The organism is Brevibacillus parabrevis, from assembly GCF_022701015.1.
Taxonomy (GTDB): domain Bacteria; phylum Bacillota; class Bacilli; order Brevibacillales; family Brevibacillaceae; genus Brevibacillus; species Brevibacillus parabrevis.
Genome location: NZ_CP064090.1, coordinates 2,901,787 through 3,358,656, shown reverse-complemented (window position 1 = coordinate 3,358,656; position 456,870 = coordinate 2,901,787). Strand labels below are relative to the sequence as shown.

Sequence of the window (456,870 nt, the reverse complement as noted above, 5' to 3'; positions counted from 1 at the left end):
GGCAATGAAATCATGACGGGCGGCAGCATCATCATCCCCATCCCCATCAAAATACTGGATATGATCATGTCGATCACGAGGAATGGAATGAAGATCATAAACCCGATCTGAAAAGCTGTCTTCAATTCACTGATCGCATAAGCAGGTACGAGAGCAGTCAGCGGAATATCTTGAATCGTCTTCGGTCTCTCCGCTTTGGTAAATTCCAAAAACAGCGCCAAATCTTTCTCGCGTGTTTGCTTGGCCATAAATTCTTTAAAAGGAATGACAGCCGCGTTGAATGCCTGTTCCTGTGTCAGCTTGCCCTGCATAAACGGTTGTACAGCCGTTTCGTTCACCTTCCCGAAGGTCGGTGCCATGATGAAAAACGTCAGGAACAGCGCGAGTGCCACCAGTACCTGGTTGGGCGGCATTTGCTGTGTCGCCAAGGCATTTCGCACAAAAGACAAGACAATGACGATTCGGGTAAAGCTTGTCATCAGGAGCAATATAGCTGGCGCAACAGAGAGCACCGTCAAAATTAGCAAAATCTGGATCGCTGAAGATGTCTCCTGTGGTGTCCCATTGCCGCCGCCAATTTGCAAATCAATGCTCGGAATAAGCGGTGATCCCGCTGGCGCAGCAAGCGCTATCTCTGGTACCAGGAGCATCACAGCGACAAGCACGAGCACCTGCAAAAAATGTTTCATTTTCGGTCCCCTCTGTCGGAAGCTTCCTCTTTGTCCCACGATTCGGAGTGGAGTGGCCGTTTTTTCACGTTGTCCCATTGGCCTTTCAGCAGGTCTTGAAACGTTTTTCCATCCACATCGGATGAAAACAGCAACTCTTCGTCAGCCTGCTTTTTTTTGCCAAAGGGCAGCCAGCTTAGCGAAAGCGGATTTTTTATGGGCCCGATCTCGGCATCAGACAAGATCAGATCCACTTCTTCACCCGGTTCGATTCGTCTAAGCAACTGGACGTTATCACCCACACCTACAATGTACAAGGACTCTCCGATCATGACGACTTGCAGCGTCTTCCCGTTGCCGAGAGCGGCTGCGCTGATGATCTTGATCGGCCCTTGACTTTGTCCGACTTGACGCCGTCCGAGGAAACGGAGCAGGAAAAAGATCAGAACAGCGATAAAGCCTAGTGAAAAAACGACTTGAACCAGATAGCCGATCATACTTCCTGTTCCGCTGCCCGGAATGGCCGCCGGCTGTTCGCCGCCGGCGGGCGCATTGCTCTGTTCTGTGTTCTTCTGGTTGTACGCATCGGCAACAGTACCTTCCGCATGGACGGCAATGGGCAGGGCTAAGACAGACAGCAACAGGATCAGACAGAAGACCCAGGATAGTCTCATCCCTGCATTCCGGATCTTCATCATTAGCTCAAAGTCTTTTTGATCGCTTCCAATACGCGATCCGCTTGGAATGGCTTCACGATGAAGTCTTTTGCCCCCGCCTGAATGGCGTCAATAACCATTGCCTGTTGTCCCATCGCAGAGCACATGATCACACGTGCGTTTGGATCGAGTTTTTTGATTTCCTTCAGAGCGGAAATTCCGTCCATTTCCGGCATGGTAATATCCATCGTAACCAAATCCGGACCCAATTCTTTGTATTTTTCTACTGCTTGTGCGCCATCACTAGCTTCCCCTACGACGCTGTATCCGTTTTTGGACAAAATCTCCTTGATCATCATACGCATGAATGCTGCATCATCAACGATTAATACTTTGTTCGACATGGATAGATCCTCCCCAATACTTGACTCTTGATTTGTTTTTATTGCAATTTTTGAACACGATCAAACTGGCTGATGATATCTGTTACGCGAACCCCGAAATTCTCGTCGATAACGACAACCTCGCCCCTGGCAATCAGCTTGTTGTTTACCAAGATATCCACGTGTTCACCTGCCAGCTTGTCCAACTGTATGATGGAACCAGCAGACAAGTCAAGAATTTCTCTGATCAGCTTCTTGGTCCGTCCCAATTCCACGGTTACTTGCAGCGGAATGTCATGCAAAAGGTTCAAGTTTTGATTGTCTCCTGCATACATAGGCGTTGTTCCAAGCGGCGCAAACTGTGCAGGAACGACGTTTGCCTGGTTAACCGCAGGACTGCCAAAATGCTGAGGCGGTGGCGGTGCCATCGGCGGTTGCTGATAAGCACCTGGATACGGCGCATAGCCCGGTGGCATCGCATACTGCGCATAAGGATCTGGGTACATCGGTTGGCCTGGGTATGCAGGCGGTGGAGCATAGCCTCCAGGCGGTTGTTGCTGCACCTGTGGCTGCTGCACAGGAGGCGGCGCTACAGGCGGTACGTGGCTCTGTACAGGCTCCTGATGCACGGGTTGGGCTGGTGGAGCCGACTGGGTAATTGCCGGTATAGAAGGCATTTCTGTCTCCGCTACAAGCGCTGCTGCTGCTTCCCCTTCTGATCCGCCAACCAGTCGATCGATCATCTTCTTCGCGAACGAAAGCGGCAAAAGCTGCATGATATTGGAGTCAATCAATTCTCCCTGTTCCCCGACCTTCAGACGGAAGGAGACTTTGACCAACGGACTGTCATCGTCCGAGAAGCTGTCTCCGCCCTTGCCTTGGGCCAAATCCATGACATCGATGCCTGGAGGCGTAATATTGATGAACTGGTTAAAAATCGTCGACATGGACGTCGCCGCAGAACCCATCATCTGATTCATCGCTTCCTGTACCGCACTGATGTGCAGCTCGGACATTTCTGTATTGGCAGGTCTGCCGTCGCCGCCCATCATCAAGTCTGCGATGACAGCCGCATCTTCCATCCGAATAACCAGCAGGTTAATCCCTTTGAAACCGTCGGTGTACTCAACGTGGACCGCTACATGGGGAATCGGAAACTCACTTTCCAATTCATCCACATTGACAACGGAAACCGTCGGCGTGGTGATATCTACTTTTTGGCTTAACAAAGTCGATAACGCAGTCGCTGCACTACCGAAGGAGATATTTCCGATTTCGCCAAGCGCATCCTGTTCAAATGGGGAAAGAAAATCGGCCACATCCTGACTCTCCATGGGTCCTGCTTCCTCTTCGTCCTCAACCAAGTTGTTCGCGCGAAGCAGCGCGTCAATCTCGTCTTGAGAAAGCATATCTCTACTCATTTTGTTCCTCCCCCTCCTCTATGACTTCATCAATCTGCACAGCCATTCTGCCTTTGAGTGTCCCTGGTTGTCCCAGGAATTTCAGCTGATCGCCAATCTTGATTTTCAGCTTGGTATCAAGCGACTGATCCAATTGAATGACGTCTCCTTTTTGCAGTTGCAAGAAATCGCCGACTGTAATTGTAGCGGTTCCCATTTCTGCAATAATCGGCAGTTTGGCAACCTTGACTCGCTCTTCGACCCGCAGGCGCTCATCCTCATCCCGCGTCTTTTTCTGCTTGGAGAACCAGTATTGCCCGGAGAGCTTGGTCATGATTGGCTCCAGTACAACGTGAGGCAGACAGAGGTTGATCATTCCTGTCGTATCTCCAATTTTGGTACTGAACGAGATTACGACGACAATCTCGTTTGGCGAGACAATCTGCATGAACTGGGGATTCATCTCCAGTCCTTCCTGGTACGGATCAAGCTCAATAATTTGCTTCCATGCCTCGTGGAAAGTATCCAGCGCTTTGCCGAATACTCGCTCCATCACCGTTGTTTCAATTTCCGTAAGTGCACCCATTTTTTCCGGGATTGCACCCTGGCCACCAAGAAGCCGATCCAGCATGGTATAGGCGATGTTTGGATTGACTTCCAAGACCATTCGTCCTTCCAAAGGTGGAGCTTCGAAGATGTTCAAGATGGTCATCTTGGGAATGGAGCGGATAAATTCGTCATACGGCAATTGATCGACGGAGGCAACCGTAATTTGCACGAAGGTACGGAGCTGAGCTGAAAAATAAGTAGTCAACAGCCTCGCATAGTTCTCGTGGATTCGCGTCAAGCCACGGATCTGATCTTTGGAGAACCGCAACGCGCGTTTGAAATCATACACTTTGACTTTGCGCTCAGTCTCTTCTTTTTTCAGCTCGTTGGCATCCATCTCGCCAGATGATAGAGCGGCCAACAACGCATCAATCTCACTTTGTGAGAGAACCTCGGCCATATGTCGTCACCTCCTTGCTATGTATCCGTGTGATCGCTTCCTTTATGACAAGACGCGCTTGGTCGTCACAACTTGCACGATCTTGCCCTCTTGCATCAGGGAGCTGATTTCATTCATAATTTTTGCTTCCAGCTTGTTTACGCCTTCTGTTCCTTTTATGTCTTCTGGCGTCAGGCCAGCCAACGTTTTGATAATGACCTGATTGACCTGGGGCAAACGTTGCTCCAGCTCCGCTTTCGCATCCGAGCTGTCCGCTGTGATGCTGAAGCGCACGATCATGTAGTTGTTCGTCAGCAGATTGGTCGTAATTTCGCCTGTGTCAACGGAGTACTCTTTCATTTCCTTCGCGGACAAAGGCTTCATTTCTGTTTGTTCCGTGCTGGCCGTCTGAGCGGCCGGAGAGAGGTATGTTTGCCAAAGGACAAACGAGATTACTCCCAGTAGCGAAATCGCGATGATGATAATTAGAGCCATGTTAAACAAACGATTTTGAAACATCGCAATGCCTCCCGCTATTCATTTAAGTCGTCCGGCAGCTTGGGTGCAGTCGCTATCGGATGAGCATTTTGATAAAAAGCCTGAACACGTTCAGCGATCGATTCGATAGAATCCTTCACGATGTACTTCCTGTCGTTGAACAACGTAATCACAGTGTCTGGTGTCGCTTCAACAGTTTCAATGTGAGTAATGTTCAGATAAAAAGCAGTGCCGTTAAAACGGGTCAGTTTGATCATCGTGTGCTCCTCCTGGGATCAAGCAGGGGAAGGAGTCAATCGCTTCCCCTCCCTAACCCACTGCAAGAAGTTATCGTTTCAGGTTCACCAATTCTTCGAGAACGGAATCGGAAGTGGTAATGATCCGCGAGTTGGCCTGGAAGCCGCGCTGCGCGACGATCATTTCCGTAAACTCTTCGGAAAGGTCAACGTTGGACATTTCCAGTTGTCCGGCAATGACGCTCACTTTTGCTGTACCTGGGGTAACAGGTGTCATTGGATCTTCATCACGCGCTCCCGCGTTCACTGTGTTCTCATACAGGGAGTTGCCGACCTTTTTCAAACCGCCTGGGTTGTTGAAGGTCATGACACCGACCGTATTGTCGGAAGCGAGCGTTCCGGCTTCATCTACAGTTGTGATTACGCCGTCCTTGCCGATCGAGTAAGAAACAATCCCGTCAGCCTGGTTGATTTGAATCGGAGCAGCGTCCGAGTTCAACAGCTTGAGTCCTTGCGGGTTTACCAGGAACCCTTGGGAATCGCGGGTGAAGTTACCAGCGCGTGTATAGTAGATCGTTGCGCCATCATCCGGAGTCACCATGAAGAAGGCGTCACCCTCAATGGAAAGGTCCGTTGGCAAGTTGGTCGTCATCGGGCTTCCCGCAGAAAACACGGTATCAATCGATGCAATCGATGAACCAAGACCGATTTGAGTCGGGTTGGTACCACCTTTTCCTCCGTCAGTAGGAGCACCGGCGCCTTGCACGTTTTGGCTCAAAATGTCTTGGAACATCACGCGGCCCTTTTTGAAGCCCACTGTGTTTACGTTCGCAATGTTGTTACCAATGACATCGAGCTTTGTTTGAAAGCCACGCATACCTGAGATACCTGAATACATGGAACGAAGCATGATCTGTTTCCTCCTCTGCTTTCTCGCTTGTCTAGATTACCTCTGTCGTTCGGTAACCATCAGGCTTCCTCCTGGGAGGTCCAGCCCGTACAGGCCATTTATACGAAGATGGCGCTGTCTATGTTTGTAAATACGTTGTCTTTCATGCTGCCATCGTCCACAGCGGTAATGATCTTCCGATTTACGATACTCACGACATAAGCCACGTTATCCATGATGATAAGAGATTCTCTGGCGCCTTTGGAGGCTGCCTTTTGAACCGCTGACTCCAAACGCTCCATCTGCTGTCCGCCAAGGGCAATTCCACGCTGCTGCAAGCGGCTAATAGCGTGCTGACTGAACGATAGTGGCTGTGTCTTGGCAGTTGGCGATGTCGCTTCCGTCAAATACTGTTGAAACGATTTGCCAGTCCCCTGAGCTGTTTGGGCAGCCGTTTTGGTGACGTGATTCGTTTTCGGAGGGAAATAGGGCTGCGCGACACGAAATTGGTTCATGCTGCTTCCTCCTTCATTCCAATCCTAGACGAGATCGTTCACTCCGCGGGCCGATTCCCGCAGGCGATTCCAGAGCGACTCGCTCGTTTCACTGCTGTCTACGAGTGCGTCCAGAGCAAACTCTTGCTCTTCCTCTTTCTGTTGCTGCTGGTTTTCTCGTTGTTGTCCAGCTTGCTCACGCTGCTGCTGGAAGTTGAATGCGGTGTCCTGCTGCTGGTTGACTTCCAGTCGATCCACCTGCAAGCCTTGCTGCGTCAATGCCATCCGCAATTGCGGAAGCTGATTGTCGAGCAAATCTTTGCCTGCCTGCGTTTCAGCGTGGAACTGAGCAGTGATCACGCCATTGTGCGACGTAATTGTCACGTCTACCTGTCCAAGTGATTGCGGGTTCAAGATCAGCTTAGCTTCATGCACACCGTTTTGCCCGCCGAGTTGCAATTTCGAGACAAACAGCTGTGTGAGCTGCTGCGGCAATTGGTTCGCATTCACATGATGCGGCTGTGCTTGTGACTGTTGGAAGGAAGCGTTTTGCGTTTGCGTCGTTTGCTGGGCGACAACCGGGTTTTGGTTGGCCATCGTCAAGCCGCCGTCTTCCTGATTTCCTTCTTGGTTCAACAGGCTGCCGGAAAGTGCAGGTTGAACCGTTTGCGTGGCTACTCCCGCCTCCAGCTTGTAGGCAGCCAAGCCCTGATTCATTCGCAAAGGCGAAATCGTCTTGAACCCTTCTTGCTGCGAAGCATTCAGAACGGGAACCGCTTCGGAACGCAGTTGCAAAACCCCGTTCTTTTGCTTGCTTTCATTGCCTTTCTGGTTCTTCAGGGACTCGAGAAGTGCGGCCAACTTGTTCAGTTCCTCGGAAGAAGTCTCGCTTTGCGAAAGCTTGGACAAAAGCTGTTTCAGATCCATTCCGGACTGTGCCTGAAGTTCCTGGCTAAGCCCGGACGCTTTTCCCAAAAGCTGTTCAACGGCTGCTGCTTTCTCTTCTACTTGTCCATTCAATTCTTGATTGCCTTGTTGACTGGCGGCAAGCAGTTGAGCGATCAGCGCCATCAGTTCATCCAGCAATTTCTGGTCGTCTTCTGACAAGCCTTCTGGAGCCGCAACGGCGCCTTTGGAATCGAGCATCGCTTCAAAAGATTGCAGCATTTGCAACGAAAACAGTTGTCCCAAGCCAGCTTCTCCATTGCCCGCAGTACCGGTGGCAGATGTTACACTACCAGCCGAGCCTACCGGCGGAGTCAGATTGGCTACATTCATCTCGTCACCTCCTTATGGTTGATTTGTTGCTTATTTTAACGATAACGAGAAGCGAAGCTTTTGTTATCGAAGCAACTCTTCCGTAATGCGAGCCGCCAAATTGTCTTTTTCTTTCTTGTCCTCTTTGGCGATCGCTGAGAGAGTTTGCGCCCGTTTGTCCGCAGGCATTTCTTTGATCAGTGACAAGGCTCTGCTCTTGTTCGTCGCCATCAGCGAGCGAATGACCGCCGCGGAATCTTCCGCAGGCATCTGAGCAAACGTGTCACTCAACACTTGATCGTTAGCGCTCGCGGAAGTACCGCTGCGCGTTTCGCTGAGTGCTTTCGTCAACACTTGAACGCGCTCCTGGAGAGCAGCGATGTCATCATCTTTGTTGACCACAGAGTCTTTTAGCAGAATGGAAATGTCAGCCGCTTTTTTCGGGTCCATTTTGGCCAAAATGTCAGCGCGCTGGTTTGGCTTCATTTTGGTCATGACCGTGACAGACTCATCCAGGCTAAGATTTTCGATGATGGCTGCTGCATTTTTCGCTGACATGGTCGTGTACACCTTGGCGAGATCAGCAAATTGCTTTTGACGCTCCTCCTCGGTGGACCTGCGATCTTCCATAAGCTTGTTCAAGTCTTGCACTTGCTTTTCCAACGCTTGGATCGTTGCATCCTTTTTGGCTGCTTCTTCTTTCAGCACGGAAATTTGCTGCTGGTTTTTCGCCTGATCCTGCTGCAAAGTCGCAACCTGTTTCTCGGTGTCGGGTTTCTTTTCTTCACCGGGTGTAGCCGCGTATTCGTCCGGGACGAGCTTTTCCACGTACGGTATGGAGTTAGCCCAGTGGAGAACATTCCCTAGCACGTTTACTCCCAGCAAGCTCAGGAGTACGCCGCCAAGGAGGCTGGCAAACAGTGCAGGAATGACAATCATGTAGAAAAACCATTCCCACCTGCCGTATTCCCGTTCTTCTTGGATTTCTTCCATCTGGTACCTCCCTTAGTTGCTGCGGCGAAGATAGAGCTGAGTGCCGATTTCATCCAATTCTTTTTGTTCGCGCTGACGCTGTTCGTCGAGAAATTGGTAGAGAGATTTTTCACGCAATCGATGCCATAGCTTTGATTCCTTCATTCTCTCCGTCAAATGGGACTGACATCGTTCCACATCCTGCTCACATCCGCGCAACGTTCGCTGCTGTCTCGTTATCGATCTGGCAACCGACTGTTGATACTGCGTGATTGAAATCAGTTGGGCGGCACTGCATGTCTGCATTTGCGTTTCCTCAAGCATATGGGTCATCTCATCATGCTGCACTGTCAATTGCGCGAGCTTCCACTCTTCTTCGTTCTTGCGTTGAACCGATTTCCCAAATGCCCACTCTGCCTGCTCTTTCTCTTTTTCCTTCAGATCGAGAACTTTTTGGAGATGAAACTGAAACACTTTCACATTAGTTCACTCCTCCGAAATGGGCTAACAGCGCCTTGACCGCGCTTTGTAATGTCGAGGGCTCATGTGTCCCTTGAGCCGTAAACTCGGTAATGATGTCTTTGTAGCGGACGGCAGCATCAATATCGCGGTTCGAGCCAGGCTTGTACGCTCCGATATTGATCAAATCTTCCGCCTCGCGAAAAGTGGCCAAATGTTTTTTCAACTGTCTTGCCGCTTCCTTGTGATCGTCTGTAACGATCTCTGACATGACACGGCTGACGCTCGCCATCACATCAATGGCAGGAAAGTGGCCTTTTTGCGCGATTTTCCGGTCGAGCACAATATGTCCGTCCAAAATTCCTCGCGCCGCATCCGCAATCGGGTCATTCATGTCGTCGGAGTCGACGAGCACCGTGTAAAACGCCGTAATGCTGCCTTTGTCGGCTGTCCCTGCCCGCTCCATCAGCTTGGGCATCAGCGCGAACACAGACGGTGTATAGCCGCGTGTTGCCGGCGGTTCTCCGATAGCAAGTCCTACTTCCCGCTGCGCCATGGCAAAACGGGTTACCGAGTCCATCATGAGCATCACATTCAACCCGCGGTCACGGAAGTATTCGGCGATCGATGTGGCAATCAAGGCTCCCTTGATGCGGATCATCGCAGGCTGGTCGGAGGTCGCAACGACTACGACAGACCTCTTTAGACCTTCTTCCCCCAGATCGCGCTCGATAAACTCCATGACCTCGCGGCCGCGCTCCCCGATCAGTCCGATGACGTTGATGTCCGCCGTAGTATTGCGGGCAATCATTCCCATCAAGGTACTTTTCCCTACCCCTGATCCGGCAAAAATTCCGACCCGCTGTCCTTTTCCGACAGTCAACAATCCATCGATGGCGCGTACGCCCACGCTTAGCGGCTCTTTAATGCGCGGCCGCAAAATCGGATTGGGCGGCAGATTGTTCGTCGGATAGGAACTCAAGCCAAACGGCAACGCTCCTTGATACGGTCTACCGAGGCCGTCGAGGACAGATCCCAAAATTTCCGGCCCTACCTTCACTTCCAGCGACCGCCCCGTAGCCACTACATCACAGCCCGGTCCGATTGCTGTCAGCTCGCCCAGCGGCATGAGCAGCACTTTATTTTCGCGAAAGCCAACTACTTCAGCGATAATCGGCTCTTTGCTGTTTGCCGGATACAGATGGCAAATTTCGCCGAGCTTTACTTCTGGTCCCTGGGACTCGATGGTGAGCCCCACAACTTGCGTCACTTTTCCATTCACGCGCATCGGATCAATCTCACCCAGCGCCTGCTTGTACTTCGTTATGTCTAGGAAACTCATCGGGACTCACTTCCTCCGGCAATCGCAAGCAATGCTTGTTTGATCTCTTCCAGCTGTGTATCCACTCTTGCATCCACACTTCCGAGCGGCGTCCGAATCACACACCCGCCATCGGAAATCGTGTAGTCAGGATAGACGGAAAGCTCCGCCTGACCGTCCAGCAGGGCAAGCAATTGGGCTCGGTGGTCAGAAACGTAATCAAAGTAGTTGTGATTGACGCATATCGTTATCTCCCCGTGAACCCGGGAGCGTCGCAGCGCTTTTTTGGCAATCTCCATGACTTGTTCCGGATTTTGCTGCAATTCTTGCCCAATAATTTTTTTGGCAACATCAAGGGCAAGTTCCACTAAAAAAGGTTCCCCTTCGGCTATAATCTGCTGCTTGCTGCTGTACGCCTGCTCCAGAATTGCGCGCGCGTCAGAGAGTGCTTTTATCTCCTCTTCATACGCTTGGCGCTTCCCTTCCTCGAAACCTTTTTCCTGTCCTTCAACAACCGCTTGCTCCTGCACAGAGCTGAACAATTCGGAAGCTTCCTGCTGCTTTTGTTCCCACCATTGCTGGATCTCCAGGAGTGCTTCCTGCTTCAGTTGCTCAGCCTGCTCGGATGCTTGTTGAAGGATGTTTTGCGCGGTTTCTTCGGCATCTGCGAGGATCGTTTTGGCCTCAATTTCAGCTTGTTGTAAAATTTGTAGATTTTCTTGCAACCTTTCGGGATCATTTTCCGTCTTTAGTGGTACAGGCGTCACCGAGAGGAGAACAGCGTCCTCCGAAGGCCGATAATTAGCCACTTTGATAATCCTAGACAATGATATCATCTCCTCCACCGCGGGCGATGATGATCTCACCAGCCTCCTCTAAGCGACGGATAATGGCAACGATACGAGATTGTGCTTCTTCTACGTCGCGCAGACGAACTGGTCCCATAAATTCCATTTCTTCTTTGAAAGTGTCCGCCATCCGTTTGGACATATTGCGGAAAATAACTTCCCGAACTTCTTCGCTGGACACTTTGAGAGAAAGTTGCAGATCCGCATTTTCTACATCGCGGATTACGCGCTGAATCGAACGGTTGTCCAGTGTAGCGATATCTTCGAATACAAACATGCGTTTCTTGATTTCTTCGGCCAATTCGGGGTCCTGAATTTCGAGAGAATCGAGAATCGTGCGCTCCGTCCCACGATCGACACCATTGAGTACAGCCACGATTGCTTCGATCCCGCCTGCTTGCGTATAATCCTGCGTGACAGTGGCCGAGAGCTTCTGTTCGAGGACTTGTTCTACCTGTGCAATTACTTCCGGAGAAGTGCTGTCCATCATGGCAATCCGCTTCGCTACCTCAGCTTGCCGCTCTTGCGGAAGCGCGGACAAAATCATCGCTGCTTGCTGCGGTTCGAGATAAGAAAGAACCAGGGCAATCGTTTGCGGGTGCTCGTTTTGGATAAAGTTCAAAATCTGGCCTGGATCAGCCTTCCGGGCAAAATCGAATGGCCGTACTTGCAGGTTGGCAGTCAAGCGATTGATAATATCCATCGCTTTCGTCTCGCCCAAAGCTTTTTGCAAGATTTCTTTCGCGTAGGTGATCCCGCCTTGCGAGATTACTTCTTTTGCTACGGCGATTTGATGAAATTCGGCCAAGATTTTATCTTTTTCTTCTGTATCGACTTTTCGAACGTTGGCAATTTCCAACGTCAGTTGCTCGATCTCATCCTCACGCAAGTGCTTGAACACCTGGGCAGAGATTTCCGGCCCTAGTGAGATGAGGAGGATAGCCGCCTTCTGTCGTCCAGACAACTCTTTAGCGCCGCGAGCCATATCTTTCACTCCTTAATCTTCTGCTAACCAAGTACGAAGCAGAACAACAAATTCATCCGGCTTGCTTCGCGCCAATTTTTCAAGCTGTTTTCTGACCACAACCTGATCTCCGTCTTCCTGATAAATCAGATCCGGAATTTCGGTAGGTTGACCAGGTGCCAGCAAATCGGACATTTCTTCTTCCTGCTCCAGCTTCGCTTGATTGCGGCGGCGGATGATGAGGAAGGCAACAGCGGCGAGTGCCAAAACGGCAATACCACCAACGGTCCACAATACAGCTGGACTGAGTGCGCTGGATTCTTCGACAGCCACTTTTCCAGAGAACTGACGCGGAAGAACGGAAATATGCTTGTCCAGTTCTTCTTCGCTCAAATCGACAGCCTTGTCGCTTAACGTTACACGCACAACATTGCGCAGCACTTGCTTGATGCTTTCAAGTGTAGCCGCATCCAATTCTGTGCCATTCGGAGGCTCAACCCCGACGTTGATCGTCAAGTCTTCGATTTTGTACGGGCTCAACGTAATATTCCGAGTAAACCGATTGACTTCGCGATTGATTGTATCATTCAACTCTTCATACTGGCTGTTGCTTCCTTGAGGATTGTTCCCCGGGTAGTTTGGAACGGCATTCGCGCCTGTACCTGCGATGCCCCCTGGCGGTTGGCCTTGACCCGAGAAAGCTTTTGATAATTTTTGAGAAGAGATGATAAGTCCTTCGTTGTTCTCTTTGTCAGGCGCTTCCACGAGATTTTCCACGCGAGTTTCTTTATCAAAGTTCATTTTGATAAAAGCGTGAACAATCACTTTATCGCGACCCATGATTGTACCAAGCAGGTTGTACAGATTTTGTTGAATCTTCTTCTCAACCTCGGACTTGATCGCTTCTTGTTGTTTAAAGCTGCTCAAGCTTCCTTCTGCTTCTTCGCCTTCTGCGCGCTCCAGCGGATTCGAATATTGGTCCGTAATGGCAATCGCATCGATCGGCAACTTCGGAACGCTTCGGGAAACGAGCAGGTAGAGCGAGTTAATTTGCTTTTGCTCCAGGGTCGTGCCTGGTTCTACATCGACGATGACGGAAGCAGTTGCCGTATCCGGTGTCTCTGTTACCCAAACGCTTTCCTGTGGCAGTGTAATCATTACCTGTGCCGAGCGAACGCCTTTTACTCTTTCAAGCATCTTGCGCAGCTCTTGTTGCAAGGCTTCTTTTTTCATCACATCGAACTGTCTGTCCGTAACACCCAACGTATTGGAAAAAACTTCGGAGTTGATGCCTGCTTGGCTGGGGATTCCTTGTGCGGCAAGATCGACAATGACGTCTTGGGCCATTTTTTCCGGTACTTCAATGCTTGTCCCATTTCCAGTAATCCTGTATGGAATTTGCTGACCTTCCAACTCTTTCTTGATCGCGCCGATTTCCTGTTCACTAAGTCTCTGATCGTAGAGTGGCTTGTAGACCGGCTGAGAAGCGATGTATATGTATAAGCCCAGCGAAATTAACAGAAAAAGCGAGATTCCGACAATCATCCATTTTTGCTTTTTGGAAAACTGGTTCCATTTAGACGTAAGCTGATTTCTGTATAAAGCTAAACGTTCGTTCATGTTTCACCTCTCACTGGATAAAACGACAATCAAATCGGCATGCGCATGATTTCTTGGTAAGACTCAATCACTTTATTCCGGACTTGCATCGTCATTTGCAGCATCACGGAAGCTTTTTGGCCTGCAACAGTCAGTTGGTGCAGATCCGTAATTTCGCCAGCCGCGAATTTGTCTGCCAGATTGGCCGACTCTACCTGCGCCTGATTCACCTGGTTCATGGCGTCTGTCAAAAAAGCGCCAAATTCTTTTGTGACTTCCGCGGTGGTTGGCATTTTGTTTGCGACAGGCATCTTGACCGGAACCGCTTGTGAAAGTGCGTTTATGTCCATCTTTTACTGTTCACCCGCTTTATTTGATTTCCAATGCCTTCAACATCATCGCTTTCGTTGCGTTTAAAGCAGTGACGTTCGCCTCGTAGGATCGCGAAGCGGAAATCAGGTCCACCATTTCCTTCATCGGATCAACGTTTGGCATGAGCACGTAGCCGTCTTGATCTGCATCCGGATGGGAAGGATCGTATACGCGCTTGAACGGAGTGTTGTCTTCTTGAATCGCTGTGACCCGCACCCCTTGTTCTCCTCCTCTGCCAGACACCGTCCCAACCGCCGCTTGCAGAAAGCTGTCGAATGACTCGCTTGAGCGCGGTGACATTTCGATCATTTTTCGACGGTACGGTTGCCACTTGCCATCGACAAAAGTTGCGCGCGTCGTTTCTGCATTCGCAATATTCGACGCAATCGTATCCAGGCGCAACCGATTTGCAGTCAAGGCTGAAGCACTTGTATTAATTCCTTGAAACAAGCTCATCGTTATTTCCCTCCACCCTCAATGACACTGCGCAGTTTCTGGAAATGGCCCGCAGTCAGCTGCGTCAGGCCGCTATACCAGATTTGGTTTTTCGCCAGCTCCGTTGTCTCCGACTCCAAGTCCACATCATTCCCACTGTTTTGAACGTAGCTATTCGGATTGGAAACGACCTGTGGCATCGCGAACCCGCCAGCGTTGCTAAATGGAATGTGGCGTTCATTGGTTCGATAGGCCGCAAGCTTTCCAGTTCCTATTTTCCCATTTAGTTCCTCTTGCAGATAGCCCTCAAAAATTACCTGTTGACTTTTGAATTGAGGGGTATCGATATTGGCAAGATTGTTTGTGATCGTCCGATGGCGCAGTGTAGCGGCGTTCATCGATCTCTCAAGGACCTGCAGATGATAACTATCCAGCATGTAGCCTTCTCCCCCAATATGTGTCAATTCGTTTTCGCAAATCTGCCTATAATTCCTGTATTTTCGACAGCCAAGATACGATTCAATCATAGCAAAATCGTAATAGTGAAAAAAGCCCCTATTGATGGCGATTTTCAAAATGATTCAATGGCACTAAATCCCTGAACTTTCCTGTTTTTTTACTTGTTTTTACATGCAAACCATATTCAATGCGCTGTGATTGCACTTATCCCGAAAAATCAATGCATAATTTCTGGTAAAAGATTGTCGGACAGTGTTGCAACTAGGTATAATTACCCATGAAAAAAGGTACAGCAACGGCTGTTGCTATACCTTGAAGTTCACTTTGGCTAAACTTTTATTCTAGAAAATCTTACGAGGTTTTCAGCTTTTCCAGTTCAGGAAGCAGCTTTTCATTCAATACTTTAATGAATGTTCCTTTCATCCCCAGGGAGCGGGATTCGATTACGCCCGCACTCTCCAGCTTGCGCAGCGCGTTCACGATAACGGAGCGGGTAATGCCGACACGATCCGCAATTTTTGACGCTACGAGCAAGCCTTCCTTGCCTTCCAGCTCTTCAAAGATGTGCTCGACAGCTTCCAATTCACTGTAGGACAGGGAACCGATCGCCATTTGAACGACAGCCTTGCTGCGCGCTTCTTCTTCAATCGCTTCAGAACGCTCGCGCAAAATCTCCATTCCTACTACGGTTGCGCCCACTTCTGCCAGGATCAGGTCATCGTCCACGAATTGATCGTTGATGCGGCCGAGAATCAGCGTACCGAGGCGATCGCCACCACCCATGATCGGAACGAGAGTCGTCCAACCGGAGCGGAATACATCTTTCATTTCCACAGGGAAAATGGTGTATGGGCTTTCTACGTCCAGGTTTGCAGACGTTTCTTCCACTTTCAAAAGACCTTGGCTATACTCTTCCGGAAAACGGCGCTCTTCCAGCATTTTGCGCATACGTCCGTTATCCATCTCTTGGTGGATCGCAAAGCCAAGCAGCTTCCCTTTGCGGCTTACGACAAACGTATTTGCTTCAATCACATCGCTCAATACTTGCGCCATTTCATTAAAATTAACGGCATGACCCGCAGATTTTTGCAACATGCGGTTAATTCTTCTAGTTTTCGACAGTAGATCCATCTGTATTTCCTCCCAATGTATGTTACTACCTATCCAATGCTTACAAAATGTATTGACTCAAGTCTTTGTTCCCCGCGATTGTTCCCAGCTTTTGACGGACGTAATCCGGGGTGATCTGTACAACTTCCAGATGAATTTCCGGGGCTTCAAACGAGAGATCCTCCAGCAGCTTTTCCAGTATGGTGTGCAAGCGTCTCGCGCCGATATTGTCTGTACTCTGGTTCACTTCAGCAGCCATTTTGGCGATCTCCTGGATGGCTTCCGGCGTAAATTCCACTTGAACTCCCTCTGTTTCCAACAGGGCGACGTACTGTTTGAGCAGCGCATTTTTCGGTTCTGTCAAAATTCGCACAAAATCTTCGATGCGCAAGCTCGTCAGCTCGACCCGAATCGGAAAACGTCCCTGAAGCTCAGGAATCAGGTCGGACGGTTTGGCCATATGGAATGCTCCGGCTGCGATGAACAGGACGTAATCTGTTTTCACAGGTCCGTACTTCGTCATGACCGTAGAGCCTTCCACAATCGGCAAAATATCCCGTTGCACACCTTCGCGGGATACGTCCGGACCACGTCCGTCCTTGCCCGCAATCTTGTCGATTTCGTCGATAAAGATAATGCCATGCTGTTCAGCCCGACGAATCGACTCCTGCGTAACTTCGTCCATATCCACCAGTTTTTGCGCTTCCTGCTGAATTAATACCTTTCGGGCATCTTTAATTCGCAATTTTCGCTTCTTCGTCCGTTTAGGCATCAGGCTGCCGAGCATATCCTGCATTTGCATCCCCATTTGTTCTGTACCCGGAACTTGGAACATGTCAAACATGTTTGGCGACTGATCTTCTACATCTATCTCGATCATTTGTTCTTCCAGCTGTCCATTCGCCAGTTGCCAAGCCACCTGCCTGCGCTGTTGCAGGACGGAAGCCTCTTCCTGGTCATGCGACTCTTGTTGTTGCTGCTGTTGTCCGCCGAACAGCATCTCCAGCGGATTTTTGAACGAGCTTTGCGGTTTGCGGGATGGAACCAGCACATTGACGATCGCTTCATTCGCGAGCTTTTCTGCTTTTTCTTTCACTGACTCCATTTTTTCCTGCTTCACAGTTCGGATGGAGGCTTCCACCAGATCTCGCACCATCGACTCTACATCGCGTCCTACGTAGCCAACTTCAGTAAACTTGGTCGCCTCTACCTTGATGAACGGCGCGCCGGTTAATTTGGCAATGCGGCGGGCAATCTCGGTTTTACCCACCCCGGTTGGCCCGATCATCAAAATATTTTTAGGAACGACCTCGTCAATCATCTGTTCCGGCAAAAGGCTGCGCCGGTAACGGTTGCGAAGGGCTACAGCTATCGCTTTTTTCGCTTGTGCCTGCCCGACGATGTATTTGTCCAGATGCTCTACGATCTTACGCGGAGTTAATTGCTCAAGATTCAGCACAGAAGTTCCTCCCTTTCGCTCAATTCAACTCATCCACCACAAGATTGTTGTTCGTGAACACGCAAATCTCGGCAGCAGTTCGAAGTGATGCTTCTGCAATTTCTCGGGCACCAAGATGCGGCGCATATGTTTTCAGCGCGCGCCCGGCAGCAAGGGCAAAGCTGCCGCCAGAGCCAATCGCGAGAATGCCGTCATCCGGTTCGATGATTTCCCCGTTCCCGGAGATGAGCAAAAGATGCTCTCTGTTGCCCACAATCATCATGGCTTCCAGGCGGTGCAGCACTTTATCCAGCCGCCACTCCTTCGCCAGCTCGACAGCCGCTCGCTGAAGGTTGCCGTGGTATTCCTCAAGCTTGCCTTCAAACTTTTCAAACAGCGTGATTGCGTCAGCAACTGAGCCAGCAAAACCTGCTAAAACTTCTCCACGATAGAGCCTTCTTACTTTTTTAGCACCATTTTTCATGACCATGCTGTTTCCAAAGGTAACCTGACCGTCTCCGGCCATTGCGATTGCCCCATTGTGCGAAATAGCGAATATGGTTGTTGCGTGAAACTGTTCCATTACTGATTCCTCCCGTTATGTCCGTTTGGCGGAACCTGTACTATTCGGGTTAGCCCGCGGGTGAGCGGTGTCATATACATGGCGAAGTCGCTCCTTGGTCACATGCGTGTATACCTGTGTCGTGGAGACATTGACATGTCCCAGCAGTTCTTGGACCGTACGGAGGTCAGCCCCTCCATTTAACATATGGGTCGCAAACGTATGACGAAAGGTGTGCGGTGAGACACGCAAATGAGAAGCGCACATATCTACGTATTTGTCTACAATCCGGCGAACACTGCGGTCAGATAGCGGTTCTCCGCGATAATTGACCAGCAGGTTGCCGTGATCTACTCTTCCGGCCAACAGTTTTTCTCTTCCATACTCTAGGTATTGCCTAAGAACATCGCAGGCATAACTTCCCACAGGCACATACCGCTCTTTTGCCCCTTTTCCATATACAAGCGCGACGCCCATGCTCGGATTGATGTCGTCAACTGACAAGGTCACCAGTTCCGAAACGCGCATGCCGCTCGCGTACAACAGTTCAAATATCAGCCGATCACGTATTCCTAAAGGCGTTGATGTATCTGGCAGATCAAAAAACTCTTGAACCTCTTGCGGATACAAAAAGGAGGGGAGTTTCTTCTCCATTTTCGGAGTGGAGACGAGTTGAAATGGATTTTGTTCCAGCTGACCCTCACGCAACAAAAATCGATACAAGCTTCGCAAGCTGGAGAGCTTACGCGCAACACTTCGCCGGGATAACCCCCTGCCCGCCAAGTGTGCGAGAAAGGATCGACCATGCAAATAAGAAACAGCAGCAAATACGGAGATTTGGTGCTGTTCCATAAAGGAGACAAATTCGCTGATATCTGCCATATACTGCTTTACCGTATGAGGAGAGGCGTTTTTTTCTACTCGCAAATAACGGGTAAACATCGCAAGATCCGCAGAAATTTGTTGCGAAATGTCCATATGGGATGCACCCTCCTCGAAGCACCTATATAGTAACACAGACGAAATTCGGATATCAACGTTAATTGTGTCGTTATTGTGTAAAATTCTGAATTGTATCTAGCGCCCGCTCAGCGAGCTTTTCGTTTTTCTCACGCTTGTTTCGGATGCGTTCTGGCCACTCTGGAACCAGTCCGAAATTCGCATTCATCGGCTGGAAATGTTTCGGATCAGCCGTCGTAATATACCGCGCCATGCTGCCCATTACCGTTTCAGGCGGGAGGACGATCAACTCTTCCCCTTTTGCCAGTCGCGCAGCGTTGATGCCTGCGAGCAGTCCGGATGCAGCCGATTCCACATAGCCTTCCACTCCGGTCATTTGCCCTGCAAAGAACAATGTATCGCGTTCCTTGTACTGATAGGTCGGACGAAGCAGCTTGGGAGAATTGATAAAGGTGTTGCGGTGCATGACGCCGTAGCGCACGATTTCGCAGTTTTCCAGTCCCGGGATGAGCGAGAAGACGCGCTTTTGCTCAGGCCACTTCAAATGGGTTTGGAAGCCGACGATGTTGTACAAAGTAGCCGCTCCGTTGTCCTGGCGAAGCTGAACGACTGCATACGGCTTTCTGCCTGTGCGGGGATCGGTCAAACCGACTGGCTTCATCGGTCCGAAAACCATCGTTTGGCGTCCGCGCTTTGCCATTACTTCGATCGGCATGCAGCCCTCGAAGAAAATTTCTTTTTCAAATTCCTTCAGCGGAACAGCTTCGGCTGCGATCAGCTCATCGTAGAAGCGATTAAATTCTTCCTCTGTCATCGGGCAGTTCAGGTAGGCAGCCTCCCCTTTATCGTAACGGGAAGCGACAAACACTTTGTTCATGTCGATCGAGTCTTTTTCGATAATTGGGGCTGCAGCATCATAGAAATATAGGTATTCTTCCCCAGTCAGCTCTTTCAGCTTTTGGGACAAGGCTGGCGATGTCAGCGGGCCAGTCGCAATGACGACAATCCCGTCAGCCGGGATGTCCGTGATCTCGTCGGTGATCACTTCAATCAGTGGATGATTTTTCACCGCATCGGTAACGTAGCCGGCAAACTCATGTCGGTCTACCGCGAGTGCTCCACCCGCCGGAACGGCGCAACGGTCAGCAGCCCGGATAATGACCGAGTCCAGCCGACGCATTTCTTCTTTTAATACGCCGACTGCATTGGTCAAAGTGTTCGCTCGCAAGGAGTTGCTGCAAACCAGTTCCGCGAATTTGTCTGTATGATGGGCAGGCGTTTGGGTTTTCGGCCGCATTTCGTACAGCTTGACAGGAATCCCTGCCTTGGCGATTTGCCAGGCAGCTTCACTTCCTGCCAACCCTGCGCCTACGACTGTGATAGTTGGTGTTGTCATGCTGTTTTTCCTCCAAGCTACAAATTGTACCTCGTCCAATCAGGAGTCTGCTTCTTCCTGGTAATCGCATTTGGTGCAGACGACGCTGACCCCTTGCTTCTTGCGCTTTTTCTCTACCATCAGGCTTGAGCATTTCGGGCAAGGACGGGCAATCGGTTTGTCCCACGATACAAAATCGCATTCCGGGTATTGGTTGCAACCGTAAAAAATACGGCTCTTTTTAGATTTACGTTCAATAATGTGTCCGGTTTCACATTGTGGGCATTTTACTCCCGTTTCTTTGACGATCGGTTTCGTATTCCGGCAATCCGGGAAGCCGGAACAAGCGAGGAACTTGCCAAAACGTCCGAGCTTGTAGACCATCACGCGACCACAAAGCTCGCAGGTTTCATCAGACTCTTCGTCTTTCAGCTCGACTTCCTTCATCTCTTCCTCGGCTACGGCTACCCGCTTGGCAAAGCCTCCGTAAAACGCATCGAGAATGTTGACCCAGTTGGCAGTACCTTCCTCGATCTCATCCAGATCAGACTCCATGTGAGCCGTAAATTCCGCATTGAGAATCTCCGGGAAAAACTCCTCAATCAAAGTAATGACGATCTCACCCAACTCCGTCGGAATAAAGCGTTTTTCCTCCAAAGCGACGTAGCCGCGCTTTTGGATTGTTTCCAAGGTAGGCGCATAGGTAGAAGGCCGTCCGATGCCGCCTTCTTCCAGCGTCTTGATAAGACGTGCCTCGGAGTATCGCGGCGGCGGTTGCGTAAAGTGCTGAGCCGGGGTGATTTCTTGATGTTCAAGGGTCTGCCCTTCATCAATCGGCGGCAGGAAGCTTTCTTCTTCTGTCCCGTCATCGTTTCCTTCTATATAAACCTTCATAAATCCAGGGAATTTCACTTTCGAGCCAGTCGCCCGGAACATGATGCCCCCTGCATCTATATCCACACTCATCGTATCGAGTACAGCCGAAGACATTTGGCTGGCGAGAAACCGTTCCCATATCAGGCGATACAAACGCAACTGATCCCGCGACAAAAATTCTTTGATTTCATCCGGTGTGCGAGACACAGACGTAGGACGAATCGCTTCGTGCGCATCCTGAGCGTTTTCTTTTTTGGCCTGGACGCGAGGTTCAGCCGGTATGTAATCAGCGCCGAATTTTTCCTGTATGTACTCTTTCGCTTCATTTTGTGCGGTTTCGGATAAGCGTGTCGAGTCTGTACGCATATACGTAATCAAACCGACTGCGCCTTCCTTGTTGCCAACATCGATCCCCTCGTACAGCTCCTGGGCGATGCGCATGGTCTTGGCCGTACGGAAATTCAGTTTGCGGGCTGCTTCCTGTTGCAAGGAGCTGGTGATGAACGGCGGAGCCGGATTGCGTTTGCGTTCGCGCTTGATCACCTTTTGCACGACAAACGGCTGGTCCTTCATTCTGTCCAACACTTGTTTGACATCTTCTTCGGATTTCAGCTCTACCTTTTCGTCCCCATAGCCGTAAAACTTCGCTTCAAACTCTTTGCCATTGCTTGCGAGCTTGGTGGCAATCGTCCAATACTCTTCAGGAATGAACGACTGAATTTCACGTTCCCGATCCATGATCAGCTTGACCGTAACTGATTGAACGCGCCCTGCACTCAAGCCTTTGCGCACTTTTTTCCACAAAATCGGACTGATGTTGTAGCCGACAAGCCGATCCAGAATGCGGCGGGCTTGCTGGGCGTTGACCAAATCCATATTGATGTGTCGCGGATGCTTGAACGCTTCTTTGATCGCGTCTTTCGTGATTTCGTTGAACACAACCCGAAGCGGCTGGTTCAAATCCAGATTCAGATACTGCGCCAGATGCCAGGCAATTGCTTCCCCTTCGCGATCCGGGTCGGCAGCCAGATAAACTTTTTTCACTTTTTTGGCGGCATCCTTCAAGCTCTTGAGTACATCGCCCTTGCCGCGAATCGTTATGTATTTGGGTTCAAAGTCATGATTGACATCTACCCCCATCTGGCTTTTCGGGAGGTCGCGCACATGACCCATGGACGCTTTCACGATATATTTGCTTCCCAGATATTTTCCAATGGTTTTCGCTTTCGCAGGGGATTCTACGATTACGAGCGTATCAGCCATTTTTTTCCTCCCCTTTTAGTAAGGAATCTTCCCTATTATTAAATATGCTTATCCGATTTGTCAAACACTTGCAAGGGGTAGGGAGTTCGCAGCACATGTGACACAAGCCTCAACGCCGTGCAAAATACCCCCCTGGCAGGGCAGTCAGCGCCCCTTTTGCCTCCAGTCTGAGCATCAACTGATGGATGCTTTTGCGTCGATCCGGTTCCAATTGCTGAACAATCTCGTCTACATGAACGCCATCGTACGTTATCGATTCTACGATTGCCTTTTCTTCTGGAGACAGCTCGCTGTCATGGCTCTTTTTGGCAGTTGCTGTTCCAGACGGCACATCTGGTGGCAATACAATCGGCAATTCCTCCAAAATGTCGCTTGCACTTGTTACTAGCTTTGCACCTTGTTTGATCAAGTTATGCGGGCCAGCGCTCAACGATGAAAAAATAGGTCCGGGAACGGCAAAAACGTCGCGTCCTTGCTCCAAAGCACAGTCAGCTGTAATCAGCGATCCGCTTTTCTCTGCCGCTTCTACAACCAAAACACCCAAACTAAGTCCGCTAATCATTCGGTTTCTTTCCGGAAACAACCCGGGAAAAGGAGGCGTATGCGGCGGATACTCAGACAAAAGTAGTCCGAAAGATTCAATTTTTTGATAGAGCGCTTGATGTCTCGGCGGATAAACATGATCGAGTCCACATCCGAGCACGGCAATCGTTTTTCCTCCTGCCGCAAGAGCAGCCTGATGCGCTTCCCCATCGATCCCGTGCGCCAAGCCGGAGACAACGGCAAGACCTGCACGCACCAGCTCCTTCACCAAAAACGCACTGCTGGCCCGCCCGTATGGCGTAGGCTTCCGCGAGCCCACAACGCCGATAGACGGCACTTCAAGCAGCTTGCTATCCCCACGGTAAAACAAGGTCAATGGCTGATCAGGAATATGGCGGAGCGAAGCAGGATACGCTTCGTCCCACACGCACAAGAAACCGACTTTTTTCGCTTCCCGTTCGCCAAGCATCCGCTCGACTACAGCTGGATTGGTTTGCGCATCAACTTGTTGAATTAGCTCGATCGACAGCCGCAATTCTTCTCCGACCAAACGCCATTCATCGACAGCATTCTGCAAAGAGCCTGCCAGCTCATGAATTTGTCTAATTTTTTTGCGACCCAGGCCAGAGATCATCGTCAGGATGAACAACCAGTCTCGCTCGCTGATTTTCGGTTTACGCATGCAAAACTCCCTCCCGCGGAACGCCGTTTGGTGTAACGGTTTCGAGAGTCATTGTACCGAAAGACAGCGGCCTCCTTCAAAAAAAGAAAAAGTGGACAAGCCTGTGCCTGTCCACTTCTGCTATCTTCGTTCTTATTTGTTGAGAACTTTGTCGAGCATACCGCGCTCTGTCAACAGTTCTACCAGTGTTTCACCGATAACTGCTGGCGTTTTCGCTACGCGAACACCGCACTCTTCGAGCTTGGCGATTTTCTCAGCCGCAGTACCTTTACCGCCGGAAATGATCGCACCAGCGTGGCCCATGCGTTTTCCTGGAGGCGCAGTTTGTCCGCCAATGAAACCTACAACTGGTTTTTTCATGTTCGCAGCGATCCATTCAGCTGCTTCTTCTTCCGCAGTACCACCGATTTCACCAATCATGATCACTGCTTCTGTGTCTGGATCTTCGTTGAACATTTTCAGTACATCGATAAATTCCATACCTTTTACAGGGTCTCCACCGATACCAACAGCAGTGGATTGACCAATGCCGCGAGTAGATGTTTGGTGAACCGCTTCATACGTCAAGGTACCGGAGCGGGATACGATACCCACTTTACCAGGAGTATGGATGTAGCCAGGCATGATACCGATTTTGCACTCGCCTGGAGTGATAACGCCAGGGCAGTTAGGTCCGATCAGCTTGGTTTTCTTGCCTTCCATGTAACGTTTTACTTTTACCATGTCGAGGACAGGAATACCTTCGGTGATGCAGATTACGAGATCCAGCTCAGCGTCAACCGCTTCCATGATCGCGTCAGCAGCGAATGGAGGAGCAACGTAAATAACGGATGCGTTTGCACCAGTTTTTTCTACTGCTTCTGCTACTGTGTTGAAAATTGGAATACCGTCAACTTCAGTGCCGCCTTTACCAGGTGTTACACCGCCAACCATTTGTGTACCGTACTCAACGGCTCCGCGAGTGTGGAACAAACCTGTTGCACCGGTAATCCCTTGTGTAATTACTTTTGTATTTTTGTTAACGAGAATACTCATCGCGTATTTTTCCCACCTTTTTTAACGTATCTACTCGCAATTGCTTACTTTACCAAGGATACGATTTTCTCAGCGCCATCAGCCATGGATTCAGCTGCAACGATGTTCAGACCGGACTCATTGAGGATTTTCTTACCGAGATCCACGTTGGTACCTTCGAGGCGCACAACGAGCGGTTTGTCCAGTTGAATTTGTTTTGCTGCATTTACTACGCCGTTTGCAATGACGTCACATTTCATGATGCCACCGAAAATGTTAACGAAAATACCTTTAACTTTTTCATCGCGCAGAATGATTTTGAACGCTTCGGTTACTTTCTCTTCTGTAGCACCGCCGCCTACATCGAGGAAGTTGGCAGGGTCTCCACCGTAAAATTTCACGATGTCCATCGTTGCCATTGCCAGACCTGCACCGTTTACCATGCAACCGATGTTACCATCGAGTGCGATGTAGGACAGATCGAATTTGGACGCTTCGATTTCTTTCTCGTCTTCTTCATCCAGATCGCGCAGAGCTACGATGTCAGCATGACGATAGAGAGCGTTGCTGTCGAAGTTCAGTTTGGCATCGAGTGCCATTACTTCACCGTCGCCAGTAACAACGAGCGGGTTGATTTCAGCGATAGAGCAATCTTTGTCAACAAATGCTTGGTACAAGCTCAGCATGAACTTCGCTGCTTTGTTGATCAGTTCTTTTGGAATGTTGATTGCGTAAGCCAGGCGACGTGCTTGGAACGCATTCAGACCTGTTACCGGATCGATTACTTCTTTGAAGATTTTTTCTGGAGAGTGAGCAGCTACTTCCTCGATCTCCGTACCGCCCTCTTCGGAAGCCATCATAACAACGCTGCCAGTCGCACGGTCAACAACGACACCAACGTAGTATTCTTTTTTGATATCGCAGCCTTGCTCGATCAAAAGGCGTTTTACTTCTTTGCCTTCTGGTCCTGTTTGATGAGTTACCAACACTTTGCCAAGAATTTCGTTGGCATATGTACGAACTTCATCCAGGTTTTTCGCCACTTTTACACCGCCAGCTTTACCGCGGCCACCAGCGTGGATTTGTGCTTTTACCACAACTACTTGGGTGCCCAGTTCTTTCGCTGCTTCAACAGCTTCATCCACTGTGAACGCTACGCGACCTTCAGGAACTTTTACACCGTACTGCTTAAGTATCTCTTTACCTTGATACTCATGAATGTTCATTCTCCATCCTCCTATGGCAGATAAAGATCGGCAGGCTTTTAGACCGGCTAAAGACATCTGCGTCTTCCTCCGGTCGAAGCCTCCACTATCAGTGCAACGTAACTATTCTACGACAAAAAATGCAAAAGTGGTAGTAATATGTTGTCCTTATCGTGACCATAACTTCGAAACTTCATGAGGAACAACCATCATTTTCTAAGACTTTGAAACAATTTCCACTGATTTTCCGCGATTTCACTGTGAATATACCATTTTGCGTCCAGTTGAAAATAATTGGCGTACAAGACGACTTCGCGCTCTTTTCCATTCACAAAAAAGGAGAGGCGATACTGTTCGTGCCCCGGATCTTTCGGTGCTTCTTTTAACAAATCGGCTGCTTGTAAAAGCCGCACGGCCTGGTGTGCGATCCCTTGCTCCACTGTCGTTTTCTTACTTCCACTTCGATGTTTTCCGAAGCGGCAGCACCCGTAGCCGAAATTCGGATTTGGCTGGCCTTGAACAGCTGCTCAAACGTTTTGTCGCCTGTATCCGCGGGAGGAATCCACTCCGTCAGCTTGGAGAAAAGTCCTCCATCCACGCGAAACGTATGGGTTTCTTTTCCAAAAGGCACACTGATCAATGTCGGCGTGAGCACCGTCACTTCGAGCGGCCTGTCTGTTGCGTTGATTCGCATCTGGTAATTCGGATAGAGCGCGTATTGCTTGTTCGCTGCCCCCGGCTCAGGCGTGGCCGTTGCCAGCACCTTGCGGATCAGGTCCGCTTCTGCTTCGCCAAGCGCCCTCGTCTTGCCCAAATCGTCAGCCGAGAGCAACACGGTATCAATTTTTTGCGACAGCAAGCCTTTTCCTGTCAGCTTCTGAATCCATTGATAAAAAGCGACAGCGCCTGCTCCCCGATATGTATTTTCGCCAAACTGGCTGGCTCCTTCTCCTACCGCCACCACTAGCGGAGCTAACTGCTTCCGGTACAATACAAGCGTAAAACGCACGTCTTCCTGCTTCAAAGCTTCTTCTGAGAGCTGCAAATCCTTGCCTTGATTAGACAGTTCTTTCATGAAGGTAGGCAAATCCAGCATGACTTCCTGGCCGTCTGTGGACATGACTGTCGCCTTTTCTACGGCGCCTAGCTCCGTCTCGATGCGATCGTTCATGTCAGCTGGAACTTTGTCAGACTGCGCACAACCGGAAACAAACATGCTTGCAACCATCACGACTAACAAATAAGCACGCAAAGACGATACCATCAGCAACCTCCTTCGAGTATCAGCCCTGCCCGATGAATCTAGAGAAGTCCCAGTCGTCGGCTGATCTCACTGCCAAGTTTTCGTTTGACGTAAATTTCGCCAATCTGATGCGGGTCTTTTACCACAACCGAGCGATTGTTCGTGCGGATCACAACGTATTTCTCGCTGTTTTTGTCCAGCCCGCAAATCAGCTCGGAGGAAACCTCCACAAAAATAGCGACAACATGCTTTCCGTCGACTTTTTTCAGGGAGATTTTAGGGAAAGGTGTTAAAAATGGCGACGTCTTGTCCTGAATGTACTGAGTAATGGCCAAAAGGTATTTATCCGGGTCTCCGTATTGCTCAATCTCGTGATCAATGCCGCAAATGCTGCCTTCATCGGTAATTCCCAAAAAAAGATTGCCGTTGTTCGAATTGGCAAAGGCCACAACTGTTTTAATAATTCCGCCTTTGGACAGCAAAAAGTCGCGCTTGAACTCGATCATGTCGTTTTCGCCAAGAGAAGTTGCTACAACCGGATCATCGATGCGTCCAAGATAACGAAATCGGCTGATCGCTCCCAAACGGTATACGTATTCTTCGAAGATATCAGCAGGCAAAGACAGGTCTTCCAGACTCGCATCTGTATTCTGCCATAATTTATACGTCTGGGGAGCGAAGCACATGTCAAACAATACATTTCCACCCAAAGATCGTATGTTCATTCCGATGGAAGCAGGCTTTGTCACGCTGGGCTGGTAAGGAGGATCGTTCTCGACCTCCAGCACACCGGAGTGAAACAAATAGTCGAAATAGTGCCGAGGGAGCTTGGCATGCTGTCTGAGCAGCTCTCGTTCGGTTGTCCCTCTTCTCATCTCCTGATACAAGTCAAAACGCACAGATTGTCCATCCAGTCCGTGTACGATTGCAATTAAGGAACAAATATGGCGCATGGTTTCCCTCGTTCTTTTCTTTGGAATACTTGTCATTGTTTGGTCATATTTTAACGCAACTATTCGGAATTTGACCAGTTTTTTTCCGTGACTGACTTGTGACGGGCGGCTAACAGCACCGCCGGATTGGTTTGTCTGTTCACTCGTTTCCTGCTCTTAGAGAGGATGTCTGGTAGCTGTACAGCAAAGTCTGCAGCTTTAAAGACAGCCCCATGTCCCCTTTGATTTTCAATTTGCCCGTGACGAGGGCCGCAGCCGGATTAAGCGTTCCCTGTACCAGCTTGATGAAATTTTCGCCGGACAACTCCAGCGTGCAGCCTGCCTGCTCAGTAATCCCTAGCCGATAGGTCGCTTCATCGTTGCCGAATTTGATTTCATACGTCCCGTTCTCTTCCCCGCCAAGCACAAAATGATACACGGCGAAAAAGCCGCGAATCGGTTTGGGATTCGCCTTGATTTTTTGCGCAAGCTCGACCAGTGTTGCTTCTACAGACACATTTATCACCTCAGTCTCTTAGTCCAGCTTACCTCATCTCTGCCATTTTAAACAGTCCGTAGCATGGCTCAGGCCAGCAGCTTCTGCCTTTTTACCACATACAGCGCAAAAAAAGAAAGCCGGGCATCTGCCGGCTTATTTTACACGTACTGCTGTTCCGGTCGCTATGACCATCATCATGCCTTCACGGAGTGTTTCAAAATCGAGATCGACGCCTACTACTGCGTTTGCGCCCAGTGCGCGAGCTTTGTCCTTCATTTCTTTCAAAGCCATTTCCCGGCCTTCCGCCAGCTTGCTCTCGTACGATCCGCTTCTGCCACCGATGATGTCCGTAATCCCTGCCAAAAAGTCGCGGACTACGTTCGCTCCCATAATGACCTCTCCGCTGACAATGTCCAGATACGCTTCGATTTCTCTTCCTTGCACAGTGTTGGTTGTAGTAACAATCATGTAAATAGCCTCCCCTGACCGAACTCGTCTCGTTATGTCATTAAGAAATACGAATAAAAACAGAGTTGGTTTCACCAAGTGTATGCACAATCCTGTTCTCTTATCCGGCGCTTCTGTTACGAAGGAAGCGCCGAAGCAGTCTTCTGTGCTTTGATAGCAGAAGACTCAAGGCTTGCCTGGGCGATCAGTTCTCTCCAGGATCGTTTGAAAAAATCAGGATCTTCACATCCATTCACATGCCCAACGGCTGCGGAAACCGTGATGTCCAGCACGTTTGTCGGCCGGGAGATCAAATCGATATACTGCTCGATCAACGCGATTGGTGCAGTGGAGATCAGGACAAATTCATCCCCTGCGTAACGGCACAAATGGTCTCCCTGATCCTCGGCAATCGAGGAAAGCACAGCGGAATAGGTCCGGATGACATCATCACCGAACGGATGACCGTATTGCTTATTGACTCTGCCAAAGTCGTTCAAATCGATAAACAGCAAATGAAACGGAATCTGCTTACGCAAATAACTTTCCCCGATAAACTGGATATAAGGTGCCCGATACAAGCCAGAGAGCGGGTCCTTGTATTCCGCTATTTTCATTTCTACTGTTTCCTTGGTAATCATCCCGCTTACCTGCTCTTCGTCGAGGACAATCGCCAATTTGACATTTTCATTGAGAAAATAATGATGGGCTTCCCAAATATTTTGGTCCGCCAACAAATAATGCATTTGATTACACATAGCATCAGCGACAATTCGATTCGGATGAGCAGTGAGGACATCTCTGGAAGTCACTAATCCTACGAGCTCTCCATGGTCAATGACGACGAGCGAATCCATCTGGTACTGGCTCATAAGCCTTGCTGCGTGGGAGACGGATTTGTCAGAGGAAATGGAATGAATCGTTGGAATCATGATCTCTGAGATGTTCATAGCAAATCCACCTCGCGTTGTACCGACAATGCAATTTTCAGCTCAGATCGCAAAACCATGGATTCACTGATCATCCGCTCTGATTCTTCCAAAATAATTTTCATTAGCAATTTTTCGTCCATCATTTGCAAGAGCGAGTTTCTCAACAACACAGCTTCGATCTTGGGATGATCGATCTTCAGCAAAGTAAACTGCTCCGGCGACAAGGCTTCTGCCATTCTCCGCACTGCTTCCGGCCCGATTGGCGCTTTCCTCCCTATAATCAGCAAATCCTGCATGGGAGGGACTTCAAATTCAGATATTTTTAAGGAAAGGGTCGCTTTCCTCGAATATACACTACTATCACCAAACATTAGTAATTCCTCCAATTCTGCTCCCCCCTCTTAATCCTCCTGCAAACGGCCGGGCTTGCCAAAAAGGTATCCCTGACCCATTGCAATTCCCAATGAAGAGGCGCAAGCAAAATCTTCTTCTTCTTCAACTCCTTCGAGAATGAGTTGAGGTTCATGCTTGCAAAATTCGACAAACAGCTTTACGACTTTTTGTTTTTCTTGCGAAGTCGAAAGCTCCTTGGAATAAAAGCGATCGATTTTGATGAAATCCGGCGAAAGATCGGTAATCTTGTGAAAAATATTTGCTGCATCGCCTACATCATCCAAAGCGATCAAAAAACCCATTGCTTTCAATTCACTGATGCGTCGCGTAAAAACAGGTTCGTGCCAGCATTCTCCCTCCATGATGGACTCGTTGATCTCCAGCACGATTCGCGTCAAATACGGAAAAAAAGCTTGTCTGATCTCCTCGATGAACGCTGGAAACGAGTCCTCCACAATTGTGGTGGGAAAAATGTTCACAAACAGGAGTTCATGATTGTGCTCCATGGAAGCACGAAAAAAAGTCGAGAGCGCATGCCGAAATGATTGGGTGTCCAATTCCGGCAACTTTCGTTTTTCCTTGGCCGTAGAAAACAACAACTCCGGGTTCTGCCCCGCTTTGCTGCGCAAGAGCACTTCATACCCTATCCGGTTTTTTTCCGGAAATTGGCATATCGGTTGAAAGGCGTGGTAATACTCTCTTTTCTCAAATAGTTCCGCAATGCTCTCCATCAATTTTCCTTTCCCTTTCCTAGCAAATATGTACACAGAGAAAAGCTTTCCAAGTGTGAGGTGCATAGGATGTACGCCCAAACCATTTGGAAGTGCTGGGAAGTTCAACAAACAGTCTGGACCGTAAAAATGCCTCTCGACACTCTGGAAATCCTTTGACGAAAAAACTAGGCAAAAGAGATTACAAAATCCCTAAAACATTCGACATTATGTGTCTTTATTCCTATACATTCGCCATTATTTTGCAAATCCCTTTCCAAATCATACTAATTCGGCCGAAAAAAATGTGCTCCGGTATGACGTGTTCCTTTTTTCACAATGCTTTCCTTCGTTTTTTTCTATATGTATCAATTATTTTTCACTCATACTATGCTTTGCACATGTGGGCATTTGCTTCCTTTTTACATACAGTATCAGGAGACTTTTTCTTCCGGAAAGGACGATGGATCATGGCATTAAGCTCTACCTTCACTTTGCAAGTCCAAAGTGGGCATGTGTTTCCCATAGCACTTGAGGCGAATCCTACGACTGGTTACCAGTGGGCGCTATCCAATCCTGTAGACGAGCGCTTTCTCGTTTTCCAATCCACTGAATTTGTCCCTCCTGCCCAAGCGGCACGAATCGGGCAAGGCGGTCATCAACGCTTTGCGTTTCGGGCAATCAACCGCGGCGTGACTACTCTTTCTTTTAAATACTGTCGGCCTTGGGATCAGTCAGATTGCGCGAGCTTTGTCTTTTATATCGTGACGATTGTTTAGAGTGTCTGGGTCTGGGGCTAGGGCTGGGCACTGGGGCCGAAACTGACACTTGATAAACACGCACGCGCGTTCTATAGGACTGGTGTTATTAGCATGTTGAATAGTCTCGCTTCCTGCTTCCTGCGTTACAGTTAGAGTTAGGGTTACAGTTTCAGCTTCGGTTTCTGCTCTTGCCTCTTTTTTTAAAAACAGCCATGCCAGCCAAACAGCCCGCTCTAGCAGGTTAAAGCGGCACTCCCCTGTCCAGCGCCCTGTACCGGATCGCCTCCGCGACATGCGCTGCGTCAATGTGTGAAGAACCATCCAAGTCGGCGATCGTTCGCGCTACTTTGACGATTCTGTCGTAGGCTCTCGCACTTAATCCCAATGTCTCAAAAGCGAGCTGCAACATCTCTTGGCCTTCTTTGTCCAGCCTGGCAAAATTCCGCAGTTCTTCTGCATTCATCATGCTGTTAAAAGGATTTCCCGGTCGGTGCCGATACCTTTCGCACTGAATGGCGCGCGCCTGTTCAACTCTGGCTCGAATATCTTTCGACGTTTCTTCGGCTTTTCGATTGTGCAGCAGTTGAACAGGTACACGCGGCACCTCTATGTGCAAATCAATCCGGTCGAGCAACGGCCCTGACAGCTTGGAACGGTACTTGTGTATTTGCTGGGGCGAACAAGAGCATACTTGTTTTTCCCTGACAGCAAAAAATCCGCATGGACAAGGATTGCATGAGCCGATCAACAAAAATTGGGCCGGAAACGTAAACACCTGCTTGGCTCGTCCAATCGTAACCTTGCCCGCTTCCAATGGCTGGCGCAGCACTTCGAGGACATGCCGGGAGAACTCCGGCATTTCATCCAGAAACAAGATTCCGCCGTGAGACAGGCTGCATTCACCGGGTCGGGGGATTTGCGCCCCGCCGCCAATCAAAGCTGTTGCTGTAATCGTATGGTGGGGAGCGCGAAACGGCCGTTCTTCGATCAGTCCGCCCTCGCGCGTAAGATGGCCTGCGATACTGTATATTTTCGTCACCTCGTACGATTCATCCATCGTCATCTTGGGCATGATGCCCGGCAAGCAGTTAGCGAGAAGTGTCTTGCCACAGCCAGGTGGACCGACCAAAATCACGTTATGAAAGCCTGCTGCCGCAATTTCCAAGCCGCGTTTGACGAAATGCTGACCATAAACATGGGATAAATCGGGAGCGTGATTGGAATGGGAAATGTTGCGGAAGGTTGCTGGTTGTTCTGCTGTTTCTTGCCGATTTTGCGGCTGGAGTCCTTCTTTCCAGTAATGGACGGCTTCCGTTAAATTGCCAGCTGGCAAGACGATCATATCGACAAGCCGTGCTTCTGCTGCGTTGGTCTGCGGCAGGATGACGTGGGTAAAGCCTGTCTTTTTCGCTTCCAGCAGGATAGGAAGAACGCCGGAGACAGGGCGCAAAGAGCCGTCGAGTGCCAGCTCTCCGAGGACGAGAATACGTTCTGGTCTGGTTGCCAATTGTTTCGATGCAAGCAAAATTCCCAGCGCGATGGCAAGATCGAAGCCTGAGCCTTCCTTGCGCTGATCCGCTGGTGCCAGATTGACGGTAATTCGCTGCATCGGATATTCATAGCCTGCATTTCGCAAAGCAGCGCGCACACGATCGCGCGCTTCCTTAACCGCTGATCCGCCAAGCCCGACCAGATCGAACTGCGGCAATCCGTTGGCGATATCCGTTTCTACCGTTACCACCATTCCATCAATTCCGAAAACCGTTCCAGAATAACTGCATGCGTACATGTTTCTCTCCCCCTTCCCTTTTAAGAGTAGGAAAAGAAAGTGGGGGTGGGCAAGTTTATTGGTGAGGCATGGAGATTAGTGCAAAACGGCTGTTTCACTGCTTGGAATAAAAAGCGAAGGCGAGCAAGCTTATTGGTGGGCACGCAGATTAGTGCATAATGGCTGTTTCACTGCTTGGAATAGAAAGCGAAGATGAGCAAGCTTATTGGTGGGCACGGAGATTAGTGCAAAATGGTTGTTTCACTACTTAGAAGAGACAGTGAAGGTGGACATGTCTATTGATAGACACGGAGATCAGTGTATGAACGGCTACCTCACTACCTTGGTAAAGACACCCAAGGGGAGCAAGTTTATCGGTTGGCATGGAGATCAAAGCAAAAATGGCTGCCTCACTGCTTAGAAGAGCCTCTGAAGGTATGCAAGTCTATTGGATGGCTGACACGGAGATCAGTGTAAAAATAGCTGCTCCACTACCTTCGTAAAGACACCGAAGGCGAACCAATTTATAGGAAGACACGAGGAGCCGCGCTCACGCGAGGAAACTTGAAACAAACCAAAAAAAGACCTGCCCCTGATCGGCAAGTCTTTTTGGCTAACCCATAATTGCAAATTCGATTCATTACCGTTGGAACGCATCGGCGCTGCGAGGGCTGACCGCGCCTCTCAGGAAAGCTCTTGTTTCATGTTGGCAATCAGCTTGTCCGCGTTGTTCTCGTCGTTGTCAAACATCACGAGATCGTGCAGCACAATGCCGTCCACGTTTTGAATCGCTTGCGACATCGAGTCGGCAAGCTGTTGCATATCGATTTTTTCCGCTTTCTCCACGTCCAATACAAGTACAAGCTTTTTCTTCATGTGAAAATCCTCACTTTACGATAAAAATGATAGTAGCGCCAAGAACGTATATACAACGGCATTATACCAAATAAATGGCGGAGTATCGACAGCGACAATGGATGGAACGTGCTGTTCCCCTGACGTCATTGGACGTTCTCACTACGTTTGCCAAGCTGTTTGCAAATAGCGCCGAAACACACTATCGAGCACAGGCGTACAGTCTTGCTGACGGTCTGTAAACTCCTTGGCATCTTTCGTCAGTCTCTCCAGGCTGTCCTCAATATACTCGTGAATGACGTCGATTCGCGGTTCCATCCGAAGCTCATCTCCCGCCATTTTTCTGCGCAATAACTCATCGATTTCCCGCTTCAAGGCCGAATCGCTCACCATCTCGGATACCAACTGCTGAAACAGGAGCGGCGGATTCGTTTTGTTTTGTTTGATCCATTCGCAAGCGAGGAGCGGACGCAGCACATAAAAATATTTTTTGCTTTTTACATGATCGCCTTGCAAATCTTTTCGGTAATTCCCGCTCGCCATGCTCAAGTAATGGTGCATGGCTGTCTTCGGTGAGAACAAATCGCTGCTCAGACGAATAAGCTCATCACGGAAACCGAGGTCATCCTGATAAACGATTTCGGAAGCGAGCCATTCTTGCAACGCCGGATTCGATTTGCGAAACAGCTTGAGCGCTTTTCGAATGTCCCAGCCGTTTATATCCAAGACTTCATCAATCGGCAGCTCCAGAACATCTCGCTTGTCGTCGATCGATAAATACCACTCCGGCCTGTGAATATAGACAAAGCGCACGTCATAGTCGCTATCCTGCGACGGGAAACCCCAGGCCCGGCTCCCGGACTCGACAGCAAACAATATTTTCAGCGCATGTTCTCTTTCCATCTCCGCCAGCTTTTGCTGGATGACTTCCTTCATCGTCCTTCCCCCCTATTTGCTCTTCATTTAGATATGATGATGCAAAAAGCCCGCTGAATCGTCAAGCTTTGATCCAGCGAGCTTTTTTTGGCTGTTATTTTACAGTTACTTTAATTTCAACTTCTTCGCCTTTGTACGAAGCAGTAATGGTTGCTGTTCCTTTTGCTTTCGCTGTTACTTTTCCGCTATTGGATACAGTAGCTACCGAAGACTTGGAAGTGCTCCAGCTAGCTTTCGAACCAACGAGCTTTTTGCCGTCATATTTCAGCGTAATCGTTTCTTTGTCGCCTTTTTTCAGGCTCAAGCTGGTGTCGTCTGCCTCCAGCAAATCGCTGCCGCTTTTTGTGCCAACGGTAACCTCGATTTTCACTTCTTCGCCTTTGTAGCTCGCAGTGATAGTCGCTGTTCCTTTGTTTTTAGCAGTGATCGTGCCATCATCATCAACAGAAGCTACAGAGGATTTGGAAGATTTCCACTCAGCTTTGTTTCCTTTGATTTTTTCGCCGTCATAGCGGAGAGTAATGGTTTCCTCTTCGCCTTTTTTCATTTTGAGCTTGGTTTCGCTAGCTTCCAGGTCGCCAGACTCGTCGCCACTGTCAACTTTTACTTCAATCTCGATTTTATAGCCCTTGTATTCTGCTGTAACGGTTGCTGTTCCTTTGCCTTTGGCTGTGATTACGCCATCGTCGTCAACCGTAGCTACAGAGGTCTTGGAAGACTTCCATTCCGCTTTGGAGCCAGCCAGCTTTTCATCCTCATAAGTAAGCTTGATCGATTGACGCTCGCCTTTTTTCAATGAAATTTTGGACTCGCTGGCTTCCAGCTTGCCAGATTGATTCGCCGTTACTTTTACGCTAATGTCGACGCTTTTTCCTTTATAGGTGGCAGTGATGACTGTCGTTCCGCTTGCTTTTGCGGTAACAACGCCTCTTTTTACGGTTGCCACAGATTCGTTGGAAGAAGACCAGCTTGCATCGATTCCGTCAATGGTTTTGTTGTTGTATTTTAAAGTGATGGTTTGTTGTTGTCCTTTACGAATGCTGACAGATGAGCTGGAAGCATCCAATGTTGGCTCTTTGGATACCGACGCACGGATACGAATGGATTCGCCATTGTATCGTCCTGTAATGATAACCGTTCCTTCTTTGTAGCCGGACACGATGCCATTATGGACTGTCGCAAGCTTGCTGTTCGAAGTTGTCCAAGCAACAAGCGCTCCGTCCAGTGGTTGTCCATTGTAAGTCAGCTTCAGCTTGTATGGTTGACCGATAGTCACTTCTGCATAATACGAGCTTGCCTCAAAGCCTTTTTCCGATGCTTTTGCCACATAGCTACTGTTGTTCACAGCTTGCGGAGCCGATACTTGTGCGGAAGCGATGCCTGTCACAGACAGCTGAACCGTAAAAATGGTCGCTACAGCGAGAGAAATGTTTTTCATTGTTTTCATTTTCATCTTTTTACCCTCCACTTTGTTTCCTTCATCAAATAAGACGCACGAGTTGGAAAAATGTCACATCAAAATCATACGTTTTTTAGAAAAACATTTGTTTTTCAAAAAAACTTTTATTTGACGAGGGGTCTGTGGAGAAGTCGTTGCTCCCTATATGTATCGGCACATTTTCGATGAGCCATTTGCCCGCGAAAAGAAAAAATGCCTTCCAGCCTATGCCTGGAAGGCGAATGATGATGCTTGGAGGAGTTTCATCGCGTCGAGTACAGTACATAGTACGCTGGCAATGCAACGGTTGCTGTAGACATATCCCCATAAAACAGGGTGGCCCGGAGCCCGTTTTTTAAAAGGCATTCATAAAATGCTCAATTACCGGCTCTGACGGCTCGCTTCGGTCGTTGCCGCCAGGGTGAAAAATGGCGACGACATCAAAGCGGAAAGAAGCGATCGGCTGCTGCTGGGCCTGTATGTACGCCATCGCCAGCTGTCGCAGCTTTTGCTTCTTTTTCCACGTCACGGACTCAGCCGCAGTTCCAAAGGCCCAGCTGCTCCGCGTGCGCACCTCTACAAAGACGAGCGTCTTGTCGTCTTGGACAATCAGGTCGATCTCGCCTTGTTTCGTCCGGGTATTTTGCTCGACGATCCGATACCCTTTTTGCGCCAGATAACGCATCGCCAGCTGCTCGCCTTTTTGTCCGAGAAGCCTGCGGCGATCGCTCATCCTTTTGCGCCTCCCTTGTCAAGCCGATACACAAAGGCTAGAATCTCCGCTACAACCTGATACAGCTCGGGAGGGATTTGCTGATCGAGATCAAGCTTTCCCAGCACTTCTACCAGGGAAGGGTCCTCCTGGATCGGGATATCGTTCTCTTTGGCTGTTTTCAGGATGTTTTCGGCAACGAAGCCCTTTCCTTTTGCCACTACTTTAGGCGCTTCCATTACACCTGCCTGGTATTTGAGAGCGACGGCCTGTTTCCGTTTGTTTTCATGGTTGGGGGATTGGTTCATATGCGCACATCCATCCCTCTGTAGTCGGCAAATAGGGCCCCTTGCGCCTGACTGCTTCCTGCTGGCTTGCTTTGCCTGTCAGGAACAGGCTGGATTCGCATGGCGGACAGATGATAGCCTACATCGTTCAACTGTTGGGCAAACCGATCCTTTGTGCCTTGAGCCAGTGCCTCCAGCCAAGGGGAGTCATTGAAGATTTGCAGGTTCACAATCCGATTGACGATCCCGACGTCAATCATCGTCGTTCCCATGCCTTTCAGCTCCAGGTGGAAAAACAGTCGGCAATTTTCCGGGTCCAGCTTTCCACTTCCCTGCTTCTTCGATTCGATTTGGACAAAAGCGGTCTCTTCCCCTTCTGCCTGGCGAATCGGAATTTGCAGCACGATCTGGGACAGTGCCTGGTTGCTTGGCTGAACCATCATCAGTTGTTGTCCGGTTACTTGTTGCAACAATTGATCAGCTGCCTCGCGAAGCGCAGCGGGCACTGACTGTGCGGGAGCCTGGTTGATCTGCAAAAGCAACGATTTCACTGTCTCGATCTGCTTGTGCGTCCCTGCATCTGTCTGCTGTTGGCCCAGTGCCTGACCCATCAGCCCGCGTTCGTGGTTAATCCCGAGGTGTCGGAACAGTTCCACGAGCGGATTGGAGGATGCTGCACCGGATGCATTTGCCGCCACGGCTGGCTGGACAAGCGCAGAGGTCGACTGACCGCTTGCCGTCGCAGCGGCTTGCTTGTCAACAGGAGAAAGTCCGGCCGTTTGTCCCGGATTCGCCGCTTGTACATGTGGCGCACCAGACATCTGACTGTTGCCAGTCGCTCCAGCCAGTGCCGTGCCTCCAGTGTTCGGAGTTTCCGGTTGTACGGATGGGGCTACAGCAGCAGTCGTTTGTCGAACAGCAGGAGAAATGTCGGGAGCAACCGTCTTCTCCCCTGCCACGAGAGCTTGCGTAGCGCCGGGCAAATTGGTTTGGGCAACGGCACGATCAGCCCCTTGCCCTGTCAAAGCTTGTCCTGGCGCTGTATTCAGTGCGCTTGCAACTGGAGCAGAGCCGCCAGTGGGCGCTTTTGTCTGCGGATTCGCGATAATGGTCTGTGGCGCATTTTGACTGGCATTGCTTCCGGCAGCCTGCTGTCCGCCCGTGCTCGCTACTCCACCCTGCGTCACTGGTTTGGAGCCAGCCCCAGCCTCTCCGTTCTCTCCAGCCGCTACCAGCAAAGGCAGCGCCGTCAGCTTTTCCTTCAACTGGCTGACCACTTGACGAATATCCGCACTCGTCACTCCTGCTGAGTGAGCCTGCCCCATAGGAGCCGTCTGGCCCGGCAGTTTGTGCTCGCCACTTGCCTCCTCGCCCAAAAACATCGCGGCTTGCTGCAAAAAATTTTGGATCGTCTGCCCCAGCGGTTTGCCGGACATAAAAGCCTTCAAACCCGCAACCGAATCTGGTGTGAGCGGCAAATTTCGTTTCATTGCCAAAAGAAACGCATCTACTGTACTGTCATCCATCCCGATGCGCTGCGTCACTTGCGAAAATGCCTGAACGACTTCCTTGGTGACAGGCAAATTGGCATTTACCAGCGCTTGGACAATCGCTTTGCTCTCTTTTGTCTCCGTAATCCCGAGCGACCGCATCAAGTTCTCCAGAGAAGCTTCCTTGCCAGGTGCCTCAACAGGCGTATCCAGTACCTTCAAGGTTACGACCCCTGTTGAAGGCTGTACTTGCAGCCATGCCTTTTGACCCGCTTCGAGATTCGCTTCCAGCTTTGCCTGGACCTGCATTCCACCGATCTGAACCAGCGCCATTTGATCGGGATAATGCTTGACGACGGTTCCTTTGAATACTTGTCCTGGCGTCAGCTCCACCGGCTTGACTGTGGCGGAAGGAGTCTTTTGCACAAGGGATGATATAAGTTGCGACGGGGAAAACATACACTTCTCCTCCTCTGGAAAGCGCTCGGTAGTCGTTAGGCGTGCTCTTTCACCCCGGTAAATGTCACGCGGTGAAGAGGGGTTGGCCCGTATGTAGCAATCGCAGCCAAATGCTCCGCTGTGCCGTAGCCGGCATTTTTGTCGAAGCCATACTGCGGATACTGTTTGGCGTATTCCGCCATCATTCTGTCTCTGGTCACTTTCGCCACGATGGAGGCTGCTGCAATCGAGACGCTTTTCGCATCTCCGCCAATGATCGGAATTTGCTTGCACGCGACATCATTCAGTTGTACAGCATCGATCAACAGCACGTCAGCAGGTACTCCGGCATCCTCGATTGCGGCCTTCATCGCTTCCTTCGTAGCGGCCAAAATATTGATGGCATCAATGCGGGCGGCATCGACAATACCGATTCCGACCGCCACGGCATCCCGCATGATCACTTCGTAAAAAGCTTCGCGCGTAGCTACCGGAACTTTTTTGGAATCGTTCAAGCCTGGCAAATAAAAATCGGGCGGCAAGCAAACGCAGCTTGCGACGACAGGTCCTGCCAGCGGCCCTCTGCCCACCTCATCCACTCCAAACACGTGTGAATATCCTTTTTCGTGCAGCGCACGCTCGTATGCCGTCATCTCTGTCCACATTTGCGCGAGCTTGGCCCGACGCGCCATCGCCGCTTCTGCCTGCTTGGCCAGCGCCTGAACACCTGCCCGTTTATCTGCTTGTAAACATTGTAAAAAATCATTGGATATCTCGTCCAACTTTTCGATCGCCATTCGTATTTCTTTTATCGACATATCTGCCAGGTTCATTGACTCATTTCTCCTTCTTACGAAAAAAACCGTCTATCATCTATGGATAGACAGGTTTTCGTGTACGTCAATCGTGATCCGTCAGTGACAGCGGCTTTCCGATCGGCTCGTCCATCTCCCAATCGATCGGACGTTCCACGGAAATCGGGCCGAGCTTCCCTGAGCGCAGCTCTCGCAAAAAGATTTCGGCTGCTTTATCGTAGTCGATGTTGCCGCCAGAGATAAGGCAACCGCGTTTTTTTCCGACTTCCTCCAGCATGGAGACGCGGTCTTCCGGCAGTTCCTTCAGCTTGAAGCGCTCAAGCAAACGCTCTGGATAATAATGCATCATATAGGCGATGACGAACAGAGCTACTTCTGTGAAGTCGATCAGCTCGTCCTTGATCGCGCCACTTGCTGCCAACCGCAGTCCGACCATCTGATCTTCGAACTTGGGCCACAAAATTCCCGGTGTATCGAGAAGTTCCAGCGTGTCGCCCATCTTCACCCACTGCTGCGCCTTCGTGACAGCCGGACGATCGCCGGTCGCCGCTACAGAACGCTTGGACAGTCGGTTGATCAACGAAGATTTTCCTACGTTGGGGATTCCTAAAATCATGATGCGAATCGCGCGTCCCTGCATGCCGCGTTCACTGCGCTTCGCCAGCATCTCGGCCGCCAGCTCCTTGCACAGCTCTGGCAGCTTGTTCACGCCTTTTCCGCTCAAAGCGTCGATCGGCAACGTGCGGATGCCTTGCTTGCGGAAGTAAGAAATCCATTCGTCTGTAGCTTTTTCATCCGCCAAATCGGCCTTGTTCAGCAAAATCAATCGCGGCTTGTCACTGACAATCTCATCAATCATCGGATTCCGACTGGAAAGAGGCAGCCGCGCATCCAGAAGCTCGATAACCACATCAATCAATTTCAGCTTTTCCGTAACTTGCCGGCGAGCCTTCGCCATATGCCCGGGAAACCATTGGATCGTCATGTTGTCTCACCTACCTTGAAGCTATGCTTTTATCTCGTCATGCGAATACTTGCGAACGGCCAAAACGTAAACTCCGCTCTGCCCACTACCGTGCTGACAGCGACAGGACCAATCGCCCTGCTGTCATGGCTGTTGAGCCGATTGTCGCCCATCACAAAAATGTGACCCGCAGGTATCGCTACAGGGGAAAAATCGTTTGTGAAAAACGGCTCGCCCTGTTGTTTCGCTTGTTCTTTATGTTGTGCAAGATATGGTTCTTCAACCAATTTGCCGTTTATGTACAGCTGATCGCCTTTCACTTCGACGGTATCGCCCGCTACAGCGATGACGCGTTTGATGTAATCGCGCGTCTTCTCTGCATGAAACACGATAATATCTCCCGGCTTCGGCTCTTGCAAATAGTAGATGGCCTTGTTTACGACCAGTTTCTCGCTGTTATGTAACGTCGTTTCCATGGACTCGCCCTCGACAATAAACGGAGCGAACAAAAAGGTACGAATGAGAAAGGCGAGAATCAAGGCAATCCCGAGCGCCTTCGTCCATTCCCATAGCTCATTTTTCTTCGTGCGACTGGAGGCTACTTCTTCGCTCATCACTTACGCCCTCCCAAGATAGCTCGTCCAACCCTGTAAATGGAAAAAAGAGGCCTGGCAAGCAGACCAGTCCCCTTTTTAAGCGTTTCGCTTATCGACGAATTTCTTTAATACGAGCTGCTTTACCTACGCGATCGCGCAGATAGTACAGTTTCGCACGACGTACTTTACCATGACGCACGATTTCGATCTTGTCGATCTTAGGCGTGTGTACTGGGAACGTACGCTCAACACCTACGCCGTAAGAAATCTTACGAGCAGTAAATGTTTCGCTGACACCTGTACCGCGACGGCGAATAACTACGCCTTCGAACAGCTGAATACGCTCACGCTGACCCTCGATAACCTTAACGTGTACACGAACAGTGTCACCAGGTCGGAACGCAGGAATATCCTGTTTCAATTGCTCTTTTTCCAATTCACGGATAACTTGGTTCATTTAAATTCCCTCCTTCCGATAGACGTTCTTACTCGTCTTGCCAAATGGTCTCGGTCATCCAGTGGAGCCGAGTCACGAGTAGCGGACCGCCTTAGTCAGCGGGCAAAATTGCCACAAGAAGTATATTAACACAGTAGGCGCTAAACTACAAGGCCCGTTCTAACTTTTTTCCTCTGCGCTTTTCTCCTGCCCCTGTTCCCGCTCCAGCTCGGCCAAAAGCTTTTTCATTTCACCAGTCAGCTCAAGCTTCGAAAGCAAGTCGGGTCGGCGCGCTTTCGTTCTGCGCAGTGATTCCTTCAAGCGCCAGCGCTCGATGTTGGCATGATGACCGGACAGCAATATATCTGGCACCTTCCAGCCGCGAAACTCGGCTGGCCGCGTGTAGTGCGGATATTCGAGCAGCCCGGTGGAAAACGAATCCTCGACAGCAGACGTCTGGTTGCCGAGAGCGCCCGGCTGCAAGCGAACGACACTGTCGATCACCACCATTGCTGCCAGCTCGCCGCCTGTCAGCACATAATCGCCAATCGAAATCTCATCCGTGACCAGATGCTCGCGAATGCGTTCGTCATATCCTTCGTAATGACCGCAAATGAACACAAGATGCTCCTCCTGCGCCAGCTCCTCAGCGAGGCTCTGGTTGTACGGCACACCTTGCGGGCACATGAGGATGACGCGCGGCTTCTTGCCCCCTGGCAGAGCCTCTACTGCCCGAAACAACGGCTCAGGCTTGAGCACCATTCCCCCGCCGCCGCCGTACGGCGTATCGTCGACTGTACCGTGCTTGCTCTCGGAAAAATCGCGAAAGTTGGTGACCTGAAAGTCAACCAGTTCCTTCTCGCGAGCTTTTCCCAAAATGCTGCTGGACAAGACGCCCGCAAACATTTCGGGAAACAGCGTAAAAATGTCGATCCGCATCCGAAGTACCTCCTACAACAAGCCTTCCATCAGATGGCAGACCACGCGTTTGTTTGCAATGTCCACTTCTTTGATGCACTCATCGATAAACGGCAGCAAAATCTCGCCACGCTGCCCTTTTACGACCCACACATCGTTGGCTCCCGGCTGCATCACATCGACGATTTTGCCGAGCGCTTCCCCTTCGTCCGTGACAACCTCACAACCGATCAGCTGATGGATGTAAAACTCGTCATCGTCCAGCTCCATCAAGGCTTCTTCCGGGATTTTCAGCTCTCCGCCCTTGTATTTTTCGATATCGTTAATGTGGGAGTAGCCTTGGAAACTCAAAATCTCAAAGTCTTTATGGGCGCGACGGGTCTCGATTTTCAGTTTCAACGGCGCAGAGAGAGAGGCATGGAACAAAAACAGCTCGTTTCCTTTGCGAAACCGTTGATCAGGGAAATCAGTTGTTGAGGTGACACGTACTTCTCCCTTGAGCCCGTGCGTATTGACCAGCTTGCCCACCGTATAAAACTTTTGGTTGCTCACCGTATCCACTCCTTCTATTCTTCAGCCCGATGGCCTGGCGTCCGCCGAATTTCATGCACACGTCCGTCTTTTATCATGATTTCCGTTCCTGCCATGATTTCATCCCAAATATCGCCTTCCTGAATGGTAACAGGACTTTCCACGGTCTGATAGTCCATCTCGCTTCCCTCGGGAAGGCTCTCGGCCTGTTGCAGGGAAAAAGAGATTTGGGCGATTTTTTCCTTGCGTCGCCGCTCTTCCTGGGCGATCTTTTGTTGCGCGAGCGCATATGTATCCGCAGACTTTTTCTTCGCCTCGGCCAATATTTTTTTCGATTGAAATTGCCATTGCTCCCATTCGTCTCGCTGCTTGCGCAGTTGTCTGCTGTACTTGTCGATCAACACAGCACGGGAAGCTTCTGTCATAATGAGTTTGACTTGTACCGACCGAAAAATCGTGAGCATGCCCTGCCACTCCTTTCGACGTATCAGTCCACCATCTCGATTCAAACATCTCGCTATTCTTATTCAACCAAAAAAGACTGGGAAAGCTCCCAGCCTTTTTCTCAGACAATCTCAACCGTGACACGCTTGTCCGTTTCCACGGATGCCGCCATCACGACAGTGCGCAGGGCTTTAGCGATCCGTCCTTGCTTGCCGATAATCTTCCCCATATCATCCGGGTGCACCGACAATTCAAAGACGAGAGTGCGCTCTTTGTCCACTGCATTCACACGAACCTCATTCGGATGATCGACGAGAGCTTTAGCGATCGTTTCGACCAGCGCTTTCATCATCAGACCTCCAGATGACCGACTTATTTGCCGTATTTGGTTTCGTGTACTTTTGCGAGCACGCCTTCTTTGGAGAGAAGGTTACGAACGGTATCAGTTGGAGCTGCACCATTCAGGATCCATTGTACCGCTTTTTCGGTATCAATTTTCACCACTGCCGGTTGAGCAACCGGGTTGTAGTAACCGATTTCTTCAATGAAACGGCCATCGCGAGGGGAACGGGAGTCAGCTACTACTACACGGTAGAAAGGAGCTTTCTTGGAACCCATGCGTTTCAGACGAATTTTAACTGCCATGTTGTGTCACCTCCTGTATGGATCAACGCAAGATGAACATCTGCGTTGGTGCTACTATATCTGAACCATCGCGCTGTCTGACAAGTCAGCGGCGCGAAGAGATCATGCAATGCTTACTTGAACGGTGGTTTGAAATTGAAGGGGAAGTTCATGCCGCCTTGGTTGTTTCCTCCGCCCTTGCCCATGAACGGTAGTCCGAAGCCGCCTTTTTTCTTCGACTTCTTGACCATTTTGTCTGCGGCACCAGAGAATTGCTTCATCATCTTCTTCATTTCCTCGAATTGTTTGATGAACCGATTCACTTCCTGAATGCTTGTGCCGCTGCCGTTTGCAATGCGCTTGCGGCGGTTGGCGTTCAACAGATCAGGATTGGCGCGCTCCGCTTTGGTCATGGATTTGGCGATTGCTTCCACGCGGGCAATCTGCTTCTCGTCCACGTTCATTTTGCCTTTCATCTTGTTCATTCCTGGCAACATGCCGAGAATGTCTTCGAAAGGCCCCAAGTTGCGTAACTGCTGCATGGAATCCAAGAACATGTCGAAGGTAAATTCCCCTTGACGCATCTGGCGCTCCATGTCGCGCGCTTTCTCTTCATCCACAGATGCTTGCGCCTTTTCGATCAGGCTGAGCACATCGCCCATTCCCAAAATGCGGGAAGCCATGCGATCCGGATGGAACGGTTCGAGCGCATCCAGCTTTTCACCCATCGCCGCAAACTTGATCGGCTTTCCAGTGACAGCTTTGACGGACAGTGCCGCACCGCCTCGGGTATCACCGTCGAGCTTGGTGAGAACCACGCCAGTCAGTTCGAGCTGGCTGTTGAAGCTCTCCGCTACATTGACGGCATCTTGACCTGTCATCGAGTCCACGACGAGCAAAATCTCATCGGGCTTGGCAACTTCGCGAATTTGCTTCAACTCATCCATCAGCGCTTCATCGATGTGCAGGCGACCTGCCGTATCGAGAATCACGACATCCAGATGGTTTGTTTTCGCATGTTCGATCGCTTGCCGGGCGATATCAACAGGACTGACTTGATCTCCGAGAGAGAAGACGGGAACATTCAACTGCTCCCCCAAAACTTGCAGCTGCTTGATCGCAGCCGGACGGTAAATGTCCGCTGCCACCAGAAGCGGCTTCTTGTTTTGCTTTTGCAAATACTTGGCCAGCTTACCAGTTGTGGTCGTTTTCCCTGCCCCTTGCAAACCTGCCATCATGATGACAGTCGGCGGGCGGTGCGCCATCGTCAATTGAGCGACATTGCCACCCATCAGGGCGACCAGCTCTTCATTCACGATTTTGATAACCATTTGACCTGGTGTCAGGCTTTTCATGACTTCCTGGCCGACTGCGCGCTCTTTGACGCGAGCGACGAAGTCTTTTACTACTTTGAAGTTAACATCTGCTTCCAGCAGGGCAAGGCGAACTTCCCGCATTGCTTCGTTGACGACTGTTTCGTCAATTTTTCCTCTGCCGCGCAGTTTGTCAAATGCGTTTTGCAGCCGATTGGCCAAGCTTTCAAACGCCATGCGAGCCCTCCTAATCCATCTCTGACAGTTGGTGGAGCAAAGTATTCAGCTCGTCTCTTGTCTCGCTCTCTGCAAGCCCATTTACAAGCTCATTCATTCGTGCCAGCACTTCCATCCGCTTCTCGTGGCGATGTGCCAGATTAAGCTTCTGGTCGTATTCGAACAACTGCTTTTCCGCCCGCTTGATGTGGTCGTAAACAGCTTGTCGACTGACCTCGTGCATTTCCGCGATTTCTCCGAGCGACAAGTCATCCAGATAATACAGCTCCAGATATTCTCGCTGCTTGCCTTTGAGTAACGGTGCATAAAAGTCAAACAAGAGATTGACTTGATTGGTCTTTTCTAACATGAAACCAATCCTTTGCTGTGAGGTACTCGTTTCGAAACTGTAAAGGCTTTTTCTTTACAGCACGTAGATTATAGTACCTAATTCCACACCTAGTGTCAAGCATTTTTGTTGACATCTTTTTTTGACGTTCCAGACATTATGATATTACGCGTTTTCTTGCTCTTCGGCTTCATCTTTTTGAATCAATCCGGCAAACAAGGCGTGTACAAACTGTTCCGGATCGAATGCTTGCAAGTCATCCATCTTCTCGCCCAGACCGACGTATTTGACCGGGATGTTCAGCTCATTGCGGATCGCGATGACGATACCGCCCTTCGCCGTTCCGTCAAGCTTGGTCAGAACGAGTCCGGTCACTCCGGCAGACTGCCCGAATGTTTTCGCCTGGGACAGCGCGTTTTGGCCTGTCGTCGCGTCGAGGACGAGCAAGACTTCGTGCGGAGCGCCTGGCAGTTCGCGCTGCAAAACGCGGTGCACCTTCGCCAGTTCTTCCATAAGATTGACTTTGTTTTGCAGACGTCCAGCCGTATCGCACAAAAGCACATCGACTTTGCGCGATTTGGCAGCCTGGATCGCATCGTAGATGACGGCAGCCGGATCGGAGCCTTGCTGTTGCTTGATGACGTCGACACCGACGCGCTCTCCCCATACTTCCAGTTGCTCGATCGCTGCCGCCCGGAACGTATCGCCTGCTGCGAGCAGCACGTTTTTCCCTTGCTGCTTGAACATGTGCGCCATTTTTCCGATGGTCGTGGTTTTGCCCACGCCGTTAACGCCGACAAACAGCACAACGTTCAGACGTCCGTCCTCGATGTTGAGAGAGCTGTCTGCTGCTTCGTCGTTTTTCAACAAGTTGACGAGCTTCTCGGAAAGGATCGGTTGCAGGTCCAGGGCGTTTTCGATTTTTTGTTTACGCACTTCCGACCGCAAATCGTCGATCAGCTCCATTACGGTGTTGACCCCGACATCGGACGTGATCAAGATTTCTTCCAGTTCATCAAAGAAGTCGTCGTCGATTTTTTTGTAGCGGCGGACGAGGTCCTCCACTTTTTCCACCAGCAAATCTCTCGTTTTCGCCAATCCGTCGGTAAACTTTTGCGTTACCTCTTCGGATTTTTGCACGATCGCGTCACGAAGGCGCTTGAAAAAACTCATGATCATCTTCCTTTGCGGCTATTGTTTTCTCATCCATATTGCGCTTGGGCGCAAGAAATGTCACGCCCCGTTACGAGGCCGACTCCACGAATTTGTCGCTGTCCTCCAGCTTGACGGAAACCAGCTTGGACACGCCGCCTTCCTGCATCGTGATTCCGTACAGGACGTCAGCGCTCTCCATCGTGCCTTTGCGGTGTGTCACGCAAATAAACTGCGTCTGGCGGCTGAAATGCTGCATGTACTCGGCAAATCGGTTGACATTGGCTTCATCCAGCGCGGCTTCCACCTCGTCCAGTACGCAAAATGGCACAGGTTTGACACGCAGGATGGCAAACAACAGAGCCATCGCCGTCAGCGCGCGCTCGCCCCCGGAGAGCAGAGCCAGATTTTGCAGCTTTTTGCCCGGCGGCTGCGCTACGATGTCGATCCCCGTTTCGAGCAGGTTGTCCGGGTTGGACAGAAGCAAGTCGGCGCGACCTCCGCCGAACAATTGCACGAACACATCGCGGAACTGCTCGGAAATCGCTTCAAACGTCTCCTTGAAGCGGCGCGACATCTCCGCGTCCATCTCCTGAATCACCTGGTAGAGCATATCTTTTGCTTCATTCAAATCGGCTTCCTGGGCGCTCAAAAACTGCTGGCGCTCCGAGAGACGCTCGTACTCCTCGATGGCTCCGAGGTTTACGGTGCCGAGCGCAGCGATTTGCTTTTTGATTTTGGCGACGATTTGCGTTTCCTCTTGCAAGTCTCCGCGTGGCGGGTATTTCTGCTTCGCCAGATCGTAGCTCATTTCGTATTCTTCGGAGAGTTTATTCAACAGATGGTCGAGTTCCACCTCACCCCGGTTGACTTTCACTTCTTCCTGGTGAAGCTTCTCTTCCAGACTTTTGACTTCTCTGCGAATTTCTTTTACATGTACTTCAACCTGCTCTTGTTTGTGGAAAAGGGTCGCCCGCTCGTTGCGCCGCTCGGAAATCAGCCCGGCTACCCGCTCTTTGTCCTGGCGCAACTCCGCGATGCGCTGGTCCAGTTCCAGTCCTGACGATTCATTCGTCTGTTCCAGCTCGTCGAGAGCAGCCAGATTCGCATTTTGCTCCTCCCACTCGCGCTGAAGCAAGCTTTTTTGTTCCAACAAGCGCTCCGTTTGCTCCAGTCGGGATTGATGCTCCTGCTTCACCTGGGCGTTCAATACTTTGAGGCTGGTAATTTTCTGATTCATCTCTTCTTTTGATTCCAGCTGCTCCTGACGCTTGGCTTCCGCCTCGGCAATCAGCGCATTCAGCTGCTGTTCCTCTTGTTCCAGCACAACGAGGGAGGCTTGCAATTGTTCCTGCTTCTCGGAAGCTTCTTCTCTTTCCCGCTGGTAAGCGGCGATGTCCTGCTCAACCAGCTTGGCCCGCTCGCCCAGCGAACGCCCTTCTGCTTCCGCCTGCTGCAACAGGCCCTTGACTTCCTGCTCCTTCAACCGCAAGGCTTCCCCTTCCGAGCGAAGCGTTTCTTGCTCTTCTTCCATACGGCCAAGCTCACTGGTCAGTTGCTCCATTAGCGTAGTATGTCCAGAAATTGCCTCTTCGATTTCACGCATCTGCGCTTCCAGCTCATCTGCCTGCCGATTGCGGCCGAGAAGGTTGGTGCTGTTTTTCTTCAGCGCTCCCCCTGTCATCGAACCGCCTGCGTTGACAATATCCCCTTCGAGCGTAACGACGCGATACCGATAGCCGAGTGTACGCGCGACACGGTTGGCCTGCTCCAATTTTTCCGTAATGATGACATTGCCGAGCATGCTCTCCAAAATCGGGCGGTACGTTTCCTCAAACGAAACAAGCTCGCTGGCGATCCCGACAACGCCGCCTTCTTTTGCCAGCTGCTGCTTGTCTTGTGCCTGCAAGGTGCGCGGCCGAATGACATCCAGCGGCAAAAAGGTAGCGCGGCCTGCATTGTGCTGCTTCAAATAAGCAATCGCTGCGCGCCCGGCTGCCTCGTCGTCCACGACGACATTTTGCAATGCCCCGCCGAGCGCAACTTCAATGGCTGTCTCGTATTGCTGCGGCACGACGACCAGCTCGGCTACCGCACCGTGGATTCCTTTGAAGCCTCGCTCACGGGCTTTGAGAATTTCTTTTACCCCTTGCTGGAATCCGGCAAATTCGGACTGCATTTCCTTGATCAGATCGAGTCGCGACTTGGCCGCTTCCCTGCGCTGTTCGGACTGGCGAAGCTCCCGGCGAACCTGCTCCATCCGGGCTTGTCCGTCGCGCAGACCGTCCAGCAATTGCTTGTACCTCGCCACCGTATCTTGTATCGTTTGCTCGATTTTGGCCAACCGCTCTTGCAGTTCGGCGATTTTGACCTGACGCTGCACTTCTTCGAGATCGAGCTGCTCTTTTCCAGACAGCTGACGGTCGACACGCGCCTGAGAAGTTTGCACCAATTGCTGCTGGTGACGAATTTCGTTGCGCAGGTTCGCCATTTCGTTGAGCTTTTCAAAATAGTCGCCTTTCAAGCGCTCCACGTCATCCGTCAACGATTGCACCATGGCGAAAAACTGGCCTTCGGCTTCCTGCAAGGAGGCATGGGCCTCTGTCATTCGCTGCTCCGCTTCCTGCACGCGCTGCTTTTCTTCTGCAAGCTCTGCTTCGAGCGCATGCTGCTTTTCCGTCAGCTTGTGCATTTGCTCCATCGTCTGCTGGCGATTGGCACTCAAGTTGCGCATCCGCTCGCGCAATACTTCGCGCTGGCCTTCTACTTTTTCGGTTTCCTCGCTCACGGTCAAAAGAACTTGCTGCAACTCCTCAATCGACTGGTCGATTTGCGTGACAGAAAAGCGGGCTTGCTCCAAATCCGCTTCGTGCTTGCTCGCTTCCGTCGTTTGCGTAATCAGTTGCTCGCGCAGTTCCTGCACACGCTGCGAGGCAGCCTCCCACTTCGTATGGGCCGCCTCGATTTGTTGCACGTACAGAGCCACTTCATGCTCGACCAGCTTGCGGTGCAGCTCCTTGTAGGTTTTCGCCGTCTCGGCCTGCTCCTGCAACGGTCCAATCTGCTCCGTGATCTCGCTGACGATATCGTGGATGCGAATCAGGTTTTGCTCCGTGTCGTCCAGCTTCTTCTCGGCCTCTCGCTTGCGGGTCTTGTACTTGACGATTCCCGCTGCCTCTTCAAAAATTCCCCGGCGATCTTCCGATTTGGTACTGAGGATTTCTTCGATTTTTCCCTGACCGATAATGGAATACGCTTCTTTTCCCAGACCCGTATCCATAAACAGCTCCATAATATCTTTCAAGCGGCACGATCGGTTGTTTATGTAATACTCACTGTCGCCAGAGCGGTACACTCTGCGCGTAACGGAAACCTCCGAATATTCCACATCAAGCGAGCGATCGGTATTATCCAAGGTTAATGTCACTTCAGCAAAATTCACTGGCTTGCGCTTGTCGCTGCCCGCGAAAATGATATCTTCCATCTTCGCCCCGCGCAGCGATTTGGCGCTTTGTTCCCCGAGCACCCAGCGAATCGAGTCGGAAACGTTGCTTTTGCCGCTTCCGTTCGGGCCGACTACTGCTGTCACTCCCGGTACGAACTCCAATTCCGTCCTGTCGGCAAAAGATTTGAATCCTGCCAGCTCCAGACGTTTCAAATACATACGTACGATCCTCCTTACCAAACCCCACCCTGTTTGCTCGCCACCTGCTGTTATCCGCCGAATCCGGCAAAACACGCGGCCCAGATTGGATGGGTACCCGAAAAGAGCTCCTGCATGAGACAGGAGCTACTCCACTGCGAGGTTTCTTGGGTCTTTCCCCGTTAAGTGTATCATAGAAAGCCGTCATCACGCAGTATTTTCCCAGCTTTTCCAAGTCGGAACAAAGAAAGCTACACCACCTGCCTTTCGCAGATGATGCAGCTCCCTTTTCCGAGCTTTTATTTATCCCCCAGCTTTACCAATGCCCGCGCGGCGGCCTGCTGTTCCGCTTCCTTTTTGGAGCGGCCCGAGCCGATGCCAAGCGAACGATTGTTCAAAAGCACCTCAGATACGAACTCTCGATTGTGAGCTGGTCCTTTTTCTTCTACAATGCGATACTGGATGTCTCCCAGATTGTCCTGTTGAACAAATTCCTGCAACTGGCTCTTGAAGTCTGTAACCTGGGCAAACTCTCCCTTGTCGATTCTCGGATAAACGTATTTTTCCATAAAAGAAAACACGGCATCCAGGCCCTGATCCAAATAGAGGGCGCCAACAAAAGCTTCAAATACGTCCGCTAGCAAGGCAGGTCGCTGACGGCCGCCCGTCAGCTCTTCCCCTTTTCCCAGCAAAACGAGATCGCCAAAATTCAGTAGCTCAGCAAATTTAACCAGAGAAGGCTCACAGACAATCGCTGCCCGCAGTTTTGTCATCTCTCCCTCGCTCATCTTGGGAAAAGTTTTGTACAAAAACTGGGAAACCGTCAATTCGAGCACCGCATCTCCCAAAAATTCCAGCCGTTCATTGTCTGATATCCGTTTGCCGCGTTGCTCGTTCACGTAGGAAGAATGGGTGAATGCCTGCCGCAGAACGCTTTCATCATGAAAGCGAAAGCCGATCTTCTCTTGCAGCTGCGCAAAATTCATCACCCTCACCACCATTCCAGGAGACTGCCTACTTTTTCTCTCAGTAGGGCTCATTTATGCTTCGTATCGCTTCAGGATCACCGTAGCATTATGACCGCCGAATCCAAATGTATTGGACACAGCCACATGGACGGTCGCCTTGCGCGCATGGTTAGGAACATAGTCGAGATCACATTCCGGATCAGGATTTTCCAGGTTGATGGTAGGAGGAAGCACCTGATCGCGCAGAGCGAAAGCAGTCGCGATCGCTTCAATACCGCCTGTGGCGCCGAGCAAATGGCCTGTCATCGACTTGGTGGAGCTGACAGCCAGCTTGTAAGCGTGTTCGCCAAAGACGTCTTTAATCGCCTGCGTTTCTGCGATATCCCCTTGGTCAGTGGAAGTTCCGTGTGCGTTGATATAGCCTACTTCTGTCGGGTCGATTCCCGCGTCACGCAGGGCGTTTTTCATGCAGCGCGCAGCCCCTTCTCCCCCTGGAGATGGAGAAGTGATGTGATGGGCGTCAGCACTCATGCCATAGCCGATCACTTCGGCGATGATGTTCGCGCCGCGCTTTTTCGCATGCTCGAGTTCTTCCAGGATCAGGACGCCTGCCCCTTCTCCCATGACAAAACCATCGCGATCCTTGTCAAAAGGACGGGATGCTTTTTGCGGCTCGTCGTTGCGCGTGGACATCGCTTTGGCGGAACAAAAGCCGGCAAACGCCATCGGGCGAACGGTCGCTTCCGCTCCACCTGCGATCATCACGTCGGCATGATCAAACTGGATCAAACGCAGAGCGTCGCCGATTGCGTTCGTCCCCGTTGCACATGCGGTAATCGCACTGGATGTTGGCCCTTTTGCACCGTATTGGATCGATACTGCTCCAGACGCCATGTTCGCAATCAGCATCGGAATAAAGAACGGACTCACGCGGCGCGGTCCTTTTTCCAACAGCACGGAATGCTGCTCTTCCCATGTAGACAGCCCGCCAATACCGGACCCGATGTATACACCCACTCGTTCCGCATTTTCTGGCGTGATTTCCAGTTTCGCATCCTCTACCGCCATTTTGGCAGCAGCCAATCCAAACTGAACGAATCGGTCTGTACGTCGTATTTCTTTTTTGTCCATATACAGCTCGGGATTGAAGTCTTTTACTTCTCCCGCAATCTGTGTCGGATAATCAGTAGCGTCAAAAGCAGTCAGGCGGTCAATGCCTGATTTTCCTTCCAGCAAACTGTTCCAGAAGGTCTGCGCGTCATTTCCCACCGGAGAAATAACACCGACGCCCGTAATCACCACTCTTCGTTTCATTACGATCACCTCTATATGAAAGTCAGCAGTCAGCCTGTTACTTACACTTCATGCCCAACATAGCTTCCCCGTATGTATTCTCTGCAATTGAAGGAGAAGTCCCGTATGGTACGGGACTTCCAACTGATGGATCTACTTGTGAGATTCTATGTATTTAACAACCTCACCAACAGAAGTGATCTTTTCAGCATCTTCGTCAGAAATCTCTAAATCAAACTCGTCTTCGAGTTCCATTACGAGTTCCACTACATCCAGGGAGTCAGCGCCCAGGTCTTCTTTGAAAGAAGCTTCCAAAGTAATCTTGGACTCATCTACACCCAGACGATCGACGATGATTTTCTTCACGCGTTCCAATGTATCTGCCATCTTGCTTCACCCCCTCTCCCGTATTATAGTGGATGAGCTTTCAAAAAACCAGTTTACATATACATGCCGCCGTCTACATGCAAGGTTTGGCCTGTCATGTAGTTGGCTGCATCAGAAGCAAGGAACAAAACAACAGACGCGATGTCTTCGGTTTGACCGAGACGGGCGAGTGGAATCTGGCTGATCAGGCCCGCTTTGATGTCTTCCGGCAGGACGTCTGTCATTTCTGTAGCGATGAAACCTGGCGCTACCGCGTTCACGGTGATGCCACGGCTCGCCAGCTCGCGTGCAGCAGTCTTGGTCAGACCGATGACGCCTGCTTTGGCCGCTACGTAGTTTGCTTGTCCTGCATTGCCGAGTACACCTACAACGGATGTGATGTTGATGATTTTTCCCGAACGCTGCTTCATCATCGGACGAGTAGCTGCTTTCAGGCAGTTGAACACGCCTTTGAGATTCGTGGCGATGACGTCATCCCACTCTTCTTCTTTCATGCGCATCAACAAGTTATCGCGGGTAATCCCTGCGTTGTTGACGAGAATGTCGATGGTCCCGAAGTGATCGAGCGCCGCTTTGAACATGTCGCCCACTTCTTCTGTCGAGGACACATTGGCGCGAACCATGATGGCGTCGCGGCCGAGCTCCTTGATCATCGCGACTGTTTCACTGGCTGCCGCTTCGCTTCCTGCGTAGTTAACGACCACATTCGCTCCTGCTGCGGCCAGCTTGAGTGCGATCGCGCGGCCGATTCCGCGGGAAGCGCCTGTGACGAGTGCTGTTTTTCCTGTTAGCATAATACCCCTCCGTTCAAAAGCTCAGTCAAGGACTCCATATCCTGTACAGAAATAATCGTCGTGTCTGCCGGAGCGATTTTTTTGATCAGTCCAGCAAGCACTTTTCCTGGCCCGATCTCCACAAAAGTGGTCACGCCCGCTTCCACCATCCACTGTACGGAATCCTCCCACAGAACTGGAGCCGATACTTGCGAAACCAGTTGTTCCACAATCGCCGCCGCTTCGGTAACAGGTCGCGCCGTTACGTTTGCCACGACCGGAACGGTTGCTTCCCGGACAGATACGCCTGCAAGCACGGCCTGCAATTTATCCGCAGCAGGCTGCATGAGGCTGGAGTGGAACGGTCCGCTTACGTTCAGCGGCAGAACACGCTTCGCCCCCGCTGCCTTCGCCTGCTCGCCAGCCAGTTTGACACCTTCGGCGGAACCGGAGATGACAATTTGGCCCGGACAGTTCATGTTCGCCGGTTGTACCGGGTGTCCGGAAGCAGTCACGTCTTCGCAAATCGCTTGCAAAGCGGAGCGCTCCATGTTCAGGACAGCTGCCATCGCGCCCTGCCCTGCCGGAACCGCTTCTTCCATGAATTGACCGCGTGCACGGACCGTTTTTACCGCGTCAGCAAAAGACAACGCTCCTGCTGCAACCAGTGCCGAATATTCGCCCAGACTGTGTCCAGCCACGAATGCCGGAGTGAAGTCAGGACGCTGTTCTTGCAAAGCTGCCAATACCGCGACGCTCGCCGTCAAAATCGCCGGCTGCGTGTTAGCCGTCAGCTTCAGTTCTTCTTCCGGGCCGTTGAAGCACAAGCCGGACAGCGAAAAGCCGAGCGCTTCATCTGCCTGCTGAAAAATGTGGCGGGCTGCCTCCGACTGTTCACTGAGCGCCTGGCCCATTCCTACGAATTGCGAGCCCTGCCCCGGAAAAACAAATGCTACTTTCCCCACTACTGTCCGCTCCCTTCTGCTGGCGTGGTCGACCATTTCAAGAGTGTCGCTCCCCAAGTCAATCCGCCGCCAAAGCCTACGAGAATCACATTGTCGCCTTCTTTGATGCGTCCAGCTTCGACCGCTTCATCGAGTGCAACCGGAATCGATGCAGAAGACATGTTGCCGTAACGGTCGAGGTTGATCGCCACTTTTTCTTCGGACAAGCCGAAGCGTTGCACAGCCGAATCGATAATTCGCTTGTTCGCCTGGTGCGGCACGAGCAGGTCGATGTTTTCGCGGTCTACGCCCGCTTTGGCAAGAACCGCTTCTGTGGCAGAGTTCATCACGCGCACAGCGAATTTGAACACCTCTCCGCCCGCCATGGCCAAGTAGTGCAGATCGTTTTCCACCGATTCGCTGGAAGCAGGGATGCGCGAGCCGCCCGCTGGCAGACACAGCAAAGGTCCGCCCGATCCGTCTGCACCCAATTCAAACGACTGGAAGCCGAAGCCTTCTTTCACTTCGCCGATGACAGCAGCACCCGCGCCGTCGCCAAACAGCACGCAAGTATTGCGGTCTTTATAGTTCGTAATTTTGGACAGCGTTTCAACCCCTACCACCAAAATGTGCTTGTAAAACCCATTGGCGATGAACTGGGTCGCTGTCGTAATGCCGTACAAAAAGCCGGTGCAGGCAGCAGACAAATCTACCGCAGCCGCACGCTTTGCTCCCAGCTTTTCCTGCAAAATGCAGGCAGTGGATGGGAACATCGTGTCCGGCGTCACCGTAGCGACGATAATCATGTCCAGTTGCTCTGCGCTGATGTTGGCTTTTGCCAACGCTTTTTTCGCAGCTTCGTAAGCGAGATCAGAAGATGCTTGCTCAGTCGAGCAGATCCGGCGTTCCCGGATTCCAGTACGGGAAACAATCCACTCATCAGATGTTTCCACCATTTTTTCCAGATCGAAGTTGCTAAGCACCCTGTCAGGGGTGTAAGAACCTGTAGCCAAAATGCCTACTGAACGCTTTTTATCCATCTGCCTCACTCGCTTTCTCCCGTTATATTTTTCTGTAGTGCCTGCGCAATGACTTCATTGACATCTTGCCGCACAAAGCGAGCTGCGCTGGCAATCGCGTTTTTCATCGCTCTCTCGTCAGAGGAGCCATGAGCCTTGATCACAGGGCTTTTCAAGCCCAATAACGGCGCTCCCCCGTATTCCGCGTAGTCCATTTTCTTCTTGAAGCGCATGAGTCCCGGCTTTAAGATGGCCGCTCCTACTTTATTAATCAGACTCGAAGTAAACTCCTGCTTCAACTGCGAAAAGATTGTGGAAGCAGCGCCCTCTACCGCTTTCAGCAGCACGTTGCCGACGAAGCCGTCACAAACCAGCACGTCACATGCCCCTTCCATGACGTCGCGCGCTTCCACATTGCCGACGAAATTCAGGTCTGCCTGGGACAGCAGCGGGAACACCGCTTTGGTCAGCTCATTCCCTTTGCCTTCTTCTGTCCCTACGTTGAGCAGTCCTACTTTTGGATTTTCGAATCCAAGCACTTTTTCTGCGTACAGGCTGCCCATCACCGCGTATTGCAGCAGGTGATGCGGCTTCGCATCCATGTTGGCCCCCACATCAAGTGTGAGTGTTACGCGGCCTTTTTTATTCGGGATATAAGCGGCCAGCGCCGGGCGCTCGATGCCTTCCATGCGGCCTGCGTACAGCAGACCTGCCGTCATGAGCGCGCCCGTGTTTCCCGCCGAAATCGCTGCATCCACGATCTTTTCACGTGCCATCTCAACTGCAACAACCAGCGAGGAATTTTTCTTGCGACGTACAGCTCGAACCGGCTCATCATCTGGCAAAATCACTTCTGTCGTAGGAACAATCTCGATGTTTGCCGGCGCGTCTTGCGGCAAGTGGTTCCGAATGGCTTGTTCATCTCCCACCAGTACAACCGTAATGGCCGGGTTTTCCTTGATGGCAGCAAGTGCTCCTAATACTGTACTTTGTGGTGCGTTGTCGCCGCCCATCGCATCAACTGCAATTCGCAACCGTGTCTCCTCCTTACCTCTCATTCATGCCGATTTTGTGCGACAGTCATTTCCACAACCCGGAATGTCGCTGTAAAGACCAATTCACCTTGAACTTTCGTCTCCACGCGCACTTTGCACTCGTCGCCGTCTCGGCTGCGTACTACTGCCTTCGCGACCAGCTTTTCGCCAATGCGCACGGGGCGCACAAAGCGAATCCGGGCTGTAGCTGTCAGCGCCACATCGGCATTAATGACTGCTACTGCCAAAGAGTTAGCCTGGGCAAAAATATAATGGCCCCGGGCAATTTGTGTTTTGGAAAAAACGTGCTCTTCTTTTATTTCCAATACGGAAATAGCTTGGGAATCGAGCTGCAAGTCGATGATCTCCCCGATTACTTCCTCAATCCCTAACGACTTCACGGGATCAAGGCTTTTCTCCGCAACCGATTTGATCCGCTCCCGAAGCTCCGGAATCCCAAGCTCCAATCGATCTAGTCGTATTGTTTGAATGCTGACATGAAATAACTCAGCCAGATCTTCGTCCGTCGCAAATGGATTATCCGCCAGCGACTGCACCAAGCGGGTCTGGCGGTCTTTTTTTGGCAAGCGGGCGATGCGAAACACCCCCTAGCAAGATTCTTGTTTCGGATATGTATGATTGCGAGCTGTTTTTAATACCAGGTACCAAAACAGTATAAGGGAGAACGTTGGCAATTACAAGTAAAGTTCTTGAAAATGGGTAGCTCTCCCTAGCGGTACATTAGCCGAATGATCTCCTCAATCCCGGGTTCTTTCATCTGGATGTCCAAAGGCTCACCCCAGCCAGCCACTTCTGCCAGGATGCGCGGCGAAGAAATTTTTCCTTTGTCAAAATGAACGGACAAAACATTGCCGGACAACTCCAGCCGTTCAATCCCTGCCAACTCGGCACCCAGGCTTGGCGGCTGGCGATATTCAACCTGAATCAGACTGGGCAAACCGATTTGGCGGCGCATGTCATCCAATGTCGTGTCCATCATCTTTTTGCCGTGATTGATGACGATAATCCGCTTGCACAATTGCTCGATATCGTCCATGTCATGCGTCGTCAGCAAGATCGTCTTTTTCTGCGTCTCGTTCACTTCTTTTAAAAAGGCGCGGATGCGCGTCTTGGCGACCACATCCAGCCCGATTGTCGGCTCATCCAAAAACAGCACAGGCGGATCGTGCAAAAGCGCTGCTGCCAAATCCGCTCTCATCCGCTGTCCGAGCGACAGTTTGCGCACAGGTGTATCCAGAAATTCGCGCATATCCAGAAGCTCCTGGTAAAGCTCCATCGAGTGCCGATACGTGCGCGAATCGATTTTGTACATCGCCTGCAAAATCTCGAACGAATCTTTGACGGGCAAGTCCCACCACAACTGCGTTCGCTGCCCGAAGACGACGCCGATGCGCGAAGCGACCTGTATCCGGTCTTTTTGCGGACTGTAGCCGCCGATGCGGATTTCTCCCCGACTGGGGTGCAAAATGCCGGACAGCATCTTGATCGTGGTCGATTTCCCCGCTCCGTTCGGGCCGATGTAGCCGACGAACTCCCCTTCCCCGACGGAAAAGGAGATGTCGTCTACAGCCTTGACCTCACGCTGCTCCCGGGAAAACAAGGTGCGCACCGAGGCGAAGCGGCCTTTTTTCTCCGGAGACAAATAGAACGACTTGCCGATATGTACAGCTTCTATCATGATGAAAAACCTCCTCAGCTTCCCGTAGAGTGATAATGTCGTATACCTACCTTCCAAAAGGTGAGTGCCAAAAACAATGCGGTCGCCGCCGCAACAGGCGCCAGCAGCGGGTAGTACCAGCCTCCCCCTTTTCCGAGCAAGGCCAGCATCGGCAAGTAATTCATGTACGCGATCGGCAAGGCGGTAAAAAACAGCCATTTCAGCCAGCCTGGATAGAGCGAAATCGGATAGTTGGAGGCATTCGCCGGCGCGTAGATCGTAAAAGTCAGGATGTCTCTCATTTGATGCGTCCAAAAAGAGAGAGCCGCCGAAGACAACGCCATGGAAAAATAAATGACCCCGCCCGAAAGAATCGCGATCGGGGAAAAGACGATCAACCAGAGCAAATCTGCCCCTTCCCGGGCAAGTCCCGCAAGCGAGAGCACCAGCACTGCCACGCCTTGCACGATGCCGCCAATCCGCGAAAGGTCGAGATTGCGCGTAAGCAAAAGCAAGAGCGGCGATACCGGGCGAATCAGCATCTGGTCAAATTCTCCGTGCACGACATACTTCTCAAAATCGTTCACTTCCGGAGCAAACAGCCGATACAAGGAGACAGATGCCGAAGAAATGCCGTAAAGCATGCCGACCTCGTAAATATTCCAGCCAGCCACATCGTTGAAGCGGTGCAAAATGGCGGAAAGAATCACAAAATCGAGAACCATAATCATGCCGGTCGTAGCCGCGCTCGTAATGAAATTCATTTTGTACTGCATTTGCGAGCGGAGACTGGCTGCGATCAGCTTTCGATAAAGCATGAGCACGTCGCTACCCCCCTTGTATTTCCAGCTTTCTTCTTGCTTGCTTCGTCACAGCGAGAGCGACTGCTGTCAAAATGACAGCCCACAGCAGCTGAACCCCGATGCTGTAGGCCGGAGCAAGCTCCAGCCAGTTCATGACCGGATAGTAAATCATGGCGGCAAAAGGCAAAAACGGAGCCAGCTGCCCGAGTACCCCCGGCATCAGATCGACAGGGATCATCTGCCCGCCAAAGCCGAAAACTAGCGAGAGCAAAATGAGGTGCAGCCAGCGCACCTCGGTCGTCCAGAAAGAAGAAATGCCGACCAAATAAAAAAGGAGCATGCCTACGTAGGCAGCCAGCAGAAGCGAGAGCAAAAACAAGAGGTACGCAAGCGGATCGGAGGGGAAAGAAAAGCCTACCGCAAGCCCAAGCAAAAGGCCGATCGGCAGACTGCGGTAACAGGCGTTGTAGAGCAGGCGGCCAAACTCCTGGCTCAAGGTGTACCACAAGTAATGGACAGGCTTGATCATGTCGAGGCTGACCGCTCCGCTGCGCACCCCGACCTGCACATTCAGCCCGGGCGACATGAACGTCGTCACCCAAAGCACGCTTTGGCAAATCGCGATGTAGCAGGCCATCGTTTCCGCGTCGTACGGGCCGTGAACGGCTTTGCCTCGCAGGACTCCCATCCAAATGGCAATAAAAACAAGCCCAAAAATCGAGCTCGCCACATTGTTGATCAGATGAGAGAGACGATACTGAAGATTGCGTCGATAGCTTTTGCGGATAATCCGCCAGTAAACCATAAGAACCTCCTCGTGGAAAAGTCAGGAATAACAGGATAGCAGGGCTCCTATATGATTGCAAGCAAAAAAAGAGAAGGCTCTTCAAAAAGAAGAACCTTCTCTGATAAATCCATCTGCTGTCACGCGGGGTCTCCCTTCACGCCAGCCAGATGAAATCTACCCGCTATTTCATGCGTCTTTGCCGTTTTCAGCGGCTACCAATACGTCTACCTCGCTCTTGTCGAAGGCTTCGGCCATTTCCCGCCCTGGTGCGCGGTCCGTCACGATCAAGTCGATCTGATCCAGACTGGCTACCCGGTACAACATGCTTTTTCCGAATTTGGAGTGGTCAGCGAGAATAATCACCTGATCCGCTCGCTTCATCATCTCCCTGATCACATAGCCGTGATCTTCATCCGGGGAAACAAGCCCGCCCGTCGTCAGCCCGCAAGCTCCGACCAGCAACTTGTCGACGTGGTAATTCGCCAGATTTTCTACGGTTCGGGTGCCGTGCACACACTGATCTTGCGGGTTCACATCCCCGCCGAGCATTTTCACAAGCACGCCTTCCTTGCGCGAAACACTGGCTGCTGTAGCCAAGGAGTTTGTAATGATGACATGGTCTTTTGTCTGCAACGATTCTACCGTCAGTTGAACCGTCGTGGATGCGTCAAGCAGCAAATAGTCGCCGTGTTTGATCAAACGCGCGGCAGCCTGCGCAATCCGCCGCTTCCCTGTCAAATCGAGCTGCATGCGCTCCTGATGAGAAAAGCTTTTTTTGCTCAAGCTAGGCAAAATCGCTCCACCGCGAGTCCGCAAGATTTCTCCCTGCTCCTCCAGCTTGACGATATCTCGCCGGGCCGTATCACGGGAGACGCCGAATTGCTCCACGACTTCCTGTACACTGATTCGGTGGTGCTGCTGCAAATATTGCAGGATCGCGGTCAATCGCTCTTCCTGGTACATCACGGTTTCACTCCATCCTTGCCTTTCTTCCTCATTGTAAGTCATTTACGCATTTTAAGCAATATTATTTAAGTATTCATAAGCATTAATAAGCAAAATGAAGGCACAAAAAAAGCAAGGTGATTGCTCACCTCACTTTTTACGCAGCAAAGCTTACTTTGCTACTTTCACACCTTTGTAGTGACCGCAGCTTGGGCAAACACGATGCGCAAGCTTGTATTCGCTGCAATTATCGCATTTGATCATGCCTGGAATCTCTAATTTGAAGTGCGTACGACGCATTCTTTTACGGGTTTTGGAAGTTCTCCGTTGAGGTACTGCCATCTTCCTTACACCTCCTTCAACTGACAAATGCTAAGATGCTCTATTGGGTGGACAGTATAGGCCAAAAGCTTATGCCGTCCTTCAAAAATGAGACGCTGCATCCGAAGATCGGCGCCTCACCTTGAAAACAAGAGAATACTACTTGCTGTCCTTGAAAAAGTCAGCCAACCCGGCCAAGCGCGGGTCAATCCGCTCATTCTTGCAGCTGCATGCCACTTCGTTGCGGTTTACGCCACAACTCGGGCACAATCCTTTGCAATCTTCCTCGCACAGCGGGAAGGTTGGCATCGCGAGCAAAAAGTCCTCTTGCAACAGCGCAGTAAGCTCGATCTCGTCTCCTTCCAGTGGAAGGATGTCGCTGTCTTCGTCCTCGCTTATGATAGGATCATCTGCCAAAGCAAAGGTTTCGGAGAAGTCTATTGCCGCGTGATGGGTAAAAGGATTCAAGCATCGGGCGCAGACGAAATCGACATCGGCCTTCATGCTGCCTTTTACATAGTAGAGGTTACCGAGCTGTACAGCTTCACCCTCGGCATTCACAGGAGTGATCCCGCGAATCTCGTTATGGCGACCTTTCAGTTCTGCTGCATCGAGCGTCAACTGAAACGGCAGTGCCTCTCCTTTTCGGTGTTCCAACTCTGCTAACTTAATGTTCATAGCACTTCACCTCATGCACAACAAGGATGATTATAGCCCGTGCAAAAAGCTTTGTCAACCATTTTTCCTTGACAGCTTGTTTGCTCAGGAAGATTTCGGTTTTTGTCCATCCAGATACGCAATCGCATCCTTTACTGTCTTGATGGGAACGATCTGCATGGAAGTTCCAATCCGTTTTGCGGTAGCCAGCGCTTCCTGATAATTGGAGGTTGCATCAGGCGTATCCTCGGGTGCAAAGAAAATTTCCGCCCCTGCTTTGTCAGCCGCGATGACCTTGTGGTTGATCCCGCCGATCCGGCCGACTGTCCCATCCAGTGAAATCGTGCCTGTACCGGCGATTTTATAGCCTTTTGTCAAATCCTTCGCCACATCGAGCTGATCCAAAATCTCCAGCGTCATCATCAGCCCGGCAGATGGTCCACCGATCCCTTGCGACGCGATCGTTACTTTTTTCGGAATCACGATCTCTTGCTTGTTGTCCGGACGCACCCCGATGCCGACGGACTTCGACTCTGGCAGTGGTTCCAAGGTTACCATCGTTTTCCCTTCTTGTCCATCTCTTGTATATGTAATCTCGACCTGATCGCCTGCCTTTTTGCTGGCGAGAGCTTGCAGCAAATCTTTGGCTTCGGCGGTGCGCACTCCATCGACGGCGGTGATGACGTCGCCGATTTTCAGCACTTTTTTGGCGGGAAGTCCTTCGATTGTGCCCATGACCCAGACGCCTTCTTTTTCGATCTTGACATCGTAGCCAGCCAGGCGAAAAGCGACCGCTTCGGCGATCTTTTGCGAATTGTCCATCACGGCTTGCTCGCGGCGGACGAAGTCTTCGTTGTCCTCCCCTTTGCTGACCACCAGCTCTTTCGGCATCAGTTCGGCATCAGGCGACATGTTCGCGTAGACGTACCAAGCGAGATTCGCCTCACCCATGCGCACAGTCGTAAGCATGAACGCGCCTGTTTCGTCCTTTTTGCCGCCTTCTACGTCGATCATCGGGCCTAGCGCGATAGCCGAGCCTGGCCTTGTCACATAGTAATTGGTCGGGATAAAAAAAGACAGTCCAGCCACAATCACAATCAAGGCCAAAACCCAGCTAAAGCCTCTGGCTCCTCGCGATCTGCGCGTTTGTCTATAAAGTTGGTCCTCGTTCATCCGTTTTCCTCCCAGTTCGCAATCAGTTGCTGGATGCGCTCTGCTTGCGCTGCACCCTCGCGTTCCCCGAGTTCGATGATTTCCTCCACGCCAGAGTAGGCAATACTGCTATAATGTCCAACATCCGGGCGGATTACGATATCCGCAGCAATGATCCTGTGGCGGAGAATTTCCCGTTCCATCACATCAATCGTCTGGGCAATGACGTCGAAGATGCTGTTCACCTTCATTGGCGTATCGACCTGGGCCACATCGACTGCAATGACGATATCCGCTCCCATGTCTTTCAGCACCGTCACAGGCACGCGGTCAATGACACCGCCATCGACCAGCAGACGCCCGCCAACCTTTTCCGGGACAAATATGCCTGGAATGGAAATGCTCGCCCTGACTGCCTGATCAATCGGCCCATCGCGGAATACAACCCGTTCGCCGGATTCGATGTCAGTCGCCACAATCGCCAAAGGCTTGCCCAGCTCCTCCATCCGCTTCCCGTGAGTGAGCAGCTTGATCAACTGCTTGATTTTCTCTCCCGCGACAAACCCCATGCTCGGTACGGTCAGATCAAGCCAGTGCTTGCGCTTCAGATTGAGCGCGAGCTTCGCCATCATGTGCGGCTCGATTCCGTTTGCATACACCGCCGCAATCAAACTCCCCATACTGCTGCCCGCAAGCATGTCGATCTCGATTCCTTGCGCCTCGAATGCTTTCAAGACACCAATATGCGCAAAACCGCGGGCCCCGCCTGAGCCTAGCGCTACCCCCACGGTTGGCTTTCGCTTCGCCGTCATGCAAACACCTCCTGTAAACAGCCTATGTGACCATTCCCTGTTCCTTTCACACTTGAAAGATACAAGCCTCACGCATAGATCATCAGCCTGTCACGTAGACATGTACTATGATCTTTTCGTCGACACAGGAGGATTCCATGTCACGCCACTCACCGTTTTTCACCTTGTTGCTTGCCCTCTCGACAGTCGCGCTCGTCTTGACCCTTGTCATTTACTCGCAAATTTCTTTTGAAGCCGCCGTCCGTGGACTCAAAATCTGGTGGGAGGTCGTATTCCCGTCCACGCTCCCGTTTATCGTCCTCTCGGAAATATTGATGGGACTCGGAGTCGTTCACTTTGTTGGCGTGCTGTTGGAACCGTTGATGCGCCCTTTGTTCAATGTTCCGGGAACAGGCGGATTTGTGCTCGCCATGGGCTTTTCATCGGGATATCCGGTGGCAGCCAAGCTGACTACCCGCTTGCGCCAGCAGAGCAATATCTCCAAAGCGGAAGGGGAACGGCTCGTATCTTTTACGACGACGGGAGATCCGCTGTTTGTCATGGGCGCGGTGGCAATCGGCTTTTTCCACAGCGAGCAAATGGGAGTCGTCCTCGCCTTGACCCACTATTTGTCGGCAGTCATCATGGGGCTGATTTACCGTTTCCACGCGCCGTTTGCTGCCATAACCAAGCCTTTGGAAAAAACGAATTTGCCCCTCCCGCTCCGCGCGCTGCAAGCCATGCACCGGGCGCGAATCCGCGACGGTCGGCCGTTTGGCAAACTCATGGGGGATGCCGTGCAGTCAGCGCTCAACACCTTGCTCATGATCGGTGGCTTTATCATCGTGTTCTCTGTGTTGATTCAGTTGTTTCAAGCGATTCACCTGACCCAATTGATCAGTACGTTTCTCGCTATTTTCCTCGGTCCCTTTGGCTTTCCTCCCGCCTTTTCCAAAGCCATCGTCGCCGGGCTGTTTGAAGTCACGTTGGGCGCGCAGGCAGCCAGTGTCGTTCCCGATGCCGTATCCATGGTCTGGAAAGCTGCGATCGCCAGCGCCATACTGTCCTGGGGCGGACTGAGCGTCCATGCGCAAGTCGCCAGCATTCTCAGCGAAACAGACATCCGGGTAGCGCCTTATTTGATTGCGCGTGCTCTCCACGCTTTATTGGCTGCCATTTTGACCTTTGTTTTCTGGCAGCCGCTGGTCAAAGCGAGCAACTGGTTTTTGGAAAAAAGCGTTCCCGTCTTCGTGCCGACCACTTCCGGAATCCCCGTTACAAGCTGGTGGGAGACGATCGCTTTTTCTGGCACGCTCGCGGCAGGGGTGGCTGTTCTGCTTTTCGGCATCAGCTTGCTCACCCGTTACTTTCGCAGCAGCAAGCCGAGGTAAACTCGGTTACTCGCTGGCCAATTTGCGCTTGAGCGCTTCTTCAATCGCTGGCGGCACCAGATCGGCGACACTTGCCTTGTACCTTGCCACTTCTTTTACGATGCTGGAGCTGAGATACGAATACTGATTGTTGGTCATCATGAAAAAGGTCTCGATCTGATCGTCGAGCTTTTTGTTGATGGAAGCAACCTGCATTTCGTACTCGAAGTCGGACACAGCGCGAAGACCGCGAATGATCACTTTGGCTCCGCGCTTGTTCATGTAATCGATCAGCAAGCCGTCAAAAGAGTCGATCTCCACATTGCTCATGTCCGCTGTCGCCTGACGAAGCATCTCGACGCGCTCCTCTACGCTGAACAGGGAATTTTTTTTGGAGTTGATCAGAACTGCCACGATGACTTTGTCAAACACTTTTGCCCCCCGACTGATAATGTCGAGGTGTCCATATGTAACCGGATCAAAGCTTCCCGAGCAAACGGCAATCGCCATGTTGCCTCCCCCTTTTTTCTGTGAAAAACGTCTCGACGTTTTTCATGAAATGGAATGCGACCGCAAAAAGCGAGGCGTTCCTATGCTTCTTGCTGCGGCTCGTAATAGTACAAAGTGACCGCTGTCTCGCCGTACGTAGCCTCGCGATCTTTGACGCAATCGCCGATGGCAGCGGGAAACGAGTCCTTGCTGTCGTGTTCGGCGACGATCCAGGCACCTGCTGCGAGCAGACCAAGCTGTTGTAGCTGAGTGATTTCTTCCACGATGTTTTGCTTCGCATACGGCGGGTCCAAAAAAACGAGATCAAACGGCTGCTCCCGCTTTGCCAATTGCCGGATGGCTCGATCCGCATCCATGCGGTACATTTCTGCGTATGCATCAAGGCGGCAGGCGCTGACATTTTGCTTGACGACAGAAAACGCTTTGGCATCGCGCTCGACGAAGACAGCTTTGTCCGCTCCCCTGCTTAACGCCTCAATGCCCAAGCTGCCTGTGCCGGCATACAAATCCAATGCCCAGCCCCCATCAAAGTACGGGCCGATCATGTTGAAAATCGATTCTTTCACTTTGTCGGTCGTCGGACGCGTTCCGCTTCCAGGGACGGCCGCAAGTTTTCTACCTCTGTGTTCTCCTGCGATGACGCGCATAATTGTTCACCTGTTCAAAGAAGTTTGTAGAAGATAAATGCCGCCTGTACCAAGGCCGTTCTGCCTTCAGGCTGATATCATACTATCACAACTGCCTACCCCCGTAAAATTGGCAACTGGAAAATTTATGCCGGCTTCAGGTATACGAGACGCAAAGTTTGGAAAACATGATGGATAGCGACGCAACGGTGTCGCTGACAACCGCGGAGAAGACTTACGTTTCCCCATAAGCTCTTCCTCCGGTTTCTCCTCTCCCATAATTGAAAGGCAGTTCACTTAGGCGCGCGGCGTGTCTGATAGGAGCATTCCGTGCCATCGCTCCCTTCGCGGGAGGAGTTGAACAGCTGCCCCATCGTCATTTGACGAGGGGGTATTTTTTTGTTCCCGGCATGCGCATACTACTTGCACATGTTCCAAAAGGGGGAATTGACATGGCAGCAAAACAACCGTCCGAGCAAAAGCTGAAAGCAGCCAAAGCCCAGTCCATCGCGGATCGTACAGGCATTGGCAGCGAAGCGGCACGCGAAATGCAATCGCGGGCGGACCAGTCCGACATCGTCAAACACGGGCAGTAAAATCGGGCAAAAAGAACGCAACCAGCCGTCCCATGCGATCGGCTGGTTTTTTCATGGAATGGAAAGCAAGCTCGTCTGTGTCAATGTTTCCCGCCTGCATTTCCCTCGCGGCTTCGTCTGGCTGCCTACAAACAATAAGCAAAACGGCCGCACCCATCTCATCACTTACCTCGTGGCAGCATCCAGCCCCAGCCTTATGCCACTACCGAATCGGGAGGAATCGTATGCACACCGTCTGGAAAGGATCAATCAGCTTCGGCCTGGTCAACATCCCGGTTCGCATGTTTACGGCGACAGAAGAACGGGATATTCGCTTCCGCCAGCTGCACAAGGAATGCAACACCCCCATCAAATACACGAAAATGTGCCCGCACTGCCAGCGGGAAGTGGACGCCAGCGAGATCGTTCGCGGCTACGAGTATGAAAAAGGCCACTTCGTCATGATCAACGACGAGGACCTGGAGGCGATCACCCCCGAAACCCGCCGAGCTATTGAGATTCTCGATTTTGTGGACTTGTCGGAGATCGATCCGGTTTACTTTGACAAAAGCTACTTTCTGTCTCCTCAGGACACAGGGGAAAAAGCGTACGCCCTGCTTCGCGCCGCGATGGGCCAAACCGGAAAAATCGCGATTGCCCAGGTGACGATGCGCAATCGGCAAAGTCTCGCCGTCATTCGGCTGTATGAGCATTGCATGATGCTGGAAACGATTTTTTATCCTGACGAAGTACGGCCAGTCAATCAAGTGCCTGCCTTGCCAGAGGCGACCATCCCCTTGGCGGAAAACGAGCTGAAAATGGCAACCGAGCTGATCGGCAATATGACCGTTCCGTTTGACCCAGCCAAATACACCGATGAATACCGCAGCGAGCTGCAAAAAATGATCGAGAAAAAGCTGGAAGGCCAGGAGATTGCCACGGCACCGACCGTCGCTCGGACGAATGTCATCGACCTGATGCAAGCGTTGAAGGAAAGTCTCGCTTCTACCGCAGGCACTTCGCCTGGTCCGGTAAAAATCGAGCCTGAGCCTACGCCAGCAGCAGCGAAACCGAAGCCAAGCCGCAAACGCGCAACTCCCGCAGAGCCGACCGCAGCAGCTCCCAAGCAAATGCCAGCGCAAAGCGAGGCGATGACCACAACCAAAAAGCTGCGTCGCAAAAAAGCGACTCCCGTGTAACGCCATGCAAAAAACCTGCCCGATACGGACAGGTTTTTTGCTTATTTTTCGACCAGTTGCTGCTCTGGCTCGATATGAATATGAACGGTATTGATTTTGTGCACACGTCTCATGCGTTCTTCGATGTGTTCGGTGATGGTGTGGCTTTCTACCACATTAAGGTGCGGCTCCACATGGATCACGACGTCAACCAGCACGCTGCTGCCGTGGTAACGCGCTTTAATATCGCTAATATCTTTTACTCCGGCGATGGACGAGATCGTCTCTTTCAGTTCCCCCAACTCTTCTACGTCAAAGCCGTCGGTCAAGCGATGGGTCGCTTCCCGGAAAATATCCCACGCTGTTTTCAGGATGATGACTCCGACTACCAACGCAGCCAGCGGGTCAAGCCAGTAAAGCTGGAACTGCGCCCCCGCAACGCCCACAAACGTCCCGATGCTGACGAAGGCGTCCGAGCGATTGTCAGCGGCCGCAGCCAGCAACGCCTGGCTGTTTGTTCGCAAAGCGAGCTGACGGTTGTAGCGGTACACGCCCAGCATGATCGCCGCTGTCGCCAATGCCGTCCAGCCTGCGAGCAAATCCGGTGCCGTCGTTTTTTGATCAAACAGCGAAGGAACCGCTTCCGTCACGACTTGCAAGCCGACAAACAGCATGATGAATGACGCGACCAAGGCCGAAATCGTCTCCGCGCGGAAATGACCGTACGGGTGATCGTGGTCAGGCGGCTTGCGGGCAATGCGCAGGCCGATCAGGACCGCAATCGATGCCACCACGTCTGTCGAGTTGTTCAAGCCATCTGCCATCAACGCTTCCGATCCCGTCAGCACAGCAACTCCTATTTTTAACGCCGAGCAAAAGATATAGGCAATAATACTGACCCACGCGCCCCGTTCCCCTTGCTTCAGATCCGAATATACATCCACACTCCATCACCTCAAAAATCTCAATCACTCCGTTCGCTCAAAAGACAAGAACGAAGCGTCATAAAGCAGTTTCTTTTTGATCGAATTACATCGTAACAGACGCGATTCGTGTGGGTCTACAGAAACAGTTTTAGTCCGATTCATGAGTATAGAGGGGGGGAAAATGTGTTGCCCTGTGGCAATTTTTGTTGGAAACTTTTTCTTGCCAACGATGGGCGTTCTCCGGTATCCTAATCTTGCAATCACAACCACAAACAAGCACGGGAGCTTGGAAATCACCAGGCTGAGAGGATGGTACTGTGCCATCGACCGTTGAACCTGAACTGGGTAATGCCAGCGGAGGAATGTCCATATGACACGACAAGTGACGTGTATCTTTTTGCAAAATACCCGTTGCTTCTCTACTCTCGCGTCTGGCGTCGCATGCTCCCATGCGGCGTTTTTTTCGCGACGGGCCTCTTTCGCCTCCCTACAAGGTTCGCGCTTCGTGCAACCACGCCAAGGAGGTTTTTTCATGTCATCCATTTCATCTTTTCCCGGTAGCCGCAAAGTATACGAGGTCGGCAGCCGCCCTGACATCCGCGTGCCGATGCGCGAAATCACCCTTCAAGCAAGCGAAGGGTTGTTCGGCTCTACCCCCAATCCGCCTTTGCGCGTCTACGACACGAGCGGCGAATACACCGCTGACGGATATGTCGCGGACATCGAAAAAGGCTTGCCGCTAGTGCGCAAAGCGTGGATCGAGGAACGCGGCGATACGGAAAGCTATGTCGGCCGGGAGCCACAACTTGTTGACGACGGAATCAGAAGCAGCGAAAAAGCGGTGACGATGCCAGCTTTTCCGCGCGAAGGCTATCGGCCCAAACGCGCTTTGCCAGGAAAAAATGTCACCCAGCTTCACTACGCCCGCCAGCAGATCATTACGCCAGAGATGGAATACATCGCGATTCGCGAAGGAGTGACCCCCGAATTTGTCAGAGCCGAAGTAGCTGCCGGGCGCGCGATTATTCCGGCCAACATCAATCACCCGGAAGCGGAGCCGATGATTATCGGGCGGAATTTTCACGTCAAAGTCAACGCCAATATCGGCACGTCGGCCGTAAGCTCCTCGATGGAAGAGGAAGTGGAGAAAATGATTTGGTCCGTGCGCTGGGGCGCCGATACGATCATGGATTTGTCGACCGGAAAGCACATTCATACGACCCGTGAATGGATCATCCGCAACAGCCCCGTGCCAATCGGTACCGTGCCGATTTACCAGGCGCTGGAAAAGGTCAATGGCAAAGCGGAAGACCTGACCTGGGAAGTGTATCGGGATACATTGATCGAACAGGCGGAACAAGGAGTCGATTACTTCACCATCCACGCTGGCGTTCTGCTGCGCTACATTCCTTTGACGGCAAAACGCGTTACCGGGATCGTCTCGCGTGGCGGCTCCATTTTGGCGGCTTGGTGTCTCGCCCACCATGAAGAAAACTTTTTGTACACCCACTTTGAAGAAATTTGCCACATTCTCAAAGCGTACGACATCAGCGTCTCGCTTGGAGACGGTCTGCGCCCCGGCTCGATTGCGGATGCCAATGACGAAGCGCAGTTTGCCGAGCTGGAAACACTCGGGGAGCTGACGAAAATCGCCTGGAAGCACGACGTGCAGGTGATGATTGAAGGGCCTGGTCACGTTCCGATGCACCTGATTCGCGAGAACATGGACAAACAACTGGAGATGTGCCACGAAGCTCCTTTTTACACGCTCGGGCCATTGACCACTGATATCGCTCCCGGTTACGACCACATCACCTCTGCGATTGGCGCAGCGATGATCGGCTGGTTCGGGACAGCAATGCTCTGCTACGTGACGCCCAAAGAGCACCTGGGACTGCCGAACAAGGAAGATGTGCGCAACGGCCTGATCGCCTACAAAATCGCCGCTCATGCAGCCGACCTAGCCAAAGGACATCCGCGAGCCAAACAGCGTGACGACGCGCTGTCCAAAGCCCGCTTCGAATTTCGCTGGAACGATCAATTCAACCTGTCTCTCGATCCTGAGCGCGCCCGCGAATATCACGATGAGACACTGCCTGCGGAAGCAGCCAAGTCTGCGCACTTTTGCTCGATGTGCGGCCCGAAATTTTGCAGCATGAAAATCTCGCACGACATCCGTCAGCAAGCGCAGGAGCAGGAACAAAACGAGCCTGCGGCTATCGCGGCAGGCATGCAGGAAAAAGCCCGCGAGTTCCGCGAGCAAGGAAGCCAGTTGTACCAATAAACGCCTGGAGGTGGCAAGACATTGAATGAAGCCTTGCGTTTGCGCGCTGAAATCGCTCGCCTGGAGGTGGATTTGGAAAGTCTGAGACGCCAACTGTTCCATTTGCAAAAAGAATGCGCGCACGAGTTCGTCGAAACATCGCTGGCGCGCACCTGCTCCAAATGCTTGCAAACAGAAAGCCTCTATTATTAGAGCACGTATGACATAAAAAAGGTCGGAATCCCTCGTCATGGGATTTCGACCTTTTTTGCCTGCCGGATTCAGCGGGAAGCCTTGACCTGTAGCGGCAACCCTTCCTTATAGTACAGCTCAGGCGACAGCAGGATAAAAAAGAGATGGACGTTCTCGAAGCCTTGCTTCTGCAAGATGCGATTCATCGTGCTGGCAATCTCATCGTGCTTGTTCTGTTCTCGCGGGAACATCATGATTTCCAGAGACAACGGGCTGTTCGTCAACTGCTCGACCAGCAGAAGCTCCAGCTTGACTTTTTCCTCGCTCACTTCAGCGATGCGGGCAAACTCTTCTATAATAAGGGGCGCAACCGATTGCAGCTTTGCTTTTTCAAAACCTTTAAACCGAAGAAATGGCAAGTCAATTCCTTCTTTCCGTAAACATGCGGCTCGCCAGCTTCCAGCAAGTCCAGGCTGTTCCTCAAAATCATTACCATAGTAATTATAAACTACAGTCTATTTCTAGATCAATGAAAAAAAGGGCTATATCCAAAGAACGACTCTCCCCTTACGCACTGTGGTGGACGTACCACGATTAGGAGGTTTCAAGCCATCCGGCGGATATAGCCCATCCATACTTGTTCATACTCTCTTCATATGAATGTCGATTCATATGAAATTTTCTCTAGTATACCTTATATTCAATACTTAATCAACTAAGAAGTTTCGTAAAATTCGATCACAACTGCTGTTCAAGACTCTTTGCATAGACCGCAAACAATCGTGGGACTGTACGAATACGAGCGACCGCTCCAGCGGAACTTCAAGCAAAGCAATTACGGAGGCCCTATGCCACTTGAACCGATCACCCCTTTTGAACCGATCCAAACCGAAACGATACCAGCCGGAAGCAACTGGATTGCCCAGGTGAAGTGGGACGGGGTCAGAATGCTCACCTACCACGACGGCAACAAGACACAGCTCATCAATCGCAAAAAGAATGATCGCACGAGGCAATACCCCGAATTTGCCCGGCTCGAACGCTACTGTTCCGCCTCATCTGTCATTCTCGACGGAGAGATGATCGCTTTTGACAGCCAAAAACCGTCTTTCCACGAAATCATGAAAAGAGACAGCCTGCGCAAGGAACTGAGCATCCAGCTCGCCATCGAGCAAACTCCCGTCACCTACATGGTGTTTGACGTCCTGTATTGGAATGGCAGCTGGGTAACCGACAAACCGCTCGGCGAGAGACAAGAGATTCTAGCGCAGATCATGCTTCCCGAGCCAAATGTGCAGATCGTACAAAATGTCAGTGACCCGCACAGCTTGTACGATGTGATGAAGCAGCATCACATGGAAGGAATCGTCTGCAAAGACTTGACGAGCACCTACCTCCCGAGCGGAAAAGATGCGCGTTGGCAAAAACTCAAGATTTTTCACGATCTGTATGCCGCAATCGGCGGTGTCACGCTGCGCGATGGCGTCGTGAATGCCGTCCTGCTTGGCTTGTTTGACGACGCCGGAAGACTTGTGTACATCGGTCATGCAGGCACCGGGAAGCTGACCCAGCGCGATTGGCGCGACCTGACCGAACGGATCAAACCGCTGCTCCTAGACAGCATGCCTTTTGCCAATCAACCGGAACGAAAAAAAGACACTCTCTGGCTAAAACCGGAGCTGATCGCCAAAGTCCAGTTCATGGAATGGACCTCCGGATTGACGATGCGCCAGCCGAGTATTCAGGCGTTTGTCGATGGCAGTTTGGCTGACTGTACGTGGAAGCAAATCAATTGATCGCCGACTCCCCGCCTGCTACTGCCGAAAGTTTCCTTGTTGTTTGGGACGGCCCAGCCTTTGTTTCCCGTGATTAAGGGCCTGCATTTCTCCGTAACTGGCAAGGAGCGCAATGACCATGAAAATAATGTAGGCGATCGCGGTGGCAATTCCCGCTGCGGGAGATTTGTCGCTGAGCATGTCTCCAAGCAAGATCGTCAGAATACAGCCTGCGAAGCTGATCGCTCCTCCCCACACCATCATGCGGTAAAATCGATGCAGCTTCGTTCCTCTGGGGATCAAGGTCTGGCCTTCCTCCCGCTTTTTCCTGCGGGCGACGATAAACAAAAACAGAAGCAACGGCACCTGAAACAAGATGACGATGAAAGGAAAGCTGTAGCTGATAAACTGGTCGATATCAGCGACCTTCGGAAAAGCAAGCAAGGTTGACACAACCAGAAAACAGCCGCACGGCGCATTGTACGTATTGTAATGCAGCTGTCCGCCAAACGATCCAACCCCTACGAGAAAAGCCAAATACGCGACGATTACTTTAATGCTGAACGCCGGGAACCACAGGCTGAACAAAATCATTTCCACCCGGTCAAGAAAATCGGTCAGATGAATTTGCTGGACGAGAATATAGATCGGAAAATTAAGCCTGCTCGCGATGACGTATCCCATCACTCCAAGCAAAATCAAGATCATGATCGTCGTCGTGAAGCACACAATCATGATCCCGTGCTTCATCGCCGCAAACAGAAGCCTTGGCTCGCTGCTGGCATGCAAGAACGCCCCGAATAGCAATATATCCCCATAGACGCCGAGCGGGAGCAGATTGCTCACTGCAATCCGTTCGAGAGTCGTACTGAGGATCGGTTCCAGCCGCTCGATGCTGTACTCGTTCATTAAAAGAAAGTACAGCATCAGGCACATGATAAAGTAGGCGGGAAAGTAAATCTCGTTTACCCGCGCTGCCACTTCCAGACTCGTCTTGCCGTAATACATCAACAGCAAAACGAACACGAGCAGAATGATTTCCAAAGGCGTCTGCGGCAGCAGGGAGACGTGCAAAAAGTCCGCGGCGCCTTTTATATCGAGAGCGAGAATGATCCAAATGTAAAAGAGGATCAACAGATTGATGAATCCACCGATCCATTTGCCGCAGATGATGAACACTATCTCAAACAAATTTTTGCCGGGGTAGGCGCGCACCAGCTCCGACAAGACATACGCTACCAACAAAGCGTAGCAGGCTGGGAGAATTTGCGAGAACCATGCATCCATTTTGGCGACCTGCACGACTGTCCGCAAAAAGCTGATCATCATCCCTGTCATCAACAAACTGCCGACCAACCAGGCAATTTGCCGGTGATTGACGACTTGCTTATGTATCATGCTCTCCCTCCTCTACAACATATGTTCGATCCATGTTTTCACCTGAGGCGTGAAGATGTTCAGAAAAAATCCGGTCGAGAGCATTTTGTCGTGCTGATATTGCACAGCGTATATCCCGATGACGGAAAGCGCGTAGAGGGAGTAGATGACGATTTGCTGTTTTCTCTCCATATGCTTGCGCTTCAGTATAAAATCCCAAAAGGAACAAACTAGCATCAGCCCAAACAAAAGCAGGAACAGTCTATTCACGTCCGCCTTCTTCCTTCGTTATGTTTTTGGTCGTTTGCCCAACGTCTTGCACGACGACTTTGCTGTGGATTTGGAACGTTATGTCCGGCAGGTGATCATTCCAGTTTTTTCGATACGTATCCCGCCATTCTTTCGGGAACTGTCTGGCTAAAATGATCCCGAGTCCGATCGTGTCCGTCCGATACTTTTGCATCAAATTCAACGTGTCCTTGACGCTGACCTCGACTTCTTTTTTTAGCTTGTTCTCGATTAAGGCAATATTTTTTTTCTGATCCAGATCAAGACTCGTCATGTTTTCAACCACGACACTCGTCGCAAAAACCGTAATATCGTAATGAATGCGCCCTTTTTTAATGACAGGCTTCAAGTCCGCTTTCCCTTTGGAAAAGTAGACCGTCAGCCGCTCTTTGTCATTCAGGGAAACGACCACCGAAAAAGGGGTGAACGTTCGTTGGAACCAGCGAAGACCTTTGATCGCCTGAGATTTTGCCATATAAACAAGCTTGTCCCCGCGAAACAAGCCAATCCCCATAAACTCCACTTCTTTTGACTTGCCCTTCGGATGAGAATCAACAGCATCAATGATGGGCAGAAAGGCATCGACCCCCGGTGTCGTCAGCATCTGGGCTACATCCTTGAGCGATACGGCAATCGCCTCCATCTTGACCAGTTCACGCATCGCCTCTCCCGAAAAGCGCTCAAACTGCGGCTGGGCGTTCAACAGCTCAATCCCTTTTCCTTTGGTCATGACCAAATAGGCCGTTAAACGATTCTCGGGAAATCGCGCTACGATATCCAATACGTCGCTCATTCCCTCCTTGGCGAGCTGTTCTCCGATGACAATCATGCGATGGTGGGAGTAGTACAGTTGACGCGACATCCGCGACTGAATAATATTGTTCGCTTCCCGGATCGTCTTGCCCACAGCGGAATCAACATAGTAAGACTTGTCACCGCTCGTCCCGCCGCCTCCCCCCGACGTCGAGCCGAGACTGCTGACAAGCGGCACCTGGACGGACAAGCGGTATTGCCCGTTTGGCTCCTTGTCCATAGCCATCGCAATCACGAGTGCCATGTCGTTGACTTCACGCCGATCCCAGCAGCCTGCCACAGGCAAGAGACATAAAAGCAACACGACTATCGGAGTAAGACGTCTCACGCTTTTCCCTCCCCGTCAGATTTCCCGCCGCTCGTAGTCCCTGCCTGCCCTCCTCTTTGCTGGACTTTATTGGAAAAACCCGCGTTCATCTTTCGCGCATTTTGGATTCCTAGAAAGCTGGGGCGTTTTTCCATGAATGACCAGGGCACTCGTACCAGGACGTCTTTCATGTCTCCAATCGACATAGGCGCAAGCGGAGACAAATAAGGCACTCCAAACGAACGCAGGTTGGCCATATGACCCAAAATCAGCAAGACACCCACCAAAATCCCGTAGATGCCGAGAATCGAGGCTGCGATCATCAGCGGAAACCGAAGCATGCGCAGCGAAATCGCTACATTGAAATGCGGAATCGTAAAAGACGCGATCCCCGTAAGCGAAACGACAATCACCATCGGCGCCGAAACAATCCCCGCCTGTACGGCAGCTTGCCCAACTACCAGCGCGCCCAAAATACTCACGGCCTGCCCGACCGTTTTCGGGAGGCGAATCCCCGCTTCGCGCAATGCTTCGAAAGCGATCTCCATGATGAGCGCCTCGACAATCGCCGGAAAAGGAATCGCTTCGCGCGCAGCGGCTACGCTAAGCAAGAGCGTGGTCGGCAGCATTTGCTGGTGGTAGGTCGTAATCGCCACGTACAAGGCAGGAGTCACGAGCGCAATCACCATAAACAAATAGCGCAGCCAGCGAAGCAGCGTCGTCATCTGGAAGCGCTCGAAGTAATCCTCGCTCGCTTGCAGCATCATCCAGAACGTAGCCGGGGCGAGCAAGACCATCGGCGTGCCGTCCACAAAAATCGCGACCCGTCCCTCCAGCAGCGAAGCCGCTACCGTATCCGGCCGCTCCGAGTACATCAGCTGCGGAAAAGGCGAGTACACGTTGTCCTGGATCAGCTCCTCGATATAGCCACTCTCCAAAACCGCATCTATGTCGATATTGCTGATTCGCCGGGAAACTTCATCCACGACTTGCGGGTCTGCGATTCCTTCCAAAAAAGCCACCACGATGTTCGTGTTTGTCTCGCGGCCCACTACCAACGATTTCATTTTCAATCTGGGCGTGCGCAACTTGCGGCGAAGCATCGACGTATTTGTGCGGATGTTTTCAATAAAGCCCTCGCGAGGTCCACGGACGACCGCTTCCCCCTCCGGCTCGTTGACCGATCGCTTTTCTGCCCCGCGGATGCCGAGCGTGAGCGCTTCCACATTTCCATCGACCAAAATTCCTGTATCTCCAGACAGTACCGCCTGCAAAAGCTCTTTGTAGTCGCTGACCCTGTCAATTTGTGAAACAGGCAGTAGCCGTTCCTCGATAACGCGAATATCCTCATCCCCGTCTTCGAGCACCATCAGAGATTGCAGCGCCTGGTTCACTTCTTTGGTGTCAATCAGTCCGTCAACAAAGATCGCTGCCGCGCGCTCGCTGTTCCTTTGCCGGAACTCCCGTATGACAAAGTCCGAGCAGTCGGAAAAAAGCTTTTCCAGCACTTCGATGTTGTCGTCAAGGCTTGGAAAAAGCGGAATGCCTTCCAGCTCAAGCAAGCTGCAAGTGTCAATCGTCTCCAACAATTCTTTTGTCTTGCTCTTTTTCTTGAACTCCATCTCATCACCAGCCACTGGAAAGCTAACCGTATTATGGGTGATTTGCTGGAAAGATATGCAGTGCGCCTGCTGCTTGCATAGCCGATCGACCATCAGGAGAAAGTAGGAGCACATCTGCCGTCCAAAGGAAGGTGCCGCCGTGGCTTATGCAACCAAAGAATACGAGCTGACCATCGCCGAACGTACAATCAGCATCAGCAACCCTGAAAAACCGCTCTGGCCGGAAGCAAACGTGACCAAGCTCGATTACTTGCGTTACTTGCTGACCGTTGCTCCCTACATGCTCCGCTACGCCCATGATCGGCTGCTCACCGTGATCCGCTACCCGCACGGGATTCACGACAAGCATTTTTATCAAAAAAACATCCCGGACTATGCGCCTGACTGGATCAAGACTCATACGTGGGAAAACGTTCGCTATGTGCTATGCAACGATGAAGCCACGCTGCTCTGGATGGCGAATCAGGCCGCTTTGGAGTGGCATGTTTCCTTTCACCTGGCTGCCGACGAAACACCGACAGAGCTGGTGTTTGATCTCGATCCATCCACAGACGACTTCTCGGTGGTGATTGAGTCAGCTCTTCTATTAAAAGAACTGCTCGATGAGCTGAAGCTGCCCGCTTACGTCAAGACGTCCGGTGCAAGCGGCCTGCAAGTGTACGTTCCGATTGAACGCCGCTATGCGTTTGAACAAACGAGACAGGTCGGGCACTTTATCGCTTCCTATCTCGTCAGCAAGCATCCCGCTTTTTTGACTATCGAGCGCATGGTCAAAAACCGCGGCACCAAGCTGTACATCGACTACCTCCAGCATTGGCGGGGCAAGACACTTCCTGCGCCTTATTCCACACGGGCAAAAAAACTTGCGACCGTCTCTGCTCCGCTGCGCTGGGAAGAGCTGCCGCAGGCTCATCCCTCCGCTTACACCGTGCACACCGTCCCGGAGCGGCTACGCGAGCTGGGGGATCTCTTTTCCGCCGTCTCCCAACCGGACAAGCCAGCATCCCTCGATCCCATCCTTGACTTTTTGCACGCTCGCTAGTCTTCTAGTTGGAATCATGCCGCCCAGATGTGCTATACTGTGCACAGACGTTTTCAGGCAAGGAGGCATTTTCATGATTGATCCGATCGCAATATCGCTCGGACCCCTTAAAATTCACTGGTATGGCATTATTATGGGATTGGCTTTCTTTCTCGGGACATACCTCGCGAGGCACAATTCCAAACGTTCCGGCATCGATCCTGACCACGTCCTGAACATGGTCGTTCTGATCATCCCGGCAGCGATTGTGTGCGCCCGTCTGTATTATGTTGTATTTGAGTGGGCGCAGTACAAAGACAACCTGATGGATATTTTCGCCGTCTGGAAAGGCGGACTCGCCATCCATGGCGGGCTGATCGGGGGAGTTCTGGCGGGGACGTACTACATTCGCAAGCACAATCTGCCCTTCCTTCGCCTGGCTGATATTTTCATGCCCAGTGTCATTCTGGGGCAAGCTATCGGCCGCTGGGGAAATTTCATCAACCAGGAAGCACACGGAGAGACGGTCTCTGCTGAGTTCATGGCGAAATTTCCGGCATTTATCCGCGATCAGATGTTTATCGGCGGACAGTATTATCACCCGACCTTTTTGTATGAATCGCTGTGGAATCTTGTCGTCTTCGGCATTTTGATGCTGCTGCTCTACCGTTTGAAAAAATTCGATGGTCAAGTGCTGTTCAGCTACATGATCCTTTATTCAATCGGACGCTTCTTCATTGAAGGAATGCGCACAGACAGCCTGCTGATTGCCGACACGCTCCGGGTCGCCCAGCTGGTCAGTCTGAGCCTGATCGCTCTCGGCGCCATCCTGATGCTGGTCTTCGCTCGCAAAAGCAAGCAGTCCAGACCTTCTCAAAATTCAATGGAATAGCAATCAAACCAATTGCAAAAACCACTCTCGCCTCGCTGGCAGAGTGGTTTTTTTCGTCTCCCTCGTCTGAATTGTCGCAATGCAGGAAATAACTAAGAGAACAGGAGGGGTTTTCAGATGGATGACAATCTATTGGAAGAGTATTTGGATCGGCCCGTCCGCATCCATTTTTCACCGGACAAGGTTGGACCCGGGCTTGCCTCGTATGTGGACGGAAAGCTGTACGATTACAGCGTGAACGGCATCTTGATCGAGGAACGGGACGGCTCGCTCGACTACATCCCTTTTTCGGCTGTGCGGCTCGTGCAAATCAAGCCGAAAGCCAGCTTGTGGGAGCGGTTGACCGGGGCTGGATAAGCAAAAAGACACCTCGCTACGAAATCGCTTCGTAAAAAGGTGTCTTTTTTGACATGTATCGTTCCCTTTACAGGAAAACGTCCAAGACAACGTAACAGGCAGCTGCGAGAAGACCCGTCACCGGAAGCGTAATGATCCAGGTAACGATGATTCGGCCAGCCAAGCCCCATTTCACTGCGTTCAGCTTTTGTGACGCCCCTACCCCCAAAATGGAGGAAGTGATTACGTGCGTCGTACTGACAGGCAGTTTCAAAGTAGTAAAGATTGTGATAATCAAGGCAGAAGACAGGTCGGCGGAAAAGCCACTGATTGGCTTGATTTTCATAATCTTACCACCCATCGTCTTGATGATCCGCCAGCCGCCAAAAGATGTTCCCAAAGCCATGGCAAGCGCAGCAGACAGCTTCACCCACAACGGAATGGTAAACTCGCCCGGCTCCTGCACGAGGAAGCCGCCAGAAAGCAATGCCAGTGTAATGACACCCATTGTTTTCTGGGCATCGTTGGCTCCGTGGCTGAATGACTGCCAGGAAGCGGACAAGACTTGCAGCATTCGGAAGCTGCGATTTGTTTTATGATAGGCCGTATTTGCCACGAGAGCAGATACGATTTTGATCACAATAAAACCGATAACAAAAGCGACGATTGGCGAAATGATCAATGCTTTGACGATCTCAATGAAGCCTTCCATGTTGATGGAGCCAAAGCCGGATGCGCCAACCGCAGCACCAGCAACGCCACCGATGATGGCATGCGAGGACGAGCTTGGGATACCGAACCACCAAGTGATCAAATTCCACAAGATCGCTGCTGTCAAAGCGGCCAAAACGACAACCAGTCCATTTTCCAGCTTGAACGGGTCCGTAATTTTTCCCCCGATCGTCTTCGCTACACCCGTATACGTCAAGGCGCCGAGCAGGTTGAATAGCGAGGCGATCACAATCGCTGTACGCGGGCTCAAAGCTCGGGTCGATACAGAGGTTGCAATAGCGTTGGCCGTGTCGTGAAAACCGTTGATGAAGTCAAAGCTAAGCGCCATGATGACGACAAGAACGAGAATGATCACCTCTGGCGAAAGATCAAGCATTCTTTAACACGATCCCTTCCACCAGGTTCGAAACGTCCTCGGCAAAATCGGCACAGTCTTCCAGCTTGTCGTAAATTTCCTTGAGCTTGATTGCTTCGATCGGATTCGCATCTGGCGAGTTCAGCAGATCGGACACCATTTTGCGGTAATTCGAGTCGGATTCGTGCTCCAGGTCTTTGATTTCTCTAGCAATTTTCGAGACGACTTGATGATCGAGCTTGCGCAAGGTGCGGATGAGTTCGATCAGCTTCGCGGAGCATTTCACCAAGATGTTTGCTTGCGCCAAAACGCGAGGCTCTGGCTGGCGAACCTGATAGAGGTACATGCGATCGGCAACCCCGTCAATGTAATCGATCATCGAGTCCATTGTATGAGCGAGCTGGTGAATGTCTTCCCGCTCAAGTGGAGTGATAAAGGTAGAATTCAACTCGTTCATGATTCGGCGAACGATTTCATCCCCTTCTTTTTCAACAGCTTTGATTGCCTTAACCTTGGCTTCTACATCCTGATAGTTGCCTATCATTTCATAAAAAAGATGAGTCCCTTTGTGCACCGTGGCAATCTGCTGTTCAAACAGATCAAAGAAGATATACTTGTTAGATTTCAACATACGGTCCTTCTTCACTCCTTTGGATAAATCACACCTAAACGATTATATCGAAAGTTATTGTTGACGTAAATTTAAATTCAAGGGCAAGTGTGTAGATTTTTCTTTAAAATAATATTAAGTTTTTGTAAACCTCCTTTACAATTGCTCATAAAAACACCTGTCTCCCCAAAAAGGATACAGGTGTTAGTCTTGCCATCTATTGTTTTTTTATCTTTAATGAGTGGCCACGATCATGCAATCTTTCTGTTTTTTGGCCTCGTACATCAACGTGTCTGCCTTATGTGTCAACTCCTCAGCTGTTGCAGCATGATGCGGGTAGGAAGCGACGCCGATGCTTGCCGTTACGCCGGACAGCGATTGTCTGACCTGGTTTTGAATCCGCTCGCCGATTGCCAGCGCTTGCTGTGTATCCGCATGCTTCAGCAATACGACAAACTCTTCGCCGCCCCAGCGCCCGACCGTGTCCTGGCTGCGGACACTCGCTTGCAAAATCGCAGCGAACTGGCAGAGCAACCGATCCCCTTCCATATGACCATGGCAATCATTGAATTTTTTAAAGTTATCCAAATCGATGAATAAGAGCGTAACGGGATATTGCTGGATTTTCGCCAGCTTGATCTCGCGGATCAACTTGTCCAAAAACCTGCGATTGACCAACACGCCTGTAAGCGAGTCGTGATAGGCCATTTGGCGCAGACGATTTACGTATGTTCCCAACCTGTACCCAGCTGCGATCTGGATCATAGCGGCCAAGGCGACGAATGACACCGTCGACAGTTCGGTAGGCAACCCACATACAAAGAGCCAAATCATGATAATCAGACAGGACACACCCATGCCAATCCAGCGTGAGTCCAAGGCACACTCCACCTCCGGTCCATCCAATGTAGCAATACATTACATAAGACCCACCGAAACAATCGGAAATGGGTCCTTTGTCCTTATTGTTAGGAATATTTTACCTATGTTTATGTCACTGTTCAAGAACCAATCTGCTAAATCTCATGTTCATCTATCTGAATTAAGTGAATTATACTTGTTTTGTCGGAATTTTCCCATTTATCTCAACCCTCTTTTTTTTCGCTTAACGGGTACGCTATACTTACAAAATAAACTTGATCGATCAGGGGGAATGAATTGCATGGCCTGGTTTCATCACATTCTTGCCCGCTACGACACCACCATCTGGATTCGTGTCATCGGGACCATTCTTACGACTTTTGCAGGCTTTATGCTTCGCCCATTCCTCGCCTTCTATCTGTATGACAAGATGGACGGGAATCTGCTCGTGGCTGCTATGGTCACCAGTCTGCAGCCGTTGACGAGCATCGTCTCCGGTTATTTCGCCGGAAGTCTCTCTGACCGCTACGGCCGAAAGCCGCTGATGATCGCCGCTTTGCTGATCGAAGCGATCTCGATGGCTGGATACATCTGGGCCGAGTCGATTTTTACGTTTGCCGCCCTGACCGTCCTGAACGGAGTCGGCGCTTCGCTGTTTTGGCCTGCTGCCAGCGCGCAAATTACGGATGTCGTCCCTGAGGAAAAGCGCAGCGAAGTTTTCGCCCTTTTGCACACAGCCCTCAATCTCGGCGCTGCGGCTGGCCCGCTCATCGGCGTCGCCATTTACAAAATCAATCCGGCCATCGCCTTTGGCCTCTGTTCCTGTACGCTGTTCGTCTACAGTCTGCTCATCTTCTTGAAGATTCCTGAGACACTGCCAGATCACATCAGAGCGCAGGCGAAACAGTCCGCCAAAACCGCTCAAGGCCCTCGCCTCAAGCTTTCCGAGCATCCGACGCTCTTCTGGATGACGCTTGCCGCCATCCCTGTCTCGCTTCTGTACTCTCAGGTAGAAATCATTTTGCCTCAGCATTTGCGGACACAGTACACGGACTTTCTCAATGTCTTTGCCACCCTGATGACGATCAATGGCGTGCTGGTCGTCTGTTGCCAAATCGCGATTGCCAAGTTCGCGGAGCGCTTCCCTGCGCATCGGGTCATTCTCGTGGCTTACCTGTTTTTGGCCTGTGTCGGGTTTGGCTATGGCTGGGCACCTGGCTTCCTCATCCTCGTGCTCGCGGAAATTTTGTTCACCATCGGCGAGATGCTGTACGGGCCGCAAATTCAGAAAGCGATTTCTGTGATGGCCCCCGAGGAGTACCGCGGCCGTTACTTCGCCATCTTCGGGGCAAACTGGGGGATTACCGGAACGATCGGCCCTTCTGTCGGAGCCGTCGCTTTCAGAGGAATCGGCGGTGCGTTCTGGTTCTCGATTCTCGGACTGCTCCTGTTCATCGGCGGACTTTTTCAATACCGTTTTGTCAAAAAAGCGACGCTTGCCGAGCATGCGGAAAGCGGGCAGTCGCTATCCCAATAGCATCGAATCTGATTACGCAAAAAGCCAGATGCGGAAGGCGGGGTGCCACTCGTCAGCATGCTGGCTTTTTCCTTTGCCCAGTTGTGTGTTCAGGTGAATTATGATTGCGAAAACAGACCAGCGTTCCTCGTTTCGTTTCTGGCAAATGCTATCGGCTGCATCGTTTCGAAAACGATGAATTGGGATCAATTGGAAGGGGAAGCCTATTTGTATTGCCACAAACTGACAAACGGGAGTGAGAAAAACGTATGCCCCGTATCGATGCGGTTTCGACAGCCGTTCCCCCTCATGAGATTACCCAGGAAGATTCCATGCAGCTGGCCCGGCATTTTTTCCAGGATGCTTTTCCTGATATCGATCGGCTGCTGCACGTATTTGCCCATAGCAACATCCAGAAACGGCATTTTTGCATGCCAATGGATTGGTTTTCCGACGATCGGCCTTTCGCGGAAAAAAATCAGCTGTACATCCAGCATGCAGAAGCTTTGTCGCTTGAAGCAGCACGAAAATGCTTGCAAAAAGCCGGGCTGGAACCGACCGATATCGATTGCCTCGTATTCGTATCGAGCACAGGGATTTCTACGCCCAGCATCGATTCGCGCTTGGTCAACAGCCTGGGGCTGCGCTCCGACATTACCAGGATTCCCCTGTGGGGATTGGGCTGTGCCGGAGGAGCGATGGGCTTGTCCCGTTCCTGCGAATACACAGGCGCCTATCCTCGGCGCAGAGTGCTGCTCATCAGCGTGGAGCTGTGCGGGCTGACCTTTATCCGGCAAGATTTGTCCAAAAGCAACCTCGTTGCCACTTGCCTGTTCGGTGATGGAGCAGCCGCTGTCGTGGTTAGCGGCGACAGCGTCCCTGTCTCAAAAGGCGCTTCTGCACCGAGCATACAGTTTTGCGACGCTCGCACGACAACGTGGCCGGACACCCTTGACGTCATGGGCTGGGAGCTGACCGAGCCGGGGCTGAAGGTGATCTTTTCCCGCGACATTCCCACGCTGATTCAGACGTACATGCGCGAAAATGTCGACCGTTTCCTGACGCCGCATCAAACGACAGTGGAGCACTTGCGCCATTTTATTTTTCACCCAGGCGGTGCAAAAGTGATCGACGCCTATCAATCCTCCCTTGGCATCGACGCTGCTGCAACCCGCCACTCCGAGGAGGTGCTGAGCCATTTTGGCAACATGTCATCCCCGACTGTGCTGTTTGTTCTGGAAAAAAGCATGGAGCAGCCGTGGAACCGCGGCGATCGCGGCTTGGTAGCTGCGCTTGGGCCTGGGTTCAGCTCCGAACTGCTCCTGCTGGAAGCGAGGTAGATGAGATGCTGTTCTTTTGGTTGGTGATCGCTGCTGTCGGTCTGCAACGCATGGGCGAACTGCTGCTCGCCGCGCGCAACGCCCGCTACGTTCGCTCCATCGGCGGCGTGGAGATTGGAGCCGGACATTACAAGTACATCGTGCTTTTCCATGTGCTGTTTTTCGCAAGTCTCATAGCCGAAGTCGCCTCCACGAATCCGGCCGCTGCCCTTCCCGCTTGGTGGGCGTATAGTTTCGGCTTGTTCTTGGCCGCTCAGGTGCTGCGCTACTGGTGCATACGCAGTCTGGGCAAACGCTGGAACACGCGAATCCTCGTCATACCGGGTGAACAGCCGATCCGGCGAGGCCCTTACCGTGTCATGCGCCATCCGAACTACCTCGTAGTCGCAGTTGAGCTGATCACCCTGCCGCTGACGTTTTCTGCCGTGACCACAGCCATTGTCTTCACGATATTAAACGCCTGGCTGCTGTTGCGCGTAAGAATACCGCTGGAAGAAAAGGTCGTTTATGAAAGTGAAAAATAACCATGCAGATATTCGAAAAGAGGGATAAGCGGAATTACCATGTGTAAAATTCCGCAAATGGTGAGTATGCGAACAAAATCAAGCCGCACAACACTCTGTTCGTATGCCGATTATGTCAGCTACGCTGGCACTGGGGCTAAATAGACACCATGACGCAAGAATGTATATTTCAAAGATTAAAGGAGGATCATTGAACTTATGTTCATCGGTAAAGTGTTGACCCTTATTTTAAGTCTAAGCATTCTTCAGCCCATTGCTCCGAAAGACCCATTAGACGTTGATCCCAATAAACCATTAGGAAATGTTGCTCCGCTTAAAGTATCTGTATCGCAATTTGAAAAAACTTATCACAAAGACATTTTACTCCCTCAGTCCATTCCTTTTACCCCCACGCATACAGGTGGTCGTTTTAATGAACTTCTTCAGCGATTAACGGTTGATTACTACAACACTCAAACAAATGAGCTACTCTCTATATCCATTTATGTACAAAGCAATAATCCTCTAAAAATCCAACCGGAAATGATCACCTTGGTGGATGGTACCAAAGCTGAGTATCTTCATGCAGATAATTACATGGCTGATTTTATTCGTTTCAAGAAAAATAATTTATTTTACGAAATAGGAATTGCAAAAAATGGTAAGAGCGAAAAAATGGATGATTTATTAAAAGTAGCAAATTCTCTTGAGTAGCAAAAAAGGCGCTCGAGTCATGTTTAACCCGAGTGCCTTTTTTTAAAGTTCATATCGAATAAATCCTGACCCTTTACATCCAGTTTGTCCTTCGCCACCGCAGTTTGCTTTTAAAAAGTAATTACCCGTATAAGGTGCTGTGAAAGAATCCCAAGCACCACCGTTACCAGATCCAGCAGTTTTATTTGCTATCAGTGTGCTAGATTGACCATCAAAGTAATAAACTCCAAAACCTACACCATGCGTACTCCCACTATTTTTCCATTCATAGTAAACGCTATCACCTTTAAAAATAAACACAAAATCTCCAATGACAGAATGTTCAGTTGGAGGCATAGTAAGCTTATAATCTTTCGCCGAAGCTATTACAGAACCAATCGTCAGCATTAATGAAAGGGCAAACATGAAAACGATGCGAACTTTGGGATTATTTAGCTTTTTGACCACCACAATCCCTCCACCTTTCGATTCAATCCATAATTTACCATATACAGTTTCGTATGTATACTGAAAATAAAGTCTATTTATGTCGAATACTAGATTTTGTTCCTTGCCTTCATTGAAATCACTTTTTCGCCTTTTGTAGGTGATACTCGCCAAAAACAAATGGTTACATTCATACAAAATGTTGTCCAGTGGGTAAGTAAAATGAATAAAGAGCAGAGAAGTTTCCCTCCTGCTCTTTCTGTTATATTGTGCAAGGAATGAGTTGAGCCGCAGTTCCGCTATTTCGTCCACTCGCTTAACAAGACTCTTTCTCAAACCTGCCCGTTAGTTTACTTGGCCCCATCAATCAGTCAAACATTTTGTGTGTGATTACTTATTTTTATTGGTTATAATGAACTTTCTATTTTTCAATTCTACAGACTTTTTTCCTATTTTCATGTTTACTTATGGGCAAATCGAGGAATAGAAAAGAAAAACGTTACCCATACCCGAGAGGTGGAGCCATCGTGAATCGTACTAATATAGTGGAGCCTCTGGACACAAAACGAATGATTGTTCGCGACTTCTGTACCTTGATTGAGACTTTGCCCAATCAGGATGACGCTGCCAGCATCCAAAAGTTTCTCCGTTACTTGCAGAGCCTGCTCCGAATCAAGCAAGTCATCCCGCCCATGGTGGAGATCATGACGATTATCAAATCGCTAAAGCCTACTCTCTATCATTCGGCCCGGCGCACGATCATGCCTACCAGCAATCTGCACATGCTCTTCCAGCTTGAGATGGACATGCAGTTGGCGCAAGAGAGATTGCGCCAATATGACAAGTAAAAGATAGCGTCCAGGCTTACTTCAAGTTCTCCGGATTGAGGCACTCCAGTTCCGGGATGACGAATCGGCCATCTTTACGGATCAGGACGCCATCAAACCAGATTTCTCCCCCGCCCCATTCCGGGCGTTGGATGGAAACCATGTCCCAGTGTACAGAAGACTTGTTTCCGTTGTACGCCTCGTCGTAACATTGCCCTGGCGTGAAGTGGAAGCTTCCGTCGATTTTTTCGTCAAACAAGATGTCTTTCATCGGATTGCGAATGAAAGGATTGACCCCGATGGCAAACTCGCCGATATAACGAGCGCCTTCGTCTGTATCGAGAATTTCGTTCAGTCTTTGGCTGTCGTTTGCGGTTGCTTCCACGATTTTGCCATCCCGGAAGGTCAGGCGAACATTTTCAAAAGTGAAGCCGTGGTACGGTGTAGGCGCATTGTGGGTAATGGTTCCGTTCACCGAGTTTTTCACCGGAGCCGTATACACTTCGCCGTCAGGAATGTTGCGCAGTCCTGCACATTTGACCGCAGGGATGTCTTTGATGGAGAAAGTCAGGTCTGTTTCCGGTCCTACCAGACGAACTTCATCTGTCCGGTTCATCAAGTCAACGAGGCTGTCCATCGCCTTGTCCATTTTTGCGTAGTCCAGATTGCACACCTGGAAGTAAAAGTCTTCAAATGCAGCCGTAGACATGTTCGCCAATTGGGCCATAGACGGGTTCGGATAGCGAAGCACGACCCATTTTGTCTTTGGTACGCGAACGTTCATCACCGGCAGCTCGTACAGGCGGGAGTACATGCCCAGCTTGTCGCCCGGCACATCTGCCATTTCGTTGATGTTGTCGGCTGCGCGGATGCCGATGTAGCCTTGCATTTTTTCCATCAGAGCTACTTCGTGTGCCGCCATTGCTTTTAATTGCTCTTCGTTGCAATTCATGGCGATCTCACGGCTGACAGCCGGATCGATCAGCTGAACGTGCGGGCTGCCTCCTGCCTTGTAAATCTCACGAACCAGGGCCGCTACCAGTTCAGGCGTTTTTCCTTTGGCATTGATCAGGACATTTTCTCCTGGTTGTACACGAACGGAATAGTTAACCAAGTTGTAGGCCAATTGCTCCAAGCGAGAGTCTCTCATGCGTGACACACCCTTTTTAAATTTTCTGATTCCAATTGTATTTTTGCTGATAAATCTCGACAAGTCAATAAAATTTATTTTATCAAATACACACAACAACAAGCCAGCCTTCGTCTACCGAGCATGCTGGCTTGTTGCTGTCATCACTCTTCCTTATTATTGCGCTGTGCCTCTGTCCTCGATCGTCCCCATTTTGTAAATGTCGCTCAGCAATTCTTGCGTAGTCGCCAATCCCTCTGCGTCCTCTTCGTCCACCTGATACAGCGTTGCGTCCATGTTCCCTGCCTGCGTGATTTGCCCGCTCGGTGCTTGCTTGCGTTCTTCTCTCATCTTTCATCTGCTCCTTCCGCTTTTTTCATCGGTATAGTGTGCGCGAGCCCCGCCTGATTTAGCCATCGCGGGAAAAAGATGAGAAAAGACGCCTTGCCCAAGTAGGCGAAGCGTCTTTTTATCGAGTGATTTACTTGTCGCTGTCAGATGCAGGAACCATTGGGCTCCAGCCAGTTCTGTTTGTGATATCTTGTGTTGCGTTGCGTCCGATTGTAACACTCTCATCTTCTTTTGGAGCAGCAGCCCAGCCAGCTGAAGGAGAGAATACTGGTGTTTTGTCACCGAGAATGACGAATTGATCTTCATTCGGCAGCGCAGCCCAGCCGGAGTTTGGTGCTTGCACGACTTGGAAGCTGTTTTTTGTAACGAACTGGTCTTCTACTGGCATGAAAGCCCAGCCGCTGTTAGGCGATTGCACGATTTGGTAATTGTTTGTCGCAACAAATTGATCTTCGTTCGGCATGAGTACCCAACCGGATGCGGAGTTTGCCGAAGGAACGAATGTTCCGCTCACAAATACATACTCATCTTCACCTGGAAGCTTAACCCATGCGCCTTGAACAGGTGCTCCTGCTTGCGTTTGGTTAACCACTGGTGCTGTCGTAGTTGGTGCCGCTGTTGTTTCAGCTGCTGGTGCCGCAGTCGTAGTAGAAGCTTCTGTTGTATTCACGGAAGCTTCCTCGGCACAAGCTCCTTGTGCAAACAATGCTGCTCCCAAAACCAAAGTACCCATCATCAGTGTGCTGCTTTTTCTCATATGTGTACACTCCATTCTCCTAGTACACACATTGTCTCCCGAAATGCCCCTGACCTGCTACCCGCTTGACAGTGCTACATGCATTGCTTCATTTTGCGCAAGAAGTACGTGAATTGCTCGACTTCTTCATCGCTCAGGTTTTCTAGCAGTTTCGCAACCAGTGCCCTTCTCTGGCACAAAAGTCCTTCCAGCATCGGAATCGCTTTTTGCGACAGCGTCACCCAGACGACTCTTCGATCCAGCTCGTCACGAACCCGATCGATGTAACCGACTTTCACCAGCCGATTGAGAGCAATCGTGGTTGCACTGTTGGACTGCTTGAGTATGGTCGCCAGTTCAGAAACCGTACTTCGCCCTTTTTGATGAAGCACGCGTAGCAAGATAAACTGCTTGGGACTAATCAACCCTTCCTCTTCCAGCCAATGGCTGATAAAGAAGCGGGCCATCTCGACAAATGCTCGATCCAGTTCCTCGATTTTACTGGCGCGGGACATGTCGCTCACAACATCACCTATTTTCAGAAAGTAAATAATATAAGTACTTTTACTATAAAACTATATAGGCAAAGTACATGAAGATCAATAGACCTTCCAAAATTATTTCTTTCCGCGAAAGATATGTATGAGCCGAGACAAAGTGTTTACTATTTAATATTTTTACTGTAAAACTTATCTGCAACATCATCTTACCTCAAACAGGAAAAACTGACAATAGGCGAAGATGGCAAAATCGTGACAGCAACTTTTCTCCTGGCAAGCAGGCATTTATTTCCTTGAATCTTATTTCGTATCCATTCGTATTGCATGTATAATAAAGGAGCAGTCTCGTCTACTGGACGCCCTTTTGTCCACGGCAATCCGTTGCCAAGAAACCATGTACATAGGAGATCAAGTCGATGGAACAAGCCAAAAGCTCAGCGAAATGGAAAACAGAATTGCTCGACTGGTTAAAATCGTTTGCCTTGATTGGTGGTTTGACTGCCTTCATCTACGTGTTTGTCATGGCTCCCTACGTCGTTCAAGGACGCTCGATGGAGAGCACACTGCACGACCGTGAACGTGTCATCGTCAACAAGGCGATCTATTATCTCAAGGAGCCTAAGCCAGGCGATATCGTCATCATCCATCCGGATGCGAGCGGCGATAACTGGATCAAACGTGTCATTGCCGTAGCCGGAGATACCGTCGAGGCCAAAAACGATCAGGTGTACATCAACGGGCAACCGCTCAGCGAAGAGTATTTGACCAACAACAAGCTGCAAGCATCAGCTGCCGGAGTGGTGTTGACGGAAGACTTCGCTCCGATTACGATCCCGGAAGGTAGTGTGTTCGTGATGGGAGACAATCGCAACAACAGCATGGACAGCCGCGTCATCGGCCCCGTCAAGCTTGACCACGTAGTAGGTCGTGCAGAGGCCGTCTATTGGCCGCTGACGGATATCCGCCTGCCGAAATAACGACCTGCTGTCTCACAAGCATATGCAGGAATAGGAAAAGCCGCTCCTTGTAGAGCGGCTTTTTTCTGTGAAAGCGGCGAGACATTTTCGCTGAAAGGGGGGTGGTTACTTTTGAGCCGTTGCCTTTGCAGACAAGTAATCTTCCAGCGTCAGGCCCGCTGCCATGATGTCTTTTGCCATGTCTTTTCCTACATAGCGCAAATGCCATGGCTCATAGGCGTATCCTGTCGTGTCTTCCTTGCCTTTTAAATAGCGGATGACGAAGCCGTACTCACCACAATGCTCGGCCAGCCATTTCCCTTCCGGCATTTCTCCAAACGATTCCTCCAGCCTCGTTTTCACATCGGCGCCAGAGACGTCCATCGCAAGCCCTGTCTGATGCTCGCTTTTTCCCGGCACAGCGCTGTACGCCGCGGCGTGCTCCGCTCCTTGTGTCTGTACATACGTCTCGTACAACGATTTTTGCGTCTTGTACGAACGATAGCCGGAAACCGCGTACAGCTCGATGCCATCCTGCTTGGCAGCTGCAAACAGTTCCTCCAGCGCCTGGGCGGCTTCTTGGCGCATCATGCGTTTTTCCACTTTTTCATCAAAAGGAAACGGGACGTTCGGCTCCACCAGATCAGGTGGAATATAGTCAGCAGGCAAGGCCCGCTTCTTGTTTACGACAACGGCGAGATCAGTCGGGTTCGTAACCGTCGGGACTCCATTGACGTCCTGGATTGTCTCCGCCAGTGATGCCCATTTGCTGCGAGAGGAATCTCCCGCGGTTGGCTCCGCTGTGTTTGTTTGTGTACCATCTGCCGTTGTCGCTGTATTCCCTGCTGGCTGGGACGGATTGTTTGTCGAGAGCAATCCATCCAGCGATGGTGCCTCACATCCACTGAGCAGCGCTACGGATAATGCGGCGACGATGGCAAGACCATTGGTGCGATTCTTGTTCATGACCTGTCCTCCTGGTTCCATACAGACACATATGTTCTGCTTTACCTTACCATGGAGTTAGACGAAAAAAAAGGACGGATTGTCACGCTTTTGCATGCATTGTTTCTTTTGCAATCGTCTGAATAAGCGCTGGCAGCCAAGATTCGAGGGTCAAAAAGGCAAATCCTGCGGCAGCTGCCTTGCTGTTGTCCATGAAAAAGGAATGGGGAAATCCAAAAGGCGACTGGTCGGAAGGAGCGGTTTCTGGCTGAATGCGCGCCGGTTTCCCCACGGCTTGCGCAATGTTGTCGAGCAAAGCTTGCAGCGTCACCGTGCCGTGCGAGTTGGCATTGACTGGCCCTGTCACAGAACCCGTTCCCGCCCATTGCAAAAATCTCGCGGCTTCGCCAGCGTGAATAAAGCACATGGTCGCTTGCGGATTTTCCAGCCCGATCGGCTGTTCCTCGTGGACATGTTCAACGTGAAAATGCAGTCGGCGCGTGTAGTCCTCTTCCGCAAGCACGATCGGAAAACGCACGGCGACAACAGGAAAGGCATCCGTCTGGAAAAATACCGCTTCGGCCTGGCGCTTGCCTTCCTGATAGCTGACGCCCTCGCGAGTTCCCGGGCGCAGCGGATACGTATACGGATCAAACTCTTCCTCTTTCAGCGCCTGCTCCGCATAATCATAGACGGACAAGGTAGAGGTCAACACGTATTTGCCGACCTTGCCGCGAAAAACTTCACATGCGTCCAGCGCATTTTGATAGGAATAACAAATGTTGTCGTACACGATATCCCACTGCTCTTCCCCCGCGATTGCCAGCGAAGCTTTATCGTCGCGGTCAACTACAAGCCGCTTCACCTGCGGCGGCAAGTCTACCTCGGTCAAGCCTCTCGTCGCCACAGTCACATCTGCTCCCGATTCAATCAGCAGATGCACAAGACGCTTGCCAAAAAAGCGGGTTCCCCCGAGTACCAATACTTTTTTCAATGTCGCTTCCACCTTTCGCTCATGCGAATTTATTTGTTCAAGGCGATCACTCTCGCGCGCTCATCCCAGCTAACGGCATATCCGAGCTTTTCCGCGACTTTTTTGACCGGGAGATACTCCATGCCGTTTACGGTGAGGGCGTCTGAACGGAAGTCTTCTGAGCCCGCGCCCAAACCGAGCAGCAATTTGTCCGCTTGCACATACGCGATGCCTTTTGCGACCAGCTTTTGCTCGGCCAAAAAAGGGTACGTCTGCCCATTTACCGAGATGGCAAACGGCTCTCCCGCTTCATACGAAACTTCCGGCGGTTCAGCGGCTGTATAGGCGATGGCGTCGACGCCCAGCACAGTCCCTTCTCGCGTATTGTCCGCTCCCCCGTACATTTTGCCTGTCTCAAAATCGTAGACGATCGCCTGCACATTGCCGATATCCGTCGGCTCCTCGGCAAAGACATGACCTTTTGCCATCAACTGCAAAATGGCGTCCTGATCAATCCCCGCTTCCCAGGAGACATGCGGATATTCGCTGGAAAAAAGGCGTGGCGCACGGATCGCCTCCTCAATACTCATGCCGTGGTCAATCACATTCAGAATTGTCTGCGACACGGAAGCGATAATCGTCGATCCGCCTGGCGAACCGATAACGAGGAACGGCTTCCCGTCTTTCAGCACGATCGTCGGTGTCATGCTGGAGCGCGGACGCTTGCCAGGCTCCACCTGATTGACACCTCCAGGTACCGCGTCAAAGTCGGTCAGCTCATTGTTGAGCATAAAGCCGTAGCCTGGCACCATCACACCGCTGCCAAAGACGTCCTCAATCGTTGTCGTGTACGAGACGAGATTGCCCCATTTGTCCATAACGGAAAAATGAGTCGTCTGCTTGACTGGCGAATTGTCGATCAGCTTGAAGGCAACCTCAGGCTTGCGACCAGAATCGAATCGCCACGGATCGCCAGCCGTTACTTGCGAATTGGCTTTTTCTTCTCCAATCAGCTTGCGCCGTTCTTTTATGTAATCGTCGTGGAGCAGTCCCTGCTTGGGCACGGGATACACATCCTCGTCTGCCATGTACGCCGCCCGGTCAGCGTATGCGAGGTGGTTCGCTTCTATCAGATGATGCAAATAAGTCACGGACCCGAAGCCGTCCTGCTGGTTGTTGTACCCTTCCATCAGCTTCAAAATCTGGATCATGGTCAAGCCACCCGAGCTGGGCGGAGCCATGGAGATCACCTCATAGCCGCGAAACATGCCGCGGATCGGCTCCCGTTCCTTGACCTGGTAAGCCTTGAGATCATCCATCGTCATCGTGCCGCCTGTGCGCTGCACTTCCTGGACAAGCGCTTGCCCAATTTCCCCTGCGTACAGAGCGTCCGGTCCTTTGTCGCGAATCAGTTTCAACGTTTTTGCCAGATCGGGCTGCACGAGAATTTGCCCTTCCGCAAGCGGTTGTCCTTGTGGAAGGAACACCTTCGCCGCAGTCGCATACTTTTCGAGCTTGTCGCGCGACTTGGCGATGTAGTCTGCCGTCACCCAGTTGACGCGCACGCCTTTTTCCGCCAGCTCGATGGCAGGTGCAAGCACTTGCGGCAAATCCCACGTACCGTAATCGTCCAGCGCTTCTGCCACGCCAAGCAAAGTCCCGGGCACACCGACTGCCTTGCCGCTAGTATGCCGCTGTTCAAACGGGATCGGCTTTCCGTCCGCTTGCAGAAACATGTCAGCGGTCACCTTGGCCGGAGCGACTTCGCGGCTGTCGATAATCGTAATTTTATTCTGATCCTTCAAGTAAATCAGCATAAAACCACCGCCGCCGATTCCTGACATGTACGGCTCTGCCACATTGAGCGCCAGCTGGATTCCGGCAGCGGCATCAATGGCATTTCCGCCCTTGGCCAAAATGTCGCGGCCAACCTGTGCGGCCGCAGGGTGGGAGACCGCTACGATTCCTTTTGTGGCGCCATCTACGCCTTCCGGAACGCCGGGAACTTTGGCAATGGCAAACTGCGCAAGCGAACAAACGACAACGAACGAGAGGGCTAGCACTGTCCTTTTTTTCATACGATCCCCCCTGGTTATTGCTTCCTTTTGCTATTATTATAATTTTCAGCATTTTTTCCGGTCAACCCGTCCACTCTCTTGCCAAGAAAAAAACACTCTCCCGAACGCGAGCGCTGTGCCTCGTCGGAAGAGTGTGCATCATTCCAATCGTTTTTTGATTTACGGCATGATCACCAGATTGCTGACAACAGGCCGTTCCTTCCCGCCAGAAGGCTTGTTCAACAGTTTGCCGTTGTAATAAAACGCGCTGGAACCGCCGCCATCGAGATTGTATGCATCGACAACGTGAAATTCTTGCAATTTGCGCTGTGCTTCTTCGAGCGTAACCCCATTGCTCCAGCCTTCTCTTCTGCCATCGATCACGATGACGAGCAAGTCGCCGTTATCGAAGTGACCGATGAGCGTGCGCGGCTGGCGAGCGTTCGCCCAGGCGCGGGGAATCGGCAAGCGTTTCCCGTCCTGGAGCAGCCTTGGCAAGAAGCTCGCCCCTTGCAAAATGCCCTGCTGGGTAATTTGCGCCTGGGTCTTGATGTTCGCTCCCACCAGGTGGCCTTTGTTGTTGAAGCCGACGAAGCTCAGATTCGAATTGTTGGAAAACGTGCGAATCTTGCCGTCAACAACGGTAATGCCGAGCGGCTGGAGATAGCCTTTGCTGTCGCTCATGAAGCCTCCGGCATTGATCGCCAGAACAGCTCCCGTGCGCTTGCCGGCATGGCTTGTCGTCTCGCCTTTGCTTTTGACCGAGTTGTTCGCCAGGACCATCTTCAAGGCGCTCGGGTCCTGGAGGCGAACTTTCGCCATATATCCGCGATAGCCCGCTTCTTGCAGCGAATATACTTTGACGGTCGACTTTTTCCCGAAAGACTGCCCGATTGGATTGCCGAGCATGTTCGACAAAATCGTGTCCAGCACATCCGCCGACTTTTGTGTCTGCGATCTGCTCGTCACAAGCAAGTTGTTGATGTGCTTGTTTTGCTCTTCGTAATCTTTTTGCTCCGCCTTGGCGCGATCGCGAATATCTTCCACGACAATCTCGACGTTGCGCAGCTTTGTCTTCGTGTCATCCAATTGCTGCCCCAAGTCATCCGCCAGCTTTTTCGATTCGTGTGCCGAGAGCGCCAAACCTTCTGCCTGCAACGTTTCCGCAGGCTGGATCGTGGAAAAGGCAACGAGGAAGCCGAGAGCTGGTGCCAGCAGGAACAGGAAAAAGCGGTTGACTTTACCAAGCACGAGCGGCATCCTCCAGTTTTTTCAGCGACGCCTTCAAATCAACCAGTTGCTTGTTCAGCTGGTCAATCCGATCCTGCAAGGCTTCTTTTGTTTTGTTCGTTCCGCCGATTGTTTCGCCTGTCAATTGCAGGTCTTCCTCCAGATTGCCAAGACCAGCCTGCACCGCTTTCATCTCGTCCTGCACCGTCACCAGCTGCTCTCCCAAAGCTTGCATCTGCTTCTGGTTCTCTTCTTGTATCTGATTGATCCGCAGGTTCACAAATTGCTGCTGCTTGTCCAGCGTATGGGCAGCAAAGGCGTAACCTGCATAAGCAAGTCCTACCCAAACCAGTACAGCGAGTGCGATTGGCAGCAGTGGTCGCTTGCCTTCTGTTCTGGAGGGAAACAATGCCTGCAGCAGGCTGCCTCGTTTGCGTCTTCCCGCCTGCTTCCCGTTCGCCGGGAGTGGCAACGTAGTTGACGAAGTCGATGAAGTTCCCATGTATTTGTCGTTCATCGGCCCCCTCCTCCTTTCTGTGACATAGAATGAGGTTTTATTATAACATAGATTATTTTTCGACAAACCGTTTGCGAAAAAAGTGGAATTTTTGGTCAAAAAAAGCAGATACCATCGCGATTCGTTGCGACGATATCTGCTCTTTTCGGTTGCAAGTCTCTCCACGTATTCATCAAAGTGGGTGGGCCCGCCTGGTTATCGCTATTTTCCCAGAGTCCACTCTCTTTCCAGCGTACGGTACAGCTGCTGCAAAAACAGGAGCGGCTCCCCGGAAACGGCATGCTCTTCCTTGTAGTCCAGCTTCTTTTGCAGCATGCTTGCGAGCTGTCTTCCCAGCTCCAGCTTCTTGTCTTCTGACAGCGTCGCTTGTCTCGTCATAAAGGTAGAAAGGAGCACCCAGTCCTCCCGTGTGAACGACTGTTTTTGGCTTTCGGTCAGAAGTAGCGGCTCTTGGAACGACGCCAGGCTCTCCGCTTTTTTGCGCTTGTTTTTTTGGAAAAGGCCAGTGCGTCCGCCACCCTCTACCACGACGATCGTACCTGCGACCAGATCGCCGATGCGCTTGTCTCGCGGATGAAAAAACGAGACCAGTGCCCCGAGAAAATAGCCGGATGGGAGGCCGTCAATGATGCGGAACAGATTGCGAATCGTCGAAGACAAAAACGTCGCTGGCTGGCCGTTGTCGCGGATGACGCGAATCCCCATCCATCTTTTCCCCACGGTTTGTCCCGACCAGAGCGCCTCCAGAAACAAGAAATAGCCGAAGTTGAGGACAAAAATCAGGAAGAGCCCGATCGCGAATGCATAGTTGTCCGCATCCAGGAAAAAATTATCTTTCCTCCCAAAAATGACTATACCGATCACAATAAATACAGTAAGATTAACCAGGAACAAAATGACGGTGTCGATGAGCTGAGCGGCGGCACGACTGCCCAATCCCGCTGTCTGGAATCGCAGCATGACATGCTCAGGTGTGACAACAGACGCTTCTCGGCTCGCCTGGTTCATGGATGGATTTTCATTCATGCCGGTTCGCTTCTCCCTCTCATTTTACTAGATAAGGAGGCCATATCCATGGATATTACCTCGTTTTGGCACAAGCATAAAGCAGCTTGGGCCGAACTGGAACAACTGGTCGAACGATTCACCCGCAAGCAACGGCACATCACAGCCGCAGACATAGATCGTCTGACCCATTTGTACAAAAAAGCTTCCGCTCATCTGGCGCTGGTTCGCTCGTATCATCCAGCAGACGAAATCACGCTTTACCTCAATCAGCTCGTCTCCCGCGCCCACAACTTGACGTACAAGCAGCAGTCCGGGAGCTGGCAGCAGCTCAGACATTTTTTCGGCGTCCATCTGATTGCGCTGATGCACACTCGGATCAGCTTCATCGGGATGGCCGCCCTGCTTTTTGTGATCGGCGGCGTATCGGGATTCGTCGCGGTGCTGGCTGATCCGCTCAACCTGTACTACGTGCTGCCGCAGGGAATGGCCGAGCAGATCGATCCGTCCAGACTCGGCGAGGGGCACGACGCCATCAACAGTCCCGTTATTTCTACGATGATCATGACCAATAACATGAAAGTCGCCATTCTCGCTTTTGTGAGCGGGATTACGTTCGGACTCGTTCCGATCTATCTGCTGCTGTTCAACGGACTGTTGGTCGGAGCATTGGCTGCCGTCTATTTTCAAGCCGACAGCAGCTACGCTTTCTGGGCGTACATCTTGCCGCACGGCGTCATCGAGCTGACTGCGATCTTCATCGCCGGAGGAGCAGGCTTGCACATGGGTTATCGTCTGCTTGTGCCAGGCCGCTACGACCGCAAACATCAGTTTTTGGAGGCAGCCAAGGAATCAGCCCAGCTGTTGCTCGCCACTTTGCCGCTGCTGTTTGTGGCGGGGATCATTGAAGGCTATATCACACCTTCCTCGCTGTCCCTGGAGGTAAAATACCTCGTCGCGGCTGCCACCATGCTGTTGCTCGCCCTCTGGTATTTTTTCGGGCGAAGACGCCAGGCTCACAATGCCTCGCGCGCTTTTATATCCAAATAAGCATTGATCACCGCGAGCGTCAACTGATCGGCCGGAACATCGAGTACCTGGATGCCCGCGCCGGTCATTTTTTGTTGAAAAGCTTTGCGGTCGAGCTGAAAACGCTGTGCGACTGCCTTGACGTACGCCAATCGGCTGTTTTCCACCGGGACTTGACTCCACTCGTGCAGCACCGGATCGGCTTGCGAGAGCAGCAAAAACAAGTGCGATCGGCGCATTTTCCACAAATAGCCGACGAGCAAATCTTCCACCAGGTAATTTTCCATGTCGGAAAAAAGCACCATCAAGCTGCGCCGCTTTTGCTGGCGATGCATAAACTCCAGCGCCTTGGCCGGGTCTGCCTCGACAAAATCGTGGGACAAGTCGTAGCTCGCTTCCAAAATCGTGTGCAAATGCCCCATGCCTCGCCCTGGCGGTATGTACTTCTTGATCTCATGCGAGTAAGCCAGAAACGCTACCTGATCTCCCTGACGCAGTGCGACAGCGGCGAGCGTGATTGCCGCTTCCAGCGACTGGTCAAGCCTGCTCTGGTTGTTCAGCTCCACTCCCATCAGCCTGCCACAGTCGACGAGAATCGTAATGACTTTCCCGTGCTCCGGCCGATACTGGTTCGTCATCAGACGCCTGGAGCGCGCAGACGCCGACCAGTTGATCGTGCGCGGATCATCGTCCGGCACGTATTCGCGGATCGCATGAAATTCAGAGCCCGCCCTCGCCCGCCGCACAATTTTTTTGCCGTCGACAATCAAGCTTTCCTGCAACGAGTTCAAATAGCCGCGAACTTGTGACAAGTCCGGGTAAATTTTGATCGCCTGGGGAGCAGCAAAACGGCTTTGCCGATGCCACAACCCGATCTTTCCGCTCCAGCGCAAGTACAGCCAGCGAAAATCATAACGCCCCCGCTCCGTGCCGCGCGTCTGGTAGCTGATACGCGATTCGCCGCTTTCCATGATGCCATGGATCGGCCCTGTTTCCGCAAAAGACAGCGGCAGGTCATCCTGGAGAACAAAAGACACGGACTGACCGCTTTTGTTTGCCAGCTCCACCTCGACCATGAACGACTGTCCCATATCGCTTTGCTCAGGAAGCACGCGGCGAAGCTCCAGGTCCTTGCGCTTGGGCAGCGTCAGCCAATCAAACAGGCTCGCCAGCAAGATCAAGGCGTTGTACAGCCAAAATGCCGTAAAGCCCGCCTGAAGCACAAAGCCGACGATAGCAATCGGCGCGCCGAGCAGCAACAGCACGAGCAGCCGCTTCGTCGGCAAAACGAAGCGGTCTGCCAACAAATCAGCGAGGAACCGGGATAGCGGCCAACGTTTCTTCGATGATGTGGTCACTGGTACCCCCCTCCAATTCTACCTGGGGTGACAGGATGAGACGGTGCCTCAAGGCAGGCCGGGCAACCATCTTCACATCATCCGGCGTCACATACTCTCTGCCGTCCAGAAGCGCCCAAGCCTTGCTGGCCATCAAAACGGCAATCCCCGCGCGCGAGCTGGCTCCGAGCAGCAGCCGCTTCGTTTCTCGCGTCTTGCGAATCAAGGTGGTAATGTACTCGAAAATCGAATCGTCGACCACAACGTCTTGCAGCTTGCGGCGCTGTGCCAAAATATCGTCCAGACTGTAGACTGGCGCTTGTTTTTCTTCTTGCTTTCGCGTAAACGGCGCGTGTTGAATCAGGATTTGCTTCTCGCTTTCGTGCGACGGATACTGCATCGTCAGCTTGAACAAAAAGCGGTCGAGCTGCGCCTCTGGCAGCACGTAAGTTCCTTCGTACTCCACCGGGTTTTGTGTCGCGACGACGAAAAACGGATCGGGCAAAGGGTACGTGACGCCGTGAATCGTCACTTGCCCTTCTTCCATCGCTTCCAGCAAAGCTGCCTGGGTTTTCGGCGGCGTGCGGTTAATCTCGTCTGCCAGGAGCAAATTGGCAAAGACAGGGCCTTTGATCGTCTCGAAGCGATTGTCCTGCATGTTGAATACGACATGGCCGATGATGTCAGAAGGCATCATGTCCGGCGTAAACTGGATTCGTCTGCTCTCCCCGCCGATCAGTCCCGACAAAGCACGAACCATTTTCGTCTTTCCGATTCCCGGCACTCCTTCCAGCAAAACATGGCCGCCAGCGAGCAAGGCGGTCACGAGCAGCCGGATGTTTTGGCGTTGTCCAACCAATTCTTTTTCCATCTGTTGCAACAATGGCTCCACGATGTATACGTCACTCCTTCATTAATTCCGTAATCATTTCATCCAGCAAAAGACTGTCTGCCAAAAGCTGCTTCGCCGAGTATTTCTCCTGGCTGCGCACTCGTTCCAGACGCTCCAGCACATCAGCGAGCTTCTGGACGCGCGGTTCGCTCCACCGCTGCTTGGCACTGTGCAAAATTTGTGCGCGGTCCGCTTTTTGGTGAATCCCCCAGCGGTCGTGCAGCAACTGGCGCAAGTACGCCTCCCTGTGCGCGAGCGCATCACGCGCAAGGCTTCGCCGCTCATACCAGCTCGCCACGGCGAGAAGCGTTTCGTCCCCGCGTCGCACCGTCCATTCGCGCAAAGTGTAGACAGGGCCAAACCGTTTCCCTTTCCACCAGACGAACAACAGCAACACAAGCGACAGCTGAATGATGGTCGCCACCAGCCAGCCGGGATAAATCGCCAGCAAACCCGGCGTCTCCTGCAACCCGTGGTGATATTCGTCTATCCAGATCACGGACCAGTTTTCTTGCAAATGCGGCCATACCGCCTCAAAATGGGACAATTCGTTTATTTTGCGGTTCGTCAACCAATCCGGGACGAGAAAATACGAGACGCTTCCAGCCCCCAGCTCGACTTTGCCTGCAAGAATCCCTTGCTCGTCATAAAACAGCGGCTCCAGCCCATCTGCTTCCTGCCATCTGACAAGCGTCCTGGCTTTTCCGCTCTGTCCTTCTGGCAGTCCCTGGCCTTGAATATTGCGTTCTTTGCTTGCACCTTCGCTGAATTTCGGCTCAAAGGGCAAATCTTCCCAATCGATTGGATGCTCGGAAAACAGAAGCAGGTCGTTTCCGCTCTCGACCCACTCAAGCAGGGACTCCTGTTCCTTGTCCGTCAAGCTTTGCGGCTCCACGACCAGGAGCGCCTGTCCAGACGCTGTCGGCAGCATGTGAGTGGGCTGACGCCATTCCTTGACCCGTCCGCCTTTCTCTTCCAGCAAGAGCAGTACAGCCTTGATTCCGTCCGGCTGAGCGGAAGACGCCAGGTAAGGCGGCAAGTGGGTCGCTGCGGGCTTGACCACAAACCAGCCGACGACGATGAGCAGCACGATCGCCACGATGATGCCGATCCGATACGTTCTCAGGCTATTCATGCTGTCCCTCCTTGCCAAAAATCTGCTCCAGCTCGCGAATCCGCTCTGCATAGCCGGATTGATCTACTTCTACTTGCCCGTACCAAGCCTGCTCGAAGGCGCGCGCAAAACGGCGAAACTGCCCTTCTGCCTGCGGCTGGTTGAGTTCGATTTCCGCTGCGTATTCCCAGTTCGTCTTCCATTGCTCGATCCGAATCCACGACTGCTTTTGCATGTAGACAAGCAGCGCCAAAAACAGCGAGCGCTCCCCTGCACGCCAATCACCGCGGGCAGCGCATTCTTTTGCTTCCCGCAAGTAATCGGCGTGCGTGCGAATTTTTTCACCGTGAACGAACAGGGGCGACTGCCGCTTTTGTTCCCATACCATTCTGCGGAACAGCCAAAAAATGACCGCGATCAGCAAGCATGCTCCGACGATCAGGACAACGGTGGATGCCGTCGTGGCAGCCCCCGCCGGAACTTCTGACCACGAAAAAAGTTTGGAAATCAAGTCGATCAAAAAATCGATCACTCTCTCCCAGAGGCTTGGCCCGTTGTCCTGAAGAGCGTGAAATTCGTCCCTTTGCAAAATTTCCTGCAAATGCTCCTTGTCCGCTGTCCAAGGGTTTGCGTTACTCATGGGTAGCTCCTGAATCTTTTGCCAAAAGGCGGTCGATATCTTGATCCAGTTGTTTGCTCATGAGGGCTTCCAGGTCCGTGCCGTCTTTGCGGACGCGCAAATCGAAGTAGGCGAGCGCATAAACAATCGCCATCCACGGCATCAGCAGGCAACTGAGCACGACCATGATGATTTGGGAGATGACAGACGTTCCCATAATGCCCATGACAGCCACCTGGATGCCGCCGGAAAAGATCGAATACAGAATGCTGAGCACGAGGTAGATCGCAAACAATCGCCAAAAATTTCCTTTTGTCAAATTCCAGCTTTTGTCGATCCCGATGCCGTTTCTTTCAAACAGGACGAGCGGCAGGTAAAAGCTCCATCTGAGCAGGAAATAACCCGGGACGAGAACGATTCCGGCCAAAAACAAGATGTAGCCGAACAAAAAGACAACGATAAAAATAAACGGACTCAACGTGCTGTCGGAATCGAAGAACGTTTCGATCGAATTTCCGGTAGCCAGCACCAGCAAGAAGCCGATGAGCATAAAGACGAGCAGAAAACCGATCGTCAAGGCGACCGCCAGCAAGCCGTAAACAATCGTGCTCCCCACAAGCGGCCAAAATCTGCCCAATGCTTGCTTCAATCCCGCCTTCAAATCAACAGGCTGTTCCTCCAACGCAGACTTCGTCATGAACGTGGCACCCGCGATCAATTGCGGATAGGCAACAACCATCGTCAATGGCGCAACGACGAACGCATACAGAAGCATCATGGCTACGTTTTGGGTGAGCAAATCTTCTTGACCACCAAACTTTTCACCCATTGCTTCCCAAAATTCCAGCCCTTCCGTATCCTGCATGAGCAGCGGAATGCTGCTGACATCGATCAGGAGCAACTGCTGCACCAGCAGAAAAGGGCCAAACCAAATAAGAGCCAGGAGAAAGAACGCTCCGAAGTGCTGACGGTAAACGTTAAAGCTTTTGTCCAATAATTTCCCCACTCCCATTGGGGTCATTGGCATTTGATTCATGGTAAATCCTCCATCTCTCTTTTTGAGATTACCTGAATAGTATACACGATTTTCCATTTGATTTTAAAAATTTCCGCTAAATTTACCGATGTTTTCCTGCCTGATTTTCGTTCTCTGCGGGTATTTGTCCATTTCGGTCCGTTTTTGTGCTGAATAGGATAAAGCAAGACAGTAGGAGGTGTATTCTCTTGAAATCAGCCAAAAAGAAGGCCAGAGCGAAGTCAGCCGCGAGCAGCAGGCGCCGTCAGCCCGGTAGCCGGACTGCCAACCGCTTGCTAGACAGGCTGCACCGAATCGTCCGCCTCCACGTGCGCGCACCCCAGGTGAAAGTGACGACGCCTGCTCCTCATGTATCCGTCACCAGCGCCACCCCGACCGTTCAGGTAGAAGCGCCAATCGTCCAGTTCGAAGCGCCCAAGCCGTTGGTCATTCCCGCTCCGATTGTCAAAGTGGACGTAGAAGCAGAGGATACTCCCGAGCAGGAAAGCGTGGCTGGACTGCGCAAGGAACTGCAAAAATGCATGCGGCAAAACCGGACCATCGAAGTGATCCTTACTTCCGACTGGGGGCCGGACAGCCGCCCTTATCGGGTCGGACAACTAAAGAGAGTAGACGATGGAATCATCGAGCTTGCGCTGGACGCCAACCACGGAACTTGTATTCTCATCCCGCTGAACCGCATTGCCGCGATCATCCCGGATGCTCCACCTCCGGCCGAGGCATTTGCCACGCACGAAGAAGACGAGGCTGAACCCGTCGTATTGAAAGTGATCGAAGGATCGGCAAAAGCTTTGTAAGGTACGCGCCTTCCCCCGTTCTCCCACTCCTTTGCCTCATGCGACGTCCTCTTTATGCAAAAACACCCCAGGAGTGGGAGCTGCTTTTTGCAGCGACAGCTTTTGTTGTTTTGGACAAGCTCTCGAAGGCTTGAATAAGCAACCGTAGGCTTGTCTTTTCTGCGGGAAAAAAACGAGCCATAGCCCACTTCTCCGATCCCGTCTCGTGAAAGTGGGCATTTGTCTCCCGTCAGTTTTCAAACGACAAGCTCCTCCATACATCCAGCACTTCCTCGGCCACCCGATTCCACGTAAAGCGTTGCTCTGCCAGTTTTCTGCCGCTGTTGCCCATTTTGCGCTGCAACTCACGACTGGCGAGCAACTGTTTCAACTGGGTGGCAAACGACTGCGGATTCTCCGGTTCTTCCACCAAAAGCCCGTTTCCTCCGATGATGACTTCTGCGTTTCCACCGCGCTTCGTCGTCACAAACGGCAACCCTGCGGCCATCGCTTCGTAATGGACGCGAGCAAGCGGCTCCTCCCACTGCGAAGGACAGACGAAAATATCTCCCGCCCAAAACCAGTGGTGAATGTTTTCTGCTGCCACATATCCAGTCGTAATGACCGGAATCGGCAAACGGTCGGCGAGCGCGCGTACATACGCTACGTAATCGCTGATCTTGTCGACGCTGTACCACGAACCGCCTACGAGCACCAGCGCCAGATTGTCATGATGGGCACCAAGCTCATTCATCGCCCGCACCAGAATGTCCGCCCCTTTTTTCGGGGTGAGCCTGCCGACGAACAAAATGACTTGCTTGTTTCCCAAATTGTGCGCAATCCGCAGCTCCTGACGAATTTTTCGCGCGGTCTGCGAGCTTTCCCACGGTACGAACGTCTGCAAATCGACGCCTGAATAGATCGTGCGCAGCTTGCCTTGGGCTTGCGGGTAGAGCGACGCGATGACGCGGCCGACATAATCGCTGATCGTGATGATTTTTGATGTGCTGGCAATGGCTTGCGCCGCGTCCTCCGGAGAGATTTTGGCGGCATCAAACATGTCGTTGTGCATGCTCAACACGATTCGCGCATTCGGGCACACTTCCCGAATCATCGGCACGAGCCGCGGCCGATTGAACACGTGGATGACATCGTACGCATTCGCCCGCAAAAACGCGAGCACTTCCTGCGCGTAGATTTCGAACACGCCGAGTCCGTGCACACGCGCATAACGGACGTTCCGCACCCTTTCGTCCATGGCGAGAGTCGGGTCAGACGTCCCGAGAATGGTCAAATCATGGTGCTGTCCCAGCGTGTCCGCGATTCCCGCTATATACGTCTGGATCGCACCGCCCCGCACCGGAGGAACGGGCAGTTTTTCCGTACAGATCATGACTACCTTCATCCGAATTCTCCTTTCCTATTGCGACTCACAGCATGTTTCTGCCTGTTTTTTGCGCTTTTGCCGAACGCGGCTTTTTTGCTTGGCTGCTGGCTGATTTCCGGCTTGGAGCTGCCGTTTTTTTGTATGGATGCGTGACGGCTGCATGCTGAGTTTTCCGGGGAGAACCGGACTTTGCTACCACTTGGTTCCCTGCTTTTGCTTTTTCGCTCGTTTTGGGAGACTTGTTGAGCGGTTTTTTTGCTTGCAGCTTTGTAATTGCTTTTTTGGCAACCGCTTTTTTGTTCGTTGCGCTTTGTTTGCTTCCCTGACTGGACGCTTTCTTCTTGACTGGCTTATCTCCCGTCTTTGCACGTTTTGCGGGTGCTACTTTTGCTTTCAGGCGCGGGCCTTGTTGCTTGGCAGGCTCCGCTTTTTCAACGGGTGTAACAACCGGGGCCTTGATGAACCAGCTTGCCGGAGGAGTGGTTGTTTGGACAGCAACCGGGGTGCGTTCTTTTTCTTGCTTGACCGGCTCTTTGCGCGTTTCCGGCCGCGCCTTTTCTCGCTCCTTCGGCTCCTGCGGCTTCTTCACTGTAGCGGCGCGGATCGGCTCAGGCTCAGGAATGCGCAGCGCCTTTTTCGCCTTGACTTCGTCTGGCTTGTGCTCGACCTTCGCTTTTGGTCGGCGGGCGTCTGCTGCCAGTACCGCTTTTTCTTCCGCGACAGGCACAAGCACTTGACTTTGCTCTGGAACTTGACTTTGCTCTGGAACTTGACTTTGCTCTGGAACTTGACTTTGAGCAGGAAGCTGCATTTGGTCAGCAAGCTGCCAGTTGGCCTGATTCTCTGTACTCGCAAGCGATTGCCGTTCCGGTGAACGCGGTACGACCACTTGCGTGTAATCGCCCGGCTGGTATTGACTGCTGTCTTTGGCTAACTCCGCAAGCGCCTGGTCTTTTGTCTGATCGGTTGCCACGACCCGCTGCAAAATACCCTCTGCCTCGGTGTTCAGGAAGGTGACCGGATCGTAAAACATTTCTTTTAAATGCTTGTAAAATTCGTTTGGCACGGACATATCGAGCAGCAGGATTTCGAAGGACTCACGATCGAGCGGGTTCGCCCGGTGATACGCTTCGATCATCCCTCTCATCCATGTCACGTCCCAGACACCCATGTCGTCCATCGTGCTGGTAATCAGCTTCCGCAGGTCGCGAAACGGCAAGTCGTACGCCACGCCGTCCAGGTCGATAACCCACAGTCCGCCAGGTCCGTTCTGTCCATTGGACCAGCCGTAGTCCTGGTGAACCAATCCCCAGTGCGGCTCGCCCATTTGCACCATTTTCGGATAGGAAGATGCTTTCAGCCGCTCCAGTGCTGCGATTGCTTGCTGTTCGTATTTGTCGACGACCGCCAAGATCGGACCGCTTGCCGCCGTTTCCCGATACGCTTTGGCCATTTCACGCATCCAGCCGATTTTTTTGGCGATCTTTTGATAGTAGTTGGGCCAGCGATACAGACGGGAAGAGTTTTTGGCCCCTGCTGGCGGCACGTACCCTTTGGTGTGCCGATGAAATTCGCCCAAGCCGTAGCACAGCTCCTGCGCCCCTGTCAGGTCGACTTTGGCCGCTGGTTCAAGGGAAATCCAGTCGGTGACAATCCACAGCTTTCCGCCCTTCTCCACAAACAGCTTCCCGTCCCTGGCCGGAATCAGCGCTGGCACCCTTGCTCCCTGCCTGACTACGTATTCCTGCAAACCTACGCTGTAGAGGCTTCTCTCTGGCGTCCGGTGGAGCACTTTCAGACTGCGCGGGCCTTTGTTCGTCTCGATTCGCCAGATGGCACCGCCTTTGTCAGGCTTCGAGGTAATCAATGTCCTGTTGTGAACGGTCATGTCGTATTCCTTTATGACAAGCTCAGCGACTGCATCTACTTCCGGAGGTACTTGCATATCCCAATCGACAGGAGTGGGCTCGCTTCCATCTCTAGTGTCCCATGGTTTGATCACATACTGTTCCATTCCATTCCCCCCGTGTTCCTAATTCAAGCGCTCACCTTCTTCATAAAATATTCGTGTATACAGGTTGACGAAACGGACAAATATCCTTGGCAGTTTGCCAATTCCTCCAACGAAAAAGCGACCCGTTCTGCGCAACTTGGCAGACTGGCCGCTTTTTGGTCATATCATCAAAATTTCCCGCAGGTCTTCTTCGCTCATCGTCGAAATCGCTGCTTCTCCGGGGGCGATGACTTCCTCGATCAAATGCTTTTTCTTTTGCTGCAACTCGTACATCTTTTCTTCGACCGTCCCTTGAGCCACCAGTCTGATGACCTGGACGACCCTTTTCTGGCCGATCCGGTGCGCCCGGTCTGCTGCCTGCTCCTCAACAGCCGGATTCCACCACAAATCGTACAAAATGACCGTGTCCGCTCCCGTCAAATTCAGACCCGTCCCCCCTGCCTTCAACGACATGAGGAACAAGTCGCATTCTCCGTCGTTGAATCGGTTGCACAGTTCAATCCGTTCGGCGGCTGGCGTGTTGCCATCCAGGTAAAAAAACGGAATGCCGTGATCGCCAAGCTCCCGACCAATGATGGCGAGCATCTCCGTGAACTGTGAAAAGAGCAGGACGCGCTTGCCTGCGCCGAGACATTCTTCCAACACCTCAAGCAATTGCTCGAATTTGGCGGAGCTGCCTTCGTAGCCTTCAACAAACAGGGCTGGATGACAGCACAGCTGGCGAAGTCTGGTCAAGCCCGCCAAAATCTTGATCCGGTTTTTGTCAAAAGTTTGTTCGTTCAAATGCTTCACGGCGTCTTGTTGCAGCTTGGCCAAATAGGCGATGTACAGCTTTTGCTGCTCCGGCAGAAGCGCCGTCGCTTGCAAGGTTTCGATTTTTTCCGGCAGCTCCTGCAAGACCTCTGATTTCAGCCTGCGCAGCAAAAACGGTCTGGCCCGCTTGGCGATGACTTCTCTTGGCAAGTCCTGAAAAGCTTTGCGCTGGGGAAACAGCTCGGGAAACACAACGTCGTAGATCGACCACAGTTCCTCCAGCCTGTTTTCGATCGGCGTTCCGGTCAAGGCAAAGCGCTGCCCGGCCTGAATGCTCTTCACAGCCTGCGCCGTCTGGGTAGTATGGTTTTTAAACGCCTGCGCCTCATCCAAAAACAGCGTGTGAAACGTGCGCTCGGCATATTCGGCGTAATCCCTGCGCAAAAGCGGGTAAGACGTGATCAGCACATCCACCGCTTCCGCTTCCTCGCGCGCCGTATTCCGTTCCTGCCGACTCCCGTCCACGATGCGGACTACAAGCTCCGGAGCGAACTTGTTCAACTCGTTGCGCCAGTTGTACAGAAGCGAGGCAGGCGAAACGATCAGGATCGGTTGTTTGCGGCTGCGAATGTCGGGGAGCTTGGCTACCATGTACGCGATGCTTTGCACCGTTTTGCCAAGCCCCATATCATCCGCCAAAATGCCGCCAAAACCGTAATGGGCGAGCGTCATGAGCCATTGGAAGCCGAACTTCTGGTAGTCGCGCAAAACTGGTTCCATCCTGTCCGGTACGCGGAAGTCGAGGTTGTCCGGGTTGCGCATATTTTCCAGAAAGCTGCGCAACGTTTTCCCGAACTGCACCGTCTTGTCCTGCGGCGTGTCCAGCAAGCGCAAGCCGTGCAGCATCGGCAGCGAAAAGCCGCTGGCGATCCAGTTGGCGTGGCGCACTCCGATTTCGTCGACAAGCTGGTTGATCCGCTCAAATTCTTTCGTCTCCAAAGGCAAGAGCGCCCCTGTTGGCAGGCGGTAATATTTGCGCTTTTCTTCCAAAGCGAGCAGCAATTGCTTGATTTCAGTAGGCGGGAAGCCTTCCACGTCAAAGCGGACTTCCAGCCAATTCGTCCGCTCATTGATCTCTACCTTGACCTTTGGCGGAACGTGCATGGAAGCCAGCCTCAGCTTGACCGCCGTGGTCGCGTACACTTTGCACCATTTTTCCAGCTCGGGCACGACCGTGTGCAAAAATTCGTATTCGGCTTCCTCGTCATCGAGAAAATAGCCCGCTTCCGTCTGGACGAAGGCACTCTGCTCCATCAGCTCCAAAATCCGCTGCTCCTTCTCTCCGTCGCGCATCAAGATCAGATCGTTGTCTCTGTTCTGTCCATTCGTGTCTGTGACAAGCGGATTGATGACGATATCGCCGTACTGAAATTCCAGTCCGGCCAGCAGCCGATCGCGTATCCGGTCGAGATAGAGCCTCGCCTTCAACTGGGTCTGCACGATCCGGTCGGCAACAGGCTGGGCAATGCGGACGCTGCCAAGCTTCATCAAGCCCGGAACGACCTTGGTCATGAATGGCTCCATTTGCTCCTTGGGGACGACGATGTCCTGTCTTTGATGCGCTTCCAGCATCTGTTTCAACTGCTGCAGGTTGTTGCAGGCATCTGTTGACTGCTTCATCCACACGCCGTCATGCAAAATACATCCGTATTCACGAAGCACGGTCAAACCGGACAAGCCCTCGACTGTCAAACGGTATTCGGCTTCGCTGTCACCCGCATCGAATGCAAACTGCAACGGCACCTTCCCGCTTTGCGCCTGAAACGTTTCATACGTCTGCTCGCCCTGTACGACGCGCACGCCAGGAGCTTTGAGCAGGTGAGCAAACAAGCTGTCCCAGGCAAAAGGCGGGACAATCAGCGTTCGCTCCGAGCCTGCCGCTTTTGCCTCCTGATAGCTGTATCCTGCTGTCTCGCGGTACAGCTTTTCATGATGATAGACGTGAACAAGCTCTTCCATGATCGGTTCATGCGCCTGCAAAAAGCGATGACACTTCGGATCGTAAGTAAAATGGGCGGAAAAGGCGTACGGCTCCCCTTTTTCCATTTTCGCCAGGAAGTCCCGAATGTTTTTGACGACGTACAGCCGTTTTGGTCCTAGCTTCAGCTCGATTCCGATCACCGCTTTGCGATAGCCGTACGGCACGATTTTGCAAATGATTTCCGCTTCCAGTACCGCCCGCTCGTCAAGCAGTACCTTCCTCATGCTTGTCCCCTGCCGTCTTGCTCCGCCAAACAAGTCGAGGATGCCCTGTGTCAATTGATCGTCCCGGTCTGCCGTCGCGCTTTCCCTGGAAGCTGGCGTGTTCACGCGGTTCCCTTTTGGCGAAAACTCATCCTGCGGCAGATCACGCACAGTCAACAGCACAGCCGCAATATGCTGGCAATACTGTTCATAGGAACGCAGCGCAGGACAGCTGCACGTCGCCACGATCCCTGCCTCATCCCCTTCCATATGTACCTGGTAGTCGTGTTTGCCTGCCTGAACGGTTGCCCGAACGATCATCGGCTCAGGCTGAAACGTATCGACGCTCACCTTTTGCGAGCGATAAAAGGCTTTGCCCCGCTCGTAGGAGAGGCGACCGCACCATTCTTTGATTTTTTGATGGCTGATTGAAAAGCTCATGGCCTGTACCTGCTTCCTAAAATATGTTTCATGATAGCAGATTTCGAAAGAAAAAAGATACGCCTTGGCGAGCGTATCTTTTTTCGCTATATCGAATGATTAATCTTCGTCCTCGTCATCTTCGTCGTCGTTGTCTTCCAAGACCGGATCTTGATTCCGCGAGAAGATCCATTTTTTCTTCGTGCCATCTTCGTATTCCACTTTTACTTCGATTTCTTCAATGTCCTCGTCCTCACCAACGGCGTCACGCAAATACCGCAACCAATCCATGACTACACCTCCTGGTACCGGATGATTTCATACAGCCTCGTCAGCGGCTTTCCCGTCGACATTGATACTATATGACGGCTGCCGCTTGCATGTATGGTTGATTGTCCCTTTTGTGCGCGTAGATTTTTACACATCTTGCCACCTCGCTCTGGCTGATCGATGTCGCCATGCGCTTCGCAGCTGTTACATATTTGCAGATGGACTGGACAAACTTTGGATGGAAACGTCTGCGAGACCGTCATGACGATATGGACAAAGAAGGGAGTATCGCATCATGAAAGCACACTGCACAAGGCTCCTCAGAACGGGTGTCATTCTCATGCTTGCGTTGGCGTTCACCTTGCCGCTTTCCGCGGCTGTCGCCTATCAGGATCACCCGTACCATTTCGGCTTCAAAAAGAGCAAAAATGGACAGCTTCCTTCTATTAACGAGGAAGGCTTTAAAGGAATCGTGGATCGGCACGGCGCGGTTTTTTTGGGCGACACCAGCAAAAAAGAGCTGTACTTGACGTTTGACAACGGATATGAAAACGGCTTTACCCCGGCCATTCTTGACACGCTTCAGGCGAAAAAGGTCCCTGCTATCTTTTTCGTGACCGGACATTACGTGAAGGAGCAGCCTGAGCTGTTGAAACGGATGACAAAGGAAGGGCACCTGATTGGCAATCACTCCTGGAGTCACCCTGACATGACCACCGTACCGAACGAAAAGATCAAGGAAGAGCTGAATCGGGTCAAAGAAGCCGTCAGCCAAGTGACCGGACAGGCGACCATGCGCTATCTCCGCCCCCCGCGGGGAATTTTTAGCGACCGGACTCTCGCGGTCAGCAAGGAACTCGGCTACACCAACGTCTTTTGGTCAGTTGCCTACAAGGACTGGGATACAAAAGTACAGCGCGGTTCCCGCTTCGCCTTCGACAGCGTAATGGGACAGCTGCATCCGGGAGCGGTGATTCTTTTGCACTCCGTCTCCAAGGACAATGCCGACGCGCTCGGCTCGATCATTGACGAAGCTCGCAAGCGCGGCTACGAGTTCAAAAGTCTCGACCAACTGCCGCAACATCAGCAAAGCTCCCCATAAAAAGCTTTGGACGAGATCAACAGGCTTCGCCGCTCGCATGCGCGATAGCCTGTTGCTTCTGTCGGCAACAAAAAAACTCCCGCTGCCTCGTTTTGCACAAGGGCGGGAGTTTTCTTGCGTTTGCTGCTTCTACTGGCGATCCAACAGGGAAGCGCCGGCGATGCCCGGGTGGGTCATCTCGAACGGGTCCAAAATGAGATCGAGTTCTTCTTCTGTCAGGACGTTGTACTGCAAGCACAGCTCGCGCACCGATTTTCCGGTGAGGATCGCTTCGCGCGCGATGCGGGCAGCCGTTTCATAGCCCAGATGCGGGTTGACAGCTGTGATGACGCCTACGCTCTTTTCTACGTATTCTTTCATGCGCTCGCGGTTTGCTTCGATGCCTTCCAGGCAGTAGCGGGTGAACGCGCGGAACGCGTTGTCCATGATGCTGATCGATTGCAGCAGGTTGAAGACAAGCACTGGCTCCATCACGTTCAGTTCCAGTTGGCCCGCTTCGGAAGCCAAGCAGATCGTGTGGTCGTTTCCGATTACTTGGAAGGCTACTTGATTGAGCACCTCGGCCATAACCGGATTGACTTTACCTGGCATGATAGAAGATCCTGGCTGACGTGCTGGCAGCGAGATTTCGCCCAGTCCGGCACGCGGTCCGGATGCCATCAGACGCAGGTCGTTGGCGATTTTTGACATGTTCATCATGCAAACTTTCAATGCAGCAGACACTTCTGTGTACGCGTCTGTGTTTTGCGTCGCATCTACCAGGTGCTCCGCCCCTACGAGCGGGAAGCCGCTGATGGTTGCCAAATGCTCGACAACGGTTGTAATGTAGCGCGGATCGGCATTCAAGCCTGTCCCTACAGCGGTCGCGCCCATGTTCACTTCGTACAAATGCTGGCGAGATTGCTTGATCCGCTTGATGTCGCGTTCCAGCACGCGGCGATACGCTTCAAATTCCTGGCCGAGACGGATCGGAACCGCGTCTTGCAAGTGCGTGCGCCCCATTTTGATGACGTCGTCAAACTCTTTTGCTTTCTGGCCAAATGCATCGTGCATGGACTCCATCGTTACGAGCAGTTTTTCCAGCAAGTCGAGCGTCGCGATATGAATCGCAGTCGGGAATGCGTCGTTGGTCGACTGCGACATGTTGACATGTGTATTTGGACTGAGATGGAAGTAATCTCCTTTTTTCTCTCCGATAAGCTCAAGACCGCGGTTGGCGATCACTTCATTGGCGTTCATGTTAATAGATGTTCCCGCACCACCCTGGATCGGGTCCACGATAAATTGATCGTGCCATTTCCCTTCAATGATCTCCTGCGCGGCAGTCACAATCGCATTGCCCAGTCGCGGATTCAGACGGGAAACCTCCATATTCGCAAGGGCTGCTGCTTTTTTTACCATAGCCATTGCGATGATCAGGGAAGAATGAAGACGGTATCCGGTAATCGGGAAGTTCTCTGTTGCCCGCATGGTTTGGACACCATAATAGGCATCTACAGGAATTTCTTTTTCACCGAGAAAGTCTTTTTCCGTGCGAAATGTTTGTTGTACCATTCTTATCAGACCAGCTTTCTAGGAATAGTGGTTAATGCTACCTCCCCATTCTAGCACAGAATCGGAGTGGTATGACCAGTAGTTTGAAACACAATTTGGCTTTTTTACGTCATACTAAGAGCAAGACTCGCCATATCTCTACAGAATCGAGGGGTACGTTTATGAAAAAACTTCTTTTTGTCTTGTTGACCGTCGGCCTGTTGCAAGGCTGCACCAGCTCTCCCCCTGCCCCGGAAACTCCGCCTGCAACCACGCAGCCCGAGACTCCGGCACAGCCTGAGACGCCTGCTCCCTCTAACCCGCAAACTCCGGCTGAAAAACCGCCTGCCGAGCAGCCTGAAACAAAAGAAACGGTATATGCCAATGATATTTTTCGCAATGTCACCGTGAAAAAAACGGGGGAAGACACGTTTGAAGTCAAAGGGCAGGCGCAAGTGTTTGAAGCAGTCGTCAATTACGTCGTGGAGGATGGGCACAATGAGTTGACCCAAGGCTTTTTCCAAACCTCCTCCGGCGCTCCTGAATGGGGCGACTTCACCCAGACGGTCAAGGTGAAAAAAGCCGAGCCGAACAGCACGCTCATGCTCATCCTGTTCGAAGCGAGCGCCAAGGACGGCAGCCGCCGGAGTGAACTGATCATTCCTCTGCCGGAAAAGTAGTTCGCTCGGCGTGATTTCGTTCTCCCCTTGTCCTGCCATCTGGATTATAATGGGAGAGATTCATGATATGTGGGGAGGATGACTGTCGGATGAAAAAGACTGCCTTGCTCGTTGTCGATGTGCAAAACCTGCTCGTGGAATACTGTCACCAAGGCGAGGAAATCGTTGAACGGATCAAACATATGATCGCCGAGGCGCGAACTCGCGAGCTTCCTGTTCTCTACGTGCAACATAATACCGGAGAAACGGATGAACTGGCTCTCGGATCGCCAGGGTGGGAAATTCCCGCTTCCATCAAGCCGGAAGAAACCGATCCGGTGTTTCATAAAATGGCGCCCGACTCGTTTTATGAAACAGGCTTGCATGAAAAGTTGCAGTCACTCGCCATTGAAAAGTTGATCATTGCCGGGTTCCAGACGAACTATTGTATCGATACAACGAGCAGAAGTGCCATCTCTCACGATTATGACGTGATTCTCGTCGGAGATTGCCACTCTACCACTGACACTTCCGTCCTCAAGGCACCAGACATCATCGCCCACCACAACAATACATTGAGTGGCTTTGGCAGCCCTAAACATGCCATCACAGTCAAACAATCAGCCTCGCTTTGGGAAGCCTAGTTTGCTTGCACGCCCACGCCAAAAACCATTGGACGACATGCGCCAATGGTTTTTTCCATATTTTCCAATTCGCTCGAATGTGTGGTATCCTTTTTTAGGAAGTTTCCTTCAAAATTCAAAAACCCTCTCGCTTGGAGAGGGCCTTGACTGTCAGACATCTATTTATTCGTGTGGCAACATGCTGACTTGCGTCGTGCTGCTACTTTTGCTCGCTTTGTTCTTCTTTGTAGCACTCCATGCAGAGGGCACCATTGTTCTCGATTTCGTACTCTGTCAAGCGAGCCTGGCAGGATTTGCATTGTTTTTCTGTGAGCACCAAGTTCAAGACTATATCTCCTCTCAATGATGTACGTTAGTCTATTTAGATTATAACCGAAGATTGATATGGAATAAGCAGCTTTGTGTTAAAATTTCGTGAATTCTTTCAATTACAAAGGGAAAAGCTTGCACTCGCCTTGCAACTGGCTTGCCCAGCTTTTCCTTTTACATAAACAGATAAACAGACACCGCCTGGGAGGCTTTCATGAACTCGCCTTACTTTTCGCTCTTCATCTCCGGTGCGCCTTTTCAACTCTTTTCGCTGTCGCACCTCATCGCCTTGCTTGCCACTTTTGGCACAGCGCTCCTGCTTTACTTGCTTCGTCACCGCCTGCAAGCACCTGCTGCCAAGCGGACGATCCGCTTTTCGCTGGCTGGGCTGCTGCTGCTGACGGAAGTGGGCTTTCAGCTCTGGCATGTCTATACGGGAAGCTGGTCGGCTGCCTACACTTTGCCGTTGCAGTTGTGCAGCGTCACTTTGTTGCTTGCGATCGTCATGCTGCTTTCGAGAAGCTACAGCTTGTTTGAAGTCACGTTTTTTGCGGGCATTGGCGGTGCAGCGCAGGCATTGATTACGCCAGAACTGTTTTACCCGTTCCCGCACTTCCGCTTTTGGCATTTTTTTCTCGCTCACGCAGGGATCGTTCTCGCCTGCCTGTACATGACGTGGGTCGAAGGCTATCGCCCGACTTACCGCTCCGTCTGGAAGACGATGGGCTTGCTGAACGGGCTGTTGGTCGCGGCACTCGCCGTGAACAGCTGGACAGGGGGCAATTACTTGTTTGTCTCGCACAAACCTGAAAATCCCAGCCTGATCGACTTCCTCGGCCCGTATCCGTGGTACATTCTCTCGCTTGAAGGTGTAGCCTTCGCGATTTTTTCGCTCATGTACTTGCCGTTTCTGCGAAAAAAACAAGCGGCGGTGCCCGCCACGCGCGATTTGCCGTCGTAATGCCAACTTATCCTTGTTCGCGCACCCACTCGGTTACGACCTGCAAAAAGCGCTTCGCGGCGGGCGACTGCTTCTCAAACGATGTCGCTGCCACGCCGAGAGAACGATAATGCTCCCCTTCCAGCGGAATCATGCGGATGTTGGGCGGGAGGCGAAACAGGATCATCTCCGGGAGAATGCTGATTCCCAGGCCGTTTTGCACCATGGCGATAATGGCGTGGTCGTCGCCCACTTCGTACTTCACGCGCGGCTGTAGCTTATACATGGCGAGCAGCCTCTGAATATCGTTGTCGCAGCCTGCTTTTGGCATGATGAACGTTTCTTCCGCTAGACGGCTGACGTGCACCCGCTCTTCCTCGTAGAGCGGGTGCTCCTTCGTTACGAGCAAGTACAGCTGGTCCTTTTTCAACGGGATGGATTCCAATTCCTCAGTCGTCGGCAAAGAGACGAAGCCCATGTCGACCTCCCCCGCCTGAATCCAGCTTTCGATCCCGTCGTAATAGCCTTCCAGCAGCTTGACTTCGATGGCGGGATACTGGTCCTGAAACCGTTTCAAAATGCCCGGCAGCCATTGGGTGGACACGCTAGTGAACGTCCCGATTCTGACTGTCCCCACTTCCATGCCGTTGATCGCATGAACTTCTTGCTTCATCCGCTCTTGGGCGCGCAGCATCTCGCGCATATAAGGGAGCAGCCGCTCGCCGTTGCTCGTCAGACTGATGCCGGAACGACCTCGCGTCAAAATGGAAAACCCAAATTCCCGCTCCAGACTTGCCAGGGCGTGACTGATTGCGGATTGCGTCAAGCCGAGAATTTCGCCCGCCCTGGTCAAACTCCCCGATTCGATCACGGTGACAAACACTTCGTACTTGCTCAGGCTCATCTTGCTCTCCCACCTTTTGCATTAAAACTTTTCATGAAAAGCATGATAAACATTCATTTTTCTTATTCAAACATTACTCGTATACTGAGTATTGCGCAATACGAATACTTCATGGTCGCGCCTGGTCAACCGGGCAAGGAGGCACAAATGAAACCGCAAGTAAAAGCCGATCTGGCAATGCTGCTGGTTACCCTGTTTTGGGGATCGTCTTATTTGTTTATGCAAATGGGCTTGAAAGATTTGGAGACGTTTAACCTGATCGCCATCCGCTTTGGCATTGCTTTTGTTTTGGCGGCAGCGATTTTTCACAAACGGTTGCGCAGCACCAGCCGTAAAACATTGCTGCACGCCTCGATTCTCGGCACGCTCCTGTTTGGCGTGTTTGCCACGATTACAAACGGGGTCAAATCGACGACGGCTTCCCAAGCCGGGTTTTTGGTCAGCCTGACGGTCATTTTCGTCCCGCTGCTGTCGATTTTGTTTCGCCACCGCCCGGAAAAGCGCGTGTTTGTCGGGGCGGGACTCGCCATGGTCGGCATCGGTCTAATGACGCTCAACACCGAACTGCGGATCAGCCAAGGCGATCTGCTGTGTATCGCCGGAGCGCTCTGTTACGCCATGCACATTACCGTGACAGGCAGATTTGCCTCCTTTTCGGACACGATTCAACTCGGCATTTATCAGCTTGGCTTCACCGCCTTGCTCGGTTTCGTTTTTTCCTGTTTGTTCGAATCGCCTGTGTTGCCGCATTCGACAGAAGGCTGGGTCGCTGTGCTCGCTCTCAGTATTTTGTGCAGTGCCATCGGCTTTGTCGTCCAGACGGTGGCTCAAAAATATACGACTGCGACTCATACCGGACTGATTTTTTCGCTGGAGCCTGTATTCGCTGCCCTGTTTGCCTTTTTGTTCGCTGGCGAGATTTTGACTACGCGCGGGTATATTGGCGCAGCACTTGTACTTGCCAGCGTGCTGATTGCGGAAATCGATCTGGGCAAATGGCTGCGCAGCAAGCGGCAGACCCGTTTGTCAGCCTGACGAGGTTGTTCGTTGTTCGCAAATTTGCCCATACAAAAACCGGCTCCTTGTGCGCCCTGCCCCCAAGTGTTGTTACGTACAACCGGGAGGTGCAGCGCATTTTCGAAGAGCCGGTTTTTCGTTGATGCTTCCTGAGCATCTGAGCTTTTCGTTAGCTGCTATAGCAAACTTTTCCGCCAATGACCGTCATGACGGCTTTCGTCGTGAGCAATTCATCCGGATCGATCGTGAACAAGTCCTTGGAATAAACCGTCATATCCGCATATTTTCCGCGAGACAGCGTTCCTTTTACTTGCTCCTCGTTTGTCACCTGAGCGCCTCCCAATGTAAACAAATGGAGCGCTTCTTCCATCGTCAATTTTTCCTCCGGGAGGTAGCCGCCGTGTGTTTCGCCCGGAGCCTTGCGCGTCACGGCCGCGTGAATGCCCAGCAACGGATCGATCGGTTCCACTGGCGTATCTGATCCTGCCGCGCAAATAATTCCCTTGTTCATCATCGTCTTCCAAATGTACGAGTACTGGATGCGCTCTTCTCCCACACGGTCGATCACCCACGGGAAGTCGCCTGCGAGGAAGCGCGGCTGAATGTCGGCAATCCGGCTTGGCTGATTCAGTCTCTCCAGCAAATCCGGGCGCAAAATTTGCGTATGGATCAATCTGTCCCGATACGCGACGGTCGGAAACTGATCCAGACTGTCGAGCACCATTTCCAGGGCCTTGTCGCCAATCGTATGCACCGCAATCGGCATGCCGAGCTGACGCGCCTGCCGGACAAGCTCGGTCAGCTCTTCCTGTTCGTGTACCGGGTACCCGCTCGTCGATGGATCGTCTGCGTACGGTGCGGACAAGTAAGCGGTTCTGCGCCCCAAAGCCCCGTCTGCGAAAATTTTCACCGCGCCAATCTGTACGTGGCTGTTTCCATAGCCGGCGGTCATGTTCAGGTCGCGCAGCTCATGCATGTGCGGGTAGTAAACGAGCAGATGGGAGCGCAGCGCAAGCTCTTCCCCGTTGATCAGCTCGTCGTAAAGGCGATACGTCTGCGCCAGTCCGTTCAGTTCGCGCAAGTCTTCTGTATGCGCTCCGGTCAAGCCGTGCTGCATCGCGTAGCGGATGGAGCTGCGCAAGCTTTTTTTCAATGTATCGTAATCAGGGCGCGGAATATGCTTGGTGATCAGATTGGAAGCCGTTTCGAGGAGCATCCCTGTCGGCTTTCCGGTGAGCGAATCGCGCACGATCACTCCGCCAGCGGGCACCTCGATGTCAGGATGATATCCGGCAAGCTCCAGCGCTTTTGTATTGACCAGATTCGCATGTCCGCAAATGCGCGGCAAAAAGATCGGGCAATGCGGCGCAGCGGCATCAAGCTCCTCGATGCTCGGGATTCCTCCGCCGTCGACAAACAGATTCTCGTCCCAGCCAAAGCCTTGTATCCATTCATTCGCTTTTGTCTCATTCGCCTTTTGTCGGATGAGGTACAGCATTTCATCCTTCGATTTCGCCTCGCGCAAGTCGAGCTGCAAAAAGGTCAGCCCCAGCCAGCCCAAGTGCAGATGACTGTCGATCAGCCCCGGTGTTGCCGTGCAGCCTTGCAAATCGATCACTTGCGCATCGCTGCGTCCGTATTGCAGCAGCATGTCCGCATCGCTGCCCAAATCGTGGACGATCCCGTCACGAACAACGAGAGCCTCCACAAACAAATGCCGCGAATCCCCTGTATAGATGCGTCCGTTTTTGAAAATGGTCGTCGCCATGTATGCTCCTCCTCGTGGATGTACGATCCGTATTCTTGCTCGTCTTCCCCTCTCCTTATTTGTTTGCCGCTCACCTTTTTCCTTCCTATTCTGAAAAAAACTTCGCCGATGACGGAAACGCAAGGAAAAAAACGGTACTTTCGCCGATTCCTGTTGAAAGCCCGCCAGGAAGGGTACGTTATGTTCAACTCTTATTTTTGAAGCGGGGTGATCGTATGCAGCAAAAAACGAAGAACCGCCTTCCTGCCTTTTTTCCGGCGATGAACAGCACCTCTTCAAAAGCGCCTGGCTCCGCTGCTCCGAAATCTCCCAAGCCCGGCGAACTGGACAACCAGGCTCGGCTTTTGCTGTTGGTGAATGGATTGTTCATCGCTGCCGGCGCTCTCTCCGGTACGTTCGTGAACGTTTATTTGTGGAAGGTGAAAAGTCAGTTTGCGCCCATCGCCTGGTTTACATTTGCTACCCATTTGGCTGGCGCCCTGACCTTTTGGCTCGCTGGCGCGTACGTCAAGCAGTTCAACAAAATGAACATCCTGCGCGCGGGGATGGCCGGGTCGGCGCTTTTTTACTTGCTTGTGCTCCTCGCTGGCCCGCAGGCTGTGTCGTACGCCGTCTGGCTCGGGCTGGTTCAGGGGATGGCTGTCGGCTTTTTTTGGCTCGCGTTCAACGTCGTTTACTTTGAAATCACCGGGCCAGACAACCGCGACCGCTTCAATGGCTGGGCAGGACTGTTGGCTTCCGTAGGCGGCATGCTCGCTCCCTGGCTGTCAGGCTGGCTGATCTCCCGTCTCCCCGGAAACAATGGCTACAGACTGATCTTCGCCCTCTCGCTCGCTCTGTTCGTCGTCGGCGGCATCATCAGCTTTTTTCTGAAAAAGCGCCAGTCGGAAGGAACGTACTCCTGGGGCTTTTCCTTCCGCTGTCTGCGCGAGGAACCTAAGTGGCGTCTCGCTGCCGCCGCTCTCGCCGCACAAGGCATGCGCGAAGGCGTGTTTGGCTTCATCATCGGGCTGTTTGTCTACATCGCCACGAAAAGCGAAATGACGCTGGGGAATTTCTGGCTGATTACCTCGGCCGTCGGGCTGCTCAGCTACTATGTGGCGGCCAAATGGTACGCCCCGCGCTACCGCAAATGGGGCATGCTCACAGGCGCGGTCATGATGTCCGGCATCTTGCTCCTGTTTTTCTGGCAGGTCAGCTATACGACACTGCTCGCTTTCGGGATCGTCGTCTCGCTCGCCTACCCGCTTTTTTCGATGCCGATGATCTCGACTGTTTTTGATTTGATCGGCACGAATGAACAGAGCGCGAAAAACCGGGTGGAGTACGTCGTCCTGCGCGAATTTGCCCTGGATGTCGGTCGGCTGGTCGGCATTTCGCTGTTCCTGCTCGTCACCGCGATCAGCGTCTCGGCCCCGACGTTAAACTGGCTGGTGTTCGCGATTGGAACCGGGCCTGTGCTCGCCTGGCTGTGCATGAAAAGCCTGTTTCCCGGGCCGGGCTCAGACGATGCCAAACAAAGCCGAACTTAGCAGGCCAGGTCGGGGCCAGCCGGACAACAGAGACGCATGCGGCGGGATTGTTTCGCAAAAGTTTTTTCTTAGCACGCTTGTCCTAGATTGGTATAATGAACCAAAGGGCAGTTGATCTCCGCGGTTATCGCCCGTGGATGAACTGCCCTTTTCCCATGCGGCGAACCAGCGATTGTCGCAAAAACGGACCAAGGAGAGCAACGTGCGAATCAAACGAATTTTATTCACCCTCGCTGTTTTGATCGGGATCGGATTGTTCAGTCTGTTAACCGAGCAACAGAACAGCCAGACCACAAACACGTCTGTGCAAGCCGATGTCGTTCTGACCTTTCCCCGCGAGCGCTATCCCGAGACGGCAGAGCACATTCGCTCTGCCATCGAAAAAGGCCAGTCTGCTGTCTGCACCATCGACCGCAAATCGGCGGACAAGCACCGCGAAGATTCCTTGCGCGGCATCCCGACCAAACGCGGCTACGATCGCGACGAATGGCCGATGGCAATGTGCAAGGAAGGCGGCAAGGGAGCAGATATCGCTTATATTTCCCCTTCCGACAACCGCGGGGCAGGTTCGTGGATCGCCAACCAGCTCGAAAAGTACCCGGATGGCACGCGCGTGCAAATCGTCATCGGCGATCAGCCTGCCCGCTAGAAAAAACCCCGCTTGGCGCATCGGCCAGACGGGGTTTTTCGTCACAACGCGTTACGAGGAAATGTGCCAGCCGCTTGTTTGCTGCTGCAATCCCCACAGCTTCGCATACAGTCCGTGGCGGGCAATCAGCTCGTCGTGCTTGCCTGCTTCCACGACACGGCCTTGATCCAGCACATAAATTTGGTCAGCGTGGCGGATCGTTTTCAAGCGATGGGCAATTGCGATGACCGTCCGGCCTTGAATCAGCCTGTCGATCGCTTGCTGAATGTGCGCTTCGTTTTCCGGATCGAGGGAAGCGGTCGCCTCATCCAAAAGGACGATCGGCGCATTTTTCAGCATGGCCCGGGCGATGGATATGCGCTGCTTCTCCCCGCCGGACAACGTGCTTCCTCCCTCTCCCACCATCGTCTCGTAGCCGTTTGGCAGCTGCATGATAAACTCGTGGCAGCACGCCTGCCTGGCTGCCGCTTCGATTTCTTTTTGTGTCGCGTCCCTTTTGCCGAAGCGAATGTTGTTGGCGATCGTGTCCTGAAACAGATACACATCTTGAAAGACCATCGAGATGCGGGACAACAACGCTTCCGGGTCCATTTTTGCAAGCGGCTGTTGTCCGAGCAGCACTTGCCCGCTGGTCGGGTCGTAAAATCTGGCAATCAGGCGGAGCACGGTGCTTTTTCCGCTGCCGGACGGCCCGACCAAAGCGGTGAACGATCCTGTCGGCATGTGCATGCTGACGTTGTCGAGCGCCAGCTTTTCGTTGTATCCGAATGATACGTGATCGAGCGTCACATCGTTTTCGTCCGGCGGATGCAGTTCGCCCAGCATCGTCGGTTCAGCCAGCAAATCGACGATCCGCTCGCCGGCCTGCTCGTGATAACGAAATTCTGCGTAATTGACGAGCGCCGTGGTCAGCGGATCGAAAATTCTTGTTCCTACCAAAAGAAACATGACAAACGTGATCAAATCGAGGTTGCCCCCAGCCAGCAAATACGTGCCAGCGATTACCATGAGCGTCAGACCCGCCCGAATGCAGGCGATGGCCGCCAGCACGATCGGCCCGAGCAAGCCTTCGATGCGGATGCTCTGTCTCATGAACTCGCGAAAAGACTTCTCCAGCCGCACGAAACGCTCGCCTGTCAAATTGTACGCTTTGATGACGCGAATGCCGTTCAAATATTCCTGCAAGCGGTTCGCGGCATCAATTTTGGCCCGCATATGCTGGGCGCCGAGCTTGCGCTGAATGCCAGACGTGAGCAAAACGAGCATGATCGCGACAGGAAATGCGGCAAACAAGGCGAGCGCCATCCGCCAATCGATGAAAGACAGCCCGACGATGGCAATGACCGGCATGATCAGCGCCCCGATCATTTGCGGGACGAGGTGGGATATCCCGTGCTCGACCATCGCAAAATCGCCCATCATCATATTCGCCAAGTCGCCGGGGTCCCGCTTGTTCAAATAACCGAGCGACAGCTTGCGCAAATGCTCCGCAAGTCTGGCCCGCCCTTCTGCTGCCACGCTGTATGCGCCGCCGAACTGCGCCCGGTAGGCGGGCATTTCCGTCAGAAACAGCAGCACCAGAGACGCGATCAGCCATGCGCATATCCACCATAAACGCCCTGTGTTCAGCGGTGCGTCCGGGTGCACAAACGGTTCAAAAATCAAGCGCGCCGCCTCTACCAGCAAGACAAACGGCACAATGCTGGCAAGGTTCGCAATCGTCGTGTAAAAGACAGGCTTTAGCAATGCGCGGGGTTTACCGGCTGTTATATTGCTTAACGTGCTCATCGGCAGCCAACCTCCCTCTCTCTTTTCCGATCTGCCAGTTTTGCGCATCGGTGTACGCCGACCACATCCGGGCGTACAAGCCGTTTTGCTGTAGCAGCGCCTCGTGTTTTCCCTGCTCGACCAATTTGCCGCCTTGCATGACGAGAATCTGGTCGGCTTCTCGGATCGTGGACAGGCGATGGGCAATGACGATCACGGTCTTGCCTTTCACCAGTTCGGCCAAGGCCAGCTGCATTTCGTATTCGTTCTCGGGATCGGCAAAAGCTGTCGCTTCATCGAGGACGAGAATCGGAGCATTTTTCAAAATCGCCCGCGCCACGGCCACGCGCTGCTCCTCTCCCCCTGACAAATAGACCCCGCCTTCGCCGATCAGCGTATCGTAGCCTTGCGGAAGGTTTAGAATAAACTGGTGGCACTGCGCGGCCTTCGCTGCCGCATAGACCGCTTCGGGCGCAGCATCGGGCAATCCTACCGCGATGTTGTTGTACACCGTGTCATAGAACAAAAACGTCTCCTGGAACACAAAGGCCACTGTGTTCATCAAATCGGTGCTGGACAGATCGCGAATGTCCACGTCGCCAATGCGAATGGCGCCTTCCTGCACATCCCAGAAGCGGGGAATGAGATTGGCTACCGTCGACTTGCCTGCTCCCGACGGGCCGACGAGTGCGGTCACCTGCCCGTGCCGCGCCAGGAAAGACACATGCGAAAGGGCTTCTTTTCCTTGCTGTGCCTGTGCGCCCTCTGTGCCTTCTGTTGCGGTTGCGCTCGCATAGGCGAACGAAACGTCGTCAAACGCGACGTCAAAATGCTGCGGCTGTTTGGAAGCGAGCGGCTCGGCAACAGGCTGTTCGGCAAAAATCCGATCCATCCGCTCTACCCCTTCTCCAATGTCGCGCAGCGTCGAAGTCAAAAACATAATTTTGAACATCGGGGCGGACACCCCCGGCGCCATCACGAGGAAAAACAGCAGGACAGACGCGAACGCCACATTGTGCGGATCGCTGCTCAACAGAAAAACCCCCACAGGGAGGATGAAAGCGACGAACGAGCCTAAAATGACCTTGAACGTCAAATATCCGTTTTGAAAATCACGTGTATGCTTGACACAATAATCGCGGTACGAAATCATGTCCGCGTAAAACTGGCGAAAAGAGTGGACGGTTTGCCCAAACACCTTGATCGCGGGCATGCCGCGTACGTACTGCACGGCGGAACCGTTCATCCGCTCCAGCGAGTCGTAATATTTTTTGATGTTTTCTTTCGTCCGCGTCCCTTGAAACGACAGCACCTGCACCAAAAGAGCCAGCACGATCGGCACTACGCAGGCGAGCGCCAGCCACACATTCAAGTAAAACATGACACCGACCATGACGACAATCGTCACGACCACCTGAACCAAATCGGGCAATTGGTGGGCGATGAACGTCTCGACTTTTTCCACGTTTTGCTCCAGCGTTTTCTTGACTGCCCCCGTCGACGTGCCACTCAGCCAGCCAAGCGGCAAACGGCCGATATGGGAAGCCAGCTTCACACGCAAGCCGTACAAAATCCGAAAAGCGGCAATGTGCGATACCATCCCTCCCGCGTACATCAGAATGAGGCTTCCCACCAGTCCGAACAGGGCAATCACGCCCCAGCGAATCATGTACGCCCCGTCTGCATCGGCCACAGACGAGGCATGCAGCAGCAGCTCCTGCAAAATAAAATAGACAGATGCGTAAGGCACAAGCATGCAGATGGCGCTCAACGACGACAAAATGGCCGAAACGATCAGCAAGCTCCGCTTCTCATCCGCAATCTCCAGCAGTCGAAGCACGCCTTTTTTCTCGCTCATTCCTCTTCCCTCCCTTTCCATGCTTTCTAGACCACCAAGCGTTAGGCAAACATTTTGAGAAACGAGATTTCCCCCAGCAAACCAGCAAAAGCCAAGCCTGCAACCAACAGCCCCGACAAAAGCCAGAACAGCAGGACAAACTGCCAGTCTTCCCCCTGGAACACGCTTGCCCGATAGTAAGTGCGCCGCGGATGGACTGCAAACCCGCGCGCATCCATGGACAAAGCCATCCGTTCTGCCTGCCGGATCGCCGTGACCAACAGCGGAAGCGTCGTCCCTCTCACTCTCTCCCCGTAAGACAGACGGCTTTTTCTCGCTTTTTCATTCAAGCCTCTCACTTGACGCGCCCAGCGAATCGTCCGATGCTGCCGCTGCATATCCGGCACAAACCGCAAAATCGCCAGCACGGCGTATCCGATCCGGTCATTCACTCGCCAATTTTGCACCAGCGCCCGCACGAAATCAGGCGTCTCGGTCGTCAGCGCAAACAACAGCATGACCGCATACAGCGAAAGCAGCCGAAGTCCCGTAGTCAATCCGAGCAACACGCCTGCCTGCGAGCCTGGCTGGTTGCCCCCGGCTGCGCTGTCGATCATGAATGGATACGTGAGGAGAAAACCGATCAGAAACGGGAGCAGCACGACGATTTTTTTCATGTAGGAAAACAGCTGGACGCGCCCGAGCCAAACCGTCAGCAAGGCGCTTGCCACGATAAAGGCGACGGGCGTCCACACATTTGTCACCAGCGTTAAAAAAACAGTCACAGGCAGCGTCGCTACCAGCTTGGACAGTGGATTGAGACGATGCAAATACGAAGCGGAAGCTCCCGCGACACACTGATTCTCGCTCATCTTTTACGCCTCCACCCCCGTCCGCTCGCCCAGCAATCGCAGGCAGCCTGCTCGCACATTTTCGTAAGTCGCAATCTCGGCCAAGCGCGGATCGTACACGGACAGCTTTTGCGCCATTTCTGCTGCTGGTGGCAGACGCAAGCTCGCCTGTTTCACAAGCTCCGGCTGCGAAAACAACCGAGCTGCCGTGCCGTGGAAGACGAGCTTCCCTTTTGCCAGCACAGCTACCCGATCGGCATACTCCGCAAGCAGCCAGAGCGCGTGCGTGATCAAGACAATCGCCACTCCTTCGCGTTGCAGGCTTTGCAGCATCTGCATGATCTCTCTGGCATTTTTTTGATCCTGGCCAAAAGTCGGCTCATCGAGGATCAGCACTTTGCGCTCCTCTGTCAGCATCGTCGCAACACTGAGCCGCCGCTTCTCTCCCTGGCTCAACTGGTACGGACTGCGCCCGGCAGCAGAGGCAAGACCAAACCGCTGCAACAGAGACTGGGCCTGCACACGGGCTTGCTCTTGATCCCGTTCCGGCATGCCGACGACAAGCTCCCTTTCTGCTGTCTCCGCCACAAACTGATGCTCGGGGTTTTGAAAAACAAACCCGATGTTTCGCACCAGTTCGGCCATCGATAGCCCTGTCATGTCTTTGCCGGACAAAAAGAGCGCTCCTTTGTGGGCGGGCAACAGCCCCATCAAGTGCAAAGCCAACGTCGTCTTCCCGGCGCCGTTTGCTCCCGCGATGGCCAACAGCTCGCCACTGGAGATGGTCAGCGCTCCCACTGATTTTTGCAGCACGCCCGAAGCGGCGCGGGACAGCATTCCTTCCCTGATCGCAAGCAGCGGGACGCCTGCTTCGTCTTCGGACGATGCGGAGCGTCCAGCGTCTGCCCTTTGCTCAGCGCACGCAGCGGGACGAGCGCCCTCCGACCAGCTTTTCTCTTGGATCAGGCTGCCAAAAGCAAAGCCGTTGCCCAGCCTTTTTCCGATCTGTTCCGCCACTTCATCCGCACAGAGCGCGACGGGCGACAGCCCCAACTCTTTGCTGAGCCGCACCGTCTCCGGCAAAAAGACGCCCTCTTCGCAGAGCCGCTCATAGCTTTCGGAAAAGACGCGTCGCGCTTCCCCTTCGGCGATTACCTCTCCTGTCTTGCCGAGCACAAGCACACGATCGGCCAATCCGATGCATTCGTCCAGATGGTGCTCCACGAGAACGAGCGCCTGCCGCCCGCCTTGCTTCAATCGCTCAATGACGGCGAACACTTCTGCGCGGCCTGCCGGATCGAGCAGCGCTGTCGGTTCATCCAGCACGATCACTTGCGGCTGCATCGCCAGCACAGAGGCAATCGCGAGCCGCTGCTTTTGACCGCCGGACAGGTGCTCCACTGCCTTTTTGCGCTGATCAGAAAGTCCTACTTCTGCCAGCGATTGCGTGATGCGCCGCTCCATCTCTTCGCGGTCCAGACAAAGATTTTCCAGACCGAAAGCGACCTCATCCTCCACCGTAAAAGCAACCAGTTGCGCTTCCGGGTCTTGAAACACCATCCCGACATGCATCGCCAGTTCCCCTACGGTTGCCTCGCTCGTGCTTCGCCCTGCTATCCGCACATCGCCCTCATAGCTCCCCTGGACGGCGTGCGGGATTAATCCGTTCAAGGTGAGGGCGAGCGTGCTTTTGCCCGCCCCGGATGCCCCCATGATGAGCAGCAGCTCGCCTGTTTGTACACGGAATGTCACGTTAGTCAGGACAGGCTGTTCGGCGGCATCGTAGCCGAAACAGACATTCCGCACATCCAAAACACCGTTATCCATCAGCTATCGCCCTGCTTTGTTCGCGAGGCTCACACGATAGTCCGTCAGCAAGCCTGCCTGCATCAGCGAATGGCACAAAGCGCGGGAGAGCCATGCAACCAAGGCGCAACTGACAGCCGTCACCGCGAACAAGCCGACCTGTGATCCAAATGACAGGTTCGCATAGCCTGTCAGCGGGTACTCGCTCAGGACTGCCAGCGCGCCTGTTACGGCGGCGGCTGTCAACATAAACCGTCCGCTGTACGTCCGATAGCGTGCAACGGCATAAGGCAGCTCGCAATACAATCCGTTGATCGCTTGCCCGATCAGCATCATCCAGCCGTAGGAGGTGAACGGAATCATTACCAGACCCGTTACCAGTTCAGCCAGCACGCCTGCTCCCGGTTTGCGGATAAGATAGAGCGCCATAAAGCCCGGCATCATGTAAAAACCGATAAGGACACGGGAATAAATCGGACCCGTAAGCGAAGTGGCCAGCATATACACGTAATTGACCCCGATAATGACGATGGCAAAAACCACTCCCAAAAGCCCGGCCATCAGCAAGTCTTTCGTTCTCCAAGCCCGTTGTACTCGGCCAGCGTTCTCCAAGCCTGCTTTCATTTTTTCACCTCTCCTGTGTTTGCTTCTCTCTTTTGCTGTTCCTTCTTTATCATAGAGTGAGGGGCAGCCTCTTTACCGCCATTTCGCGGAGAGAGACTGCCCCTAGAGGGAGAAAATGCCCGCAACAAAAAAAGACGCTCGCGATTGAACGTCTTTTTTGCGATGAAAAATGTCTCGCCGTTTTTCATGAAATGGGATGTGGCCGCTTGCGGTCAACAAAACGGTTGTGACTGTTTTGTTGCTTTTACGGTTTTTCCAGCCGCTTGCCGTACAAGCTAGGATTCACCCCGTACGTTTTGCGGAACAGCGAAGCAAAGTGGCTGAAGTTGCTGTAGCCTACGAGCAATGCCGCCTCGCTGACGCTGACCCGCTCTCTCTCCAGCAAAAGCTTGGCTTTTTCCAGCCGCTGCTGCCGCACGAAGCCGAACACTGTCGTTCCGAACACTTCCTTGAACCCGATTTTCAGCTTGTAGTCGTTGATCCCGACTTTTCTCGCCAGATGTATCAGGCTTGGCGGATGATCCAGCGTCTTTAGCAGGATGTTTTTCGCTTCATGGATGCTTTTGACGTCATCTGCCTTCAGCGAAATCCGCTGTTCCTTTTCCAGCTCCGCCTCCTGCAGAAACAGCGCCAACAGCTCCATGGCCTTGCCTTCTATAAACAGCTTCTTGATCGTTCCCCGATACGGATTGCTGATCACCTGCTCGATAATGTGCGTCATCCCAGGGGTGATCGTCGTTTCCAGCCTCGCAAACGACTGCTCGGGGCACGCGTTCATCGCTTCCAGCAGCTGGCTCCACAGCTTGTAGTCAAAGCTCAGCTCCAGATGGGAAATTCGCTCATGTTTCGGCATCTGGGCATGGCACGTCAGATCGTTCATGTAAATCAGCTGAGCGCTTCCTGTCTGTGAGCAAAACTCCTGCTGCCCGCCATTCACGGTCCAGTTCGCTCCGCTCTCGATATTGAAAGCCAGCTCCAGATGAGGGTACTTCATTTTCGTCTCCATCGAAAAAGTTTGGTGCAAATACATGTTGCTGTAATCGAGCCTCAGTCCCTCGCGCACCGCCACATGCCGATGGTACCCTTCCCCATAGTGCGACGGCAGATCGTGCAACCGCTCCATCCCGTCGATTTCCTCTGAGCGGGCCCATTCCAGCTGGTCCGTGATCACTTGATTGTACTCGGTAAACTCGGAAAACTCCGCTTGAATATGCATGTTCCTCATCCTTTTTGCCCCTCTTCTATGTCAAACGATTGGTACGCATTGCCTGCCACATTTTTCTTCATTATATTGATTTTGATTTTCATTATCAATTGATAATCACACAAAAAAACCTTTTCTGCCTCTTGTTTCCAAGGCTGAAAAGGTTTTGTCCGTTCGATTGCGCTTAGGCAGTGGTTGCTTTTTCTTTTGGTTTCGTCACGATGTGGTGACCGAGCGGCAGACCGCGTTGCTCCAGCTCTTCTGCTGTCACAATGTGGAGCGTCTCGCTCTTGCAGGGCATGGGCATCAATCCGCCCAAAGGGCTCATTACTCGTCCGATCGTGTCCGTCTCGATGAGCACGTACAAGCCTTTTTCCTCCAATTGCTGAATAAATTCCCCCCAACGCTTGGAAGTAATTTGATCGGCGTGCTTGGTGAACATGACACCCATTTCTTGTGCTAGCATGTAAAATCTCCTTTGTTCTATCCAGCAGTTATCTGCTTCAAATGATATCCTAACAATACAGGGAAACATCCTGTTCTGGCAAAAAGCGTTTAAGCCAAAAAAAGACGAAAAACGGTTGTTTTTGACCGCTTTTCGTTTCAGGAATCTCACTGCTTCTTTACACACATCGTTTCAGCGCGGCACGCTGTTTTTTGCCACTTGCTTTGCAAAAAGGGGCCTATTTTTGTCCATTTTCTGAATCCTCGTGCCCCTGTTCTTCCTGCATTTCCCGCTCAAAAACCCGAAGCCAGCTCTACTTGCAGCAAACACGCAAAAGAAAGCCAGTGAAACCCGTCGCCTGTCTTGAGCTTCAATCGCCGGGCCGCCTGATCGATATGTATGACGTGGGCAGACAAGTGCCGCGGCTCGCGTCCGTCAAAGTATGTCAGCTTCAAGAGGTTGTTCGCCTGAAATCCTTGCCAGATCAGCTCGCTCATCGCTCCCAACTGCTCCTGGTCAAGCTCGGGCGGCACGTACTTCTGCTCCTCTTCCTTGGCGCGCAAATACATTTCCCGATGTTCTGGGAGGACAAATCGGCTGGCTACAAACACATTCTCTTTTTTGGATACGCGCTTTTCTCTCATGCTCTCTTCTCTCCTCGCTGCTGATTTCGCATCCACCAATCGATCAGCTCCTGACACTCTGCCTGCAACATTTCAATGGTGTACCGGGCTTCCCGTACATATCCGCGCTGCTGGTAGTGCACCATGTACACGTGCCCCTCGCGCCTGGCGCGGACTACTGTGCAGTCGCGCTGCTGCAAAAGGCGGCGCATTTGCTGCTGCTGCCGCTCAGCCCAGCGCGACAGCTCCTGAAAAGCCCCATCGATCATGGCCTGGTAAGAGAGCTTTAACGGCACAAGCTGCAGCCGGCTCCAATCGACCATGACAGCCTGAAACAAAATGCCGAACAAAATGTACTGCCGGACAAGCTCGTACTCTTCCTCTTCTGTTGCCAGCGGAGTCGTCACTTGTAGTGCCCCCCGATCTTGCGTGCGCGTTCTTTCGCCTGACCAGCCTCCGTGACAGAGGCTGCCCGCAAAATCGCATCCGGGCCAAACCGCGTCCGAATCTCGTCGATCGTCCGGGCGAGCGAACGGCGTTTGTGGTTGTCTGTGAACAAATTTAGCTGCACGGCATGATCGGAAATCAGCTGCTCCAGGTTGATCCCGATACTGCGCACAGGCGTCTGCTGCCAATGGCGATCAAACAACCGGCAGGCTGCCTCGTACAGCTCCATGGCATCATTCGTCGCTTCTGCCAGCTTCATCTGTCGGCCAAAGCCTTCTCCTGCCGACAAGTTCGCCCCGCGGCAGCCAACCGACACGACGGAACCCATCAGCTCCTTTTTGCGGGCTCGCCTGCATACTTCTTCGCACAACTCCAGCAGCACGACCTTGATGTCTTTGGCCGTATGATAATCGCGCGGCAGCGTCATATGATGGCCGATCCCTTTTTGCGTGCCGTACACATCGAGGGAGACAGGCGAATCGTCGAGGCCATGCGCCGTACGCCACAGCACTTCGCCGTTCACTCCCCAGTGGCGGGTAAGCACATCTGGCGAGAGCTTCGCGAGCTGACCGATCTGGTAAATGCCCATCCGGTGAAAATGCCGCTTCATCCGCGAGCCTACGCCGAACATTTTCTCTACCGGAAGCTTCCAGAGCGTTTCTTCCAGCTCCTCGCGTTTCAGCCAAAAAATGCCGTCCTTCCGCTTTTTGGCGAAGTTGTCACAGGCCATTTTCGCGAGTACCTTGTTCTCCCCGATTCCTACCCGGCAGCGGATGCCCGTATCCGCCCAGACCCGTTTTTGAATCTGCGCTGCCAGCTGCAACGGGTCGCCGAACAAGTGAAGGCTCCCGGTCACATCGAGAAACTGCTCATCAACCGAATACGGCTCCACCTTGTCGGTAAACGATTCGAATATCGCGGTAATGTGCATGGAAATCTGGAGGTACATCTCCATGCGCGGACGCACGACTACGAGCTTGCGGCATTTTTGCTGCGCCTGCCACAGTGCTTCTGCCGTAATCACGCCGTACGACTTCGCAATCGGACAGGCTGCCAGCACTACTCCGCTTCGCCGCTGCGGATCTCCTGCGACCACAATCGGCTGATTGCGCAAGGCCGGATTGGCCCCTTTTTCAATACTGGCGTAAAAGCTCTCCATGTCGATCAAGAAGACGCACCGTTTGTTCGCATTGGGCATCACCATCATCCCCTAAACAAGAACTTATGTTCTTATTATAGCAAACGTATGTTCGTTTTTATACCTGACCCGCCGAAAAAAACATTGGTAATTATTTCTGCAAAAGAAACGCACACGCCAGCAGGTGTTTCGGCAAGCGTGTGCGAATCTGATACGAGGATGTTATTTTTTGACAACAGGAATCCAAATCTCGCTGCGAAATGTCGGCGAAGTCGTATCCTTGTCGGCATTCCACAGCAGTTCGGGACCTTCCGCCAGCTCGTAGCCGGAAGAGAGAAACCACTCGGCATAAATGCGGCCCCAGACGTCTTGCAGCGTATCGGGAAAAGGTCCTACGGCTTCAAATACCGCCCAGGTAGAGGCCGCCACTTCGAGCTTCGCGAAGTGCTCTGGACATTCCTTTGTCGTGGCCACGCCGATGTAATGATCCAGCTCTCCGTGCTCGCCCTGATTCAACCGCTTTTCGGAAAAATTCGTGGATGCGCTCAACAATCCTACAGGCTCGGCATTGGACAAAGATTTGAGCTGCTCGATTTTTTCAGCATCCAGCGAGGCCCACATCGCAGCAATCTCGGGATTCACCCCGTTGTACATCAACGGAACCCGTTTCTGCAAGCCGACGATGCGAAATCTCGCTTTCTCTTCTATACGATAGTTCATGACACTGCCTCCTTTGATAGACAGATGGAAGGTCATGCGCGGATAAGCTTTCAGCGACTGGCCGCTGGCTCTCGCTTCGGTGGGCGTTACCCCGTGCATGTGCACGAAGGCGCGGGCAAACGAATCCGGCGAGCTGTACCCGTACTTGATGGCGACATCAATGACTCTCACCCGCTCGTCTTTCAGCTCGAAAGCAGCCAGTGTGATGCGCCTGCGCCGGATGTACTCGGAAAGCGGAATGCCAGCCAGAGAGGAGAACATCCTTTTGAAGTGGTATTCCGAGCAGCAAGCCACGCGTGCGGCCTGCTTGACATCAATCTCGCCAGCCAGATTTTCCTCGATGTAGTCCAGAGCTTCGTTCCATTTTTGCAGCATATCCATCAACATGACCTCCCTCTCCACCAAAGAGTAACAGACATACCGCGAAGCGATCCGACATTTCGTGCCCGATGATGCAGGGTGGCTTCGCTACATGTAGCATCCCGATTCCCATACCGTACCGAAAGGAAGCGAATCATGCCCATGACCACTTCTCCTTCTCCGTTGCACTCCGAGATCGGAGCCATTTTCATCGCCGTCAGCGATATTGAGCGTGCGCGCGACTGGTACTGCCAGCTGTTGGGCCTGCCGAAAGACGGCGAGATTTCGTTTGGACACCTTTATTGCATCCCGATGAACAACGGCTCCAACCTGGTGCTGGACAGCAAAATTTTTCCCAAACGCACCCCTGATGATGCTCCGCTCTTTCACTTCAACACGACGGACATCGAAGCCTCCTATCGTTACCTGGAAGAGTTGGGGGTGGAGCTGGTCGGTCCGATCCAGCACGGACACTGGTTCACGTTCAAAGACCCGGATGGCAATCTGCTGATGGCAGCCAAATGCTGACAAAGAAAGGGGAAACCGACTGTGACGATCCGCCTGCGCCTTACCGTGCCAACAGACCTCCCGTTCGTTTGCGATGTGGAGCAAGCACCCGAAAACGCCCCTTTTCTCGTCGTCTGGAGCGAAGAACGGCATCGGGAAGCTCTTGACGATCCCGATATTTTGCACATGATCGCTGAAAAAGCAGAAACAGGCCACCCCGTAGGCTACGTCATCATCGCCGGGCTGGCCAATCCGCATGATTCAATTGAGCTGAAACGCATTACGATCGCAGTCAAAGGTCAAGGCTACGGCCGCAGCATCTTGCGCCAAATCAAGCAATGGGCTTTTCAGGAACGAAAAGCCCACCGCCTTTGGCTGGACGTCAAGGAAACAAACGACGTCGCCCGCACGCTCTACCTTTCCGAAGGCTTTCGCGTGGAAGGAACGTTGCGCGACTGCCTGAAGACCGGAGATACGTACGAATCTTTGCTTATCCTGTCCATGCTTGCCGACGAATACGAATCGTGATGATCGCGATTTAAGGAGCAAGCGTTCGGTCCGTCATCACGTACAACCATTTGCCATCCGCGCTTGCTCCCAGGATGGAAAGACCCGCAGGAAGGCCCGACACGAGCACGGACTGTGCTTTTGTATCGGCGTCAAACAAGTACAGCGATTGCTTCAAGTCGGTTTCCTGCGCGGCTTTTTCCCATTCCGTAAACAAAAAACGGTGCGTGCCCGGCAGCCAGAGACCATCGCCGCGCATGTCCATCAGCGGCACGTTGCCTTTGAACAGACCTGCGTTCCAGTACATTTGATACGCGCCATCCGTCGACTGCACATACCCGGACCAGGAATCGGCCGGAACAGGCGGTGTCCATGCGATGACCTTGCCGCTCTTCCACTCATAGCGCAGACGTATTTCCTCAAAGCCTGATTCTTCGCTTCTCATCGCGAACGTGGCGTAGCGGCCATCGTCCTGGAAGGCGACAGGCAAAATCTCCCCGTTGGACTCGCTCGTAGGCACCCATCCCTTGATCGCTCCAGGAATGCGCTTTTCCGTTCCCTTTTCCAGATCAAACACAACGAGATCGAGGTCTTTTTTCTGCTCGGCTTTCCCCACTGCCATCAGCAACTGTTTCTGATCGTAGCTGAAGCTCGCACCATGCACATACCCTTGTACTTGAACGCGAACGGCGCTGTCGCTTGGCGGAACAGTGATTCCTTTATCCGGCTGTGCATAGAAGAAGCCCCGGCGATCTGCGATGAAATCGCCTGCTCCACGATAGTTGTCCGCAAGCTCCACTGGGTAAAGGGTGCGTTCCTTTGTTTTTGTATCGTAAATCGAATAGAGCATCGGATACCGGGCGTCGCACTCGCAATATTTCGTGAAACGGCTCTGCAGCACGTACCGTTGCTCGCGGTCCAAAAACTTCATATTGGTCATGACGGAAAAGTCAGTCAGCTTCTCGCGCACTTTGCCGTCGACAGAGATTCGCCAAATTTGCGAAGGCGCAAGCACAACAGCGTGAAAAGCATTCGCTGCACCAATCACCGTGCCTTTTGTCGATTTGGCTCCCCCGGCACTCAGAACGTATTCCGTCCAATCCCGCTCTTTTCCGGCGGTAGCAGGAAGAGTTACCAGCACTTGCAACTGACGGTTGTTCAACCAGTGAAAAGCAAACGTCGGTTCAATGAACCCCAAACCTTCTCTCGCCGCCTCTTCTTTCGCGTGCTTGCGAATCATCGTCTCCACGCTTCCCCGGTCCATCTCCTCCCGGAAAAAGAGCGTGTACGACTGCGGAGTCGGTCCGACTACCGTGCGCAGCGGCGACTGCAACCGCGTGTCCTCATCTAATTGAATAACCACATCTGCTTTCATGCTTGCATAATCGTAAGGGCGCTCCTTTTGCTTCCAGTCATCCGCTGCCTTCGGTGTCGTGCCCGATGGTGCGGCTTTGCCGGACGAAGCGCCTGTTGCTGGATTTGTGCCCGTTTGTTTTTGTGCCGAAGAGGCTGCGGCCATGCTGCAACCCGTCATGATGATCAAAGAGAAGCCCAACGCGATGCTCATTCCCCGAAGATTTCGCAAAAACACAAAATTCGCCTCTCTCCCCAGTAAATTTTTATCCGTGAAGATAAGACGTTTATCCTTGCCATTTCGTCACATTTTTTTCCTGAAAAAAATCGTTTTATCACTAAAAAAGAGCCTCCCCCGCACACAAACGTGCAAAAGAAGACTCTTGCTTTCCATTTTTAATCAAAGACGATGCCATCCAGCACGCCTTCACGCTGCAAGTAATCGCGCAGCCACTGATGAGCTGGCTCCCGCCAAAAAGCGTCCTCGGCCACGAGTCTCGCGGTTTCCTGTCTGGCGACTTCCAACGCTTTGTAGTCGGCAAGCAAATCCGCGACTTTAAATTCCGGCAATCCGCTCTGCTTCGTGCCGAAAAAGTCACCCGGTCCGCGCAATTCCAAATCGCGCTGCGACAGCTCAAAGCCGTCCGTCGTCTCGCACATGACGCGCATCCGCTCTTTGCCGATCTCGGATTTCGGATCGGCGATCAAGACGCAGTACGATTGCTCCGAACCGCGACCGACCCGACCGCGCAGCTGGTGCAGCTGGGCAAGCCCGAAGCGCTCGGCATCGTAAATGACCATGTACGTCGCATTCGGCACGTTGACTCCGACCTCGACGACAGTGGTAGAAACCAAAACGGCGTGCTCCGCTGCGAGAAAAGCTTGCATCACCGCCTCCTTTTCCTTGGCAGGCAAGCGACCGTGCATCAGCCCGACGCCAAATTCCGGGAAGACATGAGTGAGCTGGGCGTGGACGTCGATTGCATTTTGCACATCGAGCTTTTCCGACTCTTCAATGAGCGGACAAATGACGTACGCCTGGCGTCCTTTTCGCAATTCATCGCGCATCTGCTCCAGGACGGCCGGAAACTGGTCGTGCTTTTTCCACGTTGTCTCAATCGGCTTGCGGCCTGCCGGCATCTGGTCGATCGTCGAAACGTCCATATCGCCAAACGCCGTAATCGCCAACGTCCGGGGAATCGGCGTAGCCGTCATGAACAAGACGTCGGGAGTCAGTCCTTTGTTGCGCAAAATGCGCCGCTGCTCTACGCCAAAGCGGTGCTGCTCGTCCGTAATGACCAGGCCGAGGCGCGAGAAGAACACGTCCTCCTGGATGAGCGCATGCGTCCCGACGACGACATCGATCAGCCCCATTTGCAGCGAGCCGATGACTTCGCGTCTGCGCTTGGCTGTCAACGATCCCGACAGCAGTGCCACCTCGATGCCGAAGTCTGACAACAGCTTCGTCAGCGACTGCACATGCTGCTCGGCAAGAATCTCGGTCGGCACCATCAAGGCGCCCTGATAGCCAGCTTTCACGGCAGCGAACAGCGCGATGGCCGCCACTACCGTTTTCCCCGAGCCTACGTCACCTTGCAACAGTCGGTTCATCGCGTGAGGCGCGAGCATGTCGTCCAATATTTCTTTGACAACCCGCTTTTGCGCGTCTGTCAGCGGAAAAGGCAGCCCTTTGACAAACTGCCGCACTTCGTCCATCGGAATGGAAAGAGCCACACCTTCCGACTGCTGCCGATTGATGCGGCGAAGCGTCTGTATTTTCAACTGGAACAAAAACAGCTCTTCAAACATGATCCGGCGGCGCGCCTGACGTCCTACTTCCGCATTTTCCGGAAAGTGGATCGAGTGAAACGCTTCGACGCGCGGCATCAGCCGATAGCGCTCCACGATGTCTGGCGGCAAAATTTCCGGGATTTCCTTGCCGTATTGCCGCAGCGCCTGCTGGATCGATTTACGCAGCAGCGTCGTAGTCATATCTCCGCCGAGCGGATAGACCGGAGACAGCTCGCCTCGTTTCGCCGCTCGCTCCGAGTCTACCTCTGTCATCTCGCTGACCGTAATCTGGAGCTTGTGCTTGTCCCATTTGCCCGTCACGAGAATTTCCTTCCCGGGCGACAGTCTCGTTTTGACAAACGTCTGGTTGAACCAGACAGCCGTCACGACCACCCGATCCATCACCAGCTTGACAGAGAGGCGCGATTTTCTTTTTCCATAAAAACGAACAGAGGGTTCGCCGTACACCGTACCTGCCAGCGTGACCCTCTCTCCATCTTTTACTTCTGTCAAATCGCGCACGCGGTAATCTTCGTAGCGGGAAGGGAAATACTCCAGCAAATCGCCGATGCTGTGAATCCCGAGTCCCGCAAATGCCTTCGCCCGTTCCTCCCCTACCCCGTGCAAAAGGGAGACGGGTGACTGATAAGCCCCAGCCATTTTACTTCTCCATCCGTACGCCGAACACTTTCGCTTCGATCATACGGCCTGTCTGGGTTGCTGCCAATCCGCCCTGCGCGGTTTCCTTCAAGGCAGTCGGCATGGAGCAGCCGATCCGGTACATCGCATCAATGACTTCATCTGTCGGAATCACGCTCTTGATTCCCGCCATCGCCATGTCCGCTGCGACTGTCGCAATCGCCGCTCCCATCGCATTTCGTTTGACACACGGCACTTCTACCAGTCCGGCTACGGGGTCACAAACCAGACCGAGCATATTTTTCAAGGCAATCGCCACTGCCTGCGCCGATTCTTCCGGGGTGCCGCCTGCCATCTCCACAATCGCAGCCGCTGCCATCGCGGTCGCCGAGCCTACTTCTGCCTGACAGCCGCCAGCCGCACCGGAAATAAACGCATTGTTGGCGATGCAATAGCCGATCGCTCCAGCCGTGAACAAGTAGTTGACCATCTGCTCGCGGGTTGGTTGCAGCTTGTCTGAGACGGCAAACAGTGTTCCCGGCACAATCCCACAGGCACCCGCTGTCGGTGTCGCTACGATCGTTCCCATCGCTGCGTTCACCTCGTTGACCGCTACCGACATCGACACGGCGTTGAGCAGAGTCGGGCCGGACAAGAAAGGCTTGTTCTTCATATATTCTTGCAGTTTTTTCGCATCGCCGCCCGTGAGTCCGCTATGGGAGCGGATATCTTCCGTAAGGCCGCGGCGCACTGCTTTTTCCATCACATCGAGATTGGCGTACATGTCTTGCATGATGGCCTCTTTTGTACGCTGGGAAACTTCCATTTCCGCTTCGATCATCACCTGGGAGATCGGTTTCCCTTGCGATTCGGCCAATTCTACCAGTTCAGCTACATTACGAAACATCTGGTTGATTTCACTCCTCTGATCCTGCTATTCGTGCTTTGGCTCGGATGTTGGCTAGAGCGAGAGCAGGGAAACATCAAAAATATGGGGAATCTGACGAATTTCCTCCAGCACTTCTGCGGAAACCGTCGAGTCTGTCTCAATCGCCATCAAGGCGCGGGAGCCGCGTTCGTGTCGGGACACTTCCATGAATCCGACATTGATCCGGTGCTGCGTGAGCACTTTCGCTACAGCGGCAATCATGCCGAAGCGGTCTTCGTGCAAAACGAGCAACGTCGGCGTGTCGAAACCGAGCTGAAACGAAAAGCCGTTCAGTTCCAGCACCTCGATTTTTCCGCCGCCAATCGATACGCCTACCAGTTCAACCTGGTGCTGATCGTCAGACAGCTTGATCCGCGCCGTGTTCGGGTGCTCCGTCAAAACGTCGGAGGTAGTCAGCGCGACTTCCATCCCGGCTTTTTCTGCAAGCAGGAGCGAATTTTTCAAGCGCAGATCGGATGTATCGAAGTCGAGAATCCCTGCAACGGTCGCCACATCGGAGCCGTGTCCCTGATAGGTTTTCGCGAATGAGCCGTAAAAAGTAATGTCTGCCCGCTGTGGCTGACGTCCGAACAGCTTGCGTGCCACCCGGCCAATCCGGGCTGCGCCAGCTGTATGGGAACTCGATGGTCCAACCATGATGGGGCCGATGATATCAAATACGCTTTTATACTTCAACCGGTTCTCCTCCTGAATGACAAGGGGTTCAACAAGATTCACTCTCATTGTATCCTACAGGCTGTCAAAGCGCCACATGGGAAAGTGTAGCGTGTGCTGTCATCGCCCTCGCCGCTTCACTCGCGTAAAAAGCCTCCCATCCACCGGGAGGCTTTCTCTCATCTGATTCACTTTGACTTTTTATTGCTTGACCATCACGACGCCCAGAAGCCCTGGGCCTGTATGTGTGCCGATTACCGGACCGATTTGCTCCAGATGTGACTCGCTTACCTGGAACTCGTTTTTCACCCGCTCCAACAGCTCGCTTGCTTGCTCGTGGGCACTGCTGTGGAGAACCGCGACTCTTACAGGCTGACCCTGCGCATACTCTTGCAAGGCTTCCAGCACGCGGTTGAGCGCTTTTTTCGTGCCGCGCACTTTGTCAAAAGCAGCCACGTAGCCTGCCGGGTCGAGCGTCAAAATCGGTTTGATATTGAGCAAAGAACCGATGACAGCCGAAGCTCGGCCAATCCGGCCGCCTTTTTGCAAAAACTCCAGCGTATCTACGATAAAGTACACTTGCACGGAATCGAGATAGCGGTCGATCGCATCGAGGATTTGTTCCTTGCCTTTTCCCGCTTTCGCATCCTTGGCCGCTTCCACGCAAATCATTCCGTGCACGAACGACGCTTTGCGCGAATCGATTACGGTAATATCGATGTTTTCGTCGAGCATGGACTTCGCGATCATCGCGGACTGATACGTGCCGGACAAGGAACCGGACAGAAGAATGGCAATGATTTGTACATCGCTTCCGTACTCTTCCCGGATGGCTTTGTACGCCTCGGCAAACTCAAGCGGCGATGGCTGCGAAGTAGTCGGCAAAGCATGAGACTGCTTCAGCTTTTCAAAAAACTCGGATGAAGAGATCGTCACTCCGTCCAAATACGTCTCCGAGCCAAACATGACCTTCAACGGAACGGTCACGATACCGAGCGACTGCCTTACAGACGCGTCGATGTCGGACGCGCTGTCAGTAAGAATCACAACTGGCATTCTGGCGTGCTCCTCTCCTCGTTACTCCACGGAAAAAATGAAGGGATACAGCGGCTGTCCGCCAGGCTGAATCTCCACTTCCGCATCCGGGTATGCGTCTGCCACAGCTTCCTGCAACGCTTCGGCATGCTCTTCTGTCGCTCCTTCTCCCAGGAACACGGTGACGATTTCCGTCTCTTCGTCCACCATCCCCAGAAGCAGCGTCTTGGCGCACTCCAAAAGCTCTGGCCCAGCCGTGACGATTTCTTTTTCTTGCAAGCCGATGAAGTCGCCTTCCTTGATCGTGACTTCACCCATTTGCGTATCGCGAACCGCATGTGTCACCATTCCCGTCTTTACCTGGGAGATGGCTTTTTCCATCGCGGATGCGTTCACAGACGGCTCGGCGTCTGCGTGGAAAGCGAGCGCCGCCGCCAAACCTTGCGGAACGCTCTTCGTCGGCACGACAGTAACCGGAACCTCTGCGAGTGCGGCAGCCTGTTGTGCCGCCATAATAATGTTGCTGTTGTTTGGCAATATGATGATGTGCTGGGCAGACAGTCCTGCGACAGCTTTCATGAAATCTTCTGTGCTCGGGTTCATCGTCTGGCCGCCCTCGACCACGACATGCACACCCATGCTGCGCAAAATTTTGGCGATGCCTTCGCCCGCAGCGACTGCAATCAATCCGTAAGGGAGCTGTTCACTCGCAGGCTGGACAGCTGGCTCTGCCGCCTTCGCCTCGCTTTTGCCCTCTTCCGCTTTGAGTATGTTCGCATGCTGCTCGCGCATGTTTTCGATTTTGATCCGGTGCAGGCTTCCGAACTGTTGCGCGTATTGCAACACTTGGCCCGGATGCTCTGCATGAATATGTACTTTGACGATTTCGTCGTCGGAAACTACCAGGAGCGAGTCGCCCATCGTATCCAGATGACCGCGGAACAACAGTTCGGAAAACGGCTTTTTGTTCGGCTCTGTGCTATGTGTGACATGAACCATAAATTCCGTGCAGTAGCCGTGCTTGATGTCCTCCGTTTTCAGATGGACTTGTGCATTGTGCTGTTCGGAAATCAGCTTGTCCAGCTCTTCCGGGCGCACGGACGGCTTGGCTTGTTCTCCGCGCTCGGCAAGTTCCTCGCCGCGCAGGGCGCGCAAGAACCCTTCATAAATAAACAGAAGGCCCTGTCCGCCTGAATCGACGACGCCCACCTCTTTGAGTACAGGCAGCATTTCTGGCGTGCGCAAGAGCGTAGCTTGCGCCTGCTCGTACGTTTTTTCCATTACAGAGACAATATCATCTGACGTGCGCGCTGCACGCACAGCCATCTCCGCCGCTTCGCGGGCAACAGTCAAAATCGTGCCTTCCACAGGCTTCATCACTGCTTGGTACGCAGCGTCCACACCTGCTTTCAAGGCATCGGCAAATTGACGGGCGTTCACCTCGTCTTTTCCATTGACTGATTTGCTCAGGCCACGGAAAAGCTGCGATAAAATGACACCGGAGTTCCCCCGCGCTCCCATCAAAAGACCTTTTGCCAGAGCAGCAGCACTGTCCGAGATGCGGGGAGATTCCTTGCGTCTCAGCTCATCCACACCGGATGTGAAAGTCAAATTCATGTTTGTCCCCGTATCGCCATCCGGCACCGGAAAAACGTTCAAGCCATCTACTACTCTGACGTTGTCGGATAATAGGTTCGCCCCCAGGTAAACCATCCGGCTAAACAGCACGCCATCTAGATGCGTATGTACCAACTGATGTTCCTCCTTACGAATCTCTGTCTGTACGAACTCCCTGCACAAAGATGTTTACGGCAGTGACGTCGATGCCTACCGTTTGCTCCAAGGTATATCTCACTCGGCGTTGCACGTTGCCTGCCACCTCGGAAATTTTCACGCCATAGCTGACGATAATATGCATGTCCAAAACCACTTCGCCGTTCGTATTGTGCACGACGACACCTTTGCTCAAGTTGTCGCGGCCAAGAAGCTCGGCAATTCCATCTTTCAACGCCTTGCGGGAAGCCATGCCCACCAGCCCGAAAACTTCCATGGCTGCGCCTCCGGCAATTCGTGCAATTACGTCCTCTGTAACATCAATTTTTCCTAATGATGTGCTCATTTCCACTGTCATTGAAGGACTCCTCCTCTGTTAAACAGCTTGCCTCATAGGTAAGCGTACCCATGCTTCCCTCAATTCTACACTAACGGATGTGAGAAATGAAGCGTTTTGTCGATCCTACCAACCCTATGAGAAAGAGCTGGCAAATCATCTTGTCAAGTATTGCAATTGACAGCAATCATGTGCTAATATAATCGAGTATTTGTATTTCCCATCAAGGAAATCCCGTTTAGATGCAACAAGGGAGGTGGATTGTAATGGCACGTCGTTGTTTTGTAACAGGTAAATCTGCAAAAGCTGGAAACGCTCGCTCCCACTCCATGCGCGCAACTCGCCGCACTTGGGGTGTCAACGTACAAAAAGTGCGCATTCTCGTTAACGGTAAACCGAAGCGCGTTTATGTAAGCACTCGAGCACTGAAATCCGGTCTCGTAACTCGCGTATAGTTTTTCTAAACGACGCGAAAAAAAGCACCCTCGAGGTGCTTTTTTGCATTTCTCCGACGTTCCTTTTCCATCTTTTCATGAAGGAGGCCGCGTCTTCATTTTTTCTTGTTGAATGCCTCGATGATGCCGCGAATCATGCCACCCAGGAACTTCGGCAACTTGATGGTGTAAAACCGCATGCTACCCCTCCTCACCGAAATTACTTCCCACGATACAAAAACCAGCCTGCCCCCATGAGTGCCGCCGCCAACAGGCTATACCAAACCCACGGAGGTGCCATGTACAGGAAAATGGTGATTCCCCCGACAGCCAACGCAACCCCGAGAACACGTCGCAAGGCGCCCCCCTGTCGCAGGCGATAGGAGCGCAATCCCATTTCATTGTGCACCTCCTTTAGGTGTTCTCCCAAACGTGCATATTACATCATATTCTGCTGTCGGATAAACATGTATCCTGCCACGCGAAAATGTCGATGTCCACCAAAAACTCCCGTGGAATCGCGCCACGACAAAATGAAAAATCAGGCAACATGATTGCTGCCTGATTACATTATGAATCCGCTGTGCCATTTATGCAGGTCCAACTAAGCTACTCTGTCTCGCGCAGGGAACAACAGTTGGGAAGCGCTGCCCAGCACGACTGATAAGACCACTCCCGCGATGATCATTTCGGGAATGAGGTAAGTGATGTTGTAAACAAACGAGTACAGCGCCACATTCATGCCTTCAGGCGCGTACTGCCCAAACCAGATGACGCCGGAAGTAAAATGGCAAGCCAGACGGCCGAGCACGCCGATGAGCAAGCCGCCCCAGAGCACGGCAACCCGTTGCTGTTTCTTTTCATAACGGGACAAGCGAACCAGTCCCGTCAACCCCAGGAAGGCGAATGCCAGCGGATAATCCAGCAGCACCTGCACAGGGTTTACCAGCGTGCTTCCCAGCATGAGCTGCAGCAATCCGACGAGCGTGCCCGTCACGACGCCTGCGGTCAAACCGCGGCGGACAGCGATCAGCGCAATCGGCACCATGACCAGCGAGACAGAACCGCCCTGCGGCATTTCAAAAACTTTAATCTGGCTAAACACGAAAGCGAGCGCAGCCATCATCGCCATTTCCAGCAAGATGATCAAGCGTTGTCGATCCAACTATCTTCACTCCTTATAACCTAATGAACATTCCAAATCAACCTGATTCTAGCCCAAGTGCATGCCCCTGTCAAAGAGAAAAGCCGCGGCCCCAAAGCGGCACCGCGACTTTTTTCCACTAGCGAACTTTCTCCAGAAACTGCTTGGCCCGTTCGCTTTTCGGATTTTGAAAAAACTCTTTCGGAGGCGTCTCTTCCAAGAGTCGGCCATCATCGATGAACAGAATGCGATCAGAAACTTCTTCGGCAAAACGCATCTCGTGCGTCACAATCGCCATCGTCATCCCGGTATGAGCCAGCCCTTTCATAACTTCCAGCACCTCTTTGACCATTTCCGGGTCAAGCGCGGAAGTCGGCTCGTCAAACAGCATGATTTGCGGTTCCATGACGAGCGAGCGGGCAATCGCCACCCGCTGCTTTTGTCCACCGGACAAGCGGGACGGGAACACGTCGGCTTTGTCAGCCAGACCGACACGCGCCAAAAGCTCTCTTGCCTTCTTCTCTGCTTCGCTTTTTGCCATGCCTTTCACCTTCATCGGCGCATATGTCAGGTTGCTGAGCACCGTCATGTGCGGGAACAGGTGAAAATGCTGGAACACCATCCCGATCTGCTGGCGAATCGCCATCACATTCGCTTTTGGATCGGTAATGTCTTGACCGTTGATCGCGATTTTGCCGCTGGTTGGCACCTCCAGCAAATTCATGCAGCGCAAAAGCGTGGATTTTCCCGAGCCGGACGGCCCGATGATCGCCACGACTTCCCCTTTGCCGATCTCGGTGGAGATGCCCTTGAGTACGTTTAGTTGCCCGAAAGACTTGGTAATGTTCTCGATCTTAATCACTGCGTCTCATCCTCCGTTCCACAACGCGCGCCACCCATGTCAACATCATGACCATGACATAGTACAAGGTGCCGGCGATAATGTATGGCTCAAAGTAGCGGAAGATGGCCCCTTTTACCACGTTTGCATTTTGCATGATGTCGGACAAGCCAATCGTGGAGACCAGCGCCGATTCCTTCAGCAGCGCGATCGTCTCATTCACCAGCGCAGGCAGGATGTTCTTGATGCCCTGTGGCAAAATGATGTCGAGCATCATGCGGCGGTACGGAATGCCGAGCGCTTTGGCCGCTTCCCACTGGCCTTTGTCGACCGCCATGATTCCGCCGCGAATCGTCTCTGATATGTACGCGCCCGAGTTCAGCGTAAACGTCAGGACAGCCGCTTCCAGCTGCGAAATATTGTAGCCGGTAAGCTGCGGGGTCGCAAAGTAAACAAAGGTCAGCTGCAAAATCAGCGGCGTGCCGCGAAAAACGGACGTATACGCGATAGCGAGCCAGTTCAGCGGTCCGAATTTAGAAATTTTGATGAGTGCGAGGATCGAACCCCAGACGAAACCCAGTACGACGGAAATCAATGTAACAAGCAGCGTGCCCTTTATCCCCTGCAAAATGAAAGGGATATAGGGCACGATTTGCGCAAAATCCAAATTCATGCCCGTTCTCACCTCTTGCTACGTTGCGTAGTAGTTACTTCGTTGTGACCAGAGATTATTGAGCGAACCATTTTTGGATCAGCTTGTCCATTTCTCCGTTTTCCTTCATTTTCTTGATGACTTCGTTAAACTTCGCTACGTGCGGAGAGCCTTTTGGAAAAGCGATGGCGGAGCCGTTTGTTTCGTCTGTTTCGAGCGTCGTGAATTGCAGGCCAGGATTGCTCTCGACGAAGCTTTTTGCCACATGGTCCTCGATGATTGCCGCATCGACACGGCCTGTTTTCACTTCTTCCACGATCTCACCCAGCTTGTTGAGGGAAGTGACTTGCAAGCCTTGTACCGTTTTGCTCATCTCTTTGGCTGCTTCTTCCTGGATGGAACCGAGCTGAACCGCGATTTTTTTGCCAGCCAATTGCTCCGGCTTTGTAATGTTGCTTTCTTTTTTGGAGACAAGCGTGTTTTTCGCATCGTAGTAAATATCGGAGAACTCCGCGTTTTTCTGGCGCTCCGGTGTCGGCGTCATGCCTGCCATAACGAAGTCTGCGCGATTGGTTTGCAGCGCCGGAACCAGTCCGTCGAAGTTCATGTCTGTCACTTGCACTTCGTAGCCAAGCTCATTTGCGATGTATTTGGCAATGTCGATGTCGAAGCCGACAATTTCGTCTTTTCCGCTTGTCAGGTCGTGGTATTCATACGGCTTGTAGTCAGCAGATGTCGCCATGATCAGCGTCTTTTTCTCTCCTGCTTGTCCTTGGCCAGCCGGTTGCCCTTGTCCTGCGCCCGTCTGAGGCTGATTTCCCGTACCGCATCCTGCGATCATAGCCGCTGCCAAAAGAGAAGTTACTGCAAGAGAAAGAATCGAAGTCCGTTTTTTCATTGTGTACCCCCGGTAAAATGATTTACTGCAAAAGCAGCCATGCTTGACTTGAATATTTTGCACAACAACTTATATTTATGCAGGATAATGACTATTTTAATCATTTACTAAACAATTTCAATCATTTTTTCACCATCTGCCAATTATGCAAAATACAGAATTTTACACACAAATCACTCTCCCCCTTTTTCTCACGGTGCTTGCTGCTTCGCCTAGTATGCCCAACCTCGGCAAATATCGTGACGGCTTCGCGGATTTTTCTCTGGCGAAAACAGGAGAGAAGATTTATAGTGCAGTATGAAAAGCTCGTACATAAAGGAGGAAACTAAGATGAGTACGAATTGGACGTCCTACTTTCGCGAGCAGCTCCCGGACATGGTTGAAGAGCTGCGCACCTACGTGGAAATGGAGACACCGACTCACAACAAGGAAGCTGTTGATCGACTGGGCCTGTATATCGCAGAGCGTTTCCGCGAGCTTGGCTGCCGCGTCGAGCGCCTGCCGCAGCAAACGTACGGCGATCAGCTCCGCATCGAATACGGCGAAGGCGAGGAGCAAGTGCTCATACTCGGTCATTTCGATACTGTAAAAGAAATCGGCACGCTGCAAAAAGAGCCTTTCCGCGAGGAAAACGGGCGGCTGTACGGGCCTGGCACGTACGATATGAAGTCGGGGATCGTCTTCGCCTACTTCGCTCTGCGCGCGATTATCTCGCACGAGCTGCCGCTGTCCAAAAAGCTCGTCTTTTTCTGGAACACGGACGAAGAGATCGGCAGCGTCTCCTCCGAACAGTTGATCAGAGCGGAAGCCAAGCGAAGCAAATACACGCTGGTTCTGGAGCCAGCGGCAGGAGACGGTTCCTTGAAGACAAGCCGCAAAGGCGGCGGGGAATTTTTCCTGACGGCAACAGGACGAGCCGCTCATGCCGGCAACGACCACGCTATCGGGGTAAATGCTATCGAAGAACTGGCGCATCACGTCCTGGCGATTCAGTCGTTTACCGATTATGCGGCTGGCACTACGTTGTCTGTCGGCACGATCAAAGGAGGCAGCGTCTCCAACGTCGTACCCGACTGGGCGATGGCAGAAATCGACGTTCGCATCGAGAGCCGTGCGGAAGCAGAGCGGATTACCCGATTGATGAATCAGCTTGCACCTGTTCTGCCCGGCGCGGAGCTGAAACTCGAAGGCGGGATTGCCAAGCCTCCGATGGAGCGAAGCGCTGGCACCGAGAAACTGTTTTTACTGGCTCAGGAGCAAGCGCGTCTGGAAGGCTTCGAGCTGACAGAGCAGGGCGTAGGCGGAACCAGCGACGGCAATTTTGCCGCAGACGCCGGATGCCCTACACTCGATGGGCTTGGCCCTGTCGGGGATGGCGCACACGCTTCGCACGAGCACATCGTCCTCGATGCGATTCCGGGACGGGTTGCGGTCTTGCTTCGCCTGCTTACGGCCCTGTAAAGCCGCTCCGCTCCCCTGCCTACTCAGGCGCCGGAGAATCGGCAGGCTTGTTTCGTGAAATACTTTCAAGAGATCAGACATATATATTCCCTAGCCTACAATGAAAGGAAGGGTACATATGGAAAACGTTGCACCAGTGCCAAGCAATCCCGTCGGTTTTTGGCGGCGTCTCGGAGCATCCTTGCTGGACGGCCTGATTATTGGCGTGCCTCTTGCTCTCATCAGCTACCTCATTACTGGGGATACAGAAGGCAACATCGTGACCAATCTGATCTCGACTTTATACAGCCTGCTCGTTCCGGTGTTCTGGTACGGCTACACGGTCGGCAAAAGAATTGTCGGCGTGCGCATCGCCCGCGTAGACGGGGAACGCGTCGGAATCGGCACGATGCTTTTGCGCGTGCTGGTCGGCATGATGCTCATTTACGGCATCACATTTGGCATCGCTGCGCTTGTCAGTCTGGTCATGGTCTGTGTGCGAAAAGACAAGCGAGCCATTCACGACTTGGTTGCTGGCACGTACGTAACTTCTGATCAGCCCTGACGCTCGCTTCCCACGAAAAAAGCCGACTGCTCGAAAAATGGCAGTCGGCTTTTTGCTATGCTTTTTATCCGCGAATGGCAGAAATCGCTTTCGCCCGGTCTTGCTGGTTGAATACGGCACTTCCGGCGACGAGCACAGTTGCCCCCGCTTCTTCGCACAGGCGAGCCGTTTCCACGTTGACCCCGCCGTCGATTTCGATCTCGACATGGCCCAGTCCGCGTTCATTCAGCAGCTGGCGCAGCTCCTTGATTTTCGGAACGACGCTGTGAATGAATTTCTGGCCGCCAAAACCCGGATTGACTGTCATCAGCAAGACCACGTCCAAGTCAGCAAGCACAGGCTCGATCGTCGAAACCGGAGTGGCCGGATTCAGGACTACACCCGCTTTTACGCCCTGCTCTTTGATCAGGTAGAGCGATCTGTGCAGGTGGCGGCACGCTTCCTGATGAACCGTGATCCAGTCTGCACCGCTTTTGGCAAACTGCGGGATGTAGCGGTCCGGTTCTTCAATCATCAAATGAACATCCAGCGGCAGCTTGGTCACAGGGCGAATCGCCTCGACGATCAATGGCCCGATCGTAATGTTCGGCACAAAATGTCCGTCCATGACATCGACGTGAATCCAGTCTGCTCCCCCGCGCTCGACATCGAGAATCTCCTCGCCCAGACGGGCAAAATCCGCTGACAGGATAGAAGGTGCGATTTTTACCATGGTTTGTTCCTCCGTTGATATTCTTTCAGCTCTTCACGGAACTGTTTGTAGTGGGCATAGCGCTCTTCGCACAGCTCGCCCGCAGCCAGCGCCTCCTGTACGGCGCAAGACGGCTCGCTCACGTGGAGACAGCCGCGGAACTTGCAATCCGCACTAAGCTCGGCGAAATCGCGGAACGACTCTGCCAGATCCAGCTCGGTAAAATCGATGAACTCGAGCGAGCTGAAGCCTGGCGTATCGGCTACATATCCGCCCCCGTCCAGCGGAATCAGCTCCACATGGCGGGTCGTATGCTTTCCTCGGCCCAGCTTTTCGCTGACGTCTCCGGTCTGGAGACTGACACCGGGAAACAGCGTATTGATCAGCGATGATTTGCCTACCCCTGACTGCCCGGCGAAAACGGTAATCCGGTCGTGCAAAATCTCGCGAACCTCGTGCAGCCCGCGTTCGTCCACGGTCGAGGTCGGGATCACGCGATAGCCGATCTTCTCGTATTTTTGCACAATCGCGTCCACTTCTTCCTGCGGCACCTGATCAGCCTTGGACAGCACGATGACGGACTCAATCCCGACATGCTCCGTATGAGCCAAAAACTTGTCCAAAAGAAGCGGACTGAACATCGGCTTGTACATGGAAAAGACGAGGACGGCCTGATCTACATTGGAAATGGGCGGGCGGACCAGTTCATTGGTCCTTTCGCCCACCTCCATCACATAGCCTTCTTCTTCGTTGATCGCATCGTAGACGACCCAGTCGCCTACAAGCGGGTTGACCTTGGCATCTTTTTTCTTGAACAGCCCTCTTGCACGGCAACTGTAGATGCGCCCTTCATCGGCTACATAGTAAAAGCCGCTCAGCGCTTTCACAATCCGTCCCTCTGGCATTCATGTCCCTCCACTTGTTTTACGGCAGGCTGTTGTACGAGATCGGAATCGTTTGATATTCCTTAAATTCGGTTTCGTTCTGCCTTTTGACCGTTGCTTTGACCAGCGCGTCTTTTTGTGGCGATACGACTACCGGAACGTCGTATTCCTTGTTCTCGGCAATCGCCTCCTGGTAGAGCACTTTTGCATCGCCGCGCGCGTCTGTCACTTCAATCTTCACTTCCAGCGTCTCGCCAGGCACGACTTCGACGTACACAGGCGCGACGGCGGACTTGGCGTCCTGCGGATACTGTCCGTTGCTGACGGTCAGCGGGACAGCCACCCCTTTTTGCACTTGCATGCCCGGGTCATAAGGATGGGTGCTCAGCACTTCCCCCTCTTTGTCGGTCGAGTACGTAGGCACTTTCTTGATTTCCCCGACGTTGAGCTCTTTTTTGAACAGCTCCACTTGCGCCGCTTCGACCGATTTGCCGCGTACATCCGGCATGGTCACGAACGCTTTTCCTTTGCTGATCGTCACCGTCACGCTTGTTTTTCCTGCATACACCTTCTCATTTGCTTCCGGCGACTGCTTGATGACGGTTCCCACCTCGGCCTTGTCGTCCTCTTCTTCGACGAACTTGACCGATTCCAGCTTGAAGCCATTCTTTTTCAACGTCTCTTCCGCCGTTGCCCGCGGCAAGGTGATCAGGTTCGGCATGTCGATCAGCTCTTGGCCTTTGCTGACGTACAAGGTGACGACGGCCTTTTCCTTCAACCTCATCGGCGGAGCCGGGTCTTGCCTGATGACCATTCCTTTTTCCATCGTATCGTTCGCTTCCTCGACGATTTGCGGAACGAGATTCGCTTCCTGAATCTTTTTCTCAGCCAAGGACACCTCGGTTCCTTCCACATAAGGGACGGGCACCTCCGGGACAGATGGCACGACATTCAACAGGAAGTTGAATCCGAAGAACGCCAGCACGAAAAACAGTCCGATTCCGCCGACCCAGAGCAGCGCCTTCACCCACCATTTTTTCTGGGGTCTTTGCTCCTCGTCGTCTCCATTCGGCTCCTGGCGGCTGCGCTGTCCGCCTCCGGTCCGTCCGTGCGTGTGCCCTTCCATCATTTCCGGCGTAATAATCGGGACGACACGCGTCATCTCTTCATCAATCGGAAACGTCAGCTTTTCTTCGTTCAACCGTTCCGGAAACAGGCACGTCTCCAAATCTTCAAGCATTTCGCGGGCCGAGGCGTACCGCAAAAACGGGTCCTTGACCAATGCTTTCAAAATCACGTTTTCCACGCTCTGCGGGATGTTCGGATTCACCTGGCGCGGTTCAGGCAGCGGTTCCTGCAAATGCTTGAGCGCCACGGAAATCGGGGAATCCCCGGAAAACGGCAGCTCTCCCGTCACCATTTCGTACAAGACAATCCCCAACGAGTAAATATCCGACTTTTCCCCTGTAATCCCGCCACGCGCCTGCTCTGGCGAAAAATAATGGACAGAGCCAAGCATGGCGTTGGTGTGGGTTATGGTAGCAGAAGTGACTGCTCGCGCAATTCCGAAGTCCGTTACCTTCACCCGACCGTTTTTGCCGATCATGATATTGTGCGGCTTGATGTCTCTATGAATAATCTGGTTCTGGTGCGCATGATCGAGTGCATCGCAAATTTGTTCGGCGATGCGCACGGCCTCTTCCACCGGCAATGCCCCACGCTGGATAATCACTTCTTTCAGCGTGTAGCCTTCTATGTACTCCATCACCATGTAATGCGTGTCGCCTTCCTGGCCTACGTCGTAAACCCCGACCACATTGGGGTGAGACAAGCTTGCTACTGCCTGAGCTTCACGCCGGAACCGGTTCACAAAGTCTTCATCTGTACCAAACTGCGAACGCAGCACCTTGACGGCCACTGGACGATTCAGTATCAGATCTCTCGCTTTGTATACGATCGCCATCCCGCCTCCGCCGACGCGGGATTCCAATTGGTACCGTCCTCCCAGTCGTTGACCTTCCATCTCTCTCACCCCTCTTTCTGACCGACGTCAAGCTTTTTTTGGACAGCGACCAGCGTAATGTTGTCTTCCCCACCGGCTTCCAGCGCTTCTTGCACCAGACCGTCCACTTTCGCTTGCAACGATATCTGTTTCTGCAACCAATTTTCTAAAGAGGCATGGGCTACCTTGTTGCTGAGGCCGTCTGAGCAAATGAGGACGATATCGCCCTTCGCCCATTCAAAGTGCCCCAGATCAATCAACACATCCGGCTCGGTGCCGAGCGAACGCATAATGACGTTTCGGTGTGGATGGACAGAAGCTTCCTCTTCCGTGATTTGTCCGCTTTTCAAAAGCTCGTTCACAAGAGAGTGGTCCTCTGTTTTCATGACCAGTCCGTCTGCGTTGTAAACATACAGGCGACTGTCGCCAATATGGGCCGTAATGACAGATGTTTCGCCAAGCAGCGCGGCCACTACTGTCGTTCCCATCCCGCTGCACTCCGGATGATTCAAAGCGTAATCGTACACTTCTTTATTCGCGGCCAGGACAGCATTCATCAACTGCTCGCGCGCATCTTCTGCGTCAAGCTGTCCATCCAGGTGCCGCAGTTCTTTTACTATTCGCTCAACGGCAAGGCGGCTGGCAATGTCTCCAGCCTGATGCCCGCCCATACCGTCTGCAACAATGGCCAGCACGCGTCCGTTCAGATCGGCAACACAGGCATAGTAGTCCTCATTTACCTGGCGGACGCGGCCGACATGGGATTTCATCGCGATTTCCATGGCTTCACCCCACGGTTTCTTTAGCGTGTTGTGCCCTCAGCTGACCGCAGGCAGCGGCGATATCGCTGCCTTGCTCGCGTCTGATGGTCACATTGATTCCCTTTTCATCCAAGATGCGTTTGAACTGAAAAATTTCGTTGCGCGGCGTGCGCACGTAGTCGCGCTCCGGCACGTAGTTGACCGGAATCAGGTTGACGTGGCACAGCATGTCTCCAATCAGCTCCGCCAGCTCTTCGGCGTGTTCAGGCTGATCGTTTTTGCCTCCGAACAGACCGTACTCGAAGCTGATCCGGCGACCCGTTTTGTTGATGTAATGACGGCACGCCTCCATCAGCTTGTCAAGCGGGAAGCCGCGGTTGATCGGCATCAGCTTGCTTCTCAGCTCTGTATTCGGGGCATGCAAGGAAATAGCGAGATTGACTTGTCCGCCGCGTTCGGCAAACTCGTAAATCTTCGGCACGATCCCACTGGTAGAAACGGTAATGTGACGAGCGCCGATGTTCAGCCCGCGGTTGTCGTTGATGATGGACAGAAAAGCCATCAAGCTCTCGAAGTTCTCGAACGGTTCGCCAATTCCCATCACTACGACGTGGCTGACGCGTTCCCCATCGGCATCCAGTCTGCGCTGGGCCATCAGCACCTGGGAGACGATCTCGCCTGCATCCAGGTTGCGCTTCAATCCGCCGAGCGTGGAGGCGCAGAACGTGCAACCGATCCGGCATCCGACCTGCGTCGTCACACAGATGCTGTTTCCGTAGCTGTGGCGCATGATGACCGTTTCGATCGCATGCCCGTCAACGAGCTGGAACAAAAACTTGATTGTGCCATCCGTTGATTGCTGGTGCGTAATTTCTGTCAAAGAGTCCAGACGGAATGTCTCAGCAAGCTTCTGCCGCAGGTCTTTGGACAGGTTGCTCATCTCATCAAAGGAAGTCACACGCTTTACGTACAGCCAGTCAAAAATTTGCTGGGCGCGAAAAGCCTTGTCACCTACGCTGATGAGCCACTCTTTCATTTCGTCTTGGGTCAAGCTGTAAATAAGCGGCTTAGCGCTTGTAAATGTCGTGAATGGCATTTCTTTTCCACATCCTCAAAATCATTGCTTGCACAAATTATCATTCTATCATTGTACCTCGCCACGCGTCCCGCTTCAAACGGTTTTGGCATCCATTTCAGAAATGCGTCCCTTTTCCTAGTGTAAACCAATCCGCACATGCGCAAACAAAGGCAAAGGAGTGGCATTTTCCGCAATTGGCACGCCACCCCTCCCTTGCTATCCTTTTCGTTTCAATCGCGCAATAAAGAAGCCGTCACTGTCAAAATGCTGAGGCAAAATCTGCACGCAGGCACCAGACTCGTCCACTTGATTGCGAACGGCGTCAGGCAAGTCTTGCCCAAGCGTATCATCCAAAACAAACTCCGGGTGCTCTTTGACGAAGCGCTGGACAATTTCTTGGTTTTCCTTTGGCTCAATCGTGCACGTGCTGTAGACGAGCACACCTTCTGGCGCAAGCATCGGAGCCAATGCCTTGAGCAGCTCGTACTGGAGCTGGGCAATCGTCCGCACGTCCTCGGGTGTTTTGTTCCACTTCAAGTCGGGCTTGCGCCGGATGACGCCAAAACCGGAGCACGGTGCATCCAGCAAAATCCGGTCAAATGCCCCGAGTCCTCTGTCTGGCAAATCGAGCGCGTCGCTTGTAATCGGCTCGATAATCGTGATCCCCAGCCGCTTGGCGGTTTGGGCAATCAGCTCGCGCTTGTGCGGATGCAAATCGCTGGCGATAATTTGTCCGCGATTTTCCATCAGCTCCGCTATATGCGTCGTCTTGCCGCCTGGAGCCGCACATGCATCGAGCACGCGCATGCCTGGCTTGGCAGCGAGTGCAGGGGCGACCAGCATCGAGCTTTCATCTTGGATCGTAAAAAACCCTTCCCGGAACAAACGCGATCCGGCCACGTGTCCGCCAGCCACCACGATCGCTTGCGGGCTCAGGGCAGACGGCTGCGCTACCGCTTCCTCTTGCGCAAGCTTGTCCAGCAGTTCACTGACCGTTGTTTTCAGCGAGTTGCTGCGGATCGAGCTGTGCGGCGTGCGGTTGTTGGCTTCGCAAATCGCGATCGTCGCTTCTTCGCCGTACACTTTCAGCCACTCGCGGACGAGCCATTCCGGATGGGAATGCGCAACGGAAATTTGTGCGGCGCGGTCGCCTTTTGGCAAACGCTCCCACACATCCGGCTGGCGCAGTACATTGCGCAAAACCCCGTTCACCATCGAGGCAATCCCTTGATGTCCGCGACGCTTGGCCATTTCTACAGCCTCGTGAACAGCGGCGCGCTCTGGAATGCGGTCGAGGAAACGAATTTGGTACAAACTCAGACGAAGCAAGTTGCGCACCCACATCTGCAGCTTTTTGTTCCCGACAAAATGGGACAAAACATGATCGAGTGTCAGCTTGCGCTGGATCGTCCCGTATACCAGCTCGGTCACCAATCCCGTATCCGCCGCACTGAGCTGCGCGCGATCCAGAACGCCTCTCAGCTCCAGATTGCTGTACGACTTATGCTCCTCTACCCGATTCAAAACGTCTAGCGCAATATCTCTTGCTCCCTTTTTTGCCACGGACTATTCTCCTACCTTTGTGCCGATTTCAATGCTGCTGCCCGCTCCGCGCAAAAAGTCGAGAGCACTCATCCGTTTTTTGCCTTCTGGCTGCAACTCGGTTACTTTTACCGCGCCGCTTCCGCAGGCGATGACCAATCCGTCCTCTTCGCGGGCGATAATCGTGCCCGGCTCGTATCCGCCGCCAGCCTCCAGCCTTTTTTCCACCCACCACAGCTTCCACACTTTGCCTTCGCAAGTCGTGAAGGCGACAGGCCACGGGTTCAAGCCGCGCACCTGGTTGTAGATTTGCGTAGCGGTTTTCGTCCAGTCGATTTTTTCATCCGTCCGCTTGATGTTCGGGGCAAATGTCGCTGCCGAATGGTCTTGCGCTTCCGGCTGAATCTCTCCGGCCAGCAAACGAGGCACCGTCTCCAGCAAAAGCTGGGCACCCGCTACCGCCAGCTTGTCATGCAACAGCCCGACCGTATCGCGCTCCTCGATCGGCACTACGACCTTGGACAGCATATCTCCCGCATCGAGCGCTTCTACCATGTACATGATCGTCACGCCGGACTCGGCTTCGCCGTCGACGATTGATTTGTGAATCGGCGCGCCACCGCGATATTTCGGCAAAAGCGAAGCGTGCACGTTGATGCAGCCAAAGCGCGGAGCATCCAGCAAGCGCTTCGGCAAAATTTGCCCGTATGCCGCCGTGACAATCAGATCAAAAGACAGCGCGAGCACTTCTTCCAAAGCTTCTTCCGCCTTGATTTTTTCCGGCTGCAACACAGCAAGTCCATGACGCAAAGCCGCCTCCTTGACGGGGGGCGGCGTCAGCACTTGCTTGCGTCCTACGGGACGATCCGGTTGCGTAACGACTCCAATCACGTTATAGCCTGCTTCGATGAGCGCATTCAGGCTCGACACCGCGAAGTCAGGCGTACCCATAAACAGGATGCGAGCATCTTTCAAATCGATTATTCCCCTTCCTCTTCCGGGTTCACCTGATACACCTTGTCGGCTACATCGATGAACAGGACGCCGTTCAAGTGGTCGATCTCATGCTGGGCGCAACGGGACAAAAGATCGTCTGCCTCCAGCTCGATCTCGTTTCCGAAGCGGTCTTGCCCGTGCAGCTTGATCCATTTATGGCGGCGAACGTCTCCGCGCAGTCCCGGGATGCTCAGGCAGCCTTCCGGATAGTCAAACTGCTCGCCTTTGTGCTCGACGATTTCCGGGTTGACGATTTCGATCAGTCCGTCTCCGCAGTCCATCACAATCACGCGCTTGGAAATCCCTACTTGCGGTGCAGCCAGACCTACGCCGTCTGCATCGTACATCGTGTCAGCCATATCGTCCAAAAGCTTGTGCAGGTTCGAATTGAACTTGGTCACTTTGATCGCTTTTTCACGCAAAATCGGATCTGGATGTTTTACAATTGTGCGAATCGCCATGTGAATCATATCCTCCCTAAAGCAATACGTATGGATCGACGTCAATCGTCATCAATACTTTCTGCTGTTTGTTCCATTCTTCAAATGCCGCTGTCGCCTGAGCAAGCAAGTCAGACAGTTGCGGTTCATCCCGATATTTTAGCATGATCTGAAAGCGAAATCTATCCTTCACGCGCGCGATGGGCGAAGCGACAGGCCCAAGCAAGATCGTCGTTTGGGCAAGCCGCGGGCGCAAAAAGTCTGCCAAGGTGTGGGCGCCGCGTATCACGACAGGCACTTCCTCATGGCTGAACGTGATCAGCACCAGCCGGAAATACGGAGGGTATCCCGTGCGTCTGCGCTGCAACATTTCATCGTGATAAAAAGCCGGATAGTCGTGCCGGGTGGCGTGGACGATGCTGTAATGCTCCGGCGTGTACGTCTGGATGACGACATCGCCTTCCAGTTCATGCCGACCGGCGCGTCCGCCTACCTGGGTCAGCAGTTGGAACGTCTTTTCCGCCGCGCGAAAATCAGGCAAATGCAGCGAGCTGTCCGCCGCGATAATGCCTGCCAGCGTCACCCGCGGAAAATCGAGTCCTTTGGCGATCATTTGCGTTCCCAGCAGCACATCGCCCTGTCCGTTGCGAAATTTGTTCAACAGCTCCTCATGTGCGCCTTTTCGCGAGGTCGTGTCCACATCCATGCGAATGACGCGAATGCCTGGAAACAGCTTGGCAAGCTCGGCTTCGACTTTTTGCGTTCCCGTCCCGAAAAAGCGGATATGCTCGCTCTGGCATTCCGGGCAATGGGTAGGCTGGGCGATCGTGTAGCCGCAATAGTGGCAACGCGCCGTATGGTTCGTTTTATGGTAGGTAAGCGAGATGTCGCAATGAATGCAGCGCATCGTATAGCCGCACGAACGGCACATGACGAACGTGGAAAAGCCGCGGCGATTGAGGAAAATGACCATCTGCTCCTCTTTTTGCAGACGATCCGCAATCATCGCATGCAGCTTCCGGCTGAACATCGAGCGATTCTCGGCTTGCAGCTCTTCGCGCATATCGACGACGTGCACCTGCGGCATCGGGCGATTTCCGACGCGGTCTGGCATTTGCAACAGGCCGTAGCGGCCACGCGTAGCCAGCGCATACGTCTCCAAAGCCGGAGTCGCGCTGCCCATAATCAGGACAGCATCGTTTCTTTTCGCCCGCCAGAGCGCAACCTCCCGCGCGTGATAACGAGGTGTCTCCTCTTGCTTGTAGGAGCTTTCATGCTCTTCGTCGATCACGATCAGGCCGACATTGCGAAAAGGAGCGAAAATAGCGGAGCGTGCGCCCACCACGACTTTTACTTGATTGCGAATGATTTTGCGCCATTCGTCGTACCGCTCCCCTTGGGACAAGGCACTGTGCAGGACGGCAACATCGGCCCCGAAGCGCGCTTTGAACCGCTCCACCATCTGCGGCGTCAAAGAGATTTCCGGAACGAGAAAAATCGCCTCGCGCCCTTTTGCCAGCGTCTGTTCGATCGCCTCCAGGTACACTTCTGTCTTGCCGCTGCCCGTAACCCCGTGCAGCAAGTACGAGGAGTAAATCCCCATTTTTATAGATTGCAAAATCGGTGCCAAAACCTGCTGCTGGAGCGGGGTAAATTCCGGCTTCGGCTTCTCGGAAAAGCGCCGATTGGCGTATGGATCGCGGTACACTTCCACCTGCTCAATGACGAGAATGCCTTTTGCCTCCAAACTCTTCAAGGACGCCCGGCTAATGCCGTACTCCGCTTGCAGCATCTGGGTCGAAAACGCTTGCCCCTCATGCATGCGAAACAGTTCGAGCGCTCGGCGCATCTGCTCGGCACGCGCTGGCAAGGAGCGGATCGCTTCTTCCAGGCCGGATGCATCCAGCAAACTGCGCACAAAAGATTGCTGCTTGCGGGTAATCCGATCCGTCACCTGGTATTCCGTCGCCAAAAGTCCGCTGGAAATCCAGCCCGGAACGAGCAAATACTCCTCCGGAAACTGTTTTTCCACCTCTGCCAGCGGAAGTTGCCGTTTTCGCGACAGCTCCCATAAAAGCCCCGACTGTCCGCATGCGTCAGCGTCCAACGCCTCGGTCGCGACCAGCCATTTCTCCGACTTTCCTTTCAGGACAGCCGGGATCATCGCCTGAACAGCAGTCACCCACGGGCACAAATACTGTTTGGACATCCACTCGCCCAGCTCCAGCAGTTCTGGGCTAAGCGGAGGCGTATCGTCGAGCACTTGCTCCACATCTTTCAAACGGGACGACGCGATTTCTCCGTCCGCTAGTTCCACAATTCCGGTCACATACCCTTGCAGCTTGCGCGGGCCAAACGGGACGATTACCCTGCTGCCCACACGGATGAGCGGACTAAGCCAAGACGGTACCTTGTAGTCAAAAGGCCGATTCGTTCGATTGACAGGCACGTCTACAATCACTTGAGCGATCATGACAGCTCCGACAGCGGCTTATGCTGCAGCTTCAACAGCACGGCATCAAACAGTTTGTCAGCTACCGCCCGCTTGCTCAGTTTATCCAGCGCCACTTGCTCGCCTTCCCGCGTCAAAAGGGTGACGATATTCGTGTCGCTTCCCATTCCTGCCCCTTCCAGCAGGACATTGTTGGCCACGATCATGTCGAGATTTTTGCGTTCGAGTTTGGACTGCGCATGCAGCAGAACATCTTGCGTCTCGGCAGCAAACCCGACCACGAACTGCTTCGTTTTGCGCTCGCCGATCGTCTTCAAAATATCCGGCGCTTTGTCCAGCTCCAAGACAAACGGACCGTCGCCCTTTTTCATTTTATGCTCCTGCACCGTTTTCGGACGGTAATCGGATACAGCCGCCGACTTCACGACGATATCGCTTTGCGGCAGATGCTCCATGACCGCGTCGAACATCTCCTGTACCGATTCTACCGCTACGAACTCGACACCAGCGGGACGGGCAAGCGAAGTCGGCCCGCTGATCAGCGTCACTTTCGCTCCCCGGTCGCGTGCAGCTTCGGCAATGGCATAGCCCATTTTCCCGGAGGCGTGGTTGGTAATGTAGCGAACCGGATCGATTTTTTCCCGGGTTGGCCCTGCTGTCACCAGTACGTGCTTGTCCAGCAAGTCCTGCTTGATCGCCGCTCCTGCTTGTTCGTCCGGTTGGGCAAAAAAGCGTTGAACCGCTTCGACGATTTCCTCCGGTTCAGCGAGACGCCCTTTGCCGATCCAGCCGCACGCCAGCAAGCCTACCCCCGGCTCCACGAACCGATAGCCGAAAGACGCGAGCTTTTCCATATTCGCCGCGACCGCCGGATGGTGATACATATTGACATTCATCGCGGGTGCGACCATCACCGGGGCCTTGGTTGCAAGCAAGGTCGTCGTCAGCATGTCATCTGCGATTCCGTTCGCGATTTTGCCGATCACATTGGCCGTGGCAGGAGCGATCAGCACGAGGTCAGCTTTGTCCGCCAGCTCAATGTGGCTGATGACGTGCGGGTCTGGCTCCGTAAACGTATCGGTGTAGACCGGCAGATGCGACAAAGCTTGAAATGTCAGCGGCTGAACGAATTTCAAGGCGTTTTCCGTCAAAATGACATGCACTTGTGCCCCTGCCTGTGTCAGCTTGCTTGTCAGCGCCGCCGCCTTGTAAGCCGCAATGCCGCCACAGACTCCGAGCACGATTCGTTTTCCCGAGAGCGTATTCATCATCTGCAACTCCCCCTTTTCTTCCCTATCCGAAAAAAACAACCTGCTTGGAGGTTGTTTTTAAAGGTAAGCTCTTATTTACGTCCGTCCAAAAACTCGTGCACCAGTTCGTCGGAGATAAACTCTTCGAGAGCCACGCCTACAAACTTTTTGGATTTTGGTCTGACTACCTGCATTTCGCTGTTTTCGCGCAATTGGCGCGCGCGTTTGGAAGCGACAGTCACCAAAATGTACTTGCTTTCTGCTTTCGCAGTCAATTCGTCAATAGATGGATACAACATGATCTATTCAACCTCCTTTAACCATTTGCGATATTTGTGAACCTGGCGATCTTTTTTCAGATGCTCGGCTGTAATAATAGCCTGAATGCGATCGCAGGCAGACTCGATAACATCATTGACCACGACGTAATCGTAATGATCCATCAGCTCGATTTCCGCGCGGGCTACTTCCATCCGCTTGCGGATAACATCCTCTGTCTCCGTGCCCCGTCCTACGATCCGGTTTTCCAGCTCGTGCAAATCAGGCGGAGCGAGGAACAGGAACGTCCCTTGCGGAAAGCTTTCCTTCACTTGCAGCGCGCCCTGGACTTCGATCTCCAGAATGACATCGCGTCCTTCGTCCAGCATCTCATCCACGAATTGGCGGGGCGTGCCGTAGAAGTTCCCTACGTATTCTGCCCACTCCAGAAGAGCGTCTTGCTCAATCATTTGCTTGAACTCTTCCTGTGTCTTGAAAAAGTAATTGACTCCTTCCACCTCGCCCGGGCGCGGAGAACGTGTGGTAGCCGAGACGGAATACACCAGCTCGGGCATTCTTTCCCGAAGCGCCTTGCATACCGTGCCTTTGCCCACTCCCGCAGGTCCGGAGAGAATCAAAAGGAGACCGCGATCAACCATGCTCATTGTGTACACTCCTACTTTATTCGTCCGATTCGTCATCCTTCGTCGTCAGTCGCTGCGCCACCGTTTCCGGCTGCACCGCCGACAAAATGACGTGATCGCTATCCGTAATAATCACAGCGCGCGTCCGGCGCCCATACGTTGCATCCACCAGCATATTGCGATCACGCGCTTCCTGGATGATCCGTTTGATTGGGGCAGATTCCGGACTTACAATGGAAATGATACGGTTGGCATTCACAATATTGCCAAACCCGATATTGATTAGCTTGATTGCCATAACGGCCCAGCCCATCCTTTCATGCTACTCGACATTCTGTACTTGCTCTCTCATTTTCTCCAGCTCGGTCTTGATCTCGACAGCGAGGTGCGCGATTGGCAAGTAATTCGCCTTGGAAGCAATCGTATTCGCTTCCCGGTTCATTTCCTGGAGCAAAAAATCAAGCTTTCGCCCGATCGCTTCGCTTGCCGTCAATTGCTTTGCAAACTGGAGACAATGACTTTCCAGGCGGGTAATCTCCTCGCTGATATCGCTCTTGTCAGCGAAAAAGGCAACCTCTTGAGCCACACGCGCAAGGTCCAGTTCAAACGGAACCTGGCTGGCCCACTCCCCCAGACGCTGCTGCAGGCGGGTTCGATGTTCCTCGATCCCCATAGGAGCCAACTGTTGAAGCTCCGCTACCCACGCTTGAATCTGTGCGAGCCGACTGGATAAATCAGCGTACAGTTGCTTGCCTTCCGCCTCTTTCATGGAAAGCAAGTCGATCGCCGCAGTTCGTACCTGATCCAGCAGCCATTCGGCTACTTCGTCATGGTCGTCTGCCGTTTCTTTTGTATGTATCACGCCAGGGAAGAGCAAAAGCTCCTTGACGCCAAGCGGACTTTCCAGTGAAAAGCGCTCAGCCATCGTGCGCGACAACGAAACAAGCTGTTCGGCCATCTGCCAGTCAATATCGATAGCAGAAGCCGCCTGGCTTTTTCCGTCGATCGCGATGGTCACATCGACACGGCCTCTTCGGACGTACTGGCTCACCAGCTTGCGCACCTGATCCTCCAGCATGCTCCAAGCTTTTGGCAGTCGTACCTGTATCTCGGAATACCGATGATTGACGGCGCGAATCTCCACAGTCAAACGCGCAGTTCCCCTGCTATCCTCTTGCCGTCCATAACCTGTCATGCTTCTAACCATCATTTTCACTTCCACAGACGCAAAATCGTTAATTTATTATAGGAGACAACTCTTGGCAGTGTCAACCGAAGGCGCAAGGCGACAACAAGATTCCTCCCTCTCCCGCTTTATGCTACACTGTGACTGGCAAACATTTTTCCATTCGTTTTTCCTTCTCGGCATTTTTTAGGATAGAGGTGAGCTATAGTGGCATTTGACGGCGTAGTGACCCGTGCCTTGACACGGGAATTACATAAATGTATCGGCGGACGCATTTCCAAAATTCATCAACCGCATCATAGCGATATTGTCATGCAGGTGCGGACACCGGGGGAAACGGTCAAGCTCCTGCTCTCGGCAAACCCGACGTACCCGCGGATTCACATTACGACAGAAGAATTTACAAATCCGCTGGAAGCCCCGATGTTTTGCATGCTGCTGCGGAAGCATTGCGAAGGCGGCGTAATCGAGTCCATCGAGCAGATCGGCATGGAACGGATCATCCACATCGACGTCCGCACCCGCGACGAGCTGGGAGATACGGCGACCCGCCGCATTATCATGGAAATCATGGGCAAGCACAGCAACATCATTCTCATCGATCCGGCTACCGGGACGATTCTGGACAGCGCGATGCACGTCACCTTGGCGATCAGCCAGTACAGGCAGGTCACACCCGGCAGGACGTACGTCTCCCCGCCGAGTCAAGACAAGCGCGACCCGTTGGCTGCGACCGAGCAAGAGTTCATTTCCTCCATCGATTGGAACAGCGGACGCCTGGACAAGCAGATCGTCGACGGCTATACGGGAATCAGCCCGCTTTTGGCAAAAGAGATCGTGCACAGAGCGAAGCTGGCAAATCGGGAAACGCTGTGGGAAGCTTTTTCTGCGGTCATGGAAGCAGTCAAGGCGCACGCATACGCTCCTTCCATCGTGGAACACGCTGGCAAAGCCTACTTCCACGTCATCGAGCTGACGCACCTCGCCGCGGGCACGACAACGCCGTACCCATCCGTGCAGACATGCTTGCAGGCGTACTACGAAGGCAAAGCTCTGCGCGATACGGTCAAGCAGCGCGCCCACGACTTGATTCGCTTCGTGACTGGTGAACGCAACAAAAATGAAAAGAAAATCGAAAAGCTGGAGCAAACGTTGCAGGAGGCGCACGACGCTGACCAATTCCGCCTGTTCGGCGAGCTGATTACCGCCAACATGCACCAAATGAAGCGCGGCGACACCGAGCTGGTCACGGTCAACTGGTACGACGAAGCGGGCGGAACCATCACGATTCCGCTCGATCCGCTGAAGACGCCGTCCGAAAATCTGCAAGCGTACTACAAGCGCTACAACAAGGCAAAAAACAGCCTGCAAATCGTCAGTGAGCAAATCGAGCAGGCCAAAGCGGAAATTCTTTACCTGGACGGCCTTTTGGTTCAGCTTGGGCATGCCAGCCTAAAGGAAGCCGAAGAAATTCGCGACGAGCTTGTCGAGCAAGGCTACATGCGCGATCGGAAAAAGCGCGGGCCGCGCAAGAAAAAAGATACGCGCCCTGAGCTGGAAACGTACGTGTCCACAGACGGAACGGAAATTTTGGTCGGAAAAAACAACAAGCAAAACGAATTTTTGACGAACAAACTGGCCGCTTCGCATGAGACATGGCTGCATACGAAGGACATTCCCGGCTCTCACGTCGTCATCCGCTCCCGGGAATACTCCGAGCAAACGTTGCTGGAAGCGGCAAATCTGGCCGCCTATTTCAGTCGCGCCAAAGAAGGCAGCCAAATTCCTGTCGACTACACCTTGATCAAGCACGTCAAAAAACCGAGCGGCGCCAAGCCGGGCTTTGTCATTTACGAGCAACAGCGCACCTTGTACGTCACACCGGACGAAGCCCTCGTCCGCCAGTTGAAAGCGAACGCTTCCTCCACGCATAGCGAAACCCGCTAAGCTCATACTAAGAGCAAAGAAGCATATCTTCGTGGTTTCAACTTTGGAAGGAGGATCAGGATGAACGTCATTGGCATCATCCAGACTGATCTAAACGAATTCAGCGTATTGTTTGAGCAGCAAAACGGTGGACAAGGCGGCAGCGGCGGTGGTGGCGGACAAAACGGTGGCGGCGACCAGCATTCGCAAAGCGGCGGTGGACAGGATTTTCAAGATAGCGACTCCATGTTCCTCAGCTTTCTGGACGAACAGCCCAGCTCCGGGGAAGGAAGCTCCACTAGCGGCCAGGGCGGGCAAAGCCAGGGGCAGGGGCAAGGTCAAGGGCAGCAAGGCGGGCCACAGGAACTGACCGTGCGCATTAAAGGCATACCCGAAGGCCAGAAAGCAAACTTCCTGCAAATGTACCAAATCCTTCAGGACGCTCAAGATTCTCAATCCCTGGAGCAAAGCTTGACGATTGTCAACAACAACGATCAGCAAGACGGACAAGATTCGTCGAGCCGCAGACAAAACCAAGGCCAGGGACACGGTTCCGGCAAACAAAACAGAACGACTCATTGATCGCCATGCTGCGAAAATCGTTTCGTCGACAACAGAAGACATAGAAAAACCACCTGGAAATCTCCAAGTGGTTTTTTCATGCTATCGGCAAATCTTTGCTTTAACATGCTTTCAAGTCCCCGCTTTGCCGTTGACCTCATGTTTCTATAACCTGCGCTCACACAGGTGGGTGACTGGTCTGCCCTTCAGCCTTCCCATGCATCCCCAAAAGGGAGGTGGGCCTGACATCCATCACAAATTTTCGTCTCCCGAAAAACACGTATAAGGTTAGAAACATTTACGGCCTTACGTACATCGCAGGATCTTGATACAACTACTTTACCACAGAATTATTCCACGCTCAACGGATTTTCTTTCCTTTCGTTTCCCATTCTTTTCCCACACCTTTTTGTAAGCTTGGACCCATCAGGCCAAAAGGAGTGAGGATTGTGTATGGATGAGAATGTGAAGCGGCTGTACGACAAAACCGGATTTGGCAGCTACACGGGCGGAGCCGGCCTGCAAGCGGAGATCAAACAGCTCGTGACTGCTGATCCGGCTCCCCGCTGTTTGCGTCTGCGACTGCCCTGGAGCAGCCTGCTGGCGAATCAGGCGGCAAATATGAGAACGAGTCTTTTCGCAACATATCGGTGACGAAAACGGGAGCGGGCCAATACACAGTAAAAGGCGAAGCGCGCGTATTCGAGGCGACCGTCCGCTTTGTCGTGACAGATGGAGACGCCACATTGGCCGACAGTTTTGTTACCGCCAGTCAGGGCGGGCCAGCATGGGGTACGTTCAGCATCAACCTGAACCTCGACGCCTCCAAGCTGAAGGAGCCTGTCCTCGTCCTGTTTGAAGAAAGCGCCGAATCAGGGCAGCGCATTCACGAATTGAAAATCCCGTTGCCAAAATAAAGCTTACGTCCGCTTCCTTTTGGCACGAACGAGCGACTGAAACTCGGGATGGGCAATCAAGGACGGCTGCTGCTGTTTTTCCCAGGCAAGCGCGTACTCCAGGCCGTTAAACTGGCACCGTCCCAGCCCTTCCTTCGTAACTGCGTAAGCCTGGCTTGGCAAGCGGCGCACCATGGACACCAGTGCTTCCACTTCCTGCTCGATCCGCGCAGGCTCCACAGCTCGATAAATCAGACCGATTTGTTCGGCTGTTTGCCCGGAAATTTTTTCGCCAAGCAACGCAAGACGTTTCGCCCAAGCTGTTCCGACGAGTCGTGGCAACAAATAGGTGCCGCCGAAGTCCGTCGTCAGTCCGATCTGTACAAACGGTTCTTGCAAGACCGCATCTGTCGCCGCGATGACAAAATCCGCGTGCAGCGCCAAGTTCAGCCCCGCCCCGACTGCTACCCCTTCCACGACCGCAATGACTGGCTTGGGCATCTGATTCAACCGGGTAATGAAATCGTTGATCACCGAAAGCGCGTCATCTGCCTCGCTTTTCTCGCTCAGCGATGTCAATACGGTCAAATCGGCTCCCGAGCAAAAATGACCGCCCGCTCCCCGCAGAATGAGCACTTCCACCTCCGAATCATCCGCCGCCTCCGCAATCGCCTGTTGCAGCAAGGAAAACATCTCCACTGTCAGCGCATTCAGCACATGCGGGCGATTGAGCGTAATCGTGCAGACTCCCGCTTCTTTTTTCACCAAAAGGCTTTCTGCCTGTCCTGTGTGTTCCATTCTTCTCACTTCTCCTTTCTATTGGGACGCTTCCGGAATAACGCCTTGACGCTGTAGCTTGCGCAATCCTTCCTCTGTCCGCAAATTGAGCGAAATGCTCTTGTGGTTGTGGTGCGAACGCAAGGAAAACGCTCCGCTTGCTTTCTCCCCTATTTTCGCGATGAATGGTCATTCACCCTGCCTTTTTTGCGAGAAAATTACGAAAAAACCGCCCCTCAACGGAACGGTTCCCTCTTTTTGCTTTTCATTTCACAAAGCGCAGCGTCAGCGGATAGCGGTACGGTTTGCCCTCGTTTGCCCGGATAGCGGCGATGACAACGAAGACGATCCAGAAAATGAACAAGGCGGTCAATAAGATCGCGCCGATAAAGACAATCAGCAACAAGCCGGAAATCGCGGCATAAATCGTAATCGAGATGCCAAAATTGAGCGCTTCCTTCCCATGCTCTTGAAAAAACTCGCCCTCTTCCCGCTTGACCAGCCAAATAACCAGCGGCCCCAGCACATTGCCAAAAGGGATCAAAAAGCCTGCCAGAGCAGACAGATGCACAATCATGGCCCACATTCGCTCGTCTTTTCCGCTCAAATGATTCATCGTTTTCTCCCCCATTCCATTCCCGTTACTGTAAGTGTACGATATCTTCGCTTGAAACTTGCGAAAAAACGAAAAAAGCGCCCAAAAGGCGCTTCCCTCGCTATTAATATTTGCCACCGTGACTGTGTCCACCCCAAGAGGACCCAAAATCGCCGCCATGTCCACAGCTTTCACCGTGGTGGTGATGGTGACCGCAGCCACCGCGACCTGTTTTACATTCCATTTTGTAGTAAGGCTTGTAGTAGCAATGTTTTTTGTAGTATTTCTTCTTGCAGCACTTCTTGTAGTAGCACTTGCAATGAGACTTTCTGCATCCGCAACCCATGAACCTCACCCCCTCCTGATCGTTACATCTACAAGGTATGTAGGTGAAGGTGCATTGGCATGGTACACTTGTCTATTGTTGAGCCAAAATCAGCGGGTGTCCTGCCTGGCACAACAAAGCCGACAGAGCATCTGCCGGCGGGGTTTTGTCTATGTGTATGAAGAAAAAAGCTCTGGCAGGCGGCCAGTGAATAAGTGCGGGGATGAATCGATCATTGCGTGACAATTTTTCGCAGCTCGTTGATTCCGTGATGATCGGGAATTTCCTGGTATTCCTTCACTTTTGGCAAAGTCAGCAAATGCGGCCTGACCATATAGCCAGGCTTCGAAATATACACGACATCGCAGTTTGTAATCAGCTCGAACACATCGGGATGATTCGCTTCGATCGTGCGAATGTCCAGATGGGTAATGCCCGCGTTGTACAAATCATTGATCATTCCTGCCGCCCCGCGAATGGTAGCACAGACCAGTCCCACTTTTGTATGCCGGGGGTACGCTTCCATGGCGGGAATTACCGTTGTCGGGTCGGGTATAAAGTCGAGACTGACGACTGGCGGGGCTTCGCGCGGCAGCCGATGCTTCGCGCGCAAATTCACGGAAGGATGCGTCACAATCGCTTTGTATTGTTGCAAAAAGCTCGGGTCCTGCTCGACTCGCTGGGAAAAATCCTCGAAGGTTCGCCCTTCCAGCATGACACTCGGAAGATGGTATTGCACCAGACGCAAATATTCGGCAAGCTCCAGCTCGGTGAAGCGCAGAAACAAAACGGGAAACTGGTTGATTTCCTGCATCACACAAGAGAGGACGCGGGTAAACTCATCCATCGAGTACCCCATCGCCTTTACTTTGTGCAATGTCTCTTTGGCCAGCAAGGCGAGATGCGCCGGATTGCGGGTCAATAGTGGATCGTTGACGATGTTGCTGACGATGGTCCCTCGCCCCTGTCGCGAGTCCACCATACCTTCCTGCTGCAAGCGGAGATAAACGCTGCGGACCGTGTTGTAATTGACCTTCAGCTGCGCAGCAAGCTCCCTTACTGTCGGCAACTGTTCATTCGGCGGAAGTTCCCCGCTGCGAATCGAGGAGGCAATTTGTTGGTAGATCTGTTCGTGGTACGAAACATTCGAATCCTTTTGCAGGGTCAGGCGTAGCATGAATTCACCTCTTCATCCATCATTGAAAACATCGTATATGAATTTCGAATCGAACGTCAATAGAAGCCGTCGGCATGATCCGTTCCTTCGCGGCAATACTAAGGCTGATCACACATCACGAGAAAGAAGGTGCCCTGATGGGAGAACAAAGCCGTTTTCGTGAAGGCGACAAATCACCGAAAAATGGCGTGTACATGGAAATCGGGGAGACTGGCGCCAGCGTACAAGACCCGATGATCATCGAGCTGGACAGAGGGCAAAAGTTTCCCGCTACCCGCAACAAAAACCGGGTATGGACCCAAAAGTAGGCGCTAGTCCCACGCTCACGATCAAAAAACCAACCTTGCTGACACAGCCAGGTTGGTTCCTTTTTAGTTCTCGTCGTCTTCGTCCTCGTCCTCATCTTCTTCATCGCCACTCAAATAGATAATGGTGACCCCGAGGCTTTCCAGAAGACTGATCACTTCTTTGTTCAGCTCCTGATCCATCAACAGTCCCAGGCTTTCCACCAATTCCAGCTCTTCCAGATCGCCTTGCTCGGCATCCTCAATCAATTCGATAATTTCCGTCATCCGCTTTTTTTCCAGGACGGCCATGAGTTCATCTCTTGTCATAAAATGTTTCACACCTCGATTTCTCTTCTCTATGCATTATAATAGTACATAACGAAACGGTTGAAAACAAAACGCTCTTGATCGTTTGACTGACCGCAAGCGGCGCACCCGCTTTCGCGAAAAAACATCGAGACGTTTTTCCCAAAAAAGAGCGAGGTGAAGTCCACCATGTATCCTGAGCCGTATCTGGACTACCTGGTTCAGTTTCATGTCGAACGCGACTACTTCGAGTGTCACGAGATTCTCGAAGAATATTGGAAGAGTGCTCCACCAGAAAAGCGCCAGCCTGTGTGGGTCGGCCTGATCCAAATTGCCGTGGGCCTGTATCATCACAGACGCGGCAACCTGAATGGCGCTGGCAAGATGCTCACAAGCGCCCACGCGTTGGTCAAAGAACACCATGAAGAGATCGAGCGCCTTGGCTTGGACAGCACTGCCCTGCAGCGATTGCTGGCAGAGCGCCTGGATGAGATTCAAAAAGGCATGCCATACCGCAGCCTCACCTTGCCGATGCAGGCCGCAGAGCTGATATCCGCGTACAAAGCGGCTTGTGCCCGGCAAAATCAGCCTGAGCACCGCGACAGCGACATGAGCGATCCGTTTTTGCTGAACAAGCATACGTTGCGCGACCGCAGCGACGTGCTCGCAGAACGAGAGCGGCAACTGCAACTGCGCCAAGGAAAGCAGATCAATCCGGCGGACTAATACGCTTCTTCTGTTACAAAAGCGGCTGGAATCGCATCGCTGTACAAAAATGCTCCGCTCCCTTTGAAAAATCGGATGCCGGTTGCCCTCGCCTCTGCCGCCTGCACGGTCAGCACAGAGAGCGTGTCTTCCGGCATCCCGATCTCTTCGATCGTGAGCGCAAGCTGCACAAAGTCACTCGCGATGGGCAAAAGTCCGCCCGTGAGCACTTGCCGAACAAGCTTTTCGTGCGTGCCGTAGTACAGAAGCGCTGGAGGCTCCACCTCTGCGAGTCGGCCTGCTGCCTGGACTGGGCTTGAAGCAAAGCCGTAGGTGGCGCGAAGCAAAACGCCGCCATCCCAGTCAATTTGCCGCTGCGGGTCATTTTCCACGACTTGCCACAGATCGGAGCGGCGAATATTTTCCCACCCTTTGATCGAGCGCAAATAAGCGAGCAATGGTCCTGTTGGCGTGAATCCATATGTATCGAAGTAAAGCTGGACGTGCTCATTCTTTTGCCGCAGGATGCCCAGCAGACGCTTGCGCAGCTGGACTTCTTCGTGTGGCGCCAGCATGGCTTTCTCTCCTTTCCCCTATCTTCCCGCTAGTAAATCCACAAAACAACCGCCAAAGCCAGCCCCAAATCTGCGAGCAAATGACTGAACCAGGTAGGATATATCGATGGGAACAGCCCTTTCAGCCAGCCCCAAATAACCCCGGCCGCGTATACTGCGCTAGTCAGCAGCAAGCCTCGCCACAAGCCAAACAAGGCTGTCGTGACAATCAGATGATAGAGCGTATAAAAAAAGCTGGTCAAAAGCACGGAGACGGCACGGGAAAGCGAACGAAGCATCCGTTGCAGGACAAAGCCTCGCCAAAACAATTCTTCCAGCAACGAGTTCACGAACACGAGGTATAGGGCAAACCAGCCGATCCATTTGCGGCTCAACCCCCACGATTCCAAACCCGCCCGCACAGCAGCAGGCAAGCCCTCCGCTTGCAAAAGCAACCACAATCCAGCCTGAATCCCCGTAAAAAACAGCACGCCCAGCGCGATTCCAAACAGCGCTCCCCGCTTTTCGAACCGGCCCCACGCCAACTGCCAATTTTCCTGCAAACTTTTCTCCCACCAGCCGTGCAGCAGCGGGATTCCCACGCATACGACCAGATGGAAGGCAACAAACGTAACAAACAAGCTGTGCCGCTCTACCAGTCCGTAAAAGATGGCAAGCGTGGCAGCAAATCCATACCCGATCAACAGAAGCAGCGTACGTTTTCGCGCCATGCCGATTAGCTCCTTTTTTGCGTAATCGCCGCTCATTGTTCCAGTAATTTGCCCGTTATTGCTAGGAAGCATACATACAGCGTCAATAAATATACAAATATTTGGGCAGATGCTATACTGGGTTTTACCGTTTTGAAAAACTCGATCGGTTCATTTTTTTGTCAAAAACCAAAAAGATATGGAGTGGCTCTCATGTTGTGGCGCAACCGAACCTTTCTTTTGCTGATGACAGGGGAGATTGTCGCAGGTGCAGGCATGTGGATTTCTATCATTGCCAATCTGGCGTTCATGCAGAGCCTGATCCCTTCCGAAACCGTGAAGGGTCTGATTTTGATGAGCGGTCTGATCGCAAGCATCCTGTTGGCTCCGAAAGCGGGCGTCGTCATCGATATGTACGACAAGGGAAAAGTGATGCTCTTTGCCAGCATGGCCCGGACTTTAAGCCCTGTGTTCATGTTTCCCGCTCTCGCGTACGATTCCATTCTCTGGATGATCGTCTCCCTGATCGTCATGCAAGTGTCTGCGGCGTTTTACTTCCCGACCGTGCAAGCCTCCTTGCCTGCCATCTTGAGCAAAGATGAGCTTTTGAAAGCGAACAGTGCGTACTTGAATATTTCCACCCTGTCACGCATTGGCGGAACGGCTCTCGGGGGTGTGCTCGTCGTCTCCATGGAATTGCCCATGCTGTACATCTGTTCGATCATTGCCTACGCGATTTTGGCGGTCGTCACCTTGTTTTTGCGGATTCCGCCCGTTACCTCGCGGAATATGAAGGAAAAAGTGGAGTTCCGCGAAGTGCTGATGATTGCCCGCAAAGACCCTGCCTTGTTTGTCGGATTGATCAACAACGGTTTGATTACGTTGTTTTTGGGCGGACTCAATCTGATGATCCTCAACCTAAGCGAGATGCAAAACGAGCCGCAGCTCATGGGCTGGATTTACGCGGTCGAGGGCACGAGCATTTTGATCGGCGGACTGCTCGCCAAACGGTGGATCGGCGGCAAAAATCTGGTCGCTGCCTCTACGCTCATGCTGTTTTTCTTCGCGCTTTCCCAATTCGGAATGTCCATGGCAGACAACAAAGCGATGGTGCTGTCTTCCTTTTCCGTGTTTGGCTTGGTCGTCGCCTTCTTTTTTCCTGTCATTGCGACGATCTTTCAGAAGCGCTTGCCAGCCCACCAGCAAGGACGGTTTTTTTCCTTCAAAAGCATGCTCGACCGCGGCTGTTTTCTGCTCGCGCTGGGGATTACCGGGGTCGGTCTCGACCTGCTCGGCATCACCGGCTACCTGCTGTTTATCGGCTCGCTGACGCTCTTGTCCGGCCTCTTGACGCTCCTCTACAGCAAAAAACACAAGCTCGATGTCCGGGCCAGCGACGAAGCGGCGGCTTAGCAAAAATGCCGCTTCGCTGTCTGCGGCTTCCCCATACGTCTCAATTTGGTGTAAACTAGACAAGACAACATTGAAAATTTGTTGAAAGTCTATGGAGGCGTTTTTTCCATGCAGATACTCACTTCTTCATCCTTTGGCATTTTGGTGCCGCTGGTGATGGCAACCGCGGTCATCTTTTTGCGCATGCGCCGGCAAAAAAAGCCTGTGTCTGCAAAAAGCATCATCCTGCCGCCGTTCTTCATGGCTACTGGCTTTGCCATGTTTTTCTTTCCGGAAGCGGCGCTGCCACCGATGTACGATCTGGCGGCTTTTGTAACCGGATTGATTTTCTCCATTCCCTTGATTATGACTTCGCGCTTTGAGATCATCGGTCAAGACGTTTACCTCAAACGTTCCCGTGCGTTCTTCTTTATTTTGGCAGGACTCCTGATCATCCGGCTGATTATCAAGCTGGTGATCAACGACAGCTTCACCCCGATCCAGACAGGCGGCTTGTTCTTCCTGCTGGCGTTCGGCATGCTGGTTCCGTGGCGCATTGCCATGCTGTACATGTACCGCCAATTGACGAAAAAGACGTTCGGAACGCATTGATCGCCGGCGATGTTGATGTCGCAGAAAAGAAAGAGCAACCTGATTCCTTTTTTCGCAAAGGGAACGGGTTGCTCTTTTTTCTATGATTCAGTTATTCAGTCAAGTGCGTTTGGAAAAACTCAACGATGTGGCTAATCAGTTGCAAAAAGCTCTAAGGCCCGCCGTGAATGAGCAAACACACTCACTTTTTTCTCAAAACAAAAAAGCCGTCCCTGTTCGGACAGCTTTTTGCCTGCTGATTGATTTCGACTGCTCTTTTCACTACGTCTCATACTTGCCCGTTTGCCCTAAAACTCCACGTAAAACGGATGCTTTTCCTCCTGCAAACATAAAGAGATGCGCTGTCTGAAATTGCTCCAGGTCACCTTTTGCAGAGCTTCCTCGACCGGAAAGAAGCCCGACTCCAGACACTCAGGCGTTGTGATTAGTTTTCCGCCGATCGGTCTGGCGAGAAACAGGGCGTTGCAGATCGACTTGCTGACATTTTGAAACACGCCGCAAAATTTCGTCACTTCAATGTCCAAGCCGCATTCTTCCTTCGTTTCCCTGATCGCTGCTTCGCGGATGGACTCCCCTTGCTCCACCTTTCCGCCGGGCATTTCCCAGCCCCGTCTCGGTCCTTTGATCAGCAGCACTTCGTTGCGATCATTGACGATAATCGCCGCAGCGGACAAAGAATGCTTGGGTGATGTCACAAGCTCGCCTCCTTTGCGCCATTTTCTTGCTTTGCCCCTCGTTACTTTCTAGCAAATTCAAATCAGGTACGTCCCGCCACAAATGGAGTGCGATTCGTGAAGCGCTTTTGCCGCGCCTACTCTTGCAAAAAAAGGACGCTCTCCGCGCGATTGCAGCATCCGCTTGGCCGATCCATCCTGCTGCGGTTCACACAGCACGATATTTCCGCCAGGTAAAGCAAGCGTCAGGCAACGAGCGCCCATTTGCTCATCGTCGAACACTGCTTGGCTCGGCAAGCCGAACCACCGCGTCCAATCCGCTGCTGCCGCTTCCAGATCGGAAACAGCATAACCAACCGCTTGCAGCTCCGTCGCGCCATTTGGATGCGGAGCGATGATGCCGCGCTGTGTCAAATCGGCTTTGCGCTCCTCGTCTGTCTCGCTCCATTCAATCAGAAACGGCATTTGTCTCGCACTGTGCGGGTCTTCGGCAAACAGCATGCGCCACTGCAAAATCTTCCCGTCGTCTCGCGTGCGGCTGCCCGCTACCGGCCCTGTCACTTTGAGACCAAGTGACTGAAATCGCTCTACCCACGCGTCCATTTGCCGAGTGCGCAGGGCAATTTGCCCAAGTCCCTCACCGCGATTCGCCTCCCAGACCAGTTGCCGGATGAGCGGATTGTCGGATTGCTTGGCGACAGCTGCCTCCTCCACCGCCAAAAACTCCACATAAGATAGTCCCAAGTAGCTGAGACTGTTCCATGTTCCCCAATGGGTATGACGTCCGCCCGCGACAGCGTGAAAGCCTGCTTCCTGAAAAAGCCGGGCAGCCTCTCCAGGGGGACGGTGCACGAAATGAACCAGATGATCGAAGGAAAGCTGCATCTTTTTTCGCCCCTTTTCGTATTAGCTCTATAATAACAAATTCACCCATTTTTCGTTACCGTTGAAAGGAGCATAATGAATCAGACGCAGCAAAGCCTAAAGCACATCCGGCGAAAACAACGACAAAAGAAGTGGCAAAGGATGGCGAAGCAAACGCTCTTGTTCAGTCTGCTCGTCATCCTTTGCTCAGGGATTTACTTCGCTTTCGACAAGCTGGGAAGCCATTCCGCCTCCCCTGAACACGATTCCGCACCACCTCCGGCTGTTGCCCACGAGCCGACTGTCCGGCTGACCTTCGTCGGAGATGTGATGATGTCCGGAAATGTGGAAAAAACGTTGCTCGAAAAAGGCTACGACTACCCGTTCACGCACGTCCGTTCCCTGTTTTTGCAGGATGACTTTACCATAGCCAATCTGGAGACGCCACTTACCACAAAAGGCACGCCTGCCGACAACAAACAATACGTTTACAAGTCCTCTCCTTTGGCTGCGCCTGCGATGAAAGCAGCAGGGATCGATGCGGTCAACCTGGCAAACAACCATTCGATGGATCAGGGCGTGGCCGGATTGCTCGACACGTTTGACGCGCTTGCCAAAAACGGGATCGCTTACCTCGGCGGCGGCAAAGACTCTGTGGAAGCCTTCACTCCCGTCGTGGTGGAGCGAAACGGCATCAAGCTCGCCTTGCTCGGATTCAGCCGGGTCATTCCCGAAGTCAGCTGGTTCGCCACGGAGAAACAGCCTGGACTGGCTGGCTCCTATGATTCCGCCAAAGCCGTCCAAGCGATTCAACAAGCAAAGGCACACGCTGATCTCGTCGTCGTGATCGCCCATTGGGGCAAGGAACGGGAAGACTTTCCCGTCGATCACCAAAAAGAATTGGCCAAAGCTTACATTGACGCAGGAGCAGACTTGATCGTCGGTGGTCATCCTCACGTCCTGCAAGGCTTTGAACGCTACAACGGCAAGTGGATTGCCTACAGTTTGGGCAATTTCATTTTCACCCGCTCGACGGAGCCAAAAACGTGGCAGACGATGGTACTGCAAGCAAGCTGCACAAAAGACGCTTCCTGTGAACTGACGATGCTCCCGTTCCATGCCGAGCTGGGACGAGCGGTACCGATGAATGACACGGATGGGGCAGCGCTTCTGCAACGAATCGAATCACTGTCGGAAAACGTTCAGATTGAAGCCGATGGTCACGTACAGGCACGCTCATGATAAATGAGGCGTGCCCGTTGCCTTTTTTGGCGAAACTTTTCCATATTGCTTTCGTAGACCATAGTAGAACCACTTTTTCCAGCGAAAAGGAGGCGGCACATATGACCGGATTGATTATCACCGTATCGGCGATCGGCCTTATTATACTCTGCAGTTATTTCATGACCAAATGGGAAAAAGTCGTCTTCCCCGGCAATCAGAAAAACGGGCCTTCAGATACCGATCAACAGCTCTCGGATAAAAAAAGCAAGTAGAAAGGATCAGCGCTGATCTAGACAGACTGCGAGCTATGCCGATTCGATCAGCGGGAAGCAGCGCACGGAAAGTCCGAAGTCACTTTTCAGCACTTGCTCATGCTCTGCGCGAATACCTGTAACGATCAAGCCCGCGCGCAGCACACCGCCCAAGTCGAATTGCACCTTCAATTTCGTCACGTTCACGCCAGCCTCCCGCAAGAAATGCAGCACGCGATCAGGTGTGGCGGCGATACACGAGCCTTCCAAATAACACAGCACCCGTTCGTCTTGCCCTTGCTCCAACTGAGCCGCGGCATTTTTTTCTGTCCAAACAGGATGCGGCGTAAATGGCTGGGTCAACAAGTAAGCCAAATCTTCAACGACAGCGCTTGCGGTCGGCAGTTCGCCTGCACCCCGGCCCGTAAACAACAGGTCGCCCACGATGTTCCCGGAGAGCTGCACCGCATTGAACGCATCCTGGATTTGCGCCAACGGATGGGCAATGGGCAGCACAGTCGGCTGAACCGAGAGGCGGATGCCTTGCTCGGCTTTTTGTGCCTGGGCAATCAGCTTGATCCGGTAACCCAGCTCACTTGCGATCCGGATGTGTCCGGCAGACAAATCGGCGATTCCTTTACGCACGACATCCGCAAGCGGCAACGACTCCCCGTACACAAGCTGCGCAAGAATGTACAATTTGTACATGGCATCGAAACCTTCCACATCCGAACGCGGATCAGCTTCCGCATAGCCCAGCTCCTGCGCCTGCTTCAGCACTTCCTGATAAGAGAGCTGTTCCGCCTCCATTTTCGTCAAGATGAAGTTCGTCGTCCCGTTGAGAATACCGCGAACTCCTTGGATGTCATTTGTGCGCAAAAACTGCCGCAGCACGCTCAAAATCGGAATCCCGCCAGCCACGCTCGCTTCATAAGCCAGATGCACCTGATGCTGGTTAGCCAGATCGACAAGCTCAGGGCCGCGTTTGGCGAGCAGCTCTTTGTTCGCCGTTACCACATGGCAGCCTTTTTCAATCAGGGCACGCACGTAATCATACGTAGGCTCGACACCGCCCATTACCTCCACGACAATGTCCACATCGCTTTTTAGCACATCCTCAAAATCGGTAGTCAAAAGCGCAGGATCAACCTGAACCGCCCGTTCTTTTTCCGAATCGCGAACCAATGCTTTGACAATCTCGATCCGTTTGCCCAACCGCTGCGCCAGCTTCTCCTGTTGCGAGCGAATCGTTTTGATGACGCCGCCCCCTACTGTTCCCAATCCCAGCAATCCTACTTTGATTACACCTGCGCTCATTATTACCACCTCATGTCATGTTTTGGAAAAATAAGAAAAACCTTCTTGCTAAGAAGAAGGTTTGGCATCAAGGTCCTTCTCCTTATCTCCCAGAACGATTTTCGTCCTGCAGGAATTGGCACCTTGTCACAAACTGCGTAACGGTTGCCGGGCTTCATCGGGCCAGTCCCTCCACCTCTCTAGATAAAGAAAACTATGAATTTTTGTTCTTTGCTAGATGTCAGTTCTCTCTTGTCTTTGAAATTGGGCAAATGTTTGCCTCGTTCCCACTTTTTCATACATAAAAAACCTTCTCCGCTAAGAAGAAGGTTCGTCTTGACTGCTACGAGGCACCCGCTTCTTATCTATCGAGACGAAACGTCCCGCAGGAATTGGCACCTTGTCGCAAAAGCAACGGTTGCCGGGCTTCATCGGGCCAGACCCTCCACCTCTCTGGATAAGAACTATGATTTGCTATTGAGCCTATTCTAAGAAATTCCAATGCATTCGTCAACACAATTCTTTTTGTTTGCTGACAAGACTCGCAAGCAGGAAGAACGGACGGCAACTCCCTCAGCAAAGCAGCCGTTTCCACGCGCAAACACACTTTCCACCTCCGCCGTGTTGCAGCAAGCGCACGTAACGATTCCTGCTTCGCTTTCCTCCGGCACCTCTTTTTCTTCAACATAGCCGCACCATGGACATATGAAAAGCTGAACCACGCCACTCCCTCCTTTTTCACGGCGACAATCTGGCAACGATATCCTTAAAAAGGCTCCGGTTCGCAAGCTTGCGATCCCTCACATTCGTACAAGATCTAGTCAAGTTGAATTTAATCGCGAGTCATCGTAGCCTCTTTGACAGGTAGATCAACCGCGAGACGCCCTGGTCCATTCGACGAACCGCTGCAAGCGAGAGGCAGCTTCAGCTCAGCTCTTTCGATTTTAGCCGCTTCTATCGCGAAGCTACTCCAGCGCCTCGATTAATCGCATCAATTCCGAGACAAGTTGCCCCCTTCGACAGACCACACCAATCCCCCAAACAAAAAAAGCATTTTCCGACGACCGATACGATCGTTAGAAAATGCGCAAGCAAAGAGAAACGTATTCGTCCCCCTGCTGTCATGGCGAGTCCTCTAACACCTCCCTATCTCCCGTAGGTCCATCAGTGTCGTCGAAACAGGCAGGTCTCCTGACTTTGGGATCATCGTCTGGCGCTGCCTTCCCCATCCAAGTCTGGACAAGTGGCCTGTATGCGCAAAACTCCCCTCTTACAGTGGCGGGACCGTGTCGGATTTGCACCGAGCTTCCCTATTATCCTTGCGGCGATATACCTCAAGGAACCTGTTCCCACATATGAAATTGGAAAAATCACTACTGTTATTGTACCCTACCATTGCCGAGATAGGGAGGGCAAGTTGCGAGCGGCAGCGAAAAGATAGCGAGGAACACGCAGCGACAGCTGGAAAGCGAAAAACGAGAAACGAAAAGCGAGTAACAAAAAACGAGAAACAGAAAATGAGCGACGGAAAACAAGCAGCAGAAAACAAGCAACGCAAAACGAGTAACGCAAAACGAGTAACGGAAGCGAGTAACGAAAAGCGAGTAACGAAAAGCGAGTAACGAAAAGCGAGTAACGAAAAGCGAGTAACGAAAAGCGAGTAACGAAAAGCGAGTAACGAAAAGCGAGTAACGAAAAGCGACACACAGAAAGCGAAACAGCGGGCTTCTCCCGGCTTACAGCGAATACCGTTCCCGCAAAATTCTACAGTGGTGCGCCTCGTGTCCGGCGATAATATAGGCCAATGTGCGTGCCGACAGCTTATTGCCATTTGCTGTGCCCGTTCTCGTCCACGCCTCGGCAGCGATCCCCCGCAGTTGGGCCAGCGTCGACTGTCGCACAGCGTTGTATTCTGCGAGCAAATCCGTCAGACTGCGCTCCTGATAGAAGCCTTCTGCTACATACGTATTTTCATCGAACCCCGCCAGCTCAGTCTGATCCCCTCTGGCGATTCTCAGCAAGCGATAGCTCATGATTCGCTCGGTATCGATGATATGGCCCAGCACTTCTTTTACCGTCCATTTGCCCGGAGCGTAGCGATAATCGATTTGTTCCCCTGTCAATCCGGCGAACATCTCCCCTGTCTGTGCTGCCTGTTGTTCGAGAATCGTCAGCAGATCACCTTCTGGCACTTGACTGACGTAGGTAGCAAAATAATCTTGGTACTCCTCCCGGTTTGGGCGAATCAGCATGCTCATGTCCTCCTCGGCTTCTCTCTATTTATCCTTCTTGCCAGCCTTCAAACAGCAGCACCCGCGCAGGAGCTGCATCTGTTCCTACAAGCTTCAGCGGAGCAGCCACCATAAAGTAGAGGCCCGGTGGCACATCGCGCAGACGCAGCCCTTCGATCACGACGATACCTGCGGCAAACAGCGTTTTATGCGTCGGATGCCCCTCTTGGCTCCGTTCAATCCCCAAAGCATCCGTGCCAATTCCCCGTACGCCTTTTTCAGCCAAATAAGCAGCGCCATCGTGCGCCAAATAAACAAATTCAAACGAAAAGGCGTCGTCTTGCGAATTTTTCGTTTGAAACAGGAGAAACTCTCCCGGGGCGATATCAAACTTTTCCAGCTCAGCCCGGCCAATCTGGTCTTCAACGTGCGTCAAGTCAAGCACCCGGCAGTTCCCGACCAGTTTTTCCAGCGAGATGCTCTCAAATGTCTCTCCATCGTTCACCATGTGCAGCGGCGCATCTACGTGGGTGCCAGAGTGCACATCCATATCGATTCTGGACTCGGTTACGTACCCATTCGTAACCGTCTGTATTTTCGGTTGCTTTTCCGGCTTGTTCTTGTACACCGTCATGCCTTCAAAGATTGGTGCCGTCACATCGAACATTCTCATCGCGTTTTCGCCCCCCTTGTTTTCCTGCTTTTTTATGATTTAGCTGTTCCCTTCCTTCAACGCGGCAAATCAGCAGGGTACACAACACCGATTTGTCTTCGCGCTTCGTCCATGACCTCCATGGCCCAGCGGGAAGCTGTATGTGAATTTGTCTCTGACTCTCTCAAGCCTGCCTCAGCCAAGCGAATGAACTCTCTGATCTCGTAGTGCATCGTTTTGGGCGTCTGGGGCCTGGTCACATCCTCGATCCTCCCGTCGCGGTAGCGAATCTCGATACGCGTGAGATGGTTGATTTTATCGATCACCATCGTCGCGTCCTCCCCCTGGATCTCCGCAGGCTGGTACGAAGTCGTGATCTTGGAAAAGCTGATGACGGCATCCATATTTTCGTACTTCAACAGCATGCTGCCCTCGCCATCTACCCCTGATTGCAGTAGAACGCCTTCCGCCTTGACCTGTTCTGGCTTGCCAAACAGCACAATCGCAGGATAGAGACAGTAAATCCCGATGTCCAGCAACGCTCCGTTGGAATAGGCAGGATCAAAAGCTCGCATAACCTGGCCCTGTCGGTAGGCATCGTAGCGCGAGGAATACTGGCAGTTGCTTGCGATATATCGGCGAATGGTGCCGAGCTTGGGCAAATGATCCCGGACTGTAGAAAAATTGGGCACGAGGGTCGATTTGACGGCTTCCATGAGCAGCACATCATTTCTTTTCGCTGCCGCAAGCATGGCTTCGACTTCTGCCGCGTTAGAAGCAAACGGCTTTTCGCACAACACATGCAGCCCCATGTCCATGCACAGGATCGCCTGTTCCGCATGAAAGCAATTGGGGCTTGCGATGTAGATAGCATCGATGGTTCCGCTCGATGCCATCTCTTTTATATCCGTGTATACAAAAGGGGCTTGGTATTTTTCAGCAAATTCCTGGGCGCGTTCGCTCGTCCGCGAATAGACCGCCTGAAGAGAAAAGCCTTCGACGGTCAAACCTGCCTGGATGAACTCATCTGTAATCCAGTTGGTGCCGATTACGCCAAAACGCATGAATCGCTTCCCCCTTCTTTTTCACTTGACTCACCCCTGGCTTGAGCCAGTCTCAACCCGAAATGAGCAAGACACTCGCATAAGCCGAGGTGTACAGTCAGCCATTACCGATGCATCGGCTCCGGCTCCCTCTCTTCTACTTCATCCAACCACCAGGAAAATCCTTCCGCTTGCAGCAATTGTTTCGCTGCATCCGGCCCGTATGTTCCCGCTTCATACGAGACAAGCGGTACGAGATTGCGCTCAAAAGCCGTCAAGATTGGCTCTACCCATTTCCACGACAGGCGCACTTCATTCCAATGGGCAAAATAGGTCGAGTCTCCACGCAGCGCATCGAACAAGAGGCGTTCATAAGCCTCTGGGACGTCCTTCTGCCCGGAACTGAAATCAACGGTCACAGGCTCAATCTTTCCGCTATTGGCCGGATTCTTACTATTCAGCTGCAAAGCGATTCCTTCCTGTGGATTCACATGAATGATCAACAAATTCGGCGCTGTCTTTTCCTGTTGCTCCCGATACAGCTGCTCCAGCGGGTTTTTGAACTCAATGACGATTCGCGTCGACTTTTCCTTCATCCGTTTCCCTGTGCGAATGTAAAAGGGCACTCCGCTCCAAAACGGGTCGTCAATCCAGACTCTGGCTGCGATATACGTCTCCGTCATCGAGGTCGGCGATACTCCCGGCTCTTCCCGGTAGCCTGCCACCGGAACTTCCCCCATGCTTCCTGCGCGATACTGCCCCCGCACGATGTTTTTCGCCACTTCTTCAAGCGCCAGAGGCCGCACTGCTTCCATTACTTTACGTTTCTGCGCGCGAATGTCTTGCGCCGTAATCCGCTTGGGGATGTGCATGGCAACCATCATCAGCATTTGCAGCATATGATTTTGCAACATGTCACGCAGCGCCCCAGCCTGTTCGTAAAAACCAGCCCGCTCTTCTACCCCGACCGTTTCGCTCGCTGTGATCTGTACGTTTGCAATGTGACGATTGTTCCAGAGAGCGGCGAAAACGGGATTGGCAAACTCCAACGCCTCCAAATTTTGCACCATCGCTTTGCCCAAATAATGGTCGATCCGGTAAATTTCTTCTTCGGAAAACGCTTTGGCCAGCTTCTCATTCAAGTCTTCCGCCGATTGCAGATCGCGTCCGAACGGCTTTTCGATGATCAGGCGCTTCCAGCCGGCAACAGAGCCGAGTCCGCTCGTCTGGATATTGGCAGCAATCACCTCGAAATACTCAGGGGCAACCGACAAATAAAACATCCGATTTTGCGGAAGCTTGCATTCGTCCTCTCGCTGCTTGACCCGTTCCAGCAGTGGCGTGTAAGCTTCTGCTTTCGTCACATCGACAGCTGCATAAGAAAAGGCTGCCAAAAATCGTTCAAGCTGTGCCTGATCAATCGCATCTCGTCGGGAAAACTCCCGGATAGACTGCTCCACACTGCGAACAAACTCCTGATCAGACCAAGCTCGCCTGCCCACACCGACAATAGAAAAGCTACCGGGAAGTTTGTCATCTACGTATAAATTAAACAAGGCCGGATAAATTTTGCGTTTTGCCAAGTCTCCTGTCGCGCCAAAAAGAACAAAGCTCATCGGTTCCATTTGTGTTTCCATCCTTCCGTACACTCACGATGCGGAATGCTTCGTTGGTTTACACCGTTATTATTAGAGAAATTCGCTTTATTATCAAGACAACTCTGCTTGACGAGTGCACCTCGACTTTTTCATGAAAGTGGATACAACCGCTTGCGGTCAACACTTTTCGCAACCCGCAGAGAGGAAAAACCGAGGCGTAGCTGTTTGCTGGAAAGACAAGTCCCATCCCCGAAAAAGAATTGCGCTTCGATATTCACTGTCGCGCATGGGACGTGAGGAATGCTTCATATACATGTACTATTCACCTTGCTTTTTCAATCGTTTGGTGAACAATCAAAACGAAAAAGGAGGTTTCTCATGGTGCTTTCCTTGCGTCCCCGCGAGCCGATCGATGATGCCCTGGCGGGAGTCCGCCGTTCATCGTCCATTTCGTTATTTTTGCAAAAATGGCTGTTTCGAATGCGAAGATAGCAGATTTGTCACCAGGGAGGAGGACTCTATGCGAGTCGCAATCTTAGGAGTAGGTGGAGTCGGACAAGTAAGCGCGTGCGAGTTGATCAAATCCCGTTTTGTCACCAAGCTTGTCCTGGCCGATATAGCCATCGGCCCAGCAGAAGAACTGGCCCAGGAGCTGCGCCGGGAGACGAATGTGGAAATCCAGGTAAAATGTGTGGATGCCCGCGACGTGTCCAGCGTCCAATCCATTTTGGGCGACATCGACCTTTTGCTGCACATCGGCTTGCCAGAAAACAACCTGGCGGTGATGCAGGCTTGCCTTCACACACGAACTCATTATATTGATACGGCGTCTTGCGGCCCGCAATGGCTGCAACAGCAACTGTCCTGGAACGACCGTTTTCGGAAAGCAGGTATTTTGGGAATCATGGGACTCGGGTGCGACCCCGGTTTTTCGAACATCGCCGCACGATACGCTGTCGATTCGCTCGATGAAGTGGACGCCATTCTCATCCGGGATGGAGATAATTCGGTAGTGGATTACGACGGCTTCTGCTCCTATTTCAGCCCGCAGACGGCCATACAGGAATGTCTGGCAAAGCCCAACTTCTGGACGGCGGCAAAAGGCGAACAGTATTTCCCGACACCTTTTGCCAACAAAGAAGAATTTGAATTTCCGGAGCCGATCGGCTGGCTGGACTGCTACAACGTGGAGCATGAAGAAGCCACTACGCTCGGCGAGACGATTGGACGGGCAAAAGGCTGCAAATACGTCGACTTCAAATACGCCCTGCACCCCGATTTCGTCAACACCTTGAAAGTGTTGCGCTATCTTGGGCTGGACAGCGATGAAGAGATTGAAGTAAAAGGAGTGCGCGTTGCCCCGCGCGACGTGGTCGTAACGACGATGCCCAAACCAGTAGACCTGGCAGGCAAAATCCACGGCTACTCCAGCGTCGGCGCGCTCGTCAAGGGCAGAAAAGATAACAAGCGAAAAGAAGTTTACGTCTACACGATCGCCAATCATGACGAGGTTTTCCAAAAAACCGAATTTCAGGCAACGATCTGGCAAACCGGCATCCCGCCTGTCGTTGCCGTTGACATGATGGCAGAGGGACTGCTTTCGATGACAGGCTGCATACCTCCAGAGCTGATCGATCCGATCCCGTTTCTCGCCAGACTGAAAGCGCGCGGCATGAATTGGGACGTCATTGAGAAAACTTCCCCCCTCTTGCAAATCACGTAGAGCGTAAGTTGAAATAAAGTTAGGAAGAAAACCGTTCATGCCGCTTTAAGGTATGAGCGGTTTTTCATCGCTACAGCCTATCGGCGCAGGACAGCCCGCACAGGACTTCCATCAGCACCAGCCAAGGCGAGCGGCAGTGCGATCAATTCATAGTCGCCAGGCTCGATGGCATCTAGCAGCAACCCTTCCAAAATATAAATGCCATGCTGGTGCAGCCCGTGGTGGGCAGGCAGCTCCTTGCTCTCTAGCGGATCGACGGAAGGCACGTCCAGGCCAAGCAGCCTGATTCCTTTTTCTGCCAGAAACGGCGGCAGATCAGGACGAAGGTAGCAAATCTCAGCAGGAAACGTCTCGGGTTCGGACCACGACATGGTTTTGAGCAACAATCGGGTTACCCCTGACAAGTCGATTCCCGCCAGATCATCCGCTCCGATGCTTGCACGCCCCGACACATCGACTACTCTGGCTGCTCCTACGTACAGATCAAGCGGCAATTCCAGCGTCGTTTTCCCGTGATCATCAAAATGAAACGGCGCGTCCACATGCGTTCCCGTGTGAATGCTCATCACGAGCTTCCCGACATTGACGGAGCCGCTTTCTGATTTGGGCCAGTTCACGGTGTACTGAAAAGCTGTGTCCCCCGGCCACGTCGGCGTAGCTTTTGTGAGTGGTCGAGATATATCATACAGCTTCATGTCGATTCCTCCCATTCCTTGCTGAATCAGCTCGATTACCCTCAGATTATAGAAAGACAGTCGTTGCGTCAATATTCTTTCTATTTCAAGAAAAACGGCAGGACCCCCTCACGTTTTTCAAGTGAGTCCGGTCCTGCCAGTCAAATGCGCCGATGCATGTCCAAATATTGTGCGACAGCCGCATAATGTCCGTCTCGGTTGATTTCTTGCAAATGTTCTTTGACCGTCCGCAGCCACTCGATCGTCGTCGGCCGAGTGGCTGCGATCGATTCGCGCAAATCGCTCATCTGAATGGGCCTTTCCACCCCTTTGGTCAAAAAATCGTGCAAGACTTGCTCGGTAGCAAGCTCAACTACGTACTCAATATCCGCTCCTGAATAAAATTCCGTCCAGCCTGCCAGTTGCGCGTAATCAATCGGCTCGGCGGGCCTGCCTCTCAGCTTCAACCGGAAAATTTCTGCCCGCGCTGCCCGATCCGGCGGACTGACAAACAGCATTTGCGCAAAGCCGATTTCCCGCAACCATGCGATGTCCAGCTCCCAGGGAACGGTAGTCGCTCCCATAAGGAACAGCCCTCGCTCAGCCTGCTGCCACTCGCCCAGTTTCGCAAGCCATGCAAATTCCGTATCCACCTGCTTATGATAGGCGAACTGTGGCCCTTGTCGCCCGTCCAGCTCGTCCCAAAAGACAAGCAGCGGCTTATTTTGATAGCTGTCTGCCTCCGCGACAGCAGAAAAGGAAGACTCAGCGAGATAGGACATAACGTCGCTTCCTGCCGATTGCGCTATCGGAAAAAACGGAACGCGGCACTCCTCTGCCGTCGCTTTAGCGAGCAATGATTTGCCACAACCGGATGGGCCGTAAAGCAAAATCCCTCCTCGCTCTCCCCTTTCATGTACCACGCCTTGCTGTGTCAGGGCAGCGAATGTGTTTACGATCACTTCTTTTTCAGCTTGCAACCCGCCAACCGAATGATAGCCGGTCGTAAAGTCGGGCAACGCGCAACCATGCTCAACTGCTTTTCCTTTGCCCCCCTCTATCACCTGGATTCGTCGCGAGGGCCTCCAGCCAAAAAGAGAAGCCTCCCAAGAAGCGCTTCCTTTTTTGCTTTTGGAAAACGGCATTTCCCTTTGCAGCTTGTTCAATTCCACTGCAACTTTATCTTTTATTTCCCCATCTCCGAGTGAGAGAGCTTGCGTAAAAGCTTGCAATGCTTCCGTGCGATCCCCCAGTTCCGCATGCTCCATTCCCAAAAGAAACCATGCATGGGCATTTCCCCGATCATTGCTCAGCATGCTTTTTATGATCTCTATTTTCGCCATGTGATTCATCCTCTGCCATCAATATCCTGTGTCGTTATGTATGTCAGCTTTTGTTTTGCATGACTTCCATGCTAGGGAAAAAGTCTTCCACCCCATCCGAAAAAGGAGCGCGGACGTCTTTATTATAATGCAAACGTCCTGCAAGCAGAATATGGAAAGTCGGGATTGCGAACATTGGCGGACGAAGGACAAAATGACGTTGCAAACCGTTGCTTCGCCTGTCTAAACGAAAACGCTTCGTCTCTTTGGGAGAAACGAAGCGTTTTTGCCAGGTAACGGTTTTTTAGTCTTTGCCGTTTCCTTCGTTGTCCTCGGCATTTTGACCATTGTCTTTGCCAGATCCATTGCCATTGCCGGAACCGTTGCCTGTACCGCCGCCGTTGCCAGTTCCACCGCCGCTGCCGTTTCCTTTGCCGCCGCCTTCTCCGGTTCCGCCGCCGTTACCAGTTCCTTTGCCGCCGCCTTCTCCGGTTCCGCCGCCGTTGCCGTTTCCTTTGCCGCCGCCTTCTCCGGTTCCGCCGCCGTTGCCGTTTCCTTTGCCGCCGCCTTCTCCGGTTCCGCCGCCGTTGCCAGTTCCTTTGCCGCCGCCTTCTCCGGTTCCGCCGCCGTTGCCAGTTCCTTTGCCGCCTTCTTCACCAGTTCCGCCGCCTTGGCCTGTTCCACCACCGATGCCTTTGCCGCCACCTTGGCCTGTTCCACCACCGATGCCTTTGCCGCCACCTTGGCCTGTTCCGCCGCCTTGGCCTGCTCCGCCACCTTGGCCTGCTCCACCGCCTTGGCCTGCTCCGCCACCGATGCCTTCACCGCCACCTTGGCCTGCTCCGCCACCTTGGCCTGCTCCACCACCGATGCCTTTGCCGCCACCTTGGCCTGCTCCGCCGCCGATGCCTTTCCCGCCACCTTGACCTGCTCCGCCGCCAAAGCCTTTGCCGCCGCCTTGACCTGCTCCGCCGCCAAAGCCTTTACCGCCACCTTGACCTGCTCCGCCGCCGATGCCTTTGCCGCCACCTTGACCTGCTCCGCCGCCAAAGCCTTTACCGCCACCTTGACCTGCTCCGCCACCGATGCCTTTGCCGCCACCTTGGCCTGCTCCGCCGCCGATGCCTTTGCCGCCTTGGCCTGCTCCGCCACCGATGCCTTTGCCGCCGCCGCGGTGTGGATTGGAAACGACTCGATCATAAGAGTAAACCATGCGATTAAGCGTGCGCTTGTCCACAGAGCCTGTCGCAGGCAAGCCGTGTTTTTTCTGGAAATGCTTGACGCCGCGCACCGTGACATCGTCGTAGTATCCGTTGATTTGTCCAGAATAGCTACCTAATGATTTCAACATCCCTTGAATCACATATACGTCTGGTCCCTGCGCGCCTTTGCCTACCGCGAGACCTGTGCTCGGGATGAAAAAGAGCAACGCCAGTGCCAGAAAGCAAGAGCCGAATACCTTTCTGATTTTCCCTACTGCTTCGCGGGAGACTGCGCTCCCCGTCCATTCCTTCATGACATAAGCACCTTCCTTCAACTTATTTGTAACCCCTCTTACTATTCCCTGATTTGCTTTTCCATTACATGAATCACAGCGAGAGCTGTTGCGGAAAAACCTTTGCAAATCAGCCGTTTTGAAGGTTGCAAAAAAAAGGAAGGAGGATTATAATACGTTCAAATGATTAAGTTTATTAACGGAGTGTAGCTATGAATCATCCAACCTGTAACGAAAAAGCGATCCACCTTTTTATGCAGCTGAGTCCTTATTTCCAAGGGCTAGGTGATCCCGTGCGCCAGCAAATCGTCGCCCTGTTGATTGACAAAGAAAGCTTGAACGTCACGCAAATTGCCGAGCATATCCCGATGTCCAGGCCGACCGTTTCCCATCATTTGAAAATATTGCGGCAAGCCGGATTGCTCCACTCCGAGAAAAAAGGAACAGAAATTTACTACCGCTTGGAAATTACAGAGGCGATGCTTCTGTTTAAACAACTCGTCACATTTGTCGAAGAAGAATGTTCATAACGAGCAACTGGCAAGGGACAGCGCGTCCCTTTTCTTCTTTACTTTATGTTGATAAACTTAAACAAATAAACATACAAACGGAGGAGTTTTCTTTGGCTGAGAAAAAAGGATTAATTGTCGGCGGGTATGGGACTGTCGGCAGCCAAATTGCCCGCATTTTACACGAGCAAAATCACGACTTGCAATTGCTGCTCGGGGGCAGAAATCCGGGGAAGCCGCTTCCTTTCGCCTCTCCCCGAGTTCATTCGCTTTTCGTGGACAATACGGCAGCAGACCCGCTTATTGATGCGCCAAAAGACCTGTCTCTCATTATTAATGCCGTCAACGATCCTGATGACAGGCTGCTGCTCGCAAGCGCTCGGCGGCAAATTCCGCTCGTGGACGTCACCCGCTGGACAGAGCGATTCTCGGGAGCCATCGACCGACTGCGAAGCGTTGATCTTCGTGCGCCAATCGTCCTCGCCTCTGGGTGGATGGGAGGAACGCCTGCCCTTTTCGGCAAAATGTACGCCGACGGCTTGCAGGAAGCGTCTGTCGATATATACGCCCTTTACTCTTTGCATGATAAAGCAGGGCCGGATTCTACCGCTTACATGAACAGGATGACGATTCCTTTTCACGTTTTCGAAGGAAGCCAAACGCGAACCGTTCTGCCTATGACAGAGCCGCGTCCGGTTACTTTTCCGAACGGCTTTCGGGCCAAGTGCTATCGGCTGGATACGCCCGATCATGTGACATTGGTACAAGATTCGTCCGTCCGTTCAGCAAATTTCCGCATCGCTTTCGATCAAACATGGTCCACGTCCGCACTCGTTTTCCTCGTACGGAGCGGAGTGTGGAAGCTGCTCGGGCAAAAGGCGCGGCAAAGCATTTTGTACAACCCGGGCACAGGCGCTGCGCACCATGTCACCGTCCAGATCGAAGGACGCGACCAGCACGGTGTGCTCACACGTAGACAGGTGGAGATCACCGACCCGCAGGGACAAACTCACCTGACGGCTACAGGAGCTGCCATCCAGGCGCAAAGAATCTTGATGGAAGGCAACAATCTGGCTACTGCTGGCGGCATCTTTTTCCCTGAACAACTGGCTGATCTGCGAGAAGATCAGACGTGGATCACCCGCTTTTTCGAAGCAGAAGGTGTTCAGATTCGCGTCCGAAATCAAGTCTGACGGGCGTTTCCACTGCTACGCAGAACAGGCAGGCAAAAAAGATGGCCCCTGGATCGGGCACTCTTCTGCGCTCTCCAGTTGCGTTTGCAACGAACCATTCGGATGTCTTGCTTTTCCATCTGGCGACTTTTTTCCCCGAAGCGTAAACTCTCGCCCAGTCCGCCACTTTGTGCGTGCCGAGACAATCCTTGTTGGTCGTTTCCAAAAAACAAAAAGAGTGGAGCCGTTACTTCAACGGTGTCCACTCTTTTCCGAAGCCAAATCAGTTTTTATGCAAAAAACGTCCGTGGAGATTTGCGCCATTCGCCCAGCACGCTCTCCTGTTCCGCTGTGATTACGCCTTGTTCTTTTGCCGCCTCAAGCAGTGCCGTGTAGTGGGAAATCGTCGTGCAAGGAACGCCTGCTTCGGCAAACAAGCTTTCCGCATCCGGGAACTGGTAGCTGAAGATCGCTACAACACCCAGTACTTCGCCGCCCTCTGCCTGAACGGCTTGCGCTGCTTTCAGAGAGCTGCCGCCTGTAGAAATCAGGTCTTCGATGACCACTACTTTTTGTCCGGCGGAAAGTGCGCCTTCGATCTGGTTTTGGCGGCCGTGTCCTTTTGCCTTGTCGCGCACGTAAATCATTGGCAAATCAAGAACTTCTGCCACCCATGCCGCGTGCGGAATGCCAGCCGTAGCCGTTCCCGCCACAACTTCGGCGTCTGGATACTTTTCTTTGATCAGCTCGGCAAATGCCTGGGCAATCGCCCGGCGTACGTGCGGGTAAGACATGGTGATGCGGTTGTCGCAATAAATCGGCGACTTGATTCCCGATGTCCAGGTAAAAGGCTGTTCCGGGCGCAGGTGAACCGCTCCGATCTCCAGGAGGTTCGCTGCAATTTGTTTGGCTGTTGTGTTTGTCGTCATTTCTCTTCATCCCTTCCGGCGTGAATGCTTACGCGCGATCTGCTTCTACCGCTGCCACGATACTTTGCCAGACGCCTGCGGGATCTTTTGCCCCTGTGATGGCACGTCCGATCACGAGATAGTCGCTGCCCAGGCGGAAAGCCTGTTCCGGTGTCGTAATCCGCGTCTGATCTCCTTGATCTGTTCCCAAAGGACGGATGCCTGGCGTCACGGTTACGAAAGACTCGCCCGCTGCCTGTTTGATCATCGGCACTTCCAGTGGAGAAGCGACAACCCCGTCCAATCCGGCTTGCTTCGTCATCATGGCGTAATGCACGACGACATCTTCGACGGAGCCTGGGATCGCAAGCTCCTGGTTCATCGTCTGCATTCCTGTCGAAGTAAGCATCGTTACGCCGATCAGGAGAGGACGAGCAGCACCTGCCGCTGTCCCCAGCTCCAATCCTTCCCTCGCCGCTGCCATCATTGCCACGCCCCCGGCCGCATGCACGTTCACCATGTCAGCGCCAAGACGCGCGAGGCTTTTCATCGCCCCTTTGGCTGTATTCGGGATGTCGTGAACTTTCAAGTCCACAAACACTTTGAGCCCCTGCTCTTTCAAATAGGACACGATGGCTGGCCCTTCGGCGTACGCCAGCTCCATCCCCACTTTTACGTAGCGGATGTGCCCGGAGAGCGGCTCCAGGCACTTCTTCACTTCATCCATGGTGGAAAAGTCGAGCGCAACAATCATGCGCTCCCGAACATCTGTCAATTGCTGTTGCACACTGCTCTCCCCTTTTCTCGTCCGGTCTGCTACTCTCGAACCTCGTCTAGGATACGGTTGCTGCCACTTTCGCACCTGCGCGTTGGGCAGGCATTGCTTCTGTCGAGAACGTGATCGTTTCCAGCACATGCAGAAGGGCAGAAGCTGTGTCCAGCGAAGTCAAGCATACCGCGCCGTTCTCTACTGCTTCGCGGCGGATGCGGAAGCCGTCGCGCTGTGGCGTTTTGCCTTTTGTCAGCGTGTTGAGCACGATGTTCGCTTCGCCTGTATGGATCACGTCGAGCAGATTTGGCGTGCCTTCGGACAGTTTGTTCACGCGTGTAACCGACAAGCCTGCTTGCTCCAGATAATCAGCCGTTCCTGCCGTCGCCATCAGCTTGAAGCCGAGGTGGCGGAAACGTTTTACGATGTCGAGCGCTTCTTCCTTGTCTTTGTCTGCTACTGTTACGAGCAAGGTTCCTTGTGTCGGGATGTTCATGCCAGCAGCGACCAAGCCTTTGTACAGCGCTTTTGCCAGCGTGCTCTCCCGGCCCATGACTTCCCCGGTCGACTTCATTTCCGGGCCGAGCGTAATGTCTACGCGACGCAGCTTGGCGAAGGAGAAGACCGGAACTTTGACCGATACAACCGATTCTTCCGGATGGTAGCCCGGTGTGAAGCCTTGCTCGACGATCGAGTGGCCGAGAATCGCTTTCGTTGCGATGTTCGCCATCGGAATGCCTGTCACTTTGGAAAGGAATGGCACCGTACGGGAAGAGCGCGGATTCACCTCGATGACGTATGGGCGATCTTTGTAGATGACGAACTGGATGTTGAGCAAACCTTTGACTTGCAGCGCACGCGCCAGCTTCGTCGTCATGTCGATCAGTTCATCCTTGATCGCCTGGGAGAGCGATTGCGGCGGGTAAACCGCGATAGAGTCGCCAGAGTGAACCCCTGCGCGCTCGATGTGCTCCATGATGCCTGGGATCAGCACGTTTTCGCCATCGCAGATCGCATCGACTTCTGCCTCTACCCCGACCATGTAACGGTCGACCAATACCGGGTGATCCGGGTTGACCTTCACTGCTTTTTCCATATACTCACGAAGCTCGGCTTCGTTGTAGACGATCTCCATTGCCCGTCCGCCCAGGACGTAGGATGGACGAACCAGTACCGGGAAGCCGAGGGATTCCGCTGCGACTACCGCTTGCTCGACAGATGTTACCGTCTTGCCAGGCGGCTGCGCGATATCCAGGCTGCGCAGGAGCGCTTCGAACTTCTCGCGGTTTTCTGCCGCATCGATGTTTTCCAGGCTCGTGCCCAAAATTTTGATGCCGCGCTCGGCCAGCTTGTCAGCCAGGTTGATCGCTGTTTGTCCGCCGAACTGCACGATCACGCCTTCCGGTTTCTCGACATCGAGAATGTTCATGACGTCTTCGATGTACAGCGGCTCGAAGTACAGGCGGTCGGATGTATTGAAGTCTGTCGAAACCGTCTCCGGGTTGTTGTTGATGATGACCGCTTCATAGCCCGCTTCGCGCAAAGCCCAGACAGCATGCACGGTTGCGTAGTCAAACTCGATCCCTTGACCGATCCGGATCGGGCCGGAGCCAAGTACGACCACGCGCTTTTTGCCTGTTTCGATGCGCTCATCTTCTACCTCGTAGCTGGAGTAGTAGTAAGGCGTTTGCGCTTCAAATTCGGCTGCGCACGTATCTACCATTTTGTATACCGGAACGAAGCCTTTTTCCATGCGGAGCGCACGTACTGCTTCTTCGGTTTCGCCGCACAGCTCGGCGATTTTCCGGTCGGTGAAGCCCATCCGTTTTGCTTCGAACAGTTTGTCGGCAGTCAGTCCGTTTGCCAGCTCTTGTTCAAAAGCGATCATTTTGTGGAACTTGTGCAGGAAGAACAGGTCGATCTTCGTCAAGCTGTGCAGTTGGTCGATGGTCCAGCCGCGGCGCAGTGCTTCCGCCAGCAGGAACAGGCGCTCATCGTCGGCCTGAATCAGACGGGCTGTCAGTTCCTCTTCGGAAATCTCTCCTGCCCCTTTGATCTCGATGTGGTAGGAACCGATTTCCAGGGAGCGGATCGCCTTCATGATCGATTCTTCAAAAGTGCGTCCGATCGCCATGACTTCGCCTGTCGCTTTCATTTGCGTGCCGAGCTTGCGGTTGGCAGACTGGAACTTGTCAAACGGCCAGCGCGGGATTTTGCTCACGATGTAGTCCAGAGTCGGCTCAAAGCAAGCGTACGTCTGTCCTGTCACCGGGTTTTTCAGTTCATCCAGCGTATAGCCGATGGCGATTTTCGCTGCCATTTTCGCAATCGGGTAGCCAGTCGCTTTGGAAGCCAGCGCAGAGGAACGGCTTACGCGCGGGTTTACCTCGATGACGTAATATTGGAAGCTGTGCGGATCAAGCGCGTACTGCACGTTGCAGCCGCCTTCGATGCCGAGTGCGCGAATGATGTTCAGCGCGGAAGAGCGCAGCATTTGGTACTCGCGGTCAGCGAGCGTCTGGCTTGGCGCTACGACGATCGAGTCACCTGTGTGAACCCCTACCGGGTCGATGTTTTCCATGTTGCAGACCACGATGCAGTTGTCGTTGGCATCGCGCATGACTTCGTACTCGATTTCCTTCATTCCGGCAATGCTTTTCTCGATCAGGCACTGGGTAATCGGCGAGTATTTCAGACCGCTTGCGACGATCTCGCGGAGGCTTTCTTCGTCGTCGCAAATTCCGCCGCCTGTTCCACCCAGGGTGTAGGCTGGACGCACGATGATCGGATAACCGATTTCGTTGGCGAAATTGACCGCTTCTTCGACTGTGCTGACGATCACCGATTCAGGAACCGGCTCGCCCAGCTCGTTCATGAGTGCGCGGAACAGCTCGCGGTCTTCCGCCTGCTTGATCGATTCCAGCTTGGTGCCGAGCAGCTTCACGTTTTCTTGCTCCAAAATGCCTGCTTCTGCAAGGGCAACCGCCATGTTCAGGCCTGTTTGACCGCCAAGGGTAGGCAAAAGTCCGTCCGGCTTCTCCTGGCGGATCACGCGCGCTACAAATTCAGGCGTGATTGGCTCGATGTACACTTTGTCAGCCATGTTGGTATCAGTCATGATAGTCGCCGGGTTGGAGTTGATCAGGACAACTTCCATGCCCTCTTCTTTCAATGCTTCGCAAGCTTGCGTACCAGCGTAGTCAAATTCCGCAGCTTGCCCGATGACGATGGGACCCGATCCGATCACGAGGATTTTTTTCAAATTAGCGTGTTTTGGCATGAGTTTTTTCCTCCTTAGCGGTTTCCATCATCGCAAGAAACTGGTCGAACAAGTAGCCGGAGTCGTACGGCCCTGGAGCCGCTTCCGGGTGATACTGAACGGAGAAGGCGTTCTTCGCTTGGTTGCGCAGTCCTTCAATCGTCCCGTCATTCAGAGCGATATGGGTAACTTCCAGCTCGGTTCCCGCGAGCGAATCTTCTTTTACAGCGTAGCTGTGGTTTTGGGAAGTGATGTATGTGCGTCCCGTCGGCAGCTCTTTCACCGGATGGTTGCCGCCGCGGTGGCCGAATTTCATTTTCATCGTGTCTGCGCCGGAAGCGAGGGCGAACAGCTGATGTCCGAGACAGATGCCGAACAGCGGGTATTCTCCCAAAATGCTGCGGATCATCTCGCTTGCTTGCGGTACATCTTTCGGGTCGCCAGGGCCATTGGACAAAAGGATGCCGTCTGGCTGAATGCGGCGAATTTCTTCTGCCGTCACGTCGTACGGCACGACGACTACATCGCAGTTGCGCTTGGTCAGTTCGCGCAAGATGCCGTGCTTGGAGCCAAAGTCAACGAGTGCGACGCGATGTCCCGTCCCCGGGCAGCTGAACACGCTTTTTGTAGAGACGCGGGAAACTTGATCCGTCATCAAGGTCGTGCTGTTGAGCGCTGCCACCAGCTCGTCAAGCGGGGCTTCACTGGTCGTAATCATGCCTTTCATCGTGCCGTGGTAGCGGATTTTTCTCGTCAGCATCCGCGTGTCTACTCCGGCGATCCCCGGGATGTCGTATGTTTTCAGCAGCTCATCCAGCGTGTTGGTGTTGCGCCAGTTGCTCGGCATATCGCAATGCTCGCGGACGACGAAGCCGTGAATGTACGGACGAACAGCTTCAAAGTCGTCGCGGTTGATCCCGTAGTTCCCGATCAGCGGGTATGTCATGGTTACGATCTGCCCGCAGTAGGACGGGTCAGACAGAACTTCCTGGTATCCTGTCAGTCCTGTATTGAAAACCACTTCCCCGTAGGATTCCTTCGTCGCTCCGAACGCTGTTCCGATAAATTCTGTTCCGTCTTCCAAAATCAATCTTGCACGCATCTATGCTCCTCCTTCATTTTCGTGTAAAAGCTGCCGTCTCTCCCGTAGGTGCCCGCTCGCTTGCTAGTTGACAGGCTGAGTCGTTTTACACGCCTTGATGTACGATCTTGCCGTCTACCAGTGTTAGGATCGGCCAGCCTTTGCACGCCCATCCCGTAAACGGTGTATTGATTCCTTTGCTGGCAAAGGTTGTCGGATCAATTTTCTTTTCTGTCTCCAGGTCGATGACAGTCAAGTCTGCCACCGCGCCTACTTCCAAACGTCCGGCCGACAGTCCGAAAGCTTTCGCTGGCTGTACAGTCAACAGCTCAACCAGTCTTTGCAGCGTCAGCTCGCCTGTTTGCACCAGGTTGGTGTAAAGCAGCGGGAAAGCTGTTTCCAGACCGACGATGCCGAATGGCGCGCGAGCCATGCCGTTTGCTTTTTCTTCCTGCGTATGTGGAGCGTGGTCTGTCGCGATCATGTCGATCGTGCCGTCTTTCAGCCCGGCGATCAGCGCTGCGCGATCCTCGCGGGAACGCAGCGGCGGATTCATTTTCCAGTTCGTATCCAGATTTTCCGGGATGTCCTCGTCACACAGCAGCAAGTGGTGTGGCGTTACTTCGCAAGTGACGTTCACACCTGCACGCTTTCCGTCGCGCACGAGTCTTACAGATTCTTTTGCGCTGATGTGGCATACGTGGTAGTGCACACCTGTCTGTTCCGCGAGCAAAATGTCGCGTCCGACGTGGATGGACTCGGATTCGGACGGAATGCCAGGCAGTCCGTGGCGCGCTGCGACCACGCCGTCGTGCAAGGCTGCTCCCGGAATCAGCAGGTCTTCGTCCTCGCAGTGGGCGACAATCGAAATTCCCAGCTCAGCTGCTGCTGTCATCGCTTTTTTCATCATCGCCGTGGACTGCACGCCGACACCGTCATCTGTCAGTGCAAAAATTCCCGCTTCCTTCAAGCCTGCGAAGTCTGTCAGTTCTTTTCCCAGCTGGCGTACGGTGATCGCGCCGTAAGGAATCACGCGGGCCTTTCCGGCTGCACGCGCTTTGTCCAGGATCGAGGTCACTGTTTCCACACTGTCAATGGAAGGACGGGTATTCGGCATGCAGCAGATCGTGGTGAAGCCGCCACGCACGGCTGCTGTCGCTCCTGTCTCGATTGTTTCTTTATGTTCAAAACCCGGCTCGCGCAGGTGGACGTGGACATCAATCAATCCCGCACTGATCATTCCGCCTTTGCAATCTACCCAGTCATGACCTTCGCGCGGCAGGCTTTCTCCCATCGCTGCGATTCGTCCCTCTTCCACCAATATTTCTACCGGGATCAGTTCTCCCGCCTGATTTAGTACGTTGCCGTTGCCAAGGATGGTTCCCATTTTGTATCGCTCCCTTTCAGCAGAGTTTCCAGTACAGCCATTCTCGCTGCGACTCCATTGGTTACTTGTTTTTGGATCAAGGATGTTTCGCATTCTACCAGGTCGGTGTGAATCTCGACTCCGCGATTGACAGGAGCCGGATGCATGATGACCGCGCCTTGCTTCATCATGGTCGCCCGCTCCAGCGTCAGCCCGAATGCTTTGTGGTACTCTTCCTTGGAAGTGTAGAGCGATTCGGTGTGGCGCTCCAGCTGGACGCGGAGCATCATGACTACATCTGAAGTTTGGATCGCTTCTTCCATGCTCACTACTTTGACGCCTTGCGGGATATCCGCTGGCATCATCGCAGGCGGACCAGCCAGCAGCAGATTGATTCCCAGCTTAGGCATGGCGTGCAGGTGCGAACCGAGCACGCGGCTATGGCGCAAGTCGCCGATGATCGCCACCGTCAAGCCCTCCAGCATGCCGAACTGCTGTTTCATCGTCAGCAGGTCGAGCAGGCATTGGGTCGGATGCTCGTTTGTCCCGTCTCCGGCGTTGACCAGCTTCATGTCTACCGTCTGCGCCAGCTCCTGCAACAGCCCTTCCTTTTTCGTACGGATCACCGCAGCCTCCACGCCCATCGCTTCCAGCGTGCGGATCGTGTCATACACCGTCTCGCCTTTTACTGTAGAGGAGGTTTCCGGGATGAAGTTCAACACATGTGCGCCGAGTCTCTTTTGAGCTACTTCGAAAGAGAAGCGGGTTCTGGTGCTGGCTTCAAAGAACAGATTCGCCACGAAGCGGCCGCGCAGGATGTCTGCTTGCTCACTGGGTCTAGCCGCCCAGTATTGCGCGCGGTCCAAAAGCTGGACCAACTGTTGTTTGGACAAGTCTTTCAAGCCAATCAGGTGCGCTAGGTTGTTCATCGAAAATCCCTCCGGTTAATCTGATTTATCGAAAGAAAAAGCTTCTTGACTCACGTTACCTATAGAGAGGTAGCAGAGACAAGAAGCCGGACGGATGCCGATTTTGGGCAGCCAAAACAGCGTTCTATGCCTTGCCAGCCTCTCGGGACTGGATTTAAAGGAATGGGGAACGTTTACGCGATTTGTTTTTCGTCTTCGCGGGATGCTTCCCCCATCGCCGACTCTTTGCCAGGCAGGATGAGGTGCAGGAAGATTCCCAGGAAGGTAGAGAATGCGATATTGTCAATGGTCAGGTCGCTGAAAAGACCTCCACCTGCAAAGCTGATCTTGTATCCGCCGATCCCGGTGACGAGAATCGCAGCGGCGACAATCATGTTGCGTTTATTGGCAAAGTCTACTTTGTGTTCGACGTACATCCGCAAACCTTGTGCCGCGATAATCCCGAACAGGATAATCGACACACCGCCAAGCACCGGAGTCGGAATCGTCATCAACAGCGCGCTGATTTTGCCGATGAAGGCGAACAGGATGGCGAAGACGGCTGCCAGACCGATGACTACTTTGCTGTACACACGAGTGATGGCCAATACCCCGATGTTTTCGCCGTACGTTGTCGCTGGCGGCCCACCGATGAACGCGGCCAGCGAAGTGGCAATTCCGTCACCGAGCAAGCTGCGGTGCAGACCTGGATTTTTCATCAGGTCACGATCCATGACTTTGCTTGTTACCAACAAGTGGCCCAGATGCTCTGCCAGTGTGACGAATGCGACTGGCGCGATAACCAGTGCGGCGATCCAGGCAGATCCGTTGCCGATCACACCCATTACTTCACCGAACTTGAACGGTGGCGCAACGAACCAGTCGGCTGTAACAACCTTTTGAAAGTCAATCAGTTCCGGGTGACGAATCAGCGTGTATACATACCCTGTGATAATTCCGATCAGGATCGGGATGAGTCCGAGGAAGCCGCGCAGCATAACCGCTGCCAAAATGGTGATCAGCATCGTCACCAGAGAAATTTCGATGGAGGTCAGAGACATTTGCGACTGTCCATCTATCGTTACCTTCGTTGCCATGTCTACCGCTACACCAGCCAGGCTCAGTCCGATGACGACGATGACCGAGGCGATCACAACCGGAGGCAGCACTTTGTCAAGCCACTTGACGCCTGCCTTTTTCACAATGCCCGCGACGATGATGTACACGATCCCGGACAAGAAGCAGCCGAGCAGTGCAGTGCCTACTCCGTGCGAGGCCGTTACGGCGATGATCGGGCCGATGAAGGCGAATGATGATCCGAGATAGTTCGGAATTTTTCCTTTTGTAATCCAGAGGAACAAAAGCGTGCCGATTCCGCTGGTGAACAGCGCCGTCGCTACATCGAGCCCGGTCAGGATCGGCACCAGTACCGTAGAGCCGAACATCGCGAACAAGTGTTGAATGGATAGCGGCAGCAGCTTGGAAATCTGTGGTGTTTCGTCTACATCAACATAGTGTTTTTGGCTCATGGCCTTATTTTCCCCCTGTGTTTCATTTTCTTCCCTCGTTCATACAAAAAGCCTCTTTGTGCGGACACAAAGAGGCTAGCTTCACCATACACATGGGAAGTTTCTTGCCTCTTGTCGACCTCACGGGATCGCTGTTAAAGAGGATTCATTCAGTTAGATCAGCTGTCGGATGGACACGATGTCCATCACGTCTACTTCAGCCAGTTGCACGTCGACGATTTCCGTCCGCGCAGTCGGCAAGTTTTTCCCGACAAAGTCAGGGCGAATCGGCAGTTCGCGATGACCGCGGTCAACGAGCACAGCCAGTTGGATCATCCGCGGGCGGCCGCTGTCAATCAGAGCATCCAGCGCGGCGCGTACCGTTCTTCCGGTATAAAGCACGTCATCCACCAGAATGACTGTTTTTCCTGTAATTTGATCGGGGAGCTGCGAGCCTTGCAACACCGCATCCTCCGATTTGTGTTGCAGATCGTCGCGATAAAAGGTAATGTCCAGCTCGCCGACTGGCACTTTTACGTTCTCGATCATCTCGATTCTTTCGACCAGACGCTTTGCGAGGTAAATTCCTCTGGTCTTGATGCCTACGATGATACAGTCCTCGACACCCTTGTTTCGCTCGATAATTTCGTGGGCAATGCGAGTAAGCGCGCGGCGGATTGCCGCTTCATCCATGATGACACTTTTGTTGATCATCTCGATATCCCCTCCTCGACGGGAACAGTGGCTTTACGAAAAAAGGCTCCTTGTCAGGAGACAAGAAGCCCTCGGACAAGGAAGCCAGCTTGCGCTAGACCTCGCTTGTCATTCCGTGCCCTTGCCAGCCTCACGGGACTGGATTTAAAGGTTCCATTCGTCAAATAGGATTATGTCACGAAACAAGCCGGGTGTCAATGGAATGGCAAGAAATCTAACTATTCCAATAGACGGCGATCCACTCCGGCAAGTAATTGGCGTAATAGCCGATGTCGCCCGTGATCCCTCTGACTAGCTCGGTTTCTTTTCCGTCTGCTTGCAGGAACAAGGAGCCGTCCTCGGCGGAAGCGAGGCGCAAGAACAGGAGCTGCTTGCCGTCAGGAGATGGGGATGGATAGTAATCAGCCGTCTGCAGCGAGCCTTTCGTCAACGGCTGCTCTGCCCCGTTTGCTTCTCGCGTCCAGATACGCTGACCGGGCACCATCACCTTTTTCGGGTCAAAAGCGTACGGCGTCGCTTTTCCTCTGGAGAAAAACAACGTGTACGGCGGCTTTTGCATCCAGACGGGATACGTGTCGACACTGTCTGCCGGACTCGCCGAAACGACTTTTCCATCGCGGCTGGACAGCTTCAAGTGTTTGTTTTCCGTCGCCATCCGGTCGTTTCCGTCAATAAAAGCGAGTTGCTGGCTGTTCGCCGTCCACGCCAGCCACTGGGAGTAGGCCAAGCCTGAGCCTAGTTCGAGCGGCTTTTTCGCAGGCTGCTTCAGATTGAACAATTGGATCGGCACGCCGTCCGCAGACAAGGAAGCGGCGTTGTAGCGCACGTAATAGGCGACGAGCTGACCGTCAGGCGACACTTTCATGTTCGTCGCAGCCAGGGCGTAAATCCCATCTTCGACATTCGGCGCCTCTGCGATCGGATACGCAGCGACAGGTTTGCCCGCCAGATTTTGCAGCACCAGCTTCATCGGGCGATTTTTTCCTGCTTCCCACGAGGTCAGGATCGTTTCGCCGTCCGGCATCCAGGTGAAGTCGAAAAACGCAGCAGATGTCTCGCTCGTTGCGAGCACCTCTCCGGTTTCCCGCACTTCCTTGATGCTGAACAAAGTGCGCGGCTGTTCGGCTGTACCGACATTGACTGTGTAGGCCACCTGATTTTTCTGCGGCGACCATTTCGGCTTTCCGGTAATCGCTCTGTCATCGATTTGCACCACTTTGCTGCCATCCGCGCGAACCGCCCACAAATAGCCCGGTTCCGTATAGTTGTCGTTTCCTTTGTATTTCACAAACAACAGCCATTTGCCGTCAGCGGACCAGCCTGCGATTTCGGCAAGTCCGTCTTTGGTGATTTGCTTCGGCGCTTTGCTTTTATCCTGCCCGTCCAGCAAAAACAGATGCTGATTGCTCGTAAAAGCTACGTGCGCCGGGACGCTCACTTCCTTGTTCACTCGTTCCGGAAGCTTCACCTGTTCTTGCGCCATCGCCTGCCCGCCTGCTGCCGACAGCATGCCAAGCATCGTCAAAACAGCAGCCGCCTTACGCCACTTCCCTCTCATCTTATCCCCTCCTCGACATCGTTTGCGTCAAAAAAAACGCCAGAAGAAAGCCGTTTCGTTGCTCTCTACTAGCGTTTTCGAATCATACAGCGTTTATGTACAATCACAAGCTGGCGGGTGAAAGCAGCAAGAAGCGATTGCCGTACAAATCCTCGAAAATCGCCTCCATGCCATAAATCACTTCGACAGGCTCGCTGACGAACTTCACGCCGCGCCCGCGCAATGTTTCGTAGGTAGTGGAAAAATCGTCTGTCTCCCAGACCCACATCGGATTTTTGCCGACCGCAGCGAGCATCTCGCGGGCAATTTCCTCGCGGTGCCAGTGCGTCGGATCATGCAGGACGATTTCCACTTCCTGGCCCGGCAATCCGACCGTAAGCCAGCGCGAGCCATCGTCCATGCGCGAATCCATCCGTTTTTCAAAACCGAGCTTTTCCGTATAAAAGACGAGAGCTTCCTCGCAATCGCGAACGTACAGTGTCACATGCGCCAATCTTTTCAGCACTTGCCTTCCCCTGCCTTTTACGCTTGTCTGAGAAAATTCACGATATCGGTCAAGTCCGCTGGCATGTCCGCCTCAAACTCCATCCGTTCCTGCGTACGCGGGTGTGTGAAGCCGAGCGTCTTGGCATGCAGTGCCTGTCCGTCGATCTCCAACGTGTTTTTCGGACCGTATTTCGGATCGCCCGCCAGCGGGTATCCGATGTATTTCATATGAACGCGAATTTGATGCGTTCGGCCTGTTTCCAGCTTCAACTCTACCAATGTGTACTCCTTGAAGCGCTCCAGCACGATAAAATGCGTAATGGCCGGCTTGCTGTTCTCGAAGACGACCGCCATCTGTTGGCGGTTTTTCGGATCGCGCCCGATCGGTGCGTCAATCGTGCCCATCTCGTGCGGAATGACACCGTGGACAATCGCGACGTACGTGCGATTCACCGTGTGCTCCTTCAATTGCTCCGCCAATCCCATATGCGCCTTGTCGTTTTTGGCGACCATCAACAGTCCTGACGTGTCCTTGTCGATCCGGTGCACAATACCGGGGCGAAGCACGCCGTTAATGCCTGACAAGTCCTTGCAGTGGGCCAAAAGTCCATTCACGAGCGTCCCGCTGTAATGGCCGGGAGCAGGGTGAACCACCAGTCCGCGCGGCTTGTTGACTACCACGACATCGCTGTCTTCATACACGATTTCCAGCGGCATCGGCTCTGGCTGGATCGCCATTTCTTTTGGCGGCGGCACGCGCAGTGTGACCTCGTCCTCCGCCTGAAGCTTGTAGTTGCTCTTGATCGGCTCGCCGTTCACGGTGACGCGGCCTTCCTTGATCCATGCCTGCACCTGCGAGCGGGACCAATCTTCATTTTGCAGCGTGATGTATTTATCAATCCGCTCGGTCGCATCCTCGGGTTCAACGTTCCAATCATACCGTTCAAACAATTGCGTGTCGTTCATGTTTGTCTCCTCACAAAGTTACTTCGATCCAGGTGGTTACCGTCCGCTTTTTCTGCCTTCGAGAAAGACATCCAGCAGCAAAATACCGACACCGATCGTAATCGCCATATCAGCGACATTGAAAATCGGGAAGTTGATCAGGGTGAAATCGAGAAAATCGACGACTTGTCCGGTTGTGGCCCGATCGATGAAATTCCCGATCGCTCCGCCCAATACCATCGACAGCGCCAAAGAAGCTCGCGGCTGTTTTTTCCCGAGGCGAATCAGGGAATACACAATGCCAACTACTACAGCAATCGTAATGACAATAAAGAGCCAGCGCTGATTTTGCAGGATGCCAAAAGCCGCCCCCATGTTGCGATGCGAGGTGAGATGAAACACATCCGCGATCAACGGGATGGAATCTCCCCTCTCCATATTATTTACTACAAGGTGCTTGGTCCATTGATCAAGCGCGATAATACCTGCTGCAATCAGAAAATACAACAATGGAATGTCCTCCTTCACCTGCTTCGAGCAGCCATGCAAACACAATGTCAAATGATCATTTTACCAGAGTGCGCTCACCTGAACAAGCGCCTTGCCTTTTTGTACAGCCGATACCCTTTGCGGATTCCGTTCAGCACCCACAGGGGGACTTTCCAGCCGCGGTCTTTCATAAAAGGAAGGTAAATCTTGTAGTACGCCTTGCGCAAGTCCCGCCACTTGCTGTCCGGAACGTTCTTGTAGTAGTCCGAGACGTCAATGAGGTACCCCCGCCCTTGATCCATCAGCACATTTTTGCCGTGGACATCGTGTGGGAACAGCCCTTTTTCGCGCGCTTCGTCCAGCGCATCCTCCACATCCTCGATCACCTGTGGCAGAATGGGAATCCCAAAACGGACGCAGTCGAACAAGGAAATGCCGTTGATTCGTTTGATCACCAGATAGCCTTTGCCATAATCGTACAAGACCGGGAACGAACGAGTCTCGCCCAGCTTCTTGTACACTTCGATTTCATTCTCCCAGCCTGGCCTGCCAGGGGCATACAGCTTGATCACCACACGCGGGTAATCGGGATGGGCAAAAACCGCGGCATAATTTCCTGTCCCAACCAGCTCCCACGGATAGGGCGTGTGGACAACGACGACAGGATCATCCGGCGACTGGCTTTCTACTTTTACTTCATGCAAAAAAGCTTCCAACACTTCTTGGTCAATGCGCATAGGTCCCCATCTTTCATCTAATACCGACTTCTATAAGATGATTCTAGCAAAATGAATTTTTTTAAAAAACCCCGTACGAAAAAAAACTCGAAACAGAGTGAAAATACAAAAGAAAGAACGGCGCTGTTGGGCGTCCGTTCTTCCGCTCTTTTCTTGCTCTTTTTTATACATTAATTTCCGAAAACCAGTCGCGGATCGCTTCCTGAAGCTTGGCAAGCGCTGTCGCATTCGTCGCCTCGCAGTATATCCGCACCAGCGGCTCCGTGCCCGAAGGACGAATCAGTACCCAGTGCCCTTCCTCAAGCAGCAGCTTGATTCCGTCCATCCGGTTGATGCCTTGCACCGCGTATGGCCCGATCCGCTGCGGTGGCGTGGTGACCATCTGCTGAATCCACTTTTCTTTTTCCGCCAGGCGCATGTCGAGGCGCGTATGGAACAGCTCCCCGAACTCATCGTACACATCGCGCAAAATCTGGTCGATCTCCTTATTTTCAAAAGCGACCATCTCGGTGAGCAACAGATTGATCAGGACGCCATCTTTTTCCGGGATATGGCCGAGGATGCTGGCTCCCCCGCTTTCTTCTCCCCCGATCAGGACGTCGCCTTGGCGCATTTGCTCTCCGATGTATTTAAAGCCGACAGGAGTCTCTACCAGCTCCAGCCCGTAGTGCTCGGCCATGTGATCCAACAGGTGCGTGGTCGCAACTGTTCGCACGATCCGCCCGGTCAGCTTCCTGTTTTTCACCAGATGATGGGTCAAAAGAACAAGCACATCGTTAGGCGGTATGTAGGTGCCAAAACGGTCGACGACTCCGAAGCGGTCAGCGTCACCGTCATTCGCCAGCCCGAGTGACGCTTTGCGCTCCAGCACTTCTTTTTTCAACAGGCCAAGGTGCTTGTCGTTTGGCTCCGGCAAATCTCCGCCAAAAGCGGCGTCCGGCGTTTCCCGGATTCCCACCGTTTTGACTCCGGCTTCCGCAAGCAGCGAGCTGACGTAGCCCATTCCTGCGCCGTGCATCGCGTCCACGACGACATGCAGGGCGGAGTTGCGCAACACATCCATGTTGACCATGCGCCGCAGATGGGCCTCGTAGTGAGGTCGCAGCACAATTACTTGCAGCAGCCTGTCGCGCGCGGCATCCGACAAAGCGACTGTCTGCACTGGTTGACCGGAAGACGCGATCTCGCTGATCCACGCTTCCAGCCTCGCCGTGATCTCCGGTGTGGCTGGACCGGCGTATTCGGGAATGTATTTGATCCCGTTGTACTCGGGCGGGTTGTGGCTGGCGGTGACCATGATCGCCCCGCTGGCCGCAAAATGCTTGACTCCGAAGGCGACCGCTGGCGTAGGAGCCGCCTCGTTCACCAAATAAGAACGAATCCGGTTCGCTGCGAGCACACTGGCGATCTCCTCCGCAAACCGTCTCCCGAGAAAGCGCGTGTCATATCCGATCAAAATCGGCTGCTCCTGCTGGCCGACTTCTTTTGTGTAGCTGGCGATTGCTTGTGCGACGATGCGGACATTAGCCATCGTAAAGCCGTCCGCCACGATGTCGCGCCAGCCGTCTGTACCGAAACGGATTGCCGTCATCTCCATCTCTCCCCTCGTTAGCGCAACTCATTCACTTTTTCCAAATAGCGCAGAACAGTAGCTACGAACGTAGCGTGCGACCAGGTCAAAGGCGCAACCGATACGGGGGCACCCGAATACGGGTCAAGCTGCTCGGACAGCACGCCGCTTTGCAGCGCGTGACGCACGACCCAGGCGAGCCTGTTTTTCGGTTCCTGCAATTCGTCGAGCGATTTTGCCTTGGCGATCTCCCAGTCAGCTACCCATAGCGTGCAGATGATCCACGGATTGCCCGGCACTTTGGCAACATCGTGCGACTTTTTGAAATAGTAGTCTCCCTGATAGCGTGCGAAGCCGCCTACCTCTGTATCGACGCGCAGACTCTTTTTCACAGCCTCCATCGTGCGCTGCACGCGCGGATCGTCTACAGGGAATACATCGAGGGCAAACAGGGCGTGCAAGCTGCTCTCCACAGTGAAATCTTTTTCCACGCCACCGTCGGGCCGCACGTAAATTCCCCGCAAAAACCGTCCGATTCCCGGATCGTACAAATGCTTTTCCATCGCAGCGCGGATGCTTTTCGCCCCGTCCTCGTAACGCTTGTGTCGGCGGTCATCTCCGAACAGTTGGGCAAACCGCGCCGCCGCCATCAGCCCGGCGTACACCGTGGCACTGGTGAACGTGAAGATGCCGCGGCGCTCCTCCCACAAATCATAGCTTGGCTTGGGCAACTGCAACGCAGGATGGACGTACTCCAGCAAAAAGCGGGCAGCGGGACGAACCAGCGTCGGATACAGCGCCTGGCAGTCTTCAATCTGCTTGCCGCTCTTGTACTGCTCCCAGAGCGCGTACAGAACGAGAGCTGTTTCATCCTCCTGAATCGGCAACTGGATTTCCCCGTCGACCACGTATGGATGCCAACTGGAGCCGACAGAGCCATCCGGGTTGTACTTGTGCTGCAAGTACCCTTCCTCATTGAGTGCCTCGGCGCAAAAGCGGAAAAACGGAGCGACTGCTCCCGTATACCCCGCTTTCGCCATCGCGCTGGCAATCAGGGCACCGTCTCGCGGCCACATGTAGCTGTAGTGGTCGCGATTGAACTGGAGGATGTCGGAATCATTTGCCGCCAAAATCGCTCCGTTCTGGTCGATCTGCGTCCGCACCAGAAGCAAGCTGGTCTTGTACAGATGGACGATCTCCTGGGGCAGGTCGGCGAAGTCGCGCTCCTCCTTGTTGACCCAGCGCCTCCAGTAGACGGCGACGCGACCAAGCAGCCGGTCCGGGTCATTGTCCAGCACGTACTGATTCAGCGTCCGCACCGCGTCGTACGATTCGCCGACGCACAGCCAGTAGTACATCGTTTTTTCCTCGTGCGGCTGCAACACCATCCGAAACGAGATCGTGCTGTCCACAGAGCCTTGCGCAATCGGATTTCCCGCGAGCAGGCCGTCTTCTGCGTCTCGCCATGTTCCTTCTGCGTAGTTGAACCGCTTGATCCCGACGCTGTACTGGTTGATTCCGCCTTCCGGGGTGACCCCGTTTGCCATCATGTACACATTGCGTTTGTAGTGATACACAGTGCCGAGGCGGGGATCATACACCGCGGTGTCCCCTACCTCCGTCTCGTTCAGGCTGAAATCGTGATTGAAAAACAGCCGGAACTCGCGCACTTCATTGGCATGATTGCGAACGCACACTTTTTTCAAATAAATCGGATCGCGCTGGTGCACCCCGTCTGCGATCTGCAAGGAAACCGCCAGATGCTCATGATGGGCATGAACATCTGTGACGAGCGATTCCCGGTCGTAGCCCAGCTTGCGTGTCCAGCCGTCTTCATCGAGCCAGGAAAAGCGCCCCTGCACCCATATTCCCAGCTTGCTGAAGTGTCCGCCGACGTGATTTAATTGGCCCACATACGGATAGTACAGATCGCGCATGTGCAGCTTGTCGTCAAAATTGATCAAAAGTCTTCCGTTCCCGACGACGAGCGGTCTCGGCATGCCTTCACATCCTTCCCGTACTCAGGCTGTCGATTCCCTTTATCCTCACTGATACTCCGCAATTCGTCTCGCATAGGACGAGGCGAGTGTTGCCGCTGTCTCTGCTGTCGCTCCCTGCGAAATGACTTTGACATGCGAATCCTCGGAGTCGGGCAAAATCAGTACCCAGCCATTCGTGTCATACACTTTGATTCCGTCCACAAGCTCCAGCAGCTTGCCTTTGTTCTCTTCCAGCACTTTTCGCATCACTTTGCCTTTCGCACCCCACGGGCAAAACACCGTTTTCCGCTCCATGTGGCACGCAGGCAACAGCTCAAGCAGCAGGCTAAGCGGCTTTTCCTCCTGGGCGAGATAGGACAGGATGCTCATGAGACTATACACGGCATCGAACAAAGGATGGAAGTGATCCTCCGCCGCCACTTCCATCATGGAGCGCGGCGTCACCTTCGTTCGGATGACCTCGATCTGCAAAAGCTGCGCCAGATGTTCCAGCTCCATCGGGGCACTGACAGGAAGACCGATGCGTTGATGTCGGCCGCTGCATGCCAAAAGCTGCAACGCCAGAAGCTGTTCAGCAGAGAGCTTCGCGCCTTCTTCTGTGAACAGAGCCAGCGCTTCGCCGTTCTTATCCAGCCGAATCCCCAGATCGGCTTTCTTTTTGCTGATGCCATCCTGAATCGCGCCATACGTCACCGTCACTCCCATCTCGTGGAACAGCGGGGCGAGGAACGTGGGGAAAAAGCGGGTTTCGCTGTCGATCAGCAAGTGAAAACGCTGGCGCTGGATCGCCGTCATATCCAGCTGCTGGGCCATAGTCAGCAAGTACGCCTCCTGGACTTGATGCTCGACATGCAGCTCGCCCAAATGATGCAAGTTGCGCACGTACGTCTCCTGCCAGTAGGCATTTTCAATTTTCCGCTCCATATCACGCGTGATGGGCAGTCCTGTCTGATCGATGAACTGGATGACGATCTCTTTTTCGTCTAAGGCTTCGTTCATGAACACGTGGATGCCGCCGACGCAACCGAGGGAGCGCACACCATAGCGGATGAGCGGGGAGTTGCCGACGCCAAAATCCACCGTATCAATGCCGGAGGAGCACAAGCTCGTCATGATGCTGTGCTTGAGCAGCTGCGCAAAAGGATGCGAGCACGCGGAAAGGGCAATTTTGCTGCCGGACTTTTGCAAATAGGCGTACGCCGCAGCCAGCCGGGTGACAAACTCCGGCGTGATGTCCACGTTGGCGAGCCCTTTGATCCCGTTGTTTCCGAACAAGTTTTTCGTCTGTTTCATGCCGTAAATGAGCGAGGTCGTGACCGTTGCGCTTTCCCCCACCTCTCTGTCCGGCCAAATTTTGACGCCTGCCTTCACGACTGATTTCGCTCCGATCTGGCAATTGTCTCCGATGACGGCTCCCTCGCCTGCTTGCACGCAATCGGCGAGTCGGACATTTTTGCAAAGGGTCGTTCCGGTAATTTCCGTCTTTTTCCCGATCACGCTATTTTCCCAGAAGATCGCGCGGGAAAGCTTGCTGCCGGAAGAAACGACCGTGTTGCTGCCCAGGACCGTATAAGGCCCCACAGCTACTCCCGCTTGCAAGTGTACATTTTCACTTATATAAACCGGCCCTTCCAGACGTACCGAAGAGTCGACGCGAACGTGATTTTCCAGGTAGATGCGCGGGGCGATTTCCTGGGCTTTGATTTCCAGATTCACACGGCCATCCAGCAGATCAAACTGTGCCTGGCGGTATACTTCAAGCGAGCCAATATCCGACCAGTAGCCGCTCGCCTCATAGCCGTACAGCGGTTTTTGTTCCTGGAGGAAAAAGGGGAAAATTTCTTTGCTGAAGTCGACTTCTTTGTCTTCTTCTATATAAGAAAGCACTTCCGGTTCGCAGACGTACATCCCTGTGTTGACGGTATCGCTGAACACTTCTGCCCAGCTTGGTTTTTCCAGAAAACGATTGATCCGGCCCTGTTCATCCGTCATGACCACGCCAAATTCCAGCGGCGTCTCCACCCGGGTCAAGATGAGCGTAGCCAACGCTTCTTTTTGCTCATGAAAACGGATCGCTGCTGACAGATCCATATCGGTCAACGTATCTCCGCTGATGACGATGAACCGTTCGTCGAGAAAATCGGCGCAGTTTTTCACACTGCCCGCTGTTCCGAGCGGCGTCGTTTCTTCAAAGTACACGAGAGAAACACCGTAGCGCGAACCATCACCAAACGTATCGCGGATGACATCAGGCAAGTATTGGAGCGTGACGGCAATCTCTGTAATTCCGTGCTTCTTCAACAGATCGATCGTGTACTCCATGCAAGGCCGGTTCAAGAGTGGCACCATTGGTTTTGGAGTTTGGGACGTTAACGGACGTAGACGCGTACCTTTACCACCAGCCATAATTACTGCCTTCATCTTTTTTCCTTCCTCCTTCATCATCGTTGCGATCATGCGCTGTCAGTGTCTATTTCTCCGATAAGGCCAGGCAAGCAACGCCGAGCAATCGGTATTCCTCCATCGTCTGGATCGCCAAAGACGTCCAGTTGTAATGTTGCAAAACGTCATGTTGCGCCGTCTGCGCCATCTGCCGCCGCTTTTTCGGATCTTGCAGCAGCCAGCGCAGCTGATCGGTGAGCGATTCCGGATTTCCGGCGTACATCGTCGCTCCGTTCTCCCCATGTCTGACGATTTCACGCAGTCCGCCCGTGTCCGCTGCCAAAATCGGCACGCCCAAAGCCATCGCTTCCAGGGCCACAATGCCAAATGGCTCATACAAACTGGGAAAGACCGCGATATCAGCAAGCAAAAACAACTGATCTCGACGTGCATCATCGACAAAGCCCAGGAACTTCACGCGCTCAGCAATCCCCATCTCTTCCGCCCGCTGTTGCCACTGCCCCTGCATCGGCCCTTTGCCCGCGATGAGCAGCGTCACATGACCAAAGTCGTAGCGCAACCTGGCCATCGCTTCCAGCAAAAGGTGAACCCCTTTTTCCTGGACCAGACGCCCGACAAAAAACAGGATCGGCCCGTCGCCAATCGACAGCTCTTCGCGCAATCGATTTTGATCGAATGCTGGCGGCTGCGCCAAATCGACGCCGTTGTGAATCACCCGCAGTTTGGCTCGCGGAATGTCGAACAAACGCTGCACTTCATTCGCCATGTAGTGGCTGCAAACAATGACTCGATCCGAAGCGTGCGCAAGAGTGCGCTCGCTATTGTGAATCCGCTCTTGCAAAGGCGTATGAATCCCTTGATGCCGCCCGTGCTCCAAAGCATGGATCGTACTGACCAGCGGCAGCGAATAGCGTTCCTTGATTTCCATGGCGGCCCAGCCGACCAGCCAGTCATGAGCGTGAATCACGTCCGGTCTGACGCCGTTTTTCCACAGCTGTTCCGTCGCGTCTGACATCGCCAGATTGAGCTGGAACACCCATGACAGGAAATCTTCCTGCTCTGCCGGAATGTACGTAGGCAAACGGTGTACATGGACACCATCCATGACTTCCTCCGCCACGCTCCAATCCGATGCCCGGGTCAGGACGTGCACGGCAACACCTTGGCGAACCAGATGACGGGCGAGATCGTAGACGGCACGACCCAGTCCGCCTACCACGTTCGGCGGAAATTCCCAGGCGAGCATCAGGACAACTCCCGCAGGTTCCGCGCCTTTGCTGGCCGCTACCAGTTGATGCGATACGTTCACTCTATGCGCCTCTTTTGGCAAATAGTACGTCTCATCTATGTGGGGAAAGATCGGGAAGGCAGTCTCCATCTGTGTCAATCTCTCTGTATCCATTCGGTCTTCGCGCACCATCGCAAGCAGCTCCCGCATATTGGCGAGGTGATCATGGGTGCGACGCACAGCGTATTCGACAACGGTTTGACCATCCATGATAAACGCCCAGTCGCTGCTTTGCGCAAGCATCAGCTCTCGGCCCGCCTGTTTCAAGGCGCGGCTCGCAAGCTGGTCACGCTCTTGCTCCTGGCCCTTATGCTCGTAAAAAGCCGTCACGACCTCGATCAAATCGCGCTCCGCCTGATGCAGATGCCGATACAGCCAGCCGTTTTTTTCATTCAGCCAGACTTCTCCGTAGCCGTTGCGTCCCCAGGTCGACATCGGCAAATGCCCCAGGTCTTGTTCCTGATATTCGTCCAAGTATTCGGACGGGGTGATCAGCTTCACAATCTGGGAATCGCATGCCGTCTTGCGCAGCAAGTAGTCGAGAAATTGCGGACCCTCGTACCACCAGTGTCCAAACAGTTCAGCATCATACGTCGCGACAACGAGCGGCTTGCGGTCCATCCAGGCAACTGCCTCTTCGATTTGCCGTTCGCGGTGATAGAGGAAATGCCCCGCGTGAGAGGCTGCCTTTTCCCGTGCCCAGTCAGGTTCGTACAGCTGCTTTTCCACGTCTCGTCCGGTAATCCGGTGGTATTTCAACCCGGTATGTATACGGATTCCGGCGGGATGAATGTACGGCTCGATATAGTCCATGTCCCGGTCAAACCCGATATCCCGATAATATTCCCGGTAATCATAATCGCCCGGATAGCCGTCAAAAGTGCTCCACACCTGCTGGGATGCGACATCGTCTCTGGCGAAAGCCACCACCCCGTGCATCGTGCCGAGCGGAGCAAGCAAGCCTCTGCGCGGCTGTGGTGTCGCGTGTTCGATCGTATGGGAATCGACAAAAAAGTATTGCAGCCCCACCTCTCGGAGCAACCGATCTACCCCTGGCGTATAGCCGCATTCCGGCAGCCAAATTCCTCGCGGTCGCCTGCCCAAAATGCGTTCGTGCGTGTCCATGCCCGTACGCAGCTGTGCCAAAATCGCTTCCTCTGTCTCCACATATGGCAGAAAAGCGTGTGTCGCCGCGCATGTGATCAGCTCCAGGCAGCCGCTGTCTGCCAGACGTTTAAAGCCTTCTATCAGCCGATAATCGAGCTTGCTGCAAAATAAAGCGATAGTACGAAACTTTTCCAGGTACATCTTGGCGATACGCTGTTCAGCCGGGTTGTTTGCCGTATGTTTTACTTCTTTGCCTGCAAGCTCTACTGTTTTGGCGAGATAGGCGCGAAACCGTGTCGCGATCAGCTCGTCATCCAGCATGGACAGCAAAGTCGGGGACAGCACCATTGTCATGCGAAAGTCGATTTTGTCCGAGAGGAGCTTGTCGAAGACCATGAGCAACGGGATGTAGCATTCCAGCATCGCTTCGTACATCCAGCGCTCTTCCAGGCGATCGTCCCGGTCCCCGTGTCGTACATAAGGCATATGAGCGTGCAACACAAGGGAGAGATAACCGTTGTGCACAGTTGACACCTCACTTATTTGGATGTTTTGGAGTAGAGTGAATACGAGGAAAAGTTTTCGAACCACGCAGGCGCAGAGCGATCAGACGCTGGCTCCACCAATGGTTCGCCCCAGGCAGCTTTTGTATTTCGAGGAGTCACGACCACATCCGAGCGCAGTATCGGACAAAAGCGGCCATGCTCAAATAGACCGAAGTCGATTAAGTACGTGCGCCCTGGCAGCACATCGTTCACATACCAGGAATGCGCGTCCTCGCAGACGTAAATATCCCGGACAGAATGGGCATTTTGACCATCAAACAGCCGCTCTGTCACGTCGTACAAGCGCAGCCCTTTTTGAATCTGCCGGAAGTCTGCCTGTAGATACGATGCCACCATCCTCATCCTCGGCCATGTAATTTCCCAGTACACAAACAGCACGGTCGGACTTTGCGCCATCACCTTGACGATATCGCGTCCGTAAAAAGCTGGCAGTTGCCAATTTTCTTCTCGTCGGGATGCCAGCGATGACATCTGTCGATTCTCTGCCGATACACTCTCCACCTTCGCTCTGTCTTTTTGCAAACGATATTTCACCTGGCCTATGGTTAAGCCGCATTCTTGGGCAATTTGTGCGATGGATTTGGATTGTGCACGCAATTCAAGAATTTTTTCCAGCATCGTGATGCGCTCCTTTCCGCCAAGTTTCCCTTCCGCTATCCACTTGTCTGTCGTCTTTGTATATGTACAATGTCATCATAGCGAATGCCGCTAACAAAGACTGTCGAATGATGCATGCACATCCCTTCTTCTTTTGTCGATAAACAATCATATTTTCGTCATTGCCAAACAAAAGTCGAGAAAGCCGCTTTGGTAATCGCTTTCATCAGTCGAATGTTGCTCCGCTTTTCTCCCGCTGTTTTTCGCGTACTTTACATCTTACAAATGACAAAGGGCTTCCATACTTTGCTTTATGAAAAATTCATTACAAAACGGAACCGGGCGTGACCGTTTTGTCGATCGCAAGCAGCGCATCTCCCGCAAACTTCGCTGTCCGCTGAGCCAAACATAAAAAAACCCGCCATCTCAGCGGGTTTTGGGTGACGATTATCTGCGTTTGGTAATGCGCCCCGAGCTTCCTGCTTTTGTTCGCGGCGGTGATTTGCTTTTCGGCTTGGAAAAAATCGAGGAGCTCTTCGAGGAAACAGACGAGCCGTCGGAGGAGCGGGTAATTTTGCCTTTGCTTCCGCTAGAGGATGAGTCCTGCTTTTTAAACAGGTTGCCATCCTGACCGACTGAGCTGTCACTTTTCTTTTTGCTGTCGCTGCGCTTGAAGATGCTGCCCGTTCCTTCTTTGGTAATCGGCGGGGCAACCTTTTTCTCTGCCTCGCTCGGGACGTGATAGCTGCCGGAGGGCTTGTAAATCTCTTTGCTTGAGTAGCCCCGGTAGCTGCCTTTGTAGCTTTTCTTGTGTCCATCGAACAAATCGTCGAGAACACTCGCCAAAATGTATCCTTGCAAAAAGGATGAATCGTAGTTTTCCCGAACGTACTCCTTCGTGTCGACCTCAATCAGCGTATCGGACGGCTTCGCCTGATCTTGCTGCACATGATACAGCTCATCCGGATAGACGAGAAACATGTGTTGGTCGTCTTCTTTGGAAATCTCGTCCGGCTGCTTTTGGTCAGCAAGCTCCTGCGCTACCTCCGGCACCGTCTTGTTTTCGGCGCGATAAATGCGCGATGTCTGCCCTTTGTCCTTCGTGGAGACGGATTCAAGCGGGTAGCTCTCGCCAATTCCGGGGCTTCCGCAGCCAGCCAGCAAAAGCAGGAGCACCGCCGGAATCAGCAGGAGCTTGATCGATTTCATCCAACGGTTCGGCATGCTCACTCCTCCTTACGTTCCGCGAAGTACCTGGACATCCGCAGGTAAAACCGACTCTCCCTCGTACAGCATGAATCTGCCGTCCTGCCATTCGATCCGCAAAAGCTCGCGGCCATCGGATTGGAACTGCCAGATGTACTGATCACCGGAAGTATGGAACGGAGCTTTTCCGACGACGAGCACTCTGCCGTTGTACTGTTCTTCCAGATGATAGGTCACATCGTCCATTTCGATTGTCGTAGGCACCTCATCTACGGAATCCAGTCTGCCGTCGATGACCGTGTACAGCTGGTAAACCGTTTTTTCGCGCTCTTCGATGTATAAATAGCGGATGGTCGTTCCATCCTGCAAAGTCAGCATCGTCGCATTGCGGCTCGCATTGGTCGACTTTCCCGTTACCTGGTAGGTGACGAGCGAGACTTCCACCACGTCGCCAGGCCCTACCGTCAAAATGCTCTTTTCCGGGGCAGGCGGTTCATGCTTGGCAAATATATTTTGAATGCGCTTGAACAAACTCATCTGGTCCTACTCCTTCCTTGCCCGGTTTAGACCAGTGCGCCCAGAATCAAGGCGCCGACCAGGTGGAATGATCCCGCCACCATGGCGTGTGCGACTTTTCCTTGCTGGGTTCCACGCTCCAGATCAAGTCCGGCAAAGCTTTTCAACAAAATTTCCGCGATTTTTTGCAACAAGAGCAAAATAATAAATGAGACCACAGATGCCAACAGGGCGTTCCACAATTCATTCGAGTTCATGATCGATTGCGATAAAATATAACCTTGCGCAAACAGCTTCATGACAAACCGGGTCGTCACGGCCACGTTCCCGTTTTTGATTTCAGCCATATCCTTGTACTTCGTAAAAAGCGTGTCAATCCACATCAATACAAACAGCAAAATACCGCCTGCTCCGGTCCACACGAGCATTCCGAGCAATTGTGTCCACGACACGTCTATCCCCCCGCAGCAACTAAGATAGTAGAAAGTGCGGCTTCGCCAGCCTTTTTCGTGGCGAAGCCTGTGCTTTCTCATTCAACCTTTCAAGGAAAAAGGGGCCCCGCCGAAGCGGTTTACCCCTCGTATTTTTTCATGAGCGCTGCCAGTTCGTCTTCCACCTGCTGGTCTTTGGAGAGTTTCGCGATTTCGTCGTCGAGCGAGCTTTGTTTTTTGTACAGCTCGCCGCTTGCTTCCGCTTCCGCCTCCATCTGCAACGCTTTTTCTTCCATCCGTTTCAGCCCTGCCATCGCAGAGTTGCTGTCGAATCCAGCCATCGTCTGGTTGATCGTTTTTTGCGCTTTGGCAGCATTGACGCGAGCCACGAGTGTTTCGCGCTTGTTTTTCAGATCGGTAATCTGTTTCTTCATTTCAGCCAGCTTGTCGCGCAGCCCGTCCGCAGCCAGCTTGTTTTTCTCGTAAGCCTCTTTGTACTCAGCCATTTTTTGCTCGGCGGCTTTCTTTTCTTCGAGAGCGCGGCGGGCCAGATCGATGTTTTTCGCCTGAGCGGCCACGTGCGCTTGCTCTTCGCGCTTTTTCACCAGCGCTTCCTGCTCTTCGTACAGCACCTTGAACTTTTTCTCCAGAGCGATTTGGGCAGCAACCGCTTTTTCCGCTTCACTCAAATCCTCTTGCATATCGCGCAAATATTGATCGGTCATTTTAATTGGATCTTCCGCTTTTTCAATCAAGGCATAAAGATTGGACATAGTCAGATCGCGAAGTCTTTTAAAAATGGACATGTGATTTCCTCCCTCAATACGTGCTGGGTAATTCGGCCCACATTTGCCGAACCCTCTATACATGTATCTACGTTACTTACGCAAGCAAGTTTCAAAATGATGTCTTTTTCTTCTATGCATTTTTTTCCGCCAAGGCTGGCATGCTGACTTTCGCCTTTTTGTCCGCTTCATCCCACTGCAAGTACGCGTCGAAGCGCTCTTTCCCTTTGACAAAGCCTTTGATCAGATTGGTCTTGCCTGTTTCCATCAGCTTTTTGGCCGCAGCCGGAGTAATTTTTTTCCCCATGATCGTCTTGGAAATAGTGACGGTACACTGGGACTTTTTATAGTTGGCGCACCCGTAAAACTCTCCCTTGTCTACGAGATCGCCGCCACACGCCCGGCAAGCAGCCACTTTCGAGCCGATGGAAAACTTGGACGCCTGCTTGGATGTGGGCAATGCTTCGACGTCGTACGCTTCCAGCTTCCATTCGCGGGACTGCTCGACGGCATCCTCGACGATCTTGTGCGAGAGCTTGCGCACCTGTTCCATGAAAACTTGCGCGGAAGCATCGCCCTGCCCGATTTCCTGAAGGCGCTGCTCCCATCTGGCTGTCATTTCCGGGGAAGCGAGAATTTTGTCGCCGATGACGTCGATGAGCAGCGTCCCTTTTTGCGTTGCGAACACCTGGTTTTTGCGGACTTCAATATACTTGCGTTCCTTGAGCATGTTGATGATCCCAGCTCTGGTCGCCTCTGTCCCCAAGCCTTCTGTCTTCATCAGCACCTTTTCCAGCTCCTGATTGTCGAGGTGCTTCCCGGCTGTCTTCATCAGCGTGATCAGTTGGCCTTCCGTGTAGCGTTTGGGCGGCTGGGTCTTGCTTTCTTTGGCTTCTACTTTGTGCACTTTCCCCGTCTCGCCTTTGGCAAGCGGAGGCAGCACAGCTTCCTTGTCATCCTTTTCCTCATCAAACAACACTTCGCGCCAGCCAGCCCTGATTTGCACCTTGCCTTTGCTGATGAAAACGGCGCGGCCGTCGACCAGCGTGTTCACCGTCGTATAGTCAAACAAGGCGCTTTCCTGATGCGCGGCAATGAGGCGTCTTGCCACCAGGTCGTAAATTTTTCGCTCCTCGTCGCTCAGCCTGGAAACGGTCGGCACTTGCTCGGTTGGGATGATCGCATAGTGATCGGTCACCTTTTTTTGGTTGACGTACCGTTTGTCCGAGGCGATGGATGCTTTCGCCAAAGGAAAGTGTGGCTGGTACTCCGGCTGCTTCGACAGTTTGTTCAAAATGTCGGGAAACGTCTTCGCCTCCTCCTGGGTGACAAAAGACGAGTCGGAGCGCGGATAGGATAAAAGCCCCTTCACGTACAGCTTTTGCGCAATCTCCAACGTTTTTTGCGGCGAATACTTGAACATTTTATTCGCCGTCGCCTGTAACGAGGACAGATTGAACAAATAAGGCGGCAAAAATTCTTTGCGCTCGGTTTCCACCTCGCTAACCTCGCTTGGCTTGTCCCGGCAAAAAGCGGCAATCCGCTCTGCCAACTGCGGATCGAGGATGCGCGACTCCCCGTCTTCTTTGTGCCAGACGCCTTCGTAGCGCTTCTTGCCGATGGCAAACGTCGCCTTGACTTCCCAGAAAGGCTCCGGCTTGAACGCCGCGATTTCTTTTTCCCGCTTGACCACCAGTGCGAGCGTTGGCGTCTGGACCCGTCCCGCCGAAAAGACGTCTTTGATCCCTCTTTGCTGCAACAACAACGTATAGACGCGCGATGCATTCATGCCTACCAGCCAATCCGCACAAGAGCGGCTGTACGCCTCATGGTACAGATTGCGCGTCTCTGTCTCCTCAAGCAAGGCCGCGAAGCCTGCGGTTACGGCTTTCTCCGTCAGGGAGGAAATCCACAGCCGCTTCATCGGTTTGCGCACTTTGCACATCTCGACAATCGTGCGGACAATCAGCTCCCCTTCGCGCCCGGCGTCGCCCGCATGGATGATTTCGGTCACGTCTGAACGCTTCAACAGCTGTTTGATGATGCCAAACTGCTTCGCTTTTGACTTCATCACCTGGTGCTGAAACGATTGCGGCACTAAAGGCAGTGTGGCAAGCGACCACTTTTTCCACGCCGGGTTGTAGGCTTCCGGCGGCACCAGTTCACAAATATGCCCGACCGCCCAAGTAAAAAAGGCTCCTTTCGGAAACATCCGATTCGGGTGCACTTCAACGAAGCCTTGTTGTTTTCTATGGGCAAAAGGACTGGCAAGCTTCATGGCCTGGTCCGGTTTTTCTGCTATGACGACTTTCATGCATGCTCTTCTCCCTGTGTTCAATCTGTCTCTATTCTACTACATCGAGCCAAAGATTTTCCCTTTTGCCAGCACAGCCAGCTCGATTTTTTCAATCGCCTGGCAATAGACGCCTTCTGCATCGGCCAAAACAGGCGGTGTATCTGCTGCGGCGAATGCCAGTTGCCGCATGACGCCTTTGCTGCCTTCGTACCAGTCTATGTCCTTTGGCGCTTCGTGCTGTACCCGTTGCCATGCTTGGCGCAGCGCAGGAGAGTAGAGTCGCTTGGCGCCAGGCAAAAGCGCGCACCCGCGCACCGTTTTTTGATACGGCTTCCCTGGCATTGTCTCGCGCAAATCGTGGAACAGGTGCGGCCAAAAATCTTTGCGGGAGCCGGAATGTGGCTTCTGCTCTGCCCACTTCTCTACTCCCTCCCTGGTTTTCGTGTCGCGATACAAAAGGCTGTACAGTCGTTTGCCCAACTCGATTCGTTCAACCAGCGAGGCAAACTGAAGCACTTGATCGCCGAGCAGCCGCAACGGAGCGTTTGACCGTCCCTCCGCTTCGTACGGAAACAAGATCAAGTTGAGCCGAAGCACTTCCTGCAAGGCAAAAGGCCACGTTTTGACCACGCTATGGCGGTACGTCGCATCTCCCATCATCTGCGTCTCCAAATAGTTTTGCTCGTTCACAATCAGCCCAATAGTGAGCAGCTTGCTGTCGCCTTTCTCCCAGAAGTGGTTCCAGAGCGCTTGCATGAAGCGGGAGACGCCGAATTGGGGCAGGAGGTGAAAAAGATTGGTCTGGCGCTTGACGCTCTCCTCATACAGTAGTAATTGAGGGTAGGCATCTTGAAAAATAAGCCAGTTGCCCCGCTCCAAAAAAGAAAAATAGTCGTGCTGTTCTTTTGTGGAAAGCAGCCTGGGCAGCAGTTCGCCGCGCAAATCTGTCATGCTCCATCCGGCATTGCGCGAAACGAGATGCGCCAAAAGTGCCCAATGAACTTCGGGATGCCGGCGAAAAAAAGCCAAATAGGCGCTCGTCCTGTCCAGATTGTCGCCGTTGCTTTCCTTTGTTTTGTTGCGAATGTCCGTGACCGTGTCCTGGTCTTTTTTTATGAGGGGATTGGCAGCCTGACTCGCTCGCTTTCCTTTTCCAAGCTCGCGTGCAAGCGGCCACAGAGTCGCGTACGTTTGCCATGCCCGGCCCATCATTCGTCCCTCCCCTCTGGCAAAAGCATGTGTGATGGAGGTGTTTGTCATTGCTGCAAGTACGGCAAGAAATCAACCGCATTCAGTCTCTGCTCCTCAGCCAGCAAAAACAGGATGGCTCCTGGCGCTTTTGTCTGGAAAGCTCCCCGACGACTGACGCTCACATGATCATCCTATTGCGCACGCTCGGAATTGATGATGAGCGATTGATCGATGGACTTGCGACCCGCATTGCCGCTCTCCAGCAGGAAAATGGCGCCTGGAAGCTGTATCCGGACGAGGCGGAAGGGAATTTGTCGACGACGCTGGACTGTTACTACGCCCTGCTGTTCTCGCGCCGCTACCAAAAAAATGATCCTCGCCTGGTTCCCGCTCGCGAGTTCATTCGCGCCAAAGGCGGACTGACCGAAGCCAATTTGCTGACCAAATTTGCCGCTGCCCTGACCGGACAGTACAAGTGGCCCGCTCATTTTCTCGTGCCTGTAGAAATTGCCTTGCTGCCCCCTTCCTCGCCTGTCAGCTTTTACGATTTTGTCGGATATGCCCGCGTGCATCTCGCCCCGATGATGATTGTTGCCGACCGCAAGTTTGCCAAAGGAACGGCGGACACGCCCGATTTGTCTGATTTGTACGTGACGGCTCCGATCTCTCCCGGCCTTTATCCGCACCGCTTGCTGGATCGTTTTGCCCGTGGCGGCCAGCCTTTCCTTGCTTCGATCCACGAGCATGTCATGCGCCTGCCTTTGCTGCCCGGCTTGCTGCACGAGCTATCGCTGCGCAGACTGGAGCAGTTTATGTTGGCTCGCGTGGAAGCCGACGGAACGCTGTACAACTACTCCACCTCCACCTTTTTCATGGTCTTTGCCCTGCTTGCCCGCGGCTATTCTCCCCGCGATCCGCACATCGCGAAAGCGGTCGTCGGGCTGCGCGACAGCGTATGCCAAACGCCGGAAGGCTCTCACCTGCAACTGGCGACTTCCGCCGTCTGGGATACTTCCCTCCTGGCACACGCTCTCCAGCAAAGCGGCCTGTCCGCCAATCACCCTGCTATCGCGTCAGCCAACCGCTACTTGCTTGCGAAACAGCAACATACGTACGGCGACTGGAAAATTCGCAATCCGGCAGGACACCCGGGAGGCTGGGGTTTTTCCGACTTCAACACGCTGAACCCCGACATCGACGATACGACAGCCGCTTTGCGGGCATTACGCGCCCAATCGCGGCTGGACAAAACGACAGCCGCCGCCTGGAAGCGCGGACTCGACTGGATTTTGTCCATGCAAAACGACGATGGCGGCTGGCCTGCCTTTGAGAAAAATACAGACTCCGCCCTGATCCGCAACTTGCCGATTGAGGGGTCAGATACGGTCAGCACCGATCCTTCCTCTGCTGATTTGACCGGAAGAACATTGGAGTTTCTCGGTCGATACGCCGGGTACAAGGAAAGCGACGCCCCTGTGCAAAAAGCCGTTCGCTGGCTGCTCACCCATCAGGAAGCGGACGGGTCGTGGTACGGTCGCTGGGGGATTGCCTATGTGTACGGAACATGGGCGGCGATTACCGGACTTGCCGCAGTCGGTGTAACGTCCACTCACCCCGCGGTCCAAAAGGCTGTCGCCTGGCTGCTCGGCACGCAAAACGCTGACGGGGGCTGGGGCGAATCATGCCACAGCGACGAGAAAAAAACATACGTCGCTCTCGGCGCAAGCACGCCTTCCCAAACAGCCTGGGCGCTCGATGCTCTCATCGCCGTCTCCCCTGAGCCTACGCCCCCGATTTTGCGAGGGATCGACTTTTTATCCCGGCAAAGTCAGGCGACGAGCTGGTCTGTCACGTATCCGACAGGAGGCGGACGGCCTGGCGGCACGTATTTTGCCTATCACAGCTATCGCTTCATCTGGCCGTTGCTCGCTCTTGGCCACTTCGAGCACAAATATGGTTCATCCCGTTAGGCGAGGCTGTCATCGGCCTCGTCTTGTTGGTGCTGGTGGTGTCGTCGGTCGAATCGGTACCTCTTTGCTGTAGATGAGCGAGTCTTTTGGCGTGTCAAAAACCGATGTGCAACTGATCACGTCCGCATCTCCGATCAAAACAAGCGATGACTGCTGCACGCCCCCTACTTTGATGTCTCCAAGCGCAATCTTTTTATTGTTGACTTTCATGTTCATTCTGCTCGTTCTCCTTTTTCCTTCATCGCACTTTTGCTCTATGCGGGATTTTGTATTGTATGCCTGCACTGCCCAGCGCGGACCGCGAACCCAAAAACAGGTATGAACACCCAGTGCCCTCCCACATACAATACAGAAAGGCTCTTTCGTAAAAAGGATGTGTCGAAGATGCCAGCCATTGTTGGGGTCATCAATGTAAACAGCATAAGCGGCGTCTTCAATGTCGGAGACGTCCGGAGAATTTCCCCTGTCAGCTACTCCAAAACCTTTGCAGGAGGAGGCTCGTTCAACTCTGGCACCAATCTTTCGTTCAAGATTCCGCGCAGCGTAGTCTACGTGAACGAAACGACCAGCAACGAACTTCCCATCTTCGTGGAGGATACGAGCGATTCTGCGGCAGAGGGACGGGATTTTCCATGAATTTTTTTATTCATCAAAACATCGTCATCCACAATTTGAAGATTGATGGCATAACCAACTCATCGGTTTGTCAAATCGGCAGTGCCGGCATCATCAAGCCGCTATCCCAGCTTTACAACACAGGCGGATTCACGGAGCCGGCCCCCGCAGCCGGACCGTTGCCCGAGACTTCTTCGGCAGAATTTATTCCGCTTGTCCCATTGGTTGAGCCTTCACGCTGACCAGCTTTATGTTTGATGAAGAAGGATGATCGTCATGTACATCGGTTCCGAAGTGATGCAGTATTTGCAACAGTTACATGACTATATACAAACACAGAACAAAAAAATCGAGAAAATGAAGCAAATGATAGAAGAATTGCAGCAAGATATCAAAGACTTGAAAGAGAAACAGGTTCCTTCTGTAATCAAAAACGAGTACAAGTTTGATCTGTTGAAGGTGGAACGGCTAGAAGGAACGCTCAATATCGGTCTCAACCCGAAAGGCAACGATTCGGGAATCGGCGAGCTTTCCATCAATCAGACGATGAATGTGCCGTCTGACGAGCAAAAAAACTCGCCGCTGTTTGACCGCGTGCAAAAAGAAATATACCGCTACCTGGAGTCGGACGCCTATCACGTGCTGGAACGAATCGAAGAAGAGTGCGGATATCCACTGAATGACGACTACCGGGCTTTTATATTGGACGATATCAAAAAGCAAATTGATCAGCGCATCCGCTATTACGTCAATCAGCTTCCCGCCGATGACCTGGAGCCGGAACAAATCGACGCCTTGGTGCCAAAAATAGTCCAGAAGGTCAAGCGGGATATCGAAAAAACGTGTGAGAGCTTCGTCAAAAATCTGCCTCGCGAGGTGAACGAACCCTGATATGATCTACCAGGTGATAAATGGTGCCGTCTGCGTCGGCAAGCTTTCGATTGATGCCTTGTCATCCTCTGCATCCTTGTTCATTGGAGATACAACAACGGTCAAACTGCTGTCCATTTATGAAACTCCGCCAGAATCGATGATCATTGGAGCGGTCCCGGTTGATACCGCGCTCACTCCGCCATAAGGAGGCGACAGCTGTTGTACCGAAGAACAAGCCACGTCAAAAAGTTGAGCAGCATCTCCATCGATTCTTCCTCTGTTTTGCAACTTGGCGATTCCAGGCAAGTGCATACCCAAGCCAATATTTTGGCGATTCAACGGGAAAAAGCGATTTTTTTCAAAAATGAACTGCCTTTTGCCGATTACGATGTGTTCAGCGTTCCGTTAGCAGCTCCTTGCCCCGAGGAGCCGATATGCATCGATACGTTTCACGACTGCACACATCTGCGCGTGCGAAAAGTCGACGTGCCGTTCGCTGCGGCATCTTCCGTGATCCATATCGGTTCCACCGAATGCCTGACCCTGGAAACACGCGTGAAAAATATCCGGCATTTGCTTCGCGACGAACCAAAGCCGAAGAGAGGGGATTAACCAGTGCCTTCCGTGGTGGGAGCTGTCAATATCAACAGCAACTCGGGAACTGTCAACTTCGGGGATACCTTGAACATCTCCCCGAAAAGCGCAACGAAAACCTTTTCCGGCTCTGGGGGCGGCAATACGGGCAATGTCGTCAATACGATCAACGGCGCCAATGCAACCAATACGCTTGATCCGAGCATTGTCGATCAGCCGCTGGTAGGGAATATATGAACGAACAGTGTTAATGGCTTTCATTAGCACTGTTTTTGCCCGCAGGCGGACATGCCTCCTTTTCGCCTCGGGAAACCGCAAAAAAGAGGAGGTACGTGAAGTCCTCCCCTACAGCTTCGCCTTGAATGTCGTTTTTCGCTCCCGATAGTCCGCATCACGGTGCAAAATGATTTCCAGCAAGCCATCCTGGTACTGTGCTTTCATTCCTTTTGCGACCACCGGAGCTGGTAGCTCGATATTCCGTTGAAAAGAGCCGTAGCTCCTCTCTGTTTTCACGCACGCGCCGTTGTAATTCGGCTCTTTGACTTCCCCTTTGATTTCGAGCAGCTTTTGCTCGACCAGTGCCAACTCCAGGCTGTCGCGCGCGAAGCCCGGCAATTCGCAGCAGACGATTACCGCTTGCTCCGACAAGAACACATCCGTGACAGGATAATCAGTCGTTTCTTCCTCCTGCACGACCCGCACTGGCTTGCCTTTGGGCTGTTTCGCGCTCTTTTGGCTGGTCTGCACGACCTTCGTCGTCTTCGTGGTAGAGGTCGTTGTCTGATTCGGCGTTTGTTTGCTGAGTGCCGCTACATTTTCCCAAAAACTCGCGTCCATGATTTGATTCATCTGGCGCAAAGCACCCCACGGATGCTCTTTGTCCAGATTTAATTTTCCCAGGCTTTGCGAAGCCTTTTGCAACTGCTTCAACGTCTCTTGCCAATTTTTCAAGGACGTGGCCTCCTTCCCTCAAGCTGACATACGCCCGTTTTTGGCAGTATATGTGGCTCGCTTTGGGAAGGGTGCACAAAAATCATTATGTCTGCCCATTGTCACTGACATCTGGCGCGGGTGCTGGCGGCGCGATAATGTCAGGAGGCGGCATGTCGCTCGGGTACGTCTCGCCGGACTGCCCGTTTCCTCCATCCGGTACGGGAGTTGGCTCTGGCGTCGTTTCCGGTTTAGCTGCCGGGGTTGTCGGTTTCTCCGATTTTGGCTTCGTTTCTTTGGTCGGGGATGAAGTGGACGGCTTTGGCGTCGTCGGCCTTGTCTCTGTTTTCATCTCGATCTTGGCAACTTCCGCAACCGACGCGTTGCTCAGTTGGTTCGTTGATTCGGCTACGCCCAGTTCCTTTTGCAGCGTACTGCGGACCGCCTGCATGTTCTCCCGCGGCCACAAGGAATACGGCGAGCTCCAGATCGCCCCGTTTTCCAGCGAGACGATATTATCCGAAGAAATCGTGCCGAAATCCATGGCCATGCCTTTGATTTGATCCTTCGACAAATCTGTTTTAATATGCTGTCCAACCGTTTCCATCACCGATGTCAGACGGGTAACTCCGTCCATCGAGATCATTTTGTCCGCTACTGCGCGAATCACTTGCTGTTGACGGCGGTTGCGGTCAAAGTCGCTCGAATTGTAAGCACTGCCGCGCCTGTCGATCCGGTGTCTGACAAAGCCCAAAGCCTGTTCGCCATTCAGCACCTGGGTTCCCTTTTTCAAATTTCGGTAGACGCCTTGCTTGGGAAGCTCATAGACGAGATCGCGATCCACATCTACCTTGACGCCGCCAAGCTTGTCAACCGCTGCCGTAAAGCCCTCGAAGTCGAGCTGGACGTAATGGCCGACAGAGATTCCAAACATATGCTCCAGCGTTTTCTTGAGCATCGTCATACCGTTTTCCGTCACAGGTTTGCCTTTGCTTTCTGCCAGCTTTTTCTGACCTTCGCCAAGTGCAAAAACTTCATTGATCTTGTGATAACCTGGGTATCCGGGAATCTCGACCCGCGTGTCGCGCGGCAAGGATACCATCGTCACTTTTTTCGTCACAGGATTCGCGACCGCGACAACCAGTACGTCTGTGTTCAGCATCCCGATGTTTTTCCGCGTGTCCACCCCGACAATGACGAACGCAATCGATTTCTTATCCTCATACGGCTGCTCGACGACGGGCTGATCGGGAAGCTTGTACGGATCTTCCGTCACGACTTCCAGTGTCTGGTCGACCTTGTTGAGCGCGTATCCCGCCCCGACCGCCAGCAAGCAGAGAAACAGGCACGCAGCCAAGAGCAGATACATCCGCTTGCTTCGCTGTCCGCGTTTTTTGCGTGTACGCGGCTGTTTCACAGGGGCCCTTTGTTTTTCGTTCTTGGCCTGCACGCAGGTTCACTCCTTTTCACATGCATGGTGTCACAATTCTATTCATTTTTTTTATTATTCTGGAAAAGCATGTCCTATTTTACCACATTCTGCTGTCAGATTGTAGCTGATGCCCGAGGGATCGCACCTGTTTTGTCGTTTTAGCGGCGAGTCCTTGCACTCCTTAAACGAAACAGGTAGTCTAAAACTATTGGGAAAACCGGAAAAAGAAAAGATCGGGGGACTGGAGAGTGGAACACGTACAGGTGCTGATCGCAGGCGGCGGCATCGCGGGGTTGTCTGCCGCTATTTGGTGCCAACGATTGGGGTTGTCTTGTTTGCTGGTAGAAAAAACAGATCGGCTCGGCGGCCAGTTGCATCAAATTCACAATGAAATTTGGGATTTTCCTCCGCGTGTGTATGCGCAAGGGGCTTCTTTGCTGGAAGATTTGTCCCGGCATCCTTCCGTGCAAAAACTGGCTGTCCGCTTTGAAGAAGAGCTGGTAGCCATCGATCGGGTCGCCAAAACCGTGACGACTTCCAAAGCGCTCTATCGCGTAGACTATTTGCTCGTTGCCACTGGTGTTGCCCCTAACCAAATTCCGGCTCTGGACGGCTGCCCCCGCGTCTTGCCACCCTCCTTCTCCACGACGGCGGAGGCTACGTCGGTAGCTGGACTGGACTTGGCTGTGATTGGCGGCGGAGATCGCGCTGTCGAGAGTGCCGTGAACCTCACCAAGCATGCTCGCCACGTCACCTTGCTGATCCGCAGCAACCATCTGCGTGCCCGACCCGATTGGCTGCGCAAAATGGCCGCGCTCCCCAATTTGACCGTTCTGTGGGAGACGGAAGTGAGCGGCTTTTTGCACCGCGAAGACCGGCTATGGTTGACATTGGCTTCGCGTCGGCCGGAAAATCCGCAACACTTGCTGGTCGACTGGATTTTGCCGCGCATTGGAGTCCATGGCAATTGCGCCGGGTTGGATGGATTGACCATGTTTGGAGACGGCTATTTGAAGACAGACGATTTTCAACGATCCGACGATGCGTGGATATACGGCTTGGGTGACGTCACCAACGGCGCTGCCTATGCCAGCCTGTCACTGGCTGTCGGGCAGGCTATGAAAGCCGTCAAGCATATTTCCATGCACGGCCGCTCGTCTACTCCGTTTTGAGCTTAGAAAGGAGCGCTGTTCTTGTACGTTTTTTCAGATGATTTCGGTTTGCCTGTGCAGCTTACCTTCGATCCGGACGAGTATCGCTCTCACCCGGCTGGGCACGTGCTCATCGTTCCCTTTTATCAAGGCAAGCTGCTGTTTACCCGTCATCGCAGCCGCGGTGTGGAGCTGCCCGGCGGAAAAGTCGAGCCTGGCGAAAGCAGTCTGGCGGCCGCCGTACGGGAAGTGTATGAAGAGACAGGTGCTGTCCTCGAAGGCATTGAGCGTATCGGGCAGTACACGCTGAGCGGCGGGCAACGAAAAGATATTTACATCGCAAAAGTGCTTACATACGAAAAGAACCCTCCCGGTGCTGACGTCCAGGAGACGGTCATGTTCGCGGATATTCCCCGGGACATCAAGAACGACGAGCAGTTTAGCCGGATTTTGCGCGACGACGTGTATCCGTTGACATTGGAGCGCGCCCTGCGGCATCCGTTTGCGGCCCACTCCGGCCAGTGAGCAAGCTTTTCTTTCAAGCGTCAGGTGAACAAAAACAGGCATGTCCGAACTGCAAGCCCTCCCTTTCTGGTGAGAGACTGCGGCAGGACTGCCTGTTTTTAATTTTTTTCTTTTTCCTTTTTCCCGGACAACAGGCGTGCAAACAGATCGTTCACATCAAGGCCGTACTTTTTGAGCGCATTCGCACGCCGCTTTTCCTGCTCGGTCTCCGGTTCGATTCCGAGCACCTCGGAGATTTGCCGCCATGCTTTCGTCTCTTGCTCTTTGGCAGCATCCTGCTCCGTGCTCTGCCCGGTCTGCTCAGCTTGCTTGGGCTTCAACAGGAAAATCGCCACTACCCCGAACACGAGCGACAGACCGGCGATGGAAAAGAACATGACGTTTCGCGAAATCCCGAGCAGCCACGTAAACACGGGCGGCCCGACCGCTACCCCCATAAAACGCACTCCGCTGTACAGGGATGTAATCATCCCCCGCTCGGCTTTCTGCACCGCTCCGACAATCATCGAATTGAGGCACGGCAAGATCATTCCCGTCCCGATGCTCCCAATGATGAGAATCCCGATCAGCACATAGGCGCCTTTGACGAAGCTGGCCAGTATATACGATGCCGACAGCAAAAACATCCCGATGATCACAAACAGGCGCATGAGGCCGAGCTTTTTGCGAATAATGACTCCCGTCAAATAGGCAGCAATACTCATGACCAAAAGCGGGATCGCCAAAAATCCGCCTTTGATGACACCGTCGATCTTGTACTTTTCTTCCAGCAGATCGGACAGGTAGAACAACACGCCGAACAGCGTGAACAAACAAATGCTGCCGATAAAAAACGCGGGGATCAGCCATTTTCCGTGCTGCTTGAACACTTCTCCGATCCTGTGCAAATACTGCTTGATGACAAGCGGCTTGCGTTCTTGCTTCTTTTCTTTTGTCAAAAACAGAAACAGTACAAGAACCGCCCCGCAAATAATCGGAAACGCGAGGAAGACCATGTACCAGGAAATCAAGGCGAGCAAGGAGCCAAAAATCGGACTCAACACTTTGCCCAATCCGTTCGAAGTCTCCATCAAGCCGAGCGCTTTGCTCTCCGAAGCTCCCTCAAACAGATCGCCCACCAGTGCCATGGCAATCGGCGCCGTCCCTGCTGCCCCAATCCCCTGCAAAACCCGTCCTCCCATGATCAGCATGTACGGCTGATCCAGCCACATCGCCCCAAGTCCTGCCAAAAGCCCCCCTACCCCGTACAGAGCCAGCGAAAACAAGATGACGATCTTCCGGCCAAAACGGTCAGACAAGTATCCTGCCAGCGGAATCACAATCCCCGCGGCAATCGAAAAGGCTGTAATGAGCAGACTGGTTTGCAGGGAGGTTAGGTGCATTTTGTTTTTCATCGTGGGCAAGACGGGAATGAGCATCGAGTTGCCCAACACCATCACCAGCGGGATTCCCGTCAGCCCTATCAGGTTTTTCGCATTTTGTGCCATACGAAACTCCTCATCTCACGCATAGACGCTGCCATCCCAGCGCATCGCGTTGATAATTTCCCAGTTCGGTGCAAGTCCGATTCCCGGTCCATCAGGGACGTTCACTTCGCCGTTGACTGGATAAAGGGGAAAGAGAGCTGTGAACGGATTTTCCATCACATCCCACTCGATCGGCTCAATCGGCTCGCTGTCCATTTTGCTCCAGGCCGGCAGACAAGCTTGCGCAAACAGCGTATACAATCGCGCCAAGCCGCCGTCAAAAGTATGGGGCGATACCCGGTAGCCAAACTGCCGCGCTGCTTGCAGCATGATCCGGTAGCTCTCGATTCCTTCCGTATGCAATACGTCCGGCTGCGCGATGTCAATCGCTCCTTGCCTGAACAAAGCCAAATAGTGCGTGCAGCGAATCAAATTTTCGCCCCCCGCAAGCGGAATCGGCAGAGCGGCCCGCAGCTTGGCGTATTCGTCGACATGCTCCATCGGCATCGGCTCTTCCAGCCACATCCAGTTGGCATAGCGATCCAAAAGCCGCGTCCACTGTCTCGTCGTTGCCAGGTCGTAGCTTTGATTGGCGTCAAGCGCTACCTGAACCTCCTCTGGCAGCATATCCATCATCCGGGCAATGTGTCGCTGATCTTCCTGAACCGAGCGTCCGCCGATTTTTACTTTGACTTTGGAAAAGCCCGCTTCTGTCACCGCTGCCACTTGGCTGAGCGAATGCTCGATCCAGTCTTCACGCTCGGAGTAAGACTGAAAAGAGGCGTAAACAGGGATGGTGCGATGAATCGCCCCGCCCCATAGCTGACAGACAGACATGTTCGCCGCTTTGGCGACAATCTCGCTCAAAGCCATGCTGACGCCTGAAGCCGATCGCTGATGCCATTTGCTGATCACATCCGCGATCATCAGTCGGTCAGAAGCGTCCTTGCCTAGCAAAAACGGGATGATCCGTTCCCGAAACCCTCTGTCCAATGTCGGCAACCAGTCGACGATTTCCCCCCACCCATCGATGCCAGCTCGTGTGATGATGCGGACGAGAAACGTGCTGCGATAGCGCTTGTACCCATTGGCGTCACCGTATGCTTGCGGCAAGCGATACAGGAGTGGATAAGTTTCGACGCGCTCGATCAGGAAACGCCGATCAAACGAGGTCATCGCGTCCCTCGCGCTGCTCGATTTGCTCTTCGTACTCGTCGTAGGAAAGGAAATTCCCTTTTCCTTCGCCTTTTCGCATGTAATCCTCGTATGTTTCGCTGCGCATGAAGTGAACACTGTCCGGCCCGTGGTAGCCGTCCATGTCGGTGTAGCCGATTTCTTCTACCGCTTCGACATACCCGTCCGGCTCGTCGCTTTCGATGTACATCTCGCCATAATCGGCTTTGTCGCCTTCCTGGAAGGAGAACGGGGTGCTGGACGTGCCCCACGACTCGACGATTTGCCAGGCGTCTTCTCCATCAAAGCCGTTCTGCCCCTCTTTTTCATCGAGCGATGTGCGACCAAAAGGCGGCTGCAAAAACTCTTCCTCGATCGGTCGCGACTCGTTCACATGCGGGGCAGGAGCGTGTTCCTTGCACGTTTGCGCCTGGGGCAATGCTTCCAGCCTCTCGTGCGGAATGGGCTCGCCACAGACCGTGCAGAGGCCGTATGTCCCTTCTTCCATCCGGGTCAGCGCCTGGTCGATTTCTTTCAGCGTCTCCCGGTCAAGGCTGTCGAGAGCCAAATCTTTTTCGCGTTCAAACATTTCACTGCCTATATCTGCCGGATGGTTATCGTACATGGAAAATTCCTGCAAGGAGGTAGTCATCGGTTCTCGCATGCCGTAGTGATCTTGCACGCGATCTTCGAGTTCTTTTTTCTGCTCCAGCAGTTTTTCCCTGAAGCTGGCCAGCATTCTGTGATCCAAATCGGGCACCACCTTTGTTTGGTTTCCTCAACAGGTAGTATGGCTCAGCAGTGGGGAAATAACCATCGCATGCAAGCACAAAAAACCTGCCACCCCGATTGGAATGGCAGGTTTGAAATCATTACGATTCGCTTACATGTGCGTAGTGTTGTTCCACGATGTCTGCGCAGCGCACGCAGAGCGATGGATGCGCTTCGCGTGTACCCACGTCTTGCTTCACGACGCGGCAACGCTCGCATTTTTCACCGTCAGCCGCCGAGACGACAACTGCGATGCCTTCGAGTTGTGCTGCCTCTGCCGGAGCTGCTTCGCCCTGGGCGTGCAGATCGACGTGAGCGACGATGAACAGGTCAGCCAGATCGTCCATGGCAGCCAATGCTTTCGCTGCTTCTTCCGTTTGCGGATACAGCGCCAGCTTGGCATCCACGGAATTTCCGAATACTTTGTTGCGGCGCGCTTCTTCCATGGCTTTGAGCACTTCATCGCGTACAGCGAGGAAAGCGTCCCACTTGCTTTCTGCCTCTGCGGAGAAGCTCAGGTGCTGCTCGTCGCCTTCTGGCATGTCTGTCAGCTGCACGCTTTGTTCGGACACTCCCGGAATGAACGCCCACACTTCGTCAGCGGTATGCGGCAAGAGCGGCGCTACCAGCTTCACCAGGCTGAGCAGGCAATCGTACATGACGGTTTGTGCTGCGCGGCGTTTTACACTGTCAGGTGCTTCTACATACAGACGGTCTTTGCAGATGTCCAGGTAGAAAGCAGACAAGTCGATGACGCAGAAGTTGTGCACCGCATGGAAAACGGTGTGGAACTGGTATTCGTCGTATGCCTTGCGGGAACGCTTCACGACTTTCGCCGCTTTTGCCAGCACATAACGGTCCAACTCGCCCAGCTGCTCATAGGCTACGCGGTCTTTTGCCGGGTCGAATCCGTCCAGGTTGCCGAGCAGGAAGCGGAACGTGTTGCGGATTTTGCGGTACACTTCGGCGATCTGATTCAGGATCGCGTCAGAAATGCGCACGTCTGCCTGATAATCAACAGAGGCTACCCACAGGCGCAAAATATCGGCGCCCAGCTTGTCGATTACTTGTTGCGGCACTACTGTGTTGCCAAGCGACTTGGACATTTTGCGGCCTTCCCCGTCGAGAGCAAAACCGTGGCTCAGGACAGCCTTGTACGGAGCCGTGCCATAAACCGCAACTCCCGTAGACAGAGAGGAGTTGAACCAGCCGCGGTACTGGTCGGAACCTTCCAGGTACATGTCAGCCGGCCAAGCGATGCCGCGCTCGCGCAGAACAGCCTGGTGGGAAGAGCCGGAGTCGAACCATACGTCCATGATGTCTGTCTCTTTGCGGAAATCTTTGCAGTCGCATTTGCTGCAAGCAAGACCTTCCGGAACCAGCTCGTTTGCTTCGCGGGCAAACCAGGCAGAAGAACCTTCTTTGCGGAACAACTCGGCGATATGGTTGATCGTCGCGTCGTTGATGATTGGCTCATTGCAAGATTTGCAGTAGAAAATCGGGATCGGAACACCCCATACGCGTTGACGGGAAATGCACCAGTCGCCACGATCTGCAATCATGTTCGCCAGGCGGGTTTCTCCCCAATGCGGAATCCACTTCACGTTTTTGATCGCTTCCAGCATTTGTGCGCGGAAGCCGTCGATGGAAGCAAACCACTGTTCTGTCGCACGGTAGATAACCGGCTTTTTCGTGCGCCAGTCATGCGGGTAGGAGTGCGTGAAGAAGCTCAGCTTCAAGAGCGCTCCATTTTCTTTCAGCTTTTCGGTGATGACCTTGTTCGCATCCTCGTAGAAAAGACCTTCGAAACCCGGTGCTTCACTGGTCATTTTTCCTTCGTGGTCGACAGGGCAAAGTACACCCAGATTGTATTTTTGTCCGACGGCAAAGTCGTCTTCCCCGTGTCCAGGAGCGGTATGCACGCAACCCGTACCTGCATCGAGCGTCACGTGTTCTCCGAGGATCAATGGGGATGTGCGGTCGTAGATCGGGTGCTTGGTCAATACGCCTTCCAGCTCCTGACCTTTGAAGCTGGCGACAATTTCCACGCCTTCCCAGCCGATTTCCTTGCTTGCCGCCTCGATCAGTCCGTTGGCAACGAGGAATTTGCGGCCGTCTGCTTTTACGACGTTGTACTCCAGTTCAGGATGGAGCGAGATCGCCAGGTTGGCCGGGATCGTCCAAGGTGTCGTCGTCCAGATGACAACGCCTGTCTCTGTATCCAGCTTGCCTTTGCCATCTGCTACCTGGAAGCTGACGTAAATGGACGGAGAACGCTTGTCCTTGTACTCGATTTCAGCATCCGCCAGTGCGGTCTCAGAAGACGGGGACCAGTATACACAACGCAGCCCTTTGTAGATGTAGCCTTTTTTCGCCATCTCGCCAAAAACGCGAATTTGGTTGGCTTCATACTCAGGGAGAAGCGTCACATACGGATTTTCCCAATCGCCGCGAACACCCAGACGCTTGAACTGGTCGCGCTGCTTGTCAATGTAAGACCAGGCATACTCTTCGCAACGCTTGCGGAAGTCGTTTACCTCGATGCTGCGGCGATCCAGACCTTGTGCGTTGACAATCGCCTGCTCGATCGGCAATCCATGCGTATCCCAGCCCGGAATATACGGCGCGTAGAAGCCGGCCATGGACTTGTAGCGAACGATGAAGTCTTTGAGAATTTTGTTCAGTGCGTGCCCGATATGAATATCTCCGTTGGCATACGGAGGTCCGTCATGCAGAACGAACGAAGGACGGCCTTCGGTACGCGCAAGCACTTGTTGGTAAATGTTTTGCTCTTCCCATTTCTCCTGCATTTGCGGCTCGCGGCTTGGCAAGTTTCCGCGCATCGGGAAATCGGTTTTTGGTAGCGATAAGGTTTTGCTGTAGTCCATAGCCTGATTCACTCCTAGAAAATAAATAAAAGCCTTCTCCCATCCCCAAAAAGGGACGAGAGAAAGCTCCCGTGTTACCACCCTGATTGAACCAAATCGCTGCTCATACAAAGCAGGCGTGATTGATTCCACTCGTTCATTCGTAACGGGAATGACTCGCTCACTTACTCGCCGATGCCGTCGCAAACTCGCGGCATAAGCTTTCGGATATTGAACTCCCGGGTGATTTTCGGCGGGGCAACTGGTCGGGTTTTCACCTGGTCCCGACTCTCTTTGGCAGTGCTGTTCCGCGTACTCTTCCCGTTCATCGTCTCATGTTTATATGGGCTGATTTTTTTGACAAAGTTGTTTTACATTATAGTACCAATATCGGCACATCGTCAATGTTTTATTCAACAGCGACCGCAGAATCAGCCTGCTCGATATCATCCCAGGCGCCCTGCTCCAGCATTTCCAACTGTGCTTCCAAAAGAGTGCGGAAGCGCATGCGGTACACGGACGCGCGTTTTTTCAATTCTTCGATTTCGATGGCAATCTTCCGGGATTTGGCCAACGCTTCGTTGACAATCCGATCCGCGTTTTTCTCTGCTTCCTTCAAAATCAGCTGTGCTTCCTTGCGGGCATTGGACTTGACGTCCTCCGCTGTCTCCTGGGCGACCAGAATCGATTTGCTCAAGTTTTCTTCCAAGCTCTTATAATGGTCCACACGCTCATTGAGAATAGCGATTCGTTCTTCCAGTTCCTTTTTCTCTTTAATGAGAAGTTCGAAGTCCTTGATCACCTGATCGAGAAATTCGTTTACTTCGTCGACGTTGTACCCGCGAAAGCCTGTGCTAAATTCTTTATTGTGTATATCCAATGGCGTTAATGGCACATGAACCCCCCACTTTTCCCGATAATTCGTACTTATGGTTTCGACAGAATCGGCTTTGTTTCCTGCCTTATTTTACATTTTTTTGCGGCCTGCTTCATTTTATGTAACCAGTCCGACAATCATGCGAAGTCTTCCACTGCGGGTTGTTCCTGTTACCTCGATGATTTTGAACCGTCCGAAGCCGGCAAGTGACACCATGTCGCCTTCTGCAAGCTGAGTCGACGGATCTTCGGTCACTTTCCAGTTGACCTTGACTTTGCCTGCGCGAATCGGGACCAGTGCTTTTGCCCGGGACATGTTGTGCACTTCTCCGATCACCGCATCCATTCGCGGCGAAGGAACGGTAATTGTCTTTTCGACCAGGCGGGCAGCAGGCGGCGTGAACGACTCCCACGCCACGCGTTCAACCTGCACGGAAGTACGGTGAATCTGCGTGACTTGCAGGCAAACGAAGTCAACCACTTCCTCCGCCGCAATGACATAGCAAGTCCCGGCGTCCGTCAGCATGTCGCCGAATTTTTCCCGCTTCATCCCGGCACTCAGGACAGCTCCCATCACATCGCGATGCTCCAGCGTGTGAAAGCGTTGATCTGCCTGAATCGCCAAAAGGGCGAGTCGGTAGTCGTCCTGCTCGACCTCCATGTACTCCGGGTGGATGATCACACGCACGCGTTCCGCGCCTTCATAGCCTCCGCTGGCGGATATTTTCACATCGCGAACTTGCGAGCACAAGCTTTTTAAAATCAGCAATTGTCTGGGGTCCACAAAATCAGTAAGGCGCATGGCCTGCTTCCGCTCTACCAGCGTCAGCATTTCCAGCGCCCGTTCCGCAAAGGGACGTTCTTCTTTTGCAAAATGATCAAACACGCTCATCCGTTATCCACACACCTTACGCCAGCTTATCCAAAATGCTGATCAAACCGAAATAAGCAAAACGCAAGGCGAGCAAAGCGACGATCGGAGAAATATCAATAAAACCAAGTGTCGGGATAAACCGGCGAAACGGAGCCAAATAAGGCTCTACAAGCCTTTCCAGTAATTGCCCGATACCTGTCTCTCTCATTTGTGGAACCCACGACATCAAGATGTAGGCGATAATCATAAATTGATACACACCGAAAGCATAATCTAAAATGGTAAATACGTAGTCCATTCGCTCACCCTTTTTATCGTGTTAGTCCGTTACTCTTCCAGTACGCTGGAGATCGTCCCTTGAATGTCTACATGGTCAGGCGTGCATACAAAAATCGTATCGCCAACCTTTTGAATGTCGCCATTCAGCGCGTAGACGGTTCCGCTCAAAAAGTCGATAATTCGCTTCGCCTGATCTTTTTCCACACGATGCAGATTGACTACAACGGGTCTGCGATGACGGAGATTATCGGCAATGTCTTGCGCATCGCTATAATGACGGGGTTCGCAGAGAATCAAACGGATTCCCTCCTTTTCCCGCGCCTGGAACGGCACCACGTTATTCGCCCTGCTGACAGGCTGATGCTTTTTATTGCTGGAATCGTATTCATCCCGTTCCTCTTCGACTGTGGTTTCTTCGATGTATTCCTCGTTTTCCAAACCCAGAAACCCCATCAGCTTGTTCATTACACCCATATACTGCCTCCTCTCCTGCTCGTTGTCGTGTCTGACGGTTCTTTTCCCTATTCCGGCTTGACCAAAACAGAGCCCAGACGAATATATGTAGCTCCCTCTTCAATCGCCACTTCAAAATCACTGGACATGCCCATCGACAATTCTTCGATATGAGCATGGGGGAATGCGCACTCATTAATTCGTGCCTTCCACTCGTAGAGGCCGCGAAATACTTGTCTCGCTTCCTCCTGGTCATCGACAACAGGCGCCATCGTCATCAATCCGACGATCTTTATATGTTTCATATTACTGGTTTCACGCAAAAAAGCCAATACATCGTTGGGACTAAGCCCAAATTTTGTCTCTTCACCGGATATATTGACTTGCAAAAAGCAATTTACGACCTGATCAATCGCCTCGGCGCGTCGATTCAGCTCTTGTGCGAGCGAAAGGCGATCCAGCGAGTGGATGTACGGGAAACGCCCGACGACCTCTTTGGCCTTATTCGTTTGCAAATGTCCGATAAAATGCCACGTGCCGCGCTCCTTGTGCAACTCGTATTTGGGCAGGGCGTCCTGCACGCGATTTTCCCCGATATGCTCGATTCCGACATCCAGCAAATCACCGATTGCCTGCTCATCGACGTATTTCGTTACGGCAATGATTTTGACGTCCTCGCGCTTGCGGTTTGCTCTGTCGCACGCCGCCTGAATCCGCGCTTCGATCGCTTCCATTCTTGCTTTCAACAATTCCTGTTCCTTGATTCCCACGACTTTTTATCTCCCTTCTGTCTCTTTCCATCCGATGTAAGAAGCCATTCGCCCTGTCGTCCCGGCCGTTCCGGCTTCTTTTCGATGCGAGAAGAACAAGTCTGTACGGCAGCTTGTACACCAGTCTGTTACGAGCAAATGCTGCTTGGCAATCCCCGCTTCCAGCAAAATCTCCGTGTTCAGCTGGCGAAGATCCAGCATGTACTTCTCTGCTGCGGCAGAAGCCGTTACCGCGGTCTCCCAGTTTTGCGCGCTCGTCCGCACTTGCGTCATGATCCGTTCATCCACTTCGTAGCAGCAGCCCCCGATGGACGGCCCGATGGCTACGCGAATGTCCGCTGGCTGCGCCCCGCAATGCGCTTGCAGCGACTTGACCATTTCCTCGGCAATACGTCCCACTGTGCCCTTCCAGCCTGCGTGAGCCAGACCAATCGCCCCTGTTGCCGGGTCCAGAAAAAAGAGCGGTACGCAATCAGCGTAAAACGAGGTGAGCAAAACGCCCTTTTCCCGGGTAAACAAGCCGTCTGTGGCGGCAATGACATCGTCCAGACTCTCCTTGCCCGCTCCGCCAGCACTCACCTGGCAAACGCGGTTGCCGTGAACCTGATCCGCGCACGTCCAAGCATCAAAAGGCATCCCGACCTGCTCGGCCAGCTTTTTCCGATTTGCAACAACGCGGCTTGCCTCGTCTCCCACATGCAAGCCCATATTAAACGAGCCGTACGGTTGTTCACTTTCCCCGCCAAGGCGAACGGTAAACCCCGCCACCAGGCCCGGAAAATGCTTTTCCCAATCCGTCAGCGTCAACACAGATTTATCCTCTTCCAAGCCAAACGGTTCTCTCATCCTGTCACCTTCCTCATATGGCTTATCATACCATAGCCGAAAAGAAAAGAAAGGCTAACTGACGCCTTTCCCCCTCTACTCCCTGTATTCATCTGCGCCAGAAGTTCTGGCTTCTACCTTCAGTGCTTCCTCCATCCGGACCAGCACCACATCTTTTCCGATCTTCACAATATTGCGCCACGGGATAACATAATCATTCCCGGAGGAAAAAAATCCGAGGAATTTGCCCGGCCCCGGCACGACAATGGCTTCCACACGTCCGTGACGCAGATCGATCTCCAAATCGGATATCGTTCCCAGCCGCTTCCCATCCAGGATATTGACCACTTCTTTTGTCTGGAAGTCAGAGATTTTCACCATTCTCCTCACCCACTTTTCTCCGTTACTCTCAGTATATGAACCCGCCGGAGAATATGTCCTTCTTCTCCGGAAAAAACAAAAGGCAGCCACGAATCGCCAGCCATAAAAAAACCCAACGGCACGAAGACCGTCGGGACCTATGTAGCTTCTCATTACGATTGCACGTGCTTTTGCATATGAGCGATCGCCGCTTTTTCCAACCGGGAGACCTGTGCCTGCGAAATTCCGATTTCTTCTGCTACTTCCATCTGGGTTTTTCCCTCGTAAAAGCGCATGGATAAAATCATTTTTTCCCGATCACCCAGACGTTGCATTCCTTCGCGGAGCGCGATTTCTTCTACCCATGTGACATCCTTGTTCTTCTCGTCGCTGATTTGATCCATGACGTAGATCGGATCTCCGCCATCCTGATAGATCGGCTCGAAAAGCGATACCGGGTCCTGAATGGCATCCAGCGCGAACACGACGTCTTCCTTGGCAACGTTCAATTCTTGAGAAATCTCGGTAATGGTGGGCTCTCGCGAATGCTTGTTGGTCAGATTGTCTCGCACCTGAAGGGCTTTGTAGGCGATGTCCCGCAACGAACGGGAAACGCGAATCGGGTTGTTGTCGCGCAAATAGCGCCTGATCTCCCCGATGATCATCGGTACCGCGTACGTGGAAAATTTAACGTTTTGCCCGAGATCAAAGTTGTCGATCGCTTTCATCAATCCGATGCAGCCTACCTGAAACAGGTCGTCGACGAACTCTCCGCGGTTATTGAATCTTTGGATGACACTCAGCACCAGACGCAGGTTGCCGTTGACCAGTTTCTCGCGGGCAGCCAGCTCTCCGCTTTGCAGGCGCTCAAACAAATCCCGCATTTCCTTGTTTGTCAGCACCGGCAGTTTGGAGGTATCTACCCCGCATATCTCTACCTTATTGCGCGTCACGTCTTTCCCTCCTCGAAGCAAGAAAAAAGTCCCTAACCCGGTTGTCTTGAAAGGCCGCGTACTGACGCGTAGCCGCCAAGAAGGTGGCAAAAACCACCATCTGTTACGGTTTAGGAACAGTATCCCCTGAGGCTGGGAAAATATGCGTTAGACCATTTTGTTGAACTCTTTTCGCAACCGTTTTATAATTCGCTTTTCCAAACGGGAAATATACGACTGGGAGATCCCGAGCAAGTCCGCAACGTCTTTTTGCGTCTTCTCCTCTTCCCCAGCGAGGCCGAAGCGCAGCTCCATGATGATTCGCTCCCGCTCGGACAGCTTATCCAGCGCTTTTTTCAGCAGCTTGCGGTCTACCTGGTCTTCGATATTTTTATAGATCGTGTCATTTTCTGTACCGAGCACATCGGACAAAAGCAGTTCGTTGCCATCCCAGTCGATATTGAGCGGTTCGTCAAAAGACACCTCGGAGCGAATCTTGTTGTTGCGGCGCAAGTACATCAAAATCTCGTTTTCGATACAGCGGGAGGCGTATGTCGCCAGCTTGATGTTTTTCTCCGGGTCAAACGTGTTGACCGCTTTAATCAAGCCGATCGTCCCGATGCTGACCAAATCCTCGATGTTGATCCCGGTATTTTCGAATTTGCGGGCGATGTAGACGACCAGCCGCAAGTTGCGCTCGATCAGCATGCCGCGCACGGCGGGATCGCCCGAAGGCAGGCGGCCCAGAAGCAGTTCCTCTTCTTCTCTCGTCAACGGTGGAGGCAATGCTTCACTCCCGCCAATGTAATAGACTTCTTCAGCGCGTGCACCAATCCACAGCAGGAAACGGTACCAGGTCAACTGGAGTTGTAGGCGAAGTTTTACATACATGATTAGCCCTCCTGTTTGAGAATAAAGGTAGGTTCTTGCGTATATGCTTCCATCATGGCAGGATGTACGATCGCCTGGTACTTGCCGTCTGCCGAAAGCGGAATCGGGTTAAGCCCGATCAGCACTTTTTCCGTTTCATAGCGAAGTCCTTCCTGTACAACCATCACATGATCCGGCTTGATCGCAAGCAAAAAATCCATTCCCCGCGACACGCTCCGGTACGGGATGAGCCGTACCCGAGCTTGCCATTCCAGCGGCAGGTCATCCCAGGATCCGTCCAGCTTCTCCCACACTCCACCGTTTTCATCGGTTTGTCGGAGAAGCGACGGCGGAAGCAGATGAGCCAGCATGCGGCTTTCGATAATCATCACCGGCAGACGCGTGATCGGCTCGTGCAGCTGATTGCCTGTATCCACGAGACCGCGGCAAATGACTTTTTCTTTTGCGACAGTCACCACGACATCGACGAGGAACGTCTCCATTCTTCGCGGCTCCTGAATCGCTTTGTAGCTCTTTTTCCCGAGGAAAAAGACGAGCAGAAACCCGATGACCACAATCGCTAGGGTAGGCTTGAAGCCCACTCCAAAACCGTCGTTGTGCGTCACAATCAATCCGTTGACAATTTCGTTTCGCGGCGCCAAAAAGTATTGAAGCCCGAATACTCCTCCGCCAAAAACAAAAGCGACAAAATAAAAAATGATCAAGTTTTGCGCAAAGGACAACAACCTCCTGTTCCCGAATGCGATCCACAGCATGAGAATGGAAAACAACAGCTTGACTGACCATTGATACATAGGCGAAAACGCAGGGAAAAAGAAAAAGACCAAATACGAACAACCGAACAATGAGGCCGCGATCATTCTCCACCACACCACGCGCTCTTTGCGAAAATACGCGGTAAACCAGAGCAACAAGGTATCAATAGCCAGGTTGAGGAGTAGAATGATATCAAGATACACAACCACTTGCCCTCACCTCCGATCTGTTTTCGCCTGGGCGAAAATCCGAGAGCTGCAAGAGTTGCCGTATGTGTAGCGCCAGGACGCCGCTTTTATAGCGCTGGCTCTATCAGTAAAAGCAGTATATATCAATGTGTATGTAAAGTCTGTCAATTCTTGACGGTGTTTTTTTGGATTTTTTGTCTAACGTTTTTGGTTCTATTTCAAGCAAATGCACAGCGTCGAGACGTTTTTCACAGAAAAAAGCCTTGTCTCCGAAAAGAGAACAAGGCTTTTCCACTTTTGTGGCCTATTTTTTGTTGCGACGACGATTTCGCAGGAATGCTGGAATATCGAGGTTGTCGAGATTGCTCATGGAGAAGAAGGACTTGTCATCCTCTTCTTCTTTGGCACGGCCCGTATTCGTGTTGGAAATCGGTGTCGGACGGTTGCCAGCGGTATTGATCGGTTGTTGCTGGCGGCGCGGTGCTTCCGGTACGCGCTGGGAATGCTCGAATCCCGTTGCAATGACCGTAACTACCAGTTCATTTTTCAAATCTTCGTTGATGACCGCACCGAAGATCATGTTTACATCTGGGTCTGCTGCCGAAGAAACGATATCTGCTGCTTCGTTTACTTCGTACAAGCTCAAGTTGGTGCCGCCTGTGATGTTCATCAGAACGCCGCGAGCACCGTCAATCGATGTTTCCAAGAGCGGGCTGGAAATGGCACGGCGAGCTGCTTCAGCCGCACGGTTTTCCCCGCTGCCTACGCCGATCCCCATCAAAGCGGAGCCGCGCTCGGTCATGATCGTCTTCACGTCTGCAAAGTCCAAGTTGATCAGACCCGGTACAGCGATCAGGTCGGAAATCCCTTGAACCCCTTGGCGCAAAATGTTGTCCGCTTCACGGAACGCTTCGAGCATAGGTGTGTTTTTATCTACGATTTCCAGCAAACGATCGTTAGGAATGACGATCAGCGTATCCACTTTTTCCTTGAGTGCCGCAATACCAGCCTCACCGTGCTGGGAACGCTTGCGCCCCTCGAAAGAGAAAGGACGAGTCACGACACCCACCGTAAGAGCGCCCATCTCCTTGGCGATCTCAGCGACAACAGGGGCTGCACCAGTACCGGTTCCTCCGCCCATTCCCGCCGTAACGAATACCATATCTGCACCGCGCAGAGCATTTTCAATCAAATCGCGGCTCTCTTCCGCCGCCTTTTTGCCGATTTCCGGATTCGCACCTGCTCCGAGACCGCGTGTCAGCTTTTCCCCGATTTGCAGTTTAATCTCGGCACTGGACAATTGGAGCGCCTGTGCATCGGTGTTCAGGGTGATAAATTCTACCCCTTTCACGCCGCCTGCAATCATGCGGTTTACAGCATTGCTGCCGCCGCCGCCGCACCCAATTACTTTAATTCGTGCAAAGGATTCCATGTCCATATCAAATTCCAGCATATTGCTAGTCCTCCCCAATTCAACATAAAAACTTGTGGCCCAAGAAGCCGATTGACAAACGAATGGGACATCCCGTTATTCTCTTCCATGATTTCAAAAGAACGAAACGTTCCAATTTTCGCCATTGTGCTAACTACGGCAAAGCGACTAAATAAATTCGCTAAACCAGTTTTTCACTTTTTCCATCAAACCGCCGCCTTCTTTTGGCTGCTTGGCAACGGTTTGCTTCTGAGTGCCCTTGAATGAGGGGGTGACGCGTACGCTGCGGCGCTCCATCAACTGCAAGGCATATTGAATCAAACCTACCCCTGTGGTGTAGGCAGGATCCCGCACTCCGATGTAATCAGGAATTGCGATGCGAACAGGTGCGTCCAATTCTTCTTTTGCCAATTCCAGCATGCCAGGCATTGCTACTGTACCGCCAGTCAGGACGTAGCCGCCTGCAATCTCGTCGCGGAAGCCCATCTTGTAGACAGCATCCTCGACTAATTGGAATATTTCTGCAGCGCGCGGCTCAATGATATTGGCCAAGTCTACTTGGGTAAACTGCTTTTCTACTTCACTGCCAATCCGGTTCACCTTGAATTTCACATCTTCAGAAGCTTCATCGATCAACGCACAACCGTTTTTTATTTTCACGCGGTCTGCCACATCCGTATGGGTACGCAATCCTAGTGAAATGTCGCTTGTGATATGGTCGCCACCGATGCCGATCACGGTGGTAGCGGCCAGCTTACCTTGCTCGAATACACCGATCGTGGTAGAACCCGCACCGATGTCGACAAGAACGACACCCATATTTTTGTCATCTTTGGATAGGGCAACCGTGCTAGCCGCAAGCGGTTGCAAGAAAATTCCAGCTACACGCAGATTGGTTCGTTGAGCACAGCGAACGATGTTATGTACAACCGTTTTCAATCCGGTTACAATGGTCCCTTCCATTTCCAGTCGGACACCAATCATCCCGCGAGGGTCTTTGATACTACCCTGCCCATCTACGATATACTCCTTTGGAACTACCTCGATGATTTCACGGTCCGGCGGAATCGCTACAACCTTCGCTGCCTGAATGACGCGTTGGATATCTTCTTCTCGTATCTCACGGTCTTCGCTGGATACAGCGACAACCCCTTGGGTTTCATGCAACTCGATATGGTTTCCAGTGATCCCCACATACACTTCTTCGATAGAAACGCCAACCATGCGTTCAGCATGATCGACTGCTTCCCGGATGGCATGCACGGTTTGGTCGATGTCAACAATCACGCCCTTCTTGATGCCTTCTGAGTGTGATTGTCCGACGCCGATGATGTTGATGGAACCGTTGTTGATCTCGCCGATCATGACGCGTACTTTGGATGTTCCAATGTCTAGGCTGACGATGAGTTCATTACTTACCAAACCTGTGACACCTCCCCTGCTACGTCTTTTGTCTTGCTAAAATGAGAACACCTGCATAAATTATTCCACACAGGACAACCATTCCCTTTTTTTCATCTAGAATTTTTGTAAAAAAATGACCATCTTCCCATTTGTTCGGGCTATTCCTGCTGATTGATCCAACGGGATAGAACTATTCTCCTAATCACAGCCAGGTTATTGAAGAGACGCACCCCGAAAGCCACGATGGCCGCCAGGTACAGATCAATCCCGAGGAAACCTCCGATGAAGGCCAGCCCAGCTGCAAAGAGCGTATTGAAAAAGAATCCGGACATGAAGATCCGAACGTTGAAGGTGCGTTCCAAGAAGGAGCGAATCCCCCCAAAGATCGTATCCAATCCAGCCAACAGAGCTATGGAAAGATAGCTGCTATACTCCTGGGGCACGCGCCAATCCAGAAGGAAGCCGACAGCGAGACCGACAATCAGTCCGATAAGCGGGAGCCACATGGTTACGAATCTCCTTTTTCTTTAACAGGTTTCATAAATTGGATGACACGTGTTTCTTTGTTTGCGGAAATCAACAGCTTGTCCCGTTTTTCGGCCAACACTTTTTTGTTCGCCAGCTGAAAGTTCTCTTCGACACCCTCCAGCTTCATCGCGGACAAAAGCACGTCAGGCTCTCCCAATGCTTTTATTTCATATGGAGGCTGTATCGTCCTCGTATCAATCTGGATGACAGCCCCTACATTGCGGATCGCGGAAGTGGCAATCAACCGATGATCGTTAATGGACACCGCTTGCGCTCCGTTCGCAAACAGGATATTGACCAGCCAACGCAAATCTTCATCGTCAATCGTGTATTCACCTACAACAGGCACCTGCATGTGTTCGTCCAGAATCGGCTCTGTAGGCGTGTGGGCATCGACAACTTCCAGCACGATGCCTTCCCCCTCGACCTCTACCATTCCAGCCATTCGACGGTTTCGCTCCAGCTCTTCCTTCATGACCGAAATGCTCTCGTCTTCACTTAATGCGGTTTCGTATTGGTAGTACAGCTGATTGTACTTGGAAATATCTGCAAGCAGGTTTTTGTGTTTCTCCAGCTCTTTTTGCAGCGTGGTCCGGAGTTCCGCAATGCTGCGAGACTCCTTATGTACCGGATGGAGGCTGCTGCGCAATTGCACAGCCAACATCACACCTATGATAGCACTAATAATGGCAAGAATAAACGTGATTTTACGGCTTTTTTGTAACATAGGGCAAACGCATCCTTTTACCTTTTAGGAGTGTTTCGTTTTGGCGTCACCAACGAAGGCCGGGAGCTGCACCTTCTCTTTTTTCGCCAAGTCGATTTGAACAAAGTCTTGCAGAGATTGCAATACTCCTCCTGGCAAATGGAGGGCACTCTCCATCGTCTCAGGATTGCCGATTGCCGAGATGACAAAAGGAGCGGCAGACTTGATTCCGTTGACGATGATCGTCGGACCGACACAGCGGATGGAAGAGTTGCTTACCAGTCTCTGGCCGTTGATGCTGATCGCCTCGGCTCCCGCTGCGCGCAGTTCATTGACGACCAGACGCACATCTTGCTCATGCACGATGTAATTGGCGATGTCCGAGCTGCTTGCTGCCGATTGGCTGTCCTGCATCGTGATGACAAGACCAGGGCCTTCTACAGCGACCACGCCGGAGAGCATACGCGCAGCCTCCAGCTGGGCGAGTGTGTCGGCTGCCTCAGATTTTTGCTGAGCCATCGCTTCCTCGACTTTGCCTACCTGGCGCTGCAAATCAATCAGCTGGTTTTCCAAATGCCTGTTTTGTTCTTTTTCGGATAAAATCCGGTCATTCAATTGTGTTTCCTGCTGGAACAGCTGATCATTCAACCGCTCTTTGCGCGTGAGCTTGGTAGTCTCAAACGAGGTTGCTACCAGAAAGCCTGTACAAAGCGTCACGACGGTTAAATAAAGATGAAATTTGCGGCGACGACTCATTGTCTGCTACCCCTTTTTTCTTTACTGCGGCTTTTCTGTCTGCTCCTGGTTGCCTGCTATCGGAATGGCATCACTTCCCGCACCGTACGGAACAAACCACGGCTGCTCGAACATGGAGAGCACCCCTTTTGTTCCTGCCGGCAGCTCTGCCACGATCGCCGGATACCAGTTCAACATTTTATCCAGCTTGTAGACCACGCTGCGCACTTCGTTTCCGTCGCGCATGTACAAGGTTACCCGCTGCTTATCGTACACCGTTGGCGTCAGAGTTATGTCCGAAATTTCGGCGAGCACATTCGGTGTGAGGCGGGACAACGCTTTGGCGAGATTGGGGAGCAGCTCAGGCGCTGCCCAGGAGCTGATCAAGGGCCTGTCCACCACGCGATCGGCAAAATTCACCTGCTTCAGCACCTTGCCGTTTTCGAGCAGCGGATAGCGGCTGCCGTCTTGTCCATTCCAGAAGGCGACGCGCTTTTGCTCCGTTACGTGCAGCCGGATCACTCCCGGAAAAGAACGGCTGACCGTCACGTTCTTGACGCCCTCAAGCGGCGCCAAATTGCTTTGCACGCTGCTCTCCCACACATTGAGAAATTGCATGTCGCGTTGCAGACCCGATTGCTGGACGATTTGCTCTGTGGTGTAAATGTCGTTTCCGATAACCTGGATTTCCTGCACCTTGCTGTACGGTGAGCGAATAAAAACAATGATAAGTACAGTAAGAAAAAACAGCACGAGCCAAAATACCAGTTTACGGTTTCCTTTTCGTCTGGGACGTTGCTGCTTGACTTGCGGAATGCGTTCCTCAATTACCGCCATGGCCGAATCCTTCCTCATGCATTCTAGGCTCATCGCCCGCAAGATAATTCATCCAAAAGGGAATAAATGGATTTCTTCCAAATAAATGTAACTATACAAAACAGGGAAAGCGGCATAGCACTATGCCGCTTGACTTCCCTCGATCATATCGAAACCCTCGTGATGTCGGCTCCCAGCCTGCGCAATTGCTCTTCCAGGCGATCGTATCCACGATCGATATGATGAATCTGATTCACCGTCGTAATGCCTTCTGCCGCAAGCCCTGCCAATACGAGAGCAGCGCCTGCTCGCAGATCTGTCGCTTCCACATTCGTGGCGGTCAGCTTCCCGACGCCGCGAATGATAGCAGAGCCGAGATCTACGTATATAGAGGCGCCCATTCGCGCCAATTCATTCACATGTTTGAATCTTCCTTCAAAAATCGTTTCCTTGATGACGCTGGTTCCCCTCGCCTGTGACAGAAACACCATCAGCTGCGCCTGCAGGTCAGTCGGAAACCCTGGATACGGCGAGGTGATGATCCGGTCGTAAGCACGAGGACGGGAGTTGCTTTTGATTTCCATTATATCATGGCGGGTCTTGATTTCAACACCACAGCTACGGGCAACCTCAATCAATGCCGTGAGTTGCTCAGGCAATGTATTGGTCAGCTCCACATGCCCTTGGGCAATGCCGACCGCCAGCACATACGTCCCCGTCACAATTCTGTCGGGAATGATCCGGTAGCTGACGGAGCGAAGCCGCGGTACGCCGCTGATTTCAATCGTATCGGTTCCTGCCCCTCTTATTCGCGCACCCATGGCGTTCAGGAAGTTTTGCAGGTCGATAATCTCCGGCTCCCGAGCCGCATTACAGATGCGTGTCGTCCCTTTTGCCAAGACTGCCGCCATCATGATATTTTCCGTCGCGCCCACGCTGGGGAAGGAAAGAAAGATGTTGGTCCCGCGCAATTGCTTTGCCCGAAAAGTAATGTAGCCTTCGGATTCTTCTATTTTAGCCCCGAGTGCCGTAAGACCAGACAAATGCAGGTCAATTCGGCGTTCACCAATGTCGCAGCCACCGGGACGCGATATGGTGACTTCACCCAACCTGGCCAGAAGCGGCCCGGCGAGAAAAATAGAAGATCGCATCTGGCTCATTAAATCATCTGGCACATGCGGGACGGAGACAGACGTTGTATCCAGATCGACGCAACCGTCCACGTGCTTCGTGTTGGCCCCCAGTGCCGTCATTATCTCCAGCATGACTTTGATATCTTTCAAATGGGGGACATCGTAGATATAGAATTGCCCTTCCGCAAGAACAGCAGCGGCAAGGATGGGAAGAGCAGCGTTCTTAGCTCCTTGGATCCGAAGCGAACCGGACAGAGGTCTTCCGCCTTCGATCGCAAAAGTCTCCAAACTTTCACCTCCGTGTTACCCCTCGCCCACCACCAGAACTTCCGGATGCAGATCAATTCCGTATTTCGCAAGAATTGTGCTCCGAACATGCTCAATCAAGGTGAGGACGTCGGTAGCCGTGGCTCCCCCGCAATTCACGATGAAATTCGAGTGTTTTTCTGAAACCTGAGCTCCACCGATTTGATAGCCTTTCAGCCCCGCTGCTTCTATCAGACGCCCTGCGTGATCGTTCGGCGGGTTGCGGAACACACTGCCCGCACACGGCATTTGCAACGGCTGTGTCTGGCGTCGCCGATCCTTGTTGGTCGCAAGTGTCGCGGCAATCTGCTTGCGATCGCCTGGACGCAGTTGAAAACGGGCTTCCAGCACAATCCCTTTTTCTTTTTGCAAAAGAGAAGTCCGATAGCTAAAGCTCAGTTCGTCGTTACTCAACACCTTACATTCGCCGTTTGCGAAAAGAATCTCGGCTTCAATAAGAATACGTGAAAGATCAGATCCGTGTGCCCCTGCATTCATATAGACGGCTCCGCCTACCGTACCAGGAATCCCTCCTGCGAATTCCATCCCTGTTAATCCCATCTTGCCTGTCTCCACCGCCAGGCGGATCATGGAATATCCGGCACCCACACACACCTCTTCACCCCTGAACTCGCAGTGGCTCAAGCCCTCAGCCACTTTGAACACGGCTCCGCGAATCCCTCCGTCCCTCACCAGAAGGTTGGAGCCGCGCCCGATAACACTCCAAGGAATTTCATGACGATGGATGATCTGCAAGGCTTTTAGCAAGGATTCTTTGTCCTTGGGCTGGATTAACAAATCAGCAGGACCGCCAACCCGCCATGTCGTATGATTGGCGAGAGGCTCATTGGTCCACACTTTTCCGATCCCTGCTTGCTTCAGCTCATCTGCAATATTTATCATTTGTGAACCTCCTGATACGTTTGCTAGGTCGGACCTGTAAGTCTTCTCACGTGTTTGCTCCATACTATGCGATCGCCCAGATCGGCGTGACAATCGCCCATCTGATCATTTTTTTGCGGAGACTTCCTGCAAGGTGCGCACGATTTCCGTGGCTGCTTTCGGCATTCCCAGCGACAGGGCGCTCTCTTTCATTTGCTTCCACAGCTCATCGCTGTGCAGCAAGCTTTCCACTTCCTGAAGCAGGCGCTCTCCTCTCAGCTCCTTCTCCACAATGACTCGCGCTGCACCTGCACGTTCAAGGCCGCGCGCATTTTTCTCCTGATGGTTGTTCGTCACATACGGAGACGGAATCAAAATCGACGGAACGCCGAGAGCCGTCACTTCTGCCAAGGTAGATGCACCTGCACGTCCGACCAGTATATGTGTCGCCGCCAAAACGTCCGGCATGTTATGGACGAATGGAAGCACGGAAATGTTCTCGGGAAGCTTCCCTTTTGCGGCAAGCTCGCTGGAGATTTTATCAAAGTGAACATCTCCGGTTACGTATACAAAATGAGTATCGGCATATTTGCCCAACTCGGTAACAACAGAAAGCACCGCTTCATTGATCGCCCTCGCTCCCCGGCTGCCGCCAAAGATCAGGACGATTTTTTTGCCAGCGTCTACCCCCAGAAAGCCACGGCCCGCCTCCGCGTTGCCATGCATCACTTCTGTCGCCCGCGGATTGCCGGTAAACACGGTTTTCCCCTCTGGAAAGTACGCGAGAGACTCTGCAAAAGATACGGCCACCCGGGTAGCCGAGCGCGACAAAAATTTGTTGGTCAGACCAGGAACGACGTTTTGTTCGTGGATCAAGGTCGGGATGCCCAAGCGCGAGGCTGCGTAGACGACTGGCCCGCAGACGTATCCCCCCGTGCCCACGACGACATCCGGTTGAAAATCGCGCAGCATTTTTTTCGCATCCGACACGGCCCGGACGAATTTCCACAAGGTCTTCAGGTTGTCCAGCGACAGCTTCCGCTTCAACCCGCTGATCTCGACGGACTGAAAAGGAATTTCTGTTCGCGGTACGAGCTGGGCTTCCAACCCTTTTTTACTGCCGATATACAAAAAGGCAGCCTGCGGAGTTTGGCGAGAAACTTCCCTCGCCACCGCAAGCGCCGGATAAATATGTCCACCTGTGCCACCGCCTGTAAGGACGACGCGCATACTCTCACACCCTTTTTATGCAGAGAAAACAGATTGCCCACGTGCGAAGCATCGCACCTTTTTCCTGCTGTTCATTCATGATCGAGAAAACCGAGATATGTTCAGGAGAACGCCGACACCTGTGAGCATCAGTGTCAGGGATGATCCTCCATAGCTTAAAAACGGCAGCGTGATCCCCGTCACCGGAAACATGCCTGTCACGACCCCGATGTTGATGACGACCTGAATCGCAATCATTCCGATGATCCCGAGCGCCAAAAGGCTGCCGAACAGATCGGGGGCCGTGATCGCTGTGCGCATCCCTCTCCACAAAAGCAGCAGGAACAACAGCAAGATGAGCGTACCGCCGATGAAGCCGAGTTCTTCCGCCACAATGGAGAAAATGAAGTCATTGTACGGTTCCGGCAAGTACAGATGCTTTTGCCTGCTTTGTCCCAAACCGAGGCCGAGCAAACCGCCCGGGCCGATCGCATACAGCGATTGAATGATTTGGTAGCCTGTATTGAGCGGGTCAGACCAAGGATCGAGAAAAGAAGTAATCCGCTTGATGCGGTAAGGAGCTGACAGTACCAGTCCGATGAAGCCAACCACCCCGATCATGCCCAAGCCGACAAAGTGGCTGATTCGCGCTCCTGCCGCGAAAATCATCACAATCGCCGTGCCTGTCAATACCGTGCCTGTACCCAGGTCGGGCTGAAGCATGATCAGGCCGAAACAAACCATCGGAATCGCCAGAGCGGGCATCAATCCTTTGCGGAACTGCACAATTTGCTTCTGGTTGTCGGACAGCCACCGCGCCAAAAACGCGACGACGCCGAGCTTGGCAAACTCGCCAGGCTGGATTCCGAAAGCCCCGAAGCCAAGCCAGCTTTTCGAGCCGTTCACTTCAATCCCGACGATAAGCACCAGAATCAACAGCCCGATACTGGCGTAAAAGCCCGGCTTGGCCCATTGTTTCCATACCCAATAGTCAATGTTCATCGTGATGTACATCGATGTGATGCCGAGCAAGGCAAAAATCAGCTGCCGCTTGGCAAAAAAGTACGGATCGGAAAAGGGTGGCTTCTGGGCGACGATCGCACTGGCGCTGTACACCATCACGATGCCAATTCCCAATAAAAAAAGTGTTGCAAAAATAATTACGAAGTCGGGGGCAGAGCGTACCTTGCTCATAGTGCCAGGTCATCCTTTCTCATGCCGTCCCGTTTCACGCTGTATTCATGAAGCTTTTGTGGGACGTTATGCTAGGCTTGTTTTAAGTCTATGCACGCCGTCCTTAAACATGCTCCCCCGTGCTTCAAACGAGGGGAACATATCCCAACTCGCACACGCCGGGCTGAGCAGCACCACGTCACCTGATTGCGCCAACCGGGAAGCAGCAAGAACGGCTTTCTCCACAGTATCGACATGGATTCGCTCGTTAATCCCTGCTTCTTCCGCCCGCGCAAGCAAAATCGGTGCGGTCTGTCCCAATGCGATGACCGCTTTTACCCTGCCCTTGATGACAGGCAACAGTTCCTTGAAATCAACACCGCGATCCAACCCGCCGCAAATCCAGACGACAGGCTCCTGGCACGCCTGCAAGGCACGGGAAGCCGCCTCCGGATTGGTCGCTTTGGAATCGTTGAAATACTTCACTCCGGCGATGGAATCCACGTATTCCATGCGATGTTCTACCCCGGCAAAAGTCGAGAGCACCTGCACGATCGCACGCGTATCAGCGCCAGTCAGCTTCGCTACCAGAATCGCGGCGAGCGCATTGTCCAAATGCGGGACCGTGATCTCCTCGACAGCGATAATCGCCTCTGTCCCGCCCTGTCCATCGGCGAACAAAATGACGCCATCCTGGACGAATGCCCCGCGCGAGACTTGCTGCGTTTTGCTGAAATAGTACGTCTGTGCGGGAAGCTCGCCGCATTTCGCGAGAATGTCCGGCTGGTCAAACGGCAAAATCGCCATATCGTCTGCGGTCTGATTGGCGAACATTTTCAGCTTGGCGTCGAGATACTCTTCCAGCGTATGGTGGTAGTCGAGATGAGCAGGGTACAGATTGAGCAAAACACCGATGTGCGGGCGAAATTCTCGCGTTCCCATGAGCTGAAAGCTGCTCAGCTCTGCGACCAGCCACTGGTCTGGCCCTGCTTCCTCCGCAAGACCGCAAAGGACGGTTCCGATGTTGCCGCCAACGAGCACATCAAGACCCGCTTCCTTGAGAATTTGTCCAACGAGTGTCGTCGTCGTCGTCTTTCCGTTGGAGCCCGTGATGCCGATGATCGGTGCCTTGGCAATCTGGGAGGCAAGCTCTACCTCCGTCACGACAGGAATACCGAGCGCAAGCGCCTGCTTCACTGGCGGCGCTTCATAAGGGATTCCCGGATTTTTCACAACGAGAGACACCCCCGGATGAATCAAATCTTCCGGATGGTGCCCGCAAATGACGGTAATTCCGAGCGCTTCCAGCTCCTCGATCCCGCTCGCTTCTTCCCGCGGCTTTTTATCGTTAACCACGACATGAGCGCCAAAGCGGTGCAGCAGTTTTGCCACTGCTACACCGCTTTTCGCCATTCCTAAAACGACTACGTGCTGATTATGATAACGCATCATCTGATTGTCACCACCTCAAGGTATACACCCAATCCGGCAAAGAACATGCCGACCAGCCAGAAGGTGACGACGACACGCCACTCGGACCAGCCTGTCAATTCAAAATGATGGTGAAGCGGGCTCATGCGAAAAATTCGTTTGCCCCGTGTCTTGAAAGAAACGACCTGCAAGATGACAGACAGTGTCTCCACGACAAACACCCCACCGACAATCGCCAAAAGCAGCTCTGTTTTCGTCATGATCGCAATTCCGGCGAGTGCTCCCCCCAAACCGAGCGAGCCTGTGTCCCCCATGAACACGCGGGCCGGATGGGCATTGAACACGAGGAAGCCGAGAACCGCACCGACGACGGCTGCACTGAAAATCGCCGTGTCGTAATCTTGCCCGAACCAGGCAATGATGGCGTACGCCCCGAAAGCGATCGCTCCCGTACCAGCCAAAAGGCCGTCCAGACCGTCCGTAATGTTTACGGCGTTGGTCGTGCCGACGAGCAAGAACAAGAGGAACGGGAAGTAGAAATAGCCCAGCTCCAGCTTCCATGGCGTGCCTGGCAAATGCAGCGACGTGTCATGCCCCATCATCAGCAGCAAAATATACGCGCCGATAGCCAGCACAATCTGACCGGCAAACTTTTGTCTGGCGGTCAAGCCGAGGTTGCGCTTCTTCCTGATCTTGATAAAGTCATCCAAAAATCCGATCAAACCGTAGCCGAGTGTCACCAGTAGCAGGAAGTAAATTTCCATTGTAGCATTGGCAAACTTCAACACGGTAAATATAAGTGCCAGCAGAATGATGGTGCCCCCCATCGTAGGGGTACCAGCCTTCTTGAAGTGGGATTGCGGTCCTTCCTCCCGAATTGCCTGCCCAAATTTCAGGCGGCGAAGGAAGGGAATAAACAGTGGGCCAATCAGTACGGCAATGAGAAACGCGGCGACGATCGTGACGATTAGGACGTTGTCAGCGAACATGCCCGAGCCTCCTTTCTTTCGATGCCAATGTGTCGCATCTGTCTCTATTCTTGGTTGTACCGGGCAATCGCTTCCCGCGCAACTTCACGGTCGTCGAAGGGCAGTACTTGATCTTTGATGATTTGATACGTCTCATGACCTTTTCCGGCGATCAAAATGACATCGTCCGGCTTCGCCAAGGAAACGGCATAATGAATCGCTTCACGGCGGTCCGTCACTGCCGTGTAACGCGCAGCAGACACATCGCGCACGCCTGCGAGCATGTCGGCAAGGATCGCCTGCGGCTCCTCGGAGCGAGGATTATCTGATGTTAAGACGGTCATATCCGCGTATTTCGTTGCGATTTGCGCCATAATCGGGCGCTTCGTGCGGTCGCGGTCTCCCCCGCAGCCCACAATGCAGAACACGTTGCCTTTGGCAAATTCCTTGACGGTCATCAAGGCGTTTTCCAGACTGTCCGGCGTATGCGAGTAATCGACGAGAACAGCGAACGGCTGACCCGCATCTACGGCTTCAAAACGTCCGTTGACACCAGCTACTGCTTCCAGGCTCGCCTTGATGTCTTCGAGGCTCACGCCTTCTGCAAGTGTAACCGCCATGGCTGCCAATGCGTTATACACATTGAATTTCCCCATCAGCTTCAGGTTGAGGTCAATCGTACCCGCAAAGGTTTCCGCCGTAAACGAGGTTCCTTTGCTCGTAATCTCGATGTTTTTAGCCTGGACGTCTGCCGGCTGGTCGATGCCGTACGTCACGACGCGCGCAGGTGTCACGGTTGCATACAGCTTCGATGCCTCGTCATCTGCGTTCAGCACGGCTGTCTTCAGGCAATTCGGATCGTAGTGGTTCCCGAGCTGGGAAAACAGCAAAGACTTGGCGTAGCGATAGTTTTCCATCGTTTTATGATAGTCGAGATGATCTTGCGTCAAATTGGTAAAGACCGCGGTATGGATGTCGCAGCCGCGCACCCGTCCCAACTCAAGCGCATGAGAGGACACCTCGATGATCGCATAGTCTGTGTTCACATCGCACATGCGACGGAAGCTTCTTTGCAGATCCACGGCATCGGGAGTCGTATTTTTCACTTCTTCGATAACATCCCCGATTCGCATGTGGATCGTGCCAATCAAGCCTGTTTGCTTGCGCCGATCGCGCAGGATCTTGTCGATCAGATGAGTGGTGGTCGTCTTCCCGTTTGTACCCGTAACCCCAATCACCTTTAACTCTCTTGTGGGAGATCCGAAAATACGATCAGCCAGCATAGCCATTGCCCGCCGGGTATCCGGCACCCTGACAATAGTCGCTGGCACGTCCAGATCTTGTTCGGATAACACGGCAACGGCGCCATTTTTCACCGCCTGGGCCGCGAACGTATGACCATCCACGGTATACCCTGTCAGACATACAAACAAGTAGCCCGGTTTAACCTGGCGCGAGTCTGCTGTCAAACCCGTAATCTCCATACTGTCATCCCCCGAAACCTTCACTGGCAACAAAGGCATGAGCAGATCCCGTAGAAACATGAAACAGGCACCCCATTCTCCAACTTAGTATAGACAGAAATTTGCCCTTTTTTACCGAAATGACACGAATCCGTTTTGGTGACGAACAAAGGCAGAGCGATTGTAGACAAGCCTACTTCCCTCCGCCTTCGAAATCTCATTTTATAGCTAATTGCTCAATTTGTCACCAAGATGTATGCGAATTTTTCCGCCCTCTTCAATTTTTACTCCCGGTGCTGGCGACTGCGCAATCACATAGGTGCCTTTGCCCGAAACGACCAGCGGAAGCGTCTCGTACGTCTGGACGACATCTTTCATCGTCTGCCCGACCATATTCGGTACTTCGATCGGTTCCCGCTCGCCCAAAGCTTTGTTGATTTCCTTGGCAATCCCGTCTTTGCGCTTGGGCACATTCAGGTGCTGCAAGGAAGATTCAATGATGCTCTTGACGCTGGGCGCGGCAATCAGTCCGCCAAAAGCCAGTGCTTTCGGATTGTCGACTGCAAAATAAACGACAATTTGCGGATCGTCTGCCGGAGCAAAGCCGATGAAGGATACGATGTACTCCCCGTCCATGTATCGCCCGTTCTTGACCTTTTGCGCGGTTCCTGTCTTCCCGCCGACACGGTAGCCTTCGATGTACGCCTTGTTCCCTGTCCCTTGGGCGACGACACTCTCCAGGGCGTACCGGACTTTTGCGGAAGTCTCTGCCGAGATGACCTGCCGCACTTCCGTCGGCAGCGTCCGCGCTACGATATCGTGTGTGACACTATCGCGCCATTCCTTGGCGACGAACGGCTTCATCAGCTTCCCGCCGTTGATCGCTGCCGAAACAGCCGCCATTTGCTGGATGGGCGTAACGGAAACGCCTTGCCCGAACGAGGTCGTGCCCAGCTCAACCGGACCGACGCGGTTCAGATTGAACAACAGTCCGTTCTCTTCTCCGATCAAATCGATTCCTGTTTTTTGTCCGAAGCCAAATTTTTTGATGTATTCAAACAGGCGTTCTTTTTGCAGCCGCTGGCCCATCGTCACGAAACCCGGGTTGCACGAGTTCTCCACGACTTCCAGCATCGTCTCCTGGCCGTGTCCTTGCCGTTTCCAGCAGCGCAGCCGCTTTCCCGCGACCGTAATGAAGCCGGGGTCGTAGAAGCCTTCATCGAGCGATACGACGCCCTCGTTCAACGCCGCAGCGAGCGTGACAATCTTGAATGTCGAACCTGGCTCATACGTTTTCCAGATGGGCAAATTCCGGTTGTACACTTCCGTCGGGTAGTTCTGATATTCGTCCGGCTGGAACGTCGGGCGGCTGCCCATCCCCAAAATTTCCCCCGTCTTTGGATTCATCGCGATCGCCAGAACATCATCCGGCTGATAGGCGACCACAGCCTGATCCAGCTCCCGTTCGATGAACGACTGGATCGCACTGTCGATGGTCAGATACATGTCCATTCCGCTTACCGGAGCTACGTAATCTTCGGAGCCGCCGGGCATCACGCGTCCTTTGGCGTCAGAGGGAAACGAAATGTGTCCGTCCGTTCCTTTTAAAAATGGATCGTAAATCTTTTCCAGTCCGGTCAACCCTTGATTGTCGATCCCGGTAAAGCCCAAAATATGCGCGGCCATGGAGCCATTCGGATAAAAGCGCTTGGAATCCCCGGCCAAGTAAATCCCCGGCAGGTTCAGCTCCTGGATTTTTCGCGCTTTTTCGATCGGCAGCTTTTTCCCGCCCGGAATCTTGTCATTGCTCATTTGTTTCTTCGTGATCGCCTGGTACACATCTTCTTCTTTTTGCTCCAAAATGATCGCGAGCTGCCGGGCTGTCTCCTTCGCATCCTTGATTTGTGCGGGAACGGCGACAACCGTTGGCACTGTCATGTTGGAGACCAGCTCATTGCCGTTCCGATCGAGAATCCGGCCGCGATTCGGCTTGAAGTCGATTTCCCGATTCAACAGCTGGTCAGCCATTTGCGCCAGCTTCGGCCCTTCTACCAGTTGCACATACCCGAGTCGGGTGATGAGCGCCGTATACAGGACAATGCCGATGACAAGCGATATAAAAATGCGACGGCGTACAGTAGCATTGGATACCCGCAAAGCGAGTCCCCCCTCGAATAGGTTGTCTCTTCCTTACCTTATTCGTCGGGGGGACGGGATAGAACTATGGAGTTGGACTTGTCTGACCTGCTTGTGTACCAGTTGGAGGAGCTTGCTGGTTGGACCCGGTGCTTCCCTGCTGTCCGCCCTGCTGACCCGCAGGCTGCTCTCCTGTCGGATTCGTCGGCGCAGTCGTTCCAGTTCCAGACGCTGGCGGCGGCGTAGCGCCATCAGGTGACGCTGTGCCTGCTGGCGCTGTGCCTTCCTGCGGTTGTGGCGCGGGCAGCGGCTGCGACTCTGATTGCAGCGTAATCAGCAGCTTCTCTTTGCCTGTGAGCGCCGTGCCCGGAGCGATGCTCTGCTGTACGACAAAGCCTGTTCCTGCGGCTTGCACGTCGATATTCAAAAGCGAAGTAAATTCCATGACTTCGCGCAGCGACTTCCCTTTGAAATCAGGCATCTTCGCCCCATCCAGACGATCCGTCACCAAAATGATTTGCTTGCCAGGCACTGTTTGCTCGTAAGCGGCAGGATATTGCTCCACGATTTTCGTGCCTGTTCCGAGCACCGTCACCGTCAGATTGTCCTGCTTCGCGCGCAGTTGCGCCGCCGTCGTCGACATCTCTTCAAACTTGGGCAAAGTCTGACTCGCTACAGGCTGAGCCGCCAATACTTGTGCTTGTGATTTCTTGTCGTTTTTCCCGTTTCCTTTATCCGCTTCCACCCGCGAGAAATCCGGCTGCTGTTGCAAATATTGCAAACTGCGCTCCATGATCGTCTTGAACGTGGGCGCAATCATCGTTTTTCCCCAGTATATATACGAATCACTCGTTTCCGGGTCATCAATGACAACGTACACGAGCAGACGCGGGTTGTCTTTTGGCGCAAAACCGATAAAGGAAGCGATGTAGTGGCCATCCATGATTTTGCCTGTGTTCGGGTCGTACTTTTGCGCCGTTCCCGTCTTCCCTGCGACGTGGTAGCCGTCGATCGCGTACAGCTTCCCTGTTCCGTGCTCGCCTGTCACGACCGTTTCCAAAATATCGCGGGTTTTCTTCGCGGTCGCTTCTGAAACGACCCGTCTCTGCACTTCGCGTTCACTGCGCTTCACAACCGCTCCTGTGTGCGGGTCGCGCAATTCTTTGACGATATGCGGCTTCAACAGCTCGCCGCCATTGGCAATCGCCCCGACTGCGGCGATCTGCTGAATAGCTGTAACTGTCACCCCTTGTCCGAAAGTCGACGCTGCCCAGTCACGCGGAGAGCGCGGCTTCTCCAGGTTGATCAGGTTTCCTTCTTTCTCGTAAGGCAGTTCGATTTCGGTCAAAGAACCTATCCCGAACTTTTTAAAGTACGCCCTGAGCTTTTCCAGCTTGAGGCGTTCGTAGCCGAGCTTCGCGAACATTACGTTACTGGAACGCTGAACCCCTTCCAGAAACGTGATTCTTCCCCAGCCCACCCCGTTGTTGTGGTCGCGGATCGGAACTTGTCCCTTGATCGTGTACTTACCAGAGTCGTACGTCTCATTTGGATTGAACAGCCCTTCTTCAATCGCGGCTGCAAGCGTAATGATCTTGAACGTGGAACCAGGCTCGAACATGGAAGTGATCGCATGGTTTGTATAGTTGGTAATCCCGTTATAGTATGTATTGGGATTAAATTGCGAACGATTGCCCATCGCGAGAATCTCGCCCGTCTGCGGATCGGAGACGATGACTGTCATGCCTTTTGGCTTGTACTGGCGATCGACGACATCCAGCGCTTGCTCGACGTAATCCTGGATTTGCCTGTCAAGGGTGAGGTAGACGTCGTAGCCGTCTTTTGCCGGGACGTATTGGCCCTGGCTGTCCGGAAGCTGATAGCCTGCCCCGTCTCTTTTATACTCCATCTGCCCTTGTTCTCCGGCCAGTTCCTTGTTGAGCTGAAGCTCGATTCCCATTTTCGGCTGGTCGTACAGGTCCAAGTACCCGATTACGTGTGAGGCAAAGCTGTTGTTCGGGTACACACGTCTGGTCGTTTCATTTAAAAAGATCCCCGGAAGCTGGTTTTCTTCCACTTGCTGCCCGCTGGGAAGCTTGGGAAATTGCAGCGCCAAAATCCGGTTTTTTTGTTCCTCGCTAATTTTTCTGCCATAGCGGCCCAGCTCGACTACCGTGTTCGGCTTGGTCAGCATTTTCACAAGCTCAGGAACCGGAGCGTTGAGGATCGGGGCAAGAGCATTCGCTGTATAGTAAGGGTCCTTGACGAAATCCTTGTCTTTGTCATCGCGCCCCTTCAACCTGGCGTTCACCGTGTACGCCTTGCCATCGAAAGCGAGAATTTCGCCGTTTCGATCCTTGATCGCTCCGCGCATCGGTTGCAGCGTCCGGGCCCGATCCCATTGTTCCGTAGCCTTATCCATAATTTTGCTTGCTTCCACCGTCTGAATCCAGTAAATCCTCAGACTCAAGGTGGAAAAAATCAAGATCAGGCACAACGCACAAATAAGGATGCGCCAGTTCACCAGTCGTTTCGTATCCATTTCCACTCACTCCATCACGTCATTGATCGGGGGTAAGAAAAAAATGTTACCGCACAATAGACGCAGTAACATTGATTTAAGGCTGGTTTGGCTTTTGTTGAAGCGAACTCGCCTTTCCGTTCTCCTGACCAATCGTATGTACGGCATTCGCATTGTACACCATGCCTTGTCGCTCGGCTTCTCTCTGGATGCGATCGCGGTTGCTGAGTTGCTCGATTTGCAGTTTCAGAGTGGCGTTGTTTTCGGCTATCAGGCGATTCTCTTTTTTGGTGCTCTGGATTTCATAGTTCATTTGGGAAATTTGCGAGTATCTTACCCCGACCATTCCCAGACCGGTCACTGTCAGCGAGATAAACAAGAGATAGAGCAACTTTTCGCCTGTCGGAATGGTAGGCTTGATTCGGACTGTTCGTTTTGTTGTTTTGGTGACGGAGCGGGATTCCTTTTCCAGTTCCATTGCCAGATTGCCTTGGTAGTAATAGCTCAACGTTTTCTCACCCCTTCTTCCTCGTCGCTTTTGCTCACTCTAGACCTTTTCCGCTACCCGCAGCTTCGCGGAGCGTGCGCGCGGATTGACTTGCAGTTCTTCTTCTGACGGCAAGATCGGCTTGCGCGTGATGATTTTGACGATCGCTTCGTTTCCGCATGTGCAAATCGGGAACGCTGGCGGGCATGTGCAGCCTTTGGCATAATCCTGGTACACTTGCTTGCAAATGCGATCTTCCAGCGAGTGGAACGTGATGACACTCACGCGGCCAGCCGGATTCAAAAGCTCGATCGCATCGATGACGGCTTCTTTGAACGAGTCCAGCTCGTCGTTGACGGCAATGCGGATCGCCTGAAAAGTTCGCTTCGCAGGATGTCCGCCTGTGCGTCGCGCCGCTGCCGGAATCCCTTCCTTGATCAGCTCGACCAGTTCGCCTGTTGTTTGAATCGGCTGCTTTTTGCGCTGCTGCACGATTTGCCGGGCAATTCGCCGGGAAAATTTCTCTTCTCCGTACAGCCAGATGATCTTGGCAATCTCTTCTTCGTCCCATTCGTTGATGATGTCATAAGCGGACAAGGGCGCTTGCTGATCCATTCGCATGTCGAGCGGCGCATCGGCGTTGTAGCTGAAACCGCGCTCCCCCTCGTCAAGCTGTGGCGAAGACACTCCCAAATCGAACAGGATGCCGTCTACACCTGTAAGCCCCAAATCTTTGACAATCTCCTTCAGATGGCGAAAATTGCTTTTGACCAATGTTACCTTATCCATATAGGGAGCCAGGCGTTCCCGGGCATTTTCATGCGCCCAGTCGTCCTGATCAATGGCAATCAAACGACCGCCATCGGTCAAACGGGAAGCAATCAGGCTGCTGTGACCAGCTCCGCCAAGTGTGCAATCCACATAGATGCCTCCAGGCCGAATGTTCAGGCCGTCTACAGCCTCATCCCTCAATACTGTTACATGATGAAACGACAATGTCGTCACTCCTGTTCTTCTCGCTGCTACAAATTAAAATCAACCAGTTTCTCAGCAATTTCTCCAAAAGAGCCTTCCGACTGGGCGAAATAATCTTCCCAACGTTCTTTGCTCCACACCTCTACGCGGTTGGACACACCGATGATCACACATTCTTTTTGCATGCCCGCATGCTCGCGGAGATTGGGCGGTATGTTTACCCTTCCCTGCTTGTCCCACTCGCATTCGGTTGCACCGGAAAAGAAAAACCGTGTAAAAGCGCGTGCATCTGCTTTGGTGAAAGGAAGCGTCTTGAGCTTTTCCTCCAGCTGCTTCCACTCTTCCAGCGGATAAGCGAACAAGCATTGGTCAAGTCCGCGGGTAATGACAAAGGAAGCTCCGAGTCCTTCACGGAATTTCGCAGGGATGGTCAGGCGGCCTTTTTCGTCGATGCTATGCTGGTATTCCCCCATGAACACGCCCTGGTCCCCCACTTTCTTGTCCTGTGGCTCCACTTTCCCCCACTTTTCCCCACCTTGTCGCCTACTTGCTATTATAAAAAAAAATCCTGCGTTTGTAAGCAGGATTTTTTCGCTGATTTTTTTGCCGGGAAAGGACGGGTTTCGCGTCTTATTCGACCCAGCTATCGAGATACGATTTTTGCTCATCGGTCAATTTGTCGATACCGATGTTCAATGCTTCCAATTTGTACTGAGCAACCATGGCATCCAGCTCGTAAGGCACGTTCAGTACCTTCTTGCCGATTTGCTCGTACTGTTCATTGACGTGCGCCAAGGAAACAGCTTGCAGCGCGAATGTCATGTCCATGATTTCAGCTGGGTGACCGTCGCCTGCTGCCAGGTTTACGAGGCGGCCTTCTGCCAGAAGGTACAGTTTTCGACCGTCTGCCATGACAAATTCTTCGATGTCTTTGCGCACGATTCGTTTTGATGTCGACAAAGCGCCAAGCTCGACTTTGTTCACTTCGACATCGAAGTGGCCAGCGTTGGACAAGATTGCGCCATCTTTCATCACTTCAAAATGCTCTTTGCGGATTACATCACGGTTTCCGGTTACGGTCACGAAGTAGTCGCCGTGTTTTGCAGCTTCGCTCATCGGCATCACTTCGAAGCCATCCATGTACGCTTCTACCGCTTTGATCGCGTCGATCTCGGTTACGATTACTTTCGCGCCAAGACCTTTCGCGCGCATAGCTACCCCTTTGCCGCACCAGCCGTAGCCAGCAACAACGACCGTTTTGCCTGCTACTACGAGGTTTGTCGTGCGGTTGATGCCATCCCATACGGATTGGCCTGTACCGTAGCGGTTGTCAAACAAATATTTGCAGAAAGCGTCGTTCACCGCTACCATCGGGAACTCCAGCTTTCCTTCTTTTTCCAGTGCTTTCAGGCGCAGGATACCTGTTGTCGTTTCTTCTGCCCCACCGCGCACTTGAGCCAGCAGATCGCGGCGCTCGCTGTGCAGGATGGTCACCAGGTCGCCACCGTCGTCAATGATCAGGTCAGGGCGAGTTTCCAGCGTTTTGATCAGATGCTCTTTGTATTCAGCAGGGTCTGGATTGTACTTCGCAAAAACGCGAATGCCGTCTTCAACCAGAGCCGCGCAAATGTCGTCTTGGGTAGACAATGGGTTGGAGCCAGTGATGGTCACTTCTGCGCCACCAGCTTGCACCACTTTTGCCAGGTAAGCTGTTTTTGCTTCCAGGTGCAAGGAGATTGCCACTTTCAGTCCCGCAAACGGCTGCTCTTTTTCGAAGCGCTCGCGAATGCGGTTAAGAACTGGCATATGCTCTTTTACCCAGTCAATTTTCAAATGGCCGCTATGGGCAAGCGACATGTCTTTTACAATGCTTTCCGAAACCGTGTTCATGTATGGGTAACCTCCTTTATCTCATAACACAACCTTGTCTATCATATCATACGCAAGTACAACCATCATCTGTTTTTCCTATTCCCGCCAATTTTGTCGCACATCGCTTGTAAGCGTATCGTCTCGCCGCTTCCCTAGCGCGCAGCGGGCAAGTCGCTTTTTCCTGGCAGCGGCTGCGGCGGAGCACTCGCCGTCAACAGTTCGAGGAAGCGCAGCAAAGCTTGCGGCATCCATTTTTTCTTATGGTAGACCAACTGTCGGTAAACGCGGACATCCGGGTGGGAAAAAGGCAGGATGACAAGCGTTCCGTTTTTCACCTCTTCGCCAACCGCGATAGCAGGGATGAGCGCAATCCCTAAATCATATGCGACGCATTGCTTGATCGCTTCCAGACTCCCGAACTCGGAGGAAGACTCGATCGCAGCCCCGGCATCGCGCAAAACCGATTCCATGATCGAGCGATAGCTGCAACCTGCTTCGGTAAAAATCCAGTTGGCTCCGATAAAATCGCGCGCTTCGATCTTTTCTACCTGTGCCAGCGGATGGTTGGGCGCAGCGATGACGACCAGCTTTTCTTCCCCCAGATTCACGTTGACCAGCTCGGGATGGTCTTGCAGCCAATCCAGCACAAAGGCAAAGTCGTGATGCCCTTCCTTGACGCCTTGCCGCAAGTCATGACAAATTCCCGGCTTCAGCAAAATCCGCATGCGCGGGTGTTCTTGGCGAAATTTTTGCAGGAAAGGAGGCAGAAAAAACGCCGCAAGCGATTCAACCGTTCCGATGCGCAGCGTGCCAGCCAACTGAGCCTGCTCGGACAAGTTGGCCCTCGCTTCATCGAGAACGGCCAACAGCTGTTCACTGTACGCAAGCAACGCTTCTCCAGCGTGGGTCAGCCTGATTTTCCGCCCCCACCGCTCAAACAGCGTCACTCCAAAATCCGCCTCCAGGTTCTGAATCTGCGTCGTGACGCTTGATTGCGCGTAGCCCAGCACCTCTGCGGCCCGGGTAAAACTTTGGCATTTTGCCACCTCGCGGAACGTCAGCAAGTAGCGCGTATCCATGAACGGCTCCCTCCTTTTTCATCGAAAAATCCGATTTCAATTATCTAATATTATAGATAACTCCGATGATAATGTCTATGCTACACTACCTCTACAAACAACCGAACATAAAGAGAGGGAACATTCATGGAAAAAGCAACTGCGCAAACTGCGGGCTTGGCCAAAACGTTGCGGCTGCCGCAAATCGTCGCCCTGTACATCGGCGCTGTCATCGGGTCCGGGGTCTTGCTGATTCCCGGATTGGCAGCGGAAAAAGCAGGCCCAGCCTCGATTCTCGCCTGGCTGGTCATGTCGATTCTCGTTTTGCCGATGGCGATTACGATGGGACTGCTATCTGCCCGCTATCCAAGCTCCGGCGGCGTCTCCACTTTTGTCCGCACGGCTTACGGCGATCGTTTCGGCAATATCGTCGGCTGGTTCTTTCTATTATCTGTGCCTATCGGCGCCCCGATCCTCGGCGTGACCGGAGCGAACTACCTCGCCCTGTTGCTCGGCTGGGGCGACACGCAAATTTACACCGCTGCGGCACTGATTTTGACCGCAGTCGTGATCATGAATATTCTCGGAATGCACGTAGCGGCACGCGTCCAGACCATCGTCGTCTCCCTGATTATCGCCATCCTGATTTTGGCCGTAGTCGCTGCCCTGCCCCACGCTTCCGTCAGCAACTTCACCCCTTTCGTTCCCAACGGCTGGCTGAGCGTCATCCAGGCGGCAGGTCTGTTATTCTGGTGCTTTATCGGCTGGGAGGCGGTTACGCATTTGTCGGAAGAATTTGTCGATCCGGCGAAAAATGCCATTCGCGGTGTGCTGTGGAGCGCCGGAATCGTCGCCTTGCTGTACTTTTCCGTAGCGTTCATGACCGTAGCCACCCACAGTTACGGGGCAGGCATCTCGGCTGCTGCGCTCTCTGTCATGGTTCAGCTCACACTCGGCCCTTTAGGCGGTTGGATTGTTGCGGTGACGGCTTTGTTCATCTGTATTGCCACGACCAACGCCTACATCGGCGCAGCGTCGCGCATCGCCTATTCTCTGGCGCAGGAAAAGATCGCTCCGCGCTGGTTCGGGCTGCTGCACGCCAAATACCGGACACCGCTCGGCGGGCTTTTGTTTCTCTCCCTCTGCTTTGTTGTCGTGCTGACGGTTTTGTACCTCGGACTGATTGATTTGGCACGACTGATCGAACTGCCCAACGCGACTTTTTTCGCCACTTACATCGGCGGCTGTCTCGCTGGTGTGCGGCTTTTGCGCGACCATCGCTTCGGGCGGCTGGCTGCCTGGACGTCGCTTGTTTTCACCGTCGGCCTGTACCCGTTTCTCGGCTGGTCTGCGCTGTACCCGCTCGTGATCGCTGCCGTCTTGCTCGTCTGGCAAAAACAAAAGCAAAAAGCTTGATGATCCAAAAACATGACTTTCGCAACAGCAGCGACAGGCTGCCTCTTCCGCTCCGGGAGAAGCGCCTGTCTTTTTTTCGCTTTAAACAGTTTCCTAGCTTATGAATCTTGTGCACCTGCTTTCTCCGTGCTACAATGACGACATTCCCAATCATCGGATGTTTGGAGGTTTCGTTCATGACATTGCAAAAACCCGTTCGTTCCTCGCTCGTCAAGCAAATCGCGGAGCAGCTCGTCGAACGAATCGAGTCTGGCAGCTGGAAGGTCGGGGAACGCATCCCGCCTGAGCCTGAATTGGTCGAACAGCTAGGCATCAGCCGCAATACGCTTCGCGAAGCGGTACAGGCACTGATTCACACTGGCATGCTCGAAGCGCGGCAAGGGGACGGCACGTACGTCCGCGCAGCGAGCGAGTTTGGCGCGGCGATGCAGCGTCGGCTCAAGCGCTCGACTTTACTGGAAATTTTGGAGGTGCGCTACGGACTGGAGCGCGAGATCGCCAGACTGGCGGCAAGCCGCAGGACAGAAGCCGATTTGCAGACGATCCGGCAAAAGCTGGACACGTCCCTCTCGCTCAGGCACGATCCCCAGGGCTATATCTCGGCGGATGTCGCGTTCCACATCGCGGTTGCCCGCGCGACCCACAACAGCGTGATGATCGATCTGTACGAGCAAATGACCGAGTCGCTGCACATGTCCGTAGGCGGTACAGTCGATGTAAAAGAGTTGATGGACGAACAGGCGCAGACACATGGAGCGCTGGTTCAAGCGATTGCGGAGCAAAATGCAGACGCAGCCGAGGAAGCGGCAAGGAGCCTGATTCAAGCAAGCAAAACCGCTCTTTTGGAACAGATACAGAAAGGAAGTCTTGACCTATGAGTCCGACAGCATTGGCAACTGCGAAAAGCAACGCGCAGCCAGCCACCCCCAAACCGTTTCTGATCATCGCCGGAATCATTCTGATTACGTTCGCCATGCGCTCACCGTTGACTGCCGTCGGGCCGTTGGTCGGCTCCATTCAAGGCGATCTCGGGCTGTCCAACAGCATGTCCGGGTTGTTGACGACGGTTCCTTTGCTCGCCTTTGCGCTGCTCTCCCCTCTGGCTCCGGGGATCGGGCATCGGCTCGGCTCAGAGCGAACACTTTTTGCCGGACTGCTTGTCGTTCTCATCGGCCTGATTTTGCGCTCGTCCGGCTACGTCTTCACCTTGTTTGCCGGAACCGCGTTGGTGGGAGCTGGCATCGCGATTTGCAACGTGCTGCTGCCGGGGCTGGTCAAACAGCGTTTCCCGCAAAAAGCCGGCTTGATGACCAGTGTGTACACGACTACGATGTCCATGTGCGCCGCGCTTGCTTCCGGCATCAGCATTCCGCTCGCCAGTACAGGGAATTGGGGCTGGCAAGGCTCGCTCTTTTCCTGGGCGCTTCCCGTCCTGTTCGCCATCGCTGTCTGGCTTCCGCAGCTTCGCTCTGCCGGAAGTGCTTCTGTCAAACACGCCGGGCAAAAAAAGCAGCCAGGGCTGTGGCGTTCCCTGCTCGCTTGGCAAATTACGCTGTTCATGGGGCTGCAATCCTTTTTGTTTTATTGCACGATCGCCTGGCTGCCCGCTATTTTGCAGCAGCACGGCATTAGCCAAGCCAGCTCCGGGTGGATGCTCTCGCTTGTTCAGGCCATCAGCTTGCCCGCGAGCTTTTTCACCCCGGTGATCGCTTCCCGATTGTCCAATCAGCGTCTGCTGGCTGCCGTCATCGGGCTTTGCTCCCTCTTCGGATTCGCCGGGCTTTTGATCGGAAACAGCACGGTCTTGCTGTATGCCTGCCTGCTCTTGCTCGGCGTCTCGCAAGGCGCAGCAATCAGTCTCGCCCTCACGTTTATCGTCATTCGTGCACAAGACGTACGCCAGGCAGCCCGCTTGTCCGGCATGGCCCAGTCCATCGGCTACTTGTTGGCCGCGGTAGGACCGATTGTCGTCGGACTCGTCTACGACTGGCAGCAATCGTGGACACTGCCCCTCAGCATCCTCTGCTTCGTCAGCCTGTTCGTAATCCTGAGCGGAATCGGTGCCGGGCGTAATCAGACGGTGTAAAAACAAGCTTCAAAAAAGCGTGCAAGAGCCCTTCGAAGGCTTGCACGCTTTTTTGTTCGGGGAGCAGAGTATCTACCCGCCCTGCCCTCATGGTAAAATATAGAAAAAGACCCTTGCGAGGAAGGAGCCTGGAAAATGAAACGTCTGCTGCTATGTACCGCGATGACTCTGTCGCTTCTGGTCGGCTGTGCCGAACCGCAATCAAACACGCTTCCCTCGGCTATCGAAAAGCAGATGGAGGAGCAAATCGGTATGGATATCGCTGTTCCTTCAAACGGCAAGCTGGTCGTCAAGTATGCAGAAATTCGCTATCCGCCCATCGTAAACGGGCAACAAATCGCTGGCCCCTCTATCGCAACCATCGTGTATACCGATGAAAAGGGAGAACTTTTGCCAATCACGGACGAGCAAAAAGCGGAAATGCGCAACCGGCAGCAGCGTGAAATCTTTTATGGCGAGTACGCGGGCAGGCCAATCATCATCATGGAAATCAGCACGATGAAAAACTCCTTACATGACGCCAAGACAGCCGAAATAGAAGGAATCACAGTCGAATACGGGCAAAAAGAAGCCGCCTCCGGAACGTATGCCTTTTATTCCTTTCACCATCAAAACGCCTCTTATATGACTACCTTCCTGCTCAATGACACGACTACGACTGATGACGCCGTTGCCTTCAACCGGAAACTCATCCGTCAGCTTCAAGGAAAACAGTAGCCCCTTTTGCAGGCAACAGCAACAGCGCTGGCAGCAAAAAAAGCAGGGAAGGCCCCCTGCTTTTTCGCTTTTCCACACCCGCTATTCATCTTTCCCAATCAATCGGAACGTCTTCCCATCCTGGGAGGACAGGTAAAAGGTCTTGTCGACGCTTCCGCCAAGCTCTCCCGCATAGTATTGCACGGTCAGCCTGTATTTGTTCGTGCCGATTTTGGCATAGTACATCAATTCATTAAATCGCGGGAACCGCACGTAATCGTAGACTTCGTACTTCATAAACGAGAAGTGCTCGCGCAAAAACGGTTCGCTGACATTCAGCTTGTTCTCTTTGACGTAAGCTTGCAGATCAGCATAGCGTCTGATCTTTTTTTGCTCCATTACTTCGCGGACAAACGCCGATACCGCATCGGTCATCCCTTTTTTCTCGCTCGCCGTCACTTCGCCCGGGAACAACTCTTCGATTTTGCTGTCCAGACGCGTCAGCATCACGACCGCCTGTGCCCGACTGATCGCACTATTGGGACGGAAGGAGCCGTCCGGGTATCCGGCGAGCAAGCCCATCTTGTACGCAGGGTACACGGTCATGACTTCCTGTTCGTTGGCGGTAGACAAATCAGAGAAAAAGCGCGTGGTCGTTCCCCGATACTTTTCCCCTTCGGATTGATGTCCGAGCGCCGCCAAAAGAATGCGGGCCGCCTCCAGTCTGGTCATCCCGTCTGTCGGTTTGCCTGTCGACATAATGCCTGCTGCCGCCAAATGACGGTACGTCTGCTCTGACCAGCGACCTACGGAAGGAGCCAAATACGTCTCTTTGACAAAAGCGTCAGGCTCAAATCCGCTATAGGATGGCAGCACACGCTCCACCAAGGCAAGAAATTGCTCTTGCGTAACGGTTTTTTCCGGCTGAAAAGTGCCGTCCGGAAAGCCTTGGATCAACCCGCTTTTCGCTGCCAATTCAATCTCTTTTCCTGCCCAGTGTCCTTTTGTGTCGAGGAAAGAGCCTGCGGAAGCCACGGGTTTTTCCTCCCTGGCCTGTGCCCGATTCCACTCACCAAATGCCGCGCCCGCCCATGCGATTGACCAGGCAAGCGCCAAAACAGTGGCTTTTTTCCCGACTTGTCGCAACTTGTTCTGCATCTCGAGTACCACCTTTCCTCACAGGAATTGCCTTATTCGTAGGACGCAAAATTTGTCGGAAAAGTTTCGGTCTATTCGTTAGAAATTTTTCCCACAAGCGGTGCAACAACCAAAATGGTCATGTCCGTTTTGTTGACCGCAAGCCAAGCAGGCACATCCCATTTCCTGAAAAACATCGAGACGTTTTTCATAGAAAAAAGCCGACGTTTCGTCCAGGACGAGCAGTCGGCTTTGGCGATTTCTAGACAAAAAACAGTTGATGAGTCCCGTCATGGGTGAATGGCGCTTCGACCATGCGATCAATTAATTCCAATCCGTACTTGTTTGCAAAAGGGAAAAAGCACAGCTTGCGTTCTTGCAGACCGCCCTCCGGCAACAGCGTCGTCTCGATTCGCTTGATCCGGTTATAGGCCACGTCTTCTTTTTGCTGCAAGGAACGAATCAGCCGCTCCTCCAAAAAGGAGACTTGTTCGAGCAAGAGCGTGCTGTTTTTCTCCGACAGCCCGCGCATTCCCGGGTCCAGCCGGATCACTTCGTCCACGAGCGGACGGTAGAGCTGCTCAATCGATTGGCGCACTTGGGCGAATTGTTCGTGCAGCGGATGCGGGCCTTGTTTCTTCTCCCAGTCAGCTTTCCATTCGGCGAAGCCGGTCAAAACCTGCTCGACAGACAGCTCCAGACCCTCCAGCAAGCGCAAATGCGCCCCTTCCACCAAAGTGATCGACATCCGCGGCAAAACGATCGGCATCTGCATCCCGAACAACGCAAAAACTTCGCGATAATACGCCCAGTAGGCGATTTCACCGGGTCCGCCAATGAACGCAAGCGTCGGGAACAGCTGCTCCTGCATCAGACCGCGCGTGACTACATTGGCACTGAACCGCTCCGGCTGTTCCTGGACAAGCGCAAGCAGCTCGTCGCGGCTGTACGACTGCCGTCTGTTGACAAAGCGATCCAGATGGCGGGAAAGCAAAAGTCGATCCTCGCCTTCATAAATAAACAAGTTGGCCTGATGTTCGTCGACTTCAAGCTGCAACGGGTAGCCCGCTGTGGCAAGCCGCTCGGAAGCCTGCACCAGCAACTGGGCCATTTGCTCGTTTTTCTCGATCACCTGCTGAAATACGGGACGTTCCAACTCCCGGACAAAAGGCAGCGATGACTCGACAAGGATCAAGCCATGCTTGCCAAACAACTGCGCCAAAAGACGCGCAAACCACTCCACTACCGTGGATGAGCTTTTCGCCGTTTGCGTCAGCAATTCCCGTACGTTTTTCGTTTCCGCCGTCTCGGTTTGTTCCTGGAAAAACGTTTCCAGGAACTGCATACACACTTCCTCTTCCAAAGGAAGCTTGCTTGCAGACGCACGACCTTTCTTTTTCAGCGACAGCCGCTCTTTGTGCAGACGCGTATCGCCATCCGTCGTCCAGTACACGTGGTCGATCTCATCGATGTCGTGATCTTCGCCCGCGATCCAAAAGACCGGGACGACGTTTACTTGCAGCTCGGCAGAGAGCTTTTTGGCCGCCTGAATCAAATGGACGGCCTTGTTGATCGTATACAGCGGGCCTGTCAGGACGCCTGCCTGCTGACCGCCGATGACGACATATGTATCCTGCTGCTTCAACAACTCGATTTTGTCCAGCGCTTCGGGGTGGTTTCCGATCGCCTGATTAAAGTTATGTAAGCCTTCCGCCAGTTGGAGCCGATTGAAGGTTTGGGTGGACAGCCACTCCAGCCGCTCCCGGTATGCCTGATCTCGGTAGGGATTATGGGCAAAAAATGACAGGGCAGACTCGTTTTGCTGCTGGTACTCTCGCGCCAGCCGATTTGCCAATGGAAGCGCAACGCGTTCAACATTCATGCTAGCTCACCTTTCTTAGGGCGATGGTCACTGCAAATTATACCACGCCAGGCATTCACAAAAAACAAGACAACCCGCTTAAATGGGTTGTCAAAGTGTAGAGCTGGCATCTTTTTAAAATTGCGGCGGAGTAACAGACCAGATCAGGACAGCTTCCACCTCGCCGCTGTTTTCAATCGTGTGCGACTTGCTGCTGTCAAACGAGATGCTGTCTCCCGCCTCCAACACGTGCTCTTCATCATTGAACCTCGCTGTCACGCTACCCGATATGACGGTAAAGCACTCCTCGCCTTCGGACTGGACGAATTTGTCTGTGACCATTTCCTTCGGCATCAGACGCACTTCCAGCATGCCCAGCTTGGCGCTTCCTCCCATCGAGAGCAACGAATACGTGCCGGTCGATTCGGGAAAAACCAGCTGTCTGCGCTTTTGCAGACGTGTCACGTGTACTTGCTTTTGGTCGATGTCTTCGAAGAAATGAATGATCGGAGACTCCAGGGCCTTTGTAATTTTCCAGAGAGAATCCAGTGACGGTTGGGATATCCCCCGTTCCACTTGGCTGAGCAGCCCTTTGCTGAGCCCTGTTTTGCCTGCCATGATCTCCAAAGTAAATCCACGTTCTTTTCGAATCATCCGAATCTTATGTCCGATGCTCTCGATGGGAAGTCGCATAGTTCCAACCTTCTTTCTTATCGGAATAAATACGATATGTATCAGTCAGTGCGTTACACGACACCCATCGTCTTGATTATGCCGGTCGTAAACAGCACTATATAGACAAGTCCAAACCAGAGAAACGACAACCGCCAGGCGGAAAACCCGACCTTTTTCAGAGATAGCTTTCCTTTCAGCTTGACCTGGAGCCATCCCAAAAGCACAACGGCGCCGAGGAAAAAGCAGCTCACCCACCACCAGGCTGACATCGCCTCAGGCCAGATGAGTTCGTATGCGGAAACAGCGGAGCGAATCACCAAAAAATTCGTGATATTCACCGCCCAGCGACCGGCCAATCTCTTGTTCCGCTTCCACATGTACACGATCAAGTAAACTAGCGGAAACCCCAAGAAAGGCACTACGGTCAGCGTACCCCAAAAATAGGACCAGAAAGTTGTCCACACGGCCATCTACTGTCGCCTCCCCTCCTTCCCTATTCCCATGCTTGTCTTGAGAAGAATGACGCGAAGCAAGGTTTCGTGCAACGGAGTAGGAATCCCGGCTTCTTTTCCCCGCTTCACGAGGTAGCCGTTGATTGCTTGCACTTCCGTCGGTTTTTGCCGCTTCACATCCTGAAGCATGGAGGAAAGATTACGGGAAGTATTTCGGCAAATGGCGACAATTTCCTGCCATTCGGGATCGCCGATTTTCTGTCCGGAAAAAGCAGCTACCTCCACAGCTTCATTAAATAAATCACGCATCAGTCCTTGCGTATATGAACTGTCGAGGAGGGCGCCATTCGGAATCTCAAACAATGCCGTGAGCGGATTGATCAAGGCATTGGCCAACAGCTTTCTCCACGCATGCGGTTCGATTGCTTTTTCATAAAGCGCTGTGATGCCTGCCTCGACTGCCCATGTGACGAATGCGTCAATCAAAGCATCGCGGTCTGCCTTTTCCTGCCAGGGACCAACACGAAGCGTCCCTGTTCCGGTATGCTCCACTTCCGTAGCAGAATGTCTTCTGGCTCCTTCTGTATGAATGGCGAAGTAGCATTGCGCATCCTCCAGTACAGATGCGAGCAATTCCTGGTGTCCCATGCCGTTTTGCAAGGCAATGACACGCGCGTACGGAGGGATTTCGGCAAGAGCCGGGAGTAGCGAGGGCAAATCGGGCTGTTTGACAGTGAGCAAATACAAGTTCCCTTCCGGCAATCCATCTGCAATCGGTTGGGCTTGTACGTTTACTCTGTTTTTTTGGCCGTCCAGACTGTGGAGCCACAGTCCTTGCTCCATGAGTTGATTCGCCTGTAGTGAACTGCGCGTTACGACGGTCACGGACTGACCAGCGAGCGCAAGCCTTGCTGCATACAGCAAACCAACGGAACCTCCGCCAACGACAACCACTTGCAAAGCGCTTGTATCGGGTTGCATTTGTTCACCTACATTAATCAATACTTATTTTATAAGAATAGCAGAGTTTAGGAGATTGTTCAATTGATTGGAACAAAAAAGATCAAAATTATCGAAAAATTTCTATCAGCCACGTTCCTTTGTTTTTCAAGCGGTCAACTGCTCGCCGTTTTCAATCTGCTCAAAAAAGACTGCCGCGGGATAGCGACAGTCTCAACGAATATTTATACAGGATAAACGGGATGCTTGCGGTCAGAGAAAACTTGCCGTTTCCCCTTGTAAATCTCGTAGCGCGAAATCAGATCATGGCGCAAACCGCTCGGCGGCACAATCGCGTCGACGATCAGGTTGGAAGCCAGCAAATACAAGTCGATGTCCTCCTGGTATTCCTTGCGCTTCTCCTGAATGAACGCCTGACGTTCTGCCGGATCCTCGATCGCCTGAATTTTGTTGCTGTACACAGCGTTTACGGCAGCTTCCGGGCCCATGACCGCGATTTGCGCTCCAGGCAGGGCAATGCACGCGTCCGGTTCAAACGCCGAGCTGGCCATGGCGTACAGTCCGGCTCCATACGCCTTGCGCACAATCACGGAAATTTTCGGTACGGTCGCCTCGGCCATAGCGGAAATCATTTTCGCCCCGTGACGGATGATGCCCGCCCGCTCTACTGCGGTGCCGATCATGAAGCCTGGGACGTCGGCCAAAAACAGCAGCGGGATTCCAAACGCATCGCACAAAGTAATGAAGCGCGCCGCTTTGTCGGCGGAATCGACGAACAGGACGCCGCCTTTGACCCGTGGCTGGTTGGCGATGATCCCGACCGGCTTGCCATCCAGACGGGCAAGACCCGTAATCAGCTCCTGGGCGAACAGCTTCTTGATCTCGAAAAATGAATCCGCATCAACGAGCGATTGAATGAGATCGTGCATGTTGAACGCGGCATTTTGGTTTTCCGGTACGATAGTAGTGATGTCTTTGGCCGTCTCGATCGGCGCTTTTGCCGCCTGGAGCGGAGGCTGCTCGCTGTAGTTCGCCGGGAAAAAGCTCAAGTAGGTGCGCGCAGACTGAATCGCTTCCTCTTCGTTTGCTGCCAGCACATCGCCGCAGCCGCTCACCGAGCAATGCATCCGGGCGCCGCCCAGCTCTTCCAGACTCACCTTTTCCCCGATCACCATCTCCGCCATGCGCGGCGAGCCGAGGTACATGCTCGCGTTTTTGTCGACCATGATCACAATGTCGCAAAAAGCCGGGATGTACGCGCCGCCCGCAGCAGATGGGCCGAACAAAATGCAGACTTGCGGAATTTTGCCGGACAGCTTCACTTGATTGTAAAAAATGCGTCCCGCTCCCCGTCTGCCGGGGAACATTTCCAACTGGTCGGTAATGCGAGCGCCTGCCGAGTCCACGAGGTAAATCAGCGGTACGCGCATTTTTTCCGCCGTTTCCTGGATGCGAATGATTTTTTCTACCGTCCGCGAGCCCCAGGAGCCTGCTTTGACCGTAGAGTCATTGGCCATGACGCATACCGTCTGGCCGTTTACTTTTCCAATCGCAGTCACGACGCCATCCGCAGGCAAATCTCCCGCCATGACATTGGCGAACAGCCCGTCCTCGACCATGAACTCATCGTCGAACAACAGCTTCAGCCGATCGCGCACGAACAGCTTGTTCTGCTCCTTGAGCTTTTCGTGGTATTTGGCATCGCCACCTTGCTTGATATGCGCGATCTTCTCCTGCAACGTCTCTTCCAAATGCTTGGTCATCGGCTACTCCCCCTCGTCACTCTCCGAGATAGATCGGTTTTCGTTTTTCTGCAAAAGCTGCCAGTCCTTCCAAACGGTCCTTGGTCGGAACGAGCAGCTGGTACGCATTGCTCTCCATCATCAATCCGGTTGCCAGCTCTACTTCGCTGCCGCAGTCGATGGCAAACTTGGCCTGGGCCAGCGCCAGCGGAGCATTGCTCGCAATCTGCGCTGCCAGCTCCATGGACACATTCATCAGTTGCTCGTGCGGCACGACGCGGTTGACAAGCCCGATCGCCAAAGCTTCCGCCGGGAAAACGCGCCGCGCTGTAAAAATCAGTTCTTTGGCGATGCCCTTGCCGACTAACCGCGGCAGCCGTTGCGTGCCGCCCGCTCCCGGGATAATGCCGAGAGAGGTTTCCGTCAAGCCCATTTGCGCCTGCTCGCTCATGATTCGCAAATCGCAGGCGAGCGCCAGCTCCGTACCGCCGCCAAGCGCCAAACCGTTGAGGGCAGCAATGACCGGCTTTTGCAGTTTTTCAAGCTCGCTGAACGTGTCGCGAATCGTCCGAATGTACACTTCCACCTGTTCGGGCGACATGCCTCGCCGTTCCTTCAAATCCGCGCCGGAGCAAAATGCCTTGTCTCCCGCCCCGGTGACGATGACGACACGCGTGCTGCGATCGCGGGCAAGTTCGGCGATGAGCTTGCGCAGTTCCGTCAAAGTCTCCAGGTTCAAACAGTTGAACACATCCGGCCGATCAAGCGTCACGACACCGACCAGCCCGTCTTTTCGATAGGAAATCGTCATGTGGCCCTTCCTCTCTACGTATGCTCCTCCTGCTTTTGCTTTGCCAGGTTTGCTTTCAAAACTTTGGAAGTCAGCTCCCTGCCCAGCTGTTCCTGGATGTAGGCACCTGCCTCTGTCAGCCGATTCAGGTCAACTCCGGTTTCATAGCCCATTCCGTGCAGCATGTAGACCAAGTCTTCCGTCGAAATGTTGCCTGCCGCCCCCGGTGCGTACGGGCATCCGCCCAAGCCGCCGATGGAGCTGTCAAAAATCCGGATGCCTTCCGCCAACGCTGCGACGACATTCGCCAGCCCGGTTCCTCGCGTGTCGTGAAAGTGCCCGGCTAAGCGCTCGGTCGTAACATCTTTCACAAGCTCCTGAAAAACCTCGTGCACTTGCTTTGGGGTTGCCACGCCGATCGTATCCCCGAGCGAAACTTCGGACACGCCCATCTCGACGAGCGCATGGGTCACTCTTCTCGTGTTGTCAACAGGGACGGCTCCCTCATACGGACAACCAAACACGGTGGAGACGTACCCGCGCACGCGCATGCCGAGAGCGAGCGCTTCCTTCGCCGCTTCCGCCAGCACAGGAAATGTTTCCGTGATGCTTTTGTTAATATTTTTGCGGTTATGGCTCTCCGAGGCAGACATGAACAGGGCAACTTCGCTCACGCCGCACAGGCGCGCCCGCTCCAGCCCGCGAACGTTTGGCACCAGCGCACTGATGCGCACGTCCTTTTTGCTGGCTGGAAGTATTCCTTGCAAAACTTCCTCGGCGTCCGCCAATTGCGGAATCCAGCGCGGATTGACAAACGAGCTGGCCTCGATCCGCACAAGCCCGGCGTCGATCAGCTTCTTAATCAACTCGATTTTTGCTTCTGCGGGTACGATGACGCTCTCATTTTGCAGCCCATCGCGTGGGCCAACCTCTACGATTTGCACGTTCACAATCTTCCCGCCCCTTTCCTAGCGACCGCTCAGTTTGGAAAGAAAAAAATTATTCGAGAACGACGATAATGTCGCCATCGTTGACAAAATCACCGATATTCGCTTTCACTTCCACGACTTTTCCCGCTTCCATCGACTGGACAGGCACTTCCATTTTCATCGATTCCAATACGATGACATCTTGCCCCTCGCTGATCGTGTCACCTGGCTGCACCAAAACAGAAATGACGGTTCCTGCCATATTCGCTGCTACTTGTTTCATCCAAGACCCTCTCCTTACTTGTGGTTGGTTTTCGTTGTCCGCTCCGTAATAAACCAGGTGGTGTAGTCTCCGCCCCGGAACTGTTCATCCGCCAATACTTCCTGCAAAAATGGAATATTCGTTTTAATACCAGTAATCAGAAAATGATGCATAGCTTCCTGCGCCCGCTCCACAGCTTCTTCCCTTGTCTCGCCGGAAATGATCACTTTGGCAATCATCGGGTCGTAAAAAGGCGTAACCTGTGTTCCCGACTCTACCCCGTCATCGATCCGCACATGCTCCATGGCAGGCGGCTGATACAGGCTGATCGTGCCTGGCGACGGCAAAAACGTCACCGGGTCTTCCGCGTACACACGCAGTTCAATCGCGTGCCGCTTCGCCTGAACATCGCGCTGTTCGACTGGCAGCGGCTGTCCATCGGCAATCGCCAGCTGCATAGCGACCAAATCGTATCCGGTCATCTCTTCGGTCACGGCGTGCTCCACTTGCAAGCGCGTGTTCATTTCCAAAAAGTAAAAATTTTTGTTTTCATCTACGATAAACTCGACCGTTCCCAGCCCTGTGTAGCCGACAGCCTTCGCTGCCTTGACGGCTGCCTCGCACAATTGTTCTCTCGTGGCAGGATCAAGAAAAGGCGACGGGCTTTCTTCCAGCACTTTTTGATGACGGCGCTGAATGGAACACTCCCGCTCCAGCAGATGAATGACATTGCCAGCGTTGTCGGCTGCAATCTGCACCTCGATATGCCGCGGGCGCTCCACATATTTTTCCACGTACATCGCATCGTTGCCGAAATACGCTTTGGCGCGACCCTTTGCCGACTGATAGGCTTGCAATAGCTGCGACTCTTCACGGCATATTTGCATGCCGATCCCGCCCCCGCCAGCACTGGCCTTCAACATGACCGGATAGCCGATTTGAGCGGCCTGCGCTGTCGCTTCTTCCACTGTCGCAAGCGAATCTTCGCAGCCTGGCACGACAGGCACGCCTGCCTCCTGCATGATTCTGCGGGCCGTCAGCTTGTCGCCCATTTGCCCGATGACCTTGGGCGAAGGTCCAATGAATACAAGCCCTTCTTCTAGAACGCGCCTCGCGAACGCTTCGTTTTCCGAAAGCAGTCCGTAGCCGGGATGAATGGCATCGGCATTCGTGCTTTTCGCCGCCGCGATGATAGCCTCTACGTTCAAGTAGCTGTGCGGCACTGGCGGCGGGCCGATATGGACGGCTTCATCCGCTTCACGGACAAACGGCAGGTCGCGGTCGGCATCCGAGTAGACGGCTACGGTTGCGACTCCTTTTTCGCGGCAGGTGCGCATAATTCTTCTGGCAATCTCACCACGGTTTGCGATCAATACCTTACGCATGGCAACGCTCCCCTCTTTGACAAACCGACTCCAATCGAAAGCGTTTCCAAATTGTTTGCTCGGTTTGTTTCATGTGATGCTTACTTCTATTTTGCCATGAGAATGAACATAGTTCTAGAAAGAATTTTTAAATTTTTTCCATGAACCTTTTTTCGCTTTCTGACAATTCCGCAACGCGGCAAAGAAAACGCTTCGGAAAATCCGATCATGGTGTATAATAAAGGGGAGTGGCCTAAGCCGGCCAAGGCAAAGAGCTGTGAGAGGAGTGGCTGACCATGTTTGAAGTAAGACGTTTACAGATCAACTACAAGACACTGGAGGAATTTCAAAAGTTTCGCGAATTTGGCCTGGAGGAGCTTTCGATGAAGGAAGACCTGGAGGCGAACATCGTGGAGAACGATTCGGAATCTCCTTTTTACGGTATTTATGACAACGATCTTCTGGTAGCACGCATGAGCCTCTATAAAATCGACGGGAAATACGACCGTTATTTCCAACCAGCCCAAGATTACTACGAGCTGTGGAAGCTTGAAGTCCTGCCTGATTACCGCAGCAAAGACTACGGCACGGCTTTGGTTAACCACGCAAAAAGCTTTGGCGCTCCTATTAAAACAAACTCCCGCTGTCGTGCGGACGAATTTTGGCTGAAAATGGGCTTTACCCCTGTCAAATACAATCCGATGCGCGATCGCGGCGAAAACCCTTACGTCTGGTTGCCAGAGAATGTGGAGCTGCAAGACTAGCTCTTCCTTTGGACAGGACAGAAAAAAGAAGCGGAATGTAACCGCTTCTTTTTTTGTTTGCTGCGCAGCATTTATTTTTCCACTCGCTCCAGGTTGCCGTTCTCATCCATTTTGAAAATAGCTTTGGAGGACTCCTCTTCCTGCAAAAAGGCCAGCTTGCGCGCGCGATCCATGATCTGAACAAGCGCGCGGTAATCGTCATTTACTCCCTGCACCTGCTCCAGTTCTTTTTTGGCTCGCTCATGCGCATCCTTCAATTCTTTTAACTCCAAATCTTTGCCTTCCAACTCTTGTTCCAGTTGTCGCAAGCGCCTTGCCATTTCCTTCTGGTTGACGAGCATGCGAATAACCGATTCGATTTGCTCTTCTTCCACTGATTCCAGTTCAGAAGCCTGCATCTCGGCAACAGCAGGCGGCAATTGCCTTTGCGGCAACAAAACAGCCTCTGTCTCCACAGTGGTAGCTGGCGTTTGAATCCTGCCCATCTTCTTCAATTGCTGTCTCTGACTTTTGGCTATCGAGATTGCCGCATCGTAACGTTTGCGCACGCAACTATTCCAGCGAAATCCGCACGCAGCTGCTGTCCTGCCCAACCTTTGACCCACTTCTTCAAATGCGGCAAGTTGTGTACCGCCTTCGCGTATGTGGCGCAAGGTGACTTCCGCCAACACGAGATCGTCATCTTCGGTCCATGCGTCTTGTCTGGAAGCTACCATATGAGTCCCTCCCGTTACCTTTAAAAAGGATGATGTAGTTCATCCTATGCTTTTCCCTACTCTTGTAGAATCGCTTTCTACTAGAAAAAGTATGTCCAAGCAAATAAATGTTTAAACGAGAAGAACCATCTGGCGGGCGGTTACTGCTTGTTCAGAAATTTTTCCACGACGGCGACATGCGCCGGACTTCCCCATAGTTTTGCGCATTGATCCACTTCGCGCTCGATGCGCTCGGCCCGCACGATTCCTTCCCGCTTCCAGCGAACGAGCTGCATGTACGCTTCGATCCCTTCCAACGGCTGCGCGGCGATTTTTTTCGCGAACGCGTGCACAGCCGCTTGCAGCTGATCGTGCGGGTAGATTTCGTCCACGAAGCCGTACGACTTGGCCTCTTGCGCCGTCAGCCTTTCTCCCGCCAGCAAAAGAGCCAACGCTTTCGACTCGGGGAGCATGTCGAGAAGCCTGCTTCCCCCGCCCCAGCCTGTCGTAATATGCATGCCGATCTGCACAAAGCCGAACCGCGCCTGCTCGCTGGCGAAGCGAAAATGGCAAGCGCCTGCAAATTCGCATCCGCCTCCGACAGCAGCGCCGTTGATCATGGCAATGACAGGCTTGGTGAACGTGTCGATGGCAGACAACAGTCCCGCCACCTTGCTCAGCAGCGGATACGCCTGATCATATCCGCGCGCCGCGATAAACTGGTTCAAGTCTCCCCCGGAGACAAAACTTTTGCCTGTACCTGTAATGATGAGCACCTTCACCTGCGAATCTGCCTGGCAGTCCGCCAAAACATGGTGCAGCTCGTCGACCAGCTCCATGCTGACCGCGTTATGTACGTGCGGCCGATTCAGCGTAATCGTGGCAATGCCCGCTTCTTTTTGCAGCAGTACGGTATCCATGAGCGCAATCTCATCCTTTGCTTCGATTTTGTTTGCTTTATTTTACTGGTTTGCGCGACAAAATCATATCGGATGCGGTTAAAAAAAGAAAAGAGAAGGCAGTATGCCTCCTCCTTTTCAGGACAACAAGTTTTTCATCGCGGAAGAATTGAAGCCGACAATCAAATTCTCGCCATCTGTCAAAATCGGGCGCTTCAGAAGCTGCGGCTCTTCGCTCAGCATCTCCAGCAACTCTTTGACAGACATGTCATTAATATCGACGTCCAAGTTTTTGAAGCGTTGGCTTCTCGTGGACAAAATCTCGTCCAGTCCGTTTGTCGTCATTTTGATGATGTCGAGCAGCTCTTCGGCTGTCGGCGGGTTTTTAAACAGGTGACGCTCTTCGTAATTGACGCCATTCTCTGCCAGCCATGCTTTGGCTTTGCGACAGGATGTGCAGCTCGGATACGTGAAAAACGTTAATTTTTGTGTTTGAGTACGTTCAGCAACTGCCATCGGTTACCCCTCCATCTCATCTATACCCATTTGGTTTCGTGTATTCTTGGTGTTTCTGTATGCTCTTTTGCCAATTGCCGGATGCAATTGCTTTGAGCTATTAACTCACAAAAAGTAAGCTAATAAAAATTCTTTCCTTACTTTGGATTATAAATCTACAATAAACACTATGTCAATAGTAGTTAATCTAAAAACTAGGCAGAAAATTTGGGGGATGTGTTGTTATAGCACACTGCCACCTTAACAAGCCAAACAAAATCGGATACACTTATGTGGATGTGAAATTTTTTCAAACAAATATGGAACACGGTTTGTCACTTGAGAAAGGGGTATCCGGCATGGACCACGACGCGCATAAGTTAACCAGTGCTTTGGCAGACCCCACCCGCTTCTCCATTTACCAATTTGTCGCGTACAGCAAAGATCCAATCACTGTCCAGGATGTCGCAGACCACTTTTCCATCCATCCGAATGTGGCCCGCCTGCATCTGACAAAGCTGGAGGACGTGAATTTGCTCACAGCCGTCTCGGACAAAAGTGGCAAAGGTGGACGTCCCAGTCGATTGTATTCCCTGTCTGAACAGGTGGTGAGCCTCCAGTTCCCACCTCGCGACTATCAGCTTCTGGCCGATATCGCAATCGAAAGCCTGCTGTCGCTCGGCGAGGCGGGCGAAGCCGCTCTGATCAATATGGGGCATCGCATTGGTACAGAGATGGCGAAACGGGCGGTTGTCCAAAGCGGATTGAATCTGCAAACGGCTACTTTGGAAGAGAAATTGAACCTGATCCATCGACTCGTCGTTGCTCAGGGATTGAAACCCGATATTGAAAAGCTGGACGAAGGCACCCTTCGTTTTCGTGTAAACAACTGCACGTTTTCCGACACGGCCAAAAAATATCCGCGCGCGGTTTGCGAGATGCATAACGCTCTGCTCATGGGAATATTCGAAACGTACTTAGGGAAGATTGAATTACGTGAGGATGGCTCGATGATCAGGGGCTGCAAATCGTGCAACTATACGGTTATCCATTATTGAGAATGATCCTCACCCGGACGGTGATTTGAAGCGTTTTCCTTCGCCCCAAATCCGTCATACCTTTATCGTTTACACGTCTTCGCCTGTCCTTTATAATGGGGTAGGAATCTTGTAAATCTTACCGATCTAGGCAAAAAGGGGGGACAACAAATGGATCGTATGTATCGCGTGCTTGGTTTCTGGACCATCGTTATCGCGCTGATGGCGTTCTGGGGCGGTCTGTACCCAATGTCGCTCATCTTCTTCGGTCTTACAGCATTCTTCGTAGCGTTGAGCTACATGAGCCTGACTGAGCGAGTGTATCTGAACATTTTTTTCGGCTTCATGTTCCTGTCTTTTGTAGGGTTCACGTACTACACGTTCTTCGTAATGCCTGTAGGCCCGCAAGAACACGCTTTCATGCAACTGATGATGTAAGAAAAAAAGATGCTCATCTGCGAGCATCTTTTTTTATGCAAACGACCTGAAAAAGCTTGCCGTATCCAGGCTGTTCTCCACGCCTTTTTGCTGGATCATGACTCGAAACCGTCCGCCCAGCCCGGCAGGATCAATCAACTGCAACAACGCCCGGTTGCGTTTCATCGCGACACTTGTAAACGGGTCTGTATCGTGATGGACGACCGCTTTGGTCAAAAGACCGCTCTGGAGCAAAAATTTATCCTGGCGCATATACAAAACCTCTCGCAACCCCGCCGCTTCGCCAAAACGGCTCCATGCGGAAAAATTGACGTGCGCCGTTATATCTTGTTCGCCGACGTGAATGTACGGATTATCGTGGGCTTGATGGCGGTAGTAGCACATCAGTGTCCCGTTTTTCCGGCTGGCATGATACAACTCCTCTTGTCTGTCGCCGTAATCGATCGTTATGACATATCCTTTGGCAAGCAGGCGTCCGACCTGCTGCGCCGCCTGTTCCAACGCGAGATTCACTTCGATGCGCATCCCGTTTGGCATCGCGGTAGCAGCCTCGATTTCTGTCAGGCTGTTCAAAAGCGTGGCTCCCGGCTCTTGCAGCACCTCCGTGAACTGCCCCTCCTCGCATGTCACCGCTACTTCCTTCCAACCCGTTTTCGTCTTTTGCGCCAAGTGGACGGGAAAAGCATCCAGCCATTCATTGGACACGATCACTCCTTCTAGCCCGCCTGCTTGCGCTGCTTCTTCCAGTGACGAATACCATATTTTGCGCACCTCGTGCTCGCAAAGGGCCTCTTGCTGTTTTTGGCGATGATACGGGCTTGCTTCTATCAACACAACCGTAAGCTTGGCGTACACATCTGGCGCTGCTTCCTGTATGCGGGCAAGCATGCTTTTGCACAAGGAGCCAGTCCCGCCTCCGATTTCAACGAGCACAGGCTGCTCAATCGCCGCGGTGCTCCACAGCTTTATCACGGCATCCGCCAATGTTTCCCCGAAGACAGCGTGTACGGTCGCGCTGGTAAAAAAATCGCCATCTTTGCCTACCTTGGGCAAGTCCGACATATAATAGCCGTAGGAGTCGTGGTAGAGGGCCAGTTCCATAAAGCGTGCGAACGGGATCGCGCCTCCCTCCTGGCTTTCCATTTCACGGCGAATCATAGCGTTTATATCCATGGGCTCTTCTCCTGCTATCCAAATTCAACCTGATAAGGCTATAATACGAAAAAGAAGTCATACAATGTGGAAAGGCAAGCGACTTCCATCATGAAAGCAAAAGGTGAAAACATGCGTAAATTTTTGCTCGTCTTGTTCCTGCTTGTATGTCCGCTGACTGTGTTCGCCCAGGAAGAGACTGCAATTCCGCTGGAGCAGTTGATCTTGCAGCAGCATTTTACCCAAAAAGAACTGGAGCGAACTCTCACCTTGCTCAAGGATGAAGAGACGCGAACCTATCGGGATATCGCTCAAATCGATCTGGACCTGCAACGCCAAAAGCTGGTGATTGAAGCGATGCAGCGCCATGCCGGCGAGGTGGCACGGGCTTATTACATGGGTGAACGCGCCAATCTTCTCACGCTTTTACTCAATGCGGAAAATTTCAATGAGTTTTTATTGATGTTCGATTTCTACCAGCTCGTGTACGAGTATGATATGAATCGGCTCCAGACGTACCACGCCGAGCGAGTGAAGCTTGCCACGATGCAGACAGACAAGCAAGCACGACTCACTCTGCTCCAGGACCTCCGCAAAAAATACGAGCTGCAACTGGCGGAGATGATCGCCATTCAGGCGGAAAAAGAAAAAAACGTGCAAAAGCTTGACGATCCTACCACCGTGGAAGCGCTGATGGATCATCTGATCAATGATTGGGAAAAACGCGGCTTGCCCGCTTTCCAGACGTTTTTTGGCATGCTGGCCAAAGTGATGGTGCAAGTACCGGAGTTGGCTACGCCTGACCGGATTCAGTCCGACGGCTTTTTCTCGCACACGTTGACGATCAAGCAGAGCGATTTCAACCAGTTTTTGATGCAAAAAGACGAATTGTTCAAGCAATCCCGTTTTTCTTTTGAAAACGACAAGCTGACTGTCGAAGGCACGTATGACCACATGGAGCTTCGGCTGGTCGGCAACTACGAGCTTGTCTCTCCTACCCAGTTGAAGTTCCACATCACGGAGCTTTATTTCGACGGGTTCGCCCTGCCGCAAGCAACTGTCGACGAAATGGAAAAGACGTACGACCTCGGCTTCTACCCCGAGCTGATCTCCCCGAATATTCAGGTGCAAGGAATCAGCCTGCAAAACGAAGAGCTGAAGCTTCAACTGAAATTGAATCTCCCCTTCGGCTTCGGAAAGAAATAAGGCCAGCTAACGGTTAGCTGGCTTTTTTCTTGGAAACAGCCATATTCATGTGAACAGGCATCTCCTTTTGCAAGCGGGTCATGTACTGGATGGCTTCTTTCGTGAGGCCCGGATACTTCTCCCCGCGCTGCAATCCCTCCAATGTCTCCGCCACGGGATAAACGACATAATTGCGCTTGTTGTTTTTGCGGAAAAAATGAACGTAGGTCGGCAGCATTTCCGCCTGTTCGATACTCGCCTTTCCAGACTCGTCCTTGTGCAGCGTAAGCTTGAGAATCGCGCCGACATCTTTGTAATCCCATCTCTGGGCAGAGACGAAGTTCCCCAGCGAATACGTAATCAAGCCTTTGTGTTGTGTGCCGTCCTCCCGCGTAACGGTTTTCCATTCGTACGGCTGAACCACGTGCGGATGCGCCCCCAAAATCAAGTCGGCTCCGTACGTCAAGCACAGCTCGGCTGTCTTGATCTGCTCCGCATTCGGCAACCGCTGATACTCGACCCCAAAGTGCAGGGCGACGGCAACGAGATCGGCTCCCTTTTCTTTCGCACGGGCAATGTCCTGTTTCATCAACTCAGGCGAAATCAGGTTGACGAGGTATGGCTTGTCCTTGGGGATGGCGATTCCGTTCGTCCCGTACGTATAGGAAAGCAGAGCGAGCGTAAATCCGTCCTTGGTCAAAAGCAGCGGCTCTTCGCGCTCTTTGGCACTGGCAAACGTCCCTGTGTGCAAAATTCCCGCCTGATCGAGGTACTTGAGCGTTTGCAGCACGCCTTGCTCTTTGCGATCCATCGAGTGGTTGTTCGCAGTCGTTACCGCAGTGAAACCGACTTCCTTCAATGTCTGCCCCAAAGATTCCGGGGAATTGAACATCGGATATCCCGAGTAGCGGGCCTGACTGCCGCTCATCGTCGTTTCCAGATTGCCGATTACCCAGTCAGCCTGCTGAAACAGCGGCGTGACGTAAGGAAAAAACTTGTGAAAGTCATACGTTTTGGTCGCCGGGTTCCAGACGGCATCCATTTGCTCCTGGTGAACCATGATATCCCCGACCGCGAGAAGCGAAATCCGCTGTTCCGGAAAACGGGATGGCGGCGCTTCCCCAGTTGGGGGGACTGTATCGGATGGCGAGTCAGTAGTCGGTTCCTCTGCTGTCTGCGGCGTGGCATTGTCGGACGGACTCACTTGCAGGACAGGAGCCTTGGAAGCGTGGCTATCAGGGGCTGCTGGCGGGACACATCCGGCCAGACTCATACAGCCTAACGTTGTGATGATGACCCACTTGTTCCATGTTTGCTTCATGACAATAGCTCCTTTGGCGATAATGTAACCCACTTCCTTTTCGCCGTCTGCAAGCCATTTCCTCTTCTTTTGCCTCATAAACAATCGTGAAGTCTTTTAGCGCAGCATGCCTGTCACGAACGGATTGTACGTTTTTTCGTAGTCAATCGTCGTCTTGGGACCGTGTCCAGGGTAGACGATGGTGTCATCTTCCAGCTCAAACAGCTTGTCTTGAATGCTGATCATCAGCGTCTCGTAGTCGCCTCCGAACAAATCGGTACGGCCGATGCTTTGCTGGAACAGGACGTCCCCGCCAAAGCAATGCTTTCCGATCACAAAGGAACAGCTTCCCGGAGAGTGCCCGGGCGTATGCAGCACCTGGATGTCGAAACCAGCCAGAGCAAGCGTTTGCCCATCGGCAAGCTCATGCTCTGCCCGCTCGCAAACAATCGGCTCAGGCAGTCCCCAGCGGCTCGACCCGTTCAGATCAGGATTGGTCAGCCACTCTTGTTCCAGCGGGTGAATGTACACCGGAGCTTTGGTCAGCGCTCTTACTTGATTCAGCCCTCCGATATGGTCGAGATGCGCATGGGTCAACAAGATCGCTACGACGTTTTTACCGGCAATTTCCTGGAGCAGCCGCTCTGGCTGCATACCTGGATCAATGACAATCGTTTCGTTTGTTTCTTTGTTGGTCAAGACGTAGGCATTCGTTTGAAAGCCTCCCAAGGCAAAAGATTGGACGGCGAGATGTTGGTCGCTCATAAGAATAGGAACCTCCCTGATTTTTTGATACGATAAAAAGAAAGCTTGCGAAAAGGATGAAGGATATGCGACATATGTACGGAATCGAGCTTGCGATCCCCGCCGGGAAACTGCCCGGGTTCTATGCTCAAGTCATACATAAAATCGGAGACCATGTCAATGTCTTTGCTCGGGACAAACTGCTTTTTATTGTCGAGAGCGAAGAAGAGCGGGACAAGCTTGCGGCGATCTTGCAAAAATCCAACATGCTTGGGGAGGAGTTCTCCTTGCTGCTGCTTCCTCCCCAAGCCGTAATAGACGAGGGGGCTGACATCGGCTTCGTCACGGAAAATGGCCATACGTTTGTTTATGCAGATCAAGTCGCGCTGTTTACGGCAGATAAAAACTCCGGCTCGCCCGACGATCGCTGGGCAGCGGCCGAGCAATGGAAAGAGCATGTCAAGGGCACGATCCCCCAGGCGGATCAAGCGGACACCATCTACCTCATCGACAGCAATCTGGCGGAGCTTGCCGCAGGGATCGCCAAGGCATACAAGGTCAAGCTGGACTTTCTGGCTTTGTCGTAACGTGCCTTCGCGCCGCGCATAAAAAAGCAGGCGGGCTCCCTTTTGGAGAACCCGCCTGCTTTTTTGCCGAGACGACTACTTGCTGTCAAAACGGAACCAGACTACCTGACCGCCCGAGACGCCGAAATTGGCCGTATATTTGCTGCCTTCGTACACAACCTCGGTTTCTCCGGACCCTTCGCCGTACAATTTTTTCAGTTGTTCCTTGCTGTCGTACATGGACAGCCCGCGGAGCGTCTGAAAGCGTGCCGCATCTTCTTTTGCCACGCCGCCGAGCATGATCGAGATCAATTCGCCTTTTCTGACCTTGACGAGCAGCTGTGTGCGATCGATCAAAAGCATGCCCATGACCGCCTCGCCCTCGCCTTTTGCCATTCTCTCCACCGTATAGCCTTCGCGGGAGATCATGTCCATAAAATCGGCTTTGGTCGGCTTTAGCAAGTCCATCGCTTCCTTGATGTTTTGGCCGAGGTAAACCCCGCTGACGCCATATTCCTGCTGATTTTCCGGATCAAACGCCCCGGCTGGCCCTGCTTGCGACGAACAGGCTGCAAGCATACAAGCAAGCAGTACAAACAGTCCAAGCATTCGGAATGAATTTTGCCATTTCAACGTGCCCACCTACTTTGCGGTATGTACTTTTGCTATCTTACCGCACGCTGCAAGCATGGTTCAACCAGGTTGTGCTCACTCCCGCGGACCGCTTACCTTTTGCCGCGGGCGATTGGGTGGCTGATTGTGATTGACCGATTGCTTGAAGCCTTCCAAAATTTTCAGGACGGAAGCGAAAAACGGCGAGCCGAACACCGCGACGATGCCCCACAGCCACGTTCCCACCTGCCACGGGTCTTCGACATACGCCGTCTGTGCGCCCGTCAAGATCAGGGCAGGGTCCAGACCGAGCATGCCAAAAATGACGCCTGCCGCCAAAACAGAGATGAGCAGGTTGAAAAATCGCTTGTAATTCATCAGCCGCGCCGCATGGTTTTGATCCTCCCAGCAATCTTCCTTCGGCTCATAGTCCGTCGACAAGAACGGAATAATCGATTTGAACGCTTCCGTCACACCTGCCGCCGCACTGGAAACAGCCGTCACATACACAAAAAAGGCGATGGATGAGTCCAACGTGACCATATGCGCTCCCTCCTTTTTACATGTGTATGAAGGCAGCGGGACAACCTTGCAAAAAATAGCGGGAGCTTGTTTTCTGAATCGTCTTTTTACGGTAACATGGAGAAGAATGGAAATGGATGAAAGGTGGTTTTGTCATGCAGGATTACTCATTTGTATGGAATCAGTATGATATGATTCGCGGCATGTTTCTTGAAGGCTTGTCCAAAACATCCGAGCAAGAGGCAGAGATTGTTCCGGCAGGATTCAAAAACAACATTCACTGGAATATCGGCCACATCTTGCTCACGCAGGATTACTTGCTGTTCGGACCAGCCGAAATGAAATGTCCTCCGTCGTATGCCGCTTTGTTCAGCCCCGGCACAAAGCCCGCAGACTGGCAAGGCGATGTGCCATCCATCGAGGAGCTGGCGGCACAATTGAAGGAGCAGCACGCCCGGGTAAAAGAACAGTTGCAAACGAAACTGAATGACCCGCTGCCCAAACCGTTCCAGTTGGGTGACAAAGGTGTCATGAACACGTATGGCGAGATGATGGTCTTCACCCTGTTCCATGAGGGCATGCACATCGGCACCATTTCCGCTTTGCGCAAAGCAATCGCCCATTCCAACGCTTAACTTTTTGACTCATTCGCCAACAAAGCAAAACGCGGAACCATTCCCACGGTTTTTCGCGTTTTTTTATGGCCCTCTTACCAAGCAAAAATGAAACCGCCCCCAGATTGGGAGCGGTTCTTTGTCGAGCCCGATTGCTTATGGGGTTTTACCGGTTATTTCTCTTTGGCACTTCAACCTCCCTGAAGAGATTAGGTTACCCAAGAACTCGGCTTATTTCCATTCGACTTTCGTCGATTGCTAATTCATGATTATCCACGGATCTTCGCCTCCTGCAAGGCATTTCGCCGTTTGCTACATGAATCTGACGGGCTCGACAACTATAGTATGGTCCGCAAAACGATTTTCATACACGCTTTTTACAACAAATCGGCCGCGAGTTGTGCAAGCACGCTCCGCTCGCCTTTTTCCAGGCGGATATGCCCGGCCAGCTTCTGGTCTTTGAATACTTCCACTACATAAGTCAGACCGTTGTTGCTTTCGTCCAAATACGGATGGTCGATCTGCTCCGGGTCGCCCATCAAAACGATTTTCGAGCCGTCGCCTACCCTGGTCAAAATCGTTTTTACCTCGTGCTTGGTCAGGTTTTGCGCTTCGTCAATAATGATAAACTGTCCCGGAATGGAGCGGCCGCGAATGTAGGTCAACGCTTCTACTTGCAAGCTGCCCATTCCCGCCAAAATTTTGTCGAGATCGCCTGGGCGCTTTGTGTTGAATAAATATTCCAAATTATCATAAATCGGTTGCATCCACGGCCGCAATTTCTCTTCTTTCTCGCCGGGCAAATAACCGATGTCTTTTCCTAAAGGAACGATAGGTCTTGCTACCAACAGCTTTTTGTACTTTTGCTGATCTTCAATCTGCAGCAGCCCCGCAGCCAAAGCCAGCAACGTCTTGCCTGTTCCCGCCTTCCCCGTCATGGTCACGAGCGGAATATCATCTCGCAGCAACAGCTCTGTCGCCATTCTTTGCTGCACATTTCGGGCCCGGATGCCCCAAATCGGATCGTCATCTGATACAAGCATTTCCAAAGTTTTGCCGTCAGGGTCTACTTTTCCAATCGCGGAAATGGACGGGTTGCACTCGTCCTTCAATACGAGAAACTGGTGCGGATAAAAGCGATAGCGAGGGAAACAGGTAGCCAGATGAAGCTTGCGCGTCGCGTAGTAAGACTTGATGATCTCCGAGGCTACCATCATCTTTTGATAGCCGGTGTAGATGCTGGAAAATTCACCTACGACGCGATCCGAAAGAAAATCTTCCGCTGAAATGTTCAAGGCATCTGCCTTCACACGCATGAGCGCATCCTTGCTCACCAAAATGACGGGTCTGGGCTGTGGGGATTGGTTCTCCTCCTCCTGCAAATTGAGTGCGACCGCCAAAATGCGGTTGTCGTTCGTCATTTCCGTAAATTGCTTTTGCAACTGATGGAGCGAAGAATGGTTCAGCTCCACCCGAAAGAGCCCGCCTGTCTCCAGGGTAATGCCTTTGTGCAAATGACCCAGCTCACGAAAACTGTCAAAGAGCCGCGATACGTACCGTGCGTTGCGGCCAATTTCATCCATGTACCGCTTTTTGGAATCGATTTCTTCCAACACCACTGCGGGTATGACAATTTCGTTGTCAGCGAAAGAGAACATCGCCCGTGGATCTTGCAGGAGTACGTTGGTGTCCAGTACGTAGATTTTCTTCAAAATCTCGCCTCCTATTACCCTTCTTATATACGGTATGCAATTTTTGGAGGGATGCTCAATTGTGGCGACGTGATGTACTACAGTCTATGTTCGGTCGAACAGAGATAGACGACCCTTGGCAGAATGAAATGGGGCGGAGGGGAACAAAATACAGGTAACCTGCCCTCCTGATCGGAGGCACTACGGGGAAAGGGAGTATGCGTGTGAAACGGATCATCATTGGTTGCCTGGGTGCGAGCCTTGTTTTGTCAGGGTGCATGGCGGGCAACAAAGCGAACCAGGCTGCGCCACAACCCAACCAACAGCAAGCGCCCCATACCCAGCGCGTTCAGCAAACGGCACCGGAACCAGCTTACAACCAATCTTCGCAGGCGACCGCCGACCGTCTCGTCCAGTTGGCTACTCGCGTGAAAAAAGTCAATGGCGCCACAGCCGTGGTTATTGGCAAATACGCCGTCGTCGGGATCGATGTAGACGCCCAATTGGATCGGCCGGAAGTCGGCGTCATCAAGTACACCGTGGCAGAAGCGCTGAAAGAAGACCCGCAGGGGGCCAATGCCGTCGTAACAGCCGACCCGGACATCGTTCAGCGGCTGAAAGAAATGGCGGCAGACATTCGCAGAGGCCACCCGATCTCCGGCTTCGCAGAGGAATTGGCCGACATCGTCGGACGGATCATTCCGCAACTGCCGCGAGATGTCAGAAGGCGCGAAGAAACACCGGCGCAGGAAAATCAGCAACAACAGATCAACAACGATGGGCGTACCCCGCAAGGAAAAATCAACGTAAATCGCACTGGCACTCCATAAGAAAAAGAGGCATAGCCCCCGGTTCGTTACACCCGGGAGTATGCCTCTTTTTTGCTTGGAATCGCGGATGGCAAAGGCGGCAGTGCTTCCAAAGCCTGTTTCAAGTCTGCCAGCAAATCGTCCGCGTCTTCCAGACCTGCGGACAACCGGATCAAACCGTCTGTAATGCCGCGAGCTTGCCGCTCCTCTGCTGGCATCGCCGCATGCGACATCATGACCGGATACGAGAGAATCGTCTCCACCGCGCCAAGACTGACCGCTACAATCGGCAGCTTTACGCGGTCAAACAACGCTTTTGCCCGCTCGCGGCTCCCGACGTCAAAAGACAATACGGCGCCGTGGCCGCTCGCCTGTTTTTGCTGAACGAGATGTCCCGGATGCTCAGCCAAGCCTGTATAGTAGACGCGGCTCACTTCGGGGTGGCAAGAAAGCCATTCCGCCAAAACTCCGGCAGACTTCGTGCTGACATCCAGACGCGCTTTGAGCGTCTTCAGCCCTCTCATGACCAGCCAGCAATCCTGAACGCCGAGAACGGCTCCCATGCCGTTTTGGATGAGGTACAGCTGTTCGCCGAGCGCTTCATCGCGGGTTACCGCCAGACCTGCAACAACGTCGCTGTGGCCGCCGATAAACTTGGTTGCACTGTGGATGACGATATCCGCCCCCAGCTCCAATGGCCGCTGATAGTACGGCGTCAGGAACGTATTGTCCACGATGACGAGCAGGTCATGCTCTTTCGCAATGGCGGAAACGGCAGCGATATCGGTCACTTTCAACGTCGGATTGGACGGAGTTTCCAGATAGACCCCTCTGGTAGCCGGAGTGATCGCCGCGCGCACCGCTTCCGTTTGTGTCGCATCCACAAACGTGACAGAGATTCCCATTCTCGACAGCACTCTCGTCAGAAAACGGAAAGTGCCGCCGTACACATCTTCCGCGACCACGATATGATCGCCCGCCGAAAAGAGCATGAACACACTGGAAATGGCCGCCATGCCGGAAGAAAAGGCGAACCCGCGCGCTCCGCCTTCGAGTGCGGCGATCGCTTCTTCCAGCGCATGTCTCGTCGGGTTCCCCGAGCGGGCGTAATCGTATGTGCCCGGCTGATCGATATCAAACTGATGAAAAGTGGAAGCCTGGTAAATCGGAACCGACGACGCACCTGTAAACGGATCGATGCCTGTGGAGCCATGCAAAACTTTTGTCGCGAAATTCATCGAACAGCCCCCCCAACGACGAGACTTGCATCCAGCGCTTGAAACAAATCAGCGATCAAATCATCCGGATGTTCAATCCCCACCGAAAGCCTCAGCAATCGATCGCACACGCCGACATACGCCCGCACTTCCTCGGGGATGTCTGCGTGAGTCTGTGTCGCCGGGTACGTACACAACGACTCTACCCCGCCAAGACTTTCCGCAAAGGAGACGACGCGCAAATTTTGCAGAAACAAGCCCACCTGCTCCTGGGAGCGTACCCGGAACGAAACCATGCCGCTGTATCCGCTCGCCTGGCTCGCCTGAATCTCATGCCCGGGATGCTCTTCCAGTCCGGGATAAAACACTTCGGCAACGGCTGGATGTTCTTTCAGCTTTTTCGCTACCGCGAGCGCATTCGACTGGTGTCTGTCCATGCGCAGCGCCAACGTTTTCATGCCGCGCACCAGAAGCCAGCTATCCTGCGGCCCCAGCACGGCGCCGATCGAATTGTGCAAAAACCGGATTTTTTCCGACAACTCCTCGCCCTTTGTAACGATCAACCCTGCCAGCACATCGTTGTGTCCGCCCAAATACTTCGTTGCGCTGTGCAAAATCACATCAGCCCCAAGCTCTAGCGGGCGTTGACAATACGGAGTCATGAACGTGTTGTCTACAATCGTCAGAAGCCCGTGTTGCTTGGCCAGGCTGGTTATTTCACGAATATTTGTAATCTGCATGAGCGGATTGGTCGGCGTCTCGACGAAAATCGCTTTCGTCTCTGCGCGCAGCGCCTTTTTCACCGCTTCCAGATCGCGCAAATCTACGTAAGTAAAAGCAAGCCCGTAACGGGAAAGCACTTGTTCAAACAAGCGATACGTCCCGCCGTACAAATCGAGCGATACGATGAGGTGATCGCCTTGGGAAAACAACCCCATTACCGTATGGACTGCCGCCATCCCGGACGCGCAGGCAAAGCCGGCATCGCCTCCCTCTGCCTCAGCGATTGTCTCTTCCAAAACAGAACGGGTAGGATTCGCCGTCCGCGTATAGTCAAAACCTGTGCTCTGTCCCAGCGCCGGATGGCGATAAGCGGTAGCGTAGTAGACGGGGAAGCTCACCGCACCCGTTTTCTCATCTTTGCCTACGCCTGCCTGAATCAATTTTGTTTCCAGTCTCATACCGTAATTCTCTCCCTCCAATGATGTCGAGGGGCATGAAAAAAGCCCCCTTTCCTCTGAAAGAAGGCTTTGTTTACGTCGCCGTAAGCAAGACCTTCTCATCTTTCAGAGTTAAAAAACTCTGCAGGAATTAGCACCATTATCTCCCCGTATGAACGAACATACAGGTGATTGGTTGCCGGGCATCATCGGGCCAGTCCCTCCGCCTCTCTGGATAAGAAGTTTGCTATTCAATTTGAATGACCTAATACTAAAGGATAGCGCTGTTTCTTGTCAACAAGATTTTCCACAAGAGTGTGACAACCGCGCCTACGCTTTTTTCAAGGCGTCCATGACCTGATTGTCCAGCTTCGCTGCGGCATTTTTGTCGTATGTCTTTTCGTACTGAGGCTCTACGGATATGCGCGAACCGTAAAACATCACGTCTCTGACAGAGTCAATCGCAATCTCCGCCATCGCAAGCTTCAGGGGAACCCCTTCCAGCCGTTCTGCCTTCAGCTCGGCGCGCCCGTTGATCGCAAAAGAAGAGCCTGCCCCGATCAAATGCAGCACGACCTGCGGTTCTTTGGCGATATTGGCGAGAATGCGGGAGCGGCTGTCTACAGCAAAACGGATGAGTCCGCTGTTCACAGCAAAAGTCCAGGACAAGGAACTGACGGATGGCGCACCTGTCTCGTGATCGACTGTGGCCAACGTCACAAAGCGCTCTTTTTGCAGGAGCGCGAACAGTTCTTCCGATAAGGTTTGGGATACGGTTTCAGCCATTCGGATGCCTCCTCGTATACTTTTGTACGTCTATTGTACCCCTCCCGCAAGCCGGAGGCAAACCTTTCCTCCCCGCCTTGATTCTGGTCGGCTTTTTCCCTAAACTGGTAGAAAACAATGCTTCCAGGAACAAGGAGGTTGAAACAAGTGGCTCCTACGCCTACAGATCGGCTCATGCACAAAATAGATCAAGTCCTCCACGAGCTTCAGGAAGTGCGGAAAATGAACGAGCGCATGGATAAGATCGCCATGTTTTTGGAGGATATCCGGCTTGCTGATGTCATCCAAAATTACACAGCCCCGCGCAAGCTGCTCTGGATCAATTTCCTCGCAGGTCTTGCCCGGGGTCTTGGTTTGACGATTGGGACTGCTATCGTTCTCGCACTGCTCGGTTCGCTACTGACACAATTTCTCTCGATCCCGATCCTCGGCGACTACATCCGCGAACTGGTCGATTACGTCCAGACTTACAAACAGCCGTAACAGCAGCTACTTGTCTTTCTTTTTGTCACGATCGTCGTCATCTTCGTCACGATCGCGGTCATCGTCGTCCCGATCGTCATCGTCCCATTTGCCATCGTGTTTCTTCCAGAAGCCGTACGCTTTGCCATTCGGATGCTTGTGCTTTTTCTCATCCTCATCATGCTCAGGCGGCGCGACGATGACCTTCGTGCTCAGGACGATGTCTGCTTGCTTGACCAGCTTGTCTTTTACATACAGTTCAAGCTGAATCGCTTTGGCCGTGTACGAGCGATCTTTGTACGTCAATTCCAGCGTGTACTCGCCCTTGTCATTGGGCTTGATCTCTTTTTTCTTGCCGTCTGGTTTAATCGCGAAAAGCTTCGCCTTTTGCTTTTTGTCCCAGCCCTTGACGGTACCTTTCAGTTCGATCTGCTTTTTCTTTATGTCGTGCACAGCTGTGCCCGCAATGCTGTAGTCTACTGCCGGATTGTTGTCCGGTGTCTTTTTCGGCTCAATCGCAATCGAGTCCTCGTCCACCTTTTTCCCGGCCTCATACACTTCGATCACAGCCTTGCTGCTCTTGGCATCCGTCGTCGGATTCTCGAAAGTCACACTGAAGCTGTCGACGTTATCGAGCAGCTTTTTCAGGCTGGCCTCTTTTCGCACGCCGTTATACGTGACGACAACCCGCTCCGCCCCGTGCTTGACAATCCCTTTGACTTGCCACTCTGCTTTTTTCGCGTCATAAACCGTGAACATATGGAGCAGCCTGTTTTTGTCCTCTTCCGTTTGCGCTACGAGCTTTACTTTCTCCGTGTCGGCAAGCACGCTTCCCGCAAAAGCCTGAACGGTCACATACTGCTCGGCGGACGTACCGACGGCAGGGAAGCTGACGGTAAACGAGTGCTCGCTGGTCGGCACCGTCTCGATGATATCACCGTTCGGCTTGGTCACGACCACCTTGGTCACGTCCGGTGTCACAAGACCTTTGATGTACACCTTGTCGCTTTTCGTCTGGGCGCTCACGCTGACCAGTTGCTCATCCGCTTTCGGGCTGCGCACTTCCAGCCAGATGTCGTTGTAGTAGTCGCGATAAATCCGCTCCCATTCCGCCTTGTTCGTTTCCATATACGATTGCAACTTTACGTTCAAATTAATTTTATCGACGATAATGTACAGATGGTCTGCCTGTGTTTTCAGGAGCGTGTTCAGCGTAGCCGGATCGCTTTGGACAAGCTCCTTGAGCTGATATCGGGTCGCTTTCTGTCCTTGCTCATTCATGACTACCTTAGATGTTTCGGCTGCTCCTGTCGAGCTTGCGTCCGCCAGAAGCGGTGTCAGGCAACCGATGAGTCCCGCCGCTGTTACGACAGCCAAAACGGGCCTGGTCATGATTTTTTTCATTGTTGTTCCCCCTCTATTCTGCCAGTCATTCCCTCTGTGCCCAGGGCAACCATACAGACGGCGCATTTTTTTCAAAAGTTGCATCCGGAAGAAAACCACTCCTAATGGCCCATTTTCCGCTTGCAGAACCAGTTTGTTTTGAGGCTAATCACCCGCACCTGGATTAAAAAAGACTCCCGCAAGCCTCGGATTCGTCCCCAAGGCTTCGGGAGTCTTTTTGTTTCGCTCATCAACAGTTGAATTTCAGCTCGTTTTCAATTGCAGCCAGCAGGCTCTCCACCGCTTCCGCGGGATAGCGGTTATCTACCGCACCCGCTTCCTGCTTGCCCGACAAATGATACCAGCCGTTTTCCACCCGGTACGAAAGCTCGCTGATGGCATGATCCTCCAGCAACAGCTGGGCAAAAAACGCGGCAGTGTCGAGCGCAGACTGATCGTCGGGGCGGGCTTCTGCCACAACCTGAATTTGCAGCCAGTTAAAAAGGGCATCTTCACGCTTCATGAGAAATCCTCACTTTCGCTCTGTTTGCTCCGGCTTGATGCGCAATTTCACAACGACCAAAATCGCAATGGCAACCAGCATCGCGCTCTTCACCGGCAGTTGGACATCCAGAATGGCAAAAATAAGCGCACCTGCGAACAGCAAAATGTACAAAAGCAATGTTTTCAAAATCGGCATGCGAATGCGGGTTGCAAATCCAAGGTAGTACACGATAATCAATTGCACAAACAAGATCCAAGCCCGGTTATGGTCTGCCCACAGGCGGAAGCTGTCAAACGCCGTGAGCTGATCCGGGTTGGCGGGTACGTAAGTTGAAGCAAGCTGTATCCAGTCCATCCTGATCTCTCCTGTAACGCAAAAGGATTTCTCGTTTCACATGCGGGAATCGACTGTTTCTTTTGCATCCTCTTATTCTGTTTCCACATTTTTATGTATCCTTTTTACTTTATCAGGTAACCGTTTCATTTGTCAAAATAGATCGGCACACACTTTGGCACGCGCCAGTTACTGCCTATTTTTGGGCGAACATGCTATGATGGACAAGTCAAGTATGCCAAAAAGGTGGGAATCCAATGAGCTTGTACGATATTGCCGTCCAAACGATTTCCGGAGAAGAGACGACGCTTGCCGCTTACAAAGGACAAGTGCTTCTGATCGTCAACACAGCCAGCCAGTGCGGTTTGACTCCGCAGTACAAAGGACTTCAGGAACTGTACACAAAATACAAGGACAAAGGCTTTGCCGTGCTCGGCTTTCCTTGCAACCAGTTTGCGGGTCAAGAACCAGGCAGCGAAGCAGAGATCGCTTCCTTTTGCGAAAGTCACTACGGCGTGACCTTCCCGTTGTTTGCCAAGCTTGAGGTCAATGGCCCTGGCACCCATCCTTTGTACCAGCACCTGAAAGCACACGCATCGGAAGGCGAAAGCGAAGACATCGAATGGAACTTCGCAAAATTTCTCGTCGACAAGGACGGACAGGTGGCCAAGCGCATCGGCGCCCGCGTGCAACCGGAGGAACTTGCAGCCGACATCGAAAGTCTTTTGTAGATCAACCAAAGTCAAAAAAAGCCGCTTCGTCCCGATCAGGGCAAAGCGGCTTTCTTGTTATTCACGCTTAGGCTTGCGGTTGTGCTTCCCAGCGTCTTTGTTTTTCATAGCGCTCACGATCCGATTTGTTCAGATACTTTTTGCGCAGGCGAACGGAATGCGGAGTTACCTCGCACAGCTCGTCGTCATTCAAGTATTCCAAAGCTTCTTCGAGCGTTAGCAGACGTGGCGTCTTCATTTTTACCGTCTCGTCTTTCGTTGCGGAACGCACGTTTGTCGCATGCTTTTCCTTGCAGACGTTCACAGTCAGGTCATTGTCGCGGTTGTGCTCGCCCACGATCATGCCTTCGTATACTTCCGTACCAGGCTGGATGAACATGATTCCGCGATCCTCTACAGACATCAGTCCGTACGTGGTCGCTGTGCCTGTCTCATGGGAAATGAGCACCCCGGCATGGCGTCCACCTACCGCGCCTTGCACCAGCGGACGATAGCTGTCGAAGGAGTGGTTGAGGATGCCGTAGCCGCGAGTAATCGTCAAGAACTCTGTCCGGTAGCCGATCAAACCGCGGGATGGAATGATAAATTCCAGGCGAACTTGACCGAAGCCGTTGTTGATCATGTTGACCATCTCAGCCTTGCGTTGGCCAAGCGTCTCCATGACTGGCCCGGTGTACTCTTCCGGTACGTCGATCACGAGAAACTCTGCCGGCTCCATTTTTTGTCCATCGACCATACGCACGATAACTTCCGGCTTGGATACGCCCAACTCGAAGCCTTCGCGACGCATGTTTTCGACCAGGATGGACAGATGCAATTCGCCGCGCCCAGATACGATGAAAGCATCTGGAGAATCTGTTTCCTCGACACGAAGAGATACATCTGTCTCCAATTCCGCCATCAGGCGATCACGCAGCTTGCGGGATGTTACGTGCTTGCCTTCGCGACCTGCAAACGGGCTGTTGTTCACCAGGAAAGTCATTTGCAGTGTTGGCTCGTCAATTTTCAGCAATGGCAATGCGTCTGGATGGTCTGCATGGCACACCGTTTCCCCGACGTTGATATCGTCAATCCCTGCGATCGCTACGATATCGCCCGCTCTTGCTGTTTTTTGTTCCACGCGCTGCAAGCCGGAGAAGCCAAACAGCTTTTGAATCCGCGCTTTTTTCACTTCGCCTTCGCGTGTGGTAACAGATACCATTTCATTTACGTTCATCGTTCCGCGATAAATGCGGCCGATCCCGATACGACCCAAAAAGTCGTTGTAATCCAGCATGGTTACTTGCATTTGGAGTGGAGCCGCTTCGTCGGCATCAGGTGCAGGCATATGCTCAACAATGGTGTCGAAGAGTGGACGAAGGTCGCCTTCCAGCTTATCTGGCTCCATGCCTGCGATACCTTGCAGACCGGAAGCGTAAACGATCGGAAATTCCAGCTGATCTTCCGTCGCGTCCAGATCGATAAACAGGTCGTACACTTCGTTGATGACTTCTTGAGGGCGTGCATTGTCGCGGTCTACCTTGTTCACGACAACGATTGGGGTAACTTTTGCTTCGAGCGCTTTTTTCAATACGAAACGCGTTTGTGGCATACAGCCTTCAAATGCGTCAACAATCAAAAGAACGCCGTCCACCATGCTCATGATCCGCTCTACTTCGCCACCGAAGTCGGCGTGGCCCGGGGTATCCAAAATGTTGATGGTGAACTCATTGTATTTCACGGATGTCGTTTTCGCCAGGATCGTAATCCCGCGCTCCCGCTCCAGGTCGTTGGAGTCCATCATTCTCTCCTCTACCTGCTGATTGCTGCGGAATGTGCCCGATTGAATCAAAAGCTTGTCAACCAAAGTAGTTTTCCCGTGGTCAACGTGGGCAATAATCGCGATGTTGCGTATGTCAAGACGCTTCATGTGAACCTCCTCTGTTATGCATACCTTCCATATTAACAGGTCGTGAAACCCGGCACAATGGGCATTTTTTGACGGAAAGCACTTCCTGATTAGCATGTGCCACAAGCGCCATACTATAGACAGGAGGTGGTCTGCCATGAGGAAAAAAGGGCCGAGCTATTTAGCAGGCTTATGTTTGATTGCAGCAGCGCTGGTCGGGTGCGCAACTTCCAAAGCAGGTCCCGACACAGGAGCGCAGACGCAAAGCAGCTCGTATTCGAAGACACCGCTGACGCGATCCAGCATCGCGCACGATCATAACGCTTATACACAAGGAATCAACGCGCAAAACTACCTGAAAGGCTACACCTCAAACGGCTTCAATCAAAACCTCGCTGAACAGCTGACGAAAGCGGCAGACGACGTTCCCGGCGTAGATCGGGCCACAGTGGTCGTCAGCGGCAACGACGCCGTCATAGGCGTCAAAGTGCGCGACAACCTCGCCCAGCCCCAGGCAGAAGTGATTGAGCAACAGGTGCACTCGGCTTGCCGCGCAGTTTCCCCTGCCTTGCAGCTGCAAGTATCATCCGAGCCATCCGTATTTGATCGGGTACGCGCGATCAATGCGCAAATTTACCAGGAAGCCACCAATCGCACCAACGATCTTTTGCACGAAGGCGGTACGGCCGGACAAAAAGTGATGAACACCTCGACGGAGTTCACCAGACTCCTGCACGATATGGGCGCGACCGTCAAACAGCCGTAATGATGTCGCTCACTCACGTAAAAGAGGTGCGGAATGTGGTTCCGCACCTCTTGAATACTCTTCCGTTTGTTACTTGCTCACAACTTCAGCCACTTTGATTTCTGGCTCAATCACTTGCAGTTCACCAATTCCGCGAACGAGTTTCTTCGCGTAGGTTTTCTCCGGCTTCAGCACGGATACCAAGTAGTCGATAGCAACTTGCGGATCGACTGTCTCGCCACAAGTGTAGCAATCCAGAGCAGCAAAACCACGCTCAGGATAAGTATGAATGGACAGGTGGCTTTCCGAGAGAAGAACCAGTACGGTAGCACCCTGAGGAGAAAACTGCTTTGCTTGCACGCTAAGCACCGTAGCTCCGCATGCCTCAGCAGCTTCAATCATTTCCTTTTTCAAAAATTCTGCGTCGTTCAACAAGTCAAACTGAACTCCCCATGTGTCAACAGCAACGTGTCTTCCGAAAGTCGAGTATTCCATCTTTCGGTTCCCCCTTCCTAACGAGTGTAATGTTAAACATCGCTAGGACCTGCGTCATTCACTAACGGGGGCGGTTTCCCTCTTGTTATCCACCCTTTGAAGTGAATCCTGGTTCCTAATCCTGTTTCCAACGAAAACAACAATACCATGTATTTGCCTACTTTGACAATACCCTTTTCAAGAAAAAGTCCAAGAAAAAAACGGGCACCATCTGGCACCCGTTTTCGTCGAACGTTCCTACACTTCTAATTCAAACAGCCGCTGCGACAATGACACTAAGCGTGCATCGATTGCTGGAAGCTTCTCAGGCGCAGCTCCCTTTGCCCAATTTCGCAAATCCAGCCAGCGGTCCGTCTCCTGACGCAAGGACTCGATCTCTCTTTCGCTGCCTTCTTGCTGGAACAACGACTCCAGCTCGCTCGCCGCGTTCAGAGAGGTATTTTCAAAGATGGACGTCTCCTCATCCCCAGACAATTCCTGAATGCTTACAACAGAACCTTGGTCGTAATGGTAGACCATGGTGAAGCCTTCGTAAATTCTGTGGACGATTCCGTAGCCCCGAAACGTTTTCATCGCTTTTCGCATCGCGTTTGCCAGCTGTCTGTCCCGAATGAGATAGGAGCTATCGCAGGAATAGCGGTTGCCCGCACGGCAAAAACTCAGTTGAATTTCGCCGTTATGGTCAGTCAGAATCACGTCGCGGTCGCCGTTGTCGCATACTTTGACATCGACTGAAATGTGTTCATTGGTGAAGAGCGAGACGAATTGGTTCAGCTCCTCTTCATTCACCGTAAAATAGGCCTTGGCGTAGTTGGTTGCTAAACGCTGTGCCATAAATATCTCCTCAATTCTTTTGGTTTCCGTGGGCCGATTACGACCAAACTGTGTCCAAATGTAGAGGAGATACGCTAAGTGTCAACGAAGGAACGCTGTAGAACCTGGCCTTGCCCCGCGAATCGAAAATCGATTTGGGTAATGAAGGCGGATCACCTACTTTTTGTTTTTCCGAAAAAAAGCCATCCTTGACACCTTTATTATACAACAGGCGCCCTCAAAAGTCTTGATGAAAAAGCAGATGAATTTGCGCAAAAATAACGAATATCTGCAATATAGCGCAGGGAGACGAAAGGATCTCCCTGAATCATTCATATGCTTGCGGTTTCAAAAGAATTCGCTAGGAGTTACAATCCAGGATTGGCAGTCATCGCCTTTTTGATTGCGGCCTGTTCTTCTTCGGACAAATGGTAAGTGGATGCGCCCGCTTCAATCGGCTTGGCATACACGCGCGATTCTTCCCGGCCGAAAATACTGGTGATCACCACGCCGTTTTGGGCATCGTCCAAAATCGCCATGGAAAAGCTGAGATCGCTTCCGACATCTCCAAAAGCGTTGTAGCGAATAATCGCTACTTTGCCACATTGGGCTGCAATGCGCTGCGACAGGCGATTAATCGTAAACTGCTGATCACTTTGCAGCTTTTTCACTTCATCCACCTGATCAAGCAATCTGTGCAGTCCTTCCTCCAGGTTGGCTCCTCCGGTACCTGTCATCAGCCTGTTGATCGATTTGCGCATCCGGTTGATGCGAACGGATTGCAGGATGATGACGAGCAGCAAAATCAGGGTCAGCGCGATGACCGCCAAGAGCAAAATCGCTACATTGGAAGTCTGGGATAGGAATGGTTCCAAAACATTTTCTTCCTTTCTGATACGTGCGTGCGTATAAGCAGTCAAAACCTCCTCTATTGTACCTCCGCATTGCCTGGCGTTCAAACAAAGTCTTGGGCAAAACAAGAATTACTAAAATTTGCGCAACCAAAAAAAGCGACACTCTCCATTGTGAGATGTCGCTTTTTTTAATTCGCACGCCTATGTGTCAAACTCATCGTCCTATGGTTATCCTCCAGTCTACCTACGCTTCCAGCAGCAGCATTTCCCGACGAAGCTGTTTTAGTATTTCCATGGATTTGCCAATTTGCGTCTGATCTTCTGCCTGTATCGCATCAAACAACGTCGCCAATTCGTAATCAAGCTCCAGGCGCAAGACAGGAATCCGTTCTTCTGAGTCGCGTCGTTTCAAAGCAGCAATCACCTGGTCCATCGTCACGTTGCAAAATTTTTCGTAGATCATTGTTTTCTCAGCTCCTTTAATTTCCACTATTCTGACGACTTCGCCGTACTGGACGTGCTTCACCAAGATGCAGTCTTCAAACGTGACCTTGATGATGGCGTGCCCCTTGGCTTGCTCCACGAAGCGGTATAGCACCAGCGCCACGCGGGAGTCATGCACCGGAACACCTGCCACTTGCAGCTTGTAAGACCCGTTTAATCGCTGCATTTTCCAGTCGGAAAGGCCGTCTGTGGTATTCACGAGGAGGTGAAACTGCTCGGGAGATTCCTTCCACGTGACGCTCACCCCCGCTTCCACCAGGGCCTGCACCATCGCGTGCAATGTTTTGCGATCAAACCAAACCGCGAGATTGTAATACTCCAACTCCATGCCGAGATTCATCCAGGCCCCTCCCGTTGACAGAATACTCAGATTTCACTTTCGCTGTAAGGGAGTGAGTGGTATATCATATTATTCACGCTTCGGTTTTGCTATTCATATCCCGGCAAGTATTTTTTTCCTGCGTGGTATGATATCATATGGAGGTTTCCAAGCTCCCTTGACAAGGACGTTCGCCCTTTTCTTTTGCATGGCGATCGATCATGGATAAATTGAGGTGTTTGTTTCATGACTGCTTTTTCCGGCTTTCACCAGGAAGACTTTGACGTTTTTGCCATTGATGGACTCGACCAGCGAATGGACGCCATCAAAACGATTGTTCGTCCCAAGCTTGAAGCGCTTGGCCATCATTTCGCGCCTGTCTTGTCGCTTAAAACCGGGGACGAGATGTTTTTTCATGTAGCCAAGCACGCTCGCCGTACCGTCAACCCGCCAAAAGATACGTGGGTTGCCTGGGCCAATGACAAACGCGGGTACAAAAAGCATCCCCACTTTCAAATCGGGCTATGGCAGACTCACCTGTTTGTCTGGTATGCTGTGATTTACGAAGCGCCGGCGAAAACCGAGATCAGCCAGTCGCTCCAGTCCAAACTCGACGAGGTCATGACGCTCGTGCCGGATACGTTCCACTGGTCGCCTGACCACACGGAGCCAACGAGCCATTCTCAGGCAGAGCTGGGCAGAGACGGCGTGAAAAAGCTGGTGGACAGGCTGGCTCAAGTAAAAAAGGCGGAGCTGCTCTGCGGCATTACGATTGATCGCCATGATCCCGTGCTCGCCGATCCGGAAGCCTTGCTGGAACGCCTCGAAAACACGTTTACCGTCCTCGGCAAGCTGTATACAATCGGTCGTTAACCTTTCATCTATCGCCTCCCTGGCATTTGGTTAAGGTATATGCAAAAGAACAGGTCCGCTTTCTTTTGAAAAGCGCTTGCCTGTTCTTTTGTTTTTGGCACACCCTGACGGCACAATAACGGGCATTCTAAAATAGGCTCGCTTACCTGCCTATCTGCCCTGAAGACTGTTCAATCGCCCAAGTCCGCCTTCCACCTCTTGCAGCATCCGCTCGAACAGCTGCTGCACGGTCGGGATGTCGTCGATCAGGCCGATGACTTGACCAGCCCAGCCAAAGCCGTTGTCACAGTCGCCTTCGTAAATAAAGGTGCGGTTATTTTCGCCGCTGATGAAGCTTTTCAGCTCTTCATAGCCGGCTCCTGCTTTTTCCATTTGCAAAATGCGGTCCGATCCTGGCGTGCGCACGACCCTCGCCGGGGCTCCCAGCGTCCTTTTGATGACGGCGGTATCTTGCTCGGTTCCGTTCAATAGAGCCTGCTTGTACGCCTCATGGGCATGCACGCATTCCTGTGTGGCGATGAAGCGTGTTCCCATCTCCACCCCTTCGGCACCGAGAGCGAGCGCAGCGAGAAGCCCGCGACCGTCACCGATTCCGCCGCTTGCCAGCACCGGAATGTTTACAGAGTCCACGACGCGCGGAATCAGCACGAACGTACCGATATCATCGCGTCCAAGGTGGCCGCCGCCTTCCTGTCCGACCGCCATGACCGCGTCTGCCCCGATCGCTTCCGCTTTTTGCGCTTGCCGCACGGAAGCGACCAGCACGAGCTTTTTGATCGGATGACCGTCCAGCCTGCGCAAAAGAGGTTCGGGATTGCCTCCCGTCACGGAGATGGCTGCTACGCCCTCCTCGATGGCAACCTCCAGCGCCTCCTCATAAGGGCGGTTGTATTGGCCAATCGCGAAGTTGACGCCAAAAGGTTTGTCCGTCAACTGCCGCACCTTGCGAATTTCTTCGCGCAGCGCTTCTGCCGAGGGCAGCGACATCGCGGTGACCTGTCCCAATCCTCCCGCATTTGACACAGCTGCTGCCAATTCTGCGTATGCTAGATAGGCCAATCCGCCCTGAACTACCGGATGGTCGATTTTCAGCAGTTCCGTTACTCTTGTTTTCATCCCCATCCCCCCATTTTTGTTATGCTTCTCGGCTACCAGAGGAAACTCCTGCTGCCACACGCGAATATGAATAAAAATTCGCTTGCTTTCCCCCCCTATTTTGCTATACTCAATTTGTTTGTTTTATCCCCTTTATTCTTGATTCGTAAAGCGAGGCGATCGTAGTGAGACAAATGAAAACTCCTTTGTTCAGCGGGTTGTTGGAGCACGCCAACCGGAACCCGATTCAATTTCACATTCCGGGCCATAAGAAAGGTATGGGCATGCATCCGGCATTTCGCGAGTTCATCGGGGAGAACGCTCTCTCGATAGACCTCATCAACATTGCCCCGCTGGATGACTTGCACCATCCGAAAGCAATGATTAAAGAAGCGCAAGAACTGGCTGCCGAAGCGTTCGGCGCTGACCATACATTTTTCTCTGTTCAAGGGACGAGCGGCGCGATTATGGCGATGATTATGGCGACGTGCAGCCCTGGAGACAAAATTATTGTGCCGAGAAACGTGCATAAATCCGTCATGTCGGCGATTATTTTTGCCGGAGCGGTACCGATTTTCATTCATCCAGCGATGGACGAGCGTTTGGGGATTTCCCACGGGATTACAGTGAAAGCCGTGCAAAAAGCGCTGGAAGCCCACCCTGACGCGGCTGCCCTGCTGGTCATCAATCCTACTTATTTCGGGATTGCCGGAGACTTGCGCGAAATCGTGCGCACGGCCCACAACTACGAAATTCCGGTGTTGGTGGATGAAGCACACGGCGTGCATATCCACTTCCACTCTGAGTTGCCGATTTCAGCGATGCAAGCCGGGGCTGACATGGCGGCAACGAGCGTTCACAAGCTGGGCGGATCGCTTACGCAAACGTCCATTCTCAACGTCCGCGAGGGATTGGTCGATGTCGATCGCGTCAAGACAGTGCTGAGCATGCTCACGACGACGTCTACCTCGTACATTTTTCTGGCCTCGCTCGATATGGCCCGTCAGCACTTGGCGCTCAACGGCAAAATGCTGGCTGACCAGGCCATGCAGCTGGCGAACAAAGCGCGCGACATGATCAATGAGATTCCGCGCATCTACTGTGTCGGCAAAGAAATTCTCGGGAAGCCTGCCACCTACGCCATGGACCCGACCAAGCTGTTGATTCACGTCCGCGATCTTGGCATTACGGGCTGGGAAGTGGAAAACTGGCTGCGCGACAAGTACAACATCGAAGTGGAAATGAGTGACTTGTACAACGTGCTCTGTTTTGTTACCGCCGGGGATACGGAAGACTCCGTTCAATCGCTGGTCAACGCTCTGCGTGAGTTGTCAGTGGAGTTTTCCCACGTGCAGGCAGAAGAAAAGCCAACGATCTCCCTGCCGAACATCCCGGTGCTGTCCACGACACCACGCGATGCGTTCTATGCCGAAACCGAAACCATTCCGCTGGTGGAAGCGGCAGGCCGCGTAACTACCGAGTTTATCATGGTCTACCCGCCAGGCATTCCGATTTTCTTGCCGGGAGAAGTCATCACCGAAGAAAACATCGCCTACATCCAGGAAAACATTCGCGTCGGACTTCCTGTACAAGGCCCGGAAGACGAATCGCTGAAAACGATCAAAGTCATCAAACGCCAAACCGCCATTTCGGGATAAGCTCGCCGAACTTGCTTCCCAAGCCGTTGCCTCTGCGGAGACAACGGCTTTTTGCTTTTTTGGGCATGTATCGCCTGAACCTTTTGAGATAAGATAGAAATGGGAAAAATCAGGAAGGTGTTGATCCTTTTGCCAGACTGGTCCTATCAAACGTTGTTTCGGCCCTTGCTTTTTCTGCTGCCAGCCGAACGCGCCAGAAGTCTGACCCTCACCGCCATCGGCACGCTGGCAAAGCTGCCTGGCGGCTCGTCCATCATCGAGCTGATGGGCCATATGCATCCGCCTGCAACTTTATCCAAAACAGTCGGCGCACTGACCTTCCCTGCTCCGGTTGGCCTGGGAGCTGGTCTGGACCCGGCTGGAACAGCGCTTGGAGCATTGTCGCGCTTCGGTTTTGGCTACATCGAGCTGGGGCCAGTTACGCTTGCGCCGCTTGCCGATTCCGGGCAGACGGCTCGGAACGTAGGTGCTTCCGCCATTACGTACAGGACACCGCTTGAAAATCCGGGAATCGAAGCCGTAGAAAGCCATTTGCGCCAATCCACTTCCACGCCGTCAGCGATCCCGCTCGGAGCCAGATTGGGGTTTCGTCCGGGGGCAACATTAGAGGAAGCGACAGCGGAGAGAGAACAGCTGATGGCCCGCTTGCAGCCGTACTGCGCCTTTTTTTCGTTGGACTGCCGCGCCATGGAGGGAGACAACCCGTGGAGTGACGCCGAGTGGCAGCATCATCTGGCCTGTTTGCGGCAAGCTACCGAGCTGCCCGTCCTGCTGGCGCTCCCGCCTGACCTGGAGGAAAACCAGTGGCTTCGTCTGCTCCGCCTGGCCTGGCAAGCAGGGCTGAACGGCGTGATCGTATGCGGGGGCGTCAGAGGCGTAGGCGTACAGCAGCGGGAGCGGGATGCGGAAAATGTGCATACTGCTGCATACGTCACAGGCGAGCCGTCACACGCAGCTTCTCTCCAAGCTGTTTCCCGGACAAGAGCTGTCTGGCCTGAATGCCTTTTGATCGGCTCTGGCGGCATCCTGGAACCGGCAGACGCTCTTGCTTTTTTTGACGCTGGCGCTGACTTTGTCCAGTTGCACAGCGGCTTGGTCTACTCCGGTCCTGGCCTGCCGAAGCGAATCAACGAAGCGATTTTGCAATCCCGTTTCGGCGCATGCGCTTCGCTGGACTGTCCGCTCCCGGACATGGACAAGGAAGCAGCGGCAGTGTCTGAAGCGACCACGACTACGAAAAAGCCGCAGGAACGATCCGCCTTGTGGCTTCCTTCCTGGCTTTGCGGGCTGCTTTTGGGCATCGGGATGATCATCGGCGGCGCACTGGCGTGGCTGATTGCCGTTGCCAGCGTCATCCTCCCGTACGACGAACGTTTTTTGCAAATGAGCGCGGAACAACTTGCTTTGATCAGCCCGCAGCTGCTTTCGTTTATGGCTCACGACCGGATCAGCCTGGCGGGAACGATGATCTCGATCGGCATCATGTATGCGCAGCTATCGTATCACGGCTTGCGCAACGACATTCATTGGACACGCGCCGTGCTGCTCGCTTCCGGAGCGGTCGGATTCTCCAGCTTTTTCCTGTTTATTGGCTACGGCTATTTTGACTACATGCACGCGATTCTGGCGCTGCTTTTGCTCCCGCTGTTCTTGCTTGCTCTGCGTACGCGAGCCAACAGACATATGCCTGCCCTTCCGCCAGACGTACATAACGACCGGACGTGGAAAATGGCTTTGTGGGGGCAGCTGCTTTTTGTCATCATCGGCTTTAGCCTGACGGGAGCTGGACTGATCATTTCCCTGATCGGGATTACTGGCGTCTTCGTTCCATCCGACTTGGTCTTTCTTTGCGTATCCGCAGAAATGCTGAACGCCTTTAACGAAAAGCTGATTCCGCTGATCGCTCACGACAGGGCAGGTTTTGGCGGTGCACTTGTATCGGACGGTCTCGCTGTCCTCTTGATCAGCTTGTGGGGCTTCCGCCGCGGTGAAGCGTGGGTGTGGTGGACGCTGTTCCTCGCTGGCATACCGGGGTTCGCTGCGGGCATCGGGATTCACTTTGCCGTCGGTTACGTCGACTTCTGGCATTTGTTCCCCGCTTATGTGGCCGTCCTTTTGTTTCTGGCCGGATTACTGCTGACAAAGCCGTATTTATGCCAAATTCCAGCAACTCCCCCTGCTTAGAAAACCTGGCTGCGCCAAGCCTTTGGCGCAGTCTTGGTTGCACCTATACTAGATAAGCATCTGATCAATTCTTATCTGTGCAAAAAAGCGCTCGCGCAGTGCAAAACGGTTTGCACGCAAAAAAGCAGACAGCTGGAAAATGTCCACTGTCTGCTTTTTGCTTGCGCATTCATTCTAGTAGGTGACGCGCACCACGACTTCGTCCACGTCGCTTTGCTTCATGTAATTGTCAAAACGTCTCTTGTCGTTTACGACCTCGCGCATGGTCATGGTAACTTCCTCATCTGTTCCTTCAAAGAACACATACACAAAATTGTTGTAGCCGACTTCTTTGAGCAGTTTGCCCAAAGTGTTGTTATTGAGCAAGTCGACATACTTGAACTCTTTTACTTCACCAGGCTCCGGCTTTTCTTCCCCTGGCTCCTCTTCCTCATCGCTATCTTGCGGTTTCGCAAATGCCATCGTGTACACAACCGGATCTCCATCGCGCTCATCGATCCAAACAACGCGGTTGCCGCCGATTCGCGCACTGGACATTTCCGCTTTTTCGTTCCATTCGACGTCGCTGAACGAACCGTCTTCTGCATCATACAGCTCATAGTAGAAATCATTGTCTTTCTTCGTCAGGCGGTTGTCTTCAAACAACACCATATTGCGGGAAGCTTGCGGATTTTTTTGATCGCGATCGTTGAAACGCATCAGCAAATCGGTCCGTTGGCGATCCATGTTGTAGCGGTACAAATCCCAGCCAGTCTTGGACTTGTCGCTTGTTTCGCTCCAAACGACAAAATCGTCACCGATTTGCGCCGATTGCACGTTAACATTTTTGCGGATTTCTGTCGTGTCTTGTTCATCGATTTCGTACAAATAAACGCTCGCCGTTTTCTTGCCAGTCTCTGCCACCCAGGCAGCGTAGTTTCCGTAAATATCGATGGAGAGCGGCTCACTCTTCAAGCTCTCGATCTCTGTTGTTTTTTCTGTCGCCAAATCGGTAATCATCAGATCAGCCCGGCGATTGATGTTCACCCAGAAAAGGTTGTCGCCATCGACTTCGTACAGCTTGTCGCTCGGCTCCTGATCTTCATCTTCGTCCGTAATCTGTTTGGTTGTCCCTTTGCGAATATCGTAGGCAACCAGCGCGTCTTCCTTCTGGTCATACCAGACGACGTAGCGTCCACTTACAACGGCTCTTTCCGGATCGGAGTCCTCGCTGCTGATCGTTTTGCTTGTACCTTTTTCTGTATCGTACAAAATGACAGCATTGCCCTTTTTGGCTTCTGCCACGTACACGACATAACGGTCGGAAGCGTCTGGTTGAATCGGCTTGCCGGAAGTGGTCCCGAGCGGAATGACTTCTTGTTCGTCCAGGTCGTACAGACTCAAGCGCAGTTTTTTGTTGTTGTCCTTCTTGGCATACAGCACGTAGTCTTCGTAAAGGCGAGGACCGACCTCGTCAAAAATGTTGCTGACGATTTCTTTGCCAAACGTTTTGTTTAATTGGTGGTAAACCAAATCGTCATCTTCCAGATAGACGACTCTGTCTTTGAAAATATGTACGAATCCCTTGCTGTCCGAACTATCTGTAAGCTGTTTGTTTTTACCGCCGCTGATCGAATATTGGTAAATTTGTTGGCTCGTACTGTTCTCGTACACGATCTTGTCGTTGTAAATGCTTGGCTCGATCTGATCGCCTTTTCCGGAGACTGCCGCTTTTTCTACTCCGCGCTCGATGTCGTAGTAGTAGATGTCGTAGTTGCCTTCTCTCTTGTCTGCCCAAGCTACATAGCTGTCGCCCACGGTTGGAGACTCGGCTTTCCCGCTTGTGGACACGCGTGTCGTATCACCTGTCGAGATGTTGTACAAATAAATGTCTGTGCCTTCATCGCTCTTGTCTGCCCAGGCGACTTGCTTGCCTGTGATTTCCAGACCGCTTACCGAAGCGTCTTTTGTCAAACGGATCTCTTCGTCTTTGGCGATATCGTACAGGTATACATCGGAGCCTCCGTTGCGAGAGTCGATCCAGACGACGTATTTCCCGTCCACTCTCGGGCTTGTTTTGTCGGACTTTTTATCACCGATTTTCAATTCTGTCTGTTTGCTGAGGTTGTACAGGGTGAGTGTTTTCTCGCCTTCCACTTTCCATACGGCATAATCTTTGGAAATGTCGAAACCATCCTCAGAAATTTCAGGTTGACTAGCGTCTATTTTGATTTCCTCTCCGACACTGTTAGCGAACGCTGGCGTCCCGGTCCACAAGGAGCTGACCAGTAGCGCTGCGGCCATCAGTCCTTGCATGGGCTTTCGTTTCATGAAACAATTCCTCCTTTTGCAACGATTATCACACTTCCCCATTATCCTTCAATATGAAAAGGTTGTCAAAAAAAACAGGCCCCGAACTGAGTGGCCTGCGCGTTTTATCCTATTCTTTTTCCTGTCTCTGATCAGGTCGGCACTCGCAGTTGCAAGCCGCATAAAGCGTTTTCACTGAGTTGCTCTCAAAATGCTCGATGATGGTCCCGCAAGTCTGACATACGATAGTTCCCATCTGTGTCCCCTCCGCATTGGATTCCTCATGAAATGTGATAACACATATCCTTCGATTCAACGTACTCTCATCTTAATATGCCACACCATTAGGAGTCAATACGGTAATTGCACACAATTTGAATTTAATTAGTATGTCACATTCGTTTTGGCGATTTCATCCAGCCAGTTGCCGATTTGCCGGAGTACATCCTCGCGCTCCGGCTCGTTCAGCACCTCGTGGCGCAAGCCTGGCAAACGCCGAAACGTTTTGTTTCCCTGTATGCCTTCGGCGAAGCGCTCGACAGCATCGGCATCGACGAGAGAGTCGTCACCTGCCTGGAGCACCAGCACAGGCACCGCAAGCTGTCCACTTTGCGCAAAAGCCATGTTCATCGCTTTGTGCAATTCCTGAAACCACCGTACACTGACCTTTGGATAGTTGAGTGGATCGCTTTTGTAAGCAGCCTGAACCGCCACATCCCGCGAAACCATGTCAGGGCTGATCCCGTTGGCGATGGCAAGCGTCGGCCAAACGCGGTCGAGCAGACTCGCCACCCGCGCCTTCCACGCCGGAACCGCCAGCTTCAGCGCAAGGCACGGAGAAGTCAGGATCAGTCCCGTCAGCTCACGAGCGAGCTTCTCTTCCTGCACGAAGCGAGTCGCAATTAATCCGCCCAGGCTGTGCCCGAGCAAAAAGACGGGACGCTTTCCGGCGCTGTCTTGCAGGGCAAACGCCGTCCACTCCCGCACCCTTTGCAAATAATCGTCAAACGAGTCGATATGCCCCCTGATTCCCGGCGAACGCCCCCAGCCTGGCAAATCTCCTGCATACACATCCCAGCCTTGCTGATTCAAAAAAGCGGCGACATGCTCATACCGCCCGTGGTGTTCTCCTGTTCCATGCACCAGCACGATTGCTCCTCTCGGCTCGCTGGCCGCCCATTTATGTACGTTCATCGATCTGGCCTCCTGTTCCTTATCCCGATTGTAAGCCGGGTCGCCCGCCTTCGTAAACAGGGTACTCCGCTTGCTTTCGAGACAGCCACGGCGCTCTAGCAAAAAAGACGGGCAGAAGATAAACTTCTGCCCGCCTGCTAGTACTGATTCTCTTCAAATGAAATGGTCGGTAGGTACTGTTGGAAAAATTCAGCGAGCGCCTGGGCTTCGCTTTCCGAGTCCAGTCGAAAAACTTTTTGCAAATATCCCGGCTTTACCGCATCCTCTGAACAGAGAAGGGTTGATTGCCCCGTTTGCATACAGACCACCAACGGCTTTCCATAAAACTTGTGTGTAAATACAATCCCAAAGTCGTGTCTGGTTCCCTCAGAAACAAATCCGAGAAAACGGACATTCGCGTTCTCAGAAACGTCGTATAAGTGTTCGTAGTGCTCCATCAGCAATCCCTCCTCATCTTGGTTTTCACTCCGGAAATATTTCAAAAATATTCGGAGTATTTAACAGTATACACGAAAATCGGCTTTTTTGCCACCCTCTGCTCCTTAACTAATCAGATGAGTAGGATTCATCACGCGATCTTCGCCCTCCTGAATCCATCTCACCTTCTCCGCTCCGTGCAGCGATTGGGCCACAAAGGAGAGGCATTCGAAGAACAATTCGACTACTGCTGTACTGTATCGTTCCTCCATTTTCTCCAGGGCATACGTCAATCTGAAAATTGATGGGACATTTCTTCTGCTTTCTTCCAAAACTTCTTTGCCTCGCTGGGTTGGGTACACATGGACGACCCGTCCGTCCAGCTCAGACTTTTCAATCGTCACCATCCCTTTCTCCATCAACTTTTTGATGTGAATGACGATCGAAGACGGGTGCCAGAAAGTCCAATCGGCAATTTGGGTGACACGCACTCCTTCATAACAGTAAATGATCCAGAGAATGTTTAACTGCACGGAGGAATCCAATTCGGCTTCCTTCGCCGCCCGCTCCCAGTCTTCCTTGTTTACCACATCAATGGCGCGCATCGTGTTCAATGCTTCAAATACGTGTCTAATCGAGGCCTCCTGCATGGGCTTACTCCTCCATGATCCTTTATCGTTCACTTATCGACTATATAAATAGTATTTATATTTTACACTTTTCAGAAAAGACACGCAATTGTTTTCGTTTCGCAACTGTCTCATTGCCAAAGAGTGGAAGCAATGCTACACTAAACGCAGATATTCCCGGTACTAGGAGGGTGCAATCGTGAAACTTCAATCGGCCTACATCTATTTTGTGAATGGCTCTACCGCCCAATCTGCAACTATTGAAGACGTGAAAGCCAAGTTTACGCGATATATGGACATGACCGCTAAAACAGGGCAGCAACTCGGCTGGTCCTATCAAGAGGCAGCGTTTCCATACACCATAGAAGAACGTCCGGAAGGCAAGGAATCGTGGTTCCTCCTCAAGGGAAAAGACCCGAGCATGTACAAATCGATCGTGGTCGGAGTTGGCAGCGCCAACGAAGATGGCACCGAGAAGCATTACATCCAGATTTCGCTCCCGGAAGCTGCCACGAACGGAGACATGAACAAAGCCAACGAATACTGTCGTTACTTGGCCCGCGACTACAAGGCGGAGCTGCATTTGTTCAACAAACGCGTCCAATATTTTCAACCTCGCAAACCGTAACCATGAAGCAGCAGGCTCTGACCTGCTGTTTTTTTACGTCTGCATGCGTGCGCTGCTTTCCTCGCGGAGCTTTTTTCGCTGCGCCCGGCATAACATGGGTACAGATAGCCGAATTTGCCAGTACCCACCGCCAGAGGTCAGCGACGACGAAAGAGGTGAAAAGCGTATGGAGCCGCAAGCATTCATCGAGCTGGTGGCAGGCTCCGCCAGGCAGTCTTACTTGAATTATCACATTTTCCCTTCCATCACGATTGCGCAAGCCATTTTGGAATCAGGCTGGGGGCAAAAAGTGCCTGTTGATTCGACGACAGGCCGCTCCTCCTACAATTTGTTTGGCATCAAAGGCACAGGCCCCGCCGGATCGGTCATCACCGTCAGCAAGGAAGTCGTAAACGGGGAAACCGTGTCCCACCCATCCGAGTTCAAAGCTTATTACAACTATCAACAATCCATCGACGATCACGCCCAGTTTCTGCTCAAGCCCGCATACAAAAAAGTGCTGATGGCCCAGACGCCGCAGGAAGCTGCCCAGGCGCTGTCAAAAGCCGGATATGCCACCGATCCGCAGTACGCCGACAAGCTGATTCGGCTGATTCAAAATTACAATTTGAGCGCCTACGATCAATTTACGCCTGAAGAGCCATCCCCTTATCCCCCCTGGAAGCTCGATCTCGGCAAACGGGCATTGCGCGAAGGTTTGATTACGTCGCCGGAATGGCTCGGCAAGCTGGATGAGCCGCTGCCTGCCTGGGCGGTCTTCGCTATCGCGCTTCGTCTGCTGGACAAACAGCGCCAAGTGCCATAAGCCATCCGCCGCAAAAATAAAAGCCCCGTTCCAGCCACACGAAAACGTGGGCCAGCGGGGCTTTTTCCTTATAAGAAAACGGGTACTACTTCCTATGCGGCTTCCTTGGATCACACATCCAAACAGCCAAATCAAACGAGCACGTTGATCAAATCATTTGAGATCTTGACAGCGAATAGAACCTTCCATCCACCATCCGAATGCCGAGATCGACGCAATATTCCAATCCTTGCGTGACTCCGTACAAAATCCATTCGGAAGAGCGGTGATTAATATCAAAATCAGTGTAAAGGTCTGTGCCATCGTTACGGATCTCTTTGCGCTCAGTCACGTCAAAAAGGCGCAGGACAAACGGCAGTTCGGCAAAAGGTATCGCAAATTTCTTCTCCACTTCCTGCTCGAACTCCTTCGTCATACTCCACTCTGCCTGAATCGAATGCTCATCTTTCCAGGCAATGTGTATACTCGGGCCTTCTACATCCGTGGACGATCGCGGGGGATTTGTCTCCATCTGCTCCCATCGTTCCTTTCTTTCATGTACTTGCTTTCAACATGTATATTGGTTTATTCAGTCTATTATACCATGTGACCAAGCCAAGTGGGAACGTTTCCAAGCCATTTAATTTATCGCCCTACCGTAAAAGTGTTTTCGCCTACTACGACATACGTAGGGAACTTCTCCGACTTCATTTGGACTTGCACCTTGTAATTGCCGTAGTCCTCCAGCTTGGTCGAAACAAACGGCTCGGCGAAATAGAAGCTGTTCGCGTTTTGCGTCGAATACTTCAGCTCTTTTCCTCTGCTTACTTCTTTGCCATCCGGTCCGATCAGAACCAGTTGTATACGCAAGTCTTTGGCGACGGGAGCTTCGTCCACTTCGACAAAGACGTTGAAGGTGCGCGGAACATTTTTGTCACTGTAGCCTTTGATCGGGTTGCTGAACACGATTGTTTTGTTGCGTGTCTGCTGAATCCCTTCCAGGACAATGATGTTTACATTGGGCTTGACTACTTGCAGCTTTCCTGTTTTCTGATCGTAATCGACGAATCCGCCAAGCTTATTGACCAACGATTCAACCGATTCAGCTTTGGAAGCCGGCATGTCACTCGCAATCGTTTCTGAGCCGACAAATACGCGCAACGCACCTTCTCCCAAAGCAGCGGTAGTCCCGACTCCCGCTACAGTCAGCGCCAACAAGGCCGATAACCATGCTTTTTTCATGTCATAATCCTCCTGTATGTGTGCGCGGCAGCGCTTGTTCTTCCGGAATTTCTTCTCTCTAGTTTATACGTGAAAAACGGCAAATAGTTGTGGTGCAAAGACAAGTTTTTTCAACAATATCCACAGAATCCACAAGCAACGGCCGCACAGGAAGAAAGACTTGTTCACCATTTTGTGAATAACCACTCCGGACTCTTGACAATGCGGGCGTATGGCCGTCCGCACACTATTGGTATTGGCCGATAAAAAAAGAACGGCCAGCACAGCCGCTCTTCTTTTGCCGTCGCACGCTAGTCTTGCTGCGAAAGCCAGGTAAAATACCGGGAGACGAGACGAATGGCGACTTCGATCGCTTCCTCGCTCGGCTCGATTTTGGCATGATGCAAACCGTAGGGGGTATGAACGCCCAGCCAGAACAAAAAGCCGGGAATCTCTTGCAGGAAGTAGCCGAAGTCTTCTCCGGTCATCGCTTCCTTGCAGGCGATCAGCGTCACATCCTCCCCATGCTCGCGCACCCAGTCCATGAACGCTGTCGTGAGCTTTTCTTCGTTGTACACCTGGCAGTAGCCCACGCCGTAGTCAATGGATGCTGTACAGTCGAAACCGGCCTCGATCCCTTTTACTAGCGATTCAATCCTCGCTTTGACCAGAGCCATGGACTCTGTCGAGAACGTGCGAATCGTCCCTTCCAGCCGCGCCTTCTCGGCGATGATGTTCTGCTTGGTTCCGCCCTCCAGCTTGCCGATGGTCACGACAGCGGAATCGAGCGGGTCGATGTTGCGCGAAATGATCGACTGTAGCTGCGTCACCAGATGGCTCCCGGCAACTACCATGTCATTTGCTTTGTGCGGGAACGCCGCATGTCCGCCTTTTCCGACCAAATCGATGTACAATTCGGACGTGTTCGCAAACAAAATGCCCGGCTTTGTAGCAATATGGCCCACAGGATACTCGGGAGCGATGTGCAGGGCAAAAATGCAGTCGGGCCGCCAGAGCGCAAACTCTTCGCTCTCCATCATCGGCAGGGCGCCGCCTGGCCCTTCTTCCGCCGGCTGAAACAGGAACAGCAGGTGATCTGCGATCGGCTGCTGCACAAAATGCGTCAGCAGCCCGAGAGCAATCGCCATGTGCATGTCGTGTCCGCACGCATGCATGTACCCTTCATGCAACGAGCGAAACGGATAGGACGTCTCCTCTGCAATCGGCAAGCCGTCCATGTCAGTCCGCCAGGCAATCGTCCGCTTCGGATTGGTTCCGGCAACCTTGACCAAAATCCCGGTGCGCCATGTCTTGATCTCCAGCCGATCTTGCGGAAGCTTCTCCAGGTAATCGAGCAAATACTTTTGCGTTTTTACCTCTTGAAAGCCCGGCTCGGGAATTTGGTGCAGATCGCGGCGAATTTGGGTAAACAAAGATGTCGTCATCGCTTACGCCTCCCCTTTTGCCCCTTGAAGCTCAGCCAGTTCCGCTGCAAAGCTTTCCAGGAAACGGTCTACGTCTTCCTTGGTCAAAGTGAGCGGCGGCAGCAAGCGAACAATCGTTTTTTGCGTCACATCCACGAGAACTCCCCGATCCAGCATGGCTTGCTGCAAGCGGCTGACCTCTTCGGGAGCAGCACTGAGCGGGATTCCCACCATCATGCCTTTGCCGCGCAGCGCCTGAAGCTGTTCCGGGAGGCGCTCACGCAGTGCTTCCAGTCCAGCCCACAGGTAGGCAATCACTTCGTCTACGCTCGCTGCAAATGCGGGATCGAGCAGTTCGTCCAGCACGACATTGCCCAAAGCAGCCGAAAGCGGAGACGGCGCAAAAGTCGTGCCGTGATCTCCCGGCTTGAACTGGTTCATCAGCTTCGTCCCGGCAATGACGCCACCGAGCGGAAGTCCGCCGCCTACTCCTTTGGCAAACAGGATCAAATCTGGCGTCACGCCTGCGTGCTCGTAGGCAAACAGTTTTCCCGTCCGTCCCATGCCTGTCTGGATTTCATCCATGGCAAACAGCATGCCTTCCTCTTGGCAAATGGTCGCCACCTCGCGCAAAAAGTCTACAGACAAAGGCACGACACCCCCGGAGCCAAGAACAGGCTCCATCAGGACGGCTGCTGGCTTTGCCTCGCGACAGATGGCGCGCAATCCGGCTGTGTCCTCCGGATCAAGCTCGTACACGGGAAAATCCGGCTGCGGAAAATCTTGATAGACGTGCGCTTGCCTGGTCAGCCGAACGGCGCCCAGCGTCCTGCCGTGAAAACTGTTGCGCAAGACGACGATCCCTTCGCGTCCGGCTCCGTCGGTCTTCGTCCATTTGTGAATCATTTTGATCGCGGACTCGGTCGCCTCTGCGCCGGAATTGGTGAAGAACACTTTTCCCGGGATCGTCTGCTCGACCAGCCGCTTGGCCAACAGGATCGCCGGCTGGTTCAAAAATACGTTGGAAATGTGCAGGAAACGTTCTCCCTGATCGCGCAGCGCCTGAACAATCCGCGGGTGGGAGTGGCCCAGCACATTGACTGCCAGGCCCGTAAACAGGTCCAAATACTTGTTGCCCGCTGTATCGTACAGGTAGTTTCCTTCCCCTTTGGCGATCGCGATAGGCAAACGTTTATAAGAAGAGACGATGTATTGTTCGTCGAGCGTACGCCAGTCCATGTGAGCTCTCTCCCCTACAGCTGACGTAGCTCCTGCTTGATCTCCGTCTTGGAGCGAGTTTTGTCGTCGATTTGTTTGATGACACGAGCAGGTGTGCCCGCAACAACCACGTATGGCGGCACATCCTCAATCACGACCGCGCCTGCTGCTACGACCGCGCCTTTTCCTACGCGAACGCCTTCGAGGATAACCGCATTGGCACCGATCACGACATCGTCTTCGACAACAACCGGCTGTGCGGAAGGCGGCTCAATAACGCCTGCAATGACAGAACCAGCGCCGATGTGGCAATTTTTCCCGATTGTACCGCGTCCACCTACAACCACGTTCATGTCGATCATCGTGCCTTCGCCAATTACCGCGCCAATATTGATCGAAGCTCCCATCATGATCACCGCGTTGTTTCCGATGGTAACCTGGTCACGGATGATCGCGCCCGGCTCGATGCGAGCCTGGATGCCTTTTGTATCGAGCAATGGAATCGCGGAATTGCGGCGGTCGCTTTCTACCACGTAGTCCTCGATTTTGTCGGCGTTTGCAGCCAAAACAGGCTCGATCTCTTTCCACTCGCCAAAGACGACGCCAGTAGAGCCAGTGATGAACGTTTTTGCGCTGGCACCGAAGTCAATGCCCTCCAGATTGCCTTTCACGTATACTTTCACAGGTGTTTTCTTTTCGCTTTTTTGAATAAACGCGATAATTTCATTTGCATCCATCATGTTCACAGGTAAATCCTCCTTTTTGGTCAAAACCTTGCCTTGTTTAAATTGACTAAAAAAAGCAATGAGTGCATTCGCTATCTCATTGCTTTCCAAACTGCCCAAGCAAATCGTAAATAGCGCTCCACAAGAAGACAATCGTCTTTTGTGACAGGATGTTCATTGTTCATGAGCCACCCCAGCCGCTGCTGTTCGAGGGGAACAACAACCGCTTCGGCGCTTTAGCCTTTCCTCCTTTTCCCGCCCCCCGGCAGATGACGAAAAGATGTACTATTCTTCGGCGCACCTCTATTTAGACTTCCAATATTATAATTTCATTTAACTCTACCAAAATCATTCCCATGTGGCAACAGCTTTATAGAAAGAAAAAAAATCGTTGACAACGAGAATCATTTTCATTATCTTATTTTTGTGAGAATGATTTTCATTATCTTATTTGGAGGGTTTCAACCTTATGAGCCGCATTTTGATGGTTTACGCAAGCATGACTGGAAACACACAAGAAATTGCTGAAGCGATTGCTGAGGGTATTCGATCCACAGGAAAAGAGCTGGAGATAAAAGAAGTGATGGACGCAACAGCCAAGGAACTTGAGGACTACGATGGCATCCTGCTCGGCGCTTACACTTGGGGCGACGGCGATCTTCCGGACGAGTGCCTGGACTTCTACGAAGAGATGGACGACATCGATCTGACTGGCAAAAAAGTAGTCGCATTCGGTTCCTGCGATTCCGCTTACGAGCACGTTGGCGCTGCCGTAGATACTCTCTTGAAAAAGGCGAGCGAGCGCGGTGCGGAAACACCACTTGAAGGCTTGAAAATCGAGCTGTCCCCTACAGCGAAAGAAGTGGAAACCTGCAAGGCGTTTGGCGTTTCTTTCTCCGAATTGCTGGGCTAAGACCAGAAGGCCGCTGAAAAGAAAAAGCCTTTCCACTTAAATCAAGTCATGGTACAATGTCGATCCGACTTTTTCCAGGGAGGATTGATATCATGACGCTACATACAGAAACGGTCTATCTGCGACCTCTGGGCATGGACGACGCAGCCGAGCTTCTTGAGCTTCGGCTGCGTAATCATGCTTTTTTGCAACCTTTTGAACCGATTCGGTCGTCTTCCTTTTTGACGCTCACGGGCCAACAGGAACAAATCGCCCAGGCGGAAAAAGACTTTGCCGCTGGCACAGGCTACGCTTTTGGCGTCTTTCTGCGCGAAACGGACGACATGATCGGCCGTGTTGCCCTGTCAAACGTCGTACGCGGCGCCTGGCAAAACGCGACCATCGGTTACTTCATGGATCAAAGCTGCAACCAAAAAGGCTACACGACAGCCGCCGTCAGGCTCGCTCTCGCTTTCGCCTTTCAAGAAGCCGGTTTGCACCGCGTGCAAGCCGCTGTCATGCCTCGCAATACGGCCTCTATTCGCGTTTTGGAGAAAAACGGTTTTCGCAAGGAAGGGTTGTCCTTGCACTACTTGCAGATCAACGGCGTGTGGGAAGATCATCTGATTTTCGCGCTGACAGCCGAAGACCTGGCTTAATCACGCTGCGCTGTTTCTTGTGCCCGCAATCGCTCCAGGATTCGCCGCTTGCGGTAAAGCATTCTCCCCGCTTCGGCGACATCCTGTACGGTTGAACGATTCAAGTACGCTCCGAACAAAATACCCGCAATCGGTACCAGCTGAAACAGCTTTTTCCACCCGAAATTTTCGGTGTACGTCACGACGACCTCCCGCCAGCCTTGCAATTGCGCGATGACGTCTTTCTGCGCAGCTGGCTCGTCAAACCGGGAAAGCTCAGCCAAAATCGCTTTTTTCCCGACAATATCCGAGGAAGCAAATTGAAGACACTTGACCACGAACAGGCGCTCTCGCTTTTCTTCTGGCCGATATCCGTAGCAGAGGGCCATTTCTTGCAATACTTTCAACGAGGTGCCCAAAAGCAACGGAATGTCGATAGCCAATGTAAAAATTCCGCCGATCCCCGTCGTCGCACCTTGCACCGTGGCAAAAGTCGCCCGCGACTCTTTCAGATTAAGAGCCACTTCATCCATGAGCACAAGCGGCGCTCCTGCGACCTCTTCTGCTCGCGGCTGCCTCGAACCGGATTGCTCCTGCTCAAGCCGCTGAGCGAACTTGCTGTAAATCGCCGCATCCGAAACGAGATACGTCCCTCCCGTTTCAAGAAATGCCGCCATCTCGTCTACTGCCGTTCCCAGCTTATCCCTGACGAAATTGGGCGTTATTTTATCCAGCCAGACGAAAGGAAGCCTGCCCAGCTTTTCCCAAAACCACAAGTCGTTTTGATCTTTCTCCCATGCTTCTACCGCTGCCAGCTCCTGCTGCAAATATGCTCTCGACTCCATCTGTCCCAATCCCTCCCACACCTTTCCGCTCTTCTGTTTCTATTGCTCGCCGCGCTTTTGCTTCCATAAACACTGATTGCGAAGCAGCTGTTTGATATGCTCCTGCAACTGCTCAGGCGTGGAAAAGCGTGCAAATTCCTTACTGTCTGTTACGATTCCCAGCTTCAAATGTTTCACTTGCTCCCCTTCGATGCAAAAACCGAACTGTTTCAGAATGGCGATCTGTTCACTGGTCATCTCGCTTGCCCTCCCCTTTGAGCACTTTTCCCAACAAAAACCCCCCTGCCAATTGCAAGGGGGACGTTTGCTTATTTCACTTCTACTTTCAGAGACATGGTTTCATTTCGTTCCTGGACGTTCAAGTCTTTCACGTATTTTTTGTCTTTTAGCACAAGCGAGCAAGTCTTGTACGTAAGATGGTTGGTCACCTTGATTGTGTAGACGCCTGCTTTTCCGTCGTTGTCCTCGATAATTTGCCGCAAATCGAGGGATGACATTCCCTCATCTTCGTATTCATCATCCGGGTCTGACTCGAAAAGCGCGATTTCCTGTCCTTCATAAAACACTTGAACCGTGTTGTCGGATGAAATCGTCGCTCCAACAGTCGTCTGATTGGAGCCAACTGGCGTCTCTCCGTACGTCCAGACGAGGTTCGGCATGTAGTAAGCCGTGCCGTTGCGTCCCGTTCCATCCCGCAGCTTTTTGTTTCCGCTGCGTTTTGCGTACGTAGCTTTTAGCCGCAGCTCTCTGTCATTGTCCAGCTCTGCCAAGGAATTGACTGAAATGGTCTGCCCGTCGCGATATTCCTTGCCGCGATTGTTGATCAACAGCAGCGGCGATTGGGTAGGAGCCAAGCCTGATTCATCCTTGTCGCAGGCGGGGACAGCCGGGATTGGCCGGACATCTTCAATTACTTGAATATAGCCGCACCACGACTGGCGAGGCTCCCGCTTGCTGTAATAGTTCACCTTGAGTCGGCCTGGCTTGTAGCTGGACAGCAGGAGCGCTGTATGATCCCAGTTCAGCTTCGATTCATCCACCACCACGTTGTCAACGGCCCAGAAGCCCGGCCCTTCGTCGTCTGACGCTTCACTGCCATGCTCCACATGCTCCGCCGCTGTCGCCAGCCAGATCACATGTACAGGTCTTTGGTAAAGCTTCACGGTAATATCGGACGAGGACAAATTTTCCCGCTCGACCATCATCGAGGATTGCGCATTTTGCTGCATCAGCACATCCATCGTCGCAGTTGCACTCGCTGAATCACACGAGTTGGGCGCACCGGGAACCTGAATTTTTACTTCCGTTGCTGAGCTGCCCCAGATGTTGTCAGGATTGGTTGTCTGATTCGGCTCAAAAGTGACCGTCATCGTCATTCCCGCCATCATTTCCGGAATCGCCACCTCGAAATGCTGGGAGTCGGTCAAAGTCTGTCCTGTCCCATTCGCCGACCAGCGTCCGGCAACGGGAGAATACAGCGGAACCACTCCCGGAGCCGCAGGGGCAGAGATTTGCTGGCCTTGCGAGAGCTTTTGACCATTGGCGTCCGTTCCCATGTACAGTTCCGCCATGCCGACGCGAATATTTGTCGTCCAGATGCTCATGCTCATGTCATCGGGAGTGAACACGAGATCGTATTCTCCATTTGCCAGCGTTCCCGTCGCAAAAACGGTTCCCGGTACCGCTTTAAGCTCGGCACCTGTTGCTTTGTTGGTCATTTTCCACGTTCCCGGAACCGTGCTGGCAAAATTCGTAGAGCCCATCATGCCGAAAATAACTGTCTGACGGCCGGCTGGAACTTCCTCGCCCTCAGCCTTCTCCCCTTCAAAAACGCTCGGGTAGTTTTGCGCTTCTACTTGAAAGCGCACATGCACGGTGCTTTTCTGCCCTTTGGCATCTGATACGACAAACGTGAGTGTATGCAGGCCAGCCGTCAATTTGGCAGCCGGAATGGAAAAGCGGGGAACTTGCCAACGGAACGTGCTTTGCGAAGACTGCTGTTCGGCCTGGTACTCCGGCATGGCAACACCGTCAAGCATCACCTCGCTTTTATTGAGGTTCGTGCCGCTACCATACGTCGTTTGCAGCAGGTCGATATCGAGAGGAGTATCTGGCGGAAGGATAAATTCGTCATTTTTTACCCAGTTCCACCCTCCTGAATCCTGGCCAGCCACTTGATAGTCGTTAAAGATAATCATATTGTGAACAGGCTGCGAAACGGGCTTTGCTACTTGGCTGTTTTTCTTCATAGATGTTGCAGCCCCTGCTCCCATGGCTGGCGGAGCCGATACTCCCGACAAAAAGGTGCCAGTAGCCAGACACACAAGAAGTGCTTTTACAACCCATTTTTTCACGGAATATTCTCTACCTTTCTTTGCATTCGCTGTAGTGTTTCCACTCGTCTTTCTTCGACAAAATGAGCCTGATTTCCTGTGCCGTTTGAAAAAATTCCGCGCCATGCACATAGGTAAAAACTATTCGTTTGATCATTTTTATAGATTTGATTTATACCTATAAAACTGGTAAAACAAGAGAAAAGGAGGGAGACAGATGAGTCTCACGAATCAATGGAATGCCAAGCTCTACGATGACAAGATGAGTTTTGTGTCCGCTTATGGCAAAGGACTTTTGGAGTGGCTTTCCCCCGTGCCCGGCGAAAACATTCTCGATGTAGGCTGCGGCACCGGGGATTTGAGCGCGCAACTGGTAGAGGCTGGCGCCAAGGTGACAGGCATCGACTTTTCCGCAAGCATGATCGAGACAGCCAAACAAAAATATCCACAGATTGCCTTTTCCGTAGCCGACGCCCACTCCTATCAGTCAAACGAGCTGTATGACGCTGTTTTTTCCAATGCGGCGCTGCACTGGATGAAAAAGCCGCAGGAAGTGATTCAGTCTGTCTGGCAGCTGCTCGTTCCCGGCGGACGCTTCGTTGCCGAGCTTGGCGGAAAAGGCAACTGCGAATACATCCTCCAAGCTTTGCGGATCGCATTGAGTCGGCACAATATTTCGGCAGATGAGCGCTCTCCCTGGTATTTTCCAAGCACCGGCGAGTACACTGCCCTTTTGGAAAAGCAAGGCTTTCGCGTCACACTGGCCTCCCACTTCGACAGACCAACCACCCTGCCAGATGGCGATCAGGGGTTACAGCATTGGCTGGATTCCTTTTGCAGCCCTTTTTTCGCGGGACTGTCCGCGCAAGCGAGGACGGACATCCGCGAAGAGGTGACGGAGCTGCTGCGCCCGGCGCTTTTCCACGCTGGCAGCTGGGTCATGGACTACAAGCGACTGCGCTTCATCGCCCGCAAGGAAGCCACGCCAACCTCTTTGCAGCCGGATGCCAGCCGATGAAGCGAATTGCCTGCTTGCACGCGCACCATTCGAATATTGCGCTTTTAGCCGATGCCTTCGCCGCGCTCGACGTCGAACTTGTTCATTTCGTCGATCCGGGCATTCTTTTGCAAAGCACAGGAGCTGTTGTCCTTGCGATCGAGCAGGCGCACGCGAAACTGCGCGACCATTTGCAGTGGATGAGTCGATGTTCGGCAGACGCCGTGATCATCACCTGCACCCAGTACGCTTCTTACCTAACCCCAGAAGACGAGGCCAGTTTCGCGGTTCCCATTTTCACCATAGACGGCCCGCTTCTTCAGGAACTGTCGCTTGATCCCGGTGCGAAGCTGCTTTTGTTCAGCAACCCGGCCACAGTCGAACCGACCATGAACCGCTTGCGGAGCTACGCGCAAGCAGCCGGGAGCGATCCCGCAATCGAGCTTCACATCATCGAAAATTCGTTTGACCTGCTGATGGCAAACAGACAAGAAGCATACTGCGCCAAAATAAAGGAAGCGCTCCATCACCTTCAACTTGCCCGTCCTGGCATAGCCTTGGCAGCGGCGCAGCTGTCCATGGGTCCGGCAGTTGAGCAGTTCAGCCGCGAGACTGGCCAGCTGGTGGCTCATCCTTTGAAAAGCTTGACCTCAAACGTCTGCGAGAGACTTTCATTGACCCGCTATCGCTAAAAAAGACAACAGCCAACGCGATCCGTTTGCAAGACGGGTACACAAGGCTGTTGTCTTTTCTCGTTGCATGCTCGTGCTGTAATCCTTACATGCCTTCCGGATTCATCATCAATACTTCTTCGCCTTCATTCAGGCCATTGACAATCTCTACAAAGTCCGCGCCTTCCAGTCCGATCTCAATTTCTTTCGGTGTCGGCTCTCCAGACGACGGGTCTTTGACCATGACGGTTGCATGTCCTGCTTCCATGACCTCAACGGCATTCAGCGGCAATCGCTTCACGTTGTCTTTTTGCCCGACGTAAATATCGCAGTCACCCGTCATGCCGTGCTTCATATCGGCAGCCTCGCTCAACTCCACCTTGACGGCGAAGCGAACAGACTTGTCCTCTTTTGTCCCTTCTTTCGGAAGCTCGGTGACTTTCCCTTTGAACGGCTTGTTGCCAAAAGCATTCAAGTAAACATCTACGCTTTGGCCGAGCTTGATCGCTGGAATATCCATCTCATCTACCGCAGCTACAAAGTAAACAGAGGAAGTATCCATAATAACGGCAACTGGCTCAGAACCAGGGGTTTCGCCTTCTTTGACATTCAGCTTCGTGATGACCCCGCTGATCGGCGCTTCCACTTGCTTTTTGGCGATTTCCCGCTTTTTCTGCTCCAGGTTCAGCAGCGCTTCTTTCAAGGAAAGCTCTTTGTCTTTCAGTTCCAGCTCGGAATCGGTCAAATCCATTTTGAACAAAAGCTGTCCGCTTTTGACTTCGTCTTCCTTGTCAATCTCCACTTTTCCGATCTTGCCATGCGTTCCGGCCAAAATCTCCATTTCATCCGACAATTCAAACGGAGTGGCTTGCTGACTCATGTACAGCACCCCTTTAGGGTCTGTGTACTGAACTTGCCCGATATCTCCTGCGTAGAGTGCACCCGGCTTCTTGACCAGCACTTCGACGTCGTGAACGCCACCCACGCCTTTTTCCTTTTTCCCGATCTTGTCGACCTTCGTCACCACTCCATCCACATAATAGAGAGAGGCGGTGACAAACACCTTCACAGGCTGGCCGACGCGGAACTGATCCGCTTCAAACGCCGTAAACTTCCCGACAATCTTCAAATTGTCGGTGTTGACCAGCTTCGCTACAACCGTGTCAGGAGTAACCGAGTCTCCTTCTTTTACGAGCAGCTCTTTCACCTTCCCGGCTTTGTTGGAGACAATCCGGTCTTTCTTGTTTTTCAGCTCACTCAACTCTTTTTGCGAACGGGTGATCCCCAGCTCCAGCTTTTGCAATTCGAGCTGGGCGTCCATACTGTCTACAGTAAACAGCACGTCGCCTTTTTTCACCGCTTGTCCTTCTTTCACGAGCAGTTTCTGCACCTTGCCGCTGCTCTCGGAACGGACTTCCTCACGCGCTTTTGCTTCCACGGTCCCGGAAGAGAAAATCGTTTTCTTCACTTCCCCTACATCTACGACAGCCGTCGGGAAGGAAGGCTCTTCTGCCGGCGGTTCTTCTGCCACCGTGTTTTGCGACTGGTAGTATGCGTAGCCACCGTAGCCGCCCCCTCCCAGAACGACCACGATTGCTGCCAGTATGATCCATTTTTTCTTGTTCATCTTCGTTCCCCACATTTCTTATTCTGATCGAATCGCTTGAAGTGCGCTTAAACGGGAAGCCCGAATAGCCGGGAAAATCCCTGCGAGCAAACCGATAACAAAGGAGAAGCCGATGGCAAACAGTGCCAGCCAGGCTGGAATGACTGCCAATTTGCTCGGTTCGCCTTCCGGTCCGCCTCCGCCATACCCCATGTTCAAACTGTCCATGATGCCGCCCGAGGCTCCGAAATAATTCACCAGTTCTACAGCGCCCCAGGCCATGCCAAGTCCGGCCAATCCACCGATCAGACCGATAAAGCCCGACTCCATCAGGAACAGCCAGCGAATGTTGAATACCGTTGCGCCAATCACTTTCATGATGCCGATTTCTTTCGTTCGCTCCAAAATCGACATGATCATCGTATTGACGATCCCGATCGTGGCTACCAGCAAGGAGATCGCCGCGATACCGCCCAAGACCATCTGAATCACGAAGAAAAATTTGTTGATCGTTTCCAGCTCGCGCGCTGGCGACCAGACTTCGTAGCCTTTTTCTTTCAAGGCTTTGACGACGCTCTCTACCTGCTCGCGCGATTCCACCTTGACGGTCATCTGGTCAAATTCGAACGTGTCTTTCTTCGCTTGCTCGCGCGTACGGCGCGGTGAGCCTTCATCGCTCTCGTTGCCCCGGCTGCGGTTGACCCAATCGTTCAGCTCTTTGACGACACTGAGCGGCACGTACACAGCGCTGGAGTATCGGAAGTTTTCCGATTTGCGCAACTGTCCGACGACTCTCACCCGCAGTTCTTTTTTCTCAAACTTCGGTTCGTCGTCGATGCGGTATTCCCGCGTCAAAACGAGTGTGGCCGCTTTGTCGACGATGTTGAAGGCTGCTCCCTCGCCACCGCCGCCCATCATATCCGGCGGCATGTCGGACTGCCTGCCGCCTCCGGAATTTCGTCTGCGCGCCTCGCGTTTTTCTTTTTCCACATCGCGCATTTCTCTTGGAACATCGTACGCCACAACAACTTCCTGCGGAGAGCCTGTCAAATAGTTCCCTTTTTCCACATCGTTTTTCCGGTAGGCAGCCGATTCATTCACGTCTACCCCTACCAGCTCCACGTAGCCCTCGCGCCTGCCTACTTTGAGCTTCGCCTGCTCGTTCAGTCGCTTGACGGGCATGACGCTGGCGATTCCCGGGATCTTTTTCAGTTCTTGCACGGCTTCCATGTTCAGCCTCTTGCGCTGGTCATCCGGGATCGGCTCGTCCTTTTCCTGATTGTAATACATCGGCTCGACGTCCATTTCCGTCAGGTTCCCGAAGTTTTCCAAGCTTTTCACAGCGCTTTCCTTCAGGCCCAGACTGAGCGCCATCATCGCGACAATGGCCGCCGTTCCGATCATTACACCGACGGACGTCAGAGCCGTCCGCAGCTTCATTCGCCACAGATTTCTCCAGACGATGCGAAACGAATCTATTACCTTCACAATATGTTCACCTCATACCCTCGCCTACGCTGGTCTCGTCCTTTTTTGTACAACCCGGCCGTCTTGCAAGTAAATCACGCGGTCGGACTGTTCTGCTACTTCCTGCTCATGGGTAACGATGATGAACGTAGTCCCATTTTCCTTGTTCATTTCCCTCATAAGATGAAGGATTTCTTGCTCCGTCTTCGAATCGAGGTTCCCCGTCGGTTCGTCAGCCAAAATGATATCCGGCTGGTTGACCAGCGCTCTCGCAATACTGACACGCTGCTGCTGACCACCGCTCAGCTCGTTTGGACGGTGATGAATCCGCCCATCCAGCCCGACGCGATTCAAAATCTCCGTCGCTTTCGCCCGACGCTTCTTGACGCTTTCGCCCGCGAAGATCAGCGGAAGCTCCACGTTTTCCAGCGCAGTCAGGTTGGGCAGCAAATTGTACGACTGGAAAATGAAGCCCATGTTTTTGCGCCGAAACAGACATAACTGGTTTTCGCTAAACTTGGAGATCTCCTCTCCGCTTACCGTCACGCTTCCTTCTTCCGGCTTGGTCAGGCCCGCGAGCAGATTCAGCAGTGTGGACTTCCCTGAACCGGACGAACCGCACAGAGCCACAAACTCGCCGCGATTGATGTGCAGGTTAATATCAAACAGTACGGGCACCCTGAGTTTCCCTGTTCCGTAGCTGTGATTGACCCCGGTTACTGTCAGCTCTCCTTTTGTGTTGGCCATCTTTTACAGCACCTCATTCGTTCATTTCTCATACTAAAGACGCAAAAACGTTCAAAACGTAACGGCTTTTTGAAAAACAATTTTTCCCTTGTTTTGTTACAAAAAAGATGCAAGATCTTCAAAATCATGTAACAAACGCGTAACCAACTGCTGCCAAATCCGTACTACAATAAGAGAGTGAAGAAAACACGGAGGGTCGATGACCGATGACAATCTACCGCTTTTTATTTGAAACCGCAACGCGCAGATGGGTGGAAATCATCAAGGCACCAAGCATGTTTGAAGCAGCGAAGCAAGCCAAACAGCTCGCTACCAAGCGCTCCCGCACTCTGTCCACGCCAATCAGCTTTTCCTTCCACCACGCTGCTTCCAATTAATTGCATACACACATCTGCAACCGCTCCTCATCTCGGGGAAGCGGTTTTTTATTTGTGGAGATATTATTGACATCGCCGTTTTTTTCCTCTTAATATAGAGGGAGACATTACAGTGCATGACAGTAAAGATCTGCATTCACTTCGCTGCTGCACATAAGGGAGATAATCAAAATGACCATGAAAAAAGCACTCACGATTGCAGGCTCCGATACCAGCGGCGGAGCTGGACAACAAGCAGACCTCAAAACGTTTCAGGAGCTTGGCGTATTCGGATTGACAGCGCTTACTGTCATCGTGGCCCAAGACCCGCACAACAACTGGAACCATGAAGTGTTTCCGATCGATGTGGCCATCCTCGAAAAGCAGATCGAGACGGTACTGGCCGGAATCGGCGTAGACGCAGCAAAAACGGGCATGCTCGGTACAACCGAACTGGTAGAGCTTGCTAGCCGCAAAATAGAACAATACCAATTGAAAAACGTTGTCGTTGACCCGGTGATGATCTGTAAAGGCGCTGAAGCGCTCCACCCGGAAATCGCCATCAGCTTGCGTGAAGTTCTGCTTCCGCGTGCGACTGTGGCAACCCCGAACTTGTTCGAGGCGGGCATCCTCAGTGAGATGGGCGCGCTGAAAAGCGTTGATGATATGAAAGAAGCGGCAAAACGCATTCATGACTTCGGCACCGCTTACGTTGTCGTAAAAGGCGGCACCAAGCTGGAAGGCGGCCATGCCGTCGACGTTTTCTATGACGGCCAATCCGTTGAAGTGCTTGAGTCCGAGCGCATTGACACTACGTTTACACACGGAGCAGGCTGCACATTCTCGGCTGCGATTTGTGCCGAGCTGGCAAAAGGCAACTCCGTGCGCGGAGCCGTTGCTGTCGCGAAAGATTTCATTACAGAAGCGATTCGCCACTCCTTTGCCCTCAATCAGTACGTCGGTCCAACCGACCATGGCGCGTATCGCCGCAAACAGCAAGCCTAAGCTTTTGCGCAAACAAAAAACTCCTGACCGGACGAAGCATATGCCTCGGAACTGGTCAGGAGTTTTTTTCGTTCACGTTCACGCCTGCTTTTTGATCGCCACTTCCTGTTTGATCGGAGCAGCGGCCGGTTTTTTGCGCATCGAGCTTGCGGTAAAAATGATCAGCGCAGACCAGATGCAGGCAAAACTGATCAAATGCGTGGTTGTAAACGGTTCTTTATAAAGGAAGACGGCCGTGAGCAAAGAAATCGTCGGAGACAAATACTGGATGAAGCCGACAATCGACAGCGGCAAGCGCACGGCAGCCTGCGCAAACCAGTACAGCGGCATCGCAGTCGCAACTCCTGCGAGCGCAAGCAGCAACATTTGCCACCAGGCGAGAGTCGCGATCGTCTCCGTTCCGTTCGCCTGGAGCATAAGCAAATAGCCGAGAGCGATTGGAGCGACAAACAAAGTCTCCCAGGCAAGCCCGATCATCGCTTCTTGCTTTACGAGCTTTTTCGCCAGACCGTAAAATGCGAACGTCACGGCTAAAGAGAGCGCGATCCACGGAACTTCGCCGTATTGAAAGGTGACAAACAGGACGCCACAGGCTGCCAGAATGAGCGCAACCCACTGCCCTGCGTGCATTTTTTCTTTTAAAAAGATGACGCCGAGCAACACGGTAAACAACGGGTTCATGTAATAGCCGAGGCTTGTTTGCATGATCTGGTTGTTATTGACCGCCCAAATGTAAATCAGCCAGTTCGCACTGATCAGAAGCGAACAAATGGCAAGAGCCGCGAACATCTTCCCCCCGGTTACCGAGCCCCACATCGTCTTCCAGCGTTTCGTTACCTGAATAATGATTGCGACAAAAAGAACGGACCAGACGATGCGGTGAGCGAGGATTTCCCATGCACCCATTGACTGAAACAGCTTCCAGTACAGAGGGAGCAAACCCCATGCAAAATACGCCGCAACCGCATAAAAGATCCCCTGTTTCATTTTTTCTGCCTCCACCGAGTTTGCCATGTGCCACACATATAGAGTAGTGTACCGGAATTGCCGCCAAACGGCTATGTATTCATGCTCAATATAAGCGTTTCAGACACTTTCCTTCGCTACCATAGTAGTGAGTTACCTAGATAGTTGATTACCTCAGTAACACAATAAAGCGAAGCTAAATTTTTCATTGTACCATTTTTCTCACTGGTGTACAATAGGCATTATTCAACCGAGTTTAGTCATAAGAAAGGAATTTTTACCTATGACATACTGGCGTTCTGTTCTGTTCGTTTTGTTTGGCGCATGCAGCTATGGCGTGTTGTCGCTGTTCATGAAACACGCATTTGCCCTGGGCTTCACTCCCTATGAAATGAGCGGAAGTCAACTGGTTTTCGGCGGCTTGATCATGATTGTGGCGGCCTTGTTCTTCTCGCGGGAACGATTCCAGTTCAAATACTTGCTGATCCTCGCGCCTGTCAGTCTGATGATGGCTTCTACCAGCATTTTTTACCATCAGGCTGTCAGCCGCGTGTCTGCTTCGCTCGCGATCGTCCTGTTGTTCCAATTCACCTGGATCGGGGTTTTGCTCGAATCCGTGGTCGATCGCAAGTGGCCGTCAGCTGCCAAATGGGTTTCGCTGCTCATGCTGGGAGGCGGAACGGTGCTCGCCAGCGGGCTTAGCGAAGGCGGCTTGCAAAACGTGAGCGTCACTGGCCTGATCTACGGACTGCTGTCTGGCGCTACCTTTGCCCTGGTCATTTTCTTCAGCGGCCGCGTCCTGCCCGGCATGAATCCTTACTTGCGCAGCGCGATTACGATCAGCATGGCTGCCGTCATGTTGTCCATCGTCTACCCGCCAACGTTTTTGCTCAACGGACGCCTGCTGGAAGGTCTGCTGCCGCTCGGCTTGCTGGTCGCTGTATTCGGCTCCGTCATCCCGATCTTTTGTCTGGCTGTAGGCGTACCCCGGATCGGCAACGGACTTGCGACGATTTTGAGCGCAGTCGAATTGCCGACGGTCGTTCTCTTGTCCAGCTTCGTGTTGCATGAAACAGTTACTCTCTCCCAGTGGAGTGGCGTTCTGATGATCCTGGCTGCCATCTGCGTGCCGCAAATCAAATGGCGCAAACTGTTTGCTCCGTCACATGTCCTGGAGAAAAAAGGAATGTAACCGAAAAAGCGTGTCAGTCCACCGGGGACTCGGCACGCTTTTTTCTGTGAAACACGTCTCGACGTTTTGCATGAACGGGGATGTGAGCGCTTGCGGTTAACAGTTCTCTCTCTTTTCTAGCTGATAGGAAATCGGGGTGGTCGCATGGAATGGTATGAAGAGATTGCGATTCCTACATGAAGGAGGCTTGTGAAAAGATGACGCTTGCCGTTATGCCGATTTTTCGCATTTTTGACGAAGCAAAAGCGAAGGAATTTTACGTCGACTTTCTCGGATTTCAGGTCGATTGGGAGCATCGCTATGAGGACAATTTTCCGCTGTACATGCAAGTCTCCTCGCCTGACTGCGTGCTGCATCTGACTGAGCATCACGGAGATGCGTGCCCGGGTGCGGCGATCCGCGTGCAGGTCGAGGACATCGAGCTGCTTCACCAGACACTGGCTGGCAAGTCGTACAAATACGCCCGGCCGGGTTTGGAAAAGACGTCATGGGGAACGCATGAGGTGTCTGTGACAGACCCTTTTGGCAACCGGATTCACTTTTTCCAGCCGCATCCTTTTCCGTAAGCTGGGGAGAAGCTGTTTCCCGCGAAAAGACGAGAACACAAAAAAGCCCAGCCAGGCTCGTGCAAGAACCTGCTGGGCTTTTCCCTTTTGATGTATGGGGCGATCGATGGGACTTGAACCCACGAGTGCCGGAGCCACAATCCGGTGCGTTAACCCCTTCGCCACGACCGCCATGGACACAATCAGATCAGGTAGCGGCGGAGGGAATCGAACCCCCGACCTTTCGGGTATGAACCGAACGCTCTAACCAGCTGAGCTACACCGCCAAACGCTATGGAGCGGGTGATGGGAATCGAACCCACGCGACCAGCTTGGAAGGCTGGAGTTCTACCATTGAACTACACCCGCAAAACAAAGGCACGTCCACTCGCACGCTTCTGCGACCTACTCGCCAGCGCAAGTGGCTTTGCGAACTTCTGGCTCATCTTGCGCCCAGAGGTTCTTTTCTGCATTTTATTGTAACACACGTGAAAATAAAGTCAAGAATAGCGAAAATAGACCCGCAAGACCCGTAACCCGTAGCCAAGCCCGCTTTTGTTACGAGTCCTGTGGAGCAACAGCGCACAGCAAGCTATGCCGAAACATTCAGACAGAATCGGCCTGAGGAACGATCCGGTACACACAGCGATTATGCCCAGCCAAAATATGTTCGTCCCGCGTTATCGTCAAGCCAGCGCCGAGCACGGCCTGAAACATCTCCAGCTCCTTGTTGCACAAGCCGGAACAGGCTCTCGCCGCCTCGCAGATCGGACAGTGCTTCTCGACAAAATAAAACGAGCCGTCTTCGTTGGCAATGATCTCTGCCATATAGCCTTCATCCGTCCGCGATTTGGCCAAAGCAAGCAATTTTTCCTGCAACGGCAAGCTAAGCGGCGCCTTGCTCTGATAGTCCAGCACTTGCTTGCGGTTGCGAATTTCAATCAGCTTCTCCAAGCCTTCCTCGCCGAAAGCTTCCTTCATCGATTCGATCAAGCTGACAGTCAAATCGGCATAGCCGTCCGGAAACAGGCGGTTTGCCTCAGAGGTCAACGCCCACATTTTGGCCGGTCGGCCCATTGAGCGCGGTTCCTCGGAAAAAGTGACGAGCCTTTGCTCTTGCAGGTCGTATAAATGCTGCCGCACCGCCATGGCGGTCACCCCCAGCTCGCTCGCCAGCTGATTGGCGTCCATGGCGCCGTTTTGCTTGAGCAGATTGATGATCGACCGCCTCGTTCTTTCTGCCCCGTCTTTTGCATTTGTGTTCGACTTTTTCAATCCCATCACCTTCAAAATTCGGACTGTCTAGATTATAAAGAAAAATATTGACAAAGTCAAAACGCAGGTATAATTTGTTAATTAAAGAAATTTCTTTACAAAGTATCCGGATACTTTGCCGCTCTGTTTACAATCCGCGAAGGAAGGTGACCAGCTTGTCTGCACAAAGCATTTTTGGCCCGCGTTATCTTGCTTTATCGATTGGGATCATTTTGTCAGCGATGGCGATCGGTTTCGAGGGATTGGCCGTCACAACAGTCGCTCCGGTCATTGCTGGCGATTTGCAAGGGATTCATTTGTTCGGCTGGATATTCAGCGCTTATTTGCTGGCGCAAATTGTCGGTACGCTCGTGGTCGGCCGTCAGATTGACCGAAAAGGGCCTGCCCTGCTTTTCACCATCGCGGTCGCTTTGTTCGCGCTCGGACTCGTCGCAGCCGCCATCGCTTCCAACATGTACGTCATGATCGGTTCGCGCGTCTTGCAAGGCTTCGGTGCGGGAGCCATGTACACTTGCATGTACACGGCCATCTCGCTGAGTTATCCCGATGAACTTCGCGCCAAAATATTGGGTTCATTAGGCACTGCTTACGTGCTCCCTTCCATGCTCGGGCCCTATGTAGCGGGATTGATTGCCGAACACTTTTCGTGGCGATTCGTCTTTTGGGGCGTGCTGCCTTTCGTGCTTCTTGCCGTGCTCCTCACGCTGCCTGCCTTCCGCAAGCTGACGATCCCCGCTGCTCCAGCGAAAGACGAATCCGGCGTGGTCGGCCTGTCTGTGCTGCTCGCGGTCGGAACCGGGCTGTTTTTGAGCGGACTCGGCATGCTGCCGCAAGTATGGGGAGTCGCGCTCATCATCGTGGGCCTCGCTTTGATGGTTCAACCTCTCCGCAAGCTGCTGCCCTCAGGAACCTTTACTTTTCAAACTGGCTTGTCGGCTCTGCTCGCTTCCCGCGGACTCTTTTTCGCCGCCTATGTCTGCACGCAAAATTTTCTCGTGCTCGCTTTGACAAAAACGAAAGGGCTTGCTCCGGACAAAGCGGGGCTGATCGTGGCAAGCGCGGCGTTCAGCTGGTGCATCGTGGCGATTTTGCAGGCTCGCTGGGACGCAGCCGATCAAGGTCGCGGACGCTCGAAGCGAATCACGCTCGGGATTTTGCTGATGCTTGTCGGGATCGGCGTCATGCTGTGGGTGCCATCCCTGACGATTGCGATGGCGGTAATCGGGGAAGTCATCATCGGGATCGGCATCGGATTGGCGCATACCGTAAGCGGAACAGTCGCCTTCACTCTGGTCAGGGAAGGGGAAGCTGGTCAAGTATCTGGCAACCTGCAATTCGCGGACTCCTTTACCCCCGGCGTGGCGGTCGGGATCGGCGGAGCCGTAGTCGCCATGAGCCAAACCGCCGGAATGTCCATGGCCGCAGGAGTTACAATCGCCATGGCCTTTAACCTCGCGCTGATTTTGCTCAGTTTGGTGGCGAATGCGCGAACCAGGCAAAGTCAACCAAGCAAACAAACATCTGCCTAGCCTTTTTCCACAAAAAAGTCCCCGCTTTCCTGCGTCTGGCAAAAGCTTGCCGTTCGCAAGGAAACGGGGTTTTTCATGTCCACATGGCGGGAAACTGCTCCAGTGTCAAGACGCTGGTGAATGCATCGTCCAAGTTCCAAAAGCCGAAGCCATGCTCCACTCGGGCTGGCAGCATGGCTTCGGCTTGCTTGACCTGGACTGGCATCAGCAAGAGCAGTCCGGCGGGGAATCGGCTTGGCAAAAAGACAGCACGGCATTTCCGGTCACATCGGCGAAATACGCTTCCACGACGCAACGAAAATGTTGCGCAGCACGGGAAATATACCGACTTTTGTGCCATAGCAACGTAATCTCTCGTGCCAGCCGCTGATCCTCGATTCGCAAATAGTGGACTTGTTCGTGCAGGCTCCTCCCTGTGCACGGAATAAAAGCGATGCCGATCCCTGCTTCCACGAAAGTGACGAGCCTCGCAGGTTCATCGCCCTCGTACACATAGGCAGGCTCAAATCCGGCTTCGTGGCAAACCGCATCCACCAAGTCGCGCGTGGCATACCCCCGTTTGACTCCGACAAACCACTCGTCTTGCAGCTCAGCCAAAGCGACACTTCGCCGTCCAGCCAGTCGGTGGTTTTTGGGCACAGCGACGAGAATCGGATCGAGAAACAATGTCTGGCATTGGATTTCGTCGTCCTGTACCGGAAAAGACGACAGGCAAAAATCCGCCTCCCCGCGCCTGAGCGCCGTCAGCATCTCTTGCGTAGTCACCATTTGGACGTGAAAGTGAATCATCGGCCATTGTTTCCGAAATTCACTCAAAATCCCGGGCAGCGTGCTCGCATTGGTCACCGCCAACTTGAGTGTTCCGTACTCAGCCTGGGTCCAATCGCGAATTTCCCGTTTGCCTTCTTCCAGTTCCAGCAAAGCCCGCTCAGCCCGGAGCAAAAATCGGCTGCCGTGCTCGTTTAAACGCAGCCTTCTGCCCACTCTATCGAATAGCGGAGCCCCTAAGTCCTCTTCCAGCCGCTGAATCGTTTTGCTTAACGACGATTGCGTCACATGCAGGCTTCGGGCAGCCTCGGTCACATGCTCCAGCCTGGCTACCGTGAGAAAATATTGCAACTGCAAAAGTTCCATGCCGCCATCCCCCTTCCATTCATTCCTTTTAATCAATGAAAGTATAGCATCAAATGCGTTGGAATAAATGAATGGTTTCCCGTACGATGACAGCAATAACGTATGGGAGGAACAAACATGGAGATTCGTCAAAAGTGGCTGATGGTCGCCGTCGGACTGGGCATCTTGCTGAATCCGTTAAATTCATCGATGATCGCCGTTGCCATTGCCAGACTGCAACAAGTGTATGCTTTGGACTTTGCTACCGTTTCCTGGATTCTGTTTTCGTTCTACATAACAAGCGCAATCGCGCAGCCCGTGATGGGCAAGGCCAGCGATCTGTTTGGGCGAAAACGCATTTTTCTCGTCGGGCTGGTCATCGCCGGGATCGCTTCGTTGCTTGCCCCCTTCTCCGCCACGTTTGGCTGGCTTCTTGTTTGTCGCATCGGGCAGTCGATTGGCACGAGCATGGTCGTGGCAGTCGGAATCGCCATCGTGCGGCATCATGTTACGGAAAAGCAAGGGACGGCGCTTGGCGTGTTATCCTTGTTCCAGTCCACGGCGGCTGCCATCGGGCCTTTTATTGGCGGAGTGCTCATTCATTGGTGGGATTGGCCTTCTATCTTCTTCGTCAACCTTCCGTTTGCTTTGGCGAGTTTTTTGCTCGTGTGGAAAATGATTCCGCGCGACGAGCCGTCCACGTCCGTAACCCGGCAGCTTTCCTTGCGCCAATGGATTGCGCTGTTGGACATCCCGGGAATTGCCTTGTTCACAGCGGGGCTTGTCGCCTTGCTCATCGGCTTTTTCCAGGCGAAGTCGGCCGGGCCTCTCGCTTATGGCAACGTCATTCTCGGCGGAATCGGCCTGGTGATCTTGGCGGTCTTCATTCGTCACGAGCTGCGGGTATCGTCACCGTTTCTGCCTTTGCGCGCATTCGCCAAATACCGTGCCATGACATGGGTTCATATCCAATTTGTCCTCGTCAACGTCGTGTTTTACGCGATATTTTTCGGCCTGCCGGTTTATTTGCAAACCGTTCGTCACGTCTCCGAGCTGCATACCGGACTCTTGATGTTAAGCCTTGGCTTGGGGTCGTTGATCGCGTCGCCATTAGCCGGACGCTGGATCGACAAGTCTGGACCCCGCCCTGCTTTGCTCGTCTCTGCTGTCTTGATGCTCTTCGGCGCTGTCTGGCTCGCGATGTTGAATCCTGCCTCCCCGATGATCAGCGTCTGTGTGGCATTGGCAGCGTTTGGCGTAAGCAACGGGCTGAACAGCGTAGGCATGCAGGCCGCCTTGTTCCGCTCCACGCCAAAAGAGATCATTGGCGTCGCCACCGGATTGTTCATGACAGCCCGTTACGCCGGGACGATCCTCGCCTCGCTACTGGTCGGCCTCATTCTTCAGGCAAAAGGGGTTGTGCTTTTTGCAGCCGTCCTCTTCCTGCTCGCCTTGTCTCTCTTGTTCATCAACGGACGACGCAAAAGCTTGGGACAACCAGGGGAATCATAAACATGCGAAAACGGACCGAAACAAAGCTGCTTCGGTCCGCTTCTCATTCCATCTCGCTTGCAAGGCTTTCTTTTCCGGTGGCTGTTTCGCCTATTTCCCCGCCAGCTTGGAAAAGTTGTCGGCAGCCAGGCGGATCGCCAGCACGCTGCCTGTATTCAACGAGTTATCAAACAGTAAAACCTGGTTGTTTTTGACTGCCTTCAACGAGTTCCATACAGCCGATCCTTGCTTGTCCTGGATGGCTGCTTGGGCAGCGTCAAGCTTGTGCTGAATGATGATGTAGTCGGGATTCATTTCCGCAAGAGCTTCCAGGGAAAGCTCGCCCCCCTCTTCCGGGTACTGATCTGGCTTTTTCAGGCCAAATCCTTCTGTCTCGTTGTAGTAAACCGTATTTTTCGTCCCTTGGGCGGTAAAACCGTTTTTGCTGCTCACCCGCAACAAGGCAAACGTTTTTGTTTTCAGATCGCCCAGCCGCTCTTTTGTTTTGGCGATCTTCTCTTTCGTATCTTTGACGAGCTGTTCGCCCAATTGTTCTTTTCCGATCGCCTGTGCGCACAGCATGGTGGCGTTTTCCCATTTGTCACTGTAGTCAATTTGAATGAAGGGCGCGATTTTCGACAGATCGTCGTACTGGGCATCGCCATGGCCTTTGAAGCTGACAATCAGGTCAGGCTTTGCCGCAATGATCGCTTCCATGTTCAAATCTTTGCCGCTGCCCAGATCGATAATCTCCGCCTTGCCCACATACGGCTGCAAGGTCGCGTATTCTTTCAGCGCACTCTCTGCACTGCCCGAGGCAATCGGCGGCACGTCCAATGCGAAAAAGTAGTCAAGGAACAGAGGATGCAGCACAGCAATGCGCTTCGGCTGCTCCTTGATCGTCACTTGATGGCCCGCACCGTCGGTAATCGTCCTTGGCCATTCGCCTTTTGACGAAGAACTCGCGGAAGGCGTCTGCTCCGTTCCCCCTCCAGCGCAGCCAGCCAGCACTCCTATCAGCAAAACTAGCGAAAAAATGATTCCTGTCCATCTATTCATGTCGGTTCCTCCAGCATCGTTTCATTCCTGTATTGAAAACCTGGCCTTGCGCTTTCCGTTTGCTCCCCTGCTGCCGATCATCCCTTTCTTTTGCCATGGCTGCCCGCCTTGTCTTCCTCAAAGCAGCAGCACTTTCATGACGAGTCCAATTGATAATCATTCTCGACAATTAGTGTAGCAAGGGCGCTCGCAATTGGAAATACACAGAAACCTAAAGGGACATGCACAATTCTCCAAAAACGCCGCTGTTCTGGCGCGACAGACGCGGATCGCCCTTCCGGAAACAGCGGCACTCATCAGGGAGCAAACACTTCGGAATAGCGAAATCGGCCCGTCCTTTTGGAAAAAGGCACGAGCCGATTGGCGAGCTATGATGCGGTTGTGTGAATACGGGTTGCGCTTATAATTTGTGCTTGCCCTCCACGAGCATATCGGCAATCAGATTGATTTGCGCTTGGACAGCAATCGGGTCGTACGGCCAAAAATAATCGGTGTCCATCTGGTAGACATGCCCTTTTTTGACGACGTCCAGCGTATTCCAGATCGGACTCTCCGGGTCAAGACCCGCCTGCTTGCCAGACTCGACAAACAGGTAGTCGCCCGAAAACTCTTTGACCTGCTCCAGCGAAATCGTCATGTTCTCCTTGCCCTCATCGACGAATTTTTGCACCTGTGGCGGCCGTTTCAGTCCGAGGTGCCTGTACATCGCTTCGGCTCCTCGCCACAGACCTTGCCCGTAAACGACCAGCTGCTTTTCAAACCCGCCCATGATCGCCACGGTCGCATTTTCGTCGACGACTCCCTTGATTCTTTGTTTGGCTTTGGCAACGGTGTCGTTGAAGGAGGCAATCCACGCCTCGGCTTCTTTTTCCTTGCCCAAAATCTCGCCAAACGTCCGAATTTGATCGCGTGAGTCTTTGAAGGTCGTATGGACGAAAACGATCGTCGGCGCGATTTTGCTCAGCTGCTCATACAGCTTGGGATCATCGCTCAACGTAACGATCAAATCGGGATTGAGCGACAAAATTTTCTCGACGCTGCCGGCGTCAATCGTTCCGATATCCTCGATGCCAGCCGTCTGTGATTTGATATGCGGCGAATCGATATCCCAAAACGGCGCTCCGACAGGCTTGACGCCAAGCGCCAGGAACGTAGCCAAATATCCTTGGGCGACAATCCGCTTCGGCTCAGCGGGAATTTCGATTTCTCCGTTGACGGTCTGTATTTTTCGGGTGGCTGGCTTGCTCTGTTCGTCAGACGCAGCAGCCGTGTCTTTTTGCCCCTCCGGTTGCGGATTTGTTCCTGCGGTACCGCCGCATGCAGCCAGCAACACCGTCATGACCAGCAGCCACATGGCCAATTTCATCAGCGGCCGGGATACTCGCTCGCTTGTTCTGTTCATCCTGCACAGCCCCTTCTTGCTTCATAATGAGAAAAGATCAAAGCAATAACGATAATCATTATCATTAAAATCCGTACTCATCATAGCAAGCTTTTCCACAGGCCGTCTATTTCATAATGTTGCCGCTTTTTATGGATAAATGTTCACTCCGTCTCACCAGCGATCAGGCAATTCGTCTGGATGCGCAGTTGCCGCTCCAATGCCAAGCCGCCGCTGCTCCAAAATTCGTTCAAGGACAGTCGGTACACCCGTCCCTTTCCATGCATGCTCGCCAATACATGCTCTCCCTCGTCACTCTGGTCGTCGCGGGCATCGATCACAAACATATGGTCTGCCATGTAGTCGGGCAGCCTGTCTTCCGTTATCCAAAGATGCTTTCCTCGCACGAGTACATCGCGGCGCACAGTTTCAGGCGGGCGGATGCCAAGAGCTTCGTACAAGTTAAACGCTCCGCGAGCTGTTTTGTCCCAAATGAAGATGCCGTCGCTACGCCATTCATAGACGGCTGCCGTCTCCCCTCTGTCAATCAATGCGCGCAGACTTTGTCTCGCTTCGTCAACTTGTGCCTGATATTTTGTCAGCCATCGCTGTGCTTCCGATTCTCTGCCAATCAGCTTGCCGATCAGCTGCATTTCCGCCAGAGGGTCCAGCTTGGCCCATTCCAGAGTGAGGACAGGCGCGATCTTCTCCAATTGCTTCATCCGGCCAGGCGTATGGTAAAAGTATGTAGGCGCCAAAATGAGATCCGGTTTCAGCTTGCCGAGCTGTTCGTCATCGTACGCTCCCTTTATGATCGGAACATCGCGCAATTCCTCCTGCAACAGGAGCGAGCCGCGCACCAATTCGGCATCTGTGGCTACAGGCGTGACACCGAGCGCCAGCAAGGCCCCTGCGAATTGAAAGGCCGCGATTTTTTTCGGGGCCGGACGACTGCGAAACTCGCCGGGAGACATGCCTGTCAGCTGCTTGAATTTTCGGCTCAAATATTCGCCGTTGCTGTAGCCGACCTCAAGGGCAATCTCGTTGATCGTCATGGTCGACGCCAGCAAGTGCTCTTTTGCCCGGTCAATCCGTACGCGATTCAAATATTCGGAATAGCCCCACCCCAGCTTTTTGGCAAACATCGTGGAAAAATAGCTCGTATGAAACCCGGCCAGACGCGCCAGCTCGGAACGGGTAATCGGGCTTCGGTAGTTCTCGTCGATATACGTGATCGCCCTGTGAATGGAAGGCTCCCAATCCAGCTCAGGTGTCGTCTCATAGTGCAAAACGAGCTGCATCAGCTCTTTGAAAAGGTGGTGGTGCCGCTCCGCTTTTGCCGTATGCCCAGACGGATTCGCCTGCAAACGCACGAGTTCGTTCACGAGCACAGTTGCCCGATACGGCAGTTTGTTGGTGATCCAGCCGCTCGCAGGCAAACCGCTGCGATCATTGCGGTACATAATGGTGTCGTCATCGTGCTGGGCCAACCGATAGCTTTCGAAGCAAATGCGGCAGACAGCCGGAAGTTCCGCCCCGTCCCGGACCAACGTGACCGAGTCGCCCGGACGCAAAAACATCATCCTCATCGACTCCAGCTGTAGCGTTTTCTTGCCATCGTTCACGCGAATCCGGCCCGTCATGGGAGTGAGGATCGTAGGCGCAAAGCACGTAATCTCGATGGACGGCTGCGTGCTTTCCCACTGCATGATGCCGCCTTCTTTCCAAACGTGAAGGGTTGCTTCCATAAAAGGAATGTCACCTCTTTCGCTGCCAGTTCTTCTTTTCTAGTTATACCACAACTCCCGAGTGGCACAAGACGTACGCCAGCAGGAGCAGCTTGAGGCTCCAACTGTAAAAAGCCAATCTTCCTGTTGGGGAAAGTCGGCTATGTTTCTTCTATAGCCTTGCCGTGTTGCCAAAGCAAAGATTGTCGTGCTAGTATACCAATTATTGGATTGACACTTTTTAGCAATAAACCAGCATCTCGTGCAATCCATACTAACAGTACAAACACGCGAAGGTGAACAAATGCTAAAAGTAAACCGCGATGACGCCCGGCCCATCTGGCAGCAACTTTTGGATCAGGCGATTCATAACATTACAACCGGAAAATGGCCGCCAGGCGAGCTGCTGCTCCCGTCCCGCGAGCTTGCTCCATTGGTTGGCGTTTCCCGTTCAACCATACAGATCGTTTACGAGGAGCTGTACAGCCGGGGCTACACGGTAACTTCTCGCCGCGGCGGGACGAGAGTAAGCGAATGGATTTATGCAGCTCGTCCGGCAGAGGAGGCTTCGCCCCCGGAGCTTTTTCCGCCCGAGTTGCCTTTATTAAACGATGCAGTCGGCCAGTTGCACAGTTGGTTCGGCGCTAAAGACAATCCAAAAATAGCGATCGATTTCACTCCCCACGAGCCGTATTTGGATGAGCATTTTCAAAGAAATTGGCGGCAATCCTTTTTGCAGGCTACCACAGAAACAAGCCTGGACAGTTGGGCTTACGGCGATCCTTATGGATTTTTGCCGCTGCGGGAGCAAATTCAACGCTATTTGTCGCTCGAACGGGGCGTTCATGTGGATAGCGACCAAATCCTGTTAACCTCTGGCGCACAGCACAGTCTCGATTTGATCGCGCAAGCGCTTTTGCAAGAAGGAGAAACGGTTTCGGTAGAAGATCCCGGCTTCCCTGCTGCCTGGATGGCGATGAAGTATCGGCGCATGCAAGTTGTTCCCGTTCCGGTCGACGAGTACGGACTTTGCGTCGACCATGTTCCCCCTGCGTCCAAGCTTGTGTTTGTTACCCCATCGCACCAGTGTGCGGTTGGCGTCATTTTGTCGGAACCTCGCAGGCAACAATTGTTGCACATGGCTGCCGAGCGGCGGTTCTGGATTGTCGAAGATGATTACGACAGTGAATTTCGCTATCGCGGTGATCCGCTTCCAACTTTGTTCAGTCAACGACCTCAAAACACGCTGTACATGATGAGTTTTTCCAAAATGGTCGCTCCCGGCATTCGCCTGTCGGCCATCGTTGGTCCCAAAGCGGCCATTCGCCAGCTCGCTCGCGTTCAGGAATTAACCTACCGCCATCTTCCGATCATGGAGCAATTGACGCTTGCTCATTTTATCGAACACGGTCATTTCATGCGCCATATGCGGCGAGTTCGCAATGTGTATCGGCGCAGGCACGAGGCTATGACAAAAGCGATTCTCTCGACGGGGCTTGGCGAACAGTTCACACTGAGCGGCGTGGAAACGGGCTTGCACATGCTTCTTGAAGCCGAGCAATCGTTTGCCGAAGAAGCCGCGACGAACCTGGCGCTCGAACAAGGAATCCGGGTTTATCCGCTCAGCAAGTATTGTTTGGAAAGCGACCGGAAAGGTTTTGTCCTCGGTTTTGCCAAAGTAGACGAACGAGCCATTGCAGCAGGCATAAAACGTCTAGCGGGGATGCTTTTATGACGCAAGCATCCCCGCCTGTTTTCCCCTAGTCGTCCTGACGCGCATGTTCATTCCAGTAATAACTGTCCGGCAAGTAACGCTGGCCGAACACTTTCGTTCCTACGCGAATGATCGTAGCCCCTTCTTCAATCGCTACCGTGAAATCGCCGGACATTCCCATCGACAGGATGTCCATTTCGACTCGCGGCAGCTTTTTCTCCCTGATCTCTGTCTGAATCCTTTTTAATAGTCGGAAACAGTGGCGGGTCTCGTCGTTTGTCGCATTCAGCTTTCCGATGGTCATTAAGCCTTTTATGTTTAACGTCTCAAACTGCGCCAATTGCTCGACCAGTTCCAGTGCTGCTTCCGGTGGCGCACCAAATTTGCTTTCTTCGTAGGACGTGTTGATTTGCACCAGTATGTTCATCGTCTTGTTCTCTTTAAGGAGCTGCTGGTGCAAAGCTTGCCCCAGTTTCAGACGGTCCACAGAATGGATGAGCGTCACATATTTGACGACGTCCTTCACTTTATTCGTCTGCAAATGCCCGATAAAATGCCATTCCACCTGCTTGTACTGCTCCATCAGCGGAAATTTGCCGCGCAGCTCCTGCGCTTTGTTTTCTCCAAACAGCGTTTCCCCCGCTTGCATGGCTAATTGCAATTTTTCCAGCGGGACGGTTTTGGTCGCCAACAACAGCTTCACGTCCTCAAGCTTGCGTCCCGAGGCTTGGCAAGCCGTTTTCATCTGCTGCCGTACAGTTTGCAGATTCTCCGCAACGAGATTTTCCATCTTCCCTGCCTTCTTTCTGATGAAGATTCGGATGAGGCGTTCCCCCACGCCGGGCAGAGTAGCCTCTGTCTCCTACTTTTCCGAGATTGCCGCGATCAAGCGAATGCAAGCCGCCGGATTTTCATACCAGTCACACCGTTAGTCCCGGTTTGAACATTTTTTCTTCCTCTATTGGATTTTCTTTGGCGGTGATGTGCTGTGGATCAATTCGATACACCTGCACCGGGCCACCGAATACCGCTGAACGGTATTTGTCTACGTGCTGCTTGGGCAACGGCCGTTTATAGTAACCAGGCACGTATTTATGAATCATTTCTTGCAGCATGTGTGTCGCTTCATCCAGATCGGCGACGGGTTCTGCCTTGCCAAAAACGATGACACTCATATACGCTGTGTCCGTCTTGGCTGGCACCGGATCAGTAATCGTTCCGTATTCCTCGCAAACCGTAAAACAGACCTCCGCATTCGCGCTCATCACCTGATTGCGTCTCCCGCCAGTGGCTCCATGGAAGTAAAGCTTCCCATTTGTCCAAACAAAATTGAGCGGAACCACATACGGCAACTGTCCGTCGACCATGCCAAGATGCCCGATTCGCGCTTGCTGCAAAAATGCCTCAATCTTGCTCTTGTCCAACACTTCTCTTACCTTGTAACGCACTCCATCCATTTTCTTCACTCCTCATGAATTGAATTGATGTATGATGTAGGCAAGTTTAGCAAGTATTGGAGTGAAGAGAAACGTCCATATGTGTTGAGTTTGAGCAATCCATAATACACATTGATCATTAATTCACTAAATCAATTAGATTTATATAATGGAAATATGAAAAATGTGTTTATACCAAACACATAAAAAACAAAAAACTCCTGAGTTTCCTTATAAGGAAACCCAAGAGCTTGTTCATCACTGGACTTGAATCTCCACAATGTTACCACTACTAGAATCTGAACGTTCTACACCATCATAACATGAGCGGGACTCATTTAAATTTGCCTCCGTTAAAATTCTTGTAAAATCAAGGTTTATGATCTTTTTTATTCATTTCGAGACCTAGACAATTATTCAAAAAGAGACAATAATCCAAGCGAATTGAGCTATTTGTGAGAATTTAATACGAACTGAACCTGCTCTCTATTAATTTAATTGTAAGAGGCAATACACGATACATAGCCGAGATGATGGACGTGCTGGTGTTGTGACAACTGCAATGAATCTAGTTTGTTGATTCTTTAGATTGCGTGAATATTTTTCTGCTCCATCCAATTAGTCAGAACAGATAATGCGTCCTCAGAAAGTTCTTGTGTGAACAGTATTGCCAGTCGTTTCATTGGTCGAGAAATGGCAACATAGAATAGATTTCTATTCCTCTCATAAAAATCCACTTTATTGTTAGGTATAGTTTCTGGGGCCTTTGAAAGTTCAAGAAACTGGTTGAAATTATATAGATCCCATCCACGCCCAATAACTACAAGTACATTCTCAAATTCAGCCCCTTTTACTCCATGCTTTGTTGAAAACGGGGTCTTTTCCTTAATGTAATGAGTTAAAGCAATGACTTCACGGTAAGGTATGCTCCTTAACATTCCAAGACGTTCCATTGACTCATTCTGCTCATATGAGCTATTTAATTTATATTCATTATATTTTTGTTCTCTCTCCTCCACCTTCGCTGATAAACGTGGTCGTTTAACATTTGTAATATAAGCTAATACTTCGCCAATTGTCCCATTGAGCCGTAATTGAATCAGAGCCTCCATGTCATTAACCCATTTTGTTTTATCACTAAGTGAGGTTATATTTGGTGTACGTCTATCGAGTACTTCAAACATTGTTCCATACTGCTTACTCTCAAAAGCAGAACATAACGGTTCTAGAGTATTCACAAAAAAATCAATGTGTGGGTCTTCCTGCCTTACATAATCATCATTTCTTCCTTGAAATACCTTCGCAATACCAGAATACCCTTGTTCATTGGCCAAAAGATTGTTAGTCAGCATAAGTATTTTAGTTTTTTCAGGTTCGAACCCCCATCCTTCTTTCATTAAGATGTCTCTTGTCATCTCAAGCTTTTCGTGAGCAATGTCTGCAGGCAAATCGCCTTTCCATGGCCTCTTAGTCAATCTTTCACCCGACCACTCATTAGTGTGAAATACCCTCACTGCACCATTTGATTGAGGATCTTTCACAGCTTGTTTTAAATCTGGTCTCACAAGGTTCAATACATTAACGATAGCTTTTTCGGAACGAAAATTAGCTTGTTTATATATATAGTGCAAGTTCTCATTCTTAATTGCACCACATCCATCGCTATAAATTTTTTGCCAACCATCACCGTAAAATCCGATTAAACATCTCGACTCTTTATTGTCTACGAAATGATTAAGGATAGCCTCTGTAAAATCTTTATTTGTGTCTTGGTACTCATCGATAAATAGTATAGGATATCGCGAACTTAGTATATTTCTAAACTTATTGTTTTTCATTAATAATGCTGTAAGTAAAATGACATCATTGTGCCCTAGTGAAATTTTTTCACTTTCTACTTGTGGATAACCAAAATCGTACTCAATTTTTCTAGGATTTCTCACGCTATCGTTCTCAAAGCGTTCAATCCATTTTGGTAAATTACAAAGTTCATGCCATAGTTGTGACTGAAAATCCTTAATCAAAGACCAACAAAATGCATGAATCGTCGATGCTAAAACTGCTGGATGTCCATCCACTCTATTTTTAATTTCATCGCATGCAACATTCGTATATGTAATACATGCAATTTGCTGACTTCTTTGGAGTAAAACGTTTCCTTGCTTATTAACTATATATTTAAGAGCTTGAATTAAAGAGTACGTTTTACCTGCACCAGCACCTGCCTCAAGTAAAAATGACTTATTCTGATCCAAGCATCTATAAATTTCTGCAATAGCTCTTTCTGCAGCTTCTTCTGCTGGATTTTTATTACCAACCTCAATCATGAGATTCCTCCTTTGCAACAGCAACTTCAGCCATATTGAATGGAATAGGAATATTCGAGGGTACATCCGTATCGTCAATTTTGTTAGCCCCTAGCCATAATAAACCTTCCTTTATATATCTTGGAATGTTCCATTCTGTCTTCTCTAAAGCATATTCTAATGCAAACTGTACCTTTTTCACCTTTCGAGCGATATCCCATGCTTGATTTTCAGCTTGATCTACGTGGGTTTCATTGATTCCAAATAACTGTAAATTAGCCAGAATAAATGCTTCCTCGAAACTACGCCCACAAGGCATATCGTCTTGTTCAAATTCCGGTACTTGATATGCAATTCTGTAAACCCCGCTAATCTTTTCTTTGACGGTTTTCTTAATAAGTTCGTTTGGTGTTATTTCAGGTGCCTGAAACCATGTCTTTATGCAAGCATTGCTTGTCCTGTTCCCTGCCGATACTTTGCAAGCACTATTATTTTGGGTGCTATCAACTGTGTCTAAATCAGTAATGATTAAGGTTTTAAGCTCTAGGAAGTCCAATAATTTAAAAAAGTTATGTGCGTAGGCTCCTCCTACTTCCATTACAGTTATATATTGACTACCAAGATTAATCTCTCCGTTATCTTTATCTAGTTTCTCGATCATTTTTGGAAGAAGCAGTCTTTCCGTAGAACCTTCTATCAAAATTGCCTTATCTGCAAACAGTAAATCGCATCGTGTCAAAGTCATATATTGTTGTAAGAATGCTACTTCATTACCTAAAGCACCTGCTACACCTGCTTTAAAATCCTTAACTTTCGTAGTATAAAAATCGCTTGTATTATGGTTATTTGTCGTCATAAAATAGCGCATGGACGAGAATTCTGCTTTATTCGCCATGTGAGACGAATGGGTCGTGACTACAAACTGCACAGGCCATGGTTCCCCATTATTGTATTGCTTAGAAAAAATCGAGGATAATTCGTTGAGTTTTGAAATGAACACTTCTTGCATTTGCGGATGAAGATGCGCTTCTGGCTCTTCAATAAATATCAGATGTACCATTGGTCTTGGTTTTTTTGCAATAAACTCTTTGTAAAATTCCAGCATTCTCAACAAAATAAAGATTAAATTTCTAGCGCCAAGACCATTATAAGATTCGGGCAAGTGTACACCATTGAGACCTGAATAACGTATCTTAGTATAGTTCTTCAATAATGTATCTATATTAAGAAGCGTTTCAGTGATCAAGTTAGGATCACGCAATCCAGGATAACCGAACAACGAAATTGCAGGTAGTAAATTCTTTAGTTGATTATTAAAATCAATGTCAAGTTCTCCTTGAATTTTTTGAATTGTTATATTTATGTTTTCAGTCACTTTTCGGTCATCTAAACTTGCCGATTCTGACTTTGCCGAGTTAAAAAGTCCTTCAAGAATTTTACCAAGTACATCCTTTTCTTTGTTCGTCATATCTCCTAATTCTCTTTGTGCATTAACAAAACTACCTCGTACTAAATCCTGTATCTTTTTCCAATCCAACTTTTTTTGATTGGTAACGTCATTAGGATCTACTGCCATAAGAAACATTTTGTAAAATCGAGGCACTCTTTCTTTTATAACTCTGAAAAAAATTCGTTTCTGTTCTGATTCCGAAAGTGTGGAGTCAATCCTAATATCATCAAAAAAGGCAGTCATCTTTCCTTCTTCTAGCTGATAACACATCTTTATATGCGCCACAGTACAATTAGGGTTTAAATCAATAATAAAATCGCTAAGCACGCCATAGCTCGAATCATTCTTATAATCAACACTAATTTCCATTTCGATACTAGGAAGTGTCTTTCGAGCGCGCTCCTCATCTTTATGATTCTGCTGTAAAATGTTATACGCTTCCCAAAACTGAATATGCTTGCTCATTGTAAAGTCTTCTAATTTAAAATTCGGCGAACTTTCGGTTGATATTCTACGAAAAAGTTCAGCAAATGATGTCTTACCACTATTATTACGACCAACTATGACTGTCGCCTTCTCATCAAGAGAAATTTCAATATCTTCAAGCAGCCGAAAATTCTTAATATGAATTTTTTCTATATGCATGGCATTAACAGCCCCTTCCGTTCATTTAGTTGCCCGCAATATCCGAAATACTATTCAACTTATATAAGCATCTTTTACAAAGTGATCTGGCGGCGCTCTCTGTTCCCCCTGCAGTGCAATGTGCACCATCACCACTAACAGAGGATTCCAACTTGCATTTGTTTAATGTGGTAGTAGCAATTTAAATATTTCTTAAGTATTGTTCTAGATTATCCTTTCCTTTCACCGAAATCGCCTCAACGAGTTTCATTCATTCCACCAAAAGGACTTTAGCCCCACTTGAAAGGTCCCTATCTAGAGTACATCTCCCTTTCAATCAAACTTCTGTACCATTTCATATTTAGACGAAACCCAGAAAATACCTGCACATCCAGTTATAAAAATAACTTGATCAAATGTCTTATTTCTCACTTCCCAATCAGACTTTATACCCAAATGGCACAACTATAGCGTTTTATTATGCTCACCTCTCCATGTAAAACCCAATAAAATTCCATGTATCAACACGGTTGCCAAACTCTACATTTTTATTTTTGGCAGGAGTTCGATCTCCTGTTTGATAGCGTAAAAGGCTGCTGCTCTAAATCGCCTCACTAACAAGCCAGGATAGCCAGGCGACTTATCATCTAGCAAAGGACGATAACGCTCATCTAACACCAAAAGCGGCTTGACACGATAAAGGCGATTGTCCCCCTCTCTGCCAAGCCGCGGTTACAAACAAAACAGCGGGCACTGCTTGCTTTTCCTTCTATCTGACAATCTGACAGCGTATCGCTAACCGAATAAAACATAACATTTCCTTGCTTCACTGCCGGAATCGTTTTCCATATCCCAACCGAGTCAAGCTGCTTTTCCAGCACGTCTGCTTGGGGCGCAAAATTCGTGTATGCGATGATGTCAGCGTCGTACAAGTATTCCCCAATCACTTCCAGCGAAATCGGCGAATAGTAGCCTTCCGATTTTGGATTCTCTCGGTTGAAAAACTCTTTTTCAACCATGGCCGGAGCTTTCATCCCCAGATCTTCATAGATGATTCCTCGCGTTTTGTCTCATACTGTGCGATAAATTCCTTCGCTTGCTCAGGCATTCCGAATACTTCCCCGAGCAAAGTCATCCGCTCTTCCAACGTAGACATTTCATTGACGGTCCCTATCTTTTTTCTCCTTTTATAAGAATAATCGTTGTAATTGAGAATTATTATCAAATATAATGAGTAGCAACGAGCATTATGGACTTGAGCTTGGAGTTGGAAGGGGCTAGGCGAAACGAATGAAACTGGACGATCATCTGTTGCTGTGGAATCAGGCTTCCGTCAAAGTGATGGATATACGACATAGAAGCATGGAAAGCGGCGAAGAGCTGCTCGCCTATCGGCTGCCAGCCAACGCTTTTTTGTATGCGACCCGCGGAAGCGCGCAAGTAAGGCTCGACGGAGTGCCGTACGATGCGCAGCGGTTTCATCTTTTTCACGGGGGCAAGGGCGTTTGCCTCGATATTGCCGCCAAGCAATCATTCGAATATTACATGATTTTGTACAAGGCATCGGCCTCCCTTCCTAGCCGCAAAGAATTGATGCGGCAAGCGGAGCTGGACGATCCGTTTCGCATGCAGTACGGATTTGCGCCGCAATATCCGATTTTTTTGCTCGATATCGCCGAGCGAATGGCCAAGGAATGGATCGCGGCTGGTCTTATCGACAAATTGCATGTGAAGTCGTTATTTTATCAATTCGTCTACGAAGTCATGCGACAGCTCGACCAGCAAGGAATCGAGCCGATCAAGCCGGACCCGGTCACCCAGGCGGTGCTGTTCATGAACCAGCATTACGCCCGGCCGATTACGCTCGAATCGCTTGTGGAGATGCTCGACTGCAATCCGCGCCAATTTTTGCGCTGGTTCAAGCGACGCTACGAGACGAGCCCGATCGATTACTTAATCCAGCTTCGCATGACGAAAGCGAAAGAACTGCTGCTTGGGACCGATTGCACGCTTAAAGAAATTGCCGAAAGCGTCGGTTACCCGGACAGCTACTATTTCAGCCGCCAGTTCAAAAAAAACGAGGGCGTTTCGCCGACCGCTTTTAAAGAAAAGGCGCTGAAACAGGAGCAACGTCTAAAAAATCCATCCTTCCTGTCCACATCTCCCATTGTTGCGCGAGAGCTTCAACGGTATAGTGTTCATGTAATTGATAATCGTTATCAACATGAGAGAGAGGGACATTTATCGATGCGTAGAAAGACCAGAACATCTTTAGCCGTTACACTGCTCTTTTGCTTCGCTTTGCTGCTAAGCGCATGCTCCGGAGGTACGACAAATCCGGGTACGGGGGCCAGCGGGCCGGCAGGACAACAGCAAAATACAGAGGCGACAGCCCCGGCGTCCCAGACTTCGTCGGATAAAGAAGCGCCCCGCGTCATCAAGCACGCGATGGGCGAAACGACAGTGAACGGCACGCCGAAGAGAGTCGTCATTTTGACAAACGAAGGTACGGAAGCGCTGCTTGCTGTAGGCGTGAAGCCGATCGGCGCCGTCCAATCGTGGGTCGGCTCGCCGTGGTACAACCATATCAAGGACGAGATGCAAGACGTCACGGTCGTCGGCGACGAGTTGCAGCCGAATATCGAGATGATCGCAAGCTTGAAGCCGGATCTCATTATCGGAAACAAAGTCCGGCAGGAGAAAATATACGAGCAGTTGAACCAGATTGCGCCGACCATATTCGCGGCTGACCTGGCTGGCGACTGGCAAATCAATTTCAAGCTGTACATGGAAGCGATCAACAAGAAGGACGAAGGCGAAAAAGCGATGGCGGACTTCAACAAGCGCGTTGCCGACGTGAAGGCGAAGCTGGGCAGCAAAGCGGCAACAAAAGTGTCGGTCGTCCGCTTCTCCGCGTCGCAGGTGCGGATTTACCAGAAGCAGACATTCTCCGGGGTGCTGCTCGATCAACTCGGCATCGCTCGCCCGCCCGCTCAGGACAAAGATTCGTTTATCGAAGTGATGACGAAGGAAACGATCCCGAGCATGGACGGAGACGTCATGTTTTACTTCGTGTCGGAACAAGCCGGGAAAAACGATGCGGCGAAGGTTGTGGAGGAATGGAAAAACGACCCGCTGTTCAAAAACTTGAACGTTGCCAAAGCGAACAAGGTGATCCAGGTAGACGAGGCGATCTGGAACTCGGCAGGCGGCTACAAGGCGGCGAACTTGCTGCTCGATGAGTTGGCCGCTTATTTCGAAGTGAAGTAACATAAACGCTGGCTGGCGTCGGCTTGAAGCTGACGCCGGTTTTTTTCTTGTTCAGAACACGAAAAGAGGTGAAGGACAATGGGATAGTGATGCAAAGTCGCAAGCGAAAATGGATCGGGCTTGCCGTCGGGTGTGCGATCCTTCTGCTCGGGATGCTGGCCAGCGTCCTGTTCGGGCTGCAACAATTCGGCCTCCGCGACATCTGGCTCGCCTATACACAGTTTGACGGCTCCAACGAGCATCTGATCGTGACGACTACGCGTGTTCCCCGGGCGCTGATCGCCGCCGCCGTCGGAGCGAGCTTGGCCGTTGCCGGAGCGATCATGCAGGTGCTGACGAAAAACCCGATAGCCTCGCCTTCTCTGCTCGGGATCAATTCCGGTGCCGTTCTGTTTATCGTTATCGGACTTGCCTTAACCGGATCGTCGCTGCCGATGAGCAGCATGATCTGGATCGCGCTCGGCGGAGCGGCGATAACTTCCTTGTTCGTATACACGCTGAGCATGCAGGGGGGCGGCGGTTTCGAGCCGATCAAGCTGACGCTGGCCGGGGCGGCTGTTGCTGCCTTCGCGTCCTCGGTCACCTCAGGGATTATGCTCATTCACAAGCATTCGCTGGAAACGGCGCTGCTCTGGATGATCGGCTCTGTATCGGGTCGAGAGCTGGGCCATCTGCTGTTCGTCCTGCCGTACTTGTGCGTCGGCTGGCTCCTCGCAATGCTGATCGCAGGCTCCCTCAATGTGCTGGCGCTAGGCGACGACAACGCCAAGTCGCTCGGTCAGCGGCTGACACTGATCCGGGCCGCCTCCGCGCTCGCAGTCGTCCTTCTGGCTGGCAGCTCCGTAGCGGCGGCGGGACCGATCGCCTTCGTCGGACTCATCGTGCCGCATCTGTGCCGATACGCAGTAGGCAGCGATCACCGCTGGCTGCTTCCTTACAGCGCCTTGACCGGAGCGATTTTGCTGGTAGCGGCTGACCTCGCCGCGCGCTTCGTCCTTATGCCGAAAGAAGTCCCGGTCGGCGTGGCGACGGCGCTGATCGGCGTTCCGTTCCTGATCTTCGTGGCGAGAAGGAGGAAGTCATGAAGAGACGTCCGACATGGAAAAATGCGACGATCGTAAGCTCGCTTGCCGTTGCGGCTTTGATCCTCGCCGTCTTCTGTCTGTCGCTCGGCAGTGTATCCATTCCGATTCGGGACGTGGTCCTGTCGCTTGTCGGCATGAACAGCGAAGGAAGCGATCTGATTATTACACAGTTTCGTTTGCCACGCATCGTAGCGGCGCTCCTGATCGGCGCGGCATTGGCTGTTTCCGGCAGCCTGCTGCAAGGAGTGATCCGCAATCCGCTCGCTTCTCCGGACCTGCTCGGCGTTACGGGCGGCGCTTCGGTAGCGGTGGTCGCTTTTATGACCGCCTTTACCAGCTACAGTATTCATTACGTGCCGATCATCGCGATCGCAGGGGCATTCGCCGCTGCTTCGGTCAACTACTCGTTCGCCTGGAAAAAGGGAGTCACTCCGTCCCGGCTCGTGCTAATCGGTATCGGCATCTCGACGGCGATGAGCGCCTTGACGATGTTTTTGCTGCTGAGCGGCCCCGCCTATCTCGCCGCCCAGGTGCTGAACTGGATGACGGGCAGCTTGTACGGGACGAACTGGAGCTATATCAAGGCCATCTGGCCGTGGATCGTCGCTTTGATCCCGCTGTCGCTCTTGTATGCCAAAGAGCTGGACATTCAGGCGCTCGGCGAAGAAACAGCGATCGGTCTCGGCAGCAGACTTCAGATGAGCCGAATGGTCGCGATGCTACTCAGCGTCGCCCTCGCCGGGGTAGCGGTCGGCATCGCCGGAACGATCTCCTTCATCGGCCTGCTTGCCCCGCATATGGCGAGAAAGCTCGTCGGCAATCGCTACGGAATCGTCATCCCGACGGCAGCGCTCATCGGCGCAATCGTGCTGCTGCTTGCCGATCTGGCGGGACGAATGCTGTTCTTGCCGCTCGATATTCCTGCGGGCGTATTTACCGCCGGAGTGGGCGCTCCGTTCTTCCTGTATCTCTTGTTCAGGCGCAAACGGCCAGGGTCATAATCGGCAGAAGCGAAAAGGAGTCGGAGGCTGACCCCCGACTCCTTTTTCTGTATGGATGGGATTTTTGTTTTGCAAGGCCAAATGCTTGTACATGATTTGGAAATAGCAAAAAGGCTCCTGCTCTGCCAGAAACAGCAGAACAAGAACCTTTCATTGATAAAGCGATGCGGTCGAGAGGACTTGAACCTCCACGGTGTTGCCACCACTAGAACCTGAATCTAGCGCGTCTGCCAATTCCGCCACGACCGCGTATGAAAATGGTGGAGGCTGACGGGATCGAACCGCCGACCCTCTGCTTGTAAGGCAGATGCTCTCCCAGCTGAGCTAAGCCTCCACAATACCCCGACTTTCGCCGGGGCCCCAACAAGTTGTTGGGCTTCCAGGTGACCCGTAGGGGATTCGAACCCCTGTATGACAGCGTGAAAGGCTGCTGTGTTAAACCGCTTCACCAACGGGCCAAGATGGCGGATGGAGTGGGATTTGAACCCACGAGACGGGTCGACCCCGCCTACACGATTTCCAATCGTGCTCCTTCGGCCGCTCGGACATCCATCCATCTGTATCACTTGCCGAGCTGTACAGCTCAGGCAAGAATTAATCTATCATATCTAGCAAACGATTACAAGATATATTTTAAAATTTGTGGGAATTGCCTAAAGCAAGTTTCTCCCTCCGCCAATATGCTACCAGTAATCATCTATGTTGCGGAGTGATGACAGGTGGGCAGAAGACGACGGCGGGCAAGACGTATCCCTTGTTTGTACGGAAATTGGTGCGGGCCAGGCTGCTCTGGACCAGGCGCACCTATCGACGATATCGACCGTTGCTGCAAAAAACATGACTACTGCTACCAGAAGCGCGGCTACTTTTCGTGCAGCTGCGATCAGGAGCTGCTGCGCTGTTTGCAGGACAAGATCGATATGAGCACGGAAAAAGGCAGGATGGCTGCGATGATTTCCGCCTATTTTTCCCGATCGAAGTGTATTCCTGACGACATGAAGTAGCCTTTTTACGAATTGTCATTCTTATCATTCTTTATACAAAAAACGGTAACTACTTGGACATAATTCCGCCATATTTCCCGTGATTTTCCTTGGCTTTTTTTGGTACTCTATTGAATGTCCAAGGAGGTTACACGCCGTGGAAGTACACATATGCACCGACGCCCGTGCTGCACTGTCGCTTAAAAGAGAAGTGATCTGCCATGGGATTTCCTGCTTTTACGTCCGCAAGTTTGAAAATGATCAAGTAGAATTTGTATTCCTAGCGCTCTCGGAGCACCAAAAGAAGCTCTTATGCTATACGCTGCGAAATTACAGCTACGCCCTAACTTATCTAGCCTAATCATAGCCATACAGTCGCGATCATTTTCGTCCCCTGGAAAACAGGGGATTTTTTCATGCCCAAAAGCACATGCCCAAGCGGTGAGACGGGAAGAAGCTGCTCTTCCCGCCCCACCCAAGGCAACTTGCTGCCAAAATCCGGCTTCTCGGCTTCCGAACAGCGACGAGTCTGCTTTCGGTTCTTACAGCTTATGCTGTTCGATCTTGCCCAGCCGATGGATATCGTCGGCCGATACGGAGGACAGCGCATCCAAAAACTGAATCTGGAAGCTGCCCGGACCGTCTGTCGCCGATTTTTCCGCTGCTTTTTGCGCAGCCACACCGTATGCGACGAGCGCAGCAGCCCCCGCGGCCAACGTGTTTTCGGCAACAGCGGCAAAAGCCCCCATGACGGAAGTCAGCAGGCAGCCTGTTCCCGTCACTTTGGTCAAGATCGGATGGCCGTTGTCGATGGCGTACACCGTACTGCCATCTGAAATGACATCCACCTTGCCCGTGATCGCCACTACCGTCTCCAGCTTCTCGGCAGCTGCTTTGGCGAGCGAAGCGACATCTCCGCCTGCCTCGCCTGCGTCCACGCCTTTAATCTCCCACGATTCCCCGATGACGTTGGCAATCTCCGCCGCATTTCCGCGAACCAGGGCGATATCTAGCTCGCGCACGATTTTTTGTGCCGTTTCGGTTCGATACGGGGTTGCTCCTGCGCCTACCGGATCGAACAAGACCGGAACGTGGTGCTGATTGGCCGATTTGCCCGCAATCAGCATCGCCTTTACTTCCCGCTCGCTCAAGGTGCCCATGTTCAGGACGAGTGATCCCGCGATTTTCGCCATGTCCGCCACTTCTTGCTTCGCATAGGCCATGACGGGAGATGCTCCGAGCGCGAGCAAGCCATTGGCTGTAAAGTTGGTCACGACAACGTTGGTGATGTTGTGCACAAGCGGATTGCGCTCCCGTACTTTTTCAAGCAGTTCACTGATCGCTTCAAGCTTCACGTTCGCCTTCCCTCTCTTTCCTATCTACAGAGCGGGGAACCATCTTGAACACTTCCACGATTTTCCCCAGCTCCGGATGATCCTGTCTTACTCCTATGATGATATAGGAATGATGCAAGACAGGCAATTCAGGCGAGCTGGCAACCACCTTCCAGAGCGTGTCCGTATCGTCCCGCACCTTTGCCAAAAAAGAAATGCGCCCCGCCCGCTGCTGCAAAATTTCAAAGTCCTCCAGCGTACCGCAAATCTTCAAACGTTCATCCGGATGCGCGATCCGGTTTTCCTCTACCCATTTTTCCTTCAATTCCTCGACTTTGAGCGATTTCCACCGATCAAGAAACTCCCAATCTTTGGAATGCGGGAAAATATGCTTCGTCTCTTCCAGGAAGGTGTTGTATTCTCCATGCAACTGATCGACGTATTCGTCCACATCTTCCGAGATGACGCGGATGGAATCCTCCCCGCAAGTGCGGATGTGATGGGCCAGAAACTTGAAGGACTCGATCATGTCAAAGTTCCCCCACCCCCAAGGCTGTTCGCCGAAAACTCCCCCCCGGGTTCGGCACTTTTGGCAGGTGAAGTAATAGTATGTAGCCATATTTGTTCCCCTATCTCCCCTATAATGTCTCCTTTTTGATATCGGTTGCACAAGCCATGCAATTTATGTTACATTCGAACCTATTTTGGAAAAATCAAAAGATGGCCCCCGCGCGACACCGGGAACCACCTCTTCTTATACCCCTTTGATTGCGATCAGCGGCTTGCATTTGGCTACGACAGACGCCAATTTTGCCCCGACGACGGAATCGATAATTTGATCCACGTCTTTGTAAGCTTGCGGGCATTCATCCAAAATCGCTGCGAGCGAGCGGTGATTGACCATGATTTCGTCATCCTCGCCTACCCGCAAGGCGCGCTCGAACTGATCAGTCGTCACGATTTCTTTCGTAGCCTTGCGGGAGCGCACGCGTCCTGCGCCATGGCAGATCGAGTAAAAGTTTTTCGCTCCGCTGTCTGCCCCTACCATAATGTAGGAAGATGTTCCCATCGAACCAGGGATCAGCGCCGGATGCCCGGTCTTTTTGTACGCCTTCGGATTTTGGAAGTGGCCTGCCGGAAGCGCCTTGGTCGCCCCTTTGCGGTGGATCAGCATCGGCGTGTTGCGGTGATACTCCTGAAGGGCGTAGTTGTGCATCAAATCGTACAGCACCGGGGTCGAAAAGTCTTTTCCCAGCACATCCTGAAAAGCCCGTTCCACGGAGTAGCCGATCAGATGGCGGTTCGTAACGGCGTAGTTCAACGCCGAGTACATCAGGTTCAAGTATCTTTGCCCTTCCGCCGTCTCGATTGGCGCGTAAACCAGATTCGGCTCCGGGTTCTCGATCCCCCATTTGAACATCGCTTCCTTGAAGCTTTTCGTGTAATCTCTTCCCAGCGTCGCTCCCCAGGCGCGGGAGCCAGAGTGGATCATGATCACGACTTGCCCGTCGAACAAGCCCCATTCTGTGGCGATCTCCCGGTTTTCTTCCGCGATTTCGATCGCCTGGATTTCAATGAAGTGATTTCCTCCCCCCAATGTTCCGAGCTGACCCCACGCCCGCTGCCACGACTTGACCGGAATGTGTGCCAACGCCGCATGATCGAAGGCAAATGTATGCTTTTCCACGTGTGTAAGCGATCGGCTCACTTCTCCCGGCTCGCCTGTCGGCTTCGCCAAATACGCAGCAGGCAGTCCGTTCAGTCCATGCTTCACGACTTCCTCGATCGAAATGTCCGTAAAGTCCGTTTGTCCGCGCTCAGAGGTCGGCACGTACGCTTCTATCGCCTCGATCAGCTTCCGCTTCAAATTTTTGTCCTGCAAGTCGTCCCGGTGCAGCGGCGTCATATGCACACGCATGCCGCAGCCGATATCCGAACCGACAATCGACGGTGACACAAATCCGTCGTGCATATTCCAGACCGCAGTCGTCCCGATGCATGTTCCAATTCCGACATGGGCATCCGGCGTGTAAGAAAAATACACATTGCGCGGGATGCGCAGATTGTGCTCTGCCATCTCGTATACGCGTTCCCCAAAGCTGGCAAACACTTCATCGTTGGCAAACACATGCACGGAGCCAGAGCCGAGCTGAACCTCCCGATGGTGCTGTCCGTGGTTTATCGTCTTCATAATCGTGTTCTCCTCTCTTCCTTCCAGCGGGCAAGCTTTGCGTGCCCTTCCTTCTCTCTGTCGTTATCTTCGCTCATTTTTGCATGGATGAACATGGCAAAAGTATTACGACTTGACTTTGGCTCTTGCTCTTTCGTAATATGAGGACTAATTTGGAAAAAATGGCACGGATAAGGATGAATGTAAATGGCTAGAGAAGGCTTTGACAAAGAAATGCAGCTGCTCAGGCTGATGTTTTTGACCGCAGGCGCCTACAATCGGCAACAGTTGGCGCAAAGACTGGGCATCTCCGTACACACGCTGGATAAAACGGTGAAAAAGCTCAAGGAAATCCAGTCCACGATCTACCAGTACGTGACGGATGAGGAGAAGAAAGGTTACTACACACAGTTGCGCTACAACCACTTCGCTGTCACCGACAATTTCCTGATGTTTCTCTATCACGCCAAATCGTTGAAAGAGTCGGAAGTGGAGCGGCTTTCCCGCCTCTTGGAGCAACTCAGCCAACAGCCGTGCTCTACCAAAGAGCTGCTGGATTGTTTTCTCTCCACGCCAACTGGCGAAGTTCCGGATGAAAAAACATTGCGGCAAGATTTGAAATACTTGGAAGAACTCGGCGTCATCCAAAAAAGCGGGGAAGCCCGTCCGTTCGTCTATTCCTTCGCGCAAGACCTGTGGAACTGCCTGACAGAAGACGAGCTATTGGACTTGCACGACTTCATCGACATCATGGCAAACACGCAACTGCCTGCTGTGCCCGGCTACTTTTTGCGCCACAAGACACAACGCTTCCTGGACAGACGCCTGCAACGCGAGGATTGGCAAGCCTTTTTGTTCAAATATCACTTCGTTTCCCGCATTCTTGACGAGCAGCAGGCGCTGATTCTCGCCGCTGCGATCACCAGGCAGCAAATGGTTGAATTTTGCTATTTCACGCCCAAGCGCAGCAAATTTTACGATTCGCAAAATACGAATCCGGCCTTCCAGCGCGATTCGTCAGGAAAGCCGCAAAACGTGTATCCGTTGCGGGTCATTTTTGACCATCAGTACGGGCGCTGGTATTTGCTCGCGCAGGAACGCGAAAATGGCCCGCTGAAAAAATACCGCGTGGAAGGAATGACCCAGCTCGCTCTCGGGAAACAAGCCCATCCTGACGCTTTTGCCCGCATGCAGGAGCGCGTAGACAAGCAAATCCAGACGAGTTGGCTCATCGACACAGGAGATCCCGTGACGATCAGGCTGCGCTTCTTCCACCCCAAGCACACGCCGCATTCTTTCATCAAGGAAAGAGTCGAGGCGCAAGGTCAGTGGGGCAGCATCACAGAAGAAACCAGGGACAGCTTCGTGTACGAGATCACAGTCAACGGCACGCAGGAGATCACGCCTTGGATTCGCAGCTTCGGTTCCAGCTGCGAGGTGCTTGCACCAGCTTTTTTGCGCAGGCAGTTTCAAAAAGAATGGGAGGAGCTGCTCGCTTACTATGAATCTGTTTGATAAAATACACAACTACCAGCTTGTTGCGCGGCTGGACGAAGCGGGTCTGTATCCGGTGACGTCGCACGAGAAAGCATGGCTTGCCATGATGCTTGCCCACCCGGCCGCCGCCCACTTTTTTGCAGCCGATACTTTGCAAAAGCTCCAGCAACTGACCGCCACGCACGAACGATCAGCCGATCAAGCATCGTTTGTGGAAAAAGCGGGCGCGTCTACCAAGCAAGTCTGGCACCCGCTCATCCGCAAGCTGCGCCGCATCATTCTCGACAAAAATCACATTTTGGTTCATAGCGCTACCCGAAAAGGCCCGGCTTTCCGCAAGCAGCGCGGCGTCCCGTACAAGCTGGAGTATTCCCTGGTCAAAAAAGACTGGTATCTGATCTGGTTGACAGTCGATTCCAATCAACTGCTTACCACGCCACTCTCGCTCATCCAGTCCATCAAGGAAATCTACATCGAGGACGAGTGGTACGACAGCTTTTTGCCTGTCATTGCCGGAAAACTGGCGGCGCGCAAAAAATCGGCGAAAATCTTGGTCGTGCGCCGCTACAATAACGAGCTGCAACGCATCTTGTACGCCTTTTCCTGCTTTGACAAAGACGTCGCCTACGACCCGGACACACATGAATACACGATCACCTTGCGCTTTTTGCAGGACGAGCAAGAATTTATTTTGTCCCGGCTGCGCTTTCTCGGCTTGCGGGTCAAAGTGGTCGAGAACGATCAGCTGAAAAAGCGCATGGCTGAGTCAGCCGCGAACGCTTTGGCGCGATACGTTCCTCCCCTCCACTAATTTCCTAAGCAAAATCAGGAAAAAATGCCCTACTGGCAGGCTGCTTTTCCCTTTATCATTGTCCAAAGAGCAACTGACAATCGATGACCAGAGGTAGACATCATGAAACGAACAAGCAAAACAGCGTCCCTGCTCGGCGCGCTGACCGTATGTTTCGCTGTGGCCGCTTTCACGGAGCCGGCACAAGCAGCGCAAGCGCAAGCCAAAGTCGTTGCGACCTCCCTGAACGTCCGCAGCGAACCGGCTTTGCAGTCGTCCGTCGTTGCGACGCTGAAGTACGGTACATCCGTGACCATCTCGGACGAATCGCATGGCTGGGTGAAAATCAACTACCAGGGCACGAGCGGCTGGGTTGCCGGCTATTACTTGCAAAAAGGCGCGGCTGGCACCGCCTCCTCCCCTGCGAAAAGCTCAGGCACATCCGTGCAAGCCCCAGCAGCTTCTGGCAGCAAAAAAACAGGCTTCGTGACAGCCGATGCGCTGCGCATGCGCAAAGGTCCCGGACTTACGCATGACATTTTGCATGTACTGTCTGCAGGCACTCAGATAGAGATCGTCAACAAGCAAGCAGACTGGCTCCAGGCCAGAACCGCCGATGGCATAACAGGCTGGGTATCGTCGAGTTACATCCTGGAAGGGAAAAGCAGTCCAACCACAGGCAAAACCAACAAATCAGGCGGACTGCGGGGAAAAGTCATCGTCCTTGATCCGGGGCACGGCGGAAGCGATGTGGGAACGCTCGGAACGAAGTGGAACACCGAAGAGAAGATACTGAACCAGAAAACAACGGCGCTGTTGGCGAGCAAGCTGCGTCAGCGGGGGGCGCAGGTCATTTTGACGCGGACGAGCGATTCGGAAAAGCCTTCGCTCTCGCAGCGGGTGGCGATCAGCGAGGCGCGGGGAGCAGATGCCTTCGTCAGCATCCACTACAATTCTTCCACCAAGCCAAACAGCGGCACCTTGACCTTTTTTTATGCGCAAAACAAAGACTATGACCTCGCCCGCAGCATCGAATCGCGCCTGGCAAGCGGCATAGGCTTGAAAAGCAACGGCATCTCCTACGGCGACTACCACGTTCTGCGGGAAAACGACAGGCCGTCCGTGCTCGTGGAGCTGGGCTTTTTATCGAATCCGAAAGACGAAGCGCTCGTTCGCACGTCCTCCTATCAGGAAAAAGCCGCGCAAGCCATCACAGATGGACTCGCCGACTACTTCGGAGGTTGAGCATAAGGCTGTATGTTGTAGGAGAACAGCTTCCGCTCGAATTTGCCTTTGGCGCCGACCAACTGGTACCACGTTTCCCCGATCAACAGATCCGTGGCGAAATCTTTTTCCAGAAGCTGCGTGATCCGGTTGATGACTGCCTGTTCCTGATCGGCAGTGGACTTGCAAGATAACGCCAGCACAAAATACGGCTGGTCGTCCTCCATCTCCAGCATCTGCAAAAATGCCGTGCCGTCGTGCTTGAGGTTAAACGCATCGATGACACGAGCCAAGCCTTGCCGCGGCTGAACCTTGAACTTCCCGGCTTCCTTCCAGCACGTAATCAGCGAATCGTACAAGGAAAACGTCAGGATGAAATGGCGGCTGTAATCGCTTGGATCAAACGCTTTTGGCCCCGCTCCCTTTTCTTTTGCCGGGATGACCACGAACGCTTTGTAGTTGCCAAAAAAACGATCGCTCATTGCTCCCCCGTCCTTTCCGTCAAAACTCTCGTAAGGGTTAGTATCCACTACTTCGCCATATAGTTATGTACGTAGAAATGGCAAAAGGCCAAGTCGACAGCTAACCCGACTTGGCCTTTTGCGCGCATGTGTATAGGCATGTTTTTCAACTGGATTACTCATTTTCATTGGTGCGTCACAGAGACGTTGCCATGAGCGTGCGCCTCTTCCTCTACGGCGATTCCTGTTCCGGATTTGACCGTCCAGGTAATCACTTGGCTGGAAATGACTACAGCTAAAATGGTGTACAGCATCTCTTTCATCGGCACATACCAGAACGACAGGCACAAAACCATCACGTCCAGCAACAAGAAAATCGTACCGATGGACAATCCCGTATACTTGCTGAGCAACAGGGACAAAATGTCGTCGCCGCCCGTCGCTGCTCCGTAGCGCAAAACCAGTCCCGTGCCGAGTCCGGTCAATACGCCTGACAGTACAGAAGCCAGGGGCATCATTCTGCTCATGTCCATGACAATCGGGGAATACTGCTCAAACAGCTCGTAAAACCCGGTAAAAGCCAAAGAGGCAAAAATCGTATCCCAGATGAATTGTCGCCCTCTCACTAACCAGGCAACCAAAAACAGCGGGATATCCAACAGCAGCACCATTAACGCTGGCGACAGGTCAAAGACGTATTTGGCCAACAGGCCCAAACCAACAAAGCCACCTTCAGACAAATGGTTCTGAAAGTTAATGTGATAATACGCAAATGCCAGCAAACAAGCTCCAAACAAAATCATACCGTAACGTTGAACAAATTGCAGCGCTCTCCTCATCATCGATTCCTCGCATTTTTGTCGGTTTTGGCACAGACGACCAACCGACTACGGAGGAACATCGCAAGTATAAGTCGCTACTCATACAAAGGGCCTCGCTTTCGTAGTAGATTGGTCGTCCAAGTGACGATCGACTACTACGAAGCTAGATGTAGGAGAGGTCAAAACGTTTCCAGATCGTCCTATGGGGACGCATGGTATCCTGATCCCTTCCATTGCTTTTCTTATATTATAGCATAAAAAAGGGAAAAAGACGACTCGAACCGTCTTTTCCCCTGCTTAAAAGCGAAACGCCTTGCTTTTGATCTCCAGCGGAATGCCTGCCGTGAGCAGGAAAACCTGATCGGCTGCCGCCGCCATGCGCTGGTTCATCAGGCCCGCCAAATCGCGGAACATGCGTCCCAGCGGATATTCCGGAACCAGTCCGTCTCCGACTTCATTCGTAACGAACAAAATCGTTCCGGGAAAATGTTGCAGCGCTGCAATCAGCTCATCTACCTGTGCAAGCGTGCGTTCCACTGCCTGCTCCTGTTCGTGGCGGATCAGCCAGTTGGACAGCCAGACGATCAGGCAATCAACCAGCACGACTGCCTGATTTTGCTTGAACTCGTCTCGCTGCTGCAACGAGCGAATCACGTCAGCGAGTGCATAAGGCTCCTCGACTGTCTCCCACAGAAAGCCGCTTTGCTGTCTTCGCGCGCGATGCCTTGCGATCCGCTCGCGCATCTCCTCGTCAAAAGCTTGCGCGGTGGCGATATAGACGCCTGCTTTTCCCAGATGAGCCGCATATTTTTCCGCAAACGTGCTCTTGCCGCTGCGCGCACCGCCTGTCACAAGTACGATCATTCCAACGTCTCCTTACGCCCGGGATTGCAGCATGATTTGCGGCAAATGATGGACAGGGTGCTCCATGACGATCGGTCTTGTCCCGTACACCGCTTCAATCTTGTCCGTTTGCAGCATGTCTTGCGGCGTTCCTACCCCAATCTGCACTCCTTTGTGCAGCATCAGGATGCGGTCGCAGTAGAGCGACGCCAGATTCAAGTCGTGCAGAACTGCCACGACGGTCACTTGCGTCGTCTTTTGCCACTTGCGGACAATATCCATCAGTTGAATCTGGTAACCGATATCGAGGTACGTAGTCGGTTCGTCCAGCAGCAGCAGTTGCGGTTTTTGCACGAGCGCCTTGCCCAAAGCCACGCGCTGCTTCTCCCCGCCGCTCAGCTGATCCAGCGTGCGCTCCGCCAGCGGCACAAGCCCCAGCAGCTGCATGATTTCCTCGATCAGCGGCGTGACGTCATCCTTTTCCTCACCGAGCCAGTTTTGATAAGGGAAGCGTCCCATCTCCAGCACTTCGCGGACACGGAAACCGACAGGAGGCAGCCCTTCCTGTTCCAGTACGGCGAGAACACGAGCCAGCTCTTTGCGCGTATAGCGGGCAAGCGGCTTGTCAGCGAGCGTAATCTCTCCCGCATCAGGGGCAATGACGCTGGAGATCATTTTCAGCAGCGTCGATTTGCCGCTGCCATTCGGACCGATGATGCCGAAAAACTCGCCCCGCTTCACGTCAAAATCGATTTCTGTTAAAACCGATACATCCTGGTAAGCTTTTTGCAAACCTCGTACGTGGATCATCGTAGCTACCTCCTTCCGGTTCGTTTGTTTTGCTTCAACAAATAGGCGAAAAACGGCGCTCCCAAAAACGCGGTCACGACGCCGAGCGGGATTTCCGTAGGAACGAGCAGCATCCGCGCCAGCGTATCCGCCCACAGGACGTAGATGCCGCCGCCAATCGCCGACATCGGCAGCAGGATGCGATGATCCGGCCCGACCAGCATCCGCACCAGATGCGGTACGACGAGGCCAACGAAGCCGATGATCCCTGAGATCGAAACCGCTGCCGCCGTCAACAAAGTCGATACGAGCAAAATAATGAGCTTCGTCTTGTCGACATTGACGCCCAGATGCGCCGCCTGACGCTCACCCAGGGCAAACAGGTTCAAGGAGCGGGCATAGCCAACCAGCACGATTACGCCGATCAGCACATACGGAATCAGCACATACGTAAAAGCCCAGCCGCGAAACGACAAGCTGCCCATCAGCCAAAAGACGATTTCGTTCACCGTCTGGTTCGACAAGGACACCATAAAAGAGACGAGCGAACCGAGAAACGCCTGAATGACGACCCCGGATAAAATGAGCGTCTCTGTTTGCAGCTTGCCCTGCGTCTTCGCCAGCGACAGTACAATCCACAGACTGCACAGCCCCGTCAAAAAGGCGACCACAGGCGTGCTCCATTCCCCGAGAAAAGCGAATTGCAAGCCAAACAGGATCAGAAAAGCGGCACCGACAGCAGCTCCGGATGCCACTCCCATCGTAAACGGGTCTGCGAGCGGATTGCGCAGCACCCCTTGAAATCCGGCGCCCGCAAGCGACAGGCAAGCCCCTACCAGAATCGCCAGGATGACGCGGGGAAAGCGCACTTTCATCACGATTTGCTCGGACGAATCCGGCCATGTCACGGCAACCAAGTCCGACATGCCGGGGAGCTGATGCAACAAGATCAGCCATACTTGCGAAAGCGGAAGCGATGCCGCTCCCATCGAAATGCTGACTACCGCCGATGCCAGCAGAATCAGACTGCTGGCTCCTCCCCATAAAAGCAACTGCTTCTTCATTTTATTTCACCAGATCAGGGTAAATCGCTTTGGCTACCTCGATCAAACCTTGGGTAATCCGCGGTCCCGGGCGCGAAAGCAAATTTTGCTCCATCCCGAAAATCTGCTTGTCGCGGATCGCCTTCATCTTGTCCCAACCGTTGCGGTTCGCAATGATGTCCTCCAGCTTTTTCCCTGTCTTGTCGTCCGTAATGCCTTTTGCATACAAAATGACGTCAGGATCGCTTTTTAAAATCTTTTCTTCGCTGATCGGGTTCCACCCTTGGGTATCAGCGGCAATGTTTGTCGCGCCTGCCAGTGAGATCAGCTCATCCAGAAATTCCCCTTTGCCTACCGTCCAGCCCGGCGAAAATTCCAGGTACACTTTTTTCTTGTCTTCCGGCTTCACCGCTTTGACCGCTTCCTGCACGCGCGCGATGTCCTGCTTCATGCTTGCGACTACTTTTTCCGCCTGCTCCTGTCTGTTTGTAATGACACCCATCGCCAAAATGTTGTCAAATATCTCATCCATTTTTTGCGGGTGAGTCACGTAAACAGGCATGCCTAACGTTTTCAGCTTCGCAGCGACAGGCTCATCCATCGAGATTCCGCCGATGACCAGATCAGGCGACTGGGCGAGAATCGCCTCTTCGCTCGGCTTGACGACACCGCCCACTTTCGGCTTCGTGGCAGCTTCTGCCGGATAATCGTCGTAGTCGGACACCCCGACGATCCGGTCGTTCAGGCCGAGTGCGAACAAAATCTCCGTTTCACCTGGAGAGGTGGAGACAATCCGCTGCGGCTCTTTTTGCAAGGTCACTTCTTTTCCCGTCGAATCTTTGACCGTCAGCGGGTAGACAGTGGCTTTGGCCGTTGTTTCCTGTGGTGTTGTCTGTGGCGCCTCTGTCTTTGGAGCAGGGGCTGTTTGCGTGTTGCCATTGCCTGTGCAGCCGACCAAGCTTGCAGCAATGACCAGGGGCATGAGCAGTTTCCACGAACGTTTCATATGTATAACTTCCTTTCTGGGCAACTGGTTGATTCTTAGCATAGAAAAACCCCTTCGCTTCCAGCGGGAAACAAAAGGGTCGACTTGCCAGGACGATCTGGTCACGCCAAAAAGTCCTGAACGGGCCGAACCTTTCCGCGAAGGCGCAGGCACATCATGCAAACAGGCAGGTCTCCTGGCTTGCGGCTTGCGACAGCCGCTTTACAGTGGCGGGACCGCGCCGGATTTGCACCGGCTTCCCTTTTCACCTCGCCCATGACAGACGAGGCACCTGCTTGCTGTATTCAGTTGTTTGTACCTGCAAGCTAAGACTCACCCACCATCATAGCATTCCTTGGCCAAAAAAAGAATGCGTCATTTTGCAGCAAAACGCAGGTCCAGGCTACCCGTCAACCTGCAGCAGCCACTAGCCTTTTGCCTAACCGACGAAAATTACTGCTTGCGCTTGTGCAAGTAATCGATAATTCCCATCGCGCACACCTGCAAATCCAGTCGCAGGACGTTCATCACTTCATGCTGCTCGGCAATGCCGCGCGCTTGCAGATGCTGGCTGACAAGAGCGAACAGCCTGTCCCCCAATTGCTCCGTGCCAAGCCCGGCGGAAACGGCCGCCTCGCCTTCTGCCACGAATACGGGAAGCCACTCTGCCACTTGCCGATAGACGTCCTCCACTTCTTCCGTCATGCCAAAATGCCCGAAGTAGATACGCTGGAGTTCGCGCTTGCGAAAACGCTCGATAGACGCAAGCATCGCCTGCGGATCGAACTGGTTTGGAGACGTGGACGGCAAAACGAAATGCAATCCGTCTTTTTGGAGTTGCGGATAAAAAACGCCCGCTGTATCACCTGTGAACATGCCGCGGCTAACCGGATCGTAAATGCTGAAATGATGGTTCGCATGGCCGGGCGAATCCAAAAATTCAAGGACACAGTTCGGCCCGATCGGCAAGGTGTCTCCGTCTTTTCGCACCAAGATTCGCTCCTCGGGAATCGCCACAATCGGATCGAACAGGCGGTTGAAATCGTCCTGGTAAACGGCTTTCGCTCCCGCAATCAAGCGACTCGGGTCCACCAGATGGCGCGCTCCTTTTGGATGCACCACGATTTTGGCCTGCGGGCATTCGCGCAAAAACAAGCCTGCCCCACCCGCGTGATCCAGATGAATGTGCGTCACGATGATGTATTTGACTTGCTCCGGCGAAAAGCCGAGCTTGTGCAATCCTGCCACAATGTACGGTACGGACGGGCTTGGCCCTGTCTCGACAAGCGTCAATTGTTCCTCTGCTATTACATACGTTCCCGTCCGCTCCGCCCAGCCCATGTCAAAGCCGTCAATCAGATGGATGCGGTGCCCCAAGGAAATCGGTTCAGTAGGTTGCATCGATTTTTCTCCCCCTGCCAACTTGATATCGTGTGAATATTTCCACTTTACCATTGATCGTGCCCGGATTCGAGAGGGCTTTGCCGTTTCTTGGCTGGTTACGGGCGGGAAGCGATGCGCGCTACTTCGCCATTCGTCATTTGTACCAGTTGCTTTGGCGTCAGCGAAAAAACAGCGTTCGGATGCCCGGCAGCCGCCCAGATGACTTCGAAGCGAAGCAAATCCTCATCAATCCACGTCTCAATCGGTTCCAGATGTCCGACGGGCGAGACACCGCCGATGACAAATCCGGTTTTTTCGCGCACAAAATCGGCATCTGCTTTTCCCGGCTTCTCCTGCATCCATTGCGCGAGCAGCTTTTCGTCAATCCGGTTTGTGCCGCTTGCCACGACCAGAACAGGCTTGTCCGTCGTCTTCCGGCGAAAAATGATCGACTTGGCAATTTGCGCGACCTCGCATCCGATCGCTTGCGCTGCCTCCGCAGCTGTGCGGGTGCTGTCCGGCAGTTCGACCACCTGATTGTCATACCCCAATTGTTGCAATCTCGCTTGCACTTTCTGCGCGCTTTCTTTTAATCGCTGCATTAGTTTTGCTCCTTTCCTTTTACACGTTTTCGTTAAATGAACGACAGGTATGGTTATAGCTAAGGCTCTGCGTAATACATCACGACCTGAATGACGGCTTGCTTTTCGCCTTCATTGCTGTACTGATGGGGAACGTTTCCGGCAAAACGGATGCCGTCACCTTCCGACATGCGAAACAGCTCGTCCTTGATTTTCAGGCAAAACTCGCCCGCGCTGACGGTAATGTACTCGTAGACGCCTTCATTGTGTGGAGCCGACGAGTAGCTTGCCCCCGGGTCAAGCTCGATGCGAAACATTTCCAGCTTGGTCATCGGATCAAAAGGAAACTGCAAATACGCCCGGCACAAGCCGTTGTCTTCGATGATGGGCGACACGTCTGCGATTGACACAAAAGAAACGGCACTGTCCGGCGCCTTCAACAGCGATGAGAACGACACTTGCAGACCTGTTGCCATTTTCCACAAGGTCGTCACCGTCGGCTGGGAATCGCCGCGCTCAATCTGGTGCAACATGCCTTTGCTTACGCCTGTCAGCTCCGCTACTTTATCGAGGCTCAAGCCCCGCTTTTTGCGAATCGTCTCCAAGTTTGCTCCAATGATCGTCTGTATTGATTCCACCAGAGTGCTCCTCTCTTTGCATTTTGTATCAGATAATGAACAATTATATAACATAACAAACACAAAGAAAAATAGCGCCCAAACAAAAAACTCCCCCGAACCGCCAAAAGCATGCGCGGTTCAGGGGAAGTTTTTCGCTAGTCATTAGGCTTGTGTGTAAATGACGACAGCGTCGCGCAGGAATGCTGCCAGGCCAGGCTGCTCCTTGTCGTAGTAAGCCGTAAATCTCGGATCATCGACATACATCTGAGCCACGCCTGCGTGCGCCTCCTTGCTGTAGCTGTCCCAGTAAAAGCTGAGCCACTGGCGATGCAAATCGGCTGCCTGCTGGGCCAGCTCGCTGCCCGGATCGCCGCTGGCAAACGCTTGCTTCAGCGTCGCGTGCAGCTTTTCGTTCAATTGCTCGACTTGCGCATACTCTTCCTCGCTCATCTCTTTGATTTTCCGATTGGCACGCTCTACTCGCTCGTCGCCGTACTTGGCCCGGATTTCTTCGCCGTACTGCTGCTCGTTGTCGTGAATCAACTGCTGTTTGAAGCCTTCGAATTTCTGTTTGTCTGTCATTGTTTTCGTCCCCTCTCGCTGCGCCAAAGTCAGATCGACATTCGCAATCAGCCGATCCAGCTGCGCCCGTTTTTCCAACAGCTTCTCCCGGTGCTCCCGCAGTGCCCGCTCCGCATCAAAGGTGGGAGAACTCATGATTTCCTTGATCTCCTCCAGGCTGACACCAAGCTCGCGGTAAAACAAAATTTGCTGCAACCGATCCACTTCTGCCTGCCCGTAAATACGATACCCGGATGAATTGATTCTCGCCGGCTTGAGAAGGTCAATCTCATCGTAGTAACGCAATGTCCGGGTGCTGACACCTGCCAGGAGACCCAGCTTTTGCACGGTATATTCCATCTTGTATCCCTCCTGACAAATTCATCGTACACATTTACGCACCGGCAAAGTCAACAGTAGTAGCAGCAGGAAAATAATGTTATTGTAAAAGCAAGCCATTGTGAAAAGGGGGAATGTCTTTTGCTCTATTTTCTCATCGCAGTAGCAGCCACCTTCCTCGCGGCCTTCTTTTTTACAGGGTCTGTCAGCTTGCGGGCCAGAGACAAGCACGCCGTCCACCACTACAGCGACGACGCCTATGCTCACCAGACGATGCATCATTTGCAACAACACAACAACAATCCGTTTTGAATGCATGAAAAAAGCTGCCCAGACCAATGTGTCCGGGCAGCTTGCTTTTTTCTAACAATTACAGAGCTTGAAACGTATCTGTCAGTACAGGAACGATTTGCTTCTTGCGGGATACAACGCCTTTGAGCACCGCTTTGTTGTCTGCGAGCGTAACGTTGTACGCTTTTTCTACTGCCTCGGTTGCTTTGCCGAGCGCCAGCGCAACGGAATCGTTGTTCAAGATGTCTGTCACCACGAAGACGAACAGGTCCAGACCTTTTTCCGCAATGATCGCGGAGATCGCTGCTTCCAGCTCGCTTTGGCGGGCCAGTACATCGTTGACGTCCACGGCGTTTACTTGGGCGATTTCCACTTTCGCGCTACCCATTTGAAATTCTTTTGCATCCAAAGAGAGCAGTTGAGCGATTGTTTTGTCGCTCAGGTCAGCGCCTGCTTTCAGCATTTCCAGGCCGTATGCTTGCAAGTCCACGCCTGCGATCTCAGCCAGTTCGTGAGCTGCCGCAACATCTTGCGCGGTGCAGGTAGGGGATTTCAGCAGCAACGTGTCGGAAATGATCGCAGACAGCATCAGGCCCGCGATTTCTTTCGGGATGTCCACGCCGTTTTCCTTGTACATTTTTTTCAAAATCGTAGTCGTGCAACCGACAGGCTCTGCACGGAAGTACAGCGGGTTGCTCGTTTCGAAGTTCGCAATGCGATGATGGTCAATTACCTCGACTACTTGCACCTGCTCGATGTCGTTTGCGCTTTGTTGACGTTCATTGTGGTCGACGAGAATGACTTCGTTGACTTCATTTCCTACTGTTTCCACGAGACGCGGCTCTTTTACCTGGAAGTAGTTCAAGACGAACGCTGTCTCGCTGCTGATGACACCGAGGCGAACCGGCTCTACATTGTCGCCGAGCTTGGTTTTCAGATCAGCGTAAACGAGCGCCGAGCAAATGGAATCCGTATCTGGATTTTTATGACCGAAGATTAGCTTTTTTTCCATCATCCATACTCCTTAGTCGTATATTGGCGTCAAAATTATACCATGGAATAGCGGATATTCCCAAGGAAAATTCCAGAAGCCGACCTTTGTTTGCAAACAAAGATCGGCTTCCGGCGCCGCAACAAACTTAGTCGTCCCACTCCATGCTCAATATGTCGCCTGTGGTGGCCGATATTTCCAGCTCCGCTTCCTGGCGGTTAGAGGTACGGACTTCCACCTCGTACACGTACTGTCCATCGTCTTCATCCAGCTTGATTTTCTTGATGCTTCCGTTCACTTTGGACAAGGCGATCTTTTGAGCTGTCTCTGCGGTGATCTTCACCATCTGCTGCTTGCGGGCCGGATCATGCTCGCGCCACGCCTGCCCGGTTACGGCATCGACGTACACATCGGTCTCCTTCCAGTTTTGGACGACTTCCGCTTTGTACACGAGCGCCGTTCCCGCGCGATCCAGCTTCCACTCCTTGATCACTCCGGGTTGGACGCCGAGCGCGATTTTTTGTGCCTGCTCGGAAGTAAGGCGTACTTGCTTCGCCCAGTCTGCCGGGACATCTTCATCTACTTCCAAAAAGACGGGCATAGCCTGCTGATTCGGCTGAGGAACGTGCTGATGCGTCTTCGCCAAGGCTGTGACGCTAAAACTTCCTACGAGCATGATACCTGCTGCTAACATGACGATTTTTTTCATGGAAATTCTCTCCTTTTTCTCTGCTGTCTTCATGCTACAAGACGCAGATGAGCGAACAGAGAGAAGAAGATTAAAATTTGCTGAGAACGGACTTAATCCTCCCACATGATTGACAAAACCTGTCCCGTCAGCGGATCGATGCTTACTTTCACTTCCCGGCTTTCGGCGGTTTTGATCTCTACCTCGTAGACGGTTGCGCCGTTTTTATGCTCTACTTCGATGCTGTCAAACGTCCCGGCCACTTGTTGCAGCGCGATTTGTTTGGCGCGATCGAGTGAGATTCCGCTTTTGGCAAGCTCGTTGTTCGCAGGTGGTGTAGGAGGGGTTTCCTTGCTTTCGTCCACGGGCTGTACGGTCTTGTCCGGGGGTGTCTGCTTTTTCGCCAGAGGGGTAATCCGTATCACCCGTCCCGTCTCGGCGTCCGCGACAACCTGGTACGTTCCCGTTTCATTTTCCACTGTCCCGACATATACCTCTCTGCCTGCCTCCCCGGTCTTCTCCAAAGCGGAAATGACTTTGCCGTAGCGAGCGGATAGAGACTCCTCCACTTCCCGGATCGTGCGCCCTGCTTCCGGCTCTCCTCCAGCAATCCGGGAGAGGGCGAAAACAGCTGCCGCTGCGAAGAGCAGGGCCAAGAGCCACCACACACGTCTTTGTTTCAAGCGTTCTCCCCCGCTTTCTCTTGGGCTGCTCTGGGCAACGTCACCGTAAAACGGCTGCCTGCCCCGACTTCACTCTGGACATCCAGCCTGCCGTTGTGCACATCGACAATGCGCTTGGCAATGGACAGGCCCAGTCCTGTGCCGCCTGTATCTCTTGCCCGCGCTTTGTCCACGCGGTAAAAGCGGTCGAAAATATGGACAAGGTCTTCTTCCGGTATGCCCACTCCCTGGTCAATCACAGACAAGCTCACCGTGTCTCGCTGTTCGGCGATCTCGATTCGAATAGCCTTTTGGCTGTAGGTCAGCGCATTGTCGAGCAAAATTACCAGCAGCTGCTTGAGCCTTGACTCGTCAGCGAGCGCGTAAACCGCTGCGCTTTGCGCCTCGACGCGGATTTCCTGCTCGTAGGTGCGCCTCATCCATTTGCTCGTCTCTTCGCATAGCTCGACCACGTCTACTGCCCGCATATCCAGATTGGCTTCCTCGTCCGGGTTCGCCAGCATCAGCATTTGCCGCGTCAGCTTTTTCATCCGCACCGCTTCGGAATAGATCGCCTCGACAGACTCTTCCAACAGCTCCGGCTTGTTCATCCCCCATCTTTTCAGCATGGTCGCATATCCTTCGATCACCGTGAGCGGGGTCTTCAACTCGTGGGACGCATCGAGGACGAACTGTTGCTGCTTCGTGAAATGCAGCTGGAGAATGTCCATCATTTTGTTGAACGTATCCCCCATCTGGTACAGCTCGTCGTTGGATTTGACGGGCAGCTCCAGCTTTTTGAACTGGCCTTTTTTCTGGATTTCTTCCATCGTGCGAATCAGGGAGCGGATCGGCTCCACGATGAGTTTTGCGAGCATCCGGCCGGCAAGAAACGACGGCAGCAAGACGACGAGCGAAGCGACCAGCAGCACGATGAGCAATGTTTGCATCGTTTCCTGTACGTGCGACAAGCCCGTGGTTACTTCCAGAGACATGACGCTGCCGTCACCCGCAATCATCGGCACCTGGCCGACAGCATGCAGCACGCCAGCCTTTTCCACAACCTGGTACGTTTCTTGCGCACTGTATACAGGTCGCCAGCTGGCATAGTCCACATCTTTCGTCGCTGTCACTACCGGATGCGACTGTTGATTCACGATACGGATCATCTCAATCGGCGCCAAATACGCTTGCAAAAGCTCAGTCGCATCTGCCTGACTGCCTGCTTCATGCAGCCGCTGCGCGATTTTTTCGCTCTGCAGTTGAAGCCGCTCCAATTCCAGCCCGGTCATTTGCTTGTAAAAAAGCCAGTAGATCGAGGTGTTGATAATACACAGCACGAGCACGAGCCACACGGTTGAAAACAGATGAATTTTGCTGCGAATCGTCATCCCTTCTACTCCTTCAGCGAATACCCGATTCCCCGCACCGTCGAGATGAGCGGAGGATGAGCAGGATCGTCCAGCTTTTTGCGCAAATAGCGAATGTACACATCGACGATATTCGTATCGCCGTAGTAGTCATAGCCCCACACTTCGTTCAAAATTTGCTCCCGGCCGAGTACCTGGTTGACATGCCGCACCAGATAGACGAGCAGATCGAACTCTCGCGGCGTCAGCTCCACTGGCGATTCGCCGCGCATGACGAGCCGTTTCTTCTCGTCGACAAACAAATCGCCCACGCGCAGCGGCGCCTCTTCCTCTTCTTTTTTTCGCGCCCCAGCCATGCGCAAGCACGCGCGAATCCGGGCAAGCAGCTCCTCGATGGCAAACGGCTTCGTGATGTAATCATTCGCCCCCAAATCCAGTCCGCTGACTTTGTCGGGCAGCGAATCTCTGGCGGTCACCAAAATGACCGGAGTCAAGGTGTCTGACGTGCGAATCCGCCGCAGCACCTCCATCCCGCTCAGTCGCGGGATCATCACGTCCAAAAGGACCAAATCCCACGCTGCGCTTTTGAAACAGTCCAATCCGGTTGCTCCATCCTCTGCGACCGTTACTTCATATCCTTCGTATTCCAGCTCCAGCTTCAGCAGGCGGGCGATTTTCTTTTCATCTTCAATCAGCAAAATGTTGGCCTGACTCATGCTAACGACTTCCTTTCGCTGCCGCGGGACACGGCATGCCATACGCAATCTGATACCGTAGATTAAACCATAAAAGCCTCGCGCAGTGCGGTTTTTTTCCAGAGATTTTTCGAACATAACGTGCGGGGGATTGCCAGCGAGTGCGAGCTACATACAACACGAGCGCGAAAAGTGGCTTGCCCGCCATGCCCTTTCCCGCCGGAAAATCGCCCAAAATGCGGAAATGGCGACTTTGCCTGCCGTTCTGCGCGAATCGTATAATAGAGCCATCGAGAACAAGAAGGAGAAACGATTTTCGTTGGAATTACCCAATTGGAAAGCCATCTTTTTTTGAACGTACCTGATCGTGACCATGCAAGCGGTCGTCACATCGATGATTACGCTGGAAGTGACCAACCCAGCGCGTGTGCAAGTAGCCGCACCGCTGAACCAAGCGTCCGGATCGGCGCCTAGCGAATGGTCGCCTAATCGGAAATAAACGCGATAAACGAACAAAAAGGCCCGGACCTTTGGCACATCCAGAAAGTCCGGGCCTTTTTCTGTCACGAACGAAAATAACCTCGCCGCCGAAACGAATGAGTCTGTCGTGCGAAAAATCGAAGTACATCCTTATGACCCGCGTTGGGCTGCACAATTTGCCAAGGAGGCCGAACTGCTGCGGAATGTGTTTCAAGACAATCTCGTCACCATCCACCATATCGGCAGCACAGCTGTTCCTGGTCTGAAAGCCAAACCGATTATCGACATGCTGCACCCCGCAGGCTACGTCGAAGGAAAACATGATCTGGCACTGTCCTTGGAACCAAAAGCAATGGCCTCAGAAAGAGCGCAGCCAAGCATAAAAAGAACACCTCGCCCAAAGCAGGAGCGAAGGTGTTCTTTTGTAAATGCCTCTCGTGCATACATGATGCGTTTGCCGAGTGGCTGGCGTCTACACGCAAATCAGCGATGCCAGGTCGCGCGGATAGTACGTCAGCATCTCGATGCCGTCTGCCGTAACAGCCACCGTGTCCGAATGGCGGAATCCGCCCAGGCCGCGCACGTATATTCCCGGCTCTACGGTCAACACCATGCCTGGCTGAATAATCGTATGGTCGCCCAGGTCAAAAAACGGCGCTTCATGACCGAGCAGCCCGATCGCATGTCCTGTATGGTGTGCGGTCAGATGCTGAATATTTTTTTCTTTAAAATAGGCTTGCACAGCTTCTTCCACCTGCGACATCGGGATACCCGGCTTGATGTGTTGAAAAGCGACGTCCTGGGCTTCCAGCATGTATTGAAAATACGTTTCCTGCTCTTTGCTCGCTTCCTGGACAAACATCGTCCGCTCCAGCTCGCTGTGGTAGCCCCACACTTCTCCTGCCGCTCCCGTGACGAGCGTATCGCCTTTTTTCAGAACGAGATTTTGCGTCACGGCGTGCGGGAAGGCCGACATCGCGCCTACCTGTCCGCGGAAAATCGCGTAAGCCGTGTTGCCGTGCGGCTTGTAATCCGGTCCCAGCGTCTCGATCATCGCCATCGTCGCCTCGGAGCTGGCGCGAGTCGTAATCTCGATCTCGCTTAATCCTGGCTTCGAATACTTTTGCAGCAAGCGGTGGGCGAGGTTGCCCCAGCGGCACGATTCCTTGATCAGCTCGATTTCCGCTGGCGATTTGACCACGCGCATTTCTTCCACGACACCGTATATCGACGCAAACGACTCTGCTTCCAAAAACTGACTCACCTTCGGACCGCGATACCCCATCGAAGAGCCGTAACCATCTGCGTCAAACCCTACGCGTTTTCCCGCAAAGCCAGCTTCTACGAGCGCGTCCTTGAAATACTCCATCGGGTGGCGCAGTCCGGGGTATTCCGGATACGAGTGCACCTTGTTGACGCAGGCAAACTCTTCTGCGTGCTCATGCTCCAGGGCAGGAACGAACAGATGGGTTTCCTGATTCGGTGCGATGAAAAAGCCGATCGGCCGCTCTGTCGGGTGGAAATGAAAGCCCGTCAAATAAAAAATATCGGTGACTCCAAACAAGATCGCGCAGTCGAGCTGCTTCTCCTGGACTTTGGCAAAAAACGTTTGCTGGCGCTGCAAAATTTCGGCTTTGGAAATCGCGAGTAACATGAACATCTCCTCTTTTCTCTCAAAATGGTCAGATCGGCAAAATGGGATTTACGCGTACAGGTGGCAGGCGACGATGTGCTCGCCCAGATCGACGACGGGCGGCTTTTCCGTCCGGCAAACCTCCATGCACGCGGGACAGCGCGGATGAAACGTGCAGCCTTGCGGCGGATCGAGCGGGCTTGGCACATCGCCGCTGAGGATGATCCGCTCTCTCGTATCGTCTGGATGCGTGATCGGAACGGCAGACAAAAGCGCCTGTGTGTACGGATGCTTCGGTTCTTGGAACAGCTTTTCCGTCTGCGCCTGTTCTACCAGCTTGCCAAGGTACATGACTCCGACCCGGTCCGTGATGTGGCGAACCACACCCAGATCGTGGGAAATAAAAATGTAGGTCAAATGAAACTCGCGCTGCAATTGCAGCAACAGATTGATCACCTGCGACTGGATCGATACATCCAGCGCAGATACTGGCTCATCCGCCACAATCAGGTCAGGCTGGAGGATGACCGCCTTGGCGATCCCGATTCGCTGGCGCTGTCCGCCGGAAAATTCGTGCGGATACGAATGCAGATGATAGTCAGACAAACCGACAATTTTTAAAATCTCGCTCGCCTTTTTCACGCGTTCGTCCGGGCTGTACAGGCCGTGCACCCGCAGCGGCTCGGTTAAAATTTGCAAGATCGTTTTCTTCGGGTTGAGCGAAGCGTACGGGTCCTGGAAGACCATCTGCATCCTCCGGCGGAGGCGGCGCATCCTTTCATACGGCAATCGCGCGACATTTTCCCCGGCAAACCAGATTTCGCCCGCATTCGCCTCTTGCAGCCGCAAAATCGCCCGGCCCGTCGTCGATTTGCCGCATCCGCTCTCCCCTACCAGCCCGTACGTCTCGCCGCGATACACTGTGAACGAGACGTCATCGACCGCTTTCACCTGCTGCTTGGGCGAAAACCAGCCCTTTTTCAACTCATAATATTTTTTCAGATGCTTGACTTCCAAAAGCGGCTCAGGTCGCATGGGCCACCTCCTCCTCGCCCGCATACAGCCAGCAGCGACATGACTGCCTCGGCAAAGCCACAAGTGGCGGCCTGTCATGACGGCACCGTTCCATCGCCTGCGAGCAGCGCGGCGCGAAGGTGCAGCCTTGCCCGACCTCATCTGGGCGCGGGACGCTTCCCGGGATCGATTTCAGCTCCCCCTTGCGCTCGTTGGCATTTGGCATCGAGGCCAGCAAGCCTTGTGTGTACGGGTGGCGCGGCTGGTCAAAAATCGTCCGCACCTCCGCACTCTCTACCACCTGCCCGCCGTACATGACGACAACCCGGTCGCACATCTCCGCGACGACGCCGAGGTCATGCGTGATGAGCAGCATCGCCATTTGCTGCTTTTGCTTGATCTCCTTCATCAGCTGCAAAATTTGCGCCTGAATCGTCACATCCAGAGCAGTCGTCGGCTCGTCGGCGATCAAAAGCTTGGGCTGGCACAGCATCGCCAGCGAAATCATGACGCGCTGACGCATCCCGCCCGACAACTGATGCGGATACTCGTCGATGATTTGCCCGGCGCGGGGAATCCCTACCGATTGCAGCATTTCCACCATTTTTTCGCGGATTTGCCGTTTCGTCAGACTTGTGTGCTGCCTGAGCGGTTCCGCCATCTGCTGTCCGATCGTAAACACCGGATTGAGCGAAGTCATCGGCTCCTGAAAAATCATCGACATCTCATTTCCGCGCAGCTTGCGCATCTGCTTTTCGGGGAGATGGGTAATATCGCGCCCGGCAAAATGGATCGTGCCCCCCACAATCGCCGCGGCCGGCTTGGGGAGCAGCCCCATCACCGACAGCGATGTAACGCTCTTGCCGCAGCCTGATTCGCCGACAAGCCCCACCGTTTCCCCTGCATATACGGTCAAATCCACGCCGTTCACCGCTTTGACGACGCCATGGCCGCTGCGAAAATGGGTTTGAAGCTGTCGCACCTCCAAAATCGGGGAACGATTGCCCATGCTGCTCACCTCCTTCAATGTCCTTTCAGTTCCGGATCGAGCACATCGCGCAGCCAATCCCCGAACAGATTGACGCCCAAAGCCGTCATGACAATCGCGACGCCAGGAAACGTAATCAGCCACCACGCGCTGAAAATGTAGTCTTTGCCTTCGCTGAGCATATTGCCCCAGGCTGGCTGCGGCGGCTGGACGCCAAAGCCGAGAAAGCTGATCGACGCCTCGGCAATGATGTAGGTAGCGATCTGCAACGACGACAGGACGATGATCGGCGTAAACAAGTTCGGGACGATATGCTTGACGATGATTTCCCAGCGCGGGACGCCTGTCGCCACACAGGACAAAATAAATTCCTTTTCGCGCAACGCCAGCACTTCGCTGCGCACGACACGCGCATAGACGATCCAGCCTGCGAACACGAGCGAGATGATGATATTTTGCAGTCCCGCTCCGATCACGGCATTGATGACCAGTACAAGCAAAATGAACGGGAAGCTCAGCTTGACGTCGACAATGCGCATGATGATGATGTCTGCCCAGCCGCGAAAGTATCCGGCAACGACTCCGAGAATCGTCCCGATCAGTCCGGCGAAAAGGACCGTGCAGCTCCCGATGATAAGCGACACGCTCGTGCCATGAATCAGCCGGGAAAAGATGTCTCGTCCCAATTGATCCGTCCCGAGCAGGTGACCATCTGTCAGCGGCGGCAGCAGCTTTTTGGCAAATTCAGCCTGGTTCGGATCGTAAGGAGCAAGCCACGGGCCGAATATGCCGAGGATGACCACTACGAAAATGATGAGAAAGCCAGCCAGCCCTGTCGGACTTTTGACCAGCCGCCGCATGTAGGTTCGCCACGCTGGCTCCCTTTTTCGGGAAAGTGGGGCAGGGCGTGGATTCACAGCGGCTTCTGTCAGCGGCGATTGATTCATGCGGCACCCCCTATTTGAAGCGAATTTGCGGGTTGACGTAAGCGTAGAGCAGATCCACGACAAAATTGATGACGGCGTAAATAAAGGCGATCAAAAAGACCCCGGCCATGACGACAGGAAAATCGCGGTTCAACAAAGACTGCATCAATAACCGCCCCATCCCCGGCCAGGAAAAGACGACCTCGACAATCACCGCCCCGCCGAGCAACACGCCCAAATCGAGTGCAACGAGTGTAATAATCGGGATGAGCGTGTTTTTCAGCGCGTACACCGAGAGAATTTTGTAGGTCGGCACACCGGACGCCTTGGCTGTACGGATGTAGTCTTTGCGCAATACATCGAGCATCGTGGAGCGTGTAAACCGGGCAAACCTCGCCACGCTGTACGCCGCCAAAGTCAGCGCCGGGAGAATCAAATGAACCAGGGAGCCGCCCCCGCCTGTCGGCAGCCATTGCAGTTGGACCGCAAACAAGTAAATCAGAATCAGTCCGAGCCAAAAGCTTGGCAGCGCTTGACCGAGCACGGTCGCGGCCACTCCAGCCTGATCGAACCACGTATTGCGCCTGTAAGCGGACTGGATGCCGATCGGGATCGCGATCAAAAGCGACAGCCCGAGCGAGGTAAAGGCAAGCTGAAACGTCGCCGGAATCCGGTTGATCACCATTTGCAGCGCATCCTCGCGCGTCCGCAACGACGTTCCGAAATCTCCCTGGACTGCTTTGGTCATAAACTCGGTGTACTGCACATGCAAAGGCCGATCGAATCCGAGCTGCTTGCGAAACTGTTCCAGCTGCTCGCGCGGGGCATCAGGCGGCAGGAAGAGCGCCGTAGGATCGCCTGACAGCCGAATGATGAAAAAGACAGCAGTCAGTGCCAGGAACAAGACGACTACGACTTGACCCGTTCGTTTGATGACATAATCGAGCATCGTATCCCCCCTTCCATGAGACGGCTTTCGCTTACTGCCCCCACTTCATTTCAAACACGAGGAACTTCTCGTCCGGTCTTGGCGCAAACTGCAAGTTTTTGGCCACCGCGTACAGGTCGCCCTGCTGCCAGAGCGGCACCCAAGCCGCTTCTTCCACCAGACGATGCTGCAGCTCGTCAAACGCCTTCTTGCGCTCTGCCGGATCGAAAATCGGCAACGCTTTTTGAATCATCGCTTCCACGTCTTTGTCGTAAAAGCCGCTGTACGGTGCTTTTTCCGTAAACAAGTTCTCAATCGTTCCCTGCGCGTCAAAAGCAGGTCCCCAGCCGAGAATGAACATGTCTTTCATTTCATGCTGGCGAATTTTCGCGAGATGGTTCCCCCACTCGTTCGCCTGCACGGTTACTTGAATCCCGATCCGTTGCAATTGCGAAGCGATGGCTTGCGCGACGTGCGTATCCATCGGATAGCGGCCGTTCGGCGTATCAAGAGTCAGCTTCAACGTCTTCGGATCGATGCCCGCTTCTTTGAGCAGAGCAACCGCCTTGTCCGGATCGTAGCCGTAATCTTTCGTCTCCGTATAGTCGGCATTGACTTTGGAGAGCGGGCCTGTCATCTTCGTCCCGTTTCCGTTCAGCACGGATTTCAGCAGTTCGTCCACATCAATCGCGTAGTTCAGCGCCTGACGCACACGCTTGTCTTTCAGCGGCCCCTCATAAAAAGTGTTCAGCGCCAAATAGTTGATTCGCGAAGATCCGACCAGCTCGATCTTGCCGTTTTCGCTGCTTTTTACGCGCTCGACCGAGTCGACCGGCACGTTTTTGAACAAGTGAATTTCCCCGCCGAGAAAAGCGGACAGCCGCGCGCTAAACTCGGGAATAATCCGGAAGGTTACCCGCTTGATCGACGGCGCTCCTTGCCAGTATTCTTCATTGGCGACCAGCTTGAGCGAATCGTCCCGCGTCCATTTGTCAAATTTGTAAGCTCCTGTGCCAACCGGGTCGGTAGCCGCTTTTTCCAGGCCGACTTCCTTTGTATGCTTCGGGGCCATGATCAACAAATCATCGGCGACCCTGAGCAAAAGCGTCGGGAATGGCTGCGATGTAATCACTTGAACAGTCTGGTCGTCGATGACTTTGACTTCCTTGACGTCCTTCCATCTGGAGCGGTAAAACGAATTGTTTTTTTCATCCAAAATGTAGTCGATATTGAATTTGACCGCCTCGGCATTGAACGGCTCGCCGTTCGTAAATTTCACCCCTTGGCGCAGCTTGAACTCCCATGTGAGCGGGTCGATGTTTTTCCATTCCGTTGCAAGGACCGGAATCAACGCGCCTTTTGCATCTCGGTCGATGAGCGGATCGTATATGTTGCGAATTTGAATATCTGTCACGTAGTTCACGTCCGTATTCGCCAGCATCGTGGCAGCATCTGCCTCGAAGCCGATCACCAGCTCTTCGGGAACGGAAGCGGGGGCTGCGGTGTTTTCGGTTCCGCCTGCAGGCTGTGGAGTGGCTGGCGCAGTAGGCGTGGTGCCCGCCGTCTCCGGTGTGCAGGCGGCGAGCAAAACGGTAAAACAGATGAACAAGAGCAGAAACAAATGATTTTTTCGTAACATTTTCATCCCCCTCGTCTTGTATTTCGGAGTGATATAACGAAAAATTCCGAATTAACTTACATTTTAACAAAGTGACTGTTTCTTGCTACGTATGTTTCTATGAATTTCGCGAGGAAAACTTGTAAGTTTTAACGAAAAAACCGAGACCGCCATAGTCATTGCCCCCGGGATTTTCTATAATGAAAGTTGGATGAAGCTTCCATAAGCGATTATCAAAATTTTGCAAACAAAAGGGTGGCCCTATGAAACGAGAGCTGAGTCACAGACAGTTGCAAATGCTGATTCAAGTGTCCAACGCGATCAACTCTACCCTGAATCTCGATATGGTCTTCAACACGATTATGCGGGAGACGCTGGCCGTCATCGAAGCTGCGGATGAAGGCTATTTGTTTTTGTACGATCCAGAGGAAGACATGCTCGTCGCCAAAAGCATTTTCTTGCGCAGCAACGACATTCTCTCCGTCGTCCGCCTCAAGCCGGGAGAATCGATGACCGGCATCACTTTTTTGAACAAGGCTTGCACGCATTTCCCTGACCGGGACAGTGTCTATCAGGCTACGCGCACCATGTCACCGGGCAACCAGGCCAGGCTCACGGCAGCCGATCCGATTTTTCCGTACTCAGCCGCCTGTGCCCCGATCATGACCAACGGCGAGTGCATCGGAGTCATCACGCTGGACTGCTTCCACCCGCACAAATCGTTTCAGCCGGAAGATTTGCAGCTTTTGGAGGCGATCTCCCATCAAGCCGCTGTCGCGCTGGAAAAAGCCAATCTGTACCGGGCGCAAGAAAACTCGATTTCCTTGCTGGAAGAACTGAACGTGCAAATGAATCGGCAAAACCAGCTGCTGAACCGCTCGCTGGAAATTCATCAGCACCTGGCGCGACTTGTGTTGCACGGAGAAGGCTTGCAGGCGATCTTTACGTATTTGCATCAGTTGCTGGGAAAAACGTGCCTGTTGCTGGATCAGACGGGTGAACTGATTGTCGCTTCGGTCGAGCCGCTTCCAGCAGCTACGCAAAATCAGCTTGCCAACCTCCGCGCTTTTCTCCACCCGCTGCTCGTCAAGGCGACCTCGCTCCCGCTGCCGGAAGCGCCCCATACCTTGATCGATTGCGTCCTGTTCCCGATCGGGGCGAAAGCGAATTTTCTCGGCTATCTCGTCATCGTCACCACGGAAGCGCTGGAAGAAGTCGATCGCGCAGCTTTGGAGCATGCCAGCACCGTCATTTCCTTTGAGCTGGTGAAGAAACAGGCGATTTTTGAAACCGAGCAAAACTTGAAAGGACAGTTTATCGAAGAATTGTTTGCGGGCAGGATGAGCGAGCAGCTGACTGAGCAGGCGAAGCATTTGCAGCTGGATGCGAGTCGGTTTTATCAGGTACTGACGATTCATTTCGAAGCAGACAAGCTCGACTTTGCCGAGCTGTACTCTTTGATTTTGACGGTACGCAGACACTTGACACAGCTGGCGGCAGACTTGTTCCTGAAGCGCTTCCCGCACGGCTTGATCGTAGCCAGACACGATCACCTCATTTTGCTGCTGTCCTATCCGCAATCGGTTGCCGAAGCAGAGGCTCAACGCTACTTGAAGGAACAGTGCCAAATGTTTGCCGACTACGTGGCGAACAAAAAGTGGGGGCTGCGTGCAGCCTTTGGAATCGGCAGCGTCAAGCGCGGGCTTTCCGAGGTGTACAAATCGTCGGAAGAAGCGGTCAAGTGCCTGCAATTTTTGAAAAATTACAAAACAGGCTCGTCCTACATCAGCTACAGCGAGCTGGGAGGCAAGCGCCTGCTCTTGCAAAACAGTGCGGACGAGCTGACCGACTACGTGCTGGAAGTATTGGGGCCGCTCCTCTCCTATGAAAAATCGCGCAAACGGGAATTTTTGCAAACGCTTGCTGCCTATGTAGCCAACAGCCTGAAAATGAAAGAAACGGCGCAAAGCTTGAACATCCATCTTAACACTCTTATTTACCGGATCAGGCGCATCGAGGAAATACTCGGTATCTCGCTGGCTGTCAACAAGCACTTCATGGACGTCTGTCTCGCGATCGAAGTGTACGGGCTGCTGGAGGTGCAAGTCGAGCAGCGGATGAGTCAGTTGCTTTCGCCTGCCCGTTAGTGTGGTTGGTGTGCCTGTCATGGTTGATTTGCTATGAAAAAAAGCGAGAGTCTCGCTTCTGAACTGCCCTCTGTAAAATAGACAGGAAATAAAAAAACACGTTAAGTAACCTGAGTCTGTCCGTCTGTATGAATCACGAACTCAGGTTACTTCATTTTTACTAGAAACGCTTACGGTTGTAGGTTAAAGGGGGAAATAAAGGTGAACAAACTATTATCAGCCCTATTTACTGCTATTTTTTATTGTGCCTTGTTGGCTTTTATAGAATACACTCCAATGAATATGCGCGAAGCAAATACATATTACTTTTCATACTTTAGTTTACTGCTTATATATCTCACGTACTCGGTTCCGTTTTTGATAATCGTCGGGATACCTTTCTCCATCTTCATTGAGAAAATGGAAAGTAGAATAGCATTTACCTCTCTTGTCAAAAGGTATTGGTTTAATGTCGGTCTATATATCCTATCGGGGATCATGGTAGCATTATTTTTCTCTTTGCTCTCGAAAGGAAACATCCTGTTGAGATTACTCGATTTTGAAGGATTCTTTATTTATATCATTCCCTCAATTCTTTACTACCACTTTTTACCACTTAACAGTCTATGGATCAAAAATTAATTTGTCAGGAAGACAGGAAATAAAAATCCATGAAGCAACCTGAGCTCAGCATTCATCGAACTCAGGTTGCTTCATGTTTACAGATGCCATCATCCATCGCAAGCTACAGGCGTCACTTGTCGAACTGACGAACTAATGCCCCACCATCCAAGGCCGCTTGCTCCCGTGCTGGCGAGCAGGTGCGTGCTGCCCGTGGGCATGTCCGTGGCTGCATCCCGCTCCGTGATGTCCATGCGACTCTTTTTGCACCACTTTCGGCTCCACGCCGCGCTCGATTCTTTGCCGCAGTGCTTGTGGCGTAAAAATCAGTCCCGGAGCGGAATACAGCCGCTTTGACTGCTTTTGGCATTCCGGGCAGTCGACGGAATCAGTCACTTCGCTTATTTTCAACCATTGGATGAACGGGCCACATTGTTCGCACAAATAGTCGTATCTCGGCATCGTCTCTGCTCCTTTTTCGGCAATTTTTCCGCTCGGTGGTCGCCTTTTACCTCGGCAAAATATCGCGGTCGAAGATGCTGGTCGGAATCGAAATCGTGCAGCAAGCGTTCGGAATGTCGACGATTCCGGCGATCCGTCCCTCCACTGGCGCGGTTCCCAGCAGCATGTACGCCTGCTCGCCCGTAAAGCCCATCACGGTTTTCAAATACTCAATCGCGTTCAGGCAAGCGTTGCGATAGGCAACATGCGCGTCCATGTACAATTGCTGTCCGGTCGTCTCGTGTACGGAAATTCCTTCAAACACGAGGTATTCCGTAAAGTGCGGCTCTACCGGGCCTGGCTTGAACACCGGATTGTTGATGATGTTGTACTTCGCCATGCCGCCCTTGATCACGTCGACATGCAAGTCGAGCCAGCCCGCCATCTCGATGCCGCCGCAAAACGTAATTTCTCCATCCCCTTGCGAAAAGTGCAGGTCGCCCATGGACAGCTTCGCGCCTTCCACATAGACAGGGAAGTAAATTCTCGTCCCTTTGGACAAGTTCTTGATATCGCAGTTGCCGCCGTGCTCGCGGGGAGGCACGGTACGAGCCGCTTCCCGCGCAATTCGCTCAAACTCGGCTCCCTTCAAGCTGCCCAAAACAGCACTGTGCGGGGTGGGCAGATTCGCCAACGGCGGCACGCGCTCCGGATCGGTCAAGACCAGATCGCGTTCTCTGCGGTTCCAGCGATCCAGCAGCTGATGAGACGGCGCCGTTCCGATCAGGCCGGGATGGAGAATCCCCGGAAATTTGACTCCCGGCAAGTGGCGGGAAGAGGTGTAGATGCCGTGAAAATCCCAGATCGATTTCGCGGCTGTCGGGTAGTGATCGACGAGGAAGCTACCGCCATTCTCCCTGGCGAAAATGCCGTTGAAGCCCCATTCCGATTGCGGCAACGCTCCAATATCCAAAATATCGACGACCAAAAGATCGCCAGGCTGTGCTCCGTTGACCCAAATCGGCCCGCTCAGCACGTGCACGCGATTGAGGTTGACGTCGCGTATATCTGACGGATCGTCGTTGTTGCTGATTTGTCCATCCGTCCAGTCTTTGCATTCGATGCGGAAAACCGCTCCGGGATTGACGGATACTGTCGCGGGAATGTCAGGATGCCATCGATTGTGTCCGGGTGTATCCTGTTCCTCCATCGGTTTGTTCAAGTCGACGCGAAATAATACTTCTGGCATGCTGCATCCTCCTTTATCTGCTGTAGAATGAGTGCTGCTCAGTGAAGGATGGAAGCAACATGCATGCCAATGACGGAAAATTCTTAAAAATTAACCATTCGCGATTCTTTTGCCTATATTTTTCTGTATACTAAGTGGAGAGCCTGTCGCAAAACAGGTCAGCTTGCGACTGCCCATGCTTGTTTTCCCCTGTTTTCTTTTCGTACACTTGTCCCACAATCGGACAGCCACAATCAACCATTTTACCAAGAAGGGATGCGAGTACCATTACTGAAGCCGGCGTGCTACTCTCGTTAATCGGAGCTTCATCCGTCATCGGGCGTTCGCATCATCGCGCTGTCTCTCACGCACTCTATCACCCTCCTGATTCCTTTTACCAGCACAGATTGCACCACCATTCACACGTGCAAACGATTCTTTTGTCATGCACGGCTCCTGCCTGCTCTTCCTCCGCCATGCCAGACAGCCTTTGCCCTATACACCGCTTACAGCGAATGGAAGAATGGCACAACCCTGCTTGCTCCAAAACACCGCTGCCGTTCTTGTTCACACCAGGTTCAAGCTTTTGCCCTGCCTCTCGTCCCAACACACCTTCTCAAGCAAGCAATCTGTCCGAGTCAGCTACTAGCTTGCATGTCGCGCAGCACACTGACACTGCCTCAAGCTTGTCCATCCATCCGCAGCCCGATTGGCGCCGCTTGCTCTTTTTATGGGGAGAAAAAAGCCGCGAGCCGATCCTTGCGCTGGATGCAGCCCGCACGGTCGTGTTCGCCTCCCGCACGGCTCGTGAGCAATGCGGTCTTCACACCGGAATGACGTTGGAAGAACAATGGTGGACTTCCTTGGAAAAAGACTGGAGCATCGAAGAACAGTCCTTGGAGGATGCTGCCGGGACGCGGCTTTATTTGTTGCGCACGCGAACCGCTCCCTTGCCTGCCCGCACAGAACCGCATGTTTTCCCGGCGATCGCCACGAACAGTCCGCTATACCGCAAGCAGTTGCAAACAGCGCGGATTGCCGCGGCTTCGCTTTCCCATACGCTGTTATTGGGCGAAACAGGTTGCGGCAAAGAAGTGTTAGCCAAAGCGATCCACGATTCCAGCCCACGCAAAGACGGGCCGTTCATCGCGGTCAATATCGCTTCGCTCCCCAAAGATTTGCTGGCGAGCGAGTTGTTCGGCTATGCAGATGGTGCCTTTACGGGGGCAAAAAAGGGCGGGCAAATCGGAAAATTCGAAACGTCAAACCACGGCACCTTGTTTCTCGATGAAATCGGAGAAATGACGCTTGAACATCAAGTGCTGCTGTTGCGCGTGCTGGAGGAGAAAAAAGTCACGCGGCTTGGCTCCCATACGGAAAAAGAGCTGGATGTGCGGATCATCGCCGCGACCAATCGACTTTTGGAGGAGGATGTGCGAAACGGGTTGTTCCGCGCTGACCTGTTCTATCGGTTAAACGTCCTGCCGATTCGCATCCCGCCGCTGCGCGAGCGAAAGGAAGACATCGCCGCTTTGGCAAAGGAGTTTCTCGGGCAACTGCACGAACAATACAAAGGCGGGCCAAACGCCCTTTGCGAAACGGCCCTGCTCGCCCTGCATCAGCACTCCTGGCCGGGCAATATCCGCGAGCTGCGAAATGTGATGGAACGCGCCTTTTTGCACGCCTTTTCCGAAGCAAGGATTTCCGTCCAACACCTGCCGCCAGAGTGGGCTTGGACGACCAGCACTGAGCAAGCACCCCAGGCAGACGATCCGTCTCCGTTGCTGCGGACGTTGGAGAAGCAAACCATTCTCCAGGCGATTCAGGATGCTCCTTCCATGAGCGCCGCAGCGAAAAAACTCGGCATCGCCCGCAGCACCCTGTATCGAAAAATGGGCGAGCTGGGGATCGGACAGCTGAGCGATAGCCGAGCCTGAAAACGTCTTTTCCATACATGGCGCGCCCGCAAGCCTTAGCAAGATTCGGCCAGGGCGCGCTTGATTATGTCCCTCGCCTCTTGTGCCACCCGTGTATCGCCCGTGTCTTTTGCCTGCCTGTAAATCAACATCGGAATGTACACAGCCATCAGACGAGCCAACAGCTTCGTTTCCTCGTCCACTTCGCCGTATTCACGGAAAAAATCATCCCGCGCCTCTGGCGGCAAAAAGCTGTAGGCGATGTTCAGATCACAGCCGGGATGTCCGATGCACATGTCTCCCCAATCAACGATTCCTGCGATCTGCCCGTTTGGAGTCACCAGCATATTTTTGAAGTGCAGATCGCCATGCATGAACACTTCCTTCGGCTGCAGACGTTTCGCATTCAGGTCGTGCAAGTAATCCATAAGGAGCGATCGGTCGCTTTCCTCGAAAGGCAAGTGCGGATCAGCCAGCAGCTGGACCATTTTTGCTTTTCGTGCTGCAACATCCAGCAAGGCCCGGTGATCAGCAAGCACGCCGTTCTCTTTGGCAATTGCTACGGGGAAGGCATGCAGCCGCTTTAAAAATCGCGCCAGGAGCGGCCCGGATGACGCCCGTTGCTCGTCAGTCAGCCCTACTGGAAACTCTCCCTGCACATACACGTACCCCAAAAACGGCACGGGATACTCGGGCGTCCCTTCCCCGTAAAAAAGCGGCTTTGCATACGGGAGTGTTACGTACGGAGCAAGCTTGGGCAAAAGTCGGCCTTCTCGTCCGATCAGCTCCACGGCGAGTTTTCTGCGCGGGAAGCGAAAGACGTATTTTGCTCCAACCAGATAAACCGTATTGTCCCATCCGTCTCCCAGCCGCTTTACCCGCATGGACGAAAGCGCGGGAAACTGGCTGTAGATCAATGCTTGCGCCAGCTCCTGCGTGACGTCCCACTCCGCTTTCCACGGATTTGCCTGTGTCATTTTTCTCACCTCTTTTTTGGTTGAATAAACTGGCAACATGGCATCCCGCAGGCAAAATAGTCTCACTTGCTGCTAATAGCCACGTGCCAAAGCTTTTCCATTATACGTCAGATGCGAGCGGCATTTGAGCTGTTTTTCCTGTAGATCGCCAGCGGGCTTCTCTCCGGCTGAAGGCAGGTGGAGCGATGGAACGGCGCGCGCGTTTTTTCTCCACCTTGTCTTTGGTTCAGCCTGGTTTTATGGACGATCTACGGGAGAGTGTGACTGTCGTTCTGACCCGCCTATTCCTCCCGGTTCTTTCAAATAGCTTAACGAAGCTGTGATTGTCTTATTTATAATTTTTACCTTACCATTCTTTCAAACAACCTTCGAGGCTACGCCTTTCCGTCTTGACTGCTCTTTCCTCCTGATTCTTTCAAATATCTTCGGGAGCTACACCTTTCGCCTTGACCGCTCTTTTCTCCCGATTCTTTCAAACCATCATCGGGAGCTACACCTTTCGCCTTGACCGCTCTTTCCTCCCGATTCTTTCAAACAACCTTCGGGGGCTACGCCTTTCCGTCTTGACCTCCGATTCAGTCTCTCTCCCAGTTATTTCAAACAACCTTTTAAAGCTATCCCTATCGCTTTGAGCACTTATTCTTCCCGCTTCGTTTCGATAGAAAGTCCGTCCACATGCTTGCGCCCCATCAGCTTGCGTTTTTTACGGTTTTCTTTTGTTTCAAACACGATGTCCATGTCGTAATCGTCCGGATACAGCTCCTTGCCCTCAATGTGCAGGGTGAGACGCTTTTGGTTGATTTTGAATTTCTGATTTTGAATCAGCACGCCCACGTTCCCTTTGCCATCCTCCACCGTGCACACGATACCCGTCCGGCCTAACGAAGACACGAAGACGCAATCTCCGATGGCAAAACGCTTTCTGCCGCTGAGCGCGGGGGGAGGGGAGTCTGCCTGTGACTCTTGCTTTGCTAGTTCTGTGCTGGCTGATCGAGCTGAGCTATCAGACCTTTTTTCGCTACTTGACCGTTCTCCGTCACCATGCCGATCTCCGCTATCCAGTCGTTCTCCACCACCTGACCGTTCCGCGTTACCCAGCCACTCTGAGCTACCCAACAACTCCGATTCTACCGCAACCACCTGTTCGGCAGAACCCATCTGCTCCACCAAAGCTCCCCCCAAGAAGCCTTGCCCTTGCCCTTGCCCTGCCTCCCTCTCCGCTTCCTTCTCCTCGACCCGATGAACAAAATCCTCCCCTCCTGCTTGCCCCACCTCGGAAGCCATCCCCGCTTGCGTCCGGGCAAAACCATGCTGGTTAATCTCTTGCGAACGCTCGATCATGGCTCGCGGAATCCCCAGCTTCATCGCGATTAAAAAGGCATAGCTGTGGCCCGCCTCGCCAATCCGCAAGCGATAGAGCGGCTGCAACGTCTCTTCGTCAAACTCCATGCGCGCATTTTGGAAGCCTGCGGTCGCACTTGCAAAATTTTTGATCTCGTTAAAATGAGTCGTCGCGATCACCGTCGCGCCCCGCTTGTGTAGCTCCTCCAAAATAGCAATCGACAAAGCCACCCCTTCCCCCGGATCGGTGCCGGAAGCCATCTCGTCAATCAGCACGAGAGTCGAATGATCGGTGACCTGCAAAATTTCGATGACGTTGCGAATGTGCGCGGAAAACGTACTCAACGCATGCTCGATGCTCTGCCCGTCGCCAATATCGACGGCGATGTTGCGGAAAATGGCAAACTGGCTGCCTTCCTTCACAGGCACCAGCAAACCCGATTGCACCATCGCGGTCAAAAGGCCGACCGTTTTGAGCGTCAACGTTTTTCCGCCCGTATTCGGCCCGGTAATGACCAGCGTCTGAAAGCTTTTGCCAATCTGAACATCGAGCGGAACCATCTGCCGCCCCATTAACGGGTGACGCGCTTCCTTGACGTCAATCCGTCCCTGTTCATTCAACTCCACATTCACTGCGCCCAACGCCAAGGCGTACTTCGCTTTGGCGAACAAAAAGTCGTACATCCCGACTGTGTCCACGTTCACATGCAGCTCTTGCGAAAATTCTTCGGCCACTGCCGACAACTGCATCAGCACTTTCGTCACTTCCCGCGCCTCTTCTGCTTTCAGCGCGGACAGCTCGAACTGCACCGCTCCGATCTCCGCAGGCTCCATATAGACCGTTTGCCCGCTCGCCGATTCGTCCAGCACACTGCCTGCCACTTGTCGGCGATGCTCTTTTTTAATCGGCAGCACGTATCTTCCGTTGCGCATGCTGATCATGTTTTCTTGCAAAATCGAACGGTATTTGTTCATCAGCGTATCGAGCTGCCGTTTGAGCCGCTCTTCAAAGACGACGATTCGCTTGCGTGTTTTCAGCAAATCTTTGCTCGCCGTATCCACCACCTGACCGTGCCGGATGCACTGCTCGATTTCCGTCTTCAACCGACTCAGCGTGTACATCGTCGTCGCGTAAGAGCTGACACGCGGCGCCGCTTCCGCTTTGCTCGCCATGTACTTGGAAAGCTGGGCGCAGCTCACGAGAAACTGATGCAGATGGGAAAAGTCTTGTTCCGTGAACACATACCCCGTTCCCAGCAGGGACAAAATCATCTCCATTCCTTCCAGCGAAGGAACAGGAACGCTCGCCCCTTGCTGCAACAGCGCTTTGGCCTCGGCGGTTTCGTCCAGTTTTTTGCGCAGCACTTTGGCTGAATCGAGCGGCTGCAGCTGTTCGACGTGCTGTCTCCCGGCGTACGATACGGCGTACTCCATCAATGTTGCTTTGATTTTGTCGTATTCCAGTCGTTGCAATGCTTTTTCGTTCAAAGTAAATCGCTCCTTTTGCTTTTATCGTGTATGCCCCTCAACGAAAAAAAGGGCGGAGAATGAACAAACGTCATTCTCCGCCCTCTTTTTGGGTCCATCCCTACCGATGCGCACGCAAACCGTACCCTAACAAGACCGCCAGCCGCTTGATCAAAAAGCAGGCAAACGATCCAAAAAGGGAATAAAAAAACCGCGCTGAACACAGCACGGATTTGGGCGCAATGATAGGTTGAAAACCTGGAGCAGTGATGATATCCGTTGTTCTTAACTAATTCCAAGGCAGGAAATGGGCCAACGCAAATAAACTTTGCAAACAGCGCAAAATTTTGGTGGGATTACTCCTTGCCTTCGATATGGAATTGATCTAGTTAAGAACTACCGCCGACATCAACATCTCTCCCTTGATAAGGTTAGTTTCACTATAGCGCACCGTTCCGGCAGCCGTCAAGAATGACAGCGACCCATCGCTCTTGACTGGCTGTTTCGCTTCGCACTAGGAGCGCAGCCGCAAAAGCTTCGCGGCTTCCTCGTAGCGCTTCTGCCTTTCCCGGTCTTGCTCGGTAGGCACTGCAATCCGCGACAAGTCGAGATTGTCCTCGATGTCGCCCAGCTTCACCACTCGGGCAATCGGGTCTTCGCTGGCCCGCCTGATAAAGTCTGGATAGCTTTCGCCTTCGCGTCTGGTCAGGGCAATCACGGCTGAAACAATCGCTTGGGAAAAACCTGCCGCCCGCAAATCTTCCTCCGTGATCGCCGTGTCTTCCAAAACGTCGTGCAAAACCGCCGCGATTCGCGTCTCATCCGTCGGCATTTTCAGCATGACCCGCAACGGATGCAGGATGTACGGGTGATTGCCTTTGTCGGTTTGGCCCGCATGCGCTTGAGCCGCAAGTGCAATTGCTTTTTCCACCGTTCCCATCTTCCTCGCCTCCTTGACACTAATAAGCCCTTGTCCTTCTATGAGCAGCGCTCCACCTCAGACCGCCTTTTTCTTCTGAGGGCAAACAGACACAGCCCGTACAGCACAGAAGCTGCCACGCCCATGTAATACATAGGCGAACCTGCGCTAAAAAATACCCCGCCGACCTTCCAGAACAACAAGACGGTCACGCCTATTCCGGCTGCACCGTAAAGAGCCAGCTCCACGAAAACCACTCCGGCACTCCTGTTCAGACGCAGCAATCGCATCAACCGATCGATCACGAGGGAAGCAGGGATGCCACACGCAAAAACCAGCGGAAAGGTAATCATGGCTGTAGGCAACATCATGAAGCGATCGTGAAAAAAGATGAGTGCGGCGCCGAGCGTAAACAGGAAGCTGGTCATCACAGCGGCTATAAAACGGTCTGCCATGACGAAACATCCCCCCTTCCTATGCCTTGCCTGCTTCCGCCACTGCCAGATTTTCGCGCACAAACAAGTCCGGATACGCCAGCACAAGCCCCTGCTCATCGACCGTGATGTTTTCCACAAATGAACCCGCCCGATACTCAAAGACAGACGAACCCGCATCAGCCGAAAGCAGCGTATATTGCTGCCTCACTCGCCGCCAAGTCAACTCGTAAGCCGAAAAGTACACGACGTCAATCTCCTGCGGCACATGCGGGGCAAATGACAGCCTTCTGATCGGCAGCGTATTCGTAAACGGCGTGCAGGAAATGTCAATATCCACACAGCCCGCCAGTTCGGGGATTGGCTCACCTTCCGCATTTGTCCACTCCCCCTGCCCATCTGACAAAAGGCACAGTCCGTCTGTTTTTCCCAGGTGACGAATCGTTACTTTTCTCGTCGCCCACTTGCTATCCAGTTCAATGACATAGTGGGTTCTCACCCATTCGCCCTGTTCGTTCATCCCCATTACAAGGCTGTCAAAAATCAACCGCTCATTGCTCTCGCTAATTTCCAGATGCTCGAAGCCCAATCCGCTATGCGGCTTCCAAATCACATTAGCAGGCAGCATGCCTATACCCCCGATCACACGTTCTCATTTCTTTCCATCCCCAGTTTACCACGCATTGGATGGAATTGGAATCTAGCAAACACAATTGCGCCCAGCGCAGAATACGCTATTTTCACAAGCAGAAAAAGGAGAAGCAGCATGGAAAAGACTTCATCACCCTTGAGCGAAGCGCAGATGCTATCGATCATTCGCGATGGCCTACCTCGGACAACACAACCGAAAAAGGTTTTGATCGCAGGCGCTGGCATCGCCGGTCTGGTAGCCGGCTCGCTGCTGAAACAAGCCGGGCATCATGTCACGATCGTGGAAGCCTCGGAACGAGTAGGAGGGAGAGTGCTTACGCTGCGCGCCCCTTTTACAGACGGGCACTATGTGGAAGCAGGAGCGATGCGCATTCCGAACACTCACTTGTTGACGATGGCGTATATAGCCAAATTCGGCCTGCCACTCAACGAGTTCATCAACAGTACGCCGAACGATCTCATTTACGTAAACGGGATCAAAACACGCCGCCGTCTGTACGAGCAAAATCCTGATCTGTTGCACTTTCCCGTCGCTCCGCACGAAAAAGGCAAGTCAGCCGATGCCCTTGCCCTCATGGCCATCCGGCCGCTTATCGATTTCATCAAAAAACATCCCGCCAAGCATTGGCCCATCGTCATCAAGGAATACGACCGCTACTCGATGGAATACTTTTTGCGCCACAATCCGATCAGCACGTCGCTCTCAGCCGCTGCCGTCGACAAAATCAAAGTGATGAGCGGCTTCGAAGGATTCCCGGAGCTGTCTTTTCTGGAGATTTTCCGCGATTTCATCCTGTTCGATACGCCCACCCGCTTCTATGAGATCACGGGTGGATTCGACTTGCTTCCCCAATCGTTTGCCCCCTCCCTGAACGAACGTATCCGCTTCCATCACAAAGTGGACCGAATCAGCCAAAAAGGGCAGCAAATCGTCTTTTCCGGGGTGGACACCGCCACACGAACGCCGTTTGAGCTGACAGGCGACATCGCGATTATTACGATTCCGTTTCCGGTCCTGCAATTTATCGACGTCGAGCCGTCGAACCTGTTTTCTTTTGGCAAATGGAAAGCCATCCACCAGTTGCACTACGTCTCGTCGACGAAGATCGCCTTGCAATTTTCCCGCCGCTTTTGGGAAGAGGCTGGTCTGTACGGCGGGCAAGCGATCTCAGACCTGCCTTTGCGCTTTTCCTACTTTCCAAGCCATGGATTTGACCAGTCTGGCGGAGTCGTTCTGGCGAGCTACACGTGGGAAGACGATGCGCTCCCCTGGCTTTGCCTGTCCCATGACGAAAAAATTTGGCAAGCGCTGCGCCAGCTTGCGGTCCTGTTCGGCGAGCAAGTCTACAAGACGTTTGTGACCGGAGTTACCCATCATTGGCTGCTGCAACCTTACGCGGGTGGCGGCTTCGCCCTGTTCAAGCCGTTTCAGGAAACGGAGCTGTCGGCAGCCTTGACCTCGATGGAAGGGCCGATCATTTTCGCCGGAGAGCATACTTCGCCCGCTTATCACGGCTGGATTCAAGGCGCGATCGAGTCGGGGGTGCGCGCGGCTGTGCAGGGACATCACTCGCGCATCGGCGATTTCTAAATGCCTGAGACGGAAAGCTCGGTCAGACCATTTCCTTCTGCCGTTCATCCACCTGCACTCGCACACTGCCCGTCAAAAGCTTTTGCATCAGCTCTTTTTTGATCGCGATGAGCTGTGTTTGTTTGGCCTTTTCCATCGCAAGCTTTGCGAGCACGCTTTTGATCCCGGCCACGATTTTGTGCTGTTCGGTGAGGCTCGGCAAAGGAATCAGGAGCGTCTCCACCCGTTTCAGACCGAGCTTGGGCACTCCCGTCACGCCTTTTAACGCGGCAATCTGTTTCTGGCAAAGCTCCGAGCCAAGGGCAAACATCAAAAAATCAAGGTCGATCCGGTCGGAGGTCGGGGTGATCTTGGCCGCATTTTCTGTCAAAAGAGCGCCGTCCAGACAGTCGGGAACACGGCCCGCCACTCCGAGGTAAATGCCCGCGATCGACAAGTACATATCTTGCTTGGAGATCGTGTAGCGCTTGATTTTGCCGTAAATTTCTTCGCTCACGTATTTGAGTTGTTTTTGGCTCACGGTATAATCGCGAAAATCGGACACGCGGATGTACGGATACGGAGTCTGCTCTTCCAGCAGGCTGTAGCCTTTGGGCACTCTTTTCCCGCCCTTGACTCTGGCAATCTCCTGGAGCTTGACCAGCGACCAGTCCGCCGGGATCGTTCCCAACTCGGTTTGCCGGAAAGAAGTGTGACCGATTCCACGCGTAAACAGCTGCTGCATCAGCCCTCTTTTCACGACCTCGACTTGTTCGATCATCGCTTCTGTCTTCTCGATCACCCCATCTACTGCGGCGAGAATGGAGGCGATTTTTTGCTGTTCAGCCAACGGCGGATACCAAACCGGAATGGATTCAAGCTGCTTCGTGCTGATATTGAGCTGGGCCACGCCAGCCGCCATCGTCCACACTTGATCGCGAAACCACTTGGAGGTCACCACGTATTTCAAATATTCGCTGTGCAGCAACGAGCTGTCTTTTATTTGCAACCTGCCTACCCGCTGGTTCAATAGCGCGGGGAGGTCGGTCGCTTTGACCTCGGCAAAGTTTTCGATACTGCCTGACATGCCGAGCAGCAGATCACCCGGTTTCAGCAAATACGCCGAGTGCCCAGCCAGAGCAGTCTCGTCCATACATTTGGCCTGTGTCAAGTCCAGGCGGCCGTTCTTCATGTTGCTCATCCGCACGACGGGAACCCCTTCGTCCACGAACGCAGCGGAGGGGAAAGGATAACCGCCCTGGACATGCACAGCCCAGCCGAGCGGCCCTTTTTTCCACTCAGGCATCATATCCCAACTCCTTTAAAAAGCCGAGCATTCTGCCCTCGATCTCGCTGCGTTCTTCCTCCAACCTGCGCAGCTTGACAAGCGCTGCCCCCACATCAATCTGCGCCTCCTGCTCGGACGAGTCGATGTAGCGTGCCAAATTCAAATTATAGTCATTTGCCTGAATTTCGCTTTCGTGGACCAACCTGCAATACTTTTCGATGTCCCCCCCGCGTTCGTAGGCAGACACGATGCTCTCCACGTCGGAATCGCGCAAAAAGTTTTGGTTTTTTCCTTCGTGATAGCCCCCGGTGGCATTCAGGAAAAAGACATGCTGCCTTTTCGCCGCTTCTTTGTTCTTGTTCAACAGCAAAATGCAAGCCGGGATTCCCGTGCCGTAAAACAAATTCGGCGGAAGGGCGATCACCGCTTCCACCAGGTCTTCTGCCAAAAGTCCTTTGCGGATGGCCGCTTCTGCACCGCTGCGAAACAACACCCCGTTTGGCACCACGACGCCTGCCTTGCCGTTTGGGTTGAGCGTTGCGACCATGTGCTGGACGAAGGCGAGATCGCCTTTGTCTTTGGGCGGTATCCCGAAGCGAAAGCGGGACAGTTTATCTGCCTTCGCTTCTTCCTGCCCCCAGTTGCTCAGGCTAAACGGCGGGTTGGCGATCACCCGGTCGTATAAAATCAGCTCTCCGTCTGCAAGCAGCTTCGGCTCGCGAATCGTATCGCCTTTTTCAATCCGGTGGTCGCACAAGCCATGCAACAGCAAATTCATCTTGCCAATCGCCCACGTCTTCAGATTGCGCTCTTGTCCATGCAGCGCGATACGGCGCGGATTGCCGCCTTTTGCCCGGATGTAGTCGGCCGTTTGAATCAGCATCCCGCCAGACCCTGCCGTCGGGTCACACACGCGCATGCCTTCCTCCGGTTTGATCAGCTTGACGATCAACTCTACCACTTTGCTCGGCGTGTAAAACTCCCCGCCCTTTTTTCCCGCATCGTCTGCAAACTGTCTGATCAAATATTCGTACGCCCGTCCCAGCATATCCGGCTCGGTCAGACTGGCGTTTCCTAAAGAAATCGCAGAAAAGTGCTTGATCAGCTGCTGCAACAGCCGGTCGGGCAAACGTTCGGAATCGTTGTAATCGATCGTCGCCAGCACCCCGGAAAGCGTGGCGTTTTCCTGTTCCAATGCCGCCAGCGCTTCGTTGATTGCCTCGCCGATCCCTTCCGTCACGCTCTGGATTCGCTGCCAGCGAGAGCTTGCCGGAACGACAAACTGGTGAGCGTCATGCTCTGCCTGCCGCGCCTCCTCGCCTGTTGTTGGCGCAATATGCACCTGGCTTTCCTCAAACACATCGTTCAGGCGTTTCAGAAAAAGCAGTCCGAAAATATAGTTTTTATAGTCAGCGGAGTCGATGCTTCCGCGCAAAATATTGGCTGACTCCCACAGGTGAGACTCCAGTTGCGATAGCGTTAGTTTGGACATGCTGACCTCCCGATTTACCATAAAGAACCACTATTCATTCATAGTGGTTCCCTGTCCTCGCATGAGCATAAAAGGGATGAGTTCTGTTGCTCGATTTTCACTTTAGCCGATTTTCCCCATGTTTACTAGCGAACACATTTTGAAAACAGGATCTCAGAAGAGCTTCGTACCGAGCACTACATAGCCTCCTGCCAAAAACCAGAGAACGTTGACGATTTCCATGATCCCGACTGTTTTGACAGGCAGTTTGACTTTTTTCGCCGCGATCGCCATTTTGACGATGCCTGGAACAAAAATCAGGCTGAAAAGCGCAGGAACTGGCAACACCAAGGGCAGTGCGAGCAAAAGCAGATGATAGACGATACCGACGCTTTGAAACATCCGGTTGTTCTTTTCGCGGAACACGGCTTTCACGAAAAAGACGCTCCCTGTGAAATACGCCACGTTCAACGCCATCGCTGTGAGCAGTTCCTGCATGGGAGCGCCTCCGCCAAGCGCAGCGGAGACAGGCAGCAGCATCGTCAATCCGACGATTCCGAGCAAATCGTTGAGAAAATGCCGCTCCTGCTTGCTGCGGATAAACCAGATGCTGCCCGCGGCGCAGATTCCCATCACGACGAGCGGCCAAAAGGCCAGCGCGTTATGCAGCAGCGGATAGGCCAAACATATGGCGGCCACTCCTCCGAATACGAGCAAGGTGCGCAGCACTTGACGCGCGAGCTTTGGCTGCCGCATCAAGACCAGTGCCGCGTTGACCGCGATAAAGCCGCAGAGCAAGCCCGGTCCGGCCAGCAAATGCAAAACATTGTTTTCCACCAGAAATACGCCGAACAAGTACGGCACGACAAACATGGCCCAGACACCGTGTTCGCGGGGCATTACCAGGGAAGCCCCGCCTCTTTTTCCGTTCGCCACCTTTGTTACACCCCTCTTCCTGTTTCTTTCACGGCTTCCATGATCGCCGCTTTTTTCGCCTGATCCAGCACATGCTCTGCCATCGGAAACAGCAGCTTTTCTTCTTTATGAAAATGATCGTGCAAAAGTCGGTACAGCGTCGTCGTGACTTCGCGCAGTCTCGTCGTTTCGCGCCCGGCACATTGGCAACATACGGTTTCTTCGCGCAATTTGCTCAGCTGGCTGACAAGCTGGCGGTGCTCCTCCATCATCATCTGGACAGGCTGCGCCGTGTACCCCAGCGACTCCGTCAAGGCGACAAACAATAGCTCCTCTTCCCGTCTGTGATGCTCCTGCAAGCTGTCCACCAGCTGTGCGATTGTCAGCCGAAACTCTTCCACCGTTTGCGCGCTCATGATTCGGCTTTGATAGACGAGCTGTTTCAGCTTTTCCATCGATTGCTCCAAGCTTGCGTGCTCCGAAGAAAACAAATGACCAAGCCGCTCTTCTCCATCCGTTTGTTGACCGTTCATACGGGTCCCTCCCCCGCCGCTTTCTCAAAGACCTCTTTTAAGTGCCTTACAAGCTGTGAACACCCTTACAATTGGAGTATAAGACGCTAGGAAAAAAAAGCCAACCTATCATGCAACGGTTGACTTCATTTGGCAAAAGTGATCGTGTACTTGAGTTTTCCCCTGCGATCAAGTGCGGTGAGCACGATCGCGTCCTTTTCCAGCGCGAATCCAACTTCTTCTTGAACCGGAACAGCGAGAAACTGGCAATGGTTAAAATACAGGCGAACATGCTCACCTTCTTCTGTAAACTCCCATTTCGCCAAATGTCTCTCGATGATCGGGGCTGGTTGAAGCTCTGCATCTTCCGCCAAGTCTGTAATGCCGATTCGCATGCGAGCGTTTGTCAGCTGTGACAGCTGCTGGTCGAGCATCAACTTATTCATGGCTGCGCCCCTCTTTTCGATAAAGAAATACCGCCAGCGGAAACAGCAGCAGATTGACGACGGAAAGCCCAATCACTTCTTCATATCGCGCAAAGTAAAACAGGTTGACGGTATATTGGGTGCAGATCAGGTTGGCAAACAGCACGAGACAAAGCAGCAGTACCCCGCGATAGCTACGCTTCATACAGCTTCACCCCAATCGCGTATATCACGCCATGTTCAACCGCCAGCTCGATTTCCGGAAGCGGTCGGCGCGGCGGGCCCGCCAGCGGATTTCCTGTCTCGACATCAAATTTGCCATGATGGCACGGGCAGAGCAGCTCATGATTTTCCTTGCTCCAGAACACCGGGCATTTCAGATGGGTGCAAGCGTTTTGATAAGCTTTGTACTCGCCTTCCCGAACACAGACGAGAAGGGCGCTGTCATGCGTTCCCGGATAGGCAAATTCCTTGGCATCCCCTGCTCGCAATGCAGCCACTTCCGCAATTTTTTGCCTCGGCTGCTCACCTGCTTCCCCATGCAGCAGCTTCTGGGCCGCCATCGCTCCCCACGGGAGAGTGGAGACGGCGAACAATCCGGCAGCACCGACCAGCGTTTTCATAAAGCCCCGCCGATCGAGACTCCGCTCGTTCGACTTGACGATGTTGTGGGTATACGTATCATTCCGATCGGATCGTGGTTGTTTCTCTTCGTTCATGCTGCAGACCTCCTTCGACTAGAAAAGCTTCTGCACCCCTTGCAAAATACCGGGCAGACTGATTTTTACGTTCGTCTCGCTCTCCAGCGGCTCCAGGCTTTGACTGGCGATCCATTTGCCGCCTGCGAGCCGGTGCGCGGATTGTTTTTCGGCAAGCTCGCTCTCCGTTAGCCACTGGAGCGTGTTGGTCGGACAAACCGAAGCGCACATCGGCGGGATTCCATCTTTGGTCCGGTCGTAGCACAGATCGCATTTGTACATCAGGTTTTGCTCCTGATCAAACTTGGGAATCCCGTACGGGCAAGCAATCGTGCAGTTTTGACAGCCAATGCACTTCTCCACGAGCGCCGAGAGCACTGCACCAGTGTCGGCGATTTGGATCGCTTGCGCCGGACAACTTCGCGCACAAGCGGGATTGACACAGTGCAGGCACATGAGCGGGATCGTCTGACGCGTTTGCATCGGATCGACATCCATGACGTAGTTGCGATTTCGGCTGTCGTGTCCGCCGCATTGCGTGCAGGCAGCCAGGCAACTGCGACAGCCGATGCAGTTGTCCATTTCGATGTAGAGCAGTTGTTTAGCCATGCTGCCGTTCCTCCTCTTCGAGCTTGACGATCTCGGCTGCGCACGCCTTAAATTCCGGCATTTTGCTGTACGGATCAAGGGCAGGGTTCGTGAGCAAATTGATCGATTCATGCTTGCCCCAGTGGTACGGGACAAACACTGTATCCGGCCGGATCGCCGCGATGACTTTTACCTGGTATACCGCTTCGCCCCGTCTTGTTTTCAGCAAAACCTTTTCTCCGTGGGCGATTCCGTATTTTTGCGCGGTATCAGGATGCACTTCCAACAGCGGGTCCGGGTACATGTCACGCAAAAACGGGATTCGCCTTGTCTGATTCCCTGACAGGTAGTGATAGACGACGCGGCCTGTCGTCAGGCGCAGCGGATACTCTTCATCCGGTTCTTCGGCTGGCGGACGATAAGGCAGCGCACAAATTTTCGCCTTGCCGTCCGGATGGTAAAACGTTTTGTCGAGAAACAAATGCGGCTGTCCCGGGTCTTGTTCATCCCTGCACGGCCAGAACACGCCTTGCCGCTCTTCGATTTTCTCGTAAGTAATTCCGTAGTAGTCAGCGGTGCCGCCTTGGGAAACGCGGCGCAGCTCATCGAAAATTTCACGCGGCCCGCTCAGATGCTCGAAATATTGACCGCGGCCCATCCGCTTGGCGATTTCAATCTGTATCCACCAATCCGGCCTGGACTCGGCATACCAGCTTTGGGCCTGGCGATGGCGGATGACGCGCCCTTCCAGATTCGTCGTGGTGCCATCGTCCTCCGCCCAGCTCGTCGTCGGCAGCACGACATCCGCATATTCCGCTGATTCCGACAGGTAAAAGTCCGAACAGACCATAAAATCGAGGCTTTTCAGAGCTTCCCGGACATAGTTCAGATTGGGGGCACTGACCGCCGGGTTGGAACAGAGCAAGTACATCCCGCGAATCGTCTTGTTGTGCATCAGTTCAAACATTTCGTAGGCAGATACGCCTTTTTGCGGCATCTCCGCCACGGGAATCCCCCAGGCGCAAGCCACTTCCTGCACGTGCTGCGGATTATCCATTTTCCGATAGCCAGGCAACTGATCTGCCTTTTGACCGTGTTCCCGTCCTCCCTGGCCGTTGCCCTGCCCGGTAAAGGTCGCCACGCCTGATTTCGGACGGCCGATCTTGCCCGTCGCAAGCGCCAGATTTGTATAGGCCGATACGTTATCCGTTCCTTTGGATTGCTGTTCGACACCCCGACAAAACATCACGATTGCCTCAGGTGCCTTGCCGTAAATCTCGGCTGCGCGAATGATTTTTTCCTGCGCAATGCCTGTAATCTCGCTGACGACCTCAGGTGTATACATTTCGACTAACGCTTTTGTTTCGGCAAAGCCATTGGTGTGATTGTGAATAAATGCCTCGTCGGTAGCGCCATTTTCGATCAAAAGGTGCAGCAGTCCGTTCGCCAATGCGAGGTCTGTCCCTGGCCGCAAATCGAGGTGGACGTCAGCGCGGCGGGCAAGCGGTGTCTCACGCGGGTCCACTACAATCAAGTAGCCGCCGCGATTTTGCACTTCCCAAATCCGAAACATGCTGGTCGGATGGCATTCCGCCGCATTGGAACCGGCAATCAGCAAACAATCGGTTTGGTGAATATCTGTCCACGGGACGGTTGAGCCACGGTCGATGCCAAAGCTGCGGTTAAACCCGGCAGCTGCTGACGACATGCAAAACCGCCCGTTGTAATCGATATATCGCGTTTGCAGCCCCACGCGGGCGAATTTGCCTGTCAAGTAACACTTTTCGTTCGTCATCGAAACTCCGGAGTAGACAGACAGCGTATCTTTGCCGTATGCTTCCTGCAATTCCGTGAATCGGCTTGCAATGAAAGTGAGCGCTTCATCCCAGGACACCTCTTCGAAGCCTTCCGCCGTTCCTTTCCATGCCGGATTGCGGCGGATGAGCGGCCTTTTGATCCTGTCAGGATGGTTGACCTGCTGATAAGCGGTAACCCCTTTTGGGCACATTTTGCCTAAATTGACCGGGAAGTCGTAACGCGGCTCTACCCCGATAATCGTATTCGTTCTCGTATCGACACGCAGGTTCATCCCGCACTGCATGCCGCAATAGCTGCAATGCGTGCTGACCAGCTTTTCTCCCGGATGGAGCTTGTTTTGGATCTCCTTGAAAAATTTATCCTTTTGCATGCTGGTTCGCCTCTTTCTCCGATCGGTGATGGGTAGGAATGCCGGTAAAACGGAAGATGCGATATTTTCTGCGACAAGGCAGGCACAACTCCGCAAGATGGAAGCCTTCTGCCGTTTCGAAGCGAATCTGGTTTTCCTGCAAGACATCGATCACGTCACCAGACTGCTCGGCGGACACAAACCGCTCTCCGCACACCTGGCAATGCTTCATTTCCTGCTCGGCATAATGCTCGCGATAATTGCGGGCGAAGACGCTCATCGGCCGGAACGGAATGTGCGCCAGCTTGCCAAAGGGCAAATAAATCAAGGTGACGATGACGGAAAACTGATGGATCATGCTCATCACCGGATGGCCGAAGCCGTGGAGAAACAGGTTGCTCACCGTCAAAAGCAAGCCGGTGATGCTGATGAACAGAAGCAGATAGAGCGGCAAGAAATCGTACAGAAAACTTTGCTCCGCACGGGCCTGCCAGTTTTTCAAGCGGCGGTACAGCGCCATGCACACTCCTGCGATCACCATGAACGCCGTAATGTTAAGCGCGTTGTAGAACAAAAAGGCAATCCAGCCATCCGCTTTGACTTGCAAAAGATCAATGCCCATCCCGACGACGGTGTAGGTGCCGTTATCCCCCATGGTGAAGTACATCCAGCCGAAGACGAGCGGAAATGTCACCAGTGCCGAGAGAATGCAGCCCCAGCCAAGCAGGATGTGCTGGGTCCAGCGATACCAGCCGCGATTCCAGATAAAGCGGTAGGTCGCCAGATGATCCACTGCCGTTTGCGGTGTGCTTTTGCGCAGCAACAGCCGCAACCCTTTTTTCAGGATAATGTTCGTTGGCGGTCGGTCAGCCCAAGCCGAGAACCGATAAAGAAACCCGCCGATGAACACGACTGTTCCCACCATGTAACCGTACAAGGCAAAATCCATGTGGGTAAAAAAACGAGAACCTAGGTACGAAGCCAAAAACAACACACAGACTGTATAGAAAGCCCTTCTGGCCACTTTGGACGCAAATGCCCGCTCCATGCGAACAACCTCCTCTGGTACAAAGCTTTGTCGATCGTTGGCTTTATTGTAACAAGGCCGCTGGCGCTCCAAAGTGACATACCTCACACCTGCATGCGATCGCCCAGAAGATGACACGCCTTTGTCAAAATCTCCGTGCTATAATGGGGCAGCAGGTTATGCGAGAGCAGAGCGGCAAGGAAAGCAGAGGTGCAACGATTCATGAAAAGTCTCACGTTTATTGAGCAGGTTTCTCCTGCTTTTGTTCATCAATTGGCACAAATCGGCACGAAGAAAAAAATGTCCCCTACAGAGTCCGTCCTGTTTATCGATGGGGAAGTTGCAGATAAGTTGTACTTGCTGGAATCAGGACAAATCAAGCTGACCAAAGCGACAGCCGACGGCAAGGAATTGACCTTGCAAGTATTTGGGCCAGGCGAGCTGGTCGGAATGGTCGGGCTTTTTGAGTCAGGCGTTACTTATACGTCTACAGCGACCATGCACGAGCCGGGCGAGGTCAACGTCATCCAGCGGAGCGCACTGGAGAAGCTGCTCTTGGAAAACGGTGAGTTTTGCGTCGACTTTTTGCGCTGGATGGCCATCATGAACCGGAGAATCCAATCCAAGTTCCGCGACTTGCTGTTGAACGGCAAAATCGGAGCCTTTTACTCCACGCTGATCCGCATGAGCAATACGTACGGAGAAGAACGAGAGGACGGCATTCTCATCAAGCTTTCTCTCACCAATCGCGATCTTGCCCAATTCATCGGCCTCACCCGCGAAAGCGTCAACCGGATGCTCGCCGATTTGAAAAAGCTGGATGTCATCGAGATCATGCCGCACGGATACCTGTTGATCAAAGATGTGGAGTATTTGAAAGAAGCAATCTGTTGTGACGATTGCCCGCCGGAAATTTGCCAAATGTAACAACGAACGCTGCACCGTTTGTCTCCTCCAAGCAGGAGAGCGCGTGCAGCGTTTTTTTGTATAAAAAAGACAGCCACGCGAACATGGCTGCCTTTTTTTCTAGCTGGTCGCAGAAACTGCCGGATTGCCTGGTTGAAGCTGTTGTGGTGTCAACTCGGTAAACATGCCTGCGTAATACTGGACGTCTCCCGCTTCATCCCGGATCGAGCTGATCGTCAGCCATTGGCGATAAACCTCGCCGCTCTTGCGCCTGTTCCAGATTTCGCCCTGCCAAAAGCCTGTGGCGGCAATCTGCTGCCACATCTGCTGGTAGAAGCCAGGTTCCTGCATCCCGGATTTTAACAGCTTCGGATTTTTGCCGACCACTTCATGACGCTCGTAGCCCGTCACCGCAGAAAAAGCGGGATTTACATCGCGGATGATCCCTTTCGTATCGGTGATGACGATGGCTTCTCCCGTGTTGTCGACGATCGTTTTGGCCAACTGCATTTTTTCCTGATAGTACATCCAGAAGACGAGGATCAGACTGGCTAACGCTACCTCGGACAAGGCCATGAACCCGATAGCGTAGTGACCTGTAAGGCTAAATAATAGCGAGAGAATCAATGGCGGGAAAAATCCGCCAAGCCCGCCCATCGCGGAAACGATCCCGTTGACGATCCCGGCTTGCTTGGAAAAGTAGTACGGAACCATTTTGAAAATCGTCCCGTTCCCGATTCCCGCGCAGACAGCAATCGCCAGGCACCCGATCGAATACAGCTGCAACGACGGCGAGAACGACAGAACGACCCCGAACAAGCTCAGTCCGGCAAAGACCACCATTAACACCTTCAAAGCATTGAAGCGATCTCCGAGCCAGCCTCCCAGCGGCCGGGCGATGGTGGCCAGCGCAATGAATCCGGCTGTCCGCATGCCCGCGTCTATTTTATCCAACCCGAAGCTGCTGACGAGAAAGTTTGGCAAATAGACGGTAAAAGCGACGAACGAGCCAAACGTAATAAAGTAAAACAGGCTGAGAAACCACAGCTTTTCATTTCGGTAAACCCCTTTGATCTGCTCCATCACGGGAGTCTTAACCCGCGTTTCTTTACGGTCGCCCCAGACGAAGTTAAGGAGTGCAAACAGCACGAGCAACCCCAGATAAAGCTTCACAGTGCCCGACCAGCCAATCTGCTTCGCCACGATGGGCGCGAAAAACGTGGAGAGCGCGGTCCCGGCATTGCCTACTCCGTAAATGCCGTTGACGAAGCCGTGCTTTTCCTTCGGATAATATTTGGGCAAGGAAGTCACGCCTACCGAGAAGATCGCGCCGCCAATCCCCAGAAAAAACCCTCCGATCATCAAATCCGCCGCCGAACGTGCTTCACTTATGTAGTACACAGGCACGAGCAGCAGAAGAAAGCTGACGGTAAACAGCAGTCTCGCCCCGAAGCGATTCGTATAATAGCCAATCGGAATACGCAACAAGGAGCCTAGCAAGACAGGTATCGCCGTAATCCAGGCGATTTGTCCTGCTGACAATTGCAATTCCTCTTTCATAAACGGCATCAAAGAAGACAAGATGACCCAGACCATGAATCCAGCAACGAGGCTGAATGTTTGCAAGGGTAGCTGAATTTTGCGAACCATCTATCACCACTCCTTTTCGTTAGGAAAAAAACGGAGTCGGCCAGACGAGGATGTTTCTGTGTCAGGCCGAACTCCCAATGCTCATCCCCCTTTTTACCTTATCCTCATCCTCGACGCTTCGTTGTGAGGAAAATCACAATCGCGCTCATTCACAAAATCGTTTGGAACCGTGTGATCGTACGCACAGTCAATTCAGCTCGTCTTGACCTATGCTTGGGGCACGACTGAGTTCGAGGTGACATGAGATGATGACAATTGCCGATATACAAGATGTCTTTTTTCTATGCGGCTTTCCCTATTACAAGCAGCTGTCGATCCAGGGACAGCAGGCAGACTGTACGTTTTACAGCATCCATTCCGACTATCGGAAAAAGGTGGTTCTCCAGCTGACAAGCAAGGCGGAGCTTCAACACCAGATTGCCCTGGAAGTCATCAAGTTTTGGGCGCACGATCTGAAAGCGCTTGAAGAGCAATTCATCGAGCACAGCCTGGTTGACTAGAGGGCTTGCCTTCGCTGTGCTCACAAGCGCTCTGGGTGTTGCGGCGCGATTTTTTCCAGAAGCTCCTGCTTTTCCTCTTCATTCAGCAGCTGTTGGGCCATGGGAAACAGCACTTGCTCTTCTTTTTGAAAATGCTGGAGCAAAACCTCGACAGCGCTTTGCAAATAGTCAGGGAAGCCATCCTCCAAAAAGCGGTTCAGAAAGCGTTTCGCCTGTTCGTGCTCGTATTCCATCACGGCAATAGGCCCCGCCTCCCTCCCGACATACTTGGCCATCATCGTAAACAATACGTCCTCTTCCTTCGCGGAGTGAGGCTCAAGCTCGGCAATAAAGGCGTTTGCGTTCGTTTGCAGTTCCGTTAGCAATTCTTCTTTGCGAATCGCGTCGGCAGCCACAAACTGTGTGGCAAGTCGCTGAAGTTCCACCATTTTTTCCACGAGCGGACCGTGTTCTGTTTTCAGTTGGGTTAAAGCGGCACAAAGAGCGTTTTCTTCCGGAGTCATTCCCATGGAACATCCAAACGGCATCATGCTTCCCCTCCCTTTTCTTTTCACAAATCTACTGTAATGGAAAAGAGGGGGAGACGCTGTTAAGTACGTCACACCTTCCCCCTTGCGCCCCCTCCTTTTTTCGGCAAACAAAGAAAAATGACCGCCCCACAAGGGACAGCCATCTTTTCCTGCCATTAATGCACGCCGAGCATTTCTTTCATGTCTTCTTGGGCATCGCCAATCAATTTGATCCGGAACAAATCTTGAAGCACGGTGAGCACGCCTGGCTGGATAAACTCCGGCAGCTTGGGACCAATTCGGATATCTTGAATGCCCAGGCTGAACAATCCGAGCAAAATTGCGACGGCCTTTTGCTCAAACCAGGAGAGGACGATGCTCACAGGCAATTCATTGACCCCGCAGCCAAACGCTTCCGCCAGCGCTGTCGCGATCTTGACTGTAGAACCGGAATTGTTGCACTGCCCCAGATCGATGTAGCGCGGAATATTGGTGCCCGGAACGACGCCGTAATCCACATCGTTGAAGCGGAACTTGCCACAGGAAGTTGTCAGGATGACGGTTTCTGGCGGCAAGGAAGTAGCCAATTCCCGATAGTAGTCGCCGCCTTTGCCTGGCGCATCACATCCGGCGATGACGAAAAAGCGTTTGATCTGCCCAGCCTTGACGGCATCGATGATTTCCGGCGCGATTCCCAATACCGTCTCGTGATGAAATCCGGTCGTCAGCGTCTGCTCCGATTCGATATGGGCTTTTGGCAAGGCAAGCGCCCGTTCGATGAGTGGCGTAAAATCGTCGTGTTCAATTTTGGTCACGCCCTCAAGCCCCGTAATATCGTAGGAGAAGAAGCGGTCCGCATAAGTGCCTTTGATCGGCATCACACAGTTGGTCGTCGCCAGGATCGCCCCCGGAAACTCTTCAAACAATCTCCGTTGGTCAAACCACGCTTTGCCGATATTGCCTTTCAGATGCGGGTACTTCTTCAGTTCGGGATAACCGTGCGCTGGCAGCATCTCCGAGTGGGTGTATATATTGATGCCTTTGCCTGCGGTCTGCTCCAACAGTTCCCGCAACGCAAACAGATTGTGCCCGGTCACAACGATGCAGTGTCCCTCGATTTTGTTCTGGGAGACGGTAATCGGCTCTGGAATGCCAAAGCGATCTGTGTGCGCCTTGTCCAGCAATTCCATCACTTTGATGGCTGCGCCCCCGACTTTCATTGCCATTTGCAAGTGTTCCTCTAAGTTAAAGTTAACGTTTGTCAGCGTGAAATATAAAGCTTCCTGCGTGATCCCATCCACTTCCGGATCGATGTACCCCAATTGTCTCGCATGTGTCGCATAGGCGGCGATCCCTTTCAGGGCAAAAATGATCGTGTCCTGGATGCTCGCCAATTCCTCGTTTTTGCCACATACGCCGATTACCTTGCAGCCGCCCGTCGGTGTTTGCTCACATTGATAACAAAACATCTTCATTTCCTCCTCTGTGTTGGCTGATCTTCATCTTGATCATACGGCGGCTGCGACTTGGGCGTGGTGATAAACATCACACTTTCGGATGCTTTGAAAAAATCAGCTTCTTCACGGCAAAAAACCCGCCAAATCGCTTGGCGGGCTTGTCTTTTACACGTGAATGGAGCCGTGTTACTCCACTGTATCGAGAATCGTCTGAATCTCGCGCAAGCTCACGATTTCGTGCACAGGGGCGATATCCCCCGCCAAAGTCGCGCCGTGCCGATTGATCCACATGTTGCGCATGCCGACTGCATTCGAGCCTTGAATATCCGTCGTCAGCTTGTCGCCGATCATGACGCCCTCTTCCGCTGTAATGCCCAGCAGGCTCATCGCATGTTCAAAAATTTCCGCCGCGGGCTTGCCTCGTCCGAAATCGCCGGAGATGACGATATGGTCGAAATAAGCGGCGAGGTTTGGCACGCCAGCCAGCTTTTCCTTTTGCAAGTCAGGCGAACCGTTTGTGAGCAGCAACAGCTTGTACTTCGCTTTCAACTGGTCCAGCACTTCGAACGTTTCTTCATAGACGATCGGGCGGCTTCTCCGCTCAGCGACGAACAGCTCTCCCAGTTTGTGTCCAAGCTCCTCGTCTTCTATGCCAAGCGCACGCAGGCCGCGCGTCCAGGCTTCCTTCCGATACGTCGGAACGAACGATTGCAGTTGGCGAAATTCCTGCTGCTTGCCTTCTGCAAATTGCGCCCACAGCCCTTCGAACGGGTTAATGCCAATCATTTTCGTAAAAGGAAATGCTTCAAACGCTTCGTACATCGCCCGTGCTTCCTGGCGCACGGCCGCTTCCAGACGTTCCCCGTCCAGCTCGTAATGCTTGGCAGCTTCCGCGCAAGTCGCCTGAAACGCCTCTTTTACACTGCGCTCATCCCACAGTAACGTATCGTCCAGATCAAATAAAACCGCTTTGATTGCCATTTCTCTCGGTCCCCTTCTCCTGCTCGTCATCTGTCTCTCCCTCTATGATTACGGAAATCGGCTGTTTTATCAACAGACTTCTGCGAAAAATCAGCCGAAGCTTCCTACAAGCTGTCAGGCTGTTCCTGCTCCTCCGCCGCAATCGGCAAGACGGTCGAAGATTTGATCTCTCGCAGCGACAGGTTCGTCTGCAACCGGGAAATGCCCAGTCGGTTGAGCTTGCGGATGAAGCTGTCCAACCCTTTGCGATCCTTGATGGCGACCTTGAGCAAGTAATCGTACTCCCCGGTTAAACAGTGGCATTCCAGCACCTCCGGCATGGAACGCAGGGCGCTCTCCAGCGTCTCCAGCTCCTTTTCCTGGTGAATGTTCGTGCTGATAAACACGAAGCACAAAAGGTCGAAGCCGAGCTTCTCCTGATCCAAAATCGCCACTTGCCGATTGATATAGCCTTCCGCTTCCAGACGCTTCACCCGGGTATGCGTCGCGGGAGGCGACAAACTCACTCTCCGCGCCAGTTCGGCATTGCTGATCGTCGCATCTTTTTGCAGCACATCCAGGATGTGAATGTCGACCTGATCCAGCACCTTGCTTACAAATGCTTCCATGCGGTTCCCCCCTCTTTTCATTCTTCCAAAAACGCCAAAGATTCCTTGTCTGTAACGAATGAAATTTCCTGTATAGATACTTTATGTGTGTTTTATCTCGAATTTTCCTTATTATACAGAATCTTATTTTGAATGTTCAACAAAAATGTTATGTTCATTAACAAGCTGATTCCAAACGACACCGTTCATGAAAAAGGGGCTATTTGCTATGCCAAATCGTTATGTACTGTTGCTATTGCTCACCAGCCTGTTGTGGGGCGGAAACTTCGTCCTGGGAAAATCGCTCGTCGGGCACGCTTCCCCGCTTACGTTGACCAGCCTGCGCTGGCTGATTGCGATCGTGTGTCTGTTGCCAATGGTCTGGTGGAAGGAAAAAAAGCTTTTGCCGCCAAAAGCAGCCGTGCTGCCGCTCGTACTGATGGGCGTTACAGGTGTCGTCCTCTTCAATCTGTTTCAATTTCTTGCGCTGGAGAGGACAACTGCGACGAATGTCGGACTGATTTCGACGTTAAACATGATCTCGATTGCGCTGTTTTCTTTTCTCTTTCTGAAGGAACGAATCAACATGTTCCAAATCGGCTGCATGGTTTTCTTGCTCGCAGGCGTGCTGCTCGTCTTGTCCAAAGGCAATGCCGACTACTTGCTCTCCCTGCGGTTCAACTCGGGTGATTTGTGGATGCTGGCCGCTGTTGGCGTCTGGGGCGTGTACTCGATTTGCAGCAAATGGGCCATGACGAAGACGACTCCGATGATGTCGATTCTTTACTCGGCTGTTTTCGGCCTGGTGATCCTCCTGCCTTTTAACCTGGCTGACTTCGCCGTATCTGATTGGAATGGCTCGTTTGTCGGCTCGCTTCTGTATACCGGGGTCATCTCCACGGTCGTGTGCATGGTGCTGTGGAACATCGGAGTGCAAAAGCTCGGCGCGACTACTTCCGGCCTTTTCCTCAATTTCAATCCGATCTTCACTTCAATCTTGGCGTTCCTGTTTCTCGGCGAGCAGATGACGTGGATTCAAGGAGTGGGCAGCAGCATCGTGATTGCGGGATGTTTTCTGTTTTCATATGGCAAAACGAAAGCAAAAGCAGTGGCGACCAGCCAGTTGACCGCCCGGCAAACGTAAACACGAAAAAACCGACCCAGTTTTAACGACAGGTCGGTTTTTATGCTTTTGCCTTCCCCCAAAGCTCCTGGCCGCAACGACTCGTTTACGTCCGCGACCAGACATCTTTGGCGTATCGGCCTTCCGCTTGCAGCTGCTCAAGCCACGCTTGCGCCTCCGCCGGGTCCGCGCCACGGACGCGCTGGTAAATCCGCAACACAGTCGCTTCCACATCCGGCGCCATGTGCGTACCATCCCCGCACACATACAAGCGCCCTCTGTTATCGAGCAAGTCGACCAAGTACACGTCATCTTGTTCGAGCAGGTGCTGGACGTACGTTTTGACCATGCCGGGAGAGCGGGAAAAAGCCGTATGCAAGGTGACGATGCCGTCTCTTTGGTATTGCTCCAGCTCCTCGCGGTACAAAAAGTCCAGTTCGTTTCGGCAGCCAAAATAAAGGTGGGCTTCGCCAAGCGGCACTCCTTGTTCTTTCAAAGCAGCTCTCGCTTGCAAAAACCCGCGAAACGGTGCGATCCCGGTTCCCGGCCCGACCATGACGATCGGCAGCAGCGGATTTTCTGGCAACTGGAAGCCCGACTCGGGAGTACGGACGAACATCCATATTTTTTCCCCGGCGCTGCGCTCTGCCAAAAAGGTAGAAGCTACTCCGTGGTATTGCCCCTGGCCGCTCCAGGCAGGCCCGTTCACTACTGCCACTGTCAAGCTGGCCTGATCTTCCCAGTGCATCGGAGAGCTGGAGATCGAGTAATACCTGGGCCTTAGCGGCGGCAGCAGGTCCAGGAACTTGGCAAAAGGCAATTCGCAAGCCTCGTACTTTTCGAGCAATTCGAGCATCGTGAGCCGTTTTTTCAACACTTGCTCGGCGTAGACCGTCTCGTCCAGCAGCGCTTCCAGCTCCCGCTTGTGCGGAGGGCACACCGTGCAGGCGGCCAGCGCTCGCAACTGGGCGCGGGTAGCTGCTTCCTGCACCTCGACGCTCGTCAACAGCAGATCGCGCAAGCTGACGGGACGATCCAAAGGGAGATGGACGGCGCTTCGCCCGTGAACGCGCAAAATCAACTGCTCCGTGCCTTGCAAACGGAATCGGCGCAAAATCCGCTCGACGATCTCCGGACGATTGTTCGGCAAGATGCCGATGTGGTCGCCCTCCTGATAGATGACTCCCGCTGGCAAGGCAAGCTCGATGTGCCGCGTGCTGCGACCGCTGCCTGGCTGTTGCAGTTCGCGGTTCGCCAGCACAGTCGCCTGGACGCAATCATACGCTTCCGCCAGCGGAACGGTTGGATGTCCTGCCACAAACTGGACTTGCAGCTCCGTCTGCTCGCCTTCTGCCTGCTCTTCCCGATGCAGGCCGAAAGCGTCCGTCAAGTCGTTCCACATCGTCTCGCGCCAGTCGTCCACCTGTTTTTCAAAATCTCCGCCCGCATCGGCTTCCCCGCGCCCGGACAGTCGCGTGCCGCCCTTTTTCGCGAGCTGCTCGTCAATGAACACAGGGACACTTTGATACGTATTCGACCAGTTCCGATCTCCGCATCCGAGCACAGCGAACTGCACGCCCGCAAGCTCCCCCGGCTGCACCTGCTCCAGCCATTTGACGAAGCTGGCCGCATTTCGCGGAGGCCTGCCGTTGTAGGACGCGGTTACGATCAGAACAGCTCCTTTTGTCGGCAGCTTTCCCGCCCAGTCGTTGAGAACGCCTACTTCACTGGCAAAACCGTACTGGCGCGCCGCATCCGCCAGCTCACGCGCTTTGCCTTCGGCCGTTCCGAGATTCGATCCGTACAGGACGAGCAGCGGAATGGCCGTGGCACCTACTGGCGTTTTCGCTGCTTGCGGCTTCACGGGAGCTTGTGCGTTTCCTTTTGCCTGCTCGCGGTGCTTGTCAGCAGGTACGCTCACTGCGCTTCTGTCTGTGCGCTGCCGGACGCGAATCGTAAAGCCATCCGGCTTGATCGTGAGCGTCTGCGCTACTTTCAACTGGTAGTTGGCGTAGTCGACCAACCGGAAATTTTGCAAAATCATCCCGAGCACGAGCGTCGCCTCATACAGCGCAAACTGCATGCCGATGCACGCACGCTCGCCGTTTCCAAACGGCTTGTAGGCATGATGCGGCACTTTTGCCGGATCGCTGAACCGCTCGGGACGAAACTCTTCCGCATCCTCGCCCCACGCATCCTTGTCCCGATGAAGCTGCGGCAAAATGACGCTGACCGTCTCACCTTTTTTGACCGGATACATCCCGCCGATTACCGTATCTTCCCTGGCGAACAAATCGAATCCGGGCGCGGTCGGCCACAGGCGCAAAGCTTCGTTCAGCACCAGCCGGATGTATTTGAGCTTTTGCACTTGCTCGTATTGCGGGATCGGCGTCGTCATCACCCGATCCACTTCCTCGTATGCCTTTTGCAGCACGCTCTCGTTTTTCAGCAAGTAGTACAGCGCAAAGGAAAGCAGTCCGCTCGTCGTCTCGTGTCCGGCGATCAAAAACGTAATGATCTGGTAACGAATATTCTCGTCGTCCAGCCCTTCGCCTGTCTCCGGATCTTTGCCATGGAGCATGCGTGCCAGCAAATCGGCTTCACCGCGATCTCCGTTCCGCTTTCTTTCCTCGATGATTTTGTCGACCAAGGAAAACATCGTCTGGATATCTTCCTGGAACTGCTGGCGCGTCTTCACCATCAACATATTCTGGATCGCGAGCCGCGAGCTTTTGTGCATCGCTTCGTTCAGCGCGCGCACCATGCTCTCGATAAACGGGCTGTGCTTTTCTTTGTAAAAACTGTTGAAGCGGTAGTTAAAGCCGCATATCCCGATCGTGTCGAGGGTGAGCCGGGTCATGTCGTCGGCCACGTCAATCGTTTCATTTGGATTGAGTCGCGCCCACTTTTGCACCAGTTGCGAAGCGATATCGACCATCATGTCGTGGTAGCCCTTCATCGCTTGCTGGCTGAACGTCGGCAGCAAAATGTTGTGTGCCTTTCGCCAGTTCGGCTCGGTTGTCCGGCTCGTAAACAAGCCATCCCCTGCAAATACGCGCACATTTTCCAGCACTCCGCTGACTTCCTTGTCAAAGCGGGTAATGTCACATACTTCTGCCACCAGCTTGTGCCCTGTGACGATCAAAGTAGTGAAACCGGGAAGCGTAAGACGGTAGATCGGGCCGTATTCCTTCGCCAGATCGCCCATGGACAAAATCGGTTGACTTTGGTCGATAGACGGCAAATTGCCAAGTGGACCGTACGTTTTCGGTTGCGGAATCATGACTGCTTCGCTCACATGCAACATCCTCTCGCAATGAAATGGCCTTGCTTCCTGCCGGACGGCGATGACTTCGTTACCTGGCGCTTACCCCGTGAAACAATGTATCCGTGACCAGTTGCGCTGCCGGCCTTTTGGCGAGACGCCCATCCTGCACCTGCTGCCACGCAATGAAAACAAGCATGTACAGCGCATTCCAGACCCAATCCACGCTCATGTCCTGGCGCACGATCCCTTTTTCCTGCAACAGGCGGATCGCGTAGCAAACCGGCTCTTTGAGCTTGTGCTCGGCCGCGATAATTTCCTCGCTGTAATAAAGCGTCGCGTCGTGCGTCAGGAAGTAAATTTTGTCGCCAAGCGGAATCAGCGCCTCGATCAGCGCCGGGATGTAGTCCTCCAGCTTTTCCTCATCGAGCGGGATTTGTCGCATGCTCTCCCCCACAACTTGAAGGGCACGCAGCCCCAACTGAAGCATCAGTTGCTCCCTGCTCTCGATGTACCGATGCAGCGTAGCGATGCCAATCCCCGCATATTCGGCGATTTCGTTCAGCGACGCTGTCGGCTTTTGAATCAACAACTCGGTAGCGGCATCCAAAATGGCGCGAAGCCGCGCTTCTTTTATGGCAGATCGGGAATGGTTCACTCAGCAGCCCTACTTTCTCATGCTCGCACATTCATGCTTGTTTTTGATAGTTTTATCTATCATTCGATACAAATGTATATCAACTTCCAATTTCTTTCAACACAAGAACCGCATTGGTCACGGATTGTTCAAGAATCGGCTGGCTTGCAAACCGAACTGCTTCTTTGGAACTATTTGAGAAAAAAAGGATGAATTGTATACTGTTTCAAAACGAATCGAGGGGGGATTGTTCGTGAAATTCACGGATGCTCCAAAATGTTTTTCCTGCAATCAAGCCATCAAAATAAACGTGCACATTCGCCCGGTCGGAAACTCATCTACGTTTGGCACAATCGCTGAGGTGAGGCTTTTGAACAAAGTGGAGGGGGGAGAGGAAAAGCAGCTGTACCTGAGCGCCCGAGCTCAGTGCTACAATTACGCATGCCGAGCCGTCAACCTCTTTTACTACGTCGTCGGCGAGCAAAGCATGCGCTACCAACGGGTATTTCCCGCTTTCACAAGCGCAAACGGTTGATGCTGCTGCAATAAGCAAGCCCCACGTAAAAATCCCTGTCCGCGGATCACACCATGGACAGGGATTTTCTCGTCTTACTTCAACAAGTTTATCGTCGTAATAATAATCGGCATCGCAAACACGTCGATCAGGAAGGCCCCGACAATCGGCACGACCAGATAAGCTTTTCGCGATGGGCCGAAGCGCTCCGTCACTGCCGCCATATTCGCCATCGCATTCGGCGTGGCACCGAGGCCATGACCCGTAAAGCCTGCCACCATCACAGCCGCATCGTAGTTTTTGCCGAGCAAACGGAACAAAACGAAGATGCCGAACAAGACGATGAAGACCACTTGCACGAACACGATCACCAGCATCGGAAGCGCCAGGGCAGCTACTTCCCACAGCTTGATGCTCATCAGCGCCATGGACAAAAAGATTCCGAGTGTCACATCGCTGATCAGATTGATGCTTTTCATATCAATCGCATCCGGTTTGAATTTGTCAACGACATTGCGAACGATGACAGCAACGAACATCGCTCCCACATAACCAGGCAAAACAAATCCTGTCGCCGTGGAAAACAGTCCGCCCAAGTATGTGCCCACCGCCATACAAAACGTGATCAGCAATACTTGCGTGAAAAAAGCGTTCGTGGCGATAGGCTGCGCCGCCTCTTCCACGTTTTTCGCTGTGTCCTCCACTTCCGTCGGCTTCAGATTGTGCTTCGCAATCAAATACTTCACGGTCGGCCCGCCGACCAATCCCCCGGCTACAAGACCGAACGTAGCGGCAGCAATCCCGATCGCGAGTGCAGATGGAATCCCCAAATCTTCCACCGTTTGACCAAAAGCCGTCGCAGCACCGTGACCGCCTTCCATGGAAACGGCGCCAGCCATCATGCCGATGAGCGGGTGAATACCGAACAGCGAGGCCAGCGAAACACCGATCACATTTTGCGCCAAAGCCAAAAAGCCACAGGCAATCCAGTAAATGACGAGCAGCTTCCCGCCCAGCTTGATCAGCTTGAAACTCGCTCCCAGTCCCACCGTGGTGAAAAACGTGAGCATGAACAAGCTTTGCAAAGACGTGTCCAGGGAAATCTCCACTGCCCCGCTCGCTTTCAACACTGTAGCGACAATCGCAAACAACAGCCCGCCGACCACGGGCGCCGGAATGCAAAATCGTTGCAGCAAGCTTGCTTTTTTCACCAGAAAGCTTCCCAAAACGAGCAAAGCGACAGACAGAAAAATGGTACTGACCTGATTAAGTGCGAGTGTCATTGTTGTCTCCTCCTAAAAATCCCGCGATGGCCTCGTTCGTCAAATAAGCACCTAGCTTCACCGTTTTCCCGTTTTCATCCAACAGCGGATTCACTTCACAAATATCGAAAGAAAGCGTTTTCTTATGAGCGGCAACGGTACGAATTAAACTGCGGACGATCAAAGGCGTCAAGCCAAAAGGCGATGGGGCACTCACTCCGGGAGCGCTTGCTGCACTCAGCACATCCGTGCACAGTGTGAGCATGATCGCATCGCGTTCTTCCATAAAAGCGTTAAGCTGGGACACGATGTCCGCCATCCCCGCTTCCGCCATCTCTTCTTCCAAAATATAGCGGACGCCCAGCTCGTCCGCTTTGTCGAACAGTTCCTGCGTATTGCCAAACCGCTGGATTCCGAGCACAAAGTAGTCGCTGTTCGGGTCTTGCTCCAAAATTTGTCGAAACATCGTCCCGGATGAAGGCTGCCTATCGTAGGCCCGCAAGTCAAAATGAGCGTCGATATTGATGATGCCAAGCGATGCTTCTGTTCCGATATGGCTACGGACACCTGCATAATGTCCGTACAAAGTCTCATGTCCTCCGCCCAAAATGATCGGTGTTGCTGATTTTGCCAGTATCGCCGCTACCGCTTGCCCCAATTCCTGCTGCGCCTCTTCCAGTCGTTCATGCGGGCAAGCGACATTTCCCACATCCAGGAGACGGCTGCTTTCGCTTTGCCTCCACGGCAGGCTTGCAAGCGCTTGCCGAATCGCGCTTGGCGCTTTTGCCGCCCCGACTCGCCCTTGGTTGCGGCGTACGCCTTCATCGCATTCAAAGCCGACAATCGCGCAAGCCCTGCCTGGCGTTGCCTGCAAGTGCGTTAGTTCGATCTGTTCCACCACTTGATGGTAGCGAAAATGGCTTCTTTGCGTAGGATGGTCTGTCCGCCCGGTCCATATCGTCGCTGAAACATGCTCTCTCAAGATGTTCATCCTTTCTGAACCTTCTGAAGTAGATTTTGTTTATTGATTATATAATGGCGAACTTATTATGACTAATATATAATTTTAATAAATTAATAGCTTGAAGCTATAAATCCGAAGGAGCGACTCAGGTGGACATCAAGCAATTGCATTACTTCGTCACGGTTTCCGATTTGTTGAGCTACTCCAAAGCCGCACAAAAGCTGCACATTTCCCAGCCTTCGCTAAGCAACGCGATCAAAAATCTGGAACAAGAGGTGGGCTCGCCCCTGCTGGAAAGAAACACGCGGAAGATCGAGCTGACGGACGCTGGAAACATTTTGTACCGAAAGGCGATCCTGCTTCTCTCCCAGATGGACACGCTGAAAAAGGAAATGGAGGAAGTCAAGGAAACCGGGAGCGGCCAGCTCATCATCGGCATCATCGAGTCGGCCAAGCATTGGGTGCCCAAAGTCATTCGCAACTATCAGGAACACTTCCCGTCCATGAATATCAAGCTGATCGAAGTGCTGAGCGGACAGGCTGTCAAAGATTCCTTGCGCAAATACCACACCCATCTGCTCATTACAAACCAATCTATCCAGGAAGACGATCTCGAAACAATTCCGCTCTACATCGAGAATTTGGTGCTTGTCCTGCACAGGAGCCATCCGTTAGCGCAGCAAGAGTCCGTCTCGCTGAAAGAAGTGGTGGCTGAGCCTTTTATCATCAGCACAGAAGGCTTCCAGACTCGGGAAAACATCTTGTCGGCTTTTGCCATGGAAGATGTGGAGCCGCGCATCAAATTCGAGATCGAACGCTTCGAAACCGCGCTGTCGCTCATCCGGGAAAATCTGGGGATCACGATCATTCCCGAAAACTATTTGGCTGGCGTAAGCGACCCGTCCATTGTGCGGAAGAAAATTGATTCATCATTTTTGCAAAGAACCGTTTTTTTAGCTTACTTAAAAAATCGTTACTTGACTCCGGCGGTTCGGGCATTTTTGGCAGGGATACAAGAGGAGTTTGGTTGTGGGAGACGAGAGTAGTTTTTGTCAGGAAAGGCAGGGAACGTTTGACTTTTGCTGCGGGTGCGTTCAATCTGGTCAGCTTTTTCATCCGCCTGCTCGAATGATTGATTCGCCACGCTTTGGTTGTAAGAATGCTCTTGCTAATTTTCTTCTTCATTTCCTTGCTATTTCTTTGCTGTTTCCTTCCTATTTCCTTGCCGATGCACGTAACTAACGGTCCTCACTCGCTTGCGTTACGGGAACTTCCCATTCCCGGCCGCAAGCGGGCCGTTCTCATCCGTTTCCCAGTTTGTGGTATAATGGAACAGACAAAAAGGAGGGAACATTTTGACGATTATTCGAAAAAACCCCGAAACGGTTGCACCACCTGTAGGCTCCTACACGCATTTGACGATCTTGCCAAGAGATGCCGAGCTACTGGTGCTGAGCGGACAGGTTGGCATGGACCCGTCTGGCAACCTCCCCGATGAAGTCGAACAACAATTGCGTCTCGCTTTACAAAATGTGACCCTCATCCTGCAAAGCGAGGGAGTCTCGCTGGACGGAATTGTCAAAATCAACATCTGGATGACCGAGAAACTGGAGCGCACCAGCTTCCAGGCAATCTGGACCGAATTTCACGGCGGCAATCCGCCTTCGACCACAGTAGCCTACGTCTCTGCCCTGGCCCAGCCAGCATTGAAAGTAGAAGTGGAAGCGTGGGCAGCGCGATAAGCATGAGGAGGTGCCAAGGTGCTTAAAAAAATCCAGGAATCCGTGTACATGGTTGTCGTCTCGCTTTCAGTCATTATGGAATGGTTCGCATAAAAAGGTGGACTTGTCTTTCCAGGATGTGCCCGGCATGATGATGTCTCGGGCTTTTTTTACGAGGTGGTTCGCTTGTGCAGGTGCATCCGCACCTTGCTCGGGCTGGCTTCCTTTTGCAGACGCATCTACCTTGCACGCGCCGCTGGCTTCCTTTTATAGCCGCATCCACCATCCACTTTCTAATGCAAACAAGCCAAATTTCCCAACCAGCACACATGCAGCCGGAGTGCCACTTACTTTCATTTTCAAGAGGTGCAAGCTATGTTTTCCCCCATTATCAGTATCTTAATGAGCATCTGACTGTACAGAGAAGCAAAGCTTCGCAACGAGCCGCGAGTGCTTTGGGCGATTTCCGGGCTGCTCTTCTCTTTTTTGGCGATGGGTGTGTTTCACTTGAAATACGGGAATCGCACGCAAGGCATTGTCGCTTTGTTCTTCGGGATTGTTGTTTATTCTTTTTGGCTTGCGGATTTTGTGCGTGCATAACGCTTCTAATGCCAGTGGAGCAGCTCCCTGGTTTTTTCTTTTGTCTGTTTGTCTTTGGTCTGTTTGTTTCTGGCCTGTCCCAGCTTTTTCCCCCTGTCCAATCGCACTTTGCCCACTCTCTGCTCCGCTCCCCTCGCCTGCCATTTCTGCCATGGCCGACTCGCTCTTTCTGTCCTCATGAAATGAACCAAGTCCCGCATACCTGAAAAAACCCCCGGATATCCCGGAGGCTGTTGACGGATGTACTGAAAAACGGCTGCGAAATGGTGTATTTACCAATCCGGCTTCTTTAATAGAGAACTTCCAAAACAAATTCATTCGATCGAAACAGCATTTCCAACGACTTTTCCTCAATCCTGACCCTGGCAATGAGTTCTTGCGGGTTGGCAAAGCATGCGGCATCCTCCGCGCCATATTGGCAAAAACAGCGGCCGTTTGAGGTATTCGTGATGGAGTAGCGTTTTTCTTTATACGTAAATTCCACTTCTCTGCCTTGGAACAAATCATGCGTAAATTGGTCGTATGTATAAGCCATAAGCGCCTCCGCGAAGATTAGTGCCTTTTCATGTGGATGCTTGTTTTGTCATAAAAACAGCTTTTCGCTGCCGATTAAACTTGCTCTCGCGTCTCTTGCCCGCTTCGCCTGGTTGTTCACCTGCCGCTGCCTGTAACCAATCTCATCCAAACACGTACTTCATGGCGAAAGGAGCGCTCGGTATGTATGACTTTTTCTCTGCCGTGTTTGTCGTCATCTTTCTTCTTGCCTGGGGTGTAATCGTACAGGTCAGGTCGCTGCCGGGAAAATGGCTGTGTCTCGTTGTCATGCTGCTGTTTTTGTGGGGGCTGGTCGAGTTGCTGGACTATATGTATCCTTCGGCGCCGCACTACGAGTAGGCATCTTGTCTTACCAACTTGTTACGCGGTTACGCCCCTCTGATCCATCCCCTCGACATGCTGGCCGTTTTTTAGGCTTGAAGACGGCATCACCTTTATTCCTTGTTCTTAGCAAAATACCCTTCTTCAAATACACACACGGTTTCAACGGGAAGACTTGTGTTCTCGAAGGCAAATTCGGCATAAACACCAAAGCCCAATGCTAATGAAACAAAACCCGTTCCGTTCGTTTGGATGTCAGGATCATATTGCCTGACAAACGTTTCTGCTTCCTCGTAAGGAATATTCATGAGGTTTTTTCCATGAAAGCCCGCACGAGGTTGAAAATTCAGCGCGGCCTGCACTTCGTCGGGAGTCATGCCAAGCAACAGCTCTCCCGCCCCTTTGTATGGGTCTATATGAAACTCTGTAGTTGCCGGATATTCTGTCCTATTTCTCGGAGGTGGGAGTCGTTGCTCCGAGTTGAATGGCGTTGGTTCCTCCAGATTGTATTTCTTTTTCAACCGTTCTTTTACATCATCGGGAATCATCTGCACTCTCCCTGCTCTGGTTAATGTTCCCCCAATCGCTCCAGCCACTTTGCGAGTTGTTTCTTGGAGAACTGCACATCGTGGGCAGCGTGTGCTCCTTCTTGGCTTACCCACTTTTCCGCAATCTCCATGACGATGTCTATGGTCAATTCGTCTGTCTGCTGAAACAAGTCATCCTCATCTGCTCTCCAGCGCGACCAAAAAAGCCAGCACCATTCCGCCAGTTCCGCCGCGGTGTGCGAGTTTGCTTGGGCACATGATTGCTTTAGCAAGTGGAGCAGGCTTTCTTTCGTGTGCGGGTAGTCTTTCAAGGGGATCATCGTATGTTCACTTCCGTTTGTAAAATTGGGGGAGTTTGTTTGTTGAGCGCTCATAAATTGGTATAATTTACAATAAACGAAATCAATTCGAATTTCAATTTCAAGCAAAAGGAGGGCATTTATTTGTACTACTGGCGAAATCAGCGGGGCTACTTTTTGGCGCTAGTTTTGATGTTATCGCTTTACTTCACGGTTCAAATCGTCTGTTCATACAAAGGCATCTTTATTGACCAACATTTCGAGCTTTTTTTAACACTACTCGCAACAATACTTTTGATTCGTCTCATCTTTTCCCCAAAAAGATAACATTCTTTGGCTTGATACACGTTCTTACAGTCCATGAAAAAGCGCTTTTCTCTGATTGGGGGCGCACTCTGCCAACAAAAAAGAGGCGCAATCGCAGCCGCCTCGTTCGCTAATTCACTATCGGATTTTTGACGCTCAGTAACAGCTTATCTTCTTTTCCAAAAACATCGATCGTCTGCACGTGCCCCTGGAGCACGGCTCCGTTTTCATTGACCATGCCCAAAAACGGATGCGTCAGCTGATCAGCGATTTTCTTGCTTTCTTCTGATTCCGTCAATCCGGTGTAAAGGCCAAGCTTGTAAAAACCTTGCTCGCCCTTCGCGATCGCCAGTTTCAGCTCTTTTTGGTACCACGATGTCATCGAGAAGTTTTCGTGATAGTCCTTTAGCATCACTTTTTCAAGCTCGGCCAATTTTTCAGCCGGAAGGACCGCGGACTCCTCCGCCCCCTTGGCCGGAACTGCCTTTTCCGTCGATTCATTCTGTCCACTCGGAGCAAAAAGCCCCAGCGCGATGGAAACAAATCCTACAGCCGCAATGATGTTCATTCTCTTAAAAATTCGTTTGGCTTCATTCTTTTGCTTCTGCGCGTCCTTCCTCATCCCGACAAAAGCCATGACAATGGCAACAACCACCGCGATAAACCCAATTGGCAAAAATAATACAAAAGACACGCTGTTCCCCCGTTTCCTCGTCGTTTTCCGGCGTCTTCTTCTATCGCTATCTGCATCGATTGTACCATTAACCTCTTGGTAATGAAATCGAAGCGCACAGCAAGAAGGCTTGGCCATCGTTAACAGTTCTTTTGGGGCTTTTTTTCTTTTTCAGCACTTCCATGCAAAAGCAAGTCGTAGACGCACCCAAATGTTATACTATTCACAATTCAACGAACAAAAGAAGCGCCACAAACCGCAAAAGGATGATTGGATTGAAAAAACTGCTGCTGTTCCTCTACGACTCATTCGCAGAATTTGAAGTAATTACATTAGTCACGGCACTCAAGAGAACCGACTACACGCTTGTTACTTTTTCGACCAAGCCGAAAGGAGAGGCTGTTACAGCCTTATCTACGCTATGTTACCTTCCTGCCCGATCCGTTCAAGATATCGATGTTGACGAATTTGCAGCCCTGGTTATTCCGGGCGGCGCCCCCCATCCGTTTCTGCACGCCCAAAAATTGATACAAGTTATTCGGTCATTTTACGAACAAAACAAATTAATCGCAGCGATTTGTGGTGGGCCTTCCTTGCTCGGCGCAGCCGCCATTCTCAATGAAATTGCCTATACTGCCTCTATTGAACCGAGCGATCTGGAATACGAGCACGTGATGAATTGGGAAAACAAGCGAAATGAACGGCTTGTCATCGATAAGAACGTGATTACAGCTACAGGCTCCAATTATCTTGATTTTGCGGAGGAAGTGTTGCGAAGGCTTGGCGGTGTAGAGCCTGAGGACAAAAATCCCTTGCAGTACTTTAGAGAGCCGTCGATGTCGTAGGTGCAAGTTGCTATCGATACTGCAATCGGTCAAGGAACCACTCATCATAGAAGCACTCTCAACCTCTTCTACTTTTCATTGTAGTTTAGGGGTTGAGAACACAGCGGGTCGTTTTTGTAGCCTTCAATCTTGGAACATCACCAACGAGTAGTTTTGGTTCCAATAACACAGGTATATATAGATTGGTTAAATCGCCGAACAGATTTCCTTGTTTGTTTGAAATGAAGAACCGTCTTATCTGACGGAAACCATAGTTGCCTTGCAAAAGGATAATATCTTCTGCTTAGCTTATCAGTTAAAGCATCTCAAACCAACCAATAACTAAATATTAACAATTTTGGTTTTTTCTCCGATACTCCTAATATATTCTGAATAATGATATAGGAGTGAGGCATTTATGGCAAAAAATATATCTATTCGTGATTACACACCTAGCAAAAGTAACACTTCGCAAACTACAAAAGTTACAGTTCCAACTAAACCAGCCTCTCCGCCTAAAGAAGTAGCCGTAACAACCACAAATCCAAAAAGTGACTCCGTTCAAATTAGTCCAGCAGCACAACAAGCTTATAAGAGCAGTCAAGTCACACCAGCCCTGTCCACTCCCCAAAATGAAAAAAATCCGACTGTCCAACCGAAATCAACAGTAATCGCCAAATCCATTCCAGAAGGCACTCATAGCGGGAACTCAGGCTCAATAACCACCGATAATAAATCCTCAAAACAAGAGCCTGTTGTAAAAGAACGTATTGACAAAGATAAAGAAGCACATGGTGTTGTTGTGAAAGACCATAGAGATAAGGATAAAGATTTACATGGTTATACCAATACTAAACCGAAATCTAACAAAGACACCTATGACCCCTATGCCATACTTAAGCTGAAAGCACAGACTACGCTCCCCAATAAGAATCTAATCAAAATACTTAGCAATCAACCTTCTCAGCCTTCTATAACAAATTCTAAGTCTGAATACATAAAACAAGAGAAAAAGGTCTCAACAAATACTTTTGAAGGTCCTGTTGGAGAAATTGATTATATTTCATTTGGTGGAAGTGCAATTGCAGGCGGTGGTGGTGGTGCCGCAATCACAATTGACAAAAACGGAAAGGTATACATAGGAGGAAATATCGGGATTGGCTTTGACGTCGGATTCAGTGGTAAAGCTGGTTACATACCTGATGATATTAAACCAGAAGATTTCATCTCAGGAACTGCAATAAATGAAAGCATACAACTTGGACCAATTTCAGGAGGGCTCACTAAACCTTACAGTTCTACAGGTAGTTCTCCAACGGGACTCGAAGTTGGTGTAGCAGGAAAAGTACCAATTGGTGGCAGTATTACTTACGGAGGAACTAAAGAAATTCTCGATATTAAAAGGGACATTGTAGAGCCTGTTAAAGACATTGTTGAGGACGTAAAGGACCTATTTAGAGAAAAAAGATCAAGAGACCGAGAAGAAAAGGAGAGTAACGATAGAAATATTGTCGAAAGAGTAATTCGATCTATTTTTGGTTAATCAAATTAAATCATCAATAGTAGGAGTGTATATTTCTTGAATGACTCGCCTTGGATATTAATCGCACTTGTAATCCTTTCCACTATAGGTTTTTTCACTGCGTTCAGAACCAAGGACGTCCAAAAATTACGTTCTAGAATAATTGGATCAGCAAGCGATCCTCATAGCCAATTTGATTATTGGTTATTTAAAATCATTGGATTCTTGATGTTTGCTATTGGAGCACTCGTAATAATAGCGAGAATATTAAACCTACTTATTTAGTGTCCCCCTCTTCTGCTTGTATAGCAAATGCAAAGCATGTAGCTAGAAGATGAGGGCATCGTTAGAAGTCCCTTTGGGGCTTCTTTTCTCTTAATTACTGCTAAGTGGGTTACTTGCTAGATCAGTGAATCCGCTCAGCATTTCTCATCTTGTGACGATGATGCAATAAGGCCCTATTCAGTTGCCTGATCCGCCCCTGACTTTGATTGTAATCGTCCGTCCATAAAATCATCTCGGCAACAATGTTGCTTAGACTTAACTAAGAAAAACTCTCTACCTTAGGCTCAAAAAATTTCCATATTTTGTTTTGCAAAAACTAACTCAGTGCTCTATATTTTTATTGGTTCCTATTATCTTTTTTTGAAAAATAAGAAGGGTTCTTGTGCGTCTTGCAAAAGGGTATAACTCAATTTTAGTAAGTCTTGTACTGGCATTTTCTATCTTATTTTCGGGACAAAACATTGCTTTAGCAGAAGATCAACAGCCTACTAAAGATCTTGTTCCAGCAATGACTGACTTCGATAAACCTGCTCCCATCGTCATTAGTGAAAGCGCCCATTATGGGTCTGGTGGACGTAATGATTATGGATGGAAAGCATTTGATGATTCTGTTGATTTTAATCACTTAGATTTTTGGTACGTTTATGCAACAACACCGCCTGAAGGCGGCCATTTTTTAAAAGTTGATTTCGGTTCAACTGAAAAAAAGAAGGTTAATCAAATTACTATAACCCCTTTGTTCCACAATGACTCCGTAAAGTCACTTATCAAGGACTGGAAATTATATGGGTCAAATGATAATACAACATGGGCCCTTGTTACCGAAGGGAAGTTAGAAAATGATAGAATTCCAGTAACAGTAGAAACGAATAATAAGAAATACTTTAGATACTATCGTATCAACGTTTTAAATAGTTATTATGATCCGACTGGGAGTTCTGTAGGAATTATGGAATTGGAAATGATCGGAGACACACTCATAAACACTGATCCTGATCCAACTCCCGATCCTACGCCAGCTGGAGAGCGTGCATTACTTGTTATTAAAATGATTAGTGGTCTTGAAAAAGAATTTGATTTATCTTCAACTGAAGTAGAAAGTTTCATTAATTGGTATAATAATCGTGCAGATGGACGCGGCAACGAAACATACATATTTGAAAAGAACTTTAATAAGGGGCCGTTTACATCACGAAAAGATTACGTAGCCTTCAACAAAATCCAATCCTTTGAAGTCATGGAATATAGCAAATAACATAAACGGCACCCTCCATGAGGGCGCCGTTTATGTACTTACGCCTTTACAGCTATTATATGATTCATGGATATTCACTAGATTTCCTCATCATTTAACAGTTGAAGTTCCTATCGATTCGATCAATTCACTCAACATTGCACAAAGTTTTAGCGGCTGATCATGAATTATTCCGCAGACGATGTAGGATGTTAACCATAGATAAACAAGTGCGACTTCGGGGAATATTTCCCACGCAGCAGCCTCACGACTATGATAAAACAGATAAAAACGAAGACTCCCCCAACCTTGGAGGAGCCTACAACTAGCTAAATTGGCGCTACTCGAAACATTCCGGTTAAAGCAGGGTACTGCTGAAAGCCGTATTTTTCATACAGTTTCTTGCCTTCGTTAGACGAAAAGAGACCGATAAAAGCTTGGTCGGGAGTATTCTCTTTTAGATAGAGCATGAGATTGTCCATAATCATTGTCCCTATCCCCATTTTTTGAAACTCCGGACGCACAACAATATTTTGCACATAAAAATAAACGTACCCCAGCTCCGAGTTTCAAAGCGTTTCTCGCCCAAAGCGATCAGCGTCGCCCATGGCTGGTGAATGGTAATTGCTTTCATCCCGAACTCCCCCCATTTGATCGCAGCTATCGATGTTCCTCGTCGTCTTCAGCCGCAATGCCGCACACAACAATCATATGTGCTGATACGTATGTACCGATGGCTGCTCGCTTGCATTCACGTTCCCTGAATCAGCTTGGCACTTTCGCTGTCTGCCCCTCCCGATTATCCGATCGTCCATTATCGTAAAACGACGTTGGCAGAGATATCGGTGAGAGATCCTTCATGATTTTTTCCACTTCCTGAGCACAAAGCGGTTTGATTTGACTGAAATACTTCTGTTTTGCAAGCGACATTACAGTTGTGCAAATATGCGTATTTGTCACCGCTGGAACTAATACAAATTGTCCATGCGGCAAAAATAAACACTCGCCCAGTCCACACACCTACAGCGGTACATACGTATAGCAATAAGGCACCTCGTTTACGGAAGGAGTGATTCGATGCCCATCGCGAATGACAACAGGCAGCAGGTTTTGCAGACATTCGGAAAAAGTCGTCCTTTTTTTGTCCCGAATGTCGGCCAGGCGGATTCCCGACTTCATTATTACGTAAAAGGAGCCGATTATGAAGCGTACTTCATGCCGGGAGAAGTTCTCCTGACGTTTCAAGAGAAGCCTGCCGGAGATTTTTCGCCCACAGCAGCCCTCGGCTCTATTTTTCCTCAATCCGCGGAGAAATGGAACAAGCAGGTACGCGGAGTCCGGCTGTCTTTGGCGTTTTTGGACTCCAACCCGGCAGCAAAGCCGACAGGCCGCAAGCTCGCTACAAGGACAGTCAACTATTTGAAGGGCAACGATTCTTCCAAATGGCATACAAATATTCCTACGTATGAGCACGTCGTCTATCCGAAGCTGTGGCCGGGAATTGACCTCGTGTTTCAAGGGGATAACGGCCGGATCAAATACGAATTTGTCGTTCAGCCCGGTGCGAAGGTGGCAGACATCCGTTTTGCCTATCGCGGAGCAAAATCGTTGTCTCTGGATGAGCAAGGGAATCTCCTCATACACACCGAAATCGGGGAGCTTCGCGAAGCACGTCCGTTCAGTTACCAGCAGATCGGCGGGCGGAAGGCAAGCGTCGGCAGTTCCTTTTTGCTCGAACAGCAACTAGATGGCGCACCCGTCATCCGCTTTCAGATCGGAGCTGACTACGATCCGTATTACCCGCTCGTCATCGATCCTGAGCTGGAGTACTCCACCTATTTGGGCGGAGGGAATTTCGAGATCGGCTTTGCGATCGCGGTCGATGCAGCGGGGAACGCCTACGTGACAGGCTCTACAAACACTCCCGAAACGGCTGCCGTTCCTTTTCCCATCACTCCCGGGGCCTTTCAAACAACATTTGGCGGGACATCGGATGCATTCGTCGCGAAACTGAATCCCGCCGGAAACACTTTCCTGTACTCCACTTACCTTGGTGGAGGGGGGATCGACCAAGGTTCGGCTATCGCCGTCGACTCCTTGGGAAACGCCTACATCACAGGCAACACGAACAGCTCTCAAACGAATCCGGTTCCGTTTCCCATCACTCCGGGGGCCTTTCAAACGACTTTTGGCGGAGCGCTGGATGCATTCGTTACCAAACTGAACCCTGCGGGCAACGCCCTCGTTTACTCCACCTACCTTGGCGGGGATTCCATCGATTTCGGCTCGGGTATTACCGTCGACGCCGCCGGAAACGCCTATATCGTCGGCACTACGGCAACTTCTCAATTGGATTTCACACCTTTCCCCATTACTCCCGGCGCGTTTCAAACGTCATTTGGAGGGAACACAGATGTGTTTGTCACCCAATTGAATGCCGCGGGCAACGCGCTCATCTACTCTACCTATCTGGGCGGAGGATCGTTCGATTCCGGGGCCGCCATCGCGGTCGATTCCTTGGGAAACGCGTACGTCACGGGAAGTACCTCTACTCCCGAGACCGATCCCGTTCCCTTCCCGATCACCCCGGGTTCCTTCCAAACGCTTTACGGGGGAGGCAGCTCTGACGCGTTTATTGCCAAACTGAACGCCACTGGCAGCACGCTTGTCTACTCTACCTACCTGGGCGGCGGGCAAAACGATGCAGGAGCTGCCATCGCGGTGGATACGGCAGGCAACGCATACGTGGCCGGAAGCACCGCTACCCTCCAGACCGATCCCGTCCCTTTTCCAATCACCCCGGGCGCCTTCCAGACGGTCTACGGAGGGGGGCTCTTAGATGCGTTTGTCACCAAGCTGAACCCGACAGGCAGCGCGCTTGTGTTTTCTACCTATCTAGGCGGCAGTCAGGACGATCAGGCTTTCGGGATCGCACTTGATTCCTTGCCAAACGTCTACGTGGCGGGTATCACCAACACACCTCAAACAGCACCCGTCCCTTTTCCGATCACACTGAATGCCTTTCAACGCAACTACGGGGGCGGCAGCCACGATGCATTCGTGACCAGCCTGAACACCGCAGGCAACGCTCTCCGCTATTCCACCTACTTGGGAGGCGGGCAAGACGACCAAGCTTTCGGCATCTCCGTAGATGGATCGGGAAACGCCTACGTGACAGGCATCACTTCCACTCCTGAAACAGATCCGGTTCCGTTTCCCATTACTCCAGGGGCAGCGCAGACTTTATTTGGAGGGAATCTGGACGCATTTATCGTCAAAATCATCGTGCCAGCTCCGCCGATCCCTATCAACGTCCTCGAAGTCTGCATCCGCGTCCCCAAAATATACGACTGGGTCTACACTGCGCTCTCGGGCCGAAACGAAGTCCGGATTCCAGACGAGTGCCGCCCGCTGGTGGAAGCCGCAATCCTGGCCGGTCAGCGTATCGATATCCAATGTACAGCGCCGCTTGCTCCACCATCATCCGGACACGTCCAGCCACCGTGCTGTTCAGACGCTGCTTGCTCGATTATCAGCATCCGCCGCGACACCAGTCTCGTTTACGGAAACGCAGTGCGAATGGGCATCGTCCACTTTCTGCTTCGCTCTACGCAGTTGATCCGCGTATTTGCCGACGGCGCGCTGCTGTGCGAATTTTCAGCTCCTGCCCAGCTCGACAGCGAAATCGCGCTTTGTTTGCCCGAGCCTCTGAATGCCTCCAACATCCGCTACCACATCGTCGCCAGCGAGTGTACGCCGAGCAGCCATGTACTGTTGGACGGCAGGGTCGTCATGGACATCGTCATCTGCATGCAGATCCAGGTGGAAACGGATGTGAAGCTGGAAGTGCTCGCCAAACTTTGCGCACCTCGTCCAAACTCGTTCCCGGTTCCTGTCCCGTCCCCATCTTTCCGTTGCCCGCCCATTGCTTTCCCGCCGCAATGTCCGAGCCTGTTCCCGCAATGAGCAACGATCGTCAAGCCGGGAGACGTGCGTTTTTTGCAAAAAGGCAGCTGGCGCTTCGGACTTTTCATTCTCGTTTCAAGCTCGGCTGCCTTTTGTTTGCTGTCCGGATAGTCCCATTTTAGTCAGTGATCGCCGCGCTCAAAATTTTGTATCGCAAGAAGCGCGAAATGGAAAACATCAGGAATCCATATTATGGTATAATTTTCGGTTGGCAGGAGCAGTCTGGGATTACTCCCGACCTTCGCAACTGTTCAAGTTGTCCGAAGCTCCATCGCACGCAAAAATCAAATTGGTAATGGGTGACCGCTCAATGATAAAACAGTTCGCAGTTAAAATGCCTTTGGTCTATAAACTCAGAATCCTTCAGCTTCGTTTAAAGAGAACGACTCGCAATCTGTTTGTGAATTTGCCAATAAGCGAATGGTTGATCGCTTCCCCCATGTAGTCAAACGACATCAATCGCTTTTAAGGAGAAAATTGGGTACATCCGATCCGATGTTACAGGAAAATAAAATTACCAATCTACGCATTGCCCTAAAATCCATGGACGGGATTGTTTTGAAGCCAGGTGAAACCTTTTCGTTTTGGCATTTAATCGGGAAACCGAAAGCGAGCAAAGGGTGTATTGACGGATTGTTGTTATCGCAAGGTGAAGTGAAGACAGGTATTGGGGGAGGATTATGCCAGTTAGCGAATTTGCTTTTTTGGCTTGCCTTGCATACACCGTTAGAAATCACGGAGAGACATCATCATAGTTTTGATCCGTTTCCAGACGAGAATAGGGTCTTGCCTTTTGGGAGTGGGGCAAGCGTATTTTTTAATTACGTGGATTTGCGTTTCTTTAATCCCACCAATGATCAATTTCAATTTCACGTTTGGCTAACCGACCAACATCTAAAAGGAATTGTCTTTTGTGAAAACGAGTTGCCCTTTTCCTACCATTTGGAAGAAAGAAATCATCAATTCCATCATATAGACGGAAGAATTTTAGAGAGAACGAAATACGGAGGAGAGTCATTGATAAACGAACTGGGAATCTTCTGCATGAAGAATTGATGATTCACAATTATTCTGAAGTCAAATATGAAATAACTCGGTAGGGGCATCAAGAACCTATCTAGATTTGCCGTAATGCAAAAGTTGTTGAATGGTCAACACCCGCTGTTCCGTTCTGCCAAAACATTTGCTATCTTGCCTGCCCTGTTTCCTGCCCCCTTGTTTGCGGTACGAATGTAAAAATTCTCTCGCCAAAATCTTTACCCGTTAGCTGACACTCGATTAGACGTTCAGCCACTTCAGGCTGTTCAATTTGGGATGTTTGGCACGACCGAAATCGTTGCGAGCCATAAGCCATAAAGGAAGGAAGTCCAGCTCGATTGTGCCTCTCTTACTTGCTCCTCTGGTGATTAGGGCAGTTATTGGCAAATGTCCTCATTACCTTTATTCATCTTCCTTGTCAAAAAAGCCGCTCGGTTGACCGACTCTTCCGCACTTTACTCAAGCTTTTCCAAGAAAAAACCCCAGATAAATCCTAAGGATCAGCCGCCAACGACTAATTTGTTTGGATCAACAAACGACATGACCGTTTTGTTGACCGCAAGCAGTCACATCCCGTTTGCTGAAAAAAGTATCGACGTTTTTCACAGAGAAAACCCTGCTCCTTGGATACTTGAAATATTACCCGCCGAATCCTCCGATACTAAATAAAGTGTCCAATATCCTGGCTCGGTAATAGTAAATCCATCCAAAAGCACCTGTTTCCGTTGATCGGCTGTTACATTCAATTGTCCAGATCGTACGATTCTCGGATCATTGGCCATAATCAAACTTTTATTAGGCATAACGTTAAAATCCGCGTCCCTAACGAACATATAGTAAATAGTCCCGGGCTCATCTGACCAAACCTCAAAATCTGCCGTGGTCGATGTGTGATTTCCAAGCATTGCATTCACGTTTGGAGCAATTGTATCATCGTGCGGTGTAACGATATGCAGTTCGCCTTGGGCAATATTGACATTATTCTTGTAAAAATGAAGCGTGATGTCATAGCTTGTATCCGCACGTAATGTTTTAATAGCACCAAATCCATAAGTCTCCCCGTAATTGAAGACCCTGTATTCCTGCCCATTTACATAAGCCACCATGTAATCGGCATAGTCGCTATCTGACCACCTCCATCTAAATTGGACTTGCTCCGCACTTAGTGCTGTCTGTTCGATTGTTACTGATAAGCTATTTCCAGGTCGCCCTGGACCTACACCGTGCGAGCGACTTTCATCGCACACGGCGTTCCATCAACAAATAAGAAGATAACGATTTACAACGGGCAGATTTAGGGTAAAGGGAGCAAGCTTATCTTGCAGCTAACTAAAGTTATCGTTTCAACCCGCGCGATTTGATGAATGGCGGGATAATTGAATCTCCCAGCCCCATGCCAGAAGATCAGTTAAACCAATGGATGATCATTTCAATTGCCATAACGACGGGCCCAATTCAGAAATTTTTTCATCATCACAATCTCCTCCTTAGTTTAGCGCTTAATAGCGCCTTCGCTAAGTAAGGACATCGGGAGAAAGATTTTAATAAACGACGAGAGGTAACCGGTAACAGGCATGAAGAAGCGTGAGCGGAAAATTTTTTCAAAATCGCAGCGCGAAACATCCTCAGCGGCGATGTTACACAGCTGGAACTAATCCACTTTCAGAGCATCACAAAAATGTCCAGCCGTTACATAGATAAGAAGTACATCACAGAGACGCTCCCGTAGTGGAACGACCAGGTCGAAATCCGAAAAAATATGAACCTTGCTGACGGGAAGTACCCCACTTAAAAGAGGCATTTTACCAGTTTCTTGTCTTTCTTCAGCTGAAGGACCCCTTCTCTTTGCTTCGGCAGAACAAATCGGATCGAGAACGGATTGTCTATCTGGAATGCCCTCTCAACACACCAACCCTTCCATATGTTACAAGAGATCAGACAGCATGGCGGTTCGCCACTGACTGTACCGCAAGGATGTTGTCGATTACAAAGACACGCGGCGCTTTTCTCGTGAGGCAGTACGCTTTTAGTCGGTCGTCTGAAATTTCGATGGGACGCAAAGTTCGCTGTGTAGTGCGGCCGTCACTGCCAAGGTAAATAATCCGGATGTACTGATGCTGTTGTATGGCTCTTTGCAGTTGCCTTTTCATGCTGTTCGCCTCCAGATAGGAACGTTTGTTTGTATTATATGCGAACATAATACGAACATGCAAATAAAAAAAGCTCCACACTTGTGGAGCTTTGCTGAAGCGTCGAACTGCCCTATAGCTACCCGTTTAAAATTTTTCAGGGAATTGTTTGACGATGCCTTCTGTCAAAATGTCCGCCAAATGAATCATATGGATCTCGTTTTTGTCCGTTGCTGCAATATCCGCTTTCCAATCTCCTTTGAGACAGTTCAGGACTATTTCCGTAATCAATTGAAGGTGCGCATAAAGCATATCTTGCAGCGTTTTAAACTGCCAGTTCGGATTCGCTGCACTTAAAAATTTCGAAATATCGTCAGCGTTTCTATGCCAATCCGCCTCCAGCTTTTTCACATCCGCCTGATTGCCCGCTTTGGCAGCCGCTACAATTTTCCCAGCGATCAAAATATGCTCTCGGAGAAGATCAGCCAGCTTATTTCCGGCGGCTTCCCCATAATAAGGCTTGATCAGATTCCCGATATCCTGCTGGTTCTGCAAAAGTCGGTCCAAAACGTCCTGCTGGTCTGGACGATTCGATATGGCACTGACAATGTAGCTTCTCGTCCATATTGTATGGTCGATCCAGACTTTCTGCATATCTGTCTTCAACTGCACCATTTTGGGACTGAGGCAAACTGAATCAGCTACCTTCCCCTCTTTAGCTTGCACGGATACTACTGCCTGCATCATGCTAAAAACGAGTGCCAAGGTCAACAGTAACGCAAGCAGTCGCTTGATTTTCATATTCATCTGCTCCTCTGTTCATAGGAAATAAGTCTTTTCAGGCTGTTTTATTATGGTTGAGATACCTGATTTTATACATTGCACTTGCCACTTTGAGGTTATTTAGGGTTGTTTTCAATGGTTGCCAAAAGATAGATGAAATGCTCATGGAGTTGTTCAAACAGGCAACAGCCCTCCCCGGTTATCCCCTGGACGGAGGGCTATGTTTTTTCTGTCATCCGGTCAGGCATCGTAAACATGAGCCAGGGCAACTCGCTCAGTCCGCCTGCTGGATCGTTGGTCAATCGCTTTTTCCAGGCGTTCGAGTTGTTCAGTAGTCTTTTGGCAGTCAAACACTGTCAATTGCCTTCAAGCCGGCTTCACGTTTCCAGCCCTCCAGCTTCAAGGCCGTAGACGTTTCTTTATCGATAAAATTGTCAGGCTTATCAACATCATACTTATCTGGCCTATCCGTCTCAATCAACTTGATCAAATTATGCGGGTACAGTAGGTCAAGCAGCGTCACCCGTCTTCCATATCTTCTGGAAAACGCTTCTGCTGAGTGATCCAAGTGACACAATTCTACTAGCACTTAGCGGAATCAATGCATAAGCTGTTGAAGCGTCATGTCCTGCTGCCATTACTGGCCCGTCTGGTGAGAATGTGACAGGTGCACTGTTACAGTCCGCGCCTGGATGAGTGAACAAGTAAATAAAATGATCCTGATCCAAGACTTTACTCGTATTTTGCACCCAACTTCCAAGTGATTCTAGAACAACCGTGTTCCTTCCCCCTTTCCAAAAGAAAAAGCCGCTCGGTTGAGCGACTTCGAAAGTAATGGCTATTAGAGTGCTGTCTAATCTGCAGTACCAGTATAGAAAGGCAAACCGATAGGCGAAAAAACATTGTGAGCTGCATCCTCAGCTGTTACATAAAGAGTGTAGTTGGTATTGCCAGGAGTCAATCCGCTTAGATGGACATTATTTGGGCTACTAAAACTCGCTGCGATATAACCGCTATCAACTGCAAGGTTCCCTTGTCCGTCAGTTCCTGCCTTAATCTGAGAGCTGTTCGGTGCGGAAGCATTGCTAGGAACTACAACAAAATAGAGGGTTCCATCCTCATTCACATTGAACTTCAGATCAGCATCCGTGGCTCCAATCCGATAATCGTGATTCACAAATGTGACCGTTGGTGGTGTCGTATCGCTATTCTCGCCTTATCCCTTTTCTATTTCTCGGTTTATAACGAGCCTACACCGTACAGGCGACTTTCATCGCACACGGCGTTCCATCAACGGATAACAAAGAAGATTTACAACGGGCCAATTAAGCGTAAATATTTACAGGATTTGAATGCAACATTTGAATCCACGTAGCAAGTGATAACAAAACAGCCGATTGGATAAATCGGGGAGCCACTCGACAATCAGCTTCATCAAGGAACAGTCAAAAGAAGTTTTCACTGGGTTCGAACCAGCGCCCCACATCTCTTACTTACTTTGTATAAAAAAAGACTTTTAATAAAAGTCTCGTGGATTTGAATCACATTCTATTTTTAAAGGCATAAACCAATTTCTCAGGAATTTTCGTGTATCTGAAACTGTTATCGGAACATCGCCTTTTTGAATATCGAGGTACAGGCTATAGCCTCCATCAGATTTAGACTCAATTGGAATCAAGTCAATAAATTCGTTAAAATCTTTTACTGCTTCGCTGGCGCTATCTATTTGTGGTTTGGTTACATCACTTACAATCATCAAAAATTGTCTCTTCAACAATACACCCCATTGTTTTTATTTTCATTATATCACAGTAATGAAAAGCAGGTGGGAAACGAACAGTTGGCGACTTATCGATCTTATCAGAAAATGGTGGCTAACCGCCGCCCTTTGTATTGAGGTTTTGGGTGGGTCATTTGTACCTCTGGTGGCACTTCACTATCCCTACGCAAGCTGAACCGATCTTTATGTGAACCTGGAAAACTTCGATCACAAAGATGTGGTTAGCGTTTCTTCTTTCCTAAACAAATTGCCGGATACAGATGTAGATTGGGACCAGCGGAAAGGAACGTTAGATACCGCAAGTGGTTTACAATTGGGAAATGATCGCTGACGCGTATCGCAGAGCGAATCGCGAAATGCCTGACCGCGATGAGTTCTACCAATACCATATTGTAAAAAACTGTAAAATCAAACATCCCTCAGCGGAACTCTGGTCTTCCCCCTGTCAAGTAGACAGTTTGAAACAAGCCCTCGTTTAGGTGTTCGTTGAAAATTAAGTTTTAGACTAAGCCTAATATATGAAACAGCGGCGACTTAAGACCTAATAATAAAGTCTTGAGTTCACCGCTGTTTTTATTGAACTATCGAACCCATTAGCGTAACTGGCTACCCGCATGAATGTGACTGTTCCTAAGCAAACGCTCAGTTATCCAAATGCTGGAGGAATTCGAGTACACGCTTCAACAGCAGCGTCGTTGCGTTGGCGTCATATGACGGCAAACTGCTATCTGCGAAGAAGTGCTGATTTCCTGGGTACAAAAAGAGTTCGGCATGATCGGCTGTAGCCACGAGCTCGCGTGCCGCCTCAATGTCGCCCTCATCAACGAAGTAGGGATCAGCGTCCATGCCGTGAATCTGCACCGGCAGTCCCGTCGGCCAGGGAAATTCGAACATCGAGGTCAGAACGCAAGAGTAAAACAACAATGCACCACGAGCACCTTCACGAGTCTGAGCGAGCTTCTGAGCCGCAACCACACCGAGCGAAAACCCCGCGTAGATGATCTCACGCGGAAACTCACTGGCCACACGTATACCTCGCTCTGTTATCTCTTCGAAGCCGATCTCATTGACATAGGCCATGCCATCCTCAATCATGGTAAACAAATGACCGTCGAAAAGGTCAGGAACATGAACAGTGTGACCTGCCCGTCTGAGCTCGTCGGCAAAATCATTAATACCCTTTGTTAGTCCCAATGAGTGGTGAAACAAAAGAATCTCTGCCATTTCTCTTCTCCTTCCAAGATCCAAAATTATGAAAATTTTGCCTCAATCGATTTCGCTTCCTTACTGTCGTTATCCTGCCGCTGCCCGTTAGCGTAATGGCTTAAGTTAGTCTAAAGCATTATTTTCTTAATCTACAACTAGATTTTCAAAGTCTAATACATTATTTTCAGTGAATACTAGGCAATTTGAGTTCGGTAAAGAACCGGGCTCAGATTGTTTAGCTGGACTTGAATACGCTCGTAATTATAGAAGCGTATGTATTGTTGTATTGCCTTCTTCCCCCCTTCTTCCTGAGTAAAAACATTTAAATACAAACATTCTGTTTTGAGGTGGCTGAAAAAGCTTTCGATACAAGCATTATCCAGGCTCTCTACGGCCAAAAAACTTCCGTTTCCTGCGAATACGCGATTGAATCCTCATCTCCTTCATCAGTCGATACACTCACTTGTGATTGAGTGGGATGCCATGTGATTGTCGGAACCAAGCTTTTATTCGTGGATATCCATAGATACCCTTGGATTTTTGGTAGCCATCGATAATCAACGACTTATCTGCTGTTCTTCCTTTATGTTTAGTTGTAAGATGTTCCTGGCATCGTAACCACTTGTAATAACCGCTTTTCGAAACATGAGCGATCTTGCAAAGGAGAGAAACAGGATGCCGTTTTGCCATCTCTGCAATGATCTGAAATTCTACCGTTTTCTCCCTTGCCTGCTTTCCCCCTTTCTGGCTTCTAAGAGCTTTTTTAAGAATTCTATTTCTGCCTCAAGTCGTTGTATCCTCTCTCCTGGGGGTAGCAGCTTTTCAAAAGTGCCATCTGTTTTTCTCGGTCTTCCCCTTCTATCTTCCAGTCCTTTTAACCCATTATCCCGGTATTTCCTTACCCCTCTTCGGAACATCCTCAAATCAAGCCATATGTTTCTTTAATCTCGTTATATGTAGCCCCTTGTTCAAATTTTTCTACTACATGGTGTTTGAATTCAAGGGAGTAGCTCTTTTTTATTTGGCCCATAAAAATTCCCCTCCAAGTTAAACAGTAAAGGGCTTTCTTATTAGTGTCTACTTAAAGGGGATAATATCATTTCGCCAGAGGGCATTCTTGTTTACAGGTACTGTTTGGAGCCAGTATTGCCTTCTGGCTCCGTAACCATGTAGGCGACAGAAGACAGGCGGTACTTCCATAATACCAAGGTCGCTGTTTTCACCAGGCGGCCTGTTCCAGACCACCCGAAACATGCACGTGACCTCCTACCAGTTGATTGCATCGATCTGTTCTTTTGTTTCAACCACTTCGATCTGAACTTTCAAGCCCCCATACTTGGCTTGGCAATTTGCTACTGCTTAATGTCCAGCCACCAGTACAACTTCGATTTCGAAACGGTCATCCTGCGTATAAACCGCAGCTGTGATTACCTTCACTTCAGCTGGCACATTGTAGGTATATGCTTCCCGCCGGGTCGCCAGCGTCTTTTCCGCTGTGATCGACATATTGGTCTAAAAGGAAAAACCGCCCATAGGCGGTCTAAGTTATGTTTCAAACTTTTTCGTTAAATCAGATGTAATTTTTAACCATTCATAAAAATCGAGCAGGGGCAGCCAATTGCGGAGCGTATGGGATGGTCAAGTGTGAAGATGTTGAATCGCTATTCGCACATTACACCGCACATGCAAAAGGAAACGATCGAAGCTTTCGGGGAAATGTTCTTTTCGGCACCAAATGGCACCAAGAAATCTTTAGTTGAATAAAGGGCACCATTTCGGCACCAATTTGCTATTGTTCGCACAAAAGGGGAACAAGCAGGGGCGCTACAAAAATAAGAAAAACCCTTGATTACCAAGGGCTTCAACGTTCGATATATGGTGATCCGGACTGGGTTCGAACCAGCGACCCCCACCCTGTCAAGATAATTTGGTGGTTTTCAGGGATTCGGGATTCCTTATCGAAAACCCAGTCGTATCAAGGGTTGAGACGCTTTTTTTGTTTTCTGTTCGAGGATGACGAAACAGAAAAAAATCAAAATTCTTGACCAGATTCTTGACCACAAACCATTTCCATTTAGAGCAGTTTGAAACATTAGGCCTGTTGCCGTATTGTTCTTATTATACACAAAAAATCTCATCAATCCCTATCTTCTTTTTCAGTACCTTCTTCTTCTTCCTCATCTTCAGTTCCATCTTGTTTGGTTACCTCGGTCTTCTGCTCTGCAATTCTTTCCTTCAACAATTTCTTATCTGAGGTCAAAGTTTCAGCAACATACTCCTCTAATTCAGAGGGAAATTTACCAAGACCTGTAGTTAGAATGATTTGAAAATCTGTAGCACCTTCTACTACCTTCAATATCTGCGAGAGGCACTTATTTAAGTTGTCTCGGTCTATCCCTAGGTTCTCTGGAGTATCGATAAGCAAAAATCTAGGGAAAGGCATTTCATCATTCGTGATAGCCATTTTTAGCAAGGAAAGAAAATAGATAAATCTTTTCGCTACATTTGAACTAGCTTGTCTATATACGCCACCATTAATCACAGGCATATAATCTTCGTCTATATAGGCAGTTATTACATCTTTGTCAGCCTCAATTAGTAACTCACGATATATTTCACTAAACTCGGCAACTTGCTTCTTAAGCAAAATGTTAACCCCAATCTCCATTTTTGCTAACTTTTGCTTAAGCTCTGAAAGTTGTTCTTTCGCATCTTGAAGGTTATTGTCCAACTCTTCATATTTCTCATAAAGAGTTTTCTTCTGTTCAATACTTTGAATAGATTCCTTTACCTCCAGAATCTTTTCATTTACTGCATTAAGCTCGCTATCGCTAGCGTTTAACTGTAGATCTTTTTCAACTTGACGTAGCTGAGTCATGATTTTTTCCTTTTGCAGATCAAAGCGAGCAAGCTCATCCTCAAAATAAGACAGTTCTTCTTTGCACGATCCTATGGCTGCCTCAATTGTTTCCACTGACTTTTGTTTCGATTTCAGAATATCTAGGTATTCCTCTGAATCATAAAAGAATTTCTCATATTGGGTTTCGTCAATCGGCGACCCGCAAATACAATGATTCTCCTGCCTCTGAATATCCCTTAAACAGCAAGGGCAAGTATTAGGAGAGAATAGGTTGAGTTCCTGATGAGCCAATATTATTTTTTTAATTTGAGTGGCTTCCAGTATGATGTCTTCTTTTAATTGCAACAGGTCACTCAATTCAAGTGAAGTATTTCTTTTATTCAGCTTTAATTCTGAATATCGAGTTTCTGCATGAACTAACTCATTTCTTAGTTGTCGTACGTGGTTGTTCAACTGTGAAGAATCATAACGCTTTTCTTTCAAACTTTCTCGATAAAAGTTCAATTTTTCAAGCTGATGATTATATTCACGTATCTGATTTGTTAACTCTTCTGGATTCATCTTATTTACTTGATATCCCATCTTACTGGTCATATCTAAGTAGCTGTCTAATGTAGCTTTATGCGTATCTTTTTCGCGTTCAATCCTGTTCAATTCGCCCATCATCGCATAATATTCAGAAAACTGATGCCCAATTAACAATTCAAAGATTACTTTTCTTACAGTAGTTGAGTCAGAAACAAAGTTGTTGTCATTTCGATGTTCTTTGTAAATTTTCGATACACTTGTTTCTTGATCATAATGGATTAATCGAAATAAGTCGGAAAAGTTGATTTTAAACTTTTTAGTTCCTTGATAGATTTCACAGACTTCAATTCCCAATTTGGATAGGATCCAGTCTGAAAAGGTTACATCTTCTTTATTTGTCCGATATATTGGAAAAGAATCCTCTGTACCATCTTCACCTTTGATAAATACTGTATTTTGTTGGGTTTGAAAGTATCTTGTAAGTTGATATAATTTGCTGTCAATAAGAATGTCTATCAATATATAGTTGTTCGTATCGCTTGATACTTCTTTATGAATTTCGGCCTTTTCCTTAAAATCAAACTGTCTAACATACATTCCGAGCCCATAACAAATAAAAGCGCTGAAAGTAGTTTTCCCAGCCCCATTACTTGCCTGAATAATCTGTAGTCCCATATCAAACTCAGGTGAAGAGTAATGGTATTTATCTCCCCAATAAGTAACCCTTCTAATCGCTAAACTTCCCATACTCTCACCCCTTTACTTGTATACAAGCTCTCAAGCAACTTCTTAACGGATAAAGATGTTAGATATTGAATCTCATTTTTTATCCTCAATGAGTTCTCCTTTTCAATTTTAAAAATCGATGCATGTAGGAACATTTTTGGAATTTTATCTTTGTTAATCCATATGTCAATACAACTTCTTCTATCATTCTTTTTTAAACCGATGATTTGATTATGTTCCAAGGCAAAAAAGATCGAGGTTAGAAGTTTTAACCTCAATCTGCTTTTAATGTAGGTATCACGTAAGATTTCTGTTTCTTCCTTAGAAGGCTGTCTTTGTAACAGATTGTACTTCACAACGATGTCCAATAATCCATTGTTGGATACAAATGGGATAATATAAGCGAGTTTCGTGTAATCGGTAAACTTCTTCTTTTCGCTTGTACACCCTAATGTGTTTAGGAAGACCAACACATTATATGTTATGAAATAGTAGTCTTCCTCTTTGTTAAACATAAGTCTTTTCTTGACATTAAGTTTCTGTTGTTTATCACTCATAAGGTTCACCCTAATCGAAGGCAAGGAAGCAGCTATCAAATAATTCCAAAACTGCATTCCTTAAAGTATCTTTACTCTTAAATGCGTACGAGTAGTCTTTAGATTTATCAGTCAGGTGTTGTTCGGCATGCGAAACCAATTCATCAATGATGGAATCGACTTTATCCGGCGGCAAATCTAGTTCTGCAAACTGATCCGCCAATTCAAATAGTTTTTCTTCACAAGCTTCAAAAATCCTGTAAAGATATGAACCACGGTCTCTGTGATCTACCTTTTGTAATTCCTTCTTTACAGCACCAATTTTTCTTGCAAAGAACCCTAACTTCTTTTTAGGGTAATTCGAACAAATTGATTCAATTTTTGCATCCAAGTTTCTTTTGTCTTCTGGTGGCTCCTCTTAAGCCCCTAAATTGGATTTGAGTCATTACTCCTTATCTTGTTAAGCTGATATCAGAAGAACAGAGGGGGATTTTATATGCAACGGAAACGGTATTCAATCGAATTCAAACAACAACTGATCCAAGAAGCCCAAGAAGCAGGAAATACGAGCCAGGTAGCCAGACGGCATGGAATAGACGTTAAAATGTTGTATCGTTGGATACGTGATTCCAAGCACGCAGATTGGCAAAACACTTCTGCCGAAGCCAAAGCTGTAACGAGTTATACACCAAGTCCAGGTGAGTTTCGTGAACTGGAAACAGAGAATGATAAACTGAAAAAATTACTTGGAGAAAAGGATTTGGAAATCGCGATCCTTCGTGATCTTGTAAAAAAGGTAAACCCAGCTTATCGGACAAAATGGAAATAGCCGACAAGTGGATACAGCTGGGGTACACAACCAAAATGGTGCTACGTATTGTCGGCATCCTTGAAGCAACCTACTACTACCGAATAAACAAAGCCTCCCAAAAACCTCGTGTCTACCACGGAGGGCGGCCAATACCGGGTTATTCTTTGTCCATTGACGGACAAGCTGTCTCCGACGAGCAAATCAAAGAATGGTTATCCGAACTGATTGCTGATGAAGAACCTGCTTATGGATATCGAAAGCTTACAGTCTGCCTACGACGAGACCACCATCTGATCATTAACAAGAAAAAGGTTTACCGCTTGTTAAAAGAAGAAGAACTCTTGCAACCACAGCGACAAAAGAAAAGCAAGCATCCTCGTAAGCTTGCGAATAACCGCGAGATTACCGCTCCGAATCAATTGTGGGAGATGGATGTAAAATACGGCTTTATTATAGGTGAACATCGTTTCTTTTTCCTGATGAGTCTTATTGACGTCTACGATCGAGCGATTGTGGACTACCATATTGGCCTGTCATGCGAAGGAAAACATGCTGCCGAGGTTCTTCAGCGAGCTTTGTGGAAACGACAGCAATTCGACCATGAAGAACGACCAGTTATCCGCACGGATAACGGTCCACAGTTTATTAGCCATGCCTTTGAAGGAGCCTGTCAGCGTTTCCGAACAGTGCATGAGAGAATCCCTCCAAAAACACCCAATAAGAATGCTCACATTGAGTCATTTCACAGTGTTTTGGAGAAAGAATGTTTGCAACGAAATGAATTTCAGAACTACCAAGAAGCCTACGAAACCGTAACAAACTATCTGCTCTTTTACAACCAACGCCGGATCCATGGTAGTTTGTACGATTTATCACCCGTAGAATTCAGCAAGGCTTTTGCACAGCAACGTGTAAAACCATTTGTAGTAAAAGTATAGTCTGGCAATGGAAATGCACAGCAAGCCTTTCTTCAACCTAGCGGCAAAACAGGAAGAGATAAGTCTGGAGTCAAGCGTACTCCTTGACGCTAGACTTATCTCTTCCTAGACTCCCAAAAGGTTGAAGAAGGATGCAAGACTACGACAAAGCGAGAATAAGGGAGAATAACTCAAGTTTTGAGGGGTTAAACCGCCTAAAGTAAAACATACTTTCTACATTTGCTGTCAAATAAACCATCTCCCTTATAATCAAAATTATAAAACAGCTATATTTGCTGTTTTTAATAGGAATACAAAATACAACAGAGCTATGATCCAGCTTCGTGTGTATGATGTGTATGAAGGTAATAATATTAACTTGTTTATTAGAGCTAAACGATTGAAAAGCCAGCACAAACGATCAATCTAAGTCCAAAACATCATTCTTGAAGATTCTAACACATAAAAAATTGACTGTTTTCCATGTAAAGAAAACAGTCTAAAGGTCTATTTCAATGATCATTTTATCGTTTGTATCATCCCCAAAAATCATTTTACCAAAGTTTCTTGCAGTCTCTTTTTGCATACTTGGCAATAAATGAGAATACGTGTCTAAGGTAAGCCTTACATCTGCATGACCCAGCCTTTCTGATACAATTTTGGGATTTACCCCCTGTAACAGAAGGAGAGTAGCATGTGTATGCCTCAAATCATGAAATCGAATCTTTGGAACATTGGCTTTTTTGATAATTGAATTGAAAATTCTGCGTAAATTGCTTTTGTTAGTTGGTGTACCTATCTCAGTACATACAACCAGATCCAAATCACAATAAGCGTTTGCTCCAACTGCTTGTTTCTCCTTGGTTATTAGCTCTTTATGTTTTCTTAGGTGTATTATCGTCTCCTCTGGTAAGTCAATCGTTCTGGCACCTGATTTTGTTTTCGTGTAGGGGAGAATTTCCTTACCATCATTACTAAGTGTTTGCGTAATTCTTATACATCCATTATCGAAATCTACATCTTTGAAGCGTAGCCCAAGAACTTCGCCTTGTCTTGCTCCAGTACTCAATGCCAATAAAAAGGCAATTGAATATCTGCTGTATCCATCAGCATGTTTGAGAAATCTCTTAACCTCCTCTACCGTCCAAACAGTTATTTCTTTCTTTACTGCTTTGGGCCGATCAACACGTGCAGCAGGATTCTTCGGTATTAAATCCCAGCGCTCAGCCTTCCTCAAAGAATCATTAATGATTGTGTGTACTTTCTGGATATTTTCGTCGGAAAGAATCTTCTCTTCTGTTAATCGATTATATAATCCCTGAATGATCATTGGAGAGAGTTTTGTAAGTTCAATGTTTCCAAGGTCATTTAGTATGTGCATTTCAACTAACCATCTGTACGTTCGAAGAGTTTGCTTCTTCACCCTGGTTTGCTTATCTTTAAGCCAATGATCGAGCATGTAGTCCTTATATAGCATTTTTGAGGGTTCAATATAGGTTCCATTCTCAAGAGAATGTATAAGTTCATTATATGCTTTTTGAGCCTCTTGTTTTGTTTTAAACCCTCTTCTTTTGTACTGCTTTTGTTTTCCGTCGGCTTTTTTTCCATATGTTAAAACGAAGTACCACGTTTTACCGTCTTTCTTTATTGTGCTCCCAGCCATTTGATTTCCTCCCTAAAATAGTTGAGTAAGTCTAATCTGCTTTCGTAAACACCAAAAAGCAGCGGATGAATTCCGTCCGCTGCTTGATTTGGGTTTATTCCTTTCTAATCAGAGTTCATTTGGATTTTGGCAAGAATGTATTCTTCGATACAAATCTTAGGGATTCTATAAGATTTCCCTAGTTTTATTGATTTAATTTGCCCTGATTGTAATAGTTCATAAGCTTTATTGCGACCTATAGCAAGGATTTCCATCATGTCATCAATACGGATTATATCGTCATAATTTTCGAATATTTTGTCTTCTCCTTTCATTCTGATATATAATATAGAGTTTAAATATATAAATTTACTATATTGTTTAAATTAAATTAAGTTTAATTAAACTAACTGTCTATCGCTTTATTTTGTGCTTTTCAGTATTAATGTAAGTGTACATTTTTAATAGAGATTTGCCATTAATGCAGTTGTCAAGAGTTATAAAAATCAAAGAACAGCCTGGGAACTATCTGGGAACCGTTTGGGAACTTAATCTTCCGATCGATTCTATTAATGTGTCGAAATAGGTTCATTATTGAGTTCCCAAAATCCCAGAATTCCCGAGTACCCGCAGAAAATTTCCTTGCAAAATCATAAGAATCATCAGTTAATCTTTGGTATAATGATTCTACACATTGGCAATGTAATTGATGTGTTGTTTCATAGGAAATGAAAAAATATTTCGGACTGGGAGTCTCGGGATGGGTAAACAAAACTACAATATTCATTTTTTTATAGATAAGTATATAGATCTTATCAGAATTGAAGAATTTCATGATAGCTTCTCAAAGGAGATACACGATTACCGCCTTCAATTAAA

At 52.1% G+C, this 456,870-nt stretch carries 459 protein-coding genes, 7 tRNA genes, 1 other RNA gene, 2 pseudogenes, 7 riboswitches and 1 other annotated feature (2 of these 477 cut by a window edge); of the genes and pseudogenes, 109 read left to right on the top strand and 360 right to left on the bottom strand.

Annotation, left to right across the window (positions count from 1 at the left end; all coding sequences use genetic code 11):
• The 35 genes from fliP to IRJ17_RS15975 form a co-directional block, all read right to left on the bottom strand.
• Positions 1-689, bottom strand: the 5' portion of a protein-coding gene (fliP, locus tag IRJ17_RS16145) for a flagellar type III secretion system pore protein FliP (protein ID WP_122965205.1). The gene continues 73 nt to the left of window position 1, outside the view; only the first 689 of its 762 coding nucleotides appear in the window; the start codon lies at positions 687-689; its stop codon lies beyond the left edge, outside the window.
• Entirely contained in the window at positions 686-1,342 is a 657-nt protein-coding gene (locus tag IRJ17_RS16140) for a flagellar biosynthetic protein FliO (protein WP_229049699.1), read from the bottom strand. The genes fliP and IRJ17_RS16140 overlap by 4 nt, the downstream gene beginning before the upstream one ends.
• Positions 1,343-1,365: 23 nt before the next feature.
• Positions 1,366-1,728: a response regulator gene (locus tag IRJ17_RS16135; RefSeq protein ID WP_005834238.1), complete on the bottom strand. Its 363-nt coding sequence runs from the start codon at positions 1,726-1,728 to the stop codon at positions 1,366-1,368.
• A gap of 38 nt (positions 1,729-1,766) precedes the next feature.
• Entirely contained in the window at positions 1,767-3,128 is a 1,362-nt protein-coding gene (fliY, locus tag IRJ17_RS16130; protein WP_173596489.1) for a flagellar motor switch phosphatase FliY, read from the bottom strand.
• Positions 3,121-4,116, bottom strand: a complete 996-nt coding sequence (gene fliM, locus IRJ17_RS16125) for a flagellar motor switch protein FliM (protein ID WP_063227624.1) — start codon at positions 4,114-4,116, stop codon at positions 3,121-3,123. Before fliM ends, fliY begins: the two co-directional genes overlap by 8 nt.
• Before the next feature lie 42 nt (positions 4,117-4,158).
• Positions 4,159-4,614, bottom strand: a complete 456-nt coding sequence (locus IRJ17_RS16120) for a flagellar basal body-associated FliL family protein (RefSeq protein ID WP_122965202.1) — start codon at positions 4,612-4,614, stop codon at positions 4,159-4,161.
• Between the two features lie 14 nt (positions 4,615-4,628).
• Positions 4,629-4,850 carry a flagellar FlbD family protein gene (locus tag IRJ17_RS16115; RefSeq protein WP_122965201.1) on the bottom strand — a complete coding sequence of 74 codons (222 nt, stop codon included), beginning with the start codon at positions 4,848-4,850 and terminating at the stop codon, positions 4,629-4,631.
• A gap of 70 nt (positions 4,851-4,920) precedes the next feature.
• Positions 4,921-5,739: a flagellar basal body rod protein FlgG gene (gene flgG / locus IRJ17_RS16110; protein WP_122965200.1), complete on the bottom strand. Its 819-nt coding sequence runs from the start codon at positions 5,737-5,739 to the stop codon at positions 4,921-4,923.
• Between the two features lie 98 nt (positions 5,740-5,837).
• Positions 5,838-6,233, bottom strand: a complete 396-nt coding sequence (locus IRJ17_RS16105) for a TIGR02530 family flagellar biosynthesis protein (protein ID WP_063227628.1) — start codon at positions 6,231-6,233, stop codon at positions 5,838-5,840.
• A 24-nt stretch (positions 6,234-6,257) separates the two neighbouring features.
• Entirely contained in the window at positions 6,258-7,490 is a 1,233-nt protein-coding gene (locus IRJ17_RS16100) for a flagellar hook-length control protein FliK (protein ID WP_122965199.1), read from the bottom strand.
• Between the two features lie 63 nt (positions 7,491-7,553).
• The gene (locus tag IRJ17_RS16095; protein ID WP_242771103.1) at positions 7,554-8,462 is read right to left on the bottom strand and encodes a MotE family protein; all 909 of its coding nucleotides are present in this window, start codon (positions 8,460-8,462) and stop codon (positions 7,554-7,556) included.
• A gap of 12 nt (positions 8,463-8,474) precedes the next feature.
• Positions 8,475-8,921, bottom strand: coding sequence for a flagellar export protein FliJ (fliJ, locus tag IRJ17_RS16090; RefSeq protein WP_122965197.1), 447 nt, complete (start codon positions 8,919-8,921; stop codon positions 8,475-8,477).
• A 1-nt stretch (position 8,922) separates the two neighbouring features.
• Positions 8,923-10,242: a flagellar protein export ATPase FliI gene (gene fliI / locus IRJ17_RS16085; protein ID WP_122965196.1), complete on the bottom strand. Its 1,320-nt coding sequence runs from the start codon at positions 10,240-10,242 to the stop codon at positions 8,923-8,925.
• Positions 10,239-11,057 (bottom strand): FliH/SctL family protein, encoded by an 819-nt coding sequence (locus tag IRJ17_RS16080; protein ID WP_122965195.1) that lies wholly within the window; start codon positions 11,055-11,057, stop codon positions 10,239-10,241. Before IRJ17_RS16080 ends, fliI begins: the two co-directional genes overlap by 4 nt.
• Complete coding sequence (gene fliG, locus IRJ17_RS16075; protein ID WP_122965194.1) at positions 11,041-12,054, bottom strand: flagellar motor switch protein FliG; 1,014 nt, start codon at positions 12,052-12,054, stop codon at positions 11,041-11,043. Before fliG ends, IRJ17_RS16080 begins: the two co-directional genes overlap by 17 nt.
• 12 nt (positions 12,055-12,066) lie before the next feature.
• The gene (fliF, locus tag IRJ17_RS16070; RefSeq protein ID WP_122965193.1) at positions 12,067-13,653 is read right to left on the bottom strand and encodes a flagellar basal-body MS-ring/collar protein FliF; all 1,587 of its coding nucleotides are present in this window, start codon (positions 13,651-13,653) and stop codon (positions 12,067-12,069) included.
• A gap of 29 nt (positions 13,654-13,682) precedes the next feature.
• Complete coding sequence (gene fliE / locus IRJ17_RS16065) at positions 13,683-13,982, bottom strand: flagellar hook-basal body complex protein FliE (protein WP_063227636.1); 300 nt, start codon at positions 13,980-13,982, stop codon at positions 13,683-13,685.
• A gap of 19 nt (positions 13,983-14,001) precedes the next feature.
• The gene (gene flgC, locus IRJ17_RS16060) at positions 14,002-14,460 is read right to left on the bottom strand and encodes a flagellar basal body rod protein FlgC (protein WP_122965192.1); all 459 of its coding nucleotides are present in this window, start codon (positions 14,458-14,460) and stop codon (positions 14,002-14,004) included.
• A 2-nt stretch (positions 14,461-14,462) separates the two neighbouring features.
• The gene (flgB, locus tag IRJ17_RS16055; protein ID WP_122965191.1) at positions 14,463-14,876 is read right to left on the bottom strand and encodes a flagellar basal body rod protein FlgB; all 414 of its coding nucleotides are present in this window, start codon (positions 14,874-14,876) and stop codon (positions 14,463-14,465) included.
• Positions 14,877-15,249: 373 nt separating this feature from the next.
• Entirely contained in the window at positions 15,250-16,029 is a 780-nt protein-coding gene (codY, locus tag IRJ17_RS16050; RefSeq protein ID WP_005834266.1) for a GTP-sensing pleiotropic transcriptional regulator CodY, read from the bottom strand.
• 40 nt (positions 16,030-16,069) lie between these two features.
• Positions 16,070-17,467, bottom strand: coding sequence for an ATP-dependent protease ATPase subunit HslU (gene hslU, locus IRJ17_RS16045; protein ID WP_063227640.1), 1,398 nt, complete (start codon positions 17,465-17,467; stop codon positions 16,070-16,072).
• A 19-nt stretch (positions 17,468-17,486) separates the two neighbouring features.
• Complete coding sequence (gene hslV, locus IRJ17_RS16040; RefSeq protein WP_122965190.1) at positions 17,487-18,029, bottom strand: ATP-dependent protease subunit HslV; 543 nt, start codon at positions 18,027-18,029, stop codon at positions 17,487-17,489.
• 15 nt (positions 18,030-18,044) lie between these two features.
• Positions 18,045-18,986 carry a tyrosine recombinase XerC gene (gene xerC, locus IRJ17_RS16035; RefSeq protein ID WP_122965189.1) on the bottom strand — a complete coding sequence of 314 codons (942 nt, stop codon included), beginning with the start codon at positions 18,984-18,986 and terminating at the stop codon, positions 18,045-18,047.
• A gap of 73 nt (positions 18,987-19,059) precedes the next feature.
• Positions 19,060-20,364: an FADH(2)-oxidizing methylenetetrahydrofolate--tRNA-(uracil(54)-C(5))-methyltransferase TrmFO gene (trmFO, locus tag IRJ17_RS16030; RefSeq protein WP_242771101.1), complete on the bottom strand. Its 1,305-nt coding sequence runs from the start codon at positions 20,362-20,364 to the stop codon at positions 19,060-19,062.
• Positions 20,365-20,403: 39 nt separating this feature from the next.
• Complete coding sequence (gene topA / locus IRJ17_RS16025) at positions 20,404-22,482, bottom strand: type I DNA topoisomerase (RefSeq protein WP_242771099.1); 2,079 nt, start codon at positions 22,480-22,482, stop codon at positions 20,404-20,406.
• A 109-nt stretch (positions 22,483-22,591) separates the two neighbouring features.
• On the bottom strand, positions 22,592-23,707 hold the full coding sequence (gene dprA, locus IRJ17_RS16020) for a DNA-processing protein DprA (protein ID WP_242771097.1): 1,116 nt from the start codon (positions 23,705-23,707) through the stop codon (positions 22,592-22,594).
• Positions 23,708-23,839: 132 nt separating this feature from the next.
• Complete coding sequence (sucD, locus tag IRJ17_RS16015; protein ID WP_122965185.1) at positions 23,840-24,742, bottom strand: succinate--CoA ligase subunit alpha; 903 nt, start codon at positions 24,740-24,742, stop codon at positions 23,840-23,842.
• A gap of 44 nt (positions 24,743-24,786) precedes the next feature.
• Positions 24,787-25,947: an ADP-forming succinate--CoA ligase subunit beta gene (gene sucC, locus IRJ17_RS16010; RefSeq protein WP_063227647.1), complete on the bottom strand. Its 1,161-nt coding sequence runs from the start codon at positions 25,945-25,947 to the stop codon at positions 24,787-24,789.
• 361 nt (positions 25,948-26,308) lie between these two features.
• Complete coding sequence (locus tag IRJ17_RS16005; protein WP_242771095.1) at positions 26,309-27,190, bottom strand: hypothetical protein; 882 nt, start codon at positions 27,188-27,190, stop codon at positions 26,309-26,311.
• 38 nt (positions 27,191-27,228) lie between these two features.
• A complete protein-coding gene (locus IRJ17_RS16000; protein ID WP_122965183.1) occupies positions 27,229-28,122 on the bottom strand; it encodes an AlbA family DNA-binding domain-containing protein in 894 nt (297 codons plus the stop codon).
• A 139-nt stretch (positions 28,123-28,261) separates the two neighbouring features.
• A complete protein-coding gene (locus IRJ17_RS15995) occupies positions 28,262-28,618 on the bottom strand; it encodes an SCP2 sterol-binding domain-containing protein (RefSeq protein WP_122965182.1) in 357 nt (118 codons plus the stop codon).
• A gap of 135 nt (positions 28,619-28,753) precedes the next feature.
• Complete coding sequence (locus IRJ17_RS15990; protein ID WP_063227651.1) at positions 28,754-29,068, bottom strand: YbjQ family protein; 315 nt, start codon at positions 29,066-29,068, stop codon at positions 28,754-28,756.
• Between the two features lie 116 nt (positions 29,069-29,184).
• Positions 29,185-29,997 carry a GGDEF domain-containing protein gene (locus IRJ17_RS15985; RefSeq protein ID WP_242771093.1) on the bottom strand — a complete coding sequence of 271 codons (813 nt, stop codon included), beginning with the start codon at positions 29,995-29,997 and terminating at the stop codon, positions 29,185-29,187.
• The gene (locus IRJ17_RS15980; RefSeq protein WP_229049700.1) at positions 29,994-30,365 is read right to left on the bottom strand and encodes a hypothetical protein; all 372 of its coding nucleotides are present in this window, start codon (positions 30,363-30,365) and stop codon (positions 29,994-29,996) included. Before IRJ17_RS15980 ends, IRJ17_RS15985 begins: the two co-directional genes overlap by 4 nt.
• Positions 30,366-30,380: 15 nt before the next feature.
• Complete coding sequence (locus IRJ17_RS15975) at positions 30,381-31,103, bottom strand: EAL domain-containing protein (protein WP_173598882.1); 723 nt, start codon at positions 31,101-31,103, stop codon at positions 30,381-30,383.
• Positions 31,104-31,552: 449 nt separating this feature from the next.
• On the opposite strand from IRJ17_RS15975, the gene IRJ17_RS15970 reads away from it, so the two are divergent.
• Positions 31,553-31,861, top strand: a complete 309-nt coding sequence (locus IRJ17_RS15970; RefSeq protein ID WP_122965179.1) for a protease inhibitor I42 family protein — start codon at positions 31,553-31,555, stop codon at positions 31,859-31,861.
• A gap of 223 nt (positions 31,862-32,084) precedes the next feature.
• Here IRJ17_RS15970 and IRJ17_RS15965 read toward each other — a convergent pair whose 3' ends face one another.
• The 36 genes from IRJ17_RS15965 to IRJ17_RS15790 form a co-directional block, all read right to left on the bottom strand.
• On the bottom strand, positions 32,085-33,632 hold the full coding sequence (locus tag IRJ17_RS15965) for a YifB family Mg chelatase-like AAA ATPase (protein ID WP_242771091.1): 1,548 nt from the start codon (positions 33,630-33,632) through the stop codon (positions 32,085-32,087).
• A gap of 663 nt (positions 33,633-34,295) precedes the next feature.
• On the bottom strand, positions 34,296-34,487 hold the full coding sequence (locus IRJ17_RS15960; RefSeq protein ID WP_242771089.1) for a hypothetical protein: 192 nt from the start codon (positions 34,485-34,487) through the stop codon (positions 34,296-34,298).
• A gap of 141 nt (positions 34,488-34,628) precedes the next feature.
• Positions 34,629-35,402, bottom strand: a complete 774-nt coding sequence (locus IRJ17_RS15955) for a nucleotidyltransferase domain-containing protein (protein ID WP_242771087.1) — start codon at positions 35,400-35,402, stop codon at positions 34,629-34,631.
• Between the two features lie 94 nt (positions 35,403-35,496).
• A complete protein-coding gene (locus IRJ17_RS15950; RefSeq protein WP_122965174.1) occupies positions 35,497-36,855 on the bottom strand; it encodes an Ig-like domain-containing protein in 1,359 nt (452 codons plus the stop codon).
• A 340-nt stretch (positions 36,856-37,195) separates the two neighbouring features.
• Positions 37,196-37,573 (bottom strand): YraN family protein, encoded by a 378-nt coding sequence (locus IRJ17_RS15945; protein ID WP_122965173.1) that lies wholly within the window; start codon positions 37,571-37,573, stop codon positions 37,196-37,198.
• Positions 37,570-37,860: an EscU/YscU/HrcU family type III secretion system export apparatus switch protein gene (locus IRJ17_RS15940; RefSeq protein WP_122965172.1), complete on the bottom strand. Its 291-nt coding sequence runs from the start codon at positions 37,858-37,860 to the stop codon at positions 37,570-37,572. Before IRJ17_RS15940 ends, IRJ17_RS15945 begins: the two co-directional genes overlap by 4 nt.
• Positions 37,857-39,788, bottom strand: coding sequence for a hypothetical protein (locus tag IRJ17_RS15935; protein WP_122965171.1), 1,932 nt, complete (start codon positions 39,786-39,788; stop codon positions 37,857-37,859). The genes IRJ17_RS15940 and IRJ17_RS15935 overlap by 4 nt, the downstream gene beginning before the upstream one ends.
• 35 nt (positions 39,789-39,823) lie before the next feature.
• Entirely contained in the window at positions 39,824-40,600 is a 777-nt protein-coding gene (locus IRJ17_RS15930) for a ribonuclease HII (RefSeq protein ID WP_122965170.1), read from the bottom strand.
• A gap of 67 nt (positions 40,601-40,667) precedes the next feature.
• On the bottom strand, positions 40,668-41,567 hold the full coding sequence (gene ylqF / locus IRJ17_RS15925) for a ribosome biogenesis GTPase YlqF (protein WP_063227664.1): 900 nt from the start codon (positions 41,565-41,567) through the stop codon (positions 40,668-40,670).
• 29 nt (positions 41,568-41,596) lie between these two features.
• A complete protein-coding gene (gene lepB, locus IRJ17_RS15920; RefSeq protein WP_122965169.1) occupies positions 41,597-42,160 on the bottom strand; it encodes a signal peptidase I in 564 nt (187 codons plus the stop codon).
• 91 nt (positions 42,161-42,251) lie between these two features.
• Positions 42,252-42,599 (bottom strand): 50S ribosomal protein L19, encoded by a 348-nt coding sequence (rplS, locus tag IRJ17_RS15915; protein ID WP_049738740.1) that lies wholly within the window; start codon positions 42,597-42,599, stop codon positions 42,252-42,254.
• 159 nt (positions 42,600-42,758) lie between these two features.
• A complete protein-coding gene (trmD, locus tag IRJ17_RS15910; RefSeq protein ID WP_173596481.1) occupies positions 42,759-43,517 on the bottom strand; it encodes a tRNA (guanosine(37)-N1)-methyltransferase TrmD in 759 nt (252 codons plus the stop codon).
• Positions 43,518-43,529: 12 nt separating this feature from the next.
• On the bottom strand, positions 43,530-44,048 hold the full coding sequence (gene rimM, locus IRJ17_RS15905) for a ribosome maturation factor RimM (protein ID WP_242771084.1): 519 nt from the start codon (positions 44,046-44,048) through the stop codon (positions 43,530-43,532).
• A 14-nt stretch (positions 44,049-44,062) separates the two neighbouring features.
• A complete protein-coding gene (locus tag IRJ17_RS15900; RefSeq protein WP_063227668.1) occupies positions 44,063-44,491 on the bottom strand; it encodes a YlqD family protein in 429 nt (142 codons plus the stop codon).
• Between the two features lie 101 nt (positions 44,492-44,592).
• Positions 44,593-44,820 (bottom strand): KH domain-containing protein, encoded by a 228-nt coding sequence (locus IRJ17_RS15895; protein WP_005834320.1) that lies wholly within the window; start codon positions 44,818-44,820, stop codon positions 44,593-44,595.
• A gap of 23 nt (positions 44,821-44,843) precedes the next feature.
• Positions 44,844-45,116 carry a 30S ribosomal protein S16 gene (gene rpsP, locus IRJ17_RS15890; RefSeq protein WP_005834322.1) on the bottom strand — a complete coding sequence of 91 codons (273 nt, stop codon included), beginning with the start codon at positions 45,114-45,116 and terminating at the stop codon, positions 44,844-44,846.
• Positions 45,117-45,229: 113 nt separating this feature from the next.
• Positions 45,230-46,645 (bottom strand): signal recognition particle protein, encoded by a 1,416-nt coding sequence (ffh, locus tag IRJ17_RS15885; protein ID WP_063227669.1) that lies wholly within the window; start codon positions 46,643-46,645, stop codon positions 45,230-45,232.
• A 10-nt stretch (positions 46,646-46,655) separates the two neighbouring features.
• Complete coding sequence (locus IRJ17_RS15880; protein WP_063227670.1) at positions 46,656-46,994, bottom strand: putative DNA-binding protein; 339 nt, start codon at positions 46,992-46,994, stop codon at positions 46,656-46,658.
• Positions 46,995-47,138: 144 nt separating this feature from the next.
• Positions 47,139-48,146: a signal recognition particle-docking protein FtsY gene (gene ftsY / locus IRJ17_RS15875; RefSeq protein WP_122965167.1), complete on the bottom strand. Its 1,008-nt coding sequence runs from the start codon at positions 48,144-48,146 to the stop codon at positions 47,139-47,141.
• 70 nt (positions 48,147-48,216) lie between these two features.
• A complete protein-coding gene (gene smc, locus IRJ17_RS15870) occupies positions 48,217-51,789 on the bottom strand; it encodes a chromosome segregation protein SMC (RefSeq protein WP_173598889.1) in 3,573 nt (1,190 codons plus the stop codon).
• Between the two features lie 278 nt (positions 51,790-52,067).
• Positions 52,068-52,754, bottom strand: a complete 687-nt coding sequence (rnc, locus tag IRJ17_RS15865; RefSeq protein ID WP_269747568.1) for a ribonuclease III — start codon at positions 52,752-52,754, stop codon at positions 52,068-52,070.
• 54 nt (positions 52,755-52,808) lie between these two features.
• Complete coding sequence (gene fabF / locus IRJ17_RS15860) at positions 52,809-54,050, bottom strand: beta-ketoacyl-ACP synthase II (protein ID WP_063227674.1); 1,242 nt, start codon at positions 54,048-54,050, stop codon at positions 52,809-52,811.
• Positions 54,051-54,182: 132 nt separating this feature from the next.
• Positions 54,183-54,416: an acyl carrier protein gene (acpP, locus tag IRJ17_RS15855; protein WP_005834336.1), complete on the bottom strand. Its 234-nt coding sequence runs from the start codon at positions 54,414-54,416 to the stop codon at positions 54,183-54,185.
• Between the two features lie 53 nt (positions 54,417-54,469).
• The gene (fabG, locus tag IRJ17_RS15850) at positions 54,470-55,210 is read right to left on the bottom strand and encodes a 3-oxoacyl-[acyl-carrier-protein] reductase (RefSeq protein WP_122965165.1); all 741 of its coding nucleotides are present in this window, start codon (positions 55,208-55,210) and stop codon (positions 54,470-54,472) included.
• The gene (fabD, locus tag IRJ17_RS15845) at positions 55,204-56,154 is read right to left on the bottom strand and encodes an ACP S-malonyltransferase (protein ID WP_242771082.1); all 951 of its coding nucleotides are present in this window, start codon (positions 56,152-56,154) and stop codon (positions 55,204-55,206) included. Before fabD ends, fabG begins: the two co-directional genes overlap by 7 nt.
• Entirely contained in the window at positions 56,154-57,173 is a 1,020-nt protein-coding gene (locus IRJ17_RS15840; RefSeq protein WP_122965479.1) for a beta-ketoacyl-ACP synthase III, read from the bottom strand. Before IRJ17_RS15840 ends, fabD begins: the two co-directional genes overlap by 1 nt.
• A gap of 5 nt (positions 57,174-57,178) precedes the next feature.
• Entirely contained in the window at positions 57,179-58,186 is a 1,008-nt protein-coding gene (gene plsX / locus IRJ17_RS15835; RefSeq protein WP_173596480.1) for a phosphate acyltransferase PlsX, read from the bottom strand.
• Between the two features lie 20 nt (positions 58,187-58,206).
• Positions 58,207-58,791 carry a transcription factor FapR gene (fapR, locus tag IRJ17_RS15830; RefSeq protein ID WP_122965162.1) on the bottom strand — a complete coding sequence of 195 codons (585 nt, stop codon included), beginning with the start codon at positions 58,789-58,791 and terminating at the stop codon, positions 58,207-58,209.
• Between the two features lie 125 nt (positions 58,792-58,916).
• Positions 58,917-59,885 carry an ABC transporter ATP-binding protein gene (locus tag IRJ17_RS15825; RefSeq protein WP_242771080.1) on the bottom strand — a complete coding sequence of 323 codons (969 nt, stop codon included), beginning with the start codon at positions 59,883-59,885 and terminating at the stop codon, positions 58,917-58,919.
• Between the two features lie 14 nt (positions 59,886-59,899).
• Entirely contained in the window at positions 59,900-60,682 is a 783-nt protein-coding gene (locus IRJ17_RS15820; protein WP_217365054.1) for an ABC transporter permease, read from the bottom strand.
• A gap of 10 nt (positions 60,683-60,692) precedes the next feature.
• Positions 60,693-61,472, bottom strand: a complete 780-nt coding sequence (locus IRJ17_RS15815) for an ABC transporter permease (protein ID WP_122965159.1) — start codon at positions 61,470-61,472, stop codon at positions 60,693-60,695.
• A gap of 168 nt (positions 61,473-61,640) precedes the next feature.
• The gene (locus tag IRJ17_RS15810; RefSeq protein WP_242775277.1) at positions 61,641-62,417 is read right to left on the bottom strand and encodes a DeoR/GlpR family DNA-binding transcription regulator; all 777 of its coding nucleotides are present in this window, start codon (positions 62,415-62,417) and stop codon (positions 61,641-61,643) included.
• A gap of 153 nt (positions 62,418-62,570) precedes the next feature.
• Positions 62,571-62,741 (bottom strand): 50S ribosomal protein L32, encoded by a 171-nt coding sequence (rpmF, locus tag IRJ17_RS15805; protein WP_005834357.1) that lies wholly within the window; start codon positions 62,739-62,741, stop codon positions 62,571-62,573.
• Between the two features lie 138 nt (positions 62,742-62,879).
• On the bottom strand, positions 62,880-63,398 hold the full coding sequence (locus IRJ17_RS15800) for a YceD family protein (RefSeq protein ID WP_063227682.1): 519 nt from the start codon (positions 63,396-63,398) through the stop codon (positions 62,880-62,882).
• Between the two features lie 84 nt (positions 63,399-63,482).
• Complete coding sequence (locus IRJ17_RS15795; RefSeq protein ID WP_173598895.1) at positions 63,483-64,550, bottom strand: SepM family pheromone-processing serine protease; 1,068 nt, start codon at positions 64,548-64,550, stop codon at positions 63,483-63,485.
• Positions 64,547-65,341, bottom strand: a complete 795-nt coding sequence (locus tag IRJ17_RS15790) for a patatin-like phospholipase family protein (protein WP_173598896.1) — start codon at positions 65,339-65,341, stop codon at positions 64,547-64,549. Before IRJ17_RS15790 ends, IRJ17_RS15795 begins: the two co-directional genes overlap by 4 nt.
• Positions 65,342-65,478: 137 nt before the next feature.
• Here IRJ17_RS15790 and ylbJ point away from each other — a divergent pair, with 137 nt between their 5' ends.
• Positions 65,479-66,711 carry a sporulation integral membrane protein YlbJ gene (ylbJ, locus tag IRJ17_RS15785; RefSeq protein WP_173598897.1) on the top strand — a complete coding sequence of 411 codons (1,233 nt, stop codon included), beginning with the start codon at positions 65,479-65,481 and terminating at the stop codon, positions 66,709-66,711.
• A 6-nt stretch (positions 66,712-66,717) separates the two neighbouring features.
• On the opposite strand, the gene coaD is transcribed toward ylbJ, so the two are convergent.
• Positions 66,718-67,200 (bottom strand): pantetheine-phosphate adenylyltransferase, encoded by a 483-nt coding sequence (gene coaD, locus IRJ17_RS15780; protein ID WP_063227686.1) that lies wholly within the window; start codon positions 67,198-67,200, stop codon positions 66,718-66,720.
• 80 nt (positions 67,201-67,280) lie between these two features.
• Entirely contained in the window at positions 67,281-67,847 is a 567-nt protein-coding gene (gene rsmD / locus IRJ17_RS15775; protein ID WP_122965154.1) for a 16S rRNA (guanine(966)-N(2))-methyltransferase RsmD, read from the bottom strand.
• 431 nt (positions 67,848-68,278) lie between these two features.
• Here rsmD and IRJ17_RS15770 point away from each other — a divergent pair, with 431 nt between their 5' ends.
• Positions 68,279-68,422, top strand: coding sequence for a hypothetical protein (locus IRJ17_RS15770; RefSeq protein WP_167470328.1), 144 nt, complete (start codon positions 68,279-68,281; stop codon positions 68,420-68,422).
• Positions 68,423-68,646: 224 nt separating this feature from the next.
• Positions 68,647-69,600 carry a non-homologous end joining protein Ku gene (gene ku / locus IRJ17_RS15765; protein ID WP_173598898.1) on the top strand — a complete coding sequence of 318 codons (954 nt, stop codon included), beginning with the start codon at positions 68,647-68,649 and terminating at the stop codon, positions 69,598-69,600.
• 41 nt (positions 69,601-69,641) lie between these two features.
• Here ku and IRJ17_RS15760 read toward each other — a convergent pair whose 3' ends face one another.
• Complete coding sequence (locus tag IRJ17_RS15760) at positions 69,642-70,523, bottom strand: cation diffusion facilitator family transporter (protein WP_122965151.1); 882 nt, start codon at positions 70,521-70,523, stop codon at positions 69,642-69,644.
• 250 nt (positions 70,524-70,773) lie between these two features.
• Positions 70,774-70,885, top strand: a riboswitch (TPP riboswitch).
• Positions 70,886-71,037: 152 nt separating this feature from the next.
• Here IRJ17_RS15760 and thiC point away from each other — a divergent pair.
• Positions 71,038-72,789, top strand: a complete 1,752-nt coding sequence (gene thiC, locus IRJ17_RS15755; protein ID WP_122965150.1) for a phosphomethylpyrimidine synthase ThiC — start codon at positions 71,038-71,040, stop codon at positions 72,787-72,789.
• A gap of 21 nt (positions 72,790-72,810) precedes the next feature.
• Positions 72,811-72,981 (top strand): hypothetical protein, encoded by a 171-nt coding sequence (locus tag IRJ17_RS15750; RefSeq protein WP_167470327.1) that lies wholly within the window; start codon positions 72,811-72,813, stop codon positions 72,979-72,981.
• 68 nt (positions 72,982-73,049) lie between these two features.
• Here the strand turns inward: IRJ17_RS15750 and IRJ17_RS15745 are convergent, their stop codons facing one another.
• Complete coding sequence (locus IRJ17_RS15745) at positions 73,050-73,379, bottom strand: DUF1904 family protein (RefSeq protein ID WP_122965149.1); 330 nt, start codon at positions 73,377-73,379, stop codon at positions 73,050-73,052.
• 429 nt (positions 73,380-73,808) lie between these two features.
• Between IRJ17_RS15745 and IRJ17_RS15740 the strand changes: the two genes are divergently transcribed.
• A complete protein-coding gene (locus IRJ17_RS15740) occupies positions 73,809-74,756 on the top strand; it encodes an ATP-dependent DNA ligase (RefSeq protein ID WP_173598901.1) in 948 nt (315 codons plus the stop codon).
• Positions 74,757-74,774: 18 nt separating this feature from the next.
• Here the strand turns inward: IRJ17_RS15740 and IRJ17_RS15735 are convergent, their stop codons facing one another.
• Genes IRJ17_RS15735 through IRJ17_RS15720 form a run of 4 tightly spaced genes read right to left on the bottom strand, consistent with a single transcriptional unit; the run spans position 74,775 to position 79,142 of the window.
• The gene (locus IRJ17_RS15735; protein ID WP_217021394.1) at positions 74,775-76,133 is read right to left on the bottom strand and encodes a GerAB/ArcD/ProY family transporter; all 1,359 of its coding nucleotides are present in this window, start codon (positions 76,131-76,133) and stop codon (positions 74,775-74,777) included.
• A gap of 12 nt (positions 76,134-76,145) precedes the next feature.
• Complete coding sequence (locus tag IRJ17_RS15730; protein ID WP_173596471.1) at positions 76,146-76,382, bottom strand: hypothetical protein; 237 nt, start codon at positions 76,380-76,382, stop codon at positions 76,146-76,148.
• Complete coding sequence (locus IRJ17_RS15725; RefSeq protein ID WP_122965145.1) at positions 76,375-77,541, bottom strand: Ger(x)C family spore germination protein; 1,167 nt, start codon at positions 77,539-77,541, stop codon at positions 76,375-76,377. Before IRJ17_RS15725 ends, IRJ17_RS15730 begins: the two co-directional genes overlap by 8 nt.
• A complete protein-coding gene (locus IRJ17_RS15720; RefSeq protein WP_122965144.1) occupies positions 77,538-79,142 on the bottom strand; it encodes a spore germination protein in 1,605 nt (534 codons plus the stop codon). Before IRJ17_RS15720 ends, IRJ17_RS15725 begins: the two co-directional genes overlap by 4 nt.
• A gap of 139 nt (positions 79,143-79,281) precedes the next feature.
• Here IRJ17_RS15720 and ligD point away from each other — a divergent pair, with 139 nt between their 5' ends.
• From ligD to IRJ17_RS15705, 3 genes are all read left to right on the top strand, one after another.
• Positions 79,282-80,184: a non-homologous end-joining DNA ligase gene (gene ligD / locus IRJ17_RS15715; RefSeq protein WP_173596469.1), complete on the top strand. Its 903-nt coding sequence runs from the start codon at positions 79,282-79,284 to the stop codon at positions 80,182-80,184.
• A 73-nt stretch (positions 80,185-80,257) separates the two neighbouring features.
• Positions 80,258-81,055 (top strand): prolipoprotein diacylglyceryl transferase, encoded by a 798-nt coding sequence (gene lgt / locus IRJ17_RS15710; RefSeq protein ID WP_122965142.1) that lies wholly within the window; start codon positions 80,258-80,260, stop codon positions 81,053-81,055.
• Positions 81,056-81,172: 117 nt separating this feature from the next.
• Positions 81,173-81,412, top strand: coding sequence for a hypothetical protein (locus IRJ17_RS15705; protein ID WP_122965141.1), 240 nt, complete (start codon positions 81,173-81,175; stop codon positions 81,410-81,412).
• 67 nt (positions 81,413-81,479) lie between these two features.
• Here the strand turns inward: IRJ17_RS15705 and IRJ17_RS15700 are convergent, their stop codons facing one another.
• The 3 genes from IRJ17_RS15700 to IRJ17_RS15690 all read right to left on the bottom strand — a co-directional run bounded on the left by IRJ17_RS15700 (position 81,480) and on the right by IRJ17_RS15690 (position 83,967).
• A complete protein-coding gene (locus IRJ17_RS15700; protein ID WP_122965140.1) occupies positions 81,480-82,499 on the bottom strand; it encodes an inorganic phosphate transporter in 1,020 nt (339 codons plus the stop codon).
• Entirely contained in the window at positions 82,492-83,109 is a 618-nt protein-coding gene (locus tag IRJ17_RS15695) for a DUF47 domain-containing protein (RefSeq protein ID WP_005836349.1), read from the bottom strand. The genes IRJ17_RS15700 and IRJ17_RS15695 overlap by 8 nt, the downstream gene beginning before the upstream one ends.
• Positions 83,110-83,322: 213 nt before the next feature.
• Positions 83,323-83,967, bottom strand: coding sequence for a GGDEF domain-containing protein (locus tag IRJ17_RS15690; RefSeq protein WP_122965139.1), 645 nt, complete (start codon positions 83,965-83,967; stop codon positions 83,323-83,325).
• Positions 83,968-84,250: 283 nt separating this feature from the next.
• Between IRJ17_RS15690 and IRJ17_RS15685 the strand changes: the two genes are divergently transcribed.
• The 4 genes from IRJ17_RS15685 to IRJ17_RS15670 all read left to right on the top strand — a co-directional run bounded on the left by IRJ17_RS15685 (position 84,251) and on the right by IRJ17_RS15670 (position 88,022).
• The gene (locus IRJ17_RS15685) at positions 84,251-85,486 is read left to right on the top strand and encodes an MDR family MFS transporter (RefSeq protein WP_173596467.1); all 1,236 of its coding nucleotides are present in this window, start codon (positions 84,251-84,253) and stop codon (positions 85,484-85,486) included.
• A 248-nt stretch (positions 85,487-85,734) separates the two neighbouring features.
• On the top strand, positions 85,735-86,805 hold the full coding sequence (locus IRJ17_RS15680) for a type III polyketide synthase (protein ID WP_122965137.1): 1,071 nt from the start codon (positions 85,735-85,737) through the stop codon (positions 86,803-86,805).
• Positions 86,806-86,810: 5 nt separating this feature from the next.
• A complete protein-coding gene (locus IRJ17_RS15675; protein WP_173598902.1) occupies positions 86,811-87,329 on the top strand; it encodes an isoprenylcysteine carboxyl methyltransferase family protein in 519 nt (172 codons plus the stop codon).
• Between the two features lie 198 nt (positions 87,330-87,527).
• Positions 87,528-88,022, top strand: coding sequence for a hypothetical protein (locus IRJ17_RS15670; RefSeq protein ID WP_173598903.1), 495 nt, complete (start codon positions 87,528-87,530; stop codon positions 88,020-88,022).
• A gap of 42 nt (positions 88,023-88,064) precedes the next feature.
• On the opposite strand, the gene IRJ17_RS15665 is transcribed toward IRJ17_RS15670, so the two are convergent.
• Complete coding sequence (locus IRJ17_RS15665) at positions 88,065-88,760, bottom strand: hypothetical protein (protein WP_242771078.1); 696 nt, start codon at positions 88,758-88,760, stop codon at positions 88,065-88,067.
• Positions 88,761-88,975: 215 nt separating this feature from the next.
• Here IRJ17_RS15665 and IRJ17_RS15660 point away from each other — a divergent pair, with 215 nt between their 5' ends.
• Entirely contained in the window at positions 88,976-89,296 is a 321-nt protein-coding gene (locus tag IRJ17_RS15660; RefSeq protein ID WP_122965135.1) for a hypothetical protein, read from the top strand.
• A gap of 16 nt (positions 89,297-89,312) precedes the next feature.
• Here the strand turns inward: IRJ17_RS15660 and IRJ17_RS15655 are convergent, their stop codons facing one another.
• The 4 genes from IRJ17_RS15655 to IRJ17_RS15640 form a co-directional block, all read right to left on the bottom strand.
• Positions 89,313-90,425 carry an aminopeptidase gene (locus IRJ17_RS15655; RefSeq protein WP_063229818.1) on the bottom strand — a complete coding sequence of 371 codons (1,113 nt, stop codon included), beginning with the start codon at positions 90,423-90,425 and terminating at the stop codon, positions 89,313-89,315.
• Between the two features lie 156 nt (positions 90,426-90,581).
• Complete coding sequence (locus IRJ17_RS15650; protein ID WP_167470326.1) at positions 90,582-90,755, bottom strand: hypothetical protein; 174 nt, start codon at positions 90,753-90,755, stop codon at positions 90,582-90,584.
• A gap of 130 nt (positions 90,756-90,885) precedes the next feature.
• A complete protein-coding gene (locus tag IRJ17_RS15645; protein ID WP_122965134.1) occupies positions 90,886-91,512 on the bottom strand; it encodes a hypothetical protein in 627 nt (208 codons plus the stop codon).
• A gap of 74 nt (positions 91,513-91,586) precedes the next feature.
• Positions 91,587-92,015 (bottom strand): MarR family winged helix-turn-helix transcriptional regulator, encoded by a 429-nt coding sequence (locus IRJ17_RS15640; protein ID WP_122965133.1) that lies wholly within the window; start codon positions 92,013-92,015, stop codon positions 91,587-91,589.
• Positions 92,016-92,407: 392 nt separating this feature from the next.
• Here IRJ17_RS15640 and lepB (IRJ17_RS15635) point away from each other — a divergent pair, with 392 nt between their 5' ends.
• Positions 92,408-92,968, top strand: a complete 561-nt coding sequence (gene lepB, locus IRJ17_RS15635; protein ID WP_122965132.1) for a signal peptidase I — start codon at positions 92,408-92,410, stop codon at positions 92,966-92,968.
• A gap of 105 nt (positions 92,969-93,073) precedes the next feature.
• On the opposite strand, the gene IRJ17_RS15630 is transcribed toward lepB (IRJ17_RS15635), so the two are convergent.
• The 6 genes from IRJ17_RS15630 to IRJ17_RS15605 form a co-directional block, all read right to left on the bottom strand.
• The gene (locus tag IRJ17_RS15630; protein ID WP_122965131.1) at positions 93,074-93,913 is read right to left on the bottom strand and encodes a M15 family metallopeptidase; all 840 of its coding nucleotides are present in this window, start codon (positions 93,911-93,913) and stop codon (positions 93,074-93,076) included.
• 82 nt (positions 93,914-93,995) lie between these two features.
• Positions 93,996-94,886, bottom strand: coding sequence for an NAD-dependent epimerase/dehydratase family protein (locus tag IRJ17_RS15625; RefSeq protein ID WP_122965130.1), 891 nt, complete (start codon positions 94,884-94,886; stop codon positions 93,996-93,998).
• 29 nt (positions 94,887-94,915) lie between these two features.
• Positions 94,916-96,943 carry a gamma-glutamyltransferase gene (ggt, locus tag IRJ17_RS15620; protein ID WP_242771076.1) on the bottom strand — a complete coding sequence of 676 codons (2,028 nt, stop codon included), beginning with the start codon at positions 96,941-96,943 and terminating at the stop codon, positions 94,916-94,918.
• Positions 96,944-97,102: 159 nt separating this feature from the next.
• Positions 97,103-98,173, bottom strand: a complete 1,071-nt coding sequence (locus tag IRJ17_RS15615; protein ID WP_122965128.1) for a phosphodiester glycosidase family protein — start codon at positions 98,171-98,173, stop codon at positions 97,103-97,105.
• Entirely contained in the window at positions 98,163-98,669 is a 507-nt protein-coding gene (locus tag IRJ17_RS15610; RefSeq protein ID WP_122965127.1) for a coiled-coil domain-containing protein, read from the bottom strand. Before IRJ17_RS15610 ends, IRJ17_RS15615 begins: the two co-directional genes overlap by 11 nt.
• Positions 98,670-98,870: 201 nt before the next feature.
• On the bottom strand, positions 98,871-99,695 hold the full coding sequence (locus IRJ17_RS15605) for an RDD family protein (RefSeq protein WP_122965126.1): 825 nt from the start codon (positions 99,693-99,695) through the stop codon (positions 98,871-98,873).
• Between the two features lie 48 nt (positions 99,696-99,743).
• Here IRJ17_RS15605 and IRJ17_RS15600 point away from each other — a divergent pair, with 48 nt between their 5' ends.
• A complete protein-coding gene (locus IRJ17_RS15600) occupies positions 99,744-100,724 on the top strand; it encodes a stage II sporulation protein M (RefSeq protein WP_122965125.1) in 981 nt (326 codons plus the stop codon).
• On the opposite strand, the gene IRJ17_RS15595 is transcribed toward IRJ17_RS15600, so the two are convergent.
• Genes IRJ17_RS15595 through IRJ17_RS15575 form a run of 5 tightly spaced genes read right to left on the bottom strand, consistent with a single transcriptional unit; the run spans position 100,691 to position 105,701 of the window.
• A complete protein-coding gene (locus IRJ17_RS15595) occupies positions 100,691-102,061 on the bottom strand; it encodes a DUF58 domain-containing protein (protein ID WP_242771074.1) in 1,371 nt (456 codons plus the stop codon). The two genes, IRJ17_RS15600 and IRJ17_RS15595, sit on opposite strands and share 34 nt — an antisense overlap.
• Positions 102,012-102,932, bottom strand: a complete 921-nt coding sequence (locus IRJ17_RS15590; RefSeq protein ID WP_122965123.1) for an AAA family ATPase — start codon at positions 102,930-102,932, stop codon at positions 102,012-102,014. Before IRJ17_RS15590 ends, IRJ17_RS15595 begins: the two co-directional genes overlap by 50 nt.
• A gap of 10 nt (positions 102,933-102,942) precedes the next feature.
• The gene (locus IRJ17_RS15585) at positions 102,943-104,067 is read right to left on the bottom strand and encodes a DUF4350 domain-containing protein (RefSeq protein WP_242771072.1); all 1,125 of its coding nucleotides are present in this window, start codon (positions 104,065-104,067) and stop codon (positions 102,943-102,945) included.
• Positions 104,060-104,686: a DUF4129 domain-containing protein gene (locus IRJ17_RS15580; RefSeq protein WP_122965121.1), complete on the bottom strand. Its 627-nt coding sequence runs from the start codon at positions 104,684-104,686 to the stop codon at positions 104,060-104,062. Before IRJ17_RS15580 ends, IRJ17_RS15585 begins: the two co-directional genes overlap by 8 nt.
• The gene (locus IRJ17_RS15575; RefSeq protein ID WP_122965120.1) at positions 104,679-105,701 is read right to left on the bottom strand and encodes an ABC transporter ATP-binding protein; all 1,023 of its coding nucleotides are present in this window, start codon (positions 105,699-105,701) and stop codon (positions 104,679-104,681) included. The genes IRJ17_RS15580 and IRJ17_RS15575 overlap by 8 nt, the downstream gene beginning before the upstream one ends.
• A gap of 188 nt (positions 105,702-105,889) precedes the next feature.
• Here IRJ17_RS15575 and IRJ17_RS15570 point away from each other — a divergent pair, with 188 nt between their 5' ends.
• Positions 105,890-106,498, top strand: a complete 609-nt coding sequence (locus IRJ17_RS15570; protein WP_122965119.1) for a hypothetical protein — start codon at positions 105,890-105,892, stop codon at positions 106,496-106,498.
• Positions 106,499-106,727: 229 nt separating this feature from the next.
• Here the strand turns inward: IRJ17_RS15570 and IRJ17_RS15565 are convergent, their stop codons facing one another.
• The 4 genes from IRJ17_RS15565 to IRJ17_RS15550 all read right to left on the bottom strand — a co-directional run bounded on the left by IRJ17_RS15565 (position 106,728) and on the right by IRJ17_RS15550 (position 113,586).
• Entirely contained in the window at positions 106,728-107,882 is a 1,155-nt protein-coding gene (locus IRJ17_RS15565; protein ID WP_242771070.1) for a glycosyltransferase family 4 protein, read from the bottom strand.
• Between the two features lie 25 nt (positions 107,883-107,907).
• Positions 107,908-109,878 (bottom strand): CotS family spore coat protein, encoded by a 1,971-nt coding sequence (locus IRJ17_RS15560; protein WP_242771068.1) that lies wholly within the window; start codon positions 109,876-109,878, stop codon positions 107,908-107,910.
• Between the two features lie 159 nt (positions 109,879-110,037).
• The gene (locus IRJ17_RS15555) at positions 110,038-113,316 is read right to left on the bottom strand and encodes an SNF2 helicase associated domain-containing protein (RefSeq protein ID WP_242771067.1); all 3,279 of its coding nucleotides are present in this window, start codon (positions 113,314-113,316) and stop codon (positions 110,038-110,040) included.
• A gap of 99 nt (positions 113,317-113,415) precedes the next feature.
• Entirely contained in the window at positions 113,416-113,586 is a 171-nt protein-coding gene (locus IRJ17_RS15550; RefSeq protein WP_167470324.1) for a hypothetical protein, read from the bottom strand.
• Positions 113,587-113,860: 274 nt separating this feature from the next.
• On the opposite strand from IRJ17_RS15550, the gene pdaA reads away from it, so the two are divergent.
• Positions 113,861-114,667 (top strand): delta-lactam-biosynthetic de-N-acetylase, encoded by an 807-nt coding sequence (pdaA, locus tag IRJ17_RS15545; protein WP_122965115.1) that lies wholly within the window; start codon positions 113,861-113,863, stop codon positions 114,665-114,667.
• A gap of 129 nt (positions 114,668-114,796) precedes the next feature.
• Here pdaA and aspA read toward each other — a convergent pair whose 3' ends face one another.
• Entirely contained in the window at positions 114,797-116,221 is a 1,425-nt protein-coding gene (aspA, locus tag IRJ17_RS15540; protein WP_217365361.1) for an aspartate ammonia-lyase, read from the bottom strand.
• A 161-nt stretch (positions 116,222-116,382) separates the two neighbouring features.
• Between aspA and IRJ17_RS15535 the strand changes: the two genes are divergently transcribed.
• A complete protein-coding gene (locus IRJ17_RS15535) occupies positions 116,383-116,880 on the top strand; it encodes a Gmad2 immunoglobulin-like domain-containing protein (RefSeq protein WP_173599671.1) in 498 nt (165 codons plus the stop codon).
• A gap of 89 nt (positions 116,881-116,969) precedes the next feature.
• The gene (locus IRJ17_RS15530) at positions 116,970-117,503 is read left to right on the top strand and encodes a cysteine hydrolase family protein (protein WP_173598055.1); all 534 of its coding nucleotides are present in this window, start codon (positions 116,970-116,972) and stop codon (positions 117,501-117,503) included.
• A 199-nt stretch (positions 117,504-117,702) separates the two neighbouring features.
• On the opposite strand, the gene IRJ17_RS28175 is transcribed toward IRJ17_RS15530, so the two are convergent.
• Positions 117,703-117,828 carry a hypothetical protein gene (locus IRJ17_RS28175; RefSeq protein WP_255679085.1) on the bottom strand — a complete coding sequence of 42 codons (126 nt, stop codon included), beginning with the start codon at positions 117,826-117,828 and terminating at the stop codon, positions 117,703-117,705.
• Positions 117,829-118,026: 198 nt separating this feature from the next.
• On the opposite strand from IRJ17_RS28175, the gene IRJ17_RS15525 reads away from it, so the two are divergent.
• A complete protein-coding gene (locus IRJ17_RS15525; protein WP_173598054.1) occupies positions 118,027-118,773 on the top strand; it encodes a YwaF family protein in 747 nt (248 codons plus the stop codon).
• Positions 118,774-118,780: 7 nt separating this feature from the next.
• Here the strand turns inward: IRJ17_RS15525 and IRJ17_RS15520 are convergent, their stop codons facing one another.
• The gene (locus IRJ17_RS15520; protein ID WP_122965110.1) at positions 118,781-119,656 is read right to left on the bottom strand and encodes a LysR family transcriptional regulator; all 876 of its coding nucleotides are present in this window, start codon (positions 119,654-119,656) and stop codon (positions 118,781-118,783) included.
• Between the two features lie 147 nt (positions 119,657-119,803).
• Between IRJ17_RS15520 and IRJ17_RS15515 the strand changes: the two genes are divergently transcribed.
• Complete coding sequence (locus IRJ17_RS15515; protein ID WP_242771066.1) at positions 119,804-120,691, top strand: DMT family transporter; 888 nt, start codon at positions 119,804-119,806, stop codon at positions 120,689-120,691.
• 151 nt (positions 120,692-120,842) lie between these two features.
• On the opposite strand, the gene IRJ17_RS15510 is transcribed toward IRJ17_RS15515, so the two are convergent.
• Positions 120,843-122,441 (bottom strand): amidohydrolase, encoded by a 1,599-nt coding sequence (locus tag IRJ17_RS15510; protein WP_173598052.1) that lies wholly within the window; start codon positions 122,439-122,441, stop codon positions 120,843-120,845.
• 215 nt (positions 122,442-122,656) lie between these two features.
• On the opposite strand from IRJ17_RS15510, the gene IRJ17_RS15505 reads away from it, so the two are divergent.
• Together IRJ17_RS15505 and IRJ17_RS15500 are read left to right on the top strand one after the other, a co-directional pair.
• Positions 122,657-123,973: an MFS transporter gene (locus IRJ17_RS15505; protein ID WP_242771065.1), complete on the top strand. Its 1,317-nt coding sequence runs from the start codon at positions 122,657-122,659 to the stop codon at positions 123,971-123,973.
• Between the two features lie 202 nt (positions 123,974-124,175).
• Positions 124,176-124,622 carry a NucA/NucB deoxyribonuclease domain-containing protein gene (locus tag IRJ17_RS15500; protein WP_173599667.1) on the top strand — a complete coding sequence of 149 codons (447 nt, stop codon included), beginning with the start codon at positions 124,176-124,178 and terminating at the stop codon, positions 124,620-124,622.
• Between the two features lie 51 nt (positions 124,623-124,673).
• On the opposite strand, the gene IRJ17_RS15495 is transcribed toward IRJ17_RS15500, so the two are convergent.
• The 11 genes from IRJ17_RS15495 to IRJ17_RS15445 form a co-directional block, all read right to left on the bottom strand.
• Entirely contained in the window at positions 124,674-126,410 is a 1,737-nt protein-coding gene (locus IRJ17_RS15495) for an ABC transporter ATP-binding protein (protein ID WP_173599666.1), read from the bottom strand.
• Positions 126,379-128,247, bottom strand: a complete 1,869-nt coding sequence (locus IRJ17_RS15490) for an ABC transporter ATP-binding protein (protein ID WP_122965104.1) — start codon at positions 128,245-128,247, stop codon at positions 126,379-126,381. The genes IRJ17_RS15495 and IRJ17_RS15490 overlap by 32 nt, the downstream gene beginning before the upstream one ends.
• Before the next feature lie 41 nt (positions 128,248-128,288).
• Positions 128,289-129,098: an energy-coupling factor transporter transmembrane component T family protein gene (locus IRJ17_RS15485; RefSeq protein WP_242771064.1), complete on the bottom strand. Its 810-nt coding sequence runs from the start codon at positions 129,096-129,098 to the stop codon at positions 128,289-128,291.
• A 3-nt stretch (positions 129,099-129,101) separates the two neighbouring features.
• Complete coding sequence (locus IRJ17_RS15480) at positions 129,102-130,904, bottom strand: ABC transporter ATP-binding protein (RefSeq protein ID WP_242771062.1); 1,803 nt, start codon at positions 130,902-130,904, stop codon at positions 129,102-129,104.
• Between the two features lie 3 nt (positions 130,905-130,907).
• Positions 130,908-131,507 (bottom strand): ECF transporter S component, encoded by a 600-nt coding sequence (locus IRJ17_RS15475; RefSeq protein ID WP_122965101.1) that lies wholly within the window; start codon positions 131,505-131,507, stop codon positions 130,908-130,910.
• A 244-nt stretch (positions 131,508-131,751) separates the two neighbouring features.
• Positions 131,752-132,723 (bottom strand): helix-turn-helix transcriptional regulator, encoded by a 972-nt coding sequence (locus IRJ17_RS15470; protein ID WP_242771060.1) that lies wholly within the window; start codon positions 132,721-132,723, stop codon positions 131,752-131,754.
• A 172-nt stretch (positions 132,724-132,895) separates the two neighbouring features.
• On the bottom strand, positions 132,896-133,177 hold the full coding sequence (locus tag IRJ17_RS15465) for a hypothetical protein (RefSeq protein WP_063229853.1): 282 nt from the start codon (positions 133,175-133,177) through the stop codon (positions 132,896-132,898).
• 272 nt (positions 133,178-133,449) lie between these two features.
• Entirely contained in the window at positions 133,450-133,800 is a 351-nt protein-coding gene (locus IRJ17_RS15460) for a YolD-like family protein (RefSeq protein ID WP_122965098.1), read from the bottom strand.
• Positions 133,797-134,186 (bottom strand): YhjD family protein, encoded by a 390-nt coding sequence (locus tag IRJ17_RS15455; protein ID WP_242771058.1) that lies wholly within the window; start codon positions 134,184-134,186, stop codon positions 133,797-133,799. The genes IRJ17_RS15460 and IRJ17_RS15455 overlap by 4 nt, the downstream gene beginning before the upstream one ends.
• Positions 134,183-135,424: a DNA polymerase IV gene (locus IRJ17_RS15450; RefSeq protein WP_242771056.1), complete on the bottom strand. Its 1,242-nt coding sequence runs from the start codon at positions 135,422-135,424 to the stop codon at positions 134,183-134,185. The genes IRJ17_RS15455 and IRJ17_RS15450 overlap by 4 nt, the downstream gene beginning before the upstream one ends.
• A 162-nt stretch (positions 135,425-135,586) precedes the next feature.
• Positions 135,587-136,465, bottom strand: coding sequence for an AraC family transcriptional regulator (locus IRJ17_RS15445; RefSeq protein WP_242771054.1), 879 nt, complete (start codon positions 136,463-136,465; stop codon positions 135,587-135,589).
• A 135-nt stretch (positions 136,466-136,600) separates the two neighbouring features.
• On the opposite strand from IRJ17_RS15445, the gene IRJ17_RS15440 reads away from it, so the two are divergent.
• On the top strand, positions 136,601-136,972 hold the full coding sequence (locus IRJ17_RS15440; RefSeq protein ID WP_370641080.1) for a VOC family protein: 372 nt from the start codon (positions 136,601-136,603) through the stop codon (positions 136,970-136,972).
• 21 nt (positions 136,973-136,993) lie between these two features.
• On the top strand, positions 136,994-137,479 hold the full coding sequence (locus tag IRJ17_RS15435) for a GNAT family N-acetyltransferase (RefSeq protein WP_242771052.1): 486 nt from the start codon (positions 136,994-136,996) through the stop codon (positions 137,477-137,479).
• 10 nt (positions 137,480-137,489) lie between these two features.
• On the opposite strand, the gene IRJ17_RS15430 is transcribed toward IRJ17_RS15435, so the two are convergent.
• From IRJ17_RS15430 to IRJ17_RS15400, 7 genes are all read right to left on the bottom strand, one after another.
• Entirely contained in the window at positions 137,490-139,049 is a 1,560-nt protein-coding gene (locus IRJ17_RS15430) for a hypothetical protein (protein ID WP_242771050.1), read from the bottom strand.
• A 158-nt stretch (positions 139,050-139,207) separates the two neighbouring features.
• On the bottom strand, positions 139,208-141,262 hold the full coding sequence (gene recG / locus IRJ17_RS15425) for an ATP-dependent DNA helicase RecG (protein ID WP_242771048.1): 2,055 nt from the start codon (positions 141,260-141,262) through the stop codon (positions 139,208-139,210).
• Position 141,263: 1 nt separating this feature from the next.
• Positions 141,264-142,148 carry an L-serine ammonia-lyase, iron-sulfur-dependent, subunit alpha gene (gene sdaAA, locus IRJ17_RS15420; RefSeq protein WP_122965093.1) on the bottom strand — a complete coding sequence of 295 codons (885 nt, stop codon included), beginning with the start codon at positions 142,146-142,148 and terminating at the stop codon, positions 141,264-141,266.
• A gap of 54 nt (positions 142,149-142,202) precedes the next feature.
• Entirely contained in the window at positions 142,203-142,865 is a 663-nt protein-coding gene (sdaAB, locus tag IRJ17_RS15415; RefSeq protein WP_122965092.1) for an L-serine ammonia-lyase, iron-sulfur-dependent subunit beta, read from the bottom strand.
• Between the two features lie 180 nt (positions 142,866-143,045).
• On the bottom strand, positions 143,046-143,900 hold the full coding sequence (locus tag IRJ17_RS15410; protein WP_173598042.1) for a DegV family protein: 855 nt from the start codon (positions 143,898-143,900) through the stop codon (positions 143,046-143,048).
• Positions 143,901-143,921: 21 nt separating this feature from the next.
• A complete protein-coding gene (locus IRJ17_RS15405; RefSeq protein ID WP_242771046.1) occupies positions 143,922-145,631 on the bottom strand; it encodes a DAK2 domain-containing protein in 1,710 nt (569 codons plus the stop codon).
• Positions 145,632-145,644: 13 nt separating this feature from the next.
• Positions 145,645-146,010: an Asp23/Gls24 family envelope stress response protein gene (locus IRJ17_RS15400; RefSeq protein WP_005831018.1), complete on the bottom strand. Its 366-nt coding sequence runs from the start codon at positions 146,008-146,010 to the stop codon at positions 145,645-145,647.
• A gap of 245 nt (positions 146,011-146,255) precedes the next feature.
• Here IRJ17_RS15400 and rpmB point away from each other — a divergent pair, with 245 nt between their 5' ends.
• On the top strand, positions 146,256-146,444 hold the full coding sequence (gene rpmB, locus IRJ17_RS15395; protein ID WP_005831020.1) for a 50S ribosomal protein L28: 189 nt from the start codon (positions 146,256-146,258) through the stop codon (positions 146,442-146,444).
• A gap of 95 nt (positions 146,445-146,539) precedes the next feature.
• Here rpmB and spoVM read toward each other — a convergent pair whose 3' ends face one another.
• The 6 genes from spoVM to IRJ17_RS15365 form a co-directional block, all read right to left on the bottom strand.
• Positions 146,540-146,623 (bottom strand): stage V sporulation protein SpoVM, encoded by an 84-nt coding sequence (gene spoVM / locus IRJ17_RS15390; RefSeq protein ID WP_005831022.1) that lies wholly within the window; start codon positions 146,621-146,623, stop codon positions 146,540-146,542.
• Between the two features lie 20 nt (positions 146,624-146,643).
• Positions 146,644-146,781 (bottom strand): hypothetical protein, encoded by a 138-nt coding sequence (locus IRJ17_RS15385; protein WP_173598027.1) that lies wholly within the window; start codon positions 146,779-146,781, stop codon positions 146,644-146,646.
• Positions 146,782-147,027: 246 nt separating this feature from the next.
• Positions 147,028-147,588 (bottom strand): energy-coupled thiamine transporter ThiT, encoded by a 561-nt coding sequence (gene thiT / locus IRJ17_RS15380; protein WP_122965089.1) that lies wholly within the window; start codon positions 147,586-147,588, stop codon positions 147,028-147,030.
• 118 nt (positions 147,589-147,706) lie between these two features.
• Positions 147,707-148,429: an amino acid ABC transporter ATP-binding protein gene (locus IRJ17_RS15375; RefSeq protein WP_173598040.1), complete on the bottom strand. Its 723-nt coding sequence runs from the start codon at positions 148,427-148,429 to the stop codon at positions 147,707-147,709.
• Positions 148,422-149,081 (bottom strand): amino acid ABC transporter permease, encoded by a 660-nt coding sequence (locus tag IRJ17_RS15370; RefSeq protein WP_122965087.1) that lies wholly within the window; start codon positions 149,079-149,081, stop codon positions 148,422-148,424. The genes IRJ17_RS15375 and IRJ17_RS15370 overlap by 8 nt, the downstream gene beginning before the upstream one ends.
• 55 nt (positions 149,082-149,136) lie before the next feature.
• Positions 149,137-149,958, bottom strand: coding sequence for a transporter substrate-binding domain-containing protein (locus tag IRJ17_RS15365; protein ID WP_122965086.1), 822 nt, complete (start codon positions 149,956-149,958; stop codon positions 149,137-149,139).
• Between the two features lie 330 nt (positions 149,959-150,288).
• Between IRJ17_RS15365 and IRJ17_RS15360 the strand changes: the two genes are divergently transcribed.
• Positions 150,289-151,419 (top strand): M20 family metallopeptidase, encoded by a 1,131-nt coding sequence (locus IRJ17_RS15360; protein ID WP_242771044.1) that lies wholly within the window; start codon positions 150,289-150,291, stop codon positions 151,417-151,419.
• Positions 151,420-151,537: 118 nt separating this feature from the next.
• Positions 151,538-151,963: an RDD family protein gene (locus IRJ17_RS15355; RefSeq protein WP_122965084.1), complete on the top strand. Its 426-nt coding sequence runs from the start codon at positions 151,538-151,540 to the stop codon at positions 151,961-151,963.
• A gap of 64 nt (positions 151,964-152,027) precedes the next feature.
• On the opposite strand, the gene rpe is transcribed toward IRJ17_RS15355, so the two are convergent.
• The 14 genes from rpe to IRJ17_RS15285 form a co-directional block, all read right to left on the bottom strand.
• A complete protein-coding gene (gene rpe / locus IRJ17_RS15350; RefSeq protein WP_242771041.1) occupies positions 152,028-152,675 on the bottom strand; it encodes a ribulose-phosphate 3-epimerase in 648 nt (215 codons plus the stop codon).
• Positions 152,669-153,559, bottom strand: coding sequence for a ribosome small subunit-dependent GTPase A (rsgA, locus tag IRJ17_RS15345; RefSeq protein WP_122965083.1), 891 nt, complete (start codon positions 153,557-153,559; stop codon positions 152,669-152,671). The genes rpe and rsgA overlap by 7 nt, the downstream gene beginning before the upstream one ends.
• Before the next feature lie 19 nt (positions 153,560-153,578).
• A complete protein-coding gene (gene pknB, locus IRJ17_RS15340) occupies positions 153,579-155,561 on the bottom strand; it encodes a Stk1 family PASTA domain-containing Ser/Thr kinase (RefSeq protein ID WP_122965082.1) in 1,983 nt (660 codons plus the stop codon).
• Positions 155,562-155,566: 5 nt separating this feature from the next.
• Positions 155,567-156,322, bottom strand: a complete 756-nt coding sequence (locus tag IRJ17_RS15335; protein ID WP_122965081.1) for a Stp1/IreP family PP2C-type Ser/Thr phosphatase — start codon at positions 156,320-156,322, stop codon at positions 155,567-155,569.
• Between the two features lie 4 nt (positions 156,323-156,326).
• The gene (gene rlmN / locus IRJ17_RS15330) at positions 156,327-157,397 is read right to left on the bottom strand and encodes a dual-specificity RNA methyltransferase RlmN (RefSeq protein ID WP_122965080.1); all 1,071 of its coding nucleotides are present in this window, start codon (positions 157,395-157,397) and stop codon (positions 156,327-156,329) included.
• Between the two features lie 198 nt (positions 157,398-157,595).
• Positions 157,596-158,942: a 16S rRNA (cytosine(967)-C(5))-methyltransferase RsmB gene (rsmB, locus tag IRJ17_RS15325; protein ID WP_242771038.1), complete on the bottom strand. Its 1,347-nt coding sequence runs from the start codon at positions 158,940-158,942 to the stop codon at positions 157,596-157,598.
• A gap of 3 nt (positions 158,943-158,945) precedes the next feature.
• Positions 158,946-159,896 (bottom strand): methionyl-tRNA formyltransferase, encoded by a 951-nt coding sequence (fmt, locus tag IRJ17_RS15320; RefSeq protein WP_122965078.1) that lies wholly within the window; start codon positions 159,894-159,896, stop codon positions 158,946-158,948.
• 5 nt (positions 159,897-159,901) lie between these two features.
• A complete protein-coding gene (def, locus tag IRJ17_RS15315) occupies positions 159,902-160,378 on the bottom strand; it encodes a peptide deformylase (protein WP_063229878.1) in 477 nt (158 codons plus the stop codon).
• A 16-nt stretch (positions 160,379-160,394) separates the two neighbouring features.
• Entirely contained in the window at positions 160,395-162,830 is a 2,436-nt protein-coding gene (gene priA / locus IRJ17_RS15310; protein ID WP_217021459.1) for a primosomal protein N', read from the bottom strand.
• Positions 162,827-164,077: a bifunctional phosphopantothenoylcysteine decarboxylase/phosphopantothenate--cysteine ligase CoaBC gene (coaBC, locus tag IRJ17_RS15305; RefSeq protein WP_242775274.1), complete on the bottom strand. Its 1,251-nt coding sequence runs from the start codon at positions 164,075-164,077 to the stop codon at positions 162,827-162,829. Before coaBC ends, priA begins: the two co-directional genes overlap by 4 nt.
• A 74-nt stretch (positions 164,078-164,151) precedes the next feature.
• The gene (gene rpoZ, locus IRJ17_RS15300; protein ID WP_063229880.1) at positions 164,152-164,358 is read right to left on the bottom strand and encodes a DNA-directed RNA polymerase subunit omega; all 207 of its coding nucleotides are present in this window, start codon (positions 164,356-164,358) and stop codon (positions 164,152-164,154) included.
• A gap of 3 nt (positions 164,359-164,361) precedes the next feature.
• On the bottom strand, positions 164,362-164,982 hold the full coding sequence (gene gmk / locus IRJ17_RS15295; protein ID WP_122965076.1) for a guanylate kinase: 621 nt from the start codon (positions 164,980-164,982) through the stop codon (positions 164,362-164,364).
• Between the two features lie 16 nt (positions 164,983-164,998).
• Positions 164,999-165,259, bottom strand: a complete 261-nt coding sequence (remA, locus tag IRJ17_RS15290) for an extracellular matrix/biofilm regulator RemA (protein ID WP_015891999.1) — start codon at positions 165,257-165,259, stop codon at positions 164,999-165,001.
• A 24-nt stretch (positions 165,260-165,283) separates the two neighbouring features.
• A complete protein-coding gene (locus IRJ17_RS15285) occupies positions 165,284-166,168 on the bottom strand; it encodes a YicC/YloC family endoribonuclease (protein WP_122965075.1) in 885 nt (294 codons plus the stop codon).
• Positions 166,169-166,354: 186 nt separating this feature from the next.
• On the opposite strand from IRJ17_RS15285, the gene IRJ17_RS15280 reads away from it, so the two are divergent.
• Both IRJ17_RS15280 and IRJ17_RS15275 read left to right on the top strand, forming a co-directional pair.
• Positions 166,355-168,094 (top strand): Rqc2 family fibronectin-binding protein, encoded by a 1,740-nt coding sequence (locus IRJ17_RS15280; RefSeq protein ID WP_173598036.1) that lies wholly within the window; start codon positions 166,355-166,357, stop codon positions 168,092-168,094.
• 60 nt (positions 168,095-168,154) lie between these two features.
• On the top strand, positions 168,155-168,655 hold the full coding sequence (locus IRJ17_RS15275; RefSeq protein ID WP_122965073.1) for a hypothetical protein: 501 nt from the start codon (positions 168,155-168,157) through the stop codon (positions 168,653-168,655).
• A 112-nt stretch (positions 168,656-168,767) separates the two neighbouring features.
• Here IRJ17_RS15275 and ssrS read toward each other — a convergent pair.
• Positions 168,768-168,961: non-coding RNA, 6S RNA (gene ssrS / locus IRJ17_RS15270), on the bottom strand.
• Positions 168,962-169,087: 126 nt separating this feature from the next.
• On the opposite strand from ssrS, the gene IRJ17_RS15265 reads away from it, so the two are divergent.
• Positions 169,088-169,288 (top strand): hypothetical protein, encoded by a 201-nt coding sequence (locus IRJ17_RS15265; RefSeq protein WP_242771035.1) that lies wholly within the window; start codon positions 169,088-169,090, stop codon positions 169,286-169,288.
• Entirely contained in the window at positions 169,285-169,551 is a 267-nt protein-coding gene (locus tag IRJ17_RS15260) for a Gmad2 immunoglobulin-like domain-containing protein (RefSeq protein WP_242771032.1), read from the top strand. Before IRJ17_RS15265 ends, IRJ17_RS15260 begins: the two co-directional genes overlap by 4 nt.
• Positions 169,552-169,554: 3 nt before the next feature.
• Here the strand turns inward: IRJ17_RS15260 and IRJ17_RS15255 are convergent, their stop codons facing one another.
• The 3 genes from IRJ17_RS15255 to IRJ17_RS15245 all read right to left on the bottom strand — a co-directional run bounded on the left by IRJ17_RS15255 (position 169,555) and on the right by IRJ17_RS15245 (position 172,404).
• Positions 169,555-170,328, bottom strand: coding sequence for an enoyl-CoA hydratase/isomerase family protein (locus tag IRJ17_RS15255; protein WP_122965070.1), 774 nt, complete (start codon positions 170,326-170,328; stop codon positions 169,555-169,557).
• Positions 170,329-170,572: 244 nt separating this feature from the next.
• Positions 170,573-170,923, bottom strand: a complete 351-nt coding sequence (locus IRJ17_RS15250; RefSeq protein ID WP_242771029.1) for a DUF4870 domain-containing protein — start codon at positions 170,921-170,923, stop codon at positions 170,573-170,575.
• A gap of 536 nt (positions 170,924-171,459) precedes the next feature.
• Complete coding sequence (locus IRJ17_RS15245) at positions 171,460-172,404, bottom strand: GntR family transcriptional regulator (protein ID WP_122965069.1); 945 nt, start codon at positions 172,402-172,404, stop codon at positions 171,460-171,462.
• A gap of 137 nt (positions 172,405-172,541) precedes the next feature.
• On the opposite strand from IRJ17_RS15245, the gene IRJ17_RS15240 reads away from it, so the two are divergent.
• Complete coding sequence (locus tag IRJ17_RS15240) at positions 172,542-172,712, top strand: YjzC family protein (protein ID WP_083955748.1); 171 nt, start codon at positions 172,542-172,544, stop codon at positions 172,710-172,712.
• A 63-nt stretch (positions 172,713-172,775) separates the two neighbouring features.
• Here the strand turns inward: IRJ17_RS15240 and IRJ17_RS15235 are convergent, their stop codons facing one another.
• Positions 172,776-173,018, bottom strand: coding sequence for a hypothetical protein (locus IRJ17_RS15235; RefSeq protein ID WP_242771026.1), 243 nt, complete (start codon positions 173,016-173,018; stop codon positions 172,776-172,778).
• A 168-nt stretch (positions 173,019-173,186) separates the two neighbouring features.
• Between IRJ17_RS15235 and IRJ17_RS15230 the strand changes: the two genes are divergently transcribed.
• Positions 173,187-173,723, top strand: a complete 537-nt coding sequence (locus IRJ17_RS15230) for a DUF309 domain-containing protein (protein WP_242771023.1) — start codon at positions 173,187-173,189, stop codon at positions 173,721-173,723.
• Here the strand turns inward: IRJ17_RS15230 and IRJ17_RS15225 are convergent.
• Both IRJ17_RS15225 and IRJ17_RS15220 read right to left on the bottom strand, forming a co-directional pair.
• Positions 173,720-174,277 (bottom strand): RNA 2'-phosphotransferase, encoded by a 558-nt coding sequence (locus IRJ17_RS15225; RefSeq protein ID WP_242771020.1) that lies wholly within the window; start codon positions 174,275-174,277, stop codon positions 173,720-173,722. The genes IRJ17_RS15230 and IRJ17_RS15225 overlap by 4 nt on opposite strands.
• Positions 174,278-174,306: 29 nt before the next feature.
• The gene (locus IRJ17_RS15220) at positions 174,307-174,987 is read right to left on the bottom strand and encodes a CPBP family intramembrane glutamic endopeptidase (protein ID WP_122965066.1); all 681 of its coding nucleotides are present in this window, start codon (positions 174,985-174,987) and stop codon (positions 174,307-174,309) included.
• A gap of 192 nt (positions 174,988-175,179) precedes the next feature.
• Between IRJ17_RS15220 and IRJ17_RS15215 the strand changes: the two genes are divergently transcribed.
• Together IRJ17_RS15215 and IRJ17_RS15210 are read left to right on the top strand one after the other, a co-directional pair.
• Complete coding sequence (locus IRJ17_RS15215) at positions 175,180-176,379, top strand: MFS transporter (RefSeq protein ID WP_122965065.1); 1,200 nt, start codon at positions 175,180-175,182, stop codon at positions 176,377-176,379.
• Between the two features lie 108 nt (positions 176,380-176,487).
• The gene (locus IRJ17_RS15210) at positions 176,488-176,970 is read left to right on the top strand and encodes a CcdC family protein (RefSeq protein ID WP_063229897.1); all 483 of its coding nucleotides are present in this window, start codon (positions 176,488-176,490) and stop codon (positions 176,968-176,970) included.
• 287 nt (positions 176,971-177,257) lie between these two features.
• On the opposite strand, the gene IRJ17_RS15205 is transcribed toward IRJ17_RS15210, so the two are convergent.
• Both IRJ17_RS15205 and IRJ17_RS15200 read right to left on the bottom strand, forming a co-directional pair.
• Positions 177,258-177,665 (bottom strand): NUDIX hydrolase, encoded by a 408-nt coding sequence (locus tag IRJ17_RS15205; RefSeq protein WP_063229900.1) that lies wholly within the window; start codon positions 177,663-177,665, stop codon positions 177,258-177,260.
• Positions 177,666-177,722: 57 nt separating this feature from the next.
• Positions 177,723-178,529, bottom strand: coding sequence for a VOC family protein (locus IRJ17_RS15200; RefSeq protein WP_122965063.1), 807 nt, complete (start codon positions 178,527-178,529; stop codon positions 177,723-177,725).
• A 75-nt stretch (positions 178,530-178,604) separates the two neighbouring features.
• Between IRJ17_RS15200 and IRJ17_RS15195 the strand changes: the two genes are divergently transcribed.
• Both IRJ17_RS15195 and IRJ17_RS15190 read left to right on the top strand, forming a co-directional pair.
• Positions 178,605-179,750 carry a CapA family protein gene (locus IRJ17_RS15195; protein ID WP_173599653.1) on the top strand — a complete coding sequence of 382 codons (1,146 nt, stop codon included), beginning with the start codon at positions 178,605-178,607 and terminating at the stop codon, positions 179,748-179,750.
• Positions 179,751-179,851: 101 nt separating this feature from the next.
• On the top strand, positions 179,852-180,004 hold the full coding sequence (locus IRJ17_RS15190; RefSeq protein WP_217021478.1) for a hypothetical protein: 153 nt from the start codon (positions 179,852-179,854) through the stop codon (positions 180,002-180,004).
• Between the two features lie 33 nt (positions 180,005-180,037).
• On the opposite strand, the gene IRJ17_RS15185 is transcribed toward IRJ17_RS15190, so the two are convergent.
• From IRJ17_RS15185 to zwf, 5 genes are all read right to left on the bottom strand, one after another.
• Entirely contained in the window at positions 180,038-181,300 is a 1,263-nt protein-coding gene (locus tag IRJ17_RS15185) for a homoserine dehydrogenase (protein WP_173598028.1), read from the bottom strand.
• Positions 181,301-181,379: 79 nt separating this feature from the next.
• Positions 181,380-181,490: riboswitch (SAM riboswitch) on the bottom strand.
• A gap of 147 nt (positions 181,491-181,637) precedes the next feature.
• Positions 181,638-181,743: riboswitch (SAM riboswitch) on the bottom strand.
• Positions 181,744-182,443: 700 nt separating this feature from the next.
• A riboswitch (cobalamin riboswitch) is annotated at positions 182,444-182,641 on the bottom strand.
• Between the two features lie 374 nt (positions 182,642-183,015).
• Entirely contained in the window at positions 183,016-183,531 is a 516-nt protein-coding gene (locus IRJ17_RS15180) for a DinB family protein (protein WP_173600204.1), read from the bottom strand.
• Positions 183,532-183,559: 28 nt separating this feature from the next.
• Positions 183,560-184,183 (bottom strand): cyclase family protein, encoded by a 624-nt coding sequence (locus IRJ17_RS15175; protein ID WP_122965058.1) that lies wholly within the window; start codon positions 184,181-184,183, stop codon positions 183,560-183,562.
• A gap of 56 nt (positions 184,184-184,239) precedes the next feature.
• Positions 184,240-185,226 (bottom strand): Gfo/Idh/MocA family protein, encoded by a 987-nt coding sequence (locus IRJ17_RS15170; RefSeq protein WP_242771017.1) that lies wholly within the window; start codon positions 185,224-185,226, stop codon positions 184,240-184,242.
• A 104-nt stretch (positions 185,227-185,330) separates the two neighbouring features.
• The gene (gene zwf, locus IRJ17_RS15165) at positions 185,331-186,830 is read right to left on the bottom strand and encodes a glucose-6-phosphate dehydrogenase (RefSeq protein ID WP_242771016.1); all 1,500 of its coding nucleotides are present in this window, start codon (positions 186,828-186,830) and stop codon (positions 185,331-185,333) included.
• Between the two features lie 493 nt (positions 186,831-187,323).
• Between zwf and IRJ17_RS15160 the strand changes: the two genes are divergently transcribed.
• The gene (locus IRJ17_RS15160; protein WP_122965055.1) at positions 187,324-188,526 is read left to right on the top strand and encodes a saccharopine dehydrogenase family protein; all 1,203 of its coding nucleotides are present in this window, start codon (positions 187,324-187,326) and stop codon (positions 188,524-188,526) included.
• Between the two features lie 77 nt (positions 188,527-188,603).
• Here the strand turns inward: IRJ17_RS15160 and kynB are convergent, their stop codons facing one another.
• From kynB to IRJ17_RS15145, 3 genes are all read right to left on the bottom strand, one after another.
• On the bottom strand, positions 188,604-189,221 hold the full coding sequence (kynB, locus tag IRJ17_RS15155; protein WP_242771014.1) for an arylformamidase: 618 nt from the start codon (positions 189,219-189,221) through the stop codon (positions 188,604-188,606).
• A gap of 140 nt (positions 189,222-189,361) precedes the next feature.
• Positions 189,362-190,543, bottom strand: coding sequence for an AAA family ATPase (locus tag IRJ17_RS15150; protein ID WP_242771012.1), 1,182 nt, complete (start codon positions 190,541-190,543; stop codon positions 189,362-189,364).
• A gap of 283 nt (positions 190,544-190,826) precedes the next feature.
• Positions 190,827-192,038, bottom strand: a complete 1,212-nt coding sequence (locus IRJ17_RS15145) for a peptidoglycan-binding domain-containing protein (RefSeq protein WP_242771010.1) — start codon at positions 192,036-192,038, stop codon at positions 190,827-190,829.
• 191 nt (positions 192,039-192,229) lie between these two features.
• Here IRJ17_RS15145 and IRJ17_RS15140 point away from each other — a divergent pair, with 191 nt between their 5' ends.
• Positions 192,230-192,547, top strand: a complete 318-nt coding sequence (locus IRJ17_RS15140) for an ArsR/SmtB family transcription factor (RefSeq protein WP_063229913.1) — start codon at positions 192,230-192,232, stop codon at positions 192,545-192,547.
• 92 nt (positions 192,548-192,639) lie between these two features.
• Positions 192,640-193,719 (top strand): saccharopine dehydrogenase family protein, encoded by a 1,080-nt coding sequence (locus tag IRJ17_RS15135; protein ID WP_242771008.1) that lies wholly within the window; start codon positions 192,640-192,642, stop codon positions 193,717-193,719.
• A gap of 269 nt (positions 193,720-193,988) precedes the next feature.
• On the opposite strand, the gene pyrE is transcribed toward IRJ17_RS15135, so the two are convergent.
• From pyrE to IRJ17_RS15015, 24 genes are all read right to left on the bottom strand, one after another.
• On the bottom strand, positions 193,989-194,627 hold the full coding sequence (pyrE, locus tag IRJ17_RS15130) for an orotate phosphoribosyltransferase (protein WP_063229915.1): 639 nt from the start codon (positions 194,625-194,627) through the stop codon (positions 193,989-193,991).
• A gap of 28 nt (positions 194,628-194,655) precedes the next feature.
• The gene (gene pyrF, locus IRJ17_RS15125) at positions 194,656-195,393 is read right to left on the bottom strand and encodes an orotidine-5'-phosphate decarboxylase (protein WP_122965050.1); all 738 of its coding nucleotides are present in this window, start codon (positions 195,391-195,393) and stop codon (positions 194,656-194,658) included.
• A 46-nt stretch (positions 195,394-195,439) separates the two neighbouring features.
• Positions 195,440-198,655: a carbamoyl-phosphate synthase large subunit gene (gene carB / locus IRJ17_RS15120; protein WP_122965049.1), complete on the bottom strand. Its 3,216-nt coding sequence runs from the start codon at positions 198,653-198,655 to the stop codon at positions 195,440-195,442.
• Positions 198,639-199,736 carry a carbamoyl phosphate synthase small subunit gene (locus tag IRJ17_RS15115; RefSeq protein ID WP_122965048.1) on the bottom strand — a complete coding sequence of 366 codons (1,098 nt, stop codon included), beginning with the start codon at positions 199,734-199,736 and terminating at the stop codon, positions 198,639-198,641. Before IRJ17_RS15115 ends, carB begins: the two co-directional genes overlap by 17 nt.
• An 85-nt stretch (positions 199,737-199,821) precedes the next feature.
• Positions 199,822-201,102 carry a dihydroorotase gene (locus IRJ17_RS15110; protein WP_242771006.1) on the bottom strand — a complete coding sequence of 427 codons (1,281 nt, stop codon included), beginning with the start codon at positions 201,100-201,102 and terminating at the stop codon, positions 199,822-199,824.
• Positions 201,069-202,010, bottom strand: coding sequence for an aspartate carbamoyltransferase catalytic subunit (locus IRJ17_RS15105; protein WP_122965046.1), 942 nt, complete (start codon positions 202,008-202,010; stop codon positions 201,069-201,071). Before IRJ17_RS15105 ends, IRJ17_RS15110 begins: the two co-directional genes overlap by 34 nt.
• Before the next feature lie 173 nt (positions 202,011-202,183).
• Positions 202,184-203,518: a solute carrier family 23 protein gene (locus tag IRJ17_RS15100; protein ID WP_242771003.1), complete on the bottom strand. Its 1,335-nt coding sequence runs from the start codon at positions 203,516-203,518 to the stop codon at positions 202,184-202,186.
• Positions 203,519-203,671: 153 nt separating this feature from the next.
• Positions 203,672-204,211, bottom strand: a complete 540-nt coding sequence (gene pyrR / locus IRJ17_RS15095) for a bifunctional pyr operon transcriptional regulator/uracil phosphoribosyltransferase PyrR (RefSeq protein ID WP_063229922.1) — start codon at positions 204,209-204,211, stop codon at positions 203,672-203,674.
• Between the two features lie 214 nt (positions 204,212-204,425).
• Positions 204,426-205,769, bottom strand: a complete 1,344-nt coding sequence (locus tag IRJ17_RS15090; RefSeq protein ID WP_242771000.1) for a TolB-like translocation protein — start codon at positions 205,767-205,769, stop codon at positions 204,426-204,428.
• Between the two features lie 103 nt (positions 205,770-205,872).
• Entirely contained in the window at positions 205,873-206,274 is a 402-nt protein-coding gene (locus IRJ17_RS15085; RefSeq protein WP_122965043.1) for a VOC family protein, read from the bottom strand.
• A 17-nt stretch (positions 206,275-206,291) separates the two neighbouring features.
• A complete protein-coding gene (locus IRJ17_RS15080; RefSeq protein WP_242770998.1) occupies positions 206,292-207,221 on the bottom strand; it encodes an RluA family pseudouridine synthase in 930 nt (309 codons plus the stop codon).
• 36 nt (positions 207,222-207,257) lie between these two features.
• Positions 207,258-207,710, bottom strand: a complete 453-nt coding sequence (gene lspA, locus IRJ17_RS15075) for a signal peptidase II (RefSeq protein ID WP_063229926.1) — start codon at positions 207,708-207,710, stop codon at positions 207,258-207,260.
• A gap of 74 nt (positions 207,711-207,784) precedes the next feature.
• Positions 207,785-208,426 carry a serine/threonine-protein kinase gene (locus IRJ17_RS15070; protein WP_173599275.1) on the bottom strand — a complete coding sequence of 214 codons (642 nt, stop codon included), beginning with the start codon at positions 208,424-208,426 and terminating at the stop codon, positions 207,785-207,787.
• Between the two features lie 163 nt (positions 208,427-208,589).
• Positions 208,590-210,023: a phosphoglucomutase/phosphomannomutase family protein gene (locus IRJ17_RS15065; RefSeq protein ID WP_122965040.1), complete on the bottom strand. Its 1,434-nt coding sequence runs from the start codon at positions 210,021-210,023 to the stop codon at positions 208,590-208,592.
• An 11-nt stretch (positions 210,024-210,034) separates the two neighbouring features.
• Entirely contained in the window at positions 210,035-211,996 is a 1,962-nt protein-coding gene (locus tag IRJ17_RS15060) for a glycoside hydrolase family 15 protein (protein ID WP_173597052.1), read from the bottom strand.
• A 45-nt stretch (positions 211,997-212,041) separates the two neighbouring features.
• On the bottom strand, positions 212,042-214,417 hold the full coding sequence (locus IRJ17_RS15055; protein WP_242770996.1) for a sugar phosphate nucleotidyltransferase: 2,376 nt from the start codon (positions 214,415-214,417) through the stop codon (positions 212,042-212,044).
• A gap of 49 nt (positions 214,418-214,466) precedes the next feature.
• A complete protein-coding gene (locus IRJ17_RS15050) occupies positions 214,467-217,319 on the bottom strand; it encodes a 1,4-alpha-glucan branching protein domain-containing protein (RefSeq protein ID WP_242770994.1) in 2,853 nt (950 codons plus the stop codon).
• Positions 217,320-217,333: 14 nt separating this feature from the next.
• Positions 217,334-217,978 (bottom strand): DUF4912 domain-containing protein, encoded by a 645-nt coding sequence (locus IRJ17_RS15045; RefSeq protein WP_122965037.1) that lies wholly within the window; start codon positions 217,976-217,978, stop codon positions 217,334-217,336.
• A 426-nt stretch (positions 217,979-218,404) separates the two neighbouring features.
• Positions 218,405-219,181, bottom strand: coding sequence for a DUF4247 domain-containing protein (locus tag IRJ17_RS15040; protein WP_122965035.1), 777 nt, complete (start codon positions 219,179-219,181; stop codon positions 218,405-218,407).
• 12 nt (positions 219,182-219,193) lie between these two features.
• Positions 219,194-219,700 (bottom strand): DUF4178 domain-containing protein, encoded by a 507-nt coding sequence (locus tag IRJ17_RS15035; RefSeq protein ID WP_063230429.1) that lies wholly within the window; start codon positions 219,698-219,700, stop codon positions 219,194-219,196.
• A 26-nt stretch (positions 219,701-219,726) separates the two neighbouring features.
• Positions 219,727-220,131 (bottom strand): DUF350 domain-containing protein, encoded by a 405-nt coding sequence (locus IRJ17_RS15030; RefSeq protein ID WP_063230428.1) that lies wholly within the window; start codon positions 220,129-220,131, stop codon positions 219,727-219,729.
• Positions 220,132-220,250: 119 nt separating this feature from the next.
• A complete protein-coding gene (locus IRJ17_RS15025; RefSeq protein ID WP_122965034.1) occupies positions 220,251-220,916 on the bottom strand; it encodes a PspA/IM30 family protein in 666 nt (221 codons plus the stop codon).
• Between the two features lie 112 nt (positions 220,917-221,028).
• Positions 221,029-223,209, bottom strand: a complete 2,181-nt coding sequence (locus tag IRJ17_RS15020) for a DNA topoisomerase III (protein ID WP_122965033.1) — start codon at positions 223,207-223,209, stop codon at positions 221,029-221,031.
• Between the two features lie 39 nt (positions 223,210-223,248).
• The gene (locus IRJ17_RS15015; protein WP_242770992.1) at positions 223,249-224,400 is read right to left on the bottom strand and encodes a DUF2515 domain-containing protein; all 1,152 of its coding nucleotides are present in this window, start codon (positions 224,398-224,400) and stop codon (positions 223,249-223,251) included.
• A gap of 50 nt (positions 224,401-224,450) precedes the next feature.
• On the opposite strand from IRJ17_RS15015, the gene shc reads away from it, so the two are divergent.
• Positions 224,451-226,352: a squalene--hopene cyclase gene (gene shc, locus IRJ17_RS15010; RefSeq protein WP_242770990.1), complete on the top strand. Its 1,902-nt coding sequence runs from the start codon at positions 224,451-224,453 to the stop codon at positions 226,350-226,352.
• Positions 226,353-226,361: 9 nt separating this feature from the next.
• Here shc and IRJ17_RS15005 read toward each other — a convergent pair whose 3' ends face one another.
• Positions 226,362-226,568 carry a hypothetical protein gene (locus tag IRJ17_RS15005; protein ID WP_242770988.1) on the bottom strand — a complete coding sequence of 69 codons (207 nt, stop codon included), beginning with the start codon at positions 226,566-226,568 and terminating at the stop codon, positions 226,362-226,364.
• Between the two features lie 168 nt (positions 226,569-226,736).
• Here IRJ17_RS15005 and IRJ17_RS15000 point away from each other — a divergent pair, with 168 nt between their 5' ends.
• The 6 genes from IRJ17_RS15000 to IRJ17_RS14975 are packed head-to-tail and all read left to right on the top strand — an operon-like array spanning position 226,737 to position 228,671.
• Positions 226,737-226,988: a spore germination protein gene (locus IRJ17_RS15000; protein WP_063230422.1), complete on the top strand. Its 252-nt coding sequence runs from the start codon at positions 226,737-226,739 to the stop codon at positions 226,986-226,988.
• Positions 226,985-227,209: a spore germination protein GerPB gene (locus tag IRJ17_RS14995; RefSeq protein ID WP_173597046.1), complete on the top strand. Its 225-nt coding sequence runs from the start codon at positions 226,985-226,987 to the stop codon at positions 227,207-227,209. Before IRJ17_RS15000 ends, IRJ17_RS14995 begins: the two co-directional genes overlap by 4 nt.
• Before the next feature lie 34 nt (positions 227,210-227,243).
• A complete protein-coding gene (gene gerPC, locus IRJ17_RS14990; protein WP_217021517.1) occupies positions 227,244-227,858 on the top strand; it encodes a spore germination protein GerPC in 615 nt (204 codons plus the stop codon).
• A 1-nt stretch (position 227,859) separates the two neighbouring features.
• Entirely contained in the window at positions 227,860-228,045 is a 186-nt protein-coding gene (locus IRJ17_RS14985) for a spore gernimation protein (RefSeq protein ID WP_122965029.1), read from the top strand.
• Between the two features lie 14 nt (positions 228,046-228,059).
• Complete coding sequence (locus IRJ17_RS14980) at positions 228,060-228,452, top strand: spore germination protein GerPE (RefSeq protein ID WP_122965028.1); 393 nt, start codon at positions 228,060-228,062, stop codon at positions 228,450-228,452.
• A 3-nt stretch (positions 228,453-228,455) separates the two neighbouring features.
• Positions 228,456-228,671, top strand: a complete 216-nt coding sequence (locus IRJ17_RS14975) for a spore germination protein (protein WP_063230417.1) — start codon at positions 228,456-228,458, stop codon at positions 228,669-228,671.
• 108 nt (positions 228,672-228,779) lie between these two features.
• Here the strand turns inward: IRJ17_RS14975 and IRJ17_RS14970 are convergent, their stop codons facing one another.
• Complete coding sequence (locus IRJ17_RS14970; protein WP_122965027.1) at positions 228,780-229,385, bottom strand: Hsp20/alpha crystallin family protein; 606 nt, start codon at positions 229,383-229,385, stop codon at positions 228,780-228,782.
• Between the two features lie 85 nt (positions 229,386-229,470).
• Positions 229,471-230,814: an LCP family protein gene (locus IRJ17_RS14965; RefSeq protein ID WP_242770986.1), complete on the bottom strand. Its 1,344-nt coding sequence runs from the start codon at positions 230,812-230,814 to the stop codon at positions 229,471-229,473.
• Positions 230,815-231,044: 230 nt separating this feature from the next.
• Between IRJ17_RS14965 and IRJ17_RS14960 the strand changes: the two genes are divergently transcribed.
• Positions 231,045-231,968, top strand: coding sequence for an NAD(P)/FAD-dependent oxidoreductase (locus IRJ17_RS14960; protein ID WP_242770984.1), 924 nt, complete (start codon positions 231,045-231,047; stop codon positions 231,966-231,968).
• Positions 231,969-231,989: 21 nt separating this feature from the next.
• Complete coding sequence (locus tag IRJ17_RS14955) at positions 231,990-232,472, top strand: NUDIX domain-containing protein (RefSeq protein WP_173597044.1); 483 nt, start codon at positions 231,990-231,992, stop codon at positions 232,470-232,472.
• Positions 232,473-232,570: 98 nt separating this feature from the next.
• Here IRJ17_RS14955 and IRJ17_RS14950 read toward each other — a convergent pair whose 3' ends face one another.
• From IRJ17_RS14950 to IRJ17_RS14785, 34 genes are all read right to left on the bottom strand, one after another.
• The gene (locus IRJ17_RS14950) at positions 232,571-233,959 is read right to left on the bottom strand and encodes an MFS transporter (RefSeq protein WP_122965023.1); all 1,389 of its coding nucleotides are present in this window, start codon (positions 233,957-233,959) and stop codon (positions 232,571-232,573) included.
• Positions 233,960-233,974: 15 nt separating this feature from the next.
• Positions 233,975-235,114, bottom strand: coding sequence for a mandelate racemase/muconate lactonizing enzyme family protein (locus tag IRJ17_RS14945; RefSeq protein ID WP_242770982.1), 1,140 nt, complete (start codon positions 235,112-235,114; stop codon positions 233,975-233,977).
• The gene (locus IRJ17_RS14940) at positions 235,101-235,862 is read right to left on the bottom strand and encodes a TraR/DksA C4-type zinc finger protein (protein ID WP_174769208.1); all 762 of its coding nucleotides are present in this window, start codon (positions 235,860-235,862) and stop codon (positions 235,101-235,103) included. The genes IRJ17_RS14945 and IRJ17_RS14940 overlap by 14 nt, the downstream gene beginning before the upstream one ends.
• A gap of 121 nt (positions 235,863-235,983) precedes the next feature.
• Positions 235,984-238,770, bottom strand: coding sequence for an isoleucine--tRNA ligase (gene ileS / locus IRJ17_RS14935; RefSeq protein WP_122965020.1), 2,787 nt, complete (start codon positions 238,768-238,770; stop codon positions 235,984-235,986).
• Between the two features lie 48 nt (positions 238,771-238,818).
• Positions 238,819-239,087: a binding site (T-box leader), on the bottom strand.
• 71 nt (positions 239,088-239,158) lie between these two features.
• Positions 239,159-239,644, bottom strand: coding sequence for a DivIVA domain-containing protein (locus IRJ17_RS14930; protein ID WP_122965019.1), 486 nt, complete (start codon positions 239,642-239,644; stop codon positions 239,159-239,161).
• Positions 239,645-239,743: 99 nt separating this feature from the next.
• A complete protein-coding gene (locus IRJ17_RS14925; RefSeq protein WP_173599286.1) occupies positions 239,744-240,517 on the bottom strand; it encodes a YlmH family RNA-binding protein in 774 nt (257 codons plus the stop codon).
• A 16-nt stretch (positions 240,518-240,533) separates the two neighbouring features.
• A complete protein-coding gene (locus IRJ17_RS14920; RefSeq protein ID WP_122965017.1) occupies positions 240,534-240,797 on the bottom strand; it encodes a YggT family protein in 264 nt (87 codons plus the stop codon).
• Positions 240,798-240,826: 29 nt separating this feature from the next.
• Complete coding sequence (locus IRJ17_RS14915) at positions 240,827-241,252, bottom strand: cell division protein SepF (protein ID WP_063230405.1); 426 nt, start codon at positions 241,250-241,252, stop codon at positions 240,827-240,829.
• A 47-nt stretch (positions 241,253-241,299) separates the two neighbouring features.
• The gene (locus IRJ17_RS14910; RefSeq protein WP_173597069.1) at positions 241,300-241,965 is read right to left on the bottom strand and encodes a YggS family pyridoxal phosphate-dependent enzyme; all 666 of its coding nucleotides are present in this window, start codon (positions 241,963-241,965) and stop codon (positions 241,300-241,302) included.
• Between the two features lie 42 nt (positions 241,966-242,007).
• Positions 242,008-242,847: a peptidoglycan editing factor PgeF gene (gene pgeF / locus IRJ17_RS14905; protein WP_242770980.1), complete on the bottom strand. Its 840-nt coding sequence runs from the start codon at positions 242,845-242,847 to the stop codon at positions 242,008-242,010.
• A 75-nt stretch (positions 242,848-242,922) separates the two neighbouring features.
• Positions 242,923-243,207 (bottom strand): YlmC/YmxH family sporulation protein, encoded by a 285-nt coding sequence (locus tag IRJ17_RS14900; protein WP_063230403.1) that lies wholly within the window; start codon positions 243,205-243,207, stop codon positions 242,923-242,925.
• Positions 243,208-243,359: 152 nt separating this feature from the next.
• Complete coding sequence (gene sigG, locus IRJ17_RS14895) at positions 243,360-244,139, bottom strand: RNA polymerase sporulation sigma factor SigG (protein WP_005832957.1); 780 nt, start codon at positions 244,137-244,139, stop codon at positions 243,360-243,362.
• A gap of 147 nt (positions 244,140-244,286) precedes the next feature.
• Complete coding sequence (gene sigE / locus IRJ17_RS14890) at positions 244,287-245,009, bottom strand: RNA polymerase sporulation sigma factor SigE (protein ID WP_063230402.1); 723 nt, start codon at positions 245,007-245,009, stop codon at positions 244,287-244,289.
• Between the two features lie 2 nt (positions 245,010-245,011).
• Entirely contained in the window at positions 245,012-245,974 is a 963-nt protein-coding gene (gene spoIIGA, locus IRJ17_RS14885) for a sigma-E processing peptidase SpoIIGA (protein ID WP_122965014.1), read from the bottom strand.
• Between the two features lie 283 nt (positions 245,975-246,257).
• Positions 246,258-247,406, bottom strand: coding sequence for a cell division protein FtsZ (gene ftsZ / locus IRJ17_RS14880; RefSeq protein ID WP_122965013.1), 1,149 nt, complete (start codon positions 247,404-247,406; stop codon positions 246,258-246,260).
• Positions 247,407-247,553: 147 nt separating this feature from the next.
• Complete coding sequence (gene ftsA / locus IRJ17_RS14875) at positions 247,554-248,807, bottom strand: cell division protein FtsA (protein ID WP_122965012.1); 1,254 nt, start codon at positions 248,805-248,807, stop codon at positions 247,554-247,556.
• A gap of 140 nt (positions 248,808-248,947) precedes the next feature.
• Positions 248,948-249,295 (bottom strand): small basic family protein, encoded by a 348-nt coding sequence (locus IRJ17_RS14870; protein WP_005832967.1) that lies wholly within the window; start codon positions 249,293-249,295, stop codon positions 248,948-248,950.
• Between the two features lie 2 nt (positions 249,296-249,297).
• On the bottom strand, positions 249,298-250,044 hold the full coding sequence (locus IRJ17_RS14865; RefSeq protein WP_122965011.1) for a DUF881 domain-containing protein: 747 nt from the start codon (positions 250,042-250,044) through the stop codon (positions 249,298-249,300).
• A gap of 24 nt (positions 250,045-250,068) precedes the next feature.
• A complete protein-coding gene (locus IRJ17_RS14860; RefSeq protein ID WP_063230397.1) occupies positions 250,069-250,779 on the bottom strand; it encodes a DUF881 domain-containing protein in 711 nt (236 codons plus the stop codon).
• A gap of 21 nt (positions 250,780-250,800) precedes the next feature.
• Entirely contained in the window at positions 250,801-251,595 is a 795-nt protein-coding gene (locus IRJ17_RS14855) for a cell division protein FtsQ/DivIB (protein ID WP_173599288.1), read from the bottom strand.
• Between the two features lie 143 nt (positions 251,596-251,738).
• Positions 251,739-252,995 carry a UDP-N-acetylglucosamine 1-carboxyvinyltransferase gene (murA, locus tag IRJ17_RS14850; RefSeq protein ID WP_122965009.1) on the bottom strand — a complete coding sequence of 419 codons (1,257 nt, stop codon included), beginning with the start codon at positions 252,993-252,995 and terminating at the stop codon, positions 251,739-251,741.
• Positions 252,996-253,010: 15 nt separating this feature from the next.
• Entirely contained in the window at positions 253,011-253,916 is a 906-nt protein-coding gene (gene murB / locus IRJ17_RS14845; protein ID WP_122965008.1) for a UDP-N-acetylmuramate dehydrogenase, read from the bottom strand.
• 105 nt (positions 253,917-254,021) lie between these two features.
• Positions 254,022-255,125 carry an undecaprenyldiphospho-muramoylpentapeptide beta-N-acetylglucosaminyltransferase gene (murG, locus tag IRJ17_RS14840; RefSeq protein ID WP_173597038.1) on the bottom strand — a complete coding sequence of 368 codons (1,104 nt, stop codon included), beginning with the start codon at positions 255,123-255,125 and terminating at the stop codon, positions 254,022-254,024.
• Between the two features lie 75 nt (positions 255,126-255,200).
• On the bottom strand, positions 255,201-256,298 hold the full coding sequence (gene spoVE, locus IRJ17_RS14835; protein ID WP_122965006.1) for a stage V sporulation protein E: 1,098 nt from the start codon (positions 256,296-256,298) through the stop codon (positions 255,201-255,203).
• 66 nt (positions 256,299-256,364) lie between these two features.
• Complete coding sequence (gene murD / locus IRJ17_RS14830; protein ID WP_242770978.1) at positions 256,365-257,729, bottom strand: UDP-N-acetylmuramoyl-L-alanine--D-glutamate ligase; 1,365 nt, start codon at positions 257,727-257,729, stop codon at positions 256,365-256,367.
• Positions 257,726-258,697: a phospho-N-acetylmuramoyl-pentapeptide-transferase gene (mraY, locus tag IRJ17_RS14825; protein WP_122965004.1), complete on the bottom strand. Its 972-nt coding sequence runs from the start codon at positions 258,695-258,697 to the stop codon at positions 257,726-257,728. The genes murD and mraY overlap by 4 nt, the downstream gene beginning before the upstream one ends.
• A 44-nt stretch (positions 258,698-258,741) precedes the next feature.
• The gene (locus IRJ17_RS14820) at positions 258,742-260,220 is read right to left on the bottom strand and encodes a UDP-N-acetylmuramoyl-L-alanyl-D-glutamate--2,6-diaminopimelate ligase (RefSeq protein WP_173597037.1); all 1,479 of its coding nucleotides are present in this window, start codon (positions 260,218-260,220) and stop codon (positions 258,742-258,744) included.
• A 147-nt stretch (positions 260,221-260,367) separates the two neighbouring features.
• Positions 260,368-262,296: a stage V sporulation protein D gene (locus IRJ17_RS14815; RefSeq protein WP_122965002.1), complete on the bottom strand. Its 1,929-nt coding sequence runs from the start codon at positions 262,294-262,296 to the stop codon at positions 260,368-260,370.
• 64 nt (positions 262,297-262,360) lie between these two features.
• Entirely contained in the window at positions 262,361-264,817 is a 2,457-nt protein-coding gene (locus tag IRJ17_RS14810) for a penicillin-binding transpeptidase domain-containing protein (protein ID WP_242770976.1), read from the bottom strand.
• Between the two features lie 76 nt (positions 264,818-264,893).
• Positions 264,894-265,304 (bottom strand): cell division protein FtsL, encoded by a 411-nt coding sequence (ftsL, locus tag IRJ17_RS14805; protein ID WP_122965000.1) that lies wholly within the window; start codon positions 265,302-265,304, stop codon positions 264,894-264,896.
• Positions 265,305-265,343: 39 nt separating this feature from the next.
• Positions 265,344-266,288 carry a 16S rRNA (cytosine(1402)-N(4))-methyltransferase RsmH gene (rsmH, locus tag IRJ17_RS14800; protein WP_122964999.1) on the bottom strand — a complete coding sequence of 315 codons (945 nt, stop codon included), beginning with the start codon at positions 266,286-266,288 and terminating at the stop codon, positions 265,344-265,346.
• 17 nt (positions 266,289-266,305) lie between these two features.
• On the bottom strand, positions 266,306-266,737 hold the full coding sequence (gene mraZ / locus IRJ17_RS14795; protein WP_063230384.1) for a division/cell wall cluster transcriptional repressor MraZ: 432 nt from the start codon (positions 266,735-266,737) through the stop codon (positions 266,306-266,308).
• Between the two features lie 151 nt (positions 266,738-266,888).
• The gene (locus IRJ17_RS14790) at positions 266,889-268,148 is read right to left on the bottom strand and encodes an adenosylhomocysteinase (protein WP_122964998.1); all 1,260 of its coding nucleotides are present in this window, start codon (positions 268,146-268,148) and stop codon (positions 266,889-266,891) included.
• A gap of 134 nt (positions 268,149-268,282) precedes the next feature.
• Positions 268,283-269,209: a LysR family transcriptional regulator gene (locus tag IRJ17_RS14785; RefSeq protein WP_122964997.1), complete on the bottom strand. Its 927-nt coding sequence runs from the start codon at positions 269,207-269,209 to the stop codon at positions 268,283-268,285.
• Between the two features lie 126 nt (positions 269,210-269,335).
• Between IRJ17_RS14785 and IRJ17_RS14780 the strand changes: the two genes are divergently transcribed.
• The 4 genes from IRJ17_RS14780 to IRJ17_RS14765 all read left to right on the top strand — a co-directional run bounded on the left by IRJ17_RS14780 (position 269,336) and on the right by IRJ17_RS14765 (position 273,407).
• Positions 269,336-270,604, top strand: coding sequence for an APC family permease (locus IRJ17_RS14780; protein WP_242770974.1), 1,269 nt, complete (start codon positions 269,336-269,338; stop codon positions 270,602-270,604).
• A 176-nt stretch (positions 270,605-270,780) separates the two neighbouring features.
• Positions 270,781-271,482, top strand: a complete 702-nt coding sequence (locus IRJ17_RS14775) for a FadR/GntR family transcriptional regulator (RefSeq protein WP_122964995.1) — start codon at positions 270,781-270,783, stop codon at positions 271,480-271,482.
• The gene (locus IRJ17_RS14770; RefSeq protein ID WP_242770972.1) at positions 271,479-272,690 is read left to right on the top strand and encodes a CynX/NimT family MFS transporter; all 1,212 of its coding nucleotides are present in this window, start codon (positions 271,479-271,481) and stop codon (positions 272,688-272,690) included. The genes IRJ17_RS14775 and IRJ17_RS14770 overlap by 4 nt, the downstream gene beginning before the upstream one ends.
• 135 nt (positions 272,691-272,825) lie before the next feature.
• On the top strand, positions 272,826-273,407 hold the full coding sequence (locus IRJ17_RS14765) for a hypothetical protein (RefSeq protein WP_242770970.1): 582 nt from the start codon (positions 272,826-272,828) through the stop codon (positions 273,405-273,407).
• Between the two features lie 81 nt (positions 273,408-273,488).
• Here IRJ17_RS14765 and IRJ17_RS14760 read toward each other — a convergent pair whose 3' ends face one another.
• The 10 genes from IRJ17_RS14760 to IRJ17_RS14715 form a co-directional block, all read right to left on the bottom strand.
• Complete coding sequence (locus IRJ17_RS14760) at positions 273,489-274,544, bottom strand: S-layer homology domain-containing protein (protein WP_173599292.1); 1,056 nt, start codon at positions 274,542-274,544, stop codon at positions 273,489-273,491.
• Between the two features lie 241 nt (positions 274,545-274,785).
• Positions 274,786-276,405 (bottom strand): bacillithiol biosynthesis cysteine-adding enzyme BshC, encoded by a 1,620-nt coding sequence (bshC, locus tag IRJ17_RS14755; RefSeq protein ID WP_242770968.1) that lies wholly within the window; start codon positions 276,403-276,405, stop codon positions 274,786-274,788.
• Between the two features lie 114 nt (positions 276,406-276,519).
• The gene (locus IRJ17_RS14750; RefSeq protein WP_122964990.1) at positions 276,520-277,077 is read right to left on the bottom strand and encodes a helix-turn-helix domain-containing protein; all 558 of its coding nucleotides are present in this window, start codon (positions 277,075-277,077) and stop codon (positions 276,520-276,522) included.
• Between the two features lie 53 nt (positions 277,078-277,130).
• Positions 277,131-277,529, bottom strand: a complete 399-nt coding sequence (locus IRJ17_RS14745; protein WP_173599293.1) for a DUF3397 domain-containing protein — start codon at positions 277,527-277,529, stop codon at positions 277,131-277,133.
• On the bottom strand, positions 277,530-278,492 hold the full coding sequence (locus IRJ17_RS14740) for a ketopantoate reductase family protein (RefSeq protein ID WP_173597030.1): 963 nt from the start codon (positions 278,490-278,492) through the stop codon (positions 277,530-277,532).
• A 203-nt stretch (positions 278,493-278,695) separates the two neighbouring features.
• Positions 278,696-280,234, bottom strand: coding sequence for an acyl-CoA carboxylase subunit beta (locus tag IRJ17_RS14735; protein WP_122964987.1), 1,539 nt, complete (start codon positions 280,232-280,234; stop codon positions 278,696-278,698).
• 16 nt (positions 280,235-280,250) lie between these two features.
• A complete protein-coding gene (locus IRJ17_RS14730) occupies positions 280,251-281,024 on the bottom strand; it encodes an enoyl-CoA hydratase-related protein (protein ID WP_242770966.1) in 774 nt (257 codons plus the stop codon).
• A 14-nt stretch (positions 281,025-281,038) separates the two neighbouring features.
• Positions 281,039-281,953 (bottom strand): hydroxymethylglutaryl-CoA lyase, encoded by a 915-nt coding sequence (locus tag IRJ17_RS14725; protein WP_242770964.1) that lies wholly within the window; start codon positions 281,951-281,953, stop codon positions 281,039-281,041.
• 49 nt (positions 281,954-282,002) lie between these two features.
• Positions 282,003-282,215, bottom strand: coding sequence for a biotin/lipoyl-containing protein (locus IRJ17_RS14720; RefSeq protein ID WP_122964984.1), 213 nt, complete (start codon positions 282,213-282,215; stop codon positions 282,003-282,005).
• Positions 282,216-282,229: 14 nt separating this feature from the next.
• Positions 282,230-283,579: an acetyl-CoA carboxylase biotin carboxylase subunit gene (locus IRJ17_RS14715; RefSeq protein WP_122964983.1), complete on the bottom strand. Its 1,350-nt coding sequence runs from the start codon at positions 283,577-283,579 to the stop codon at positions 282,230-282,232.
• 275 nt (positions 283,580-283,854) lie between these two features.
• Here IRJ17_RS14715 and IRJ17_RS14710 point away from each other — a divergent pair, with 275 nt between their 5' ends.
• Positions 283,855-284,322 (top strand): N-acetyltransferase, encoded by a 468-nt coding sequence (locus IRJ17_RS14710; RefSeq protein WP_063230368.1) that lies wholly within the window; start codon positions 283,855-283,857, stop codon positions 284,320-284,322.
• Positions 284,323-284,393: 71 nt separating this feature from the next.
• Here IRJ17_RS14710 and IRJ17_RS14705 read toward each other — a convergent pair whose 3' ends face one another.
• From IRJ17_RS14705 to IRJ17_RS14695, 3 genes are all read right to left on the bottom strand, one after another.
• Positions 284,394-285,038 carry an RsfA family transcriptional regulator gene (locus IRJ17_RS14705; RefSeq protein WP_242770962.1) on the bottom strand — a complete coding sequence of 215 codons (645 nt, stop codon included), beginning with the start codon at positions 285,036-285,038 and terminating at the stop codon, positions 284,394-284,396.
• A gap of 140 nt (positions 285,039-285,178) precedes the next feature.
• The gene (locus tag IRJ17_RS14700) at positions 285,179-285,937 is read right to left on the bottom strand and encodes an enoyl-CoA hydratase/isomerase family protein (RefSeq protein WP_242770958.1); all 759 of its coding nucleotides are present in this window, start codon (positions 285,935-285,937) and stop codon (positions 285,179-285,181) included.
• Between the two features lie 117 nt (positions 285,938-286,054).
• On the bottom strand, positions 286,055-286,432 hold the full coding sequence (locus tag IRJ17_RS14695) for a Spx/MgsR family RNA polymerase-binding regulatory protein (RefSeq protein WP_063229687.1): 378 nt from the start codon (positions 286,430-286,432) through the stop codon (positions 286,055-286,057).
• A 338-nt stretch (positions 286,433-286,770) separates the two neighbouring features.
• Between IRJ17_RS14695 and IRJ17_RS14690 the strand changes: the two genes are divergently transcribed.
• Positions 286,771-287,469 (top strand): helix-turn-helix transcriptional regulator, encoded by a 699-nt coding sequence (locus IRJ17_RS14690; RefSeq protein WP_122964979.1) that lies wholly within the window; start codon positions 286,771-286,773, stop codon positions 287,467-287,469.
• Between the two features lie 150 nt (positions 287,470-287,619).
• A complete protein-coding gene (locus IRJ17_RS14685; protein WP_063229689.1) occupies positions 287,620-287,886 on the top strand; it encodes a DUF2626 domain-containing protein in 267 nt (88 codons plus the stop codon).
• A gap of 33 nt (positions 287,887-287,919) precedes the next feature.
• On the opposite strand, the gene IRJ17_RS14680 is transcribed toward IRJ17_RS14685, so the two are convergent.
• Positions 287,920-289,059: a class I SAM-dependent methyltransferase gene (locus IRJ17_RS14680; RefSeq protein WP_242770956.1), complete on the bottom strand. Its 1,140-nt coding sequence runs from the start codon at positions 289,057-289,059 to the stop codon at positions 287,920-287,922.
• A 111-nt stretch (positions 289,060-289,170) separates the two neighbouring features.
• Here IRJ17_RS14680 and IRJ17_RS14675 point away from each other — a divergent pair, with 111 nt between their 5' ends.
• Entirely contained in the window at positions 289,171-290,244 is a 1,074-nt protein-coding gene (locus tag IRJ17_RS14675) for a coiled-coil domain-containing protein (protein WP_173597026.1), read from the top strand.
• A gap of 13 nt (positions 290,245-290,257) precedes the next feature.
• Here IRJ17_RS14675 and IRJ17_RS14670 read toward each other — a convergent pair whose 3' ends face one another.
• Entirely contained in the window at positions 290,258-291,544 is a 1,287-nt protein-coding gene (locus tag IRJ17_RS14670; protein WP_242770954.1) for a CapA family protein, read from the bottom strand.
• A gap of 96 nt (positions 291,545-291,640) precedes the next feature.
• Entirely contained in the window at positions 291,641-292,288 is a 648-nt protein-coding gene (locus tag IRJ17_RS14665; protein WP_217021552.1) for an MBL fold metallo-hydrolase, read from the bottom strand.
• 65 nt (positions 292,289-292,353) lie between these two features.
• Between IRJ17_RS14665 and IRJ17_RS14660 the strand changes: the two genes are divergently transcribed.
• The gene (locus IRJ17_RS14660) at positions 292,354-292,854 is read left to right on the top strand and encodes a hypothetical protein (protein ID WP_122964974.1); all 501 of its coding nucleotides are present in this window, start codon (positions 292,354-292,356) and stop codon (positions 292,852-292,854) included.
• A gap of 75 nt (positions 292,855-292,929) precedes the next feature.
• On the opposite strand, the gene IRJ17_RS14655 is transcribed toward IRJ17_RS14660, so the two are convergent.
• Together IRJ17_RS14655 and IRJ17_RS14650 are read right to left on the bottom strand one after the other, a co-directional pair.
• A complete protein-coding gene (locus IRJ17_RS14655; protein WP_373926278.1) occupies positions 292,930-293,475 on the bottom strand; it encodes a hypothetical protein in 546 nt (181 codons plus the stop codon).
• A 66-nt stretch (positions 293,476-293,541) separates the two neighbouring features.
• Positions 293,542-293,988: a hypothetical protein gene (locus tag IRJ17_RS14650; RefSeq protein WP_122964971.1), complete on the bottom strand. Its 447-nt coding sequence runs from the start codon at positions 293,986-293,988 to the stop codon at positions 293,542-293,544.
• Between the two features lie 134 nt (positions 293,989-294,122).
• Here IRJ17_RS14650 and IRJ17_RS14645 point away from each other — a divergent pair, with 134 nt between their 5' ends.
• The gene (locus IRJ17_RS14645) at positions 294,123-294,602 is read left to right on the top strand and encodes a DinB family protein (protein WP_122964969.1); all 480 of its coding nucleotides are present in this window, start codon (positions 294,123-294,125) and stop codon (positions 294,600-294,602) included.
• 356 nt (positions 294,603-294,958) lie between these two features.
• On the opposite strand, the gene IRJ17_RS14640 is transcribed toward IRJ17_RS14645, so the two are convergent.
• Positions 294,959-296,293 carry a PhoH family protein gene (locus IRJ17_RS14640; protein ID WP_122964968.1) on the bottom strand — a complete coding sequence of 445 codons (1,335 nt, stop codon included), beginning with the start codon at positions 296,291-296,293 and terminating at the stop codon, positions 294,959-294,961.
• A gap of 197 nt (positions 296,294-296,490) precedes the next feature.
• On the opposite strand from IRJ17_RS14640, the gene IRJ17_RS14635 reads away from it, so the two are divergent.
• Positions 296,491-297,102: a YhcN/YlaJ family sporulation lipoprotein gene (locus IRJ17_RS14635; RefSeq protein WP_122964967.1), complete on the top strand. Its 612-nt coding sequence runs from the start codon at positions 296,491-296,493 to the stop codon at positions 297,100-297,102.
• Between the two features lie 26 nt (positions 297,103-297,128).
• Here the strand turns inward: IRJ17_RS14635 and IRJ17_RS14630 are convergent, their stop codons facing one another.
• The 3 genes from IRJ17_RS14630 to IRJ17_RS14620 all read right to left on the bottom strand — a co-directional run bounded on the left by IRJ17_RS14630 (position 297,129) and on the right by IRJ17_RS14620 (position 300,244).
• Positions 297,129-298,319 carry a trans-sulfuration enzyme family protein gene (locus tag IRJ17_RS14630; RefSeq protein ID WP_122964966.1) on the bottom strand — a complete coding sequence of 397 codons (1,191 nt, stop codon included), beginning with the start codon at positions 298,317-298,319 and terminating at the stop codon, positions 297,129-297,131.
• Positions 298,316-299,479: an aminotransferase class I/II-fold pyridoxal phosphate-dependent enzyme gene (locus IRJ17_RS14625; protein WP_122964964.1), complete on the bottom strand. Its 1,164-nt coding sequence runs from the start codon at positions 299,477-299,479 to the stop codon at positions 298,316-298,318. Before IRJ17_RS14625 ends, IRJ17_RS14630 begins: the two co-directional genes overlap by 4 nt.
• Positions 299,480-299,574: 95 nt before the next feature.
• A riboswitch (SAM riboswitch) is annotated at positions 299,575-299,700 on the bottom strand.
• A gap of 88 nt (positions 299,701-299,788) precedes the next feature.
• The gene (locus tag IRJ17_RS14620; RefSeq protein WP_122964962.1) at positions 299,789-300,244 is read right to left on the bottom strand and encodes a pyridoxamine 5'-phosphate oxidase family protein; all 456 of its coding nucleotides are present in this window, start codon (positions 300,242-300,244) and stop codon (positions 299,789-299,791) included.
• A 174-nt stretch (positions 300,245-300,418) separates the two neighbouring features.
• Between IRJ17_RS14620 and IRJ17_RS14615 the strand changes: the two genes are divergently transcribed.
• Complete coding sequence (locus IRJ17_RS14615) at positions 300,419-300,727, top strand: DUF5665 domain-containing protein (protein ID WP_173597067.1); 309 nt, start codon at positions 300,419-300,421, stop codon at positions 300,725-300,727.
• Between the two features lie 6 nt (positions 300,728-300,733).
• Here IRJ17_RS14615 and IRJ17_RS14610 read toward each other — a convergent pair whose 3' ends face one another.
• The 3 genes from IRJ17_RS14610 to IRJ17_RS14600 form a co-directional block, all read right to left on the bottom strand.
• Positions 300,734-302,110 (bottom strand): hypothetical protein, encoded by a 1,377-nt coding sequence (locus tag IRJ17_RS14610; protein ID WP_122964960.1) that lies wholly within the window; start codon positions 302,108-302,110, stop codon positions 300,734-300,736.
• Positions 302,111-302,339: 229 nt separating this feature from the next.
• On the bottom strand, positions 302,340-302,612 hold the full coding sequence (locus IRJ17_RS14605; protein ID WP_242770950.1) for a hypothetical protein: 273 nt from the start codon (positions 302,610-302,612) through the stop codon (positions 302,340-302,342).
• Between the two features lie 9 nt (positions 302,613-302,621).
• Positions 302,622-302,948, bottom strand: a complete 327-nt coding sequence (locus IRJ17_RS14600) for a YlaH-like family protein (RefSeq protein WP_122964958.1) — start codon at positions 302,946-302,948, stop codon at positions 302,622-302,624.
• A 236-nt stretch (positions 302,949-303,184) separates the two neighbouring features.
• Between IRJ17_RS14600 and IRJ17_RS14595 the strand changes: the two genes are divergently transcribed.
• Positions 303,185-303,658, top strand: coding sequence for a glutathione peroxidase (locus tag IRJ17_RS14595; protein WP_242770948.1), 474 nt, complete (start codon positions 303,185-303,187; stop codon positions 303,656-303,658).
• 67 nt (positions 303,659-303,725) lie between these two features.
• On the opposite strand, the gene typA is transcribed toward IRJ17_RS14595, so the two are convergent.
• Complete coding sequence (gene typA, locus IRJ17_RS14590; RefSeq protein WP_173597020.1) at positions 303,726-305,567, bottom strand: translational GTPase TypA; 1,842 nt, start codon at positions 305,565-305,567, stop codon at positions 303,726-303,728.
• A 136-nt stretch (positions 305,568-305,703) separates the two neighbouring features.
• Between typA and IRJ17_RS14585 the strand changes: the two genes are divergently transcribed.
• Positions 305,704-306,312, top strand: a complete 609-nt coding sequence (locus IRJ17_RS14585; protein WP_122964954.1) for a YhcN/YlaJ family sporulation lipoprotein — start codon at positions 305,704-305,706, stop codon at positions 306,310-306,312.
• Positions 306,313-306,381: 69 nt separating this feature from the next.
• Here the strand turns inward: IRJ17_RS14585 and speD are convergent, their stop codons facing one another.
• From speD to IRJ17_RS14565, 4 genes are all read right to left on the bottom strand, one after another.
• A complete protein-coding gene (gene speD, locus IRJ17_RS14580) occupies positions 306,382-306,786 on the bottom strand; it encodes an adenosylmethionine decarboxylase (RefSeq protein WP_063229709.1) in 405 nt (134 codons plus the stop codon).
• A 237-nt stretch (positions 306,787-307,023) separates the two neighbouring features.
• The gene (locus tag IRJ17_RS14575) at positions 307,024-307,620 is read right to left on the bottom strand and encodes a hypothetical protein (protein ID WP_063229710.1); all 597 of its coding nucleotides are present in this window, start codon (positions 307,618-307,620) and stop codon (positions 307,024-307,026) included.
• 347 nt (positions 307,621-307,967) lie between these two features.
• Positions 307,968-308,474, bottom strand: a complete 507-nt coding sequence (locus tag IRJ17_RS14570; protein ID WP_122965469.1) for a DUF4446 family protein — start codon at positions 308,472-308,474, stop codon at positions 307,968-307,970.
• A 223-nt stretch (positions 308,475-308,697) separates the two neighbouring features.
• Positions 308,698-309,297, bottom strand: coding sequence for a hypothetical protein (locus IRJ17_RS14565; RefSeq protein ID WP_122964953.1), 600 nt, complete (start codon positions 309,295-309,297; stop codon positions 308,698-308,700).
• Between the two features lie 225 nt (positions 309,298-309,522).
• Between IRJ17_RS14565 and IRJ17_RS14560 the strand changes: the two genes are divergently transcribed.
• Positions 309,523-310,149 carry a YktB family protein gene (locus tag IRJ17_RS14560; RefSeq protein ID WP_063229713.1) on the top strand — a complete coding sequence of 209 codons (627 nt, stop codon included), beginning with the start codon at positions 309,523-309,525 and terminating at the stop codon, positions 310,147-310,149.
• Positions 310,150-310,299: 150 nt separating this feature from the next.
• On the opposite strand, the gene IRJ17_RS14555 is transcribed toward IRJ17_RS14560, so the two are convergent.
• Positions 310,300-311,265: an NAD(P)H-dependent flavin oxidoreductase gene (locus tag IRJ17_RS14555; RefSeq protein ID WP_173597019.1), complete on the bottom strand. Its 966-nt coding sequence runs from the start codon at positions 311,263-311,265 to the stop codon at positions 310,300-310,302.
• 164 nt (positions 311,266-311,429) lie between these two features.
• Here IRJ17_RS14555 and IRJ17_RS14550 point away from each other — a divergent pair, with 164 nt between their 5' ends.
• Together IRJ17_RS14550 and IRJ17_RS14545 are read left to right on the top strand one after the other, a co-directional pair.
• Positions 311,430-312,902 carry an aminotransferase class I/II-fold pyridoxal phosphate-dependent enzyme gene (locus tag IRJ17_RS14550; protein WP_122964952.1) on the top strand — a complete coding sequence of 491 codons (1,473 nt, stop codon included), beginning with the start codon at positions 311,430-311,432 and terminating at the stop codon, positions 312,900-312,902.
• 129 nt (positions 312,903-313,031) lie between these two features.
• Positions 313,032-315,086 (top strand): dihydroorotate dehydrogenase, encoded by a 2,055-nt coding sequence (locus tag IRJ17_RS14545; RefSeq protein WP_242775185.1) that lies wholly within the window; start codon positions 313,032-313,034, stop codon positions 315,084-315,086.
• 174 nt (positions 315,087-315,260) lie between these two features.
• Here IRJ17_RS14545 and IRJ17_RS14540 read toward each other — a convergent pair whose 3' ends face one another.
• From IRJ17_RS14540 to IRJ17_RS14520, 5 genes are all read right to left on the bottom strand, one after another.
• Positions 315,261-317,396: a TolB-like translocation protein gene (locus IRJ17_RS14540; protein ID WP_242775182.1), complete on the bottom strand. Its 2,136-nt coding sequence runs from the start codon at positions 317,394-317,396 to the stop codon at positions 315,261-315,263.
• 109 nt (positions 317,397-317,505) lie between these two features.
• The gene (locus tag IRJ17_RS14535) at positions 317,506-317,631 is read right to left on the bottom strand and encodes a GapA-binding peptide SR1P (RefSeq protein ID WP_083955739.1); all 126 of its coding nucleotides are present in this window, start codon (positions 317,629-317,631) and stop codon (positions 317,506-317,508) included.
• Positions 317,632-317,759: 128 nt separating this feature from the next.
• A complete protein-coding gene (locus IRJ17_RS14530; protein WP_122964950.1) occupies positions 317,760-318,569 on the bottom strand; it encodes an alpha/beta hydrolase in 810 nt (269 codons plus the stop codon).
• 137 nt (positions 318,570-318,706) lie between these two features.
• Positions 318,707-319,006: a DUF3055 domain-containing protein gene (locus IRJ17_RS14525; RefSeq protein ID WP_063229717.1), complete on the bottom strand. Its 300-nt coding sequence runs from the start codon at positions 319,004-319,006 to the stop codon at positions 318,707-318,709.
• Positions 319,007-319,111: 105 nt separating this feature from the next.
• A complete protein-coding gene (locus tag IRJ17_RS14520) occupies positions 319,112-319,636 on the bottom strand; it encodes a MarR family winged helix-turn-helix transcriptional regulator (RefSeq protein WP_122964949.1) in 525 nt (174 codons plus the stop codon).
• Positions 319,637-319,814: 178 nt separating this feature from the next.
• On the opposite strand from IRJ17_RS14520, the gene IRJ17_RS14515 reads away from it, so the two are divergent.
• Positions 319,815-320,243, top strand: a complete 429-nt coding sequence (locus IRJ17_RS14515; RefSeq protein ID WP_122964948.1) for a DUF1885 family protein — start codon at positions 319,815-319,817, stop codon at positions 320,241-320,243.
• 166 nt (positions 320,244-320,409) lie between these two features.
• Positions 320,410-321,048 carry a glycoside hydrolase family 73 protein gene (locus IRJ17_RS14510; protein WP_242775180.1) on the top strand — a complete coding sequence of 213 codons (639 nt, stop codon included), beginning with the start codon at positions 320,410-320,412 and terminating at the stop codon, positions 321,046-321,048.
• A 148-nt stretch (positions 321,049-321,196) separates the two neighbouring features.
• Here the strand turns inward: IRJ17_RS14510 and IRJ17_RS14505 are convergent, their stop codons facing one another.
• The 5 genes from IRJ17_RS14505 to dapD all read right to left on the bottom strand — a co-directional run bounded on the left by IRJ17_RS14505 (position 321,197) and on the right by dapD (position 325,636).
• On the bottom strand, positions 321,197-321,463 hold the full coding sequence (locus IRJ17_RS14505) for a DUF4912 domain-containing protein (RefSeq protein WP_229049705.1): 267 nt from the start codon (positions 321,461-321,463) through the stop codon (positions 321,197-321,199).
• 209 nt (positions 321,464-321,672) lie between these two features.
• Positions 321,673-322,269, bottom strand: coding sequence for a hypothetical protein (locus IRJ17_RS14500; protein ID WP_242775178.1), 597 nt, complete (start codon positions 322,267-322,269; stop codon positions 321,673-321,675).
• Positions 322,270-322,559: 290 nt separating this feature from the next.
• Positions 322,560-323,693 carry an N-acetyldiaminopimelate deacetylase gene (locus IRJ17_RS14495; RefSeq protein ID WP_122964945.1) on the bottom strand — a complete coding sequence of 378 codons (1,134 nt, stop codon included), beginning with the start codon at positions 323,691-323,693 and terminating at the stop codon, positions 322,560-322,562.
• Between the two features lie 3 nt (positions 323,694-323,696).
• Positions 323,697-324,911 carry an aspartate aminotransferase family protein gene (locus IRJ17_RS14490; protein ID WP_122964944.1) on the bottom strand — a complete coding sequence of 405 codons (1,215 nt, stop codon included), beginning with the start codon at positions 324,909-324,911 and terminating at the stop codon, positions 323,697-323,699.
• Between the two features lie 14 nt (positions 324,912-324,925).
• Positions 324,926-325,636 carry a 2,3,4,5-tetrahydropyridine-2,6-dicarboxylate N-acetyltransferase gene (gene dapD / locus IRJ17_RS14485; RefSeq protein ID WP_173597011.1) on the bottom strand — a complete coding sequence of 237 codons (711 nt, stop codon included), beginning with the start codon at positions 325,634-325,636 and terminating at the stop codon, positions 324,926-324,928.
• A 103-nt stretch (positions 325,637-325,739) separates the two neighbouring features.
• A riboswitch (Lysine riboswitch) is annotated at positions 325,740-325,929 on the bottom strand.
• A 155-nt stretch (positions 325,930-326,084) separates the two neighbouring features.
• Between dapD and IRJ17_RS14480 the strand changes: the two genes are divergently transcribed.
• Together IRJ17_RS14480 and IRJ17_RS14475 are read left to right on the top strand one after the other, a co-directional pair.
• On the top strand, positions 326,085-326,528 hold the full coding sequence (locus tag IRJ17_RS14480; RefSeq protein WP_063229726.1) for a flavodoxin: 444 nt from the start codon (positions 326,085-326,087) through the stop codon (positions 326,526-326,528).
• Between the two features lie 92 nt (positions 326,529-326,620).
• Positions 326,621-327,166 carry a GNAT family N-acetyltransferase gene (locus IRJ17_RS14475; protein WP_173597010.1) on the top strand — a complete coding sequence of 182 codons (546 nt, stop codon included), beginning with the start codon at positions 326,621-326,623 and terminating at the stop codon, positions 327,164-327,166.
• Here the strand turns inward: IRJ17_RS14475 and IRJ17_RS14470 are convergent.
• The 3 genes from IRJ17_RS14470 to IRJ17_RS14460 all read right to left on the bottom strand — a co-directional run bounded on the left by IRJ17_RS14470 (position 327,163) and on the right by IRJ17_RS14460 (position 330,344).
• Complete coding sequence (locus tag IRJ17_RS14470; protein ID WP_173599299.1) at positions 327,163-327,990, bottom strand: EcsC family protein; 828 nt, start codon at positions 327,988-327,990, stop codon at positions 327,163-327,165. The two genes, IRJ17_RS14475 and IRJ17_RS14470, sit on opposite strands and share 4 nt — an antisense overlap.
• Before the next feature lie 39 nt (positions 327,991-328,029).
• On the bottom strand, positions 328,030-328,227 hold the full coding sequence (locus IRJ17_RS14465) for a hypothetical protein (protein ID WP_217021567.1): 198 nt from the start codon (positions 328,225-328,227) through the stop codon (positions 328,030-328,032).
• A 71-nt stretch (positions 328,228-328,298) separates the two neighbouring features.
• Positions 328,299-330,344, bottom strand: a complete 2,046-nt coding sequence (locus tag IRJ17_RS14460; RefSeq protein ID WP_173597008.1) for a hypothetical protein — start codon at positions 330,342-330,344, stop codon at positions 328,299-328,301.
• 196 nt (positions 330,345-330,540) lie between these two features.
• Between IRJ17_RS14460 and IRJ17_RS14455 the strand changes: the two genes are divergently transcribed.
• The gene (locus IRJ17_RS14455; protein WP_217021568.1) at positions 330,541-331,341 is read left to right on the top strand and encodes a class I SAM-dependent methyltransferase; all 801 of its coding nucleotides are present in this window, start codon (positions 330,541-330,543) and stop codon (positions 331,339-331,341) included.
• On the top strand, positions 331,338-332,012 hold the full coding sequence (locus IRJ17_RS14450; protein ID WP_173597006.1) for a hypothetical protein: 675 nt from the start codon (positions 331,338-331,340) through the stop codon (positions 332,010-332,012). The genes IRJ17_RS14455 and IRJ17_RS14450 overlap by 4 nt, the downstream gene beginning before the upstream one ends.
• 85 nt (positions 332,013-332,097) lie before the next feature.
• On the opposite strand, the gene IRJ17_RS14445 is transcribed toward IRJ17_RS14450, so the two are convergent.
• From IRJ17_RS14445 to IRJ17_RS14435, 3 genes are read right to left on the bottom strand one after another with little or no spacing between them, the layout of a single operon-like run.
• Positions 332,098-333,618: an HlyD family secretion protein gene (locus IRJ17_RS14445; RefSeq protein WP_173597005.1), complete on the bottom strand. Its 1,521-nt coding sequence runs from the start codon at positions 333,616-333,618 to the stop codon at positions 332,098-332,100.
• 18 nt (positions 333,619-333,636) lie between these two features.
• A complete protein-coding gene (locus tag IRJ17_RS14440; RefSeq protein WP_122964935.1) occupies positions 333,637-335,085 on the bottom strand; it encodes an ABC transporter permease in 1,449 nt (482 codons plus the stop codon).
• A gap of 24 nt (positions 335,086-335,109) precedes the next feature.
• The gene (locus IRJ17_RS14435; RefSeq protein ID WP_122964934.1) at positions 335,110-335,811 is read right to left on the bottom strand and encodes an ABC transporter ATP-binding protein; all 702 of its coding nucleotides are present in this window, start codon (positions 335,809-335,811) and stop codon (positions 335,110-335,112) included.
• 206 nt (positions 335,812-336,017) lie between these two features.
• Between IRJ17_RS14435 and IRJ17_RS14430 the strand changes: the two genes are divergently transcribed.
• Together IRJ17_RS14430 and pdxK are read left to right on the top strand one after the other, a co-directional pair.
• Positions 336,018-336,188 carry a hypothetical protein gene (locus IRJ17_RS14430; protein WP_167470319.1) on the top strand — a complete coding sequence of 57 codons (171 nt, stop codon included), beginning with the start codon at positions 336,018-336,020 and terminating at the stop codon, positions 336,186-336,188.
• 171 nt (positions 336,189-336,359) lie between these two features.
• On the top strand, positions 336,360-337,172 hold the full coding sequence (gene pdxK / locus IRJ17_RS14425) for a pyridoxine/pyridoxal/pyridoxamine kinase (protein WP_122964933.1): 813 nt from the start codon (positions 336,360-336,362) through the stop codon (positions 337,170-337,172).
• Between the two features lie 78 nt (positions 337,173-337,250).
• Here pdxK and rarD read toward each other — a convergent pair whose 3' ends face one another.
• Positions 337,251-338,159: an EamA family transporter RarD gene (rarD, locus tag IRJ17_RS14420; RefSeq protein ID WP_173599302.1), complete on the bottom strand. Its 909-nt coding sequence runs from the start codon at positions 338,157-338,159 to the stop codon at positions 337,251-337,253.
• Positions 338,160-338,421: 262 nt separating this feature from the next.
• Between rarD and IRJ17_RS14415 the strand changes: the two genes are divergently transcribed.
• Together IRJ17_RS14415 and IRJ17_RS14410 are read left to right on the top strand one after the other, a co-directional pair.
• A complete protein-coding gene (locus tag IRJ17_RS14415) occupies positions 338,422-339,330 on the top strand; it encodes an EamA family transporter (RefSeq protein ID WP_122964931.1) in 909 nt (302 codons plus the stop codon).
• Between the two features lie 197 nt (positions 339,331-339,527).
• Positions 339,528-339,896, top strand: a complete 369-nt coding sequence (locus tag IRJ17_RS14410; protein WP_122964930.1) for a glyoxalase superfamily protein — start codon at positions 339,528-339,530, stop codon at positions 339,894-339,896.
• A 95-nt stretch (positions 339,897-339,991) separates the two neighbouring features.
• Here IRJ17_RS14410 and IRJ17_RS14405 read toward each other — a convergent pair.
• From IRJ17_RS14405 to IRJ17_RS14390, 4 genes are all read right to left on the bottom strand, one after another.
• Positions 339,992-340,067 (bottom strand) — tRNA-His (locus IRJ17_RS14405).
• Positions 340,068-340,088: 21 nt separating this feature from the next.
• A tRNA-Met gene (locus IRJ17_RS14400) sits at positions 340,089-340,162 on the bottom strand.
• A gap of 8 nt (positions 340,163-340,170) precedes the next feature.
• Positions 340,171-340,244: transfer RNA gene (locus IRJ17_RS14395), tRNA-Gly, on the bottom strand.
• A gap of 237 nt (positions 340,245-340,481) precedes the next feature.
• Complete coding sequence (locus IRJ17_RS14390) at positions 340,482-341,150, bottom strand: helix-turn-helix transcriptional regulator (RefSeq protein ID WP_122964929.1); 669 nt, start codon at positions 341,148-341,150, stop codon at positions 340,482-340,484.
• Positions 341,151-341,296: 146 nt separating this feature from the next.
• Between IRJ17_RS14390 and IRJ17_RS14385 the strand changes: the two genes are divergently transcribed.
• A complete protein-coding gene (locus IRJ17_RS14385; RefSeq protein WP_307723374.1) occupies positions 341,297-342,679 on the top strand; it encodes an MFS transporter in 1,383 nt (460 codons plus the stop codon).
• A 73-nt stretch (positions 342,680-342,752) separates the two neighbouring features.
• Here the strand turns inward: IRJ17_RS14385 and IRJ17_RS28170 are convergent, their stop codons facing one another.
• Together IRJ17_RS28170 and IRJ17_RS14380 are read right to left on the bottom strand one after the other, a co-directional pair.
• The gene (locus tag IRJ17_RS28170; RefSeq protein ID WP_256436804.1) at positions 342,753-342,884 is read right to left on the bottom strand and encodes a hypothetical protein; all 132 of its coding nucleotides are present in this window, start codon (positions 342,882-342,884) and stop codon (positions 342,753-342,755) included.
• On the bottom strand, positions 342,884-343,813 hold the full coding sequence (locus IRJ17_RS14380) for a LysR family transcriptional regulator (protein ID WP_242775176.1): 930 nt from the start codon (positions 343,811-343,813) through the stop codon (positions 342,884-342,886). Before IRJ17_RS14380 ends, IRJ17_RS28170 begins: the two co-directional genes overlap by 1 nt.
• Before the next feature lie 117 nt (positions 343,814-343,930).
• Between IRJ17_RS14380 and IRJ17_RS14375 the strand changes: the two genes are divergently transcribed.
• Complete coding sequence (locus IRJ17_RS14375) at positions 343,931-345,304, top strand: MFS transporter (protein ID WP_242775174.1); 1,374 nt, start codon at positions 343,931-343,933, stop codon at positions 345,302-345,304.
• 90 nt (positions 345,305-345,394) lie between these two features.
• Here IRJ17_RS14375 and IRJ17_RS14370 read toward each other — a convergent pair whose 3' ends face one another.
• The 3 genes from IRJ17_RS14370 to IRJ17_RS14360 all read right to left on the bottom strand — a co-directional run bounded on the left by IRJ17_RS14370 (position 345,395) and on the right by IRJ17_RS14360 (position 349,471).
• Entirely contained in the window at positions 345,395-346,342 is a 948-nt protein-coding gene (locus tag IRJ17_RS14370) for an ABC transporter substrate-binding protein (protein ID WP_242775172.1), read from the bottom strand.
• Between the two features lie 400 nt (positions 346,343-346,742).
• The gene (locus IRJ17_RS14365) at positions 346,743-347,744 is read right to left on the bottom strand and encodes an ABC transporter substrate-binding protein (protein WP_242775170.1); all 1,002 of its coding nucleotides are present in this window, start codon (positions 347,742-347,744) and stop codon (positions 346,743-346,745) included.
• A 143-nt stretch (positions 347,745-347,887) separates the two neighbouring features.
• Entirely contained in the window at positions 347,888-349,471 is a 1,584-nt protein-coding gene (locus tag IRJ17_RS14360) for a helix-turn-helix domain-containing protein (RefSeq protein WP_242775168.1), read from the bottom strand.
• A 283-nt stretch (positions 349,472-349,754) separates the two neighbouring features.
• Here IRJ17_RS14360 and pdxR point away from each other — a divergent pair, with 283 nt between their 5' ends.
• Positions 349,755-351,185: a MocR-like pyridoxine biosynthesis transcription factor PdxR gene (pdxR, locus tag IRJ17_RS14355; RefSeq protein WP_242775165.1), complete on the top strand. Its 1,431-nt coding sequence runs from the start codon at positions 349,755-349,757 to the stop codon at positions 351,183-351,185.
• A 25-nt stretch (positions 351,186-351,210) separates the two neighbouring features.
• On the opposite strand, the gene IRJ17_RS14350 is transcribed toward pdxR, so the two are convergent.
• The 6 genes from IRJ17_RS14350 to IRJ17_RS28165 form a co-directional block, all read right to left on the bottom strand.
• A complete protein-coding gene (locus IRJ17_RS14350; protein ID WP_122965465.1) occupies positions 351,211-351,954 on the bottom strand; it encodes a YggS family pyridoxal phosphate-dependent enzyme in 744 nt (247 codons plus the stop codon).
• A 130-nt stretch (positions 351,955-352,084) separates the two neighbouring features.
• A complete protein-coding gene (locus IRJ17_RS14345) occupies positions 352,085-352,621 on the bottom strand; it encodes a pyridoxamine 5'-phosphate oxidase family protein (RefSeq protein ID WP_122964922.1) in 537 nt (178 codons plus the stop codon).
• Between the two features lie 563 nt (positions 352,622-353,184).
• On the bottom strand, positions 353,185-354,927 hold the full coding sequence (locus IRJ17_RS14340; RefSeq protein WP_242775162.1) for a UvrD-helicase domain-containing protein: 1,743 nt from the start codon (positions 354,925-354,927) through the stop codon (positions 353,185-353,187).
• On the bottom strand, positions 354,920-357,001 hold the full coding sequence (locus IRJ17_RS14335) for an ATP-dependent nuclease (RefSeq protein WP_242775159.1): 2,082 nt from the start codon (positions 356,999-357,001) through the stop codon (positions 354,920-354,922). The genes IRJ17_RS14340 and IRJ17_RS14335 overlap by 8 nt, the downstream gene beginning before the upstream one ends.
• Before the next feature lie 650 nt (positions 357,002-357,651).
• Entirely contained in the window at positions 357,652-357,999 is a 348-nt protein-coding gene (locus IRJ17_RS14330; RefSeq protein WP_242775156.1) for a TroA family protein, read from the bottom strand.
• A gap of 11 nt (positions 358,000-358,010) precedes the next feature.
• Complete coding sequence (locus tag IRJ17_RS28165; protein ID WP_278189524.1) at positions 358,011-358,136, bottom strand: hypothetical protein; 126 nt, start codon at positions 358,134-358,136, stop codon at positions 358,011-358,013.
• 134 nt (positions 358,137-358,270) lie between these two features.
• Between IRJ17_RS28165 and IRJ17_RS14325 the strand changes: the two genes are divergently transcribed.
• From IRJ17_RS14325 to IRJ17_RS14315, 3 genes are all read left to right on the top strand, one after another.
• A complete protein-coding gene (locus tag IRJ17_RS14325; protein WP_242775153.1) occupies positions 358,271-360,250 on the top strand; it encodes an AraC family transcriptional regulator in 1,980 nt (659 codons plus the stop codon).
• An 89-nt stretch (positions 360,251-360,339) separates the two neighbouring features.
• A complete protein-coding gene (locus IRJ17_RS14320; protein WP_242775272.1) occupies positions 360,340-361,335 on the top strand; it encodes a FecCD family ABC transporter permease in 996 nt (331 codons plus the stop codon).
• Positions 361,332-362,336, top strand: coding sequence for a FecCD family ABC transporter permease (locus IRJ17_RS14315; RefSeq protein WP_242775151.1), 1,005 nt, complete (start codon positions 361,332-361,334; stop codon positions 362,334-362,336). The genes IRJ17_RS14320 and IRJ17_RS14315 overlap by 4 nt, the downstream gene beginning before the upstream one ends.
• Before the next feature lie 165 nt (positions 362,337-362,501).
• On the opposite strand, the gene IRJ17_RS14310 is transcribed toward IRJ17_RS14315, so the two are convergent.
• The 4 genes from IRJ17_RS14310 to IRJ17_RS14295 all read right to left on the bottom strand — a co-directional run bounded on the left by IRJ17_RS14310 (position 362,502) and on the right by IRJ17_RS14295 (position 362,891).
• Positions 362,502-362,585: transfer RNA gene (locus IRJ17_RS14310), tRNA-Leu, on the bottom strand.
• 9 nt (positions 362,586-362,594) lie between these two features.
• Positions 362,595-362,670: transfer RNA gene (locus tag IRJ17_RS14305), tRNA-Val, on the bottom strand.
• A gap of 50 nt (positions 362,671-362,720) precedes the next feature.
• Positions 362,721-362,794: transfer RNA gene (locus IRJ17_RS14300), tRNA-Glu, on the bottom strand.
• A 4-nt stretch (positions 362,795-362,798) separates the two neighbouring features.
• Positions 362,799-362,891, bottom strand: a tRNA-Ser gene (locus IRJ17_RS14295).
• A gap of 164 nt (positions 362,892-363,055) precedes the next feature.
• Between IRJ17_RS14295 and IRJ17_RS14290 the strand changes: the two genes are divergently transcribed.
• A complete protein-coding gene (locus IRJ17_RS14290) occupies positions 363,056-363,340 on the top strand; it encodes a phospholipase A2 family protein (protein WP_063229741.1) in 285 nt (94 codons plus the stop codon).
• 521 nt (positions 363,341-363,861) lie between these two features.
• On the opposite strand, the gene thiM is transcribed toward IRJ17_RS14290, so the two are convergent.
• The 3 genes from thiM to IRJ17_RS14275 all read right to left on the bottom strand — a co-directional run bounded on the left by thiM (position 363,862) and on the right by IRJ17_RS14275 (position 366,844).
• Positions 363,862-364,674, bottom strand: a complete 813-nt coding sequence (gene thiM, locus IRJ17_RS14285) for a hydroxyethylthiazole kinase (RefSeq protein ID WP_242775149.1) — start codon at positions 364,672-364,674, stop codon at positions 363,862-363,864.
• Positions 364,664-365,182 carry a hypothetical protein gene (locus IRJ17_RS14280; RefSeq protein WP_229049707.1) on the bottom strand — a complete coding sequence of 173 codons (519 nt, stop codon included), beginning with the start codon at positions 365,180-365,182 and terminating at the stop codon, positions 364,664-364,666. The genes thiM and IRJ17_RS14280 overlap by 11 nt, the downstream gene beginning before the upstream one ends.
• Positions 365,183-365,407: 225 nt before the next feature.
• Positions 365,408-366,844, bottom strand: coding sequence for an RtcB family protein (locus IRJ17_RS14275; RefSeq protein WP_242775147.1), 1,437 nt, complete (start codon positions 366,842-366,844; stop codon positions 365,408-365,410).
• Between the two features lie 186 nt (positions 366,845-367,030).
• Here IRJ17_RS14275 and IRJ17_RS14270 point away from each other — a divergent pair, with 186 nt between their 5' ends.
• The 3 genes from IRJ17_RS14270 (at position 367,031) to IRJ17_RS14260 (ending at position 370,355) form a co-directional block, all read left to right on the top strand.
• Positions 367,031-368,338 carry a helix-turn-helix transcriptional regulator gene (locus IRJ17_RS14270; RefSeq protein ID WP_242775145.1) on the top strand — a complete coding sequence of 436 codons (1,308 nt, stop codon included), beginning with the start codon at positions 367,031-367,033 and terminating at the stop codon, positions 368,336-368,338.
• Positions 368,325-369,131 carry a WYL domain-containing protein gene (locus IRJ17_RS14265; protein WP_242775143.1) on the top strand — a complete coding sequence of 269 codons (807 nt, stop codon included), beginning with the start codon at positions 368,325-368,327 and terminating at the stop codon, positions 369,129-369,131. Before IRJ17_RS14270 ends, IRJ17_RS14265 begins: the two co-directional genes overlap by 14 nt.
• Positions 369,132-369,233: 102 nt before the next feature.
• Positions 369,234-370,355 (top strand): N-acetylmuramoyl-L-alanine amidase family protein, encoded by a 1,122-nt coding sequence (locus IRJ17_RS14260; protein ID WP_242775141.1) that lies wholly within the window; start codon positions 369,234-369,236, stop codon positions 370,353-370,355.
• Here the strand turns inward: IRJ17_RS14260 and IRJ17_RS14255 are convergent.
• The 10 genes from IRJ17_RS14255 to IRJ17_RS14210 form a co-directional block, all read right to left on the bottom strand.
• Positions 370,340-370,816, bottom strand: a complete 477-nt coding sequence (locus IRJ17_RS14255; RefSeq protein WP_242775139.1) for a hypothetical protein — start codon at positions 370,814-370,816, stop codon at positions 370,340-370,342. The genes IRJ17_RS14260 and IRJ17_RS14255 overlap by 16 nt on opposite strands.
• A 164-nt stretch (positions 370,817-370,980) precedes the next feature.
• On the bottom strand, positions 370,981-371,637 hold the full coding sequence (locus tag IRJ17_RS14250) for a YitT family protein (protein WP_122964909.1): 657 nt from the start codon (positions 371,635-371,637) through the stop codon (positions 370,981-370,983).
• A gap of 276 nt (positions 371,638-371,913) precedes the next feature.
• The gene (gene cobU, locus IRJ17_RS14245; RefSeq protein ID WP_217022960.1) at positions 371,914-372,480 is read right to left on the bottom strand and encodes a bifunctional adenosylcobinamide kinase/adenosylcobinamide-phosphate guanylyltransferase; all 567 of its coding nucleotides are present in this window, start codon (positions 372,478-372,480) and stop codon (positions 371,914-371,916) included.
• 12 nt (positions 372,481-372,492) lie between these two features.
• Positions 372,493-373,269 carry an ABC transporter ATP-binding protein gene (locus tag IRJ17_RS14240; RefSeq protein ID WP_173596991.1) on the bottom strand — a complete coding sequence of 259 codons (777 nt, stop codon included), beginning with the start codon at positions 373,267-373,269 and terminating at the stop codon, positions 372,493-372,495.
• A gap of 5 nt (positions 373,270-373,274) precedes the next feature.
• Positions 373,275-374,312, bottom strand: coding sequence for a FecCD family ABC transporter permease (locus IRJ17_RS14235; RefSeq protein ID WP_063229754.1), 1,038 nt, complete (start codon positions 374,310-374,312; stop codon positions 373,275-373,277).
• Position 374,313: 1 nt separating this feature from the next.
• Positions 374,314-375,297, bottom strand: coding sequence for an ABC transporter substrate-binding protein (locus IRJ17_RS14230; protein ID WP_173596990.1), 984 nt, complete (start codon positions 375,295-375,297; stop codon positions 374,314-374,316).
• A 148-nt stretch (positions 375,298-375,445) separates the two neighbouring features.
• A riboswitch (cobalamin riboswitch) is annotated at positions 375,446-375,587 on the bottom strand.
• A gap of 142 nt (positions 375,588-375,729) precedes the next feature.
• On the bottom strand, positions 375,730-376,677 hold the full coding sequence (locus IRJ17_RS14225; protein WP_122964905.1) for an MBL fold metallo-hydrolase: 948 nt from the start codon (positions 376,675-376,677) through the stop codon (positions 375,730-375,732).
• A gap of 98 nt (positions 376,678-376,775) precedes the next feature.
• A complete protein-coding gene (locus tag IRJ17_RS14220; RefSeq protein WP_173596989.1) occupies positions 376,776-377,261 on the bottom strand; it encodes a YbaK/EbsC family protein in 486 nt (161 codons plus the stop codon).
• Positions 377,262-377,320: 59 nt separating this feature from the next.
• On the bottom strand, positions 377,321-377,878 hold the full coding sequence (locus IRJ17_RS14215) for a helix-turn-helix domain-containing protein (RefSeq protein WP_173596988.1): 558 nt from the start codon (positions 377,876-377,878) through the stop codon (positions 377,321-377,323).
• 144 nt (positions 377,879-378,022) lie between these two features.
• Positions 378,023-378,781 (bottom strand): MerR family transcriptional regulator, encoded by a 759-nt coding sequence (locus tag IRJ17_RS14210; protein WP_122964902.1) that lies wholly within the window; start codon positions 378,779-378,781, stop codon positions 378,023-378,025.
• A gap of 120 nt (positions 378,782-378,901) precedes the next feature.
• On the opposite strand from IRJ17_RS14210, the gene IRJ17_RS14205 reads away from it, so the two are divergent.
• Complete coding sequence (locus IRJ17_RS14205) at positions 378,902-379,072, top strand: hypothetical protein (RefSeq protein WP_167470318.1); 171 nt, start codon at positions 378,902-378,904, stop codon at positions 379,070-379,072.
• Positions 379,073-379,130: 58 nt separating this feature from the next.
• On the opposite strand, the gene IRJ17_RS14200 is transcribed toward IRJ17_RS14205, so the two are convergent.
• From IRJ17_RS14200 to IRJ17_RS14180, 5 genes are all read right to left on the bottom strand, one after another.
• On the bottom strand, positions 379,131-380,063 hold the full coding sequence (locus IRJ17_RS14200; RefSeq protein WP_122964901.1) for a manganese-dependent inorganic pyrophosphatase: 933 nt from the start codon (positions 380,061-380,063) through the stop codon (positions 379,131-379,133).
• 127 nt (positions 380,064-380,190) lie between these two features.
• Entirely contained in the window at positions 380,191-380,751 is a 561-nt protein-coding gene (locus tag IRJ17_RS14195; RefSeq protein ID WP_122964900.1) for a PepSY domain-containing protein, read from the bottom strand.
• 92 nt (positions 380,752-380,843) lie between these two features.
• Positions 380,844-381,413: a PepSY domain-containing protein gene (locus IRJ17_RS14190; RefSeq protein ID WP_242775136.1), complete on the bottom strand. Its 570-nt coding sequence runs from the start codon at positions 381,411-381,413 to the stop codon at positions 380,844-380,846.
• Positions 381,410-382,783 carry a sensor histidine kinase gene (locus tag IRJ17_RS14185; RefSeq protein WP_242775133.1) on the bottom strand — a complete coding sequence of 458 codons (1,374 nt, stop codon included), beginning with the start codon at positions 382,781-382,783 and terminating at the stop codon, positions 381,410-381,412. Before IRJ17_RS14185 ends, IRJ17_RS14190 begins: the two co-directional genes overlap by 4 nt.
• Positions 382,784-382,788: 5 nt before the next feature.
• Positions 382,789-383,478 carry a response regulator transcription factor gene (locus IRJ17_RS14180; protein WP_242775130.1) on the bottom strand — a complete coding sequence of 230 codons (690 nt, stop codon included), beginning with the start codon at positions 383,476-383,478 and terminating at the stop codon, positions 382,789-382,791.
• 346 nt (positions 383,479-383,824) lie between these two features.
• Between IRJ17_RS14180 and IRJ17_RS28160 the strand changes: the two genes are divergently transcribed.
• Both IRJ17_RS28160 and IRJ17_RS14175 read left to right on the top strand, forming a co-directional pair.
• Entirely contained in the window at positions 383,825-383,956 is a 132-nt protein-coding gene (locus tag IRJ17_RS28160; RefSeq protein WP_255679103.1) for a hypothetical protein, read from the top strand.
• Between the two features lie 108 nt (positions 383,957-384,064).
• Positions 384,065-384,172 (top strand): annotated as a pseudogene (locus IRJ17_RS14175) (GrpB family protein); the annotation flags it as partial.
• A gap of 237 nt (positions 384,173-384,409) precedes the next feature.
• On the opposite strand, the gene IRJ17_RS14170 reads toward IRJ17_RS14175, so the two are convergent.
• Genes IRJ17_RS14170 through IRJ17_RS14145 form a run of 6 tightly spaced genes read right to left on the bottom strand, consistent with a single transcriptional unit; the run spans position 384,410 to position 391,065 of the window.
• On the bottom strand, positions 384,410-385,591 hold the full coding sequence (locus tag IRJ17_RS14170) for a M24 family metallopeptidase (RefSeq protein ID WP_242775127.1): 1,182 nt from the start codon (positions 385,589-385,591) through the stop codon (positions 384,410-384,412).
• A 48-nt stretch (positions 385,592-385,639) separates the two neighbouring features.
• The gene (locus IRJ17_RS14165; RefSeq protein ID WP_173599851.1) at positions 385,640-386,605 is read right to left on the bottom strand and encodes an ABC transporter ATP-binding protein; all 966 of its coding nucleotides are present in this window, start codon (positions 386,603-386,605) and stop codon (positions 385,640-385,642) included.
• Positions 386,595-387,593: an ABC transporter ATP-binding protein gene (locus IRJ17_RS14160; RefSeq protein ID WP_242775124.1), complete on the bottom strand. Its 999-nt coding sequence runs from the start codon at positions 387,591-387,593 to the stop codon at positions 386,595-386,597. The genes IRJ17_RS14165 and IRJ17_RS14160 overlap by 11 nt, the downstream gene beginning before the upstream one ends.
• Positions 387,594-387,607: 14 nt before the next feature.
• On the bottom strand, positions 387,608-388,519 hold the full coding sequence (locus tag IRJ17_RS14155) for an ABC transporter permease (protein ID WP_242775121.1): 912 nt from the start codon (positions 388,517-388,519) through the stop codon (positions 387,608-387,610).
• 10 nt (positions 388,520-388,529) lie between these two features.
• Positions 388,530-389,447 carry an ABC transporter permease gene (locus tag IRJ17_RS14150; RefSeq protein WP_122964892.1) on the bottom strand — a complete coding sequence of 306 codons (918 nt, stop codon included), beginning with the start codon at positions 389,445-389,447 and terminating at the stop codon, positions 388,530-388,532.
• Between the two features lie 31 nt (positions 389,448-389,478).
• Entirely contained in the window at positions 389,479-391,065 is a 1,587-nt protein-coding gene (locus tag IRJ17_RS14145; protein WP_173596981.1) for an ABC transporter substrate-binding protein, read from the bottom strand.
• 242 nt (positions 391,066-391,307) lie between these two features.
• On the opposite strand from IRJ17_RS14145, the gene IRJ17_RS14140 reads away from it, so the two are divergent.
• Positions 391,308-393,191 (top strand): helix-turn-helix domain-containing protein, encoded by a 1,884-nt coding sequence (locus IRJ17_RS14140; protein WP_122964890.1) that lies wholly within the window; start codon positions 391,308-391,310, stop codon positions 393,189-393,191.
• A 753-nt stretch (positions 393,192-393,944) separates the two neighbouring features.
• On the opposite strand, the gene IRJ17_RS14135 is transcribed toward IRJ17_RS14140, so the two are convergent.
• Complete coding sequence (locus tag IRJ17_RS14135) at positions 393,945-394,253, bottom strand: FmdB family zinc ribbon protein (RefSeq protein WP_122964888.1); 309 nt, start codon at positions 394,251-394,253, stop codon at positions 393,945-393,947.
• Positions 394,254-394,299: 46 nt separating this feature from the next.
• Positions 394,300-395,481, bottom strand: coding sequence for a formamidase (fmdA, locus tag IRJ17_RS14130; RefSeq protein ID WP_122964887.1), 1,182 nt, complete (start codon positions 395,479-395,481; stop codon positions 394,300-394,302).
• A 629-nt stretch (positions 395,482-396,110) separates the two neighbouring features.
• On the opposite strand from fmdA, the gene IRJ17_RS14125 reads away from it, so the two are divergent.
• Positions 396,111-397,397, top strand: coding sequence for a sigma-54 interaction domain-containing protein (locus IRJ17_RS14125; protein WP_242775118.1), 1,287 nt, complete (start codon positions 396,111-396,113; stop codon positions 397,395-397,397).
• A 35-nt stretch (positions 397,398-397,432) separates the two neighbouring features.
• On the opposite strand, the gene IRJ17_RS14120 is transcribed toward IRJ17_RS14125, so the two are convergent.
• From IRJ17_RS14120 to IRJ17_RS14100, 5 genes are all read right to left on the bottom strand, one after another.
• Positions 397,433-398,353: a phosphotransferase gene (locus IRJ17_RS14120; RefSeq protein ID WP_122964885.1), complete on the bottom strand. Its 921-nt coding sequence runs from the start codon at positions 398,351-398,353 to the stop codon at positions 397,433-397,435.
• Between the two features lie 636 nt (positions 398,354-398,989).
• Positions 398,990-401,182 carry an endonuclease MutS2 gene (locus tag IRJ17_RS14115; RefSeq protein ID WP_242775116.1) on the bottom strand — a complete coding sequence of 731 codons (2,193 nt, stop codon included), beginning with the start codon at positions 401,180-401,182 and terminating at the stop codon, positions 398,990-398,992.
• A 493-nt stretch (positions 401,183-401,675) separates the two neighbouring features.
• A complete protein-coding gene (locus IRJ17_RS14110; RefSeq protein ID WP_122964883.1) occupies positions 401,676-402,101 on the bottom strand; it encodes an HD domain-containing protein in 426 nt (141 codons plus the stop codon).
• Between the two features lie 38 nt (positions 402,102-402,139).
• Entirely contained in the window at positions 402,140-402,535 is a 396-nt protein-coding gene (locus IRJ17_RS14105; protein ID WP_242775113.1) for a hypothetical protein, read from the bottom strand.
• A 19-nt stretch (positions 402,536-402,554) separates the two neighbouring features.
• Positions 402,555-403,142 carry a putative glycolipid-binding domain-containing protein gene (locus tag IRJ17_RS14100; RefSeq protein ID WP_173599845.1) on the bottom strand — a complete coding sequence of 196 codons (588 nt, stop codon included), beginning with the start codon at positions 403,140-403,142 and terminating at the stop codon, positions 402,555-402,557.
• A 138-nt stretch (positions 403,143-403,280) separates the two neighbouring features.
• Between IRJ17_RS14100 and IRJ17_RS14095 the strand changes: the two genes are divergently transcribed.
• Positions 403,281-404,756 (top strand): flavin monoamine oxidase family protein, encoded by a 1,476-nt coding sequence (locus IRJ17_RS14095; RefSeq protein ID WP_173596971.1) that lies wholly within the window; start codon positions 403,281-403,283, stop codon positions 404,754-404,756.
• A gap of 22 nt (positions 404,757-404,778) precedes the next feature.
• Here the strand turns inward: IRJ17_RS14095 and IRJ17_RS14090 are convergent, their stop codons facing one another.
• The 10 genes from IRJ17_RS14090 to IRJ17_RS14045 form a co-directional block, all read right to left on the bottom strand.
• Entirely contained in the window at positions 404,779-406,041 is a 1,263-nt protein-coding gene (locus tag IRJ17_RS14090) for a restriction endonuclease subunit S (RefSeq protein ID WP_242775110.1), read from the bottom strand.
• Positions 406,034-407,515, bottom strand: coding sequence for a type I restriction-modification system subunit M (locus IRJ17_RS14085; RefSeq protein WP_242775108.1), 1,482 nt, complete (start codon positions 407,513-407,515; stop codon positions 406,034-406,036). Before IRJ17_RS14085 ends, IRJ17_RS14090 begins: the two co-directional genes overlap by 8 nt.
• A gap of 153 nt (positions 407,516-407,668) precedes the next feature.
• A complete protein-coding gene (locus IRJ17_RS14080; RefSeq protein ID WP_122964878.1) occupies positions 407,669-408,430 on the bottom strand; it encodes a YwiC-like family protein in 762 nt (253 codons plus the stop codon).
• Between the two features lie 5 nt (positions 408,431-408,435).
• On the bottom strand, positions 408,436-408,942 hold the full coding sequence (locus IRJ17_RS14075; RefSeq protein WP_122964877.1) for a hemerythrin domain-containing protein: 507 nt from the start codon (positions 408,940-408,942) through the stop codon (positions 408,436-408,438).
• A 125-nt stretch (positions 408,943-409,067) separates the two neighbouring features.
• Positions 409,068-409,367: a hypothetical protein gene (locus IRJ17_RS14070; protein ID WP_122964876.1), complete on the bottom strand. Its 300-nt coding sequence runs from the start codon at positions 409,365-409,367 to the stop codon at positions 409,068-409,070.
• Positions 409,360-409,551 (bottom strand): hypothetical protein, encoded by a 192-nt coding sequence (locus IRJ17_RS14065; protein ID WP_122964875.1) that lies wholly within the window; start codon positions 409,549-409,551, stop codon positions 409,360-409,362. The genes IRJ17_RS14070 and IRJ17_RS14065 overlap by 8 nt, the downstream gene beginning before the upstream one ends.
• Positions 409,541-410,065 (bottom strand): Rieske (2Fe-2S) protein, encoded by a 525-nt coding sequence (locus IRJ17_RS14060; protein ID WP_242775106.1) that lies wholly within the window; start codon positions 410,063-410,065, stop codon positions 409,541-409,543. Before IRJ17_RS14060 ends, IRJ17_RS14065 begins: the two co-directional genes overlap by 11 nt.
• Positions 410,066-410,083: 18 nt before the next feature.
• Positions 410,084-410,653: a 4Fe-4S dicluster domain-containing protein gene (locus tag IRJ17_RS14055; protein WP_122964873.1), complete on the bottom strand. Its 570-nt coding sequence runs from the start codon at positions 410,651-410,653 to the stop codon at positions 410,084-410,086.
• On the bottom strand, positions 410,646-412,820 hold the full coding sequence (locus tag IRJ17_RS14050) for a molybdopterin oxidoreductase family protein (RefSeq protein ID WP_242775104.1): 2,175 nt from the start codon (positions 412,818-412,820) through the stop codon (positions 410,646-410,648). The genes IRJ17_RS14055 and IRJ17_RS14050 overlap by 8 nt, the downstream gene beginning before the upstream one ends.
• The gene (locus IRJ17_RS14045) at positions 412,807-413,847 is read right to left on the bottom strand and encodes a hypothetical protein (protein WP_173596965.1); all 1,041 of its coding nucleotides are present in this window, start codon (positions 413,845-413,847) and stop codon (positions 412,807-412,809) included. Before IRJ17_RS14045 ends, IRJ17_RS14050 begins: the two co-directional genes overlap by 14 nt.
• A gap of 201 nt (positions 413,848-414,048) precedes the next feature.
• Here IRJ17_RS14045 and IRJ17_RS14040 point away from each other — a divergent pair, with 201 nt between their 5' ends.
• The gene (locus IRJ17_RS14040; protein WP_122964870.1) at positions 414,049-414,753 is read left to right on the top strand and encodes a Crp/Fnr family transcriptional regulator; all 705 of its coding nucleotides are present in this window, start codon (positions 414,049-414,051) and stop codon (positions 414,751-414,753) included.
• Between the two features lie 99 nt (positions 414,754-414,852).
• Here the strand turns inward: IRJ17_RS14040 and IRJ17_RS14035 are convergent, their stop codons facing one another.
• Complete coding sequence (locus IRJ17_RS14035; protein ID WP_122964869.1) at positions 414,853-416,382, bottom strand: nitrate/nitrite transporter; 1,530 nt, start codon at positions 416,380-416,382, stop codon at positions 414,853-414,855.
• Positions 416,383-416,627: 245 nt separating this feature from the next.
• On the opposite strand from IRJ17_RS14035, the gene IRJ17_RS14030 reads away from it, so the two are divergent.
• On the top strand, positions 416,628-416,882 hold the full coding sequence (locus IRJ17_RS14030) for a hypothetical protein (protein ID WP_122964868.1): 255 nt from the start codon (positions 416,628-416,630) through the stop codon (positions 416,880-416,882).
• A 20-nt stretch (positions 416,883-416,902) separates the two neighbouring features.
• Here IRJ17_RS14030 and IRJ17_RS14025 read toward each other — a convergent pair whose 3' ends face one another.
• The 4 genes from IRJ17_RS14025 to IRJ17_RS14010 all read right to left on the bottom strand — a co-directional run bounded on the left by IRJ17_RS14025 (position 416,903) and on the right by IRJ17_RS14010 (position 420,437).
• Positions 416,903-417,409: a hemerythrin domain-containing protein gene (locus IRJ17_RS14025; RefSeq protein WP_371736947.1), complete on the bottom strand. Its 507-nt coding sequence runs from the start codon at positions 417,407-417,409 to the stop codon at positions 416,903-416,905.
• Positions 417,410-417,567: 158 nt separating this feature from the next.
• Complete coding sequence (gene hcp / locus IRJ17_RS14020; protein ID WP_173596961.1) at positions 417,568-418,860, bottom strand: hydroxylamine reductase; 1,293 nt, start codon at positions 418,858-418,860, stop codon at positions 417,568-417,570.
• A gap of 174 nt (positions 418,861-419,034) precedes the next feature.
• Positions 419,035-419,829 (bottom strand): HAD family hydrolase, encoded by a 795-nt coding sequence (locus IRJ17_RS14015; protein ID WP_242775102.1) that lies wholly within the window; start codon positions 419,827-419,829, stop codon positions 419,035-419,037.
• Positions 419,830-419,933: 104 nt separating this feature from the next.
• Positions 419,934-420,437 (bottom strand): Lrp/AsnC family transcriptional regulator, encoded by a 504-nt coding sequence (locus tag IRJ17_RS14010; RefSeq protein WP_122964865.1) that lies wholly within the window; start codon positions 420,435-420,437, stop codon positions 419,934-419,936.
• Positions 420,438-420,645: 208 nt separating this feature from the next.
• Between IRJ17_RS14010 and IRJ17_RS14005 the strand changes: the two genes are divergently transcribed.
• Positions 420,646-421,560 carry a DMT family transporter gene (locus IRJ17_RS14005; RefSeq protein ID WP_122964864.1) on the top strand — a complete coding sequence of 305 codons (915 nt, stop codon included), beginning with the start codon at positions 420,646-420,648 and terminating at the stop codon, positions 421,558-421,560.
• Between the two features lie 85 nt (positions 421,561-421,645).
• Here IRJ17_RS14005 and IRJ17_RS14000 read toward each other — a convergent pair whose 3' ends face one another.
• The 4 genes from IRJ17_RS14000 to hutG form a co-directional block, all read right to left on the bottom strand.
• The gene (locus IRJ17_RS14000; RefSeq protein WP_242775270.1) at positions 421,646-424,822 is read right to left on the bottom strand and encodes a bifunctional cytochrome P450/NADPH--P450 reductase; all 3,177 of its coding nucleotides are present in this window, start codon (positions 424,820-424,822) and stop codon (positions 421,646-421,648) included.
• 73 nt (positions 424,823-424,895) lie between these two features.
• Complete coding sequence (locus tag IRJ17_RS13995; RefSeq protein WP_242775100.1) at positions 424,896-425,462, bottom strand: TetR/AcrR family transcriptional regulator; 567 nt, start codon at positions 425,460-425,462, stop codon at positions 424,896-424,898.
• 588 nt (positions 425,463-426,050) lie between these two features.
• Entirely contained in the window at positions 426,051-427,238 is a 1,188-nt protein-coding gene (gltS, locus tag IRJ17_RS13990; protein WP_173596958.1) for a sodium/glutamate symporter, read from the bottom strand.
• Entirely contained in the window at positions 427,222-428,208 is a 987-nt protein-coding gene (gene hutG, locus IRJ17_RS13985; protein ID WP_242775098.1) for a formimidoylglutamase, read from the bottom strand. Before hutG ends, gltS begins: the two co-directional genes overlap by 17 nt.
• Positions 428,209-428,330: 122 nt before the next feature.
• Between hutG and IRJ17_RS13980 the strand changes: the two genes are divergently transcribed.
• Entirely contained in the window at positions 428,331-429,227 is an 897-nt protein-coding gene (locus IRJ17_RS13980) for a LysR family transcriptional regulator (RefSeq protein ID WP_242775096.1), read from the top strand.
• A 309-nt stretch (positions 429,228-429,536) separates the two neighbouring features.
• Positions 429,537-429,923, top strand: coding sequence for a RidA family protein (locus tag IRJ17_RS13975; RefSeq protein WP_242775092.1), 387 nt, complete (start codon positions 429,537-429,539; stop codon positions 429,921-429,923).
• Between the two features lie 378 nt (positions 429,924-430,301).
• Here the strand turns inward: IRJ17_RS13975 and IRJ17_RS13970 are convergent, their stop codons facing one another.
• Together IRJ17_RS13970 and IRJ17_RS13965 are read right to left on the bottom strand one after the other, a co-directional pair.
• Positions 430,302-430,820 (bottom strand): hypothetical protein, encoded by a 519-nt coding sequence (locus tag IRJ17_RS13970; protein ID WP_217023023.1) that lies wholly within the window; start codon positions 430,818-430,820, stop codon positions 430,302-430,304.
• Positions 430,792-431,037: a hypothetical protein gene (locus IRJ17_RS13965; protein ID WP_242775089.1), complete on the bottom strand. Its 246-nt coding sequence runs from the start codon at positions 431,035-431,037 to the stop codon at positions 430,792-430,794. The genes IRJ17_RS13970 and IRJ17_RS13965 overlap by 29 nt, the downstream gene beginning before the upstream one ends.
• 182 nt (positions 431,038-431,219) lie before the next feature.
• Here IRJ17_RS13965 and IRJ17_RS13960 point away from each other — a divergent pair, with 182 nt between their 5' ends.
• Positions 431,220-431,396 carry a hypothetical protein gene (locus IRJ17_RS13960; RefSeq protein WP_242775087.1) on the top strand — a complete coding sequence of 59 codons (177 nt, stop codon included), beginning with the start codon at positions 431,220-431,222 and terminating at the stop codon, positions 431,394-431,396.
• Positions 431,397-431,491: 95 nt separating this feature from the next.
• On the opposite strand, the gene IRJ17_RS13955 is transcribed toward IRJ17_RS13960, so the two are convergent.
• From IRJ17_RS13955 to IRJ17_RS13945, 3 genes are all read right to left on the bottom strand, one after another.
• On the bottom strand, positions 431,492-431,926 hold the full coding sequence (locus IRJ17_RS13955; RefSeq protein ID WP_242775085.1) for a hypothetical protein: 435 nt from the start codon (positions 431,924-431,926) through the stop codon (positions 431,492-431,494).
• 20 nt (positions 431,927-431,946) lie between these two features.
• A complete protein-coding gene (locus IRJ17_RS13950) occupies positions 431,947-432,246 on the bottom strand; it encodes a hypothetical protein (RefSeq protein ID WP_122964858.1) in 300 nt (99 codons plus the stop codon).
• A 415-nt stretch (positions 432,247-432,661) separates the two neighbouring features.
• Complete coding sequence (locus IRJ17_RS13945; RefSeq protein ID WP_242775083.1) at positions 432,662-433,225, bottom strand: hypothetical protein; 564 nt, start codon at positions 433,223-433,225, stop codon at positions 432,662-432,664.
• A gap of 254 nt (positions 433,226-433,479) precedes the next feature.
• Between IRJ17_RS13945 and IRJ17_RS13940 the strand changes: the two genes are divergently transcribed.
• The 3 genes from IRJ17_RS13940 (at position 433,480) to IRJ17_RS13930 (ending at position 437,090) form a co-directional block, all read left to right on the top strand.
• Positions 433,480-434,049, top strand: coding sequence for a DJ-1/PfpI family protein (locus IRJ17_RS13940; RefSeq protein ID WP_167470314.1), 570 nt, complete (start codon positions 433,480-433,482; stop codon positions 434,047-434,049).
• Positions 434,050-434,446: 397 nt separating this feature from the next.
• A complete protein-coding gene (locus IRJ17_RS13935; RefSeq protein WP_173599833.1) occupies positions 434,447-435,571 on the top strand; it encodes a hypothetical protein in 1,125 nt (374 codons plus the stop codon).
• Between the two features lie 646 nt (positions 435,572-436,217).
• Positions 436,218-437,090: a discoidin domain-containing protein gene (locus IRJ17_RS13930; protein WP_122964853.1), complete on the top strand. Its 873-nt coding sequence runs from the start codon at positions 436,218-436,220 to the stop codon at positions 437,088-437,090.
• A 308-nt stretch (positions 437,091-437,398) separates the two neighbouring features.
• Here IRJ17_RS13930 and IRJ17_RS13925 read toward each other — a convergent pair whose 3' ends face one another.
• Together IRJ17_RS13925 and IRJ17_RS13920 are read right to left on the bottom strand one after the other, a co-directional pair.
• Positions 437,399-437,557: an alanine acetyltransferase gene (locus IRJ17_RS13925; RefSeq protein WP_341276026.1), complete on the bottom strand. Its 159-nt coding sequence runs from the start codon at positions 437,555-437,557 to the stop codon at positions 437,399-437,401.
• A 62-nt stretch (positions 437,558-437,619) separates the two neighbouring features.
• A pseudogene (locus tag IRJ17_RS13920) lies at positions 437,620-437,703 on the bottom strand (ASCH domain-containing protein); the annotation flags it as partial.
• Between the two features lie 443 nt (positions 437,704-438,146).
• Here IRJ17_RS13920 and IRJ17_RS13915 point away from each other — a divergent pair.
• Together IRJ17_RS13915 and IRJ17_RS13910 are read left to right on the top strand one after the other, a co-directional pair.
• Positions 438,147-441,035 carry a BMQ_0737 family morphogenetic spore coat protein gene (locus IRJ17_RS13915; RefSeq protein WP_242775079.1) on the top strand — a complete coding sequence of 963 codons (2,889 nt, stop codon included), beginning with the start codon at positions 438,147-438,149 and terminating at the stop codon, positions 441,033-441,035.
• Positions 441,036-441,530: 495 nt separating this feature from the next.
• Positions 441,531-442,091 carry a VanW family protein gene (locus IRJ17_RS13910; protein WP_242775077.1) on the top strand — a complete coding sequence of 187 codons (561 nt, stop codon included), beginning with the start codon at positions 441,531-441,533 and terminating at the stop codon, positions 442,089-442,091.
• A 584-nt stretch (positions 442,092-442,675) separates the two neighbouring features.
• On the opposite strand, the gene IRJ17_RS13905 is transcribed toward IRJ17_RS13910, so the two are convergent.
• From IRJ17_RS13905 to IRJ17_RS13860, 12 genes are all read right to left on the bottom strand, one after another.
• Positions 442,676-443,320 carry a hypothetical protein gene (locus IRJ17_RS13905; protein ID WP_242775075.1) on the bottom strand — a complete coding sequence of 215 codons (645 nt, stop codon included), beginning with the start codon at positions 443,318-443,320 and terminating at the stop codon, positions 442,676-442,678.
• Between the two features lie 687 nt (positions 443,321-444,007).
• The gene (locus tag IRJ17_RS13900) at positions 444,008-444,223 is read right to left on the bottom strand and encodes a WYL domain-containing protein (RefSeq protein WP_122964847.1); all 216 of its coding nucleotides are present in this window, start codon (positions 444,221-444,223) and stop codon (positions 444,008-444,010) included.
• A 126-nt stretch (positions 444,224-444,349) separates the two neighbouring features.
• Positions 444,350-445,003 carry a glycosyltransferase gene (locus IRJ17_RS13895; protein ID WP_242775072.1) on the bottom strand — a complete coding sequence of 218 codons (654 nt, stop codon included), beginning with the start codon at positions 445,001-445,003 and terminating at the stop codon, positions 444,350-444,352.
• An 835-nt stretch (positions 445,004-445,838) separates the two neighbouring features.
• The gene (locus IRJ17_RS13890; RefSeq protein ID WP_242775069.1) at positions 445,839-446,162 is read right to left on the bottom strand and encodes a hypothetical protein; all 324 of its coding nucleotides are present in this window, start codon (positions 446,160-446,162) and stop codon (positions 445,839-445,841) included.
• A 339-nt stretch (positions 446,163-446,501) separates the two neighbouring features.
• Complete coding sequence (locus IRJ17_RS13885; protein ID WP_122964845.1) at positions 446,502-446,741, bottom strand: hypothetical protein; 240 nt, start codon at positions 446,739-446,741, stop codon at positions 446,502-446,504.
• Positions 446,742-447,407: 666 nt separating this feature from the next.
• Positions 447,408-447,989: a dienelactone hydrolase family protein gene (locus IRJ17_RS13880; protein WP_242775066.1), complete on the bottom strand. Its 582-nt coding sequence runs from the start codon at positions 447,987-447,989 to the stop codon at positions 447,408-447,410.
• A gap of 176 nt (positions 447,990-448,165) precedes the next feature.
• Positions 448,166-448,303, bottom strand: a complete 138-nt coding sequence (locus IRJ17_RS28295; protein WP_423751968.1) for an IS3 family transposase — start codon at positions 448,301-448,303, stop codon at positions 448,166-448,168.
• Positions 448,304-448,430: 127 nt separating this feature from the next.
• Positions 448,431-448,661, bottom strand: a complete 231-nt coding sequence (locus IRJ17_RS28290; protein WP_373926276.1) for an IS3 family transposase — start codon at positions 448,659-448,661, stop codon at positions 448,431-448,433.
• A gap of 669 nt (positions 448,662-449,330) precedes the next feature.
• Positions 449,331-449,477 (bottom strand): terminase gpA endonuclease subunit, encoded by a 147-nt coding sequence (locus IRJ17_RS13875; protein ID WP_242775063.1) that lies wholly within the window; start codon positions 449,475-449,477, stop codon positions 449,331-449,333.
• Positions 449,478-450,108: 631 nt separating this feature from the next.
• Positions 450,109-452,106, bottom strand: a complete 1,998-nt coding sequence (locus IRJ17_RS13870) for a hypothetical protein (protein ID WP_242775061.1) — start codon at positions 452,104-452,106, stop codon at positions 450,109-450,111.
• Positions 452,094-452,642, bottom strand: coding sequence for a hypothetical protein (locus IRJ17_RS13865; protein WP_242775058.1), 549 nt, complete (start codon positions 452,640-452,642; stop codon positions 452,094-452,096). Before IRJ17_RS13865 ends, IRJ17_RS13870 begins: the two co-directional genes overlap by 13 nt.
• A gap of 10 nt (positions 452,643-452,652) precedes the next feature.
• Positions 452,653-453,012 (bottom strand): hypothetical protein, encoded by a 360-nt coding sequence (locus IRJ17_RS13860; RefSeq protein ID WP_242775055.1) that lies wholly within the window; start codon positions 453,010-453,012, stop codon positions 452,653-452,655.
• 105 nt (positions 453,013-453,117) lie between these two features.
• On the opposite strand from IRJ17_RS13860, the gene IRJ17_RS13855 reads away from it, so the two are divergent.
• Positions 453,118-453,450 (top strand): transposase, encoded by a 333-nt coding sequence (locus IRJ17_RS13855; protein ID WP_063227478.1) that lies wholly within the window; start codon positions 453,118-453,120, stop codon positions 453,448-453,450.
• A gap of 35 nt (positions 453,451-453,485) precedes the next feature.
• Positions 453,486-454,370, top strand: a complete 885-nt coding sequence (locus IRJ17_RS13850; RefSeq protein ID WP_242775052.1) for an IS3 family transposase — start codon at positions 453,486-453,488, stop codon at positions 454,368-454,370.
• A gap of 478 nt (positions 454,371-454,848) precedes the next feature.
• Here IRJ17_RS13850 and IRJ17_RS13845 read toward each other — a convergent pair whose 3' ends face one another.
• Positions 454,849-456,012 carry a site-specific integrase gene (locus tag IRJ17_RS13845; RefSeq protein ID WP_242775050.1) on the bottom strand — a complete coding sequence of 388 codons (1,164 nt, stop codon included), beginning with the start codon at positions 456,010-456,012 and terminating at the stop codon, positions 454,849-454,851.
• A gap of 104 nt (positions 456,013-456,116) precedes the next feature.
• Positions 456,117-456,266, bottom strand: a complete 150-nt coding sequence (locus IRJ17_RS13840) for a helix-turn-helix domain-containing protein (RefSeq protein ID WP_242775268.1) — start codon at positions 456,264-456,266, stop codon at positions 456,117-456,119.
• Positions 456,267-456,751: 485 nt separating this feature from the next.
• Here IRJ17_RS13840 and IRJ17_RS13835 point away from each other — a divergent pair, with 485 nt between their 5' ends.
• A protein-coding gene (locus tag IRJ17_RS13835) for a hypothetical protein (protein WP_242775048.1) crosses the window boundary here: on the top strand, positions 456,752-456,870 show its start. It continues 949 nt past the right edge of the window; only the first 119 of its 1,068 coding nucleotides appear in the window; its start codon is at positions 456,752-456,754; its stop codon lies beyond the right edge, outside the window.

Coding starts and splice junctions, on each gene's coding strand:
- IRJ17_RS16140 (WP_229049699.1), bottom strand. CDS start 1,342: ATGAGACTATCCTGGGTCTTCTGTCTGATCCTGTTGCTGTCTGTCTTA.
- IRJ17_RS16135 (WP_005834238.1), bottom strand. CDS start 1,728: ATGTCGAACAAAGTATTAATCGTTGATGATGCAGCATTCATGCGTATG.
- fliY (WP_173596489.1), bottom strand. CDS start 3,128: ATGAGTAGAGATATGCTTTCTCAAGACGAGATTGACGCGCTGCTTCGC.
- fliM (WP_063227624.1), bottom strand. CDS start 4,116: ATGGCCGAGGTTCTCTCACAAAGTGAGATTGATGCGTTGTTGGCCGCT.
- IRJ17_RS16120 (WP_122965202.1), bottom strand. CDS start 4,614: ATGTTTCAAAATCGTTTGTTTAACATGGCTCTAATTATCATCATCGCG.
- IRJ17_RS16115 (WP_122965201.1), bottom strand. CDS start 4,850: ATGATCAAACTGACCCGTTTTAACGGCACTGCTTTTTATCTGAACATT.
- flgG (WP_122965200.1), bottom strand. CDS start 5,739: ATGCTTCGTTCCATGTATTCAGGTATCTCAGGTATGCGTGGCTTTCAA.
- IRJ17_RS16105 (WP_063227628.1), bottom strand. CDS start 6,233: ATGAACCAATTTCGTGTCGCGCAGCCCTATTTCCCTCCGAAAACGAAT.
- IRJ17_RS16100 (WP_122965199.1), bottom strand. CDS start 7,490: ATGAATGTAGCCAATCTGACTCCGCCGGTAGGCTCGGCTGGTAGTGTA.
- IRJ17_RS16095 (WP_242771103.1), bottom strand. CDS start 8,462: ATGGAAGAAATCCAAGAAGAACGGGAATACGGCAGGTGGGAATGGTTT.
- fliI (WP_122965196.1), bottom strand. CDS start 10,242: ATGAGTTTCCTAGACATAACGAAGTACAAGCAGGCGCTGGGTGAGATT.
- IRJ17_RS16080 (WP_122965195.1), bottom strand. CDS start 11,057: ATGATATCATTGTCTAGGATTATCAAAGTGGCTAATTATCGGCCTTCG.
- fliG (WP_122965194.1), bottom strand. CDS start 12,054: ATGGCTCGCGGCGCTAAAGAGTTGTCTGGACGACAGAAGGCGGCTATC.
- fliF (WP_122965193.1), bottom strand. CDS start 13,653: ATGAACGAACGTTTAGCTTTATACAGAAATCAGCTTACGTCTAAATGG.
- fliE (WP_063227636.1), bottom strand. CDS start 13,982: ATGGACATAAACGCACTTTCACAAGCGGTTCCGGTCAAGATGCCTGTC.
- flgC (WP_122965192.1), bottom strand. CDS start 14,460: ATGAGCTTGTTTCAAGGAATTAATACAAGTGCTTCAGCCTTGACTGCA.
- flgB (WP_122965191.1), bottom strand. CDS start 14,876: ATGCTGGATAGTTATCATCTGCAGGTCCTTGAGAGATCGATGAACGCC.
- codY (WP_005834266.1), bottom strand. CDS start 16,029: ATGGATCTACTGTCGAAAACTAGAAGAATTAACCGCATGTTGCAAAAA.
- hslV (WP_122965190.1), bottom strand. CDS start 18,029: ATGGAACAGTTTCACGCAACAACCATATTCGCTATTTCGCACAATGGG.
- xerC (WP_122965189.1), bottom strand. CDS start 18,986: ATGGACATTTCGCAACAAATTTCTGCGGATCTTGCGATGTTTACCCGT.
- trmFO (WP_242771101.1), bottom strand. CDS start 20,364: ATGACAACACCAACTATCACAGTCGTAGGCGCAGGGTTGGCAGGAAGT.
- topA (WP_242771099.1), bottom strand. CDS start 22,482: ATGGCTGATACGCTCGTAATCGTAGAATCCCCTGCGAAAGCGAAAACC.
- dprA (WP_242771097.1), bottom strand. CDS start 23,707: ATGCGTAAACCGAAAATCAGCGAGCGAGACTGGTTGTTCATCCTGACG.
- sucD (WP_122965185.1), bottom strand. CDS start 24,742: ATGAGTATTCTCGTTAACAAAAATACAAAAGTAATTACACAAGGGATT.
- sucC (WP_063227647.1), bottom strand. CDS start 25,947: ATGAACATTCATGAGTATCAAGGTAAAGAGATACTTAAGCAGTACGGT.
- IRJ17_RS16005 (WP_242771095.1), bottom strand. CDS start 27,190: ATGGTATCGTCTTTGCGTGCTTATTTGTTAGTCGTGATGGTTGCAAGC.
- IRJ17_RS16000 (WP_122965183.1), bottom strand. CDS start 28,122: ATGCGCCATATTTGTTCCTTAATTGCAATCGTACACGGACTGGATGGA.
- IRJ17_RS15990 (WP_063227651.1), bottom strand. CDS start 29,068: ATGATTGTTACTACAACCAACACTGTGCAAGGAAGAGAAATCGAAGCG.
- IRJ17_RS15985 (WP_242771093.1), bottom strand. CDS start 29,997: ATGAACATCTCAGAGATCATGATTCCAACGATTCATTCCATTTCCTCT.
- IRJ17_RS15975 (WP_173598882.1), bottom strand. CDS start 31,103: ATGGAGAGCATTGCGGAACTATTTGAGAAAAGAGAGTATTACCACGCC.
- IRJ17_RS15970 (WP_122965179.1), top strand. CDS start 31,553: ATGGCATTAAGCTCTACCTTCACTTTGCAAGTCCAAAGTGGGCATGTG.
- IRJ17_RS15965 (WP_242771091.1), bottom strand. CDS start 33,632: ATGTACGCATGCAGTTATTCTGGAACGGTTTTCGGAATTGATGGAATG.
- IRJ17_RS15960 (WP_242771089.1), bottom strand. CDS start 34,487: ATGAAGAAAAAGCTTGTACTTGTATTGGACGTGGAGAAAGCGGAAAAA.
- IRJ17_RS15955 (WP_242771087.1), bottom strand. CDS start 35,402: ATGAAGGAAGTCATCCAGCAAAAGCTGGCGGAGATGGAAAGAGAACAT.
- IRJ17_RS15950 (WP_122965174.1), bottom strand. CDS start 36,855: ATGAAAATGAAAACAATGAAAAACATTTCTCTCGCTGTAGCGACCATT.
- IRJ17_RS15945 (WP_122965173.1), bottom strand. CDS start 37,573: ATGAGCGATCGCCGCAGGCTTCTCGGACAAAAAGGCGAGCAGCTGGCG.
- IRJ17_RS15940 (WP_122965172.1), bottom strand. CDS start 37,860: ATGAACCAATCCCCCAACCATGAAAACAAACGGAAACAGGCCGTCGCT.
- IRJ17_RS15935 (WP_122965171.1), bottom strand. CDS start 39,788: ATGTTTTCCCCGTCGCAACTTATATCATCCCTTGTGCAAAAGACTCCT.
- IRJ17_RS15930 (WP_122965170.1), bottom strand. CDS start 40,600: ATGAACCTGGCAGATATGTCGATAAAAGAAATACGAATGGCGATCGAA.
- ylqF (WP_063227664.1), bottom strand. CDS start 41,567: ATGACGATCCAATGGTTTCCCGGGCATATGGCGAAGGCTCGCCGGCAA.
- lepB (WP_122965169.1), bottom strand. CDS start 42,160: ATGAGCGAAGAAGTAGCCTCCAGTCGCACGAAGAAAAATGAGCTATGG.
- rplS (WP_049738740.1), bottom strand. CDS start 42,599: ATGAACCAAGTTATCCGTGAATTGGAAAAAGAGCAATTGAAACAGGAT.
- trmD (WP_173596481.1), bottom strand. CDS start 43,517: ATGCGGATCGACATTTTTACGCTGTTTCCCGAAATGTTTGCGGGCGTC.
- IRJ17_RS15900 (WP_063227668.1), bottom strand. CDS start 44,491: ATGCTCACGATTTTTCGGTCGGTACAAGTCAAACTCATTATGACAGAA.
- IRJ17_RS15895 (WP_005834320.1), bottom strand. CDS start 44,820: ATGAAAGCGCTGGTCGAAACGATCGCTAAAGCTCTCGTCGATCATCCG.
- rpsP (WP_005834322.1), bottom strand. CDS start 45,116: ATGGCAGTTAAAATTCGTCTGAAACGCATGGGTTCCAAGAAAGCTCCT.
- ffh (WP_063227669.1), bottom strand. CDS start 46,645: ATGGCGTTTGAAAGCTTGGCCAATCGGCTGCAAAACGCATTTGACAAA.
- IRJ17_RS15880 (WP_063227670.1), bottom strand. CDS start 46,994: ATGTTAGAAAAGACCAATCAAGTCAATCTCTTGTTTGACTTTTATGCA.
- ftsY (WP_122965167.1), bottom strand. CDS start 48,146: ATGAGTTTTTTCAAGCGCCTTCGTGACGCGATCGTGCAAAAATCCGAA.
- smc (WP_173598889.1), bottom strand. CDS start 51,789: ATGTATTTGAAACGTCTGGAGCTGGCAGGATTCAAATCTTTTGCCGAC.
- rnc (WP_269747568.1), bottom strand. CDS start 52,754: ATGAATTTTGCGCAGCTGCAAGAGAAGATCGGCTTTCGCTTTCATGAT.
- fabF (WP_063227674.1), bottom strand. CDS start 54,050: ATGAAACGAAGAGTGGTGATTACGGGCGTCGGTGTTATTTCTCCGGTG.
- acpP (WP_005834336.1), bottom strand. CDS start 54,416: ATGGCAGATACATTGGAACGCGTGAAGAAAATCATCGTCGATCGTCTG.
- fabG (WP_122965165.1), bottom strand. CDS start 55,210: ATGCTAACAGGAAAAACAGCACTCGTCACAGGCGCTTCCCGCGGAATC.
- IRJ17_RS15840 (WP_122965479.1), bottom strand. CDS start 57,173: ATGGATAAAAAGCGTTCAGTAGGCATTTTGGCTACAGGTTCTTACACC.
- IRJ17_RS15825 (WP_242771080.1), bottom strand. CDS start 59,885: ATGATAGAAGCTGTACATATCGGCAAGTCGTTCTATTTGTCTCCGGAG.
- IRJ17_RS15820 (WP_217365054.1), bottom strand. CDS start 60,682: ATGCTTTATCGAAAGCTGATCGCAGCCAGTCTCCGCTCGCAAATGCAG.
- IRJ17_RS15815 (WP_122965159.1), bottom strand. CDS start 61,472: ATGGTTTACTGGCGGATTATCCGCAAAAGCTATCGACGCAATCTTCAG.
- IRJ17_RS15810 (WP_242775277.1), bottom strand. CDS start 62,417: ATGTACCAGGAAGAGCGATTGACCGCGATCCTGCAATATTTGCAGCAG.
- rpmF (WP_005834357.1), bottom strand. CDS start 62,741: ATGGCAGTACCTCAACGGAGAACTTCCAAAACCCGTAAAAGAATGCGT.
- IRJ17_RS15800 (WP_063227682.1), bottom strand. CDS start 63,398: ATGAACATTAAGTTAGCAGAGTTGGAACACCGAAAAGGAGAGGCACTG.
- IRJ17_RS15795 (WP_173598895.1), bottom strand. CDS start 64,550: ATGAACGAGGACCAACTTTATAGACAAACGCGCAGATCGCGAGGAGCC.
- IRJ17_RS15790 (WP_173598896.1), bottom strand. CDS start 65,341: ATGACGGCGAAGCGAAAGCCAACCGTGGGGGTAGCGCTAGGCTCAGGC.
- ylbJ (WP_173598897.1), top strand. CDS start 65,479: ATGTCACGCCACTCACCGTTTTTCACCTTGTTGCTTGCCCTCTCGACA.
- coaD (WP_063227686.1), bottom strand. CDS start 67,200: ATGGCGATTGCCGTTTGCTCGGGAAGCTTTGATCCGGTTACATATGGA.
- rsmD (WP_122965154.1), bottom strand. CDS start 67,847: ATGCGCGTCATCGCAGGAGAACACAGAGGTAGAAAACTTGCGGCCGTC.
- IRJ17_RS15770 (WP_167470328.1), top strand. CDS start 68,279: ATGGCAGCAAAACAACCGTCCGAGCAAAAGCTGAAAGCAGCCAAAGCC.
- ku (WP_173598898.1), top strand. CDS start 68,647: ATGCACACCGTCTGGAAAGGATCAATCAGCTTCGGCCTGGTCAACATC.
- thiC (WP_122965150.1), top strand. CDS start 71,038: ATGTCATCCATTTCATCTTTTCCCGGTAGCCGCAAAGTATACGAGGTC.
- IRJ17_RS15740 (WP_173598901.1), top strand. CDS start 73,809: ATGCCACTTGAACCGATCACCCCTTTTGAACCGATCCAAACCGAAACG.
- IRJ17_RS15735 (WP_217021394.1), bottom strand. CDS start 76,133: ATGATACATAAGCAAGTCGTCAATCACCGGCAAATTGCCTGGTTGGTC.
- IRJ17_RS15720 (WP_122965144.1), bottom strand. CDS start 79,142: ATGGAGTTCAAGAAAAAGAGCAAGACAAAAGAATTGTTGGAGACGATT.
- lgt (WP_122965142.1), top strand. CDS start 80,258: ATGATTGATCCGATCGCAATATCGCTCGGACCCCTTAAAATTCACTGG.
- IRJ17_RS15705 (WP_122965141.1), top strand. CDS start 81,173: ATGGATGACAATCTATTGGAAGAGTATTTGGATCGGCCCGTCCGCATC.
- IRJ17_RS15700 (WP_122965140.1), bottom strand. CDS start 82,499: ATGCTTGATCTTTCGCCAGAGGTGATCATTCTCGTTCTTGTCGTCATC.
- IRJ17_RS15695 (WP_005836349.1), bottom strand. CDS start 83,109: ATGTTGAAATCTAACAAGTATATCTTCTTTGATCTGTTTGAACAGCAG.
- IRJ17_RS15685 (WP_173596467.1), top strand. CDS start 84,251: ATGGCCTGGTTTCATCACATTCTTGCCCGCTACGACACCACCATCTGG.
- IRJ17_RS15680 (WP_122965137.1), top strand. CDS start 85,735: ATGCCCCGTATCGATGCGGTTTCGACAGCCGTTCCCCCTCATGAGATT.
- IRJ17_RS15675 (WP_173598902.1), top strand. CDS start 86,811: ATGCTGTTCTTTTGGTTGGTGATCGCTGCTGTCGGTCTGCAACGCATG.
- IRJ17_RS15670 (WP_173598903.1), top strand. CDS start 87,528: ATGTTCATCGGTAAAGTGTTGACCCTTATTTTAAGTCTAAGCATTCTT.
- IRJ17_RS15655 (WP_063229818.1), bottom strand. CDS start 90,425: ATGAGAGACTCTCGCTTGGAGCAATTGGCCTACAACTTGGTTAACTAT.
- IRJ17_RS15650 (WP_167470326.1), bottom strand. CDS start 90,755: ATGAGAGAAGAACGCAAGCAAGCACCGAGCGGGCAAATCACGCAGGCA.
- IRJ17_RS15645 (WP_122965134.1), bottom strand. CDS start 91,512: ATGAGAAAAAGCAGCACACTGATGATGGGTACTTTGGTTTTGGGAGCA.
- lepB (WP_122965132.1), top strand. CDS start 92,408: ATGGAACAAGCCAAAAGCTCAGCGAAATGGAAAACAGAATTGCTCGAC.
- IRJ17_RS15630 (WP_122965131.1), bottom strand. CDS start 93,913: ATGAACAAGAATCGCACCAATGGTCTTGCCATCGTCGCCGCATTATCC.
- ggt (WP_242771076.1), bottom strand. CDS start 96,943: ATGAAAAAAAGGACAGTGCTAGCCCTCTCGTTCGTTGTCGTTTGTTCG.
- IRJ17_RS15610 (WP_122965127.1), bottom strand. CDS start 98,669: ATGAACGACAAATACATGGGAACTTCATCGACTTCGTCAACTACGTTG.
- IRJ17_RS15605 (WP_122965126.1), bottom strand. CDS start 99,695: ATGAATGAAAATCCATCCATGAACCAGGCGAGCCGAGAAGCGTCTGTT.
- IRJ17_RS15600 (WP_122965125.1), top strand. CDS start 99,744: ATGGATATTACCTCGTTTTGGCACAAGCATAAAGCAGCTTGGGCCGAA.
- IRJ17_RS15585 (WP_242771072.1), bottom strand. CDS start 104,067: ATGAATAGCCTGAGAACGTATCGGATCGGCATCATCGTGGCGATCGTG.
- IRJ17_RS15580 (WP_122965121.1), bottom strand. CDS start 104,686: ATGAGTAACGCAAACCCTTGGACAGCGGACAAGGAGCATTTGCAGGAA.
- IRJ17_RS15575 (WP_122965120.1), bottom strand. CDS start 105,701: ATGAATCAAATGCCAATGACCCCAATGGGAGTGGGGAAATTATTGGAC.
- IRJ17_RS15565 (WP_242771070.1), bottom strand. CDS start 107,882: ATGAAGGTAGTCATGATCTGTACGGAAAAACTGCCCGTTCCTCCGGTG.
- IRJ17_RS15560 (WP_242771068.1), bottom strand. CDS start 109,878: ATGGAACAGTATGTGATCAAACCATGGGACACTAGAGATGGAAGCGAG.
- IRJ17_RS15555 (WP_242771067.1), bottom strand. CDS start 113,316: ATGAGCTTTTCAATCAGCCATCAAAAAATCAAAGAATGGTGCGGTCGC.
- IRJ17_RS15550 (WP_167470324.1), bottom strand. CDS start 113,586: ATGGATTGGTTGCGGTATTTGCGTGACGCCGTTGGTGAGGACGAGGAC.
- pdaA (WP_122965115.1), top strand. CDS start 113,861: ATGAAAGCACACTGCACAAGGCTCCTCAGAACGGGTGTCATTCTCATG.
- aspA (WP_217365361.1), bottom strand. CDS start 116,221: ATGGTACAACAAACATTTCGCACGGAAAAAGACTTTCTCGGTGAAAAA.
- IRJ17_RS15535 (WP_173599671.1), top strand. CDS start 116,383: ATGAAAAAACTTCTTTTTGTCTTGTTGACCGTCGGCCTGTTGCAAGGC.
- IRJ17_RS15530 (WP_173598055.1), top strand. CDS start 116,970: ATGAAAAAGACTGCCTTGCTCGTTGTCGATGTGCAAAACCTGCTCGTG.
- IRJ17_RS15525 (WP_173598054.1), top strand. CDS start 118,027: ATGAACTCGCCTTACTTTTCGCTCTTCATCTCCGGTGCGCCTTTTCAA.
- IRJ17_RS15520 (WP_122965110.1), bottom strand. CDS start 119,656: ATGAGCCTGAGCAAGTACGAAGTGTTTGTCACCGTGATCGAATCGGGG.
- IRJ17_RS15515 (WP_242771066.1), top strand. CDS start 119,804: ATGAAACCGCAAGTAAAAGCCGATCTGGCAATGCTGCTGGTTACCCTG.
- IRJ17_RS15510 (WP_173598052.1), bottom strand. CDS start 122,441: ATGGCGACGACCATTTTCAAAAACGGACGCATCTATACAGGGGATTCG.
- IRJ17_RS15505 (WP_242771065.1), top strand. CDS start 122,657: ATGCAGCAAAAAACGAAGAACCGCCTTCCTGCCTTTTTTCCGGCGATG.
- IRJ17_RS15495 (WP_173599666.1), bottom strand. CDS start 126,410: ATGAGCACGTTAAGCAATATAACAGCCGGTAAACCCCGCGCATTGCTA.
- IRJ17_RS15490 (WP_122965104.1), bottom strand. CDS start 128,247: ATGAGCGAGAAAAAAGGCGTGCTTCGACTGCTGGAGATTGCGGATGAG.
- IRJ17_RS15485 (WP_242771064.1), bottom strand. CDS start 129,098: ATGAGCGAGAATCAGTGTGTCGCGGGAGCTTCCGCTTCGTATTTGCAT.
- IRJ17_RS15480 (WP_242771062.1), bottom strand. CDS start 130,904: ATGGATAACGGTGTTTTGGATGTGCGGAATGTCTGTTTCGGCTACGAT.
- IRJ17_RS15475 (WP_122965101.1), bottom strand. CDS start 131,507: ATGAAAGCAGGCTTGGAGAACGCTGGCCGAGTACAACGGGCTTGGAGA.
- IRJ17_RS15470 (WP_242771060.1), bottom strand. CDS start 132,723: ATGCATATTCAAGCGGAGTTTTCCGAGTTTACCGAGTACAATCAAGTG.
- IRJ17_RS15465 (WP_063229853.1), bottom strand. CDS start 133,177: ATGCTAGCACAAGAAATGGGTGTCATGTTCACCAAGCACGCCGATCAA.
- IRJ17_RS15460 (WP_122965098.1), bottom strand. CDS start 133,800: ATGAGAGAAAAGCGCGTATCCAAAAAAGAGAATGTGTTTGTAGCCAGC.
- IRJ17_RS15450 (WP_242771056.1), bottom strand. CDS start 135,424: ATGCCCAATGCGAACAAACGGTGCGTCTTCTTGATCGACATGGAGAGC.
- IRJ17_RS15445 (WP_242771054.1), bottom strand. CDS start 136,465: ATGGATATGCTGCAAAAATGGAACGAAGCTCTGGACTACATCGAGGAA.
- IRJ17_RS15440 (WP_370641080.1), top strand. CDS start 136,601: ATGCCCATGACCACTTCTCCTTCTCCGTTGCACTCCGAGATCGGAGCC.
- recG (WP_242771048.1), bottom strand. CDS start 141,262: ATGGCTGGGGCTTATCAGTCACCCGTCTCCCTTTTGCACGGGGTAGGG.
- sdaAA (WP_122965093.1), bottom strand. CDS start 142,148: ATGTTTCGTAATGTAGCTGAACTGGTAGAATTGGCCGAATCGCAAGGG.
- IRJ17_RS15410 (WP_173598042.1), bottom strand. CDS start 143,900: ATGCCAGTTGTGATTCTTACTGACAGCGCGTCCGACATCGACGCGTCT.
- IRJ17_RS15400 (WP_005831018.1), bottom strand. CDS start 146,010: ATGACAGTGGAAATGAGCACATCATTAGGAAAAATTGATGTTACAGAG.
- rpmB (WP_005831020.1), top strand. CDS start 146,256: ATGGCACGTCGTTGTTTTGTAACAGGTAAATCTGCAAAAGCTGGAAAC.
- spoVM (WP_005831022.1), bottom strand. CDS start 146,623: ATGCGGTTTTACACCATCAAGTTGCCGAAGTTCCTGGGTGGCATGATT.
- IRJ17_RS15370 (WP_122965087.1), bottom strand. CDS start 149,081: ATGAATTTGGATTTTGCGCAAATCGTGCCCTATATCCCTTTCATTTTG.
- IRJ17_RS15365 (WP_122965086.1), bottom strand. CDS start 149,958: ATGAAAAAACGGACTTCGATTCTTTCTCTTGCAGTAACTTCTCTTTTG.
- IRJ17_RS15360 (WP_242771044.1), top strand. CDS start 150,289: ATGAGTACGAATTGGACGTCCTACTTTCGCGAGCAGCTCCCGGACATG.
- IRJ17_RS15355 (WP_122965084.1), top strand. CDS start 151,538: ATGGAAAACGTTGCACCAGTGCCAAGCAATCCCGTCGGTTTTTGGCGG.
- rpe (WP_242771041.1), bottom strand. CDS start 152,675: ATGGTAAAAATCGCACCTTCTATCCTGTCAGCGGATTTTGCCCGTCTG.
- rsgA (WP_122965083.1), bottom strand. CDS start 153,559: ATGCCAGAGGGACGGATTGTGAAAGCGCTGAGCGGCTTTTACTATGTA.
- pknB (WP_122965082.1), bottom strand. CDS start 155,561: ATGGAAGGTCAACGACTGGGAGGACGGTACCAATTGGAATCCCGCGTC.
- IRJ17_RS15335 (WP_122965081.1), bottom strand. CDS start 156,322: ATGGAAATCGCGATGAAATCCCATGTCGGCCGCGTCCGCCAGGTAAAT.
- rlmN (WP_122965080.1), bottom strand. CDS start 157,397: ATGCCATTCACGACATTTACAAGCGCTAAGCCGCTTATTTACAGCTTG.
- def (WP_063229878.1), bottom strand. CDS start 160,378: ATGGCGATTCGCACAATTGTAAAACATCCAGATCCGATTTTGCGTGAA.
- priA (WP_217021459.1), bottom strand. CDS start 162,830: ATGATCGCTCAAGTGATTGTAGACGTGCCTGTCAATCGAACGAATCGG.
- coaBC (WP_242775274.1), bottom strand. CDS start 164,077: ATGAATACGCTCTCGGGAAAACGAATCGTGCTCGGAGTCTGTGGCGGC.
- rpoZ (WP_063229880.1), bottom strand. CDS start 164,358: ATGTTGTATCCATCTATTGACGAATTGACTGCGAAAGCAGAAAGCAAG.
- gmk (WP_122965076.1), bottom strand. CDS start 164,982: ATGAGCATGGTTGATCGCGGTCTCCTTTTGATTCTCTCCGGACCTGCG.
- remA (WP_015891999.1), bottom strand. CDS start 165,259: ATGGCAATCAAGCTAATCAATATCGGGTTTGGCAATATTGTGAATGCC.
- IRJ17_RS15285 (WP_122965075.1), bottom strand. CDS start 166,168: ATGGTTAGAAGCATGACAGGTTATGGACGGCAAGAGGATAGCAGGGGA.
- IRJ17_RS15275 (WP_122965073.1), top strand. CDS start 168,155: ATGAACGTCATTGGCATCATCCAGACTGATCTAAACGAATTCAGCGTA.
- IRJ17_RS15265 (WP_242771035.1), top strand. CDS start 169,088: ATGGATGAGAATGTGAAGCGGCTGTACGACAAAACCGGATTTGGCAGC.
- IRJ17_RS15255 (WP_122965070.1), bottom strand. CDS start 170,328: ATGGAACACACAGGACAGGCAGAAAGCCTTTTGGTGAAAAAAGAAGCG.
- IRJ17_RS15250 (WP_242771029.1), bottom strand. CDS start 170,923: ATGAATCATTTGAGCGGAAAAGACGAGCGAATGTGGGCCATGATTGTG.
- IRJ17_RS15245 (WP_122965069.1), bottom strand. CDS start 172,404: ATGCTACGCCTGACCCTGCAAAAGGATTCGAATGTTTCGTACCACGAA.
- IRJ17_RS15240 (WP_083955748.1), top strand. CDS start 172,542: ATGGGAGAACAAAGCCGTTTTCGTGAAGGCGACAAATCACCGAAAAAT.
- IRJ17_RS15235 (WP_242771026.1), bottom strand. CDS start 173,018: ATGACAAGAGATGAACTCATGGCCGTCCTGGAAAAAAAGCGGATGACG.
- IRJ17_RS15230 (WP_242771023.1), top strand. CDS start 173,187: ATGTATCCTGAGCCGTATCTGGACTACCTGGTTCAGTTTCATGTCGAA.
- IRJ17_RS15225 (WP_242771020.1), bottom strand. CDS start 174,277: ATGCTGGCGCCACACGAAGAAGTCCAGCTGCGCAAGCGTCTGCTGGGC.
- IRJ17_RS15220 (WP_122965066.1), bottom strand. CDS start 174,987: ATGGCGCGAAAACGTACGCTGCTTCTGTTGATCGGGTATGGATTTGCT.
- IRJ17_RS15215 (WP_122965065.1), top strand. CDS start 175,180: ATGTTGTGGCGCAACCGAACCTTTCTTTTGCTGATGACAGGGGAGATT.
- IRJ17_RS15210 (WP_063229897.1), top strand. CDS start 176,488: ATGCAGATACTCACTTCTTCATCCTTTGGCATTTTGGTGCCGCTGGTG.
- IRJ17_RS15200 (WP_122965063.1), bottom strand. CDS start 178,529: ATGCAGCTTTCCTTCGATCATCTGGTTCATTTCGTGCACCGTCCCCCT.
- IRJ17_RS15195 (WP_173599653.1), top strand. CDS start 178,605: ATGAATCAGACGCAGCAAAGCCTAAAGCACATCCGGCGAAAACAACGA.
- IRJ17_RS15190 (WP_217021478.1), top strand. CDS start 179,852: ATGACCGGATTGATTATCACCGTATCGGCGATCGGCCTTATTATACTC.
- IRJ17_RS15185 (WP_173598028.1), bottom strand. CDS start 181,300: ATGAGCGCAGGTGTAATCAAAGTAGGATTGCTGGGATTGGGAACAGTA.
- IRJ17_RS15180 (WP_173600204.1), bottom strand. CDS start 183,531: ATGCTGATTCGCCCAAACCGGGAGGAGTACCAAGATTATTTTGCTACC.
- IRJ17_RS15175 (WP_122965058.1), bottom strand. CDS start 184,183: ATGAGAATGTTCGATGTGACGGCACCAATCTTTGAAGGCATGACGGTG.
- IRJ17_RS15170 (WP_242771017.1), bottom strand. CDS start 185,226: ATGCGTTTTGGCGTAATCGGCACCAACTGGATTACAGATGAGTTCATC.
- zwf (WP_242771016.1), bottom strand. CDS start 186,830: ATGGAACCGATGAGCTTTGTTCTTTTTGGCGCGACAGGAGACTTGGCA.
- IRJ17_RS15160 (WP_122965055.1), top strand. CDS start 187,324: ATGCGAGTCGCAATCTTAGGAGTAGGTGGAGTCGGACAAGTAAGCGCG.
- kynB (WP_242771014.1), bottom strand. CDS start 189,221: ATGAAGCTGTATGATATATCTCGACCACTCACAAAAGCTACGCCGACG.
- IRJ17_RS15150 (WP_242771012.1), bottom strand. CDS start 190,543: ATGGCGAAAATAGAGATCATAAAAAGCATGCTGAGCAATGATCGGGGA.
- IRJ17_RS15145 (WP_242771010.1), bottom strand. CDS start 192,038: ATGAAGGAATGGACGGGGAGCGCAGTCTCCCGCGAAGCAGTAGGGAAA.
- IRJ17_RS15140 (WP_063229913.1), top strand. CDS start 192,230: ATGAATCATCCAACCTGTAACGAAAAAGCGATCCACCTTTTTATGCAG.
- pyrE (WP_063229915.1), bottom strand. CDS start 194,627: ATGACGACAAACACAACAGCCAAACAAATTGCAGCGAACCTCCTGGAG.
- carB (WP_122965049.1), bottom strand. CDS start 198,655: ATGCCAAAACACGCTAATTTGAAAAAAATCCTCGTGATCGGATCGGGT.
- IRJ17_RS15115 (WP_122965048.1), bottom strand. CDS start 199,736: ATGCGTGCAAGATTGATTTTGGAAGACGGAACAGAATTTATCGGAACA.
- IRJ17_RS15110 (WP_242771006.1), bottom strand. CDS start 201,102: ATGGGAACCATCCTTGGCAACGGCAACGTACTAAATCAGGCGGGAGAA.
- IRJ17_RS15105 (WP_122965046.1), bottom strand. CDS start 202,010: ATGAACAACCTAGCGCACCTGATTGGCTTGAAAGACTTGTCCAAACAA.
- IRJ17_RS15100 (WP_242771003.1), bottom strand. CDS start 203,518: ATGAGCCAAAAACACTATGTTGATGTAGACGAAACACCACAGATTTCC.
- pyrR (WP_063229922.1), bottom strand. CDS start 204,211: ATGATCAACAAAAGTGTCATCATGGATGAAGCGGCAATCCGCCGCGCG.
- IRJ17_RS15090 (WP_242771000.1), bottom strand. CDS start 205,769: ATGAGAGGGAAGTGGCGTAAGGCGGCTGCTGTTTTGACGATGCTTGGC.
- IRJ17_RS15080 (WP_242770998.1), bottom strand. CDS start 207,221: ATGAACGACACGCAATTGTTTGAACGGTATGATTGGAACGTTGAACCC.
- IRJ17_RS15070 (WP_173599275.1), bottom strand. CDS start 208,426: ATGCGCATTGACCAAGAAGTGTTGGAAGCTTTTTTGCATGAAGTAAAA.
- IRJ17_RS15065 (WP_122965040.1), bottom strand. CDS start 210,023: ATGGAGATGACGGCAATCCGTTTCGGTACAGACGGCTGGCGCGACATC.
- IRJ17_RS15060 (WP_173597052.1), bottom strand. CDS start 211,996: ATGCCGAGACCGCTCGTCGTCGGGAACGGAAGACTTTTGATCAATTTT.
- IRJ17_RS15055 (WP_242770996.1), bottom strand. CDS start 214,417: ATGAAGGCAGTAATTATGGCTGGTGGTAAAGGTACGCGTCTACGTCCG.
- IRJ17_RS15045 (WP_122965037.1), bottom strand. CDS start 217,978: ATGCTGGAAAAAATTCTTGAATTGCGTGCACAATCCAAATCCATCGCA.
- IRJ17_RS15040 (WP_122965035.1), bottom strand. CDS start 219,181: ATGCCGAACCGTTGGATGAAATCGATCAAGCTCCTGCTGATTCCGGCG.
- IRJ17_RS15035 (WP_063230429.1), bottom strand. CDS start 219,700: ATGAGTTTGTTCAAGCGCATTCAAAATATATTTGCCAAGCATGAACCG.
- IRJ17_RS15025 (WP_122965034.1), bottom strand. CDS start 220,916: ATGTCCATTTTTAAAAGACTTCGCGATCTGACTATGTCCAATCTTTAT.
- IRJ17_RS15020 (WP_122965033.1), bottom strand. CDS start 223,209: ATGAAAGTCGTCATAGCAGAAAAACCGGACCAGGCCATGAAGCTTGCC.
- IRJ17_RS15015 (WP_242770992.1), bottom strand. CDS start 224,400: ATGGGCCGGGCATGGCAAACGTACGCGACTCTGTGGCCGCTTGCACGC.
- IRJ17_RS15005 (WP_242770988.1), bottom strand. CDS start 226,568: ATGAACATGAAAGTCAACAATAAAAAGATTGCGCTTGGAGACATCAAA.
- IRJ17_RS15000 (WP_063230422.1), top strand. CDS start 226,737: ATGCCAGCCATTGTTGGGGTCATCAATGTAAACAGCATAAGCGGCGTC.
- IRJ17_RS14995 (WP_173597046.1), top strand. CDS start 226,985: ATGAATTTTTTTATTCATCAAAACATCGTCATCCACAATTTGAAGATT.
- gerPC (WP_217021517.1), top strand. CDS start 227,244: ATGTACATCGGTTCCGAAGTGATGCAGTATTTGCAACAGTTACATGAC.
- IRJ17_RS14985 (WP_122965029.1), top strand. CDS start 227,860: ATGATCTACCAGGTGATAAATGGTGCCGTCTGCGTCGGCAAGCTTTCG.
- IRJ17_RS14950 (WP_122965023.1), bottom strand. CDS start 233,959: ATGGCACAAAATGCGAAAAACCTGATAGGGCTGACGGGAATCCCGCTG.
- IRJ17_RS14945 (WP_242770982.1), bottom strand. CDS start 235,114: ATGACCTCGTTTGATCGGCGTTTCCTGATCGAGCGCGTCGAAACTTAT.
- ileS (WP_122965020.1), bottom strand. CDS start 238,770: ATGGACTACAGCAAAACCTTATCGCTACCAAAAACCGATTTCCCGATG.
- IRJ17_RS14925 (WP_173599286.1), bottom strand. CDS start 240,517: ATGAGCGTGTTTGATCATTTTGCAAAAGAAGAACGTCCCTTTGCGGAA.
- IRJ17_RS14920 (WP_122965017.1), bottom strand. CDS start 240,797: ATGGACTACGTATTTACCATTTTAGATTATGCTTTCGGTGTGTATCAA.
- IRJ17_RS14915 (WP_063230405.1), bottom strand. CDS start 241,252: ATGGGTGTAATGAACAAGCTGATGGGGTTTCTGGGTTTGGAAAACGAG.
- IRJ17_RS14910 (WP_173597069.1), bottom strand. CDS start 241,965: ATGGAAGCGATCGAAGCGCGGATTCAGGCGGCGTGCGACAGAGCAAAC.
- pgeF (WP_242770980.1), bottom strand. CDS start 242,847: ATGAGAGAACCGTTTGGCTTGGAAGAGGATAAATCTGTGTTGACGCTG.
- IRJ17_RS14900 (WP_063230403.1), bottom strand. CDS start 243,207: ATGGTGAAAATCTCTGACTTCCAGACAAAAGAAGTGGTCAATATCCTG.
- sigE (WP_063230402.1), bottom strand. CDS start 245,009: ATGTATGTAAAACTTCGCCTACAACTCCAGTTGACCTGGTACCGTTTC.
- ftsZ (WP_122965013.1), bottom strand. CDS start 247,406: ATGCTGGAATTTGATATGGACATGGAATCCTTTGCACGAATTAAAGTA.
- IRJ17_RS14870 (WP_005832967.1), bottom strand. CDS start 249,295: ATGTGGCTCCCGCTTATCGGACTGATTGTCGGTCTCGCTGTCGGCTTC.
- IRJ17_RS14865 (WP_122965011.1), bottom strand. CDS start 250,044: ATGTTACAAAAAAGCCGTAAAATCACGTTTATTCTTGCCATTATTAGT.
- IRJ17_RS14860 (WP_063230397.1), bottom strand. CDS start 250,779: ATGAGTCGTCGCCGCAAATTTCATCTTTATTTAACCGTCGTGACGCTT.
- IRJ17_RS14855 (WP_173599288.1), bottom strand. CDS start 251,595: ATGGCGGTAATTGAGGAACGCATTCCGCAAGTCAAGCAGCAACGTCCC.
- murB (WP_122965008.1), bottom strand. CDS start 253,916: ATGATAAATATTGCAGATGAGCTGAAGCAAGCAGGGATCGGAAAAGTG.
- murG (WP_173597038.1), bottom strand. CDS start 255,125: ATGCGCGTCGTCCTTACAGGCGGTGGCACAGGTGGACATATTTATCCG.
- spoVE (WP_122965006.1), bottom strand. CDS start 256,298: ATGAGCAAGGTACGCTCTGCCCCCGACTTCGTAATTATTTTTGCAACA.
- murD (WP_242770978.1), bottom strand. CDS start 257,729: ATGATGCGTTATCATAATCAGCACGTAGTCGTTTTAGGAATGGCGAAA.
- mraY (WP_122965004.1), bottom strand. CDS start 258,697: ATGTTCGCTGACAACGTCCTAATCGTCACGATCGTCGCCGCGTTTCTC.
- IRJ17_RS14820 (WP_173597037.1), bottom strand. CDS start 260,220: ATGTTTCTACGGGATCTGCTCATGCCTTTGTTGCCAGTGAAGGTTTCG.
- IRJ17_RS14810 (WP_242770976.1), bottom strand. CDS start 264,817: ATGGATACGAAACGACTGGTGAACTGGCGCATCCTTATTTGTGCGTTG.
- IRJ17_RS14790 (WP_122964998.1), bottom strand. CDS start 268,148: ATGAACACGGTTTCGGAAAGCATTGTAAAAGACATGTCGCTTGCCCAT.
- IRJ17_RS14785 (WP_122964997.1), bottom strand. CDS start 269,209: ATGGATACGCGCTACTTGCTGACGTTCCGCGAGGTGGCAAAATGCCAA.
- IRJ17_RS14780 (WP_242770974.1), top strand. CDS start 269,336: ATGGAAAAAGCAACTGCGCAAACTGCGGGCTTGGCCAAAACGTTGCGG.
- IRJ17_RS14775 (WP_122964995.1), top strand. CDS start 270,781: ATGACATTGCAAAAACCCGTTCGTTCCTCGCTCGTCAAGCAAATCGCG.
- IRJ17_RS14770 (WP_242770972.1), top strand. CDS start 271,479: ATGAGTCCGACAGCATTGGCAACTGCGAAAAGCAACGCGCAGCCAGCC.
- IRJ17_RS14765 (WP_242770970.1), top strand. CDS start 272,826: ATGAAACGTCTGCTGCTATGTACCGCGATGACTCTGTCGCTTCTGGTC.
- IRJ17_RS14760 (WP_173599292.1), bottom strand. CDS start 274,544: ATGCAGAACAAGTTGCGACAAGTCGGGAAAAAAGCCACTGTTTTGGCG.
- bshC (WP_242770968.1), bottom strand. CDS start 276,405: ATGAATGTTGAACGCGTTGCGCTTCCATTGGCAAATCGGCTGGCGCGA.
- IRJ17_RS14750 (WP_122964990.1), bottom strand. CDS start 277,077: ATGCGACTTCCCATCGAGAGCATCGGACATAAGATTCGGATGATTCGA.
- IRJ17_RS14745 (WP_173599293.1), bottom strand. CDS start 277,529: ATGGCCGTGTGGACAACTTTCTGGTCCTATTTTTGGGGTACGCTGACC.
- IRJ17_RS14740 (WP_173597030.1), bottom strand. CDS start 278,492: ATGCAACCCGATACAAGCGCTTTGCAAGTGGTTGTCGTTGGCGGAGGT.
- IRJ17_RS14735 (WP_122964987.1), bottom strand. CDS start 280,234: ATGACCAAGCATTTGGAAGAGACGTTGCAGGAGAAGATCGCGCATATC.
- IRJ17_RS14730 (WP_242770966.1), bottom strand. CDS start 281,024: ATGACGATTTCCTATCGAAAAGACGGGCTGGTCGGTGTCGTGACGCTT.
- IRJ17_RS14720 (WP_122964984.1), bottom strand. CDS start 282,215: ATGAAACAAGTAGCAGCGAATATGGCAGGAACCGTCATTTCTGTTTTG.
- IRJ17_RS14715 (WP_122964983.1), bottom strand. CDS start 283,579: ATGCGTAAGGTATTGATCGCAAACCGTGGTGAGATTGCCAGAAGAATT.
- IRJ17_RS14710 (WP_063230368.1), top strand. CDS start 283,855: ATGTTTGAAGTAAGACGTTTACAGATCAACTACAAGACACTGGAGGAA.
- IRJ17_RS14705 (WP_242770962.1), bottom strand. CDS start 285,038: ATGGTAGCTTCCAGACAAGACGCATGGACCGAAGATGACGATCTCGTG.
- IRJ17_RS14700 (WP_242770958.1), bottom strand. CDS start 285,937: ATGGATACCGTACTGCTGCAAAAAGAAGCGGGCATTGCCACGATTACG.
- IRJ17_RS14695 (WP_063229687.1), bottom strand. CDS start 286,432: ATGGCAGTTGCTGAACGTACTCAAACACAAAAATTAACGTTTTTCACG.
- IRJ17_RS14690 (WP_122964979.1), top strand. CDS start 286,771: ATGGACCACGACGCGCATAAGTTAACCAGTGCTTTGGCAGACCCCACC.
- IRJ17_RS14685 (WP_063229689.1), top strand. CDS start 287,620: ATGGATCGTATGTATCGCGTGCTTGGTTTCTGGACCATCGTTATCGCG.
- IRJ17_RS14680 (WP_242770956.1), bottom strand. CDS start 289,059: ATGGATATAAACGCTATGATTCGCCGTGAAATGGAAAGCCAGGAGGGA.
- IRJ17_RS14675 (WP_173597026.1), top strand. CDS start 289,171: ATGCGTAAATTTTTGCTCGTCTTGTTCCTGCTTGTATGTCCGCTGACT.
- IRJ17_RS14670 (WP_242770954.1), bottom strand. CDS start 291,544: ATGAAGCAAACATGGAACAAGTGGGTCATCATCACAACGTTAGGCTGT.
- IRJ17_RS14665 (WP_217021552.1), bottom strand. CDS start 292,288: ATGAGCGACCAACATCTCGCCGTCCAATCTTTTGCCTTGGGAGGCTTT.
- IRJ17_RS14660 (WP_122964974.1), top strand. CDS start 292,354: ATGCGACATATGTACGGAATCGAGCTTGCGATCCCCGCCGGGAAACTG.
- IRJ17_RS14650 (WP_122964971.1), bottom strand. CDS start 293,988: ATGGTCACGTTGGACTCATCCATCGCCTTTTTTGTGTATGTGACGGCT.
- IRJ17_RS14645 (WP_122964969.1), top strand. CDS start 294,123: ATGCAGGATTACTCATTTGTATGGAATCAGTATGATATGATTCGCGGC.
- IRJ17_RS14635 (WP_122964967.1), top strand. CDS start 296,491: ATGCGTGTGAAACGGATCATCATTGGTTGCCTGGGTGCGAGCCTTGTT.
- IRJ17_RS14630 (WP_122964966.1), bottom strand. CDS start 298,319: ATGAATTTCGCGACAAAAGTTTTGCATGGCTCCACAGGCATCGATCCG.
- IRJ17_RS14625 (WP_122964964.1), bottom strand. CDS start 299,479: ATGAGACTGGAAACAAAATTGATTCAGGCAGGCGTAGGCAAAGATGAG.
- IRJ17_RS14620 (WP_122964962.1), bottom strand. CDS start 300,244: ATGGCTGAAACCGTATCCCAAACCTTATCGGAAGAACTGTTCGCGCTC.
- IRJ17_RS14615 (WP_173597067.1), top strand. CDS start 300,419: ATGCACAAAATAGATCAAGTCCTCCACGAGCTTCAGGAAGTGCGGAAA.
- IRJ17_RS14610 (WP_122964960.1), bottom strand. CDS start 302,110: ATGAAAAAAATCATGACCAGGCCCGTTTTGGCTGTCGTAACAGCGGCG.
- IRJ17_RS14605 (WP_242770950.1), bottom strand. CDS start 302,612: ATGAAGCGTGAAGATGCCCTTTTTAACTGGCTGCAAATTCAGGTTGTG.
- IRJ17_RS14600 (WP_122964958.1), bottom strand. CDS start 302,948: ATGGACTGGATACAGCTTGCTTCAACTTACGTACCCGCCAACCCGGAT.
- IRJ17_RS14595 (WP_242770948.1), top strand. CDS start 303,185: ATGAGCTTGTACGATATTGCCGTCCAAACGATTTCCGGAGAAGAGACG.
- typA (WP_173597020.1), bottom strand. CDS start 305,567: ATGAAGCGTCTTGACATACGCAACATCGCGATTATTGCCCACGTTGAC.
- IRJ17_RS14585 (WP_122964954.1), top strand. CDS start 305,704: ATGAGGAAAAAAGGGCCGAGCTATTTAGCAGGCTTATGTTTGATTGCA.
- speD (WP_063229709.1), bottom strand. CDS start 306,786: ATGGAATACTCGACTTTCGGAAGACACGTTGCTGTTGACACATGGGGA.
- IRJ17_RS14575 (WP_063229710.1), bottom strand. CDS start 307,620: ATGGCACAGCGTTTAGCAACCAACTACGCCAAGGCCTATTTTACGGTG.
- IRJ17_RS14565 (WP_122964953.1), bottom strand. CDS start 309,297: ATGAATCTCGGCATGGAGTTGGAGTATTACAATCTCGCGGTTTGGTTT.
- IRJ17_RS14560 (WP_063229713.1), top strand. CDS start 309,523: ATGACTGCTTTTTCCGGCTTTCACCAGGAAGACTTTGACGTTTTTGCC.
- IRJ17_RS14555 (WP_173597019.1), bottom strand. CDS start 311,265: ATGAAAACAAGAGTAACGGAACTGCTGAAAATCGACCATCCGGTAGTT.
- IRJ17_RS14540 (WP_242775182.1), bottom strand. CDS start 317,396: ATGAAACGAAAGCCCATGCAAGGACTGATGGCCGCAGCGCTACTGGTC.
- IRJ17_RS14535 (WP_083955739.1), bottom strand. CDS start 317,631: ATGGGAACTATCGTATGTCAGACTTGCGGGACCATCATCGAGCATTTT.
- IRJ17_RS14530 (WP_122964950.1), bottom strand. CDS start 318,569: ATGAACGTACATAAATGGGCGGCCAGCGAGCCGAGAGGAGCAATCGTG.
- IRJ17_RS14525 (WP_063229717.1), bottom strand. CDS start 319,006: ATGGAGCACTACGAACACTTATACGACGTTTCTGAGAACGCGAATGTC.
- IRJ17_RS14520 (WP_122964949.1), bottom strand. CDS start 319,636: ATGCAGGAGGCCTCGATTAGACACGTATTTGAAGCATTGAACACGATG.
- IRJ17_RS14510 (WP_242775180.1), top strand. CDS start 320,410: ATGGAGCCGCAAGCATTCATCGAGCTGGTGGCAGGCTCCGCCAGGCAG.
- IRJ17_RS14505 (WP_229049705.1), bottom strand. CDS start 321,463: ATGACGAAGGAGTTCGAGCAGGAAGTGGAGAAGAAATTTGCGATACCT.
- IRJ17_RS14500 (WP_242775178.1), bottom strand. CDS start 322,269: ATGAAAAAAGCATGGTTATCGGCCTTGTTGGCGCTGACTGTAGCGGGA.
- IRJ17_RS14495 (WP_122964945.1), bottom strand. CDS start 323,693: ATGACGACATCTTTGTTTACCCAAATTCGCCGCGATCTGCACCAAATT.
- IRJ17_RS14490 (WP_122964944.1), bottom strand. CDS start 324,911: ATGGACTGGCGTACGCTCGACGAACAATACATCGTCTCTTCTTATAAA.
- IRJ17_RS14480 (WP_063229726.1), top strand. CDS start 326,085: ATGAGCCGCATTTTGATGGTTTACGCAAGCATGACTGGAAACACACAA.
- IRJ17_RS14475 (WP_173597010.1), top strand. CDS start 326,621: ATGACGCTACATACAGAAACGGTCTATCTGCGACCTCTGGGCATGGAC.
- IRJ17_RS14470 (WP_173599299.1), bottom strand. CDS start 327,990: ATGGAGTCGAGAGCATATTTGCAGCAGGAGCTGGCAGCGGTAGAAGCA.
- IRJ17_RS14465 (WP_217021567.1), bottom strand. CDS start 328,227: ATGACCAGTGAACAGATCGCCATTCTGAAACAGTTCGGTTTTTGCATC.
- IRJ17_RS14455 (WP_217021568.1), top strand. CDS start 330,541: ATGAGTCTCACGAATCAATGGAATGCCAAGCTCTACGATGACAAGATG.
- IRJ17_RS14450 (WP_173597006.1), top strand. CDS start 331,338: ATGAAGCGAATTGCCTGCTTGCACGCGCACCATTCGAATATTGCGCTT.
- IRJ17_RS14445 (WP_173597005.1), bottom strand. CDS start 333,618: ATGAACAAGAAAAAATGGATCATACTGGCAGCAATCGTGGTCGTTCTG.
- IRJ17_RS14435 (WP_122964934.1), bottom strand. CDS start 335,811: ATGGCCAACACAAAAGGAGAGCTGACAGTAACCGGGGTCAATCACAGC.
- IRJ17_RS14430 (WP_167470319.1), top strand. CDS start 336,018: ATGACAATCTACCGCTTTTTATTTGAAACCGCAACGCGCAGATGGGTG.
- pdxK (WP_122964933.1), top strand. CDS start 336,360: ATGACCATGAAAAAAGCACTCACGATTGCAGGCTCCGATACCAGCGGC.
- rarD (WP_173599302.1), bottom strand. CDS start 338,159: ATGAAACAGGGGATCTTTTATGCGGTTGCGGCGTATTTTGCATGGGGT.
- IRJ17_RS14415 (WP_122964931.1), top strand. CDS start 338,422: ATGACATACTGGCGTTCTGTTCTGTTCGTTTTGTTTGGCGCATGCAGC.
- IRJ17_RS14410 (WP_122964930.1), top strand. CDS start 339,528: ATGACGCTTGCCGTTATGCCGATTTTTCGCATTTTTGACGAAGCAAAA.
- IRJ17_RS28170 (WP_256436804.1), bottom strand. CDS start 342,884: ATGCCAGTCCAGGTCAAGCAAGCCGAAGCCATGCTGCCAGCCCGAGTG.
- IRJ17_RS14380 (WP_242775176.1), bottom strand. CDS start 343,813: ATGGAACTTTTGCAGTTGCAATATTTTCTCACGGTAGCCAGGCTGGAG.
- IRJ17_RS14375 (WP_242775174.1), top strand. CDS start 343,931: ATGGAGATTCGTCAAAAGTGGCTGATGGTCGCCGTCGGACTGGGCATC.
- IRJ17_RS14370 (WP_242775172.1), bottom strand. CDS start 346,342: ATGAATAGATGGACAGGAATCATTTTTTCGCTAGTTTTGCTGATAGGA.
- IRJ17_RS14365 (WP_242775170.1), bottom strand. CDS start 347,744: ATGAACAGAACAAGCGAGCGAGTATCCCGGCCGCTGATGAAATTGGCC.
- IRJ17_RS14360 (WP_242775168.1), bottom strand. CDS start 349,471: ATGGAAGCAACCCTTCACGTTTGGAAAGAAGGCGGCATCATGCAGTGG.
- pdxR (WP_242775165.1), top strand. CDS start 349,755: ATGCTAAAAGTAAACCGCGATGACGCCCGGCCCATCTGGCAGCAACTT.
- IRJ17_RS14350 (WP_122965465.1), bottom strand. CDS start 351,954: ATGGAAAATCTCGTTGCGGAGAATCTGCAAACTGTACGGCAGCAGATG.
- IRJ17_RS14345 (WP_122964922.1), bottom strand. CDS start 352,621: ATGGATGGAGTGCGTTACAAGGTAAGAGAAGTGTTGGACAAGAGCAAG.
- IRJ17_RS14340 (WP_242775162.1), bottom strand. CDS start 354,927: ATGATTGAGGTTGGTAATAAAAATCCAGCAGAAGAAGCTGCAGAAAGA.
- IRJ17_RS14335 (WP_242775159.1), bottom strand. CDS start 357,001: ATGCATATAGAAAAAATTCATATTAAGAATTTTCGGCTGCTTGAAGAT.
- IRJ17_RS14330 (WP_242775156.1), bottom strand. CDS start 357,999: ATGGTTGAAAAAGAGTTTTTCAACCGAGAGAATCCAAAATCGGAAGGC.
- IRJ17_RS28165 (WP_278189524.1), bottom strand. CDS start 358,136: ATGTCTACGTTGGAAGAGCGGATGACTTTGCTCGGGGAAGTATTCGGA.
- IRJ17_RS14325 (WP_242775153.1), top strand. CDS start 358,271: ATGAAACTGGACGATCATCTGTTGCTGTGGAATCAGGCTTCCGTCAAA.
- IRJ17_RS14320 (WP_242775272.1), top strand. CDS start 360,340: ATGCAAAGTCGCAAGCGAAAATGGATCGGGCTTGCCGTCGGGTGTGCG.
- IRJ17_RS14315 (WP_242775151.1), top strand. CDS start 361,332: ATGAAGAGACGTCCGACATGGAAAAATGCGACGATCGTAAGCTCGCTT.
- IRJ17_RS14280 (WP_229049707.1), bottom strand. CDS start 365,182: ATGATCGAGTCCTTCAAGTTTCTGGCCCATCACATCCGCACTTGCGGG.
- IRJ17_RS14275 (WP_242775147.1), bottom strand. CDS start 366,844: ATGAAGACGATAAACCACGGACAGCACCATCGGGAGGTTCAGCTCGGC.
- IRJ17_RS14270 (WP_242775145.1), top strand. CDS start 367,031: ATGGCTAGAGAAGGCTTTGACAAAGAAATGCAGCTGCTCAGGCTGATG.
- IRJ17_RS14265 (WP_242775143.1), top strand. CDS start 368,325: ATGAATCTGTTTGATAAAATACACAACTACCAGCTTGTTGCGCGGCTG.
- IRJ17_RS14260 (WP_242775141.1), top strand. CDS start 369,234: ATGAAACGAACAAGCAAAACAGCGTCCCTGCTCGGCGCGCTGACCGTA.
- IRJ17_RS14255 (WP_242775139.1), bottom strand. CDS start 370,816: ATGAGCGATCGTTTTTTTGGCAACTACAAAGCGTTCGTGGTCATCCCG.
- IRJ17_RS14250 (WP_122964909.1), bottom strand. CDS start 371,637: ATGATGAGGAGAGCGCTGCAATTTGTTCAACGTTACGGTATGATTTTG.
- cobU (WP_217022960.1), bottom strand. CDS start 372,480: ATGATCGTACTTGTGACAGGCGGTGCGCGCAGCGGCAAGAGCACGTTT.
- IRJ17_RS14240 (WP_173596991.1), bottom strand. CDS start 373,269: ATGATCCACGTACGAGGTTTGCAAAAAGCTTACCAGGATGTATCGGTT.
- IRJ17_RS14235 (WP_063229754.1), bottom strand. CDS start 374,312: ATGAAGAAGCAGTTGCTTTTATGGGGAGGAGCCAGCAGTCTGATTCTG.
- IRJ17_RS14230 (WP_173596990.1), bottom strand. CDS start 375,297: ATGAAACGTTCGTGGAAACTGCTCATGCCCCTGGTCATTGCTGCAAGC.
- IRJ17_RS14225 (WP_122964905.1), bottom strand. CDS start 376,677: ATGCAACCTACTGAACCGATTTCCTTGGGGCACCGCATCCATCTGATT.
- IRJ17_RS14220 (WP_173596989.1), bottom strand. CDS start 377,261: ATGCAGCGATTAAAAGAAAGCGCGCAGAAAGTGCAAGCGAGATTGCAA.
- IRJ17_RS14210 (WP_122964902.1), bottom strand. CDS start 378,781: ATGGAATATACCGTGCAAAAGCTGGGTCTCCTGGCAGGTGTCAGCACC.
- IRJ17_RS14200 (WP_122964901.1), bottom strand. CDS start 380,063: ATGGAAAAAAAGCTAATCTTCGGTCATAAAAATCCAGATACGGATTCC.
- IRJ17_RS14195 (WP_122964900.1), bottom strand. CDS start 380,751: ATGAAAAAAATCGTCATGTTAGCAGCAGGTATCATGCTCGTAGGAAGT.
- IRJ17_RS14185 (WP_242775133.1), bottom strand. CDS start 382,783: ATGACGATTCGCAGCAAAATTCATCTGTTTTCAACCGTGTGGCTCGTG.
- IRJ17_RS14180 (WP_242775130.1), bottom strand. CDS start 383,478: ATGAGTCAGGCCAACATTTTGCTGATTGAAGATGAAAAGAAAATCGCC.
- IRJ17_RS14170 (WP_242775127.1), bottom strand. CDS start 385,591: ATGTTACTCGCGATTTCCAAAGCCGAAATTTTGCAGCGCCAGCAAACG.
- IRJ17_RS14165 (WP_173599851.1), bottom strand. CDS start 386,605: ATGCGACCTGAGCCGCTTTTGGAAGTCAAGCATCTGAAAAAATATTAT.
- IRJ17_RS14160 (WP_242775124.1), bottom strand. CDS start 387,593: ATGGGCAATCGTTCCCCGATTTTGGAGGTGCGACAGCTTCAAACCCAT.
- IRJ17_RS14155 (WP_242775121.1), bottom strand. CDS start 388,519: ATGAATCAATCGCCGCTGACAGAAGCCGCTGTGAATCCACGCCCTGCC.
- IRJ17_RS14150 (WP_122964892.1), bottom strand. CDS start 389,447: ATGCTCGATTATGTCATCAAACGAACGGGTCAAGTCGTAGTCGTCTTG.
- IRJ17_RS14145 (WP_173596981.1), bottom strand. CDS start 391,065: ATGTTACGAAAAAATCATTTGTTTCTGCTCTTGTTCATCTGTTTTACC.
- IRJ17_RS14140 (WP_122964890.1), top strand. CDS start 391,308: ATGAAACGAGAGCTGAGTCACAGACAGTTGCAAATGCTGATTCAAGTG.
- IRJ17_RS14135 (WP_122964888.1), bottom strand. CDS start 394,253: ATGCCGAGATACGACTATTTGTGCGAACAATGTGGCCCGTTCATCCAA.
- fmdA (WP_122964887.1), bottom strand. CDS start 395,481: ATGCCAGAAGTATTATTTCGCGTCGACTTGAACAAACCGATGGAGGAA.
- IRJ17_RS14120 (WP_122964885.1), bottom strand. CDS start 398,353: ATGACACAGGCAAATCCGTGGAAAGCGGAGTGGGACGTCACGCAGGAG.
- IRJ17_RS14110 (WP_122964883.1), bottom strand. CDS start 402,101: ATGGGAACGGTGGAAAAAGCAATTGCACTTGCGGCTCAAGCGCATGCG.
- IRJ17_RS14105 (WP_242775113.1), bottom strand. CDS start 402,535: ATGGCAGACCGTTTTATAGCCGCTGTGATGACCAGCTTCCTGTTTACG.
- IRJ17_RS14100 (WP_173599845.1), bottom strand. CDS start 403,142: ATGCTGCCTGCTAATGTGATTTGGAAGCCGCATAGCGGATTGGGCTTC.
- IRJ17_RS14095 (WP_173596971.1), top strand. CDS start 403,281: ATGGAAAAGACTTCATCACCCTTGAGCGAAGCGCAGATGCTATCGATC.
- IRJ17_RS14090 (WP_242775110.1), bottom strand. CDS start 406,041: ATGCCTGAGTGGAAAAAAGGGCCGCTCGGCTGGGCTGTGCATGTCCAG.
- IRJ17_RS14085 (WP_242775108.1), bottom strand. CDS start 407,515: ATGTCCAAACTAACGCTATCGCAACTGGAGTCTCACCTGTGGGAGTCA.
- IRJ17_RS14075 (WP_122964877.1), bottom strand. CDS start 408,942: ATGAACGGTCAACAAACGGATGGAGAAGAGCGGCTTGGTCATTTGTTT.
- IRJ17_RS14070 (WP_122964876.1), bottom strand. CDS start 409,367: ATGAATAAGTTGATGCTCGACCAGCAGCTGTCACAGCTGACAAACGCT.
- IRJ17_RS14065 (WP_122964875.1), bottom strand. CDS start 409,551: ATGAAGCGTAGCTATCGCGGGGTACTGCTGCTTTGTCTCGTGCTGTTT.
- IRJ17_RS14060 (WP_242775106.1), bottom strand. CDS start 410,065: ATGAACGAAGAGAAACAACCACGATCCGATCGGAATGATACGTATACC.
- IRJ17_RS14055 (WP_122964873.1), bottom strand. CDS start 410,653: ATGGCTAAACAACTGCTCTACATCGAAATGGACAACTGCATCGGCTGT.
- IRJ17_RS14050 (WP_242775104.1), bottom strand. CDS start 412,820: ATGCAAAAGGATAAATTTTTCAAGGAGATCCAAAACAAGCTCCATCCG.
- IRJ17_RS14045 (WP_173596965.1), bottom strand. CDS start 413,847: ATGGAGCGGGCATTTGCGTCCAAAGTGGCCAGAAGGGCTTTCTATACA.
- IRJ17_RS14040 (WP_122964870.1), top strand. CDS start 414,049: ATGAAAAGTCTCACGTTTATTGAGCAGGTTTCTCCTGCTTTTGTTCAT.
- IRJ17_RS14035 (WP_122964869.1), bottom strand. CDS start 416,382: ATGGTTCGCAAAATTCAGCTACCCTTGCAAACATTCAGCCTCGTTGCT.
- IRJ17_RS14030 (WP_122964868.1), top strand. CDS start 416,628: ATGATGACAATTGCCGATATACAAGATGTCTTTTTTCTATGCGGCTTT.
- IRJ17_RS14025 (WP_371736947.1), bottom strand. CDS start 417,409: ATGCCGTTTGGATGTTCCATGGGAATGACTCCGGAAGAAAACGCTCTT.
- hcp (WP_173596961.1), bottom strand. CDS start 418,860: ATGTTTTGTTATCAATGTGAGCAAACACCGACGGGCGGCTGCAAGGTA.
- IRJ17_RS14015 (WP_242775102.1), bottom strand. CDS start 419,829: ATGGCAATCAAAGCGGTTTTATTTGATCTGGACGATACGTTACTGTGG.
- IRJ17_RS14010 (WP_122964865.1), bottom strand. CDS start 420,437: ATGGAAGCATTTGTAAGCAAGGTGCTGGATCAGGTCGACATTCACATC.
- IRJ17_RS14005 (WP_122964864.1), top strand. CDS start 420,646: ATGCCAAATCGTTATGTACTGTTGCTATTGCTCACCAGCCTGTTGTGG.
- IRJ17_RS14000 (WP_242775270.1), bottom strand. CDS start 424,822: ATGATTCCGCAACCGAAAACGTACGGTCCACTTGGCAATTTGCCGTCT.
- gltS (WP_173596958.1), bottom strand. CDS start 427,238: ATGACACTCGCACTTAATCAGGTCAGTACCATTTTTCTGTCTGTCGCT.
- hutG (WP_242775098.1), bottom strand. CDS start 428,208: ATGAACATCTTGAGAGAGCATGTTTCAGCGACGATATGGACCGGGCGG.
- IRJ17_RS13970 (WP_217023023.1), bottom strand. CDS start 430,820: ATGAATTTGTTTTGGAAGTTCTCTATTAAAGAAGCCGGATTGGTAAAT.
- IRJ17_RS13965 (WP_242775089.1), bottom strand. CDS start 431,037: ATGGCTTATACATACGACCAATTTACGCATGATTTGTTCCAAGGCAGA.
- IRJ17_RS13960 (WP_242775087.1), top strand. CDS start 431,220: ATGTATGACTTTTTCTCTGCCGTGTTTGTCGTCATCTTTCTTCTTGCC.
- IRJ17_RS13955 (WP_242775085.1), bottom strand. CDS start 431,926: ATGATTCCCGATGATGTAAAAGAACGGTTGAAAAAGAAATACAATCTG.
- IRJ17_RS13950 (WP_122964858.1), bottom strand. CDS start 432,246: ATGATCCCCTTGAAAGACTACCCGCACACGAAAGAAAGCCTGCTCCAC.
- IRJ17_RS13935 (WP_173599833.1), top strand. CDS start 434,447: ATGGCAAAAAATATATCTATTCGTGATTACACACCTAGCAAAAGTAAC.
- IRJ17_RS13925 (WP_341276026.1), bottom strand. CDS start 437,557: ATGATTATGGACAATCTCATGCTCTATCTAAAAGAGAATACTCCCGAC.
- IRJ17_RS13915 (WP_242775079.1), top strand. CDS start 438,147: ATGCCCATCGCGAATGACAACAGGCAGCAGGTTTTGCAGACATTCGGA.
- IRJ17_RS13910 (WP_242775077.1), top strand. CDS start 441,531: ATGTTACAGGAAAATAAAATTACCAATCTACGCATTGCCCTAAAATCC.
- IRJ17_RS13900 (WP_122964847.1), bottom strand. CDS start 444,223: ATGAAAAGGCAACTGCAAAGAGCCATACAACAGCATCAGTACATCCGG.
- IRJ17_RS13895 (WP_242775072.1), bottom strand. CDS start 445,003: ATGAAAATCAAGCGACTGCTTGCGTTACTGTTGACCTTGGCACTCGTT.
- IRJ17_RS13885 (WP_122964845.1), bottom strand. CDS start 446,741: ATGATTGTAAGTGATGTAACCAAACCACAAATAGATAGCGCCAGCGAA.
- IRJ17_RS13880 (WP_242775066.1), bottom strand. CDS start 447,989: ATGGCAGAGATTCTTTTGTTTCACCACTCATTGGGACTAACAAAGGGT.
- IRJ17_RS28290 (WP_373926276.1), bottom strand. CDS start 448,661: ATGGCAAAACGGCATCCTGTTTCTCTCCTTTGCAAGATCGCTCATGTT.
- IRJ17_RS13875 (WP_242775063.1), bottom strand. CDS start 449,477: ATGTCGATCACAGCGGAAAAGACGCTGGCGACCCGGCGGGAAGCATAT.
- IRJ17_RS13870 (WP_242775061.1), bottom strand. CDS start 452,106: ATGGGAAGTTTAGCGATTAGAAGGGTTACTTATTGGGGAGATAAATAC.
- IRJ17_RS13865 (WP_242775058.1), bottom strand. CDS start 452,642: ATGAGTGATAAACAACAGAAACTTAATGTCAAGAAAAGACTTATGTTT.
- IRJ17_RS13855 (WP_063227478.1), top strand. CDS start 453,118: ATGCAACGGAAACGGTATTCAATCGAATTCAAACAACAACTGATCCAA.
- IRJ17_RS13850 (WP_242775052.1), top strand. CDS start 453,486: ATGGTGCTACGTATTGTCGGCATCCTTGAAGCAACCTACTACTACCGA.
- IRJ17_RS13845 (WP_242775050.1), bottom strand. CDS start 456,012: ATGGCTGGGAGCACAATAAAGAAAGACGGTAAAACGTGGTACTTCGTT.
- IRJ17_RS13840 (WP_242775268.1), bottom strand. CDS start 456,266: ATGGAAATCCTTGCTATAGGTCGCAATAAAGCTTATGAACTATTACAA.